At 65.2% G+C, this 461,373-nt stretch carries 387 protein-coding genes, 3 rRNA genes and 8 pseudogenes (2 of these 398 running past the window's edge); 237 read left to right on the top strand and 161 right to left on the bottom strand.

Annotated features, from left to right (window positions below):
- Nucleotides 1–379, top strand: the end of a protein-coding gene (aceA, locus tag F7R26_RS10690) for an isocitrate lyase (protein WP_150983572.1). It extends 914 nt beyond the left edge of the window; only the last 379 of its 1,293 coding nucleotides appear in the window; its start codon lies beyond the left edge, outside the window; the stop codon is at nt 377–379.
- A 343-nt stretch (nt 380–722) separates the two neighbouring features.
- Nucleotides 723–1,472 carry a metalloprotease LoiP gene (gene loiP / locus F7R26_RS10685; RefSeq protein ID WP_150983571.1) on the top strand — a complete coding sequence of 250 codons (750 nt, stop codon included), beginning with the start codon at nt 723–725 and terminating at the stop codon, nt 1,470–1,472.
- 125 nt (nt 1,473–1,597) lie between these two features.
- On the opposite strand, the gene F7R26_RS10680 is transcribed toward loiP, so the two are convergent.
- Nucleotides 1,598–2,032: a universal stress protein gene (locus F7R26_RS10680; protein WP_006161942.1), complete on the bottom strand. Its 435-nt coding sequence runs from the start codon at nt 2,030–2,032 to the stop codon at nt 1,598–1,600.
- A gap of 123 nt (nt 2,033–2,155) precedes the next feature.
- Nucleotides 2,156–3,109: a LysR family transcriptional regulator gene (locus F7R26_RS10675; RefSeq protein ID WP_150983570.1), complete on the bottom strand. Its 954-nt coding sequence runs from the start codon at nt 3,107–3,109 to the stop codon at nt 2,156–2,158.
- A gap of 262 nt (nt 3,110–3,371) precedes the next feature.
- On the opposite strand from F7R26_RS10675, the gene F7R26_RS10670 reads away from it, so the two are divergent.
- Nucleotides 3,372–4,073, top strand: a complete 702-nt coding sequence (locus F7R26_RS10670) for a haloacid dehalogenase type II (RefSeq protein WP_150983569.1) — start codon at nt 3,372–3,374, stop codon at nt 4,071–4,073.
- A gap of 43 nt (nt 4,074–4,116) precedes the next feature.
- A complete protein-coding gene (gene aceB, locus F7R26_RS10665; RefSeq protein WP_150983568.1) occupies nt 4,117–5,703 on the top strand; it encodes a malate synthase A in 1,587 nt (528 codons plus the stop codon).
- Nucleotides 5,704–5,865: 162 nt separating this feature from the next.
- Here aceB and F7R26_RS41715 read toward each other — a convergent pair.
- A pseudogene (locus F7R26_RS41715) lies at nt 5,866–5,985 on the bottom strand (transposase DNA-binding-containing protein); the annotation flags it as partial.
- Nucleotides 5,986–6,410: 425 nt separating this feature from the next.
- Here F7R26_RS41715 and F7R26_RS10655 point away from each other — a divergent pair.
- The 7 genes from F7R26_RS10655 (at nt 6,411) to F7R26_RS10625 (ending at nt 18,098) form a co-directional block, all read left to right on the top strand.
- Entirely contained in the window at nt 6,411–6,998 is a 588-nt protein-coding gene (locus F7R26_RS10655; protein ID WP_150983567.1) for a fimbrial protein, read from the top strand.
- A gap of 30 nt (nt 6,999–7,028) precedes the next feature.
- Entirely contained in the window at nt 7,029–7,793 is a 765-nt protein-coding gene (locus F7R26_RS10650) for a fimbrial biogenesis chaperone (protein ID WP_150983566.1), read from the top strand.
- A gap of 88 nt (nt 7,794–7,881) precedes the next feature.
- Nucleotides 7,882–10,746, top strand: coding sequence for a fimbria/pilus outer membrane usher protein (locus F7R26_RS10645; protein WP_277820341.1), 2,865 nt, complete (start codon nt 7,882–7,884; stop codon nt 10,744–10,746).
- Nucleotides 10,747–10,841: 95 nt separating this feature from the next.
- Complete coding sequence (locus tag F7R26_RS10640) at nt 10,842–11,627, top strand: fimbria/pilus periplasmic chaperone (RefSeq protein WP_241754295.1); 786 nt, start codon at nt 10,842–10,844, stop codon at nt 11,625–11,627.
- A gap of 120 nt (nt 11,628–11,747) precedes the next feature.
- A complete protein-coding gene (locus F7R26_RS10635; protein ID WP_241754294.1) occupies nt 11,748–13,553 on the top strand; it encodes a ShlB/FhaC/HecB family hemolysin secretion/activation protein in 1,806 nt (601 codons plus the stop codon).
- 81 nt (nt 13,554–13,634) lie between these two features.
- Complete coding sequence (locus F7R26_RS10630; RefSeq protein ID WP_150983565.1) at nt 13,635–16,661, top strand: two-partner secretion domain-containing protein; 3,027 nt, start codon at nt 13,635–13,637, stop codon at nt 16,659–16,661.
- Nucleotides 16,662–16,877: 216 nt separating this feature from the next.
- Nucleotides 16,878–18,098, top strand: coding sequence for a fimbrial protein (locus tag F7R26_RS10625; protein WP_241754293.1), 1,221 nt, complete (start codon nt 16,878–16,880; stop codon nt 18,096–18,098).
- Between the two features lie 397 nt (nt 18,099–18,495).
- On the opposite strand, the pseudogene F7R26_RS10620 reads toward F7R26_RS10625, so the two are convergent.
- Nucleotides 18,496–18,921, bottom strand: a pseudogene (locus F7R26_RS10620) (transposase); the annotation flags it as partial.
- 364 nt (nt 18,922–19,285) lie between these two features.
- Here F7R26_RS10620 and F7R26_RS10615 point away from each other — a divergent pair.
- The gene (locus tag F7R26_RS10615) at nt 19,286–19,561 is read left to right on the top strand and encodes a hypothetical protein (RefSeq protein WP_150983564.1); all 276 of its coding nucleotides are present in this window, start codon (nt 19,286–19,288) and stop codon (nt 19,559–19,561) included.
- Between the two features lie 26 nt (nt 19,562–19,587).
- Here F7R26_RS10615 and F7R26_RS10610 read toward each other — a convergent pair whose 3' ends face one another.
- The 4 genes from F7R26_RS10610 to F7R26_RS10595 all read right to left on the bottom strand — a co-directional run bounded on the left by F7R26_RS10610 (nt 19,588) and on the right by F7R26_RS10595 (nt 27,760).
- Nucleotides 19,588–21,912, bottom strand: coding sequence for an ATP-binding protein (locus tag F7R26_RS10610; RefSeq protein ID WP_170301730.1), 2,325 nt, complete (start codon nt 21,910–21,912; stop codon nt 19,588–19,590).
- Between the two features lie 187 nt (nt 21,913–22,099).
- Nucleotides 22,100–22,786, bottom strand: coding sequence for a LuxR C-terminal-related transcriptional regulator (locus tag F7R26_RS10605; protein ID WP_277820362.1), 687 nt, complete (start codon nt 22,784–22,786; stop codon nt 22,100–22,102).
- A 1,014-nt stretch (nt 22,787–23,800) separates the two neighbouring features.
- Nucleotides 23,801–24,451, bottom strand: coding sequence for a response regulator (locus F7R26_RS10600; RefSeq protein WP_150983561.1), 651 nt, complete (start codon nt 24,449–24,451; stop codon nt 23,801–23,803).
- Nucleotides 24,452–24,496: 45 nt separating this feature from the next.
- A complete protein-coding gene (locus F7R26_RS10595) occupies nt 24,497–27,760 on the bottom strand; it encodes a hybrid sensor histidine kinase/response regulator (protein WP_170301729.1) in 3,264 nt (1,087 codons plus the stop codon).
- Between the two features lie 498 nt (nt 27,761–28,258).
- On the opposite strand from F7R26_RS10595, the gene F7R26_RS10590 reads away from it, so the two are divergent.
- Complete coding sequence (locus F7R26_RS10590; protein ID WP_150983559.1) at nt 28,259–28,627, top strand: hypothetical protein; 369 nt, start codon at nt 28,259–28,261, stop codon at nt 28,625–28,627.
- Between the two features lie 123 nt (nt 28,628–28,750).
- On the opposite strand, the gene F7R26_RS10585 is transcribed toward F7R26_RS10590, so the two are convergent.
- The 7 genes from F7R26_RS10585 to F7R26_RS10555 all read right to left on the bottom strand — a co-directional run bounded on the left by F7R26_RS10585 (nt 28,751) and on the right by F7R26_RS10555 (nt 36,939).
- Entirely contained in the window at nt 28,751–30,223 is a 1,473-nt protein-coding gene (locus tag F7R26_RS10585; RefSeq protein ID WP_150983558.1) for a SidA/IucD/PvdA family monooxygenase, read from the bottom strand.
- Nucleotides 30,220–31,596 carry an LLM class flavin-dependent oxidoreductase gene (locus F7R26_RS10580; protein WP_150983557.1) on the bottom strand — a complete coding sequence of 459 codons (1,377 nt, stop codon included), beginning with the start codon at nt 31,594–31,596 and terminating at the stop codon, nt 30,220–30,222. Before F7R26_RS10580 ends, F7R26_RS10585 begins: the two co-directional genes overlap by 4 nt.
- Before the next feature lie 70 nt (nt 31,597–31,666).
- A complete protein-coding gene (locus F7R26_RS10575) occupies nt 31,667–33,019 on the bottom strand; it encodes an LLM class flavin-dependent oxidoreductase (protein ID WP_150983556.1) in 1,353 nt (450 codons plus the stop codon).
- A complete protein-coding gene (locus tag F7R26_RS10570) occupies nt 33,016–34,263 on the bottom strand; it encodes an acyl-CoA dehydrogenase family protein (RefSeq protein ID WP_150983555.1) in 1,248 nt (415 codons plus the stop codon). The genes F7R26_RS10575 and F7R26_RS10570 overlap by 4 nt, the downstream gene beginning before the upstream one ends.
- A gap of 59 nt (nt 34,264–34,322) precedes the next feature.
- Nucleotides 34,323–35,510, bottom strand: coding sequence for an acyl-CoA dehydrogenase family protein (locus F7R26_RS10565; protein WP_150983554.1), 1,188 nt, complete (start codon nt 35,508–35,510; stop codon nt 34,323–34,325).
- A 108-nt stretch (nt 35,511–35,618) separates the two neighbouring features.
- Complete coding sequence (locus F7R26_RS10560; protein WP_150983553.1) at nt 35,619–36,062, bottom strand: VOC family protein; 444 nt, start codon at nt 36,060–36,062, stop codon at nt 35,619–35,621.
- 160 nt (nt 36,063–36,222) lie between these two features.
- A complete protein-coding gene (locus F7R26_RS10555) occupies nt 36,223–36,939 on the bottom strand; it encodes an SGNH/GDSL hydrolase family protein (protein ID WP_150983552.1) in 717 nt (238 codons plus the stop codon).
- 81 nt (nt 36,940–37,020) lie between these two features.
- On the opposite strand from F7R26_RS10555, the gene F7R26_RS10550 reads away from it, so the two are divergent.
- Together F7R26_RS10550 and F7R26_RS10545 are read left to right on the top strand one after the other, a co-directional pair.
- Nucleotides 37,021–37,491, top strand: coding sequence for an SRPBCC family protein (locus F7R26_RS10550; protein WP_150983551.1), 471 nt, complete (start codon nt 37,021–37,023; stop codon nt 37,489–37,491).
- Entirely contained in the window at nt 37,488–38,963 is a 1,476-nt protein-coding gene (locus F7R26_RS10545; protein ID WP_150983550.1) for a DHA2 family efflux MFS transporter permease subunit, read from the top strand. Before F7R26_RS10550 ends, F7R26_RS10545 begins: the two co-directional genes overlap by 4 nt.
- Nucleotides 38,964–39,002: 39 nt before the next feature.
- On the opposite strand, the gene F7R26_RS10540 is transcribed toward F7R26_RS10545, so the two are convergent.
- Nucleotides 39,003–39,272 (bottom strand): acyl-CoA-binding protein, encoded by a 270-nt coding sequence (locus tag F7R26_RS10540; protein ID WP_150983548.1) that lies wholly within the window; start codon nt 39,270–39,272, stop codon nt 39,003–39,005.
- A gap of 199 nt (nt 39,273–39,471) precedes the next feature.
- Between F7R26_RS10540 and tsaB the strand changes: the two genes are divergently transcribed.
- The 4 genes from tsaB (at nt 39,472) to F7R26_RS10520 (ending at nt 42,911) form a co-directional block, all read left to right on the top strand.
- The gene (gene tsaB, locus F7R26_RS10535; protein WP_150983546.1) at nt 39,472–40,239 is read left to right on the top strand and encodes a tRNA (adenosine(37)-N6)-threonylcarbamoyltransferase complex dimerization subunit type 1 TsaB; all 768 of its coding nucleotides are present in this window, start codon (nt 39,472–39,474) and stop codon (nt 40,237–40,239) included.
- A 101-nt stretch (nt 40,240–40,340) separates the two neighbouring features.
- Nucleotides 40,341–40,826, top strand: coding sequence for a ribosomal protein S18-alanine N-acetyltransferase (gene rimI, locus F7R26_RS10530; RefSeq protein WP_150983686.1), 486 nt, complete (start codon nt 40,341–40,343; stop codon nt 40,824–40,826).
- Nucleotides 40,823–41,770 (top strand): uracil-DNA glycosylase, encoded by a 948-nt coding sequence (locus tag F7R26_RS10525; RefSeq protein ID WP_150983544.1) that lies wholly within the window; start codon nt 40,823–40,825, stop codon nt 41,768–41,770. The genes rimI and F7R26_RS10525 overlap by 4 nt, the downstream gene beginning before the upstream one ends.
- Complete coding sequence (locus F7R26_RS10520; RefSeq protein ID WP_150983542.1) at nt 41,745–42,911, top strand: DUF1853 family protein; 1,167 nt, start codon at nt 41,745–41,747, stop codon at nt 42,909–42,911. Before F7R26_RS10525 ends, F7R26_RS10520 begins: the two co-directional genes overlap by 26 nt.
- Nucleotides 42,912–42,935: 24 nt before the next feature.
- On the opposite strand, the gene lplT is transcribed toward F7R26_RS10520, so the two are convergent.
- Nucleotides 42,936–44,255 carry a lysophospholipid transporter LplT gene (gene lplT / locus F7R26_RS10515; protein WP_150983541.1) on the bottom strand — a complete coding sequence of 440 codons (1,320 nt, stop codon included), beginning with the start codon at nt 44,253–44,255 and terminating at the stop codon, nt 42,936–42,938.
- A 451-nt stretch (nt 44,256–44,706) separates the two neighbouring features.
- Here lplT and alr point away from each other — a divergent pair, with 451 nt between their 5' ends.
- From alr to F7R26_RS10490, 5 genes are all read left to right on the top strand, one after another.
- Nucleotides 44,707–45,822, top strand: coding sequence for an alanine racemase (alr, locus tag F7R26_RS10510; RefSeq protein WP_150983539.1), 1,116 nt, complete (start codon nt 44,707–44,709; stop codon nt 45,820–45,822).
- 106 nt (nt 45,823–45,928) lie between these two features.
- Nucleotides 45,929–47,290 carry a DNA repair protein RadA gene (gene radA, locus F7R26_RS10505; protein WP_150983537.1) on the top strand — a complete coding sequence of 454 codons (1,362 nt, stop codon included), beginning with the start codon at nt 45,929–45,931 and terminating at the stop codon, nt 47,288–47,290.
- 87 nt (nt 47,291–47,377) lie between these two features.
- A complete protein-coding gene (locus F7R26_RS10500; RefSeq protein WP_150983535.1) occupies nt 47,378–47,959 on the top strand; it encodes a hypothetical protein in 582 nt (193 codons plus the stop codon).
- A gap of 25 nt (nt 47,960–47,984) precedes the next feature.
- Nucleotides 47,985–48,638, top strand: coding sequence for a GNAT family N-acetyltransferase (locus F7R26_RS10495; protein WP_150983533.1), 654 nt, complete (start codon nt 47,985–47,987; stop codon nt 48,636–48,638).
- Between the two features lie 59 nt (nt 48,639–48,697).
- Nucleotides 48,698–49,183 carry a disulfide bond formation protein B gene (locus F7R26_RS10490; RefSeq protein ID WP_150983531.1) on the top strand — a complete coding sequence of 162 codons (486 nt, stop codon included), beginning with the start codon at nt 48,698–48,700 and terminating at the stop codon, nt 49,181–49,183.
- A 73-nt stretch (nt 49,184–49,256) separates the two neighbouring features.
- Here F7R26_RS10490 and F7R26_RS10485 read toward each other — a convergent pair whose 3' ends face one another.
- Entirely contained in the window at nt 49,257–51,203 is a 1,947-nt protein-coding gene (locus tag F7R26_RS10485; RefSeq protein WP_150983529.1) for an ATP-binding cassette domain-containing protein, read from the bottom strand.
- Nucleotides 51,204–51,513: 310 nt separating this feature from the next.
- Between F7R26_RS10485 and F7R26_RS10480 the strand changes: the two genes are divergently transcribed.
- The 10 genes from F7R26_RS10480 to F7R26_RS10435 all read left to right on the top strand — a co-directional run bounded on the left by F7R26_RS10480 (nt 51,514) and on the right by F7R26_RS10435 (nt 63,202).
- Nucleotides 51,514–52,566 carry a MurR/RpiR family transcriptional regulator gene (locus tag F7R26_RS10480; RefSeq protein ID WP_150983527.1) on the top strand — a complete coding sequence of 351 codons (1,053 nt, stop codon included), beginning with the start codon at nt 51,514–51,516 and terminating at the stop codon, nt 52,564–52,566.
- Nucleotides 52,567–52,571: 5 nt separating this feature from the next.
- Nucleotides 52,572–53,525 carry an isoaspartyl peptidase/L-asparaginase family protein gene (locus tag F7R26_RS10475; protein ID WP_150983525.1) on the top strand — a complete coding sequence of 318 codons (954 nt, stop codon included), beginning with the start codon at nt 52,572–52,574 and terminating at the stop codon, nt 53,523–53,525.
- An 81-nt stretch (nt 53,526–53,606) separates the two neighbouring features.
- On the top strand, nt 53,607–55,496 hold the full coding sequence (locus tag F7R26_RS10470) for a dipeptide ABC transporter ATP-binding protein (RefSeq protein WP_150983523.1): 1,890 nt from the start codon (nt 53,607–53,609) through the stop codon (nt 55,494–55,496).
- A gap of 26 nt (nt 55,497–55,522) precedes the next feature.
- Nucleotides 55,523–57,067, top strand: coding sequence for a glutathione ABC transporter substrate-binding protein GsiB (gene gsiB, locus F7R26_RS10465; protein ID WP_150983522.1), 1,545 nt, complete (start codon nt 55,523–55,525; stop codon nt 57,065–57,067).
- A 154-nt stretch (nt 57,068–57,221) separates the two neighbouring features.
- Nucleotides 57,222–58,142: a glutathione ABC transporter permease GsiC gene (gene gsiC, locus F7R26_RS10460; protein WP_150983520.1), complete on the top strand. Its 921-nt coding sequence runs from the start codon at nt 57,222–57,224 to the stop codon at nt 58,140–58,142.
- Between the two features lie 11 nt (nt 58,143–58,153).
- Complete coding sequence (gsiD, locus tag F7R26_RS10455) at nt 58,154–59,071, top strand: glutathione ABC transporter permease GsiD (RefSeq protein WP_150983519.1); 918 nt, start codon at nt 58,154–58,156, stop codon at nt 59,069–59,071.
- Nucleotides 59,072–59,084: 13 nt separating this feature from the next.
- Nucleotides 59,085–60,152 carry a DmpA family aminopeptidase gene (locus F7R26_RS10450; RefSeq protein ID WP_170301728.1) on the top strand — a complete coding sequence of 356 codons (1,068 nt, stop codon included), beginning with the start codon at nt 59,085–59,087 and terminating at the stop codon, nt 60,150–60,152.
- A gap of 13 nt (nt 60,153–60,165) precedes the next feature.
- Nucleotides 60,166–60,978 (top strand): M55 family metallopeptidase, encoded by an 813-nt coding sequence (locus tag F7R26_RS10445; RefSeq protein ID WP_150983517.1) that lies wholly within the window; start codon nt 60,166–60,168, stop codon nt 60,976–60,978.
- A gap of 191 nt (nt 60,979–61,169) precedes the next feature.
- Nucleotides 61,170–62,027, top strand: a complete 858-nt coding sequence (locus F7R26_RS10440; protein ID WP_150983516.1) for a hypothetical protein — start codon at nt 61,170–61,172, stop codon at nt 62,025–62,027.
- Between the two features lie 95 nt (nt 62,028–62,122).
- A complete protein-coding gene (locus F7R26_RS10435; RefSeq protein WP_150983514.1) occupies nt 62,123–63,202 on the top strand; it encodes a M14 family metallopeptidase in 1,080 nt (359 codons plus the stop codon).
- Between the two features lie 102 nt (nt 63,203–63,304).
- On the opposite strand, the gene prmB is transcribed toward F7R26_RS10435, so the two are convergent.
- From prmB to dapC, 6 genes are all read right to left on the bottom strand, one after another.
- The gene (gene prmB / locus F7R26_RS10430) at nt 63,305–64,198 is read right to left on the bottom strand and encodes a 50S ribosomal protein L3 N(5)-glutamine methyltransferase (RefSeq protein ID WP_150983512.1); all 894 of its coding nucleotides are present in this window, start codon (nt 64,196–64,198) and stop codon (nt 63,305–63,307) included.
- 25 nt (nt 64,199–64,223) lie between these two features.
- The gene (dapE, locus tag F7R26_RS10425; protein WP_150983510.1) at nt 64,224–65,375 is read right to left on the bottom strand and encodes a succinyl-diaminopimelate desuccinylase; all 1,152 of its coding nucleotides are present in this window, start codon (nt 65,373–65,375) and stop codon (nt 64,224–64,226) included.
- 99 nt (nt 65,376–65,474) lie between these two features.
- On the bottom strand, nt 65,475–65,822 hold the full coding sequence (locus tag F7R26_RS10420) for an ArsC family reductase (protein WP_150983508.1): 348 nt from the start codon (nt 65,820–65,822) through the stop codon (nt 65,475–65,477).
- 37 nt (nt 65,823–65,859) lie between these two features.
- Nucleotides 65,860–66,219, bottom strand: a complete 360-nt coding sequence (locus F7R26_RS10415) for a hypothetical protein (protein WP_193692056.1) — start codon at nt 66,217–66,219, stop codon at nt 65,860–65,862.
- Between the two features lie 183 nt (nt 66,220–66,402).
- Nucleotides 66,403–67,230, bottom strand: a complete 828-nt coding sequence (gene dapD, locus F7R26_RS10410; protein WP_150983504.1) for a 2,3,4,5-tetrahydropyridine-2,6-dicarboxylate N-succinyltransferase — start codon at nt 67,228–67,230, stop codon at nt 66,403–66,405.
- Between the two features lie 83 nt (nt 67,231–67,313).
- Nucleotides 67,314–68,531 carry a succinyldiaminopimelate transaminase gene (gene dapC / locus F7R26_RS10405; protein ID WP_150983684.1) on the bottom strand — a complete coding sequence of 406 codons (1,218 nt, stop codon included), beginning with the start codon at nt 68,529–68,531 and terminating at the stop codon, nt 67,314–67,316.
- Nucleotides 68,532–68,742: 211 nt separating this feature from the next.
- Here dapC and F7R26_RS10400 point away from each other — a divergent pair, with 211 nt between their 5' ends.
- Nucleotides 68,743–69,723: a DMT family transporter gene (locus F7R26_RS10400; RefSeq protein ID WP_150983503.1), complete on the top strand. Its 981-nt coding sequence runs from the start codon at nt 68,743–68,745 to the stop codon at nt 69,721–69,723.
- Between the two features lie 13 nt (nt 69,724–69,736).
- On the opposite strand, the gene F7R26_RS10395 is transcribed toward F7R26_RS10400, so the two are convergent.
- Nucleotides 69,737–70,612 (bottom strand): ferritin-like domain-containing protein, encoded by an 876-nt coding sequence (locus F7R26_RS10395; protein ID WP_338404681.1) that lies wholly within the window; start codon nt 70,610–70,612, stop codon nt 69,737–69,739.
- 450 nt (nt 70,613–71,062) lie between these two features.
- On the opposite strand from F7R26_RS10395, the gene smc reads away from it, so the two are divergent.
- Genes smc through def form a run of 4 tightly spaced genes read left to right on the top strand, consistent with a single transcriptional unit; the run spans nt 71,063 to nt 78,660 of the window.
- Nucleotides 71,063–74,578 (top strand): chromosome segregation protein SMC, encoded by a 3,516-nt coding sequence (gene smc / locus F7R26_RS10390; RefSeq protein ID WP_150983502.1) that lies wholly within the window; start codon nt 71,063–71,065, stop codon nt 74,576–74,578.
- On the top strand, nt 74,575–75,951 hold the full coding sequence (locus F7R26_RS10385; protein WP_150983501.1) for a cell division protein ZipA C-terminal FtsZ-binding domain-containing protein: 1,377 nt from the start codon (nt 74,575–74,577) through the stop codon (nt 75,949–75,951). Before smc ends, F7R26_RS10385 begins: the two co-directional genes overlap by 4 nt.
- A gap of 52 nt (nt 75,952–76,003) precedes the next feature.
- Nucleotides 76,004–78,130, top strand: a complete 2,127-nt coding sequence (gene ligA / locus F7R26_RS10380) for an NAD-dependent DNA ligase LigA (protein WP_150983500.1) — start codon at nt 76,004–76,006, stop codon at nt 78,128–78,130.
- Entirely contained in the window at nt 78,127–78,660 is a 534-nt protein-coding gene (def, locus tag F7R26_RS10375; RefSeq protein WP_150983499.1) for a peptide deformylase, read from the top strand. Before ligA ends, def begins: the two co-directional genes overlap by 4 nt.
- A 42-nt stretch (nt 78,661–78,702) precedes the next feature.
- Here the strand turns inward: def and F7R26_RS10370 are convergent, their stop codons facing one another.
- A complete protein-coding gene (locus F7R26_RS10370) occupies nt 78,703–79,647 on the bottom strand; it encodes a LysR family transcriptional regulator (protein ID WP_150983498.1) in 945 nt (314 codons plus the stop codon).
- Nucleotides 79,648–79,817: 170 nt separating this feature from the next.
- On the opposite strand from F7R26_RS10370, the gene F7R26_RS10365 reads away from it, so the two are divergent.
- Nucleotides 79,818–80,969 (top strand): hypothetical protein, encoded by a 1,152-nt coding sequence (locus F7R26_RS10365; protein ID WP_150983497.1) that lies wholly within the window; start codon nt 79,818–79,820, stop codon nt 80,967–80,969.
- A 235-nt stretch (nt 80,970–81,204) separates the two neighbouring features.
- Here the strand turns inward: F7R26_RS10365 and F7R26_RS10360 are convergent, their stop codons facing one another.
- From F7R26_RS10360 to map, 3 genes are all read right to left on the bottom strand, one after another.
- Nucleotides 81,205–83,091: a pseudouridine synthase gene (locus F7R26_RS10360; protein WP_150983496.1), complete on the bottom strand. Its 1,887-nt coding sequence runs from the start codon at nt 83,089–83,091 to the stop codon at nt 81,205–81,207.
- A 23-nt stretch (nt 83,092–83,114) separates the two neighbouring features.
- The gene (locus tag F7R26_RS10355; protein ID WP_150983682.1) at nt 83,115–85,700 is read right to left on the bottom strand and encodes a [protein-PII] uridylyltransferase; all 2,586 of its coding nucleotides are present in this window, start codon (nt 85,698–85,700) and stop codon (nt 83,115–83,117) included.
- A 67-nt stretch (nt 85,701–85,767) separates the two neighbouring features.
- Nucleotides 85,768–86,628, bottom strand: coding sequence for a type I methionyl aminopeptidase (gene map / locus F7R26_RS10350; RefSeq protein WP_277820340.1), 861 nt, complete (start codon nt 86,626–86,628; stop codon nt 85,768–85,770).
- Between the two features lie 355 nt (nt 86,629–86,983).
- Between map and rpsB the strand changes: the two genes are divergently transcribed.
- The 16 genes from rpsB to F7R26_RS10270 all read left to right on the top strand — a co-directional run bounded on the left by rpsB (nt 86,984) and on the right by F7R26_RS10270 (nt 103,195).
- Nucleotides 86,984–87,727, top strand: a complete 744-nt coding sequence (gene rpsB, locus F7R26_RS10345) for a 30S ribosomal protein S2 (RefSeq protein ID WP_043346950.1) — start codon at nt 86,984–86,986, stop codon at nt 87,725–87,727.
- A gap of 265 nt (nt 87,728–87,992) precedes the next feature.
- Nucleotides 87,993–88,871 carry a translation elongation factor Ts gene (tsf, locus tag F7R26_RS10340; RefSeq protein WP_150983494.1) on the top strand — a complete coding sequence of 293 codons (879 nt, stop codon included), beginning with the start codon at nt 87,993–87,995 and terminating at the stop codon, nt 88,869–88,871.
- Nucleotides 88,872–89,197: 326 nt separating this feature from the next.
- Complete coding sequence (gene pyrH / locus F7R26_RS10335) at nt 89,198–89,908, top strand: UMP kinase (protein ID WP_043346948.1); 711 nt, start codon at nt 89,198–89,200, stop codon at nt 89,906–89,908.
- Between the two features lie 120 nt (nt 89,909–90,028).
- Nucleotides 90,029–90,589: a ribosome recycling factor gene (gene frr, locus F7R26_RS10330; RefSeq protein WP_043346946.1), complete on the top strand. Its 561-nt coding sequence runs from the start codon at nt 90,029–90,031 to the stop codon at nt 90,587–90,589.
- 53 nt (nt 90,590–90,642) lie between these two features.
- Nucleotides 90,643–91,416, top strand: coding sequence for an isoprenyl transferase (locus F7R26_RS10325; protein ID WP_150983493.1), 774 nt, complete (start codon nt 90,643–90,645; stop codon nt 91,414–91,416).
- A gap of 38 nt (nt 91,417–91,454) precedes the next feature.
- The gene (locus tag F7R26_RS10320) at nt 91,455–92,276 is read left to right on the top strand and encodes a phosphatidate cytidylyltransferase (RefSeq protein WP_150983492.1); all 822 of its coding nucleotides are present in this window, start codon (nt 91,455–91,457) and stop codon (nt 92,274–92,276) included.
- A gap of 11 nt (nt 92,277–92,287) precedes the next feature.
- Nucleotides 92,288–93,466, top strand: coding sequence for a 1-deoxy-D-xylulose-5-phosphate reductoisomerase (gene ispC, locus F7R26_RS10315; protein WP_150983491.1), 1,179 nt, complete (start codon nt 92,288–92,290; stop codon nt 93,464–93,466).
- 138 nt (nt 93,467–93,604) lie between these two features.
- Nucleotides 93,605–94,996, top strand: coding sequence for an RIP metalloprotease RseP (rseP, locus tag F7R26_RS10310; RefSeq protein ID WP_150983490.1), 1,392 nt, complete (start codon nt 93,605–93,607; stop codon nt 94,994–94,996).
- A 98-nt stretch (nt 94,997–95,094) separates the two neighbouring features.
- Nucleotides 95,095–97,428, top strand: coding sequence for an outer membrane protein assembly factor BamA (gene bamA / locus F7R26_RS10305; protein WP_241754291.1), 2,334 nt, complete (start codon nt 95,095–95,097; stop codon nt 97,426–97,428).
- Nucleotides 97,429–97,464: 36 nt separating this feature from the next.
- A complete protein-coding gene (locus F7R26_RS10300) occupies nt 97,465–97,992 on the top strand; it encodes an OmpH/Skp family outer membrane protein (protein WP_150983488.1) in 528 nt (175 codons plus the stop codon).
- 34 nt (nt 97,993–98,026) lie between these two features.
- On the top strand, nt 98,027–99,133 hold the full coding sequence (gene lpxD / locus F7R26_RS10295) for a UDP-3-O-(3-hydroxymyristoyl)glucosamine N-acyltransferase (protein ID WP_150983487.1): 1,107 nt from the start codon (nt 98,027–98,029) through the stop codon (nt 99,131–99,133).
- The gene (gene fabZ / locus F7R26_RS10290) at nt 99,130–99,579 is read left to right on the top strand and encodes a 3-hydroxyacyl-ACP dehydratase FabZ (protein ID WP_150983486.1); all 450 of its coding nucleotides are present in this window, start codon (nt 99,130–99,132) and stop codon (nt 99,577–99,579) included. The genes lpxD and fabZ overlap by 4 nt, the downstream gene beginning before the upstream one ends.
- Before the next feature lie 103 nt (nt 99,580–99,682).
- Complete coding sequence (gene lpxA, locus F7R26_RS10285) at nt 99,683–100,486, top strand: acyl-ACP--UDP-N-acetylglucosamine O-acyltransferase (RefSeq protein WP_150983485.1); 804 nt, start codon at nt 99,683–99,685, stop codon at nt 100,484–100,486.
- Nucleotides 100,487–100,500: 14 nt separating this feature from the next.
- Nucleotides 100,501–101,706 carry a lipid-A-disaccharide synthase gene (gene lpxB, locus F7R26_RS10280; protein ID WP_150983484.1) on the top strand — a complete coding sequence of 402 codons (1,206 nt, stop codon included), beginning with the start codon at nt 100,501–100,503 and terminating at the stop codon, nt 101,704–101,706.
- On the top strand, nt 101,706–102,416 hold the full coding sequence (gene rnhB, locus F7R26_RS10275) for a ribonuclease HII (RefSeq protein ID WP_150983483.1): 711 nt from the start codon (nt 101,706–101,708) through the stop codon (nt 102,414–102,416). Before lpxB ends, rnhB begins: the two co-directional genes overlap by 1 nt.
- Nucleotides 102,413–103,195 carry a TrmH family RNA methyltransferase gene (locus F7R26_RS10270; RefSeq protein WP_150983482.1) on the top strand — a complete coding sequence of 261 codons (783 nt, stop codon included), beginning with the start codon at nt 102,413–102,415 and terminating at the stop codon, nt 103,193–103,195. The genes rnhB and F7R26_RS10270 overlap by 4 nt, the downstream gene beginning before the upstream one ends.
- Before the next feature lie 61 nt (nt 103,196–103,256).
- On the opposite strand, the gene ppsR is transcribed toward F7R26_RS10270, so the two are convergent.
- A complete protein-coding gene (gene ppsR / locus F7R26_RS10265) occupies nt 103,257–104,168 on the bottom strand; it encodes a posphoenolpyruvate synthetase regulatory kinase/phosphorylase PpsR (protein ID WP_241754478.1) in 912 nt (303 codons plus the stop codon).
- 268 nt (nt 104,169–104,436) lie between these two features.
- On the opposite strand from ppsR, the gene ppsA reads away from it, so the two are divergent.
- From ppsA to F7R26_RS10250, 3 genes are all read left to right on the top strand, one after another.
- Nucleotides 104,437–106,821, top strand: coding sequence for a phosphoenolpyruvate synthase (gene ppsA / locus F7R26_RS10260; RefSeq protein ID WP_150983481.1), 2,385 nt, complete (start codon nt 104,437–104,439; stop codon nt 106,819–106,821).
- A gap of 149 nt (nt 106,822–106,970) precedes the next feature.
- Nucleotides 106,971–107,396: an NfeD family protein gene (locus F7R26_RS10255; protein ID WP_150983480.1), complete on the top strand. Its 426-nt coding sequence runs from the start codon at nt 106,971–106,973 to the stop codon at nt 107,394–107,396.
- 83 nt (nt 107,397–107,479) lie between these two features.
- The gene (locus F7R26_RS10250; RefSeq protein ID WP_150983479.1) at nt 107,480–108,412 is read left to right on the top strand and encodes an SPFH domain-containing protein; all 933 of its coding nucleotides are present in this window, start codon (nt 107,480–107,482) and stop codon (nt 108,410–108,412) included.
- Nucleotides 108,413–108,486: 74 nt separating this feature from the next.
- Here the strand turns inward: F7R26_RS10250 and smpB are convergent, their stop codons facing one another.
- Entirely contained in the window at nt 108,487–108,939 is a 453-nt protein-coding gene (gene smpB, locus F7R26_RS10245; protein ID WP_006164727.1) for an SsrA-binding protein SmpB, read from the bottom strand.
- A 239-nt stretch (nt 108,940–109,178) separates the two neighbouring features.
- Here smpB and F7R26_RS10240 point away from each other — a divergent pair, with 239 nt between their 5' ends.
- Both F7R26_RS10240 and F7R26_RS10235 read left to right on the top strand, forming a co-directional pair.
- A complete protein-coding gene (locus F7R26_RS10240) occupies nt 109,179–109,616 on the top strand; it encodes a type II toxin-antitoxin system RatA family toxin (RefSeq protein ID WP_150983478.1) in 438 nt (145 codons plus the stop codon).
- Complete coding sequence (locus F7R26_RS10235) at nt 109,609–109,953, top strand: RnfH family protein (RefSeq protein ID WP_150983477.1); 345 nt, start codon at nt 109,609–109,611, stop codon at nt 109,951–109,953. The genes F7R26_RS10240 and F7R26_RS10235 overlap by 8 nt, the downstream gene beginning before the upstream one ends.
- A 29-nt stretch (nt 109,954–109,982) precedes the next feature.
- Here F7R26_RS10235 and F7R26_RS10230 read toward each other — a convergent pair whose 3' ends face one another.
- Complete coding sequence (locus F7R26_RS10230; RefSeq protein WP_170301727.1) at nt 109,983–110,555, bottom strand: DUF4124 domain-containing protein; 573 nt, start codon at nt 110,553–110,555, stop codon at nt 109,983–109,985.
- A 118-nt stretch (nt 110,556–110,673) separates the two neighbouring features.
- Nucleotides 110,674–111,642: a DMT family transporter gene (locus F7R26_RS10225; RefSeq protein ID WP_150983476.1), complete on the bottom strand. Its 969-nt coding sequence runs from the start codon at nt 111,640–111,642 to the stop codon at nt 110,674–110,676.
- A 123-nt stretch (nt 111,643–111,765) separates the two neighbouring features.
- Between F7R26_RS10225 and guaB the strand changes: the two genes are divergently transcribed.
- From guaB to guaA, 3 genes are all read left to right on the top strand, one after another.
- Nucleotides 111,766–113,229, top strand: coding sequence for an IMP dehydrogenase (gene guaB, locus F7R26_RS10220; RefSeq protein ID WP_006163509.1), 1,464 nt, complete (start codon nt 111,766–111,768; stop codon nt 113,227–113,229).
- A 139-nt stretch (nt 113,230–113,368) separates the two neighbouring features.
- Complete coding sequence (locus F7R26_RS10215) at nt 113,369–113,980, top strand: hypothetical protein (RefSeq protein WP_150983475.1); 612 nt, start codon at nt 113,369–113,371, stop codon at nt 113,978–113,980.
- A complete protein-coding gene (guaA, locus tag F7R26_RS10210; RefSeq protein WP_150983474.1) occupies nt 113,955–115,574 on the top strand; it encodes a glutamine-hydrolyzing GMP synthase in 1,620 nt (539 codons plus the stop codon). The genes F7R26_RS10215 and guaA overlap by 26 nt, the downstream gene beginning before the upstream one ends.
- A gap of 99 nt (nt 115,575–115,673) precedes the next feature.
- On the opposite strand, the gene F7R26_RS10205 is transcribed toward guaA, so the two are convergent.
- Nucleotides 115,674–116,318: an AAA domain-containing protein gene (locus F7R26_RS10205; protein WP_150983473.1), complete on the bottom strand. Its 645-nt coding sequence runs from the start codon at nt 116,316–116,318 to the stop codon at nt 115,674–115,676.
- Nucleotides 116,319–116,352: 34 nt separating this feature from the next.
- On the opposite strand from F7R26_RS10205, the pseudogene F7R26_RS10200 reads away from it, so the two are divergent.
- Nucleotides 116,353–116,724 (top strand): annotated as a pseudogene (locus tag F7R26_RS10200) (tyrosine-type recombinase/integrase); the annotation flags it as partial.
- A gap of 236 nt (nt 116,725–116,960) precedes the next feature.
- Here F7R26_RS10200 and F7R26_RS10195 read toward each other — a convergent pair.
- A complete protein-coding gene (locus F7R26_RS10195; RefSeq protein ID WP_150983472.1) occupies nt 116,961–117,617 on the bottom strand; it encodes a TetR/AcrR family transcriptional regulator in 657 nt (218 codons plus the stop codon).
- A 1,115-nt stretch (nt 117,618–118,732) separates the two neighbouring features.
- Here F7R26_RS10195 and F7R26_RS10190 point away from each other — a divergent pair.
- Genes F7R26_RS10190 through F7R26_RS10155 form a run of 8 tightly spaced genes read left to right on the top strand, consistent with a single transcriptional unit; the run spans nt 118,733 to nt 128,675 of the window.
- A complete protein-coding gene (locus F7R26_RS10190; RefSeq protein WP_150983471.1) occupies nt 118,733–120,370 on the top strand; it encodes a DUF1302 domain-containing protein in 1,638 nt (545 codons plus the stop codon).
- Nucleotides 120,371–120,405: 35 nt separating this feature from the next.
- Nucleotides 120,406–121,773: a DUF1329 domain-containing protein gene (locus F7R26_RS10185; protein ID WP_150983470.1), complete on the top strand. Its 1,368-nt coding sequence runs from the start codon at nt 120,406–120,408 to the stop codon at nt 121,771–121,773.
- 28 nt (nt 121,774–121,801) lie between these two features.
- The gene (locus tag F7R26_RS10180; RefSeq protein ID WP_150983469.1) at nt 121,802–122,959 is read left to right on the top strand and encodes a YCF48-related protein; all 1,158 of its coding nucleotides are present in this window, start codon (nt 121,802–121,804) and stop codon (nt 122,957–122,959) included.
- Nucleotides 122,960–122,993: 34 nt separating this feature from the next.
- Entirely contained in the window at nt 122,994–125,459 is a 2,466-nt protein-coding gene (locus F7R26_RS10175; protein WP_206702509.1) for an efflux RND transporter permease subunit, read from the top strand.
- A 28-nt stretch (nt 125,460–125,487) separates the two neighbouring features.
- Complete coding sequence (locus F7R26_RS10170; protein ID WP_150983468.1) at nt 125,488–126,453, top strand: VOC family protein; 966 nt, start codon at nt 125,488–125,490, stop codon at nt 126,451–126,453.
- A 5-nt stretch (nt 126,454–126,458) separates the two neighbouring features.
- Nucleotides 126,459–127,304, top strand: a complete 846-nt coding sequence (locus F7R26_RS10165) for an enoyl-CoA hydratase/isomerase family protein (RefSeq protein WP_241754477.1) — start codon at nt 126,459–126,461, stop codon at nt 127,302–127,304.
- Between the two features lie 26 nt (nt 127,305–127,330).
- Nucleotides 127,331–128,161, top strand: coding sequence for an SDR family NAD(P)-dependent oxidoreductase (locus F7R26_RS10160; RefSeq protein WP_150983467.1), 831 nt, complete (start codon nt 127,331–127,333; stop codon nt 128,159–128,161).
- Between the two features lie 7 nt (nt 128,162–128,168).
- Nucleotides 128,169–128,675 carry a DUF1993 domain-containing protein gene (locus tag F7R26_RS10155; RefSeq protein WP_150983466.1) on the top strand — a complete coding sequence of 169 codons (507 nt, stop codon included), beginning with the start codon at nt 128,169–128,171 and terminating at the stop codon, nt 128,673–128,675.
- 147 nt (nt 128,676–128,822) lie between these two features.
- Here the strand turns inward: F7R26_RS10155 and F7R26_RS10150 are convergent, their stop codons facing one another.
- From F7R26_RS10150 to F7R26_RS10135, 4 genes are all read right to left on the bottom strand, one after another.
- Complete coding sequence (locus F7R26_RS10150) at nt 128,823–130,061, bottom strand: NAD(P)/FAD-dependent oxidoreductase (protein WP_150983465.1); 1,239 nt, start codon at nt 130,059–130,061, stop codon at nt 128,823–128,825.
- Nucleotides 130,052–131,347: an MFS transporter gene (locus F7R26_RS10145; RefSeq protein ID WP_150983464.1), complete on the bottom strand. Its 1,296-nt coding sequence runs from the start codon at nt 131,345–131,347 to the stop codon at nt 130,052–130,054. The genes F7R26_RS10150 and F7R26_RS10145 overlap by 10 nt, the downstream gene beginning before the upstream one ends.
- 156 nt (nt 131,348–131,503) lie before the next feature.
- A complete protein-coding gene (locus F7R26_RS10140; protein WP_150983463.1) occupies nt 131,504–132,694 on the bottom strand; it encodes a thiolase family protein in 1,191 nt (396 codons plus the stop codon).
- Entirely contained in the window at nt 132,691–133,104 is a 414-nt protein-coding gene (locus F7R26_RS10135) for a Zn-ribbon domain-containing OB-fold protein (RefSeq protein ID WP_150983462.1), read from the bottom strand. The genes F7R26_RS10140 and F7R26_RS10135 overlap by 4 nt, the downstream gene beginning before the upstream one ends.
- A gap of 164 nt (nt 133,105–133,268) precedes the next feature.
- Here F7R26_RS10135 and F7R26_RS10130 point away from each other — a divergent pair, with 164 nt between their 5' ends.
- From F7R26_RS10130 to F7R26_RS10075, 12 genes are all read left to right on the top strand, one after another.
- Nucleotides 133,269–133,964 (top strand): SDR family NAD(P)-dependent oxidoreductase, encoded by a 696-nt coding sequence (locus F7R26_RS10130; RefSeq protein ID WP_150983461.1) that lies wholly within the window; start codon nt 133,269–133,271, stop codon nt 133,962–133,964.
- 5 nt (nt 133,965–133,969) lie between these two features.
- Nucleotides 133,970–134,461, top strand: a complete 492-nt coding sequence (locus F7R26_RS10125) for a bacteriohemerythrin (RefSeq protein ID WP_241754476.1) — start codon at nt 133,970–133,972, stop codon at nt 134,459–134,461.
- Nucleotides 134,461–135,465 (top strand): fumarylacetoacetate hydrolase family protein, encoded by a 1,005-nt coding sequence (locus tag F7R26_RS10120; RefSeq protein ID WP_150983460.1) that lies wholly within the window; start codon nt 134,461–134,463, stop codon nt 135,463–135,465. Before F7R26_RS10125 ends, F7R26_RS10120 begins: the two co-directional genes overlap by 1 nt.
- Before the next feature lie 3 nt (nt 135,466–135,468).
- Nucleotides 135,469–136,458 carry a Bug family tripartite tricarboxylate transporter substrate binding protein gene (locus F7R26_RS10115; RefSeq protein WP_150983459.1) on the top strand — a complete coding sequence of 330 codons (990 nt, stop codon included), beginning with the start codon at nt 135,469–135,471 and terminating at the stop codon, nt 136,456–136,458.
- Between the two features lie 61 nt (nt 136,459–136,519).
- Complete coding sequence (locus F7R26_RS10110; protein ID WP_150983458.1) at nt 136,520–137,257, top strand: SDR family NAD(P)-dependent oxidoreductase; 738 nt, start codon at nt 136,520–136,522, stop codon at nt 137,255–137,257.
- A gap of 24 nt (nt 137,258–137,281) precedes the next feature.
- A complete protein-coding gene (locus F7R26_RS10105; RefSeq protein ID WP_150983457.1) occupies nt 137,282–138,556 on the top strand; it encodes an acyl-CoA dehydrogenase family protein in 1,275 nt (424 codons plus the stop codon).
- A 12-nt stretch (nt 138,557–138,568) separates the two neighbouring features.
- Complete coding sequence (locus tag F7R26_RS10100) at nt 138,569–139,624, top strand: phosphotransferase family protein (protein WP_150983456.1); 1,056 nt, start codon at nt 138,569–138,571, stop codon at nt 139,622–139,624.
- A 50-nt stretch (nt 139,625–139,674) separates the two neighbouring features.
- On the top strand, nt 139,675–140,445 hold the full coding sequence (locus tag F7R26_RS10095; protein ID WP_150983455.1) for an SDR family NAD(P)-dependent oxidoreductase: 771 nt from the start codon (nt 139,675–139,677) through the stop codon (nt 140,443–140,445).
- 19 nt (nt 140,446–140,464) lie between these two features.
- Nucleotides 140,465–141,283: an SDR family oxidoreductase gene (locus F7R26_RS10090; RefSeq protein ID WP_150983454.1), complete on the top strand. Its 819-nt coding sequence runs from the start codon at nt 140,465–140,467 to the stop codon at nt 141,281–141,283.
- 122 nt (nt 141,284–141,405) lie between these two features.
- On the top strand, nt 141,406–142,431 hold the full coding sequence (locus tag F7R26_RS10085) for an amidohydrolase family protein (RefSeq protein ID WP_150983453.1): 1,026 nt from the start codon (nt 141,406–141,408) through the stop codon (nt 142,429–142,431).
- 28 nt (nt 142,432–142,459) lie between these two features.
- On the top strand, nt 142,460–143,401 hold the full coding sequence (locus F7R26_RS10080; protein ID WP_150983452.1) for a Rieske 2Fe-2S domain-containing protein: 942 nt from the start codon (nt 142,460–142,462) through the stop codon (nt 143,399–143,401).
- A 50-nt stretch (nt 143,402–143,451) separates the two neighbouring features.
- On the top strand, nt 143,452–144,498 hold the full coding sequence (locus tag F7R26_RS10075) for an oxygenase (RefSeq protein WP_150983451.1): 1,047 nt from the start codon (nt 143,452–143,454) through the stop codon (nt 144,496–144,498).
- A 15-nt stretch (nt 144,499–144,513) separates the two neighbouring features.
- On the opposite strand, the gene F7R26_RS10070 is transcribed toward F7R26_RS10075, so the two are convergent.
- The 6 genes from F7R26_RS10070 to F7R26_RS10045 form a co-directional block, all read right to left on the bottom strand.
- Entirely contained in the window at nt 144,514–145,320 is an 807-nt protein-coding gene (locus F7R26_RS10070; protein WP_150983450.1) for an SDR family NAD(P)-dependent oxidoreductase, read from the bottom strand.
- A 50-nt stretch (nt 145,321–145,370) separates the two neighbouring features.
- On the bottom strand, nt 145,371–146,231 hold the full coding sequence (locus F7R26_RS10065) for an alpha/beta hydrolase (protein ID WP_150983449.1): 861 nt from the start codon (nt 146,229–146,231) through the stop codon (nt 145,371–145,373).
- Nucleotides 146,228–147,037, bottom strand: coding sequence for a fumarylacetoacetate hydrolase family protein (locus tag F7R26_RS10060; protein WP_150983448.1), 810 nt, complete (start codon nt 147,035–147,037; stop codon nt 146,228–146,230). The genes F7R26_RS10065 and F7R26_RS10060 overlap by 4 nt, the downstream gene beginning before the upstream one ends.
- Nucleotides 147,038–147,047: 10 nt before the next feature.
- Nucleotides 147,048–147,698 carry an RraA family protein gene (locus F7R26_RS10055; protein WP_150983447.1) on the bottom strand — a complete coding sequence of 217 codons (651 nt, stop codon included), beginning with the start codon at nt 147,696–147,698 and terminating at the stop codon, nt 147,048–147,050.
- Nucleotides 147,699–147,757: 59 nt separating this feature from the next.
- On the bottom strand, nt 147,758–149,014 hold the full coding sequence (locus tag F7R26_RS10050; protein WP_170301726.1) for an MFS transporter: 1,257 nt from the start codon (nt 149,012–149,014) through the stop codon (nt 147,758–147,760).
- 238 nt (nt 149,015–149,252) lie between these two features.
- Nucleotides 149,253–150,185 carry a LysR family transcriptional regulator gene (locus F7R26_RS10045; RefSeq protein WP_150983445.1) on the bottom strand — a complete coding sequence of 311 codons (933 nt, stop codon included), beginning with the start codon at nt 150,183–150,185 and terminating at the stop codon, nt 149,253–149,255.
- Between the two features lie 198 nt (nt 150,186–150,383).
- Between F7R26_RS10045 and F7R26_RS10040 the strand changes: the two genes are divergently transcribed.
- The 5 genes from F7R26_RS10040 (at nt 150,384) to F7R26_RS10020 (ending at nt 156,646) form a co-directional block, all read left to right on the top strand.
- The gene (locus F7R26_RS10040) at nt 150,384–151,814 is read left to right on the top strand and encodes an aldehyde dehydrogenase family protein (protein ID WP_150983444.1); all 1,431 of its coding nucleotides are present in this window, start codon (nt 150,384–150,386) and stop codon (nt 151,812–151,814) included.
- Between the two features lie 61 nt (nt 151,815–151,875).
- Nucleotides 151,876–152,790: an NAD(P)-dependent oxidoreductase gene (locus tag F7R26_RS10035; protein WP_150983443.1), complete on the top strand. Its 915-nt coding sequence runs from the start codon at nt 151,876–151,878 to the stop codon at nt 152,788–152,790.
- A 187-nt stretch (nt 152,791–152,977) separates the two neighbouring features.
- Nucleotides 152,978–154,180, top strand: coding sequence for an ABC transporter substrate-binding protein (locus F7R26_RS10030; RefSeq protein ID WP_150983442.1), 1,203 nt, complete (start codon nt 152,978–152,980; stop codon nt 154,178–154,180).
- Between the two features lie 450 nt (nt 154,181–154,630).
- The gene (locus tag F7R26_RS10025; protein ID WP_150983441.1) at nt 154,631–156,031 is read left to right on the top strand and encodes an aromatic ring-hydroxylating dioxygenase subunit alpha; all 1,401 of its coding nucleotides are present in this window, start codon (nt 154,631–154,633) and stop codon (nt 156,029–156,031) included.
- 54 nt (nt 156,032–156,085) lie between these two features.
- Nucleotides 156,086–156,646, top strand: coding sequence for a 3-phenylpropionate/cinnamic acid dioxygenase subunit beta (locus F7R26_RS10020; RefSeq protein WP_150983440.1), 561 nt, complete (start codon nt 156,086–156,088; stop codon nt 156,644–156,646).
- A gap of 68 nt (nt 156,647–156,714) precedes the next feature.
- Here the strand turns inward: F7R26_RS10020 and F7R26_RS10015 are convergent, their stop codons facing one another.
- A complete protein-coding gene (locus F7R26_RS10015) occupies nt 156,715–157,464 on the bottom strand; it encodes a DUF2889 domain-containing protein (protein WP_150983439.1) in 750 nt (249 codons plus the stop codon).
- Nucleotides 157,465–157,592: 128 nt separating this feature from the next.
- Between F7R26_RS10015 and F7R26_RS10010 the strand changes: the two genes are divergently transcribed.
- On the top strand, nt 157,593–158,393 hold the full coding sequence (locus tag F7R26_RS10010) for an SDR family NAD(P)-dependent oxidoreductase (protein WP_150983438.1): 801 nt from the start codon (nt 157,593–157,595) through the stop codon (nt 158,391–158,393).
- Nucleotides 158,394–158,435: 42 nt separating this feature from the next.
- On the opposite strand, the gene F7R26_RS10005 is transcribed toward F7R26_RS10010, so the two are convergent.
- Entirely contained in the window at nt 158,436–160,058 is a 1,623-nt protein-coding gene (locus F7R26_RS10005; RefSeq protein ID WP_241754475.1) for an ATP-dependent acyl-CoA ligase, read from the bottom strand.
- A 150-nt stretch (nt 160,059–160,208) separates the two neighbouring features.
- On the opposite strand from F7R26_RS10005, the gene F7R26_RS10000 reads away from it, so the two are divergent.
- From F7R26_RS10000 to F7R26_RS09980, 5 genes are all read left to right on the top strand, one after another.
- Nucleotides 160,209–161,009 carry a TetR/AcrR family transcriptional regulator gene (locus F7R26_RS10000; protein ID WP_241754522.1) on the top strand — a complete coding sequence of 267 codons (801 nt, stop codon included), beginning with the start codon at nt 160,209–160,211 and terminating at the stop codon, nt 161,007–161,009.
- A 227-nt stretch (nt 161,010–161,236) separates the two neighbouring features.
- Nucleotides 161,237–162,316 carry an amidohydrolase family protein gene (locus F7R26_RS09995; RefSeq protein ID WP_150983435.1) on the top strand — a complete coding sequence of 360 codons (1,080 nt, stop codon included), beginning with the start codon at nt 161,237–161,239 and terminating at the stop codon, nt 162,314–162,316.
- Nucleotides 162,313–163,161, top strand: a complete 849-nt coding sequence (locus F7R26_RS09990) for a fumarylacetoacetate hydrolase family protein (protein WP_150983434.1) — start codon at nt 162,313–162,315, stop codon at nt 163,159–163,161. Before F7R26_RS09995 ends, F7R26_RS09990 begins: the two co-directional genes overlap by 4 nt.
- A gap of 43 nt (nt 163,162–163,204) precedes the next feature.
- Nucleotides 163,205–164,107 carry a 3-hydroxyacyl-CoA dehydrogenase gene (locus F7R26_RS09985; protein WP_150983433.1) on the top strand — a complete coding sequence of 301 codons (903 nt, stop codon included), beginning with the start codon at nt 163,205–163,207 and terminating at the stop codon, nt 164,105–164,107.
- Complete coding sequence (locus F7R26_RS09980) at nt 164,104–165,279, top strand: thiolase family protein (RefSeq protein WP_150983432.1); 1,176 nt, start codon at nt 164,104–164,106, stop codon at nt 165,277–165,279. The genes F7R26_RS09985 and F7R26_RS09980 overlap by 4 nt, the downstream gene beginning before the upstream one ends.
- A gap of 92 nt (nt 165,280–165,371) precedes the next feature.
- On the opposite strand, the gene F7R26_RS09975 is transcribed toward F7R26_RS09980, so the two are convergent.
- The 4 genes and pseudogenes from F7R26_RS09975 to F7R26_RS09960 all read right to left on the bottom strand — a co-directional run bounded on the left by F7R26_RS09975 (nt 165,372) and on the right by F7R26_RS09960 (nt 169,514).
- Complete coding sequence (locus tag F7R26_RS09975) at nt 165,372–165,719, bottom strand: nuclear transport factor 2 family protein (RefSeq protein WP_150983431.1); 348 nt, start codon at nt 165,717–165,719, stop codon at nt 165,372–165,374.
- A gap of 16 nt (nt 165,720–165,735) precedes the next feature.
- Entirely contained in the window at nt 165,736–166,767 is a 1,032-nt protein-coding gene (locus F7R26_RS09970; RefSeq protein WP_150983430.1) for a hypothetical protein, read from the bottom strand.
- A gap of 162 nt (nt 166,768–166,929) precedes the next feature.
- Nucleotides 166,930–167,979 (bottom strand): annotated as a pseudogene (locus F7R26_RS09965) (cytochrome P450); the annotation flags it as partial.
- 224 nt (nt 167,980–168,203) lie between these two features.
- Nucleotides 168,204–169,514, bottom strand: coding sequence for an MFS transporter (locus tag F7R26_RS09960; protein WP_150983428.1), 1,311 nt, complete (start codon nt 169,512–169,514; stop codon nt 168,204–168,206).
- Between the two features lie 139 nt (nt 169,515–169,653).
- On the opposite strand from F7R26_RS09960, the gene F7R26_RS09955 reads away from it, so the two are divergent.
- The 5 genes from F7R26_RS09955 (at nt 169,654) to F7R26_RS09935 (ending at nt 175,324) form a co-directional block, all read left to right on the top strand.
- Nucleotides 169,654–170,658 carry a helix-turn-helix domain-containing protein gene (locus F7R26_RS09955; protein ID WP_150983427.1) on the top strand — a complete coding sequence of 335 codons (1,005 nt, stop codon included), beginning with the start codon at nt 169,654–169,656 and terminating at the stop codon, nt 170,656–170,658.
- A 126-nt stretch (nt 170,659–170,784) separates the two neighbouring features.
- Nucleotides 170,785–172,203, top strand: coding sequence for a phenylacetate--CoA ligase family protein (locus tag F7R26_RS09950; protein WP_150983426.1), 1,419 nt, complete (start codon nt 170,785–170,787; stop codon nt 172,201–172,203).
- A gap of 7 nt (nt 172,204–172,210) precedes the next feature.
- On the top strand, nt 172,211–173,665 hold the full coding sequence (locus F7R26_RS09945) for an acyl-CoA reductase (RefSeq protein ID WP_150983425.1): 1,455 nt from the start codon (nt 172,211–172,213) through the stop codon (nt 173,663–173,665).
- 83 nt (nt 173,666–173,748) lie between these two features.
- Nucleotides 173,749–174,477 (top strand): SDR family oxidoreductase, encoded by a 729-nt coding sequence (locus tag F7R26_RS09940; protein ID WP_150983424.1) that lies wholly within the window; start codon nt 173,749–173,751, stop codon nt 174,475–174,477.
- Nucleotides 174,478–174,595: 118 nt separating this feature from the next.
- Entirely contained in the window at nt 174,596–175,324 is a 729-nt protein-coding gene (locus F7R26_RS09935; protein ID WP_150983423.1) for a TetR/AcrR family transcriptional regulator, read from the top strand.
- Here F7R26_RS09935 and F7R26_RS09930 read toward each other — a convergent pair.
- Entirely contained in the window at nt 175,304–176,947 is a 1,644-nt protein-coding gene (locus F7R26_RS09930) for a phytoene desaturase family protein (RefSeq protein ID WP_150983422.1), read from the bottom strand. The genes F7R26_RS09935 and F7R26_RS09930 overlap by 21 nt on opposite strands.
- A gap of 213 nt (nt 176,948–177,160) precedes the next feature.
- Here F7R26_RS09930 and F7R26_RS09925 point away from each other — a divergent pair, with 213 nt between their 5' ends.
- Nucleotides 177,161–178,435, top strand: a complete 1,275-nt coding sequence (locus F7R26_RS09925; protein ID WP_150983421.1) for a cytochrome P450 — start codon at nt 177,161–177,163, stop codon at nt 178,433–178,435.
- Nucleotides 178,436–178,489: 54 nt separating this feature from the next.
- Here the strand turns inward: F7R26_RS09925 and F7R26_RS09920 are convergent, their stop codons facing one another.
- The 6 genes from F7R26_RS09920 to F7R26_RS09895 all read right to left on the bottom strand — a co-directional run bounded on the left by F7R26_RS09920 (nt 178,490) and on the right by F7R26_RS09895 (nt 184,856).
- The gene (locus tag F7R26_RS09920; protein ID WP_241754474.1) at nt 178,490–178,816 is read right to left on the bottom strand and encodes a 2Fe-2S iron-sulfur cluster-binding protein; all 327 of its coding nucleotides are present in this window, start codon (nt 178,814–178,816) and stop codon (nt 178,490–178,492) included.
- A 38-nt stretch (nt 178,817–178,854) separates the two neighbouring features.
- Nucleotides 178,855–179,979 carry an acyl-CoA dehydrogenase family protein gene (locus F7R26_RS09915; protein WP_150983419.1) on the bottom strand — a complete coding sequence of 375 codons (1,125 nt, stop codon included), beginning with the start codon at nt 179,977–179,979 and terminating at the stop codon, nt 178,855–178,857.
- Nucleotides 179,980–180,023: 44 nt separating this feature from the next.
- Nucleotides 180,024–181,097: an acyl-CoA dehydrogenase gene (locus F7R26_RS09910; protein ID WP_150983418.1), complete on the bottom strand. Its 1,074-nt coding sequence runs from the start codon at nt 181,095–181,097 to the stop codon at nt 180,024–180,026.
- 5 nt (nt 181,098–181,102) lie between these two features.
- On the bottom strand, nt 181,103–182,251 hold the full coding sequence (locus F7R26_RS09905) for an acyl-CoA dehydrogenase family protein (RefSeq protein ID WP_150983417.1): 1,149 nt from the start codon (nt 182,249–182,251) through the stop codon (nt 181,103–181,105).
- 103 nt (nt 182,252–182,354) lie between these two features.
- The gene (locus F7R26_RS09900; protein ID WP_150983416.1) at nt 182,355–183,662 is read right to left on the bottom strand and encodes an amidohydrolase family protein; all 1,308 of its coding nucleotides are present in this window, start codon (nt 183,660–183,662) and stop codon (nt 182,355–182,357) included.
- 336 nt (nt 183,663–183,998) lie between these two features.
- Entirely contained in the window at nt 183,999–184,856 is an 858-nt protein-coding gene (locus F7R26_RS09895; protein WP_206702508.1) for an IclR family transcriptional regulator, read from the bottom strand.
- Between the two features lie 241 nt (nt 184,857–185,097).
- Between F7R26_RS09895 and F7R26_RS09890 the strand changes: the two genes are divergently transcribed.
- From F7R26_RS09890 to F7R26_RS09875, 4 genes are all read left to right on the top strand, one after another.
- Entirely contained in the window at nt 185,098–185,328 is a 231-nt protein-coding gene (locus F7R26_RS09890) for a ferredoxin (protein ID WP_150983415.1), read from the top strand.
- 45 nt (nt 185,329–185,373) lie between these two features.
- Entirely contained in the window at nt 185,374–186,132 is a 759-nt protein-coding gene (locus tag F7R26_RS09885) for an SDR family NAD(P)-dependent oxidoreductase (RefSeq protein WP_150983414.1), read from the top strand.
- A 62-nt stretch (nt 186,133–186,194) separates the two neighbouring features.
- Nucleotides 186,195–187,154: a VOC family protein gene (locus F7R26_RS09880; RefSeq protein WP_150983413.1), complete on the top strand. Its 960-nt coding sequence runs from the start codon at nt 186,195–186,197 to the stop codon at nt 187,152–187,154.
- A gap of 3 nt (nt 187,155–187,157) precedes the next feature.
- Entirely contained in the window at nt 187,158–188,042 is an 885-nt protein-coding gene (locus tag F7R26_RS09875) for a fumarylacetoacetate hydrolase family protein (RefSeq protein WP_150983412.1), read from the top strand.
- Between the two features lie 29 nt (nt 188,043–188,071).
- Here F7R26_RS09875 and F7R26_RS09870 read toward each other — a convergent pair whose 3' ends face one another.
- The 3 genes from F7R26_RS09870 to F7R26_RS09860 are packed head-to-tail and all read right to left on the bottom strand — an operon-like array spanning nt 188,072 to nt 191,088.
- Nucleotides 188,072–189,466 carry an MFS transporter gene (locus F7R26_RS09870; RefSeq protein ID WP_150983411.1) on the bottom strand — a complete coding sequence of 465 codons (1,395 nt, stop codon included), beginning with the start codon at nt 189,464–189,466 and terminating at the stop codon, nt 188,072–188,074.
- The gene (locus F7R26_RS09865) at nt 189,463–190,185 is read right to left on the bottom strand and encodes an SDR family oxidoreductase (RefSeq protein WP_150983410.1); all 723 of its coding nucleotides are present in this window, start codon (nt 190,183–190,185) and stop codon (nt 189,463–189,465) included. The genes F7R26_RS09870 and F7R26_RS09865 overlap by 4 nt, the downstream gene beginning before the upstream one ends.
- Nucleotides 190,186–190,227: 42 nt before the next feature.
- Nucleotides 190,228–191,088: an SDR family oxidoreductase gene (locus F7R26_RS09860; RefSeq protein ID WP_150983409.1), complete on the bottom strand. Its 861-nt coding sequence runs from the start codon at nt 191,086–191,088 to the stop codon at nt 190,228–190,230.
- A 215-nt stretch (nt 191,089–191,303) separates the two neighbouring features.
- Between F7R26_RS09860 and F7R26_RS09855 the strand changes: the two genes are divergently transcribed.
- The 7 genes from F7R26_RS09855 to F7R26_RS09825 all read left to right on the top strand — a co-directional run bounded on the left by F7R26_RS09855 (nt 191,304) and on the right by F7R26_RS09825 (nt 209,582).
- Nucleotides 191,304–191,915 carry a hypothetical protein gene (locus F7R26_RS09855; protein ID WP_150983408.1) on the top strand — a complete coding sequence of 204 codons (612 nt, stop codon included), beginning with the start codon at nt 191,304–191,306 and terminating at the stop codon, nt 191,913–191,915.
- A gap of 643 nt (nt 191,916–192,558) precedes the next feature.
- Nucleotides 192,559–193,371: a TonB C-terminal domain-containing protein gene (locus tag F7R26_RS09850; RefSeq protein WP_150983407.1), complete on the top strand. Its 813-nt coding sequence runs from the start codon at nt 192,559–192,561 to the stop codon at nt 193,369–193,371.
- Nucleotides 193,372–193,373: 2 nt separating this feature from the next.
- Nucleotides 193,374–193,883 carry an RNA polymerase sigma factor gene (locus tag F7R26_RS09845; protein WP_150983406.1) on the top strand — a complete coding sequence of 170 codons (510 nt, stop codon included), beginning with the start codon at nt 193,374–193,376 and terminating at the stop codon, nt 193,881–193,883.
- Between the two features lie 118 nt (nt 193,884–194,001).
- The gene (locus tag F7R26_RS09840) at nt 194,002–194,994 is read left to right on the top strand and encodes a FecR family protein (RefSeq protein ID WP_150983405.1); all 993 of its coding nucleotides are present in this window, start codon (nt 194,002–194,004) and stop codon (nt 194,992–194,994) included.
- Between the two features lie 345 nt (nt 194,995–195,339).
- The gene (locus F7R26_RS09835) at nt 195,340–207,558 is read left to right on the top strand and encodes a filamentous haemagglutinin family protein (RefSeq protein ID WP_170301725.1); all 12,219 of its coding nucleotides are present in this window, start codon (nt 195,340–195,342) and stop codon (nt 207,556–207,558) included.
- Nucleotides 207,559–207,709: 151 nt separating this feature from the next.
- On the top strand, nt 207,710–208,432 hold the full coding sequence (locus tag F7R26_RS09830; RefSeq protein ID WP_150983403.1) for an RNA polymerase sigma factor: 723 nt from the start codon (nt 207,710–207,712) through the stop codon (nt 208,430–208,432).
- Nucleotides 208,433–209,105: 673 nt separating this feature from the next.
- Nucleotides 209,106–209,582, top strand: a complete 477-nt coding sequence (locus tag F7R26_RS09825; RefSeq protein ID WP_150983402.1) for a Dps family protein — start codon at nt 209,106–209,108, stop codon at nt 209,580–209,582.
- Between the two features lie 46 nt (nt 209,583–209,628).
- Here F7R26_RS09825 and F7R26_RS09820 read toward each other — a convergent pair.
- Nucleotides 209,629–209,781 (bottom strand): annotated as a pseudogene (locus F7R26_RS09820) (cytochrome ubiquinol oxidase subunit I); the annotation flags it as partial.
- Nucleotides 209,782–209,833: 52 nt separating this feature from the next.
- The gene (locus tag F7R26_RS09815; RefSeq protein ID WP_241754473.1) at nt 209,834–210,826 is read right to left on the bottom strand and encodes a helix-turn-helix domain-containing protein; all 993 of its coding nucleotides are present in this window, start codon (nt 210,824–210,826) and stop codon (nt 209,834–209,836) included.
- Between the two features lie 415 nt (nt 210,827–211,241).
- Here F7R26_RS09815 and F7R26_RS09810 point away from each other — a divergent pair, with 415 nt between their 5' ends.
- Complete coding sequence (locus tag F7R26_RS09810; RefSeq protein ID WP_150983401.1) at nt 211,242–212,342, top strand: porin; 1,101 nt, start codon at nt 211,242–211,244, stop codon at nt 212,340–212,342.
- Between the two features lie 79 nt (nt 212,343–212,421).
- Here F7R26_RS09810 and F7R26_RS09805 read toward each other — a convergent pair whose 3' ends face one another.
- From F7R26_RS09805 to F7R26_RS09795, 3 genes are all read right to left on the bottom strand, one after another.
- A complete protein-coding gene (locus F7R26_RS09805) occupies nt 212,422–217,932 on the bottom strand; it encodes a trifunctional serine/threonine-protein kinase/ATP-binding protein/sensor histidine kinase (RefSeq protein WP_150983400.1) in 5,511 nt (1,836 codons plus the stop codon).
- A gap of 380 nt (nt 217,933–218,312) precedes the next feature.
- Nucleotides 218,313–219,071 carry a GntR family transcriptional regulator gene (locus F7R26_RS09800; RefSeq protein ID WP_150983399.1) on the bottom strand — a complete coding sequence of 253 codons (759 nt, stop codon included), beginning with the start codon at nt 219,069–219,071 and terminating at the stop codon, nt 218,313–218,315.
- A 17-nt stretch (nt 219,072–219,088) separates the two neighbouring features.
- On the bottom strand, nt 219,089–220,087 hold the full coding sequence (locus F7R26_RS09795; RefSeq protein ID WP_150983398.1) for a Bug family tripartite tricarboxylate transporter substrate binding protein: 999 nt from the start codon (nt 220,085–220,087) through the stop codon (nt 219,089–219,091).
- A 125-nt stretch (nt 220,088–220,212) separates the two neighbouring features.
- Between F7R26_RS09795 and F7R26_RS09790 the strand changes: the two genes are divergently transcribed.
- Genes F7R26_RS09790 through leuD form a run of 3 tightly spaced genes read left to right on the top strand, consistent with a single transcriptional unit; the run spans nt 220,213 to nt 223,175 of the window.
- A complete protein-coding gene (locus F7R26_RS09790; RefSeq protein ID WP_150983397.1) occupies nt 220,213–221,106 on the top strand; it encodes an isocitrate lyase/PEP mutase family protein in 894 nt (297 codons plus the stop codon).
- 10 nt (nt 221,107–221,116) lie between these two features.
- The gene (locus tag F7R26_RS09785) at nt 221,117–222,523 is read left to right on the top strand and encodes a 3-isopropylmalate dehydratase large subunit (protein ID WP_150983396.1); all 1,407 of its coding nucleotides are present in this window, start codon (nt 221,117–221,119) and stop codon (nt 222,521–222,523) included.
- A gap of 10 nt (nt 222,524–222,533) precedes the next feature.
- Nucleotides 222,534–223,175: a 3-isopropylmalate dehydratase small subunit gene (leuD, locus tag F7R26_RS09780; protein ID WP_150983395.1), complete on the top strand. Its 642-nt coding sequence runs from the start codon at nt 222,534–222,536 to the stop codon at nt 223,173–223,175.
- Nucleotides 223,176–223,377: 202 nt separating this feature from the next.
- Here leuD and F7R26_RS09775 read toward each other — a convergent pair whose 3' ends face one another.
- The gene (locus tag F7R26_RS09775) at nt 223,378–224,172 is read right to left on the bottom strand and encodes a GGDEF domain-containing protein (RefSeq protein ID WP_150983394.1); all 795 of its coding nucleotides are present in this window, start codon (nt 224,170–224,172) and stop codon (nt 223,378–223,380) included.
- Between the two features lie 941 nt (nt 224,173–225,113).
- On the opposite strand from F7R26_RS09775, the gene F7R26_RS09770 reads away from it, so the two are divergent.
- Nucleotides 225,114–227,318, top strand: coding sequence for an OsmC domain/YcaO domain-containing protein (locus F7R26_RS09770; RefSeq protein WP_150983674.1), 2,205 nt, complete (start codon nt 225,114–225,116; stop codon nt 227,316–227,318).
- 95 nt (nt 227,319–227,413) lie between these two features.
- On the opposite strand, the gene F7R26_RS09765 is transcribed toward F7R26_RS09770, so the two are convergent.
- Nucleotides 227,414–228,349 carry a LysR family transcriptional regulator gene (locus F7R26_RS09765; protein ID WP_150983393.1) on the bottom strand — a complete coding sequence of 312 codons (936 nt, stop codon included), beginning with the start codon at nt 228,347–228,349 and terminating at the stop codon, nt 227,414–227,416.
- Nucleotides 228,350–228,506: 157 nt separating this feature from the next.
- Here F7R26_RS09765 and F7R26_RS09760 point away from each other — a divergent pair, with 157 nt between their 5' ends.
- The 5 genes from F7R26_RS09760 (at nt 228,507) to F7R26_RS09740 (ending at nt 233,282) form a co-directional block, all read left to right on the top strand.
- On the top strand, nt 228,507–229,241 hold the full coding sequence (locus F7R26_RS09760) for an SDR family NAD(P)-dependent oxidoreductase (RefSeq protein ID WP_150983392.1): 735 nt from the start codon (nt 228,507–228,509) through the stop codon (nt 229,239–229,241).
- An 89-nt stretch (nt 229,242–229,330) separates the two neighbouring features.
- Nucleotides 229,331–229,567 (top strand): tautomerase family protein, encoded by a 237-nt coding sequence (locus F7R26_RS09755; RefSeq protein WP_150983391.1) that lies wholly within the window; start codon nt 229,331–229,333, stop codon nt 229,565–229,567.
- Nucleotides 229,568–229,593: 26 nt separating this feature from the next.
- Nucleotides 229,594–230,919, top strand: a complete 1,326-nt coding sequence (locus F7R26_RS09750) for an MFS transporter (protein WP_416351318.1) — start codon at nt 229,594–229,596, stop codon at nt 230,917–230,919.
- A gap of 285 nt (nt 230,920–231,204) precedes the next feature.
- On the top strand, nt 231,205–231,948 hold the full coding sequence (locus tag F7R26_RS09745; protein WP_150983390.1) for a response regulator: 744 nt from the start codon (nt 231,205–231,207) through the stop codon (nt 231,946–231,948).
- 32 nt (nt 231,949–231,980) lie between these two features.
- Entirely contained in the window at nt 231,981–233,282 is a 1,302-nt protein-coding gene (locus F7R26_RS09740) for a HAMP domain-containing sensor histidine kinase (protein ID WP_150983389.1), read from the top strand.
- A gap of 122 nt (nt 233,283–233,404) precedes the next feature.
- Here the strand turns inward: F7R26_RS09740 and F7R26_RS09735 are convergent, their stop codons facing one another.
- On the bottom strand, nt 233,405–234,454 hold the full coding sequence (locus F7R26_RS09735) for an alpha/beta hydrolase (RefSeq protein ID WP_150983388.1): 1,050 nt from the start codon (nt 234,452–234,454) through the stop codon (nt 233,405–233,407).
- A gap of 360 nt (nt 234,455–234,814) precedes the next feature.
- Between F7R26_RS09735 and F7R26_RS09730 the strand changes: the two genes are divergently transcribed.
- On the top strand, nt 234,815–235,231 hold the full coding sequence (locus tag F7R26_RS09730; RefSeq protein WP_150983387.1) for an organic hydroperoxide resistance protein: 417 nt from the start codon (nt 234,815–234,817) through the stop codon (nt 235,229–235,231).
- An 82-nt stretch (nt 235,232–235,313) separates the two neighbouring features.
- On the opposite strand, the gene F7R26_RS09725 is transcribed toward F7R26_RS09730, so the two are convergent.
- The gene (locus F7R26_RS09725) at nt 235,314–235,682 is read right to left on the bottom strand and encodes a VOC family protein (protein WP_150983386.1); all 369 of its coding nucleotides are present in this window, start codon (nt 235,680–235,682) and stop codon (nt 235,314–235,316) included.
- 48 nt (nt 235,683–235,730) lie between these two features.
- Here F7R26_RS09725 and F7R26_RS40935 point away from each other — a divergent pair.
- Nucleotides 235,731–235,901, top strand: a pseudogene (locus F7R26_RS40935) (cytochrome c-550 PedF); the annotation flags it as partial.
- Between the two features lie 215 nt (nt 235,902–236,116).
- On the opposite strand, the gene F7R26_RS09720 reads toward F7R26_RS40935, so the two are convergent.
- A complete protein-coding gene (locus F7R26_RS09720) occupies nt 236,117–236,323 on the bottom strand; it encodes a DUF6494 family protein (RefSeq protein WP_150983385.1) in 207 nt (68 codons plus the stop codon).
- Nucleotides 236,324–236,405: 82 nt separating this feature from the next.
- Nucleotides 236,406–237,338, bottom strand: a complete 933-nt coding sequence (locus F7R26_RS09715; RefSeq protein ID WP_150983384.1) for a LysR family transcriptional regulator — start codon at nt 237,336–237,338, stop codon at nt 236,406–236,408.
- Between the two features lie 238 nt (nt 237,339–237,576).
- Here F7R26_RS09715 and F7R26_RS09710 point away from each other — a divergent pair, with 238 nt between their 5' ends.
- From F7R26_RS09710 to F7R26_RS09700, 3 genes are all read left to right on the top strand, one after another.
- Nucleotides 237,577–238,350 carry a putative hydro-lyase gene (locus tag F7R26_RS09710; protein WP_150983672.1) on the top strand — a complete coding sequence of 258 codons (774 nt, stop codon included), beginning with the start codon at nt 237,577–237,579 and terminating at the stop codon, nt 238,348–238,350.
- A gap of 125 nt (nt 238,351–238,475) precedes the next feature.
- Nucleotides 238,476–239,813: an MFS transporter gene (locus F7R26_RS09705; protein WP_150983383.1), complete on the top strand. Its 1,338-nt coding sequence runs from the start codon at nt 238,476–238,478 to the stop codon at nt 239,811–239,813.
- Between the two features lie 236 nt (nt 239,814–240,049).
- Complete coding sequence (locus tag F7R26_RS09700) at nt 240,050–240,289, top strand: hypothetical protein (protein ID WP_150983382.1); 240 nt, start codon at nt 240,050–240,052, stop codon at nt 240,287–240,289.
- A gap of 203 nt (nt 240,290–240,492) precedes the next feature.
- Here F7R26_RS09700 and F7R26_RS09695 read toward each other — a convergent pair whose 3' ends face one another.
- The gene (locus F7R26_RS09695) at nt 240,493–240,894 is read right to left on the bottom strand and encodes a hypothetical protein (protein ID WP_150983381.1); all 402 of its coding nucleotides are present in this window, start codon (nt 240,892–240,894) and stop codon (nt 240,493–240,495) included.
- Nucleotides 240,895–241,074: 180 nt separating this feature from the next.
- Here F7R26_RS09695 and F7R26_RS09690 point away from each other — a divergent pair, with 180 nt between their 5' ends.
- Nucleotides 241,075–241,581, top strand: a complete 507-nt coding sequence (locus F7R26_RS09690; RefSeq protein WP_150983380.1) for a DUF1993 domain-containing protein — start codon at nt 241,075–241,077, stop codon at nt 241,579–241,581.
- 69 nt (nt 241,582–241,650) lie between these two features.
- Here F7R26_RS09690 and F7R26_RS09685 read toward each other — a convergent pair whose 3' ends face one another.
- Nucleotides 241,651–242,853: an MFS transporter gene (locus tag F7R26_RS09685; RefSeq protein WP_150983379.1), complete on the bottom strand. Its 1,203-nt coding sequence runs from the start codon at nt 242,851–242,853 to the stop codon at nt 241,651–241,653.
- 105 nt (nt 242,854–242,958) lie between these two features.
- On the opposite strand from F7R26_RS09685, the gene F7R26_RS09680 reads away from it, so the two are divergent.
- The 6 genes from F7R26_RS09680 (at nt 242,959) to F7R26_RS09655 (ending at nt 248,807) form a co-directional block, all read left to right on the top strand.
- A complete protein-coding gene (locus F7R26_RS09680) occupies nt 242,959–243,864 on the top strand; it encodes a LysR substrate-binding domain-containing protein (protein WP_150983378.1) in 906 nt (301 codons plus the stop codon).
- Nucleotides 243,865–244,115: 251 nt separating this feature from the next.
- Complete coding sequence (gene queE / locus F7R26_RS09675; protein ID WP_150983377.1) at nt 244,116–244,763, top strand: 7-carboxy-7-deazaguanine synthase; 648 nt, start codon at nt 244,116–244,118, stop codon at nt 244,761–244,763.
- Nucleotides 244,764–244,821: 58 nt separating this feature from the next.
- On the top strand, nt 244,822–245,298 hold the full coding sequence (queD, locus tag F7R26_RS09670) for a 6-carboxytetrahydropterin synthase QueD (protein ID WP_006159634.1): 477 nt from the start codon (nt 244,822–244,824) through the stop codon (nt 245,296–245,298).
- 22 nt (nt 245,299–245,320) lie between these two features.
- Nucleotides 245,321–245,995 carry a tRNA adenosine(34) deaminase TadA gene (gene tadA, locus F7R26_RS09665; protein ID WP_150983376.1) on the top strand — a complete coding sequence of 225 codons (675 nt, stop codon included), beginning with the start codon at nt 245,321–245,323 and terminating at the stop codon, nt 245,993–245,995.
- Entirely contained in the window at nt 245,992–246,966 is a 975-nt protein-coding gene (gene ldcA / locus F7R26_RS09660; RefSeq protein WP_150983375.1) for a muramoyltetrapeptide carboxypeptidase, read from the top strand. The genes tadA and ldcA overlap by 4 nt, the downstream gene beginning before the upstream one ends.
- Nucleotides 246,967–247,196: 230 nt before the next feature.
- Nucleotides 247,197–248,807, top strand: coding sequence for an ABC-F family ATPase (locus F7R26_RS09655; protein ID WP_150983374.1), 1,611 nt, complete (start codon nt 247,197–247,199; stop codon nt 248,805–248,807).
- Between the two features lie 105 nt (nt 248,808–248,912).
- Here the strand turns inward: F7R26_RS09655 and F7R26_RS09650 are convergent, their stop codons facing one another.
- The gene (locus tag F7R26_RS09650; protein ID WP_150983373.1) at nt 248,913–249,524 is read right to left on the bottom strand and encodes a hypothetical protein; all 612 of its coding nucleotides are present in this window, start codon (nt 249,522–249,524) and stop codon (nt 248,913–248,915) included.
- A 216-nt stretch (nt 249,525–249,740) separates the two neighbouring features.
- Here F7R26_RS09650 and F7R26_RS09645 point away from each other — a divergent pair, with 216 nt between their 5' ends.
- The 3 genes from F7R26_RS09645 (at nt 249,741) to F7R26_RS09635 (ending at nt 254,579) form a co-directional block, all read left to right on the top strand.
- Nucleotides 249,741–251,174 (top strand): aldehyde dehydrogenase family protein, encoded by a 1,434-nt coding sequence (locus F7R26_RS09645; RefSeq protein ID WP_150983372.1) that lies wholly within the window; start codon nt 249,741–249,743, stop codon nt 251,172–251,174.
- 226 nt (nt 251,175–251,400) lie between these two features.
- Nucleotides 251,401–253,863: a penicillin acylase family protein gene (locus F7R26_RS09640; protein ID WP_150983371.1), complete on the top strand. Its 2,463-nt coding sequence runs from the start codon at nt 251,401–251,403 to the stop codon at nt 253,861–253,863.
- Nucleotides 253,864–253,865: 2 nt separating this feature from the next.
- The gene (locus tag F7R26_RS09635; protein ID WP_416351317.1) at nt 253,866–254,579 is read left to right on the top strand and encodes an MOSC domain-containing protein; all 714 of its coding nucleotides are present in this window, start codon (nt 253,866–253,868) and stop codon (nt 254,577–254,579) included.
- A gap of 46 nt (nt 254,580–254,625) precedes the next feature.
- Here the strand turns inward: F7R26_RS09635 and F7R26_RS40930 are convergent, their stop codons facing one another.
- Nucleotides 254,626–254,811 (bottom strand): DUF1289 domain-containing protein, encoded by a 186-nt coding sequence (locus tag F7R26_RS40930; RefSeq protein ID WP_183031339.1) that lies wholly within the window; start codon nt 254,809–254,811, stop codon nt 254,626–254,628.
- 258 nt (nt 254,812–255,069) lie between these two features.
- Here F7R26_RS40930 and F7R26_RS09625 point away from each other — a divergent pair, with 258 nt between their 5' ends.
- Nucleotides 255,070–255,291 (top strand): hypothetical protein, encoded by a 222-nt coding sequence (locus tag F7R26_RS09625; protein ID WP_150983368.1) that lies wholly within the window; start codon nt 255,070–255,072, stop codon nt 255,289–255,291.
- A 95-nt stretch (nt 255,292–255,386) separates the two neighbouring features.
- Here F7R26_RS09625 and F7R26_RS09620 read toward each other — a convergent pair whose 3' ends face one another.
- A complete protein-coding gene (locus tag F7R26_RS09620) occupies nt 255,387–256,685 on the bottom strand; it encodes an MFS transporter (RefSeq protein WP_150983671.1) in 1,299 nt (432 codons plus the stop codon).
- Nucleotides 256,686–256,854: 169 nt separating this feature from the next.
- Nucleotides 256,855–257,673, bottom strand: coding sequence for an NAD-dependent epimerase/dehydratase family protein (locus F7R26_RS09615; RefSeq protein ID WP_150983367.1), 819 nt, complete (start codon nt 257,671–257,673; stop codon nt 256,855–256,857).
- A gap of 368 nt (nt 257,674–258,041) precedes the next feature.
- Between F7R26_RS09615 and F7R26_RS09610 the strand changes: the two genes are divergently transcribed.
- On the top strand, nt 258,042–258,749 hold the full coding sequence (locus F7R26_RS09610) for a FadR/GntR family transcriptional regulator (RefSeq protein WP_241754472.1): 708 nt from the start codon (nt 258,042–258,044) through the stop codon (nt 258,747–258,749).
- Between the two features lie 267 nt (nt 258,750–259,016).
- Here the strand turns inward: F7R26_RS09610 and F7R26_RS09605 are convergent, their stop codons facing one another.
- Complete coding sequence (locus F7R26_RS09605) at nt 259,017–259,619, bottom strand: TetR/AcrR family transcriptional regulator (RefSeq protein WP_150983366.1); 603 nt, start codon at nt 259,617–259,619, stop codon at nt 259,017–259,019.
- A 120-nt stretch (nt 259,620–259,739) separates the two neighbouring features.
- On the opposite strand from F7R26_RS09605, the gene F7R26_RS09600 reads away from it, so the two are divergent.
- Both F7R26_RS09600 and F7R26_RS09595 read left to right on the top strand, forming a co-directional pair.
- Nucleotides 259,740–260,177 (top strand): PaaI family thioesterase, encoded by a 438-nt coding sequence (locus tag F7R26_RS09600; protein WP_170301724.1) that lies wholly within the window; start codon nt 259,740–259,742, stop codon nt 260,175–260,177.
- Between the two features lie 37 nt (nt 260,178–260,214).
- Nucleotides 260,215–260,718 carry a PaaI family thioesterase gene (locus tag F7R26_RS09595; protein ID WP_150983365.1) on the top strand — a complete coding sequence of 168 codons (504 nt, stop codon included), beginning with the start codon at nt 260,215–260,217 and terminating at the stop codon, nt 260,716–260,718.
- Between the two features lie 380 nt (nt 260,719–261,098).
- Here F7R26_RS09595 and prpF read toward each other — a convergent pair whose 3' ends face one another.
- The 4 genes from prpF to prpB all read right to left on the bottom strand — a co-directional run bounded on the left by prpF (nt 261,099) and on the right by prpB (nt 267,200).
- Nucleotides 261,099–262,289: a 2-methylaconitate cis-trans isomerase PrpF gene (gene prpF, locus F7R26_RS09590; RefSeq protein ID WP_150983364.1), complete on the bottom strand. Its 1,191-nt coding sequence runs from the start codon at nt 262,287–262,289 to the stop codon at nt 261,099–261,101.
- 78 nt (nt 262,290–262,367) lie between these two features.
- Nucleotides 262,368–264,965 (bottom strand): Fe/S-dependent 2-methylisocitrate dehydratase AcnD, encoded by a 2,598-nt coding sequence (gene acnD, locus F7R26_RS09585; RefSeq protein WP_150983363.1) that lies wholly within the window; start codon nt 264,963–264,965, stop codon nt 262,368–262,370.
- A gap of 110 nt (nt 264,966–265,075) precedes the next feature.
- Nucleotides 265,076–266,233 (bottom strand): bifunctional 2-methylcitrate synthase/citrate synthase, encoded by a 1,158-nt coding sequence (gene prpC, locus F7R26_RS09580; protein WP_193692149.1) that lies wholly within the window; start codon nt 266,231–266,233, stop codon nt 265,076–265,078.
- A gap of 58 nt (nt 266,234–266,291) precedes the next feature.
- On the bottom strand, nt 266,292–267,200 hold the full coding sequence (gene prpB, locus F7R26_RS09575) for a methylisocitrate lyase (RefSeq protein ID WP_150990261.1): 909 nt from the start codon (nt 267,198–267,200) through the stop codon (nt 266,292–266,294).
- A 287-nt stretch (nt 267,201–267,487) separates the two neighbouring features.
- On the opposite strand from prpB, the gene prpR reads away from it, so the two are divergent.
- Entirely contained in the window at nt 267,488–269,530 is a 2,043-nt protein-coding gene (gene prpR, locus F7R26_RS09570; RefSeq protein WP_193692148.1) for a propionate catabolism operon regulatory protein PrpR, read from the top strand.
- A 5-nt stretch (nt 269,531–269,535) separates the two neighbouring features.
- Here prpR and F7R26_RS09565 read toward each other — a convergent pair whose 3' ends face one another.
- The 10 genes from F7R26_RS09565 to F7R26_RS09520 all read right to left on the bottom strand — a co-directional run bounded on the left by F7R26_RS09565 (nt 269,536) and on the right by F7R26_RS09520 (nt 281,036).
- On the bottom strand, nt 269,536–270,546 hold the full coding sequence (locus F7R26_RS09565; protein ID WP_150990263.1) for a cysteine synthase A: 1,011 nt from the start codon (nt 270,544–270,546) through the stop codon (nt 269,536–269,538).
- A gap of 170 nt (nt 270,547–270,716) precedes the next feature.
- Nucleotides 270,717–271,010 (bottom strand): putative quinol monooxygenase, encoded by a 294-nt coding sequence (locus F7R26_RS09560; RefSeq protein ID WP_150990265.1) that lies wholly within the window; start codon nt 271,008–271,010, stop codon nt 270,717–270,719.
- Nucleotides 271,011–271,181: 171 nt separating this feature from the next.
- Nucleotides 271,182–272,645 (bottom strand): N-acyl-D-amino-acid deacylase family protein, encoded by a 1,464-nt coding sequence (locus F7R26_RS09555; RefSeq protein ID WP_150990267.1) that lies wholly within the window; start codon nt 272,643–272,645, stop codon nt 271,182–271,184.
- Nucleotides 272,646–272,685: 40 nt separating this feature from the next.
- The gene (locus F7R26_RS09550) at nt 272,686–273,678 is read right to left on the bottom strand and encodes an ABC transporter ATP-binding protein (protein WP_150990269.1); all 993 of its coding nucleotides are present in this window, start codon (nt 273,676–273,678) and stop codon (nt 272,686–272,688) included.
- Nucleotides 273,675–274,718 carry an ABC transporter ATP-binding protein gene (locus F7R26_RS09545; protein WP_150990271.1) on the bottom strand — a complete coding sequence of 348 codons (1,044 nt, stop codon included), beginning with the start codon at nt 274,716–274,718 and terminating at the stop codon, nt 273,675–273,677. Before F7R26_RS09545 ends, F7R26_RS09550 begins: the two co-directional genes overlap by 4 nt.
- Before the next feature lie 14 nt (nt 274,719–274,732).
- Complete coding sequence (locus tag F7R26_RS09540) at nt 274,733–275,635, bottom strand: ABC transporter permease (protein ID WP_150990273.1); 903 nt, start codon at nt 275,633–275,635, stop codon at nt 274,733–274,735.
- Between the two features lie 41 nt (nt 275,636–275,676).
- A complete protein-coding gene (locus tag F7R26_RS09535; RefSeq protein WP_150990275.1) occupies nt 275,677–276,612 on the bottom strand; it encodes an ABC transporter permease in 936 nt (311 codons plus the stop codon).
- A 55-nt stretch (nt 276,613–276,667) separates the two neighbouring features.
- Nucleotides 276,668–278,251, bottom strand: a complete 1,584-nt coding sequence (locus tag F7R26_RS09530) for an ABC transporter substrate-binding protein (protein WP_150990277.1) — start codon at nt 278,249–278,251, stop codon at nt 276,668–276,670.
- Between the two features lie 64 nt (nt 278,252–278,315).
- A complete protein-coding gene (locus F7R26_RS09525) occupies nt 278,316–279,770 on the bottom strand; it encodes a M81 family metallopeptidase (protein WP_150990279.1) in 1,455 nt (484 codons plus the stop codon).
- Between the two features lie 99 nt (nt 279,771–279,869).
- A complete protein-coding gene (locus F7R26_RS09520) occupies nt 279,870–281,036 on the bottom strand; it encodes an NAD(P)/FAD-dependent oxidoreductase (RefSeq protein ID WP_150990389.1) in 1,167 nt (388 codons plus the stop codon).
- Nucleotides 281,037–281,219: 183 nt separating this feature from the next.
- Between F7R26_RS09520 and F7R26_RS09515 the strand changes: the two genes are divergently transcribed.
- Together F7R26_RS09515 and F7R26_RS09510 are read left to right on the top strand one after the other, a co-directional pair.
- The gene (locus F7R26_RS09515) at nt 281,220–281,921 is read left to right on the top strand and encodes a helix-turn-helix domain-containing protein (RefSeq protein WP_150990281.1); all 702 of its coding nucleotides are present in this window, start codon (nt 281,220–281,222) and stop codon (nt 281,919–281,921) included.
- 95 nt (nt 281,922–282,016) lie between these two features.
- Nucleotides 282,017–283,228: an HD-GYP domain-containing protein gene (locus F7R26_RS09510; protein WP_150990283.1), complete on the top strand. Its 1,212-nt coding sequence runs from the start codon at nt 282,017–282,019 to the stop codon at nt 283,226–283,228.
- Between the two features lie 117 nt (nt 283,229–283,345).
- On the opposite strand, the gene F7R26_RS09505 is transcribed toward F7R26_RS09510, so the two are convergent.
- The 5 genes from F7R26_RS09505 to F7R26_RS09485 form a co-directional block, all read right to left on the bottom strand.
- A complete protein-coding gene (locus tag F7R26_RS09505; RefSeq protein WP_150990285.1) occupies nt 283,346–284,140 on the bottom strand; it encodes a peptidylprolyl isomerase in 795 nt (264 codons plus the stop codon).
- Nucleotides 284,141–284,144: 4 nt separating this feature from the next.
- Nucleotides 284,145–284,459, bottom strand: coding sequence for a BolA family protein (locus tag F7R26_RS09500; protein WP_150990287.1), 315 nt, complete (start codon nt 284,457–284,459; stop codon nt 284,145–284,147).
- Nucleotides 284,460–284,543: 84 nt separating this feature from the next.
- The gene (locus F7R26_RS09495) at nt 284,544–285,083 is read right to left on the bottom strand and encodes a septation protein A (protein ID WP_150990289.1); all 540 of its coding nucleotides are present in this window, start codon (nt 285,081–285,083) and stop codon (nt 284,544–284,546) included.
- 70 nt (nt 285,084–285,153) lie between these two features.
- Nucleotides 285,154–285,600, bottom strand: a complete 447-nt coding sequence (msrB, locus tag F7R26_RS09490; protein WP_006160696.1) for a peptide-methionine (R)-S-oxide reductase MsrB — start codon at nt 285,598–285,600, stop codon at nt 285,154–285,156.
- A gap of 137 nt (nt 285,601–285,737) precedes the next feature.
- On the bottom strand, nt 285,738–287,378 hold the full coding sequence (locus F7R26_RS09485; protein ID WP_150990392.1) for a protein adenylyltransferase SelO: 1,641 nt from the start codon (nt 287,376–287,378) through the stop codon (nt 285,738–285,740).
- Nucleotides 287,379–287,694: 316 nt separating this feature from the next.
- Here F7R26_RS09485 and F7R26_RS09480 point away from each other — a divergent pair, with 316 nt between their 5' ends.
- The 6 genes from F7R26_RS09480 (at nt 287,695) to F7R26_RS09455 (ending at nt 294,643) form a co-directional block, all read left to right on the top strand.
- Nucleotides 287,695–289,320 carry a 3-(methylthio)propionyl-CoA ligase gene (locus F7R26_RS09480; protein ID WP_150990291.1) on the top strand — a complete coding sequence of 542 codons (1,626 nt, stop codon included), beginning with the start codon at nt 287,695–287,697 and terminating at the stop codon, nt 289,318–289,320.
- 148 nt (nt 289,321–289,468) lie between these two features.
- Entirely contained in the window at nt 289,469–290,707 is a 1,239-nt protein-coding gene (locus F7R26_RS09475; RefSeq protein WP_150990294.1) for a branched-chain amino acid ABC transporter substrate-binding protein, read from the top strand.
- 181 nt (nt 290,708–290,888) lie between these two features.
- Nucleotides 290,889–291,836 (top strand): branched-chain amino acid ABC transporter permease, encoded by a 948-nt coding sequence (locus F7R26_RS09470; RefSeq protein WP_150990296.1) that lies wholly within the window; start codon nt 290,889–290,891, stop codon nt 291,834–291,836.
- A 10-nt stretch (nt 291,837–291,846) separates the two neighbouring features.
- Nucleotides 291,847–293,160 (top strand): branched-chain amino acid ABC transporter permease, encoded by a 1,314-nt coding sequence (locus tag F7R26_RS09465; RefSeq protein ID WP_150990298.1) that lies wholly within the window; start codon nt 291,847–291,849, stop codon nt 293,158–293,160.
- Nucleotides 293,157–293,930: an ABC transporter ATP-binding protein gene (locus tag F7R26_RS09460; protein ID WP_150990300.1), complete on the top strand. Its 774-nt coding sequence runs from the start codon at nt 293,157–293,159 to the stop codon at nt 293,928–293,930. Before F7R26_RS09465 ends, F7R26_RS09460 begins: the two co-directional genes overlap by 4 nt.
- Nucleotides 293,930–294,643 carry an ABC transporter ATP-binding protein gene (locus F7R26_RS09455; protein WP_150990302.1) on the top strand — a complete coding sequence of 238 codons (714 nt, stop codon included), beginning with the start codon at nt 293,930–293,932 and terminating at the stop codon, nt 294,641–294,643. The genes F7R26_RS09460 and F7R26_RS09455 overlap by 1 nt, the downstream gene beginning before the upstream one ends.
- 74 nt (nt 294,644–294,717) lie before the next feature.
- Here F7R26_RS09455 and F7R26_RS09450 read toward each other — a convergent pair whose 3' ends face one another.
- The gene (locus F7R26_RS09450) at nt 294,718–296,091 is read right to left on the bottom strand and encodes an esterase-like activity of phytase family protein (RefSeq protein ID WP_150990394.1); all 1,374 of its coding nucleotides are present in this window, start codon (nt 296,089–296,091) and stop codon (nt 294,718–294,720) included.
- 176 nt (nt 296,092–296,267) lie between these two features.
- Nucleotides 296,268–296,402 (bottom strand): hypothetical protein, encoded by a 135-nt coding sequence (locus F7R26_RS41430; RefSeq protein ID WP_277820357.1) that lies wholly within the window; start codon nt 296,400–296,402, stop codon nt 296,268–296,270.
- 51 nt (nt 296,403–296,453) lie between these two features.
- Here F7R26_RS41430 and F7R26_RS09445 point away from each other — a divergent pair, with 51 nt between their 5' ends.
- The 8 genes from F7R26_RS09445 to F7R26_RS09410 all read left to right on the top strand — a co-directional run bounded on the left by F7R26_RS09445 (nt 296,454) and on the right by F7R26_RS09410 (nt 304,744).
- The gene (locus F7R26_RS09445) at nt 296,454–297,611 is read left to right on the top strand and encodes an RNA ligase RtcB family protein (protein WP_150990304.1); all 1,158 of its coding nucleotides are present in this window, start codon (nt 296,454–296,456) and stop codon (nt 297,609–297,611) included.
- Nucleotides 297,608–298,222, top strand: a complete 615-nt coding sequence (prfH, locus tag F7R26_RS09440) for a peptide chain release factor H (RefSeq protein ID WP_150990306.1) — start codon at nt 297,608–297,610, stop codon at nt 298,220–298,222. The genes F7R26_RS09445 and prfH overlap by 4 nt, the downstream gene beginning before the upstream one ends.
- A gap of 119 nt (nt 298,223–298,341) precedes the next feature.
- Entirely contained in the window at nt 298,342–298,983 is a 642-nt protein-coding gene (locus tag F7R26_RS09435) for a helix-turn-helix transcriptional regulator (protein WP_150990308.1), read from the top strand.
- On the top strand, nt 298,973–299,944 hold the full coding sequence (locus F7R26_RS09430; protein ID WP_150990311.1) for an ornithine cyclodeaminase family protein: 972 nt from the start codon (nt 298,973–298,975) through the stop codon (nt 299,942–299,944). Before F7R26_RS09435 ends, F7R26_RS09430 begins: the two co-directional genes overlap by 11 nt.
- 19 nt (nt 299,945–299,963) lie before the next feature.
- The gene (locus tag F7R26_RS09425; protein ID WP_150990313.1) at nt 299,964–300,935 is read left to right on the top strand and encodes a threo-3-hydroxy-L-aspartate ammonia-lyase; all 972 of its coding nucleotides are present in this window, start codon (nt 299,964–299,966) and stop codon (nt 300,933–300,935) included.
- A 414-nt stretch (nt 300,936–301,349) separates the two neighbouring features.
- Nucleotides 301,350–302,675 (top strand): dicarboxylate/amino acid:cation symporter, encoded by a 1,326-nt coding sequence (locus F7R26_RS09420; protein ID WP_150990315.1) that lies wholly within the window; start codon nt 301,350–301,352, stop codon nt 302,673–302,675.
- 114 nt (nt 302,676–302,789) lie between these two features.
- On the top strand, nt 302,790–303,695 hold the full coding sequence (locus tag F7R26_RS09415) for an amino acid ABC transporter substrate-binding protein (protein ID WP_150990317.1): 906 nt from the start codon (nt 302,790–302,792) through the stop codon (nt 303,693–303,695).
- Between the two features lie 8 nt (nt 303,696–303,703).
- Nucleotides 303,704–304,744, top strand: coding sequence for a threo-3-hydroxy-L-aspartate ammonia-lyase (locus F7R26_RS09410; protein ID WP_150990319.1), 1,041 nt, complete (start codon nt 303,704–303,706; stop codon nt 304,742–304,744).
- On the opposite strand, the gene F7R26_RS09405 is transcribed toward F7R26_RS09410, so the two are convergent.
- Nucleotides 304,645–306,105 carry an amino acid permease gene (locus F7R26_RS09405; protein WP_241754520.1) on the bottom strand — a complete coding sequence of 487 codons (1,461 nt, stop codon included), beginning with the start codon at nt 306,103–306,105 and terminating at the stop codon, nt 304,645–304,647. The genes F7R26_RS09410 and F7R26_RS09405 overlap by 100 nt on opposite strands.
- A gap of 600 nt (nt 306,106–306,705) precedes the next feature.
- Between F7R26_RS09405 and F7R26_RS09400 the strand changes: the two genes are divergently transcribed.
- The 15 genes from F7R26_RS09400 to F7R26_RS09330 all read left to right on the top strand — a co-directional run bounded on the left by F7R26_RS09400 (nt 306,706) and on the right by F7R26_RS09330 (nt 322,697).
- Nucleotides 306,706–308,787, top strand: a complete 2,082-nt coding sequence (locus tag F7R26_RS09400; RefSeq protein WP_150990323.1) for a 3-hydroxyacyl-CoA dehydrogenase NAD-binding domain-containing protein — start codon at nt 306,706–306,708, stop codon at nt 308,785–308,787.
- A gap of 91 nt (nt 308,788–308,878) precedes the next feature.
- Entirely contained in the window at nt 308,879–309,514 is a 636-nt protein-coding gene (gene pncA, locus F7R26_RS09395) for a bifunctional nicotinamidase/pyrazinamidase (RefSeq protein WP_150990325.1), read from the top strand.
- A gap of 128 nt (nt 309,515–309,642) precedes the next feature.
- The gene (locus F7R26_RS09390; RefSeq protein ID WP_043346629.1) at nt 309,643–310,821 is read left to right on the top strand and encodes an acetyl-CoA C-acyltransferase; all 1,179 of its coding nucleotides are present in this window, start codon (nt 309,643–309,645) and stop codon (nt 310,819–310,821) included.
- A gap of 14 nt (nt 310,822–310,835) precedes the next feature.
- Nucleotides 310,836–311,048, top strand: a complete 213-nt coding sequence (locus F7R26_RS41595; RefSeq protein WP_193692147.1) for a hypothetical protein — start codon at nt 310,836–310,838, stop codon at nt 311,046–311,048.
- Nucleotides 311,049–311,188: 140 nt separating this feature from the next.
- Complete coding sequence (locus F7R26_RS09380) at nt 311,189–313,039, top strand: acyl-CoA dehydrogenase (protein WP_150990327.1); 1,851 nt, start codon at nt 311,189–311,191, stop codon at nt 313,037–313,039.
- A gap of 71 nt (nt 313,040–313,110) precedes the next feature.
- Nucleotides 313,111–313,893 carry an SDR family oxidoreductase gene (locus F7R26_RS09375; protein ID WP_150990329.1) on the top strand — a complete coding sequence of 261 codons (783 nt, stop codon included), beginning with the start codon at nt 313,111–313,113 and terminating at the stop codon, nt 313,891–313,893.
- Nucleotides 313,894–313,984: 91 nt separating this feature from the next.
- Nucleotides 313,985–314,428, top strand: a complete 444-nt coding sequence (locus tag F7R26_RS09370; protein ID WP_150990331.1) for a PaaI family thioesterase — start codon at nt 313,985–313,987, stop codon at nt 314,426–314,428.
- A 117-nt stretch (nt 314,429–314,545) separates the two neighbouring features.
- Nucleotides 314,546–315,922, top strand: a complete 1,377-nt coding sequence (locus F7R26_RS09365; protein ID WP_150990333.1) for a serine hydrolase domain-containing protein — start codon at nt 314,546–314,548, stop codon at nt 315,920–315,922.
- Between the two features lie 96 nt (nt 315,923–316,018).
- Entirely contained in the window at nt 316,019–317,029 is a 1,011-nt protein-coding gene (locus F7R26_RS09360) for an NADP-dependent oxidoreductase (RefSeq protein WP_150990335.1), read from the top strand.
- Nucleotides 317,030–317,094: 65 nt separating this feature from the next.
- Nucleotides 317,095–317,949 carry a class II aldolase/adducin family protein gene (locus F7R26_RS09355; protein WP_150990337.1) on the top strand — a complete coding sequence of 285 codons (855 nt, stop codon included), beginning with the start codon at nt 317,095–317,097 and terminating at the stop codon, nt 317,947–317,949.
- A gap of 4 nt (nt 317,950–317,953) precedes the next feature.
- Nucleotides 317,954–318,775 (top strand): SDR family oxidoreductase, encoded by an 822-nt coding sequence (locus F7R26_RS09350; protein ID WP_150990339.1) that lies wholly within the window; start codon nt 317,954–317,956, stop codon nt 318,773–318,775.
- Between the two features lie 182 nt (nt 318,776–318,957).
- On the top strand, nt 318,958–319,893 hold the full coding sequence (locus F7R26_RS09345) for a glutathione S-transferase family protein (protein ID WP_150990341.1): 936 nt from the start codon (nt 318,958–318,960) through the stop codon (nt 319,891–319,893).
- A gap of 56 nt (nt 319,894–319,949) precedes the next feature.
- Nucleotides 319,950–320,852, top strand: coding sequence for an SDR family oxidoreductase (locus tag F7R26_RS09340; RefSeq protein ID WP_150990343.1), 903 nt, complete (start codon nt 319,950–319,952; stop codon nt 320,850–320,852).
- Between the two features lie 72 nt (nt 320,853–320,924).
- Nucleotides 320,925–321,845, top strand: coding sequence for an alpha/beta fold hydrolase (locus tag F7R26_RS09335; RefSeq protein ID WP_150990345.1), 921 nt, complete (start codon nt 320,925–320,927; stop codon nt 321,843–321,845).
- Between the two features lie 141 nt (nt 321,846–321,986).
- Nucleotides 321,987–322,697 carry an aspartate/glutamate racemase family protein gene (locus F7R26_RS09330; RefSeq protein ID WP_150990347.1) on the top strand — a complete coding sequence of 237 codons (711 nt, stop codon included), beginning with the start codon at nt 321,987–321,989 and terminating at the stop codon, nt 322,695–322,697.
- A 97-nt stretch (nt 322,698–322,794) separates the two neighbouring features.
- Here the strand turns inward: F7R26_RS09330 and F7R26_RS09325 are convergent, their stop codons facing one another.
- Nucleotides 322,795–323,316: an O-acetyl-ADP-ribose deacetylase gene (locus F7R26_RS09325; protein WP_150990350.1), complete on the bottom strand. Its 522-nt coding sequence runs from the start codon at nt 323,314–323,316 to the stop codon at nt 322,795–322,797.
- 80 nt (nt 323,317–323,396) lie between these two features.
- Nucleotides 323,397–324,545, bottom strand: coding sequence for an iron-containing alcohol dehydrogenase (locus tag F7R26_RS09320; RefSeq protein WP_150990352.1), 1,149 nt, complete (start codon nt 324,543–324,545; stop codon nt 323,397–323,399).
- Nucleotides 324,546–324,804: 259 nt separating this feature from the next.
- Here F7R26_RS09320 and F7R26_RS09315 point away from each other — a divergent pair, with 259 nt between their 5' ends.
- The 3 genes from F7R26_RS09315 to F7R26_RS09305 all read left to right on the top strand — a co-directional run bounded on the left by F7R26_RS09315 (nt 324,805) and on the right by F7R26_RS09305 (nt 327,593).
- A complete protein-coding gene (locus tag F7R26_RS09315; protein ID WP_416351316.1) occupies nt 324,805–325,833 on the top strand; it encodes an alpha/beta hydrolase in 1,029 nt (342 codons plus the stop codon).
- Nucleotides 325,834–325,949: 116 nt separating this feature from the next.
- Nucleotides 325,950–326,936: a tripartite tricarboxylate transporter substrate binding protein gene (locus tag F7R26_RS09310; protein WP_150990354.1), complete on the top strand. Its 987-nt coding sequence runs from the start codon at nt 325,950–325,952 to the stop codon at nt 326,934–326,936.
- Between the two features lie 219 nt (nt 326,937–327,155).
- Nucleotides 327,156–327,593, top strand: a complete 438-nt coding sequence (locus F7R26_RS09305) for a YbgC/FadM family acyl-CoA thioesterase (protein WP_150990356.1) — start codon at nt 327,156–327,158, stop codon at nt 327,591–327,593.
- Between the two features lie 97 nt (nt 327,594–327,690).
- Here the strand turns inward: F7R26_RS09305 and denD are convergent, their stop codons facing one another.
- The 7 genes from denD to F7R26_RS09270 form a co-directional block, all read right to left on the bottom strand.
- Nucleotides 327,691–328,680, bottom strand: a complete 990-nt coding sequence (gene denD / locus F7R26_RS09300) for a D-erythronate dehydrogenase (RefSeq protein ID WP_150990358.1) — start codon at nt 328,678–328,680, stop codon at nt 327,691–327,693.
- Nucleotides 328,681–328,729: 49 nt separating this feature from the next.
- Nucleotides 328,730–329,512 (bottom strand): 2-oxo-tetronate isomerase, encoded by a 783-nt coding sequence (gene otnI, locus F7R26_RS09295; protein ID WP_150990360.1) that lies wholly within the window; start codon nt 329,510–329,512, stop codon nt 328,730–328,732.
- A 57-nt stretch (nt 329,513–329,569) separates the two neighbouring features.
- Nucleotides 329,570–330,901: an MFS transporter gene (locus F7R26_RS09290; RefSeq protein ID WP_150990362.1), complete on the bottom strand. Its 1,332-nt coding sequence runs from the start codon at nt 330,899–330,901 to the stop codon at nt 329,570–329,572.
- A gap of 172 nt (nt 330,902–331,073) precedes the next feature.
- Nucleotides 331,074–331,712, bottom strand: a complete 639-nt coding sequence (gene otnC, locus F7R26_RS09285; RefSeq protein ID WP_150990365.1) for a 3-oxo-tetronate 4-phosphate decarboxylase — start codon at nt 331,710–331,712, stop codon at nt 331,074–331,076.
- Complete coding sequence (otnK, locus tag F7R26_RS09280) at nt 331,709–333,013, bottom strand: 3-oxo-tetronate kinase (protein ID WP_150990367.1); 1,305 nt, start codon at nt 333,011–333,013, stop codon at nt 331,709–331,711. Before otnK ends, otnC begins: the two co-directional genes overlap by 4 nt.
- An 11-nt stretch (nt 333,014–333,024) precedes the next feature.
- Nucleotides 333,025–333,921: an L-threonate dehydrogenase gene (ltnD, locus tag F7R26_RS09275; RefSeq protein WP_150990369.1), complete on the bottom strand. Its 897-nt coding sequence runs from the start codon at nt 333,919–333,921 to the stop codon at nt 333,025–333,027.
- Between the two features lie 49 nt (nt 333,922–333,970).
- Nucleotides 333,971–334,723: a FadR/GntR family transcriptional regulator gene (locus F7R26_RS09270; RefSeq protein ID WP_150990371.1), complete on the bottom strand. Its 753-nt coding sequence runs from the start codon at nt 334,721–334,723 to the stop codon at nt 333,971–333,973.
- Nucleotides 334,724–334,925: 202 nt separating this feature from the next.
- On the opposite strand from F7R26_RS09270, the gene F7R26_RS09265 reads away from it, so the two are divergent.
- Nucleotides 334,926–335,351, top strand: coding sequence for a GNAT family N-acetyltransferase (locus F7R26_RS09265; RefSeq protein ID WP_150990372.1), 426 nt, complete (start codon nt 334,926–334,928; stop codon nt 335,349–335,351).
- A 20-nt stretch (nt 335,352–335,371) separates the two neighbouring features.
- Here F7R26_RS09265 and F7R26_RS09260 read toward each other — a convergent pair whose 3' ends face one another.
- The gene (locus F7R26_RS09260) at nt 335,372–336,679 is read right to left on the bottom strand and encodes an MFS transporter (RefSeq protein WP_416351315.1); all 1,308 of its coding nucleotides are present in this window, start codon (nt 336,677–336,679) and stop codon (nt 335,372–335,374) included.
- A gap of 119 nt (nt 336,680–336,798) precedes the next feature.
- Here F7R26_RS09260 and F7R26_RS09255 point away from each other — a divergent pair, with 119 nt between their 5' ends.
- Both F7R26_RS09255 and F7R26_RS09250 read left to right on the top strand, forming a co-directional pair.
- Entirely contained in the window at nt 336,799–337,698 is a 900-nt protein-coding gene (locus F7R26_RS09255; RefSeq protein ID WP_150990376.1) for a LysR substrate-binding domain-containing protein, read from the top strand.
- 93 nt (nt 337,699–337,791) lie between these two features.
- Nucleotides 337,792–338,274 carry a hypothetical protein gene (locus tag F7R26_RS09250; RefSeq protein ID WP_150990379.1) on the top strand — a complete coding sequence of 161 codons (483 nt, stop codon included), beginning with the start codon at nt 337,792–337,794 and terminating at the stop codon, nt 338,272–338,274.
- A gap of 11 nt (nt 338,275–338,285) precedes the next feature.
- Here the strand turns inward: F7R26_RS09250 and F7R26_RS09245 are convergent, their stop codons facing one another.
- The 3 genes from F7R26_RS09245 to ygfZ form a co-directional block, all read right to left on the bottom strand.
- Entirely contained in the window at nt 338,286–339,113 is an 828-nt protein-coding gene (locus tag F7R26_RS09245; RefSeq protein ID WP_150990381.1) for an NRDE family protein, read from the bottom strand.
- A 116-nt stretch (nt 339,114–339,229) separates the two neighbouring features.
- A complete protein-coding gene (locus F7R26_RS09240) occupies nt 339,230–339,520 on the bottom strand; it encodes a DUF4936 family protein (RefSeq protein ID WP_150990383.1) in 291 nt (96 codons plus the stop codon).
- A 34-nt stretch (nt 339,521–339,554) separates the two neighbouring features.
- Nucleotides 339,555–340,550 carry a CAF17-like 4Fe-4S cluster assembly/insertion protein YgfZ gene (ygfZ, locus tag F7R26_RS09235; protein WP_193692146.1) on the bottom strand — a complete coding sequence of 332 codons (996 nt, stop codon included), beginning with the start codon at nt 340,548–340,550 and terminating at the stop codon, nt 339,555–339,557.
- Nucleotides 340,551–340,739: 189 nt separating this feature from the next.
- Between ygfZ and mltG the strand changes: the two genes are divergently transcribed.
- The 7 genes from mltG (at nt 340,740) to F7R26_RS09200 (ending at nt 346,190) form a co-directional block, all read left to right on the top strand.
- Nucleotides 340,740–341,735, top strand: a complete 996-nt coding sequence (gene mltG / locus F7R26_RS09230; protein WP_150993246.1) for an endolytic transglycosylase MltG — start codon at nt 340,740–340,742, stop codon at nt 341,733–341,735.
- Between the two features lie 8 nt (nt 341,736–341,743).
- Nucleotides 341,744–342,358 carry a dTMP kinase gene (gene tmk, locus F7R26_RS09225; protein ID WP_150993248.1) on the top strand — a complete coding sequence of 205 codons (615 nt, stop codon included), beginning with the start codon at nt 341,744–341,746 and terminating at the stop codon, nt 342,356–342,358.
- Between the two features lie 117 nt (nt 342,359–342,475).
- Nucleotides 342,476–343,483 carry a DNA polymerase III subunit delta' gene (locus F7R26_RS09220; RefSeq protein WP_150993250.1) on the top strand — a complete coding sequence of 336 codons (1,008 nt, stop codon included), beginning with the start codon at nt 342,476–342,478 and terminating at the stop codon, nt 343,481–343,483.
- A gap of 64 nt (nt 343,484–343,547) precedes the next feature.
- Nucleotides 343,548–343,985 carry a PilZ domain-containing protein gene (locus F7R26_RS09215; protein ID WP_370565957.1) on the top strand — a complete coding sequence of 146 codons (438 nt, stop codon included), beginning with the start codon at nt 343,548–343,550 and terminating at the stop codon, nt 343,983–343,985.
- A gap of 82 nt (nt 343,986–344,067) precedes the next feature.
- Nucleotides 344,068–344,589: a GNAT family N-acetyltransferase gene (locus F7R26_RS09210; RefSeq protein WP_150993252.1), complete on the top strand. Its 522-nt coding sequence runs from the start codon at nt 344,068–344,070 to the stop codon at nt 344,587–344,589.
- Nucleotides 344,590–344,704: 115 nt separating this feature from the next.
- Nucleotides 344,705–345,499, top strand: a complete 795-nt coding sequence (locus tag F7R26_RS09205) for a TatD family hydrolase (RefSeq protein ID WP_150993254.1) — start codon at nt 344,705–344,707, stop codon at nt 345,497–345,499.
- Nucleotides 345,492–346,190, top strand: coding sequence for an ankyrin repeat domain-containing protein (locus F7R26_RS09200; protein WP_416351314.1), 699 nt, complete (start codon nt 345,492–345,494; stop codon nt 346,188–346,190). The genes F7R26_RS09205 and F7R26_RS09200 overlap by 8 nt, the downstream gene beginning before the upstream one ends.
- A gap of 53 nt (nt 346,191–346,243) precedes the next feature.
- Here the strand turns inward: F7R26_RS09200 and egtB are convergent, their stop codons facing one another.
- A complete protein-coding gene (egtB, locus tag F7R26_RS09195; protein WP_150993258.1) occupies nt 346,244–347,533 on the bottom strand; it encodes an ergothioneine biosynthesis protein EgtB in 1,290 nt (429 codons plus the stop codon).
- 341 nt (nt 347,534–347,874) lie between these two features.
- Complete coding sequence (locus tag F7R26_RS09190) at nt 347,875–348,477, bottom strand: FMN-dependent NADH-azoreductase (RefSeq protein ID WP_150993260.1); 603 nt, start codon at nt 348,475–348,477, stop codon at nt 347,875–347,877.
- A gap of 149 nt (nt 348,478–348,626) precedes the next feature.
- Here F7R26_RS09190 and F7R26_RS09185 point away from each other — a divergent pair, with 149 nt between their 5' ends.
- Both F7R26_RS09185 and F7R26_RS09180 read left to right on the top strand, forming a co-directional pair.
- Entirely contained in the window at nt 348,627–349,583 is a 957-nt protein-coding gene (locus F7R26_RS09185; protein ID WP_150993262.1) for a LysR family transcriptional regulator, read from the top strand.
- A gap of 145 nt (nt 349,584–349,728) precedes the next feature.
- Nucleotides 349,729–350,142: a DoxX family protein gene (locus F7R26_RS09180; RefSeq protein ID WP_150993264.1), complete on the top strand. Its 414-nt coding sequence runs from the start codon at nt 349,729–349,731 to the stop codon at nt 350,140–350,142.
- Between the two features lie 46 nt (nt 350,143–350,188).
- Here the strand turns inward: F7R26_RS09180 and F7R26_RS09175 are convergent, their stop codons facing one another.
- On the bottom strand, nt 350,189–351,406 hold the full coding sequence (locus tag F7R26_RS09175; protein WP_150993266.1) for an EAL domain-containing response regulator: 1,218 nt from the start codon (nt 351,404–351,406) through the stop codon (nt 350,189–350,191).
- 276 nt (nt 351,407–351,682) lie between these two features.
- Between F7R26_RS09175 and F7R26_RS41425 the strand changes: the two genes are divergently transcribed.
- Both F7R26_RS41425 and F7R26_RS09165 read left to right on the top strand, forming a co-directional pair.
- Nucleotides 351,683–355,315, top strand: coding sequence for a DNA translocase FtsK (locus tag F7R26_RS41425; protein ID WP_193692145.1), 3,633 nt, complete (start codon nt 351,683–351,685; stop codon nt 355,313–355,315).
- Between the two features lie 37 nt (nt 355,316–355,352).
- Nucleotides 355,353–355,718, top strand: coding sequence for a cupin domain-containing protein (locus tag F7R26_RS09165; RefSeq protein WP_150990240.1), 366 nt, complete (start codon nt 355,353–355,355; stop codon nt 355,716–355,718).
- A gap of 19 nt (nt 355,719–355,737) precedes the next feature.
- On the opposite strand, the pseudogene F7R26_RS41710 reads toward F7R26_RS09165, so the two are convergent.
- The 9 genes and pseudogenes from F7R26_RS41710 to F7R26_RS09115 all read right to left on the bottom strand — a co-directional run bounded on the left by F7R26_RS41710 (nt 355,738) and on the right by F7R26_RS09115 (nt 366,389).
- A pseudogene (locus F7R26_RS41710) lies at nt 355,738–356,867 on the bottom strand (CMD domain protein).
- A 45-nt stretch (nt 356,868–356,912) separates the two neighbouring features.
- Entirely contained in the window at nt 356,913–358,211 is a 1,299-nt protein-coding gene (locus F7R26_RS09150; RefSeq protein WP_150990232.1) for an acyl-CoA thioesterase/BAAT N-terminal domain-containing protein, read from the bottom strand.
- Nucleotides 358,212–358,223: 12 nt separating this feature from the next.
- On the bottom strand, nt 358,224–359,798 hold the full coding sequence (locus F7R26_RS09145; RefSeq protein ID WP_150990230.1) for an ABC transporter substrate-binding protein: 1,575 nt from the start codon (nt 359,796–359,798) through the stop codon (nt 358,224–358,226).
- A 92-nt stretch (nt 359,799–359,890) separates the two neighbouring features.
- Entirely contained in the window at nt 359,891–360,928 is a 1,038-nt protein-coding gene (locus F7R26_RS09140; protein WP_150990228.1) for an ABC transporter ATP-binding protein, read from the bottom strand.
- A complete protein-coding gene (locus tag F7R26_RS09135; protein ID WP_150990226.1) occupies nt 360,925–361,935 on the bottom strand; it encodes an ABC transporter ATP-binding protein in 1,011 nt (336 codons plus the stop codon). Before F7R26_RS09135 ends, F7R26_RS09140 begins: the two co-directional genes overlap by 4 nt.
- The gene (locus tag F7R26_RS09130) at nt 361,932–362,873 is read right to left on the bottom strand and encodes an ABC transporter permease (protein ID WP_150990224.1); all 942 of its coding nucleotides are present in this window, start codon (nt 362,871–362,873) and stop codon (nt 361,932–361,934) included. The genes F7R26_RS09135 and F7R26_RS09130 overlap by 4 nt, the downstream gene beginning before the upstream one ends.
- Nucleotides 362,870–363,856 (bottom strand): ABC transporter permease, encoded by a 987-nt coding sequence (locus tag F7R26_RS09125; protein ID WP_150990222.1) that lies wholly within the window; start codon nt 363,854–363,856, stop codon nt 362,870–362,872. Before F7R26_RS09125 ends, F7R26_RS09130 begins: the two co-directional genes overlap by 4 nt.
- The gene (locus F7R26_RS09120) at nt 363,853–365,346 is read right to left on the bottom strand and encodes an NAD(P)-binding domain-containing protein (protein ID WP_150990220.1); all 1,494 of its coding nucleotides are present in this window, start codon (nt 365,344–365,346) and stop codon (nt 363,853–363,855) included. The genes F7R26_RS09125 and F7R26_RS09120 overlap by 4 nt, the downstream gene beginning before the upstream one ends.
- The gene (locus F7R26_RS09115) at nt 365,343–366,389 is read right to left on the bottom strand and encodes a LysR family transcriptional regulator (protein WP_150990218.1); all 1,047 of its coding nucleotides are present in this window, start codon (nt 366,387–366,389) and stop codon (nt 365,343–365,345) included. Before F7R26_RS09115 ends, F7R26_RS09120 begins: the two co-directional genes overlap by 4 nt.
- A gap of 258 nt (nt 366,390–366,647) precedes the next feature.
- On the opposite strand from F7R26_RS09115, the gene F7R26_RS09110 reads away from it, so the two are divergent.
- Nucleotides 366,648–368,153 (top strand): glycine betaine ABC transporter substrate-binding protein, encoded by a 1,506-nt coding sequence (locus tag F7R26_RS09110; protein ID WP_416351329.1) that lies wholly within the window; start codon nt 366,648–366,650, stop codon nt 368,151–368,153.
- A 6-nt stretch (nt 368,154–368,159) separates the two neighbouring features.
- On the opposite strand, the gene F7R26_RS09105 is transcribed toward F7R26_RS09110, so the two are convergent.
- A complete protein-coding gene (locus tag F7R26_RS09105) occupies nt 368,160–369,575 on the bottom strand; it encodes an aminotransferase-like domain-containing protein (protein WP_150990216.1) in 1,416 nt (471 codons plus the stop codon).
- A gap of 187 nt (nt 369,576–369,762) precedes the next feature.
- Between F7R26_RS09105 and F7R26_RS09100 the strand changes: the two genes are divergently transcribed.
- From F7R26_RS09100 to F7R26_RS09090, 3 genes are all read left to right on the top strand, one after another.
- The gene (locus F7R26_RS09100; protein ID WP_150990214.1) at nt 369,763–369,948 is read left to right on the top strand and encodes a DUF2970 domain-containing protein; all 186 of its coding nucleotides are present in this window, start codon (nt 369,763–369,765) and stop codon (nt 369,946–369,948) included.
- A gap of 136 nt (nt 369,949–370,084) precedes the next feature.
- On the top strand, nt 370,085–371,389 hold the full coding sequence (locus F7R26_RS09095; RefSeq protein ID WP_150990212.1) for a cytochrome c: 1,305 nt from the start codon (nt 370,085–370,087) through the stop codon (nt 371,387–371,389).
- A 37-nt stretch (nt 371,390–371,426) separates the two neighbouring features.
- The gene (locus tag F7R26_RS09090; RefSeq protein WP_150990210.1) at nt 371,427–373,280 is read left to right on the top strand and encodes a flavin monoamine oxidase family protein; all 1,854 of its coding nucleotides are present in this window, start codon (nt 371,427–371,429) and stop codon (nt 373,278–373,280) included.
- 24 nt (nt 373,281–373,304) lie between these two features.
- Here F7R26_RS09090 and speG read toward each other — a convergent pair whose 3' ends face one another.
- Nucleotides 373,305–373,847, bottom strand: a complete 543-nt coding sequence (gene speG / locus F7R26_RS09085; RefSeq protein ID WP_150990208.1) for a spermidine N1-acetyltransferase — start codon at nt 373,845–373,847, stop codon at nt 373,305–373,307.
- 182 nt (nt 373,848–374,029) lie between these two features.
- On the bottom strand, nt 374,030–374,815 hold the full coding sequence (locus tag F7R26_RS09080; protein ID WP_206702507.1) for a TatD family hydrolase: 786 nt from the start codon (nt 374,813–374,815) through the stop codon (nt 374,030–374,032).
- Nucleotides 374,816–375,036: 221 nt separating this feature from the next.
- On the opposite strand from F7R26_RS09080, the gene F7R26_RS09075 reads away from it, so the two are divergent.
- The 4 genes from F7R26_RS09075 (at nt 375,037) to F7R26_RS09060 (ending at nt 380,620) form a co-directional block, all read left to right on the top strand.
- A complete protein-coding gene (locus F7R26_RS09075) occupies nt 375,037–375,372 on the top strand; it encodes a helix-turn-helix domain-containing protein (protein WP_150990205.1) in 336 nt (111 codons plus the stop codon).
- A gap of 16 nt (nt 375,373–375,388) precedes the next feature.
- Nucleotides 375,389–376,687, top strand: a complete 1,299-nt coding sequence (locus F7R26_RS09070) for a type II toxin-antitoxin system HipA family toxin (protein WP_241754471.1) — start codon at nt 375,389–375,391, stop codon at nt 376,685–376,687.
- Nucleotides 376,688–377,054: 367 nt separating this feature from the next.
- Nucleotides 377,055–379,016 carry an RNA polymerase sigma factor RpoD gene (gene rpoD / locus F7R26_RS09065; RefSeq protein WP_150990202.1) on the top strand — a complete coding sequence of 654 codons (1,962 nt, stop codon included), beginning with the start codon at nt 377,055–377,057 and terminating at the stop codon, nt 379,014–379,016.
- Between the two features lie 479 nt (nt 379,017–379,495).
- Nucleotides 379,496–380,620, top strand: a complete 1,125-nt coding sequence (locus F7R26_RS09060) for a Fic family protein (RefSeq protein WP_150990200.1) — start codon at nt 379,496–379,498, stop codon at nt 380,618–380,620.
- A gap of 170 nt (nt 380,621–380,790) precedes the next feature.
- On the opposite strand, the gene F7R26_RS09055 is transcribed toward F7R26_RS09060, so the two are convergent.
- From F7R26_RS09055 to F7R26_RS09045, 3 genes are all read right to left on the bottom strand, one after another.
- A complete protein-coding gene (locus F7R26_RS09055) occupies nt 380,791–381,417 on the bottom strand; it encodes a trimeric intracellular cation channel family protein (RefSeq protein WP_193692144.1) in 627 nt (208 codons plus the stop codon).
- The gene (locus tag F7R26_RS09050; protein ID WP_150990193.1) at nt 381,414–382,679 is read right to left on the bottom strand and encodes a M20 family metallopeptidase; all 1,266 of its coding nucleotides are present in this window, start codon (nt 382,677–382,679) and stop codon (nt 381,414–381,416) included. The genes F7R26_RS09055 and F7R26_RS09050 overlap by 4 nt, the downstream gene beginning before the upstream one ends.
- A gap of 444 nt (nt 382,680–383,123) precedes the next feature.
- Entirely contained in the window at nt 383,124–384,323 is a 1,200-nt protein-coding gene (locus F7R26_RS09045; RefSeq protein ID WP_150990191.1) for a tyrosine-type recombinase/integrase, read from the bottom strand.
- Between the two features lie 141 nt (nt 384,324–384,464).
- Between F7R26_RS09045 and F7R26_RS09040 the strand changes: the two genes are divergently transcribed.
- On the top strand, nt 384,465–385,508 hold the full coding sequence (locus F7R26_RS09040; protein ID WP_150990188.1) for a DNA-binding protein: 1,044 nt from the start codon (nt 384,465–384,467) through the stop codon (nt 385,506–385,508).
- Nucleotides 385,509–385,605: 97 nt separating this feature from the next.
- Here the strand turns inward: F7R26_RS09040 and F7R26_RS09035 are convergent, their stop codons facing one another.
- Nucleotides 385,606–387,108 carry an aldehyde dehydrogenase family protein gene (locus F7R26_RS09035; protein ID WP_150990185.1) on the bottom strand — a complete coding sequence of 501 codons (1,503 nt, stop codon included), beginning with the start codon at nt 387,106–387,108 and terminating at the stop codon, nt 385,606–385,608.
- Nucleotides 387,105–388,049 (bottom strand): LysR family transcriptional regulator, encoded by a 945-nt coding sequence (locus tag F7R26_RS09030; protein WP_150990182.1) that lies wholly within the window; start codon nt 388,047–388,049, stop codon nt 387,105–387,107. The genes F7R26_RS09035 and F7R26_RS09030 overlap by 4 nt, the downstream gene beginning before the upstream one ends.
- Before the next feature lie 341 nt (nt 388,050–388,390).
- On the opposite strand from F7R26_RS09030, the gene F7R26_RS09025 reads away from it, so the two are divergent.
- From F7R26_RS09025 to F7R26_RS09000, 6 genes are all read left to right on the top strand, one after another.
- A complete protein-coding gene (locus tag F7R26_RS09025; RefSeq protein ID WP_150990179.1) occupies nt 388,391–389,884 on the top strand; it encodes a UbiD family decarboxylase in 1,494 nt (497 codons plus the stop codon).
- A gap of 4 nt (nt 389,885–389,888) precedes the next feature.
- The gene (locus tag F7R26_RS09020) at nt 389,889–390,482 is read left to right on the top strand and encodes a UbiX family flavin prenyltransferase (RefSeq protein ID WP_150990176.1); all 594 of its coding nucleotides are present in this window, start codon (nt 389,889–389,891) and stop codon (nt 390,480–390,482) included.
- Nucleotides 390,483–390,551: 69 nt separating this feature from the next.
- Entirely contained in the window at nt 390,552–391,514 is a 963-nt protein-coding gene (locus F7R26_RS09015) for a tripartite tricarboxylate transporter substrate binding protein (RefSeq protein ID WP_150990173.1), read from the top strand.
- Between the two features lie 35 nt (nt 391,515–391,549).
- Nucleotides 391,550–393,289, top strand: coding sequence for a GMC family oxidoreductase (locus F7R26_RS09010; protein WP_150990170.1), 1,740 nt, complete (start codon nt 391,550–391,552; stop codon nt 393,287–393,289).
- Between the two features lie 78 nt (nt 393,290–393,367).
- Complete coding sequence (locus F7R26_RS09005; protein ID WP_150990167.1) at nt 393,368–394,069, top strand: sterol desaturase family protein; 702 nt, start codon at nt 393,368–393,370, stop codon at nt 394,067–394,069.
- Nucleotides 394,070–394,237: 168 nt separating this feature from the next.
- Nucleotides 394,238–395,596: an MFS transporter gene (locus F7R26_RS09000; protein ID WP_150990164.1), complete on the top strand. Its 1,359-nt coding sequence runs from the start codon at nt 394,238–394,240 to the stop codon at nt 395,594–395,596.
- A gap of 285 nt (nt 395,597–395,881) precedes the next feature.
- Here the strand turns inward: F7R26_RS09000 and F7R26_RS40910 are convergent, their stop codons facing one another.
- Together F7R26_RS40910 and F7R26_RS08990 are read right to left on the bottom strand one after the other, a co-directional pair.
- Entirely contained in the window at nt 395,882–396,148 is a 267-nt protein-coding gene (locus tag F7R26_RS40910; protein ID WP_241754516.1) for a hypothetical protein, read from the bottom strand.
- A gap of 426 nt (nt 396,149–396,574) precedes the next feature.
- On the bottom strand, nt 396,575–396,739 hold the full coding sequence (locus F7R26_RS08990; protein WP_193692142.1) for a hypothetical protein: 165 nt from the start codon (nt 396,737–396,739) through the stop codon (nt 396,575–396,577).
- A gap of 625 nt (nt 396,740–397,364) precedes the next feature.
- Between F7R26_RS08990 and F7R26_RS08985 the strand changes: the two genes are divergently transcribed.
- From F7R26_RS08985 to F7R26_RS08970, 4 genes are read left to right on the top strand one after another with little or no spacing between them, the layout of a single operon-like run.
- A complete protein-coding gene (locus F7R26_RS08985) occupies nt 397,365–398,561 on the top strand; it encodes a hypothetical protein (RefSeq protein ID WP_150990161.1) in 1,197 nt (398 codons plus the stop codon).
- Nucleotides 398,562–398,578: 17 nt separating this feature from the next.
- Nucleotides 398,579–399,217: a TerD family protein gene (locus F7R26_RS08980; protein WP_150990158.1), complete on the top strand. Its 639-nt coding sequence runs from the start codon at nt 398,579–398,581 to the stop codon at nt 399,215–399,217.
- A gap of 24 nt (nt 399,218–399,241) precedes the next feature.
- On the top strand, nt 399,242–400,309 hold the full coding sequence (locus F7R26_RS08975; RefSeq protein WP_150990156.1) for a hypothetical protein: 1,068 nt from the start codon (nt 399,242–399,244) through the stop codon (nt 400,307–400,309).
- A complete protein-coding gene (locus F7R26_RS08970; protein ID WP_193692141.1) occupies nt 400,297–401,040 on the top strand; it encodes a VWA domain-containing protein in 744 nt (247 codons plus the stop codon). Before F7R26_RS08975 ends, F7R26_RS08970 begins: the two co-directional genes overlap by 13 nt.
- 323 nt (nt 401,041–401,363) lie before the next feature.
- Here the strand turns inward: F7R26_RS08970 and F7R26_RS08965 are convergent, their stop codons facing one another.
- Nucleotides 401,364–402,023 carry a carbonic anhydrase gene (locus F7R26_RS08965; RefSeq protein WP_150990153.1) on the bottom strand — a complete coding sequence of 220 codons (660 nt, stop codon included), beginning with the start codon at nt 402,021–402,023 and terminating at the stop codon, nt 401,364–401,366.
- Nucleotides 402,024–402,224: 201 nt separating this feature from the next.
- On the opposite strand from F7R26_RS08965, the gene F7R26_RS08960 reads away from it, so the two are divergent.
- From F7R26_RS08960 to F7R26_RS08945, 4 genes are all read left to right on the top strand, one after another.
- Nucleotides 402,225–403,088 carry a hypothetical protein gene (locus tag F7R26_RS08960; protein WP_241754515.1) on the top strand — a complete coding sequence of 288 codons (864 nt, stop codon included), beginning with the start codon at nt 402,225–402,227 and terminating at the stop codon, nt 403,086–403,088.
- 287 nt (nt 403,089–403,375) lie between these two features.
- On the top strand, nt 403,376–404,206 hold the full coding sequence (locus F7R26_RS08955; protein WP_150990150.1) for a universal stress protein: 831 nt from the start codon (nt 403,376–403,378) through the stop codon (nt 404,204–404,206).
- Between the two features lie 276 nt (nt 404,207–404,482).
- Nucleotides 404,483–404,863, top strand: a complete 381-nt coding sequence (locus F7R26_RS08950; RefSeq protein WP_150990147.1) for a TraR/DksA family transcriptional regulator — start codon at nt 404,483–404,485, stop codon at nt 404,861–404,863.
- Nucleotides 404,864–404,957: 94 nt separating this feature from the next.
- Nucleotides 404,958–405,623: a phosphoribosyltransferase gene (locus tag F7R26_RS08945; protein ID WP_150990144.1), complete on the top strand. Its 666-nt coding sequence runs from the start codon at nt 404,958–404,960 to the stop codon at nt 405,621–405,623.
- Between the two features lie 58 nt (nt 405,624–405,681).
- Here F7R26_RS08945 and F7R26_RS08940 read toward each other — a convergent pair whose 3' ends face one another.
- Nucleotides 405,682–408,411 carry a bifunctional acetate--CoA ligase family protein/GNAT family N-acetyltransferase gene (locus F7R26_RS08940; RefSeq protein WP_150990142.1) on the bottom strand — a complete coding sequence of 910 codons (2,730 nt, stop codon included), beginning with the start codon at nt 408,409–408,411 and terminating at the stop codon, nt 405,682–405,684.
- Between the two features lie 398 nt (nt 408,412–408,809).
- Here F7R26_RS08940 and F7R26_RS08935 point away from each other — a divergent pair, with 398 nt between their 5' ends.
- From F7R26_RS08935 to F7R26_RS08920, 4 genes are all read left to right on the top strand, one after another.
- Nucleotides 408,810–409,232: an Hsp20/alpha crystallin family protein gene (locus F7R26_RS08935; protein ID WP_150990140.1), complete on the top strand. Its 423-nt coding sequence runs from the start codon at nt 408,810–408,812 to the stop codon at nt 409,230–409,232.
- A 241-nt stretch (nt 409,233–409,473) separates the two neighbouring features.
- On the top strand, nt 409,474–410,013 hold the full coding sequence (locus F7R26_RS08930) for a hypothetical protein (protein ID WP_150990137.1): 540 nt from the start codon (nt 409,474–409,476) through the stop codon (nt 410,011–410,013).
- An 81-nt stretch (nt 410,014–410,094) separates the two neighbouring features.
- Entirely contained in the window at nt 410,095–410,484 is a 390-nt protein-coding gene (locus tag F7R26_RS08925; RefSeq protein ID WP_150990134.1) for a hypothetical protein, read from the top strand.
- Between the two features lie 59 nt (nt 410,485–410,543).
- Nucleotides 410,544–411,617, top strand: a complete 1,074-nt coding sequence (locus tag F7R26_RS08920) for an NAD(P)-dependent alcohol dehydrogenase (protein ID WP_150990131.1) — start codon at nt 410,544–410,546, stop codon at nt 411,615–411,617.
- 93 nt (nt 411,618–411,710) lie between these two features.
- On the opposite strand, the gene F7R26_RS08915 is transcribed toward F7R26_RS08920, so the two are convergent.
- The 3 genes from F7R26_RS08915 to F7R26_RS08905 all read right to left on the bottom strand — a co-directional run bounded on the left by F7R26_RS08915 (nt 411,711) and on the right by F7R26_RS08905 (nt 414,560).
- Nucleotides 411,711–413,486: a PHA/PHB synthase family protein gene (locus tag F7R26_RS08915; protein WP_241754470.1), complete on the bottom strand. Its 1,776-nt coding sequence runs from the start codon at nt 413,484–413,486 to the stop codon at nt 411,711–411,713.
- Nucleotides 413,487–413,494: 8 nt separating this feature from the next.
- Entirely contained in the window at nt 413,495–414,277 is a 783-nt protein-coding gene (phbB, locus tag F7R26_RS08910) for an acetoacetyl-CoA reductase (RefSeq protein WP_150990127.1), read from the bottom strand.
- Between the two features lie 79 nt (nt 414,278–414,356).
- A complete protein-coding gene (locus F7R26_RS08905) occupies nt 414,357–414,560 on the bottom strand; it encodes a YgaP family membrane protein (protein WP_150990124.1) in 204 nt (67 codons plus the stop codon).
- A 300-nt stretch (nt 414,561–414,860) separates the two neighbouring features.
- Between F7R26_RS08905 and F7R26_RS08900 the strand changes: the two genes are divergently transcribed.
- From F7R26_RS08900 to F7R26_RS08885, 4 genes are read left to right on the top strand one after another with little or no spacing between them, the layout of a single operon-like run.
- Nucleotides 414,861–415,997: an ABC transporter permease gene (locus tag F7R26_RS08900; protein WP_150990246.1), complete on the top strand. Its 1,137-nt coding sequence runs from the start codon at nt 414,861–414,863 to the stop codon at nt 415,995–415,997.
- A gap of 2 nt (nt 415,998–415,999) precedes the next feature.
- Nucleotides 416,000–416,698 (top strand): ABC transporter ATP-binding protein, encoded by a 699-nt coding sequence (locus tag F7R26_RS08895; RefSeq protein ID WP_150990122.1) that lies wholly within the window; start codon nt 416,000–416,002, stop codon nt 416,696–416,698.
- The gene (locus F7R26_RS08890) at nt 416,695–417,792 is read left to right on the top strand and encodes an HlyD family secretion protein (protein WP_150990118.1); all 1,098 of its coding nucleotides are present in this window, start codon (nt 416,695–416,697) and stop codon (nt 417,790–417,792) included. Before F7R26_RS08895 ends, F7R26_RS08890 begins: the two co-directional genes overlap by 4 nt.
- The gene (locus tag F7R26_RS08885; RefSeq protein ID WP_241754469.1) at nt 417,789–419,363 is read left to right on the top strand and encodes an efflux transporter outer membrane subunit; all 1,575 of its coding nucleotides are present in this window, start codon (nt 417,789–417,791) and stop codon (nt 419,361–419,363) included. The genes F7R26_RS08890 and F7R26_RS08885 overlap by 4 nt, the downstream gene beginning before the upstream one ends.
- Here the strand turns inward: F7R26_RS08885 and F7R26_RS08880 are convergent.
- From F7R26_RS08880 to atpD, 9 genes are read right to left on the bottom strand one after another with little or no spacing between them, the layout of a single operon-like run.
- Complete coding sequence (locus F7R26_RS08880; RefSeq protein ID WP_150990115.1) at nt 419,276–420,172, bottom strand: F0F1 ATP synthase subunit gamma; 897 nt, start codon at nt 420,170–420,172, stop codon at nt 419,276–419,278. The two genes, F7R26_RS08885 and F7R26_RS08880, sit on opposite strands and share 88 nt — an antisense overlap.
- Nucleotides 420,169–421,773, bottom strand: a complete 1,605-nt coding sequence (locus F7R26_RS08875) for an alternate F1F0 ATPase, F1 subunit alpha (protein ID WP_150990112.1) — start codon at nt 421,771–421,773, stop codon at nt 420,169–420,171. The genes F7R26_RS08880 and F7R26_RS08875 overlap by 4 nt, the downstream gene beginning before the upstream one ends.
- Nucleotides 421,770–422,615 carry a F0F1 ATP synthase subunit B family protein gene (locus tag F7R26_RS08870; RefSeq protein ID WP_150990109.1) on the bottom strand — a complete coding sequence of 282 codons (846 nt, stop codon included), beginning with the start codon at nt 422,613–422,615 and terminating at the stop codon, nt 421,770–421,772. Before F7R26_RS08870 ends, F7R26_RS08875 begins: the two co-directional genes overlap by 4 nt.
- Nucleotides 422,616–422,618: 3 nt before the next feature.
- Complete coding sequence (locus F7R26_RS08865) at nt 422,619–422,900, bottom strand: F0F1 ATP synthase subunit C (protein ID WP_150990106.1); 282 nt, start codon at nt 422,898–422,900, stop codon at nt 422,619–422,621.
- Nucleotides 422,901–422,921: 21 nt separating this feature from the next.
- Nucleotides 422,922–423,623 (bottom strand): F0F1 ATP synthase subunit A, encoded by a 702-nt coding sequence (locus F7R26_RS08860; protein WP_150990103.1) that lies wholly within the window; start codon nt 423,621–423,623, stop codon nt 422,922–422,924.
- Nucleotides 423,607–423,933 carry an ATP synthase subunit I gene (locus F7R26_RS08855; protein WP_150990100.1) on the bottom strand — a complete coding sequence of 109 codons (327 nt, stop codon included), beginning with the start codon at nt 423,931–423,933 and terminating at the stop codon, nt 423,607–423,609. Before F7R26_RS08855 ends, F7R26_RS08860 begins: the two co-directional genes overlap by 17 nt.
- A complete protein-coding gene (locus tag F7R26_RS08850) occupies nt 423,920–424,285 on the bottom strand; it encodes an AtpZ/AtpI family protein (protein ID WP_150990097.1) in 366 nt (121 codons plus the stop codon). The genes F7R26_RS08855 and F7R26_RS08850 overlap by 14 nt, the downstream gene beginning before the upstream one ends.
- Nucleotides 424,282–424,692, bottom strand: coding sequence for a F0F1 ATP synthase subunit epsilon (locus F7R26_RS08845; RefSeq protein WP_150990094.1), 411 nt, complete (start codon nt 424,690–424,692; stop codon nt 424,282–424,284). The genes F7R26_RS08850 and F7R26_RS08845 overlap by 4 nt, the downstream gene beginning before the upstream one ends.
- Nucleotides 424,667–426,100: a F0F1 ATP synthase subunit beta gene (gene atpD, locus F7R26_RS08840; protein WP_241754468.1), complete on the bottom strand. Its 1,434-nt coding sequence runs from the start codon at nt 426,098–426,100 to the stop codon at nt 424,667–424,669. The genes F7R26_RS08845 and atpD overlap by 26 nt, the downstream gene beginning before the upstream one ends.
- 830 nt (nt 426,101–426,930) lie before the next feature.
- Between atpD and F7R26_RS40905 the strand changes: the two genes are divergently transcribed.
- The gene (locus F7R26_RS40905; RefSeq protein ID WP_241754513.1) at nt 426,931–427,581 is read left to right on the top strand and encodes a response regulator transcription factor; all 651 of its coding nucleotides are present in this window, start codon (nt 426,931–426,933) and stop codon (nt 427,579–427,581) included.
- A gap of 417 nt (nt 427,582–427,998) precedes the next feature.
- The gene (locus F7R26_RS08830) at nt 427,999–429,528 is read left to right on the top strand and encodes an IS3 family transposase (protein ID WP_058698951.1); all 1,530 of its coding nucleotides are present in this window, start codon (nt 427,999–428,001) and stop codon (nt 429,526–429,528) included.
- A gap of 331 nt (nt 429,529–429,859) precedes the next feature.
- Here the strand turns inward: F7R26_RS08830 and F7R26_RS08825 are convergent, their stop codons facing one another.
- Complete coding sequence (locus tag F7R26_RS08825) at nt 429,860–430,273, bottom strand: NINE protein (RefSeq protein ID WP_150993173.1); 414 nt, start codon at nt 430,271–430,273, stop codon at nt 429,860–429,862.
- Between the two features lie 75 nt (nt 430,274–430,348).
- Entirely contained in the window at nt 430,349–432,121 is a 1,773-nt protein-coding gene (gene mprA / locus F7R26_RS08820) for an MprA protease, GlyGly-CTERM protein-sorting domain-containing form (protein ID WP_150993175.1), read from the bottom strand.
- A gap of 644 nt (nt 432,122–432,765) precedes the next feature.
- Here mprA and F7R26_RS08815 point away from each other — a divergent pair.
- Entirely contained in the window at nt 432,766–433,359 is a 594-nt protein-coding gene (locus tag F7R26_RS08815; protein WP_150993177.1) for a helix-turn-helix domain-containing protein, read from the top strand.
- Between the two features lie 153 nt (nt 433,360–433,512).
- Here F7R26_RS08815 and F7R26_RS08810 read toward each other — a convergent pair whose 3' ends face one another.
- Entirely contained in the window at nt 433,513–434,463 is a 951-nt protein-coding gene (locus F7R26_RS08810) for an NAD(P)H-dependent flavin oxidoreductase (RefSeq protein ID WP_150993179.1), read from the bottom strand.
- Between the two features lie 281 nt (nt 434,464–434,744).
- On the opposite strand from F7R26_RS08810, the gene F7R26_RS08805 reads away from it, so the two are divergent.
- Nucleotides 434,745–435,842, top strand: a complete 1,098-nt coding sequence (locus F7R26_RS08805; RefSeq protein ID WP_150993181.1) for an HAD family hydrolase — start codon at nt 434,745–434,747, stop codon at nt 435,840–435,842.
- Between the two features lie 256 nt (nt 435,843–436,098).
- Here F7R26_RS08805 and F7R26_RS08800 read toward each other — a convergent pair whose 3' ends face one another.
- Entirely contained in the window at nt 436,099–437,184 is a 1,086-nt protein-coding gene (locus F7R26_RS08800) for a ferritin-like domain-containing protein (RefSeq protein WP_150993183.1), read from the bottom strand.
- A 178-nt stretch (nt 437,185–437,362) separates the two neighbouring features.
- Here F7R26_RS08800 and F7R26_RS08795 point away from each other — a divergent pair, with 178 nt between their 5' ends.
- Together F7R26_RS08795 and F7R26_RS08790 are read left to right on the top strand one after the other, a co-directional pair.
- The gene (locus F7R26_RS08795) at nt 437,363–438,382 is read left to right on the top strand and encodes a ferredoxin--NADP reductase (RefSeq protein WP_150993185.1); all 1,020 of its coding nucleotides are present in this window, start codon (nt 437,363–437,365) and stop codon (nt 438,380–438,382) included.
- On the top strand, nt 438,379–439,161 hold the full coding sequence (locus tag F7R26_RS08790; protein WP_150993187.1) for a TetR/AcrR family transcriptional regulator: 783 nt from the start codon (nt 438,379–438,381) through the stop codon (nt 439,159–439,161). Before F7R26_RS08795 ends, F7R26_RS08790 begins: the two co-directional genes overlap by 4 nt.
- On the opposite strand, the gene F7R26_RS08785 is transcribed toward F7R26_RS08790, so the two are convergent.
- A complete protein-coding gene (locus F7R26_RS08785; RefSeq protein WP_150993189.1) occupies nt 439,067–439,687 on the bottom strand; it encodes a TetR/AcrR family transcriptional regulator in 621 nt (206 codons plus the stop codon). The two genes, F7R26_RS08790 and F7R26_RS08785, sit on opposite strands and share 95 nt — an antisense overlap.
- 161 nt (nt 439,688–439,848) lie before the next feature.
- Entirely contained in the window at nt 439,849–440,793 is a 945-nt protein-coding gene (locus F7R26_RS08780) for a LysR family transcriptional regulator (RefSeq protein WP_150993191.1), read from the bottom strand.
- A 123-nt stretch (nt 440,794–440,916) separates the two neighbouring features.
- Between F7R26_RS08780 and F7R26_RS08775 the strand changes: the two genes are divergently transcribed.
- Together F7R26_RS08775 and F7R26_RS08770 are read left to right on the top strand one after the other, a co-directional pair.
- The gene (locus F7R26_RS08775) at nt 440,917–441,825 is read left to right on the top strand and encodes a sterol desaturase family protein (RefSeq protein WP_150993193.1); all 909 of its coding nucleotides are present in this window, start codon (nt 440,917–440,919) and stop codon (nt 441,823–441,825) included.
- Nucleotides 441,822–443,291, top strand: a complete 1,470-nt coding sequence (locus tag F7R26_RS08770) for a coniferyl aldehyde dehydrogenase (protein ID WP_150993195.1) — start codon at nt 441,822–441,824, stop codon at nt 443,289–443,291. The genes F7R26_RS08775 and F7R26_RS08770 overlap by 4 nt, the downstream gene beginning before the upstream one ends.
- Before the next feature lie 71 nt (nt 443,292–443,362).
- Here the strand turns inward: F7R26_RS08770 and rrf are convergent.
- From rrf to F7R26_RS08755, 3 genes are all read right to left on the bottom strand, one after another.
- Nucleotides 443,363–443,475 (bottom strand): 5S ribosomal RNA (gene rrf / locus F7R26_RS08765).
- Nucleotides 443,476–443,612: 137 nt separating this feature from the next.
- A 23S ribosomal RNA gene (locus F7R26_RS08760) occupies nt 443,613–446,585 on the bottom strand.
- A 366-nt stretch (nt 446,586–446,951) separates the two neighbouring features.
- Nucleotides 446,952–448,483, bottom strand: a 16S ribosomal RNA gene (locus F7R26_RS08755).
- Together the 16S, 23S and 5S rRNA genes form the textbook arrangement of a ribosomal RNA operon.
- A 684-nt stretch (nt 448,484–449,167) precedes the next feature.
- On the opposite strand from F7R26_RS08755, the gene F7R26_RS08750 reads away from it, so the two are divergent.
- Nucleotides 449,168–449,557 (top strand): nuclear transport factor 2 family protein, encoded by a 390-nt coding sequence (locus F7R26_RS08750; RefSeq protein WP_150993467.1) that lies wholly within the window; start codon nt 449,168–449,170, stop codon nt 449,555–449,557.
- A gap of 119 nt (nt 449,558–449,676) precedes the next feature.
- Here the strand turns inward: F7R26_RS08750 and mgtA are convergent, their stop codons facing one another.
- Together mgtA and F7R26_RS08740 are read right to left on the bottom strand one after the other, a co-directional pair.
- Complete coding sequence (mgtA, locus tag F7R26_RS08745; RefSeq protein WP_170302037.1) at nt 449,677–452,388, bottom strand: magnesium-translocating P-type ATPase; 2,712 nt, start codon at nt 452,386–452,388, stop codon at nt 449,677–449,679.
- Between the two features lie 404 nt (nt 452,389–452,792).
- Nucleotides 452,793–453,059, bottom strand: a complete 267-nt coding sequence (locus F7R26_RS08740; RefSeq protein ID WP_193692140.1) for a hypothetical protein — start codon at nt 453,057–453,059, stop codon at nt 452,793–452,795.
- Nucleotides 453,060–453,471: 412 nt separating this feature from the next.
- Here F7R26_RS08740 and F7R26_RS08735 point away from each other — a divergent pair.
- The 6 genes and pseudogenes from F7R26_RS08735 to F7R26_RS08710 form a co-directional block, all read left to right on the top strand.
- Nucleotides 453,472–453,585 (top strand): annotated as a pseudogene (locus F7R26_RS08735) (SagB/ThcOx family dehydrogenase); the annotation flags it as partial.
- A gap of 180 nt (nt 453,586–453,765) precedes the next feature.
- Entirely contained in the window at nt 453,766–454,773 is a 1,008-nt protein-coding gene (locus F7R26_RS08730; protein WP_150993469.1) for a zinc-dependent alcohol dehydrogenase family protein, read from the top strand.
- Between the two features lie 226 nt (nt 454,774–454,999).
- Nucleotides 455,000–455,986 carry an HlyD family secretion protein gene (locus F7R26_RS08725; protein ID WP_150993471.1) on the top strand — a complete coding sequence of 329 codons (987 nt, stop codon included), beginning with the start codon at nt 455,000–455,002 and terminating at the stop codon, nt 455,984–455,986.
- A gap of 4 nt (nt 455,987–455,990) precedes the next feature.
- The gene (rbbA, locus tag F7R26_RS08720; protein WP_193692139.1) at nt 455,991–458,765 is read left to right on the top strand and encodes a ribosome-associated ATPase/putative transporter RbbA; all 2,775 of its coding nucleotides are present in this window, start codon (nt 455,991–455,993) and stop codon (nt 458,763–458,765) included.
- Nucleotides 458,766–458,780: 15 nt separating this feature from the next.
- Nucleotides 458,781–459,908 (top strand): ABC transporter permease, encoded by a 1,128-nt coding sequence (locus tag F7R26_RS08715; RefSeq protein WP_150985913.1) that lies wholly within the window; start codon nt 458,781–458,783, stop codon nt 459,906–459,908.
- Nucleotides 459,909–459,995: 87 nt separating this feature from the next.
- Nucleotides 459,996–461,373, top strand: the 5' portion of a protein-coding gene (locus F7R26_RS08710) for an efflux transporter outer membrane subunit (protein ID WP_241754467.1). Its footprint extends 74 nt past the window's final position; the window shows 1,378 of its 1,452 coding nt (coding positions 1–1,378); the start codon lies at nt 459,996–459,998; the stop codon falls past the right edge of the window.

Genomic DNA, 461,373 nt, shown 5'->3' with positions numbered 1-461,373 from the left:
GCTGGCCTACAACTGCTCGCCGTCGTTCAACTGGAAGAAGAACCTGGACGATGCCACCATCGCCAAGTTCCAGAAGGAACTGGGCGCCATGGGCTACAAGTTCCAGTTCATCACGCTGGCCGGCTTCCACTCGCTGAACTACTCGATGTTCAACCTGGCCTACGGCTATGCCCGCAACCATATGAGCGCATTCGTCGAACTGCAGGAAAACGAGTTCAAGGCCGCCGAGAAGGGCTTCACCGCGGTCAAGCACCAGCGCGAAGTCGGCACCGGTTACTTCGACGCCGTGACCCAGACCATCGAAGGCGGCCTGTCGTCCACGACCGCCCTCAAGGGTTCGACTGAAGACGAACAATTCTTCGACAAAAAAGTAGCCTGAGGCTTCAGATCGCGAGATCGAAAAGCGGAATGGCTGACCGGCCTGATAGCCGGTCATCTTGAAGGGCGTGCGACCATCACGCCCTTCAATTAGGCGCCGCGCCGTCTCCCTCTCAGGGACGGCGCGGTTTTTTGCTTTTTGGGGCCGGTCTGCGGGGGAATGTAAAAAATTGTGTCTGTAGCAAATATGTCATTTACTGGTCGATTTGTACGTTTTTGGCGATATGATGCTGCCCGTGTGTAAGCAGAGCCACACCGCAGGTCGCCGGCCAGCCGCCGGCACATCTCCATTGAAGTCACTGGCGAGCAACCCGGCCGGTGCCGATCCCAAGAAGGCAACAAACATGAAGCACAAACTTTCCCTGGCCGCTATCGTCGCGCTCTGCGCTGCCTTGGCCGGCTGCGCTGGCACCAATGTCGACGGCATGATGGGCGCCGGGACCTCGCTGTTCAAGGCGGCCTCGCTGAGCGATGGCGACGTCAAGGCCATGTCCGACCAGTCTTGCGCCGAGCTCGACAAGGCCAACAAGATCGCAGCCCCTGGCAGCACCTACAACAAGCGCCTGACCAAGATCATGGCGGGCCTGCAGTCGAGCGGCCTGCCCAGCGTCAACGCCAAGGTCTACCTGACCAAGGACGTCAACGCCTGGGCCATGGCCAACGGCTGCGTGCGCGTGTACAGCGGCCTGATGGACATGATGACCGACGACGAAGTGCGCGGCGTGGTGGGGCATGAGCTGGGCCACGTGGCGCTGGGCCACACCAAGAACAAGATGCAGGTGGCATACACCGCCATGGCGGCGCGCGGCGCGCTGGCCGCCGCCGGTGGCACCGTGGCCGCGCTGTCGGCCTCGCAGCTGGGCGAAATGGGCGAGCAGCTGATCAACGCGCAATTCTCGCAAACGCAGGAAAGCGCCGCCGACGACTACTCGTTCGACGTGCTGACCAAGAACAAGGCCAATACCCGCGGCCTGGTCACGGCGTTCCAGAAGCTGGCCAAGCTCGATGGCGGCAAGTCCAGCATGTTCTCGTCGCATCCTGGCTCGGACGACCGCGCCAAGCACATCGAAGACCGTATCAATAAGGGCAGCTGATCCGGGCCGGCCTTGCCGCATAGGCGGGCCGGGCAGGCAAAAAGGCTGGCTGCCCAGTTCGGGGCGGCCAGCCTTTTTGTTGTTTACCGTTCGTCGTTTGTCGCCAGTTTGTCGCCAGGGCGCGCTCAGCGATACACGATCACAGGGATGTCGGTGTGCGTCAGCACCTTCTGGGTTTCGCTGCCCAGCAGCAAGCCCGACAAGCCGCGCCTGCCGTGCGAGGCCATGAAGATCACGTCGCAGCCATGGCGCTCGGCCGCGTCGATGATGCCCAGGTAGGGCACCGCAAAGGTGGACATGTCGGCGTCAAAGCTGATGCCGTCGGCCCGGGCGGCGGTTTCCACTTCCTTCAGGTATAGCTTGGCCTGGCTTTCGATGCGGTCCCTGAAGGCCTGTGGCGCCTCCACCACGATCTCGCTGAACGGCGTGTAGGGATACTCCTCCAGGCAGACATAGGCGGTGACCCGCGCGTTAATTGTCTTGGCCAGCTCCAGCGCGCCGTCGATGGCCTTCTTGGACAGTTCCGAACCGTCGGTGGGTAGCAGGATGTGCTTGAACATGCTGGACTCCTTTGGGGCGAATGGACCGGATTTACCTATGGACGGAAGCAGGCCGCACGGCACCTGTCAGCTTTCATTGTAGGCAGGGGTGGCGCATGCGGCATTGCCCTAAATCAAATCGAACTAGGAATTGACCGCCAGTTGCGGCTTGCCGGCGGCGGATGCCTGTTCCGCGCGGCGCCAGTAGGCCGGGTTCCCATAGGTGTTCTTCAGGTGGTCGATGAACAGCCGTACCCGCAGCGGCAGGTGTTTGCGCTGCGGAAAGACAGCGTGGATGCCGATGGGTGGCGCCTGGAACTCGTCGAGCACCGTGACCAGCCGGCCGCTAGCGATTTCCTGCCCGACTTCCCACCAGGAGCGCCATGCCAGCCCGTGGCCATGCAGGCACCACGCGTGCAGCACCGCGCCATCGGTGCATTCCATGGTGCCGCCCACCTTGACCGTGACCGCGCGGCCTTCCTGCTGGAAGGCCCAGCCGCGCTGCACGTTGGCGCTGGCGCCGAAGGCCAGGCAGTTGTGACGGGTGAGATCCTCGGGCAGGGCGGGCACGCCATGGCGCGCCAGATAGTCGGGGGACGCCACCACCACGCGCCGGTTCTCCGCCAGGCGGATCGACACCAGGCTGGAGTCGGGCAGGTCGCCCAGGCGGATGGCGCAGTCGAAGCCCTCGTTGACGAGATCCACCACGCGGTCCGACAGGTCCAGCGTGATGGTCACATCCGGGTGCGATTCGATGAACAACGGCACCAGCGGCGCCACGTGCTTGCGCCCGTAGCCCGCCGGCGCGGTCACGCGCAGATGGCCGCTGGCCTTGACGCCGCCTGCCGAGACGCTGGCCTCGGCGTTGTGCAGGTCGTTGAGGATGCGCTGGCAGTCTTCCAGGAAGGCCGAGCCTTCGAAGGTCAGGCTGATCTTGCGCGTGGTGCGCAGCAGCAGCTTGACGCCCAGCCGTTCCTCCAGCGCATCGATGCGCCGGCCGATGATGGCCGGCGCCACGCCTTCAGCCGCCGCGGCCGCCGAAAGGCTGCCCCGCGCGGCTACCGAGACGAACGTCTCCAATTGTTTGAAATGATCCACGAAGCTCGCCAGTTTTGTGCCTCATGCCGCCCAAAGCAAGGGGCGGGTGAGGCAATGGGGTGGATTTGGTGCCTTATCTTTACACCGTTAGCGAAGATTAGTGGTGTAAAAGTAAAAGATCAAGTGACCCCGACCGACTTTGCCGCACTGCAACGTCTCCCTACAATGCTATGCATTCATTGGTGTACAGGCCCACGCAGTGGCGCCGGCCTGCCGGGTATGCCGGGATTGTCGGGTTTGTCCAAAGGAACCGCTCCAGCTCATGCAAAAGATCCGCGCCGTCGTCTTCGATGCCTATGGCACGCTGTTCGACGTGTATTCCGTCACCGCGCGCGCGGAGCAATTGTTTCCGGGCAAGGGCGAGGCGCTGGCGCTGCTGTGGCGCGAGCGTCAGATCGACTACACCCGCATCCGCTCGATGGCCGCGCCCGACGGCGCCTACTACAAGCCGTTCTGGGCGCTGACGGTGGATGCGCTGCGCTATGCGGCCGAGCGCCTGCAACTGGTGCTGGACCCGGCCCTGGAGGCGCAACTGCTCAAGGAGTACGCGTGCTTGTCGGCCTTCCCGGAAAACCTCGGCGCGCTCAAGCGCCTGCGCTCAGCCGGGCTGCCGCTGGGCATTCTTTCCAACGGCAATCCGCAGATGCTGGATATCTCGGTCAAGAGTGCTGGCATGCACGGGCTGTTCGACCACGTGCTGTCGGTCGACGCGGTGCGCATGTACAAGACCGCGCCCGAGGCCTACGCGCTGGGCCCCAAGGCGTTTGGCGTGCCGGCAGGGGAGATCCTCTTCGTCTCGTCCAATGGCTGGGACGCTTGCGGCGCCACCTGGTACGGCTACACCACGTTCTGGATCAATCGTGCCGGTCATCCGGCGGAGCGGCTCGATGTGAGCCCTTCCGGCACCGGGCACGACATGAATGACCTGCTCGAATTCGTCCGCACCCAAGGTGCGGCGGTTTGACGGCGGGCACTTTTAATCAACCATCGATCACAGGAGAACACTGATGGCCATCACGCTGCCTGCGGGCATGAAGATTACCGGCGAAATCCTGCCGGCCTACGAAGACATCCTCACGCCGGCGGCCCTGGCCCTGGTGGACAAACTGCACCGCGCCTTCGAGCCGCGCCGCCAGGAACTGCTGGCAGCCCGCGTCGAGCGCACCAAGCGCCTGGACGCCGGCGAACTGCCCGACTTCCTTGCGCAGACCAAGAGCGTGCGCGAAGGCGACTGGAAGGTCGCGCCGGTGCCGCCGGCACTGCATTGCCGCCGCGTGGAAATCACCGGCCCGGTCGAAGCCAAGATGGTCATCAACGCGTTCAACTCCGGCGCGGACAGCTACATGACCGACTTCGAGGACTCCAACACCCCCAACTGGCACAACCAGTTGCAGGGCCAGGTCAACCTCAAGGCCGCCGTGCGCCGCACCCTCACGCTGGATTCCAACGGCAAGCACTACAAGCTGAACGACAAGATCGCCACGCTGCAAGTGCGCCCGCGCGGCTGGCACCTGGACGAGAAGCACGTCACCATCGACGGCCAGCGCGTCTCCGGCGGCATCTTCGACTTCGCGCTGTTCCTGTTCCATAACGCCAAGGAACAGATCGCACGCGGCGCCGGCCCCTTCTTCTACCTGCCGAAGATGGAAAGCCACCTCGAAGCGCGCCTGTGGAACGACGTCTTCGTCATGGCCCAGAACGAAATCGGCCTGCCGCAAGGCACCGTCAAGGCAACCGTGCTGATCGAAACGATCCTGGCCGCCTTCGAGATGGACGAAATCCTGTATGAGCTGCGCGAGCACAGCGCCGGCCTGAACGCTGGCCGCTGGGACTACATTTTCTCGTGCATCAAGAAGTTCAAGGTCGACAAGAACTTCTGCCTGGCCGACCGCGCCAAGGTCACCATGACCGCGCCGTTCATGCGCTCGTACGCGCTGCTGCTGCTCAAGACCTGCCACAAGCGCGGCGCGCCCGCCATTGGCGGCATGAGCGCACTGATCCCGATCAAGAACGATCCGGAGAAGAACGCCATCGCCATGCAAGGCATCATCAATGACAAGAAGCGCGACGCCACCGACGGCTACGACGGCGGCTGGGTGGCGCACCCGGGCCTGGTCGAGCCGGCCATGAAGGAATTCGTGGCAGTGCTGGGCGACAAGCCCAACCAGTTCGACAAGCAGCGCGACGACGTCAACGTGGTGGCCAAGGACCTGCTGGACTTCCAGCCGGAAACCCCGATCACCGAAGCCGGCCTGCGCATGAACATCAACGTCGGCATCCACTACCTCGGCTCCTGGCTGGCCGGCAACGGCTGCGTGCCCATCCACAACCTGATGGAAGACGCCGCCACCGCCGAAATCTCGCGCTCGCAAGTGTGGCAGTGGATCCGCTCGCCCAAGGGCAAGCTGGAAGACGGCCGCAAGGTAACCGCCGAGATGGTGCGCGCGCTGATCCCGGAAGAGCTGGCCAAGGTCAAGGCTTTCGTCGGTGGCGACACCACGACGTATGACCGCGCCGGCGAGATCTTCGAGCAGATGTCCACGTCGGAGGACTTTGCCGAGTTCCTGACGTTGCCGCTGTACGAAGAGATCTGATCGGGCGGTAGCACTTGCCTGGCCGGAGCTTTTGCCCCGGTGCAAAAAAAGAAACCGCAGCCTGGTGCTGCGGTTTTTTTTATGGTGCGCCCGGCAGGGCGCACTCACTCGATCTCCTCGTCGGCGGGAAATCGATAGGTAGTGATGGGTGGTCTCCACGCATCCATCACACGCGCCCCGAATGCTTGCCGTCGGCCTGGCCGCAAGCCGTTTGCGCAGCGCCTTTGCACGTCGATCCCGCCTTGGATCGCTGAGATCCAGCCCCTCGGATTCTTCGTCCACCCGCGCGCCCTGGCTCGCTGTCCATTCGCACCAAAAATACGAGCGTGAAGGCGAGTCCGCGCATGCTCACAGCCCACTGCGCCCAGATTCCATTAGTGACCGGCCGCATGCTGTCGAGGCGGGGCTTCGACTTTCCTACGACGATAGGGCCTGAAGTGTCCAGGTATTGATTTAATTGTTTTTCATAAAAACAAGAATTTTCTTGGGTTTATTTTATTTCACGAGATCTATGATTTGGTCACCGTCGAGTGGCCTCAGTGCCATTGCGTATCTTTCCGTGACTGCCTCTGGCGTGGAATGCGTCAGGCAGGGTGCGGTTTGATTCGGAAGCCGGTGCATCGGTCCCATGTGGACCTGCATTTAATCCGGGGTGCATCAAATAGTTTGATTTATTGCCCCAATTACCAACGGAAGAAGGAAATCACATGAAGCGTACTATTCTCGGGAAACGTACCATTCTCGGTTCTCTCGCAGCCGGCTGTGTGGTCATGGCCGCCATGGCTCCCTCGTTGTCGCATGCGTTCGACGGCCATCTGGACTTCACCGGCTCCATCACGGACGTCACCTGCACCATCAACGGCAAGCCGGCCGGGCCCAACAACCGCACCACCGTGGATCTGGGTCGCGTGGATCCCATCATCTTCACGGGCGTTGGCGTTAAATCTCCCGCTGTACCGTTCAGCCTGGTACTGGGCGGCGGCACGGCCTGCAAGGATAAAACGAAGGCCTCTATCTCGTTTGATACGGGCTCCGCCAACATCGATCCTGCCACCGGCAACCTGATCCTGCAGGGCACCGCTGCGGCGAAGGGCGTGCAGATCGAGATCAGCGACAACGGCAACAAGGCCACCGGCAAGATCCCGCTGCACCTGGCTCAGACGAACCCGCAGGTGGCCACGATCACGGACAACACCGCAACGCTGACCTATAGCGCGGCCTATGTCCAGACCGCTGCCGCCGTCACGGCGGGTGCGGGTAACTCGTTCATCCGCTACACGATGGCCTACTACTAAATCGAGCCAGGTTTCATAGCCAGGAATGCCATGACGTCGGTCGCTCGCATCTCTTCACTTCTTGCCGCCGGTGTCGTGGCGCTCGCCGCCTGCGCCAACGTGGCGCAGGCTTCCATTGTCATACAGGGTACGCGGCTGGTGTTCCCGTCCGATGCACGGGAAGTTACCGTAAGGCTGAACAACATCGGCAGCGAGCCCGTTCTCGTGCAGAACTGGCTGGACGATGGCCAGGCGGACATGCCGCCCGAGAAAGTCCGCGTTCCCTTCATGCTCGCGCCGGCGGTCGGCCGGGTAGAGCCGAGCAAGGGCGCGGTGCTGCGCATCGTCTATACGCAGGAACCACTGCCGGCCGACCGCGAGACGGTGTTCTGGCTCAATGTGCTGGAGGTGCCCTCGAAGAAGGAGGACGCCGAGAATGCGCTCCTGTTCGCCTTCCGCAGCCGCATCAAGGTCTTCTTCCGGCCCGTGCAACTGACGGACGTCGATGCCGCTCCCGGCAAGCTTGCCTGGAAGCTGGTCACCGTGGATCGCCAGGTGCCGGGTGGAAAGACGGCGAAGCAGCTTGCCGTTGAGGTCAGCAACCCTACGCCCTACCACGTTTCCTTCGGCCGGGTCGACGCCAGGCTGGAGGGCAGGTTTGTCTCCGCGGGTGGTGGCATGGTGGCCCCGCTCAGCAAGGAGACCTTTGTGCTGCCCGAAGCAAAGCCCGGAAATCACCCCGGTGCCCTGGTCCGATACGAAGTCATCAATGACTACGGTGGCCGGTACACGGAAGAGAAGGCATTGGCAAATTAGCCGCTAAGCACGCCTGTCCCGATTCCTTTCACTGTGTCCGTTGTACAGCGGCCTCCAGCTTCCGCAGATAGGACAAATTCGTCGGTCTATGCAATCCTCAGTTCGCCTTGTTCAACCCGCTGGCCCGGCTCGCGCCGGCAGCGTGGCTGCGCTGCCGACCTCCAGGCCGGGGCGCCTTGCGCCTCGCCTGATCGGCGCCGTGGCGGCGATCGCGATGTCGCCTACCGCCTGGGCGGCGGCGACCGTTGTGGGTGGGCAGGGCGCGGGGACGCGTCAGCCCATGGATCTCGGGGCGCAGATTGGCGAAACGCTGGCGCAGAAAAGCAATGAGGCGCAGGACGGCGACACGGAGCGCACGCGAAGTGCCGGCAGCGATGAAAACGGGCCCGCGCCCGAGCCGCGGCTGTTGTCCGCCCTGGACGAAAAACGGGTGATATTCGACTCCTACATGCTGGCACAGGGCGCCGAGGGCATCACGATCGATACCAGCCGTTTCGAGCGGCTGGATATCGTCGCACCGGGCAAGTACCGCGTCGAACTGCATGTCAATGGCCAATGGCGCGGCACCGAGGATATCGAGTTCCGGCAGGTTGCGGGCCGGGAAAGCGCGCAGGCATGCTACGACCGCGATCTGCTCACCCGTGCAGGTGTCGATCTGAACAAGAGCGCGCGCGGCCAGGATCCCGTGCGGCCGCCCAACCCGATGCCGGAAGGCCCGGTCTGTGCCGACATCGGCAACTATGTTCCCGGCGCCGAACTCAAGTTCGACCAGGCGGAGCAGGCGATCTATCTTTCCGTGCCGCAATACTATCTGCGGCTGACCACATCGAAGAACTATGTCGATCCGCAGCGTTGGGACAGTGGCGTTCCGGCGCTGCTGCTCAACTACAACACCAATGTCTTCACCACGCAGAGCCAGGGACGCAACACCACCCAGGCCTACGCGGGGCTGAACCTGGGGGCAAACCTCGGGCCGCTGCGATTGCGCCACAACGGCTCGGTTACCTGGTCGGCGCCGACTGGCACGCGCTATCAGCGTGGCTATATCTATGGCCAGACCGATCTGCCCGAGCTGCGCTCGCAATTGCTGGTCGGCGAGAGCTCGACCAGCGGCGAGCTGTTCGATTCGGTGTCTTTCCGCGGCGCGCAGATCTTCAGCGACGACCGCATGCTGCCCGAGACGCAGCGCTACTACGCACCTGTGGTGCGCGGTACCGCCGGCTCGAACGCCCGGGTCTCGGTCCACCAGCGCGGTTTCCTGGTCTACGAGACCACCGTGGCGCCGGGGCCGTTCGAGATCAATGACCTGCAGGTTGCCAGCTACGGCGGCGACCTGCAGGTGACCGTGACAGAGGCCAACGGGCAGGCGCGTACCTTCCTGGTGCCCTTTGCCACCACCGTGCAGCTGTTGCGGCCCGGCGTCACGCGCTACAGCGTGACCGCGGGCAGGGCTAGCGATCCCGCTTTGCAAGGCAGCGGACAGTACGTCATGCAGGGCACACTGCAACACGGCTTCAACAATATGGTCACCGGCTACGGCGGCGTGGCCTTCGCCAGCAACTATGTGTCCGGGCTGCTGGGCGGGGCGCTCAACACGCGCGTCGGTGGCTTTGGCGCCGACGTCACGTGGGCCAGGGCCACCGTGCCAAACGGCGATAGCCTGCGTGGCTCCAGCTTCCGTGTTTCGTACAGCAAGAATTTGCCGAACAGCGGTACCAGTTTCTCGCTGCTGGCGTACCGCTATTCCACGCGTGGCTATCTTGGCCTGCGCGATGCGCTGATGCTGCACGATGCCGTCGAGCGCGGCGCGGCGGCCGATTCGTTCGCGCGCACGCGCAGCAGAGTGGATGCCAACATTAGCCAGACGCTCGGCGCGAGCGGCGGCAATGTCTACCTCAACGGCTCTTCGCTCCAGTACTGGAACCAGCGTGGCCAGGCGCTCAGTTTCACGCTGGGCTATAGCAACCAGTGGCGCGGCAACACCTATTCCGTGTCCGTGCAGCGCGTGCAGAACGCGGGGGGCGGTGGGGCCTTGTATGGGGGAGCGAGCAGCGGCAGCAGCACGCTGGTCAGCCTCAACCTGTCGATTCCACTGGGAAAGTCCGCCCGCGGCGCTCCCGTCCTGAACGCCTTCGTCACGCACGACGACAGTGCCGGCACGCAGGTGTCTTCCGGCGTTTCGGGGATCATCGACCAGCAGGGCAAGGGCTCGTACTCGCTCTCCGGCACCTATGACGACCGGCGCAATGCCGCCTCGGGCAACGCCAGCATCAACTGGCGCCTGTCCGACGTCACGCTGGGCGCCAGCATTGGCCAGGGTCAAGGCTATCGGCAGGCATCGGCCAGCGCGCAGGGCGGCCTGGTCGTTCATCCGGGCGGCATATCCATGGCACAGACCCTTGGCGAGACCATCGGCGTGGTCCATGCGGCGGATGCGCAGGGCGCCCGGGTCGGCTACGGCGGCGCCAGCGTGGACCGGCGCGGCTACGCGGTCGTACCCAGCCTGATCCCTTATCAGTTGAACAGCATCGATGTCGATCCCAAGGGCATCCCCGACGACGTCGAATTGAAGGTGACCTCGCGCAGTGTCGCGCCGCGCGCTGGCTCGGTGGTGATGCTCACCTACGAAACCCGCAGGGCGCGCGCCGTGCTCATCAACAGCCGCATGCCCAATGGCGAACTGCTGCCCTTCGCCGCCACCGCCATCGATGCCGAAGGCGGCATGGCGATCGGCGCCGTGGGCCAGGGCAGCCGGCTGGTGGTGCGCACCGAGAAGGACCGCGGCTCGATCCGCGTCGAATGGGGCAAGAAGCCCGAAGAGCGCTGCGTGATCGACTACACGCTGCCCGCACGCGTAGAGGGCAAACGCAGCGGCTACGAGATGCTGGACCTGCCATGCCTTCCATTGCCGGCCGGTGGCGTAGGCAGCAAAGAGCTGGCGGCGCGTCCGTGAGGCCGAATCAACCCGGAGCCGGGCAACCGTTGAGCACCAGGACGGCAGCGCCAGGCAATCCGGCCGGCATGCTGAACCAGGGAAGGCCGAGCAGCATGACCCATCCGATCATTGCGGGCAGCAGCGATCGCAGGCCGCGCTGCGAGCGGCGGTGGCGCGGCGCTGGGGCCATGCTGGCCTTGCTGCTTTGCCTGGCGCCGGCCGGGGCGCTGGCGGCGTTGTCGATCATCGGCACCCGCTTTGTCTACCCCGCCGAGCTGTCGGAGTTGAGCGTGAGGCTGCGCAATGCGGGCGACAGCCCGATCCTGGTCCAGGCCTGGCTGGACCAGGGTGAGGTCAATGCCGATCCGGCCAGGCTGAGCGTGCCCTTCATCTTGTCGCCGCCGTTGCTCAGGCTGGACCCGGAGCGCAAGACGGTGCTCCGCCTGCGCTACACCGGTGAGCCGCTGCCGGAGGATCGCGAGTCGGTGTTCTGGATCAACTTTCTGGAGGTGCCGCCGCTGGCCGGGGACACCGCCAGTCTGCTGCGCCTGTCTTACCGCACCCGCATGAAGCTGCTGTTCCGGCCGGCGGGATTGCCCGGCACCCCGGACGAGGCCATCGGGCAGGTGACATGGGCGTTCGGCAGCGCAGGCAAGGCGGGCGGCGCCGTCCTGGAAGCAAGCAACCCTACGCCTTACCACGTGTCGCTGGCGCGGATGGCGGTCGGGCGCGCGGGCGCAGCGGTGGAACTGGACGGCCAGACCATCGCGCCGCTTGGCGTCACGCGGTTCACGCTGCCTGGCTTGAAGGGCGCCGCCTCGGACGAGACCGTGGTGCATTACGAAGCCGTCAGGGACAGCGGCGAACTGATCGTCGGCAATGCAAACGTCAAACGGTAGTTTCGACGCGGGTCGATGGGTGGCTCGATGAGGAAGTCCAACGCCATCGGGCTGAGAGCGGCGCATGCACATCGATTGGGCCGCTCGTGAAATGAATGGATTGCCATGGGAAGAAATCAAGTGACTGCTGGCCGTGAAACTTTTGTCGATGTCGATGTCGATGTCGATGTCGATGCACAAGCCCGCCGGGCGGTCGGTGACCGGGCCGCGCGCCGCGCCTTCGGGCTGCGTGCCTGCGGTGTCGGCCTGATGTTGCTGCTGGCGGTCGCGGGGCATGCGCAGGTGCCCGGTGCGCCCCATGCGCCCAATGCGGCGAATGTACCCAGCATACCCAGGGCCGGGCAGACCATGCGCGATCTCGAGACCGTGCGTCCGGAACTCCCTGCGCCGTCCAGTCTGGAGCTGGACCTGCCCAAGGCGGACGATCGCAGCGTGCCCGCCGCGTCCGCCGACCCGGGGATACGCCTGAAGGTGCAGGGCTTTCGCATCGACGGGAACAAGGTATTCGACTCGGCGCAACTGCTGCCCTTGCTGAGCGACCTGAACGGCAGCGAGCAGGACCTCGCAGGCTTGCACGCGGCGGCGGACCGCATCACCGCGTATTACCACGCGCACGGCTACCTGCTGGCGCGCGCCTTCCTGCCGCCGCAGGATATCGAAGATGGCTTGATCCGGCTCGAAGTGATGGAGGGCAGGTACGGGCAGGTCGTGCTGCAGAATAAATCGCGCGCGTTCGACGGCGTGCTGCGCCAGCCGCTGTCGAGGCTCAGGCGCGGCGAGGCGGTGCATAGCGCGGAACTGGAAAGCAGCCTGCTGCTGCTCAACGATATCCCCGGCGCCGAGGCCAAGGGTACCTTGCAGTCCGGCACCGAGCCCGGTACCACCGACCTGCTGGTCGAGGCGGAGCCCGGGCCGCTGGCCGGGGGCAGTCTGGAGGCGGACAACTACGGCGGCTACTACACCGGCGAATACCGCCTGGGCGGCAGCTTCTACCTGAACAACCCGTTGCGGCTGGGGGACCAGTTGAGCCTGCGCGTGCTTGGCAGCGACAAGCGGCAGCGCTACTACCGCGCCGGCTACCAGTTGCCGGTCGGTCCCTGGTCCACACGCGTGGGCGTGTCGTACTCGGATATGGGCTATCACCTCGGCAAGGATTTCGCGGTGCTGGAAGCGCACGGCCGCGCCAGCATCCGCAGCGTCTTCGTCTCGCAGCCGCTGCTGCGCGGCCGCGCCTTCAACCTGAGCGCCCAGCTGCAGTACGACGACAAGCGGCTGCGCGACGAGATGGATCTCTTCGAGCGCAACGTCGGCAAGCGCGTGGGGCTGTGGACCGCTGGCGTGAACGGCAACGGCCAGGACAACGTATTCGGCGGCGGGCAGACCATGTTCTCGGCGAGCTACAGCACGGGACGGCTTCGCATCGACGATCCGTACACCGAGTTCATCGACCAGGTCAGCGCGAGAACCGGCGGCAGCTTCAGCAAGATGAACCTGAGCGCGGCGCGCCTGCAGCGGCTGAGCAATCGCTTCCAGCTCTATGCCCAGGCCAATGCGCAATGGGCGTCCGGCAACCTGGACGGCTCGGAGAAGTTCGGCATGGGCGGGCCCTATGGCGTGCGCGCCTACGCGCTCGGCGCCGGCAGCGGCGACCAGGGCTGGCAGGCCAGCCTGGAGTTGCGCTACGCGGTGGCCCCTGGCTGGCAGCTGAGCGCCTTCGTGGACAAGAGCGTGGTGGACGTCAACAAGCAGCCTTGGACCAGGGAGCGCAATACGCGACGGTTGACGGGGGCGGGCATCGGTGGCGCCTGGGCCGGGCAGGGACATCAGATCAGCCTGGCGCTGGCCTGGCCGCTGGGCCAGCGCGACGCAAGCGGGGGGCCGGTGCGCAGCCCCAGGTTTTGGGTTCAGGGCGCGCAGTACTTCTGAGCGCGCCGTGGACCGTGTCGGTGCAGTACCCGTGCTGCCGGGATGGTTGCAGCATTCTCAATAACAAGGAAAGAGGTCAATATGAACAAAAGCTATGCACTGGTCTGGAATCAGGCCCAGGGATGCTGGAACGTCGCCAGCGAAGGGGCTCGCCGCCGCGGCAAGTCTGGCGGTGCCAGGCGCGTGATTGCCGCCGCTGTTGCGCTGTTGGGGCTGGGGGCGCTTGCGCCGGCGCATGCCTTGCCGACCGGCAATGTGATCGTATCGGGCACCGGCAATGTCGCGACCTACAACAATGGCCAGGCCATGTCGATCAACCAGTCGAGCGACAAGCTGATCATCAACTGGAACGGGTTCAGCGTTGGCGCGAAGGAGAGAGTCACCTTCAACCAGCCCGACAGCAACTCGATCGCGCTCAACCGCGTGATCAGTGCGAATGCCAGCAATATCCAGGGCCAGATCGATGCCAATGGCCGCGTTTTCCTGGTCAACCCCAACGGGATGGTGTTCGGGCAGACCGCCCAGGTCAACGTGGGCGGCCTGGTGGCCTCGACGCAGGACATCACCAACGCGGATTTCAACAGCGGGACCTACCGCTTTGCCGGCGGCGCGGGTGCGTCGATCATCAATGCCGGCCGGATTACCGCCGCGCCGGGTGGCAGCGTGGCGCTGCTGGGCACGACGGTGAACAACACTGGCTTTATCCAGGCGCAGATGGGCCGGGTGGCGCTAGGCGCCGGCAATGACTTCACCGTGAGCTTCGACGCCAGCAACCTGCTCAACCTGAAGGTGAACGACGGCCTGGTGGGCTCGCTGGTGCAAAACGGCGGCCTGCTCAAGGCCGACGGCGGCCAGGTGCTGATGACGGCGCGTGCCGCGGGCAGCTTGCAGCAGGCGGTGGTGAACAATACGGGCATGATCGAGGCCAAGACCTTGCGCGGCAATGCCGGCAAGATCACGCTGGACGGCGGCAGCGCCGGCGTCGTGCGTGTGGCCGGCAACCTGAACGCCAGCGCGATGGCCGGCCCGGGCAATGGCGGCACCATCGAGACCCGCGGCGCCGATGTGCAGGTGCAGTTGGGCACCCAGGTCAACACCCAGGCCAATAACGGGCAGACAGGCACCTGGAAGCTCAGCGGGATGGATGTCAACGTCGGCCAGAGCGCCGGCAGTGGCGAAATTACCGCATATAGTGACACGCTCTCGCGCAACCTCGGCACCACCAATATCGAGCTGGCCAGCACCGTTGGCAATCTTTTGGTCAACGCGCCGATCGAGTGGAGCAGCGGCAACAAGCTGACGCTGACCTCGGCTGGCGATGTCAATGTGAACGGAGCGCTGAGCGCCACCGGCGTCAATGCCAGCCTGGCCATGACCGCCGGCGACGCCAAGGATATCAACCTGAACAACAAGGTCACGCTCAGCGGAGCCGGCAACGGCCTGGCGTTGAACTATGGCCGTTCGCTGAACCTGAACAACGGCGCGGTGGTCACCTTGTCCGGGACGGGGGCGTCGTTCAGGTCGAACGGCTTTTCCTATAACGTGATCCAGAATCTCGCGCAGCTGCAGGGCATCAACGACAATCTGGGCGGCTACTACGTGCTGGGCAACAAGATCAGCGGCGGCAGCATGAAGTCGATCGGCGGCGACTACGGCACGTTCTACGGCACCTTCGACGGCCTGGGCAATACCTTGAGCAATCTCAAGGTGACCAGCACCGGGCCTTTGTCCGGCCTGTTCTCGGCATCGTCCGGCAGCATCAGCAACCTCGGCCTGGCGACGTTGACGGTCAACGCGACGTCTGGCAATGCCGGCGCCGCTGCGCTGGGCGGGCTGGTGGGGCAGAATTCCGGCACCATCTCCAACGTCAACGCCACTGGCGTATGCCTGTCTAGCAACAGCGGGCGGGCCCATTCAATGGGTGGCCTGGTGGGGAAAAACCTCATCGACGGCTCCATCGACCGCGCTTCGGTGAGCGCCTCCAATCTGTCCGGCAGCAACCTGACCCAATCGATCGGTGGCCTGGTCGGCGAAAACGCGGGCAGCGTGACACGCAGCAGGTCGGATGCCAAGATCGGCGGATACATGCAGCGCACGGCCATGGGCGGCGTGGGCGGCCTGGTCGGGCTGAACGCCGGGCCTAACGCCTATATCGCCGATTCGTCCAGCCGGGGCACCGTCGGCACATCCAACGGCGGCCTGAACGTGGGCGGCCTGGTGGGCTACAACAACGGTGGCGTCATCGAGCGCGTCTTCTCCGCCGGCGACACAGGCTCTTCCAGCAACGCCGTGATCGGTGGCCTGGTTGGCCTCAACGACAGCGGCGGCCGGATTGCCGATGCCAGCACCAGTGGCCGCGTAGACGGCAGCGGTGCCGCGGCCATCGGCGGCCTGGTGGGGCAGAACCGGAACGGTAGCCTGATCAATGTCAAGACCAGCGGCCTGGTCAGGGATACTTCGGGCATCGATGTGGGCGGCCTGGCCGGCAGCAACGAGGGCGGCACCATCTTCGGCGCGGAAGCCACCGGCGCCGTGATCGGCGGCGCCAACAACCGCGTGGGCGGCCTGGTCGGCAGCAACTACAGCGGCACCATCCAGAGTTCGGTGGCGCGAGGCAAGACCTCGGGCGGCAGCAACAGCCACACCGGCGGCCTGGTCGGCTACAACGGCGGCAACCTGCTGGCGGTGGAAGCGAGCGGCGAAGTCTATGCCAATACCAACAGCTTTGTCGGCGGCCTGGTCGGCACCAACGTCGCCAGCAATGGCGCCGCGATCGTGTCGGGCGTAGCCAGCGGCAACGTCAAGGGTGAAAGCCGCAGCGTGGTGGGTGGCCTGGTTGGCCAGAACCACGGCGCGGTCAGTGCTTCGTCGGCTTCCGGCACGGTCAGCGGTGGCAACTACGTGACGATGGGCGGCCTGATTGGCCTGAATCAGGGCGAAGTCAATTACTCGACGGCCAGCGGCAAGGTCGACTTCGTGTCGAGCTACGGCCAGAGCTATGGTGGCCTGGTCGGTGTGAACTTCGGTCTCATGCAAGGCAACCGGGTTTCCGGCAATGCTGCCCTGTTGCCGCAGGCCGGCATCAACTACGGCACCATCATTCAGTAAGTTGCTGAAGCAGTCCACTGATCTGCCTGCCTAGCAGGCCCCTTGCGTGTCGTGTTTCGGCATGGCATGCAAGGGCATTTCAGTACCGCGCCAGGGAACACAAGGACGGATATGCGTTGCTGGTGGCGCAGGCGGCGGGTCCTGTCGGCCGCGCGCACCATGGATTTTGACGCCACCTCGAAAGGCTGGCGAGACAGGGGGGAGATGGAGAGCTGCATGAATACGAATCTACTGCCTATCACCGGGCTGCCGGGGATTGCACGGGCTGCGCGCCAACCGGTACGCCTGTTCATTGCCGCGCTAACGCTGATGCTGGGGTTGGTGAGCGGCAGCGCCCAGGCACAATTTGAAAACCGCATGGCCATCAACTGCACGAACCCCAATCCGCAGGAGATCCAGCCGTGGACGGTCACCAATCCCCTGACCAGCAGTACGGCCATCGGCACGATCCTGATGGAGCGGCGGTTCGCGTTGTCGACGTCCTTCACCTTTGGTGCGACGTCGGCAGTGGTCGCTCACGATCTGGTCACGGGCGCCCACTGGGCAATGGGGTTCGGGCCGCCCGTCGGTGCGGATGGCATTGTGCCAACGAATATTGACGGCATCGGCTTCAAGTGGGAAGCACTATCGTCGGACGGTGTCGCCAGAACCCTGCGCAAGGAGGCCGACCCGCTTGCCGTCGAGAAGATCAACGTCTTGTTTCAGCCCAATCTGGGGATAAAGACCGGGTCCACCATCGCCAGCTACAAACAGTACCTGGTGCTGACCAAGGATCCGAATGCGCTCCCCCCGGGCGAGATCAAGGTGACCCATGTTGCGGGTGGTCTCCAGGTGAAGATCTATGCGGCGGATTTTCTGAAGTCGGTGGGAGTGAGCCTGGGCAGCACGTTCAAGGTGCCCACCTTGGGCCCGGGATGCCATCAGTCCATTACCTACGACAGCACGGGCATGGTCGGCATTGGCGGCGGCCCGCCGCCCCCGATTCCGAACAAATGCGATGTGGTGGCCAATCAGATCATTCCGGTCGATCTGGGGAGTATCCCCATCGATCGGTTCAAGAAGCTCAACGACACATCACCGCCGAAGCACTTCGAGATCGCCCTGAGCAATTGCGCGGCCAACGCCAAGCCCACGATCAGCTTCAGGGACAAGGCCACGCCGCCCAATGCAGACAAGACGGTATTGCGGCTCAGCGCGCCGGGCGGGCAAAGCCTGGCCCAGGGGTTCGGCATCATCATGACGCGCGAGGATGGCAGCCGGGAGCGTATCACCTATGGCGATCCGGGCGCGGCCAAGAAGTACGAGATGACGCTCGACAAACCGGGCAGGACAGCAAAGATCCCGCTGTCGGCACAGTACATCCGCACCGGTGGCGACGCCGAGATCAAGGCCGGTTACGCGGGAGGCTCTGCCGAATTCACCTTCACCTTCCCCTGAGGGGGGTGTCTAAGACCAGCTTAGAGGCCGTTTCAAAATGAAGCGAAGCGGTTCTGGCTAGGCGCGCGGCCGCAGACAGTACAACTGGATCGGCCAAGGCCGCGCAACGACGCCAGAATCTTTTTGAAACGGTCTCTTGGCAACGCTGCGCTGACCACACGCGTGCCATCAAATGTGGCTTGGGCATCGGCGGGGTGGAAGTACTCGCGTCAGCCAACTGCTGGTAGGTTCGCTTGGACAATGCTCTCGCTGTTGGCAGGCACTGCCCTGTTCTATCTGGGGTACTACGCCTTGATTTGGTGACGTGGATAATGCATGGCCACCAACCATCGGCGGCATCTGGCAGGCCATGACAGTTTAGCGTGCAGTATTTTCCGTTTTCTGAAGCGCCCCCGATGAGCATGATGCCGATCTCGTCGAACAGCTTTCGCGTCAGTTCATGCTCGACAAGCAGGCGGCGGAACTTCAGCAGTGTGGTCGCGTCTGGCACCGCTTCGACTGCGAGGTCGATCCCGGCGATCGCCCGCATCCCCATGCTGTTGTACAGCGCCTCGTCCGACAGCCCGTACCACTGCTGAACGAAGTAAATTCGCAGCATTCGCTCCAGTCCGATCGGCGGCCGTCCACGTTTGCCCTTGGGGTAGTACGAGTACGACTCGACAGCCGCAATCTGGCGCGACCACGGCACCACGCTTTCCATCTCCGTCAGGAAGCGCTGGCGTCGCGTCCCCCGTTTCTTGCCGTGGCTTTTCGCTTCCGTAAAACTGATCTGTCGCTTGGAAAGCGTTGATTCGGTGTTTTCTTCCCACCGATGGCGTAGCACTGTGACTTTTTGTAGCGGATGGTTTGGAGCGTACTTTGTGCCTCTATACTGCGCAGGTCGTTGCAAACACGGCGACCGGGTTTGACAGCCTGCTAAGAACGCGGACATGTGCCTCTATATGGCTTTTGTTCGTCTTGCCTTCGCGCGCCCCTTCGGGCAAGCCTGGGCGGGGGAGCTTTCGAGCTCACCGGTTCCTTCTTTCCAGCTGTCAACCCCATTTGACAGCGGGGAGCGGGTTGAAGAATCGCTTAAGTAGGAGGCACACCCATGCCCCAGTCTTCGCTCGCCCATCCCGGGCAAATCGTATCTTCCAAGCTTGCCATCCTCTGCCAGGGCCTGCGCGCCTGCCAACGGAGGGCGCCCGATGCATAGGTATCCGCACTACAACATCACCGCCCAGCGCGCCGGGCGCGACACCTTCCTCACGGCCCACGCGCCTTCCGAAAGCCCGCTAAGCCTCGCCGCGGAAAAAACCGCGCAACTCAACGCGCTGCTTTCGGTGGCGGTCGAGAATGCCGCCGGCGGCTCCTTGTGCAACATCACCGAGGAAACGCAAAGCCATCTGCTTTCACTGGCGGCCGTGCTCGCGCATGAAACGCTGGTGTTGAGCGAGTTGGCCGCGCAGGACGATGCAGGCTAACGCGAGCCATGGGTGCCTGGGCGTGATCAGCGGCTTTCGCCCACATCGTTCTGCGCAAACTGGACTGCAAGGCCGATCGCTCGTACTTTATAACCGTTCACTCGCCAGCCGCCCGCGGTCTTCTGCGGCTGGTCGGGTCCAAACGGTATCGCCAGAACCCTGAGCCCCGCCCAGGGGATCTCACTGCGCGCCGATGGCCGTACGTCGATCAATATGTCGTCCCGATGCAAGCCACCCTGCGTTTCGGAATAAGGCTGTGCCATGGCACCCCAACGGCGTAGCCAGGCACACAGGTGCGTGGCGACCTCCCTCACGTCCGCGCGCACGTACACCACGCCGGGCCGTAGTTGGGGCGTCACGATATCCGGTGCATCGGCGGACAACGAGAAGGGCAGCGTAGCCGAGAAGAGGCTTCCCAGCCCAGGCTCGCTCACCACCTGGATAGCGCCGCCCATCAACTGGGCAAGCCGATGGCAGATCGAAAGTCCGAGTCCCGAACTGGCTGTCGCCTGCCGGCTACCGCTTGCCTGATAATACGACTCGAAGATGTGCTCCTGGCTTTGCGCGGTGATACCGATGCCGGTGTCCGCCACCTGCCACATCAGCTCGATGCCTTCCGGCCGGGTTGCCACCATCCGCGCGCGCAGCACCACCCGGCCCATCTGCGTGAACTTGATGGCGTTGCTCAAAAGGTTGTTCAGGATCTGGCGCACGCGAGCTGCATCGCCTAGTACGCTCCCGGGAATGTCCGCATCGATACAGGCGTAGATGAGCAAGCCCTTGCGCTGCGCGCGTGCAGCGTACGAGCCAAGCACGTCTTCCGTCAGGTCGAGCGGCGAGAAGGGCGCCGGTTCGAGCATCAGGCTCCCGGCTTCGATCCTCGAGATGTCCAGCGTGTTATCCACAACCTGCAATAGTGAAGCCGAGGCCCCTTCGAGGGCCTTGATGTACTCCCGCTGCTGCCCTGACGTGCCGCTCAAGGCCAGGAGCTCAAGTGTTCCCAGGATGCCAAAAAGCGGCGTACGAATCTCATGACTCATGGTGGTCAGGAACACGGTCTTGGCCTCATTGGCGGCTTCCGCCCGTTGAATGGCCAACTGCGTGGCTGCTTCCATTTCCTTGCGGGCCGTGATGTCGCTGAATGCGCAGATCACCACGTCTTCGCCCTGGTAGCGCGCTGATGCGAAAGACACATAGACGCTGCGGCCGTCATGCAGCACCAGTTCGCGGCCGGTGCCCGGATGGCGGTCCTTGGAAAGCGCGGCTTCGCGCCACGAGGCATCGGGATCAAACCAGCTTCGCGCCAAGCCGTTGGCAAGCGGCACGCTGCCATCGCGGCGGCGAAGCACGCACAATGCCACCGGTGCCGCCTCGATAATGGATCGGCTAAACGCTTCGCTTTCAATCAGGCTGTCAAATTGCTGCCGCGCCGGCAGCATCTGGTGCCGATGGATATACACGATGCCGATGCCCATGCCGATGATCAGCAAAAGGAAGCCCCCCAACGCCAGCCGGATAGCCGGCATGCACACCTTCAGCAGCGCGCTTGCACGAATGAAGTAAACAACACGCCAGCCGTCGTCGCCCACCGCCTTGCTGAGCGTGAGGTACTTGGGTATTGGGCCTATTCCGTATCGAATAAACGCATCCTCGCGCGTCATTCTTGCCAGATCGCGTCTTAATTCGACATCTCCCGTGCTTTCGAGAACAACGTTATCGTGACGGTCCAGCAGCATATAGCTCAGGCCTGGCTTGGACAGCATGAGACCCGGCTCGACATTGTCCAACGCCAGTCCAAGCCAGCCGGCTGTCTTGTTGCCAGGATCGACCCGGCCAAACATATAAAGACGGTGATGGATACGATCGCTGGCCCAGATAATCGACCCGGTGTCGTCCGATTGCGCGTGCCGCGCAACCAGCATGTTCGTCACCTCGGGCGAGAGAGCCTCCCGGATTCCACGGCGGGCGCTCTCCAGCCCTACCTGAGTGGACTTGGCAGCGGTCCAGTAGACCAGATGGGCGCCGGAGCGCGCGATGGCATCCCTGTCCCGTTCAGTCAAATACAAGGTCCAGCTCTTCCCAAGCTGTCGATCGATGGCGAGCGAAATCCCTTCGATGCGATGGGCCTCGCTTGTCGGCAACTGGACGGGCTCGCTGCTGCCTTCGGATATGGAGTCGATCAGGGATCTCAGCAGCGAGCTACGTCGCCCCAGGAAAATCTGTGCGTTATACGCCGCAGCATTCATCTGGCGCCGATAGGCGGAGATACTCCTCTCGAACTGAGACTCCAGGTACAAGAACGCGGCCATGCCTGCGCACAGCAGCAACGTCGCGGCCAGAAGATATAGCATCACAACGGCTACGCGCGGCGGGGATATCTTGACGCTATGGCGCCCAGCACGAAGTCGATGGGAATGCATTATCGAATAATGCCGTCGATCGGAATGCTTTCCTATCGGACAATTCTCAATCTTTGACTTCAGCTGCGATTTTCCATAGCGCCCCAATCCATTCCGGTGGCAAGCCCCCGGAGTGTCGCTATCCGCGCAGGGATTTGATCGGCTCGATTGCCGCGGTATCCTCGTTGGCCGAGGCAAAGCGAAATGCGAATGCGTACTCATACAACTCGCGGTCGTTTGCAAGCCCCAGCTTTTTCATGCCCGTGATGCGCTGCGTGCTCACGGTCTTGACGCTGCGGCCCAGCGCCGTGGCGATCTCACCGACGGTCATGCCTCGCGTATAGCGGCGCAGCACTTCGGTCTCCCGTGCCGAAATGCAGTCGTTGGCAAAGACGTCGATCGGCTCCTCCGTCATTCGCGAATGCGCTATCAGCCTGCGCACCGATGGCGCGATGTACATGCGCCCTCGCGCGACGGCCCGGATGGCACCCGCGATCTCCCTGGGCGGGTCGCTCCTCAGCAGCAGACCATGGGCACCCGAGACGATCATGGCGCGCAGGACCAAGGGGCTGGATACCTTCGTGATGATCACGACCTTCAAGCCAGGACAGGTGCCATGCAGAAGATCCAGCAATGCGATATTGTCGTCATGTCGCCGGCCCGGACGATGAAGGGCGCAGAGCAGGACATCGGCCCTGGCGCTGCCCAGCCACTGCATCAGTTCGGCGGAATCCGCGGGTTCTCCAACGATCTCGACTTCATCCATCAGCGCTAACACCTGGCGCATCTCTTTCTGCGATGTGGAATGGTCATCCGCAAGAAGCACTCTGATTGGCACAACTAAGCCCTCCGATCAACGAATCTGTGTAAAACCGATCCGGCGCCCGGCGGACCGTGCCCGGATGAACGGCTCCCGGATATTCGGTTTCGGAAATCTCCGGCCTGGCGGGCCGCTTCGATTGTTTCGGACGCTCGGTATGGCAAGGGTTTGTCAATCTCCAGCCGCGTAACAGCGGCACGGCAAATAGCGATGGCCGGAATGGCGTAGCCATATCTCGCCCCTGCTTCAAGGCGACTGGGCCTGAGAGCAAGCCAATCCTCCTGCGGGTGGCGGCAAGGCGTGACCCGGATCCATCGGGGGCGGGCAAGACCTTCCGATGGCTTGGTCACATGAACGTGCATATTGGCCGCCAAAGCCCTGGTATGGATCGCATGTGTCAGCAGATATTCGCCAGAATTCCCCGGTAGCGACACAGGACAGTTCTTGTTTTCATTAAAAATAAATGAAATGAGATTATCGCCATGCTTAAAAACGCGCGCGGGCTCGGGTGCCTCGCGGTGCAAGTCGGCCTCTCATCAAGGTTCTGTCAGTCGTAGAATTACAATTATTTTTCGACAAAAAAATTGTAATAAAGTATACAAAATACTGAAAATTATAATTAATTTTTTGTATTTTTGGCTTGGAAATTAAAGGAAATAGGCTTCTACGGTGCGGATGGAGCCAGGGCGGTTATCCGGCGCGCGCCTGCCGAGTGGTGGGGATTCTTGCGTCGTTCCAGTCGATGATGATCAACCATCCCCGCTAGCCAGCCGCCCAGCGGCTGTCAATGTTGAGCTGGCTGTGCGCCGGTACGTTGCTGCAGAACCAGATTAGTCTGGTAGAAGAGGCGTGATGACTTCAGTATTCTTGAGGTCGTCGGCATCAACATTCCCTGGTGATGCCGACTCCCGATTCCGGCGAGGATTCCCTCCCTCTGCCCGGACTTCTACCCACCCAAGCGACCCTCGCGGGCTGCTTGGGTTTTTTTTGCGCCCGACAGGGCGCGTCCTTGGCGCCCCGCTACTGAAAGAGCTCGGTAGTAATGCAGAAGGTGATGAGCTGCTGGTCGGTTGTTATACCGAGCTTCTGCATTGCTGCCACCTTGTGGCCACTGACGGTCTTGATGCTGCGGTTGAAGTGCCTGGCGATATCCTGAACCGACTCCCCGCCAACGAAATGGCGAAGCACTTCATATTCCCGCGGCGACAGCGTCTTGATCCGCTCGCCAACGGACTCCGCCCCCGAGCTCGCGCGTAGAGACGCCTGGAGGGAGGCTGGAATGTACCTGCGATTACTCCGGATCGCGAACAAGGCGGCGAGGATGTCGTTGAGGGAGTCGCCCTTGAATACCACCCCGTGCACGCCGGCATCGTACAGGGCCGATACGATGATCGGGTTGGTGAGCATTGTCAGCACCAGCAGCTTGACGTCGGGAAACGTCCTGGTCAGGTATGCGATGAGCTTCAGGCCATCCCCGAAGACCGAATCTCCGGGCATGGCAAAGTCCGTGACAATAATATCCGGACGGGCAACGGGAATCTTGGCAATCAGGTCCGAGGGGCCCGAGGCGGAATCCACCACCACGAAACGCAGGTCCTGTTCGATGACTTCGCGTACTCCGATGAGTACCAGGGGATGATCGTCCGCTAAGATGATTTTGGTCTTTTTCATGGAGTTCAAAAATCGGATAAAGGGAAGCCGTCGCCAGGTTGGTTGTCAAAACTCAGCAAGAATGGCCTCGATCTGCGAGGCAACCAGCGCTATGCCTGCCTTCTGCTTTTGCTGAAGGCCTTCGCTGCGAATCTCTTCCTCCAGGGCTTCACAGTATTCCACGAGTCTGAACAATTTTACGGTAGCCAGCGCTCCGCGGATACGATGCAACGTATCCAGGGCGCTGTCGGCGGACGAATTCGCCATGGCTAGATTGAGCACCGCGATATCGCTTCGCATGGTCTCGGAGAATATGTTGCGGAACCTGGGCGGCACGAACCCGGCTTCATCATGGCTGGCCGGGGACGCCGGGGGGGCTTTCGCCACGTGCCGTATGACAGCAGGCGAGCGAATGGACTGGAGATGAGTCCGTAGCGCCCCCAGGTCAAATGGCTTGACCAGCCAGGATGTCATGCCCGCATCCATGCAGCGCTGCTCCTCTTCGCGCATCGCGTTGGCGGTGATCCCGATAATCGGGCCCTCGTAGCCTTGTTGCCTTAACGCTTCGGCCAACTCGTAGCCATTTGCCCTCGGCATGTTGATGTCCGTGATCACGACATCGAACAGATCGCGGTGCCATCGGGCCAGCGCATCCACCCCATCGCAGACCAGGGCAACCAGGCAGCCGATCTGTTCGAGTTGCTCCTTCAGGATCATGCCATTGATCGCGTTATCTTCGGCCACGAGGACCCGAAGCTGTGCGACGGCAGCGAGCGGTTCCGCCTGCCTGTCAACTGACTCGGATATACCCGGCCCCGCCAGGGCGATGGCGTTGCCGAGCGCCTGCATGCTGTGCGCACTCAGGTAGCCACGCTCCACTGATAAAGCTGCGTCCGCCGCATCCGGCTGGCTGCCGGCAAACAGATAGTTCCCGGTCCAGCCCGCGGGAACAGGGTAGGAGACGAGAAGGTCCAGCAGGCTTGCGCGCGGCGCGGCATAGACAGGCAGATCGTCCGCCGTGTGGGTGGTGGCCCCCCAGCGCTTGAGCCATGCGCACACATTGTCGGTCAACTCCTTGCTCGGGGATCGCACGTAGACGGATTCCCCTGTCAGCACCGGCGCTTGCGACGGTACCTGCACCGCAGCATGCGACACGGGGAGCATCAGCGAAAAGCTGCTTCCCAGGCCCGGATCGCTGACCACCCGGATGTCCCCATGCATCAGCCTTGCCAGGCGCATGCAGATGGACAAGCCCAATCCGGCGCCGCTTACCGTATGCATATTGCTGTCGATCCGGTAGAACGGGGTGAAGAGTTCTGCTTGACGTTCCCGCGGTATCCCGACCCCTGTGTCCACCACCTGGAACTGCAGCATCACGCCGACGCGATCTGTCGAAACTTGCCGGACGCGGAGAATCACGTGACCGGATTCGGTAAATTTAATGGCGTTGCTCAGGAGGTGGTTCAGTATTTGCTGAATCCGCATGGTGTCGCCACGCAGGCGCTCAGGCAGATCGGGCGCAATGCAGGCGTAAAGGAGCAGGCCCTTTTGCCCGGCGCCGGCGGCAAAGCGGCTGACGGTAGCCGCCACCAGCGATAGCAGGCAGAAGTCGTCCGCCTCGACTGACAACTGCCGCGCTTCGATCTTGGCGATATCCAGGACGTCGCTGATGATCTGCATCAGTATTTCGGACGAGTTACGGATCGTCTGGATATATTGCCGCTGCGCGTTGCCGAGGCCGGTGAGATCCAGGAGTTCCAACGCGCCCATGACGCCATACAGCGGCGTTCGGATTTCGTGGCTCATCGAGGCCAGGAAGGTGGTCTTGGCCTCGCTCGCGTTGTCAGCGTCCTGCTTTCCCTTGGCCAGGGCGCGCTCGATTTCCTTGCGTGCACTGATATCGGCGAACGCGCACAGCAGCACGGCTTGACCACGGTAGTGGGTCGGCGCGAAAGCCAGGGAGAGCGGCCTGCTGCCGTCGCCCCGTATTTCCTCGATCGCGCCGGGCAGGGTAGCGGCAAGCACTTGCGTGGCCTGAGAGGCATTGTCGAGAGCGAACTGCAGGTCCTGGTGCGCATCCAGGCCCGGGGCCAGGCCCGGGTCCAGGTTGAGCCATTGCTTTGCCAGATGATTGCCGAACAGCGCCGTTCCGTCCGCCCGGTTGTAAATGCACAGCGCCACAGGCGCGGTCTCGATGAGTGCGTGGATGAATGACTCGGTTTCCGCCAGCCGCTCATGTACCCGGCGTGCCGGCACCATCACGCGCCGGTTGTGCCAGCGCACGAAGGACAAACCGCCGCCCAGCCCGAATAGCACCAGCATTGCGAGGATGGCTGGCAGGCCCTTGTGATGGCGGAAGAGGGTCGGATAGCTGATGCGGTATAGCGCGTGCCACGACCCGCTCGGGTCCGTTAGCCGAAAGTACAGTCCGTCGGCGGCAAAGGTAACGCCATCCGCCTTCGATGCGGGCATCGGCGTCTTGCCCGCAAAGGTGGTGCGGGCCTTGTCTTCCAGCCAGAAATCGTCGTAGCCGGGTGGTTTCAGGGAACCCCGAACACTGCCAATGCTATCCAGGCTTAGCAGCGCGGCAGCGTAGAGCGTATCGTTCCCGGATTGCGTCTCTCGCGGTATGGCCACTGCGGCATCGAGAGGCAGGACCGCGAGCATCTTGCCTGCTCCCCCGGCCGCCGGCTCTGCGCGGAGCCAGCTGACAGCCTCGGATGCAACGTCGCGCCCGCCTACGTGCGTGCCGGCATGCTGCGAGCCCATCGAGAACACCATGCCGTACTCCTCGGACCTGTTGTCCGAATTGGCGCGGAACGCCTGCATGCCGACACTGGTATCGGCGTGCGCCGCGACCAGGAAGACATCTGCCGGCGGATGTTGGGATGCTGCCCAGTACGTGCTGTAGTAATTGAAAAAAAATGTGCCGAACCGGAGCACGGATCTGTCTTGTGGAGGACAGTCCGCCGTGCCCCTGCAGGCAATGCTGAACATGACCGACGTGCGCGGAACCCGCGCCTCGAACAGCATCACGCCGCCATGGACGCTCGAATCGATGCGCCTCAGCTCGAGATCGCCAGCGTAATCATCGGGATGCAGGCTCTGGACTCGCGTGCGCAGGCGTATCAGGAAGGCCTCCTGCTCCCGGATATAACCAGTGAGTCTGGAAAAATGGATGGCGATCCGTTCTTCCTGATCCTCCACAACGTGGAACATGCCCCAGCCAAGCGTGCCGGCCAGCATCAGCGCCAACGGAATGACGACGAACAGGACGAGACTCAGTTGCCTCTGCATGCGGGCAAGGTGGCGGATCGGACTGCTTTCCATTAGCGCGGCAGGTGGTGAAAGGCATCGTGTCTGCGATGGATACCCGGGGGAAATTGGAAACCTCTCCGGCAGCACCACGCTGCAGCCCGGTGTGGCCGGCATCGCGCACACGCCAAAGGACGGAGAATGGCCTGCTCTGCCCCGAGCAATACATAAGTGTCACTGGACGTGTCACTGAAAGTGGGGCAACTCGATGTGTACACCAGATCCGACGATTGCTCAATAGCCCCGGATCACATCCCGGCATGCAGGAAGGGCCCGGACGATGCCGGTTGACGGCAGATCGTGATGGCGGCAGGGGGGCTCCGGCTGAGTCGCGTGGCGGATCGGCAAGGTCACTGTGGTGACTGCTGCGCTTGGCGAGGACCTATCCGGCGCTTGCAGTCTTCTTTCTCTGCTTATCTTGGAGCCTATCCACGGGACTCCCTGCAGAATTTACGCTAAGTTCTTGTCGTGCCAGATTGGCGCCTCGATGTCTTGCCATCACGGAGCCGACCCATGCGAACGCCAACAAGGCAGCAAACCTATGACGAGGCGAGGCGATTTATCGAGGCCATTGGCCTGCGGGATGCACAGGTGCTACAGCACAAGTTCGGTATTTCCAGCGCAGTGGCCGAAGAGATATTCGGTTGCATTGATGAATACTTCGATGAGGGGGCAATCCCGTCCATTGCGCCACTGGAGGCGGCCTTTGATTTGCGTACGCAGAAAAGGCCATGCATTGATGTCTATGAAACCAACGGAAAGGCACTAGGAATGGCGTGTGTGCTCTTTGACAATGGCAGGCCCGGCGAGGCCATTCTGCATATTGAAGTTTCGGAAAACAACGAAAAACTGGATCTGCACTACAAGTACATTGGATCTTGAAGAGATTTCTGGCTTGATCTCTTCAAGTTAAAAGGCCTTGTCGCAGGCGGCGGTACGCGGATCTGTTCCCGGCGGGTCGAGGATCCGGCCGCCTCAAGCTGCCTCAAGCTTCCTCAAGCCACCTCAAGCCGCCGCGAGCGCGGCGCCCGTGGGCTTCCAGACGGCGCCAGCATAGAACTGCGCCCCAAAATCCGCCGGCACGTCTGCACGAATCCGCTGCTCATGCAGCGCCAGGTCGGCCAGCAGCAGATCCCGGCTGATGCGGGCGACCGAGCCCGGAATATCGCGCCGCATGCTGGGCACATCGCCCAGCGGCACGCCGACGCTGGCAAAGCCTGCCGGGTTATGCACGTGGAGATCGCGCAGCCACGGCGCGGCACCCGGTGTTTTCTCAAGGTACTCAAGGCCGCTGCCCAGGTAGGGCGACGCGGCGAGCTCGTCGTCGCGCGCATCGGCCGGGGGCTGGTAGCGGTCGCGCCAGCGCAGGATATGTGGCGCAATGTCGGCCAGTTCTGCTCGCGCCGACGGATCCACCAGGTAGCCCGTGCCGGCAATCGCGAAGTCGAAACGCAGGGTCTGTCCTTGCACTTCTGTGACAATGCGGCCGGACTCCACCTCGGCGGCGGACAGCGAGGTGCTCAGGTGCAGATGGAACTGTGGGAATTTGAGCACCCGCTCCACCGAGTCGGCCGGTGGCGTGGATCCGGCGCGCCGATAGCGGATGGCTTGCTCCCAGCGCGTGGCATCGGGCAGGGCGTGGTAATTGTCGTAGAGGCCGGGGTAGGCGCGCACGCGCGATACCGGCGTGGCGGCGATATGGTCGCGGCGCGCGAACAGGTGCACGGCGGCCGCGCCGGATTCCAGCGCCACGGCGGCGGCGTCGAAGGCGGAGGCCGCCGCGCCCAGCACGGCTACCGTCTTGCCGCGCAGCGCGCCGAAGTCGATGGCGTCGGCCGTATGCGCGGCCAGCCCGGCGGCCACGGCCTGCGACAACACAGCGGGCACGAACGGCGCGCCATTGCCGGCCACGCCATTGGCCAGGACGACCTTGCGCGCGGTCTCGATGCGCGGCTGCCCATTCACGTCAAGATGCAGCCGGAAGTGCTGCAGCGCGCCGCCGGTTACTGGCTCGATGCGCACCACGCGCGTGGCGTAGCGCACCGGCACGCCGAGGAAGTTGCGGTACCAGTCCAGGTAATCAGCCCAGTCCAGGCGCGCAATGCGGTCGATCGCGGCATAAGCCTCGGCGCCGTGCCGTGCTTCATACCAGGCCTGGAAGCCCAGCGTCGGCAGGCCGAGCTCGGGCCCGACCAGGTTCTTGGGCGTGCGCAGCTTCTGCATGCGGGCGCGCGTGCGCCAGACGCCGGCCAGCGCACCATCTGGCGCGGCGTCGAGCACCGTCACGCGGCCGATGCCCGCGCGGCGCAGCGCGAAGGCATAGGCGCTGCCGCTCTGGCCGCCACCAACGATGGCCACGTTGTGGTCGATGCCGGCGTGGTCCGGCACCCAGTTGTCTGGCGCGGGGCCGAGCAGGCGCAGCGTTTCGCGTGCGAGGAAATCGGGGTCGGAGCCGGGGAAGGAAGAGGTTGTCGTCATGCTGCTGCGGCAAGGGTTGAGGCGGCGGGCCTGGAGGAAGCGGCCGGATGCGCGGGGCGCTTGAGCCCAAGGTGCTCGCGCAGCGTGCTGCCTTCGTACTCCGTGCGGAACAGGCCGCGGCGGCGCAGCTCAGGCAGCACCAGCGCGATGAAATCGGTGAGTCCGCCCGGCAGCACCGGCGACATGAGGTTGTAGCCGTCGGCGCCGTATTTGCGGAAGCGCTCTTCAAGCTGGTCGACAATCTGCCCGGGCGTGCCGATCACCTGCCAGTGGCCGCGCGCACCCGCAACGCGCTGGTAAAGCTGGCGGATGGTCAGGTTCTCGCGCCGCGCAAGGTCGATCACCAGGCGCTGGCGGCTCTTGCTGGCATTGGTCTCGGGCAACTCGGGAATCGGGCCGTCGAGCGGATAGCCTGACAGGTCGAAGCCGCCCGTCAGGCCAGACACCAGCGCCAGGCCGACCACCGGGTCGATCAGCGCTTGCAGTTGCTCGAATTTCTCTTTGGCTTCGCTTTCACTCTGGCCCACCACCGGGAATACGCCGGGCAGGATCTTCAGGTCATCCGGCTCGCGCCCGTAGCGGGCTAGCCGGCCTTTGACGTCGGCGTAGAACGCCACGGCATCCTCCACGGTCTGCTGCGCCGTGAACACGGCTTCGCCCGTGCGCGCGGCCAGTTCCTTGCCGGCTTCGGAGGAGCCGGCCTGCACCACGACCGGATGGCCCTGCGGCGTGCGCGATACGTTGAGCGGCCCCTGCACCGAGAAATGCTTCCCCTTATGGCCCAGTACATGGCGCCTGGCGGGCTCGTAGTAGCGGCCGCTGGCCTTGTCGCGCAGGAAAGCATCGTCCTCCCAGCTGTTCCACAGCCCGGTGACCACATCGGCGAACTCCGCCGCGCGCTCGTAGCGCTCGGCGTGGGCGAAATGGTGGTCGCGGTTGAAGTTGCGCGCTTCGTGCTCGTTGGATGAGGTGACCAGGTTCCAGCCGGCGCGCCCGCCCGAGATATGGTCCAGCGAGGCGAACTTGCGCGCCACGTGATACGGCTCGTTGAAGCTCGTCGAGGCGGTGCCGACCAGGCCGATGCGCTGCGTCACCGCGGCCAGCGCGGACAGCAGCGTGATGGGCTCGAACTGCGCCTGGTAGCTGTGCGCGGTACGGCTGAGAAACTCGACATCGTCGCCGCGCGTGCCTACGCCGTCGGCCAGGAAGACCAGGTCGAACTTCGCCGCCTCGGCGGCCTGGGCGAGCGCGACGTAGTGCTTGAAGTCGATGCCCGCGTCGGCCTTGGCATCGGGATGGCGCCAGGCCGCGATATGGTGGCCGCTGGGGTAAAGGAAGGCGCCCAGGCTGAGGAAACCGCTACGTTGAGCCATGATTGCTTATCGGTTGCTTATCGGTTGCTTATCGGTTGCTTATCGGTTGCTTATCGGTCGTTGAGGGATATCAGGCGGCGATGCGTGTGCTTTGCCGGCCTTGCGGCCGTGCCAGCCCCAGGTGCTCGCGCAGCGTGCTGCCTTCGTACTGCGTGCGGAACATGCCGCGCCGCTGCAGGATCGGCACCACGCCGTCGACAAAGTCCTGCAGCCCGTCGGGCAGCGCATCGGGCATCAGGTTGAAGCCATCGGCCGCGCCGTGGCGGAACCAGCGCTCGATGTCGTCGGCAATCTGCTCGGGTGTACCCACGATCACGCGGTGGCCGCCGCCGCCCGCCAGCTCGCGGATCAGTTCGCGCACGGTGTAGCCATGGCGCCGCGCCAGCGCCAGCGTGGCGTTGAAGAAGGTGTGGTTGCCATTGCCGTTGGCGGGCAGGGCGAGATTGTCCGGCAGCCGCTCGTCCAGCTTCAGGCGGTCCGGCGTGATGCCGAGCGTGCCGGCCAGCCGCGCCAGGCTGTAGTCCCAGGGGATCAGGTCGATCAGCTCGTCGCGCCGCCGGCGGGCCTGGGCTTCGGTGGCGCCGATGATGGTGGTCAGGCCGGCGAGCACCTGCACGGCATCGGGCCCGCGCCCCAGCGCCTGTGCGCGCGCCTTGAGCTCGCGCCCGTAGGCCAGCGATTCCTCGAACGATTGCGATGCCGAGAACACGGCCTCGGCATGGCGTGCGGCCAGCTCGCGCCCGTCGGCGGAGCCGCCGGCCTGCACGACCACCGGATGGCCTTGCGGCGAGCGCGGCAGGTTAAGTGGTCCCTGCACGCTGAAATGCTCGCCATGGTGCGCGATCGGCTGCACCTTGGTGGTGTCGACGAAGCGGCCCGATGCCTTGTCGCCGATAAAGGCGTCGTCCTCCCAGCTGTCCCACAGGGCCTTGACCACGGACGTGAATTCTGCCGCCCGCGCATAGCGCTGCGCATGGTCCGGCGCCGCATTGCGCCCGAAATTGCGCGCCGACGGCACATCGGCCGTGGTGACCACGTTCCAGCCGGCGCGCCCCGCGCTCACATGGTCTAGCGTGGCGAAGCGCCGCGCGATGTTGTAGGGCTCGTTGTAGCTGGTGGACGCCGTGCCGATGAGGCCGATATGCGTTGTCGCCGCGGCGATGCTGGCCAGCAGCACCGTAGGTTCCAGCGCCGGGATCGGGCGGAAATGAATCTGGTCGACGATAGCCGCGTTATCCGCCAGGAACACCGCGTCGAGCTTGCCGGCTTCGGCGATCTGCGCCACGCGGATGTAGTGCCGCACGTCGGTAAAGGCGGCAGGATCACTGTCGGGCAGCCGCCACGCGGAGGGCACGAAGCCCGAGTGCAGGATATTGATGTTGAGGTGGAGCTGGCGCTGGCGCGCCCCGTTCGATGCACTCATTGGTAGGTCCCCGGTTCAGGATGGCCTTCGCCCAGCACCCAGCGGCCGACATTGCGGGTCTTGTACTCGGACGGGTTGTGCAGGGTATGGATGCGCACATTGCGCCAGAAGCGGTCCAGGCCGGTCTTGCGTACTGCCGAGCGCGCGCCCGTGACCTCGAAGATCTCGCTGGAGACCTGCAGCGCGACCTCGCCGGCCAGCACGTTGGCCGCCGCAATGGCCACGGCTGCTTCACCGCGCTCCTCGGCGCTGAGCGCTTCGCCGCGTGCGATCACGCTGTCAAGCGCAAGCAGCGCGCGGTCGGCCAGCGCGGTGGCGGCCTGGGTCTTGACCCAGAGCTCGCCGTATTGCCGGCGCACCCACGGGTCGTCCACATGGCGCTCCACGCCTGAGTGAATCCACGGGCGTGACTGATGCACCGTATACTCACGCCCGGCGCGCAGCGCGCCTTGCGCCGTGCCGATGAACACATTGAGCAGCACGCTTTGCTGCTGCAGCGGCGTGACCGTGCGGTAGGGCTCGGCCGGCGCGCCGGTGGGATTCAAGGGCACCGGCTGCCCGAGCACTTCGCTCTCGTGCACGCGCACGCCCTGGTAGGTGACGCGGCCGCTGCCGGTCTGGCGCTGGCCGATGCCGTCCCAGTCGTCCTCGATCACGATGCCTGCGCGGTCCGCGGGAATCGCGGCAAAGCGGCGTTCGCCGCTGTCGGCGTCTTCCCAGGCAATCGCCAGGAAGTCGGCCACGTGCGAGCCGGAGGTGAAGGGGCGGTAGCCGTCCAGCACGAACCACTCGCCATCGCGTCGTCCAAACAGGCTCCTGGAAAAGCTGCTCGCCGTGTTGCCCCAGAACCAGTTGCCCTCGGCCGAGCGGCGCCACAGGCTGGCGGCCTTCTCCGGTGCGTTGCGCAAGCGCGGGCTCAGCAGGCTGCTGTAGTGATAGCCGAACAGATGGCCGAGCGAGCCGTCCACCTGCGCGAACAGGCGCGTGATGCGCAGCATGGTCGACCAGGTTTCGCCCTGGCCGCCGACTTCGCGCGGCAGCAGCAGCGTAAGCAGGCCGTGTTCCTTGAGCAAGCGGATCTGCTCCGCGGGTTTCCCGCCGGCCTGGTCGCGGGCGATGGCGTCTTCGGCAAAGCGCTCGCGCAGCAAGATGGCGCGGGCGATGAATGGGTTGCTGGTGTCCGGCTCGAACAGCGCAGGTGCCGGTTCGGCCTGCGCATGAAGATAGGCGACGTTGGCGGTCATGATGTTCAACGGGTTTAGCGGGTTTAGCGGGTTTAGCGGGTTTGGCGGGTTTAGCGGATTCAGCGATAGATGGCAGGCGAGGGGAACTCGCCCGTGAGCAACCACGTGCCCACCGTGCGCTTCTTGTACTCGGCCGGGTTGTGCAGCGTGTGGGTGCGCACGTTGCGCCAGAAACGGTCGAAGCCATTGGCGTTGGTGGCCGAACGCGCACCCATCACCTCGAAGATCTCGTTCGACACGGCCAGGCCGGTTTCCCCGGCGTACAGGTTGGCGGTAGCCAGCGCGATGGCTACCGGCCCGCGCTGCTCCAGCGTCAGCGCCTGTCCGTAGCCATAAATGGCATCCAGGCTGCGCGCCGCCTGGTCGGCCAGCTCGGTTGCCGCCAAGGTGCGGATGGCAAGCTCGCCGTATTTGCGCTGGACCCACGGATCATCGACATGGCGCGCCACGCCCGAATGGATCCATGGGCGCGATTGCGTGGCGGTATAGGCGCGGCCTTCGTCGAGCGCGCCCTGTGCCGTGCCCACAAACACGTTGAGCAGCACGCTTTGCTGCAGCAGCGTGGTCAGCGATGCGAAAGGGGTGAGCGGATCGTCGGGCTTGCCGAGCAGTTCATCGTCGCGCACCAGCACGCCGTTGAACGTCACGGTGCCGCTGCCGGTCTGGCGCTGGCCGATGCCATCCCAGTCATCCTCGATCACGATGCCCGCGCGATCGGCGGGCACCACGCCCATCAGGCGCTGGCCCAGCGCGTTCTCCCATGCCAGCTGGATCACGTCCGCCACATGGCTGCCGCTGGAGAAGGGCCGGAATCCGGTGACGATCCAGCCATCGTTGCCGGGGGCGCGCTGCGCACTGGACGTCTTCGACAGCGCATTGCCCGAGTTGCTCCACAGCCATTGCGCCTTGGCGGCGGCGCGCAGCCAGCGCTCTTGCTGAGCCGGCGTGCCGCGCGCCTGCACGGCGTGCACGGGCAGATGGTGGTAGCCGAAGAGGTGGGCCAGCGAGCCATCGGTCCGTGCGAATTCCCGCACCACGCGCAGCAGTGAAAGCCACGAAGCACCGCCCCCGCCGTAGGCCGTGGGAATGCCCGCCGAAAGCAGGCCGCTTTCCTTGAGCAAGCGGATTTGTTCGCCAGGCCGGCCGCCAGCCTTGTCGCGGGCGACGGCATCGGTATGGAAGGTCTCGCGCAGCACCACCGCGCGGGCGACGAAGGGGTCGTTCAGATCCGGGTCGAAGTTGGACATGCCGCGTTGTCTTCTCGAAGTTGCACCCGAGAGACGATAGAGCAAGGTTTGCGCGCCACCAACGAAGCAAACCGCGCTTGCATATCCACTTTTGTGGATGCTATGGCGCTATAAATCCTGCAACGCAGGCTCCCTGGTTTCCTTTCCCCTTTCGGTGGCGCTGTAAGCCCCACCCTTCCACTCGATAAAGCAGAGCCTATGGCCAAAAGGGTCGGACAGCATCGCCTGCCGCCCCCAGGCGAAATCCTGCGGCCAGTCCTCCAGCTCGGCGCCGGCTTCCAGCGCACGCTCCACGGCGCTTTCCAGGTCCGCCACCACGAAATCGAGATGCGCCGGTGTCCAGTGCCGGCGATCGTCATGCCGGCCGTCGGCGCGCGTGCTGGGCCTGGTGCCCGGCGCCTTGGCCAGCAGGTAGATCGGCGCGCCGCCGCCCAGCATTTCCGCCACGGCGCCGTTGAACAGCTTGCGCGCCAGGCGCAGGCCAAGGCCCTGCTGGTAGAAGCCGATGCCGTGCGCGAGGTCGTCGACGTCGATATTGATCAGCAATTGCATCGCGGTCTCCTGCTTGGAATTGGGGGCGCGGCCTGCATGGAAGCACGTCGCCCGAAGACCAGGATTGTGCGCCGGCACTCCTGACACGTACTGTCAGGAGTGTTCTACTCGGCGCCTGTGACGCGCAAGGCTGAGAGCGGCCCCGGGAGGGCGGAGGACTTCAGGCGCGCATCGGCGCCAGCAGGGCATCGACCACGGGTGCCAGCGCATCGCCCAGCGCGATGTGGTCGGCGGCGTCCAGGTGCACGCCGTCGACTTCGCTGCTATGGATGACCGTGCCGGTGTCGAAACAATCGCAGCCGCGCGCGCGGCAGACTTCCTGGAAGGCTTGCGCCAGCCCCACGCATTTGTGCTCGCCGCCGGCAAACTTCGGCGCCAGCGGCCCGCGCGGCGTGGTGATGGGTGGGGGCACCAGCACCAGCACCGGCGGCACGGGCATGCCGGGCTCGATGGGTGCGCCGCGGATGGTGTCGAGCAGGGCGCCGATGCCTTGCGCGGCGTGCCAGGCGTGATGCGGGTGCATGGACTGGAAATCGTTGCTGCCGAGCATCAGGATCACCAGCGCCAGTGGCGCGTGCATCTCCATGCGCTGCGCCAGGCCCTGGATGCCGTTGCGGCCCGGCTTGAAGGGATCGTCCCAGACCGTGCGGCGGCCGTTGAGGCAGTCTTCCAGTATCCGCACGGGGCGCTGGCCGCCGGCCTTGGCACCGTTCAGGGCAAGCTCCAGCCGGCCGGGCCAGCGCACCGGCCAGGGCAGGCGCTGCCGCGTGCCTGGCACGATGCCCCACGAGAGCGAGTCGGCGTAGACCAGTACCTGCAGCGGATCGATGGCGCCAAGGACATCGGTTCGTGTGTCGGGAGACGGCAGGGCGCTCATGGGTGGGCTCCGGGAAGTTTTGCTGCGGACCTTGGCACAGACCTTCATAATATCGGCTAACTATAGATCGGGAGAGTTAAGTTGCGTTTCGAGCACCTGGTGGAGATCAACGATCCACAAAATATCCAGTTGGACACGCTCACGCCGGAGCAGCTCTGGCAAGGGCTGGTGCTGCGCAGTGCCGAGCCCGAGCTGTTTGTCATGGGGCTGGACCGCGCGGAGATCGTGGAGCGCGGCGACAACTGGGTCGAGCGCAAGCTGCATTTCGGCAAGGCCACGATTCGCGACCGCGTCGTCTTCGAGCCGCGCCGCGTCGTGCGCTATGAAACCGCCCCCACCGACGAGCACGCTGGCGGCACCCTGACCATGGCGATCGAGACGCCGGGCCCGGGCGCCTTGCTGCTGCGCTTTGTCTACGAAACCACCATGCCCGCGGTGGACGACAGCGGCGACGATCGTTTCGCCGAAATCGTCAAGTCGGCCTATCACGAGGCCGACCTCGACACCGTGCGCAAGATCCGCGAACTGGCCGCCCTCGGACGGCTGGGGTGAGCGAGCAGCCCTCGTCGCCTGCCGCCGGCAGGCAGCCGGGCGGTCCGACCCGGGAATCGCTGCGGGCACGCTATGGCAGCCAGCTGCGCTGGCTGGTGCTGCTGACGCTGATGCTGGGCACGGTCTCGTCGATCGTGTCGTCAACCATCGTCAACGTAGCCATTCCCGACCTGAGCCGGCATTTCGTGCTGGGGCAGGACAGCGCGCAATGGGTGGCGGCCAGCTTCATGATTGCCATGACGCTGTCGATGCTGCTCACGCCGTGGCTGCTTAACCGCTACGGCTTGCGCCGCACGTTCATTGGCAGCTTGCTGCTGCTGGGCATGGGCGGGCTGGTCGGCGGATTCTCGCCCACCTATGGCGTGATGATCGCCATGCGGGTGGCCGAGGGCATTGCGGCGGGGATCCTGCAGCCGCTGCCCAACATCCTGATCCTGCGGGTGTTCGAGGAGCGCGAGCAGGGCAAGGCGATCAGCATGTTCGGCTTTGGCGTGGTGCTGGCGCCGGCGCTCGGCCCCAGCGTGGGCGGCTTCCTGGTGGAGGCCTTCGGCTGGCGCTCGATCTTCTTCGTGGTGGTGCCGCTGACGCTGATCGGGCTGTGGATGGCGCGCCGTTTCATGGCGGTGGACTCGGCCATGATGGGCGAGCGCAAGCCGCTCGACTGGCAGGGCCTGGGCCTGGCCGGCATTGCCACCGTGAGCCTGCTCAACGGGCTGGTGCAGATGCGCGAGAGCGTGCCCGCCGGTATGGCGCTGGCGGGCTTTGGCGTGCTGATGCTGGTGGTGTTTGTGCTGTGGCAGTTGCGCGCGGAGAACCCGCTGATGAACATGCGCCTGTACAGCTACCGGCAGTTTTCGGCCGGGGCGGTGGTGGCCTTCATCTACGGCGCGGGGCTGTTCGGATCGACCTACCTGCTGCCCGTCTACATGCAGATGGCGCTGGCCTATACGCCGTCGCGCGCCGGGCTGGTGCTGCTGCCGGCCGGCATCGCGCTGGCCCTGACCATTGCCGCGGCGGGGCGGCTGACCCATCGCGTCCCGCCACATCTGCAGGTGTCGTTCGGTCTTGCGCTGCTGTCGGCTTCGTTCCTGCTGATGGCGATGGGGTCCCAGGCCACGCCTTACTTGCTGCTGGTGGGGTTTGCGGTGCTGGGGCGGATCGGGCTGGGCTGCATCCTGCCGTCGCTGACGCTGGGCTCGATGCGGGGCGTGGATTATTCGCTGATTGCGCAGGGTTCCAGTTGCATCAACTTCATCCGGCAGCTGGGTGGTGCGATCGGGGTAAGCCTGGCCGGCGTCGGCCTGCAATGGCGGCTGGCGGCCCAAGGTGCGGTGCTCGGTACCGACGGCGACCCGGCCGCGCGCATTCGCGCCTTCGACGAGACCTTCCTGGCGGTTGGCCTCGTCATCGCCACCGCCATCCTGGCAGCCTGGCGGATACGGCCAAGGCCGCTGGCCGAGGCCGAAGCCTGAAAGGGTTAGCCGGCTGATAGCCGGCTAACCTCTATGGCTTCAGGCGGTGGCGCCGCTGCGCAGTTCTTCCACCAGCGCGATGTACTTTTCCTGCGCGTCTTCCTGGGCGGTGCCCTTGAGCGTTTCCCAGGCTTCAAACTTGTAGCGGCCGACGAAATCGGTCATGCCCGGCTTGTCGCCATGGGCGTCGCCCTCGCTGCCTTGCTTGAACAGCGCGTAGAGGCGCAGCAGGGTCATGTTGCTGGGGCGCTCGGTCAGTTGCTTGACGTCGATCTGGGCTTGGGCAAAGCGTGCCTGCAGGTCGCTCATGGGGTTCTCCTGGCTGGATGGGGGGATGCGTTCTGGGTTCGGTGTTCGGGAAAAACCCGGTAGCCGCGATGATAGCGCCCGCCACCGCGCGTTTGAGCCGAAAGAAACCGAAGAACGCTTCAGTTCGGCTCGCCCCGGGCGCGGCGTGCGCACCGCACGCTAGTTCAGCTTTCGAGGCTGCTGCGGATACAATCTCGCCATGTCCTGGATTCTTGCAGTTGAAACCTCCACCGAGTGGTGTTCGGTCGCGCTCGGGCGCATTGCCGATGGCGGCGCCCTGGAGTGCCTGGTTCGTCATGAACACACCGGCCCGCGCTCGTCTTCGCGCGTGCTGCCGGCCGCCGGCGAGTTGCTGGCCGAAGCCGGCATTGCCCTGTCGGACTGTGCCGCCATCGCCTTTGGCGCCGGGCCGGGTTCCTTCACGGGGCTGCGCACCGCCTGCGGCGTGGCGCAGGGCCTGGCCTTTGGCGCCGATCTGCCTGTGATTCCCGTCAATTCGCTGATGGCCTGCGCCGAACGCGTGCGCCTGGGCGGGGAAGGGATGCCCGCGCTGCCGCCGGACGTGTCCGTGCTGGTGGCGCTGGATGCCCGCATGGACGAAGCCTACGCAGGCGCGTTCCGCTGGGATGGCGCCGCGCAGGCGTGGCAGGCGGCGACCGACATGCAGGTGTGCCCGCCGGAGGCCGTCAGCCTGCCCACGGGGCCGTTCTGGCTGGCGGGGAGTGCCGCTGCCGTGTTTGGCGAGCGCCTCAAGGCCACGGCGCTGGCGCTGCACAGCGTGCCCGAGGCCTTGCCCGCCGCGCCGGCCCTGGTGTCGATTGCCTTGCGCGCGCTGGCCCGTAATGAGACCGTTGCGCCGTCCGATGCCATGCCAATCTATCTGCGCGACAAGGTGGCCCAGACCATCGCCGAGCGCCAGGCCGTGGCGGCGCAGCGCGCGGCGCTGGCGGCGGGAGACCAGCCGTGAGCGTGGAGCGCAACCCGCCACCGGACGCCGGGTCGGCCAATCCCGGCCAGGGCGCGCATGCAGCGTGCGGCACTGGCGATGCATGGCCCGAGGTGCCGGTGATGCCAAGCGCGCCGGCGGGCTGGAGCATTGGCCGCATGACGGCGCTGGATGTGGAAGCCGTGGCGCAGATCGAAGCCCGGGCCTACACGCACCCATGGACCCGTGCCAATTTCGAGAATTCCGTCAAGGCCGGGCACATCGGCCTGACCTTGCGGGATAACGGGGGCGTGCTGGTCGCCTATACGGTGCTGATGCCGGTTGTCGACGAGATGCACCTGCTCAATATCACCGTGGACCCGGCGCGCCAGCGCGGCGGCCTTGGCCGGCTGCTGCTGGCCGCTGCCATGGCTACCTCGCACACGCATCATCTGCACACCATGCTGCTCGAAGTGCGTCCCTCCAATGTGGGCGCCATCGAGTTGTACCGTCAGGCGGGCTTTGCCGAGATCGGCCGGCGCAAGGGCTATTACCCCGCAGCCGGCCAGACGCGCGAGGATGCGCTAGTGCTGCGCCGCGCATGGGCACCCACGGAGGCCATGCCATGAGCCGCCGCGCCAGGTTCCTTGAAGTGCTCGGCATTGCCGATGAATGGGTGCTGCGCCGCGCGCCAGCCCTGCCGGAGGCGGTCGAGCCATCCGCCATGGCGGGACTCGCCGACCTGAGCGCCGAAGACCCCGTCGTCAACGACGGCGAGGCCTTGCGCGAAGCGGCCCAGGCCGCCGTGACGCTCGCCGCTGTTGCCGACGCTGGCGTGAACGCAGCGCAGGCCGAAGCCCGGGCCGAAGCGGCGCCTTCCGCATGGTCGGCACAAGCCGAGATGGAAGCGGGGGTATCGGCCACGGCCGAAGCCGCCGTCGCGCGCATACCGCCAGAGCCTGCGCTGGCGCTGGCAGATACCAGCACGCGCGAAGCCGTGATTGCGCGCCTGGACTGGGCCGCGCTTGCGCAGCGGGTCTCTGGCTGCACCGATTGCCAGCTGTGCAATGGCCGCACCCAGACCGTGTTCGGCGTGGGCGACCGTCAGGCCGAATGGATGCTGGTCGGCGAAGCCCCCGGCGAAAACGAGGACCTGCAAGGCGAGCCCTTCGTGGGCCAGGCGGGCAAGCTGCTGGACAATATGCTGGCGGCAGTCGGCCTGGCGCGCGGGCGCAACGTGTTTATCGCCAACGTGCTGAAGTGCCGCCCGCCCGGCAACCGCAATCCCGAGCCGGAGGAGGTCGCCCAGTGCGAGCCTTACCTGCGCCGGCAGATCGCGCTGATCCAGCCCAAGCTGATCGTGGTGCTGGGGCGCTTTGCCGCCCAGTCCCTGCTGCGCACCACCACGCCGATCGGTAAGCTGCGTGGCGCCGTCCATAGCTACGAAGGCATTCCGGTGGTGGTGACCTACCACCCGGCCTACCTGTTGCGCACCTTGTCCGACAAGGCGCGTGCCTGGGAAGACCTGTGCCTGGCCCGCGAGGTACATGCCCGTGCGGGAGCCAAGGCCTGAGTTCGCGCTGAGCCCCGGCGGCGCCATCGAGATGGCGCCGCTCTGGCGCCATGCCGTCTCGCAGCGCCTGCGCGAGCTCGCCTGGTGCTCGCTGTCGCCTCCGCTGCTGGCATTCCTGCCGACGGACGACGCAGGCAACGCCATCATCAATGGCAACGCCCCCGGGCATTCGCCAGCGGCGCTCGCGCGCTGGCCAGAAGGGGCGCTGGCCGCCTGGCAGCGTTGGCTGCCTGCTGCCGACCCCGCCGCGCTGCCCCCCACCATTGCCGAACTTGCCGCGGGCCTGGAGCAGCAACGCGTGCGCGGCCCGTCGCCCGCGCCCAGCCTGCGGCTGGGCCGACATGCCGAGCGCCTGCTGCAATTCACGCTGGAACACGCCGAGGGGCTGGAGCTGCTGGCGGCGAACCTGCCGGTGCGCCGTGCCGGCGCACATGGCGTGCAAACGCTGGGCGAGCTCGATTTTGTCTGGCGCGACGTGGCCAGCGGTGCCATCGTGCACTGGGAGATGGCGGCCAAGTTCTACCTGCTGGTCGAGCCTGCGACGCACGGCGCGCCGCGCGGCGGCGGGCCCGGCGCTGCCATGCTGGACCGCCATTGCTTCGTCGGCCCCAACCTGGTGGACCGCCTGGGCGACAAGCTGGATCATATTGTGCGCAGGCAACTGCCGCTGTCACGTACCCCCGAGGCCCTGGCGCTGCTAGGCCGCCCTGTCGACCGCAGCGAGGTCTACCTGCTCGGCTGGCTGTTCTACCGGGATGGCGTGGTGCCGCAGTCCATCGGCAGCCTGGGCATCGCGCCGGATCACCTGCATGGATGGTGGTCCACCTTGCCGGACTGGCTGGCCTGGGCCGTCAAGCGCGAAGGCTCGCGCTGGTACCGGCTGCCGCGCTCGGCTTGGATGGCGCCGGCCAGGGTGCCGCAAGCGCACACGGAAACCGCCGAGGCGATTCATGAGGCCCTGGCGCTGCGTTTTGCGGAGACGCATCACGAGAAGAACTGGCGCCGGGAAGCGCCGGTGATGCTGTGCGAGGTAGAGCCGGCGGGGCAGCCCGGCGTGTGGCGCGAGCGTACCCGCGGCTTTGTGGTGCCGCCGGGATGGGAGGAGCGGGCGCGTGAGCGCATCGCCAGGCCGGTGGGCTGAACCGGCCCGCGGCGCAAGCGGTGTTTAGTGGTGCTTGTCCTCGCCGATCATGGCGAGCGAATTGAAGTTGCGCACGTTGTAGCGGTGCTGGCGCATCACCAGCAGCATGGTGGCGCACACGAAGATGCCGAAGGCCACGATGACAATGCCGATCGGCACATTGAGCTTGATCAGCAGCGCGTACAGGCACAGCATCAGCAGCACCGAGACGTTCTCGTTGAAGTTCTGCACGGCGATCGAATGGCCGGCCGACAGCAGGACGTGCCCGCGGTGTTGCAGCAGCGCGTTCATCGGCACCACGAAGTACCCGGACATGCCACCCACCAGCATCAGGAAGACGTAGGCGATTGCCATGTACAGCGGCATGTGCATGCCGAGCACGTCCAGCGAAATCTCCGGCAGGCTGTTCTTGGTGTAGAAGGCCATCAGCATCACCACCACGCCCATCGCCACGCCAAACGGCAGCACCGACAGCGACTTGCGCAAGGGGATGCGCATGGCCGCCATGATCGCGCCTACCGCCACGCCCACCGCCACCACCGCTTGCAGCAGGGCGCCTTGCGACAGGTTCAGGCCGAGCGATTTTTCCGCCCATTTCAGCACGATGAACTGCAGGGTGGCGCCGGCACCCCAGAACAGCGTGGTCACGGCCAGCGAGATCTGGCCGAGCTTGTCGCGCCACAGGGCGGTAAAGCAATCAGCGAACTCGGCGATCAGCTTGATCGGGTTCTTTTCCTGCTGCGGGTAGCGGGCGCCCGTCTCGGGGATGAACAGGTTGAATACGGCTGCGATCACATAGAACAGCATGATCACCACCATGGCCGCCTCGGCCGGGGTGTTGATGCCGGTGTTGACGTAGGGAACGTCGATGCCGAGCAGAAGTTGCGAGATGTGCACCGAGATCAGTGCCCCGCCGACCACGGTGCCCAGGATGATCGAGCACACCGTCAGGCCTTCGATCCAGCCATTGGCGGCGACCAGTTTCTCGGGCGGCAGCAGCTCGGTGAGGATGCCGTACTTGGCGGGCGAGTACGCCGCTGCGCCGAACCCGACGATGCCGTAGGCCAGCAGCGGGTGCAACCCGAACATCATGATGGCGCACCCGGCAATCTTGATGGTGTTGGTGATGAACATCACCTTGCCCTTGGGCATCGAGTCGGCGAAGGCGCCCACGAAGGCAGCCAGCACGACGTAGGACAGCACGAAGAACAACTTGAGCAGCGGAGTCATCCACTGTGGGGAGTGCAGCTCGGTCAGAAGGGCGATAGCGGCGATGAGGAGCGCATTGTCGGCCAGCGATGAGAAGAACTGCGCGGCCATGATGGTATAAAAACCCTTCTTCATACTTTGGACTCTATCTCCATCGCTATCACCGTACATGTCAGGCATCAGCGCGCCGCTGGGTGCTGTTGTTGCCTGTAGGGAACCTGGGCCCGCGTCGTTGTCAAAGTGATGCCCGGGCCAGCCTTGGGATCGTTGCGCAGCTTGCCTGACCGTGTTCGACATATTGCATCACTTTTAAAACATGGCCGGAACGTCCGGCTTTATAACACGAAAATAAGGCGATTCCGAGCTTCCACGGGCCGCCGGTTGGACAGCGCAAGCGCGCAGCGATTCCCTAAATGTTTGCCCTAATGTGTTCAAATAACGCCTGTGCGACGCGCTGCGCGTACCGGGTCTTCCCTGATATGGTGCATCCACGTGGCAGAAGTGATCTGGCAGACAGCCAGGATCCCCGCCAATCCGCCGCGTCGCAAGTCACTGGAAGGCAGTAAAAAGCACTAGAAGCGATCTCATGCCAAGACCCATTCACGCCGTCATTCATCAACCGGCCCTGGCCAACAACCTGGACGTAGTGCGCCGTTGCGCACCCCAGTCGCGCGTCTGGGCCGTGATCAAGGCCAACGCTTATGGCCACGGCATCCGCCGGGCATTCGCCGGCTTGCGCGCCGCCGACGGCTTCGGCCTGCTCGACCTGAACGAAGCCGTGCTGCTGCGCGAGCTGGGCTGGCAAGGCCCGATCCTGCTGCTGGAGGGTTTCTTCCAGCCGCAGGACGTGCCCTTGCTGGAGCAGTACCGTCTCACCACTGCGGTGCATTGCGAGGAGCAACTGCGCATGCTGGAAGTCGCGCGTCCCAAGGGACCGCTTGGCATCCAGCTCAAGCTCAACACCGGCATGAACCGGCTGGGCTTCCGCCCGGATCAGTACCGCACAGCCTGGGAGCGTGCACGGACCCTGCCATGCGTAGGCAGCATCGTGCACATGACCCATTTCTCGGACGCCGACAGCGCGCGCGGCATCGCGCACCAGCTGGAAGTCTTCGACGCCACTACAGCCAACCTGCCGGGTGAGGCCAGCTTGTCCAACTCGGCCGCCACGCTGTGGCATCCCCAGGCCCATCGCGCATGGGTCCGTCCCGGGGTGGTGCTGTACGGTGCCTCGCCCACGGGCGTCGCGGCCGATGTGGCCAGCTTTGGGCTGCAGCCGGCCATGTCGCTGCACAGCGAGCTGATTTCGGTGCAGGACCTGCAGCCGGGCGATACCGTCGGCTATGGCTCGCTGTTCACGGCAGAGCGGCCGATGCGCATTGGCGTGGTGGCCTGCGGCTATGCCGACGGCTATCCGCGCCACGCGGCGGGCTGGGGCGATAAGCCGGCGCCGGTGCTGGTCGACGGTGTGCGCACCCATCTGGTGGGCCGGGTCTCCATGGACATGATCTGCGTCGACCTGACGCCTTGCCCGAGGGCCAAGGTGGGCAGCGCCGTGACCCTGTGGGGCCAGGGCTTGCCGATCGACGACGTCGCCGTGGCCAGCGGCACCGTGGGCTACGAGCTGATGTGCGCACTGGCGCCCCGGGTGCCCGTCACTGTGGCGACCCTGACCGCGCCGCAGCAGCCTGCGTCGGCCTGAGCGGCCATGCAGGGCACGGGCCGGGGCATGCATCCCGGCCCAGGCGACCGATCCCGAGCCCCGCCATTCCCTTGCTCATCCCCTTCAGCATCCCTTAGGACCTCAGTTGGCCAAGCCCAAGAACGTCTATACCTGCACAGAGTGCGGCGGCACCTCGCCGCGCTGGCAAGGCCAGTGCCCGCAGTGCCAGCAATGGAACACGCTGGTGGAGAGCGTGGCGGAAACCCCTTCGACCAAGCGCTTCCAGCCGCTGGCGGCCTCGGCCGTGGTGCAGCGCCTGTCCGAGATCGACGCCGCCGACGTGCCGCGCTTTTCCAGCGGCATCGAGGAGTTCGACCGCGTGCTCGGCGGTGGCCTGGTGTCGGGTGGGGTGGTGCTGATCGGCGGCGATCCCGGCATCGGCAAGTCCACCTTGCTGCTGCAAGCCCTGGCCAACCTGTCCGCGCAGCGCCGCGTGCTGTACGTCAGCGGCGAGGAGTCCGGCGCGCAGATCGCACTGCGCGCGCAGCGCCTGGGCGTGGACAGCCCGCACCTGGCGCTGCTGGCCGAGATCCAGCTCGAGAAGATCCAGGCCACGCTGGAGGTGGAAAAGCCCGAGGTCGCGGTGATCGATTCGATCCAGACCTTGTTCTCGGATGCGCTGACCTCGGCCCCAGGCTCGGTCGCCCAGGTGCGCGAGTGCGCGGCCCAGCTGACCCGGATTGCCAAGAGCACCGGCACCACCATCATCCTGGTCGGCCACGTGACCAAGGACGGCAGCCTGGCCGGCCCGCGCGTGCTGGAGCACATCGTCGATACCGTGCTGTATTTCGAGGGCGACACGCATTCCTCGCACCGCCTGATCCGTGCTTTCAAGAACCGTTTTGGCGCGGTCAACGAGCTGGGCGTATTCGCCATGACCGAGCGCGGCCTGCGCGGGGTCAGCAACCCGTCAGCACTGTTCCTGTCGCAGCATGAGCAAGTGGTGCCCGGCTCCTGCGTGCTGGTGACGCAGGAGGGTACGCGGCCGCTGCTGGTGGAGGTGCAGGCGCTGGTCGACACGGCTAACGTGCCGAACCCGCGGCGCCTGGCGGTGGGTCTGGAGCAGAACCGGCTGGCCATGCTGCTGGCGGTGCTGCACCGCCATGCCGGCATTGCCTGCTTTGACCAGGATGTCTTCCTCAACGCCGTGGGCGGGGTCAAGATCACCGAGCCGGCGGCCGACCTGGCGGTGCTGCTGGCCATTCACTCCTCCATGCGCAACAAGCCGCTGCCGCGCGGCCTGGTGGTGTTTGGTGAAATCGGACTGGCCGGTGAGATCCGGCCCAGCCCGCGCGGGCAGGACCGCTTGCGCGAGGCGGCCAAGCTGGGCTTCTCGATCGCGGTGATCCCCAAGGCCAATGCGCCCAAGCAGAAGATCGAGGGCCTGGAAGTGATCGCGGTTGAGCGGCTGGAGCAGGCGATCGACCGGGTTCGGCATATGGAGTGAGGTTTTCGGCCCATTCCTGCCCATTCCTGCCCCTTTTTTCTGCAACCTTGGGTATATTCCGGAGCACTTTTTGATCGGAGTCCATCCATGCGCACTTTCAACGTCCGCCGCCACGCCGGCCTGCTAGCCGCGATCGGCTGCGGCGCCACGCTGCTCTCGGTGCCCGGCGCCGCCGCCGCGGCCGATGCCGGCAAGGCGTTCTTTGACGCAGCGCTGTGCAAGCCGCCCTACACCACGAAATCCGCCACCGCGCTTTACGAGGCTGCCGAGAAGCTCGCCAAGCCGGATCTGTCCAGGCTGGGCGCGGCCATCTACAAGCTGCCGCAGCCCATCGGGCAGGACGGTTTCCAAAGTGATGAAGTGGTATTCGCCGGTACGTCGGCGGGTGTGCTGGTGCAAGGCCTGCAGGCCGAAGCGCTGGCCGCGCGCTACCAGCTCAAGCAGGAGCCTTCGACGTTGCTCGGCACCGCCACCAAGGGGTTTGCCCGCGCTCTGCCGGCCGCTCAGCAGCCCCTGCCCGATCTCGGCACCGTTTCCGTCGTGGCGCGCGAAAGCGCCGCACTGCCTGGCAAGACGCTGCTGATCTGCGAGCTTGTCAGCCACGCGGATGCACGGGCGCTCAAAGCCTATGAGCGCAGCCGGGCGGAGCAGGGCGCCGCTGCGCGCTGACACTGGCCCGGGAGACGCTGCCACCATGCCCGATCAACGCCCTTCGCCGCCAGGCGCGGCTGGCCATGAGCCGGTCGTGCTGGAAACCGCGCGGCTGCGCCTGCGCCAGTGGCGTGAGGCGGATTTCGCACCCTTTGCCGCGCTCAATGCCGATCCTGTGGTGATGGCGTGTTTCCCCGCGCCGCTGGAGCGCGCGGCCAGCGACGCGATGGCGTTGCGCTGCCAGGCGCTGATCGCGCAGCGGGGCTGGGGCTTTTGGGCGGTCGAGCGCAAGGCCGATGGCGCGTTCATCGGCTTTGTCGGCCTGCACGAGCCTGCCGCTGCGTTGCCGTTTTCGCCCTGTGTGGAAATCGGCTGGCGCCTGGCGCAGGCGTACTGGGGGCAGGGCTATGCCTCGGAGGCGGCGCAGGCCGCGCTGCGCTTTGGCTTCGAGCAGTTGGCGCTGGCGGAAATCGTCTCATTCACCGCGCTGCCCAACGCCCGTTCGCGGGCCGTGATGGAGCGGCTGGGCATGGTAGCGGACGGCACCTTCGAGCACCCGGCGGTCGCGCCGGACAGCCCGTTGCGCAAGCATTGGCTCTACCGCTTGCCGTTGGCGCGCTGGCGTGCGTCAATCCGCCGCAAGCAGCGCCTTGCCCATCGCAACGGATTGGGCGGGCACGGTCCGCAAAATCGGTAATAATGTGCCTCGTATTGCGCGCCGGCGCATGTCGCCCGGCCCTTTTCTGCTAGTGAGCCATGCAAGCCAATTCCCGTAGTTTCTTTTTGCTGATCGCCGCGATTTCGTTCGGCCTGGTCGGCTATGCCCTCTACCTGCAGCATGTGGAGGGCTACCAGCCTTGCCCGCTTTGCGTGATGCAGCGCTTTGCCTTCGTCGGCATCGGCCTGTTCTCGCTGCTGGCCGCCATTGCGCAGAACACGCGCAGCCTGTGGCAGGGCCTGGGCATGTTGTCCGGCGTGGCCGGCATCGCGGTGGCGGGCTATCACGTGTCGCTGCTGCTCAACCCCAAGGCCAGCTGCGGCATCGACCCGCTGGAGAACTGGGTCAACCAGCTGCCCACGGCCAAGATCTTGCCGCAGGTGTTCTACTCGGATGGCATGTGCACCACGCCGCTGCCCCCGATCTTCGGCCTGTCGATCCCGGTGTGGTCGCTGATCTGGCTGTTCATCCTGTCCGCCACGCTGGCGGTCGGCATGATCCGGCGCGAGAAGAACTACCGCTGATCTGCCTGGCGCGCAGCGGCGGCTGCCGGCGCGCGCATCCCGGGGGCTGGTGCCCCCGGCACCCCTCGCAGGATCAAACGATCAGCTCGATCTGCTCCTGCAGCTCCAGCCAGCGTTCTTCCAGCGTGTCCAGCTCGCCGCCGACCTCGCCCTGGCGCTTGAGCATCTCCAGCAGCTTTGCCTTGTTGGCCTCCGCATAGCTGGCTTCGTCGGCCATGAACGCGTCGATCTCGCTCTTGGCCTGCTGCAGCACGGCCATGCGCTTTTCCACCTTTTCCAGCTCCTTGGCCAGCGGCTTGCGCAATTGCGTCAGGCGCTGGCGCTCGTCGGCCTCGGCGCGGCGCTGGTCGCGGCGGTTGGCGGTGGAGGCGGCTGGCGCTTCGCCGTCTTCCTGTGCGTGCGCTGCGGTGGCCGCGTTGCGCTTGGCCGCGGCTTGCTTGAGCAGCCAGTCGCGGTAGTCGTCCAGGTCGCCGTCGAAGGGCTGGATGGTGCCGTCGGCCACCAGCAGGAACTGATCGGTGGTGGCGCGCAGCAGGTGCCGGTCGTGGGAGACCACGATCAGCGTGCCTTCGAACTGCGCCAGCGCCATGGTGAGGGCCTCGCGGGTGTCGAGGTCCAGGTGGTTGGTCGGCTCATCCAGCAGCAACAGGTTGGGCTTTTGCCAGACGATCAGCGCCAGCGCCAGGCGCGCCTTCTCGCCGCCGGAAAACGGCTCGATCGACGCCGTGGCCATTTCGCCGCGGAAGTTGAAGCTGCCGAGGAAGTCGCGCAGTTCCTGCTCGCGGGTGTCCGGCGCGAGCCGGGCCAAGTGCTGCAGCGGCGACTCGTGATCGCGCAGCGTTTCCAGCTGGTGCTGGGCAAAGTAGCCAATCTGCAGGCCCTTGCCCTGGCGCAGCGTGCCGGCCAGCGCTTGCTGCGAGGCGGCCAGCGTCTTGACCAGCGTTGACTTGCCCTGGCCGTTGGCGCCCAGCAAGCCGATGCGCTGGCCGGTCTGGATCGACAGCGTGAGGTTGTGCAGGATGGTCACGGGCGGCGCGTCCGGCGTGGGAGCGGGATAGCCGCAGTCCACGCCTTCGAGCACCATCATCGGGTTAGGCGCCGAATCCGGCTCGCGGAACTCAAACGCAAATCCCGCGGCGATATGCACCGGCGCCAGCCGTTCCATCTTCTCCAGTGCCTTGACCCGGCTCTGTGCCTGGCGTGCCTTGCTGGCCTTGGCCTTGAAGCGGGTGATGAAGGATTCGAGGTGAGCGATTTCCTTTTGCTGGCGCGAGTAGGCGGACTGCTGCAAGGCCATCTGCTGCAGGCGCAGCGTCTCGAACTGGCTGTAGTTGCCGCCGTAGCGGCGCAACTGCTGGTTCTCGATGTGCACGGTGACATTGCAGATCGCATCGAGGAATTCGCGATCGTGGGAAATCATCACCAGGGTGCCCGGATAGCGCGCCAGCCAGTCTTCCAGCCAGACGATGGCGTCCAGGTCCAGGTGGTTGGTGGGTTCATCGAGCAGCAGCAGGTCGGACGGGCACATCAGTGCCTGCGCCAGGTTCAGCCGCATGCGCCAGCCGCCGGAGAACGAGGCCACCGGCTGCGACACCTGCGCCAGCGTAAAGCCCAGCCCCAGCAACAGGGCCTCCGCGCGTGCCGGCGCGGTGTAGCCGTCGGCATCGGCAAAGGCGGCGTGGGCTTCGCCCTCGGCGCTGCCATCGCCGCTGGCCTGGGCCGCGGCGATGCGCGCTTCGATGTCGCGCAGCCGTGTATCGCCGTCGATCGTGTATTCCACCGCACTGCGCATGACCGCGGGGGTTTCCTGCGCCACGTGGGCCGTACGCCACTGCGGCGGGATCGCCACGTCGCCGCCGTCCGCCTGCAATTCGCCGCGCAGCATGGCGAACAGGGTCGACTTGCCGCTGCCATTCGCACCGACAAGGCCGACGCGCTCGCCGGGGTTCAGCGTCACGCTGGTGTGGTCGAACAGCACCTTGGTGCCGCGCTGGAGGACTAGCTGGTCGATTCGGATCACGGGAGGGGAAAGGCTGAAGAAGGCTGCGGGTCTGGGGCGGTTGCCCTTGTAGCTCGAAATCTAACCTGCCCCGGCATGGCACGGGGCAACCCGCCATTGTAGCCGCTTCGTATGGCGGCGCCCCCGGAACGCGCGGCGCATGGCGTGTGGCCGTCTTCGTTTTCGATATGCCTAGGTGAAAACCCTTGGGCTGGTAAAACTCTATTTTCATGGCATGGGGTTTGCGTGTAAATTTATTTACATAGATCCGCGCCGGACGAAAACGCTGTTTCCCGCCGCGCGCATCTCCGACCAACCCAATGCACGCGCCATGACCAACGGTAACGGTAGCCACGGCTCTGCCGGAAAAAACGGCAGTAACGGCAGCGCTTCGATCGCGGAGCGCATCGCCCGCGCCTTGCCCACGCTCACGCCAGCGCACCAGCGCATGGCGGAGTACGTGCTGGGCAACCCGTTCCGCGCCGCCACCATGCGCATCGACGAATTTGCCGATGCCGTGGCGGTGTCGGTGGCCACCGCGAACCGCTTCGCGCATGCGCTGGGCTTCGAAGGCTTCCCGCAGTTCCGCGCCGAACTGGTGCGCGGTTTCGAGGCAACGCTTGCACCAGTTGAGAAATTGCGCACCGAACTGGCGCGTCCCGCCACGGTGGCCGAAGTGTTTGCTGCGTCGCTGGAGGAGGATGTGCGCAACCTCGAAGCCTCGCGGCGCGCGCTCGATGCCGAGACCTGCGAGCGCGCGGTGGAGGCCATCCTGGCGGCGGAGCGCATCTTCGTGGTGGGCTTCGGCGCCAGCGGTTTCCTCGCAGGGCTGCTGCAGCATGGGCTGGATATGTCCTGCCGCACCGTGATCTCGGTCTCGGGCGCGGGCGGTGCGTCCACCGCGGCGCGCCAGTTGTTCAAGCTGCAGCCGCGCGACCTGCTGATCGTGATCGGCTTCCCGCGCTATGTGTATGACACCGTGGCCATCGCCAAGCGTGCACGCTCGCATGGCGCGCACATCCTGGCGCTGACCGACGGGCCCACTTCGCCGCTGGCGCCGCTGGCCGATATCGCGCTGTACGCACAGACCGGGCGCCAGCTTTCCGCCAATTCGGATGCGGCCGTGCTGGCCTTTATCGAGGCGCTGTGCGGCGCGGTGGCGTATCGCGCCGCGCATGCGCTCAAGGCCGCCGCCGAGATGACCGACTTCCTGCTGCCGTGGCTGCATGGCGCGCCCCCCGGGCAAGGGCGGGATGGGCGCGAGCCGCGCGACCAACGTGACCAACGCGAACAGCGCCACGAACAACGCCACGACGAAGCGGCCGAAGGCCGCGCCAAGGCGGCCACGGCACGCCGCAAAAAAACTTCCCCGAACGCATCGTGAACCTCATGAACACCCCAGTCATTGCTATCCACGGCGGCGCCGGCACCATCACCCGTGCCGCCATGAGCCCCGCCAAGGAAGCCGAATACACCGCCGCGCTGAGCGCCGTGCTGGAAGCCGGCCAGCGCGTGCTGGCCGATGGCGGCAGCGCGCTCGACGCTGTCACCGAGGCCGTGCGCTTGCTGGAGGATTGCCCGTTGTTCAATGCCGGGCGCGGCTCGGTGCTGACCCACGCCGGCACCTATGAGCTGGACGCCGCGATCATGGACGGCGCCACGCTGGGCGCCGGCGCGGTGGCCTGCGTCAAGCACCTGCGCAACCCGGTGCTGGCCGCGCGCGCGGTGATGGAGAAGAGCCAGCACGTGCTGTTCGCCGGCGAGGGCGCCGAGGCCTTCGCGCAAGCGCAGGGCCTGGAACTGGTGACACCGGACTATTACTTCACGCAAGCGCGCACCGATCAGTGGGCGCGCGCCCGCGCCGACAGCGGCACGACCCTGCTGGACCACGACGCCGCCACGCTGGCCGCGGAACCCATAGACCCGGACACCAAGTTCGGCACGGTTGGCGCGGTGGCGTTCGATGCGAAGGGGCGCCTGGCCGCCGCGACTTCGACCGGCGGCGTGACCAACAAGCAGGTAGGCCGGGTGGGCGATACGCCCATCGTCGGCGCCGGCTGCTTTGCCGACGATGTGGCGGCGGTGTCCGCCACCGGCACCGGCGAGATGTTCATCCGCACCGTGGCCGCGTACGACGTGGCGGCGCAGATGCGCTACGCAGGCGTGCCGCTGCAAGAAGCCGCAGGCCGCGTGGTGATGGAAAAGCTGCCTGCCATCGAAGGGCGCGGCGGCCTCATCGCCGTGGACCGCGAAGGCAACGTCACGCTGCCGTTCAATACCGAAGGCATGTACCGCGGCTTCGCCCGGGTGGGCGAGCCGGTCAATGTGTGGATCTACGGCTGAGCGTGCGCGAGTACGGCAGCGGCATCCGCGCGGCAAGCAAAGCACCAACAAAGCATCAACCTAGGCACTAAAGGGGGCCCAGTGGCTGCATCCTCTTCCCAGTCGACCATCGTCCTGCCAGCGCAACGCGTGGTAGCCGTCAACGATCTCACCGTGCGTTTCTCCACCTCGGAGCGCACGGTGCAAGCCGTGCGCAACCTGTCTTTCCACGTCGATCGTGGCGAGACGCTGGCCGTGGTGGGCGAATCAGGCTCGGGCAAGTCGGTGACCTCGCTCGCGCTGATGCGCCTGGTGGAACACGGCGGCGGCAAGATCGCCACCGGCAGCATGGCGCTGCGCCGGCGCAATGGCCAGGTGCTCGATCTCGCCACCGCTGATGGCGCCGCCATGCGCCGCGTGCGCGGCAGCGACGTGGCGATGATTTTCCAGGAGCCGATGACCTCGCTCAACCCGGTATTTCCGGTGGGCGAGCAGATTGCCGAATCGATCCGCCTGCACCAGGGCAAGAGCCGCGCCGAGGCGCGCGCCGAAGCCCTGCGCATGCTGGAGATCGTGCGCATTCCCGAGGCGCGCCGCGTGCTGGACCGCTTCCCGCACCAGCTTTCCGGCGGCATGCGCCAGCGCGTGATGATCGCCATGGCGCTGTCGTGCAAGCCGGCGCTGCTGATCGCCGACGAGCCCACCACGGCGCTCGACGTCACCATCCAGGCCGAGATCCTGCAACTGATCCGCAACCTGCAGTCCGAGATGGACATGGCCGTGGTCTTCATCACCCACGACATGGGCGTGGTGGCCGAGGTGGCCGACCGCGTGCTGGTGATGTACCGCGGCGAGAAGGTGGAGGAGGGCACCTCCGAGCAAGTCTTCGGCAAGCCCGCGCATCCCTACACCCGTGCGCTGCTGTCCGCGGTGCCCAAGCTGGGCGCCATGCGCGGCACCGACTGGCCGGCCAAGTTCCCGCTGGTGCAGCTGGACCAGGGCGAGCCGGTGGCGCCGGTGCCGCAGGATACGGTGGCGGCGGACGCCTCGCCGATCCTGCGCGTGCGCGACCTGGTGACCCGATTCGACGTGCCGGGCGGCCTGCTGGGCCGCGTGGCGCGCCGCGTGCACGCGGTGGAGCGCGTGAGCTTTGACCTCTACCCGGGCGAGACCCTGGCGCTGGTGGGCGAGTCCGGCTGCGGCAAGTCCACCACCGGCCGCTCGCTGCTGCGCCTGGTCGACAGCCAGAGCGGCACCATCGAGTTCAACGGGCAGGACATCAGCCAGATGCGTGGCGGCGCCTTGCAGACCCTGCGCCGCAATATCCAGTTCATCTTCCAGGACCCGTTCGCCTCGCTCGACCCGCGCGTGCCGGTGGGCTACTCCATCATGGAGCCGCTGCTGGTGCACAAGGTGGCCAGCGGCAAGGAGGCCGAGCAGCGCGTGGCCTGGCTGCTGGAAAAGGTGGGCCTGTCGGCCGCGCACGCCTCGCGCTACCCGCACGAGTTCTCGGGCGGCCAGCGCCAGCGCATCTGCATTGCGCGTGCGCTCGCCTTGAACCCGAAGGTGGTGGTCGCCGATGAATCGGTCTCCGCGCTCGACGTTTCCATCCAGGCGCAGATCGTCAACCTGATGCTGGACCTGCAGCGCGAGATGGGCATTGCGTTCCTCTTCATTTCGCACGACATGGCCGTGGTGGAGCGCGTGAGCCACCGCGTGGCGGTGATGTACCTGGGCCAGATCGTCGAGATCGGCCCGCGCCGCGCCATCTTTGAAAACCCGCAGCACCCGTACACCAGGAAGCTGATGTCGGCGGTGCCGATCGCCGATCCGGCACGCCGCCACCTCAAGCGCGAGCCGCTCTCGGACGAAATGCCCAGCCCGATCCGTGCGCTCGGCGACGAGCCGGTGGTGCAGCCGCTCGTAGCAGTCGGCGGCAACGCCGCATCCCATCATTTTGTAGCCCGGCACGCCATCGGCGGCGCCTACTGAACTGACGAAACCAAGGAGAATCGAAGATGACCCGTTTGGCCCCTTCCAAGTTGATCGCCGGTGGCCTGGCCCTGGCCGCGTTCGGCGCAGGTCCCGCCTTTGCCGCCAAGGATGCCGTGATGGCGGTGTACTCCACCTTCACCACGCTTGACCCGTACGACGCCAACGACACGCTGTCGCAAGCCGCCGCCAAGTCCTTCTACCAGGGCCTGTTCGGCTTTGACAAGGACATGAAGCTGATCAACGTGCTGGCCGAGAGCTATGAAGCCAGCAAGGATGGCCTGACGTACACCATCAAGCTGAAGAAGAACGTGAAGTTCCACGACGGCACCGCCTTCGATGCCGCCGCCGTCAAGGCCAACTTCGACCGCGTCACCAATCCGGCCAACAAGCTCAAGCGCTACACGCTGTTCAACCGCGTGGCCAAGACCGAAGTGGTTGACGCCAGCACCGTCAAGGTCACGCTCAAGGAGCCGTTCTCGCCGTTCATCAACGTGCTGGCCCACCCGTCCGCCGTGATGATCTCGCCCGCCGCGCTGCAGAAGTACGGCAAGGACATTGCGTTCCATCCGGTCGGCACCGGCCCGTTCGAGTTCGTCGAGTGGAAGCAGCCCGATCACCTGAAGGGCAAGAAATTCGCCGGCTTCTGGAAGACCGGCTATCCCAAGATCGACACCATCACCTGGAAGCCGGTGGTGGACAACAACACGCGTGCTGCCATCATGCAGACCGGCGAAGCGGACTTTGCCTTCAGCATTCCGTTCGAACAGGCAGCGGTGCTCAAGGGCAGTGCCAAGGTGGACCTGATCGCCTCGCCCTCGATCATCCAGCGCTACCTGAGCATGAACACCATGGTCAAGCCGTTCAATGACCCCAAGGTGCGCCAGGCCATCAACTACGCCATCAACAAGGACGCGCTGGCCAAGGTAGCCTTCGCCGGTTACGCCACGCCGATGGACGGCGTGGTGCCCGCGGGCGTGGACTACGCCGAGAAGCTGGGCCCGTGGCCGTATGACCCGGCCAAGGCACGTGCGCTGCTCAAGGAAGCCGGTTACCCGAACGGCTTCGAGACCACGCTGTGGTCCGCGTACAACCACACCACCGCGCAGAAGGTGATCCAGTTCGTGCAGCAGCAGCTGCAGCAAGTCGGCATCAAGGCGACCGTGCAGGCGCTCGAAGCCGGCCAGCGCGTCGAGAAGGTGGAGAGCGTGCAGAAGCCGGAAGACGCCGGCGTGCGCATGTACTACGTGGGCTGGTCGTCGTCGACCGGCGAGTCCGACTGGGCGCTGCGTCCGCTGCTGGCCTCCGAATCGATGCCGCCCAAGCTGCTGAACACCGCGTACTACAAGAACGACCAGGTCGACGCCGACATCGCCGGCGCCCTGCGTACCACCGACCGTGGTGAGAAGGCCCGTCTGTACAAGGATGCGCAGGAACACATCTGGAAGGATGCGCCCTGGGCGTTCCTGGTGACTGAAAAGGTGCTGTATGCGCGCAGCAAGCGCCTGACGGGCGCCTACGTGACGCCGGACGGCTCGTTCAGCTTCGACGAGATCGACATCAAGCAGTAAGCGCATTGGCTTAACGCGTGGCGCATCCCATCAGCGCAATGCCACGCGCTCAGTCATCGCTTAGCGGTACAGCGCAGTAAGCCGTGCACGGCCGCCTGCCCACAGTCGCGGGGGCAGGGCGGGCGGCCCGCGGTCTTTAATCATCCGGTGCATCATGCTGAATTACTTTCTCAAACGATTCCTGGGCGTGATCCCCACATTGCTGATCGTGGCAGTGCTGGTGTTCCTGTTCGTCCACCTGTTGCCCGGCGATCCCGCCCGGCTCGCGGCCGGCCCCGAGGCCGACCAGGCCACGGTGGAACTGGTGCGCCGCGATCTCGGCCTGGACAAGCCGCTGCCCGAGCAGTTCGTGCAATTCTTCTCGAACGCCGTGCGCTGGGAGTTTGGCAATTCGCTGCGCACCAAGCGTCCGGTCAGCGAGGAAATCGGCGACCGCTTCATGCCGACCCTGTACCTGACGCTGGCCTCGATGGTGTGGGCGGTGATCTTCGGCATGGTGATCGGGATCAGCTCGGCCGTCTGGCGCAACCGCTGGCCCGACCGCTTAGGCATGACGCTCGCCGTGTCCGGCATTTCGTTTCCCGCCTTCGCGCTGGGCATGCTGCTGATGGAGGTGTTCTCGGTGCAGCTGGGTTGGCTGCCGTCGATCGGCGCCGATACCTGGAAGCACTACATCCTGCCGTCGATCACGCTGGGCGCCGCGGTGGCCGCCGTGATGGCGCGTTTTACCCGTGCCTCCTTTGTCGAGGTGCTGAATGAAGATTTCGTGCGGACAGCGCGCGCCAAGGGCGTGGGCGAGTTCCTGGTGGTGGCCAAGCACTGCCTGCGCAACGCCATGATTCCCGTGGTGACCATGATGGGCCTGCAGTTCGGCTTCCTGCTGGGGGGCTCGATCGTGGTGGAAAAGGTGTTCAACTGGCCTGGCCTCGGACGCCTGCTGGTGGACGCGGTCGAGATGCGCGACTACCCGGTCATCCAGGCCGAGGTGCTGCTGTTCTCGCTCGAGTTCATCCTGATCAACCTGGTGGTCGACGTGCTGTACACCGTCATCAACCCCGCCATTCGTTACAAGTAAGTGAGGCCGGCATGACCCAGCTATCCACGCCCGCCAACGGCGAGCCCGCCGTCCCGGCCGCAGCCGCCACGCAAGAAGCCGTGCGCACGCCCTGGACCGAGTTCTGGCGCAAATTCCGCAAGCAGCACCTGGCGCTCGGCGCCGGCGTGTTCGTGCTGCTGCTGGTGGCGGTGGCGGTCTTCGCCCCGCACCTGGTGCCTTACGACCCGGAGAATTACTTCGACTACGACGCGCTCAATGCCGGCCCCTCCGCCGCGCACTGGTTCGGCGTCGATTCGCTCGGGCGCGACATCTTCAGCCGCATCCTGGCCGGTGCTCGCATCTCGCTGGCGGCGGGCTTTTTCTCGGTGATCATCGGCGCCATCGTGGGCACCGTGCTCGGCCTGCTGGCCGGCTATTACGAAGGCTGGTGGGACCGCATCGTGATGCGCATCTCCGATGTGCTGTTCGCCTTCCCCGGCATCCTGCTGGCGATCGGCATCGTGGCCATCCTTGGCAACGGCATGACCAACGTGATCTTCGCGGTGGCGGTGTTCAGCATCCCGGCGTTCGCCCGCCTGGTGCGCGGCAATACGCTGATGCTCAAGCGCCTGACGTATGTGGAAGCCGCGCGCAGCATTGGCGCGTCCGACTTCACCATCCTGATGCGCCACATCCTGCCGGGCACCATCTCGTCCATCGTGGTGTATTTCTCGATGCGCATCGGCACCTCGATCATCACGGCCGCCAGCCTGTCCTTCCTGGGCCTGGGCGCGCAGCCGCCCACGCCGGAGTGGGGCGCGATGCTCAACGAAGCCCGCGCCGACATGGTGACCGCGCCGCATGTGGCGATTTTCCCCAGCCTGGCCATCTTCCTGACCGTGCTGGCATTCAACCTGCTGGGCGACGGCCTGCGCGACGCGCTGGATCCGAAGATCGACCGGCGCTAAGGAGCGCACGCGGATGTCCGGATCCATGCCGCATATCGGCGCGTTGCCAGCCGGCACGCGCAACAGCATCACCGACGTGCCGGGCGTGGCGGTTGGCCAGTGCACGCTGGCCGACGGCGCTTGCCAGACCGGCGTGACGGTGGTGCTGCCGCACGGCGGCAACCTGTTCACCGACAAGGTGCCGGCCGCCGCGACCGTGCTCAACGGCTTTGGCAAGAGCGTGGGCCTGGTGCAGGTGGAAGAGCTGGGCGTGCTGGAGACGCCCATCGCGCTGAGCAACACCTTTGCCGTGGGCGCGCTGTCGCAGGCGCAGATCCGGCAGGCCATCGCGGCCAACCCGGAAATTGGCCGCGCCTTGCCAACGGTCAACCCGCTGGTGTTCGAGTGCAACGATGGCTACCTGAACGACATACAGGCGATGGCCGTGCAGGAGACGCACTATGCGCAAGCCTGCGCTGCGGCCAGCGGGGATTTCGCGCAGGGCGCCGTCGGCGCAGGGCGCGGCATGTCGTCGTTCGGGCTGAAAGGCGGCATCGGCTCCGCCTCCCGCCAGGTGGGCGAATACCATGTGGGCGTGCTGGTGCAGGCGAACTTCGGCACCTTGCCCCACTTTACCGTGGCCGGCGCGCGCCTTGGCGGCTTGCTGGCCGAACGGCTCCAGGCGTATACGCAAGCGCCGGCGGAGTCAGGGCCGGAGAAAGGCTCGATCATCATGATCCTGGCCACCGACGCGCCGCTCGACGCCCGCCAGCTGCGCCGCCTGTCGCTACGCGCGGGGGCGGGCCTGGCGCGTGCCGGCTCGGTATTCGGCCACGGCTCGGGCGACATCGCGCTCGCTTTTTCCACCGCCTATACCGTGCCGCAGCAAGCCGGCGCGCCCATGCCGGCGCTGGCCATGCTGCACGAAACCCGGCTCGATGCGCTGTTCCATGCCGCCGCCGATAGCGTTGAGCAGGCCATCCTGCATGCGCTGTGGCAGGCCGAAACCGTGCGTGGCCGTGATGGGCACCAGCGTGTCGCGCTGCGCGAACTGATGCCCGAGCTGCCGCAATGGCTGCTGCGCGCGGCACCGACGAACTGAATTTCCACAAGCCATGAAGATCCTGATTTCCACCGACATCGAAGGCGTAGCCGGGGTTTTCCATCCCGAGCAGACCCGCGCCGGCAACGGCGAGTACGAACGCGCCCGCGCCTGGATGACGGCCGAAGCCAATGCCGCCGTGCAGGGCGCCTTCGCGGGCGGCGCGGCCGAAGTGCTGGTCAACGACTCCCACGGCGGCTTTCGCAACCTGCTGCCGGATCAGCTCGACCCGCGCGCGCGCCTGGTGCTGGGCAAGCCGCGCTACCTTGGCATGATGGCCGGGGTGCACGGCTGCGACGGCGTCTTCATGATCGGCTACCACGGCCGCGCGCAAAGCCGCGGGATCCTCGCCCACACCATCAACAGCAGCGCGTTCGCCCGCATCTGGCTCAACGGCCAGGAACTGGGCGAGGCCGGGATCTACGGCGCCCTGGCGGGCGAATTCGGCGTGCCGGTGCTGATGGCCAGCGGCGACGATGTCTTCGTGGACGAGACCCGGCCGCTGATGCCCTGGGTGCGCTATGTGCAGACCAAGCAAGCCGGCGGGCAAGGCAGCGGCACCACGCTGTCGCTTGCCGCATCGCGCGACGCCATTGCGGCGCAAGCCGAGCAAGCCGTACGCGAGCAGGCCGGCCAGCCCCTGAAGATCAGCGGCCCGATCCGCTGCCGCTTGCAAACCCAGGGCCCGGCCTTTGCCGATCTGTTCTGCCAGTGGCCCGCGCTGGAGCGCGTGGACGGCGTGACGCTGGTATTCGATGCCGCTTCGGTGCAGGCGGCCGTGCGCATGCTGAACTGCCTGTCGGCGATGTCGTTCATGCTGAAGTAGGGCGCGGCGTGGCCTGTTGAGGCGGTTGAGGCGGTTGAGGCGATTGAGGCGGTTTTGCCAGCTAGTCCTGCTAGTGCCAGCTAGTGCCGCTGCTGGCCGCATGGTGGACAATAGCGGGTGGCGGGCGCCGTGGCGCCCCGCAGGCAACAGGCCACGTCGCAGCACTCATCACGGCAGGTACAAGCAGATTCATGATCGCAGTCAACGACGGGAGCTGGACTCCCGTACGCAAGGATTTTGTCGAGCCCGGCACGCGCTGCCGGCAGCAGGTCGGCCGTGGGCGGCACCACGGCTTCGGTAACGGCCAGGCCTTTATCCTGCGCGACGGGCAAGGCCACGAGTACCCCTTTGGCGAGGCCTGCGCGCGGGCCGTGCTCGCTGAGCCGGACCTGTTGTACCTGGTGCCAGACTACACCGAGCGGGACGCCGGCCAGCCCGTGCCCGAAGCGACCGCGCCGGACAACGAGGAGTTCGAGGCCGCCGGCCCGGCCGCCCCGCGTGCCCGCGGCGCGGCGCGCGGCGGCCGTCAAGGCAAGGCTAGCGACGCCGCGCTGCGGCGTACGGCCGCCATTCGTTACCTCGTGCTGCGCATGGAAAAGGTGGCCAGCGTGCCGCGCGTGCAACCCACCGTGCGTTTTCCTGCGCTCGAAGCGGTGTATCAGTCCTACCTTGAAACCGGCGAACTGCCGGATGCCCAGGTCAAGCGCATTCTCGCCATCGAGCGCAGCGCAACCACGCCGCCCAAGCTCAAGACCATCAACCTGCTCGATGTCTACACCGCGCACGTCAAGCTGGAGCGCGTGATCCAGGAATCCAACCGCGTCGAGCAGCGCCGTTTCCTGCGCAGCATCCATGACTGGCTGGCGCGCCACCTGGTGCTGTCCGCCGCCCAGATCGCCGCGGCAGGCATCCAGATGCATCCGCATGCGTTCCGCTCCCTGTTGCTGCGTGAGGCGGTGCCGGCGGCGGATGCCGCCAAGGGCGAGAAGGGCGGCAAGGGCGATATGGAAGCCAAAGGCGAGAAGGGCGCCAAGGGCGGCAAAGGCTAGCTGCCCGGCTTCGGGCGGCTTCGGATGGCAATGCCGGCCAAGTTGGCGTTTAATAGCGGCACCCCCACTCCTCGCCAAGCGCGAAATCTGCTGTCATGTCCTTGCACACCAGCTTTTCCCGCAGTTATGCCGAAGCCCGGCAGAAATTCCGTGACGCGGCCCAGGCTGCTGGCGGCACCCTGACCGCTTTTCCCCATCCCACCAAGCGCGGCTGCGCCGACGAGGAACTCGCCATGGATGTCGCCTGGGTGGGCGACGCCGAGGCCAGGCGCGTGCTTATGGTGACTTCAGGCATGCACGGGGTGGAAGGCTTCTGCGGCTCCGGGGCGCAGGTCGCCATGCTGGGCGACGCGGATCTGCTGCAGGCATGCGCCGGCGCGGGCGCGGCGCTGCTGCTGGTGCACGCGGTCAATCCCTACGGCTTCTCGCATATGCGCCGGGTCAACGAAGACAACGTGGATCTCAACCGCAATTTCATGGATTTCACCCAGCCGCTGCCCGACAACGCGCCGTACGCCGAGGTGGCGCCCATGCTGCTGCCCGAGCACTGGCCGCCCTCCGAGGCCGACCAAGCTGCGCTGATGAAGGCGGTGGCCGAGAAAGGCCTGCCCTGGTACCAGGCGGCGGTGAGCGCCGGTCAGTATCAGGCGCCCGAAGGGCTGTTCTTCGGCGGCAACAAGGCGACGTGGAGCAATTACACGCTGCGCCGCATCCTGGCGCGCTTTGGCGCCGGGCGCGAGGCCCTGCGCTGGATCGACGTGCACACCGGCCTGGGCCCGTGGGGCTATGGCGAGCCGATTTACATGGGGCCGGACAACGCGGAACAGATCGGCAAGGTGCGTGCCATCTGGGGCAGCCATGTCACCTCGATCTACGACGGCTCGTCGGCATCGGCCAATCTCAACGGCATGGCCTGGGTCGCCGCGCCGCAGACCTTGCCGACGCTGGCGTATAGCGGCATCGCGCTGGAGTTCGGCACCTTGCCTGTCACTGAGGTGCTGGAGGCATTACGTGGCGATCATTGGCTGCACCTGCACCCGGAGGCGGATGAAGGCCAGCGGAATCTGATTCGGCAGGCGATGTGGCATGCCTTTTATGGGGATGCGGACGACTGGCGGGCGAGCGTGGTGGAGCAGGCCAGGGAGGCGGTGGTGAAGGGGTTGGCGGGATGGTGAGGGACTGAGCGAACTATCCGGGCGTCGCGGCTGGTATCCATTGCGAATCCATTGCGAAGAAAGACGGCCGCAGAAATCTGCGGCCGTGTCCTGTGCAGGCCTTCAACCGGGCAGCGCTTCGTAAGTCAGCAGGAACACCTGTTCCTCGCCGGCGCTGACCGGCAGCCAGACGATTTCCAGTCCGGGGAACGCGGCCTCCACATTGGCGTGCTCGTTGCCAATCTCCACCACCAGCGCGCCGCCCGGGTTCAGGTGCGCTTTGGCGCCGGCGATGATGCGCCGTACCACGTCCATGCCGTCGTCGCCGCCAGCCAGTGCGATGCGCGGCTCGGCCTGGTATTCGGCCGGCAGCGCTTGCATGGAGGTTTCGTTGACGTAGGGCGGGTTGGTGAGGATCACATCGTATTTGGCGCCCGCGCGCAGCGGTGCGTACAGGTCGCCCTCGTACAGGCTGATGCGGTCTTCCATCTTGTAGTCGGCCACATTGCGGCGAGCCACGGCCAGCGCATCCGGCGAGATGTCGACCGCATCGATGCGGGCCTTCGGCCAGACATGCGCGGCGATGATGGGCAGGCAGCCGGAGCCGGTGCACAGCTCCAGCACCGGGCCGATTTCGGCGCTGTCGCCTACCCACGGTTCCAGCCCTTCATGCAGCAGTTCGCCAACGAAGCTGCGCGGCACGATCACGCGCGAGTCCACGTAGAAGCGCAGGCCGTGCATGAAGGCCTCGTTGGTGATATAGGCCGCGGGCACGCGCTCGGTCACGCGGCGCTCGATGACCTGCAGCACGGCGTCGACTTCTTCGGGCAGCAGGCGCGCGTCGAGGAACGGGTCGAGCGTGTCCAGCGGCAGGTGCAGCGTATGCAGCGTCAGGTACGCGGCCTCGTCATAGGCATTGGCGCTGCCGTGGCCAAAGGACAGCTTGGCCTGGGTAAAGCGCGATACCGCGAAGCGCAGCAGGTCGCGCACGGTGAGCAGGGGGGAGGAGGTTGCCATAAGGTCTTTTTCTGGTCCGCGGCGATCAGGCGATCAGGCGTTCCAGCACGCCACGGTAAATGTTCTTGAGGGGTTCGATAAATCGCACTTCCACGTGCTCGTCGATCTTGTGGATGCTTGCATTGGGCGGCCCGAATTCGATCACCTGCGGGCAGATCTTGGCGATAAAGCGGCCATCCGAGGTGCCGCCGGTGGTGGACAGCTCGGTCTTGATGCCCGTTTCCGCCGCGATGGCGCCAGCCAGCGCGTCGGAAAGATCGCCGCGCGCGGTCAGGAAGGGCTCGCCGCCCAGGGTCCAGTCCAGGTCGTAGTCTAGCTGGTGGCGGTCCAGGATGGCATGCACGCGCGCCTTCAGGCCGTCGGGCGTGCTGGCGGTGGAGAAGCGGAAATTGAAATCGACAGTGACATGGCCGGGGATCACGTTGGTGGCGCCGGTGCCGCCGTGGATATTCGACATCTGCCAGCTGGTGGCGGGGAAGTACTCGTTGCCTTCGTCCCAGCGCTCGTTCACCAGATCGGTCAATGCGGGCGCGGCCAGGTGGATGGGGTTCCTGGCCAGATGCGGGTAGGCGATATGGCCTTGCACACCCTTGACGGTGAGCTTGCCCGAGAGCGAGCCGCGCCGGCCGTTCTTGACCATGTCGCCGAGCGTGTCGACGGAGGTAGGCTCGCCGATCACGCAGTAATCGAGCCGCTCGCCGCGCGCCTTCAGCGCTTCGACCACCTTGACGGTGCCGTCGTGCGCGGGGCCTTCCTCATCGCTGGTGATCAGGAAGGCGATCGAGCCGGTGTGGTCCGGGTGGGCCTGCACGAATTCTTCGACCGCTACCACGAAGCCAGCGATGGAGGTCTTCATGTCGGCGGCGCCGCGGCCGTACAGCTTGCCGTCGCGGTGGCTGGGCAGGAAGGGGTCGGAGCCCCATTGCTCCAGCGGGCCCGTGGGCACCACGTCGGTGTGGCCGGCAAAGGCCAGCAGCTTGCCGTCCTGGCCGCGCGTGCCGCGCTTGACGGCCCACAGATTGGTCACGCGGAAGTCGTCCGGGCCGCTGACGATGGCTTCGCAGGCGAAGCCCAGCGCTTTCAGGCGGGTTTCCAGCACGGCCTGGCAGCCTTCATCGGCGGGCGTGACGGAGCGGCGGCGGATCAGGTCTTCGGTGAGGGCGAGGGTGGGGTTCATGGTGGCAGCGAGGAGGCACGTGGCGCCGGCGTCCGGCGGGGGGGCATGGTTCGAGTCTTGCGTCCTGGCAGCGCGCATGTCCTGGCGCTGCCATCGGGCTTAAAAAAGGCTGGCGTAATTATCCGGCGAAAACCCTACGCTGACGCTGCCCTTGTGGGCCAGCACCGGCCGCTTGATCAGCGACGGGCTTTGCTGCATCAGCGCAATCGCGCCGGCTTCCTGTTCCGCAAGCGCCTTGTCCGCGTCGGACAGCGCGCGCCAGGTTGTGCCTTTGCGGTTGAGCAGGGTGGCGAGCGGCACATGCGCGAGCCAGCCGCGCAGCATGGCTTCGTCCACGCCTTGCTTCTTGAAGTCGTGGAAGGTGTAATCCACACCATTGGATTCCAGCCAGGTGCGGGCTTTCTTGACGGTATCGCAGTTGGGAATGCCGTAGAGCAGGACAGTCATGGCGATGAGCGGAGAAACGCGGGGCCGGCCGGTCTGGCTAGCGCAGCAAAAGGTTGAGGGCGACCACCAGGCCGGCAAGCCCGAGCGCAAAGCCGGCCATGGCCACGCCGGTCATCAGGCGCAGGCGGCGATCCAGCCGTGCGGCTTCGCGGCGCAGGGCTTCGATGGTGATGGCGTGTTGTTCGGCCAGCAGCTTGACGGCCTCGGCCTGCTGCATGGCGGCGTTTTCCAGGTCCGCAATGCGCGCGGCAGGGTCGCGCGTGTCCGGGCCAGGCACGTCGGCGCTGCCATCGCGGCGCTTGCCCTTCTTGATCTTCTCGATGGTCTTGTTGGCCTGTTCGAGGATCGTGGGCAGCAGCGAGAGAACGGTGGTGACAGTGGTCGGGTCCAGGGCCATGAGTCGCTTGCGAAGGGCGGGCCAGCGGCGGCCGGCGGCGGTATCCATTGAGCGGGAACCGTTGGAGAGCGGGCAAAGGGGTGAGGGGAGCGTTAGCGTTCCGATCCGGCATTCCGGTTCAGACCGGCCGTGCACGCGCACGCTTGCGGGCCAGGGGCGCTCCCCTCGATGCGGCGGGCGAGATCAGTCGCCGCGCAGCAGGTCGTTCAGGCTGGTCTTGGCGCGGGTCTGCGCGTCCACCTTCTTGACGATCACGGCGCAGTACAGGCTGTACTTGCCGTCCTTGGAGGGCAGGTTGCCCGCCACCACCACCGAGCCAGCCGGCACGCGGCCGTAGTGGATCTCGCCGGTTTCGCGATCATAGATCTTGGTCGACTGGCCGAGGTACACGCCCATCGAGATCACCGAGTTTTCTTCCACGATCACGCCTTCGACCACTTCCGAGCGCGCGCCGATGAAGCAGTTGTCTTCGATGATGACCGGGTTGGCCTGCAGCGGCTCGAGCACGCCGCCGATGCCGACGCCGCCGGACAGGTGGACGTTCTTGCCGATCTGGGCGCACGAGCCGACGGTGGCCCAGGTGTCGACCATGGTGCCTTCATCGACATAGGCGCCGATGTTGACGTACGAAGGCATCAGCACGGCGTTCTTGGCGATGAACGAGCCACGGCGGGCGACCGCCGGGGGCACCACGCGGAAGCCGCCCTTGGCGAAGTCGTCAGCGGTCCAGTTGGCGAACTTGGTCGGCACCTTGTCGTAGAACTGGGCGAAGCCGCCTGCGGACATCGGCGCGTTGTCTTCCAGGCGGAACGACAGCAGCACGGCCTTCTTGATCCACTGGTTGACAACCCATTCCTTGCCTTGCTTCTCGGCCACGCGCAGGGCGCCGGTGTCGAGCTGGCCGATCACATTGGCCACGGCTTCGCGGATGTCGTTGGGGGCGGACTTGGGCGAGAGGCTTGCGCGGTCTTCCCATGCCTGGTCGATCAGGGCTTGCAGTGCTTGCGTCATATGCGTGTTTTCAGTGGTTGATCGTTGTCTACAACAAAATACGGTGTGTGCGCTTCGGCGCACTTTGTCCGCGTCCGCGGGTTTCAGCCCAGCGACTTGCAGAAGGCGACGATGCGGCGCGCGCCTTCCAGGCATTCCTCGGGCGTGGCCACCAGCGCCATGCGCACGCGGTTGGCGCCCGGGTTGATGCCATCGGCCTCGCGTGCCAGGTAGCTGCCCGGCAGCACGGTGACGTTCTGCTCGGCCAGCAGCCGCGCGGCGAACTCGGTGTCGGACAGGCCGGTGCGCGAGACATCCGCCCACAGGTAGAAGCCGGCATCGGGCAAGGCCACGTCCAGCACCTCGGCCAGCATCGGCGTGACCTCGGCAAACTTGCGCACGTAGGCGGCGCGATTGTCGCGCACATGGGCCTCGTCGTTCCAGGCCGCCACGCTGGCGGTCTGCACCGCCGGGTTCATGGCGCCGCCGTGATAGGTACGGTATAGCAGGAATTTCTTCAGCAGGGCGGCATCGCCGGCCACGAAGCCCGAGCGCAGTCCCGGCACGTTGGAGCGCTTGGACAGGCTGGAGAACATCATCAGGCGCTCGAAGGGATGTGCGCCTTCGGCGCGGCCCAGCTTGTGCGCGGCTTCCAGCGCGCCCAGCGGCGGCTCGCCTTCCTTGAAGTAGATCTCGGAGTAGCACTCGTCCGAGGCGATCACGAAGCCATGGCGGTCGGACAGCGCGAACAGCTCGCGCCAGTCTTCCAGCGACAGCACGGCGCCGGTCGGGTTGCCCGGGGAGCACACAAAGACCAGTTGCACCTTGGCCCAGGTCTCGGCGCTGATGCGGTCGAAAGCGGGCGCGAAGTTGCGCGCCGGATCGCTGTTGGCGAACACCGGCGTGGCGCCGGCCAGCAGCGCCGCGCCTTCATAGATCTGATAGAACGGGTTGGGGCACAGCACCAGCGCGCCGGGCTGGCTGGCGTCGACCACGGTCTGGGCGAAGGCGAACAAGGCCTCGCGCGAGCCGGTGACCGGCAGCACCTGGGTGGCTGCATTGACCGCCGGCAGGTTGTAGCGGCGCTGGATCCATGCGGCCATGCACTGTCGTAGTGCATCCGATCCGGCCGTTGTGGGATAATTCGCCAGCCCTTGCAGCGCGTTCGACAGCGCTGTCTTGATGAATTCGGGCGTGGGGTGCTTGGGTTCGCCGATGCCGAAGCTGATCGCGGGCAGCGCGCCGTTTGGTTTGACGTCAGCCAGCAGCGCGCGCAGTTTCTCGAACGGATAGGGCTGGAGCAGGTCGAGGCGGGGATTCACGATCAGGTTCAGGCCGGTGGGGCCAAGCTCAAAGCCGGTCATTATAAAGGATTGCCGGGCATTCCCGCGTGCCGGCCGGGCTCTGGCGGCGCGGCGCGCCGGCTTGTCCCTGGCTATTCCCGGCTGTCCCGAGCGGCCCCGGTCGCCCCGTGGTGATTTCCGATACCGAATGCTGACTGGCTGCCCAAGTGGCAGCCTTAACCGTTTTCCCATGAGCAATCTGCCCGCAACTTCCACCGCTTCGGCCCCGGCCGACCCGCATGCCTTCAAATCCACCTTGTCCATCCTGCTGGGCGCCTCGGTCTGGGGCATCGCCTGGTTCCCCTATCGGGTGCTCGCCGGCTGGGGGCTGGGCGGCATGACGGCAGCCGCGCTGGTGAGTGCCATGGCCGCGCTGATCGCTCTGGTGGCCTTCGCCCGCCACCTGGGCGGCCTGCGCTGGTCTTGGCTGTTCGTGGCGATCGGGCTGGCGGCGGGCGTGACCAACGCCGGCTTTGTATGGGGCAGCGTCAACGGCCATGTGATGCGGGTGTTGCTGCTGTTCTACCTGACGCCGGTATGGACTGCCTTGTTTGCCCGCGTCTTCCTGGGCGAGAAACTGTCCGCATCCGGCTTGCTGCTGGTGGTGCTGGCGCTGTTTGGCGCGGGGCTGATGTTGTGGACGCCGGAAGTGGGCCTGCCGCTGCCCACGCACGCGGCGGAATGGTCCGGCCTGATCGGCGGCATGGGGTTTGCCGTCAACAATGTGCTGTCGCGCCGGGCCGGCCAGCTTTACCCGGAGATGGATGCGCGCCTGCGCACCGTGATGGTCTACGTGGGCTGCACCGCGGTCGGCCTGCCGTGCGCGCTGTTGCTGGAGCCGGGCGGCGTGGCGCTGGCGCCGGTGATTGGCTGGGGCGGCGTGGCGCTGATGCTGGGTCTTGCCGCCACGCTGGTGCTGAGCAATTCGGTGGTCCAGTACGGGCTGCAGCGCCTGCCGGCCAACCGGGTATCGCTGCTGATGCTGTTCGAGATCGTGATCGCGGCAGTGTCGTCGTGGTGGCTGGCGACCGAGACGCTGAGCTGGAAGGAGGCCGCCGGCGGCCTGTGCATCGTTGCGGCTGGCGCCTTGTCGGGGCTGGTGCACCGCACCAAGGCGCGCCGCGCCGGCACTGCCGCCGGTGCGGCGGACCAGGCACTGCAGCCGCAATAGCTGGCGCCGCGCCTCAATAGAGCATCGCCCGCGACACCACCGCTACCAGCGGCTTGCGGATGGCGCGCTCCACGCCGGCATGCAGGTGCAGCGGGCGCAGCAGCATCTTGACCGTCATCTCGATCGGCAGGTTGCGCCGGATCACGGCGCTTACCCGGGAGTTGAGCTTGCGCACGTCCCGTTGCGGGATATCCTCGGTGCCGCGCTCGATGCGCAGCACGTTGCGCAGCGCGATCTCCGCGTCTTCGTTCTTGATTTCCAGCAAGCGGCGCACCAAGGCACCCAGTACACGCAGGCGGCCGAGCCGTTCCACGCCGTTGAAGGTGTTGAAGTAGCGGTAGAAGTGCTTGTAGTGGCGTACCTCGTCATCGGCGATGCGCCGCGTCAGGTTGCGCAGCACCGGCTCGTCGCTGGCTTGCTCCAGGGAGCGGTAGAGGGCCGCGGTGCCAGTCTCGACCACGCAGCGCGCGGCCATCTCGAGGGCTTTCGTGGGCTCGAATTTGTCGATCGAGCAGGTATGGCGGTACTCCTCGAAGAACCGCGCATAGCCGCGCTGCCAGTCGAACTCGGGCCAGACATGTTCCACGTAGCGCCGCAGGGCCAGGCCGTGCTGCAGCTCCTCCGCCTCCCAGTGGTCGGACAGCCAGCCGGAAGCCTCGGGATTGGCGGCGTAGTAGCTGGCCAGGTTGCCGGCGTACGTGTCCGAGCCGCTTTCGACAAAGGAGGCCGACACCAGCAGGTAGAACAACTCCCGATCGGCCCGGACAAGGGCGGTGTCGATAGCCTGGAAATCGATGTCGCCCAAGGACCATGGCGGCGTTTTGACCACATTCCCGGCATTGTGGCCGGGCAAGCTGCTGTCTGATATCGCCGGTGAGAAGGCGGTCATGCTGGACACTCCCAGAAGGGTCGCGAAGCCGGGCTCCGCGTTGGCCGGTGGCAGCCATTGCGCCGGTGACGGGGCGGCGGGTGCAATGGGCCTCAAGGATCACGCTGACAATAAGAGACTAGCACTAACCCTTGGAAGTTTCCCGCCGGCGCCAAGAAGGGCGACGACGTCAAGCGCAGGGTGGTGGTCTTTCGCCGCATGGCAGCATCGCCGCAAGTGTGGGGCGTGAACCGCACGGGGTGTATCGGAAACGGCTCAAACCCCCTGTGGAAATGGCTCGCGCTTAGCCCGGAAAGCGCCCGGACGCCGAAGGCGCGATGGTATGATTAGCGCCATCTATCGGGCACAAGAGAGAAGGCATGGGGCGCAAGCGGCACGCGTCGGCCCCGCTTCTCGTTGGGGCCCGGCTCTCCTGAACGCTGCATTACGCTAGATACCCCACGACCAACCGTGCGACTGTCCTCGATCAAGCTGGCGGGCTTCAAGTCCTTCGTCGATCCCACCAATTTTCAAGTGCCCGGCCAACTGGTCGGCATCGTCGGTCCCAACGGCTGCGGCAAATCGAACATCATCGATGCGGTGCGCTGGGTGCTGGGCGAGTCGCGCGCCTCCGAACTGCGCGGCGAGTCCATGCAGGATGTGATCTTCAATGGCTCCACCGCGCGCAAACAAGCTGGCCGCGCCAGCGTCGAACTGGTGTTCGACAACCCTGAGGGGCGCGCCGGCGGGCAATGGAGCCAATACGCCGAGATCGCCGTCAAGCGGGTGCTGACCCGCGACGGCACGTCCTCCTACTACATCAACAACCAGGCCGTGCGCCGCCGCGATATCCAGGACATCTTCCTGGGCACCGGCCTGGGGCCGCGCGCCTACGCCATCATCGGGCAGGGCATGATCTCGCGCATCATCGAGGCCAAGCCCGATGACATGCGGATTTTCCTGGAAGAAGCCGCGGGGGTGTCCAAGTACAAGGAACGCCGCCGCGAAACCGAAAACCGCCTGTCCGACACGCGCGAGAACCTGACCCGCGTGGAAGACATCCTGCGCGAGCTCGGCACCAACCTGGACAAGCTCGAGGGGCAGGCCGAAGTGGCCCAGCGCTTCAAGACCTTGCAGGCCGATGGCGAGGAAAAGCAGCACCTGCTGTGGCTGCTGCGCAAGCGCGAGGCCCAGGCCGAGCAGGAGCGGCACACGCGGGCCATCGAGCAGGCACAGATCGACCTGGAAGCGCAAACCGCGCAACTGCGCCACGTCGAGGCCGAGCTCGAGACCATGCGCGCCGCGCATTACGCGGCGTCGGACAATATGCACACCGCGCAGGGCGGCTTGTACGAGGCCAATGCCGAAGTCAGCAAGCTCGAGGCCGAGATCCGCTATGTGGTGGAGTCGCGCAACCGGGTGCAGGCACAGATCGCCGCACTGACGGCGCAGCGCGAGCAGTGGCAGGGCAAGGCCGAGCAGGCTACCGATGCCCTGGCGCAGGCCGAGGAAGAGCTGGCGGTGGCCGAAGGCCGCACCATCGAAGCCCAGGAGGCCGTCGCGCACAAGACCGATGAGCTGCCCACGCTGGAAGCCCAGTGGCGCGATGCCCAGGTGCTGTCCAACGAGCAGCGCGCCAGCATCATGCAGGCTGAGCAGGCGCTCAAGCTGGAGGCCGCGCAGCAGCGCAGCGCCGACCAGATGCTGCAGCAGCTGGAGCAACGCCGCGAGCGCTTGTCCGGGGAAGAAAAGGGGCTGGACCGCCCCGATGAAACCCGCCTGGAAGAGCAACGCGCCGAGCTGGCCGAGCAGGAAGCCGTGCTGGAAGAGGCGCAGGCCATCCTGGCTGACTCCGCCGAGCGCGTGCCGCGCCTGGACGGCGAGCGCCGCAGCGCGCAGGAACGCGTGCAGCGCGAGGCTGCGGCGATCGGGGCGCTGGAAGCGCGCCTGGCCGCGCTAAAGCAGTTGCAGGAAAACGTGCAGACCGAAGGCAAGGTGCAGCCCTGGCTGGCCAAGCACGGCCTGGCCGAGTTGCCGCGCCTGTGGAAAAAGCTCCATATCGAGCCGGGCTGGGAAAGCGCGCTGGAATCCGTGCTGCGCGAAAAGCTCGGTGCGCTCGAAGTCTCCAACCTGGACTGGATCAAGTCCTTCCTGTCCGACGCGCCGCCCGCCAAGCTGGCTTTCTACTCGCCGCCGCCGGCCGCGCGCCCGCAGGAAACCCCCGCCGGCATGCGTCCGCTGATGGCGCTGGTGCAGATCACCGAGCCCGGCATCCGGGCCGTGATGCAGGACTGGCTGGCCGATATCTACACCGCGACCGACATGGCGTCGGCGCTGGCCCAGCGCGCCACGCTGCCGGAAGGCGCGTCGTTCGTCGTGGCCGAGGGCCACCTGGTGGGCCGTAGCTCGGTCCACCTCTATGCAGCCGATTCCGAACAGGCCGGCATGCTGGCCCGCGAGCAGGAAATCGAAAACCTGCAGAAGCAGGCGCGCGCCCAGTTGCTGCTGTCCGACGAAGCCAAGAGCCAGGCGGTCCGCGCCGAAGCAGCCTACACCCAGGCCAGCGCCGCGCTCACCGAGGCCCGCGGACGCAGCGAGCAGGCCACGCGGCGCGTGCACGCGCTGCAGATGGATGTGCTCAAGCTGTCGCAGGCCATGGAGCGCTACGCCGCGCGCAGTGGCCAGATCCGTGAGGAACTGGCCGAAATCGCCGCGCAGATCGAAGAGCAGCGCGCCATCCGCGCAGAGTCCGAAGCCAGCTTCGAGCAGCACGACGCCGCGCTGGCCGAGATGCAGTCCACGCACGAAGACCACCAGATGGCCTTCGAGGCGCTGGATAGCAAGCTGTCATCGGCGCGGCACCAGCTGCGCGACTTCGAGCGCGCGGCGCAGGAAGCGCTGTTCGCCGAGCGCAACCTGGCTAACCGCATCGACGAGCTGCGCCGCAATATCCAGACCGCGGGCGACCAGTCAGAGCGTCTTGCCCAGTCGCTGGAAGATGCCCGTGTCGAGCTGGAAACCATCAATGAGCAGACCGCCCACACCGGCCTGCAGGAAGCGCTGGAGCGCCGTGCCGAGAAGGAAGAAAAACTCCAGCTCGCCCGCACCGAGCTGGACGCGCTGTCGGCGCAGTTGCGCCAGTACGACGACCAGCGCCTGGCCGCCGAGCGCAGCCTGCAGCCGCTGCGCGACCGCATCACCGAGTACCAGCTGAAGGAACAGGCCGCGCGCCTGAACCAGGAGCAGTTCAGCGAGCAACTGACGACCGCCGAGGTGGACGAGGCCGCGCTGGCCGAGAAGCTCACGCCCGATCTCAAGCCCTCCTACCTGCAGGGTGAGGTCACCCGCCTGAACAACGCCATCAACGCGCTCGGGCCGGTGAACATGGCCGCGCTGGACGAACTGGCGGCGGCGCGCGAGCGCAAGACCTTCCTCGATGCGCAGTCGGCCGACCTGATCGACGCCATCACCACGCTGGAAGACGCGATCCACAAGATCGACCAGGAAACCCGCGCGATGCTGCAAGGGACCTTCGACCAGGTCAACCATCACTTCGGCGAGCTGTTCCCGTCGCTGTTCGGTGGCGGGCAAGCCAAGCTGATCATGACCGGCGACGAAATCCTCGACGCCGGCGTGCAGGTGATGGCGCAGCCGCCGGGCAAGAAGAACTCCACCATCCACCTGCTGTCGGGCGGTGAGAAGGCCCTGACGGCCATCGCGCTGGTGTTCGCCATGTTCCAGCTCAACCCGGCGCCGTTCTGCTTGCTCGACGAGGTGGACGCGCCGCTGGACGATGCCAATACGGAGCGCTACGCCAATATGGTGGCGCGCATGTCGGACAAGACCCAGTTCGTCTTCATTTCCCACAATAAAATCGCAATGGAAATGGCACACCAGTTGATTGGCGTGACGATGCAAGAGCAAGGTGTATCGCGTATCGTCGCCGTGGATATGGACGCAGCGCTCTCGATGGCGGAGGCAGCATGACGCTCCAGACCGCCCTGATCGTTGCAGGCATTGTCCTGCTGCTGCTGGTAGTCGCCTACAACCAGTGGCAGATCCGCAAGGCGCGCCGCCCGCGCGCGCTGCAGCCCGAAGATGACCTGCCGCCGATGCGCGAGCCGGTGGTAAGCCCGGTGGTCAAGCCGGAAGTCAGCGCCAGGCTGCACGAGCCATTGCCCGAGCATCACGTCGAGCGGCGCGAGCCCACGTTGTCGGCTTCGCCGCTGGATGCCGCCGCCGTGGCGGCAGGCATGGCCGCGAGCTCGGCCGATGCCGACGAAGCCCTGGCGGATGAAGTTGCCATCGCCGCAGCGCCGTCCTCGGCCCATGCGGCTGCCGGCAAGCCCGTGCATGGCGAGCAGGCAGGGTCTGCCGGGCTCGCCGAATCGTATGACGCCGCGGACCATGAAGAAGATGCGGAACATGCAGAACACGCAGAACGCACCGAACCGATAAAGCCCAGGCAAGAGGCCGCGCCTGCCCAGGCAGCGCAGCCAGAGCCCGTCGCGCTCGACGGCCAGCCAACGCCGGCCGTCATCGATCCGCTGATCGACTGCATCGTGCCGCTGCACCTGGAGCGCAAAAGCTCGGGCGATCGCATCCTGCCGCTCACTGGCCGCCTGCGCCGTGCGGGAACCAAGCAGGTGCATATCGAAGGCCTGCGCAGCGAAGCCAATGCCTGGGAGCCGGTCACCGCCGGCCATCAGTACGAAGACCTGCAGGTAGCGGTGCAGCTTGCCAACCGCGGCGGCGCGCTCAATGCGCTGGAGTTTTCGGAGTTCGTCAATGCGGTGGAAGCGCTGGCCGAAGCGCTCGACGCCTCGGCCGAACTGCCCGACATGACCGAGACGGTCGCAAACGGCCGCGAGCTGGATGCGTTTGCCGCCAGTTGCGATGTGCAGCTTGGCGTCAACGTGATTTCCGACGGTGCGCCGTGGTCGGCCGCCTATGTGCAGACGGTGGCGACGCAGGACGGGCTGGTCCTGTCGCGCGACGGCACTCGCTTCACGCGCTATCAGGCCAATGCCGAGGGCGTGCAGCGGGCGCTGTTTACGCTGCAGTTCGGCGATACCAACTTCCTGCGCGATGACCTCACGGCCAAGGCCGGCCGCCAGATCACGCTGCTGCTCGATGTGCCGTCCGCGGCGCAGGCGACCAAGCCGTTCAAGACCGTCTGCGAGTACGGCTACAGCCTGGCGCAGCGCATGGGCGCGCAACTGGTCGACGACAACATGCGGCCGTTGAGCGAATCGTCCTTCGTCGCCATCTTCGGCCAGTTGCAAACACTCTACGACAAGCTGGAAGCCCGCGGCATGCCCGCGGGCTCGCCGGTGGCGCTACGTTTGTTCAGTCTCTGATACGCCAGTTCGGCATCGACGATAACGACGACAACGGATTCAGTCTTTCAGCATGAGCACCAAACCAGAAGGTGCGGCGGCGCAAGCCCCCGCGCCTGTCAGCGATTCTCCCGCCGCGCGCGCCGACTGGCTGCGCGCCGAGCTGGAGCGCCACAATTACCAGTACTACGTCCTCGATGCGCCGTCGGTGCCCGATGCCGAGTACGACGCGCTGTTCCGCGAATTGCAGGACATCGAGGCCAGGCATCCCGAATTGCTGACCCCTGAGTCGCCCACGCAGCGCGTGGGCGGCCAGCCGCTATCGGCCTTCGATACGGTACGCCACGCCATCCCGATGCTGTCGCTCAACAACGGCTTCGAGGACGAGGATGTGCTGGCCTTCGACCGTCGTTGCGCGCAGGGGCTGGGGCGTGCCGCCCCCGCCGAGGGCACGGCCGACCTGTTTGCCGCCGCCGAGGCGGTGGAGTATGCCTGCGAGCTGAAGTTCGATGGCCTGGCCATGTCCTTGCGCTATGAGGCTGGCCGGCTGGTGCAGGCCGCCACCCGCGGCGACGGCGAGACCGGCGAGGACGTGACCGTCAACGTGCGCACCATCAAGGCGATTCCGCTGCGCTTGCGCGGTGAGGCTGAGGCCTTGCCGGCGGTGCTGGAAGTGCGCGGGGAAGTCTTCATGTATCGCCGCGAATTCGACAAGCTCAATGCGCGGCAGGCCGAGGCCGGGGAAAAGACCTTCGTCAATCCGCGCAATGCCGCCGCCGGCAGCCTGCGCCAGCTGGATCCGCGCATCACCGCCAAGCGTCCGTTGTCGTTCTTCGCCTACGGGCTGGGTGAGCTGCAAGGCGCGCCGCGTCCCGAGACGCACAGCGCCATGCTCGACTGGTTCGCCGGGCTTGGCATGCCGGTCTGCGCGGAGCGCGAAGTCGTGCGGGGTGCGGACGGCTTGCTGAGCTTCTATCGCTCAGTGGGCGAGCGGCGTGCGGCGTTGCCCTATGACATCGACGGCGTGGTGTACAAGGTCAACGCGCTGGCCGAGCAGGAGCGCCTTGGCTTCGTGTCGCGCGCGCCGCGCTTCGCGCTGGCACACAAGTTCCCGGCCCAGGAAATGACCACGGTGGTCGAGGACATCGAAGTGCAGGTCGGCCGCACCGGCGCCATCACGCCGGTAGCGCGGCTGGCACCGGTGTTCGTGGGCGGCGTGACGGTGACCAATGCCACGCTGCACAACGAGGACGAAATCCGCCGCAAGGACGTGCATATCGGCGATACCGTGATCGTGCGGCGCGCCGGCGACGTGATTCCCGAAGTGGTAGCGGTGGTGCCGGAGCGCCGGCCAGCCGACGCACGCGCCTTCGTCATGCCCACCGCATGCCCGGTGTGCGGATCGCACATCGAGAAGCTGGAAGGCGAGGTGATCGCGCGCTGCACTGGCGGGCTGATCTGCGCGGCACAGCGCAAGCAGGCGCTGCTGCATTTCGCGCAGCGCCGCGCCATGGATATCGAAGGCCTGGGCGACAAGGTGGTCGAGCAACTGGTCGACATGGCGATCGTGCACACGCCGGCCGATCTCTACAAGCTCGGCGTCGCCAAGCTGGCCGCGCTGGACCGGATGGCCGACAAGTCGGCCACCAACCTGGTGGCAGCCATCGAGGCGTCGCGCGAGACCACGCTCAACCGCTTTATCTTCTCGCTAGGCATCCGCCATGTGGGAGAAGCGACGGCCAAGGACCTGGCCAGGCATTTCGGCAAGCTCGATGGGCTGCTGGCCGCCGACGAGGCTGCCCTGCTCGAGGTCAACGACGTGGGGCCGGTGGTGGCGCAATCCATCGCCAACTTCCTGGCCGAGCCGCACAATGTGGAAGTCATCGAGCAACTGCGTGCCGCCGGCGTGCACTGGCCGGAAAGCGAGCCGGCGGAGCGCGCCGCGCCCGCGCCGCTGGCCGGCAAGACGTTCGTGCTGACTGGCACGCTGCCCACGCTGTCGCGCGAAGATGCCAAGGAAAAGCTGGAAGCGGCCGGCGCCAAGGTGGCCGGCTCGGTGTCGAAGAAGACCGACTATGTGGTGGCTGGCGCGGAAGCCGGCAGCAAACTGGAAAAGGCCGAGGCGCTCGGCGTGCCCGTGCTGGACGAGGCCGCCTTGCTGGCCTTGCTGGCCGAGCTCAATACCGGAGATCAAGCATGATCCGTGACATTCTCAAGATGGGCGACCCGCGCCTGCTGCAGGTAGCGCGCCCTGTCACGCGCTTCAACACGCCCGAATTGCGCATCCTGATCGACGATATGTTCGACACCATGGATCACGCCAACGGTGCTGGCCTGGCCGCGCCGCAGATCGGCGTGGACCTGCAGGTGGTGATCTTCGGCTTCGACCGCAATCCGCGCTATCCCGACGCCCCCACCGTGCCCAAGACGGTACTGATCAATCCCGAGCTGACGCCGCTTGGCGAGGAGCAGGATGAAGCCTGGGAGGGCTGCCTGTCGGTGCCGGGGCTGCGCGGGGTGGTGCCGCGTTTCACGCGCCTGAAGTACACCGGCTTTGACGTGATGGGCGGGCGCATCGAGCGCGTTGCCGAGGATTTCCACGCACGCGTGGTGCAGCATGAATGCGACCACCTGCAGGGCATCCTCTATCCCATGCGGGTGAAGGACTTCACGCGCTTCGGCTTTACCGATGTGCTGTTCCCCGAGCTGCCTCCCAATAGCGACGACTGACCCGCGACGACTGACCCGCGACGACCGACCGGCGACGGCTGATCAGCGATCGCCCTGGCGGCGATGGCGTGCCGCGATGCGGTGGGTCAGGGCGACCAGCGCCGCGCAGGCAGGATTGTCGTCTCGCTCCCGGTAAGCCAGCGTCAGCGGCGCGCGCAGCTGGTCGGCTTCTTCCATGCGGCGGTAAGCCACGCCGTGCGGGTTGAGCCCGGCCATCGAGGCCGGTACCACGGTCACGCCGGCGCCGGCGGCCACCAGGTTCAGGTTGCTCAGCATGCGCTCGACTTCCGCGCCCACGCGCGGCGTGAAGCCCAGCCGCTCGCACACCTTTAGCAGATCGCCATACATGCCCGGCGCGCCCGGGCGCCGCACCAGGATGAACGCATCGCCTGCCAGCGCGCGCAGCGAGATGGTTTCCTGGGCTGCTGCGTGGGCTGGCGCGCCGCGCTTGCGCAGCAGCGGATGGTCCAGCGGCAGCGCAATCACCATTTCCTCTTCCAGCAGCAACTCGAAGCGCAGGCCTTCGGGGCGTCCCACCGGCGCGCGCAGCAGTGCGACATCGAGCGTGCCCGCGGTGAGTTGCTCGATGACCTCGGCGGCGTTGTTCTCGCTGAGCTTGAGCGCGATGCCGGGAAAGCGGCGGCGGCAGGCGCGCAGGACCTCGGGCGTCAGCTTATGCGCGGCTGCCGAGCTGGTGAATCCGACCGATAGCATGCCTTCCTCGCCGCGCGCCATGCGCTGCATGCGCTGGCGCGTCTGGTCCAGGCGCGCGAAGATGTCTAGCGCGTCGGTACGCAGCGCGCGCCCTGCGGCGGTCAGCGCCACACCGCGCGGCTGGCGCTCGAACAGGATCACGCCCAGCTCCGTCTCTAGCGCCTTCAACTGTTGCGACAGCGGAGGTTGCTGGATGCCGAGCTGCTCGGCGGCGCGCGTGATGTGGCCGGTTTCGGCTACCGCGAGAAAGTAGCGAAGGTGTCTCAGTTCCATGGTGTCCTTGCGGGCCGGAAGCTGCAGAAAGCATATGTTTTCGATATGCATTTCCTATGTGGCATATATTTTACATCCGGGTCGCGGCAGCCTAGGATGATACGGCTTTACGAACGAAAACACGGGCGCGCGCCCCAGGCGGCGGCGCATCGAGCACCGGGAGACAGGATATGAAGACACTTCGCCTTGCGCGTTGCGCATCGATCGCACTGATTGCGCTAGCCGCGGCGGCCCAGTTTGGCTGCGCCGCCCCAGGCGCGGACAGTGCCGCGAGCGCGAAGCAGGCCGCACCGGCACCCGGTACGGTGCCGCAAGCTGCCGCGCTCCAATGGCAGCGGGTCAGGCTCGGCACCGGCGCTGGCGCCTATGATTTTCCGGTCTACGCCAACCATCCGCTGGACGCGGACCTGCGCGGCATTCGCGAGGTGATCTTCGTCCAGCACGGGCTGCAGCGTAACGGCGACGACTACTTCGCGGCCGGCGCGGCGTTGCTCAAGCAAACCGGGCGCAATCCCGACGAGGTGCTGCTCATCGCGCCGAACTTTCCCGGCACGCCGGATGCGGCCAAGGGCAAGCATTTCGACGGCATGCCGATATGGAGCGTGCAGGGCTGGATGAGCGGGGAGGATGCGGTCAACCCGCCGTTCTCGGTCAGCTCGCTGCAGGTGCTGGACGATCTCGTCGGCATGGTGACCAACAAGGCCCGTTTTCCCGCGGTGACCCGCGTGACGGTGGCCGGCCACTCGGGTGGCGCGCAGCTGGTGCATCGCTATGCGGTGCTGAACAATGTCGATGAGCGTATCCGCGCGGGCGGCATCGATCTGCGCTACGTCGTGGCGAATCCTTCGTCATATCTGTATTTCACGCCGGAGCGCCCACGCGGCAAGGGCTTTGCGCCCTATGACACGGCTATTTGCGCGGACTATGACAAATACCGCTACGGCATGCGCGACATGGTGCCCTATGCGCGCGGCGCGACCGGCGATGCGCTGTTCCGCCGCTATCTCCAGCGCCAGGTGACCTACCTTGTGGGCTCAGAAGATAACGACCCCAACCACCGCGTGCTCGACAAGGCCTGCGGTGCCGAGGCCGAAGGGCCGACCCGGCTGGAGCGCGCACGCGGCTACCTGCGCTATGCGCAGTACCTTGCCGCGCCGATGGGCAGCCAGCGTCCACCGGTGCGTCACCAGGCGTTCGAGGTGGTTGGCGTCGGGCACAACCAGCACCAGATGTTTGGCTCGCAATGCGGCGCCAAGGCAGTGTTCGGGCTGGCGGAGACGGCCAATGCGGACGGCGCGGCTTGCCGTGCGCCGCAGCTGTGAAGCGATTGGCGCAGGGCAGGGCGCCCGCTTGCGGCATGGCTTGAGGCATTGGCTATGCGAGGCCGCTGGGTTTGTCCCGGCGGCCATACCGGGCAGGTGGTGCCAGGGTGTCGAGTGCTATGCGCCTGGCAATGGCGCGGCGCGTGGCATCACGCGATTGAGCCGGTGGGTATGCGGCTCGGCAGGTGCGCGCTGGTGGCCATGGCGGCCACCAGCTTGCTTCTTGGCCCGGCGCTCAGAACTTCTCGAAGGCGCCGAGGAAGCGCCACTGGCCCACCGGCAGGTCGCCCAGCACGATGCGGCCCATGCGCACGCGCTTCAGGCCCACGACCCGCAGGCCAACCTGTTCGCACATGCGGCGGATCTGGCGCTTCTTGCCTTCGCGCAGGACGAAGCGCAATTGCTCCTCGTTCTGCCAGCTCACCTTGGCCGGCTTGAGCGCCTCGCCATCCAGCGACAGGCCGTGGCGCAGCTTCTCGATCAGTTCCACCGGGAACACGTGCGAGATGTCGCGCTCGACCAGGCCTTCCGGCGAATCCCAGCTCACCCGCACCAGGTATTCCTTCTCGACGGTCGAATCCTCACCGATCAGGTGGCGCGCAACGCGGCCGTCCTGGGTCAGCACCAGCAGGCCGGTGGAGTCGATGTCGAGCCGGCCGGCAGGTGCCAGGCTCTTGCGCTGCCACGGGGCAAAGCGCTTGCGGGTGGGGTCCAGCTCCCACTGGTTTTCCGGCGCGAACAGCACGGCGGCGGGCTCGTAGCCATCTTCGGCCTGGCCCGACACGTAACCGACCGGCTTGTGCAGCAGCACGGTCACGCGTTCGCCTTGCTCGGAGCGTGCAGCCTGGTGGATCTCGATATTGGCGTCCGGGCTGATGCGCGAGCCCAGTTCGGTGACGGGCTGGCCGTCGACCAGCACCCAGCCGCGCGGAATCCATTCATCGGCTTCGCGGCGCGAGCACAGGCCGAGTTCCGACATCCGCTTGGACAGGCGCACCAGGCCATCGGAACTGGGCTGGGGCGCGTTCTGTACGGGTGCGGCACGTTCCGTACGCTCCGCACGGGCGCCGCCCTGGTAGTCGCGCTGGCTGGCATCGCCGGCGCGGCGCGGACGGTCATTGTCACCACCGTGAGCGGGGCGGCGAGGGCGGTCGTCGCCCTGGCCGGCAAAGCGGTGCGGCCGGTCCTGGCCTTCGCCGGGGCTGAAGCGGCGCGGACGATCGTTGCCTTCGCCCGGGCCGAAATTGCGTGGACGATCATTGCCTTCACCGGCAAAGCGGCGGGGACGGTCCTGGCCCTCGCCTGGGGCAAAACGCCGCGGACGGTCATTGCCTTCGCCAGCAAAGCGGCGGAGTCGATCCTGGCCTTCGCCCGGGGTGAAACGGCGCGGCCGGTCCTGGCCCTCGCCGGAGCCGAAATTGCGCGGGCGGTCGTTGCCTTCGCTGCCAAAGCGGCGGGGTCGATCCTGGCTTTCGCCCGGGGTGAAACGGCGCGGACGGTCCTGGCCCTCGCCGGAGCCGAAATTGCGCGGACGGTCGTTGCCTTCGCCGCCAAAGCGGCGGGGCCGATCCTGGCCTTCGCCCGGGGTGAAACGGCGCGGGCGGTCCTGGCCTTCGCCGGAGCCGAAATTGCGCGGGCGGTCGTTGTTGTCGCCGCCAAAGCGGCGGGGCCGATCCTGGCCTTCGCCGGGGCTGAAGCGGCGCGGACGATCGTTGCCCTCGCCTGGGGCGAAACGACGCGGACGGTCATTGCCTTCGCCAGCAAAGCGGCGGGGCCGGTCCTGGCCCTCACCCGGGGTGAAACGGCGCGGACGGTCCTGGCCTTCGCCGGGACCGAAATTGCGCGGGCGGTCGTTGCCTTCGCCGCCGAAGCGGCGGGGTCGATCCTGGCCTTCGCCCGTGCGCGGGCCGCGCGGCGGGCGCTGGCCAGCGTCTTGCTCTTTTTTGCGGCCGCCGGCGCGTTCCTGTGCCTGCTTGATGCCGTCGACCACGGCGCGCACGCGTCCGCGGTTCAGGTCGGACACCCGCACCGGCCGGGTGGCGGCGGGTTTGCGGGCATTGCCCTCGGGCGCGGCGGTCTTGATGCCCAGCGTCTTGCGCTTGGGCGAATTGCTATCGGTCATATCTTCTATGTGGGGCGTCCGGCCTAGATGGCCAGCGCCGCCAGCAGGTCCTGTTCAAGCTGTAACTGCAGTTTGTTATCCGAGGCGAGGCGGCTGCCATCGACCAGGAAAACGTCTTCCACCCGCTCGCCGAGCGTATTGATGCGGGCGGTATGCACCGAGGTGCGATGTTTGGCCAGTACGCGGGAGATCGCGTACAGCAGGCCGGTGCGGTCGTTGGCCGACAAGGAAAGCAGGTAGTACTGGCCGCGTTCGTCGGGGCGCAGGTCCACGCGCGGCTTGATCGGGAAGCTGCGCGACTGGCGCGACAACCGCCCCTGGGCGGGTTCCGGCAGCGCGCCTTGCTGCTGCAGGCGCTCGGCCAGTTCATGCTCCACCAGCGCGATGATGTCGCGGTAATTGCCGCTGGCGTCGCTGCTGATGCCCGGGTCGGTCACCTGGAAGGTATCCAGCGCGTAGCCGTGGCGCGTGGTGTGGATCTTGGCTTCCTGGATGGAGAAGCTCTTGCGCTCGAAATAGCCGCAGATGCGCGCGAACACGTCGGGCTGGTCCTTGACGTAGACCGCCACCTGCAGGCCTTCGCCCGCGGGCGACAAGCGCGCCTTGACCACCGGCACCGGGCTGTCCACCTTGTTGTACAGGTGCCGCGTGAGCCAGGCGATGTCGCGCGCGTCGTGGCGCAGGAAGAAGGCCACGTCGAGCTGGGCCCACAATGGCTTGCCCAGTTCCGGGTCGAAGGCCTTGAGGCGCAGCTGCGCGATGGTGTCGTCCTTGCGCTGCGCCCACAGCGAGTGCGGGTCCACGCGCGCGCCGCCCAGCACGCGCAGCGTGATGCGGTAGAGGTCTTCCAGCAGCTTGCCCTTCCACGCGTTCCACACCTTGGGGCTGGTGCCGCGGATATCGGCCACCGTCAGCAGGTAGAGCGCGGTCAGGTAGCGCTCGGTGCCGACCACGCGAGCAAAGGCATGGATCACGTCCGCATCGGTGAGGTCTTGCTTTTGCGCGACATGGCTCATGGTCAGGTGATGCTCGACCAGCCAGGCGATCAGGTCGGCATCTTCGCGCTCGATGCCGTGCTGCTTGCAAAAGCGCCGCGCATCCGCCGTGCCAAGCTTGGAGTGATCGCCGCCGCGGCCCTTGGCGATGTCGTGGAACAGCGCCGCCACCCACAGCACCCAGGGGCGGTCGAAGGTGGCCATCAGCTGGCTGCAGAAGGGGAACTCGTGCGTGTGCTCGACGATGGCGAAGCGGCGCATGTTGCGCACCACCATCAGGATGTGCTGGTCCACCGTGTAGACGTGGAACAGGTCGTGCTGCATCTGCCCGACGATACGGCGGAAGTTGATCAGGTAGCGCCCCAGCACGCTGGTCTGGTTCATCAGGCGCAGCGCGTGGGTGATGCCCTGCGGCTCCTGCACGATGGCGAGGAACAGGCGGCGGTTCACCGGATCGTTGCGCCAGCTCGCGTCCATCACCGTGCGGGCGTTGTAGAGGCCGCGCAGCGTGCGTGGCGACAAGCCCTTGACGCCCGGCGTGCGCTCGTACACCAGGAAGGTTTCCAGGATGGCGTGGGGCTCGCGCTCGTAGAGATCGTCGCTGGTGATCTCGAGCATGCCCTGGCGTTCCACGAAGCGCTCGTTGATGACGCGCGTCACCTTGGATTCGCTCGGGAACAACATGGCCTCGATATTGAGCAGCAGCACGATATTGAGCTGTGTGACCGCCTTGGCTGCCCAGTAGTAACGGCGCATCAGCTGTTCGCTGGCGCGCTTGTTATTGTTCTGGCGGTAGCCGAAGGCCTCGGCCAGCGCGGTCTGCAGGTCGAACACCAGCACGTCCTGACGGCGCCCGGCCACCAGGTGCAGGCGCGCGCGGATGGTCTTGAGCAGACGCTCGTTGCGGGCGAGTTCCTGCGCTTCGCGCTCGCTCAGCAGCCCGCGCTCGAACAGTTCCTTCCAGCTGTCGCCCAGCCCGGCGGCCTTGGTCATCCACAGGATCACCTGCAGGTCACGCAGGCCGCCGGGGCTTTCCTTGCTGTTGGGCTCGAGCGAGTAGGGCGTGTCCTGGTACTTGGCGTGGCGCTGGCGCATTTCCAGCAGCTTGGCCTGGAAGAAGGCGCGCGGGTCCAGGTCGGCCTGGTAGCGCGTCTGCAGCTCGGCAAACAGCTTGCGGTTGCCCGTCAGCAGGCGCGCTTCCAGCAAGGAGGTCTGGATCGTCACGTCCTGGCGCGATTCGCGGATGCAGTCGTCCACGGTGCGCACCGATGAGCCGATTTCAAGGCCCAGGTCCCAGCACAGGCCAATGAATTTCTCCAGCCTGGAGGTGGTGTCCTCGTCGGGTTCCGAGGGCAGCAACAGCAGCACATCCACATCGGAAAACGGGAACAGCTCGCCGCGCCCGTAGCCGCCCACCGCCACCAGCGCGCTGTCGTCCGGCAGGCCCAGGCCGCGCCAGGCTTCGACCAGCGCGGCATCGACCGCGCGCCGCAGGCGCGTCAGCAGGTGGCCGACATGGCCGTGCGCGTTGAAGTCCGCGAACACGGCTTGCTTGTCGGCTTTCAACTGATCGCGAACACGGGTGGCGAGGATGATTTCCGGGGTGGCGTCCATGGCTAGGGCTGGGGGCATCGAAGGGACGGCTGAAACAAGAAGGGCGCCAACTTTGGCGCCCGTAGCGTCAGGCTGCAACAGAATCAGTGACGAACGACGGCGGCGCCTGCGTGCCCGCGGAGACGGTGAGGACGTCGTAGCCGGTCTCGGTCACCAGGATGGTGTGCTCCCACTGCGCGGACAGGCTGCGGTCACGCGTCTTGACGGTCCAGTGGTCGGGCATGGTGCGGATATCGCGCTTGCCGGCGTTGACCATCGGCTCGATCGTGAAGATCATGCCGGCCTGGATTTCCATGCCGGTGCCGGGGCGGCCGTAGTGCAGGATCTGCGGGTCCTCGTGGAAGTTCTTGCCGATGCCATGGCCGCAGTACTCGCGCACCACGGTATAGCCGGCCGCTTCCGCATGGACCTGGATCACATGGCCGATATCGCCGAGGCGAGCGCCGGGGCGCACCTGGGCGATGCCCTTCCACATGCATTCGAAGGTGATCTGCGCCAGGCGCTTGGCCAGGATCGAGCCCTCACCGACAATGAACATGCGGCTGGTGTCGCCGTAGTAGCCTTCCTTGGTGATCACGGTGATGTCGAGGTTCACCGCGTCGCCGGACTTCAGCACGCGCTCGCCCGGGATGCCATGGCAAATCACGTCGTTGACCGACGTGCAGATGGCGCCGGGGAAGGGGGGGTAGCCGGGCGGCGCATAGTTCAGCGGCGCGGGTACCGTGCCCTGCACATCGCGCATATACGCGTGGCACAGCCGGTCGAGTTCGCCGGTGGTGACCCCCGGCTTGACGAAGGGCGTGATGTAGTCGAGGACCTCGGAGGCCAGCCGGCAGGCTACCCGCATTTGGGCGATATCGTCGGCGTTCTTGATATGGATGCTCATGCTGCTCGCAAAGTGGCGGCGAAGCCACGGGCTGCGCCTCAAATTGAATCTGAAAGTGGGATTATCGCACCATCGGGCACCAACCGCAGCCGAAAACGGCCTGCGCCGGCTACAGGTGCCTGCTTTTCATGGCAAGTGGCCTCTTGAGCGAAGTCCTATTTTGTTGCTACAATCGCTGGCTAGCCTTATTGCGGCTGCCTGGCAGGTCGATGTGACTTGCGGGTAGCAACTGGCGGGCTGGGCAGCCACTTCTGTGCTGCGGTAGTGCTACGGTATTTGGCAGGCGCCTTGCGCTTATTAAATACAAAGTTATTGAAATTGCGAGTCCGTCCATCCGGGGTGTTCCTTTTCAGGAATGTCGGGGCGGACTTCAGACCTAACCCTTTTGGAGATTTTCATGTCCGTTACCATGCGCGAAATGCTGGAAGCCGGTTGCCACTTCGGCCACCAAACCCGCTTCTGGAACCCCAAGATGGCTCCGTACATCTTCGGCCATCGCAACAAGATCCATATTATCAACCTCGAAAAGACGTTGCCGATGTTCCAGGACGCGCTGAAGTACGTGCGTCAACTGGCAGCAAACCGCGGCACCGTGCTGTTCGTGGGCACCAAGCGTCAATCGCGCGAAATCCTGGCTGAAGAAGCAGGCCGCGCCGGCATGCCTTACGTCGATGCCCGCTGGCTCGGCGGCATGATGACCAACTTCAAGACCGTCAAGATCTCGATCAAGCGCCTGAAGGACATGGAAGCCGCCAAGGAAGCTGGCGCGCTGGAAACCATGAGCAAGAAGGAAGCGCTGATGTTCGAGCGCGAAATGGACAAGCTGCAAAAGTCCATCGGCGGCATCAAGGACATGGGCGGCGTGCCTGACGCCATCTTCGTGGTCGACGTCGGCTACCACAAGATTGCCGTGACCGAAGCCAAGAAGCTGGGCGTTCCCGTCATCGGCGTGGTCGATACCAACCACTCGCCGGAAGGCATCGACTACGTGATCCCGGGCAACGACGACTCGAGCAAGGCAGTTGCCCTGTACGTGCGCGGCGTGGCAGACGCGATCCTGGAAGGCCGTGCAAACGCCGTGCAGGACGTGGTTGAAGCTGCTCGCGGCGGCGACGATTTCGTCGAAGTCGAAGAAGCCTAAAGGCTTGCTGCCGAGAGGACCCCGTACCGCGCGCATCGCAAGCTGACACATCATCGCTAGCCAACCGGCCCCTGGGCCGGGGCGCTGCGCGCAGCCGGGGGCTTTCCGGCAACCGAGGGGGCGAATCTTACGCCCCCTTTTTTCGAATTGTTGTCATCCGCCCCTGGCATGATCTGGCGCGGGTGAAGTTGAACTTACCTCCGGTCCCGGATCGCGCCATATCGATGGCGGGGTAGGGCGGGGCGAACCATTCAAGGAGTGACAAATGGCGGCAATTACCGCAAGCATGGTGGCAGAACTGCGCGCGAAGACCGACGCGCCGATGATGGAATGCAAGAAGGCCCTGACCGAGGCCGAAGGCAACCTGGAAAAGGCTGAAGAGCTGCTGCGCGTCAAGCTGGGCAACAAGGCCAGCAAGGCCGCTTCGCGCGTGACCGCCGAAGGCGTGGTCGTGTCCTTCATCGAAGGTACCACCGGCGCGCTGGTGGAACTGAACTGCGAAACCGACTTCGTGTCGAAGAACGACGACTTCATGGCGTTCGCGAACAAGGTCGCCGAACTGGTCGCCAAGCAGAACCCGGCCGACGTGGCTGCGCTGTCGGCGCTGGAAATCGACGGCGTGACCGTGGAAGCCACCCGTACCGCCCTGATCGGCAAGATCGGCGAAAACCTGGCGATCCGCCGCTTTGCCCGCTACGCCAATGGCGGCAAGCTGGCTGCTTACCTGCACGGCACCCGCATCGGCGTGATGGTCGAGTTCGACGGCGATGAAACCGCCGCCAAGGACGTGGCCATGCACGTTGCCGCGATGAAGCCGGTGTCGCTGTCGTCCGCCGACGTGCCCGCCGACCTGATCGCCAAGGAGCGCAGCATCGCCGAGCAAAAGGCTGCCGAATCGGGCAAGCCGGCCGAAATCGTCGCCAAGATGGTCGACGGCTCGGTGCAGAAGTACCTGAAGGAAGTGTCGCTGTTCAACCAGACCTTCGTGAAGAACGACAAGCAGACCGTTGAGCAGATGCTCAAGGCTGCCAACACCACGGTCAAGGGTTTCACCCTGTACGTGGTTGGTGAAGGCATCGAGAAGAAGCAGGACGACTTCGCCGCTGAAGTGGCCGCCCAAGTGGCAGCTGCCCAAAAGGCCTGAAGTCCTGGCGGCCAGGGTGCCCGGTAGGGTGCCTCACCGGTCGCCGTATAATGCCGAGGGGCACCGCAAGGTGCCCCTCGGCACAAATGACCGCGCCGCGCTTACCCGTGCGGCGCGGGCTTGGTAGCCCGTTTCCGCAGTCGTCTGACCTGCCGTGCCCCAGGGGCGCTTTGAACGCGAGTTTTTCGCGTGTTATCGCGCTGTTGCCGTGCCGGAGCCAGGCCACCCCGAAAACCGGCTTTTATAGCGGTGGCACGCCGATCCGTGCCGCCTGCCTTCAAATATCCGGCTCAACAGAACGAGCCGAACCAGCTCCGGGGATCAATATGCCAGCCTATAAGCGCGTCCTACTGAAATTGTCCGGCGAGGCCCTGATGGGCGATGATGCCTTCGGCATCAACCGCTCCACCATCGAAAGCATGGTCAATGACATCGCCGAGATCGTGAGGCTGGGCGTCCAGGTCGCGGTGGTGATCGGCGGCGGCAATATCTTCCGCGGCGTGGCCGGCGGGGCAGCGGGCATGGACCGCGCGACTGCAGACTACATGGGCATGCTGGCCACCATGATGAATGCGCTGGCCCTGCAGGACGCCATGCGCCACGCCGATATCGTGGGCCGCGTGCAGTCGGCCCTGCGCATGGACCAGGTGGTCGAACCTTACATCCGCCCGCGCGCCATTCGCCAGCTGGAGGAGGGCAAGGTGGTGATCTTCGCCGCCGGCACCGGCAACCCGTTCTTCACCACCGATACCGCGGCTGCCCTGCGCGGCGCGGAAATTGGCGCGGAGATCGTGCTCAAGGCGACCAAGGTCGACGGCGTCTACACCGCCGACCCCAAGAAGGACCCCAGCGCCACGCGTTACACCACCATCTCCTTTGATGAGGCGATCTCACGCAACCTGCAGGTGATGGATGCTACGGCATTCGCCCTGTGCCGCGACCAGAAGCTGCCGATCAAGGTGTTCTCCATCGTCAAGCCGGGCGCGCTCAAACGCGTGATCCTGGGCGAAGACGAAGGTACGCTGGTGCACGTATAAGTGCAGCACCAGGCGCTGGTGCGCTGCCGCCGAAGGTGGCGCGCGTGCCGGCAAAGAGTAGAATGATTCATTTTCGATCCCACCGTCCGGGATCATGATTACCCGTTTTCGGAGGTAAAGATGAGCGTCGCCGACACCAAGAAGAGCGTCGAGCAGAAAATGCAAAAGACCATTGAAGCGTTCAAGGCCGACCTGGCCAAGATTCGCACTGGTCGTGCACACACAGGTCTGCTCGACCACGTGCAAGTGGATTACTACGGCTCCCCGGTGCCGATCAGCCAGGTGGCCAACGTCGGCCTGGCCGATTCGCGCACCATCAGCGTGCAGCCTTGGGAAAAGAAGATGGTCAGCGCCATCGAGAAGGCCATCCGCGACGCGGACCTGGGCCTGAACCCGTCGACCATGGGCGAGACCATCCGCGTGCCCATGCCCATGCTGACCGAAGAGCGCCGCAAGGAACTCGCCAAGGTCGTCAAGGGCGAGGCCGAGGGCGCCAAGATCGCCGTGCGCAACCTGCGCCGGGATGCCAACGAGCAGTTCAAGAAGCTGGTCAAGGACAAAGCCATTTCCGAGGACGATGAGCGCCGCGGCCAGGACGATGTCCAGAAGCTGACCGACAAGTTCGTTGCCGAGATCGACAGGATGGTCGCCGAGAAGGATAAGGAGATCATGACGGTGTGACGCTTGATGCGGCGGCTTGCCAGCCGCCGCTGTGTCCGGTACCGTTTCCCATCATGCATCACATCAGTTCCACGCTCAGCGTCCCCGACTCTACCTATGTGCCCCGCCACGTCGCCATCATCATGGATGGCAACGGCCGCTGGGCGACCAAGCGGCACCTGCCACGCGTAGCCGGCCACAGCCGTGGCCTGGATGCCGTCCGGGCCGTGGTGGAGGCCTGCGCCGCGCGTGGCGTGCAGTACCTGACCCTGTTCGCGTTCAGTTCCGAGAACTGGCGCCGCCCGGCGGACGAAGTCTCGTTCCTGATGCGGCTGTTCATGACCGCGCTGCGCCGTGAGGTGATCAAGATGCACGCCAACAATATCCGAGTGCGGGTGGTTGGCGACCTGAGCCGCTTCAGCCCGCGTATCCAGCAGTTGATCGCCGACGCCGAGGCCCGCACGGATAACAATACCGGCCTGACGGTGACCATCGCCGCCAATTACGGCGGCCGCTGGGACCTGCTCCAGGCCATGCGCAAGATGCTGGCGCGCTCGCCCATGCTCGATCCCGAGTCCGTTGACGAATCCATGCTCGCGCCGCACCTGGCCATGGCCTACGCGCCCGAGCCGGACCTGTTCATCCGCACCGGCGGCGAGCAGCGCATCAGCAATTTCCTGCTGTGGCAGCTGGCCTACTCCGAGCTCTATTTCACCGACGTGTTCTGGCCGGATTTCAGCGCTGCGGAGCTCGACAAGGCGTTTGCCTCGTACCGGCAGCGCGAGCGCCGCTTCGGCCGTACCAGCGCGCAAGTGGTCGCGCCACCCGGCCTTTCCGGCACCGCCTGAAGCCCGTTTGCCATTTTTTCACCGGAATCCCGCAGCGCATGCTTCTTACCCGTGTCATCACCGCCGTATGCCTGTTGCTGCTGATCCTGCCGATCCTGTTCCTGGCACCTCCGTCGGCCCTGGCTGGCCTAGTGGCGGTGATCGTCGTCCTGGCGGGCTGGGAATTTGGCCGCCTGATCGGGCTGCGCGGCGTCTGGCCCTATGTCTATGCGGTGGCCTGCCTGGTCGCCCTGATCGGCTGGCATGACGCCGCCGACCGCCAGGCGCTGACGCGCCTGCTGCAGATCGGCGTGGCCTGCTGGGGCGTCGCCGTGGTGCTGCTGGCGCGCGGCGTGCGCCAGGCGAGCCCGTCCTTTACCTTGCTGGGCGCCATTCTCGGCTTGTTCATGCTGCCGGCGTTCGGTCATGCCACCCTGATCCTGCGCGAGCTGGGCATCGGGGTGCTGCTGTCCGTAGCGGTCCTGGTCTGGGCTGCCGATATCGGCGCCTATTTCGTTGGCAAAGCTATCGGGCGGCGCAAGCTTGCCCTAACCATCAGCCCGGGCAAGTCCTGGGAGGGCGCCATCGGCGGCTGGCTGGTGGTGCTGCTGATCGCACTTGCGCTGGCCGCTACCCAAGCTTATTCCCCGACCTGGTTCTCTCGCATGGCCGACCATAACGGCCTGGCTGTGGTGGCGTTGCTGTCGACCCTGCTGGTGGTTGCCAGCGTGGTCGGCGATCTCTTCGAGTCGTTGCTCAAGCGCCAGGTCGGCATGAAGGACAGCAGCCGGCTGTTGCCCGGCCATGGCGGCGTGCTCGACCGGATCGACGCGCTGTTGCCCGTGTTTCCGCTGGCCGCCTTGCTAGCCATTTATCTTTGAGTTGATCTGATATGCGTCGTATTACCGTCCTGGGTGCCACCGGCTCGATCGGGGAAAGTACGCTTGATGTGGTCAAGCGCCACCCCGAGCGCTATGCCGTCCATGCGCTGACGGCGCACCGGCAGGTCGACAAGCTGGCGGCGCAGTGCCGCGAGTTCCGCCCGGCGCACGCCGTGGTAGGCACCGCCCAGGCCGCGAGCGAGCTGCAGGCGCTGTTGCGCGCCGACGGCATCAAAACCGAGGTGGGCTATGGCGAAGCGGCCCTGGAAGCCGTGGCGGTCGATGCCGCAGCCGATTCGGTGATGGCCGCCATCGTCGGCGCCGCCGGGTTGCGTCCCACGCTGGCCGCGGCGCGGGCGGGCAAGCGCGTGCTGCTTGCCAACAAGGAAGCGCTGGTGATGTCGGGCCGGCTCTTCATGGATGCCGTGCGCGAGCACGGCGCCACGCTGCTGCCGATCGACAGCGAGCACAATGCCATTTTCCAGTGCCTGCCGGCGGACGATCCGCGCCTGAGCGCGGGCGTCTCCAAGATCCTGCTGACGGCTTCCGGCGGCCCGTTCCGGACCCGGGACCCGGCCACCTTGCACGATATTTCACCGGACGAGGCCTGCGCCCACCCGAACTGGGTGATGGGCCGCAAGATTTCGGTCGACTCCGCCACCATGATGAACAAGGGGTTGGAGGTGATCGAGGCGCACTGGCTGTTCGCCGCGCCGGCGGACCGCATCGAGGTGCTGATCCACCCGCAGAGCATCGTGCACTCGATGGTGTCCTATGCAGACGGCTCGGTGCTGGCCCAGCTCGGCAACCCCGACATGCGTACGCCGATCGCTTACGGGCTCGCCTATCCCGAGCGCATGCACGCGGGCGTTTCCCCGCTGGACCTTACCCGTGCCGGCGCGCTGACCTTCGAGACCCCAGACCTGGCGCGTTTTCCCTGCCTGGGCCTGGCGTTCGACGCCTTGCGGGCGGGCGGGGTGGCCCCGGCCGTCCTGAATGCCGCCAACGAGGTTGCCGTCGAGGCGTTCCTGCAAGGCCGGATCCGTTTTACGGACATCGCACGCATCGTGGCGCAGGTGTTGGCGCAGGCCTCGCTGGGCAGTGTTGACACGCTGGAAGGCGTGATGGACGTCGACCAGGATGCGCGCCGCCGCGCCGGCGCCTTGCTGGAAAGCGCGCGTTCGTGCTGACGCCGGTGGCGGCGCGGCCGGGATCGGCGACAATAGCGGCGCACCGGCCCATGCCGGCGCACCGGTTGCCGGGCCTCGTGCCCGGCGTCTACTTTGTGCCATCGGGGCGTTCCGGCCCCTGACGACAAGCTGCCTGCCATGCAAACCGTAATTGCTTTCGTCGCTGCCCTGTGCATCCTGATCTATTTTCATGAAATGGGTCACTACCTGGCCGCGCGCCTGTGCGGGGTCAAGGTGCTGCGCTTCTCGATCGGCTTCGGGCGGCCACTGGTGCGCTGGGTGTCCAAGGGGCGGGACCGTACCGAGTGGACCATTGCCGCGATTCCGCTCGGCGGCTACGTCAAGATGCTCGATGAGCGGGAGAGCGATCCGGGCCATGATGCACCGGTCGATCCCGCGGATCTGCCCCGCGCCTTCAACCGGCAACCGGTGGCCAAGCGCTTCGCGATCGTGGCAGCCGGGCCGCTGGCCAACTTCGCCCTGGCCATCGTGCTGTATTTCGTGCTGTTCGCCGGCGGCATGCGCGAGGCCGCGCCCATCGTTGCGGCGCCGCCTGCCGGCACCCCAGCCGCTGCGGCGGGCTTGCGCGAGGGCGACCGCGTGCTGGCGCTGCAGGCCAACGGCGAGAACGAGCAGGTGCGATCCTGGAACGACCTGCGCATGGCCGTGTTCGCCCAGGGCTTTGGCGACGCCAGCGCGGTGTTGCACGTGCGCGCCGCCGATGGCGCCGAGCGCGATGTGAAGCTGCCGCGGCTGCCGAATACCGGCGGCAATCCCGAACAAGACCCGCTTGCCACGCTGGGCCTTGCCCTCAAGGGCGGGCCGGTGACGATCACCGAAGTCCTGCCGGACTCCGCCGCGCAACGCGCTGGCCTGCGCCAGGGCGATCGCGTGGTGGCTTGGCAAGGACGCCCGCTGACCCAGGCTGGCGAACTGATCCGCGGGGTCAGGGCGCAGCCCGGCGCCGAGGTCACGCTTGGCATCGAGCGGGAGGGCCGGCGCCTGGATGTGCCCGTGAAGCTCGATGTGGTCCCCGCGGCGGAGGGCGCCAGTGCGGCAGCCGCCGCCACCGGCAAGCTGGGCGCCGCGCTGAGCCAGGCGGTCGAGATGGAAACCGTGCGCTACCAGCCGGTCGAGGCGCTGAGCCGCGCGGTCGGCCAGGTCTGGAGCACCAGCGCGCTCTCGCTCAAGCTGCTCGGAAAGATGCTGGTGGGGCAGGCTTCGCTGCAGAACCTGAGCGGCCCGCTGACCGTGGCGGACTACGCGGGGCGCGCCGCCCACCTCGGATGGCAGCCCTTTGTCGGCTTCCTGGCGTTGGTCAGTGTTAGCCTCGGTGTATTGAATTTGTTACCTATTCCGGTATTGGATGGGGGGCATTTGCTGTATTATTGCGTTGAATTTTTGACTGGCAGGCCCGTACCAGACCACTGGCAGGCTGTGCTGCAGAAGGTCGGCATCGCCTGCGTCTTGCTCCTGACTTCGCTCGCCTTGTTCAACGATGTCAGCCGGCTGTTTTTAGCGCGCGGCTAGACATGGGTTGCCGGCTGCGGCGTGCGGGTGTCACTGACACCCCGCGCCGGATGCCGAGCCAAGGCGCAGCCCCGTGAAGCATCGGAGCCCAATCCTGCATGGAATCAAAGAGGGGATCAAGATTGATCAGACATAAGCGCATCTCGCTGGGCGTGCTGGCGAGTGCCATCATCGCGGCCTGGACCCCAGTGAGTTGGGCCGCGGAGCCATTCGTCGTCAAGGACATTCGTGTCGAGGGCCTGCAGCGGGTCGAGCCGGGTACGGTGTTCGGCTACCTGCCGGTCAAGGTCGGCGAAACCTTCAGCGACGACAAGGGCGCGGACGCCATTCGTGCCCTGTATAACACCGGGTTCTTCAAGGATGTCCAGATTCGTTCCGAGGACGGCGTGCTGGTGGTCCAGGTGGAAGAACGTCCTGCCATCTCCCAGCTCGAGTTCGTCGGCATCAAGGAATTCGACAAGGACACCCTGCGCCGCTCGCTGCGCGCAGTGGGCGTGGCCGAGGCCCGGTACTACGACAAGGCCCTGATCGACAAGGCAGAGCAGGAGCTCAAGCGCCAGTACGTGGCGCGCGGCTACTATGCCGCCGACATCCAGACCACGATCACCCCGGTCGACCGCAATCGCGTGTCGGTGGTGTTCAATGTCGACGAAGGTCCTGTGGCCAAGATCCGCCAGATCAATATCGTCGGCAACAAGGCCTTCAAGGAAAGCACGCTGCGCGATGAAATGCAGCTGTCGACCCCGAACTGGCTGTCCTGGTACACCAAGAACGACCTGTATTCCAAGCAAAAGCTCACTGCCGACCTGGAAGCGCTGCGTTCGTACTACCTGAACCGCGGCTACCTCGAGTTCGCCATTGAATCGACGCAGGTGTCGATCACGCCGGACAAGAAGGACATCTTCCTGACGCTGAACATCAAGGAAGGGGACCAGTACAAGGTATCGGACATCCGCCTGGCGGGCGAGCTGCTCGGCAAGCAGGCCGAGATGGAAAAACTGCTCAAGCTGCAGAAGGGCGAGGTCTTCTCGTCCGAGAAGCTGACCCAGAGCACCAAGGCCATTACCGACCTGCTGGGCACCTACGGCTACGCGTTCACCACCATCAACCCGCAGCCGCAGATCGACAAGGAAAAGCGTGAAGTCGCGCTGACCCTGATGGTCGATCCGGGCCGTCGCGTCTATGTGCGCCGCGTCAACGTGGTGGGCAACAGCAAGACGCGCGACGAAGTGGTGCGCCGCGAAATGCGCCAGATGGAAAGCTCGTGGTTCGACAGCGAAAAGCTGACGCAATCGCAGGCCCGTATCAACCGTACCGGCTACTTCACCGACACCAACATCACCACCGAGGACGTGCCCGGCGCGCCCGACCAGGTCGATGTGAACGTCAACGTGACCGAGAAGCCGACCGGGCAGATCAGCCTGGGCCTTGGCTTCTCCTCGACGGACAAGCTGGTGCTGCAGGCCGGCCTGCGCCAGGACAACGTGTTCGGCTCGGGTACCAGCCTTGGCCTGGACGTGAACACCGCGAAGTCCTTCCGCACGATCTCGCTGACGCAATACGATCCGTATTTCACGGTGGACGGCATCAGCCGCTCGACCGATATCTACTACCGTACGTCGCGGCCGCTGTATTACACCGGCGACCAGGACTACAAGATCGTTTCGGAGGGCGGCAACGTCAAGTTCGGCGTGCCGTTCACGGAAACGGATACCGTGTTCTTCGGCATCGGCTACGAGCGCACCCAGGTGACCATCTCGCCGAACACGCCGATCCAGTACGGCCAGTGGCTGACCAAGATCGGCAAGTCCAGTGGCGACCCGATCAACAACTTCCCGTTCACGATCGGCTGGGCCCGCGACCGCCGCGACAGCGCGCTGGTCCCGACCAAGGGGCCCTACACGCAGGCAAACCTCGAAGTGGGTGTGCCCGGTGGCGATACGCAGTACTATCGCGCCAGTGTGCAACAGCAGTATTTCTATCCGCTGTCGAAGGCCTTTACCCTGGCCTTCAACGGTGAGGTGGCTTACGGTCACGGCTACGGCAATACGCCGTTCCCGGTGTTCAAGAACTTCTACGCCGGCGGTATCGGCTCGGTTCGCGGCTACCAGACCAGCACGCTGGGCAAGAAGGACCAGAACGGCAACCCGATTGGCGGCGCTTCCAAGATGATCGGCAACGTCGAATTCATCTTCCCGCTGCCGGGTTCGGGTGTGGACCGGACGCTGCGCCTGTTCACCTTCTTCGACTTCGGTAACGTGTACGAAGAAGGCGCGCCGCTGCTGTTCAGCCAGCTCAAGTATTCGACGGGCCTGGGCATGTCCTGGCTGTCGCCGATCGGTCCGCTCAAGATCAGCGTGGGCTTCCCGCTGAAGAAGGACGAGACCGACAAGGTACAGCGCTTCCAGTTCCAGATCGGTACTGCGTTCTGATCGGGCATAGAAGATAGAAGATTGAGGAACGGATTCATGAAAACAACATTCCCACTGATCAAAAGCCTGACGGCGGCCGCGCTGACGGTTGGCGCGCTGCTGGCAGCCGCGCCCGCCATGGCGCAGGAAGCGCGCATCGCCGCGGTCAATTCCGAGCGTATACTGCGTGATTCGGTGCCTGCCAAGCAGGCCCAGGTCAAGCTGGAGCAGGAGTTCTCCAAGCGCGACCGTGAGTTGCAGGACATGGCCCAGAAGATCAAGGGCATGGCCGACAAGCTCGACAAGGACACCGCCGTGCTGGCCGATGCCGACCGCCAGCGCCGTCAGCGCGAAGTGGCCGATCTCGATCGCGAATTCCAGCGCAAGCAGCGTGAATTCCGCGAGGACCTGAACCAGCGCCGCAACGAGGAACTGGCCCAGGTGCTCGAGCGCGCCAACCGCGTGATCCGTCAGCTTGCGGAGCAGCGCAAGTATGATCTGATCGTGCAAGAGGCCGTGTACGTCAATCCTCGCATCGACATTACCGACGATGTGATGAAAGCGTTGAACGCCGGCAGCAAGTAAGCTGCCAGTTTTCGCCGTCCAAGGAAGTACTGCCATGCAAACACCCACACTGGGTCAGCTCGCCACCGATACCGGCGCGCAGGTTGTGGGTGATCCCGACCTCGCCGTGCGCGGCCTCGCGCCGCTCGACCAAGCCGGCCCCGACCAGCTCTCGTTTCTCTCGAATCCCCTGTACCTGCCACAGGCGCTGGCCTCCGGCGCCGGCGCCGTGATCGTGTCCGCGGCTGACCTGGAGCGCATTCGCGCCGAAGGGCAGGCCGACGGCCGCAACTGGCTGGTGGCACGCAATCCCTACGTGTGCTTCGCACGTATTGCGCAGGGGTTCGATCGCCGCGCCAATACCGATCGCCGCACCGGCATCGACCCGCGCGCCAGCGTGGCGCCCGATGCCGTGGTGCCAGCGTCGTGCTTTATCGGCCCCAACGTGGTGATCGAGAGCGGGGCCCGGCTCGGCGAGCGGGTGCGTATCCTGGCCAACGGTTTTGTCGGCGCCGGGGCCCAGATTGGCGATGACACGCTGATCTACGCCAATGTCTCGGTGTATCACCAGTGCGTGGTGGGTATGAGGTGCATACTGCACAGCGGTGTGGTGCTGGGTGCGGATGGCTTCGGCTTTGCCCCGGACATCGGCCCGGCTGGCGTCGAATACGTCAAGATTCCCCAGACCGGCCGCGCCGTGCTTGGCAATGATGTCGAGGTCGGCGCCAATACCGCCATCGACCGCGGCGCCATGGCCGACACGGTCATCGAGGACGGCTGCAAGATCGACAACCAGGTACAGATCGCGCATAACGTGCGGGTGGGCGCGCATACTGTGATCGCGGGATGCGCGGCGATTGCCGGCAGTACCAAGGTCGGGCGCTTCTGCGTGATCGGGGGTTCGGCCAACTTTGCCGGCCACCTGAACATTGCCGATCGCACCACAGTGTCCGGTGGTACTTCGATCACTAAATCCATTTCCAAGCCCGGCGGGCATTTCACCAGCGTGTTCCCGGTCCAGCCGCATGGCGAGTGGGAACGCACCGCAGCCACCTTGCGAGGCCTGAGCAAATTGCGCGATCGCGTGATCCAGCTCGAGAGGCGCTTGCAAGGGCAGGACGCCGGCAAATCCATCCAGCATACCGAAGAGAAAAAATCATGAACGCAGTCGATATCGACATCCGCAAGATCCTCAAGCTGCTGCCGCATCGTTACCCGTTCCTGATGGTAGACCGCGTGCTTGAACTGGAGCCGCAAAAGCGTATCAAAACGCTGAAGAATGTCACCATGAACGAACCGTACTTCCAGGGCCATTTCCCGGGGCATCCGGTGATGCCGGGCGTGATGATCCTCGAAGCGCTGGCGCAGTCGGCCGGCTTGCTGACCTTCGGAGAAGACGTAGAGCGCAAGGAAGACTCGCTGTATTACTTGGTCGGTATCGACGGCGCGCGCTTCAAGCAGGTCGTGACGCCGGGCGACCAGCTGCACATGACGGTATCTGTCGAGCGCTATATCCGCGGCATCTGGAAGTTCAAGGCATTTGCCACCGTCGACGACAAGGTGGCTTGTGAGGCTGAGTTGATGTGCACCGTCAAACAAGCTGACTAAGAAGCCTGCCTTCGGGGCTACGTCCTGAAGGCAGCTCTTGGACGTATTCGGCTCACTGTGTTGACCGTTCAATCTTTTCATCTCAGACCATAGGACAGGACGCATGACGCAAATCCATCCCAGCGCACTGGTTGACCCGAAGGCCGAGCTTGCAGCCGACGTGACCGTCGGGCCGTTTTCCATTGTGGGTCCCAACGTGCGCCTTGGCAGCGGCACCCAGGTGGGTGCGCATACCACCATCGAAGGGCATACCACCGTTGGCGCGGATAACCGCATCGGGCCTTATGCTTCGGTGGGCGGCACGCCGCAGGACATGAAGTACCGCAACGAGCCGACCCGGCTTGTGATCGGTGATCGCAATACCATTCGCGAATTCACCACCATCCACACCGGCACGGTGCAGGACCGGGGCGTGACCAGCATCGGCGACGACAACTGGATCATGGCCTACGTGCACATCGCGCATGATTGCCAGGTGGGCAACCACACGGTGTTCTCCAGCAACGCGCAGATCGCCGGCCACGTGCAGGTGGGCGACTGGGCCATTCTTGGCGGGATGAGCGGGGTGCACCAGTTCGTGCGCATCGGCGCGCACGCCATGCTGGGCGGCGCCTCGGCCCTGGTGCAGGACCTGCCGCCGTTCGTGATCGCCGCTGGCGACAAGGGCGGCAACAAGGCCACGCCGCACGGCATCAACGTGGAAGGCATGCGCCGCCGTGGCTTTGATGCCGCGCAGATCGCGGCCCTGCGCCAGGCTTACAAGGTACTGTACAAGTCAGACCTGAGCTTTGAAGCCGCCCGCAACGAGATCGCGCAACTGATTGCGCAGGCCGAAGGCACTGCCACGGCTGCGTTGCAGGATTTCCTCGACTTCATTGCCGCCACGCAGCGCGGCATTGTGCGCTGAAGCCGGATACAGCCATGGTCGACGGTGTCCTACCGGCCATGGAGGCCACGCCGGTCGCGGCGGGCGCGGGCAATCGCGGCACCATTGCCATGGTGGCTGGTGAGAACTCCGGCGACCTGCTTGCCTCCCTGCTGATGGGCGGGCTCAAGGCCCGCCTTGGTGAAGTGAGCTACGCCGGCATTGGCGGCCCCCGCATGATGGCGCAGGGGTTCGAGTCGCAATGGCCGATGGACACGCTCTCGGTCAACGGCTACGTGGAGGTGCTGGGCTCGCTGCGCGAGATTCTCGCCACGCGCCGCGCCATCAAGGAAAAGCTGCTGGCGCAGCCGCCGCTGTGCTTTATCGGCGTGGACGCGCCGGATTTCAACTTCGGGCTTGAGGTGCCGCTGCGCCGTGCCGGCATTCCGGTGGTGCACTTCGTCAGCCCGTCGATCTGGGCCTGGCGCGGCGGGCGCATCCGCACCATTGCGCGCGCGGTCGACCACATCCTGTGCCTGTTTCCGTTCGAGCCGGAGATCTACGCCCGCGCCGGGATTCCCGCCACCTATGTGGGCCATCCGCTGGCCGACGTGATCCCGATGGTGCCGGACACGCAGGGCGCCCGCGAGAAGCTCGGCCTGCCGGCCGGGCCGCGCGTGGTGGCGGTGCTGCCCGGTAGCCGGCAGTCCGAGGTGCGCAACCTCGGCGCGACGTTCTTCGCGGCCATGGCGCGCATGCACAGCATGGACAGCAATCTCGCCTTTGTGCTGCCCGTTGCCAGCGCGCCGTTGCGAGAGATCGTCGCGGGCCTGCACCAGCAGTATCCGCAGATCCCGCTGACCGTCATCGACGGGCAGTCTCACCTGGCCATGGAAGCCGCCGACGTGATCCTGCTGGCTAGCGGTACCGCCACGCTGGAAGCCGCGCTGTACAAGAAGCCCATGGTGATTTCGTACAAGGTGCCCTGGCTGACCGCGCAGATCATGAAGCGGCAGGGTTACCTGCCGTATGTGGGCCTGCCCAACATCCTGTCGGGGCGTTTTGTCGTGCCCGAATTGTTGCAGGATGATGCCACGCCCGAGGCATTGGCGCGCGAGACGCTGCTGCAGTTGAACGACGAAGGCAATACTGCGTTCCTGCGGGACCATTTCACCCAGATGCACCAGACCCTTAAACGCAATACCGCCGAGATCGCTTCGGCCGTGGTCGCCGACCTGATCCGGCAGCGGAGGGGCGTGTAATGGCGCGCCGACCCACAGTCGCCGCCAAGGGCGATGCGGCCCAGCTTGGTTTTGACCTGGCCGGCACCGCCGCGCAGGTACGCCACTTGTGCGGCGTGGATGAAGCGGGCAGGGGCCCGCTGGCGGGCCCGGTCTACGCCGCCGCTGTGGTGCTGGATCCGGCCCGCCCGATCCAGGGCCTTGCTGACTCCAAGGTGCTGACCGCGCGCCGGCGCGAGGCGCTGTTCGACGAGATTCGCGAGCGCGCCCTGGGCTGGCATATCGCCCAGGCTTCGGTGGAAGAAATCGACACGATCAACATCCTGCATGCCACCATGCTGGCCATGCAGCGTGCCGTGCATGGCCTGGCCGATTCCGGCCTGGAGCCGGACCTGGTGCAGGTCGACGGCAATCGCTGCCCGCAGGTGCGCTTTGCGGTCGAGGCCATCGTCAAAGGCGATGCCAAGGTGCAGGCCATCTCGGCGGCTTCCATTCTTGCCAAGGTGGCGCGAGACCGCGAGCTGCTGGTGCTGCATGCCGCATACCCGCAGTACGGCTTCGATGCCCACGCAGGTTACGGCACGCCGCAGCATCTGGCAGCGCTGGCCGAGTTCGGCGCCACGCCGCATCACCGGCGCTCGTTTGCGCCCGTGCGCGAGGCCATCGCGATGGGGCGGATCGCGCCCGTGGCCGCCATCCCGGCGCCAGCATTCCCGGAGCCGCTGCTGTGAAACATGTCACGTCGCGCGAAAACGCGCTGTTCAAGCACCTCAAGGCACTGACTGGTTCCACGCATGCGCGCCGCAAGGCGGGGCAGTCGGTGCTGGATGGCGTGCACCTGGCGCAAGCCTACCTGGATGCGCTGGGCCAGCCGGTGCAGTGCGTGGTGTCGGAGCGGCACTACGTTCATGCCGAGGTGGCGCAGCTGCTCAGGCAGATCGAGCCCGAGCGCGTGGTCCTGCTGGCGGATGCCTTGTTCGATCTGATCGCCGGCGTGGTCAACGGCATCGACCTGATGCTGGTCATCGATACGCCCTCCGGCCACTTGCCGTCGCATATCGACACCGATTGCATCATCCTGGACGGCGTCCAGGATGCCGGCAATGTCGGCTCTATCCTGCGCAGCGCCGCGGCTGCGGGCATCCAGCATGCCTTCCTTGTCACGGGCAGCGCCTTCGCCTGGTCCACCAAGACCCTGCGCGCAGCCATGGGCGCCAATTTCCACCTGAACATTGTCGAGCACTGCACGCTCGACATGCTGGCGCCGCGCCTGGTGGTGCCGCTGCTGGCCACATCCTCGCACGCGCAGGCAGCTGTATTCGACACAGACCTGCGCGCGCCGGTAGGCTGGGTGGTCGGCAATGAAGGCGCGGGTGTGAGCCCGGAGTGGATGGCCAAGGTCAGCCGCACGGTGGGCATTCCCCAGCCGGGCGGGCTGGAGTCGCTGAATGTGGCGGCCGCGACGGCGATCTGCCTGTTCGAGGCGGTGCGGCAGCGCCGTCCGGGTTAAGCCTGCCACCGCTTCGCCGCACTGACGGGCCTGCGCGCCCGCCGTGCGGCGTCAGCCTGACTCAATAGTTGCTGTCGCGGTCCACCTTGATCTCCTGCAGGATCGTGGTGGCGATCTCTTCGATCGACTTGTGGGTGGACGACAGCCACTTGATGCCCTCGCGGCGCATCATGGCCTCGGCCTCGTTGACCTCGTAGCGGCAGTTTTCCGGCGCGGCGTACTTGCTGCCCGGACGCCGTTCGTTGCGGATCTCGGCCAGGCGCTGCGGGTTGATCGACAACCCGAAGATCTTGCTCTTGAACGCGTAGAGCGCGCTTGGCAGCTTGCCACGCTCGAAGTCGTCGGGAATCAGCGGGTAGTTGGCCGCCTTCAGCCCGTACTGCATGGCAAGGTAAAGGCTGGTCGGGGTCTTGCCGCTGCGCGACACGCCCACCAGGATGATGTCGGCCTCGGCCAGGTTCTTGTGCGACTGGCCATCGTCATGCGCGAGCGAGAAGTTGATCGCCTCGATGCGGTTCTGATAGGCCTCGGTGTCCGCATTCTGGTGAAAACGGCCGATTGCATGGGTGGATTTCAGGCCGAGTTCCTTCTCCAGCGGCTCGATGAAGGTCTGGAACATGTCCAGGATCATGGCCTTGGCGCGGCGGATCGCCTTGTTCGACTCCTGGTTGACCAGGGTGGTGAAGACGATGGGCTGCACGCCCTCCGCGTAGAAGGCCTCGTTGATCTTACCCACCGCGATGTGCGCTTTTTCGGGCGTGTCGACGAACGGCATGCGCACCTTGCGGAAACGCATCTCGAACTGGGCCAGGATCGAGTGGCTGAAGGTCTCGGCGGTAATGCCGGTGCCATCGGAGACGATGAAGACCGTGCGGATGGCGGGGCGCTCCTCCTCCTTACGCGGTTCCTGGGGGTGCTGCGGCGCAAGTGGCGCGGCGGGAGCGTCGGGCTGGGGAGCGTCGGGGAGGGACATGTATGGACAATTATTTTTGAATCCGTGTTCCGCGAAAGTGCGGTGCGGCACGGTAGAATAGCGGCGATCTTTTCGCTAAGCAATTCCGCCAGCGCTGTTGGCACAACGATTCGGCCACGAATTGTCAACAATGTGCGCTGCAGCAATCACGATCGCACACCGATTGTGAGCCGCTGGGGCTGTTTAGCCAAGCGATCCGTCCGGTAGCAGAACTCCAACAATATTCCGGGCGTCAGCAACAGGTTTATTACTTTGTTTTGAGGCTTTTATGAACAACCCGGCAATTGACGGCGCATACCTGCTGCCGTTCGAGCAGTTGCGCAAGGAAGATGTGGAAACCGTGGGCGGCAAGAATTCGTCGCTCGGCGAGATGATCTCGCAGCTGGCCGAGGCTGGCGTGCGTGTGCCCGGCGGCTTTGCCACCACTTCGCTGGCTTTCCGCGACTTCCTCGCCTACAGCAACCTGACCCAACGCATTTCCGATCGCCTGAAGGCCCTCAACGTCGACGACGTCAAGGCCCTGGCCGAAGCTGGTGCCGAGATCCGCAACTGGGTCATCGAAGCGCCGTTCCAGCCCCGCCTGGAAAAGGAAATCCGCGAGTTCTACGCACGTGCCGAAGAGCGCGAAGGCGCCGAGGCTTCGTTCGCAGTGCGTTCGTCGGCGACCGCCGAAGACCTGCCGGATGCATCGTTCGCCGGCCAGCAGGAGTCGTACCTCAACGTCAGCGGCATTGACGATGTGCTGGACAAGATCCGCCACGTCTTTGCCTCGCTGTACAACGACCGCGCCATTTCCTATCGCGTGCACAAGGGCTTCGCGCACGACATCGTCGCGCTGTCCGCCGGCGTGCAGCGCATGGTGCGCTCGGATGTGGGCGCCGCAGGCGTGATGTTCACCATCGACACCGAATCCGGCTTCTCCGATGTCGTCTTCATCACCTCCAGCTACGGCCTGGGCGAAACGGTGGTGCAGGGCGCGGTCAACCCGGACGAGTTCTACGTCTTCAAGCCCACGCTGCAAGCGGGCAAGTACCCCATCATCCGCCGCTCGATCGGCTCCAAGCTGATCAAGATGGAATTCACCGCGCCGGGCGAAGCCGGCCGCGTCAAGACCGTCGACGTGCCCATCGAACTGCGCAACCGCTACTCGATCACCGACGCCGATGTGGCGGAGCTGGCCAAGTACGCGATGATCATCGAGAAGCACTACGGCCGCCCGATGGACATCGAGTGGGGCAAGGACGGCCGCGACGGCAAGATCTACATCCTGCAGGCCCGCCCGGAAACGGTGAAGAGCCAGTCCGCCGGCAAGGCAGAGCAGCGCTTCAAGCTCAAGGGCACCGCGCCCGTGCTCACCAGCGGCCGCGCCATTGGCCAGAAGATCGGCACCGGCCGCGTCCGTGTGATCAATGACCCGTCCGAAATGGAACGCGTGCAGCCCGGCGACGTGCTGGTTGCCGATATGACCGATCCCAACTGGGAACCGGTGATGAAGCGCGCCGCCGCCATCGTGACCAACCGCGGCGGCCGTACGTGCCACGCGGCCATCATTGCGCGCGAGCTGGGCGTGCCCGCCGTGGTTGGCTGCGGCGACGCCACCGACCTGCTCAAGGACGGCACGCTGGTGACGGTGTCGTGCGCCGAGGGCGATGAAGGCCGCGTCTACGATGGCCTGCTGGAAACCGAGGTTACCGAAGTGCAGCGCGGCGAAATGCCGGACATCGACGTCAAGATCATGATGAACGTCGGCAACCCGCAGCTGGCCTTCGACTTCTGCCAGATCCCGAACCAGGGTGTTGGCCTGGCCCGCCTCGAGTTCATCATCAACAACAACATCGGTGTCCACCCGAAGGCCATCCTCGACTACCCGCAGGTCGATGCTGACCTGAAGAAGGCCGTGGAAAGCGTGGCCCGCGGCCATGCCAGCCCGCGCGCGTTCTATGTGGACAAGCTGGCCGAAGGCATCGCCACCATCGGCGCGGCCTTCTACCCCAAGCCCGTCATCGTGCGCCTGTCGGACTTCAAGTCTAACGAGTACAAGAAGCTGATCGGCGGTTCGCGCTACGAGCCGGACGAAGAAAACCCCATGCTGGGTTTCCGTGGCGCCTCGCGCTACATCTCCGAAGACTTTGCCGAAGCCTTCGAGATGGAATGCAAGGCCATGAAGCGCGTGCGCGACGACATGGGCCTGACCAACGTCGAGATCATGGTGCCGTTCGTGCGGACCCTGGGCCAGGCCGAGAAGGTCATCGGCCTGCTGGCCAAGCACGGACTGAAGCGCGGCGAAAACGGCCTGCGCGTCATCATGATGTGCGAAGTGCCGTCCAACGCCATCCTGGCTGAAGAGTTCCTGCAGTACTTCGATGGCTTCTCGATCGGTTCGAACGACCTGACCCAGCTCACGCTGGGCCTGGATCGCGACTCCGGCATGGAGCTGCTGGCCAAGGACTTCGACGAACGCGACCCGGCCGTCAAGTTCATGCTGTCGCGCGCTATCTCTACTGCGCTGCGCCTGGACAAGTACGTTGGCATTTGCGGCCAGGGCCCCTCGGACCACCCGGACTTTGCGCTGTGGCTGGCCAAGGAAGGCATCAAGTCGATCTCGCTGAATCCGGATTCGGTGGTCGATACCTGGAAGCAACTGGCTTCCTGAGGCATTTGACGTCACAATAGAGGTACACCGGCCCTGCGCCAGGTGTTCCGAACCCCCGCAGGCGCCCTGGCGCTGCGGGGGTTTTTTGTTTTGGCCGTGCCCAGGACAAACGTAAGTAAGCAGGAACGCAGGTACGCAAGGAGGCAAAGATGGCGCCGTACTACATCTGGTTTGCGCTGGCCGCGGTACTGGTGATCGCGGAACTGGGGCTCGGTACTTTTTATCTGCTGATGGTGGCGCTGGGCGCCGCGGCTGGTGGCCTGGGTGCGCTGGCCGGGCTTGGCGCAGCCGCCCAGACCCTGCTGGCGGCGCTGGTGGCGCTAGCCGGCTTTGTCGCGCTGCGGCGCTCCCGCTATGGGCGCGTGAGGCGCGATGCGGCGGAGCGCGATCCCAACGTCAACCCGGACATTGGCCAGGAGCTAGAAGTGCCGGCCTGGGGCGACGCCGGGCGGGCACGCGTGCGTTATCGCGGCACCGACTGGGACGTGGAACTCCAGGCGGCTGGCCCGGCAGCGCCCGGGCGTTTTCGCATCGTCGAGGTACGCGGCAACACGCTCTTCGTCAGCCCGCGATAGAGCAAGGTAGGGCGAGGCAGGGCGCGGCCTCGGTTTCCCCGTTTTTTGCAGTTCGATTTTCTCAACCCCGTCACGGAGGTCCCATGTTCGAATTCTTCGGCAGCCTGCTGCCCCTGCTGATCCTGGTCGCCGTCATCGTGCTGGTGGCGCAAAGCTTCAAGATCGTGCCGCAGCAACATGCCTGGGTGCTGGAGCGCCTCGGCAAGTACCGCGCCACGCTGACGCCGGGGCTGACTGTCGTGCTGCCCTTCATCGATCGCGTGGCCTACAAGCATGTCCTGAAGGAAATTCCGCTCGATGTGCCGAGCCAGATCTGCATCACCAAGGACAACACGCAATTGCAGGTGGACGGCGTGCTGTATTTCCAGGTAACCGACCCGATGAAGGCATCCTACGGGTCCAGCAATTTCGTGGTGGCTATCACCCAGTTGTCGCAGACCACGCTGCGCTCGGTGATCGGCAAGCTGGAGCTGGACAAGACCTTCGAGGAGCGCGAGTACATCAACCATAGCGTGGTCAACGCGCTGGACGAAGCTGCAGCGAGCTGGGGCGTGAAGGTGCTGCGCTACGAGATCAAGGATCTCACGCCGCCCAAGGAAATCCTGCATGCGATGCAGGCGCAGATTACCGCCGAGCGTGAAAAGCGCGCGCTGATCGCCGCGTCCGAAGGCAAGCGCCAGGAGCAGATCAACCTGGCCACGGGCGCGCGCGAGGCCGCCATCCAGAAGTCCGAAGGCGAGCGGCAGGCGGCCATCAACCGGGCACAGGGCGAGGCCTCGGCGATCCTGGCGGTGGCGGAGGCCAACGCGCAGGCCATCGCGAAGATCGGGCATGCCATCCGCACGGACGGCGGCATGGAGGCGGTGAACCTGAAGGTGGCAGAGGAGTACGTAAGCGCCTTCGGCAATCTGGCCAAGCAAGGCAACACGCTGATCGTGCCGGGCAACCTTGGCGACATGAGCACCATGATTGCGTCTGCGCTGCAGATCGTCAAAGGCCAGCAGAAGGGGGCTTGAAGCGAGGGGGGTGAAGGAGAAGGCTTGCACGGAGGAGGCAGTCTTGCGGCGTGCCGCCGGGCTGCCTCGGTCTTTCACTCCTTGCCCGCGCCCTTCATGATGCGAGCCTTCTCCCGCTGCCAGTCGCGGTCCTTCTCGGTTTCGCGCTTGTCGAACATCTTCTTGCCCTTGGCCAGGCCGATCTCGCATTTGACGCGTCCGCGCGTGTAGTGCAGGTTGAGCGGCACGATCGTGAAGCCGCGCTGCTCCACCTTGCCAATCAGGCGCTTGATTTCTTCTGCCTTGAGCAGCAGCTTGCGGGTGCGCACCGCGTCGGGCGAGATGTGGGTGGAGGCGCTGTTCAGCGCGCTGATATGGGCGCCGATCAGGAACAGCTCGGCGTCGCGAATGACCACGTAGCCTTCCTTGATCTGCACGCGTCCCGCGCGGATCGCCTTGACTTCCCAGCCCTCGAGCACGATCCCCGCCTCATATCGCTCTTCGATGAAGTAGTCGAAAAAGGCTTTCTTGTTGTCTGCGATGGTCATGCGGTCCGGATAGTGGAAATGGAGATAAGTAAAACAAACACCAAAAAACGTAGGGGAAAGACGCTGCAGGGCCGTGCAAGGCCGTCAGGCCGCGGTTTGGGCGCTATCGTGCGCGCCCGGGGTGCCGTCGGCGCGCGCGTGGGCTAAAATCGGGATTCTAGCAAACCGGCCCGCTCCGGTGGATTCCGCAGCGCGTCATGGCGCTGGCGGCGCCCGCGCGGGCCATGATTCCCCACTACATGGCAGACGTCCATAAATCCGTGCTGCTTGGCCATTCCGCCGAGCAGATGTACAACCTGGTCACGCAAGTCGAGGACTATCCCAAGTTCCTCCCCTGGTGCGGTGGCGTGGAGGTGTTCGAGCAGACCGAGACGATGCTCGACGCCAAGATCTACATCCACTTCAACGGCATCAAGCAGTATTTCCATACCCGCAATACGCAGGAGCGGCCCACCAAGATCGATATGGTGTTCGAGGACGGCCCCTTCAAGACCTTCAGCGGTTCCTGGCGCTTCACGCCGCTGCGCGAGGATGCCTGCAAGATCGAATTCCACCTGCATTACGAGTTTTCCAGCTTCCTGCTGGAGAAAATCATCGGTCCGGTGTTCAGCATGATCGCCAATACGTTTGTCGATGCGTTCGTCAAGCGTGCCGAAATGGTGTACGGCAATGGCTGAGCACGCCGGCACCGCGGCCCCGGTGCGCATCTCGGTTTGCTATGCCCGTCCTGGCGACGCCTTCCTGAAGGAGATCGAGGTGCCCTCCGGCACCAGCATTGTCGCCGCGATCGCAGCCTCGGGCCTGCTGCAGGCTTGTCCGGAGGTGGATCCCGCCACCATGCGGGTCGGCATCTTCAGCAAGCTCAAGACGCCGGATACCCTGGTACGGGCCGGCGACCGCGTCGAAGTCTATCGCCCGCTGGTGGCCGATCCCCAGTCGGCGCGCAACCGGCGCGTGCAAAAGACCCGCAAGGGCGGCACGCGCGAAGGGCAGAAATGGCTGCGTGGCGGCTGACAGGCCCCGGCGCGGCGTTGCGCAGGCGCTCAGGTGCAGTTTTGCTCGAGCGTGGCGTTGACGCGCATCAATTCGGCCTGCCGTTCGTCATCGTTCAGTTGCTGCAGCGAGCCGTCTGGCGCTGACACGGCTATGCGGCGGTTCTGCTGCAGGGACGTCGCATAGTTGCGCGATTGCGCACAGCGCACCTGGCGCTCCTGCGCGGCCAGGTCCTTGGCGGCCTGGTCCGCTTCGGCCTTCGCCTGCGCGGCGCGGCGTTTCTCGAAGGCTTCCTCGGCACTTGCCACGGGCTCTTTTTTCACGTTGCCATTGCCCTTTGCGCCCGGCGCCGGCGCAGACTGGGTGGCGGCGGCAACGCCTGCAGGGGTGGCTGCGGCGGCTGGCGGCTCGACCGGGCGCAAGCTGCCGGCAAAGCGTCCAGGCGCCTTGATCACGCTGGCGGCAGGCACAGAGGGCGGCGGCGGCACGTCGCTGTAGACCATGCGGCCGCCGGCGTCGCGCCACTGCCATGGCGAATCCGCCTGGGCGGTGGCTGCCTGGCACAGGCAGGCGAGGGCGGCCACCAGCGTGGCGAGCTTGATGTGCGCGGTCGATCGTTTCATGGCTTAGCGTGTTGGGGCAGCCTGCGGTGAGAGTGCGTGCGGCAGCGGGGCGTGCAGGGCTGGAACCCCGCTGTGCGAGTGACGCGCCCGCCCTTGGCTGCCGGGATTGGCCGCTAGTTTAGGCAGACTTGTCGACAGCGTGCAAGCGAACCGACCAGGCCACGCCAATCATCAGCAGCGCGATGGCCGCGATCTCCAGCGGGCGCGGCAGGCGATGGTCGAAGACAAAGCCGTACGCCAGCGCGAACAACGTCTCGAATACGATCATTTGCCCCGAGAGCGTAAGCGGCAGGCGGCGGCTGGAGATATTCCAGAGGTTGTTGCCGATCAGTGACGCGCCAAGCGCCACAGCCGCGTTGACCATCCAGAACCATTGCCAGTCGCGGCCGCCGCTGGCCGCATCCAGGCTGTCGCCGGCCACCAGCCAGCCCAGCAGTGCCAGCAGCGCAAGCACCACCGACACCACGCCGGTGGAGATGCCATACAGCGCGGACCATTCATTGCCGCTGTATTGCGGGTTGCGCTGCAGGTAGCGTGCGTTGTCGACCGCGTAGAGTGTCCAGCACACCAGTGCGCCTGCCGCGCACATCACGCCGGCCAGCCGTTGCCAGACGGTGCGCACCGCCTCGCCCGCGGCGGCGCCGTGCGCGTGTCCACCGCCGGCGAACAGGTCGATATTGATGCAGGCGATGCCGGCGGCCACCACCAGCAACGGCCAGATCAGGCGCGACAGCGGTACGGCGCCATGGTCGCGCCGGCCCATGATGGTGACGGAGATGGGCAGGATGCCGATGATCAGGGAGGTGGGGCCCACGCCGGCCAGCTGCACGCCGAACGCCAGCAGCACGTAGTACAGCAGGTTGCCGGTGAAGGCCTGGCGCAGCAGCGCAAGGCAGTCCGCGCGCGTGAGCTTGCGCGCAATGCGCTTCATCAGCGGCAGCGCCGCGATGAAGGCGACCAGCCCATAGGCCAGGTAGCGGCCGATCGCGAGTTCCCAGGGGGAGAATACGGGCAGCAGCTTGGGGGCGATAAACACCATGCCCCAGAAGGCGCCGGCCAGCAGGCCGCACAGTACGCCAATACCCATTGTGGCTTGCCTATCCCTGAAAAAAAGACAAAGAGCATAGCAGACTTGAACAAGGGCACTCGCAGGCGCGTCAAGAAACGTGCCATTCCTGTATAATTCGGTTTTGCGCCTAGAGGAATTGCTATGCGTCTTGTCCAGAAAGCACTCACATTCGATGACGTGCTCCTCGTGCCGGCCTATTCGTCGGTACTGCCCCGGGATGTTTCGCTCCGTACCCGCCTGACCCGTTCGATCGAACTGAACATTCCGCTGGTATCCGCCGCCATGGATACCGTCACGGAAGCCCGCCTGGCAATTGCCATGGCGCAGGCCGGTGGTATCGGCATCGTCCACAAGAACCTGAAGCCGGCCGACCAGGCCCGGGAAGTGGCGCGCGTGAAGCGCTACGAATCCGGTGTGCTGCGTGACCCGATCACCATTCCCCCCGACATGAAGATCCGCGATGTGATTGCACTATCACATCAATACGGCATCTCCGGTTTCCCGGTGGTGGAAGGCAAGACCGTGGTCGGCATCATCACCAACCGCGACCTGCGTTTCGAGGAAGAACTGGACGCGCCCGCGCGCGCCAAGATGACGCCGCGCGAAAAGCTCGTCACGGTGGGCGAAGACGCATCGCTGGAAGACGCCAAGCGCCTGATGAACCGCCACCGCCTCGAGCGTGTGCTGGTGGTCAACAAGGACTTCGAGCTCAACGGCCTGATCACCGTCAAGGACATCCAGAAGGCAGTGGAACATCCGCTGGCCAGCAAGGATGACCGCGGCCAGTTGCGGGTCGGCGCCGCAGTCGGCGTGGGCCCCGACAACGACGAACGCGTGGACCTGCTGGTCAAGGCCGGCGTGGACGTGATCGTGGTCGATACCGCCCACGGCCACAGCCAGGGCGTGCTGGACCGCGTGCGCTGGGTCAAGCAGAACTACCCGCAGGTGCAGGTGATCGGCGGCAACATCGCCACCGGTGCTGCCGCGCGCGCGCTGGTCGATCATGGCGCCGACGGCGTCAAGGTCGGTATCGGCCCGGGCTCGATCTGCACCACCCGTATCGTTGCTGGCGTGGGCGTGCCGCAGATCACGGCGGTCTCCAACGTGGCCGAAGCCCTCAAGGGCACCGGCGTGCCGCTGGTGGCCGACGGCGGCATCCGCTACTCGGGCGACATCGCCAAGGCACTGGCTGCCGGCGCGCATGTGGTCATGATGGGCGGCATGTTCTCCGGTACCGAAGAGGCACCGGGTGAAGTGTTCCTGTACCAGGGTCGTTCCTTCAAGAGCTACCGCGGCATGGGTTCGGTCGGCGCGATGAAGGACGGCGCGGCAGATCGCTACTTCCAGGAAGACAACACCGCCAACGTCGACAAGCTGGTCCCTGAAGGCATTGAAGGCCGCGTGGCCTACAAGGGCTCGGTTACCGCCATCATCCACCAGATGTGCGGCGGCGTGCGTGCCTCCATGGGCTACTGCGGCAGCAGCTCGATCGCAGACTGGCACGAGACCTCCGAGTTCGTGCAGATCACCGCCGCGGGCATGCGCGAGTCGCATGTGCACGACGTGCAGATCACCAAGGAAGCGCCGAACTACTACATCGACTAAGTCGAGTCAGTGAGTCGGCCAGGCAGGTCTTTATGAACTGGCGGCTGTGCGGGACCTGGATGTCCCGCCAGCCGCGCGCCGGCTGCGCCGACCGGCGCCGCCCGCAAGCCAGGCACTGCGCCTGGCCGGAGGAGTTCTCATGAAAGTATTGCTGCGTGCCGTGCTGTTCCTGGACGCGTTGCTGAATCTGCTGCTCGGCATCGTCATGCTGCTGTCGCCTTTCACGACCCTTTATAGCGCGCTGCAACTGCCGCAGCCGCAGCCCGCGATGTACGGGCAGTTGCTCGGCGTGGCCCTGGTCGGCCTGGCCTTGCTGCTATGGCAGGCAACCGTCAACGGGCAGCTCACGGTGGCGGTGGCGCGAACAGTCGGGCAGGTCAACCTCGCCAGCGCGGTGCTGATCGTGGCGTGGATGCTTATGTTCGACCTGCCGGTGCAAGGCGCCGGCAAGATCTGGCTGCCGGTGCTGGCCGCTGTCCTGGCCTTCTTCGCCGCGGTGCAGATCCCGGCCGCCAAGCGCGTACGCGTGCGCGAACGCGAGCAGCGTGAACAACGCGAGCTGCAAAAAGAGACGCAAAACAAGGATGCCGGCACCGCCCCCGTGGCACGCCGGCCGCAATCACCCGAATACCGGCGCGAGCCGGGTGTCACGCCGCCGCCCGGCTATGGTCCGGGCACCGAAGTGATGACCGAGCCCGCACCGGACGAAACGCCATCCGCCCATCATGCACGACAAAGTCCTCATCCTTGATTTCGGCTCGCAAGTTACGCAGCTGATCGCCCGCCGCGTGCGCGAAGCGCACGTCTACTGCGAAATCCACCCGAACGACGTCACGGACGAATTCGTGCGCGAGTTCGCGCCCAAGGCAATCATCCTGTCCGGCAGCCACGCCAGCACCTACGAAGACCACCAGCTGCGCGCGCCGCAGGCCGTGTGGGACCTCGGCGTGCCGGTGCTGGGCATCTGCTACGGCATGCAGACCATGGCCGTGCAACTGGGCGGCAAGGTGGAGTGGAGCGACCATCGCGAGTTCGGCTATGCTGAGATGCGCGCGCATGGCCACACCGCGCTGCTCAAGGACCTGGAGGATTTCTCCACGCCCGAGGGCCACGGCATGCTCAAGGTCTGGATGAGCCACGGCGACAAGGTCGCCGAGCTGCCGCCGGGCTTCAAGCTGATGGCCTCCACGCCCAGCTGCCCGATCGCCGCCATGGCCGACGAAGCGCGCGGCTACTACGCCGTGCAGTTCCACCCGGAAGTCACGCATACCGCCAAGGGCCGCGACATCCTGGAGCGCTTCGTGCTGAAGATCGCGGGCGCCAAGCCTGACTGGGTCATGCATGACCACATCACCGAAGCCGTCGCCAAGATCCGCGAACAGGTCGGCGACGAAGAAGTGATCCTCGGCCTGTCCGGCGGCGTCGATTCCTCGGTAGCCGCAGCCCTGATCCACCGCGCCATCGGCGACCAGCTCACCTGCGTGTTCGTCGACCACGGCCTGCTGCGCCTGAACGAAGGCAAGATGGTGATGGACATGTTCGCCGGCCGCCTGCATGCCAAGGTCATCGCCATCGATGCGTCCGAGCAGTTCCTCGGCCACCTGGCCGGCGTGACCGATCCTGAGCAAAAGCGCAAGATCATCGGCCGCGAGTTCGTCGAAGTGTTCCAGGCCGAGGCCAAGAAGCTGACCAACGCGAAGTGGCTGGCCCAAGGCACGATCTACCCCGACGTGGTGGAGTCCGGTGGCACCAAGACCAAGAAGGCCACCACCATCAAGAGCCACCACAATGTGGGCGGCCTGCCGGAAACACTGGGCCTGAAGCTGCTCGAACCGCTGCGCGACCTGTTCAAGGACGAAGTCCGCGAACTCGGCGTCGCGCTCGGCCTGCCGCCGGAGATGGTCTACCGCCACCCGTTCCCCGGCCCGGGCCTGGGCGTACGTATCCTGGGTGAAGTCAAGCGTGACTACGCCGAGCTGCTGCGCCGCGCCGACGCGATCTTCATCGAAGAGCTGCGTGGCACGGTTGCGACCGAGCAGGATGCCGCTGCCGGCATGTGCGAGCCTTCGCAAGTGGGCAAGAGCTGGTACGACCTGACCAGCCAGGCCTTTGCGGTGTTCCTGCCGGTCAAGTCGGTTGGCGTGATGGGCGACGGCCGCACCTATGACTACGTGGTCGCGCTGCGCGCGGTGCAGACCACCGACTTCATGACGGCGCACTGGGCGCATTTGCCGTACGCGCTGCTGGGTCGCTGCTCGAACCGCATCATCAATGAGGTTCGGGGGTTGAATCGCGTGGTGTATGACGTGTCAGGCAAGCCGCCGGCGACGATCGAGTGGGAGTGAGCCCGCGTCTGGCAGTGGCTGGCATCGGCAGGCACTAAAACACAGCTAAGCCCGCGATTTTGCGGGCTTTTCTGTTTTTTGATGCGGCACTGACCGCCTTCAGTCGTCGTGACTGGGCAGTGTCATCTGCCTGACGAATTGCTCCGGAGTGATCCGAGGCATACGGCCAGCGTGTGCTGCGGTGAAGTGCCGCAAGCCACTCCACAGGTCCTGATCGCCGATAAAGAAGCAGCGGTGCTTAGCGCGCGTGACGGCGACGTTGAGCAGGTTGGGTTTGTCCGACGCCCAACGGGCCGCCCCCGCCGTACGTTGGTCACAACCCAGAACCAGCCACACAATGCTTTCTTCCTTGCCCTGAAAGGTGTGCACAGTACCGATCCGCTCTTTACACCAGTCGCGTAATTCTGTGATCTTGGGAGCTTGCGGGCCATGGCCTGCGGCCGAGGTCCAGGCTTCACGCCGGCCCAGCTGCTCGGCCAATGCCGTCTTGACGCGCTTGAACGGCGAGATGATGTAGACGGGCGGCAGCGTGCCGGTGCGCCTGTACAGCGCCAACAGCGCCTGATGGACGAGTTCGACCTGGTTGGGTACCACCTGCTTGTCACTCGTGGAACCAGGTGCCTGTATCCACGCACTGGAGCCAGTGTCAAGGCTATCCGATGGCGGCAGCCATCTCGCTGGATCTTTCGGGGCAAAGAAGATCATCTTCCCCTCGTAGGCGATCTCGTTGGCGATTGAGAACATGGGGTCGACGCAGCGGCGATGCACGCGCAGCGGACTGCCGTCACGCTACGACGCCGATCGCTGCATGTCGAAGGCCACCTTGAACCGGGTCACGCAGATCGTGGCAGAGCGCGCTAAGGCTGCGGGCCTGCCGCTGGAGCCGTTCACCGTCCATGACCTGCGCCGTACCGGCTCGACGCTGCTGAATGAGGTCGGCTTTAACCGCGACTGGATCGAGAAGTGCCTGGCGCACGAGGAGGGACGTTCCTCGCGCTCGGTCTACAACAAGGCCGAGTACGCAGACCAGCGACGCCACATGCTGCAGGAGTGGGCCGACATGGTCGATGCCTGGATCGATGGCCGGACGCACGTGCCGACGCTGATGCCCGAGAACGTGTCGGTGCCGGTGCTGAGCGCGGCGCTGTGAGGGTGGTTCCTATGGTTCTGATATCCGGGCATGCCGCTGATCACCTGCCGATGGTTCACGATCGTGGCAAAAAGAATACTCTGAGTGATCTATTTTTGAGATTTTTAAACCAAATGAGGTTGGCGGAGGTTTATGCAGGGAGGTGCTCGACGAACCGTGGAAGTGCGGCAGGGGAACGAAACTGGTCCGGGCTTCGGGGGCGTGGGTCAGGCCTCCCGCACACTCGCCGCCGCCCATTATGACGCCTTGCTCAGCGCCTTCCAGACCACCTTGGTGGCCACGCGCAAGTCCTCCGGGTCAGGTGCGTTATGCCCAGCCCGGCGCGCATAGATAACAAGGCCCAGCAGGTGCGAAAGAATCAGCGCACCACGAAGGGAGCATTCGGCCGTTGACAGCGACGGATTCACCCTTGCCACCACGGTGGCGAAGATGTCCTGCAGTTCCGCGTTGATTTCCGCCACAGCCTCCCTTGCAAATTCCTCTTTCTCCGCCAGGCTCCAGCATTGCAGGGCAAACGCCCCCACGCTGGCGTCCGAGCCGTCCAGCGCCGTAAAGACGTTGTCGACGATGGCATCGAGCAGGGTGTCTGGCGACCGGCTCCTGTCCTTGAGCAGCGTGCGGTAGAGCTCGAACGACCGCCTGGAGCGCGCTTCAATCGTGCTGCGCAACAGTTCTTCGCGTGTGCCGAAGTAGTGCTGAAGCGTGCTCAGCCGGATACCGGCTTCGTTGGCAATGCGGCGCTGCGTGAAGCCCGCACTGCCTTGCTCCGCGAAGACCCTGGTCGCGACCTCCAGGATTTCGGGGACTCGGGTGTTCCTGTTGCCTCGGCGCCTGGGCGCGTTGTCTTCCTTGTTGCCGAGGATATCGGCCGACGTGATCGTGAGTTCCTTCATCGATTGAAATCCCAGTGTCCTCTCATCCCGGGCGGCCTATCAGGCCGTCGCGGCAAGCCTGAGTTGGTGTGCGTGATCGCGTGGCGCGTTCTCTTTTTCTTCGCAGGTTTCATCAAGCCATCGAGATCGTGCTTCGTGGTGCAAGCTCGTGAAGCCTAGCATAGGTCACGAAACCAAATAAATGTAGTACGGTAAGTACTAGGTAGCCTAGACATTGTCTGTTTTATTAAACACTTTTCTGTAAAATGTGTTGATAGAAGCCAAAGTATAGGGATTTCCCGGGCCGCTGCAGGCTTGATCTGGGTCAAAAACTCTCTATTATTGGGTCACCAGACCAATTATGCGAGCGCGCCGGCCACACAACAGCGCAGGGGCAGCCGCTAGGAGGAGTCCAAGTGCCGAGCAGTACCCACCGCTCACATGGCCACGCGCAGCCAGGGTTCAAGGCCTTGCTGGGGCTGTGCTCGCCACGATCCGCCATCGGTCGTATCACATCGGATACGGTCATTGGTCTGGTGCAAGACAGCCCTCGCTGCCGCGCTGTCCCTGGCCTTTGCGTAGGCCGCAAGCCGCCCTGAGCGGCAGGCCCCACCAATTTCCCGTATTGCTGCCTTGACTGTTGCGTGCCAAGCCGCTGGCACGCCGATGGCTCTCGTCGTTTGCGCGTGCGAAAGGCACTTGCGCGCCATCGTGAATGACCAGCGGTCGATGCCATAAACGAGGTTCGCGTAGGCGATTTGGCTGCGCACGAACGGATGCTGGAGGCGTGCTGATATCGGTGTCGCGACATCTTGCGATTGGGTCAAAAGCCCCTTGCAAGACCTAGGTAGAAACTCGGGGTATCCCGTAAAAAATTCTAAAGTCAAAATTCGTATCGCACATTAGAATTTGTGTGGAGGGGCATCGAGAGCGGCGCGGAGGTCTTCCGGCGCGTCACTGACAGGATCCGGGCCACCTCGATACGAGCTTCGCACTAGCCACGGAAGTAGCAGGGGGAGTGGGGCTGGAGGCGAAAAAAAGAGGACTCGGCACGATCCGGCCGCGCGCGACAGACACCTTGGTGCAGGCCGGGTGCGAAGCGACCTCACAAAAAGAAAATGGGATGGAGACGGCAGATGATTAGGAGCAACAATGTTCGGTGCGGGGCCCTGACGCCGCGCGCCATGGTGGTGGCCCTGGCTTTGGCATATAGCGGGAGTTCTGCGGCCTTCGAAGTCGACACTGGCAACACGGATTTCAAGCTGCGTTGGGACAACACCGTGCGCTACAACCTGGGCATGCGGATGGAAGGGCAGGATTCCAGGCTGATATCCAGCCCGACCTATGACGAGTCCGACAGCAAGTTTGGCAAGCATTCCATCGTCACCAATCGCGTCGATCTGTTGAGCGAAGCCGACGCCAACTACAAAGGCCAGGTAGGTGCGCGTATCAGCGCCTCCGGCTGGTATGACGACGCCTACAGCGACCGCTCGGTCAAATCTCCCGCAGGCTTCCCCACCAGCTATTTCGGCAACAACTACAACGCGCAGGTTGGGCGCTACATGAACGGGCCGTCGGGCGAGTTGCTAGATGCTTTTGCCTGGTCCAACTTCAACCTTGGCGATGTGCCGGTCAACGTCAAGGTGGGTCGGCACGCGCTCTCATGGGGCGAGGGCTTGCTGATTGGCGCGCACGCCATTTCGTATTCGCAGGCGCCGATCGACGGCGTGAAGGCGGTCAACAGCCCCGGCATCGAAACCAAGGAACTCTTCCTGCCTCTGGGCCAGGTTTCGTTCAAGGCCCAGGTCACCGACAAGATCTCGTTGTTTGGCCAGTACTTCTATGAGTGGAAGCCGACGCGCGTTCCCTACGGTGGCACCTACCTGATGGGCGCGGATACGGCACCCTATGTCGACCGCCTTGGCGCGAGCCCCACCGCGTCCCTGAACAACGCGGGCGGCGGCAAGCCCGGCAACACCGGCAACTGGGGCGTGGGCGCCAAGTTCGACGTGGACCCGATCGATTCGAAGATCGGTGTCTACTATCGCCGCTTCAATGACTACACGCCGGAGACCGGCGTGCAGATCCTGCCGAACGGACAGTTCCGTTTCGACTATGCGCAGGATGTGGAGTTGTACGGCCTGAGCTTCTCGCGCCAGTTTGGCTCCGTGATCGTCGGCTCCGACCTGTCGATGCGCAAGAACACGCACCTGAACTCGGCGACCACGATGACGACCGATACCGGCGCGCGCGGCGATACCCTGCACTGGGTGGTCAACGGCATGTACGGCCTGCCCAAGACGCCGCTGTGGGACACCGGCGTGCTGGTGGCGGAGTTCGCCTATAGCCATCTGCTCAAGATCACCAAGAACGAGAACCTCTACCGGGGCGAGGGCTACAAGGGCTGCGAAACCACAGCGACGCCCAATGCCTGCTCGACCAACAACTTCTACCAGCTAGCCCTGAATTTCACGCCGCAGTACTTCGCCGTGTTTGCCGGCTGGGACCTGAGCGTCCCGCTCACAGTCAACTGGGGCATCAAGGGCAAGGCGCCCACCGGCGGTGGTGGCTTCGAGAAGGTGGTGTCCTATTCCGTTGGCGTAACTGCAACCTACCACTCCAAGTACGAGTTTGGCCTGCGTTACTCCGACATGTTCGTGCCGACTCGCTACAACTCGGCAGGCACTACCGCGGTGGGCGGCGGCGCGCTCAACAGCGCCGTGGGGGCCACCGACCGCGGCTGGCTGGTCCTAACTTTCAAGACGGCTTTCTAAGGCCGCTCTCTCGCAACAATAGACAGGAGACCCTGATGAAACTGCACTATGCAATATGCGCTGCCCTGATCGGTGTCAGCGGCGGTGCCATGGCGGCCGTGTCGGCTGACGAAGCCAAGCAACTTGGCACGACACTGACCGAGTTCGGCGCCGTCAAGGCCGGCAATGCCGAAGGCACGATCCCGGCCTATACCGGCGGCCTGACCAAGGCGCCCGCCGACTACAAGCCGGACAGCGGCTTCTGGCCCGACCCATACAAAGACGAGAAGCCCTTGTTCCGCATCGACGCGAAGAACGTCGACAAGTACGCTGCCAAGCTTAGCGAAGGGCAGAAGTACCTAATCAAGAAGAATCCTGGCACGTACTACATCGACATCTATCCGACGCACCGCAGCGCAGCGTATCCGGAGAAGATCTTGAAGGCGACTGTGCGCAACGCCACCGGGTGCCGGACCGTCAAGGACGGACTCGGCATCGAACGGGCCTGCCGCGGCGGCATGCCATTCCCGATCCCCAAGACGGGCAATGAAGTGATGTGGGACCACATCCTGCGCTACATGGGTGAGACCGCGATGGTGTCGAACCATGGGTCGACATGGGTGGTCGATTCCTCGGGCAAGCCGACTCAGGCTTCGGAGCAGTACACATTCCAGGATTATGTCTACTATCAGGTTGACCAGGCCGATCGCGACCCGGACATGATCTGGCGGACCTACTCCAATAACAAGGTGCCTGCACGCCGCGCCGGCGAGATGACCGGCCTGATCGACTACCTCGATCCGGTCGATAAGCCGCGCAAGGCCTGGAACTATCAGCCGGGTCAGCGCCGCGTGAAGCAATCTCCGGAGTTTGCCTATGACACGCCGGTGGGCAGCATGGGAGGCGTGACGCTGTTCGACGAGTTGTTCGTTTTCACGGGCAAGCAGGATCGCTTCGACTTCAAGCTGGTCGGCAAGAAAGAGATGTACATCCCCTACAACAGCTACAAGATGTACAACAGCTGCACGGCAGAGGATGCGCTGCAGCCCAAGCACGTCAATCCGGCGTGCGAGCGATGGGAGTTGCACCGCGTGTGGGTAGTCGAAGCGACGCTGAAGCCGGGTCAGCGCCACGTGTATTCCAAGCGCATCTATTACTTCGACGAGGACTGGTCAGGTGCATCGCTTTATGATGCATTCGACCAGTCGGGCGAACTGTACCGTGCGCTGTTCCAGGGAACCATCCAGCTCTTTGGCAAGACTGTCCAGCCGTATGGCGTGAAGAACACAATCTACGACTTCAACAAGGGAATTTACGCCTATATCAACGATGCGTCGAAATCCGGCTACTTCGTCCAGCCCTCGCGATTGAGCGAGCGCGAGCTCAATCCCGAGGCCGTGGTAGCGCGCGAGACCGCGCGTTGATCGCGCCGCGTTGACAAGGAGCCGTGCCGTGCACCAACTGTTTTCTTCCCCTTCCACGCCAGAAGGGTCACCACCGCCCGGCCCTGTGGCCCAGCGCCGCCGCTGGCGGCTGGCAGCGGCGCTCAGTGTCTGTGCCGCCCTGGGTGTCTACGCGGGCGAGAGCCTGCAATATGCGCCGATGAAGGACGTGCTGGACCTTCCGGTCCAGCCGGCCGAGCTGAACAAGCGCGCTACCGCCAGCGGCGTGGCCCGGGAGGGCAAGCGGCTGGTAGCTGTTGGTCCGCGCGGCTTCATCGCGCTGTCTATCGACGGCGGCGCACATTGGCGCCAGGTTGGCAGTCCGGTGCAGTCCGACCTGGTTTCGGTGAAGTTCAGCGGCGCAGGTACCGTCTGGGCGGTGGGGCACGACGCCGTCGCGCTGCGCAGCATGGACGGCGGCGCGAGCTGGCAGCGCGTGCTGGATGGGCGCGCGCTGCTCAAGCTGCTGCGCCAGCACTATGCTGAGGGCGCCGGCGCGCCCGATGTCGGCAAGATCCGCCAGGAGGTGGAGCGCTGGGCGGCGCAGTCGGCCACGCCGGACGTGCTGCCCACGCCGTTCTTCGATGTGTCGTTCACCGATGCCAACGAGGGCTTCCTGGTTGGCGCGTTCGGGCTGATCTTGCGCACCGGTGACGGTGGCAAGACCTGGACGCCCTGGATGGAGCACACCGACAACGACAGCCGGCTGCATCTTTACGCTGTGGCCGGTCACGATGCGCAGCGCTACATCGCCGGCGAGCAGGGGCTGCTGCTGAAGCTCGACCGCGCGAGCGAGCGCTTCGTCAAGGTCAGCACGCCTTACGGAGGTAGCTTCTTCGGCCTGAATGCCAGCCCGGGCCGGCTGCTGGCCTACGGCCTGCGCGGCAATGCCTACATGAGTACGGACGAAGGACTGGCCTGGCACAAGGTCGAAACCGGCATCGACGCCAGCCTGGTGGCCGCCGTGCCCACGGATCCCAAGGGGTTGCTTTTGGTATCGCAGGCCGGACAGGCGCTTTCGGTTTCCGCCGATGGTCGCAAGGCGGTGCCGCTGCAGATGCCTTACACCAGTGAGGTGATGGGCGCCACGGCGTCGGAGTCGGGCGCCCTTGTGCTGGCGCTCGTCGACGGTTTGCGTGTAGTCGACATCTTGCCCTCGGCCCCATGAGCGCCGCATCTCGAATTAACCAAGGATCTCAACGATGAGCGCACCCATCGGCAACCCCGCCATGCCGGTCATCCGTGACCTTCGCGACTTCGATCCGAAGTCGGGCAACCTGGCGGAACGCTTCATCTTCAACCACCGCGCGGTGGCGCTGCTGTTTTGTCTGGTGGCGACGCTGGTGCTTGGATTCTTCGCCTGGAAGATCCAGGTCAACGCCAGCTTCGAACGGATGATCCCGTCCTCCAGCCCGTATATTCGCAACTACCTGGACAACAAGGCCGAACTGCCCGGGCTGGGCAACAGCATCCGCATTGTCGTGGAGAACAAGAGTGGCGACATCTACGATCCAGCCTACCTGGAAACGCTGCGCAAGATCAACGACACGTTGTACCTGATCCCGGGCGTCGACCGCTCGTGGATGAAGTCGATCTGGATGCCGAGCGTGCGCTGGCGGCAAGTCACCGAGGAAGGCATCACCGGCGGTGCCGTGATGCCATCCGACTACGACGGCAGCAAGCGCGCCGTCGATCAGCTGAGATCCAATATCGCCCGCGCAGGCGTAGTCGGCAGCCTGGTGGCCAACGACCTGAAGTCGAGCATGATCGTCACTCCGTTGCTGGAGCATCATCCGAAGACGGGCGAGCCGCTGAACTATGGCGATTTTTCGCAATCGCTCGAGACCAAGATCCGCAGCTTCGAGAGCGACCGGGTGGGCGTGCACATTGTTGGCTTTGGCAAGATTGTCGGTGACCTGATTGCCGGGCTGAAGCAGGTGATGCTGTTCTTCGGTATCTCGGTGTTGGTAGCGGCGGTCTTCGTCTTCGTGTACACGCGCTGTGTGCGCAGCACCGTGCTGCTGGTGACGGTTGCCGTCGCGGGTGTGGTGTGGCTGCTTGGGCTGATGCAGATCCTGGGCTATGAGCTGGATCCGTATTCGATCCTGGTGCCGTTCCTGATCTTCGCCATCGGCCTTTCGCACGGCGCGCAGAAAATGAACGGGATATTGCAGGATGTGGGCCGCGGTACGCACAAGTACGTGGCGGCGCGCTACACCTTCCGCCGCCTGTTCATGGCTGGGCTGACGGCGTTGCTGACCAATATCGTTGGCTTCGCGGTACTGATCATCATCGATATCCCGGTGATCCGCGATCTTGCCATCACCACCAGCATCGGCGTCACGGTGCTGATCTTTACCAAGCTGGTGCTGATTCCGGTGGCGCTGTCGTATATCGGCGTGAGCCCGGCCGCCGCGAGGCGCGCGCTGGTGGATGAAGGCGAAGCGGCACAAGGCAAGGGCCTGCTGGCCAGGGTGTGGAAGGGGCTCGACCGGCTGACCGAGCGCCGGGCGGCGCTTGCGGTTATCAGCGTGACGGCGGTGCTGACAGTAGTCAGTGCTTTCGTGATGCGCGACCTGCGCATCGGCGACCTGGATCCCGGCGCGCCGGAGTTGCGCACCGAGTCGCGCTACAACCGCGACAACGCCTATATCACCCAGCACTACGGGTTATCGAGCGACCAGTTTGTCGTGATCATGAAGACAGCCGAGGATGGCTGCCGCTACTACGAATCCCTGCAATTGATGGACCGCCTGGCGCAGCGGCTGCGCCAGACCCCGGGCGTGCAAGGGACCAGTTCGCTTGCGGAGACCACGCGCTTCATCACCGCTGGCCTGGCCGAAGGCAATGGCAAGTGGATGACGCTCAGCCGCGATCAGCAGATCACCAATGCGGCGGTCTCCGCGGCAATGATCGCCACGCCCGACATCACCAACCGGGATTGCTCGGTCACGCCGCTGATTGCCTATCTGGGCGACCACAAGGCCGACACCCTGGCCCGCGTGCTGCGCACGGCCAATGACTTCGCGCTGCAGAACAATACCCCGGAGGATGCCAAGAAGCCCACGCGCTTCCTGCTTGCCGCCGGCAGCGCGGGCATCGAGGCGGCCACCAATATCGAAGTCGAGCACGGCATCGTCACCATGTACCTCGCGGTGTATGGCGCCACCGCATTGCTTTGCCTGCTGACCTTTCGCAGCATCCGCGCCACGTTGGTGGCCATGATCCCGCTGATCATCACCACCATCCTGTGCAAGGCGCTGATGGTGTGGCTGGGCATCGGCCTGAAAGTGGCCACGCTGCCGGTGATCGCGGTCGGGGTGGGTGTGGGCGTGGACTATGCGCTGTACCTCCTCAGCGTCCAGATCGCCATGCAGCGGCGCGGGGCCACCCTGGCGCAGGCCTACCGGCGCTCGCTCGATTTCACCGGCCGCGTGGTCGCGCTGATTGGGCTGACGATGGCAGCCGGGGTGATCACCTGGGTCTGGTCGCCCATCAAGTTCCAGGCTGACATGGGCATCCTGCTGACGTTCATGTTCCTGTGGAACATGCTTGGCGCGCTGATCCTGATTCCTGCGTTATCGCATTTCCTGCTCAATCCGAAGCAGCCCGTGCCGGCTCCCGCGCCGCAACTGCGGCCGCAGCCGCCGCGTCACGTGGCCAACTGACTATTCCTGAAAACGACTGGAGAGAACAATGTTCGATTTGCTGATGAGCGCCGACATGATGATGCCGGACCCCGATGGCATGACAGAGTTGCTGGTGTCCAAGCTTGGTATCCACAGCCACCCACGCTGGCGCCAGGCGTTCGATGACCATCCCTACATCGCGCACTTCCTGCGCGTGCACAAGTCGCTGGCCATCTCGCCCACCCGAATCGAGCCGCAATGGCATCTCGACAGGCCGAACCAGGGCGACCCGATGTTCCACGAGTTCCTGGATAGCCTGAAGGCGTACCAGGGCGAGCACCGCCCGATGCTGACGCACTCCATCGTGCTGACCCTGCCCAGCGAGCGCTTGGCCGTGCTGGCGGACAAGCTGATGCGCCGCAGGCTGCGCTTCCGGCTGGCGCAGCGCACGCCGGACATGCCGTTCGACCGGCTCTGGCTTGGGGTGACGCCGGAGGACCCGCACTATGAGCCGTCCGTGGACGGCGGCCTGTGCATCGAGGTGATGGCAAACGAGCCGCTGCAACTGCCGCCCGAGACGTTCTCGGTACCCGCGCCGCAAGTGGTCAACCCGGAACCGGGCCAGATGATTCGCGTGTCCGCGCGCGGCTACCTGGTGCGGGACCTGGACGAAACCCTGCGCCGTGTCTCCGCCAATCTCGACTGGGAACCCAGCGGCCCGCTGCAGGAACTGACCAAGGAGGGCTACCGCAAGGCGACCATGAAATGCGCGCTGGCCAACAGCGCCACGCTGGATGTGATCGAGGCCACGCGCTGGAACAGCGATGCCGGCCTTTACCTGAATTCCTGGGGCCCCGGCCCGTACTACATCCGCATTGCGGTGAACGGCCTGGCAGCCAAGGCGGAAGACCTGCGCGCGCGCGGCACCCGCTTCACCTGGATCGAGGAGTGTGAAGCCGTGGGCGGCAAGCCGCTGATCCGGGTCGACCCGGTGGACGTGCGTGGCCAGTTGTTTGAGTTCCACGAGCTGTGAGCATCATGAAAGCCATCAGCGAAAGCGAGGCCAAGGCGGCATCGGGTGCCGCACTGCCAGGGGCCGCCATGGAGCCCGCGGTGCGGCTGGAACATGAAGGCAGGATCGGCTGGATCGTGCTGAACCGGCCGGGGCAGATCAATGCCATCAACGACGAGATCCGGCGTGGCGTGCCGCAGGCCCTGGCCAAGCTGGATGCCGACCCCGCCATTGGCGTGATCGTGATCCGCGGCGAGGGCGATCGGGGCTTCTGCGCGGGCGCCGATATCAAGGAGCGGCGCGGCGACGAGACCTCGCTCCAGGTGCGGCGGCGGATGGAACGGGCGCGCTGGATCGAAGCGCTGGACAGCACCGAGAAGCCGGTGATCGCCGCCATTCATGGCTATTGCATGGGCGGCGGCATGGAGCTGGCGCTGGCGTGCGATATCCGTTTTGCCTCACCGGATGCCACCTTCGCGCTGCCGGAGACCGGGCTTGGCCTGATTCCCGGCGGTGGAGGCACGCAACGCCTGCCGCGCCTGGTCGGGCACGGCACGGCGATGGACCTGCTGCTGACGGGCGAGCGCATGAGCGCCGCGCAGGCACGGGACATCGGCCTGCTGACGCGCATCGCCAGCGCAAACGATCAACTCTTGGCGGAAGTACGCGCCCTGGCAACGCGCATCGCCGCCCGGCCGCCCATGGCCACCGCATTCGCCAAGCAAGCCGCGCGCGCGGCGAGCCGCGTGGACCTGAAGAGCGGCCTGGACCTGGAACTGGAACTGTTCTCGCTGCTCGCGCCGATGCAGGATGTCAGGGAAGCGGCACAAGCCTTCAGCGAGAAGCGAGCGCCGAAGTTCTCGGGCCATTAAAAGAACGGGATAGAAAGGAGCAGGGAATGGCACAAGAAAAACTGGCCGGCAAGGTGGCGATCGTAACCGGCGCCGGCAACGGCCTCGGTGCCGATTGCGCCAAGGTCCTGGCCGGGCACGGCGCCAGCGTGGCGGTGGTGGATATCAACTTGAGTGCGGCTCAGGAAGTGGCGGTCGAAATCGAGGCGCAGGGTGGGCAGGCGATGGCCGTCAAGGCCGATGTCAGTGTGGAAGACGAGATCAAGGCGATGGTCGCCGCGGTCGACGGACGCTGGGGCCGTATCGATGTGCTCCACAACAACGCCGCGGCGCTGGACCTGAAGACACGCTACGCTGACCGCGACGTCTGCAACGTGGAGGTGGAGGCCTGGGACCGCTCGATGAACGTCAATGCGCGCGGCGCCATGCTGTGCTGCAAGCACGTGATCCCGGTGATGCTGCGCGGCGGCGGCGGGTCGATTATCCACAGCTCCTCGGGCTTCGGGGTGATGGGCGACGCCACGCTGACGTCCTATGCGTGTTCCAAGGCGGCATTGCTTGCGCTCAGCCGCATGGTGGCGGCGCAGTACGGCAAGCAGGGCATCCGCTCGAACGCCATCGTCATCGGCTTCGTGCTTAACGAGCATGCACAGAAGGAAGTGGCCGACGAGATCAAGCAGATCCTGCTGGACCAGCATTTGACGCCGGCGCTGGGCAGCCCGCGCCAGATCGCCGATGTGGTGGCTTTCCTCGCCAGCGAGGAATCCTCCTTCGTCACCGGCCACGCCATGATGGTGGACGGCGGCTTTACCAGCCACGCACCGTCGCTGGTGCCTATCCGGCAATTCTTCGAGCGCAAGGGCGATAACAAATGGTGAACACGCAATGACTCTTTCCATTCATTCCGCCATTGTGGGCGACTACATCAAGATGCTGCGCAGTATGCAGGTGTGGCTGGACAAGGCGCAGGCACATGCCGATGCCAGGAAGTTCGACAGCGCTGGCTACATGTCGATGAAGCTCGCGCCGGACATGCTGCCGCTCTCCAGGCAGGTGTTGATCGCGGGAGAGATTGCCAAGGTGGGCGTGGAGCGCTTTGCCGGACTAATAGCGCCCAAGGCCCAGCACGAGGATGCGAGCGTGCAGGATCTGCACCAGCGCGTCCAGGGCATCATTGACCATCTCGCGGCCTGTACGCCGGCGCAGATCGACGGTAGCGCGGTGACGGAGCTGGTGGTGCCACAGCGTGGCAAGGCCCCGCTCGTGTTCGACCGGCAGGGCTTTGTGCATTGGTCGCAGGCGAACTTCTTCTTTCACGTGACGATGACCTATGCGTTGCTGCGGCACGCGGGCGTGGAGTTGGGGAAGGCGGATTTCCTCGGCCTGGGGTGAAAGCGGTAGCCGTGCGCTAGGTACAAAGGGCGGCCCGAAGGGGGCGCCCTTTGTTGTTGGACCGTTTTTCAAAGTGAAACACCCCGACGGCGTGGAGCGCGGGGTGGTGGAAATGCGATCTCACAGCGTGCAGAACTGGCGCGACACTCAGGCGACTTCCCGCGTGGAGGCCTCGTAGGCCTTCAGGTCAAAGCCTGGCTCGGCCGCCTGTTGCGATGTGAGGGGCGCCGCGCGTGCTAGTACCTTCCGCGCTGCCATGTGATCGGCGGGACGATTACAAGACTCGACGGCAACGAGGCTTCCCTGCCGGAAGCAAAGCACGTTCAGTTGCCGGGTCTCGGCATTGCCAACCAGCACGGTTTCGTCATGCCCATCCGACAAGCCGGCAATCTGCAACTTGAGATCCACCTGGTCCGTCCAGAACCAGGGCAGCGCGATGTAGGGCAGGGGTTTTCCCATCAGCCGCGCGGCGACGTTGCGGGCCTGGTCGACCGCGTTCTGCACGGACTCCAGCCGGATCGGCGCGCCGCAGTGCGGGCTGGGGAAGCTCACCGCATCGCCGATGGCCGAGATCGCGGGGTCGGCGGTCAGCAGCTGCGCATTGACACGGATGCCGTTGTCCACCACAAGCCCTGCGTCGGCCGCCAGCTCCGCGTTCGGTATCACGCCAATGCCGTAGACCACGAGATCGGCAGGCAGCCGGCGGCCGTCGCCGGTTTCCACCCCGGTAACCTTGCCGTCGGCGCCGACGATATTCGCCACCGTCTGCCCAAAATCCAGCGTGACCCCCCAGCTCGCGTGCGCGGCGCTGAACAGTTCGGACATGGGCGCGGACAGCGCCCGCGCCATGGGGCGCGTGCCGAGTTCCACGACATGCACCGCCCCCCCTTTGGCTGCCGCCACGGCCGCGAACTCGAGGCCGATGAAGCCGGCGCCGATCACCACCACGTGGCGGGCCGCGGCGACACGTGGCGCTAGCGCGTCGGCATCGGCCAGCGTGCGGATGCCGAAAACCCCGTCGAGATCGGCTCCAGGGATGACGGGCACACGGTTGCGCGCGCCCGTGGCCAGCACCAGGTGGTCGTAGCGGATACGCTCACCGCTGGCCAGTTCCACGCAGCGCGCGCCACGGTCGATCATGGTCACGCTGCCTTGCACGCGCTCCACGCTTTGCTGGTCGAACCACTCCGGCGGGCGGAAGCGCAGGGCCGCGGAGCCGACCTTGCCAAGCAGGTAAGCCTTGGACAGCGGCGGGCGTTGGTAGGGCACGCCGGCCTCATCGCCGATCAGGACGATATGGCCAGCAAAGCCTTCCTGGCGCAGCGATGCCGCCACCTGATAGCCGGCCTGGCCGGCGCCGACGATAACCACGTTGTTCAGTGACATGACAATGACGAAAGTTCGTTCGCAAGGTTGCGGGTGGTAAAGCTCGGATAGCGGCCAAGCGGCAGCAGCAGCATGGGCCCGATCAGGAACGCCGTACCGCAGATGGCGAGCATGGTCGTGTAGGAACCGGTGGCGGTATAGATCAGCCCGAACAGCCACGGCGCCAGCGCCGCGGCAATGGTGATCAGCGCGACATGTACGCCGAACAAGCGGCCATAGTCGCGCATGCCGAAATAACGGGCCATCAGGTAGGCGGCAATATCGAACTCCGCGCCCGCGCCAATGCCGATGAGCAGCGTTGCCAGCGCCAGGATACCGGGCTGGTTCGCGCCGGTGGTGGAGAGCAGCAGGCAGCCTAGCGCCGGCATGACGAGAGCGACCGCCGCCACGCCGGGTGCCCACAAGCGGTCGATCAGGTAGCCGACCAGCACACGTCCGCCGATGAGCGACAGCCCGAAGCTGCCGAACACCTGGCTGGCCTCGGCCGCGCTCAGCCCCTTGTCGCGCAGCAGCGGCACCGTGTTGCTCACCATCGTGACCATGGCTGCCACTACCATCGCCAGCGCGATATTGATGGTCCAGAAGCGCGCCGAGCGCATGGCGTCACGATAGGCCATGCCAGATACCGGCTCCTGCGCAACAACGGCTTCCTTGGATGCCGCTTGCCGGTCTTGCGGCGTTTCCAGCCAGCGCAGCGCCAGCGGTACCACCAGCACCAGCGGCAGAAGCGCCAGCAGCAGGAAAGCCGCCTGCCAGCCCCAGCGCGCCACGCTCCAGGTTACGGCGGAAGGGATCAGCGATGCGGACAGGCCGGTGCCCGACAGCATCAGCGCGAGTGCCAGGCCGCGATTGCGATCGAACCAGAGGTTCACCAGGTGCGTCCAGGTGATATGCATGGTGCCCATGCCCGCAATCGGCAGCAGCGCGCAAATCAGGTAGAGCCACCAGATCGAGCGGCCCATCAGCAGCATCAGGGCGAAGGTGACGGAGAGGGCGATCAGCGACAGCACCGTCACGCGCCGCATGCCCCAGCGCTGGTTGAACCAGCCTACCATCTGGGCGCCGACGACGGCGCCGCCGAACAGGAAGCTGATGGCCGGCTGCAACTCTCCACGACTCCAGCCAAAGGCGTTCTGCAATGGAATCACCAGCGCACCGAAGGCATAGAGCAGCGAGGCGTTAGCGGCCACAGCCAGGCCAAGCATGGCGAGCAGCACCACGCGCCAGCCGCGGCGGAATTCAGTCAGGTCGATCGCAACGGATCGGGTATTGCCAGCGTTGGACATCAACGGTCTCCTAGGTGAATGCGTAGTGCCAGTGCCGCACCTTTCTTTGCCTTGGGTGATACAGCCGGGTAATTTCTTGAATTCTGTATATAGATTAATATTCTACATATGGATTCTCCACCAGAGCTAGGTAGATGCCCTGAGGCACCCGCCTTGCTACTCCTTGACCAGCAACACGCTGCCGCCCAGCGGTCCGCCGCCTGCCGCCGCTATGGCTACCTGGTGCGGGGCAATCTGGCGTTCGCCGCCGCGTCCCCACAGCTGGGCGCAGGCCTCGTGGACGTAGCCCAGGCCGTGCGTGCGGCCGCCAGACAGTTGTCCGCCGTTAGTGTTGACCGGCAGTTGCCCGTCGCGCGCAATGCGTTCGCCGCCTTCGATGAAAGCGCCGCTCTCGCCGCGCGGACAAAGCCCCAGGCCCTCCAGCCAGAGCATGGTCAGGATCGAAAAACCGTCGTACAACTGCGCACTGCCCACGTCCTTCGGCTTCAGGTCGGTGCGCGACCACAGCATGCGGCCCACGTCGAAGCAGGCCATCTCGGTCAGCGATATCTGGTCCCAGGACCAGGGCTGGTGCAGCGCCGAGCCGATCGCTTCCAGCCGGATCGGCGCGTTGGGGCCATCGCGTGCAGCGTCGGCACGCGACAAGATGATCGCGGTCGATGCATCGCAGTGCACATCGCAATCGAACATGCGCAGCGGGGTCGAGATCATGCGCGACGCAAGATAGTCGTCCATCGTCATGGGCGTGCGGAATACGGCCTTGGGGTTGCGCATCGCGTTGGCGCGGCAGGTCAGTGCGATCTGCGCCATCTGCTCGCTGGTGGTGCCGTACTCAAAGAAATGACGCTGCGCGTAGAGCGCCATCAGGTTGATCCCCGACATCACATTGAACGGCGTATACCACTGCCAGAAATAGCTGTTATCGCGGCCGACCGTCTTGTTGGTCAGCGCGCTGGCCGTTTTGTCCTTCTGCCGCGCGCTGGCTTCGGTGATGGTGCGGAACACCAGCACATGCCTGCACAGGCCGGTGGCGATGGCCATGGCACCGTTGATCAGCCCCGTCAGCGGACCGGGCCCTTCATAGCCGGCGCCATACCAGCTCACCTTGAGGCCCAGCGCGCTCATCAGTGCGTTGGGACCCACCGGGGAAAAGGGGTTGCCGTTGTCGTTGTCGCCGGGCCAGCAGGCGATGCCGTCGATGTCGCTGCGTTGCAGCCCGGCGTCGGCAATGGCCTCCAGCGCCGCGTCGATGGACAGGCGCATGGCTGAGCGGTTCGAAGGGCGTCCTACCTCGGACTGGCCGATGCCTGTGATGGCGACATGCTTCTCGAACAAATCGGTCTTCATGCCTGGGCCTCCGCTTCATCGAGCACGAACAGCGGCAGCCAGACGTCCTCCACCTGCTCAAAGTGCACGCGCACCGGCATGCCGATGCGGATGTCCGCCGGCGCGGTGCCTACGATGTTGCTCAAGAAGCGCAGCCCCGGCTGCTCCGCAAGTTCGATGATCGCGACCACATACGGCACGGCCGTCTCGGGCGTCCAAGCCTGGTAGTTGACCGTGTAGCTGACCACCTCGCCACGGCCCGATACAGGCCGCGGGCCGACGTCGGGCGACAGGCACTGCGGACAGACCGGTGCGGGTGGGTGGAAGAGGTGCCGGCATTCGGCGCAGCAGCAGATGTTCAGCATCCCATTGGCGCCGCCTTGCCAGAACGGCGCGGTGACAGGGGTGAGGAGGGGGAGTTTTCTCGGCATGGTCTGTCGGTGGTCGTCGTTTGTCTCTTGAATTTCTTCTCGTTGGGTGGTTGACCGCATCCCGTCATCGATCATAATATATGAACAGAAACTAAAAAAATGTATTAATTTGGAGGCGGTTCTGCGCGGGCCGGCAGCAGCTTCCAGGAGACAAGCGAGACCCCATGCCCTCACACCAGCTGCTTCACCGTAGAGTCATCGTTACCGGCGGCCTTGGCGCGCTTGGGCGCAGCGTTGGCGCCGTCCTGGCCTCGCGTGGGGCGCAGGTCGCGCTGGTCGACCGCCTCGCACGGACCGAGGTGGCCAGCGTGGCCATGGTGGCTGGCGGCGTTGACCTGGGCGACTTGAGCGGCACCGCGAGCGCGTTTGCCGACGTGGCGCGGCATTTCGGCGGCATCGATGCCATCGTCAATATCGCGGGCGGCTTTCGATGGGAAACCCTGGAAGCCGGCAGCCCTGACACGTGGGACACGCTCTACGCCATGAACCTGCGCAGTGCGGTGGTCGCCTGCCGGGCGGCGCTGCCGCACCTGCTGCGCCAGCCGGGCGGCCGCATCGTGAATGTCGGCGCGCTGGCGGCGGGCAAGGCCGCCCTTGGCATGGGCGCCTATGCGGCGTCCAAGGCTGGCGTGGCGCGCCTGACCGAATCGCTGGCCGAGGAGATGAAGGACCGGGGCATCAATGTCAATGCGGTGCTGCCTAGCATCATCGACACGCCGGCCAATCGCGCCGACATGCCGGATGCGGACGCATCGCGCTGGGTGTCCACGGAGGCGCTCGGCGCGGTCATCGCCTTTCTGTTGTCGGACGATGCGAACGCCATCACCGGCGCCTGCCTGCCCGTTGCCGGGAGAGTGTGATGGTGATGAGCCACGATCCTGCCGTCGCCGAAGCGCCGATGCGCTGGCGCGACGACTACCTGCTCGGCTATGCCGCGATGGATGCCACGCACCAGGAGTTCGTCCAATGCGTGGCCGCGCTGCAAACCGCAGCCGACGCCGAACTGCCGGCAAGACTGGCCGAATTCGCACAGCATGCCGAAGCGCATTTCGGGCAGGAGGAGCAGTGGATGCGCACCACGGGCTTTCCCGCGGCGCAATGCCATGCCGACGAACACGCGGCGGTGCTGGGATCGGTGCGCGAGGTGCAGGCGCTGCTGCAGCTAGGCGCCGCGCAGCAGGTCGTGCGCGACCTCACGCAGGCACTGGCCGACTGGTTCCCGGGGCACGCCGACTACATGGATGCGGCGCTGTCCCACTGGATGAGCAAGCGTGCCCATGGAGGCGCGCCGGTGGTGCTGAAGCGCCGCGTGGCCAAATCGTCTTCCGAACCTTCCAACGAAACGAGATCAAGCTGATGAGACTCATCACGTATCAGGCCACCGATGGCTTCCAGCGCGCCGGCGCACTGTTCGACGGCGACCAGGCGGTACTGGACCTGCGCCATGCCAGCCAGATCGTGCGCGGTGGAGATGGCGCCGGCATGGCCAGCGTGCAGACGCTGATCGAAGGCGGCGACGCCGCACTGGCCGAGGCGCGCGCACTGCTGGCCCGCGCGCCGGGTGAAGCGGTACGAGAACGCGCCACGGTCAAGCTGCTGGCGCCGGTGCAACCGCCCACCCAGATGCGTGACTGTTCCTGTTTCGAGTTGCACCTGAAGCAGTGTTTCGCCGCGGCGCGCCGCGCGCGTGCCTTGCGCACGCCGGATCCCGAGGCCACGCTGAGGGCCATGAACACACGTGCCGACGACCGCGTGATCGACACCTTCAACCGCCAGCCCATCTACTACAAGTGCAACCGCTTCGCGGTGATCGGCCCGGACGACGACGTGATCTGGCCGGACTACAGCGAGCTGCTGGATTTCGAGCTGGAGTTCGGTTGCTATATCGGCGGCCGCGCGAAGAACGTGCCGCGCGAGAAGGCCCGCGAGCATATCTTCGGCTACACGATCTTCAATGACATCAGCGCGCGCGATGCCCAGGGCTTGGAGATGGGCGGCATGCTCGGCCCGGCCAAGGGCAAGGACTTCGACACGGCCAACGTGATGGGGCCGTGCCTGGTCACGGCGGACGAACTGGAGGATCCGTACAACCTGACGATGATCGCGCGCGTTAATGGGGAGGAGTGGGGGCGGGGCAATACGCGCGACATGCGCTGGCACTTCGAGGATGTCATCGCGCATATCTCGCGCTCGGAGACGCTGCACCCTGGCGAGTTCCTGGGCTCGGGCACCGTGGGCAACGGCTGCGGGATGGAACAACTGCGCTACCTGAAGCCGGACGATGTGGTGGAACTCGAGGTCGAGGGCATCGGCATCCTGCGCAGCCGCATTGTGCGTCCGGCCAGCGGCGCGGAGGAATAGACCGTGCTTAAGGCCGTGCTCAACGTTGCGCCGCGCCGGGCAATTTCCGCCGTCATCGCCGCGCTCGGCGCGGCCCTCGGCGCTGGCGCAACGGCCGCCGCGTATCCGGCCAGGCTGATTACGTTCGTGGTGCCTTTCACCGCGGGCGCCGGTCCGGATGTGTTCGTACGCGCCATCGCACAGGAGGTGGCAAAGGCCGCAGGCGTGCCGGCCATCGTGGAAAACCGGCCGGGCGCCGGCTCGGCGTTGGCCGCCCAGACGGTGGCCAAGGCCAGGCCGGACGGCTACACCGTGCTGGTCACGGGGAACGTGGCGTTCACGGGCAACCCCTATACGCTCAAGAAACTGGCGTATGACCCGGTGGCGGATTTCACGCCGGTGACGACGTTGGCCAAAGGGCCGATGTATCTCTACACGAACCCGCAGAAGCTGCCGGTGGCGAATATCGCAGAGCTGCTGCAACTGATCCGCAAGAACCCGGGCAAGTACTCGTTCGGCTACACCAGCATCACGAGCCGCTTGCCGGCGGAGGTGCTGCAGCAGTCGATGGGGCTCAAGATCCTCGGCGTGCCGTACCGCAGCGGCGCGGCCGCCGTGCCGGATCTGGTCGGCGGCCAGATCGACATGATGTTCACGGACTTCGCTCCCTGGCCGCACGTGGCGTCGGGCAAGCTGCGGGCGATGGCCGTCACCGACCCGAAGCGTAGCCCTTACGCACCGAAGCTGCCCACCTTCGACGAGTCCGGCGTCAAGGGCATGAACATTGGCTTCTGGCTCGCCGCCTACCTGCCCGCGGGAGCGTCCGCGCAGGTGGCGGAGCAGCTCCAGGGGCTGCTGGCCAAGGCGGTCAGGACCTCCGGGGTCAAGAGCGTCTACCAGGCCACTGGCACGTTCGAGTTTGTCGTCCCGGGCGCGGAAATGGCGAAGTTCCAGGCGAATGAAAGCGCGGCCTGGGGGCGGATCATCCGCGCCGCCGGCATCCAGCCGGAGTAGGGCTGCCCGTGCGCAGGCGCGAACGCACGAATCGAAAGCGACAGGAACGGAGACACAGGCAATGAACGAACTGGATTTCTCGAACAAGACGGTGCTGGTGGTGGGTGGTTCCAGTGGCATCGGCAATGGCATTGCCCATGCCTTTCGCGAACGCGGCGCCACCGTACACGTGTGGGGCACCCGCGCATCGGCTCTCGATTACACGGACTCTGCGGACTCCCGCCTGGACGGATTGGGTTACACCCAGGTCGATGTGTCGGATGCGGCCAATATCGAGCGATGCGCGCTGCCATTCGACCGGCTCGACGTGCTGGTGCAAGCGCAGGGTACCGTGCTCTACGACCGCCAGGAGTTCAAGACGCCGGGCTTCAGGAAGGTGCTCGACATCAACCTGACCAGCCTGATGGCCTGCGCCGACAAATGCTACGGACCATTGAGGGAGGCGCGTGGCGCCATGATCGTGGTCAGCTCCGCTGCGGCGTTTCACTCCACCCGTGGCAATCCGGCCTACAACGCCTCCAAGACCGGCGCCTTTGGCCTGACCCGCACGCTCGGCGAGGCCTGGGCGCGCGAAGGCATCCGCGTCAACGGCATCGCGCCGGGCTTGGTCGATACCAAGCTGACCCGCGTCACCACCGGCAATCCGAAACGGTTGGAGGGCGCGCTGCGCAACATCCCGCTGGGGCGCCTGGGTACGCCGCAAGACATGGCGGGCGCGGCGCTGTTCCTGGCGTCGCCGCTCTCGGCCTATGTGCTTGGCCAGACCCTGTTGGTGGACGGCGGCATGTTGCTGGCCTGATGCGCACTCGATAAAGGAAGCAGCATGTCTTGGGAGTTTGAAACCGATGCCGGGTTCCAGGCCGAACTCGACTGGATCGAGGCCTTTGTCCGCGATGAGGTCGAACCACTGGAGCATGTGCTGGGCAGCCCGTGGGATATCCACGACCCGAAGTTCCAGGCGCTGGTGCGGCCGCTGCAGCAGCAGGTCAAGGCGCGCAAGCTGTGGGCCTGCCACCTCGGCCCTGAACTGGGCGGCGCCGGCTATGGCCAGGTCAAGCTGGCGCTGATGAACGAGATCCTGGGCCGCGCGCTGTTCGCGCCCATCGTCTTTGGCTGCCAGGCGCCTGACTCCGGCAATGCGGAAATCCTCGCGCACTACGGCACCGCCGCGCAAAAGCAACGTTTCCTGGCGCCGCTGCTCGCTGGCGAGATCGTGTCGTGCTTCGCCATGACGGAGCCGCAGGGCGGCGCCGATCCCAAGGTGTTCACCACCAGCGCCGTGCGTGAAGGCGATGACTGGGTGATCAGCGGGCAGAAGTGGTTTGCCTCCAACGCGCGCTACGCGGACTTTTTCATCGTGATGGCGATCACCGACCCGGAAGTTTCAGCCTACAAGGGCATGTCGATGTTCATCGTGCCGGCGGGCACGCCTGGGCTGAACATCATCCGCAACGTGGGTATGGCCGATGAGCCGGCGGCGACGCATGCTTATCTGGAGTTTGACCGCGTGCGTGTGCCGGCCAACCACATGCTGGGCGCGCCAGGCGAGGCCTTCGTGGTGGCGCAGGTACGCCTGGGCGGCGGCCGCGTGCATCACGCGATGCGCACCATCGGCCTGGCGCAGAAGGCGCTCGATGCGCTGTGCCAGCGCGCGCTGTCGCGCCAGACGCAAGGCGGGCTGCTGGCGGACAAGCAGATGGTTCAGGAGAAGATTGCCGATTCCTGGCTGGAGCTCGAGCAGTTCCGCCTGCTGGTGATGCGCACCGCGTGGCGCATCGACAAGTACCGGGACTACCAGAAGGTGCGCAAGGACATCGCCGCGGTAAAGGCCGCGATGCCCAAGCTGCTGCACGATATTGCCGCGCGGGCGCTGCATGTGCACGGCTCCATCGGCGCCTCGACGGAGATGCCCTTCGCCGGCATGATCTCGCGCGCGTTCCAGATGGGCCTGGCCGACGGCCCCACGGAAGTGCACAAGGTCACGGTGGCCAGGCAGTTGCTGCGCGAGTACCAGCCCTGCGAGGACCTGTTCCCTGCCTATCACCGCCCCACGGCGGCAGTGGCGGCGCAGAAGAAGTTTCGCGCACAGCTCAGCTGAATGGAGCCATCGATGACGAATACGGCATGGCAGGCCGCGGTGGACCTGGACAGGCTCACGCAATGGATGGATGCGCACGGACTGGAGGACGGGCCCATCACCGGCGCGGTGCCGCTTGCCGGCGGCACGCAGAACGTGCTGTTGCGCTTCTCGCGCGGCGCGCGCGAATTCGTGCTGCGTCGTCCACCCTTGCATGCACGGCCTGAGGTGTGCGCCACCATTGCCCGGGAAGCGCGCGTGCTGGCGGCACTGGCGGGCAGCAAAGTGCCGCATCCGGCGCTGTTTGCTTCATGCGTCGACGAGCAGGTGCTAGGCGCGCCGTTCTACCTGATGGCGCCGGTCGATGGGTTCAACGCCTCGGCCAGGCCGCTGCCGGCGCCGCATGCCGTCGATTCGGCCATGCAGCGCCGGATGGGCTTTGCCATGGTTGACGCGCTGTTGCGCCTGGGCGAGCTGGATCCGCAGGCTGTCGGTTTAGGGGACTTCGGCAAGCCGCAAGGTTTCCTGGCGCGGCAGGTGACGCGCTGGTGCAGCCAGTTGGAGCAATACCGCACGCATGCTGGTTGGCCGGGGCCGGCCTCCTTGCCGGGCGTGATTGAGGTGGCGCGCTGGCTTGAGGCCAACCGGCCCGAGCCTTCTCCCACCGGCATCCTGCATGGGGACTTCCACCTGGCCAATGTGATGTTCCGCCCGGACCGCGCTGAACTGGCGGCGGTGATCGATTGGGAGCTGGCGACGGTCGGCGATCCGCTGCTCGACCTGGGCTGGCTGGTGGCCACCTGGCCCGATGCCAGCGGGCAGGGCGCGGGCACCATCCGTGTGGCGCCGTGGCAGGGCTTTCCCACCGCCGCAGAGCTGGTGGTGTACTACCGGGACCGTAGCCAGCGGGACCTGTCGTCGATCGACTGGTACGTGGTGCTGGCGCGCTTCAAGCTTGGCATCCTGCTTGAGGGCAGCTATGCGCGTTCCTGTGCCGGCAAGGCGAGTGCGGAGCTGGGACAGAGGCACCATGCTTCGGCGCTGCGGCTGCTGGGGCAGGCCAGAGACCTGATCGCGGAACTCGCATGAGTGCGGCGGTCCTGACAAGGACGACAAGAACGAACGACAAGGAGGCAAGCATGGATATCCACGGCAAACGCGTGATCGTGACCGGATCGGCCAGTGGCATTGGCGCCAGTGCGCTGAGCGCGCTGGTGGCTGCTGGCGCCCGGGTGGCCGGCCTGGACCTGGCCGATGAGAGCGGCGCTGCCATTGCCGCAGCGGCCTCGCGCGGCGGCCCCGGCGAGGCACACTACTTCCGCTGCGACGTGAGCCAGCGGCACCAGGTCGAAGAGGTATTCGGCGCGGTGGCGCAGCGGCTGGGCGGGCTGGACGCGCTGGTCAATATCGCCGGGGTCGAGCGCAAGTCGCCTGCGGAGTCCATCTCGCAGGCGGAGTGGGACCTGATGTTCGACGTCAATGCCCGCGGCACCCTCAACACCAACCAGGCCGCCTTTACGCATTTGCGTGCCAACGGTGGCCGCATCATCAACTTTGCCTCCGCCGCAGGAGTGATGGGCGTGCCGGGCCTCGCGCACTACTCGGCATCCAAGGCGGCCGTGCTGGGCTGGACGCGCACGGCTGCCAAGGAGTGGGGCAAGCACGGCATTACGGTGAATGCCGTCGCGCCCGCCATGTGGACGCCGATGTACGAGACCTTTCGCTCCCGGCTGGATGCCGCCCAGCTCAAGGCGCACGACGCGATGATGGCCGGGCTGATTCCCCTTGGCGGGCGGCTTGGCGATCCGGACCGAGCCATGGCGCCGGTGCTGCTGTTCCTGGTCAGCGACGGCGCGCAGTTCATCACCGGACAGACACTCGCCGTCGACGGCGGCCTGATGATCCCCTGAACCCGCAAGGAGCCGCACGGTGGAACGATTAACAGAGCGCGTGGTGCTGGTCACCGGTGCGGCCAGCGGGATCGGCGCGGCAACCGCCCGCGCCATGGCGGCCCAAGGCGCCCGCGTGGTGCTTGCGGATATCGACGAGAAGGGCGGGCAGGCGCTGGCGCGCGAGCTGGCCGGCGCCAGTTTCGTGTGTACCGATGTCAGCGTGGAAGCCCAGGTAGCCGGGGCCGTGGAGCACGCGGTGCAGATGCACGGCCGGCTCGATTGCATGGTCAACAACGCCGGGCTGGTCGGTGCCTTCGGATCGATCCTGGAAACCAGCGGTGAAGCCTGGCACGCCACGCTGGCGGTACTGCTCGACAGTGTGTTCTACGGCATCAAGCATGCCGGCCGGGTCATGGCCAGGCAGCGCAGCGGCTGCATTCTTTCGGTAGCGAGCACGGCCGGCGTGATCGGCGGCCTGGGCCCACATGCATACACCACGGCCAAGCACGGTGTGATCGGGCTGACGCGGTCCGCCGCCTCGGAACTGGCACCGCTCGGTGTGCGCGTGAACGCGGTGGCGCCAGGGACCACCGTCACCAACATGATTGTGGCCGGGCGCGGCAGCCTTGATGCGGCGCTGGACGCCGCCGCGAAGGCTTCGCCGCTGGGCACGCCGCTGATGCCGGAAGAAATCGCGGCCGCGATGGTCTATCTGGCCAGCGACGATGCGCGACATGTGACTGCGCACACGCTGGTGGTGGACTCCGGCGTGACCGTGGCCGGCGCATCCGGCAGCGGGCAATTCCACTGCAGGCCAGCTGGCTTCATGGGGACGATGCCCGTGGTTACGGCCTGAACCGTGACATTCAAGTTGTACGTTTGCTTCACAGCTGTTCGCTACAAGACGGCCCGCACCAATCCATCCGGCGCAAGCAGGGCAGGCCGCCGTCGCCCTATCCACTCAGGAGGAGATTTCCCATGCTGATCGACATCCACGCCCATCTTTTCACCCCCCGCATGCTCAAGCGCCATGAATTCTGGGGGCCGTTCATGAAGACCAAGGGCCTGACCGTAGGCCATTTCTCGCTGGGCACGACCCAGCCGTCCAAGGCAAAAGACGACGACGAAGCCGAGGCCAACCTGTTGGCGCGCATGACGCACGCCGCACGCCGCAAGCTGATGGCAGAGCGCGGCGTGGATAAGCTGGTGCTGTCCACGCCCTCGCACGCTTTCATGTACTGGGCCGGCGAGTTTGGTACCGAGTACGCGCGGATCTGCAACGATGAGCTGTCTGCGTTCTGCGCGGAGGACCCCGATCATTTCGATTTCTGGGCGCATGCCAACCTGGCTCGCCCGGCCGACGCCGTGAAGGAGATCGAGCGCGCCGTTACCCAGCTCGGCGCCAAGGGCCTGTGCGTGGGAGGCGCTAACTTCGACGGGCTGGAGGCGCATAGCGAGGAACTGTTCCCGGTATGGGAGAAGCTGCAGCAGCTCGACGTACCGATCATGGTGCATGGTTTCAACCAGTCCATCTACTGGGGCGAGAAGCACATCGACGACAAGTTCGAGACCACCTCGATCGTCGGCGATTGCTTCGACGAAACGCTCTTCTTCTGGAACCTGATCAACGGCGGCGCGCTGGACGCGTTCCCGCACCTGAAGACCTACATCACCCACGCGGGCGGCATGGCGATATTCCAACTGGGCCGGCTGCACGATCTGAACCGGGTCATGGCGCCGGACTCCCGCAACCAGCGCCCGCTGATGGACTACCTGCCGAATTTCTACTTCGACCTCGACATCCATGCGCCCGGATTGCGCCGCGGCGTCGTTGAAGTGGTGGGCGTGGACAACCTCGTCTATGGCACCAACTTCGGCGGTGCCTATGACCATGGCGACCCCACTGAAGGGCTTGGCCTGTCCGACGCCGACCGCGAGAAGATCCGCAGCGGCAACGCCATCAAGCTGCTCAAGCTCGATGTGAAAGAGCCGGCTGCGGCCTGACGCGCAAGATGCCTCTCGGAGCCAAGCCATGACAAACGGTAGCTGGTGGGCCGTCACGCTGTCCGAATCGGTCAACGGGACCAGGCCCCTCGCGGTAGTCTGTAACGGGCAAGAGCTGGTGGTCTACCGCGACGCGGCGGGCAAGCTGTTCGCGCTGGAGGACCGGTGCCCGCACCGGCGGGTGCCGCTGTCGCTGGGTACCGTCAAGCCCGGCGGACTACAGTGCGGCTATCACGGCTGGACCTTCGATGGCGCCACCGGAGCCTGCCTGGAGATCCCCAACTTGCATGCGGACGAGCGAGTGCCGGTACGCTACGGCGCACGGGCCTTCCGCGTGGCCGAGCGCGACGGTTTCGTCCATGTCTGGCTGGGAGAGGGCAGTCCAGATGGCGAGTTGCCTGCGGTGGCGTCCCAGCCGGGCGGGCGCGAGTTTACCGGCTCGGCGATCGTCAGCATCTCGTTCGACGGTTACCTGGGCGTGATGCTGGATGGCCCCGAATGCCTGCTTGGTTTCGACGGCGTGCGCATCACGGACTTCTTCCTTGGCGATCCCCGCGTAGAGGGCACGCATCTGGTGCTCGACCGCGGTGCAGTCTGGAAGACGGCGATGCTGCCGCCTGCTTTCGTCACCGATCACCCTCTCATCGTACGTACTGCCGTGCCGCTGGCCGGCGGCATGATTCGGGTCGATTTGCTGGACGCCGACGAAACGCAGGTCGTTTCGATATGGATTGCCGCCAGCGCCAACCGGCGCGGCACCACGGGAATCTGCTGGCGCGGTTTCAGGTACGGCAATGCACTGCGCGCCGCGCCGCTGCGCTGGCGCGTGGCGCGCGCGGCCGGCCGTGCGCCGTTCGCGCTGTTCGACAAGATCGACGGCGCGGCAATTGCCGCGCTGCTGGTCGCGCCATCGCGCAATCTTGCGGCTGCCCGCGCCGAGCACGCTGCCCCCATGGATGCGGCGGCTTGAGCCAACGCGCCGACCGGACTGAGACCGCATCGAATGCCAGGAGGATCGCAATGAACGCCACGACACACGCAGCTACCGCGCCCGAGCCCCTGAAGAGCCGGCCACCAAGACGAGACTGGCTCCCCGCCAACTACGACCTGCGCGACACCTGGTTCCCGGTCTCACATAGCCGCGACGTCACGGAACAGCGGCCGATTCGCCGCATCATCCATTCGCAGCCTTACTTCCTCTGGCGCGACAACGGCCGGCCGATGGCGGGCGAGTTTCATCCCAACCAGCTATCGAGCCAGCGCCACCAGGCAACCGCGTTTACGGGTGGGACGGGTCTCTACCCCGTGGTCGAGCGCTACGGCTATCTGTGGGTCTGGTACGGCAATCCGGACCACGCCGATGCGCTGCTGCTGCCCCATATTCCCTTTCTGCCGCTGGATGGCAGCCTGCCTGGCTACACGCAGCGGACCGTCCGCTTCGACGCCGCGTCGGCGCTGTCCGTGGAAAACCTGATCGATCTCACGCACGCGGATTTCCTGCATGCGGGGACCATTGGCGATGGCATTTCGGAGTCCGACGTGGTCGAGGTCGAATGGACCTCGGAGACAGTCACGCGCACCCGCATCGTGACGAAGAAATCGGTCGCGCCGATCATGCGCTGGGTGGGCGGCGTGCGCGCCCGCTACCAGGATTTCCGCGCAGTGCTCCATGTCCATCTGCGCAGCAATGTCTGTATTTCCTATCCACGGTTCCGGCCTGGCTACGATGTGCCCAACCTGCAGCCCTTCCTGCCGGTGGGGCAGCACCGCTCGCGCTGCGACGTTACCTTCAATACCACCGCCGCGCCCGTGCCCCTGCGCTACGTGATGCCGCGCATCGCCTTTGTGATCCAGCCACAGGACAATTCGGTGGTGCGCCCGCAAAACCAGCGCTACTTCGACCCGGACCAACCGCTGGACCTGCATTCGCGCTTCGACACACCCGGGACGCGTTATCGCTTCCAGATGGAGCAACTGGCGGCCCGGCAGCGCCGCGGCGATTTCTCTTACGGCGCGGATGCCGACCCTGGCCGCGATATCAGCGGCCTGCTGGGCATGTTGGACTGAGCGTCACCGCGCGGTTCATGCACGCAGCGCGGCGAACTGCGGCGTGGTCGGGGAATGGGCGAAGAAGCCGCCGTCCACCGACCAGGTCTGTCCGGTGATCCAGGCGGCACGGTCGGATGCCAGGAAGCTCACCATCTCGGCGATATCCTCCGGCTCGCCAAGCCGCCCGGGGAGCTTGTGCGCGGTGATGATGTCTCGCATGGGTTCAGGCAATGCCCGTTGCATCGGTGGCGTGAGCACCGAGCCGACCAGCAGCGCGTTGCAGCGCACCCCTTGCTTGCCGCACTGTGTGGCCACGTAGCGGGTCAATGTGTTGATGGCGCCCTTGGACACCGCATAGGCGGTTTGGAACACGTCGCCAGCCAGCGACGTGCCAGAGCTGATATTGATGATCGACCCACCGCCGCCCTCAATCATGGCTGGCAGGGCGTATTTGCACATCAGCATCGTGCCGCGCGCGTTCACGGCCATGACTTGGTCCCAGACTTCCGCCGGCATCGACATCACGTCTGTGTCCTCGCACAGGCCCTTCATGGCGGCATTGTTGTCGAGCACATCGAGGTGGCCAAAAGTGCGCACCGTGTATCTGATCAGTTCGCGGATGCTGGCCTCGTCGGCCAGGTCCAGCACATGGGCGCTGACCGCAAGGTCGTGCTGGCGCATGGATTCGGCGACCTGCTCGGCATTCGATCCGGGCAGGTCCGCAATCACCACCTTGGCGCCGCAGGCCGCCAGCTTGCGCGCGGTGGCAGCGCCGATGGCGCCGGCGCCGCCGCTGATCAGGGCGACTTTACCGCTCAGGTCTTCGGATGTGACAGGCATTCTGTATCTCGGTTAGCAGGCGAAGTCCATCGAGGCAGGAAGCCGGCGGACTATCGCGCGTCGATAAAGGTCAGCGCATCCCGGAAGAAGGGATGCGCAGGATCGGCCAGAGCCTGCAGTACGTCGAAGTGGTCGCAGGTATCGACCCGATAGCGGAGCATGGCCCGCTTCGCGGTGGCGAAGGCCTGGGCGTACTCGTCCGCTTGCCGATGGAACTCGCGTGACTCAGCCCCACCGACTGCCAGCAGCTGCGGCGCATCGTCGACGGGAGGGTGTCGCAGCGGGCTGGCGGCGCGCGCCTGGGCGAGGCTCATTCGCAAGCCATCGTTGTGCGTGGTTGCGCAGAGCGGTTCGAGGTCGAACAGCGCGGAAACCAGCACGGCGCCGCGCAGCATCCGTGCCGGCAGGTCCAGTCCGAGTTCGGACCATCGCGTGGCCATCAGGCGCGCGGCTATCTGGCCGCCAGCGGAGTGCCCGCCGACGAACCAGCGTTCGCGCGAGCAGGCCAGCTCGCCGGCATGGCGCCACAGCCAGGCCAGCGAGCGCTGCGCCTGTGCGACGATGCCGTCGACACTGTTGGCAGGACACAGCGTGTAATTCACCAGCGCCACGGACACGCCTTGGGCAATGAATGGCTCAGCGACGAAGCTGTAGATGGATTTGTCGCCACGCTGCCAGAAGCCGCCGTGGAAGAAGATCAGGAGCGGCGCGTCTGGCGAGCCACCGGGGAAGTAGTCGATGCGCTCGCGCTCGCCCGGGCCGTAGGCCAGGTTCAGGCGCGACACGGCCGCGGCGCGCAAGGCGGCAGAGCGCGCCAGCCATTGCTGGAGCATGCCGCTCTCGAAGTCGGGCCGCAGCGCGCGCAAGTTGTACTGCGCCTCCAGCTCAGGGTTGATGGTGTGCATGGTCATGAGGCTCGCGGAGCGGGCATGGCGCGCAGGTGTCTGGCCGCTTCGTCGACCACCGGGTTGCGCAAGGTGCCAATGCCGTCGATCGAGATGTCGCAGACATCCCCCGCCAGCAATGGCCCGACGCCGGAAGGGGTGCCGGTCAGGATCACATCGCCCGGCAACAGCGTCACGGCCTGGCTCAGGTAGGCGATGATGAAGGGCACGCTGAACAGCAGGTCGGAGGTGTTGCCTTGTTGCCTCAGCACGCCATTGACATGAGCACGCACGCCAAGGTTCGCCGGATCGAGGCCGGTGGCAATCACTGGCCCGAGCGGGCAGAAACTATCGAAGGCCTTGCCGATCATCAGGCAGCCGTAGGGCATCTCCCGGCCCTGGATCACGCGTTCGCTGACATCGTTGGCGCAGGTGTAGCCAAGCACGTGGTCGAGCGCATCTTCCTCGCGGATGCGGCGTCCCTTGCCGCCGATCACAATCGCCAGCTCCGCCTCATGATGCACCATCTGCGCTTCCAGCGGCCGCACGATAGGCTCGTCCGGACCGATGGCCGCGGTCGTGGGCATCATGAAGATCTGCGGAATCTCGGGCGTCTTGGCCCCGGCCTCGGCGATATGGCCGATGTAGTTCATGCCGATAGCGAACAGCCTCGGCGCGGGCAGCGGGCACAGCAAGCGTGCATCGGCCAGCGCATCGGTCTGGCCAGTGGACGTCAGGCCGTCGAAGGGCGAACCGGGCAAGCGCAGCAGGTGGTCGCCTTCGAGTACGCCGTAATGGATGGCATCCTGAAACTGATATCGGGCGATTTTCATGGCCGGGCGCTCACAGTTTCCCAAACTCGAGGAAGGCGTCATACGGGTCGCGGCCGCCGCGGATCTCGGTGCGCATGCGTGAATCGGTCTGCATGGTCCTGACCGTTTCCGTGATGACGAACTCCGCGTGCTCCTTGTCAATCAGCAAGGTCCCGTCGCGGTCGCCCAGCAGGTAGTCACCGGGGTTGACGGTGACCCCGCCGATCACCACCGGCACATCGGTGGCTTCCAGCCGCCAGCTGCCGACGATATCGACCGGGCTGGTATAGCGCGCGAAGACGGGGAACCCGATCTCGGTGATCTCATCGGCATCGCGCGAACCACCATCGATGTAGTAGCCGCGTATGCCGCGCTGCTTGAGCGCTTCGGCGGCCAGGTCACCCATCGCCGAGCGGGCGTGGTCGTTCGGCTGGCAGACCACTACGTGGCCGCGCGGCGCGCCTGACAGCACGCGGGAGATAAACAGGTCCAGCGATTCATGGACGCTGATGGCCGGGTCGGGCCGTCCGGTGATCGTAAAGACCGGCCCGGCGAGTTTCATGCGGGGGGAGAGCGCGCGGACCTCGCGCGGCAGTTCACGCACGGGCAAGCCGTGAATGCGCAGTACGTCGAAGAGGCCCGGGGTGTTGCAGGTTGCCAGTTGTTCGGCCAGGGATGTCATGGTGGTCGCTCAGGTGTCAGGGTTGGCGAAGAGGGGTAAAGGCTGCAGGGCAGGGCTCGCTAATGCAGCTCGACCGATGCTACCGGTGCCGCCTCGGGTTCGGGATGCGGCACGATCTGCACGCAGACGCGGCGGCTCAGCCACAGCATGGCGAGGCTCAGTGCGGCAGATGACAAGAGCGCGGAACTCACCGAGGTGCGGCTAGCCACTTGGCCCCACAATGCCGCGCCCGCCGCGCTGCCGCCCATGATGGCCATCTGGTAGATCGCCATGCCGCGGGCGCGCATCGCGTTCGGCAGCACGACCTGGGCGGCCATGGTGAGGGTGTTGACCACGCACAGCCAGACCCCGCCAGAAAGCGCCAGCGCCGGCGCGACCAGCCAGACCGAGGGCGCCAGCGCGGCGGTGAGGGTCGCGCCGGCATAGAGCAGCACGCCCGTTGCCACCACACGATCCGGGGAAGCGGTGGCCGCAAGGCGCGGCAAGGCCAGCGCCGACAGGATGGCGCCCACGCCCATCGATGCAAGCAGCAGCGTGTAGGTGGTGGCGTTGGCCTGCAGCCCTTTCGCCACCAGCGGCAGCAAGGCGATCAGGCCGATGGAGTGCAGGAAGAACAGGAAGGTGCGCACCAGGATATTGCGCATGGAGGGCGATTGCCTCACATAGGCAACGCCGCCGCGCATGGTCTCCAACAAGCCCCGGGAGACGCGCGTGCTGTCATGCGGCGGCGTCTTGCACCGGAGGATCAGCACGCACGACAGCAGCGACAGCGCGGCATTGAGCGCGAACACGGCGCCCATGCCGAGCGATGCCATGACCACGCCCGCCAGCAGCGGGCCCGCAATGCGCGACACATTGATGGCCAGCGCGTTGAGCGTGAGGGCTGCGGGCAACTGGGCGCGCGGCACCAGGGTCGGCACGATCGCGGAGAACACCGGAAAGCGCATGGCAAGGCCGATCCCGTTGGCAAAGCACAGCAGCAGCAAGCTGTTCGCGGTCATCCATCCGGCCGCGGCGAGCACCGCCAGCGCGATGGACACCAGCGCAATCCAGAACTGCGCGAAGGCATAGAGCCGCTTGCGGTCGAGCAGGTCGGCCAGGGCGCCGCTGGGCAGTCCCAGGAGGAACAGCGGGAGGCTAGCGCAGGCTTGCACCAGCGCCACCATCATCGGCCCGGTGGTGAGCTGGGCCATCAGCCAGGCGGCGCTAACGTCGTTCATCCACATCGTCATATTGCCGGCCAGCCAGGCCAGCCAGAGCATGCGGAAAACGGGCTGGCCCAGGGGCTGCAGCACGGAGGGGTGAGCGGAGGGCATGGGATCCTGCGGCCGGGGACATTCCATGGAAGTGGACGGCCCGTGCGCAGCCGGCCGCGCCGCTTGCACGGCTGCCTCCGGCACCTATGAATGGCTCTGGACCGCTGTTGGCGCGCAAGGCTGCAGCGCTGGCCTAGTGTAGCACTAAAATAAACACATTTGCATAATGTGTTTATAAACGGATTGGAGTGGGCAAGGAGCAGGCAAGCTTTACGGCAAGGGCCGCCCCAAGTGCAGCTCAGTCGCCCAGCCAGCGCGCGCCCAGCCAATGGCCGCTGCGCGCAATGTCCTTTACCACTACCTGCAAGGCGGTCGTGGCGCAGCGCACCGCGGTAGGAACACGCCGCGTGGTAGGCAGCGCCAGCACGATCCGGCGCAGGAAGTCGGGGCCGTCGATGCGTGCCGCGCTCAGGATGCCGCGCTCGATCTCGTGGTGCACTGCGACGCGCGGGATCACGCTGAGCCCATAGCCTTGCGTAACTAGCGCCTTTTGTACGCTCAGCGCATTGGTCTCGGCCACCACGGTGATCGGCACATCCGCCACGGCGCAAGCGTGTTCAACCAGGTTGCGCAGGCGATGCGGTGAGCTTGGCAGCACCAGCGGTGCGCTCCCCAGCGCTTGCACCGGCACGGGTTCCTCATCGCGCAGGCCGAGCGCGGCCAGCCCCACGAGGCTCAGGGACTCCTCGACCAGTGGCTCCACCTCCAGCGCCGGAGAGGCGGTGGGGTCGTAGAGCAGTGCCGCATCGATCTCGCCGCTCTCCAGCCAGCGCAGCATGTGATCGGTATAGCCGACCGAGACCGACAACCGCACATGCGGGTACTGCGCCTGCAGGGCACCCACCAGCGGGCCGGTCAGCAACTCGCAACTGCTGGGCAGCAGCCCGAGGTTCACGATGCCGGAAATCAGGCCGGGCGTAGGGCGGATCTCGAGGCGCGCCGCGTCCAGCTCGCGCAGCGCACGGCGGGCGCGCTCCATCAGGATGTGGCCGGCCTCGGTCAACTGCATGCCGCGGCGGTCCCGCTCGAACAATGGTGCACCGACATCGTCCTCCAGCAGCTTGAGCTGGCGCGAAACCGCAGGCTGCACGACGTGGAGCAATTCTGCGGCGCGGGTCACGCTGCCCGTGTCGGCGATGGCAAGAAAGGCGCGGATCTGGCGGATATCCATGGGGGTCCGGGGGCGACGGAAGCTAGGGCTGTTGCGGCGCGCCCGCATGCATGCCCGGGCGTGATGTTGCGATCAGTTTTTGTCATTCGACAACGATTTGCATGGAATTCTATGATGACCACTCACTTAAGCACCATAGCGAAAGCCCCCTAGCCAGGCACATCGTGCCTTCCAGGGCGCTCATCGGAGACAGACCATATGACAATCAAGCCCAACCTCATCGGTGGCGAATGGCTCGCCGGGTCAGGCGCGATCGAGAGCATCAACCCCTCGGACACCCGCGACAGCGTTGGCGACTTCGCCATGGCCGATGCCGCGCAGATGCGCCAGGCGGTGGCGGCCGCACGCCAGGCCCTGCCAGGCTGGGCGGCAACCACCACGCAGGTACGCAGCGACCTGCTGCTCAAGACCTCGCTGGAGCTGGCCGCGCGCAAGGAGGAACTGGGCGAGCTGGTCTCGCGCGAGGCGGGAAAAACCCGCGCGGAAGGCATCGGCGAGGTGCTGCGCGCCAGCCAGATCTTCCAGTTCTTCGCCGGCGAGGTGGTGCGCTACGGTGGCGAGAACCTGCCGTCGGTGCGGCCCAATATCGGCGTGCAGGTCAGCCGTGAGCCCATCGGCGTGATCGGGCTGATCACGCCGTGGAATTTCCCGATCGCCATCGCTGCCTGGAAGCTCGCGCCGGCGCTGGCCTTCGGCAACACAGCGGTACTCAAGCCCTCGCAGGATACGCCGGGCGTGGCCTGGGAGCTGTTCAAGGTGCTGGAACGCAACGGCCTGCCGGCCGGCGTGGCCAACCTGATCAACGGCCGCGGCTCGGTGGCAGGCGAAGCACTGGTTGCGGGCGTTGATGCCATCAGTTTCACCGGCAGCGTGGGCACGGGGCGCACGCTGGCGCAAGCGGCGGTCGCCAATATGGTTCGCATCCAGCTTGAGATGGGCGGCAAGAACCCGCTGGTAGTGCTCGATGATGCCGACCTGGCCGTGGCGGTCGAGTGCGCTGTCAACGGTTCCTATTTCTCCGCCGGCCAGCGCTGCACGGCTTCCAGCCGGCTGATCGTCACCGACGGCATTCATGATCGCTTCGTCGAGGCGCTGCGCAAGCGCATGGTCGGCCTGAAGATCGGGCACGCGCTGGCTGCGGGCGTGGATATCGGGCCGGTGATCAACCAGGGCCAGCTCGACATGGTGCAGGACTACATCCGCATCGGGCGCGAGGAGGGTGCGGAGCTGGTCGAGGGCGGCGAGTTGCTGCAGGGCGACACGCCGGGCTTCTTCATGCGCCCCGCGCTGATGACCGGCACCGCCAACAGCATGCGCATCAACCGCGAGGAAGTGTTTGGCCCGTTTGCCGCCGTCATTCGCGCCAAGGATTACGACGAGGCGCTGGCCCTGGCCAACGACACGGAGTACGGCCTGTCGGCCGGCATCTGCACCACGTCCCACCGCCATGCCAATCACTTCCGCCTGAACGTCAAGAGCGGGCTGGCGATGATCAACCTGCCCACCGCCGGGCTGGATTACCACGTGCCGTTCGGGGGCACCAAGGCTTCCAGCTACGGCCCGCGCGAGCAGGGCAGCTACGCGGTGGATTTCTACACCCAGACCAAGACTGCGTACGTTGGCTACTGAGTCGGCGACTGGGCCAGGGCCGGCGCATTCGCCGCGTTTCGCAAATCAACAAGGACAGGAAATGGAGAAGATCGGATTTATCGGGCTGGGCCGCATGGGCAAGCCCATGGCGGCAAACCTGCGCAAGAAAGGTTTCACTCTGGTGGTGATGGACCTGAACGGGGAGGCCGTGGCCGAGCTGGTGGCGCTTGGCGCCAGCGCGGGCGAGAGCGTTGCCCAGGTCGCGCGCGACTGCGCCATCGTGGTCACCATGCTGCCCAGTTCGGTGGAAGTCGAGCAGGTGGCGCTGGGCGCGGATGGCCTCTTTGCCAACGCGGCCGCCGGCAGCCTGCTGCTGGACATGAGCACCATCGATCCGCTGGCGACGGACCGCCTGCAGGCCGCGGCGCTGGAGAAGGGCCTGTCGGTAGTCGACGCGCCGGTCGGCAGGCTGGCCGAGCACGCGGACCGGGGCGAGTCGCTGTTCATGGTCGGCGCCAGCGATGCGGATTTCGGGCGGGTCAAGCCGCTGCTCGATGCGATGGGCACTACCGTGTATCACTGCGGCGGCGTCGGCACGGGCGGGCGCACCAAGCTGGTCAACAACTACGTCGCGGTAACGTTGTGCCAGGTCAATGCAGAAGCCCTGGCGCTGTCGCAGCGTTTCGGCCTGGACATTACCAAGACCCTGCAGGTGCTCTATGGCACTTCGGCCAACAACGGCCAGCTGCACATGAACTTCCCCAACAAGGTACTGGCTGGCGACACCACCCCCGGATTCACCATCGACCTGGCGCACAAGGATATGTCGCTGGTGCTCGGCGCGGCGCATGCATCCAAGGTGCCGATGCCAGTGGCCGCCGCGGTCTATGAATCGTTCAGCCTGGCGCGGGCGAGCGAGTATGGCCGCGTTGACTTCTCGGGCATTGCCGATGCCATCTGCGACCTGGCGAAGATCGAGCGCGCCCGGGTGCCGAAGGGCTGGGTGGCGGGCTGACGGGCGCGGCTCCATGCAGGGCTTCCCGCAGACGGAACAGGGCGCGGTGGCGGCCGGCTCGGATGGGGCCGGCCGCGCCGCGCCTGTTGTCGTTGCCATGGCGGGGGCGAGTTACGGCATGGCGGTCAAGCGCCGAGCCGGCCATAAGGGCTGCTCTGGCCCAAACCATAAGCAAGGAGACAACACCATGGCATCAAGCATCGCAAGGCTCGCGGCATCGCTCGTCGCCGCGGCGGGATTGAGCGCGCCCGCCTGGGGCGCGGATGATGTACTGCGCATTGGCTTCATCACCGACATGTCCGGCGTGTACGCGGATTTTGACGGGCAGGGCGGCGCCGAGGCGATCAAGCTGGCGATTGCCGATGCCGGGGGCAGCGTGCTGGGCCGCAAGATCGAGCTGCTGACGGCGGATCACCAGAACAAGGCCGATGTGGCGGCTGCCAAGGCGCGCGAATGGTTCGACCAGCAGGGGGTGGACCTGCTGATTGGCGGCTCCAATTCCGCGGCCAGCCTCGCCATGGCGAAGGTGGCCGCAGAGAAGAAGAGAGTCTTTATCTCCGCAGGCTCCGGCACCACGCGCCTGACCAACGAGGAGTGCAATCCGTACACCGTGCAGTATGCCTATGACACTGCTGCCATGGCGCGCGGCACCGGCGCCGCGGTGACCAGGCAAGGCGGCAAGTCATGGTATTTCCTGACGGTCGACTACGCCTTCGGCACGTCGCTGGAAAAAGACACGGCCGACGTGGTCAAGGCCAATGGCGGCAAGGTGCTCGGAGCCGTCAGGCATCCGCTCTCCGCCGCGGACTTCTCCTCCTTCCTCATGCAGGCACAGGCCTCCAAGGCGCAGGTGCTGGGCCTGGCCAACGGCGGCGGCGACCTGATCAACTCGATCAAGACGGCCAGGGAGTTCGGCATCGGCAAGACCATGACCCTGGCCGCGATGATGGTCTTCATCAACGATATCCATGCCCTGGGCCTGAATGTCACGCAGGGGATGTACCTGACCGACGGCTGGTACTGGGACCAGAGCCCCGCATCGCGCGCGTGGGCCAAGCGCTATTACGAAAAGATGAAGAAGATGCCGTCCATGTTCCAGGCGGCCGATGCTTCCTCGGCGCTGACCTATCTGAAGGCGGTCAAGGCCGTGGGCACGACCGACGCGGACAAGGTCATGGCGCAGATGCGTGCTGCCCCGGTCGACGACTTCTTTGCCAAGGGCGGCACGATCCGGCCAGACGGGCGGATGGTGCACGATATGTACCTGATGCAGGTCAAGACGCCGGCCGAGTCCAAGGGGCCATGGGATTACTACAAGCTGGTCAACACCATTCCCGGAGCGCAGGCGTACATGACCAAGGCGGAGTCCAAATGCGCGCTTTGGAAGTGATCGGACCTCGCCAGCGCTGAGCGCCGCATAAGCTGGCCGGTGCTTGCGCCGGCCAGTCCCCACCCGGCCGGATTGATCCCGGCGTCCTGGCCGCTCAGGCTTTCCCCCCCACCCCCGCGCGATTTCCCTGCTTTCAAGAGCAGACGTGACGGCAATCCTTGTTTACACAAAGGGTGCTTTCTGCCGCCTTGGCCCCCTGGTTGTGTGGGGATCCGTTTGCGCGCAAGCGTGAGGCAAGCCTAGGGTTAATCCGGAAGAAAGGGAGGAGGGCCGCCGGAGCGCGGCGCTGCGCGCGGCTTTGCGGGCGCCCGGGCCCATTGAATTGGAGTGGCCGCGGTCCGCCAGGGGCTTGCGCGCTACGGCAAGAATCCTGTAATTTATGTACACAGTTTTGAAAAGTGTTTATATTTACTATTCAAGCCCGCCCTAGGGAAAGTTAAGGAGACAAGCATGCTGACTCAGACCAGTCCCACACTGGCTGACGGGACCAAGGTCGCGGACCTGGTCAACGTCGAGACCCGAGAAGTGCAGATGCGCACGCTTTCGGACCCCGAGCTCTATGAGATGGAGATGGAGCGCATCTTCGGCAAGACCTGGCTGCTGCTCGGCCACGACTCGGAGATACCCAATTCCGGTGATTTTGTCGTCCGGGACATGGGCTCGGACTCGGTGCTGGTCACGCGCGACAAGTCCGGCGAGGTCAACGTGCTGTTGAACGTCTGTTCGCACCGCGGCATGCGTGTCTCGACGCTGGATGCGGGCAATACCCAGATCCACACCTGCATCTACCACGGCTGGGCATTTCGCCCGAACGGCGCCTTCCTGGGCGCGCCGGTCGAGAAGGAGTGCATGCACGGGAAGATCAAAAGCAAGGAGGAACTGGGCCTGAAACGGGCCCGCGTGGCGCTCTACGGCGGGCTGATCTTCGCTACCTGGAATATCAACGGTCCGTCCTTCGACGAATTCCTGGGCGATGCCAAGTGGTATTACGACATGCTGTTCAAGCGCAGCGACCGCGGCATCGAAGTCCTGGGGCCGCCCCAGCGCTTCGTGGTGCGCGCCAACTGGAAGGCTGCCGGCGAGCAGTCGTCGGGCGACGGCTATCACACGCTGACCCTGCACCGCTGGCTGGGCGAGGTCGGCGCCTACTCGAAGAAGGGCGAAGGCGAGGGCGGCGGTGGTGATCTCAGCCCGGAGATGTATGGCGTGGAGATCAGCTCGCCGCACGGCCATGCGCTGCGTTGCATCGACCTGGGCCGCAAGATCCGCCGCCTGACCGGACTGGATCCCGACAAGCTGAGCATCGATGAAAAGCTGAATGCGCTGCCGCCGGCCGGCATGACGCTGGACATGGTCAGCCAACTGAGGAAGAACCTGAGCGAGGAACAGCTTGCGGTGCAGACCAGCATGCCGCCGCAGGTGGGTGGCATGTTCCCCAATGTGCTGTTTGGTTTCCTCTACATCCCGCAGCCAGACGGCACGGTGGTCGGCTCCATCACGATGCACGCCTACGTGCCCCGGGGTCCGGACAAGCTCGAGTTCGTCAACTGGATTTTCGCCGAGAAAGACGCCCCGCCCGAATTGCGCGAGCGCATGCTGAAGCAGACGATTCAGATGTTCGGCACCTCGGGCATGGTGGAGCAGGACGACTCCGACACCTGGCCGCATATGACGCTGGCCGCCAAGGGCGCGATGGGCAAGCACATGACGATGAAGTACCAGGCGATCTACGAGACCGGCAAGCCCGAGGGCTGGCCAGGCCCCGGCATCGTCAACGAGGGCTTCACCAAGGACGATACGCAGTGGCACTGGTGGCTGCATTGGCGCGAGCTGATGATGGCGGAGCAATAGGCCGCCAGCTTCCGCCAGATGCTGTCATCGGATGCCAATTTAGGAGACAACGCCATGAGTGAAGTAAAAGACGAAGTTGCGCCGGCGACGCTGTCGGCGCGGGTGCCGATCGGATCCCCGGTCTATAACGCAGTGTTGGAGTTCCTCTACGAAGAAGCCGCCATGCTGGACGAGATCCGGCTGGAGGACTGGGTCGCCACGCTGGCCGAGGACCTGGTCTATGCCGCGCCCTTGCGCCAGACGCGGCCGCTGGCACAGCAGGCAGCGACGGTGATTCGCACCATGCAGCACTACCATGACGACTACCGCTCGATCATGGGCCGCATCATGCGGCTGACCGCGACCAAGAGCGCCTGGGCGGAAGATCCGCCCTCGCGTACTCGCCGCCTGGTGACCAACGTGACGGTGCGCACCGGTGACAATCCCGGCGAATTTGCCGTGCGCAGCAATCTGCTGATTACTCGCAGCCGCTTCAATTTCGACGAGTTCGATTTGATCAGCGGCGAGCGGCGCGATGTGCTGCGGCGCAGCGGCGATACGTTCAAGCTGGCGCGGCGGGAGATCCTGCTGGATCAGGCAGTGTTGGGGACGCCGAACCTGGCGATCTTCTTGTAGACGGCATCGACCACGTGCCAACGCCCCCGTTTCGGGGGCATTTTTCTGCTCAGGCGGCGGCGCTGGACTTAGCAGCCATCGCCATACTCCTTGAAGCTCAGCCACCCGAGATCATCCGCACACAAGCGCTCCGGCGTGCAGGCGAAATCCAGCGTGGATCCGATCACGCGCAAGGCTTCACTGGCGCGCCGGGGCTGCTGAGAGTAGCAATTGCCGCTCGGCTTGGCGTGGACCTGCGCATCGAGCGGCATGCCGCGTCCCAGCGAAATCACGGTAGCGCGGCGTAGCACCAGCGCCGCCTCGGCTTCATCCGTGGACAGCGCGGTCAGGGCCCAGCGGGCCATGCCCTGATACAGGTCGACGCCGGCGTAGGGCATTGGCCCTTGGATAGCGCTGCCCAGTACCTCCCACGCTAGCAACGCGGCACCATCCCGCGATAGCCGGGGCCGAGTGCGGCCCTTCTGCCGCACCGGAACCTCGACATCGTACAGGCGCAGCGCAGTGCCGCGTGCGGCAGCCGCGATCGCCAGCCCCGCCAGCTCGAACAGATGTGTGCATTGCTCCGTGGGATCGGTCACGCGGGTGACCTCGTGCGCGGTGGGCGAGATCGGCATGCCTAGCAGCGAGTCCAGCCGCGCAACGGCATCGCCGCACAGCGTATAAGGCTGGCGGGGTGCCGCGCCATCGACGCGCGTCACGCGGCCTTCGGCACTGGCTATCTCGACCCGGAAATGATGGAAGTCGTCCTCCAGAGCGGCGCGCACGCGGGTTTGCGTTCCCGCGTGCTGGCTGCAAATGATGATGCGGCGTCTAAACATGGAAAAAGCCCCCGAAAATGCGGCAAGACAAGGGCACCATAGCCGTCTCAGGCACCCGGATGCTGACACTTTACCGCTTAAAGTGTACGATATATCAAATTGTGTTCAAAAAATAAGGAGACTTCGACATGGCATTGCTCAAGGACAGGGTTGCGATCATCACGGGGGCGGGTGGCGGCATTGGCAAGGGCGTGGCGCGCGCCTTTGCCCGCGAGGGCGCCGCGGTGGTGATTGCGGAAATCGACGAGGCGAGCGGCAGGCAGGTGGAGCAAGAGTTGAAGGATCTGGGCGCCCGGGCGCGCTTTGTCCGGACCGATGTGACGAACAAGGCGTCAATCGAAGCCGCGGTGGCGGAAACAGTCGAGCACTTCGGCAGCCTGGACATCCTGGTGAACAACGCCTTTATTCCCACGCCCAATGTGCTGCTGGAAGACAAGACCGACGAGATGCTGGAACTGACGCTGACCTCGGCGCTGTGGGCAACGTGGTGGGCAATGCGCGCGGCCATGCCGCATATGCGGGATCGCTGCTGGGGGCGGATCGTGAACTTCTACTCGATCGATACCGAGACCGGCGCGTGGCTGCATGCCGACTACAATACCGCCAAATCCGGGATCGTCGGGCTGACGCGCAGCGCCGCCGCCGAGTGGGGACGCTTCAACGTCACGGTCAATGCGATTGCGCCGACCGCGATGGGTGCGACCTTCTTCAAGCTGGCCGCGGAGAACCCGGGGTTTGCAGAGCGCTCGGCGGCGGCGCGGCCGCTGGGCCGTTGCGGTGAGCCGGAGGAGGATATCGGGCCCGCGGTGGTGTTCCTGGCGTCCGAGATGTCGCGCTTTATCACCGGAGAGACCTTGCATGTGGATGGAGGGTTGCACCTTCCCGGATACAACTCGCGGCCGGCGCATGTGCCAGTGCGTGAGTACTGAGCCGCAATAGTGGAAGGGCCCAGAGGGGCCCTTCCTGTGGTCTTACCGCTTGGCGACCTTGATGTCCGTGGCTTCCAGATCCCAAGTATTCGCAGTCTTGCCCTCGTCGCGCAGCTGGTACTTGAGGATGCGGCCTTGCGGATTCTTGGGCAGGGTGTCGCGGAACTCGATGTAGCGCGGCAGCGCGTAGTAGGGAACCGCGTCCGTGGCCCAGTGGAACAGGGCTTCGGCGGTAAGGGTGGAGCCCGGGTTGAGGATGGCGGTGATCTTCACATCGTCCTCGCCCTTGTCGGAGGGCACGGCGTGGACCGCGACCTCCGCGATGTCCGGATGGGCGGCGAAGGCGGTTTCCATCTCGAAGCTAGAGATGTTCTCGCCGCGCCGGCGCAGGTAGTCCTTCTTCCGGTCCACGAAATAGAAGTAGCCATCGTCATCGAACTTGCCAATATCGCCGGTATGGAACCACATGTTTCGCATCAGCTTCAGGGTCTCTTCCGGACGACGCCAGTAGCCCATGAACATGATGTCCGGGCGCAGCGGACGGCAGACGATCTCGCCCGGCGTGTTGGCCGGCAGCTCGCGGTCCAGGTCGTCGACGATGCGCACGTCGAAGTCAGGCACGCGCTTGCCGGAAGATCCGGGAGCGGCATATTCGCCCGCCGGCAGCGAGGTGATCACGCAAGCCTCGGTCAGCCCGTAGCCATTGCCGCCCACCAGCTTGGCGCCGAAGCGTTCGCGCCAGATGGTCTTGCTTTCCTCGGTGAACGGGTTGCCGCGCACGGTGTGGATCTGGCCAAAGCAGCGCTTGGCCGCGTCACTGTCCGGTGCGTTGGCCAGCAGGCCGCCCATGCCGCCCAAGATCGAGGCGATGGTCGCGCCGCTGCGCTCCACCTCAGGCCAGAAGTTGGACACCGAGAAGCGCGGGACGAACGCGACGCGCGCGCCGACCAGGATGTTCGAGATGATACCCACCACCAGCGCGTTCTGGTGATAGAGCGGCAGCGGCGTGATCGTGATGTCGTCGGCAGTGGCGGGCCCGGAACGCAGTTGCAGCCGCGCCAGGTTGCACTGGAAGTTGTAGCTGATCATGCAGCCCTTGGACGGCCCCGTAGTGCCCGATGTGTACATCAGACAGGCCAGGTCCCACGGGTTGGGCTTGCGCGCAAGCGGCGTGTCGTCGGTGCCACGGTGCAGGTCCAGCGGCGCCAGTTGCAGGCCGCCGCAAGACGATGCGCCGGCACCGCCGCGCTGCAGCACCAGTTTGACGTCGGGCAGTTGCGCCGCCAGCGCGCCGATGCGTTCCAGATAGTCCGCCTCGCAGATCACCAGTGGGGCGCTGGCATCGGCGATCTGGTGGCGCAAGAACTCTCCGCGCAGCGCCGTGTTGATCGGCACGCTAACCGCGCACAGCTTGTTGATTGCGAGCCAGGAGACGACGGCGTCGATATTGTTGTCCAGCATGGTGACCACGGTCTGGCCGGGCTGGATGCCCAGGGCAGCCAGGGAGTTCGCCAGCCGGGTCGAAAGTTGATCGACTTCGCGATAGGTGTACAGTTCACCCGAGAAATCGAGCAGCACACGGTCTGGATGCGCGGCCACGGCACGGTCGAGCGCGGCGATCACGGTGTCCTGTTCGCCAAGCGACCAGGTATCTGTATTTCCCATCCCTGCCATATCATCATCTCCGAAATAAGAACCGGGTGCTGTCCCAGTAAATTCTAATACAAGAATCGAATTCTATTCCTTGTATTTCTTTATCGATCTGCGGGAAAACCCGCAAACCTTAATCCAAACGATTCCTTCATGGCGAAACAGATGAACAGCGTGAGCAAAAAAACCAAGCCTGTCGAGACTGAAATCGAAACGGCGCCAAAGCGGCGGGGCGCGGCGGAGAAGCCCGCGAAAGCAAAAGCTGCCCTGAAGGCAGTGGCCGGCGCGCCGGCGGAGAAGAAGAAAAGCGCCCCGGCGAAGAAAGCGGCGGTTGCAGTCGCGCCCACAGCGCCCGCGGCTGCAACGCCGCGCCGGCGCCGCAGCAACAAGCGCTCCCAGCAGACCATCGACAACATCTTCGAGGCCACCGAGAAGGTGATCCTGGAGTCGGGCGCCGAGCGCATTTCGATCCTTGAGGTCTGCAATACCGCCAGCATCTCGCGCGGCACGTTCTACCGCTACTTTGCCTCGCAGGAGGAGTTGCTGGATGCGTTCTCACGCTACAAGCGCGAAACTTTCCACAAGTCGCTGGCCGAGTTGCTCGAGCCCATCAACGACCCGGACGAACGCTTCGCGACGCTGGTGAAGTACCTGGAGGACTACATGGCCATCGGTAGTTCGCGCCGGCTGCTGCTGGTGGCGCCGGAATTCGCCATGAGCTTCTTCAAGCGGATCTTTCACGACTCCGTAGTGCGCTTTCAGGATTTCCTCGCGCCGGTGTTCGATGCCTGGGATGAGCGACTGGGCATCGCGCTGGACCGCGAGTTGATCTGCGACCTGCTGATCCGCATGGTGATGAGCGAGAACCTGGTGTGGGGTGAGTCGGATCATGGCGCGATGTCGCGACGGATCGGGCGGATGGTGGAAGCGTTGCGCTTCGGCGGCGTGACGCGGGCACGGCGCTGAGGGCCGGGCCATGGGCTGGATGCAGCCCATGGCCTTCCTTCTCTTCAAAATTTAATTTGAACACATTTGCATAAAATGACTAACATTGGCATGATGTTGGTGGTCTGAGCCCGCGTTTGCGCGACCAGTGTCCAGTGGTGTCCTTTGGTCCGGGCGTGAAGCGAGCGGCAGACCGCTTTCCCCACCGCTGCGCGTTCCAGCGCCGCGTATGACAAAAGGAGACCTTCATGCTGATCGACCTTCACGCCCATGCGCCGCATCCCGGGTACTACAACCAACACCCGCACTGGGGTCCCTTCTTCGAGCAGCATGCCGATGGCGACGTCAAGCTACGGGTTGGCGACTGGATCCTGACCCTGGGGTCCCCCGAGCGCAAGGCCGCGGTCCGCTCGGGCAAAGGCCTGAAGCTCGATGAGTACTTCGCACGCTGGGCGGATCCCAAGGTGCGCCTGGCCGGTATGGACGCCGCGGGCCAGAACGCGCAGGTGGTCTCGGTGCCGTCGCACTGCTACATGTACTGGGCGGAAGCCGATTTCTCCGTGCCATATGCCCGCAAGGTCAACGACACCCTGGCGGAGTACTGCTCGGCCGCACCTGACCGGTTGATGTACTGGGCCCATGCTCCGCTGAACGTGCCGGAAGAGGCTGCCAAGGAACTGCGCCGCGCCTGCGGCGAACTGGGCGCCAAGGGCCTGGTTGCCGGCGGCGCCAACTTTGGCGGGCTGGAGTTCGACTCGCCGGAGATGGATCCTGTCTGGCGCGCCCTGTGCGACCTGGACCTGCCGATGTTCGTCCATGGCTATAACCAGTCGGTTACCTGGGGCGACAAGGCCAACACCGACCGCTATGAAACCACCGCCATCGTCGGCATGCAGTACGACGAAACACGCTGTTTCTGGAACCTGGTCTGCGGCGGTGTGTTCGACCGTTTTCCCGACCTGAAGGTGTACATCACGCACGGCGGCGGCTACGTGCCGTACCAGCTCGGCCGGCTGGCCCAGTGCAACACCAACCTGGATTTCGTACACAACAAGAAGCCGGTGCTCGAGTACCTGAAGAACTTCTATTTCGACGTCGAGCTGCACGAGATCCCGATGCGCCAGGCGCTGGTCGACATCATCGGCGCTGACCGCATCGTCTATGGCAGCAACTTTGGCGGCAGCGACGCCGTGCGCCACGACCTGACCGATGGCCTGCGGCTATCCGACGACGACCTGCAAAAGATCCGCTGGCAGAACGCTTGCAAGCTGCTACATCTTGATGCTGCGAAAATCGGCGCCCCGGTGCGTCAGGCGGCGGCAGCATGAAGATCGCGCGCTGTACCGATGGCGGCGCGCCGTTCTGGGCCGTGGTGGACACCGGGCGCGGCGAGGTCACGCCGATTGCTGGCGCGTTTGCTGAGTGGGCGCCCGCGTTGACGCGCGGCGAAGGCGTGGGCGTCTTGAAGCTGGCCGGCGCAGCACGGCCGCTGGCGAGCGTGCGGCTGCTGCCTCCGGTGGAGAAAACCAACCGCGTGGTGGTGGCGGGTGCCAACTACGCCAAGCACCTGCGCGCCGATTTTGGCATGGGCGGACACACGCAGCCGGTGGCGTTCCTCAAGGCCTACGGTGCGCTGATTGGCGCCAACGACCCGATCCGCTACCCGCCGCTCACGCGTGAGTTGGACCACGAGGTCGAACTGGTCGCGGTGATCGGCGCGGAACGCGTCGACCGCAACGATCCCTTGTCCAGCGTGCTGGGCTACACGGTAGGCAACGACGTCAGCGCGCGCGACCTGCAGCGCAGCGGCCCGCCGGGCGTGGGCATGGACCTGTTCTCCGCCAAGAGCCAGGACGACACCACGGGGCTTGGGCCGTGGATCGTCACCCGCGACGAGTTTCCCGCCGGCAGCCCGAAGCTGCGCATGACCCTGAAGGTGAATGGCGATACCCGCCAGGATGCTTCGTCAGGGGAGATGACCTGGGACGTGGCCGAACTGGTGCGATTCGTCGACGAGCGCTCGCGCTTCGAGTGCGGCGATGTGCTCTACACGGGATCGCCGGAAGGCACGGGCCAGGGTAGCGGACGATTCCTGAATCCGGGCGATGTGGTCGAAGCGAGCGTGGAAGGCGTTGGCACGCTGCGTAACGTCGTTTCGGAAATTGCCTCATGAGGGGTATGCGCATCATGATTTCTTGGAAACTGGAGACTGCCGAATGAGCCTGATGAACAACAAGGTGGTCGTGGTCGGTGCCGGCCTGATGGGCACCGGTATTGCGCATGCGTTTGCCAGCTCGGGCCTTGCCACGGCGCTGGTCGATACCGACGCCCAGGCGCTGGAACGCGCGCGACTGGCGATCGGCAAGATTCTCGACGACGGTGTCAGGCTGGGCAAGCTCGACGCCGGGGTGGCGCAGGCCGCCAAGGCCCGCTTGACCGTGGAGACCGATCTGACCGCCGCGGCGACAGGCGCGCAACTGCTGGTTGAAACCGTATCGGAAAACCTGGCGGTAAAGAAGGCCGTGGTCGCGCAGGCGGCTGCTGTGATGGCCGACGACGCGATCTATGCCACCAATACGTCCGCCCTCAGCGTAACGGAGATCGCCGTCGCGGTGTCCAGCCCGGAGAAGGTGGTCGGGATGCATTTCTTTAATCCGGTGCACAAGATGAAGCTGGTCGAGCTGGTGCGCGGGCTCGCTACCAGCGACGAAACCGTGGCGCTGACGCGCGACTACGCAGGCCTGATTGGCAAGACGTCGATCGTGGTCAATGAGTCGCCCGGCCTGACCACCAGCCGCATGTCGGCGCTGCTCGGCAATGAGGCGATGTGGATGCTGCAGGAGGGCACAGCCAGCGCGGAAGACATTGATACCGCACTGCGCCTCGGCTTCAATCACCCGATGGGCCCGCTGGAACTTGGCGACCTGACCGGTTGGGATACCCGCTTGTCGGTGCTGAAGTACCTGCACCAGTCCCTGGGCGACAAATTCCGGCCGTGCCCCCTGATTATCAAGATGGTGGCTGCCGGGCGGCTTGGCCGCAAGAGCGGTCACGGCGTCTACCGTTACGAGGACGGCCAGCGCGTGCCCGGTTCCCGCCTGAAGGGGAGCGCGCTATGAACACGGATGTGGTGATCGTTGGTGCGGTGCGTACACCGGTCGGCAAGTTTCGGGGCAGCCTTGCCGGCGTGCGCGCCGACCATCTCGGCGCTCTGGTGATCGGGGAGCTGGTAAGCCGGGCGGGGCTGCGCCCGGATCTCGTCGACGATGTGATTTTTGGCTGTGTCACGCAGATTGGTGAGCAGTCCGCCAATATCGCCCGGACGTCGCTGCTGGGTGCTGGCTGGCCGGTCACGATCCCGGGCCTGACCATCGACCGGAAATGCGGCTCGGGCGAAGCGGCGGTGCATGTCGGCGCCGGTCTGATCGCCTGCGGCGCGGCAGACGTGGTGGTGGCTGGTGGGGCGGAGAACATGAGCCGTGTGCCGATGGGCAGCAACCGTGACCTCCACGGCGAGGCATTCGGCTGGATGGCCGCGGAGCGCTTTGAGCTCACCAGCCAGGGTGAAGCCGCCGAGCGGCTGTGCGATCAGTGGCGTCTTAGCCGCGAGCAGCTCGACGCGTATGCGGTGGAGAGCCATCGCCGCGCGGCAGCAGCAGCGGCTGCCGGCTGGTTCAAGCAGGAGACCGTGCCGGTACCCGTCGTAGCCTTGCGGGAAAAACCGGTCGAAAGCGCCGCGCCAGCTCTGCTGGCGGACGAGACCATTCGCGCCGGCACCAGCGCGGAGCGGCTGGCTACGCTGAAGACCAGCTTTCGCACCGATGGCCGGATCACGGCGGGCAATGCCTCGCAGATTTCCGACGGCGCTGCCGCGCTGCTGCTGATGTCGGCCCGCAAGGCGGATGCGCTGGGGGTGATGCCGCGCGCGCGGGTCCGCGCGGTGGTGACGGTCGGCTCCGATCCCACGCTGATGCTGACCGGGCCGATTGCCGCTACCCGCCAGGTGCTGGCCAAGGCTGGCCTGGGCCTGGACGATATCGACATGTTCGAGGTCAACGAGGCCTTTGCGCCGGTGCCGCTGGTGTGGATGAAGGAATTGGGCGTCTCACACGAGCGCCTCAATGTCAACGGCGGGGCCATTGCGCTCGGGCATCCGCTTGGTGCCAGCGGCGCGCGGATCATGACGTCGATGCTGCATGAGATGGAGCGCCGCGGCGCTCGATATGGGTTGCAGGCAATATGCTGTGCCGGTGGTATGGGCACCGCGACTGTCATCGAACGCATGGCGTGACGGGCTTGTTGGTCTGCGTGCCTTTCCCATTTTGGGGCAGCAGCATGTAGACGAACGGCCGATGAAAGGCCTCGGGGCTCCGAGGCCCCCTCTTACTGCTTGATGAAGTACCGCACGAACAGCCTGCCTTCTTCAAACCGGTACAGTTCAATTGTGACAATGGCCCGATCAGTGCCTTTGATGACGTTGCGGATATGGCAGGCAGCCTCGTTTCCATTGATGATCTTCGTCAATGGCTCCACAAGGATCTTCGCCTGCTGCTGCTCCCACATCTGTTCCAGTACCGGCCAGCCGTCCTGCGGCGAGCGGCCGACGTATTCGATGCTGAGGCCCGCTGAAGCGACATGCTGGTAGTCCTCTAGGAATGCCTGCTTGTCGCCTGCGTTCCAGTGCGCGGTCTGGTTGCGAAGGAAGGTTTCGATGCGTTCGGTTTGGGTCATGCTGTTGGTCTCGCTTTCAGAGGTCGGCGCCGCGCACATTGCGCGCGGTGCCGTTGCGCCGGTCCGATTCGCCCCAGCCCAGCCAGCGGTCCGGCTCGCGGGTGTCGCCGACACGCCGCCAGCGGCCTTCTTGTTGCGCCGTGACCGGGAAGCCACCGACGAAGTCGATCATTTCCCCTTTGGGGCACGGCAAGTATTCCCATTCCTCCTTGCCGTCGAGCACGATGCGCGCGCTCTCCACGAAGTAGCTGTCTTCCTTGTGCCTGACGCTACCTTCGATGTCGGTTGTGGTGCGGATCTCGCCCTTGTCGTTCTGGAATATGGCGTAGCCGAGGTTGTCGTGTCCCACCATGAAGGAGCCCACGTCCCAGCTGCCGTCCTTGTAGACGGTGGCGAACGACCACCAGATCACATGCATCTTGTTGTTGACGACCAGGTCCTTCTTGAAATGGATGGCGCCGCCTTCTGCCATGTAGGCCTGGTCGAAGGCCATCAGGCCCTTCACGCGCCGGCCTTCACAGGTGCCGGCGACGTCGTAGATCTGGGAGACATAGAACGTTCCCCATTCCGGGCCGGGCAGATACCACTGCATGCCCTGGCCCAGCAGCGGGCCGCCGAGTTCGAACAGGCCGTCTTCTTTCCAGCTCAGGCGCTCCCCGGATACCGTGAGCAGCCAGGGGGCGCCGGTTTCACCTTGCAGGCTGGACCAGCAGGCCGTGTCGCCTTCGAGCCAGCGCTTGGGAAACAGGGTCATGGCGCGCGGCTCGATGCGTGACTTGTCGATGCGCAGGTGCGCGCCGTCCACACGGGTGGACAGGTAGATGAACTTGGTGGGGTTGGGCGTGCTGCCAGGTTCGTTGATGGCGCGTACGAAGGCGTAGATCTCGCCCTCTTCGTCGCGCACGCAACCGAAAGGCATGCCCTTGGTGGGCTTGAGCCCAAAGAACCCGCGCAGGTCGTGCAGGGCGCGGCCGCTGACCTTTTGCGGGCCCACCAGGGTCTGGTAAGCGAAGTCCCCGCGTTCGGGGAGTGTCGTAGGATGCTTCATGGCGAGTGGGGTATCCGTGGGTCTTTCCGAGGCAAGCGGGATGGGCGCATGCCCTGTTCAGTCCCAGATCACCGGCACCGACTTGGCGCCGCGCAACTGCGCACCGGTAATGCGCGGTGCGGGCCTGGACGGGTCCAGGCGAATGTTCGGGAACAGGTCGAGGATGGCGTTGATCGCGCATTGCATCTCGACCTTGGCGACGAACTGGCCTATGCACATGTGGGTGCCGAAGCCAAAGCCGAAGGAGGGCTTGGGCTTGCGGTCGATATCGAAGGTATCGGGCTGGTCGAACGCCTCTTCGTCCCGATTGGCGGAAACCACCATGCACTGGACCAGCGCGCCCTTGGCCACCTTGACGCCGGCAATCTCCACGTCGCGCGCGGCCTGGCGCACTTTGAAGGTGGCAACGGGCTCGAAGCGCACAGCCTCGTCGATGACCTTGGAGATCAGGCTGCGGTCCTTGCGCACGCGTTCCACCAGTTCCGGGCGCTCGAGCAGCAACGTCATGACCGAGCTGAACGTGCGGGTGGTGGTTTCGCCCGCAGCCGGCAGCAGGGAACGAACGAAGGTGGTGACCTCGTGGTCGTCGAGCTTGTGGCCCTCGTACTCGGCACGCATGAGGCGGCTGATGAGGTCGTCCCCGTCGGCGCCTTCGGTGCGGCGCCGTACGACGACTTCCTTGACCGCATCGTAGAGACTCTTTACCGCAGCCGCCGAGATCGGGCCAAAGATCTTGATCTTCTCGGGATCGACCTGGTTACCCGCCACCATGGACAGCGCCCAGGTGGCGTACTGGTTGAACCTGGCGGGGTCATCGGTCGGAAAGCCCATCAGGGCGTACATCGCGCGTATCGGGAAGTACAGGCCGAAATCCATCAGGTCCGCTTTCCTCTGCGGCACCAGCGGTTCAAGGAAGTCCTTCCGGATCAGGCGATCAATCTCGGGACGCCAGCGGTTCACGGTCTCGGGCATAAACACCGGCTGAAGCAGGCCGCGGGCGCGGCGATGCGCGTCCCCGTCCATCGCCAGAATGATGAGGCCATCGAAGAATGCCCCGAAGCCTTCGGCGATAAAGCCATTGGTGAAGGTGGCCGCATCCCGCATCACCGCCATCACGTCCCGATATTTGAACAAGGTCAGCGTGCACTTGGCAGCTTTTGCGCCGGCGTTGGTCGGGACGCCCAGATGCGTCGCGACGAAGTCGCCCTCCATCACCGGGTTGCTATGACGCATCTCGCGACACAGAGCCTGGAGATCCAGGTCGGGGCCGCGGAAAGTGTCCGAGACGGCGTGGTAAGCGGCCTCGAGATCAAGCACGGGAGCCTCAGCTGGTGCATTCATACGGTGTCTCCTTCATGAGCCCTGGCGGGCATCCTGAGTTGATTGTGTCAAGCTGATTTGCATCGTAGCGAGATGTCGCACCGAAGTCCGCAGGCTTAGTTTGACGCGCCGTCAAACGCTGGCGCAAACGTCGGATAGCGGCCGAGCGTCAGCAGCAGCAATGGGCCGACTGTGAAGCAGATCACGGCATAGGCCAGCAGCCCGTCATAGGAGCCGCTGAGCTTGTAGAGGGCACCCACCAGCAACGGTGTCAGCGATGCGCCAATGGTGATGAGGCCGGTATGCGCGCCGAACAGCCGGCTGTACTCCCGCATGCCGAAGTACTTGGCAATCAGGAAGGACGCTACGTCGTACTCCGCCCCCGCGCCCACGCCGATCATGGCCACGGCCAGCAGCAAGATCGCGCGATCGTGGCTGCCGTAGGCCAGGATCAGGCAGCCCGCGCCTGGCAGGAGCAATGCCAGCGCCGCGATGCCCGGCGCCCATACCCGGTCCGCGAGGTAGCCCACCACGATACGCCCGACAATCAGCGAGACGCCGAAGCCGCCAAAGATCTGGCTGGCCTCGCCCGCCGTGAGGCCCTTGTCGCGCATCACCGGGATCGTGTTGGTGACCATGGCCACCACGCCGGAAACCGCGAGCACGAGCGCGACATTGCAGCGCCAGAACTTTCCCGAATGCAGCCCCTGGCGAAAAGTCACGCCGGGCTCGGTGCTTGTGCCGCTAGCGGCCGGGCCATTGCGGGCGAAGCTGGTTCCCGCCGGCGCCTGCATCCACATCAGCACCAGGGGCAGCGTCAGCAGTAACAGGATCGCTGCCATGGCAAGAAAGCCGGCGCGCCAGTCCCAGCGCGTGACACTCCACGTCACCAGGGCCGGAAGCACGGCCGCGGCAATACCGGAGCCGCACAGCGTGATGGCCAGCGCGAGGCCGCGATTGCGGTCAAACCAGCTATTCACCAGTTGCGTCCAGGTCAGGTGCAAGGTGCCCAGCCCCAGGATGCCCAGGCAAGCGAAGCCGAGATACAGCGCCCAGATCGAGTCGCGCAGGCAGGTCATGCCCATGAACCCCGCCGCCAGCGCCAGCACCGACAGCGTGGCCACGATGCGGGCGCCGTGGCGAAGAATCAGCCAGCCGGCCAGTTGCGCGGCGATGACGGTACCGCCGAACATGAAGCTCATCGCCGCCTGCAGCGCCGAGCGCTCCCAGCCAAAGGCTTCCTGCAGGGGCACGACCATCGCGCCATAGCCATACAGCAGCAACGCGGCAACGCCGGTGCCATTGCCGACCAGCGCGACGCACAAGGCGCGCCAGCCGAGTTTGAACTCTTGCAGGTCGAAGGCGGAAGGCAAGGGCGCCGATGTCGCAGGGGATGCCGGCGTAGAGGGCGGCTGCGCTGTGGTCATGCTGGTCTCCATCTGAGTGTGCACCGCGCTTGTGACAGATCGCGGATGATTTCGTCTGATATTAGACAGTAATTGATATTGTGTGTATTATCTTGACGGTATTAAGGGTATCTCGCAGGTGCCTTCATCGGCCTTACCCATGGACCAACATGTCTCGAACGCTTCGCGCAGCGTGAATGCCACGGGGTTCGCCGGCGTCCCTGCCTCGGACCTCTATACGGTGGCGGGTGGCGAGTTCATCCGGCGCCAGCGCATGCCTGCGCCGCGCCTGTCGGTGGATGCGCATATCTGCACGCCCGGCCTGGAGGTCAACGTCCGCACGCTCACACTGGCTGAACCGCTGGATGCGGTGTTCCGGCCTTCGATGAGCTATCTGGATCTGTGCCTGAGCGGACGTTCCGGCGCGGATTGCGGCGCGTTCCGTGGCGGCGAAGCGCAAGCGGCCTTTGCCACGCTGGGCGACAGCGTATTGGTGCCGGCCGGCCAGACGTTCCATGTCCGCTGCGGCCCGATGGACCGGCGCGTGGTTTGCTGCATGTTCGACGCCGCATGGCTCGACGGCCTGCGTGACTGGCAATGGAGCGAAGGCGAGCTGGCGCTGTGCCGCGACCTGCGCATCCCTCCGGTACGCGAAGCGATGCTGCAACTGGCACGCGAGGCGCTTGCGCCGGGGTTCGGCAGCGACGTGCTGGCCGAATCGCTGGTGCTCTCGATGCTGGTGCACGTTGCACGCCATTTCAGGGGCTTCGAGGATTCGCTCAAGTTCGGCGGCAGCCGGCTGGCACCATGGCAGTTGCGCCTGATCCGCGAGCGGGTGGAGGCGGCTAGCGGCCCCTCGCCGAGCATTGCAGAGCTTGCTCTTGCGTGCCGCATCAGCCCGCGCCATCTCGCACGCACCTTCAAGAACACTACTGGCAGCACCCTTGGCGCCTTTATGGCCGACGCCCGCATCCGCCAGGCCAAGGCGCTCCTGTCGCGGCGCGAGGTGATGATCAAGGTCGTGGCCTTCGAGTGTGGGTTCCAAAGCGCGGCCGCGTTTGGCGCGGCGTTTCGCAAGGTCACGGGGCGCAGCCCGCGCGAGTACCGGCTGGACGCACTTGGCCTGCAGGCCGCTCCAGCGCACGAGATGTCCGTCCAGCGATAGTTTGACTGGACAGAGAAACCGGTTCTGCTTCTGTTCAAGTCATGGCTTTCATAGGATTAGGCACGCACCGAAGAACAGAGTGCGCTTTGCTACGGCGACCCGCCATTCCACCTATGGAGACAAATCATGACCGACCTGTATGCCAGGTTGCTGGACGAGCCTACGGCGCTCATCGGGGCCTGCTATGACGAGGCTTTCCGCCTTACGCCGGAGCAGATCCGGGACATCCAGCTCAACGGCGTGCGCAAGCGTTTTGCCGAGATGCGCGGCAAGATCCCCGTGCTGGACAAGCTGGCCACGGAGCAGGGCATCGACGAGATCCGCGGCATCGACGATGTGGCGCCGCTGCTGTTTGCGCACACGGTGTACAAGTCCTACCCGATGTCCTATCTGGAACGCGGCCAGTTCGATAAGCTCACGCGCTGGCTCAACGGCCTGACCACCCAGGACCTGAGCCAGGTCGATGCCACGGGCGTCAAGCTGATCGACGACTGGGTGGATCTGCTGGATGCCAAGACCAGCCTGCGCGTGTTCCATACCTCGGGCACCACCGGCAAGCTGTCTTTCCTGCCGCGCACCGACAAGGAATGGCGCCAGAACATCGAGCTTTCTGCCAATCGCATCCGCGACTGGCGCGGTCCTGGCACCGGCCCGGATCTCATCAAGAACAAGCGGCCGCTGATTGCACCGACCTACCGCAAGGGCGCCAGCGCGGCGGCGCGGGGCAGCGGCTACCAGGTGGAGATGTACGCCGGCGGTGAAGACAACGCGCTTTTCATGTACCCGGACTCACGCTTCTCGGCCGACGTTGCCTCCCTCTCCGGCCGATTGGCCGCAGCCGAGGCGCAGGGTGAACTGGGCACGCTGCAGATCTCCGACGCGCTGCTGGCCAAGCGCGATGAGCTGGTGCGCGTGGAGCGCGACCGCCCGCAGCAGTTGAAGACGTTTTTCTCCGACGCGATCCGGCGCTTTGGCGGTAAGGACGTGTATATCGGCGCGGTCTGGACCATCCTCTACGACACCGCGGCCGAGGGCCTGGCGCAGGGCGCGAGCAGCGTATTCGGCCCGGGCAGCGTGCTGCACACCGGTGGTGGCAAGAAGGGCAAGAATATGCCCGACAACTGGCGCGAACAATTGGTGGAGTTTCTTGGCTTCCACAACTTCTACGAGTTCTACGGTTGCAGCGAGCAGATCGGCTTCAGCATGCGCTGCGAACACGGGCACTATCACGTCCCCCCGACCACCATCCCGTTCCTGCTCGACCCGGCCACCGGCAAGCCGCTGCCGCGCAAGGACGGACTGACCGGGCGCTTTGCCTCGCTGGACCTGCTGACCAGCACCTACTGGGCCGGCCTGGTGACGGGCGATGAGATCACCATGCACGGCTTCGACAAGCCTTGCGCGTGTGGGCGTACCGGGGCCTACCTGCTGCCGGATATCCGCCGCTACAGCGAGAAGGAGGGCGGCGACGACAAGGTGATCTGCGCCGGCGCCCCCGCCGCGCATGACCAGGCCCTGAGCTTCCTGAACGAACTGTCGGAGTGAGACTGCAATGACTACCTACCGAGTCCCGCTGATCATCCGCGGCAAGGTGATTGAGGGTGACGAACTGACCTTTGGCGGCCGCCGTGGCGGCGTGTCGTTCACCGCGCCGGATGTCGGCAAGTACGCCGACGAGCTGACGCTGCGCGCGCCGTCGATGATGGCCGACCTGTACACGCTGAGCCTAGGCCAGATCGTCGACTATCTGGTCGAACTGGGGCGGCACCTCAACTTCTCGGACAACCGGCACCTGCAGGAGGCGTTTGCGCTGTCGTGCGCCACCTCGGGCCTGTCGGAGAGCATCCTGCGCTTCCACTACACGCGCATGCCACGGCTGTTCCACCGGGAGGAGCTTTACAACGTCGTGGCGCGCTCGGTCGGCGCGGATTACCTGGAGGGCTGGGTGGAGCAGCCGGGCGTGCTGATTCCGGGCATTACGGCCAGGACCCGCGCCTTCGGCGCGCGCTGTGTGCACGTGATCGCCGGCAATGCGCCGGTGGTGGCCGTGCTGACCGTGATCCGCAATGCGCTCACGCGCTCCGATGCCATCATCAAGGCGCCCTCCAACGATCCGCTGACGTCGATGGCGATCGCGCGCACGATGATCGACATGGCGCCGGACCATCCGCTGACGCGCCACCTGAGCGTGGCTTACTGGAAGGGCGGCAATGAGCAGGTGGAGCAGCGCATCTACGACCCGCGCAAGGTCGAGAAGCTGATCGCCTGGGGTGGCTTCGATTCGGTCAAGCACATCACCCGCTACCTGCAGCCCGGCCTGGACCTGATCACGCTGGATCCCAAGCTTAGCGGCACCATCATCGGCAAGGAGGCGTTCGAGGATGACGCCACGCTGGCCAGCGTGGCCCGGCGCCTGGCGCTGGATGTCGGCGCGCAGAACCAGGAAGCCTGCGTCAGCGCGCGGGTGGTCTACGTGCAATCCGGCACGGACGCGGCGGGCCTGGCACGCTGCGAAGCGCTGGCACGCCTGGCCTTCGAGGCGCTGCAGACGCTGCCCGATACGCTGTCGACCCCGCACAAGGCGTTCGATCCCGCGCTCAAGGAGGAGATCGACGGCATCCGCATGATCGACGAGGACTACACGGTCTTCGGCGGCAAGCGCAACGAGGGCGCGATGATCGTGTCCAGGGACGGCGCGCCGGTGAGCTTCTCGCGCATCCTGGGCTGCCGCGTCGGCAACCTGGTACCGATCGACGAGATCGATACCGCGGTGCGCTCAGTCAACGCCTATACGCAGACCATCGGCGTTTTTCCGGAATCCCTGAAAGTGGCGATGCGGGACAAGCTGGCCTACCAGGGGGCGCAGCGGCTTGTGTCGCTGGGGGCCGCCGCCACGCTGCAGCACAACCTGGACCGACAGGACGCGATCGAACCGATCCGCCGCATGGTCAAGTGGGTGACGGAGGAGGCGGGCGATCCCGCGTTGATTGAATCGCTCGCGGGCTGAACGCGCGGCCGGTGTCGATGCCGGCCGCAGTTCAGCATCACTCAAAGACAAAATCGTTTCAATATGGAAAGGAAGAGGAGACCATGGACGCAATCGAAGGCAAGGTCGTGATGATCACCGGCGCCAGCAGCGGCATCGGCGAGGCGTGCGCGCGCCAGCTCGCCAGGCACGGCGCCAGGCTGGTGCTGGGTGCAAGGCGGGAGCAAAGGCTGGCGGCACTGGCCGCCGAACTTGGCGACAACGTGCTGTGGGCCGTCACGGACGTCACCCAGCCGGCGGCACTGCAGTCGCTGGCCGACGCGGGGCGCAAGCGCTTCGGACGCATCGATGTGCTGGTCAACAACGCGGGCATCATGCCGGTGTCGCTGATCGCTCAGGGTTGCGTCGACGACTGGAGCCGCATGATCGATGTCAATATCAAGGGCGTGCTGCATGGCATCCACGCGGTGCTCGGCGGCATGCTGGCGCAGGGGGCGGGCCATGTCATCAATATCTCGTCCGTGGCGGGCCTGACGGTCGGCCCCGGCGGCGCTGTGTACTCGGGTACCAAGTTTGCCGTGCGCGCGATCAGCGAGGGGCTGCGCCAGGAATGCGTGGGCAAGGTGCGGGTGACCTCGATCTGCCCGGGGCTGGTGGCGAGCGAGCTGACCGAGAGCATCACCATGCCAGCGTTCAAGGCGCGGGCGCAGCAACTCTACGAGGGCGCGATGTCAGCCGATGCGATCGCGGATGCGGTGGTCTATGCAATCTCACAGCCTGGGCATGTGGCGGTGAACGAGATCGTGGTGAGGCCGTTGTCGCAGTCGTTCTGAGCGCAGGGGGCGGGAATACGAGAGGGCGCGTTTGCGCGGCTTCGGCCTTAGAATGCGGGAGCGGCGCCGCCGGCCATCGGCTGGCCGGTTGCCCGCCCCCAATCTCATCGCTCAAGCCATGCGTCCTCCCGATCCTGCGCCAGATGTTGATACGCCCGCCGCGCCGTCGCGCAAGCGCGCCACCATCGGCCGCTTGCTCAAGGAGGCGCGCCAGGCATTCTCGGAAAAAGGGCTGGCCGGCGCGCGCGTGGACGACATCGCGCGCGCGGCGGGCGTGACCAAGCAGCTCGTCTATCACTACTTCAACAGCAAGGAGCAATTGTTTGCCAGTGTGCTGGATGAGTCGGCGCAGGATGTGCTGGCAGACCTGCTGGCGCTGGAGCTGGATCACCTTCCACCCACGCAGGCGCTGCGGGTGCTGCTGGAGCATGCTTTTGACCAGTACCGCCACGACCCGACCCTAGGCTCGTTGGCGCAGGAAGGGCTGCGCTTTCACGAGCACAACGCCCAGCACGCCAACCGCTTCCAGGCCCGCGCACCCGCACTGGTGGCGCAGATGGAGCGCATCCTGCTGCGCGGTGCGCAGTGCGGAGAATTCCGGCCCGATATCGACGCGCGCCTGTTCTATGCCGCCTCGGCGCTGCTGACCACCGGCGGCTTTACCAACCGCTATACGGTGTCGGCGGTGGCCGGCTTCGATACCACCGCGCCGCAGGGGGTAGCGGCGTGGCGCCAGTTCTCGGTTGACTTCGTGCTGGCCGCGGTGCTGGCCGGCGGGCGCCCCTCGCTGCAACGCCCGGTGGCCGATGCCGTGGCTTGCACACCTTCAGCCCATGCCCCACGCTGAAAGCACAGCGCCGGCAATCGCCAGCGCGCTCACGCTGCGGTCGCTCTTGCCCAGGTAGCGCTGCACGCGCTGGGCCGCGATACGCCCCGGCATGCCGTTGACGCCGCCACCCGGATGTATACCCGCGCCACCGAAATACAGGCCGGCCACCGGCAGCGTGTTGCCCCCCAGGCCGTAGGCCGGGCGCAGCGTATTGGAGCGCATCGTGCTGGTGTCGATATGCACCACGCAACCGTTGACGGTATTCAGGCGCCGCGTGAAATCCGGCGCGGCTTCCATCCGGCGGGCGATCTCCTGTGTCTTCAGGCCGTCAATGTACTCGCTCGCCTGGTCGATCACCTGCTGCGTCACGCGCTCGCGGATGGCATCCCAACCCTCGCGTGGTTCGGTCGGCATGGCGGGCGGGTACAGGTAGACCGTATCCTGCCCGTTTGGCGCCAGCGACGGGTCCACCGCGCTCGGCGCGGTAATGGTGAGGTAGGGCAGGGCAGGCACTTCTCCACGCGCGGAAGCGCGGAAGTTCTCCAGCACGGCTTCGGTCGTGCCGATCAGCAGGCAGGTCTTGCGCAGGTCCAGGCCGTCGCCGCGCTGATCCTCAAAGCGCTTGAGCGAGATCTGGCCGTTGAGGGCCATGTCGACCTTCAGGGGCGATGCACCGTGCGCATTGGCTGGCGCGTGCGATATGCGTGTCAGCAGCCGTGGCTCGACCTGGCCCGCGGTGACGAGGTCCAGCGCTACCTTGGGGTGGCAGCTGGCAATCACTGCGCGCGCGTGGAACTCGCGGCCATCGGCAAGGCGCACGCCGCGCACGCGGCCCTGGTCGGCCACAATCTCCTGGACCGACGCGGACGTCAGGATCTCGCCGCCAAGCTCGCGCAAGCGGGCAGCCATCGCATTGGACAGCGTTTGCATGCCGCCCACCACGCGGCCAACGCCGAAGCGGTGCAGGAAGCCGAGCAGCGCGTAGTAGATGCCGCTGCCGTCGCTGGTGATGGGGCCGGCCAGGCCGGTCAGGCAGCACATGGCCGAGATGGTGACCGGGTGCTCGAAACGCTCCAGCGCCGCCTGGTAGGCGGAGCCGGTGAGCAGCGTCATCAGCTCGGGCTTGAGCTTGCGGTTGCGCAGGGCCGCGCGGAACGCTTCGAACTTGGCGCCCACGTTCAGTTCGGCCGGGTCCACCCGCATCATGGGCACGGCCATGTCGATGAAGGCCAGCACCACATCCATGAAGGTCAGGAAAGCATCCGCATCCTTGGGGCTGAAGCGCCGGATTTCGTCGGCGGTCTTTTGGGGATCGCGCCAGAACACCAGCGAGGTGCCGTCCGGATGCAGGTAGACATAGCCCGGGGTCAGTTCGATCTGGCGGAAGCCATGGCGCTCAAGCTCCAGCTCCGCCGGCACCCGCGGATGCACGCGCATCGACATCATGTCCAGCGCGCAAGGGTGGACCAGGTGGCCAGGCGCCTCAGGCAGCAGGTAGCCCGACGAGGCCATGCCGCCCACCTTGTCCAGCGCTTCGAGCACTAGCACCTTCTTGCCGGCGGCCGCCAGGTAGCAGCCAGCCGAAAGGCCATTGTGGCCGCCGCCGACGATGATGGCATCGTGGGTTTGCTTGCTTGTCATGTTGTCTCCGTCCTGTTTGTCGTTCTGGGTGCAGCCTTGGCACCCGGATGGCTCCGGTCAGTGCGTTTGGTCTTGCCCGCGTCGATTAAGTGGATCACAATTGCAGAAAGTGTTCAATTAAATATGCTGACCCGGGGTCAAACGGCAATGCGGCCATATGGACGCTTCCCCCGTACGTATCCCCGGGCAATGACATCCAGGAAGGAGACCGAGATGAGCAACAGCGCAGCACCCGCCCTCGAGACGGCATTTGCCGGCGTGGCGGAGAACTACCGCGGCAGCGATGTCGACCTGCATGCGATTTACCGCAACATGCGCAGGAATTCGCCGGTGATTGCGGAGGATTTCATGGCACGCCTGGGTGTGCCCACCATCGCCGGGCTGGACCCCGACCGGCCCACTTTCACCCTATTCAAATACAAGGACGTGATGGCGGTGCTGCGCGACGCCACCAATTTCACCAGTGGCTTCATCGCCGAAGGCCTGGGCGCGTTCTTCGACGGGCTGATCCTGACCGGCATGGACGGGGACGCGCACCGCCGCGCGCGCGCCTTACTGCAGCCTGTCTTCATGCCCGATGTGGTCAACCGCTGGCGCGATGCCAAGATGGATCCGATCGTGCGCAACGAATACATCGTGCCGATGGCGGCCGCAAAACGGGCTGACCTGATGGACTTCGGCCTGCATTTCCCGATCCGGCTGATCTACTCGCTGATCGGCTTCCCCGATGACACGCCTGAACGGGTGGAGCAATACGCTGCATGGGCGCTGGCCATCCTGGCCGGCCCGCAGGTCGATGCCGAACGGGCGGCCGCGGCGCGCAAGGCGGCCATGGCGGCTGCACAGGCGCTCTACGACGCAGTCAAGGTGGAGGTGGTCCAGGTACGCAAGGATGGCGCCGATGGCGACGACTTGATCAGCCGGCTGATTCGTGCCGAGTACGAGGGGCGCCGGCTAGACGATCATGAGGTCGCCACCTTCGTGCGCTCCTTGCTGCCCGCCGCGGGCGAGACCACCACTCGCACCTTCGGCTCGCTGATGACGCTGCTGCTGGAGCGGCCTGCACTGCTGGAGCGGGTGCGCCAGGACCGCGGCTTGGTGCCCAAGGCGATCGACGAAGCCGTGCGGTTCGAGCCGGTCGCCACCTTCAAGGTGCGACAGGCGGCGAAGGACGTGGAGATCGGCGGTGTTCTGGTGCCTAAGGGCGCGATGGTTCAGTGCATCGTCTCATCTGCAAATCGCGACGAGGAAGCCTTCGAGAACAGCGAGACCTTCGATATTGACCGTAGGCCGAAGCCTTCTTTCGGCTTTGGCTTCGGCGCGCATATGTGTATCGGCCAGTACATCGCCAAGATCGAGCTTCAGGCGGCGGTCAACGCCATCCTGGACCTGCTACCCAATATCCGGCTGGACCCGGACAAGCCGGCGCCCAGGATTGCGGGGGCGCAGTTGCGCGGGCCGCATTCGGTCCCGGTCATCTGGGATTAATTGCAGGGATTCACCGGCGGGAGGGGGTGCTGCAAGCGCCCCCGGTTGCTTCGCTCAGAGCTGGGAAGCAGGCAGGTGCACGACCAGACCGTCCAGTTCCGGTGCCATCGTCAGCATGCAGGACAAGCGGCTGTTGGCGCGCCGCGGCTCGGCGGTGCTGTCCAGCATGGCGTCCTCCATCTCGTCCACGGGCGGCAGCTTGTTGAGCCAGGCTTCCTCCACGAAGACGTGGCAGGTACAGCATTGGCAAGCGCCGCCGCAATCGCCGCTGATGCCATCGACGCCGCGCTCCAGGGCGCTTTGCATGACCGTGGCGCCGGTTGACACCTCGACATCGGTACGGGTGCCATCGTGGCGGATATACGAAAGCTTGGGCATCATTGTCTCCTCTGGGTTTTCTTGCGTTGCAGCCGGGCGCGTTATAGCGACCGGCTGATGATTTCCTTCATGATCTCGGACGTGCCGCCATAGATGCGCGCAACCCGTGCATCCACCCACGAGCGGCCGATCTTGTACTCGCTCATGAAGCCGTAGCCGCCGTGCAACTGGAGCAACTCGTCGAGCAGCTTGCCTTGCAGCTCGGAGCCGAGCAGCTTGCACATCGCGCCCACCTCGGCGGTGAGCTCAAAGCGCATCGCCTTGCCCAGGCAGTCGTCGACGAAGACGCGCAGCATGGTGGCCTGCGCCTTCACCTCCGCGAGCTTGAAGCGCGTGTTCTGGAAGTCGAACACCGGCTTGCCGAATACCAGGCGATCGCGGGTGTACTGGATGGTCTCCGCCAACAATGCTTCAATCGACGCGGCCGCGCGGATGCCGATGATGGTGCGTTCCCACGCGAGCTGGTGGGTCAGGTAGCGGAACCCTTGGTTCTCTTCGCCAAGGCGATTCTCCGCCGGTACGCGGACGTTGTCGAAAAAGAGCTCCGAGGTGTCCTGTCCCTTCAGGCCGATCTTTTCCAGCAGCTTGCCTTTGGAGAAGCCGGGCCGGTCTTCCTCGACGCAGATCAGTGTCAGGTCCTTGGATTTCGGGTCGAGCTTGGTGGCCGTGATCATCAGGCCGGCATTACCGCCATTGGTGATGAAGGTCTTCTGCCCGTTGACGATGTAGTCGCCGCCGTCGCGCGTGGCGCTGGTGCGCATCGAGCGCAAGTCGCTGCCGATGCCGGGCTCGCTCATGGCGATCACGCCGATCAGTTCGCCGCTGGCCATGCGGGGCAGCCAGCGCTGTTTCTGCTCCTCGCTGCCGTAGGCGACGATGTACGGTGCGACGATCTCGGAATGCGTGGTGAAGCCGATGGCGGTGGCGTTGACGCGGGCCAGCTCCTCGATCATGACGGCGGAGTGGCCGAAGTCGCCGCCGGCGCCGCCATATTCCTCCGGTACTGTTGCGCACAGCAGGCCGATCTCGCCGGCCTTGCGCCAGATCTCCGTGGGCACGATGCCGGCCCGCTCCCAGTCGGGCAGGTGGGGCACGATCTCGCTCTCGATGAAGCGACGCGCCTGCTGGCGGAATAGTTCGTGGTCTTCTCGGAATACGGTCCGCATGGTCAAGTCTCTGAGGATAGGCGTCGTTGAGGGTGATGCGTGGTTCAGGCCTGAACGCGCGCGTGATGAGCGGGAAAGTCCAGGCGGCAGGCCGTCAGCGCTGGCCACAGCGCCGCCGCTCCGGCACCGCACACGGCCTGGCCAAGGCGCTGCGACCAGGTGGTGGCATTGCCGAATTCGCTGCGCCAGGACCAGAGCCGCCGCGTGGACAGGTGCAGCGCATGTTCATCGGTAAAGCCGATGGCGCCATGCACTGTGTGCGCGACCGACGCCGCCATGCCCGCGGCTTCGGCGCTACAGACCTTGGCCGCGGCGATGGGCAGGGTAGCAAAGCCGCCGGCTGCATCAAGTGACTGGGCGAAGGCACATTCCGCCGCGACCGCGGCGGCGCCAGCGTGTTCGGCGAGGACTGCCATCTGCTGCTGCAGCGCCTGGAAGGCGCCAATCGGCTTGCCGAATTGGACCCGCTCGGTGGCGTAGCGTGTGGCCAGGTCCAGCACGGTCTGCGTGGCGCCGGCGATCTGCGCGCATCGCATCAGCGCGCCGCCGAGCTGGAGCACATCGGCGGGCGTTTCGGCGGGCAGCGGCGCACTGGATAACGGGAACACATCGTCGAAGTGCAGGTCGTCGCGCGGCTCCCCGGCCGTGTTCTGCCGGGTTTGGCACCGCGCACCGGTGGTGTCCAGCAATACCACCGTCGGCTCGGGTCCATCAGTCACCGCCACCAAGCGCTGCACATGCCGGCCCCAGGGGATATCGCGCAGGGTGCCGCCAACGCGGCCACGCCGCAGGCTCAGCATACCGCCAGCGGCGATGCCCAGAGGCTCGTTCAGTGCTTCCAGGCCGCTTTGCCCGAGCAAGGCGTTGGCAAGCAGCGTCTCGGGCAAGGGCAACGGCAGGTTGTGCCGGCCGGCGGCGCGGACGACGACGAACAGGTCCGCCCAACTGGCACCGGCACCGCCCCGGGCCTCGGGGGCGGCGGCGACGGCAAAGCCGGAGTCCTCCACGCTGGCCCAGAGTGACGCGGGCCAGGCGCCGGTTTCGCAGGTGCGCAGCAGCTCTGCCGTGACGGTGTCGCCAAGCAAGCGCTCAATGGTGCTCTCAAAGATCTCTTGCATGGGATTCACCGTAGCCCGAGTCCGCGGGCAATAATGCCGCGCAGGATTTCGCGCGTGCCACCGCGCAGGGAAAAGGAGGGCGCCATTTGCATCAGGTAGGCCAGCACCTGGGCGTGGTCGTTACCTCCACCCACGCTCGGCGGCAGGTCCAGCAGCAGTTGCGCGACCTCCGGGATGTCTTGCTCGAACTGCGTGCCGAGGTCCTTCACGCAGGAAGCCGCCCAGGCCGGGTTGCGGCCTGCCGCCAGTTCCGCAGTGACGGACAGCGACATTTGCCGCAGCGTGAAGAGGCGGGCGGCCAGCCGGCCGATCTCCCGCGCCTGCAGTGCATCGGGATGCTTGCCGATGGCGTCGATCAGCGTATGCAGCAGGGCAATGCTGCTGAGAAAGCGCTCCGGCCCGCTGCGCTCGAAGGCCAGTTCCGCCGTCACCTGTTCCCAGCCCTGGCCCTCGGTGCCGATCAAGGCGTCGGCGCCGAGTTGGACATCGTCAAAATAGACTTCGTTGAAATGCTCGCCGCCGGCCAGGTCCCGGATCGGACGGATCGTGATGCCTGGCGATTGAAGGTCAATGATGAACTGCGACATCCCCTCGTGGCGCGACGCGGGTTTTTCGCCGGTGCGCACCAGGGCAATCATGTACCGCGAGTAGTGGGCGTTGGTGGTCCAGAGCTTATGCCCGTTGAGTACCCAGCCATCACCCCGGCGCTGGGCGCGCGTGCGGATCGAGGCCAGATCCGACCCGGAATTGGGCTCGCTCATGCCGATGCAGAAGTAGTTCTCGCCGCGGCAGATGCCCGGCAGGTATTTGTCGCGCTGGGCTTCGGTGCCGTAGCGCAGGATCAGTGGGCCGCTTTGGCGGTCGGCGATCCAGTGCGCGGAGACTGGCGCGCCGGCGGCCAGCAACTCCTCGATCACGACATAGCGTGCGAATGGGCCCGCTTCTGCGCCGCCATAGCGCCGGGGCAGGGCCATCCCCAGCCAGCCCCGACGGCCGAGTTCGCGGCTGAATTCGGGATCGGCTCCCATCCAAGAGTCGGCGCGCTGCAGTGGCGACCGATCCTTCAAGGCTTCGGCAAGAAAGCCGCGGACTTGCTCACGCAAGGGCTCGGCGTCGGGTGGAATGCGGTAATAGCGGAATGCGTGCGTGGACATGATTCGAGGTGGGCGTGAGGCGGCTGGTGCGGTGACGACCACGAGGCGACGGTGCAGAACACACCGCGGCGGCCTAGGCCGCCGCGGCCGGGTGACCGCTGGCTTACAGCGCGGCTTGCGCGTCGGCCGCGGCGAACATGCGATTGATGTCGCCCGACGTGACCGGCTTGTTGGGGTCGCGTACCGGCGCTGCGCCGCCCATGCCCAGCGCGGGCTCCACGCTCACGTGCTTGGCCAGCGCGCGCAGCGCGCCCACGGTGCAGTTCTCGCGACCGAGGATCGAGAACGGGTCATACGAGAACTCGCGCATCGCATTCAGGTGGGTGATCTTGTTGATCACCTCGTCTGATAGGTGGCCGGCCTGTTGGTGGAACACGTCCGCCGAGCCCGGCCAGGTGCAGTCGGAGTGCGGGTAATCGCATTCCCAGGTGACCTTGTCGACGTTGATCGCGTCGAGGTTCTTCAGGCCGAACTGATCTTCGATGAAGCAGGTGATGATGTGCTCGTTGAAGATGTCGCTGGGCATCCTGCCGCCGAAGTTGGACATGGTCCACGCATGGTGATGGCGATGGGTGAAGTCGGCCCGCTCCAGCAGGTAGGGGATCCAGCCGATGCCGCCTTCCGACAACGCCATGCGCAGCTTGGGGAATTTCTTCCACATCGGCGCCCAGATCCAGTCGGCGGCCGAGTTGGCGATTGAGATCGGCATGGAGGTGATCCACGCATCGATGGGCGAATCGTCGGACGCATGCGCGGCCTTGGCGCCGGTGCCGATATGGCAGCAGACCACCACGTTGTTGTCGGCGCAGGCCTTCCACACCGGGTCCCAGTAGTCGCTGTGGATCGAGGGGTAGCCGTGCAAGGTGGGGTTATCGGACAGCGTGAGCGCGTGCACGCCTTGCTTGGCCATGCGCCCGATCTCGGCGGCCGCCGCTTGCATGTCCCACCAGGGTGCCAGCATCAGCGGCATGAAGCGGCCGGGCGCGGCGTTGCACCAGTCATGCAGGTGCCAGTCGTTGTAGGCCTGGATGGCGGCCAGCGACACGCCGCGGTCGGCGTAGCCCTGGAAGCGTTGCCCGGCGAAACCCGGGAACGTCGGGAAGCACAGGGAGCCCAGAACGCCGTTGGCATTCATGTCATCGACGCGCGCCTTGATATTCCAGGTGCCGCGGCGCATGTGCTCGTAGCCGAGCGGCTCCATGCCGTATTCCTCCTTCGGGCGGCCTACGACCGAGTTCAGGCCCATGTAGCCGGTAGCTTGTTCCTCGAACACCCACACGTCGCGGCCGCCGCGTTCGATAACTTTGGGTTCGCGGCCCTTGTATTTGGCCGGCATGTGGCGGGTGAAGGCGTTAGGCGGCTCGATCGCGTGGTCGTCTACGCTGACGAGAATGAGATCTTCCAGTTTCATCGGTGTCCCCGTGTGTATGGGCTGCCACTGTCTGGCAAGCCGTGTTGTAGCGGATTGGCATTCGGATAGTAGTTAAAAAGTTATACACAATCAATGCATGTGTGCATATTAAAGGTGGGCAGCCGCGGAGTTTGCGGGTTAACGATGAGGCGAGTGCGCGCGAGGGGGGCGCTGCCACTGCTTGAGGCGGGTTGTTGGAGATATAGGGGGAGGTGTGCCGCGCAGGGCGGCGGCATGACGCGGCCGACGGGGTGTCGGCCGCTGGGGAATGGACGCGCGGGCTGGCGCGCGCAGCGCGCTCAGGGCCGGCGCGGCCTTGGTGGGAGGATCAGCAGATCAGAACAGCACGGCTTCCAGTTTGTGGCCCAGGTCGCGCACGGCTTCGCCCAGCGCCTCTACCTTGTCTTCGCTGCGGTCGCCGCGAATCATCACCGTGGACACGGTAAAGGCGATGTTGCCGCTCGGGTCGCATACGGGCGCGGCGATGGCGAGCACGCCGGTGGCGAAGTAGCCGTCGTCGCTTGCCCAGCCGCGGCGCCGCGCGCGGTTGACTTCGCGCAGGTAGTTGTCGAACGAGATCGTGCGGACCCAGCGGAGTTGCTCGAACTCCTCGCGCAGCTGCTCCTCGGTGAGCCCGAGCCTGCCGGCGAAGAGCCGGCCGCTGGCGCCCATCAGGATCGGCAGCCGCTGCCCAGCTGGCATGTCGATGCGCAGGTTGGTCGGGCTGGATTGGGAACTGACCAGGACGATGCGGTCGGCCCCCAGGCGCCGCCACAACGTCACCGTGACGCCGAACTCCGCGGCGAGGTCCTGCATGGGCGGAGCCGCCAGCTGCAGCCGCTGGCCTTGCGTGACCAGTTGCTCGACCAGGCGTGCCAACCCAAGCCCTGCGGAATAGGTCTTGGACAAGGCATTGAAGTCCACCACATCCTCGGCCACCAGGGTGCGCAGTATGTTGAAACAGGTGCTGGAATTGATGGAGAGGTGGCGCGCGATGTCGGCGGCGCGCTCAGGCGCGCCGGTCTGGGTGAGGTAGCGCAGGATGCGGATGGCATTGGACACCGGCTTCACGGTCACGGCATTGGCCATGGCGTTGGTGGCTGCCCTGACCTTGGGCTTTGGTTTTGCCGCCGGCGCGGCTGCGCTGGCGGGGGCTGTTCGTTTGCGTGCGGGTGCGGCGTTCTGTTGGCTCATGGGTTTGCTGTCTTCCTGGTTCGCGCTATGGCTCGGCACCGTTCTCGTTCTGTATGCGGTAATTATATTCTGAATCGAGAATTCTACAGGGGAAACCGCCGCCCTCGGATTTACCCGTACCTGGCCTGCGCGGCGGCGTGCGACCCGGGTCAACCCCGAGTTAAAAGGTGACACTTTTGAAAAAACTGTGCATATAATTAGCTCTAGTGCGACACATCGCCAGAAGACAAAAGGAGGAGACATGACTTCGGAAAACAAAGCGGCCGTGGTGCTGCAGGTGCGCGCCGATCGCAGCCGTTGCTGCGGCTACGGCTTGTGCGCGCAACTCTGCCCGCAGATCTACAAGCTCGACGAGAACGGCCTGGTCTACGTAGAGGTGGACACGGTGCCCCCGGAGCTGGAGGAGGAGGCGCGTGAAGGCGCGGCCGCGTGCCCGGCCGAGGCGTTGGTGATCGAGGCGGTTTTCGCCTGACGCAATCCATGCACATAGCGCACAGGCAAGCGGGAGACAAATCGGATGGGACGTCTTGATGGCAAGGTCGCATTGATCACCGGTACCGGAGGCGGCCAGGGCAGGGCGGCCGCGCTGCGCTTCGCGCGCGAAGGCGCAAGCGTGTTCGGCTGCGATGTCAATGCGCAGGCGCAGCGCGAAACGCTCGAGCTCATGCGCGCGCAAGGCCTCCGGATGGAGGGCATCGGCGGCGTTGATCTTGGCGACCCGGACCAGGCGCAGCGCTGGGTGGAAGCCGCCGTCGGCGAGTACGGCCGGGTCGACGTCCTCTACAACAATGCCTCGGCGGCGCGCTTCGGACCGGTCGCGGACATGTCCGTGGACGACTGGCGCTTCACCATGCGCAACGAACTGGACCTGGTGTTCTTCGCCACCAAGTTCGCATGGCCGCATCTGGCGGTACGCGGCGGGGTGATCATCAATATCGCGTCGGTCTCCGCATGGGGGGCTTCCACGACCGCCGGCATTGGCGCGCATTCGGCCACCAAAGCAGGCGTGGTGGCGCTCACACGCCAGCTGGCGGTGGAAGGCGCTAAGCACCGCATCCGCGCGGTCAGCATCAGCCCGGGCCTGGTGGTGACTCCGGGCACAGTTCCGTTTCTGAACAACCCAGCCACGCGCGCCGCGCTGGTCGACGGCATCCCGCTGGCGCGCCCCGGCGAGGCGGATGAGGTGGTGGCTACCGCCCTGTTCGTCGCATCCGACGACGCTTCCTACGTCACCGGCACCGATATCGCGGTCGACGGCGGCATGCTTGCCGTCTGAGCCACGCCCACGCGGCGCCCGGTCATGCCAGGCAAGAGAGACAAGACACTTCAGGAGACAACATGGACATCATCGGCATTGGCTATCTCGGCTTCGAGTCGACCAGGCTGGACGAATGGCGAAGCTATGGCCCCGAGGTACTGGGCTTCCAGATCGGCGCCTCGCCGGAGGCGGACCCCGATTCACTGTATTTCCGCATCGACGACCGCCGGCATCGCTTTGCCTTCCATCCCGGCCAGGCCGACCGGCTGGCCTATATCGGCTGGGAAGCGCGCGGCAAGCTGGAGTTCCAGGCCGCGGTGAAGCGCCTGCGGGACGCCGGTGTGGAGGTCACCGTGGGCGACGCGGCGCTGCGCGAACTGCGCGGGGTCAAGGAGGTGATCCGCTTCCGAGATCCGGTCGGCTACCAGCACGAGTTGTTCTACGCGCAGAAATGGATGCCGCGCTCCTTTATCCCCGGCCGGCCGCACGGCGGCTTTGTTGCGGGCGCGCGGGGGCTGGGCCACCTGGTTGTGATCACGCCGGAGTTTCCCCCGGAGTTGGAGCACTTTCTCACCGAGCTGCTGGGCTTCCACTACTACGGCGCCGGCGCCGGCAAGGGCAAGACCGCGTTCTACCGTTCCCGCCTTAACGAAAGCACCAGCCACGATATCGCCTATGGCCATGGGCCGGGCAAGATGGGCATCCAGCATATTGGCCTGTTCGTCAAGAGCCTGCGCGACGTTGGCGAGACCTACGATATCGTCAAGCAGCGCAAGCTCCCGATGATGATGACGCTGGGCCAGCATACGCAGGACCCACATGTGTCCTTCTACCATTTCTCACCCGGTGGCTTTGCCATCGAGATCATCACGGAGCTGGAGCCGTGGCACCAGGATGGCTTCGAGCTGAATCCCGAGAAGCTCAGCACCTGGGGGCATGAACTGGTGGGTCCCATCCTTGGGCCCAGCGTGCGCGCGCCTGAAGAGGTGCTGGACGCCGATGGCCTGGCCGTACTGGCCGGCCTGCAGCGGGCGGCTTGAGCCATGAAGCTGGCACGCGTGCGCGACACGCAGGGCGAGGTGTTCTGGGGGCGGGTGGCCGACGACCTGCAAAGCGTGCAACGCGTAGGCGTGCCCTTTGCGCTATGGGCGCCAGCCGTGGCGCGGCATGGGCAGGCAGCGTTGGAGCTGCGCGGCGGCAGCCTGGCACTCGCGTCACTGCAGTTGTGCGCGCCGGTCCAGCCCGGCGCGCGCGTGTTCGGCGTGGGCATGAACTACCTCACGCACCTGACGCGGCTAGGCCGCACGCAGCCGCCGCCGCACACCATCGCCTATATCAAGCCGGCCTCGGCCATCGTGCCGCCCGGCGGCGAGATCCAGTATCCCGCCGTGACGCAGCAGCTCGACTACGAAGTCGAGCTGGTCGCCGTGGTGGCGCGCGCGCTGGGCGACGAGCCGCAGGCCAGCGCGTGCCTGCTTGGCTATACGGTGGGCAACGATATCAGCGCCCGCGATGCGGGCAAGCAACTTGGCTCGCTCGACTTATTCACGCAAAAGGCGCTGGATCGCACCGCGCCGATCGGCCCGTGGATCACTACGCTGGATGAGTTCGGTGGCGCCGGCCAGCCAGCCGTGACGTTGAGCCTGCGCATCAACGGCGAGCAGCGCCAGCACGACAACACCGACCAGATGATCTTCCCGCTCGACGAACTGCTGAACTATGTCGACGCGCGCATCGCATTGCGCCCGGGCGATCTGGTGTTCACCGGATCCACCTGCGGCGTGGGGCTGGAAGACGGCCGATTCCTGCAGCCCGGGGACGTCGTGGAGGCACAGATCGAGGGCATCGGCGTGCTGCGCAACACCATTGGCCCAAGACGCGTGCTGTCCGAGCACCGGGCGACGGGCCGCCTCGGCAGTCCCGGTTAAGGGAGGGGCGGCCAGCCGCTGCGGCCTGCTCAGCCGGCGGACTGCAGCGCTACGCAGGTGCGGGCGTACGGCCGCAGGCCCGACCCAATCAGCCACAGGCCGAACAATGCTGAAGGCGCAGCGGTCAACGCCAGCGAATAACGCAAGGCCGCATCGTCGTGGAAGACGTGGTCGGTAACCAGGGCCACGGCTGTCGGCCCTAGCCCGATCCCCAACAGGCCCGCGAGCAGCAGGTAGACCGCGATGGCCTGGCCCCGCATGCGATTGGGCACCACGGCCTGGATGGACGGCGGCGCAGCGGATTGCGCAAGGCCAAGCCCCAGCACGGTCAGGAACAACAGCGCGAAGGCCGGTACCGGGGCCGGCATCAACGGCCACAGCACCGATGGCACGGCAAACAGCGCCGCACCCGCCAGCGCCACGCGCAAACGCGCGGCCGGCATGCCGCGGCGCGTCCACCAGTCGCTCAGGAATCCACTGGCTAGTGTGCCCGCAGCACCCGCCGCTGCGACGATGATGCCCAGTACGGGGCCTGAGCGTGCGGGCGGCATGCCAAAGCTGCGCTCGAACAACGCAGGCGCCCACGCGAGCGCGCCGTAACCGATGACGGAGAGCAGGGCGGGATAGGTCAGCACGCGCGAGAAGGTGCTGGCGTGCTGGCGCAAGTGGTACACGAAATCAGCCACCGTGGACACCTCGGCGGCGACGTGCAGCGCATGGTCCTCGCGGCGCGCGGGCTCGCGCACCGACAGCAGTAGCAAGATCGCCAGCGGCACGGCAGGAGCGGCGGCGGCCAGGAAGGCCACGCGCCACGCCGGCATGGCGCCAAGCGGGCCAAGCGCCATCCCCTGCACCGGAATGGCGGCCAGCAGCCACCCGCCAAGCAGCAGCGAGGCGCCCGAGCCGATGGCAATGGACACGTAGTACACCGCCAGGGCACGCCCGCGCCGCGCCGGTGCCACGCAGTCGGCAATCAGGGAGTACGCGGCGGGCGCCAGCACGGCTTCGCCAATGCCCACGCCGACGCGCGCCAGCAGCAACTGGTGATAGGTCTGGCCAAAGGCAAACAGCGCGGTAGCGCCGCCCCAGAACAGCAGCCCGATGAAGATCAGGTTGCGGCGGTTGCCCCGGTCGACCAGCCGCCCCAACGGCAGCCCGGCGAGCGTGTAGAAGACCGCGAAGGCATAGCCCTGCAGCAGGCTGAAGGCGGTGTCGGAAACGCCGAACTCCCGGCGCAGCGGGCGTACCACCAGCGCGGGAAGCTGGCGGTCGAGTTGCGATAGCAGCGTGATGGCGAATAGCACGCCAATCACGTACCAGGCATAACGGGCGGACGGGTAGGGATGGCTCGACCGGGCCCGGGCAGGCGCTTGGGCGGCGGTCCGTTCCGGTTGGACGGCCGGCTGCTGTACGCCGGCATTCATACCGATTCCGCCGAGGAAACCAGCAGCAGCCGCGCCACGTTGGCGCGCTCCGGCTGGGTCAGCATGAAACGCACGGCGGCGGCCACGTCGGCGGGATCGAGCGGCGGCGTCTGATCGGCGCGCACGGCGTGGCCGCTGGCGCGCAGGCGATCGAAGATCTCGGTCTCCGTGGTGCCTGGCGCAATCGTCCCGATCCGTACGCCGGAGCCTTTCAACTCCACGCGCAAAGCCGAGGTGAACACTTCCAGCGCGTGCTTCAGGCCGCTGTAGGCGCCCACCGAAGAGGAGCTGAGGTAGGCGCCGATGCTGGACACATTGATGATGGCGCCCGAGCCCTGGCGTTTGAAAGCGCGCGCGAACAGGTAAGAAGCGCGCACCACGGCGTCGAAGTTCACCCGCGTCATCCGCGCCACGTCGTCCAGGTCGATGGTGTCCAGCGATCCTGCCACGAACATCCCGGCGTTATTGACCAACACGTCGGCGCGGCCGAACTCCGCCACGGCCAGGTCCAGCAGCGCCTGCGGCGTGCCCGGATCCTCGATGGCGGCGCACAGCCGGACGCTGGGGCCGTGCAGGCTGGCCGATAGCGCGGCCAGGCGATCCGCGCGCCGGGCCGTGATGACCAGGCTGGCACCCGCGGCGCTAAGCTCGCGCGCGATGGCCTGGCCGATGCCGGACGACGCGCCGGTGACGATGGCTACCTGCTTGCGCAGATCCATGGTGATCTCCTGTCAGCCAGGGAAGGGGCGGGTTTGCCGTGGTCAGGCCTCTTGCTCGGCGGCGGCCTCTTCACGCAGGCGCACGGCTTCGTGGAAATCGCGCTTGAGCGTGGGGTAGTAGGCGATCTGCCCGCCCATGCCGCCGGCGATCTCGATGGACGCCGCGCTGATGAAGCTGGCGTACTCGCTCGACAGGAACAGCGCCATCCCGGCCACGTCTTCCGGCTTGCCAAAGCGGCCGATCGGCACCACCTTCAATACCATCGCATCGAATTCCTCGCGGGTGCAGCCCGCTGGCATTTCCTTGAAGTGGCGATCCCATTGGCCCGTATCGATCCAGCCCATGTTCAGGGTGTTGACCAGGATGTTGTCCTTGGCCAGCGACATGCCCAGGGATTTCGACATGGCGATGCACGCCGCGCGATTGACCACCGAGGGGATGCCGTCGGGCGTTGGCACCACGCCAGCCAGCGCGTTGATCTCGATGATGCGGCCCCAGCGCTGCTTGCGCATATGCGGCACCACCGCCTGCACGAAGCGGAAATGCCCCATCTGCAAGACGTTGGCGTGCTCGAGGATTTGCTCGGGCGTCAAGGTATCCAGGTTGCCGCCGCGGCCCTGGCCGGCGTTGTTCACCAGTACATCGACCCCGCCCCACTGCGCGGCAATGTGCTCGACGAAGCGTTTCACGCCCACTGTGTCGGTGACGTCGACCACATGGGCAATGACGTCCTTCGCGCCGCGGGAGCTCAGATCGGCTCCCGCAGCCTTTACGTCGGTTTCGCTGCGCGCGCAAATGGCCACGCGCGCACCTTCTGCGGCGAAGGCGCGCGCGATGGCGCGGCCGATGCCGCGCGACGCGCCGGTGACAATGACTCGCTTGTTGCTCAGATCGATCTGCATACGCCCATGTCTCCTCACCCGGTTCATGCCGGTCTGCTTGGTTTGGAATACTGGTAAAGTACACAAAAATCGATAAACTGTACATATATTAAAACCCGCGCTTGGGACGCGCCGGATCGGGCCTTGAGCTCGTCGGCGCCGAAGCAGGGACGCGGGAATGACGCAGTCCGCTGCGCAAAAGTGATGCGTCAACTCTCTTTTAAGCCGGGATTGGTATGTTGTCCAAGTTGAATGCGCTACGAAAAGAAGTCCGCGCCCTGAGCCGCAAGGCCGTTCTGACGGTATCCAAAGGCGCGCTTCCCGGTGGCCCGGCATACTACGAACACCTGGCCAGGTTCTTCGATGACCTGATCCTGAGGGCCGCCGGGGAGCTGCAGATTGTCGGGCTTGCCGCGGCGGTGGAACTAGGCGTCGCGGCCCGGCATCACCTCGATCTTTGTGGATCCGCCGCGCTGCGCAGCGATCGGGCAGAACTGCGCGTCCTGTACTGGGCACTGTCCCGGCGCATGACGACGTTCGCGCCCGATTCGATGTGCGACGCAGAGCCGCAACGCAGCCCTGGCCGGCAATCCGGTCCAGCGAGCGATTGCCCGGCACCTTGCCAGGCCTGTCATGAACTGCTTGGGGAACCGCGCAGGGCGCATGGGCATGAAGGCATGCAGCCGCTGGACCTGCCCGTGCGGCGCCGGCTCGGGTGCGAAACGGTATCCGAACTGCAGCCGTTTCGCTGCACCAGTTGCGGAGCGGCATGGCAGAGGAGCCAGTCGGCATGTGAGCCTTTTGCAAACTGGTTTATACGCAGTGCTTTGGGGCGGGCGGGGCGTTGACCGGGCTTGCCGGGAATCTGCTCTATCGCATTCCCACGCCAGTCTTTCATTCACAGGCCGGCAGGCTGGAGCCGCTCTTCGCAAGCCATCCGAATGCGTCGGACGTTGCCGGCGATCCCTTCTTGCGCATTGACGGGCAGCGTGCCAAACGTCAAGACGATCATTTTTCCGTCGTGGGCGACGGACTGCAGTTGTAAGGGGACAGGCGGAAAGCGCCTGAGTGCAAGTCATTGTGGCCGATGGACCATCGGGAAAAGCGGGATACGTCCAACCTGTGCTTCGCGACTTGGGAAATGCAGGTGACGCGCAAGCGCTACGGTGCCTCGTCTTTCGAGGTCGATATCCATCTGAACACCGAGGATATCCGCCGAAGGGATCGACCGGCTCGGGCGGGGCTTGGCGGTGCATCCAGAGTCTCAAATCAGTTCGCTGGTTCAGCACGCAAATGAATCAGACAATCGCGCTCGCCAATCTGATCCGGACTCCTCACATCAATCGCCAGGACGATCGGCCGTAACCGGACAGATGGAAGCCGCACGGAAAAAGAGGCGTTCGTCATGAAATATTCACAAAATTCGACGACATTGCTGGCGAAGCATCCACCCCGCTATTTCCAAAAACTCCGGCGACTCATGCGTTTGAAATGACAGGCAACTCGGCATCGGTCAGCGTGCTTGCGCTGACAGGATTCTTGAGTGGCTTGGGGCTGCTGATTGCGACTGGGACGGTGCGTGCGCAGTCGACGGGTACGTCGGGCGGGCCATCGCGGTCGGACATGCCTCTGCATGGACAGGCCACCGCTGCCATGTTGCCGTTGGCGGATGCGCCGGCCATCAGCCTCGCGGCGGGGAGAGATGCAAGGTTTTTCGATTTCGACATACCCGCGCTACCCTTGGATTCCGCACTTGACCGCTATGCGGCGCAGTCCAGACGGCCGGTGCTTTTTCGAAGCGAACTCGTGACCGGGCGCATGTCGTCAGCTGTGCAGGGGCGTTTCTTGCCCGAAGTCGCGCTGAACCAGCTACTCAAGGGGACCGGCCTCGTCGCGGAACGAGACGAGGCCGGCGGCGGCGGCGGCAGTGCCTTTGTCTTGATGCAAGCCGATGAGCACGCCGCACCGGCACCCTATGCCGGGATCGACAATCTGGTCAGTGATCGACGGTATCCTGGCCAGGTTCAATCCCGCATCTGGCAGGCGCTCTGTAGCACCCCACGGACCGCCCCCGGGACTTACCGCGCGCTGATGCGTTTTCAATTAAGCGCCGATGGCCGCATCCAAGGGGTGCGCTTGCTGGGTTCGACAGGGGAGCCCCAACGTGACGTGGCGCTGATGGAGACCTTGAGAGCGATTCAGGTCCCTCCGCCGCCGCTGGATATGGTGCAACAACCGTTAACTATGTTGATAGCCCCCGGGGATCACAATGGCACGCTTCGCTGCGGCAGGGGGGCATCCTAGCTATGTCCGACGACGTGCAGCCGGCCTTGTTGGACCATTTGGCCAATCGCTACGCCAAACTTAAGCGCAGTCTCGTGCGGGTGCTGGGCAGCGATGATCTGGCCGGCGATGCTCTGCACGATACCTATCTGAGGTTGCAGCGCCAGGAGAACCGCGGGCCGATCCTGAGCCCGAGCGCCTATCTGCTGCGCATGGCGGTCAATATCGCCGTCGATATCCAGCGCAGGCAGAGCCGCAACTTGTCGACAGACGACGTTGACGCTCTCATGGCGCTGTCCGATCCCGCACCCGGTCCGGCGCAGGTGGTTGAAGACCGTGCCGAGCTTGAGGCCTTGAGCAGAATCATGGCGCGCTTGCCAGAGCGCCGGCGGCAAATCTTGCTGCTGGTCCGCTGGGAAGGATTGCCGCAAAAGGAAGTGGCCGAGCGACTGGGGGTTTCGATACGCACGGTCGAGAACGAATTGAAGCGCGCGCACGATTTCTGTGCCCAAATGTCGAGCAGACAAAAATAGTTGAGGGATTTGAGCATTGTCATTCGTCTTTACTCGTGAAACGCAATCCGCGCCGAAGCTGCGCGCCGCTCGCCGACTCTATCCAGCGCGTGTCGTCATGGTGGCTTGATTCGATATCGTGAAGAAACCCATCGACCAACATGCCGTCTCCAATGACGTGCTCCAGGAGGAAGCGCGGGCCTGGGTGCGCTTGCTCACCTCGCGCGAAGTCAATGCATGGGATGCGCAAGGATTTCAACGCTGGCTGCAGAGCAGCCCGGCCAATAAGGAAGCGTTCAACGAAGCCAGGCGGCTCTGGACTGCGATGAAGCCGGCGGCAGGGGAATTGCTGCGTGCCAATCCGGGGATCGCCGCCGCACACAGCCATGCACGACGCCCCATGCAGTCGGGCCGTCGTGCATTCATGGGCGCGGCGGTGAGTGCTGCGGCCGTAGCGGCCGTTGCCGCGGTGTACCCACCCCTCGGGGCCTGGCCAGCAATCACGGAGTGGAGGGCGGACTACCGTACCGCCGCCGGCGAGCGGCAGGAAATCGGGCGTGCCGGCAGTGTTCTGGTTACGCTCAACACGCGGACCAGCGTTCGACGACAGATGGACCATGGCGAAATGGTCGGCCTGGAACTCATCAATGGACAGGCCGCCGTCGACCTGTCCCGGGACGGCCAGCGCTTCGTCGTGACGGCGGGAGCCGGCCGAAGCGTAGCCGAATCGGGACGCCTCGACGTAAAGTCTCTCAACGGCAAGGTCTGTGTCACCTGTCTTGAGGGCGCCGCACGCGTGGAGCATCCCTCGGGGATTCGCGCACTCCTGGCTCGGCAGCAAGCCATCTACGACGATCGTATCGTCAGCCCCGTCGCCGGCGCTGATCCGCAGGAAGTGGCGGCTTGGCGCACCGGAGAAATGGTATTCCGCAATACGCCGCTTGCCGAGGTGGTCGAAGAGATCAACCGCTATCGCCCCGGCCGTGTCGTGCTGGTGAACGCCGCTGTTCGCGCCCATCTGGTGAGCGGTCGATTCCTGGTTACGTCTCTCGACGCGGTGTTATGGCAAATCGAGCGTACCTACAAGCTTGAAGCCACGTCCTTGCCAGGAGGACTGCTGGTCCTGAGTTGAGCTGTCCGGCACGAGGGCTGGCCTTTGCGCCGCGCAAAGTGCATCGGGTGTGGAAGGCCCACCGCCTCACGAGGTTCGCCGCTGTCGCCCGGCGAGAAAGTGCAAAGTCAAAAAATAGTTGAGGGATCTGGCGGTAGCCATTCGTCTTGTCTCAGCGAGTTCCTGTTGCCGCTTACTGCGAAGCGGAATCAAACAAAACTCGAAGGACGCGGCAGCCCGGCACCGGGCGGGCTGCCGTAGCGGAATCGACTCAACTATTGGGCAGGACTTCAGATGAGCACACGCGGGCGCAAGTGCGCAATAGCGAAATCACGACACCTGGCACCGGCGGCATGGCCATTGCGCATGGCGCCGCTGACCCGGGCCGTTGCCATGGTGCTTGCCACTGGCGGGGTCTGGGGCACGGCGCAGGCGCAGCAAGCATTCAGCAGTGCATGGTTTGCGGCCAAGGGCGCGACGCAGAGCGCGGCGCAGCAGACCGGGCGCCTGCCCAACGGCATGCCGGTGTCGGCGCTGGCCAGCCCCTCGGCGCAGCAGCAACAGGCCAACGCCGAGCTGCAGCGCTCGCTGGCCAACCTGGGCACGGCCGCACAGGGCATTGCGGCGATGCAGGCGGCGCAGGCCAGCGCGCGCGCGGCCGCCGCGGCGGCGAACGCCACGGTGCCGGACGGGCTGGCCGAGGGCGGCCTGAAGATCGACACCCACAGCCTTACGCAGGGTTGGGTCAACGCCAACGCACCGGCGCAGACGGTGTCCGACGGCAAGACGACGGTGGCGATCCAGCAGACCGCGGACCGCGCGGTGCTGAACTGGGAGACCTTCAACGTCGGGCGCAACACCACGGTGGATTTCAAGCAGCAGGCGGACTGGGCGGTGCTGAACCGCGTCAACGACCCGCAGGCACGGCCGAGCCAGATCCAGGGGCAGATCCGGGGTGATGGCACGGTGATGATCGTCAACCGCAATGGCGTCATCTTCAGCGGCACCAGCCAGGTCGACACGCGCAACCTGGTGGCGGCCGCCGCGCGCATCACCGACAGCCAGTTCACGAGCAACGGCATCTACGGGCTCAATGGCACGACGCCAAGCTTCACCGATGCCCTGGGCAAGGTGGAGGTGCAGGCCGGCGCGCGGATTGCTACGCGCACGCCGGCCACGGTGACGCAGGGCGGGGGCTATGTGCTGCTGCTGGGCGCGGAGGTCGGCAATGCGGGCACGATCGCCACGCCGCGCGGGCAGGCGGCGCTGGCCGCGGGCGACAGCTTTGTGATCCGGCGCGGGGTGGGCACCGACGGCAACACCACGTCGACCACGCGCGGCAATGAGATCTCGCCGCAGTTCGTGGCCGGCGGCAGCGCGGGCAAGGTGGCCAACAGCGGGCTGATCCTGGCCACGGAGGGCGACGTGACGCTGGCCGGGCGCGACGTGCAGCAGCTCGGGGTGGCGGTGGCGACCACCACGGTCAACACGCGCGGCACGGTGCACCTGCTGAACTCGGCGGCGGACACGCAGGGGCGGGTGACGCTGGGGCCGGGCGCGGTGACGGCGGTGCTGATCGACGACGACGGCAAGTCCACGGCGCTGGACAGCCAGCGTGACGCGCTGATCCAGGACTCGGCGGCGCAGGACCTGCTGCGCGGGGGGGCGGCATCGGGGCTGTTCGACAACCTGTCGAGACTGTCGGACCGGCGCGACCAGTCGCGGGTGGAGATCGTCAGCGGGGGCGATGTGCTGTTCCAGGGCGATTCACTGACGCTGGCCACGGGCGGGCAGATCGCGGTGAGCGCGACGGGGCGTAGCTTCGTGGCCAACCGGGCGCAGCTGGATGTGTCGGGGGCGGTGGGCGTGGCGCTGGCGATGGACACGAACAACGTGAAGGTCAATGTGCAGGGCAACGAGCAGCGCGACGCGCCGGGCAACCGCGACAGCGGGAACCTGCTCAATGCGAACGTGTGGATCGACCGGCGGCGGCTGGTGTACGTGCCGGCGGGCGTGGGCGGCTACGCGACCGAGCGCTGGTACACGGGGGGCGGGCTGCTGGAGGTGGGCGGCTACCTGGGCAACCAGGGACACCGGATCGGCGAGTGGGCGGCGCAGGGCGGCACGGTAACGCTGGGCGGCAAGGAGGTGGTGACGCAGGCGGGCTCGTCGATCAACCTGTCGGGCGGCAGCCTGGACGTGCAGACGAGATACCTGAGGCAGACGTGGTTCAAGGGGGCGGACGGGACGCTGAGCAACGCCAATAACGCGCAGGCGGGGGTGTTGTACACGGGGGTCTACACCGGCTTCGACGACGAGCACCCGCGCTGGGGCAAGACGGCGACGCAGTCGTATGCGAGCCCGCTGATCGCGCCGCAGCAGGTGCTGCAGAACGGCTACACGGTGGGCCGCGACGCGGGTCGCCTGCAGGTGAGCGCACCGACGGCGGTACTCGAAGGCGAGGTGGTAGCCCGGGTCTTCAACGGGGCGCAGCAGACGCAGGCGCACGCGGCCGGCCTCGCCGACGGCTACAAGCAGGGGCAGTACGCCGTGGCGCAGGCGGGCGGGCTGGCACTGGGGCAGTACACGGGGCCGGGGCGCACGGGGGTGTTCAACAGCGAGGTGAAGATCGGCACGGAGGTGGGCGTGACACCGGGCATGGGGGCGGCGGACACGCTCGACCCGCAGCGGCAGAACACGGTGTGGCTGGACGCGGGCATGTTGAACGGTTTCCAGCTCGGCGCGCTGGACCTGGCCAGCGGCGGGCGCATCGTGGTGAGCCAGCCGCTGGTGCTCGCCGATGGCGGCCAGCTGAGCCTGGTGGCGCCCAATGTCGACGTCAATGCCAATATCACGGCGCACGGCGGCACGGTGAACGTGTCGAACCTGTTCACGCGCGCAGGTGACCGCTATCCCGGCGCGCTGGTGGCGGCCGACGGCACATCGCAACTGACGCTCGAGGCCGGCAGGACGATCGACGTGCGCGGCATGTGGACCAATGCGCGCATCGATCCGGCCAGGCTTGCCGGGCTTGCCTATGTCAATGGCGGCAACGTCACGATCGACGGCTCGCAAGACGTGACGATCGCCGGCGGCAGCGTGATCGACGTCTCATCCGGCGCGGCTATCCTGGCCAACGGCAAGACCGTGGGCGGCAAGGGCGGCAATGTCACGCTCATCGCCGGCGACGTGTCCGGCGGCGTCAGCGCTGTCACCGGCAATATGGTGCTGGACGGTGCGATCCGCGCGGCCGGCATCAACGGCGGCGGCGCGCTGACCTTGTCCTCGCCGAACAATGTGCTGGTCGGCGAGAACGCCTCGCTGGCCGGCGGCGTGCTAGCCACCGGCACGCCGGCGCCGCTGCGGATGCAGCTCACGCGGCCGCTGACCATTGCCGCCGGGCAGCCCTTGCCCTTCACGCTGACCGAGACCCACAACACGCTGCCGCTGGACGTACCTGTTCCCATCGATATCGCGGTGTCGGGTGGGCCCGGCATCCCGACCGCGGCCGACTGGGTGGTCCCGAACGGGATGAGTCCGGTGAATTCCAGGGACAGCAATGGCAGCCTGGTCTATTACTTTCCCGGCCAGCTGGTGCCGGCGGGGACGCTCATCACCGGGGTGGCCGGCTCGGGCACGATCACGGCCGGTACGGTGATCCCCTCGCGCGTCTTCCCGAAGGGCCTGCCGATCAACCCTTACAACGTCGTCTATGCCGCCGGCTCGGTGCAGGCGCAGGATATGACCTACCAGGCCGGCACGGTGATCCCACCGGGCACGGCCCTGCCGCAGACGGTGTCGGTGGCGCCGGCCCCGGCGCTTAGCCCTGCGTTTTTCCGCGCGGGCTTCTCCAACTACGACATCAATGCCGGGCTGGGCATGCTGGTGGCGGGCTCCGACATCGCGCCGGCGATGCCGGTGTACCGGCTCACCGCCGACAGTCTCGTGGCGCCCTCGGGCAGCGATCCCTCTGCGGCGATGTCTTTGTGGCTGCCGCCGCTGTATGCCGAACACCCGCAGGGCGCGACGCTCTCGCAGCGCGGGGGCGCCAGCCTCACGCTGCGCTCGCAGACCCGCAGCCAGAACGGCCTCCTGACGGGCGGCGGGTCGATCATCATGGAAAAAGGCGCCTCCATCGCCGTCGATTCGGGGCAGAGCATCAAGATCGACGCCACCGGGCAGATCGATATCGATGGCACGCTGACGGCGCACGGCGGCAGCATCAGCCTGGTCAACGAAGCCGACGGCTCCGTCGACACCCTGCGCAATTTCGATGCGGCCGGTGTCGGCCGCGGCGTGTCGGTGTGGGTCGGCCCGAGCGCCAGGCTCGATGTCTCGGGCCAGGCCTATGCGGCGGTGGATGCCCAGGGGCGCGGCTATGGCACGGCTATGGATGGCGGCACCGTCAAGCTCAGCGGCGGCACCGCGTTCGTGGTGGTGCGCCCGGGCGCCGAGCTGGACGCCGACGGCACTCGCGTCGTGGTCGATGCGGGTACGGTGAATGCGCGGGCCGCGTCGGGCGGCGCTCTCACGCTGGCGAGCAATGGTGGCGCCATCTCGCTCGATTCGCTGAGCGGGCTCTACCTGGATGGCAACCTGCATGCCGCCACTGGCGGTGCCGGAGCGAGCGGCGGCAGCCTGTCGATTGCGCTGAATACCCCGCAATTCGATACCAGGAGCTTTGCCACCGGGCTGGCGCCCAGCGGGGTCCTCGTGCCCAGTACGATGACGGTGACGCAGGCGCGTGCGTTGCCGCTCGCGTTGCCGACGGGCGCACCGGCGGGTTCAGCCCGTGCGGCTGTCGCAACGTTGCCCTTCGGGCAGGCCGCGGTGAGCGCCGACATGGTCAAGGCGGGCGGCTTTGATGTGCTCGCGCTGAAGTCCGGCGACTACATGCAATTCTCGGGCGACGTCTCGCTCGCGCTCGGCAGGAGCCTGTCGCTCACCGCTGGAGCCTTTACGTCCGGGCCAGTGCTGGCAGGGCCGCCCGATGCTTCCACGCCGGCGGCCACCGGCAACGTGCGCCTGGCGGCGCCCTATATCCTGCTCGGCGGTACGCCCGTCATCTACCGGGATGGATTCACCAGTGGCTCCATCAGTAATCCGGGTGCCGCGAACACGCCGACCGTCGCAACTTTCGAGGCCAATGCCAACCAGATCGACGTGCAGGGGCTGATCGTGTTCTCGGCGGACACCGCCCATTACGACAGCTCGACCTACACCTATGTCCACACGCCGTCGCCTGGCTTCCGGGCGACCCGGCTGGTCGGCCAGGGCGATATCCGCTTCCTGCCCACCACCGTAGACCAGGGGACGACGCTTGCCAGCGCCTGGGACGTCGACCTCCAGGCGGCCCAGGTGTACCCGGCCACCAATGCGAGGGCCACTGTCATCGCGGGGCAGAACAATCCGGGCTACGGGGCGAAGCTGACGATCGGGCGCACCACGCCAGACGTGCCGCACGCTCCCCTGTCCGTGTTCGGCAGCCTCAGCTTCCAGGCGGCCATCATCGAGCAGGGCGGCATCGTGCGCGCCCCCTTCGGCGCCATCACGCTGGGCACCAACTACCCGGCGACGCAGCGGGTGGACCTGCTGCCTGGCAGCCTGACCTCCGTCTCGATGGCAGGCCTGGCCATTCCCTATGGCGGCACCATCGACGGCGTGACCTACACCTACGGCGGCGCCAGCGTGCTGCCCCTGGCCCTTACCGGCTTCACCGGCAATAGCACCTTGCGCTCCGGGCCCGGCATCACGCTGGACGCGCAGGCCGTCAACGTCCAGGGCGGGGCGACGCTGGACCTTTCTGGCGGCGGCACGCTGACCGGCGCGGGATTCGTCTCGGGCCGCGGCGGCTCGGTCAACATCCTCACCACGCCGCTGGTCAACGCCAACCCGGCCGCGCCGCTGAGCAAGGCGAGCGACAAGGTCTACGCCATCCTGCCTGGATATGCCTCCGGCTACGCGCCGGTGGCACCGGAGAACGGCGCTGGCGACCCGGCCATCGGCCAGCAGATCACCGTGGGCGGGGGCGTGCCCGGCCTGGCGGCGGGCACCTACACGCTGCTGCCCTCCAACTACGCGCTGCTGCCCGGCGCCTACCGGGTGGAGCTTGGCGCGGGCGGCGGCAAGCCGCTCGGCGGCGTCGCCGCGGTCGGCAACGGCACCTATGCCATCGCGGTCCAGACTGGCACCGCCAACACCGGTTTCCGCGGCGCCTTGCCGCTGACGGCGCTGATCACGCCGGGGACGGCCGTGCGCCGCTACGCGCAGTACAACGAACAAGGCTACGCCGACTTCTTCACCGCCGGGGCGGCGCAGTTCGGCGGCCTGCGCCCGCTGCTGCCGGGCGACGGCAAGATCCTGCAGATCAAGTTCGAGCAGCCCGACACGCTGCCTGGCATTTCGGCGCTGAGTTTCGCGGGAACCGCGCGGCTGCGGGGCGTCGCGGGCGGGATTGACGGATCCGTGGCGCTGTCGAACGTGGGCGAGATTGTCGCGGATGCCGCCACGCCGGGGTTCGGCGGCGCCTCGGTCCGCGCCGCGGACCTGAATGCCATCGTGGCCCCGCGACTGCTGATCAACGGCACGGTGGGGGTGATCAACGGCACGCTGATGTTCCAGGGTGGGCAGGACCTCGCCATCCGCGACGGCGTCACGCTCCAGGCCGGCGAACTGGTGCTGGTCGGCGGGAATATCGGCGTCGGCAACAACGTGAACCTGAGCACCATCGGCCAGGGCGGGACGCCGTTCGATTCGGCCTCCACCGGCATGGGCTACACCACCGGCTACGGTACCTCGGTGCTGGCGCTGTCCAACGGCAAGCTGGACTTCCTCGGCTCGCAGGGCACCGGCGCCATCACCATCGGCGCAGGGGCGCAGCTGTACTCCGAGGGCACGCTGGCGTTTGCCACCAACGGCGGGGTCAACATGGACTCAGGCGCCCGCTTCGGTTCGCGCAATATTGCACTGGCCATGAACACCATCAACGTCGGCAGCAGCGGCGACATCGCCGCGGCGGGTGCCCCGGCCGGGCTGTTGTTCGACCAGGCGCTGTTCAACCGGCTGGTCAGCGGCGATCTGCCGCGGGGCGTGCCCGCATTGCAGACAATCACGCTGGGCGCGTCCAGCGCGATCAACCTGTTCGGCAGCGCCGGCCTGGACGCCGCCGGCGCCGGCATCAACCTGGTGCTGAACACGCCCGCAATCTATGGCTGGGGCAGGGCGGGCGATCATGCCACCATCGCGGCGGGCAAGATCACGTGGAACGCCCTCGCCAGTGCGACGCCGCCGGCGATCGCGGGCGATGGCCCGGGAACGGGCCTGGGCACGCTGGACCTGGTGGCCAGGGAGATCGACCTCGGCCAGTTCGTGTCGCTGGACAATGGCAAGGCCAGCCGCACGGTCCATGGCTTTGGCAACGTCAACTTGAGGGCCAGCGAGAAGATCGTGTCGGCCGGCAACGGCTCGCTCTTCGTCTATCAGGCGCCCAGCGCGGATCCGTCGGACGTGTTCGGCCAGAGCGGCACGGGCGGCAACCTGACGCTGGCAACGCCGATGCTGACCGGCATGCAGAAGTCGATCATGGCCTATACGGCGGGCGGGGCACTGAACGTGCTGGCGCCGCAAGGCCAGGCGCCGAGCCAGGCGAACTCGACCATCGCGGGCGCGCAGATCGACCTGGGCGGCGACAGCGTCGCTATCGGCAGCACCATCCTGCTGCCGAGCGGCAAGCTGGTGGTGAACGCCACACACGACATCGCGCTGGACGCGGGTAGCCGCATCGATCTTAGCGGCCAGCCGGCGACCATCCAGCGGGCCACGGTCTATGGCTTCGGCGGCACGGCCAGCTTTAACAGCGCGCAGGGCGGCGTGGTGCAGGCTGGCGGCGCGGTGATCGACGTCTCGGCGATCCATGCGAACGCCGGCGAAATCACGATCGATGCCGGCAAGGGGCGGGTCGCGCTGAACGGTACGCTCAATGGCGGCGCGACCGATGGCCAGGCCAGCGGCGGCTTCAGTGCCAGGGCGGCTACCTTCGCAGACTTCGCGGGGTTGAACGCCGCGCTGACCCGGGGCGGCTTCTTCGACGCACGCAGCTTCACCGCCAGGCAGGGCGACCTGGTCGTCGGCGACGGTGTGAAGGCGCACAAGGTGTCGATCGCAACGGATGGCGGGCAACTGACCGTGACCGGCACCATCGATGCATCGGGCGCGGCCCCCGGCACGATCCGCCTGTCGGCCGCCAACGGGCTGACGCTGGCATCGGGTGCCGTGCTTGATGCGCACGGCACCGTGCTGCAGGCCGATAGCTACGGGCTGCCGGTCGAGGCCAGGAACCGCGGCCACGTGGAGCTGAGTGCGGCCCATGGGGTGCTGACGCTGTTGCCTGGCGCGACCATCGACCTGTCGACGCCGGGCAGCGTGGCCTATGGCGATGTCGTATTGAATGCGCAGCGTGTCGGTGCGACCGCTTCGAGCGCGACCGGTGCGGGGGCTCCGGCCAATGCGACCGGCAACGATGTCGCTATCTCGGCCGCCGGACCGCTCACCATCCGCGGAACGCGCGGCATCCAGCTCAACGGTTTTGCCACCTATGCGAACGCACCGGCCGATCAGGGCGATCCCGTCGGCCAGGTCATCACGCAAGGCTGGCTCGATCTCGTCGATCGGGACAGCCAAGTCTTCACGGCCGGTGCGCTCGCCAATGCAGGCCTGCAGGGCCGCATGGCGGGGCTGTCCGCCTATGGCAGCGCCCTGCACCTGCGCCCCGGCGTGGAGGTGGTGAGTGCCACCCCGCAGGGCAACCTGACGGTATCCGGCGATGTCGACCTGGCCGGGTATCGCTATGGTCCCGGCGCCAACCGCGATACCACGTCCGCCAGCTACGGCGCGGGCGAGCCGCTGGCCCTGGTGATCCGGGCCGGCGGCAACCTCGCGGTCAAGGGAAGCATCTCCGACGGCTTCCGGGCGGTCGCGGGCAAGCCGGCGGTCTATGACGGCGTCCTGGATATCACCAACAGTCCCGAGTTCTCTCTCCAGGATGGCTATTGGGGCACGCCGGGTGCCAGCTATGTCGCGTCGAAGGATGTCTACCTGATGACGAGCTGGACGGTGCCGAATGACGACTTCTACAACTACCTCGGCGGCCTTATCGGGTCGGATGGCACCATCTACTACGTCGGCGACGCGATTCCCGCGGGCACGAAGCTGTCCGCCTCGGGCGGCCTGCTGTTCGAGGCCGGGATCCGTCTGCCGGGTGTGGCGATGGCGCTGGTCAGCAAGGGGACCCCTGGCGCGGCCGCCGCGTCAGCCGCGGCGACGATGCTGGCGGCTGGTGCGCCATCCGCGTCGCTGCGCCTGGTTGCCGGTGCCGACCTGGCCGGCTCGGACCGGCGCGCCTTGCAGACCGTGCGCGCGCTCAATGGAAGCGGCAATCTGACGCTCAACGATCCGAGCTACAACGCCTCCTTGAACGGCAGCTACTTCAGCGTGCTGCGCACTGGCACCGGCAATCTCGAACTGCTGGCCGGCGGCAGCTTTAGCGAGGCGACCCCGTATGGCGTCTACACCGCCGGCACGCAATCGGCGCCGATCCTGGCGGCGGACGGCAGCAATCCCTACGACATCATCGCCACGCGGGGCGGTGGCCTGCATGCCTGGTACCCGGAGCATGGCGGCGACCTGCTTCTCATGGCCCAGCAGGACGTGACGGGCAGCGTGCAGATCGCCAACAACAATTCCCGCTATGTCGATTCGGACCTGACCGGCAACTGGCTCTGGCGCCAGGGCGGGGGCGTGTCCACCGATCCCACGGCGTGGTGGATCAATTTCGGCGCCTTGACGCGGACCTCCGGCTGGAAGGTGGATAGCACCATGACCGGCTTCCAGGGGATCGGCACCCTGGGCGGCGGCAACCTGACCGTGATTGCCGGCCGCAATGCCGGCGTGACCGGCAGCGGCCCGACCGGGCTCGACCTCGCGGTGGCCTCGACCGGGCGCGTGCTGGCCGACGGCACGGTGGTCGCGACCGGCGGCGGCGATCTCACGCTGAAGATCGGCGGCGGGCTCAATCCGGTGCTTCCAACCTCCATTCAGGTGCCTGACTACTATGGCGCGATCACGAACCTGCGCGGCGACATCAACGTGGACGCCGGTTCCATCGGTGCGCTGGCGGTCGCGCAAGGCGGCGCCCTGTTCACGTCGTTCGATCCGCGCGCGGTCGAAGCCAACGTCTTCAAGCGCTCGGCAAAGACGCCCGGTCCCACGGTGACGCCAGGCGACGGTGTCGTCAACATCACCACGCGCGGCGACCTTGTGATCGCGGGTGCCGCCGATGCCGGCATGGGCCCCCCGGTCGATCAGGCCGGCATTCCCTATCTGCTGCGCAACGCGGACGGGAGCACGACATTGGTCCCGAATGGCGGTACCTCCGCATTCACCCTTTGGACGCCGGGTTCGGCGATCAAGCTGTATTCCGCCGGTGGCGATGTGGCGCCGTTGCCGGGCGGGACCGCCGGCAACAACGTTCAGAACAGCAACGGTTTCTATCCGGGCACGCTGATCGTCGCGGCTGCCAACGGCGATATCCGTTTCGCCGAGCCGTTGCCGGGCCTCTCGTATCCGGTGCTCGAGCTGGTGCCGTCGCCACGCGGCCAGCTCGAACTGCTGGCGGCGGGCTCCATCTATGGGTCGAGCCAGGTGGTGGCCATGTCCGGCGCCGACATGAGCACGCTGGCAACGCCATTGCGCCCGGTCTTCGAAACGTCGGTCGGTGGCGGCGGCACGAACAATGCCAGTCCGACATCGGCCTATCTGGGCTTTACGCGCAGCAGTCCGATCGCGTTCGGGCCGGACACGCCGCTGGGCAATCTGCATGCGGCCGACGATCAGCCGGCCCTCGTCTATGCCGGCAAGGATATCGTCGACCTGGCGCTCGGGCAGGTACAGAATCCGTCGCCAGGGTTCGGCCCGGGCTCCTTCCAGCCGTTCCCGACGACCTGGTACGCCGCCGCCAAGCCGTTCCAGGTCATCGCCGGGCGCGATATCGTCGGTACGGGCACGACGCCGAGTGCCTCCCTGAACCTGGATGCGGGCGACATCACGCTGATACAGGCCGGCCGCGACATCTTCCGCCAGTCCGTGACGATCGCCGGGCCGGGCCTGCTCCAGCTGCAGGCCGGGCGCAACCTGTACCAGGGCTATGACGGGTCGCTGACGAGCGCGGGCGACATCATCAACCCGTCGAACAAATCGGGCGGGGCCGGCATCACGGTGCTGGCTGGTGCCGGCGCGACCGGCCCCGACTACGCGGGCTTCGCCAGGCTCTACTTCGACGCGGCGAACCAGCTGAACGCAGGCACGCCGCTGGCGGGCAGCGGCAAGGTGGCGCATGCCTACGACGCAGAGCTGCTGGCGTGGCTGCGGCAGCGTTTCGGCTACAAGGGCGCGGCGGCCGATGCGCTGGCGTACTTCCTTGCGCTGCCCGGCGAGCAGCAGGGCGTCTTCGCGCGGCAGGTTTACTTCCAGGAGCTGCTGCTCGGCGGGCGCGAGTACAACGATCCGGCGAGTTCGCGCTATGGCAGCTACCTGCGCGGGCGCGAGGCGATCGCGACGCTGTTCCCGGCCACGGATGCGCGTGGCAATGCGATCGCCTACCAGGGCGACATCACCATGTTCAGCAGTATCACGGGTTCCACCACGGTCAACGGGCAGACGGTGCCGATCATCACCGACGCCGGCGTGCATACCAACTTCGGCGGCGGCATCCAGATGCTCAACCCGGGCGGCAAGACGCTGGTCGGCGTGGAGGGCGTGCCGGCGGGAGCCGGTGCCGGCCTGCTGACGCAGGGTGCGGGGGACATCGCCCTCTACGCGAAGGGCAGCATCCTGCTGGGCCTGTCGCGCATCATGACGACCTTTGGCGGCAGCATCCAGGGCTGGTCGTCGGAAGGCGACATCAACGCCGGCCGGGGCTCCAAGACCACGGTGGTGTACACCCCGCCCAAGCGGGTCTACGACGCGCTGGGCAATGTCACGGTGTCGCCGAACGTGCCGTCCTCGGGCGCGGGCATCGCCACGCTGAGCCCGATTCCGGAGGTGCCGCCCGGCGACGTGGACCTGGTGGCGCCGCTGGGCACCATCGATGCCGGTGAGGCGGGCATCCGGGTCTCGGGCAATGTCAACTTCGCGGCGCTGCAGGTGGTAAACGCGGCCAACGTGCAGGTTCAGGGGAAATCGACAGGGCTGCCGGTGGTCGCCACCGTGAATGTGGGGGCGATGACCAATGCCAGCTCAACGGCATCGCAAGCTGCCGCCGCTGCGCAGGATGCGATGTCGCGGGATCGCGCGGCGCAGCGGCAAAACCTGCCTTCGATCTTCACGGTGCGCATGCTCGACGCTGGCCCGGAGTCGTCGTCGCCCGCTGATGGCGAGAGCAAGAAGGTGCCTGCTGGCGCCCTCCAATCCAGCGAGCCATACGATCCGGCGAGTCCAGTGCAGTTCGTCGGCCTGGGCGGGCGGTTCAATCCTGCCCAGCTGGAGCGACTGACCGATGACGAGCGCCGCAATCTGAAACAGATCCGGTAGCAGCAAATCGTGCGGCATCCGCGTCTATCGTGGCATCGCCTTGCCCAACGCCTCTCGGCGTTCGGCATGACGCCGTCGAGGCGGGAGCGTTCGCGCTGGAATCCCCTGTGCGGTTGAGGACTTCGTAGTGGAACACGGAGATAGACGTCTCATGGATACGAGCATTGCGCATTGCGTCAAGGCGCTCGGGACAACTGGCGGCGCGGCCGGTGCGGCCTCCCATGCTGGTGAGTCCGGGGTCGTCCTGCGCGACTTCCTGGTATCGAACTATGACCAGCTCCGTCGACGTCTGACGCGCCATGTTGGTTGCCCCGATACGGCGCGCGACAGCCTGCAGGAGGCGTGGCTGCGCCTGGGGAGCGCGACACTTCCTGACGCGGTACGTAGCGCCGAGGCTTACGTGTATCGCGTCGCTTGCAACCTCGCGACGGATCAGTTGCGTGACCGTCGCATTTGGCCATCGCCGCCCGATGCAGACACCGTGTTCGAGCATCTTGCCGACCAAGGACCGGGGCCGGAAGCCGTCGTGGAAGCGCGCTCGGATCTGGCGGCGCTCGATCGTGCGCTGGAGAACGTTCCGGGCCGCCACCGGCGCGTGCTGGTGGGCCTGCGCCTGGAGGAACTGACCCGCGAGGAAGTGGCTGCACGCCATGGCATGTCGCTGCGCAGCGTGGATACGGTGCTGCGTCAGACCCTGGACTACTGTGCGACGCAGACCGGGCGGCGCGCCGTCGGGGGTGTCAACACGCCGCGGCGCGCGTTACTGCACGCGAGAAAGAGAGACTGCGGTGCCTATGCATCGGAGCAGGAGGCGCCAACCGGGGCGTACTCCGCGCTTGTGGGTACCGCCCATTCCTTATGCACGGTCGAATAAAGGGTAACGAGGCGCGCGTCGCGCCGCGGTACGAGGTTGACTTCCCGGCCTCGCCGCGACCGAAGGCGAATGCGAACGGTACTCCTGGGTCTCGGCAAGGGTCTCGGCAGCTTGGCTCCAGGCGTACTTCTCGAGATCTTCAGCAAGTTTTCGCGCAGCCCCGGCCATGTCATAGGCGAGAACGCCAACGTAGCTCTTGCGCGCAGCGCATTGGCTCAACGGCGCCGCATGGGCGATCTTCCATAACCAGGGGCAGGCGTGCATTGCAGGCTCTCGGCTGGTGCTTTACTAACGCGTCAGCTCGGTGGCCCCACAACCGCTGGCGTGCCCAGGGAAATCTTTGACGGTATGCGTGGCTCCAGGCCAATTCCATGCATTCGGCGTTGCGGTGCGCCTGCAGTTGAGTGAACGCGCATCCGAGCCGCCCACGGCAATCGGCCTTGGATACAAGACGGGCGCCCAGCATCTGGTGGCGATTCTCGAAGAGATGCGCGCGGGGGGAATCCATCACGTGAATGCAGTCGGGGGCGCTATCAGATCAAAATATGAGTACCGGCCCGATGCGCAGTGCATTTGCGAAAGCCATCGGTTTGCGGAAAAGACGCGCGTGGATCTCCGGGGCTATGCTCCAGCCGGGCCTCCGTTTGCCCTTCATTCTTCTGCAGGAGTCACCATGCAACGCGCTTCGACTGATATCGACCCCGGACTTGCTGTCACCGAGCTTTCCGACCATCTGAACGGACTGCTGGCGGACGTTTTCGCGCTTTATCTGAAGACCAAGAACTTTCACTGGCATATGTCCGGCCCGCATTTCCGCGACTACCATCTGCTGCTGGACGATCAGGCGGCGGAGATCTTCGCCGCTACCGACGACATCGCCGAGCGTGTGCGAAAGATCGGCGGCACCACGCTGCGTTCGATTGGCGACATTGCGCGCCTGCAGCGGCTACGCGACAACGACGAGGAGTCGGTGTCGCCGCATGCGATGCTGCGCGAGCTGCATGCCGATAACCTGACGTTGGTGGCGGCCATGCTTGAGGCACACCATGCTTGCGACGATCACGCCGATGTGGCTACCGCCGGTTTGCTTGAAACCTGGATCGACCAGGCGCAGCGTCGCGCCTGGTTCCTCGCGGAAGCGGCGAAATAGGCAGGTGTTTCACGATACGGGCTGGCCTTGCGGCCGGTCCGTCGCGAGCAGGGAGGCCGAACGCCATCGCGCCTTCGAACCCGAGGGTATGGCCGAAGAACTGACCGGTGAAATCGGAGAACGCGCTCCAGTTGGTGCCGCACTCGAACTCCATCGGAATGCCGCTGACGACGCCCACGGCAAAATTCAGCAGCAACAGCAGGCGCTAGACGCGCGCATGGGAGAGTTCGGCACAGGCGGAGTGCGCAGAGTCAAGCATGTGAACTGCCTGAAGTGGATGCTACCTTGACACGCCAGCAGTGGGGCGTGTCTCCGACAAAGCGTTTGAAGACGGTCGTGAAGTGCGCCTGCGAGCGAAATCCGCAGCGCAGTGCCACGTCAAGCACGCCATGCCCGGCATGGCGCAGCAGGTCCTGCGCGTGTTCGATGCGACGGCGCAGCAGATACTCGTGCGGACGCATGCCAGTGGCGCGCCGAAACTGCGCAGCAAAATGCATGCGCGTCAGGCCCGTGCTAGCGGCGATATCCGCCAGCCCGATTGGCGCGGCAAGATTGGCCTCGATGTACTCCAGTGCCCGGCGCAGCCGCCACGGGGGCAACCTGGAGGGTTCGCGTCGATGGGCGGCAACACGGTGGAAATGACTGGCTACCACGCGGGAAACGATGGCTATCGCTACGCTTTCGGCGAACATGCGGCCCAGCCCCGGATCCTGCAGGTGCGCCACGACCAGCGCCTGGCCGAGCCGTTCAAGCACCGGGTCGACATACGGGAATGGGTCATCGAGAACGATGTCGCCGCTTGGCGCATGCCCGAACAGGTCGGCGTGACACTCAGCCATGGCGTTCTGCGGCGCGTGCAGATGCAGCATATCGCTGGCGGAATCGAACACCGCCGAGGCAGGCGTGGAGGGCGCCGTCACTTGCACGGCGCCGGCTGGCAGGCGGCCGTCGATGATGGGCTTGCCGCCACACAGCAGGCGGATCGAACTCGACCGGAGCGCCAGCGCAATGCAATGCCGCTGGGCGTCACCCGGGTGCGTGACCTCAAGTGGTGCGGGGCCATCGCAAAGCCAGCGCGACACCAGAAGCCCGTGATGACGGGATGCCGATGCGGCCTCGGAGTGTGGAGGCCGCCGCCATTGCTGCTCCGTGGGTGCGACCTCGACCGCGCGGGCTGCCAGCGCCAGCCCGCTGCCGTCAGGGTTATCCGGTGCATCGAGCACCGGCATGGCTGGATCAATCATGGCAATGGCTCCGGCCCGCCCTAGGTGCGCATATTGGACCACGGCTCCCATATGCTAGTCACCCATACCTTTGTATGAATGCCAGCTACGGGGCAATGCGCGATGATCCGCAGGCAGCGTGCCCGGCGTCGACCCATGGACAGTGTCTACGGCGATCGCTAATAAAGGCAAGGCACTTTTTGCATTCATCCAGCCATCGATACTGTTCCCATGGTCCGCTTTTGCTTCTTGCGCAGCCGCACAATATGCCTGGTCCTCACTGTGCTCGTGGATGGGCTTGTGCCGGTTCCCGCTTGCTGATCGATTTCACACCAAATGAGCCATTCCATGAGCGCAGAAAAACATACGCAGGAAGCCGGTCACTCGTGGTCACGGTGCCCGACGCTGGTAACGGATAGCAACTCGAATCAAGAAGATGCAGCGCGCTAATCAACAAGCTTGCATTTGTGCGGCGCTCTTCCTGATCAGCGCCTCGGCATTTGGCGATAGCTCCGTCACCGTCTATGGCCGCTTGAACACGGCAATCGAGTACTCGAGCGCCAGTAAGGCAACCGACGGTACATCGTTGGGGAGCGTCGTCAGGCAGACCAACTATCGGTCGGTGTGGGGCCTGCGCGGAGAAGAAGGATTGGGCGGCTCCCTGAAGGCAGTCTGGCAGATCGAAAGCAACCTGTCCGTGGACACGGGGCAAGGCCAGATCGCGAGCCGCAACTCGCGTATCGGACTGCAAAGCGAATACGGTCTGCTGTTCATGGGGCATTGGCATACGCCGTATACCGAGGCAACCATGGCCTACGACCCGTATTACCCGACCACGGCCGGCTACATGGCACTGATTGGCAACGGCTCGACCTCGAGTTCGGACAATGTCCAAGACACCAGCTCGTTCGATCGTCGTCAGAAGAACATCGTGCAGTACCGTTCGCCACAGCTCGCCGGCGCCAGCCTTTGGCTGGGCGTGGGCATGCCGGAGGAAAAACTCAGCGTACCGCGCAATCCCGCGCTGTACTCGGCCGCGCTTGTGTTCGACCGTGGTCCCTTCAATGCCACCATGGCTTATGAAGTTCATCACAACTATCAGGCGGCCGGCCGTAACGACGATGCCCTGAAATTTGGCCTGTCCTATCAGGTACTGGCCGGCACGCGCATCGCAATGGTGTACGAACACTTGCATTACCGAACCGACTCCGGCAGCCTGCAGCGCAATGCCTACTATGCATCATTGGTACAGCAACTTGGGCCGGGCAGCGTGCGCGCTGGGTTCGCCTATGCGACTGACGGCACCGGTACATCGACGCAAACCATTGGATATTTCCGCAGTGGGTCGGATACAGGCGCCATTCAGTTCACGGTTGGATACGAGTATCCGCTGTCAAAGCGCACGGCATTGTTCACGTACTACAGCCGAATCGAGAACAAGAAGCATGCGATTTACGATTTTGCGATCAATCAGCTAGGCACTCGCGCCGGCGCCGATCCTCAGACTTTTGCGCTGGGCATGCGGCACAACTTCTAGGCTGGCAGCGGCAATGTCCAAATAGAGGAAGGCCCCAGATTCCATTCGGCGTGTCCAGCGCGGCTACGCTGGTCCAGTTCTAGTCGTGCGCGGGTGGCAGGGTGAACTGAAAGACGGCGCCGAAAGGTGTGTTCGCGCTTGCCCACAGCCGGCCTGCCTGCGCTTCGACGATCATTCGGCAGATCGTGAGACCCATGCCCAGGCCTTCCGTCTTCGTTGTATAAAAGCCATCGAAGATTCGTTCCTCTGCCTGTGGTTCCAGCCCGATGCCGGTATCGTGAACCGCGACCAGGGCGGCTCCGGCCGCGTCGCACCGGGACTGAATCCGCAGTACCCTGGGGCGGTCCGTCACGTCCTTCATCGCCTCGATGCCATTCATCAAGAGGTTTAGCAGTACTTGCTGCAACTGCACACGGTCTCCCACGACCTGCGGGAGGTCGGCGGCCAGATCGGTCTGGACGAGGATTTGATGACGGATCACCTCGCAGTGGACGAGGGCGCTGGTGTCTTCGATGAGTCGGTTCAAGTCCAGCGCCATACTGGCGGCGGTCGTCTTCCTGAACAGTGCACGCATCCCCCCGATCACCGAACCGGCGCGATGCCCGGCCTGGACAATGCTCTCGACCGCATCGCGGACTTCCCCAAGATCGGGAGGCTGACGGGCGAGCCAGCGCAGAGCCGAATTGGCGTTGGTGACGATTGCGGCCAATGGCTGGTTGACCTCGTGTGCGATCGATGCCGTCAGTGCGTTCAACGTTGTTACCCGCGTGACGTGAGCAAGCTGGGCCTGCGCAGATTGCAGAGCTTCTTCGGCGCGCTTGCGCTCGGTCAGGTTGAGCACGAAGGAGACACCTTGTTCCTCGCTCTCTTCGAAGCTTGCGGACCCAATCAGCACGGGAACGCGGCTGCCATCCTTGCGGTAGAACTCCTTCTCGAACGGCGGCGGCACGCTCCCGGTCAGCCTGAACTCCTGCGCCAGCGTGGCGTCGCGCGCATGCCATTCCGGAGGCGTCAGGTCTGGCCAACCGAGGCTGGCCGATGCGAGATCGTCGCGTTGGTAGCCAAGCATGTGAAGGAACGCGTCGTTGGCCTCAAGGATGCGGCCGTCGAGGTGCCAGATGAAGATGCCTATGAAGTTGCCCTCCAACAGGCGCTGGATCTTCGCTTCGCGTTGTGCGAGATCGCGGTACAGATGGGCGTTTTCGATCGCGGTTGCGGCTTGCGAGGCGAGCAGTTTCAGTACCGCGGTCCGGGCCGGCGCAAAGACGCGCGGGGCAAGGTTGTTCTCGAGATAGAGCGCGCCAATCAGCTTGGCCTGAGTCAGCAATGGCAAGCACAGGATCGAACGGGCGTGTTGGCGCTGCACGTATGGATCGTCAGCAAACGCGCTCTGGGTCATAGCGTTGTCGACGATGATGTTCTCGCGGGCGCGCAGGACATAGTGAAGCATCGATACAGGCAGCTTCGTCGCGCACACGCTCTCGTCGAGCAGTTGAACGGCGACTGCGTCGCCGCGGGTTGTGGCTTCAGCAACGATGTGCAGCCCGGTTCCCCGGGAAAGGACCAGTACTCCGCGCTCAGCGCCTGCCTGTTCGAGCGCCGTGCGCATGAGCGTGTCGAGCAGTTTGTCCAGTACCACCTCGCCCGATATCGCCTGGGAGACGGCAATTACCGTTGCAAGGTCCAGGCGTTCCAGCGGCAGCCCGATCGTTGCAGTCGGCGCAGGCGCGCTCTCTGCACCGCAAAGGTGTGGAAAGAGCCCGTCGAGTTGCTGAACCTTGCCATCGGCGCCCCAACGCAGGTAGCCGTGGCGGGCATCCTGAAGGTAGACCCTGGCGATCTTCTCAAATCCCCGCGCCGCGTAGAAGCGCGCTGCCAGTTCGTTGGCGAGCGCCTCGTTATGGACGAAATCACTGTCTCGCGCGCTGCGGATCGCCTGTTCGTAGAGGTTCATCGCATCGGTTTCGCGATCTTCGATGCGGGCTAGCTCGGCACCCACCAAGGCGGCGCGGGTCTGGAAATTCTCGGGACAATGTTCCGCCCAGAGCCGCAGTTGGCGATGATGGTCGCCGATAACCCTGATGCGCCTGGCCCGTTCTGGCTCCACGCGCGGGATGTCGTGAGCGGCGTGCGCCAGTGCGGCGTAGAAGTGGTACTCCGCTTGCTCGAAGAACGATGGACACGTCCACAGCAGCCGGTCAGCCCGATCTGCCGCCGCCAATGCGGTTGCATAGTCGCCAGCAAGATAGCGGGCCTGCAGCTTGCGGACCCAATACCAGCAGGTGGCGAGCGTGGGGCCCGGGGGCTCATCAAGATATCGCTCGTATGACTCCTCATGGAAGCCGGCATCACTCAATGAACCGAAAACCGGCGTTCGTCCTCGCAGCGAGCGGACCAGCTGGAGCTGGGGCGTGACCCTGTCCACGGCCAGGCTGAACCTCGCTTTGTACGCGAAGTCGATCATGGCCTCGGCTTCGCGCTGCACCTCGGCGAGCGGCTCGCCAATGGCGAGCATCTGGGTAATGTGGTTGTTGCGCGCGAAGGACGCATAGGTGAGATCGCCGAGCTTGCTCGCCACGTCGAAAGCGCGTTGCACCAGGCTGCGCGCGGTCCGAATCGGGCGAGTCCACTGCATGACGTGGCCCCCGAATGCCTGGTAGACCCGGGCCTTGAAGCGATCGAGTCCGTGCTGCTCTACCAGGTCCACGCCCAGCTGACCAAAGCGGAAGGCGGCGTCGTAGTCACCGGATTGCGGACCCAGGATCAGGCCGAGCCAGGCATAGTTCAGGCACGATGCGTCGCAGTTGCCATGCTCAAGGCTGAGGTTGCTCATCCGGCCGATAATGAGCGAGCCCAGGTCAACGTTCGTGTACCAGGCTGGCAACATGAGCGCGGTCAGGACGTCCATCGTGCCCCTGGAGACCTCATCCGTCATCAGTGGCAGGTCGCGCAGTGCTTCAATGGGGCGGTTGCCGATCAGTTGCCACATCCGGCCGTATTCCTGCTGCACGTCTTGCTTGTCCGGTTTTGCCGGACATTGGATACCGGCCCGACGCAGGTAGTCGAGGCCCACCTCGACGGCGCGCGCGCGTTGGCCGCAGGCCAGGAACAGCTCCAGTTGAAGCTGGGTGACGTGAGCTAGGTCAGGAAGGCTGCCGGCGCGATCCGCGAGGTCGGCAAGGCGCGATTCCGCCTCGGGCAAGGCGCCGGTCAGGAACTCACATTCGGCGCGGTGGAGATCGAGCGCAAAAGCCAACTCGGGGCGGCGCTTCCTGGCGTCTCCCCGCAGGAGGGTAGCTCCGGCGGCAAGGCAACCCAGTGCCGATGCGTAGGCTGTTGCCGCTTTGGCGCGTTCGCCAGCGAGCAGGTTCAGCTCGGCCACTTGCTCTCGCTCCCCGGTAGTGTGAATCAGGGCGGTGCCGCGATTGAGCTGACCGACGATCTCGAAGATGCGGTCCGGGATGGCCTCTCGCGGCGTGCCGGAGGCCAGTCGTCGACCGATTTCAAGGTGTGCCGCCGGCCGCGCCCCCTCGGGGATCAGCCGGTAGGCGGCCTCCTGGATGCGGTCATGCTGGAAGCGGCAGGTACCCTCCTGGTACACCACGAGCCCAGCATGCATCGCCGGCCACAGCGCTTCCTCAAGGAGCGTCTGGTTGCCTCCATGAACTGTCGTCAGCAGCGTGATCGCGGCGTCGTTTCCAAGACAAGCCAACAGTTGCAGCGCGTCCCGTGTCCCCTCGGGAAGTCGCTCCAGTTTGTTGAGCATGAGGTCCGCTACATTTTCGGTGAACCCCTTGGCCAGAATCTGCTCAAGGTCCCAGGACCAGCCCACACCTCGTTGATCGAAGGCGAGTAACTCCTCGTCAGCGAGGGTCGTGAGGAACTGCACGGCGAAGAACGGATTGCCAGCGGTCTTGGCCTGTACGAGACCAGCCAGGGCGGCAACGCGCGCCGGCGGGCAGCGCAGGGCATCGGCGATCAGCCGGCCAATGTCGGTCACGCCAAGCGGGGCAAGCTTGACGTCACGCACCTGCCCACCGGCCTGGCGTATGGCCGACAATCGTTGCAGCAACGGATGACTGGGCTTTACCTCATTGCTGCGATAGGCACCAACGAGCAGCAGATGGCGCATCTCTGGCTGAGTCGCGAGGTAGGCGAGCAGATCGAGCGTTGCGGTATCCAGCCATTGCAAATCGTCGAGAAAGAGCACCAACGGGTGCTCGGCCCGCGCAAAGACGCCTAGCAGGCACTGGAATACCTGATGGAGGCGGTGCTGCGTGTCCCTTGGCGGCAAGACCGCTACACGCGGCTGCGGCCCAAGGATCAGCTCAAGCTCTGGAATGAGGGGCGCCAGTAGTGCGCCATTCGGTCCCAGTGCCGTGTCCAGTGCCTGGCGCCAGGGTTTGAGCTCCGCCTCGCTCTTGCCCAATAGTGGGCGGATCAGGCTCTGCAGCGCCTGTGTCAGCGTCGCATACTGAATGTCTCGCTTGAATTGATCAAACTTGCCCGATGAAAAGAGTCCACCTCGGGATACCACGGCCTGGCGCAATTCGTGTACGACCGAAGTCTTGCCGATCCCGGAATACCCCGAGACCAGCACAAGCTCTGGCATACCGTCCGCCACGACCCGATCGTAGGCAGCGAGCAGCGCTTGTATCTCGCGCTCGCGTCCATGGAGCCGTGATGGCGTCATCGGTCGTTCGGGCACGTCATGCGCGCCAAGAGGGAACGCATCAATGCGGCCCCGCTTCTCCCATTCGGCCAGACAGCGCCGCAGGTCAGCTTCCAGCCCTGCCGCCGTCTGATAGCGTTCCTCTGCTGGTTTGGCAAGCAGCCTCAGCACCAGGTCGGAGAGCAACGCCGGGATACCTGGTATCCGCTGGACTGGTGGCGTGGGTTGCCGGGCCAGGTGGCAGTGGACCAGTCCCATCGGGTCGTCGGTAGCGAATGGCAATACGCCAGTCAGCATTTGATAAAGGGTGACACCGAACGCGTAGAGGTCGCTGCGGGCATCGATCGGCCGGTTCATCCGCCCGGTTTGCTCGGGGGCCATATAGGCCAGTGTGCCAGTAATCTCCTCGGCCGGACCTGGCGCGTGGCGCTCGCGTGCCAGGCGCGAGGCAAGGCCGAAGCCGGTGAGCCGGGCCGACCCAAGGTTATCGTTCACCAGAATGTGGGCCGGCTTGAGGTCCTTGTGAATCAGGCGTCGTCGATGGAGCTGGCTCAGGGCCGCGGCGATGCCGATGGCCAGGCGCAGGAACCGGTTCAACTCCATGGGAGAACCCAGCATCCCGGCTAGCGGCTCGCCACCGGGGTCCTCAAGCAACAGTGCCGTGCGACCGCTTTCGCGCACAAGCGCCAGTGGCCGGGCTGCCCATGTCCCATCCAGCTCTTCCTTCAGCCCATATTCGTGCGTGAGGCGGGAGAGATTGGAGGAAGTCGGGCGCTCGGTGGCGGGCCAGACCGCGAGAACGGGCGTCTGCCGGCCGTCGAGTTCGATGATCCAGCGGCCGAGAACGCGGTCGCCATCCTTCCACAGGATCCGGGCGCGGGCATCCCCCTCGACGCAGAAGCGGAGCGATCGCTTCATCTGCCGTACCCCACCTTGGGCTTGGCAGCAGATGCGGGCATACCACGACGGTGCGCCGGATAGCGTGCGGCAAAACGCGCGGCAAAGGGCTCGAGATGGTTGAGGACGGAATGGGGGGCGCACTCTCGTGCGACTCGTGCCCCCGTGCTTCCGTTAATGGCGAAGACGCGGGCGAATGTCGCTAGCGTCGCAGTCATGCTTGGCCCTCCCCGTGGCATGCGTGACGCGCGCCAGCCGAATCTGCTCGGTGCCGGAGAAACGCTGCGTCAACAGCAATGTACGCGGGGTGCCTGTCCGCTGGCTTGAACTTCTGTGCTTTTTCTTGTTCGCTTGTGCGCAAGACAGTGGCAATGGCACGAGCCGGAGGAAAGGCCGCAGCTCTAGTAGGAAAGCAGTTGGCCGCCGCTGCCGGGCACCTGCGCCGCTGCGCCCAGCCTGTTCGTCCCCAGGGCGCGGATCAGCACGTCACGATTGGTCAGGATGTGCTCGCGCATCAGTGCCTCGGCGCGGCCGACCTCGCGCAGCGCCAGCGCGTCCACGATGCGGTAGTGCTCCGCGAGCGCCTGCCGGCTGTGGTCGCGCTGGTACAGCAGCATCAGGGCGTCATGGTCGTGGGGATGTGATTTGCTGTCGAAGATGATGGGCAACTGCCGCGCGCGGCGCACGGCGTCGGTCAGCCAGCTGTTGTCCGCCAACTCCAGCAGCGCGTAGTGAAAGTCGAGATTCATGTTTTGCCACAGCAGGGCCTGCTGGTCGTTCCACTCTTCCTCGTGCAGCACCCGCCGCTGAGCCGCCAGGAGGCCGCTCAGGCGCTCCTGCTCGGCGTGCATCAGGCCGCGCTCGCCGATCAGCCGGCAGCCCAAGCCCTCGAGCGTGGCCCGCACGGTGAAGGCGTCCTTGATGTCCTTGGGCTGGAAGCGGCGGACCAGGAAGCCGCGATTGGGCTGGTAGACCAGCAGGCCCTCGTCGGCGAGCCGGGCCAGCGCATCGCGCACCGGCGTGCGGGAGACGCCCAACTCCTGGGCCAGTGTGACCTCCATCAAGTGGGACCCGGGCGGAATCTCGCCGTCGAAGATGCGGTTGCGCAGGGTATCCGCCACGGATAGCGCGCGGGTCCGGGAAGTTTCGGGAGAAGACATCTTTATGGATTAAGGATTCAGTCGGTGTGGATGTGTCGGCTGCGGATGAGATTACCCCACATTGTCCGCTCGCCGGCAAGGAACCGGCTGGTCTGCTCGGGCGTCGAGGGGAATTTCTCTGCTCCGCTGGCCTCGATCGCCTGGGCGAGCTGCCCGTCATCGAGAGCCTGCGCGAGGGCGCCGTGCAGCTTGCCGATGATCTCCTTGGGCGTTCCGGCCCGCGTGAACAGGCAGGTCCAGCTATAGATCTCCACCGGGATACCCGATTCCTTCAGCGTGGGCACGTCCGGCAGCGACGCGATCCGCGCGCGCGACGTTACCGCGAGCGGCCGCAGCGTGCCGCTGCGGATATGGGGCAGCACGGTGGCCGGATTGGAAAACATCATCTGTACCTGGCCGCCGATGGTGTCCGCGATGGCCGGGGCATTGCCGCGATAGGGGATGTGCGTGAGCACGACGCCGGCCGCCTGCGCGAACAGTTCGCCAGACAGGTGGGAAGTGTTGCCATTGCCCGCGCTGCCGAAATTGATCTGCCCGGGCTGCGCCCGTGCCATGCGCAGCAGGTCCGCCAAGGTCTTCGCCTTCGATGCCGCATTGACGACGAGCACGTTCGGGCCGCGGCTGACGCAGCCGACCGGCGTGAAGTCGTGCGCCGGATCGTAGGGCGGGCGCGCCATCAGCAAGGGCGCGTTGATCTGCTCGGCGGGCGTCCCCAGCAGCAGGGAATAGCCGTCCGCCGGCGCGCGCAAGACCTGGGCGGCACCCAGCGTGCCGCTGGCGCCGCTCTTGTTCTCCACCACCACGGATTGGCCTAACTGCCGGGACAGGTTCTTCGACAGCAGGCGGGCAATCGTGTCGGTGGTCCCGCCAGCAGGGAATGGCACGACCAGCGAGAGCGGTCGCGCGGGCCATGCAACGCTCGTTTCGGCGTGCACCCGGGTGGCGGGGCAGATGGTGCCGACGAGCGCTAGCAGCAGGACGGGGCGAATCCGGCGGAGGGATTTCAGGCTTGGCATGTGCAGGTCTCCTTTCTTCTGTATGTATGCATGTTAGCGTAATTAATGCTTCATGATTACTTTATTTCTTGAAAATATAGAATCATGCATACATACTGTTCGAACCACGACCACCAAGACTCATCATGCGAAAGACCGCATTACTCCAGAAACTGATCCACGCGCCGGAACTCCTTGTCATGCCCGGTGCCTTTGACCCTTTGTCCGCCCGCGTCGCGCAGGAGGCGGGTTTTCCCGCGGTGCAATGCTCCGGCTTCGGCATTTCCGTGAGCCGGCTGGGGCTGCCGGACTACAGCTTCCTCTCGCTGTCCGATATGGTCGCGGCCACGCAGCAGATAGTCGACGCCATCGACCTGCCGGTCATGGCCGACGGCGATACCGGCTTCGGCAATGCCGTCAATGCTTGGTATGCGGTCAAGGCCTTTGAGCGCATTGGCTGCGCGGGCGTCAATATCGAGGACCAGGTCATGCCCAAGCGCTGTGGCCACCTGGAGGGCAAATCCATCGTGCCGCTGGACGAAGCAGTGCAGAAGATCCGCGCTTGCGCCGAAGCGCGCACGGACCTGGATTTCGTGATCAACGCGCGTACCGACGCGCTCGCCGTAGGCGGCATCGAGGAAGTGATCCGTCGCGGCAATGCCTACCTGGAGGCGGGGGCGACCATGATCTTCGTGGACGGTATGACGTCCAAGGCGCTGGCGCGGCAGGCCGTGCAGGGAATTCGCGGGCCAGTGGCGATCAATGTGGTCGAAGGCGGCAAGTCGCCCGAAGCCTTCACGTTCGAGGAGATGCAGCGCATCGGCATCGCGCGCGTGAGCCTGCCCGCCACGCTGATGCTGGCTGCCATCCAGGGCATGCGTGACGCGCTGGCGGCGCTGCGCGCCAACGGCTACGCCGGTGGCCCCGGCGCGCGGTTGGCGGACTTTCGCGAGCAGCTCGAGCTGGTCGGCTTCAAGGAGGTGTTCGCGCTGGAGCAGCGCTATTTGGCCGGGCTGCAGCATCCCGGCACCGCACGTTGAGGTGAGCACTATGTATGCATCACCGCGCAACATCATCGAGAAGATCTGGGACCAGCACGTCGTGGCCCAGATGGAGGGCGAGCAGGCGCTGCTACATGTCGACCGGGTCTTCCTGCACGACCGCGCCGGGCCGCGCGTGCTGGCCGGCCTGGAGGAGGGGGGGCATCGCGTGGCGCATCCGAGCCTTGTGTTCGGCACCATGGACCACATCGTCGACACTCAGCCGGGCCGGGGCGACGACACGCTGGTTCGGGGCGGGCGCAGCTTCATTGAGGCCTTTCGCGCCGCCACGCAGCGCTCGGGCATCCGCCTGTTCGACCTGGGTACTCCACGTCAGGGCATCGCGCACGTGATCTCTCCGGAACTGGGCATCGCCTTGCCGGGCACCACCCTGGTCTGCTGCGACAGCCATACCTGCACTGTTGGGGGCATTGGCGCGCTGGCATGGGGCATCGGCACGACCGAAGGCGAGCACGCTGTCGCCACGCAGTGCCTGGTGCGAAGCAAGCCACGGACGATGCGGGTATCGTTCCACGGCAGCCTCGGGCCGGCGGTGTCGGCCAAGGACATGGTGCTGGCCTTGATCGGCAGGTTCGGCGTCAGCGGTGGCGACGGGCATGCCATCGAATTCTCGGGCGAGGCGGTGCGGACGCTGGATGTGGAGGGGCGGCTGACCCTATGCAATATGGCCGTCGAGTTTGGCGCCTGGACTGGCCTGGTGGCGCCAGACGCGCGTACCGTCGAATGGCTGGCGGGGCGGCCTTTTGCCCCTTCAGGTGCCGCCTGGGATGCAGCGGTTTCGGATTGGCTCGCGCTGCGCTCGGACGACGGCGCGCACTGGGACAAGGAACTGGAGCTGGACTGCTCGAAACTCGTTCCCCAGGTGAGCTGGGGAACCCATCCCGGCCAGGTCGTGGGCATCACCGGCGCAGTGCCGCCTCCCGCCGACGCGGATGCCGAGCGCGCGCTGCGCTATATGGAGCTGCACCCCGGGCAGCCGATGCTGGGGACGCCCATCGACGCGGCCTTCATCGGCTCCTGCACCAATAGCCGCCTGCCCGACCTGCGCGCCGCCGCGCAGGTGGTGCAAGGACGACGCGTGCGCCCTGGCGTAAAGGCCATCGTGGTGCCCGGATCGACCAGTGTGAAGCATGCCGCAGAAAGCGAGGGCCTGGATCGCGTGTTCACGCAGGCCGGCTTCGAGTGGCGCGAAAGCGGCTGCTCGTTGTGCTTTTTTGCCGGCGGCGACAACTTCGACCAGCCTGGCAAGCCCGGGCGCCGCGTGATCACCAGCACCAACCGCAACTTCGAGGGCAGGCAGGGCCCGGGCGTGCGCTCTCACCTTGCCAGCCCGGCAACGGTGGCCGCTTCAGCCATCGCAGGCTGCATCGCCGATCCACGCCCGCTGCTGCGCTAGGGAGCATCACATGGAACAGTTCATCCAACTGAAGGGAATCGCCGCTGCGCTGATGCGAGCCAACATCGATACCGACCTTCTCATTCCCTCGCGCGAGATCAACTCACCCGGGCGAGATGGCTACGGTGAGAAACTGCTCGCGCCTTGGCGCTATGAAGCCAGCGGGAGCGGGAACGGACAGCGTGTCGAGCGCCCCGGCTTTGTGCTCAATCGCGAACCCTACCGCCGGGCGACGATCCTGCTGGCCGGCGAGAACTTCGGCAGCGGGTCCTCGCGCGAGGCCGCCGTCTGGGCGGTGCGGCAGTTTGGCTTTCGCTGCGTCATCGCGGCGTCGTTCGGCGCGATCTTCCAGAGCAACTGCTACCGAAATGGCGTGCTGCCGGTGGTGCTGCCCGCGAATGAGATTGCCGTGCTGGCCGCCGAAGCCGAGCGGGAGGTGCTGGAGCTGACCGTCGATCTTGAGTCCTGCACGGTGCGGCATCCGCGGGGCCGCTGCTTGCCGTTCATCGTACCCCCGAGCGAACGCGCCCTGCTGCTCGAAGGGCTCGATGCCATTGGCCTGACTTTGAAGCGCCGGGCCGAGATCGGGGCGTATCAGGCGGCGCTGCGTGAGGCGCGTCCCTGGGTTTTGGCCGTAGAAGAGCCGCGTTGACATCTCAGGTGGCCAGAGACCATGCTGGCCACCTCACCGCAACAGTTCGATCCAGACCATGACAAACACTGCACTCATCGGACTCGACCACATTGTCGATATCACGCACCCGGACGGCAAGATCGCGCATTGCATCTCGCGATGAGTGGCGTCGTTAAGACGTCTCGATGCCGCTCCCGACCTCAGCTTGGGGTGGCTGGATCTACACGGCGCTCGTCTTCACAAGGTTGCGCCCGCCGCCCTTAGCCGCATAACAAGCACTGTCTGCTGTCTTTATCCAGGCATCCCACGCCCCGCCATTCCGGTCGCTCCAGGCCACACCGATGCTCGCGGTAACGCTAACGCGCCCGCCGTCGATCACAATGGACATTGCTTCGATTCGCTTGCGAAGCCGTTCAGCGACCGCTCTGGCATCTTGCTCGTCGACGTTCGGAAGAAAGAGCGCGAACTCCTCGCCCCCGTATCGCGCAAGGACGTCTCCCTCCCGCAATCCATCTCGGATAGCTGTAGCAACCAACGCCAGTACGAGGTCCCCCACAGGATGTCCGAATCTGTCGTTGATCTGCTTGAAGTGGTCCACATCCAGGATCGCGAGAGCGCTGTTTGCGAGCGGCGCTGGGGGAAGGCGCCCCAGGAACCATCGGCGGTTACCGACGCCGGTCAGCGCATCGGTGTCCGCTGCAAGCTGAAGACCCGCCTCGCGCCGCTCCCTGACGAGCGTCACAACCAGCAACGCAATCCAGAAATTGAAGAATATCTGAAGAAAAAAGGCAGTCGAAAAGTCAAATTCCGATGGAATATCGAGAACGATGCAAACGAGGCGAACAGCATAGATCAGCGCACTTACCAGGAGGCATGCAGCCAACGGACGACGCGCAGGCAGTGGCTCGCTATGTCGGTCCAGCCATATCTCGACTGCCGAAGCCGCCAGGGACATTACCGCGGTCAGGTGAAAGACACTTGCCCGCTGAGAATTCACAACAGGCAGATGGGTCATCTTGCTGAGGGCTTGGCCTCGTACGCGGCAGGCTAAACATACCCACGGGTTGAGTGCAAATGGACAGGGATATGACGACCCGTCAATCCGACGCCCACATTTACCACTCAAAGAGAGGCCATGGACGCGAAGTCCGGACCCATACGGATCCAGCCTGTTTGTGATGGAAGCGCATCTGCGAGACTACTTGGCGACGAATCCACAGACTCTCCCGGGGCAGGCCGACTTGGCCTGTGGCTTCGGCACGCACCGCGACTTCGTCTTCAAAACTCGGGCGGCCTTCTCCGAAAATCTGTGACGCCACTCTTGGCGTGCCGTCGATACCACGATCGTGATCAGACCGTATCTGTGTCCCCCGATTGGCGTAGCCCAGTGGGTCGGCGGAGGGCGGGCAGGGCCCAGCACCTTTTGTATCCTCTGGGTTGATTTATAATGGCGCGGTCAGAGTCGTCGCCCCGCAAATCGCTCCATCTCCCGCACCAGCAAACGTTCAGCGCGGCCGACGGTAAAAGCGACGGTAAAGTCCCATTTTGATCACGACCAGTCTCTTTGGCCATGCGGGTTTGGGCGGCCTGTTGATGATGGAGTGGGGGTAGAATTCCCGTTGGGAAACATGATTCGCTAGTTGATTGATTATTAAAGCCCTGTTTTCACAGGGCTTTATATTTCGGATTGTCGCCTGGTAGTTCTCGCATTCTGGAGAGTGTTGGAGGAACGCGTGGCGACTCAGTTTGGTACAACGGCACTTGGCGCTGCCGTGGAGGTTGGCGTGGCACATGGAAGCTCGCCGGTCCCAGCCATTTCCTGCGCCATGGCGTTCGCCTGAAAAATTATCCGTATGCGGCAGCGTTTGCGAAAGCTTCGATGCATCGCACTGCACCAGCGTGGCGGCGGATAGTAATGGCTACGTCATTTTGTGCACCATTTTTCAGAATTCCCCCATGGAAATTAAAGTCAACTTTCTCGATAAGCTACGTCTTGAAGCCAAGTTCGATGACTTCACTGTAGTGGCCGACCAGCCTATCCGTTATAAGGGCGATGGCTCGGCGCCCGGTCCTTTCGATTATTTTCTGGCCTCGTCGGCCTTGTGCGCCGCTTACTTCGTGAAGTTGTACTGCGTAACCCGCAATATTCCTACCGAGAATATCCGCCTGTCGCAGAATAATGTTGTTGATCCGGAAAATCGTTACCAGCAGATTTTCAAGATTCAGGTTGAGTTGCCGGCGGATATCTCGGAGGCGGACCGTCGAGGTATTTTGCGCTCTATCGAGCGTTGTACGGTGAAAAAAGTCGTGCAAGCCGGCCCCGAGTTTGTCATCGAAGAAGTAGAGAACCTGGATGCCGATGCTCAGTCGTTGCTGATGTTGACGCCGGCATCTGACGCCAGCACCTATATTGCGGGCAAGGATCTGCCGTTGGAGCAAACCATCGCCAATATGTCGGGCATTTTGGCGGATCTGGGCATGAAGATTGAAATCGCTTCATGGCGCAATATCGTTCCCAATGTGTGGTCGCTGCATATCCGCGATGCGCACTCGCCGATGTGTTTTACCAATGGCAAGGGAGCAACCAAAGAAAGCGCACTGGCGTCGGCGTTGGGGGAGTTTATCGAGCGCCTGAATTGCAACCATTTCTATGGCGGTACGTTTTGGGGCGAAGAGATCGCCAATGCAGCATTTGTTCATTACCCGAACGAGCGCTGGTTCAAGCCTGGCCCTAAGGATGCGCTGCCGGCTGAAATTCTGGATGCGTACTGCCTGGAAATTTATAATCCCGATGGCGAGTTGAGTGGCTCGCATCTGTACGACACTAACTCCGGCAATGTGCAGCGCGGTATCTGTTCGCTGCCGTATGTGCGGCAGTCGGACGGCGAAGTGGTGTATTTTCCGTCCAACCTGGTCGAAAACCTGTTCGTCAGCAATGGCATGAGTGCTGGTAATACGCTGGCCGAAGCGCAGGTGCAATGCCTGTCCGAGATTTTCGAACGGGCGGTAAAGCGCGAAATCCTGGAAGGTGAAATCGCATTGCCTGATGTGCCGCACGAAGTGCTGGCGAAATACCCTGGCATTCTGGCGGGGATTCAGGGGTTGGAAGAGCAGGGCTTTCCGGTGCTGGTAAAGGACGCGTCGCTGGGTGGGACCTATCCGGTGATGTGCGTCACCTTGATGAACCCGCGGACAGGCGGTGTCTTTGCCTCGTTCGGCGCGCACCCAAGCTTCGAGGTGGCGCTGGAACGGAGTCTGACGGAATTGCTGCAGGGGCGCAGTTTTGAGGGCCTGAACGATTTGCCTCAGCCCACCTTTGTCAGTAACGCCGTGACTGAGTCGAATAATTTTGTCGAGCACTTCATTGATTCCAGCGGTGTAGTGTCGTGGCGCTTTTTCAGCGCCAAGGCGAATTTCGACTTTGTTGAGTGGGATTTTTCTGGCCAGAGTGAAAACTCCAATGCCGAGGAAGCCGCAACGTTGTTCGGCATTCTCGAAGACATGGGCAAAGAGGTATACATGGCGGTGTATGACCAGTTGGGCGCCGTGGCCTGCCGGATTTTAGTGCCAGGTTATTCTGAAGTTTACCCGGTAGAGGATTTGATCTGGGATAACACAAACAAGGCACTGCTGTTCCGCGCCGATATTCTGAACGTGCATCGCCTGGACGATGCCGGCCTGGCAGATCTGCTTGAGCGGCTGGAGAATAGTGAGCTGGATGAGTACTCCGATATTGCCACTTTGATCGGCATCGAATTTGACGAGAATACGGACTGGGGGAAGCTGACAGTTCTCGAGTTGAAGCTGCTGATTCATCTCGCCTTGCGGCAATTCGAGGAGGCGCAAGAACTGGTGGGTGCCTTCCTGCAATACAACGACAATTCGGTCGAGCGTGGATTGTTCTACCAGGCCTTGAATGTGGTGCTGGAGGTGCTGCTCGACGACGATCTGGAACTAGACGACTACGCGGTCAACTTCCGTCGGATGTTTGGCGACGCTCGGATGGACGCGGTAATGGGGTCGGTGGACGGCAGCGTGCGCTTCTTCGGGTTGACGCCAACGAGTATGAAACTGGAGGGCCTCGATAGGCACCACCGCCTGATCGACAGTTACAAGAAACTGCATAAGGCGCGGGCCAATGCGGCGGCTTCAGCCAGTTAGGGTTATGCGTCATGGCTGGATAAAGGCTAGGTCAATCATCTTTACTCGCTTTAACCAAGCGGGCTGAGGCGCTCTCTGATCGGCTGTGAACGTCGTCAAGCGCCGTGTTGAACGGCAGCTGGCCCACGCGCCTGTTCCATCATGAACTCGACGAATGCACGCACGCGCGATGGCAGCAAACGGCCGTGCGGATACATCAGGCTGACGGGGCGCATGCGCCCGGCAAAAGCTTGCAGTACCTCGACCAGCTCGCCTCGCGCCAGATCCCGCTCGACGACGAATTGGTAGGTCTGGAACAGCCCCGCGCCCGCTTTGGCCAGCGTCACGCCGGCCAGCACGTCTTCCGCGCACATGTAGTTGCCCGTCGACAAGATCTCCTTCTCGTGCCCACCTTCCTTGAACAGCCACGAGATCTGCCGCCCGCTGCTCGGTAGATCGAACTGGATGCACTCGTGCAGGTCCAGGTCCGACAGCGTTCTGGGTACCCCTGCGCGCTTCAGGTAGGCGGGGCTCGCTACCACCACCAGTGCCGCATCTTCAAGGTGCCGGGAGACCATCATCGAGTCCGGCTGCGCACGGAAGCGGATCGCCACGTCGAAGTTTTCCTCATGGAAGTCGACGTTGCGGTTGCTGATGTGGGCTTCGACCTTGATCAGCGGGTACCTGGCGCGAAACGCAGGCAGGAGCGGCAACAGCCGATGGTGCCCGTAGGTGGTCGGCGCGCTGATGCGGATCGTGCCCGAGGGCTGCACCTGCTCGCCGGTGACCTTGCGCTCGGCTTCGACCAGCTGATTCAGCGCGGCGCGGCATTGCTCGAAGTATTCCTTGCCACCTTCAGTCAGCCGGATGCTGCGCGTGGAGCGCACGAACAGGCGCACGCCCAGGCGCTTTTCCAGGCGCGAGATCGAGCGGCTGACGGCGGCGGGCGTGACGCCTGCGGTATTGGCGGCCGCCGTGAAGCTGCCGGCCTCGGCGGCCAGGCAAAACAGCTCGATGCTGCCGAGCAGGATATCGTCGAATTGCCGGTGCATATTCTTTACGCCATGTAATAGGACAAGTGTAGCAAACCCCGTTTATTGCGCTCCACGGCGGCAATATAGTTCCTCCACACCGGTGACGGCTTTGGAGTCCGGCACCGGACCCTGAACCTGAATCTGGATCTGATTCTGGATCCATCGGAGGACCATCATGAGCAACACCGACAACACCGTCATCGTCACGGGCGCCACCAGCGGCATCGGCCTGGGCTTGGCCGAAGCCTTCCTCAAGGCGGGTTACAACGTCGTCGGCACCGGCCGTTCCACTGAGCGCCTGCGAGCCACCGCTGAACGGCTGAATGCCGGCGAGCGCTTCCTGGGTGTCGCGGGCGACGTCGGCAAGCCCGAATCGGCGCGCCAGGTCTTCGCGCAGGCCATTGCCAAGTACGGCAAGGTCGACGTGCTGGTCAACAACGCAGGCATTTTCGCGGCCAAGCCCTTCGTGCAGTTCACGCCGGATGAAGTGGAAGAGCAGATCTCCACCAACCTGAAGGGCATGCTGTATCCGTCGCAGGAAGCGGCCAGGCACATGAGCGAGCGCAAGCGCGGCAAGATCATCAACATCACGGCGTCTCTGGCGCTGCAGCCGCACGGTGGTGTGCCAGCGCTGCTGGCCGTGGCCCTCAAGGGTGGCATCAACCAGGCCACGCGCGCGCTTGCGCTGGAACTGGCGCCCCACGGCGTGACGGTCAACGCGGTCGCCCCGGGCGTCGTGGACACCCCGATGCATGCCGCCGAAACCCATGCGGCACTTGGCAGCCTGCATCCGCTGGGCCGCATCGCCAACATCGCCGAGATCAGCGACGCCGTGCTCTACCTGGCCAAGGCCGACTTTGTCTCCGGCACCGTGCTGCCGGTGGACGGCGGCTTCAGCGCAGGCCGCTGAAGCCGGCAGCCGCGGCCGGACGTCTGTCCTGCCGCGGCCCGGAATCCATCGCGCTCATCTCGAAACGTCAATCCATGCAGGAGGCCGCCATGCCCTTCGTCAGCATTCGCATTACCCGCGAGGGAACCACCGCCGAGCAGAAAGCCCAGGTCATCAGGGAAGTGACTGAGACCCTGGAGCGCGTGCTGCACAAACCGCCCGAATGGACGCACATCGCAATCGATGAGGTGGATACCGACAACTGGGGCTTCGGGGGCCGGACGACCACCGAGATTCGCAAGCAGTCGAATCCCGCTTCAGCCTTCGGTGCGCGGGACAACCGATAAGCCGCCTTGGGCGGAAAGATCGGGGCTTGAGAAGCTATCAGGTGCTCAATTGTATTCGGGAGGCGGCCATGCAATCCGCAAAAATGAACCAGGCTGCCCGCCAAGCGGCCCAAGCGACGTCCGCCGCGATTGGCCGGGCGAGCAACATCGGTTACGCCGAGCGCAACGAACATTACTGGCGGCGCAATCTAGCCGTCTGCGTGTTCGGTTCGTTCACAACGCTGGTCAGCCTGAGCATGCTGCTGCCGTTCCTGCCCGTGTACGTCAGGCAGCTTGGCGTCGCATCGCAGTCGGGGGTGATTCAGTGGTCGGGCGTTGCGTTCGCCGCGACGTTTTTCGGCACGGCGCTGACCGCGCCGCTCTGGGGGCGGCTGGCCGATCGCTTCGGCCGCAAGCCGATGCTCATTCGGGCGGCGGTCGGGATGGCCGTGGTGATGTCGCTGATCGGCGTCGCCCACAACGTCTACGAGCTTGTCGCGCTGCGGCTGATCGCCGGCCTTGTGGGCGGTTATGCGTCGGCGTCCACGGTGATGGTCGGCACTCAGGCGCCGCGCGAGCGCGCGGGCTGGGCGCTGGGTATCCTGTCGACCGGCGCGCTTGCCGGTAGCCTCGTCGGGCCGCTGGTCGGCGGGCTGCTGCCGGAATGGATCGGCATTCGGGGCACGTTCTTCGCGGGCGGGGCGATGATCGCGGTCACCGCGCTGCTGACGATCCTGGTCGTCAAGGAGGACTTTCGTCCGGCCAGCGACGCAAGGGGCCGCACGGCAAATCCGGCTGCGGGCGCCGTGCGCCGCACGAACTACGCTGTCGTGAGCGCGCTGCTGGTGACGGCAATGATGGTGCTGCTCGCCAACATGTCGATCGAGCCGATCATCACGGTCTATATCGGCAGCCTGGGCGTGGGCGCGGATCATCTGACCCGCATCGCGGGCGTGGTGATGGCGTGTTCAGCGCTCGGCAGCGTGCTGACGGCGGCGCGGCTCGGCGCATTGGCCGACCGCATCGGTAGCTGGAACGTGATCATCGGCTGCCTGGTGCTGACGGGGCTTGCGATGGTGCCGCAAGCGTTTGTCACGCACTGGTGGCAACTGGCCACGTTGCGCATGCTGATGGGCATGACGCTCGCTGGCCTGCTGCCTGCGATCGGCAAGCTCACGAGACAATCGGTTGACGAACACGCGACGGGGCAAATGCTGGGGTATCTGCAATCGGCGCAGTTCAGCGGCCAGGTGATCGGGCCGGTGATCGGAGGCCAGATTGGTGTGAGTCTCGGCCTGCATTCGGTGTTCTTTGTCACGGGTGGGTTGCTGGTCGCCTGCGCCGGACTGGCTCAGTGGGCGCGTCGCCGTTGAGCAAGAACGCCAGGACGGGCGGCACGCACTGACCCAGGCTGGCCAGCGCACCGCCAGGCCAGCGACTGGCTGTGGGGGGGATGGTCGGGTTTGTTGGCGCGGCTGGGCTGCTCTCCATCAGGCACCGCGGACACCGCCTGGATGTGTCGAAAACAAGCGAGCATGTACCGCTGTGTGGCAGTGCGGCGGCCAGATACATTGCGATACACGCGGTGCCGAAGGCCGCCATACAATGGCGGCGAAGCTGACTGGCCGAACACTCCCGATCCTGCCGAGGTGAACCTGATGGAAGCGCACGTCGACCATATCCTGATCGTCGATGACGACCGGGAAATCCGTGAACTCGTTTCGACCTATCTCACCAAGAACGGCTTGCGCGTGACGGTGGCGCCGGATGGCCGCCACATGCGGTCGTTCCTGGAGGCCGATACCGTTGACCTGATCGTGCTCGATCTGATGCTGCCTGGCGACGACGGCCTGGTGTTGTGCCGCGAATTGCGATCCGGAAAGCACAAGGCCACGCCCGTGCTGATGCTGACCGCGCGCGACGATGAAACGGATCGCATCATCGGCCTCGAAATGGGTGCGGATGATTACCTCGCCAAGCCCTTTGCCGCGCGCGAGCTACTGGCGCGCATCAAGGCCGTGCTCCGCCGTACCAGGATGCTGCCGCCCAATCTGCAGATCACCGAGGCAGGGCAGATGCTAGCGTTTGGTCACTGGCAACTGGATACCACCGCGCGCCACCTGATCGACAGCGACGGCACCATCGTCACGCTGAGCGGCGCGGAGTACCGGCTGCTGCGCGTGTTCGTCGACCATCCGCAGCGCGTGCTCAACCGCGACCAGCTCCTCAACCTCACGCAGGGCCGCGAGGCAGACATGTTCGAGCGCTCCATCGACCTGCTGGTCAGCCGCCTGCGCCAGCGCCTGGGAGACGACGCGCGCGAACCCAGCTACATCAAGACCGTGCGCAGCGAGGGCTACGTGCTTGCGACACCGGTGCAGATCAAGGAGGCCCGCCAATGAGCACAGCGAGCATAGCGAGCACAACGAGCAGAATGCGCACGCGCCTCTGGCCCTGGTCGCGCTCGCTGGGTTCGCGCCTGTTCCTGATTTTGCTTGCAGGGCTGGTGATCGCGCATGGTTTGTCGTTTGGCGTGCTGTTCTCCGAGCGCTACATGACAGCGCGCGAAGTCATGCTCGGCACGCTGGAAACCGACGTGGCCACCTCGATTGCCATCCTCGACCGCGTTCCCGCCGCCGAGCGTGCGCAATGGCTGCCGCGCGTGAATCGCGGCAACTATCAATACATATTGGGGCCGGGCTCGCCGGGCGTGCCTGAGATGACGCCACGCGGCAAGGATATTGCCGAGCGGATCACCCAAGCCAGCGAAGGCCGCTTTCCCGTCACGGTGGAGTCGATCCCGGGCGACGGCAAGCAGTTGCAGGCGCACCTGACGCTGAGCGACGGCAGCCCGCTGACCATCGACGTGCATCCGCGCATGGTCCCGATCGCGCAGTGGCTGCCTTATGTGCTGGTGATCCAGCTCTTGCTGCTGGTCCTGTGCTGCTGGTTCGCCGTACGCGTGTCGATCCGGCCGCTGGTGGCACTGGCCGATGCCGCGGATACGCTCAATCCCAACATGCAGTCACCGCCGCTGGCCGAAACAGGCCCCACCGAGCTGACGCGCGCCGCGCGGGCGTTCAATGCCATGCGCGAGCGCATCGCCCAGTTCATCGAGGAGCGCGTGCAGATCCTGGCGGCCATCTCACACGATCTGCAAACGCCGATCACGCGCATGAAACTGCGCGCCGAGCTGGCGGAGGACTCCGAGGAGAAACGCAAGATGGTGCAGGACCTGGCCGAGATAGAGCGGCTCGTGCAGGAAGGGCTGGCGTACGCACGCGCCACGCACGGCGATGGCGAGAAGCCATCGCGAATCGACCTCGGATCGTTCATCGAGAGCCTGGCCTACGATTATCAGGACATCGGTAAGGCAGTGACCATCCAGCAGAACATCGGCGGCACCATCGTGACGCGCCCCCATGCGCTGCGCCGGATCCTGACCAACTTGATCGACAACGCGATCAAGTTCGGCGGCGCGGCGGAACTGCGCGTGGAGCGCGAGCACGATACCGTGATCATCAAGGTGCTCGATCGCGGCTCGGGTATCCCGGAGGACAAGCTCGAAGCCGTGCTGCAGCCGTTCGTCCGGCTTGAATGCTCGCGCAGCCGCGAGACCGGTGGCTCCGGCCTGGGCCTCGCGATTGCTCATCAGCTTGCGGTGGCCATCGGCGGCACGCTCAAGCTATGCAACCGTGAAGGGGGCGGCCTGGCAGCGATCGTCAGGCTAGGCTGATCAAAGGGGAGGGGGCAGGCCTGCCCGGTGGCTCGGTGGGGCTACGGTTTCAACGCGTCGCTGTCCACCTCCAGGCGGCCTGGCCACGCTCGCGGCAACGAGCCTGACCAGGCAACCTGCCATCAGAGCCGGTCTGCGTCGATCACGGCGCTGACAAAGTCCTGCGGCGCTTCCTGCGGCAAGTTGTGGCCAATGCCGCCTGTGATAAGCCGATGCTGATACTTGCCGGAAAACTTGCTGGCGTAGGCACTCGGTTCCGGGTGCGGCGCGCCATTGGCGTCGCCTTCCATCGTGATGGTTGGCACACCGATGCTCGGAAACGCTGCAAGCCGCCGTTCCAGATCGGCGTATCGGGATTCGCCCTCGGCAAGGCCGAGCCGCCAGCGGTAGTTGTGAATCACGATGCTGACGTGATCCGGGTTGTCGAAAGCCACGGCGCTACGATCGAACGTGCGGTCGTCGAATTTCCATGTTGGCGAGGCGAGTTGCCAGATCAGCTTCGTGAACGCGTGCCGGTGCTGCTCATAGCCGATCCGCCCGCGCTCGGTGGCGAAATAGAACTGATACCACCACTGGAGCTCGGCCTGCGGCGCAAGCGGCTTTCGGTTGCCCTCGACACTGCCGATCAGGTAGCCGCTGACGGAAACCAGCGCCTTGCAGCGCTCCGGCCAGAGCGCTGCGATGATGCATGCCGTCCGCGCGCCCCAATCGTAGCCGGCGAGGATCGCCTTGCCGATGCCAAGCGCGTCCATCAGGGCGAGGGTGTCGAACGCGAGCGCCACCTGCTCGCCGTTGCGAACCGTCGCGTCGGAGATGAAACGTGTGCTGCCATAGCCGCGTGCGTACGGCACGATCACGCGGTACCCGGCCGCAGCCAGCGCCGGCGCGACGTCGACAAAGCTGTGAATGTCATACGGCCAGCCATGCAGGAGGATCACGGCAGGCCCATCGGCAGGACCTTCCTCGGCGTAGCCGATATCGAGTTCGCCGGCAGTCACCTGCTTGATGGTCGTGAATCGGGCATGCGTACCCGGCCGCGCGGTTGGCAGGCGAGCTGCCGTCTTGCTGGATTGCGCGTGCGCCAGGTCAGATAAGCCAAATGGCGCGGCGGCCAGCGTGAGCGCGGCCGAGCCAAACAGGCGGCGCCGTTTTTGATTGATCGGTTCGGACATGGTTCTCTCCATTGGGAATGATGCCAATGGGAAGCATCGGCGACCGGCGTATCGCGCCTGTTTCCCGAACCTTCTGATTTGAAACGTTGCGTATGCGGCAGGCCGCCGGATACAGAGCGATACAAAGCCACATCACGCATCGCGGTCCTGTGTCGCGTTTGCGCTACCTGGCGCAGGGTTTTTGTATGCGTCTGTATCACGCGGCAATCGAGATACATATCCAGGCAGAACAGGCCGCGACGTGCTACGTGCCTGATACATCGACCGCCTTTAATACGTTCCGTGGCCCGATGCCGAGCACATGCGAAGCGATCTCCGGCCGCGCAATGCCCAGCGCAAACCCATCTCAAGGAAAACACCATGACCCGCATCGAGAACGTCCTGTACACCGGCAAAGTCCACGTCACCGGCGGCCGCGATGGCCAAGCCCATAGCGACGATGGCCGGCTGAATCTGAAGCTGTCCTCACCGGGCAGCAGCGGTGCCGGCACGAACCCTGAGCAACTGTTTGCCGCGGGATGGTCGGCTTGCTTTATCGGGGCAATGGGCCGCGCCGCCAGCCAGATGAAGATCAAGCTGCCAGCGGACCTTGCACTGGATACCGAGGTGGACCTCGGCACCAGCGACGGCGCTTTTTTCTTGCAGGCTCGCCTGAACGTCAGCCTGCCGGGTCTCGACCGGGAGGTGGCGCAGGCGGTGGTTGAAGCGGCGCATCAGATCTGTCCGTATTCGAAAGCCACGCGCGGCAACGTCCACGTTGAACTGCATCTGGTCTGACCCGTGTCGTGGTCCGCTCGATGGTGGCGGGCGGGGTGCGCTCGCCGGCTTCGGTATGCTCGCCGCACGATGCGCACAGGTCTTAACCTTTCGTGAAGATCTCCAGAAGATGCTTGCTCGGATCTTCGCAATAGATCCGGCGGCAGCCATCGTCCGTGCTGACCTCGCCGGGGTGGTGGCGGTACGGGTCCGACCAGTACATCAGATTGCGCGCGCGGATTCGGGCGAGGCTTTGCTCGAATTCGACGTCGCTGATCAGAAAGGCATAGTGCTGCAGGGCAACATCGCCTTTCGCGTCCATGAAGTCCAGGGTGACATCGTTGTCCAGCCGCACGGCAAGAAACGGCCCGAACGGCACGGCCGCGGGACGTCCGAGGATCTCGCAGAGGAAGTCGGCGGACACCTTCTTGTCATGAGAGAAAACGATGGTGTGATTGAGCTGGATGGCCATGTCGCAACCTCCGGGAAGGGGCATGTGCGTCACGCAGAGGTGGCACTGATGAAAACACCACGCCGCGCACTTGCCCCGATTGCCATTTGCACGCTCTTGGCCGGTGCGCTACCCAAAGCCGCATCGGCTCATGGCGACGTCACGCCGCAAGCTGTGGACACCAAGGCACTACCGCAACTCGGCGAAGAATGGCGTCCGGATAATCCATACAGGACCGGCAATCCGCTGCAGCGGCGAGCTGCAGCAGATTTTCGCGCAGTACCGGGTGTCGCTGCAAACGCCGTAAGGTTCTCCAGCCGTCGTGTCGGCATGGAGCGCGATGCGCATGGTGGATCCGAGTTCGTTGTGCTTCGCCCGTCGAGCGGGATCATCCAACTGATTGGGGGGTGCCAGGGCGCCCTCGCAATAAGGCGCCAGTGCATCGGCAAGCGACGTCACTCGAGCTGAATCTCGCCATCGAACCGGACCTTGACCTGCAAGGCGGCCAGATCCAGCGTGACCACGACCGGGAAGCGTTCGGTTCCGGTGATGGCGCCGGCGGCGATCGCCTTGGACACCGCCAGCTCGATTTCCCGCTGCGAGCTCACGCCGACGACTTTGAGGAACTTGCGGATGCTGAGGTTGAAGGTCTCTTCGTTCATTGCGCTCTCCTGGCTGCGGCCACAAGGAAAGACTAGGCGCTGGGCTGCATTCTTGCTGCCTTCGGGCCCAGCCAGCGCGCCGTCACAGCGGCTCAACCAGCCGCCTGTTGCTGTTGCGGCAGTATTCCGCGCAGGCGGCCCGCGCCGAGTTGGCTGCGCCGTGCACGAATAGCGGCGCGTCGGCACGCCGCGACATCGACACCACGATGGACGGCGGCGCGGGCTGCAGCGACAACTCCACAACTTCGCCACTCTCGATCAGCTTGTCGACGAACAGGCGCGGAATCGCGGCCACGCCGAACCCATCGCGCACGAGCTGCACGATCACGGCAATCGACGGCGACCCGGTAATGCGGGTTTCCGAAAGCGGCACGCCGTGGACGCCCGCGAGTTTGGCCACGATGTCCTCTAGCGCGCGATGCGGCGCGGTCCCCCGGCCGAATGTCAGGATGGGATGCTGGAGCACCTGCTTGGCGAGCGAGCCGCGCGTGTGCGACAGCAGGCCTGCGCGCGCCACCCAGTGCACGGGGTAGTTGGCGAGTGCATTGCACACCACGTTGCTTTCGTCACTGCCTTCGACGCGAATGATGAGGTCTAGCTCGTCGGCAATCAGCCTGCGCTGGAGCACCACGCTCACGTCGGCGGTCAGTTCGACTTCAAGCTGCGGGTAGTCCGCTGCGAGCCGCCGCATGTAGTTCGGCAACCAGCTGTGCACCACGGTCTCGATCACGCCCAGGCGCAGGCGCCCACGGATCTTGCTGTCGCCCGAGGCCGCGGCCTGCAGCCGCCGTGCGGCCTCTACCACGCCCTTTGCGTACCCGAGCAAGTACTCGCCATTGGGTGTCAATCGAAACTCGCGACTCTCCCGATCGACCAGCGCGGTTTGCAGCTCATCTTCCAGTGCCTTTATCCGCTGGGAAATGGCAGCTGGCGTCGCATGCAGCGCGGCCGCCGTCGCACGAAAGCTGTGCAATTTGGCCAGCGTGACGAAGGTTTCGAGGAATCGCGTATTCATCAGGCTGCGGGGTGGATCGGTGAAGAAGGCGCCAAATTGATTGGGATATACCGGTAGTTGGCGTTAATTCCCGTTTGGCACCAGTGCGGTGCGGGTAAGGGGAAACCCGTAAAGTTGTTAAGAAAATCTATACAGAGGTGCCAACAAAAAGTCATTGGCGATAAAAAATTTTACTCTCTATCGTTCAAGGCAACCACGACGACGTCATAACGACATGAGAATGCAGATGCCCGAAGACCTGATGCCTTTCGACTTTCGCCGGGCCGTGCGCAGCGGACAGTTCCGTGGCCCCACCGCAGGCTATTGCGGCGACTACGCCCAGGCCAACCTGGCCATCCTGCCGTCGGCGCACGCTGGCGATTTCCTGCGTTTCTGCCAGGCCAATCCGAAGCCGTGTCCGTTGCTGGGCGTCGGTGAGCCGGGGCAATGGCATGTGCCGGTACTCGGGCGCGAGGTGGATATCCGCAACGATGTGCCGGCTTACAACATCTATCGTGACGGGCGGCTGGCCGAAGAGCGCGAATCGCTGGCCGATCTGTGGCAGCACGACTTCGTGGTGTTCGCCATTGGCTGCTCGTTCTCGTTCGAGCACATGCTGGCGCAGGAAGGCATCCCTTTGCGGCATGTCGAGGAAGGCCGCAACGTGCCGATGTACCGCACCAGGATTGCGAACCGGCGCGCGGGCGTTTTCGGTGGCGAGCTGGTGGTGTCGATGCGGCCCATGCGCGGTGCCGAGGCGATTCGCGCCGTGCAGATCACCAGCCGTTTCCCTGCCGTCCATGGTGCGCCAATCCACATCGGCGACCCGGCCGAATTGGGGATCGAAGACCTGGCCAAGCCTGAGTTTGGCGATCCCGTCACGATCAAGCCGGGAGAGCTGCCGGTCTACTGGGCCTGCGGGGTCACACCCCAGACCGCGATCATGGCCGCGAGGTTGCCGCTGGCGATCGCGCACAAGCCCGGCCACATGCTGGTGACCGATATCAGGAACGCCTCGCTTGCCGTGTTCTAGTCCACCGGCGGCCAATGAAAGATCCGCGCGAGTCCCGTGGGCTGCGCTCATCCATCGATGGGCCATGGGCCGGCCCCGGTAAGCCGCGCGAAAGACCGTTCAACCCACGCGCCCAGGAGCGTTTCATGGACAACAAGACCCCCGTGGCGGCGGCTGCCGCCAATCCCGCAATGGTTTCCTCCCTTGCACCGACGGCGTCCGTCGATGCCGGCGGCAACCTGTTCTCCTGGTACGGCGATGCATCGCCCCGCCAGAAGCGCGCATTCTGGAGCTGCAAGGTCGGCTACATGCTCGACGGCATGGATACGCAGATGCTCTCCTTTGTCATTCCGACGCTGATCGCCACCTGGGGTATCAGCCTGGCCGACGCCGGCTTCATCGGTACGCTCACCTTGCTGGCTTCGGCACTGGGCGGCTGGGCCGCCGGTGTCCTGTCGGACCGCATCGGCCGGGTGCGGACGCTGCAATTGACGGTGGTGTGGTTCGCGGTCTTTACCGGCCTGTGCGGGCTGGCGCAGAACTACGAGCAACTGCTGGCCGCGCGCGCGCTGATGGGTTTTGGCTTCGGCGGCGAATGGACCGCCGGCGCCGTGCTGATCGGGGAGGTGATCCGCGCCAGGGATCGCGGCAAGGCCGTCGGCCTGGTGCAATCGGGCTGGGCGATTGGCTGGGGGCTGACGGCCATCCTGTATGCCGTGCTGTTCTCGGTCATGCCCGCCGAACTGGCGTGGCGTGCGCTGTTCCTCATCGGCCTGCTTCCGGCGCTGCTGGTGGTGGTCATCCGCCGCTATGTGAAGGAGCCCGACGTCTACGAAAAAGAGAAGGCGGCGCAAGGCAAGGCGAGCGATCGTCCCCGCTTCACCGAGATCTTCAGCCCGAAGCTGCTGTCGACGACGGTGCGCGCTGCGCTGCTGGCGACCGGCGCACAAGGCGGGTACTACGCGATCACGACCTGGCTGCCGACGTACCTGAAGACCGAGCGTCACCTGACGGTGATGGGGACGGGGGGATACCTGGCCATGATCATCTTCGGCTCGTGGGTCGGCTACCTCGTCAGTTCCTATCTGACCGACAGGCTTGGCCGCAAGCCGAACTTCATTCTCTTCGCGGTGGGTTCGATGACGGTTGCCTTTGGCTACACCATGCTGCCTTTGAGCAACGGCGCCATGTTCTGGCTCGGTTTCCCGCTCGGCTTCTTCGCTTCGGGCATTTTCAGCGGCATGGGCGCGTTCCTGACCGAACTGTTCCCGACGCGGGTGCGTGGCTCCGGGCAAGGCTTTTGCTACAACTTCGGCCGCGCTGTCGGCGCACTCTTTCCCTTCCTGATCGGCGCACTGTCCAAGCAATATGGACTCGGCGCCAGCATCGGCATCTTCGCCGCGGCGGCCTATGGCGTGCTCATCATTGCCGCGCTGACGCTGCCGGAAACCCGTGGCCGCGAGCTCGAAGCCGCCGGTATGTGAGTCCCTGGCTACTGGCGCGCCGGCGCCCGGCGCGCGCCTCAATCGCCTTCGGTGCCGCTTTCCAGAACCGGGCCAGCGCCGCCCGGCCGCTGAGCACATCGACGGTGCGCTCGCTCACTGCGGCAAAGCGCATATGCCGCGCAAGCTAGGTCGCGGCGGCGCAGGGGCGGGCCAGCGCAATGTGGAAGAATGGAAAAATCCAATAAACCAACATTCTCAACCACGAACGGGTCCAAATGAAGCTCACGATCACCCTTGCGTTCACCCCAGCCGCTCAAGCCGCAGCAAGAGACATCGACCTGGATCTGACACCCCGCACCGGCGCGATAACACCCGTGGTCGGCGACCTGATTCAGTTCCCAGGACAGCCAATCATCTTTGTGGTCATCGGTCGCGTTTGGCAGCCGCGCGATCCGGACAACGTCGAACTTCGTATCATGCTCGATCTGTCGCCTTCGCCGCTGTCTGTCGTCTGAGGGCATTCTGTGTCGCGCAAGGCGGCAAGGCGGCAAGGCTCTTACGCGCTAGTCGTTCCGCTCGCCCCCTCGCCGCGCCGGGACTGGTCAATCCTGCGCACAGGTGACCGGCTTCGGCGCGCGCATGGGGCAGGACTTGCGCAGTGCAAGCACATCGCCAGCGACAGGAAGATCGTGGCGGAATGACAGGTGGGGAAGAGGCCTCAGGCGCCGCCCAGCAAGTCGTGCGCGTCCAGGATCGCGTACGCGATATCCGGCTTTGCCTCAAGGCAACGGCGTATCGCCGCGGGAATCGCCTGCTTGGTCTTGCGGCACAAGCCGGTTTGCTCTTCCACCTGGATGTTGATGCCGCGCACCGTGCGCACTTCGTGGATGCTGGGTGTGATCGTCACCACGATGCCCAGCTGCGCATGCATGCGCTTTTCCATGTCCTTGAGCTCGGCAAGGCTCGACAGGCTCTCCAGGCGGGCGATCAGCCGCTTTTCCTCTTCCCGGGTCAGCCTCAGGATCCGCATGTCGGATTGCGGGTCGTCCAGCAGCGCTTCGCGACCGCATGTGCAGGCGCCTGGCGGACACTCCTTGCGAATCGGAAAGGGGGCATTCATGTCGTCGAGGCGATGTGCGCTTCATCCGGAGGGGCAGGGAGTATCTTAAATCAAGCGGCCGGCTGGGCGCTGGCCCTTGCCGGGATTGAACCGGCCGGTCGGCGAGAAATTGCCGGAAGGTTTATCCTCGCCGTGTCGCGCAACCCGCGCGTCTGGCCATCACCATCCAAGGACACCCCCATGTCGCTCTCGATGTATGAAGTATCGATCCCGGCCTTTATCCGGGCTTTTGGCAACTTGTCGGCCATCCTGGACAAGGGCGCCGCATTCGCGCAGGCGCAGGGCATGGACCCGGCCGACCTGATCCAGACCCGCCTGGTGGCGGACATGGACCCGCTGCCGGCACAGGTACAGCGTGCCAGCGACAGCGCAAAGGGTTGCGCGGCGCGGCTGGCTGGCATCGAGATGCCGTCCTTTGCCGACACCGAAACCACCTTTCCGGAACTGCAGGAGCGCATCGCCAGGACGGTAGCCTTCCTGAACACCATCCAGCCCGCCCAGCTCGAGGGCAGCGAAACGCGCACCATCGAGCTCAAGCTGCGCCCCGAGCCCGTCACGCTCGATGGCAAGTCCTACTTGCTGGGCTTTGCGCTGCCGAACTTCTATTTTCACGTGACCACGGCTTACGACATCCTGCGCCACAAGGGCGTGCCGGTGGGCAAGCGCGACTACCTCGGCCTGTCCTGATCGAGAGGGCGGCCTTTGCCGGCCGCCTCTGCCGCGCCTCCATGCTGGTACAGGCGTGATGCGCCGGGGTCAGGCCCGGGTGGCGGCCAGCTTGCGCTCGCTCAAGGGGTGTTGCGCCAGCCGGTCCAGCCGCCCGCTCAACACGGTCAGGCCAAGCGCCGCCAGTACCACCAGCGCGCCAATCCACGGCGTATGCATCAGGCCCATATGGGTCACGATCAGCCCGCCCGCCCAGGCCGCGCCGGCAATGCCCAGGTTGAACGCGGCGATATTGAGGCCCGATGCCACATCGACTGCACCCGGCGCATAGCGCTCCGCCTGCTTGACCACATAGACCTGCAGCGCCGGCACATTGCCGAAGGCGACGGCGCCCCAGGCCAGCACGGTCACGACCACCAGCCAGCGATGCGGCGCGGTGAAGGTCAGCAAAAACAGCACGATGGACAGCAGCAGGAACACGATCTTGAGTGCGGCGATGGGGCCGTGGCGGTCGGCCAGGCGGCCACCCCAGATGTTGCCCGCAGCGACCGACACGCCATACACCAGCATCACCAGCCCGACCGCGCCGGCGCTGAAGCCCGATACATCCTGCAGGATGGGGGCGAGGAAGGTGAAGGGGATGAACGAGCCGCCATATCCGATCGCGGTCTTGGCGTAGACCAGCAACAGGCGCGGTTCGGCCAGCACCCTGGCCTGTTGCAGCAACGAGGCGGGGGCGCCGTGGCGGATATTGGCCGGGACAAACATCAGGTTGCCGACAAAGGCGACCAGGCCGAGCGCCGACACCGCGAGGAAGGTCTCGCGCCAGCCAAAATGCTGGCCGATAAAGGTGCCCAGCGGCACGCCGGTGACGAGCGCCACGGTCAGGCCGGTGAACATGATGGCGATGGCGCTCGCGGCCTTTTCCTTCGGCACCAGGCTGGTGGCGATGGTGGAGCCGATCGAGAAGAACACGCCGTGGGCCAGGCCGGTCAGGATACGCGCCAGGATCAGCGATTCGTAGCCGGGCGCCTTCCACGCCAGCAGGTTGCCCAGCGTGAACAGGGCCATCAGCGACAGCAGCAGCGCCTTGCGCGGCAGGCGGCCGGTGAGGGCGGTCAGCACCGGGGCGCCGATGGCCACCCCGAGCGCATAAAGGCTGACCAGCAGGCCGGCCGATGGCAGGGTGATGTGCAGATCGGCAGCGATGGTGGGGATCAGGCCGACGATGACGAATTCGGTGGTCCCGATGGCAAACGCGCTGATGGTCAGCGCGAACAGGGCAATGGGCATGGTGGGCTCCAGGAGCGTCCGGAATTAGGATGGATGCAGTTTGCCGCTGTCTTTTTTGCAGATTAAGTGGGTGATCTGGATAAGATATTTGATTAGTATTCAACAATGAAGATCACACTCGAAGAACTGCAGGCCTTTGCCACCGTCGTGGACAGCGGCTCCATCACGGCTGCGGCCGAGCAACTGGGGCAAACCGTCTCCGGCATCAGCCGTGCGCTGAGCCGCCTGGAAGACAAGGTGGGCACCACCCTGCTGCACCGGACCACGCGCCGGCTGGCGCTGAGCGAGGAGGGGGAGGCACTGCTGGCCCACGCGCGCGCGATCCTGGCTTCGGTGGAGCTGGCGGAGGAGCAGATGGCCGTGCGCCGCCAGCGGCCGGCGGGCCGGCTGCGGGTCAACGCGGCATCCCCGTTCATGCTGCACGTGATCGTGCCGCTGATCGGGGAATTCCGGCGGGCGTATCCGGAAATCGAGCTGGAGCTCAATACCAACGACCAGATCATCGACCTGCTGGAACATCGTACCGACGTGGCGATCCGTATCGGCACGCTGCGCGACTCCACCCTGCATGCGCGTGCGCTGGCCAGCAGCCGTGTGCGCGTGCTGGCCAGCCCAGCCTATCTCAAGGCGCGGGGCCGCCCGGAAAGCGTGGCGGACCTTGCCGGCCACAGCCTGATCGGCTTTAACCAGCCCGAGTCGCTCAATCGCTGGCCCTTGCGCGGTGCCGTGGGCGAGGAGGTGCAGATCACGCCGCATCTGTCGGCATCGAGCGGCGAAACCCTGCGTCAGCTGGCACTGGCGGGCGAGGGCCTGGTCTGCCTGTCGGACTTCATGACCGACGCGGACCGGCGCCGCGGCGACCTGGTGCAGGTGCTGATGGCGCACACCATCGACGAACGTCAGTCTATCAACGCGGTTTACTACCTCAACACCCAGCTTTCGGCGCGCATCGCCAGCTTCCTGGATTTTGTCGGCGGCAAGCTGCGTGAGGCGGCTTGGGCGCAACTTTAGGCCGGCGCGGGCCATGGACAGCGTCTGAGCATGGCCTTGGCAATAGGGGAAATCAAGGAGGCGGCTGGAGCGGATTGCGCTCCTGTGCGAAAATAGCGAGTTCGCCGCAGTTTCCTGGCCAATCGTCTGGCCAAGAGTCGCCACGCGTCGCCAGTTGCCCGCCCGGCATTCGCCGGGCGCCGTGCACCGACTGCCTCACTGCACCACCCACAGCACCACCTATAAAAGCTACCAGAGCTTTACCAGCCAGCATGACTTACGCCGTCAAGGAAATCTTCTACACACTGCAGGGCGAAGGCGCCAACGCGGGCCGCGCAGCCGTGTTCTGCCGCTTCTCCGGATGCAATCTCTGGAGCGGGCGCGAGGAAGACCGTGCCAGCGCGGTCTGCCAGTTCTGCGACACCGACTTCGTTGGCACCGATGGCACCGAGGGCGGCAAGTACCGCACTGCCGAGGCGCTCGCCGACAAGGTGGCGGCCCAGTGGCCGCAGGCCGTGGACAGCAGCGCCGCCGGGCGTGCGCTGGTGGTCTGCACGGGCGGCGAGCCGCTGCTGCAGCTGGATGCGCCGCTGATCGACGCGCTGCATGCGCGCGGCTTCGAGATCGCCATCGAGACCAATGGCACATTGCCGGTGCCCGAGGGCATCGACTGGGTTTGCGTGAGCCCCAAGATGGGTTCCGAACTGGTGGTGAAGCGCGGCGACGAGCTCAAGGTGGTGATCCCGCAGGATGGCCAGGATTTCGCCGCATACGAGCACCTTGATTTCCGCTATTTCCTGGTGCAGGCCATGGATGGCCCGCTGGCGCGGCAAAATACCGCGCTGGCGGTGGAGTTCTGCCAGCGCCGCCCGCTCTGGCGCCTTTCGCTGCAAACCCACAAGCTGCTCGGCATCCGGTAGGCAAATCGCGCAAATCGCGCCGGTACGCACCGGCACACCTCGGCACCCATTGGCCCACATGAACAAGCAAGTTTCCATTACCCGCCGGCTGGAGTTTGACTCCGGCCACCGCATTCCCAACCATGGCGGCCAGTGCCGCAACATCCATGGCCACCGCTATCGCCTGGACCTGACGCTGTCGGGCGAGGTGCTGCATCGCGCCGGCGCCTCGGACGAGGGCATGATCCTGGACTTCAGCGATATCAAGGCGCTGGCCACGGAACACCTGGTGTCCAAGTGGGACCACGCCTTCCTGATCCATCGCGGCGATACCGCGCTGCTGAACTTCCTGCAGACCATGGACGGGCACAAGACGGTGGTGCTTGACGCCATCCCGACCGTGGAGAACCTGGCCCAGATCGCCTTCGACATGCTTGCCCCGGTGTTCAAGGATTGCTTCGGGCACCAGTTGCAGCTCACCCGCCTGGTGCTGTTCGAGACCCCGAACTGCTGGGCCGAGGTCAGCGCCGCCTTCAGCCTGCCGGCGCAGGACTGACTCGCCGCATGACGCAGCCGCGATGACCGAGCCGACCCTCCCGCCCGAGGCCAGCCTGGCAAGCCCGGATCTTTCCATGGATCCTGCGCTTGCGCGCGACTGCCGCTATATGCAGGCCGCGCTCGACGAAGCGCGCCTGGCCGAAGCCGCCGGCGAAGTCCCGGTGGGCGCGGTCGTGGTGTGGAACGACACCATCATCGCGCGCGGCCACAACCTGCCGATCCGCTCGGTCGATCCTTCCGCACACGCTGAAATGCAGGCGCTGCGCGCCGCTGCCCGCGTGATCGGCAACTACCGCATGCCGGAGTGCGAGCTCTACGTGACGCTGGAACCCTGCGTGATGTGCAGCGGCGCGATCCTGCATGCGCGGATTCGCCACGTGGTGTTTGGCGCCACCGATCCCAAGACCGGCGCCGCGGGCAGCGTGCTGAACCTGTTCGAGCAGGCGCAGCTCAATCACCAGACCACCATTGCCGGCGGCGTGATGGCCGACGCGTGCTCGCGCATGCTGAAGGATTTCTTTGGCGGCAGGCGCCGGGCCCAGAAGGCCGCGCAGAAGGCGGCGCAAGAAGCCGTACAGGAAGCCGCGCAGGCTGCGGGGGCAAGCGATGCGCCTGCCTGCGCGCATTGCGCCGCTGCCGCGCCTGTTGCCTCCACCAGCACCGACACCGACCCAAGCCAGAACCCCGACGCATGAGCCAGCCCACGCCTACGCCCACGCCAGCCACCGAAGTCCGCCTGATCGCGTCTTCCGGCTATCCGCACGACGTCGCCATCGCCGCGCGCGGCTGTGCCTGGCTCAAGGGGCAGGGCTTTCATGTCGGCAACCCGGATGTGCTGGCGCGCCGCTACCTGCGCTTTGGCGGCAGCGATGCCGAACGGCTGGCCGACCTGCACGCGATCGGCACCGGCGCGGCGCACGAGCTGACGCTGGCTGTGCGCGGCGGCTACGGGATTGCACGGCTGCTGGAGCGGGTCGACTTTGCCCGCATCGCCGAGCAGGCGCGCGCCAGCCAGACGCCCATCGTCGGCCACAGCGATTTCACGGCCTTCCAGCTGGCGTACCTGGCGGCCACCGGCGGCGTCACCTTTGCCGGCCCGATGCTGCTGGCGGATTTTGGCGCGGACGTGGTCGACCCGTTCATGTGGCAGCATTTCAACGGCGTGCTGCGCGATCCGGCGTACACCATCGACGTGGATGCGCCTCAGGCTGGCGGCCAGCCTTTCACGGGTGCGTTGTCGGGCACGCTGTGGGGCGGCAACATGGCGATGCTGTGCAGCTTGCTGGGCACGCCGTTCATGCCGGCGGTGCAGGGCGGCATCCTGTTCCTGGAAGACGTCAACGAGCCGCCTTACCGGGTCGAGCGCATGCTGCTGCAACTGGACCAGGCTGGCGTGCTTGGTGCGCAGCGCGCGATCCTGCTAGGCGACTTTTCCAACTACCGCGTGACGGATTACGACAACGGCTATGACCTGCCCACCGTGGTGGCGTACATGCAGGAGCGCCTGTCGGTGCCGGTCCTCACCGGCCTGCCGTTTGGCCACTGCCCGCGCAAGTTGACCCTGCCGGTGGGCGGGCAGGCGCAGTTGAGCGCACGTGCGGATGGATTTTCGCTGTCGCTGTCGGGTTACCCGGTGTTGAAAGCGGCGCCTTGCGCCCACATCTGAGGCTTATCGCTTCGTTCCTTTGCCCGCCAGTGGTAAAATCGCGGGTTGTTTCCCGAATTCCCTGCCCGGGCCCCGCGCCAACGCGCCACCAGGTTGCCATGCCTGGCTTTGCGCCGTCCACGCAGCCAAGCAAATCAAGCGATTAGCCATTTGCACAGCCATCAGCAGGGCGGCAGCCCGAGGCAAGCGCGGCAAGTCCCGCGCCTCATCATCCATACAAGGTCCCAGACGTGCTTTCTACCGCAAACATCACCATGCAGTTCGGCCCCAAGCCGTTGTTCGAGAATATCTCGGTCAAGTTCGGCGAGGGCAACCGCTACGGCTTGATCGGCGCGAACGGTTGCGGCAAGTCCACCTTCATGAAGATCCTCGGCGGGGACCTCGAGCAGTCCGCCGGCACCGTCATGCTGGAGCCGGGCGTGCGCCTGGGCAAGCTGCGCCAGGACCAGTTCGCCTATGAAGACATGCGCGTGCTGGACGTGGTCATGATGGGCCACACCGAGATGTGGGCCGCCGCCGCCGAGCGCGACGCCATCTACGCGAACCCCGAAGCCACCGACGAAGACTACATGAAGGCCGCCGAGCTGGAGGCCAAGTACGCCGAGTACGACGGCTACACGGCCGAGGCGCGTGCCGGCGAGCTGCTGCTGGGCGTGGGCATCCCCACCGACCAGCACCAGGGCACCATGAGCAACGTGGCGCCGGGCTGGAAGCTGCGCGTGCTGCTGGCGCAGGCCCTGTTCTCGAACCCGGACGTGCTGCTGCTCGACGAGCCGACCAATAACCTCGACATCAATACGATCCGCTGGCTGGAAGAAGTGCTCAACGAGCGCAACTCCACCATGATCATCATCTCCCACGATCGCCACTTCCTGAATTCCGTGTGCACGCACATGGCCGACATGGACTACGGCACGCTCAAGGTCTACCCGGGCAACTACGACGACTACATGGAAGCCTCCATGCAGGCGCGCGAGCGCCAGCTGGCGGCCAATACGCGCGCCAAGGAACGCATCGGCGAGCTGCAGGACTTCGTGCGCCGCTTCTCGGCCAACAAGTCCAAGGCCCGCCAGGCCACGTCGCGCCTGAAGCAGATCGACAAGATCAAGGTCGAGGACATCAAGCCGTCGTCGCGCCAGAACCCGTTCATCCGCTTCGAGTTCGACAAGAAGCTGCACAACCTGGCCGTGGAAGCCGAGGGCGTGACCAAGACCTACGATCGCAAGGTCATCAACAACCTGTCGATCGCGATCCAGGCCGGCGAGCGCGTGGCCATCATTGGCGAAAACGGCGCCGGCAAGACCACCTTGCTGCGCAGCCTGCTGGGCAGCGCCGTCAAGGGCGGCGTGGAAGTCGATCGCGGCACCATCAAGTGGGCCGAGAACGCCAATGTCGGCTATATGCCGCAGGACACCTTCGAGGAATTCCCGGTCGACCGCGACCTGATCGACTGGATGAGCCAGTGGACCCAGGCCGGCGACGACGACCAGTCGCTACGCGGCACGATGGGCCGCCTGCTGTTCTCGGCCGACGACATCAAGAAGTCGGTCAAGGTGCTGTCCGGCGGCGAGAAGGGCCGCATGATCTGGGGCAAGCTGATGCTGGGCCGCCACAATGTGCTGGCGCTCGACGAGCCGACCAACCACATGGACATGGAATCCATCGAATCGCTGCAGATCGCGCTGGACAAGTTCACCGGCACGCTGATCTTTGTCTCGCACGACCGCGTGTTCGTCAGCGGCCTGGCCACGCGCGTGATCGAAGTGCGCAACGACGGCACGCTGACCGACTACCTGGGTACGTATGACGAGTACCTGGAGTCGCAGGGTATCGACGGCTAAGCGGCAAGCGCCAGCCGAGCCAACAAGAAGGGCCGCCATGTGCGGCCCTTCTTGTTTTTGCGGCCGCGATCCATTGCGGCCACCTTGGTTGCTTGCTTAGGCCGCTCAGGCCGATGCATGCCCGTCGTCGCGCACCATCTTGTCAAGCTGGTCGATGATGGCGCCGGCCGTAATCTCCCCTTTGGCCTTGTGCAGGGCGCTGTATAGCGGGTCGCGCAGCGCCGCCAGTTCCGCCGGGCTGCCGGCCTTTTCCACCTTGACTTGCAGCAGGTAGCCGCGCAGGCCCAGATGATGGCCGATGACATCCGTATAGAAGTGATAAAGCTGCTGGTAGGTGCCGCCCGCGGGTTGCGGGGAGGCTGGCGCAGGCAAGGTGTCGTCCCATGACGGCACATTGGCACCACGCATGCTGTGCATGGGAAACAGGCTGTCGGCCTTGGCATCGCCATGGCGATCCACGCTGGCGGTCGGGTTTGCGGGGCTGGTAGCCGCCGCAGGCTGTGGCGCATTCTCCGCGCGGATCAGGCCGGCAGCCAGCAGGGCGTCGATGCTCTCCGGTCCGATGCCCATGCCGCCGGTCTGGGCCAGCAGCTCGCTGCGCCGGCGCTCGCCATTGACGATCAGCAGCAAGGCGCGCAGCTTATGGTCCAGTTTGCGCGCGCGCGTGCGGATTTCGTCCTGGCCTTGCTCGGTCTTATGAAAAACCGGGTCGGTCATGTCTCGCTCCGTTGTTATAGGTCGAGCAGCGCTGTGTGGTATACCGCACTTTGCGTCATGCATGCATCATGCGGCTTGCCGGCCGATTATCGCCACGTTGTTTGGGGCGCTGGCGCGCTGCAAAAAAAACGAGTCGCTAAAGCGCACTACAATGTGATGCACCATAAAAGTAACAAAATTTGCACCAGCCTATTCACCCAACTGAAAACTGTGGCCATGCAACAACGAGACAAACTCTTTATCAACGGTAAGTGGGTTGCCCCGCACGGTACCGGCCTGATCAACGTCATCCACTCCACGACCGAAGCCGTCATGGGCCGCATCCCCGAGGGCCACGCACGTGACGCCGAGGATGCCATCCAGGCAGCGAGAGCCGCTTTCGACAGCTGGTCGGCCACGCCGCCCAGCGTGCGCGCGGACTATATCCGCAAGATTGCCGAGGGCCTGAAGGCGCGCAGCGAGGAACTGGCGCAACTGATCGCCGGCGAAGTCGGCATGCCGATCAAGATGGCGCGCGCGATTCAGGTCGGCGGCCCGGTCTACAACTGGACGCAGGCCGCCAAGCTGCTCGAGACCTTCGTGTTCGAGGAAGAAGTCGGCAATTCCCTGGTGGTTCGGGAGCCGGTGGGCGTGGTCGCGGCCATTACGCCGTGGAACTACCCGCTCAACCAGATCACGCTGAAAGTGGCGCCGGCGCTGGCCGCGGGCTGCACGGTGGTGCTCAAGCCGTCCGAAGTGGCGCCACTCAATGCCTTCGTGCTGGCAGAGGTGATCGAAGCCGCCGGGCTGCCGCCAGGCGTATTCAACCTGGTCACCGGCTACGGTCCGGTGGTGGGCGAGGTACTGGCCAGCCACCCGGAAGTCGATATGGTGTCGTTCACGGGTTCCACGCGCGCTGGCAAGCGGGTGTCGGAGCTGGGCGCGCAGAGCGTCAAGCGCGTGGCGCTGGAGCTGGGCGGCAAGTCCGCTTCGGTGATCCTGGACGACGCGGACCTGGCCGCCGCGGTCAAGGGTACCGTGGGCGCCTGTTTCCTCAACTCCGGGCAGACCTGCTCGGCGCATACCCGCATGCTGGTGCCGCGCGCGCGCTACGACGAGGTCAAGGCCATTGCCAGGAAGGTGGTCGAGGGCTATACCGTGGGCGACCCGTTGCTGGAGACCAGCCGCCTCGGCCCGCTGATCTCAGCCGCGCAGAAAGACCGCGTGACCGGCTATATCCAGCGCGGCATCAACGAGGGCGCTGAGCTGGTTGCAGGCGGCCCCGAGGCGCCCGAAGGGCTGGACAAGGGCTTTTTCGTCAAGCCGACGGTGCTGGGCAATGTCGATCCCAAGGCCACGGTGGCGCAGGAAGAGATCTTCGGCCCGGTGCTGTCGATCATCTGCTATGACACCGAGGAAGATGCCGTGCGCATCGCCAACGACAGCATCTACGGATTGGGCGGCGGCGTGTGGTCGGGCGACGAGGCGCGCGCCATCCGCGTGGCGCGCCGGATCCGCACCGGCCAGGTCGACATCAACGGTGGCCCGTTCAACATGCAGGCGCCGTTTGGCGGCTACAAGCAGTCCGGCAACGGGCGCGAAGCCGGCAAGTACGGGCTCGAGGAATTCCTCGAGTACAAGTCGCTGCAGATGAGGAAGCCGGCAGCCTGAGGCCGGCGGCTCGCGAGGAAAAATGCCCGGCTGGTCCGGGCATTTTTCATGGGTCGGTTCGCTGGCTCGATTCACGTTGGCTGCACGCATGATTCGGCGATAATGCCGGAGTGCCATTGACCGGCAAGCGGGACTGAACGAGGAACCTGCGCACGGGGCAAGAGGCATGGGACCAAGAACATAAATATAAGCGCGGGCGCGACACGCCACGCGGGGAGAGGGATCGATGCGTTGGTTGAAACGGCTGGCCTGGCTGGTATTGACGCTGGCGGTGCTGCTGCTGGTCTGCGCGTTTGGCGCTTATGTCTGGTATCGCCAGGCATCGCAGCCGCAGACCGCGGGCACGCTGAAGCTGCCCGGCTTGCGCGAGAGCGTCTCGATCGTCCGGGACCGCCATGCCGTGCCGCATATCAAGGCGGCCAATGCACAGGATGCCTACTTTGCGCTCGGCTTCGTCCATGCGCAGGATCGGCTGTGGCAGTTGCAGATGAGCAAGCGCATCGTGTCCGGCCGGCTGGCGGAAATCCTGGGGCCGAGCGCGCTGGATACCGACCGTTTCCTGCGTACCCTGGGCGTGCGGCGCAATGCCGAAGCCATCCTGGCCCAATCCTCCGCCGAGACCCGGGCCATGTTGCAGGCCTATGCCGATGGCGTGAATGCCTATATCGATGGCCGCAAGGGGCCGTTGCCGCCGGAGTTCCTGATCTTGCATACCCAGCCCGAGCGCTGGGAGCCGGCCGATACGCTGGCCTGGCAGACCATGATGGCGTGGGACCTGGGCGGCAACTGGACCCAGGAGACGTTGCGCATGCGGCTGGCGCAGGTGCTGCCCGTGTCGCGCATCAACGAGCTGCTGGCGCCTTATCCTGGCGAACGGCCGCTGCGCACCATGGACTACGGCAATCTCTACCGGCACCTGGCGCCGCTGGCCACGGCCATGGCGCGTGTCGAGCAGCAGGCGCCGGCAGGCTATGTGGAGGGCATGGGCTCGAATAACTGGGTGGTATCGGGCGCCCATACGCGTTCGGGCAAGCCGCTGCTGGCCAATGATCCGCACCTCGGGCTGCAGGCGCCGGCGCTGTGGTACTTCGCCCAGATGCAGGCTCCCGGGCTGGATGTCACGGGCGCCACGCTGCCCGGCATGCCGGCGGTGGTGCTCGGGCATAACCAGCGCATCGCCTGGGGCTTCACCAATACCGCGCCGGACGTGCAGGATCTCTATATCGAGCGCTTGCAGCCTGGCAGCACGCAGCGCTACCAGACGCCGGACGGCTGGGCTGAGTTCGTCACGCGCACCGAGACCATCCACGTCAAAGGCGCGCCCGACGTGACGCTGAACGTGCGCGAGACGCGCCACGGCCCGGTGATCTCGGATGTGGCCGAGCCGGTGGCGACCGCCGCGGCCCCGCTCGGGGCGCAGTACGTGGTGGCCTTCCAGTGGACCGCGCTGCGTGCCGACGACCGGACCGTGCAGGCCGGGTTGGCGCTGAACCGCGCCACCGACTGGGCCAGCTTCCTGGCGGCGATGCGCGATTTCCATTCGCCGCAGCAGAACATCGTCTACGCCGATGTCGATGGCAACATCGGCTTTATCGCGCCGGGCCGCGTGCCGCTGCGCCGCGCCGACAATGACCTGAAGGGGTTGGCACCGGCCCCCGGCTGGGACGCGCGCTACGACTGGAGCGGCTTCATCCCCTTCGAGCAATTGCCGCGCAGCTTCAATCCGCCCGAGGGCGTGATCGCCACCGCCAACCAGAAGATCGTCGAGGACGACTACCCGTATTTCCTGACCAGCGAATGGACCGTGCCGTATCGCTACCAGCGCATCCGCACGCTGATCGACGCCACCGAGCGGCACACCATGGACAGCTTTGGCGCGATCCAGAAAGACACGCTCTCGCTCGCCGTGCGCGATGCCTTGCCGCTGCTGCTGGCATCTCCCATCGCCAGCGACCCGGCACTGCCGGAGCGCGAGCGCGCGCTGATCGCATCGCTGCGCAAATGGGATGGCGACATGCAGCCCAGGCTGTCCGAGCCGCTGGTCGCAACCGCATGGCTGCGCGAGCTGTCGCGCGTGCTGTTCGAGGACAAGGTCGGAGATCCGCTGTTCAACCGCCTGTGGGAGCAGCGTAACGTGCAGCAGCCCATGCTCAACGTATTGCGCAATCCGCGGGGGCAAGGCGCGTTCTGGTGCGACGACAGCACGACCCCGGCAACGGAGAGCTGCGACGATGCCATCGCCAAAGCCTGGCGCCTCGCCATTGCCGACCTGGACCGGCGCTATGGCGACAAGCCTGAGCGCTGGCGCTGGGGCCAGGCGCATGCGGCCCGCTCCGAGCACAAGCCGTTCGGCAAGCAGCCTTACCTGGCGGGTTTGTTCAACGTCAAGGTGCCCAGCGGCGGCGACACCTATACGGTCAACGTGGGGCGCCACAACCTGCGCGACGAGGCGGCGCCGTTCGAGAGCGTGCACGCGGCCAGCCTGCGTGCCATCTACGACCTGTCAGACCTGGCCGAGTCGCGCTTCATGGATTCGACCGGGCAATCGGGCAACGTGACGTCGACCCATTACCGCGACTGGACCGACAAGTGGGCCGCGGTGCAGTACATCACCATGGCGCCGGGCCGCCGCGCGCCGGGCAACGAGGCCTTCGACACACTGGTGTTGCAACCGGCCGGCAAGCGATGACGATGACGATGACCGAGGTATCCATTCCCATTGGCTGCGTGTTGCTGGGCACCGTGCGCCCGTTCGGCCCCAAGGGGGTGCCTAGCGGCATCGACAAGCAGGCGGTGGACGGGGCGGTGCGCGTCACCGTGCTGGGTCTGGCCGGAGACGGGCAGGGAGACCCCAGGCACCATGGCGGCCCCGAAAAGGCCATCCACCACTACGCCTTCGATCACTATCCGGCCTGGCGTGAAGAACTCTCGCCGCTATCCACGCAGGCGGCCGAGGTACTGGCACGGCCCGGCGCGTTCGGCGAGAACGTGAGCACTGCCGGCCTGACCGAGGCCGATGTCTGCATTGGCGATCGTTTTCGCCTGGGCGGGGCCTTGGTCGAGGTGTCGCAGGCACGCCAGCCATGCTGGAAGCTGAACCATCGCTTCGGGCACGCCGGCATGGCGCGCGCGGTCCAGCAAAGCCTGCGCACGGGCTGGTACTACCGGGTGCTGGAAGAGGGCGGCCTGGCGCGGGGCGACAGCCTGGTGCTGGTCGAGCGGCCGTATCCGGACTGGAGCTTGCGGCGGCTGCTGCACGTGCTCTATGTGGATCGGCTGGATGCGGACGCCTTGTTCGCCATGGCGGCGCTGCCGGCACTGGCCGAGAACTGGCGCAAGCTGGCACGCCAGCGGCTGGAGCGGCGCGAGGTGGAGGATATGGAGCGGCGCCTGGCAGGCGGTTGAGCCTAAGCCTAAGCCGGCCACCGTGGGCGGAAGAGTCGGCCCTGGCTTAGCCCTGGCGGAAGCGCTTGCCTTTGCCCTCGCGCGTGATGCGTTCCCACACGGCCAGTTTTTCCGCGTCGTCCATGAAGACCCAGTTGCTGACTTCCATGGCGCTGCGCCCGCAACCCTGGCAGATCTCGTCGAACAAGGTCGAGCAGATGCCGATGCACGGGCTGTCCGGGCGGTCGAACAGGCTTTCGTCGCCGCGTGGTGCATTCGGATGCGATTCCGGCTGTGACTCCGGCTGCCCGTCGGTTAGCTGGGCGGATTGGCTGGGGTCTTGCGGGTTTGACGGCATGCGGCTGGGTGGCGGGGCGGATGGGCGCTCATTATAAACGGCTGGCTGCCCCGGCCTTGGCTGCCGGTTGATGACGTGGGAGGTCATTGAGCGGCGCCGCCGTCGCGTCTACGCTGGAGCCAGCCTGATCGTACCGATCCTCCCAAGGAGACCATGGTGCTGTCCCTGATTCCCGCCTTGTCCAGCGCTGCGAGCGCCGCAGCCACGCCGGCATCGGTCAGGATGCCGGCGGCCCGCACCGGATCAGAACTTGTGGCGAATGCCGAGCGTCGCGCCAAACTGGTTCGCACCAGCCTGAACCTATGCACTTTTGGTCAGGCTAATGTTGTTGAAGCCGTTCACGCTCAGGTTCGGGTCGCCTTGTTTTTGCCGTAAGACAGGGAAGCGTAGAGGTCGGTGGGCTTCGCCCGGGCCATGAACGCGTGCGTTTGGGCCCGGCAGGCTTGACGCGGCCTGTGTTTCGTCAGGTGTCAGGAGTGGAGTGCGGGGGAGCCGAGGTTGGCAGCCGCCGCGCCGGGCGCAGCGCGTTCACGCGCCATCAGGAAGACGATGGCGGCGGCGATCAGGTCGAACACTGCCAGCAGCACGAACAGCGGGCTGTAGCCGATATGCGTGACGGCAATGCCGAACAGCAGCGTGAACAGGGTCGCGCCCAGGTAGCCGCTCATGCCTGCCAGGCCGGTGGCTGTCGCCACTTCGTTCTTGCCAAACGCGTCGGACGTGATCGAGTAGAGCGCGCCCGACAAGGTCTGGTGGGCGAAGCCGCCGACGCACAACAGCGCGATGGCGCTGTACGGGCTGTCCACCAGGCCAACACAGGCCGGACCGATCATCGCCAGGCAGCCGACCAGCATGACCAGCTTGCGCGAGGTAAACAGCGACACCTTGAGGTGCTTGTGGAACCACGGGCTGAGATAGCCCCCCAGCACGCAGCCGATGTCGGCGGCAAGGAAGGGCAGCCATGCGAACATCGCGATCTCCTTGATGTTCATATGGCGCTCGGTTGCCATGTAAAGCGGAATCCAGGCGTTGAAGGTTTGCCAGGCCGGCTCCGACAGGAAACGGGGAATCGCGATCGACCAGAAATTCCGGCTGCGCACGATTTCGAGCCAGCTTGCCTTGGCCACGTTGGCATCCTTGTGCTGCGCCTCCTGGCCGGCAAGGATATATTCGCGTTCCTGGTCCGACAGGCGCTGCTGATTCTTCGGGTGCTTGTAGCAGAGCATCCACAGTACGGTCCATGCCACGCCCAGCGCGCCGACGATGATGAAGGCCCGTTGCCAGCCGCCGTTCAGGATTGTCCACACGACCAGCGGCGGGGCGCACAGCGCGCCGATCGACGAGCCGATGTTGAACCAGCCGATGGCGATCGAGCGTTCCTTGGCGGGGAACCATTCCGTCGTTGCCTTGACGCCACCGGGGATGCCGGCGGCTTCGGCCAGGCCAAGCAAGCCGCGAAAGAACGCCAGGCCTTGCCAGCCTGAGGCCAACGCGGCGGCGGCGCATGCCAGCGACCACGCCAGCGCAAAGATGCCAAAGCCGATCTTGGTGCCGATGGCGTCCAGCACCAGGCCGGCGACCGGCTGCATCATGGCGTAGCAGACCTGCCAGGCCACGACCACATAAGAGTACTGCTGGGTCGTCATGTGCAACTCCGACATCATTGTCGGTGCGGCAACGGATAGCGTATTGCGTGCCAGGTAGTTGACGATCAGCCCCATCGTGACCAGGCTGACCATCCACCAGCGCATGCCCTTTATGTGTTTCATCATGTCTCCTTGTATTTATGGATTCGCGGCAAAGCCGTGTACCGCTCTACGTCGTTCTCGATCCTGGCTGGCCCCAGGGCCAATCCACGCAGATCAGGCGGCTAAAGCAAGCGGCCATTGATCGTCGGCGTGGGGCATCGGTTGGAAATCAAGCCTCTTGGCTTACGCGCTACTTGCGCGCGCCGCCATGCCGCTGTGCCTCTGGCGTGAAATCGATGCTCGCGAAACTGCCGCCCTGGTACTGGCGGCCGATGGCATCGAGCGGGTTCGGGCCGGCGAGAATCTCTTCGGCGAAGTCCTCGGCATTCTGTTTGGGCTGGTAGTGCAGGCGCGCCGCGCCATCGTTGTTCCAGCAGCTGCGCGCATTGGCGGAGACGCCCCACACGACGAGGAAGCCAAGGTCAGGCACCGTGATGCTCTGCTCGATGAGATGCACGAGATCTTCGTGTCCGAGCCAGGTACTTAGATGCCGAAACTCTTGCGGTCTTTCCACGCAGCTGCCGATGCGCACGCAAACGCTCTCGATGCCGTGCTTGTCCCAGTAAAGACGGGCGAGCCCTTCGCCCCACATCTTGCTCAAGCCGTAAAAGCCATCCGGGCGAAACTCGCAGTCGGTCGAGAGTTGTTGGTCCACCGGATACATGCCGATCGCGTGATTGGAGCTCGCGAACACGATGCGTCCGACCTTCTGGCGCCGCGCGCCCTCATAGACTTCGACGAGCGCCCGCAGGTTGTTGTCGATGATCTCCGGCAGGGGGCGCTCGACACTCGTTCCAGCCATGTGAATCAGCACGTCGACACCGTCCAGCAGGCGGTCGACCACGGCCGGGTCGCGCAAGTCGCCACGCATTACCTCTTCGCCCTCGGCGACCGGTGCGAGCGACTGCGAGTTGCCCGACGAACGCAGGTCATAGCCTCGCGCCAGCAGGGCGGCCCGCAGCACGGTGCCCAACTGGCCGCCGGCGCCGCTTAATGCAATCTTGGTCACGATATGAAATCTCCGTCTTGTTTGGTCTGGCCTGGCCTGGCGTATGGAGCGCTGCGCTCTGATCCCATGGCGAGTACCAGTTGAACCGGCCTCGCAATCATTCATGGGATGTCATACAACGTGGCTTAAATTTATTTGTCCGACAAGTGCATTTAAAGTAGGACAACTTTCTTAGGATTTCAAAGGATTGTCAACGACAACGATCGGGAAACCGGGTTTACCCCGGGCTGAAGATGGCTTAATGGCCATATTTCAAAAAGTGAATTGGCGTGCCGAACTGTTGATGGACTACGCATGCGGTATGTTAGTCTGACAGCTTGTGCAACAACCCATACGCCGGCCAACCGGCGGAGCAGCAGGAGCAAGGCGTGGACGAATTGGTATTGACGGCAACCGACAGCACCAGTCTTTCGGAGCAGGTTTGCAAGCTGATCATCGGAGCGATCCTGCGGGGAGAGTTTTCCGCGGACCAGAAGCTACCGACGGAAGCCGATCTGGCCAGCCGTTATGCGGTATCCCGGACAACCGTACGGGAGGCGCTGTCGCGCTTGCGATCCGAAGGCATCGTGGTCTCGCGGCGGGGATCCGGAAGCTATATCCAGCGCATGCCGGTACGCGGGCAGCCGGTCACTCCCCAGATCTCGAGCATCGCCGACATCGAGCACTACTATGCATTCCGCCTTTGTGTGGAAGTCGGCGTGGCTGAGATTTCAGCGCAGATGCGCACCGATGCGGACATCGAGGCCATTCGCGCCGCCTATGCCGCGCTGGACCGCGCGCAGGAAAGCGAGATGTCGGGCGTGGAGGAAGATCTGCAGTTGCATCTGGCCATTGCGCGGGCATCTCACAATCCTTTCTTCGTGCCCACGGTCGAGCATGCGCTCGGCCCGATTCGCCAGTGCATGGAACTGGCCCGTAACCTGGGGCAGACGCGCAATCCCACGCGCTTCGAGCAGGTCCAGGCCGAGCATCTGGCGATCATCGAGGCTATCGTGCAGCGGTCACCGACTCAAGCCTCGATCGCGATGCGCCGGCATATCGAGAATGCCAGGCGTCGAATTTTCGAGGGTGCCTGATTCATCGTCGTGAGCCGGCGCGGGTCCTGTCCAGGTGCGGTAGGGGCGTGCTGACCCATGTCGGGCGCTCGCTTGCTCGATGTTGTATGGTAACTTTGGCTAAGTACGGCAGCCCGGTTGTCTTTCGTCGGTGCCGTCACGAATCATGGTGCTTCGGCACCAATCTCAGGTGGCAGGCTGGTGCAAATGAGGTTCGCGATGCGCTCTATGTTATAGGACATCAGATATCTTAGGCTGGAGGGTGACGTGCCTGTCGCGCAGGCTGCATCAGCCGGGCTGGCCCTGGGCGACGTTCCGCGGCTCGGCGTCGAGTTGTCGCGCCAGCTCATCCACCGCGCGCCGGATTGGCTGACCGCTCCTCGCTACTTTGGCAAGCGTCAGTGCCCCTTGCCAGCCGCAGATCACCAGGCCGGCGAGCTCGGTGGCGCGTACCCGTGGGATCCCGCGTGCCGCGAAGGCATCGGCCAGCACGGCTTCCCATGCGGCAAAGGCGGCGTTGCCCGCTGCCGCCACGCCCTCGGCCTCCGGGGCGATTTCCAGCAGGATGGTGGAGATCGGGCAGCCGTCACGATAGTCGGACTGGGCCATCCAGCCGGCCATCAAGACGCCATAGGCCCGCACGATCGCCCCCGGCGAGTCATGTTCCGCGCATAGCTGCGTGAGCGTCGCACGCACAAGTTCGCCGGCGTACACGATGACTTCCTCGGCGATCTGCTCCTTACCTTTCGGGAAGTAGTGGTAGAGCGAGCCCTTTGGCGCACCGCTCAGTGCAACGATGTCATTGGTGCCGCTGGCGGCGTAGCCATACCGGCGAAAGAGCACGGCGGCGGCGCGGACGATCTTGTCCCGATGTTTGGCTTGAGCGGCCATGTGATGAAGTCCTCGATGGTTGGAGGGGTTGCTATCCCCCGGGAATTATATAGACTGGTCTACATTAAAAATAGTGGTTGAGCCATCACGGCCTCAACGATACGACCAGGAGACACCACAATGACCAGCGTCACGGCCGAACACACCGACCTTCCTGCCGACCTTCCGGCTGGCTTCGTGCCACATTTCCGCCATAGTCCGCTGACCGATCCCTGGGAGCCGCTGTACTCGAGGCGCTCGGACCAGGCCATCGTGCTGGCGGTGAAGCTAGCCCAGGCCCACACCAACGCACGCGGATTTGCCCATGGCGGGCTGATCACGGCCCTGGCGGACAACGCCATGGGGCTGTCGTGCGGCATGCAATTCACCGAGCCGCGTAGCCTGGTCACCGTGAACCTGTCGATCGACTTCCTCAATGTCGCAAGGATCGGGCAGTGGCTGATGTTTGAAACGTCATTCACCAAGGTCGGCGGCACGCTGTGCTTTGCCCAGGCTTTCGTCACCGCCGACGGCGTGGCTTGCGCCAGGGCCAACGCAACGTTCCGGGCCATGCAGTGAGTTTTTTCCGTGGATCTCAATCAGGCAGGGTAATGCAATGACAGCAGATACGAGCAGCACCAACGCGGCCACCAATGCGACCGCCAGCGCAACCACCAACGGCGCCTATTCGCTGGACACGGTCAAGCGCGTCAACCAGACCGCCGCCTTCAACCGGTGGCTGGGCTTCGAGGTGATCAGCGCGCAGGGCGGGGCAGCGGAGCTGCGCATGGCCTGGCACGAGCAAGCCACGCAATACGCGGGATTTCTCCATGCGGGCGTGATCGGCGCCCTGGTCGATACCGCCTGTGGATTCGCGGCCACCACGGTAGGGGGGCCGGTGATGGCTTCCCACTATTCGGTGAACTGCATGGCGCCGGCCGTAGGGCAGGCGTTCGTGGCGCGGGCCAGCGTGACCAAGGCAGGCAAGCGGCAGGTGTTTGCCAGGGCGGAAGTGTTCGCGGAACAGGCCGGTGGCGAGCTTCGGCTGGTGGCCTCGGGCGAGGTCATCTTCGTGCCTGTCGAGCCGCAGACCGCCAAGCCATCCGTGCCACAGGATTGAGATTCTTTGCCTGGTGCTCATTAGCGCAATTAACGGCCAGATATTTGCGCCCTACGACCCAACCAGTGCCATCCCATGGGGTGCCGCAATTCGGGCCACGCGAGGCTTCGGCAAGCCAGGCAAGCCTGCAGGGCGAGAGGTAAGGCTTGAATGGAAAATGGCAGTCCGATCGCGTAGCGAGCGGACTGCCATTCGAGCGTCGCGGACAGGGCGGGAGATGCGGGTCCACTCTGGCGATCGTTGCAGATCGCGGCAGCTTCGGGATAGTCCCGGTGGCGGGCGCCGTGGCTGGCCATGCGGACTACACGGCCAAGGGCATGGCACCCCTGGTCAGGCGCAATCAATCCAGCGTGAAACCCGCGCCGCCACGTCAGCGTGCCTCAGAAGGCGTCGCCGGGCACGCGCACCCATCCTTCCATCAGCACCCGGGCGCTGCGGCTCATGATGGCCTTGGTCACGGTCCATTCGCCATCGACCTGACTGGCTTGCGCGCCCACCCGCAAGGTGCCCGAGGGATGGCCAAAGCGCACTGCGTTGCGCTCGCCGCCGCCGGCAGCCAGGTTCACCAGCGTGCCGGTGATGGCCGCCGCGGTGCCGATGGCGACCGCGGCCGTGCCCATCATGGCGTGATGCAGCTTGCCCATGGACAAGGCGCGCACGAGCAGGTCGACGTCGCCGGCGGCAACCCGTTTGCCGCTGGAGGCCACGTAGTCGGCCGGCTTGGCGACAAAGGCCACCTTCGGCGTGTGCTGACGGGTGGCGGCCTCATCGATATGTTTGATCAGGCCCATGCGCACCGCGCCGTGGGCGCGAATGGTCTCGAACATTGCCAGCGCCTTGGCATCGCCATTGATGGCGTCCTGCAGCTCGGTGCCTTTGTAGCCGATGGATTCCGCGTCCAGGAAGATGGTCGGAATGCCCGCATTGATCATGGTGGCCTTCAGCGTGCCGACGCCGGGAACCTCGAGATCGTCGACCAGGTTGCCGGTGGGGAACATGGCGCCGCCGGCGCCGTCTTCCTCGGCCGCCGGATCCATGAACTCGAGCTGGACTTCGGCGGCGGGGAAGGTCACGCCGTCCAGCTCGAAGTCACCGGTTTCCTGCACGGCGCCATTGGTGATGGGTACGTGCCCGATGATGGTCTTGCCGATATTGGCCTGCCAGATGCGCACGATGGCCACGCCGTTGTGCGGGATGCGGCTGGGGTCGACCAGGCCGGCACTGATGGCGAAGGGGCCGACGGCAGCGGAGAGGTTGCCGCAATTGCCGCTCCAGTCGACAAACGGCTGGTCGATCGAGACCTGGCCGAACAGGTAGTCGACGTCGTGATCGGGCTTGCTGCTTTTTGAGAGGATGACAGTCTTGCTGGTGCTGGAGGTAGCGGCACCCATGCCGTCGATCTGCTTGCCATAGGGATCGGGGCTGCCGATGACGCGCATCAGCAGCGCGTCGCGGGCGGCGCCCGGCACCTGCGCGGCTTCGGGCAGATCCTGCAGGCGGAAGAACACGCCTTTGCTGGTCCCGCCACGGATGTAGGTGGCGGGGATCTTGATCTGGGGTACGTGGGCCATGGAAAATTCGTCCTGATGAAAGCGGGCGGTACGTCGCCATACCGCCCGAACACGTTGCGGGTCGATACGCCTGCGCGCTTACGCAGCGGCCTTCGACGATTCGAGGAAGTCCTGCGCGAAGCGCTGCAGCACGCCGCCGGCTTCGTAGATCGACACTTCTTCCGCGGTATCGAGGCGGCAGGTCACCGGCACTTCCACGCGCTCGCCGTTCTTGCGATGTATCACCAGGGTGAGGTCGCAGCGCGGCGTGCGTTCGCCGATCACGTCGTAGGTCTCGGTGCCGTCGATGCCCAGCGTGGTGCGGTTGACACCAGGCTTGAACTCCAGCGGCAGCACGCCCATGCCGACCAGGTTGGTGCGGTGGATGCGCTCGAAGCCTTCGGCCACGATCGCTTCCACGCCGGCCAGGCGCACGCCCTTGGCGGCCCAGTCGCGCGAGGAGCCCTGGCCATAGTCGGCGCCGGCCACAACGATCAGCGGCTGCTTGCGGGCCATATAGGTCTCGATGGCTTCCCACATGCGGGTAACCTTGCCCTCTGGCTCGATGCGGGCAAGCGAGCCCGGCTTGACCTTGCCGTCCACCACCACCATTTCGTTCTTCAGGGTGGGGTTGGCAAAGGTGGCGCGCTGCGCCGTCAGGTGGTCGCCGCGGTGGGTCGCGTAGGAGTTGAAGTCTTCCTCCGGCAGGCCCATCTTGGCCAGGTACTCGCCGGCCGCGCTATCGAGCATGATGGCGTTGGATGGCGACAGGTGGTCGGTGGTGATGTTGTCGCCCAGCACGGCCAGGGGCCGCATGCCGGTGAGCCCGCGTTCGCCAGCCAATGCGCCTTCCCAGTAGGGCGGGCGGCGGATGTAGGTGCTCATCTCGCGCCAGTCGTAGAGCGGGTTGGCCTTTTCGCCAGTGTCGGCGGTCACGGCGAACATTGGTTCGTAGACCTTGCGGAACTGCGCTGGCTTCACGCTGGCGGCAACCACCGCGTCGATCTCTTCGTCGGATGGCCAGATGTCCTTCAGCGTCACCGGCTTGCCGTCGGCGTCGGTGCCCAGCACATCCTTTTCGATATCGAAGCGGATGGTGCCAGCGATGGCGTAGGCCACCACCAGCGGCGGCGAGGCCAGGAAAGCCTGCTTGGCATACGGATGGATGCGGCCGTCGAAGTTGCGGTTGCCGGACAGCACGGCGGTGGCGTACAGGTCGCGGTCCACGACTTCCTTCTGGATCACCGGATCCAATGCACCGGACATGCCGTTGCAGGAGGTGCAGGCATAAGCCACCACGCCAAAGCCCAACTGCTCCAGTTCCGGCAGCAGGTTGGCTTCTTCCAGGTAGAGCGTCACCGCCTTGGACCCCGGCGCCAGCGAGCTCTTCACCCACGGCTTGCGGGTGAGGCCGAGCTTGTTGGCGTTGCGCGCCAGCAGCCCGGCGGCCACCATGTTGCGCGGGTTGTTGGTGTTGGTGCAGCTGGTGATGGCGGCGATGATCACGGCGCCGTCCGGCATCAGGCCGGGCTCGTTCTCGACCTTGCCGCTGATGCCGCGCGCGGCTAGCTCGGAGGTGGGCACGCGCTTGTGCGGGTTGGACGGGCCGGCGATGTTGCGCACCACGGTGGACAGGTCGAACCTGAGCACGCGCGGGTACTCGGCATGTTTCAGGCTGTCCGCCCAGAGGCCGGTTTCCTTGGCATACGTTTCCACCAGCTTGACCAGCGCATCGTCGCGGCCGGTGAGCTTGAGGTATTTGATGGTCTGCTCGTCGATGTAGAACATCGCGGCAGTGGAGCCAAACTCCGGCGCCATGTTGGAGATGGTGGCGCGGTCGCCCAGCGTCAGGTGGGTGGTGCCTTCGCCGAAGAATTCGAGGTAGGACGACACGACCTTTTCCTTGCGCAGGAATTCGGTCAGGGCCAGCACGGTGTCCGTCGCGGTGATGCCCGGCTGCGGCTTGCCGGTCAGCTCCACGCCGATGATGTCCGGAAGGCGCATCCAGGAGGCGCGGCCCAGCATCACGCTTTCGGCTTCCAGGCCGCCCACGCCGATGGCGATCACGCCCAGCGCGTCCACCATGGGGGTGTGGGAGTCGGTGCCGACCAGCGTATCGGGGAAGGCCACGCCGTCTTTCACCTGCACCACCGGGCTCATGCGCTCGAGGTTGATCTGGTGCAGGATGCCGTTGCCCGGCGGAATCACGTCGACGTTCTTGAAGGCCTTCTTGGTCCAGTTGATGAAGTCGAAGCGGTCTTCGTTGCGGCGGTCTTCGATGGCGCGGTTCTTCGCGAACGCATCGGGATCGAAACCGCCGCACTCGACGGCCAGCGAGTGGTCCACCACCAGCTGTGTCGGCACGACCGGGTTGACCATGACCGGGTCGCCGCCCTGGGCAGCAATCGCATCGCGCAGCCCGGCGAGATCGACCAGCGCGGTCTGGCCCAGGATGTCATGGCAGACCACGCGCGCCGGGAACCATGGGAAATCCAGTTCCTGCTTGCGTTCGATGATCTGCTTGAGGGAATCGGTCAGCGTAGCCGGGTCGCAGCGGCGCACGAGGTTCTCGGCCAGCACGCGCGACGTGTACGGCAGCTTGTCATACGCGCCCGGCTGGATGGCGTCGACCGCGGCACGCGTGTCGAAGAAGTCCAGCTGGGTGCCGGGCAGCGGTTTGCGGTTTGCAGTGTTCATTTTTTAGGGACGAAAGAGAGTAATGATCAGGGGGTAGTGGCCCAGCTTTGCGGCCAACTACCCCCTTCTCCCACGGGCGGTACAGGGGAGCAAACCGGCAGCCGGCTAGATTACTTGCGATCCTTGATCGGCACGAACTTCAGGTTTTCCGGCCCGGTGTAGTTGGCGCTGGGGCGGATGATCTTGTTGTCGATGCGTTGCTCGATGATATGCGCAGCCCAGCCCGAGGTGCGGGCGATCACGAACAGCGGGGTGAACATGGCGGTGGGCACGCCCATCATGTGATAGCTCACCGCGCTGAACCAGTCCAGGTTGGGGAACATCTTCTTGGCGTCCCACATGGTGGTTTCCAGGCGCTCGGCGATGTCGAACATCTTCATCGAGCCGGCATCCTTGGACAGGCGCCGCGCCACTTCCTTGATCACCTGGTTGCGCGGGTCGCCGGTGGTGTACACCGGGTGGCCGAAGCCGATCACCACTTCCTTGTTCTCCACGCGGCGCGAGATGTCGATATGCGCCTCGTCCGGGCTGTCGTAGCGCTTCTGGATCTCGAACGCCACTTCATTGGCGCCGCCGTGCTTGGGGCCGCGCAGCGCGCCGATGGCGCCGCAGATCGACGAGTACATGTCCGAGCCCGTGCCGGCGATCACTCGGCCGGCGAAGGTGGAGGCGTTGAACTCGTGCTCGGCGTACAGGTTGAGCGAGGTCTGCATGGCGCGCTCCCACAGCGCGGACGGCTTCTGGCCGTGCAGCAGGTGCAGGAAGTGCGCGCCGATGGTGTCGTCGTCGGTTTCGACTTCGATGCGCCGGCCGTTATGGCTGTAGTGGTACCAGTACAGCAGCATGGAGCCCAGGCTGGCCATCAGGCGGTCGGCGATGTCGCGCGCGCCGGGGGTGTTGTGGTCGTCCTTTTCCGGCAGCACGGTGCCAAGCACGGACACGCCGGTGCGCATCACGTCCATCGGGTGGGCGCTGGCGGGCACCCATTCGAGGGCGGCCTTGACGTTGGCGGGCAGGCCGCGCAGGGCCTTGAGCTTGGCCTTGTAGGCAGCCAGTTCGGCGCGGGTGGGGAGCTTGCCGTGCACCAGCAGGTGGGCGACTTCCTCGAATTCGCAGGTCTCGGCGATGTCGAGGATGTCGTAGCCGCGGTAGTGCAGGTCGTTGCCGGTACGGCCGACCGTGCACAGCGCGGTATTGCCGGCGGTCACGCCCGACAGGGCGACGGATTTCTTCGGCTTCGGGGCGGCTAGCGGTTGCGCTTCGGACATGGGGGAAGTCTCCTTGGGGTTGCTGTGCTCGTGTGCTGTTCGGATGCTGCTGATGTGCTTACTTGGCCTTGCCCTGGGCAAACAGGGCGTCCAGTTTCTGCTCATAGGCGTGATAGCCGATGCTTTCGTACAGCTCGGCGCGCGTCTGCATGGTATCGACCACGTTTTGCTGCGTGCCGTCGCGGCGGATTGCAGCGTACACGTTTTCGGCGGCCTTGTTCATGGCGCGGAAGGCCGACAGCGGGTAGAGGACCATCGACACGCCGGCACCACCCAGTTCCTCGGTGGTGAACAGCGGCGTAGCGCCAAATTCGGTGATGTTCGCCAGCACCGGCACCTTCACGGCGTCAACGAACTTGCGGTACATGGCCAGGTCGGTCATGGCTTCCGGGAAGATGGCGTCGGCGCCGGCTTCCACGCAGGCCACTGCCCGCTCGATGGCCTTGTCCAGGCCTTCCACGGCCAGTGCGTCGGTGCGGGCCATGATGACGAAGTTCTCATCGGTACGGGCATCGACGGCCGCCTTGATGCGGTCGACCATTTCGCCCTGCGAGACGATTTCCTTGCCGGGGCGGTGGCCGCAGCGCTTGGCGCCGACCTGGTCTTCGATATGCATCGCGCCGGCGCCGAACTTGATCAGCGACTTGGTGGTGCGTGCCACGTTGAAGGCGGAAGCGCCAAAGCCGGTGTCCACGTCGACCAGCAGCGGCAGGTCGCACACGTCGGTGATGCGGCGCACATCGGTCAGCACGTCGTCCAGGTTGGAGATGCCCAGGTCCGGCAGGCCGAGTGAGCCCGCGGCCACGCCGCCGCCAGACAGGTAGATGGCGCGGTAGCCCGCGCGCTTGGCCAGCAAGGCATGGTTGGCATTGATCGTGCCGACGACCTGCAGGGGATGCTCATCGGCCAGGGCCTGGCGGAAACGGGCGCCGGCGGAGCGGGCGAGGTCGGAAGTGGAGAAGGTCATGATCATCGCTTTAGGAGTGGACCGCTGACAAGCGCAAGGGGTGTGCCAGCTTGCATTTGGCCGCGCATCGGGCCTCACCCAGGAGCGCGGGCGTAGGGCAGTGCCCTTGTCAGGCCTGGGCTGGCGGAGATTCCCGAAGCTTCGCGGCCCGCCCCTGCGTTGCATCCCTGAGGTGTGATGAATTTCAAAATTGAAAGAATCGCGTTTCAATATTGAAATGCAATCCGTGGGGGCGCACAATCTCAAGATTAGCGCCATCCGGCATCTCTGCAGCGTTTTCCGTCTCCATGCAATCCGGCATCCTCCCGTCCATTCCCCCCTCCGGCGCCGCCACGCCGGCCCGCCCGCGGATCTGGGCAATCGGCATCAGCCGCCTGTCACGGGCCTTTGCCGACCTGATCCCGGCCTACGCCGCGCAAGCCGAGTTCCGCATCGTGGGCAAAGGCTACGCGGCGGCGGCCAGCGCCATTGCCCGCGAAGCGCGCGAGGGCAGGCTCGATGCCGTGGTGGCGGGCGGCTCCAATGGCGCCTACCTGCGCCAGCATGTCGATGTACCGGTGGTGCTGGTCAAGGTGACCGGCTTCGACGTCATGAGCGCGCTGGCGACGGCGCGGCGCATCTCGCCGAAGGTGGCGCTGGTGACACACGCTGCCACCTATCCGGAGGTGGACGAATTCGTGCGGTCTTTTTCGCTGTCCATCCCGGCCTACACGTACCTGACCGAGGACGATGCCGCCGCCCGCGTGAAGGCCCTCAAGCAAGAGGGCGTGAAAGTGGTGGTGGGACCGGGCATGGTGACCGACCTGGCGGACAAGATCGGCCTGATCGGCGTGTTCCTGTACTCAGGCAATTCGGTGCGGGGTGCGCTGGAGGATGTGATCGAAGCGGCTCGCCTGCGCCGCATCGAGTCCGGCCGGCGCGACTACGTCAACACCATCCTGGCTCACCTGAACGAAGGCGTGGCCGCGGTCGACGCGGACGGGCGAATCCAGACTTACAACCCGGCCATGGAGCGTTTTCTCGGCACGGCGCCAGCCGCCGCGCTGGGCCGCAAGCTGCAAGCGCTGGCCCCCGCGCTCTCGCTCGACGGCGTGATGCAGAGCGGCAGCAAGGAGCTCGAAGCCATCCACAAGCTTGGCGACAAGATGGTGGTGGTCAACCGCATCCCCATCGTCACCGAGAGCGGCGCCACCGGCGCGGTGCTGACGCTGCAGGATGCCAATGCCATCCACCGGGTCGACCGCAACCTGCGCTCGCGCAGCCGCGCGCGCCCGGCTGGCGTGCGCTACAGCCTGGACGACCTCGCCGGCGCATCTCCGGCCATGCATCACCTGCGCGAACTGGCGCGGCGCTATGCGGCGGTGGATTCCACCGTGCTGGTGGGCGGCGAAAGCGGCACCGGCAAGGAGGTGCTGGCCCAGGGCATGCACGACGCCAGCCCGCGCCGCGTATTCCCGTTCGTGGCGGTCAATTGCGCGGCGTTCCCCGAGACGCTGCTGGAAAGCGAGCTGTTCGGCTACGAAGAGGGCGCCTTTACCGGCGCACGCCGCGGTGGCAAGGCGGGCTTGTTCGAGTCCGCCCACAATGGCACGCTGTTCCTGGACGAGGTGGGCGATATGCCGCCCGCGCTGCAGACCCGCTTGCTGCGCGTGCTGCAGGAAAAACAGGTGCTGCCGATCGGCGGCCTGGATGCCGTGCCGGTCAATGTGCGGGTGATCGCCGCCACGCACCGCAACCTGGGCGAACTGGTCCGCCAGGGCAGCTTCCGCCAGGATCTCTACTACCGCCTCAATATCCTGCGCATCGAGATGCCGCCGCTGCGCGAGCGCACCGGCGACCTGCCCGAGCTGGCGGAACTGCTGTACCGCCGTGCCCAGGAGCGCCTGGGGCAGCAGGCGCCGCAGCCGCTGCCGCAAGCGGTGCGGGCGAGGCTGGCGGGCTATGCCTGGCCGGGCAATATCCGCGAGCTGGAAAACGTGACCGAACGCATCGCCGTGCTGGTAGCGGGGCGCAAGCTGGCACCCCGGGATTTGCTGGATGAATTGCAGGCGGCGGCGCCGGAGCTGTTTGGCACGGAGCCGCAAGGCGAGCCTGCGCCGCCGGCTGGCGGCTTGCGCAGCGCGGCGGATAAGACAGACGCGGGAGGTACGGGAGGTAGAGGGGGGCACGATTCGACTGAGGCCGGCTCGCTCGCAGGCGTGGCACGCGTCAGTCAGGCCGAGCATATCCGGCGCGTGCTGGCGCAATGCGGGGGCAACCGTGCCGCCGCCTGTCATCAGTTGGGCATCAGCGCCACGACCCTGTGGCGGCGCCTGAAAGAGGCGCCGTAGCCATGTCACGGCTGCGCTGAGTGCCGTGCCACGACGGGCTGAGGCGTCAGCCCCTTGGCCGCCAGCCAGTCGGCATTGAACAGGCGCCCTGCGTACAGGTCGCCGCGGTCGCACAGCAGGGTGACGATGGTGTGGCCCGGCCCCATCTCGCGGGCCAGCCAGGCCGCCGCCGCCACATTGATGCCGGACGAGCCGCCCACCCATAAGCCTTCCTCGCGCAGCAGCCGGTAAGCCATGTCGACGCAGGTCTGGTCGTCGATCCGGACCGCATCGTCGATCGGGGTGTCCGCCAGGTTGGCGGTGACGCGGCTGGAGCCGATCCCCTCGGTGATGGAGTTGCCCTTGGCCTTGACCTCGCGGTGCTTGACGAAGTGATATAACCCGCTGCCGTGCGGATCGGCCAGCACGATGCGCACGGGCGGGTTGCGCTCCTTCTCCTTCAGGAAACGCGCGACGCCGGCCAGCGTCCCACCAGTGCCGGTGGCACACACAAAGGCATCGACCTTGCCGGCGGTGTCGTGCCAGATTTCCGGGCCGGTGGTTTCGTAGTGCGCCTGGCGGTTGGCCAGGTTGTCGAACTGGTTTGCCCAGATGGCGTTTTCCGTCTCCTGGGCCAGGCGCCCGGCCACCTTCTGGTAGTTGTTGGGGTCCGCGTAGGGCGCCGCGGGCACCGGGCGCACCTCGGCGCCGAGCAGGCGCAGGCGGTCCATCTTTTCCGGGGACTGGGTGTCGGGGATCACCACGATGCAGCGGTAGCCGCGCGCGGCGCAGAGATGCGCCAGGCCGATGCCGGTATTGCCGGCGGTGCCTTCCACCACGGTCCCGCCGGGCTTGAGCGCGCCGCGCCGCTCGGCGTCGCGGAGGATGTAGAGCGCCGCCCGGTCCTTGACCGAGCCGCCCGGATTCAGGAACTCAGCCTTGCCGAGGATTTCGCAGCCGGTCTCCTCGCTCAGGCCTGCCAGCCGGATCAGCGGTGTATGGCCGATGGTGCCGACGAACCCATCCTTGACGTCCATGATGCACTCCGGGTGTTGCGCTCCGGATGTGTTGGAGCGTCACTCAACGTGATAGATCTGCGTCGGGGGAATGACAAGGCGTGCCGGAAAACCGGCATGGCGGACGGGTTCGGCTTCGGCTGGAAAAGCGGATTTTGCGCGACTTTGGGATAGCGGCGCCAGGGTGGCCGTCAGGCGGCGTTCAGCCACCGGAAATTGATGTCGCCCTCAAGAAACTCCTGTCGGGTGGCGTGAAAGTCACGCACGTATTCGCTGTTGAGGTGCGATTCCAGCGCATGCCTGGAATTCCACTCCATATAGAGCACAAACACCTCGGCATCCTCGGCATCTTCTCCCACGTGGTAGCGCAGGCAGCCGGGTTCCATGGCGCCGCGCAGGCGCAGCGCGGTCAGCTTGGCAACCAGGACTTCACGGCGGTGAGCCTTGGCTCGCGCAATTCCGACAAGCGTGTACGTTGTGGACATGGTGTGAACGGCAAGCGTGTGGCGCGCCATTGTAGCCGTGCGGCGGGGCCCTGGGCTGAATGTCCGAGGGCGTTGGCCGGATAATTTAGACGGGTTGACAAGTCTCCGCCTGGGCGATAGTGGTGCGGCCAGCGGCCCCGGCAGGGGCCGGCTGGCATGCCATCGCGCCGGCTAGTCCAGCCGTGCCTGCCGTGTGATGACCTGCCCGTTGCGTGCCCCGCTATGCGTGCCGTGCTGCCAGGTAATGGCGCCGTTGACGATCACGGTGTCGATCCCTTCGGCCGGGCGGGTAGGGGTTTCGTAGCTGGCGGCATCGCGCACGTTCTCGGCATCGAAGACGACGATATCGGCATGGTGGCCCACCGCCAGCGTGCCGCGCTGATGCAGGCCGAAGTTGCGCGCCGTCAGCCCGGTCATCTTCCAGACCGCCGTTTCGAGCGGGAACAGCCCGATCTCGCGGCAATAGTGGCCGAGTACGCGCGGAAAGGTGCCCCACAGGCGCGGATGCGGGCTTTCGCCAACGGGAATGCCGTCGGAGCCGATCATGGTGTCGTCGAAGGCGAGGATGCGCTGGACGTCGTTCTCGTCCATCAGGAAGTAGACCGCGCTGCCGGGCTGCAGGCGGCGCGCCGCCTCGTCCTTGGCCACGCCCCATTCCCTGGCGATGTCGTCGAGATCGCGGCCCGCGCATTCGGGGTGCGGCTGGCTGGCGGAGATCAGCACCCGGCCTTCGAGCATGCCGCGGTCGGTGCGGATCATGGTCGAGCCGGCCGTGTACGGGTAGCAGTCGAGCGAGACGCACTGGTGCTTCATGGTTTCACGGATGAAGGGCAGCGTGACCTGGCTCCTGCCGAAGTTCGCCGTGTTCTGCACCTTGTGGTGCGACACCACCACCGGCACGTCGAGCTCGCGGCCGATGCGGAAGGTTTCTTCCAGCGACTGCATGACATGGTCAGACTCGTCGCGCATATGCGTCACGTACAGCGCCTTGCGCGCGCTGAGCGGCCGGCAGACCTCGATGATCTCCTCGGTCGTCGCCTTGGCGGCGGGCGGGTAGAAGGTGCCGGTCGACAGGCCGATGGCGCCGGCCTGCATGGCTTCCTCGACCAGTGCCCGCATGGCGGCAATCTCTTCGGCGTTGGCGGGCCGGTCGAGCGCGGGCATGGTGACCGCGCGCAAGGTCGAATGCCCGACCATCGCCGCCACGTTGACCGAGCTTGGCGTGGCGCGCAGCGCATCAAGGTAAGCCGCGAAGGTGGTGAAGCGGCCCTCGGCCGGCGAGTCGATCAGGCTTAGCGGCATGGGCAGGTCCATGTCGGGGCGCAACGGGGCGGCGCTGATGCCGCAGTTGCCGGCGATCACGGTGGTGACGCCCTGCGAGATCTTGAAGGGCATGGTGGCCTGTGACAGCACGGCCTGGTCGTCATGTGTGTGCGCATCGATGAAGCCGGGGGCGACGATCTGGCCCGCCGCGTCCAGCGTCCGGTCGGCGGTGTGCCCGGTCAGGTTGCCGATCGCCGCGATGCGGCCGCCGCGCACGCCGATATCGGCGGCAAAACGGGGTGCCTTGCTGCCGTCGATCACGGTGCCGCCAGCGATCAGCAGGTCGTAGTGCGTGGAATCAGGGTCGGACATCGGGTTCCTTTTGTTGGTTTGCAGCGGGTCGGTCAGCGGGTCAGCGCAAGTGGCAGGCCACCTGATGCTCACCGCCGGCGGAGGGCCGTTCGGTGAGCGCGGGCGCCTGTTCCTTGCATACGGCTTGCGCCAGCGGGCAGCGCGTGTGAAAGCGGCAGCCCGACGGCGGGTTGGCCGGGCTCGGCGGGTCGCCTTGCAGCAGCAGGCGCCGGGCCGGCGTGCGCGGATTGGGCACTGGCACTGCGGACAGCAGGATCTCCGTGTACGGGTGGCGCGGCGCGCTGAACAAGGTGTCGCGGTCGGCCAGCTCCACGATCTGGCCGAGGTACATCACAGCGACCCGGTGGCTGATATGGCGCACCACGGCAAGATCGTGCGCGACGAACAGGTAGGCGATGCCGAGTTCGGCCTGCAGGTCCATCAGCAGGTTGACCACCTGGGCCTGCACCGAGACGTCGAGCGCCGACACCGGTTCGTCGCAGACGATCAGCTTGGGGTTGAGCGCGAGCGCGCGCGCGATGCCCAGCCGCTGCCGCTGGCCGCCCGAGAATTCGTGCGGGAATTTCCTGGCCGCCTCCGGGCGCAGCCCGACCTTGCTGAACAGCCACTGCACGCGTTCGCTGCGCTCGGCACGCGAATGCATGCCGAAATTGCGCAGCGGCTCGCTGACGATCTCGCCGGCCCTCAGGCGCGGGCTTAGCGAAGCGTAGGGGTCCTGGAAGATGATCTGCAGATCCCGCCGGCGCAGGCGCATGGCGTTTGCCGACAGGCCCAGCAGCTCCTCACCATCGAGCTGCACCGAGCCGGAGGTGGGCTCGACCAGGCGCAGCACCGACTTGGCGGTGGTGGTCTTGCCGCAGCCGGATTCGCCAACCAGCGAGAGCGTCTCGCCGCGCTCGACGGTGAAGGACACGCCGTCCACCGCCTGGATGGGCGGCTTGCGCGGTGCCAGCCAGCGCTGCGGCGCGATGTAGTGCTTCTTGAGCCGGTCGACCTTGAGCAGGGGTAAAGGCTGGGCAGTGGGGGTGCTCATGCAATGGCTTCCTGGGCTGGCTGGTTGCATTCGATGCGGCCTTCCTCGATCGCGAAGCAGGCCACCGCATGGTCTGTGCCGTGGCGCGTGAGTTGGGGGATCTCGCGCGCGCAACGCGTGTCGGCATGCGGGCAGCGCGCCGCGAACGCGCAGCCGCGGCGCGCTTCCTGCGGCGATGGCACCAGCCCGGGGATTTCGGCCAGGCGCTGGCTGCTGGTGTTCATCGAGGGCATCGAGGCCATCAGCGCGCGGGTGTAGGGGTGCAGCGGGCGGTCGAACAGGTCGATGACGCTGGCTTCCTCGACCTTGCGCCCGGCGTACATCACGATCACGCGGTCGCAGCTCTCCGCCACCACGCCGAGGTCGTGCGTGATCATCACGACCCCCATGCCTAGTTCTTTCTGCAAGCGGCGGATCAGGTCCAGGATCTGGGCCTGGATGGTGACGTCGAGCGCGGTGGTGGGCTCGTCGGCAATCAGCACCTCCGGGTTGCAGGCCAGCGCCAGCGCGATCATCACGCGCTGGCGCATGCCGCCGGAGAGCTGGTGCGGGTATTCGTTGACGCGGCGCTCGGGCTCGGGGATCTGCACCAGCCGCAGCATTTCCACCGCGCGCTTCAGCGCATCGGCACGGCTTGCGCCTTGGTGCAGCTGCACCGTCTCGGCAATCTGCCGGCCGATCGTGAGCACCGGGTTCAGCGAGGTCATCGGTTCCTGGAAGATCATCGAGACACGGTTGCCGCGGATGCGGCGCATCTCGCGTTCGCTGAGTTGCAGCAGGTCGGTGCCGCGCAGCCGCACGGCGCCGCGGATGCGTGCCGGCGGCGTGGGCAGCAGCCGCATGATCGATAGCGCGGTCACGCTCTTGCCGCAGCCGGACTCGCCGACCACGCCAAGCGTCTGGCCGGCGCGCACGGTGTACGACACGCCGTTGACCGAGCGGGCCGGGCCGGTGAGCGTGTCGAAATGGGTGTGCAGGTCGTCCACCTCGAGTAGCGGCTCCCCGGTGGCCAGGGCGACGCGGGACATTGTTGTCGGCATTGGTGAACCCCTCATCAGAGTTGCCGCGCCAGGCGCGGATCGAGCGCGTCTCGCAAGCCGTCACCCAGCAGGTTGATCGCCAGCACGGTCGCGGCCAGCAGGATGCCGGGGTAAAGGATGATATGGAACGCCACCGCCACGAAGTTGCGGCCCTCGGCCATCATGTTGCCCCAGCTCGGTGTCTGCCCGGGCACGCCGACGCCGAGAAAGGACAGGGCCGCTTCCGTCAGCACGGCGGCGGCGGCCACGAAGGTCGCCTGCACGATCAGCGGCGCCACCATATTGGGCACCACATGGCGCGCCAGGATCACCGGCAGGCGGGTGCCCACCGCATGCGCGGCCTCGACGTAGAGCTGCTCGCGCAGCGTGAGCGCCAGCGAGCGCACCAGCCTCACCACGCGCGGGACCTCGGGGATGGTGATGGCAACGATCACGGCCGTGAGGCTGGCCTGCGTGACGGCCATCAGCGCGATCGCCAGCAAGATGCCGGGGATGGCCATCAAGCCGTCCATCACGCGCATCACGAAGGAATCGGTCCAGCGCACGAAGCCCGCGGCGAGGCCGAGCAGCACGCCGAAACCGGTTGCCAGCAGGCCGACCGAAAGCCCGACGACCATCGAGACGCGACCGCCCCAGACCGCGCGGCTGAACACATCGCGGCCCAGCGCATCGGTGCCGAACCAGTGCTCGGCCGAGGGCGGCTGCATGCGCGCCAGCGGATCGATATCCTGGGGATCGAAGGTGGCGATCCAGGGCGCGCCGATGGAAAGCGCGGCAATCGCGGCCAGCAACAGCGCGCCGACGATCAGCGTGGGGTGCTTGCGCGCCCAGTGCCAGCGCGGCAGCACGAAGGGGGCTTCCTGCGGCGCCGCCGCGCTGGGGGCGGCGCCATCGGTCACGGGCATGGAGGTGGACATGGTGGCAGCTCTCGCGGCAAGGATGGGGTTGGTACCGGATGTCAGTACTTGATGCGCGGATCGAACAGCCGGTAGCTCAGGTCGATCATCAGGTTGATCAGCACGTAGACGCCGGCCGAGATCAACAGCACGCTCTGGATCACCGGGTAATCGTGGCGCTGCACCGAGTCGACCACCAGGCGGCCGACGCCGGGAATCGCGAACACGGTCTCGGTGACGACCACGCCGCCGATCAGCAGCGCGATGCCCATGCCGATGGTGGTGGCGATCGGGATTGCCGCGTTGCGCAGCGCATGGCCCAGCACCGGCAGCACGCCCAGGCCTTTGGCGCGCGCAGTGCGGATGTAGTCCTCGTGCAGCACCTCAAGCACGGTGGCGCGCGTCATGCGCGTCACCAGCGCGATATAGACCAGCGCCAGGTTGACGCAGGGCAGGACCAGGCTGCGCAGCCATTCGCCCATGCCGTCGGCCAGGCGCGCATAACCCTGCACCGGAAACCATGGCAGCTGGATGGCGAAGGCATAGACCAGCAGGTAGCCCACCAGGAACACCGGCAGCGAAAACGCCAGCACCGCGAACAGCATCACCAGCCGGTCGATCCAGCTGCCGGCGCGGTAGGCCGCAAGCGTGCCCAGCGGCACCGCGACCAGCAAGGTCAGCAACATGGTCAGCGCGGCAATGGAGGCCGTGGGTTCCAGCCGCTGCGCCAGCAACCGGGCCACCGGCACCTGGGTGAAGATGGAGGTGCCGAGGTCGCCGGTGGCGAGCCGCCCGAGCCACAGCACGAACTGCCGCCACAGCGGCAGGTCCAGGCCCAGCGCGCCACGCAGTCTGGCGATGTCGTCGACCGTGGCAAGGTCGCCCGCGATCAGTGCAGCCGGGTCGCCCGGCGACAAGTGGATCAGCAGGAACACCACGATGGCGACCACCGCCATCACGGGTAGCGTCGCGGCCAGGCGTCGGAGCAGGTAGCCCATCGTCGTGTCTCCTCGGTGGGTCGTTCTTCGTTTTTCGTTCGTCGTTCGTTGCTTTTTACTTGTCGAGCATCCAGACCGTGGGCATGCCAGCCCACAGCTTGTCGACGCCCTTGAGGCTGGCGCGCGCCGCGAAGGCCGCGGAGTACTGGCCGGCATTCACATAGGGCACTGCCTCATAGGCGCGCTTCTGGAAGGCATCGAGCAATTCCTTGCGCTTGGCCGGTACGGTCTCGCGGATCCAGGCGGTGCGTAGCGCATCGAGCGGCTTGTCGCAGGGCCAGCCCGGCAGGCTGTTGCCGCAGGCGGCGCTGAGGTAGGCGTTGGTGATCGGCGAATTCGAATCGAACTCGCCCGCCACCGTCACGTACATGCTCCAGCCGCCGGCCTCGGGCGCATCGCGCTTGGCGCGGCGCGCGCCAATGGATGCCCAGTCCATGTTCTGCATGTCCACGTTCATGCCCATGCTGCGCATGGTCTGCGCTGCCATCAAGGCCTCGGCGTTGAGCTGGGGCACGTCGGTCGGCACCAGCAGCACCACCTTCTCGCCCTTGTAGCCGGCCGCGCCGAGCAACTGCTTGGCGCGCGCCAGGTCGGCCTTGCGGTATGGCTCGGCGCCGGCCGTCGTATCGTTGGGGCCGCCGCAGATGAAATAGGTGGCGCAGTAGTTCATGCGCATATCCAGTGGATAGCCCATGGCCGCGGTGAAGCGTTCCTGGCTTACCGCCTGCAAGAAAGCCTGGCGGACCTTCGGGTTATTGAAGGGCGGATGGAGCTGGTTCATCACCAGCACGCCCTGGTAAGCGCCGCCCGAGCCGATCTTGATGCTGGCGTCGGCGCGCAGCGGGGCGATGTAGTCCGGCGGCACCTGCTCGACCAGGTCGACCTCGCCGCGCTTGAGCGCCGCGATGGCGCTGTTGGCGTCCGGCAGGTAGAGCCATTCCACGCGGTCGAACTGGCTCTTCTTGCTGCCGGCGAGACCGCTCGCCGGTTCGCTGCGCGCCACGTAGTTCGGGTTGCGCACGAAGACCGCCTTGTTGCCGGGTACCCATTCGTCGCGCTTGAAGATGAAGGGGCCGGAGCCCATCACCTCGGGCAGCGGCATGGTGGCGGGCATCCTGGCCAGGCGCTCGGGCAGGATCACCGGCGGAAAGCCCGATGGCTTGGCCAGTGCATCGAGCACCATGCCAAAGGGCTCCTTGAGTGTGAGCGTGAAACTGCGGGCGTCGAGCGCCTTCCATTCGGCGCCAGCGTCGCCCATGGCGCGGCCCAGGCTGTCGCGCGCGCCCCAGCGCTGCAGCGATGCGACGGCGTCGGCCGCGGTGACCGCGCTGCCATCCGAGAACTTGAGGCCGGGGCGCAGGGTGAAGCTCCACTGCTTGCCGTCCTTGGCACTGCTGTACTTTTCCACCATCTGCGGTTGCGGCTTGCCGCTCGCGTCCTGCGCGAACAGCGTGTCGTAGACCATGTAGCCGAAGTTGCGCGTGATGTAGGCGGTGGTGAAGGTCGGGTCGAGGATCTTCAGGTCGGCATGGGCCACGACCTTGAGCGTCTTGGTCTGCGCCAGCGCGGGAAGGCTGGCGCTGGCCAGGGCAAGGGCGCTCGCCGCGAGGGCGGCGCGCAGGGCGGGATTCAGTTTCATGGGCGGGTCTCCTTTCTTGTTGTCGTTGTTTTGGTTGTGGCCGTTGCGAACCGGCGCGCGGCGCTCAGGCCGCCGCTGCGTCGAGCGGCCACTTGGGCCGCCGCACCTTGCGGTAGGGCAGGGTCGTGAGGTCGAGCGTCACTGCGCCGGGGGCGCCCGCGTAGATCACGTGGCTGGCCACCTTCGAGAACGAGGCGTAGAAATGCTGCGAGGACTTCACCACGATGATCTTCTTGCGCGCGAGGTCGCAGCCCAGTTGCGTGAACAGATCCGTGCCCATCGCCTGGTTGCGCAAGGTAATCAGCACGATGTCGATGCCGTTGGCTTCCACCAGCGCGCAATCGCCCATCTGCATCGGCGTGTCCGACAGGCCGGTCATCACCATATCGGGCAGCAAGGCCTTGATTGTGCAGTCCAGGTCCAGCGGATCACCCGAGAGCGGGCTGATCTTGCCGCCGATGCGCATCGCCAGGCGCGCGCCCACACCGGCGTCAAAGGCGATGCGCACCGCGATCGGGTCCCACAACGGGCCGACGGCGGCGTTGGCGATGCCGCGCTCGATCATGCGGCGCAGGATAAAGGTGGAGTCGCTCGCCGCGCCGCCCCCGGGATTGTCGGCGCCGTCTGCCAGCACCACCGGGCCGCCGTCGAAGGCCAGGGCCTCGTCGAGCGAGGTGTCGATGTCCGGATAGCGCACCGTGAGCGCCTCGCGCATGCCGATCAGCTCGTCGGCCAGATGGCGGGCCAGCGCATCGGCCTGGGCCTGGTTGCCATCGGTGTAGACCAGCACCTTGGTGCCCATGCCGGGCACGTCTCCCCACGAGAAGCCGTGCGCGATGGAGATCGACAGTACGCCGTCGCGGCCTTCCAGTGACTGGATGCGGTCCACGAATCCGCGCGCCGGCTCGCGCGAGGTATGAATGGTCACGATCATCTCGCAGTCGACCACGGCAGCCACGGGGCGGACCTTGCCTTGCACCTTGGCTGCACACAGGTCGACCAGTTCCAGGGCGCGCTCCAGCACGTCGGTGTGCGGGTATTCCTTGAAGGCGATCAGCACGTCGGCGTGCGCCACCATCTCCGGCGTCAGGTGGCTGTGCGGATCGAGTTCCGCGCCGATCACCACCTCCGGCCCGACGATGGCGCGCACGCGCTGCAGCAAGTCGCCTTCGCAGTCGTCGTAGCCATCGGCCACCATCGCGCCGTGCAGGCCTAGCAGCACCATGTCAACGGGCAGCGCCGCGCGCAGGTCGGCCAGCAGCTCCTCGCGCAAGGTTTCGTAGGCATGGCGCGTGGTGGTGCCGCTGGGCTGCGCGCCGGCCACCATGCCTTCGGACAACTGCCAGCCGCGCTCCTTGCCGCGTAGGCGGGCGGCCCACAGCGGGCCGGAGAAGAACGTCATCTGCTCTGGGTGCTGGCCGGCCGGGAAGTAGCCGCGGTCCCTGAAGGACGCGAGGCCAGTCGGCATCGGCCCGAAGGTGTTGGTTTCGGTGGCGAGGGAGGCACTGAAGACACGCACGATGATCAACTCCTGGTCAATTTGGCGATTGGCGATTGGCGATTGGCGATTGGCGATTGGCGATTGGCGATTGGCGATCTGGGGAGGGGTAAACGCGATTCAGGTCGGGCCAGCCAGGCGGCGCAGCCGCGCGGGCCCCAGCATCTCGGCCGTCAGGCCGAACGATGCGGGATGCGCGGGCACGGGCAAGCCGCGCGCAAGCGCGGCGCAGGTTTCGCCCATGGCGGCCGAAGTCTGGATGCCATAGCCGCCCTGGCCGGCGACCCAGAAGAAGCCGGGTGCCGCGTCGTCAAAGCCGCCGACCAGGTCGCCGTCGGCGACGAAGGAGCGCAGCCCGGCCCAGGTGCGGGTGGGGCGGCGGATCGACAGCGAGGTGGCTTCCTCGATCCGGTGGATGGCGAGCGCGATATCCATTTCCTCGGGCTGGATGTCCTGCGGCTCGACCGGATCGGCATTGGCCGGCGAGCCCAGCAACATGCCGGCATCGGGCTTGAAGTACCAGTCCTCGTCGGCGCCGAAGACCATGGGCCAGTGGTCCGTGTCCATGTCCGCGGGCGGCGCGAAGATGAACGCGGAACGGCGGCGGGGCTCGATTCCCAGCGGCTGCACGCCGGCCAGCCGCGCAATGGCGTCGACCCAGGCGCCGGCGGCGTTGAGCAGCACGGGCGCTTCATATACCGCCCCGCCCGCCTCCACGCGCCAGTGGCCCTGCACGCGCGCAATGGCGCTGGCTTCGGCATCGCACACCAGCTTGCCGCCGGCCTGGCGCATGCCGCGCAGATAGCCTTGGTGGATGGCATGCACATCCATGTCCGCGGCGTTGGGCTCGTACACGGCGCCCAGCACCTGTTCAGGCCGCAGCGCCGGCACGCGCTCGCGTGCTTGCTCGGCGCTCAGGCGGCGCGCATCGGGGTCCATGGCGCGCAGCATTTCCCAGTGCGCGTCGAGCAGCGGCAGTTGTCCGGGGCCGGCGATCATGAGCGCGCCGCGCGGGGTGAGCAGCGGATGCGCGGCAAAGCCCGGCGGCGGGTCCTGCAGGAAAGCGCGGCTTGCCATGGTCAGCGCGCGTACCTGCTGGGTGCCATAGCTCTCCATGAAGAGTGCCGCCGAGCGGCCGGTCGAGTGATAGCCAGGCTGGGCCTCGCGCTCGAGCACGATGACGCGGCCATGCGGCGCGAGCCAGTGCGCGACGGACGCGCCGGCAATGCCACCCCCGATGACAAGGTAGTCGGCTGAGATCGTCGAAGCAGCGTGAGTTGTGCGCATGATGGTGGTGGGACTGAGCGCGCGCGAGGGGCGCTGGTGCTTTGGAATGCGAGTGAGTGTATTCAAGAATTTGCGAATATGCAAATTGCGGATACGCAAATTTCGCACTAAAGTGAGCGGCATGGGATGTACCCGGCTGCGCCGTCTGATAGCATCCGCTCCAACGGAAAAAAGGACGCAGGCTTGAAAACACACATCGCCCCGGGGCGCGGCAGCGACGATAGCGACGAGTCGCGCACGCTCGACCGCGAGACCTTTGGCAAGCGTCTGCGCAGTGCGCGCAAGGCTTTTGGCTGGACGCTGGCACATCTGGCCGAGCTGTCAGGCGTGTCGATCACCACCATCTCGCGCGCCGAGCGCGGGCAGCTGGCATTGGGCTATGAGAATTTTGCCGCGCTGGGCAAGGCGCTGCAGATGGACATGGGCTCGATGTTCGCGGGCGCCGGCGCGAAGACTGCGCCATTCCAGGGGCCCGTCGTGACGCGGGCCGGAGAGGGCGTGACCTATCGGGGTGTGTCGTTTTCCTATGAATTCCTCGGCACCGAGGCGGTGGGAAAGCAGATGATTCCGGTGGTCAGCACCGTGCACGCGCGCCGTATCGCGGGGCCCGAGGATTTCGCGCGCCATCCCGGGGAGGAGTTCGTGTACGTACTCTCCGGCGAGATCGAGGTGCATTTCGACAGCGGCGAACGGGTGCGTCTGGCGCGCGGCGATTCGCTCTACTTCGATGCCCGCATGGGCCACGCCTACATCAGCCTCAGCCGCCAGCTCGCGCGGATCGTCGGCGTGATGACCAGCGAAAGCCGCTTCATGAAGTCCGCCCAGGCCGGGGAGACGGACGCCGCGCCGAAACCTGCCGCCAAGCGGCCGCGGGGTAAGGGCTGAAGGGTTGAAGGATTGAAGGGTTGAAGCCCTAAAGTATTTCGTCTCCTTGCCGTTAAGCGGCCACGCCTTATTCAATCTGTACGCGAGGAGCTGGCATGCTGAAACGGATCAAGACCCAACAGCTTCAAGTCGGAATGTTCGTGGCCAGGGTGGGGGGGCCATGGCTGGAGCATCCCTTCTGGCGCTCCCGGTTCCTGGTGAGCAGCCGGGAACAGATCGACCAGATGATCGCCTCCAAGGTCGAGGAGGTCTGGATCGATCTGCTCAAAGGCAAGGGGGTACCGCCGCCCGTGCAACTGGCGGCGTCGGGGTCCTTGAGCGTGAAGCCCGTGGCCGACGAGCCGGCCGGCGCCGTGCCGCAGTCGGGAGTGCCGCTGGAGGTGGAGTTCGGCCTGGCCCGGGAGGTGATGAAAAACGGCAAGGCGGTGGTAGGGTCGATGTTCACGAATGCCCGCATGGGCCGGGCGCTGGAGGTGGAGGGTGCCCTGATGCTGGTCGATTCCGTATCGAATTCGCTGACCCGCCATTCGCAGGCCCTGATCGCGCTGGCGCGGCTCAAGGTGCGCGACGATTACACCTATCTGCATTCTTTCGCGGTCTGCGCGCTGATGATCGCGCTCGGCCGCACCCTTGGCCTGGACAGTGCCGCAGTGCAGCAGCTCGGGCTGGCGGGCCTGGTGCACGATATCGGCAAGATTTCCGTGCCCACGCACGTGCTGCACAAGCAGGGCGAGATGACCGCCGCCGAAGTCGCGATGGTGCAGCGCCATCCTTCGGTGGGCTACCGCGTCCTCAACGAGGCCAAGCTCTACAGCAATATTCCCCTCGATGTCTGCATGCACCACCACGAGCGCATTGACGGGCGCGGCTACCCGTTTGGCCTGCATGGCAACGAGATCAGCGTGCACGCCAAGATCGCCGCGGTGTGCAACGCCTATGACTCCCTGACCTCCAACCGGCCCGGGCACCAGGCGTGGACGCCAGCGCGGGCGCTGGAGTATATGGCGGTGCGTGTGGATACGCTGTTCGATCGTACCGTGTTCCAGGCCTTCACCCGGTCCATTGGCATCTATCCGCTGGGCACGGTGCTGCGCTTGCGTTCCGGACGGCTGGCGGTGGTCTTCGCGCAGAACGACAACGAGCCGCTGCGCCCGCAGGTCAAGGTGTTCTACTCGGTGAGCGAGGCCGCCCACCTCGGCCCGCAGACGCTCGATCTGCGCGAGACGGAGGACACCGTGGTCGGGTTCGAGGATCCGGCGCAATGGGGCTTTCGCGACGAGCAGTTGCTGGAGCTCTGCGCGGCTTGATCCCGGCCTCGGTGCGGCAATGCCATGCTGGCGTTTGTTACAGCGGTATGCCGCTCGCGCAAATGAAAACCGGCGCCATCGGCGCCGGTTTTCCCGTCACGGCAAGCCCAAGTCCACTTACTGGATCTTGGCCTTGTCCTTGAGCGACTTCATCATGGCCTGGAACTGCTCGCGCTGCCAGTTCTGGTCGCCCATCAGCATCTGCACCAGCTGCGGCTTGACTTCCTCGAACGTCGGGATCTTGGCGTCGCGGGTGTCGTCGAGCTGGATGATGTGCCAGCCGAACTGGGTCTTGACCGGGGTTTCAGTCATCTGGCCCTTCTTCAGCGCGGTCATGGCGGCCGAGAATTCCGGCACGTAGCTGCTGCTGTTGGCCCAGTCGAGGTCGCCGCCGTTGGCTGCGGAGCCCGGGTCCTTGGACGAGGCCTTGGCCATGTCTTCGAACTTGGCGCCGGCCTTGATCTTGGCGATGATGGCGCGCGCGTCGGCCTCCTTCTCGACCAGGATGTGGCGGGCGTGGTATTCCTTGCCGCTGCCGAACTGGGACTTGATCTTGTCGTACTGCTTGCGCAGTTCGTCGTCGCTGGCGCCGTGGGTCTTGACGTAGTCCTCGAACACGGCACCGGCCAGCACGTTCAGCTTGGCTTGTTCCAGTTGTTCCTGCAGGTCGTCGCGCTGGGTCAGGCCGCGCTTGTTGGCTTCCTGCAGCAGCAGCTCACGGTCGATCAGCATGGTGCGGGCACGGTCGCGCAGTTCTGCGCTGGGAGGCTGTCCGGTGCCGGCTACGAGCTTGTCCAGCTTGGCCGAGGGGATCGCCTTGCCATTCACGACGGCGGCGTTCTGGGCGAGGGCGGGCAAGCTGCCAGCGGCAAGCACAGCCGCCAGGCTGAACGAGAGGACTGTGGTCTTCATGGAATCAGATCTGAGAGTTGCTCGAGGAATCGCGGGAGGTTTCGCGGGATTCAAGTTCTTGGTCAGTCAGCGCGGTCACCGCCAGCGCGTGGATTTGCGCGGGGAATAGATCGCGCAGCGCATCATACACCATGCGATGGCGCGCCACCCGGGTGCTGCCGGCAAATTGCGCGCTGACGATGGTGACGTGGTAATGCCCGCCACCGGAGGCGGCGCCGGCGTGGCCGGCGTGCAGCGCGCTGTCGTCGCGTACTTCGATGCTGGAGGGCGAAAGGGCTGCGCGCAGCAGGGCTTCGATTTGTGCGGGTTCTGCGGCCATCGGTGAATGCGTATCCTGGTGGGGCCCGGCCGGAGCCGGGAGATCAATCGAGGCAGGCGCGGCGGGCAGGGCCCGCCGGGGCGCTTACTCGGGGGTGTTTTCCTGCATGTGGCGGGACAGCCAGACGCTTTGTGCCAGGATGAACACCAGCATCAGGCCCATGCTGCCGAACAGCTTGAAGTTGACCCAGGCGTCGGTGGAGAACTGGTAGGCCACATAGAGGTTGACCACGCCCATCACGGCGAAGAAAGCGGCCCAGGCGGCGTTGAGCTTGCTCCAGGCGGCTTCCGGCATGGTGACCTGCTTGCCCAGCATGGCGCGGATCAGGTTCTTGCGCCAGATCAGCGCCGAGAGGGTCAGCGTGGCGGCAAACAGCCAGTACAGCACGGTGGGCTTCCACTTGATGAAGGTCTCGTTGTGCAGCAGCAGCGTGGCGCCGCCGAACACCGAGATGATCGCCAGGCTGACCCACTGCATCGGCTCGACCTTGCGGTGGCGCAGCCAGACCCAGCCGATCTGCACCACGGTGGCGGCAATAGCCACGCCGGTGGCGGCATAGATGCCAGCGAACTTGAAGGCGACGAAGAACAGGATGACCGGAAACAGGTCGAACAGGAATTTCATGCGAACAGGATTGAGCGACGCAAGGTCGAAGGCTTGGTTGGCGGCGAACCGCCGCGCGGGCGGTTCGGGCTTAGCGCGGCGTGTCGGGCGATGTCGGCGCGGCGTCACCCGCGTTGAGCTCGGCGGGGTCGCGCTGGTCGAATTTTAGCGCAGCCGAGTTGATGCAGTAGCGCAAACCGGTGGGCGCGGGGCCATCTTCGAAAACGTGGCCAAGGTGGCTGCCGCATTCCTTGCAGCGAACCTCCACCCGGACCATGCCGTGCGTGTGGTCGGTGTGCTCGTCGATCACCTCGCCGTTGATCGGGCGGAAGTAGCTCGGCCAGCCGCAACCGGCGTCGAACTTGGTGCTGGCTTCGAACAGCGGCGTGCCGCAGCCGACACAACGATAGGTGCCGCGCTCCCAGTGATCCCAGTAGCGGCCGGTGAAGGGCCGCTCGGTGGCGGCTTCGCGGGCAACACGGTACTCGATGTCGGAGAGTTGCTCGCGCCACTCGGCTTCGGTCTTGTGCGTGGTCATAATCGGCTTTCCTTTTTCGTTGGCCGGGAGACTTGGCCGGCGCACAACTTGTTGCGCAGCCCGCGCTTCGTCACCCAAGGCCGGTTGGTCGTTTCTTGCCTGTCAAACCTTACAGTGCTTGCAGTGGCGCCGCGCCTTCACGACGAGCAGCTCACTTCCAGCCCGGCCGCCCAGTCTGGCGGCAGCGCGGCATAGCCCTCTGCCTCCGGCTGCTCGTCGAACGGGCGCGACAACACGGCCAGCAAGCGGTCCACCTCGCTGAAGTCGTTCTCGCGCGCGCGCTGGATGGCGGTTTCGGCCAGGTGGTTGCGCAGCACGTACTTCGGGTTGACCGCCAGCATGGCCACGGCGCGCACGGCGTCAACGGAGTTCTCGGCACGCAGGCGGGCGCGGTAAGCCTCGGCCCAGGCATCCCACGCCGCGCGGTCCAGGAACAGGTCACGCACCGGGGCATCCTGGCTGCCATCGGCGCAGGAGATGCGGGCGAGGTTGCGCCAAAACAAGGTGTAGTCCACACGCTGGGCATGCAGCAGCTGGAACAGGTCGGTCAGCAGCGGCTCGTCGTCGGCATCGGGGCCGCCCGTCGGGCGCAGGCCAAGCTTGTCGCGGTATTGCAGGAAGAAGGCTGCGGCATAGCGTTCGCGGAACGGATCCAGCGCCGCGCGCGCGGCTTCCACTGCGGCGTCGGTGGCCGCTTTGCTGATTTCGGCGTCGGCCTTGCCATCGCCCTCTCGCCACAGCGGCATCAGGGCCTGGGCCAGGCAGTGCAGGTTCCAGAACGCAACCTGCGGCTGCTGGCTGTAGGCATAGCGGCCTTGCGAATCGGAATGGTTGCAGATGTGGTTGGCGTCGAACGCATCGAGGAAGCCAAACGGGCCGTAGTCGATGGTCAGCCCGAGGATCGACATATTGTCGGTGTTCATCACGCCATGGCAGAAGCCCACGGCCTGCCACCTGGCCATCAGGTCGGCGGTGCGCAGGGAGACTTCACGCAGCAGGGCCTGGTAGGGCTGCTTGTCGTCGCGGCACTCGGGCATGAAGCGGTCGATCACGAAATCCGCCAGCTGGCGCAGCGAACCGAGGTCCTCGCGGGCCGCGAAATGCTCGAAATGGCCAAAGCGGATAAAGGACGGCGCCAGGCGCGTCACCACGGAGGCGGTCTCGATCGTCTCGCGGCGCACCGGGGCATCCGATCCGATGATGCACATGGCGCGCGTGGTGGGCACGCCCAGCGCCTGCATCGCCTCGGAGCACAGGTATTCCCGGATCGAGGAGCGCAGCACGGCGCGGCCATCGGCCATGCGCGAGTAGGGCGTCATGCCGGCGCCCTTGAGCTGGATTTCCCAGGGGCCGGAGGCGGTGCGCGCCTCGGCCAGGCGTATCGCCCGGCCGTCGCCCAACTGGCCCGCCCAGACCCCGAACTGATGGCCGGAGTACACGCTGGCGAGGGGGTCGGCCCACTCGGGCACGTGATTTCCTGCAAAAGTTTCGATGAAGCTACGCTGCGTTGCGGCATCCGCATCCCAGCCCAGCAACCCGGCTGCGGAGGCTGATACGCTGACCAGCCTGGGGGAGGGTAGCGGCGTCGGCGCGAGCCGTGTAAAGAAGCGCGGGCCGAGCTCGGCAAAGCCAGGCACGGCAGTGAACGGCGCCCGCGGCTCGGCAGCATTCAATGGGGCGGGGCCGGCGGCGTCTGGCAAGGCTTGGGGGGCGTCGGTTGGCTCGGAAGAGTTCACTGGGGCATCACTATGGGTGGCTGGGCGGTGCAGCGCCGGCATGTCGGATTTCGCGCAAGTGCGCTTGCAGGCTAGGGAAAACGACATGTTGAGGTGCAACATGGCTGGCGTTATTGTACTTCCACGCCGTCATTCGCATCTCTGACCGCCGTTGTCGCCACGATGTTTCCGGATATCCCTTGAATCCTGCCCCTGGTGCACCGCCATGGGGCAGGGGTGCAGCCCGCCGGCCTCCCGGATATGGCGCTGCACAACGGATTCCCGTTGACGTTTCATCAATGGATGGCAACAATCGGCCCAAAAATAGAACGGTTGTTCGTTTTTTTGACGGATTTCGAAAATTACAGGAGACTATTCCATGGCATTGATGGGTCAAATGATGAGCGAGCCCCTGCTCATTTCCTCCATCATCAAGCACGCCGCACGCCACTATGGCGGCACGGAAATCGTCTCGCGACGGACCGAAGGCGATCTGCACCGTTATACCTACCGCGATTGCGAGCTGCGCGCGCGCAAGCTGGCCCAGGCCATCGCCGCGCTGGGCGTGCAGTCGGGCGACCGTGTCGGCACGCTGGCCTGGAATGGCTATCGTCACCTGGAGATCTACTACGGCGTATCGGGCTCGGGAGCGGTATGCCATACCGTCAACCCGCGCCTGTTCCCAGAGCAGGTCGCCTACATCATCAACCATGCCGAAGACCAGTACGTGTTCTTCGACGCCACCTTCCTGCCGCTGGTCGAAGGCGTCGCGGCGCACTGCCCGGGCGTGAAGGGCTGGGTGATGATGAGCGACCGCTCGCACATGCCGGCACAGGCCAAGGTGCCGCTGCTGTGCTACGAGGACCTGATCGACGCGCAGGACGGCAACTACACGTGGCCGCAGTTCGATGAGAACACGGCCTCCAGCCTTTGCTACACCTCCGGCACCACCGGCAACCCCAAGGGCGCGCTGTATTCGCATCGCTCCACCGTGCTGCACTCCTACGCATCGGCGCTGCCGGACGCGCTGGGCTGTTCGGCGCGTGACGTGATCCTGCCCGTGGTGCCGATGTTCCACGTCAACGCCTGGGGCCTGCCGTATTCGGTGCCGCTGGTGGGCGCCAAGCTGGTGCTGCCGGGCGCCAAGCTCGACGGCGCCTCGCTTTACGAGTTGTTCGAGCAGGAGAAGGTGACCTTCTCGGCCGGCGTGCCCACGGTATGGCTGGGCCTGCTGCAGTATGTGCAGGCCAACAATCTCAAGTTCTCCACCTTCCATCGCACCGTGATCGGCGGCTCGGCGGCGCCGCCGGCCATGATCCGGGCGCTCAAGGCGCTCGGCGTGGAGACCATTCATGCCTGGGGCATGACGGAGATGTCCCCGCTGGGGACTTCCTGCAAGCTGCTGGCGCGCCACAACGACCTGCCGGAAGACGAACAGCAGAAGATCCAGGAAAAGCAGGGCCGCGTGATCTACGGCGTGGACATGAAGATCGTCGACGGCGACGGCAACGAGCTGCCCTGGGATGGCAAGGCGTTCGGCGACCTGCACGTGCGCGGCCCCTGGGTGATCGAGCACTACTACCGCAACGACGCGTCGCCACTGGTGGATGGCTGGTTCCCCACGGGCGACGTGGCCACCATCGACCCCGACGGCTACATGCAGATCACCGACCGCAGCAAGGACGTGATCAAGTCCGGCGGCGAGTGGATCTCCTCGATTGATATCGAGAACGTGGCGGCCGCCCACCCGGCGGTGCATATGGCGGCCTGCATTTCCTGCTATCACCCCAAGTGGGACGAGCGCCCGCTGCTGGTGGTGATGAAAAAGCCCGGCGCCGAGGTGACGCGCGAGGAATTGCTGACGTACTTCGAGGGCAAGGTCGCCAAATGGTGGATTCCCGACGACGTTGCCTTTGTCACCGAGATTCCGCTCACCGCTACCGGCAAGATGCAGAAACTCAAGCTGCGCGAGCAGTTCAAGGACTACCGCCTGCCGGCAGCCTGACCCCAAGGCGGCCATAGAGCCGCCAATGCTTGCCGGCCGTTGATGCCGGCGACTGCAGGACAGGTTTGCGGCGCGCGCGGTCTTGGGAGAGAGCGCCGCCGCGAATCGGGATCAACCACAGCCAACAATAAGACAGAAGGAGACAAGCATGATCAGATTGCGTCCGCTCGTGGCCGCCACGGCCATTTTCGCGGCAATGGGTTCCGGGGTTGCGGCTGCCGATACGGTGAAGATCGCCTTTATCGACCCGCTGTCCGGCCTGATGGCGCCGGTGGGGCAGAACCAGCTGAAGAGCTGGCAGTTCGTCGCGGACATCGCCAACCAGAAGAACTGGGGGGGCGGGAACAAGTTTGAAGTGGTTGGCTTTGACAACAAGCTCTCGCCACAGGAAAGCCTGACCATCCTCAAGCAGGCGGTGGACCAGGGTATCCGCTATATCGTGCAGGGCAACGGTTCCTCCGTGGGCCTGGCGCTGGAAGACGCGGTGGCCAAGCATAATGAGCGCAATCCGGGCAAGGAGATCATCTACCTGAACTACGCCGCGGTGGACCCGGACATGACCAATAGCAAGTGCAACTACTGGCATTTCCGGCTCGACGCCAACTCCGACATGAAGATGGAGGCGCTGACCACCTTCCTGGCCAAGGATCCCAACGTCAAGAAGGTCTACCTGATCAACCAGAACTACTCCTTCGGCCACCAGGTGGCGCGCGCCGCCAAGGACTACCTGAAGCGCAAGCGTCCGGACATCCAGATCGTCGGCGACGACCTGCACCCGCTGGCCCAGGTCAAGGACTTTGCCCCGTACGCGGCCAAGATCAAGGCCTCCGGCGCAGACACCGTGATCACCGGCAACTGGGGCAGCGACCTGGCCCTGCTGATCAAGGCCGGCAAGGACGCGGGCCTGACCACCAACTACTACACCTACTACGGCGCCACCACCGGCGTGCCGACCGCCATGGGACCGACGGAAGCCGGACGTGTCAAGTACGTCGGCTACTACAACCCCAACAACAAGGGCTTCAAGGGCGGCGATGTCATCGAAGGCTTCAAGAAGAAGTACAACGACGACTTCTACGTGATGGCCGCCTACACCGGCATCGCCATGCTGGGCAAGGCGTTCACGGACACCAAGTCGACCGATCCGGTCAAGGTGGCCAAGGCGCTCGAAGGCATGAAGGCCGAGAGCCTGAACGGTACGGTGGAGATGCGCGGCTCGGACCACCAGGCCCAGCAATCGCTCGTGGTGGCTACCTGGACCAAGGTTGACGGCAAGGAGATCAAGTTCGACCAGGAAAACACCGGCTTTGGCTGGAAGACCGATGCGCTGTTGGACCAGTATGTGGCAGCGCAGCCGACTTCCTGCCAGATGAAGCGCCCGGGCTAAGCCCGCGCGCGGCGGATGGCGCGGCCAGTTCCAGCGCGCCACCTGATCCTGCATACTTCGGTCGGCCCGGCGCGGTGCATGCCGCGTCCGGGTGGGCCGCGCTCACCCGCGCGCGCCCGTTCTCCGACCGGCCGATCGGTGGCCGCCAATTGGCCACGTGCGTCAGAATGAAGGATAAGTTGTGGAATTCTTCGTCATTTCCCTATTGAACGGCGTCAGCTACGGGCTGTTGCTGTTCATGCTCTCTTCCGGGCTTACGCTGATCTTCAGCATGATGGGTGTGCTGAACTTCGCGCACGCCAGCTTCTACATGCTGGGCGCGTACTTTGCCTACACCATTGCCAGCAAGATCGGCTTCTGGCCCGCGCTGATCTTCGCGCCCCTGCTGGTGGCCGGCGCTGGCGCGCTGGTGGAGCGCTTCGGGCTGCGCACCGTGCACAAGTACGGGCACGTGGCAGAATTGCTGTTTACCTTCGGCCTGGCTTACCTGATCGAGGAAGGCGTGAAGCTGGTATGGGGCCTTGCCGCCGTACCCTACCGCATCCCTGCAGAGCTGGACGGGCCGTTGTTTACCGTATTCACGTCCTCGTTCCCCAAGTACCGCGCCTTCATGATGGTGGTGTCGCTGGCCATGCTGGTGGCGATCTACCTGGTGCTCACCCGCACCCGCATCGGGCTGGTGATCCAGGCCGCGCTGACGCATCCGGAAATGGTCGAGGCGCTTGGCCACAATGTGCCGCGCGTGTTCATGATGGTGTTCGGCGGTGGTGCCGCGCTGGCGGGGCTGGCCGGCGTGATCGGCGGCAATGCCTTTATCACCGAGCCGTCGATGGCGGCGGCGGTGGGATCGATCATCTTCGTGGTGGCGGTGGTGGGCGGCATGGGGTCTTTAGTGGGGGCGTTCATTGCCTCGCTGCTGATCGGCGTGCTGCAGACCTTTGCCGTCACGCTTGACGCCTCGCTGGCTGGCCTGCTGGGCTCGATCGGCCTGCAGGTTACCGACAGCACGCCGCTGTCTTCGCTATGGAAGCTCACGGTGGCGCAGGTTGCCCCGGTACTGCCGTATCTGTTGCTGGTGGTGATGCTGATCTTCCGCCCGCGTGGTTTGATGGGCACCAGGGAGGGTTGATAGCATGAGCATGGAGACGACAATGCAACAACGCCGCGAGACGGTTGTGACCGGCAGCACCATGCGCTACCGCCCGATGAACCTGGCGCGCTGGGCGATCTGGGGCCTGACCGCGGCCCTGATGCTGGTGATGCCGCTGTTCTTTACCGGCGGGTTCGCCATCACGCTGATGTCCCAGATGGGCATCATGATTATTTTCGCGCTGTCCTACAACATGCTGCTCGGGCAGACCGGCATGCTGTCGTTCGGCCATGCGGTGTACGCGGGTCTGGGCGCCTTCATCGCCATCCACGTGCTCAATATGGTGGGGGCGGGCAAGGTATGGCTGCCGGTCTCGCTGCTGCCGGTGGTTGGCGGCCTGGCCGGCGCCTTCTTCGGCGTGCTGTTCGGCTATGTCACCACCAAAAAGTCCGGCACCACCTTTGCGATGATCACCATGGGCATCGGGGAAATGGTATTTGCCAGCTCGCTGATGTTCCCGGATTTCTTTGGCGGCGAGGGCGGTATCTCCACCAACCGCATGGTGGGAGACCCCGTGTTCGGCATCACCTACGGACCCGGGCGCCAGGTGTATTACCTGATCGCCGTGTGGTGCCTGCTGTCGATGGTGGCCATGTACGCCTGGACCCAGACGCCGCTCGGCCGCATTGCCAACGCGGTGCGCGACAACCCGGAACGGGTGGAATTCATCGGCTACAACACGCAGCGCGTGCGTTACCTGGTGCTGATCCTGTCGGCGTTCTTCGCCGGCATCTCGGGGGCGCTGTCGGCCATCAACTTCGAGATCGTGTCGGCCGAGAACGTCAGTGCGGTGCGCTCCGGCGGGGTGCTGCTGGCAGCCTTCATCGGCGGTGCGGGCGTGTTCTTCGGGCCGGTGATCGGCGCGGTGGTGTTCATCCTGTTCGCGGTTGCGCTGTCGGACCTGACCAAGGCCTGGCTGCTGTACCTTGGCTTGTTCTTCGTGCTGATGGTCATGTTCGTGCCGGGCGGCATCGCCAGCTTGCTGATGATGCAGGTGCCGCTGCTCGCGCGCGGCAAGCTGCGCGCCATGTTGCCCGACTACGGCCGCGCCGCGGCAGCCGGACTGGTGCTGCTTGCCGCGGTGATCCTCACCGTGGAACTGGTCTACAAGGTGCAGGTGGATAGCGCCAACGGGACCGAGATGTCGCTGTTGCGCATCGGCTTTGACGCCGCGACGGTGAAGCCGTGGCTGGTGGCCGCGGTGTTATGGGTGGCCGGCCTGCTGGCTTGCCGCGCCGCGCGCGCGCGGGTGCGCGCCACGTGGGACAAGGTACAGGCCGAAATGGCGGGAGGCACGGCATGAGCGCCGCACTGGAACTGAAAGACGTACGCAAGAAATTCGGCCAGACCGAGATCATCCGGGGCGTCAACCTGAGCATTCCCAAGGGGGAGCGGCATGCGCTGATCGGCCCCAATGGCGCCGGTAAATCGACCACCTTCAACCTGATCTCGGGGCGCTTCGCGCCGAGCTCGGGCACGGTCAGGCTGAATGGCCAGGAGATCGGCGGGCTGCAGCCATTCGTGATCAACCGCATGGGGCTGTCGCGCAGCTTCCAGATCACCAATATCTTTCACCGCTTGTCGGTGTTCGAAAACCTGCGCTGCGCGGTGCTCTGGTCATTGGGCTACAAGTATTCGTTCTGGCATCGCCTGTCCGAGCTGCGCGACGCGCGCGAGCGGGCGGACGAAGTGCTGGAGCTGATCGGCCTGCAGCACCGCCATAGCACCCAGGCCAGCCTGCTGACCTATGCGGAACAGCGCGCGCTGGAGATCGGCATCACCATCGCCGGCGGCGCCGAGGTTATCCTGCTGGACGAGCCCACGGCCGGCATGAGCCGCTCGGAGTCCGACCATGCGGTGGAACTGATCCGCCGCGTCACCGTGGGCAAGACCCTGGTGATGGTGGAGCACGACATGAGCGTGGTGTTCGGGCTGGCCGACCGGATCTCGGTGCTGGTCTACGGCGAGGTCATCGCCACCGACACGCCCGAGGCCATCCGCGCCAACCGCAAGGTCAAGGAAGCTTACCTGGGCACGACCCTGGACGAACCTGCTATTGAGGGAGCGCACTGATGGGCAAGCGCATGCTGGACGTGCAGGGCCTGCACGCCTACTACGGCAAAAGCCATATCCTCCACGGCGTCGACGCGCATATCGACGAAGGCGAGATCGTCGCGCTGCTGGGCCGCAACGGGGTGGGGCGCTCGACCATGGCCAAGGCCATCCTCGGCATGGTCAAGGCGGAGGGATCGGTGCGCTTTCGCGACGAAGAGATCCTCGGGCGGCGCACCTTCGAGATCGCCCATCTGGGCGTGGGCTACGTGCCGGAGAACCGCGATATCTTTCCCACGCTCACGGTGCGCCAGAACCTGCAGCTCGGGGAGAAGCGCAATCCGCGCCAGTCAAAGCCCCGCTGGACGGTGCAGGACATGTACAACATGTTCCCGCGCCTGAAGGAGCGCGAGAATACGTCGGCCGGCGTGCTTTCCGGTGGCGAGCAGCAGATGCTCACGCTGTGCCGCACCCTGATGGGCGACCCCGACCTGGTCTTGATCGACGAACCTACCGAAGGGCTGGCCCCGATGATCGTCGCGCTGGTGGGCGATTACCTGAAGGTCCTGAAGGAGCGTGGCGTGTCGGTGCTGCTGATCGAGCAGAAGCTGGCTATCGCGCTGGATATTTCGCAGCGGGTCTATGTGATGGGGCACGGGCATATCGTGTTCGAGGGCACCCCGGGGGACCTGAAGGCCAATGCCGCTGTGCGCAAGGAATGGCTGGAGGTGTAGGCCGGATGGGTGTCCGCGTGAGCCCGGGACACGCATCCATGCCGGCTCGTGCGCCGGCACTGCCCTGAAGCCAGTTACTTCGCCCTCAGGAACTCACCAACCTCAAGCAGCACCAGTTCATTGTCGTCAGCCTTGTTAGGCTCGCGGCTGCTGGAGAAGGGCAGGTTGTTGTCGTTGCCGACCACGATATGGGTCGGGTCGACCACATCCACGTTCTCGATGGTGAAGAACGGGAACTTGAGCACGCCTTCGTTGAGCGGCTTGCGGGCCAGCTTGTCGGGGTCGGCGATATTGAGCAGGTCGATGTAGCCGATCTTGCGCACCGGGCCGCCCGCGTTGGCGTCGCTCAGCTCGATCTTGTAGATGCGCTTGAACTTGGCGATATCCGAGAAGCAGTCGTTGCGCTTCTGGCCTTCGGGGCAGGCTTTGTCGGCCGTGCCTTCGCCGTTGTCGCGCTCGATGATGAGGCCGGTGCTGGCGTCGATCATGTTGAAGTCGCCGATGGCGTTGCCATTGGCTTCCAGCGGGTACTTCCATGAGCGGCCCGTCCACTTGCCGGCCTGGGTGTCGAACTCCAGCACCCGCAGGGCTTCCTTGCCGCCGATGCGTTCAAAATCCTTGGCTTCGGCGTTCCACACGGGGCCTTCCAGCAGCGCGTAGAGCTTGCTGCCGTCCGGGGACGAGGCCATGCCTTCGAAGCCCTTGGAGCGCTTGACCTGGAAGTCCACCGCGCCGCCCGGCACGCCCGGCGTGGTCACGGCGGGATGGTCCGGCGAGCGGACGACCTTGCCGTCGACCAGCGTGTCGTACACGGCCAGCACCTTGCCTTGCAGGTCAGCCTTGATCAGGAAGGGCCCGAACTCGTCGCCGATCCACAGCGCGCCGCCGGCGAACTGGAAGCTTTCCGTGTCGAAGTCCGAACCGGTCAGGTAGCGTTGCCTGGTGCCTTCGTGGACGACGCGGAAGGGCACCTTCTTGTCCGGATCGTGCAGGAACACAGTGCCCAGGCGATGGAGCTTGCCGCTCTTGAAGTCCACCTTGTAGTGATTCAGGTAGAGCATGAAGTCCGGCGAGTTGGCCTTGCTGCCGGCGCCATTGTCGGTCAGCACCCAGAAGCTGCCGTCCGCCATGTGCTTGATGCCGGAATGGCCTTGCAGCGGCTGGCCCTTGAAGGGCAGTGACACGCCCGTCGGCCGGTTGTTCGACTGGCCTTCCACCGCACCGATCTTTTCCACGCGCGCGCCGGTGGTGAACTTGCCGCTTTCCTGCAGGTCCTGCGGCGCGTCCTTGGGCGCCGCGATATAGCTCTGCGCGGGCAGGATGGCGTGGCCGGCGAGGGTGGCGGGGTAAGCGGCGGGGGCTGTGGCCTGGGCCGCGGCGGGCAAAGCCCAGGCCGCAGCGGTGACGGCGATAACGGCAATGACGGTCGCGGACGGGATGATGCGCATGTAGAAGAAGAATGGTGTCGAAGGACCGCTACGATGCATGGTCTACGTGACGGTGGCGTGATGAAGGCGTGACGCGCGCGTGACAGATAAGTGTCTCGGTCTGACAACAGCCGCACGCGCGGATCTGATCGTCAACATTGCCAGATCACGCCATTGCGCATTACGATCGTTCCCCTTCATTCATCAACCGCACTGCAAAGGAGAGCACGCCATGAAAACGTCGACGCATCTTTGCAGGCCGCGCCAGGTTTAATCGTTCCGTCCCGCAAGCGCATTGCCAACTTGGCATCGCGTTGCGCGGTGAGTTGCATTGCCCGGCTCCGGCCTGCCACATCAGATTCTTTCTCTTATCTGGATGGTATATGGGCAATTTCAATTGCATCAAGCATCTGTCCGAGCGCGTATCGCTGATCGAGTCGGACCAGACCTGGATCGAAGGCAACGCGATCCAACAACTTCATCACACCGCTAGTCTCGCCGGCATGGAGCGCGTCGCCGGCATGCCGGACTTGCATCCTGGCCGGGGATATCCGGTGGGCGCGGCCTTTTTCTCCAGCGGCCGGCTTTATCCTGCGCTGGTCGGCAATGACATCGGCTGCGGCATGGCGCTGTGGCGCACGGAGCTGGACGCGACCAGGATCGGCGCGGACCAGCTGGAGAAGCGGCTCGGCAATATCGATGGGCCGCTCGACGCTTCCTGGGACGAGGCCGTGGCGCAGGTCATGGCCAGCCAGTCGCTCCAGGGCGTGGGCCACGAGCACGCGCTGGGCACGATCGGCGGGGGCAATCACTTTGCCGAAGTGCAGCAGATCGACGAGATTCTCGACCATGCCGCGGTGGCGGCGCTCGGGCTGGAACGCCGTCGACTGGTGCTGCTAGTGCACAGCGGCTCGCGCGGGCTCGGCCAGGCAATCCTGCAAGACCATATCGAGCGCTTCGGCCACAATGGCTTGATTGGCGCCAGCCAGGATGGCGCCGACTATCTGGCCCGGCACGCGCAGGCGCTGCGCTTCGCCCAGGGCAACCGCGAGCTGGTCGCACGCCGCATGCTGGACCGGCTGCACGGCGGCGGCGAGCGGGTGCTCGACGTTGACCACAATTTCCTGGCGGCGGCCACGATCGACGGCATTGCCGGCTGGCTGCACCGCAAGGGCGCCACGCCGGCCGATGCCGGCCCGGTGGTGATCCCGGGCTCGCGGGGAGATTACAGCTACCTGGTCGAGCCGGTCGCCGATGCGCGCAGCTTGTTGTCGCTGGCGCACGGCGCGGGCCGCAAGTGGATGCGCGGCGAGTGCAAGAGCCGCTTGTCGGGGCGCTTTACCGTCGAGCAACTAATCCGGACGCGCTTTGACAGCCGCGTGATTTGCCGTGACCGGCAGTTGATCTACGAGGAGGCGCCGCAAGCCTACAAGCCGATCGACAGCGTGGTGGCGGCGCTTTGCGACGCGGGCCTGGCAAGGCCGCTGGCGCGCCTGCGCCCCGTGCTCACGTACAAGACCAGCGGGGAGTGCTGCCGATGATCCTGCTACAACTTTCCGCGGCGCAAGGGCCATCCGAATGTTGCCTGGCGGTCAGCCGGGCGCTCCGGCGCCTGCTGCACGAGGCGGCGCTTTGCGGCGTGCAGATCGAGATCATCGGCGAGGAGGGCGGCGAGCGAGCCGGCACCCTGCGCTCGGTGCTGGTGAGCCTGGAAGGCGAGCCGGCGCCGAACCTGGCGCGCCAGTGGGAGGGCACGGTGCAATGGACTTGCCAGAGCCCTTACCGGCCCCGGCATGCGCGCAAGAACTGGTTTATCGGCGTGGCGCGTTGTGCTGCGCCGTCACCAGCCCTGGCGGGCGAGATCCGCTTTGAGACCTGCCGGGCCTCCGGGCCGGGCGGGCAGCATGTGAACCGAACCGAGTCGGCCGTGCGCGCCATCCACGTGGATACCGGCATCAGCGTCCGGGTGCAGTCCGAGCGTAGCCAGCATGCCAACAAGCGCATTGCCACGTTGCTGATCGCGCACAAGCTGGCGCAGCAAGCGGACCAGAGCATGCTCGCCCAACGCGCCCAGCGGCGCTTGCTGCACCATCAGGTGGAGCGCGGCGCACCCGTGCGGGTCTTCAAGGGGGAGCGCTTCGAGCCGGCCTGAGGCAAGCTCATGACGCAAGGCCATGATGCGGGCGCCTGCCCGCGAGGGGCGGGGGCGCCGCACGCCCCGCCCCATGCCGCAATATTGACAAAATATCTACATCTGGATAACCTGTCCATATGAAAAAACGCACACCAGAACGCACGCCCGAGCAGCAAGCGCTGCTAGAGCAACTCAAGCAGGTGGCCCAAGGTTTGAGCGAGACCTTCGCGCCCTTTTGCGAGGTGGTTGTTCACGATCTGCTGGACCCCAAGCACGCCATTCTCGCCATCCATAACAACCTGTCGGGCCGCCAGGTGGGAGAACCCGCAACCGAGCTGGGCCTTGCCCGGATCGCCGACCCCGAGTATCCGCAGGTGATCGCCAATTATGCGAATCAGTTCGCCGACGGGCGGCAGGCCAAGAGCACGTCGATCGGCATCAAGGATTCGGCAGGGGGCTATGTGGCAGCCCTGTGCATGAACGTCGACCTGACGCTGTTCCGCAGCTTGCAGAACGTGCTCGGCCAGTTTGGCAGCGTGGACGCCGGCGCGGCGATGAAGGAGTCGCTCGACCCGGCCGGCGCAGATGCCATCCGGGCCCGCATCGACCAGTTCGCCGCGCGGCTGGCCACCACGCCGCGATCCCTCAAGGCCGAAGACAGGCGCGCATTGCTGCGCGAGCTCAAGGAGGCGGGGTTCATGGAGGTGCGCCGGGCCATGGAAATCGTGGCGCTGCATCTCGGCGTGTCGCGGGCTACGGTGTATAGCTATGCCAAGTGAAGCGCGCTTGCTCCTGCTCGACAAGAACCAGGTCGAGTCACTGCTGCAGCCGGCAGATGCCATGGAGGCGGTGAGCGAAGCCTTTGCCCTGCATAGCCAGGCAGAGGGCCGTGTCTTTCCGCTGGTTCGGGAGCCGCTGGCGACCGGCGGCGTGTTCGGCATCAAGTCCGGCGATGTCCAGTCGCAAGGCCTGCTGGGTTTCAAGGCGGCCGGATTCTGGCCGGCCAACCGCGAGGTGGGCGGCGAGCCGCATCAGGCCACGATCATGCTGATCGATCCGGCAACCGGGCGGCCAGTATGCATGATCGATGGCAACGCCGTCACCACGATGCGCACCGGGGCTGCCGGCGGCCTTGGGCTTCAGTGGCTGGCGCGCCAGGACAGCGAGCGCCTGTGCCTGTTCGGCACCGGCGTGCAGGCGCGGATTCAGTTGACGTTTGCCCTTGCGCTGCTGCCCTCGCTCAAGCAGGTTCAATACGTTACGGTGACGGGCCAGCCCGACGCCGCGTTCGAGCGCGCCTTTGCCGAGCGCTGTGAGATCTCCCATGCCCCCGAGCGCAATGCGGCAGTGGCTGGCAGCGACGTAGTGATCACGGCTACGCCTGGCGGCGGTGCGCTGTTCGACCTGCAAGCCGTGCAGCCAGGCACGCACCTGAATTGCGTGGGCGCGGACACGCGCGGCAAGCGCGAGTTGCCCGACGGCCTGCTGGCGCGCGCGCGATTGTTCGTCGACGATCGGGCCCAGGCCCGCCAGATCGGCGAGACGCAGTGGGCGCCGGACACGCCTTGCACGGAAATCGGCGACGTGCTGAGCGGCAAGGTGCAAGTTGAGCGCCACGATAGCGACATCACCGTCTTTGATATGACGGGCCTGGCGTTGCAGGACCTGACCGTGGCTCGGCTGCTCCAGCGGCGAGCCGCCACCGCGCAAGCTGGCACCAGCATCCACTGGCCCTGGTAGCCTTTTTACTCAAACGAGAATGACGACCATGCTGAATCTACCGACCTTCGATGATGTGTCAGCCGCCGCTGCGCGGATTGAGGGCTACGCGCACCGCACCCCTGTCATGCGCTCTCGCACCGCGGACAAGGAAGTGGGCGCGGAGCTGTTCTTCAAGTGCGAGAACCTGCAGCGCATGGGCGCCTTCAAATTCCGCGGCGCCTTCAACGCGTTGTCGAAGTTCGACGAAGGCCAGAGGCGGGCGGGGGTGGTGGCCTTTTCCTCGGGTAACCACGCGCAGGCCATCGCGCTGTCGGCCTCCCTGCTCGGCATGCCGGCGACGATCATCATGCCGCATGACGCGCCGGCCGCGAAGGTTGCCGCGACCAAGGGCTACGGCGGCAAGGTGGTGATCTATGACCGCTACACCGAGGACCGCGAGGCCATCGGCCGCAAGCTGGCCGAGGAACAGGGCCTGACCCTGATCCCGCCGTATGACCACCCGGATGTCATCGCCGGCCAGGGCACCGCCGCCAAGGAATTGTTCGAGGAAACCGGGGAGCTGGATGCCCTGTTCGTCTGCCTTGGCGGCGGCGGGCTGCTTTCCGGGTCCGCGTTGTCCGCGCGCGCGCTGTCTCCCCAATGCAAGATCTACGGCGTGGAGCCTGCCGCTGGCAACGACGGCCAGCAGTCGTTCCGCACTGGCTCGATCGTGCATATCGAGACCCCCAAGACCATCGCCGACGGCGCGCAGACGCAGCACCTTGGCAACTACACGTTCGAGATCATTCGCCGCGATGTCGATGACATCTTTACCGCGACCGACGATGAGCTGGTGGACTGCATGCGCTTTTTCGCGTCGCGCATGAAGCTGGTGGTAGAACCTACCGGCTGCCTTGGCTTTGCCGCCGCGCGTGCCATGAAGGCCGAGCTGCAAGGCAAGCGCGTGGGTGTCCTCATCAGCGGCGGGAACATCGACATCGACCGGTTCGCGGCGTTGCTTGCTGGCTGATTGGCCATGCCGCGTGGCGCAGGTGAAGTTGGCGCCGGCGGCATCACAGCCAGGAACAGATTCGACCATTCCTACCGATCGTCATTCGCGTGAACCTGTTCATCAGGCCGCGCGCGATGGCCTTTGCCTTCACCGGGGATCCCCCCGGTATCGCTATTGCATGCCTGGCCTCGCTCTGGCCATCCCTTCCGTTGTTTCCGCTTTGCTGCCGTTGCCTGAAGGCGTGCGCTGGCGCGCCTTGCTTTGGCGCATGGTTGGCGAGCGCGCCTGCCACTGGCGTTGTGCGCTCAGCTTGCCGACATACTCCGGGTTTTCATCGTGTTGACGTTTTGTCTAGTGTTGGATAATCTGTCTTATCGACATCGGCAGGATGCACTGCGCGTCGATATTGGAAACCGGCCAGGAGGCGAAGCTTTGAAAACCACTAACAAACTTACCCGCTGGATCATGCTCAGCATGGTCCTGGGTGTCATCGTCGGGTATGCCTGTCACCACATGGCGGCCGACGCGGCAGCGACCAAGACGATTGCCGGAAACTTCTCGATCATCACCGAGATCTTCTTGCGCATGATCAAGATGATCATCGGCCCGCTCGTATTTGCGACCCTGGTCTCGGGCATCGCGAGCATGGACGACACCAAGGCGATTGGCCGCATCGGCGCCAAGGCCTTGACATGGTTCATCCTCGCATCACTCGTGTCGCTGAGCATCGGACTGCTGTTCGTGAACCTGACGCAACCCGGTGTCAGCCTGAACATGGTTCTGCCGGACGCCGGCGCAAGCACGAATCTCAAGACCAGCGCACTCAACTTGAGAGAGTTCGTCACGCATATTTTCCCGAAGAGCATCTTCGAGGCCATGGCGACCAACGAGATCATGCAGATCCTGATCTTTTCGCTTTTCTTCGGCATTGCGCTGGGCAAGACGACCGGTGGCTCGGGCCAATTCCTGAAGCGGTCCGTCGACGAACTGATGCACGTGATGCTGCGCATCACGAATACGGTGATGTTGTTCGCGCCGGTCGGCATCTTTGCGGCGCTTGCGGCGGCCATCACCGTGCAGGGCCTTGACGTACTGGTGACCTATGGCAAGCTCATTGCCGCGTTCTATCTTGCTTTGCTGGCCCTGTGGGCCGTGCTCTTCATCGCGGGATATGCGGTTCTCAAGGGGCGCATGTTCGATCTGGCAAAGGGTATCCGCGAACCCATGATGATTGCCTTTTCCACGGCCAGCAGCGAGGCGGCTTACCCGAAGATGATCGAGCGGCTGCAGCGCTTCGGGGTGAAGAAGCGCCTGGTCGGTTTTGTCCTGCCGCTGGGCTACTCCTTCAACCTCGACGGTTCCATGGTGTATCAGGCGTTTGCGGCGGTCTTTATCGCGCAGGCCTTCGATATCCATATGTCGCTTGGTCACCAGATCACCATGCTGCTGATCCTGATGGTCAGCAGCAAGGGCATAGCCGCGGTCCCGCGCGGCTCGCTGGTGGTGGTAGCCGCCATCTTGCCGATGTTCGGCTTGCCGGAGGCCGGGCTGTTGCTGGTGATGGGAATTGATCAGTTCCTGGATATGGGGCGCACGGCAACCAATGTCCTGGGTAATAGCATTGCCACTGCCGTCGTTGCCAAATGGGAGGGGGAGCTTGGGACCGAGGAAGAGTTCGACCCGCTCTGCGTCGATTTGGCCGCCGGTCAGGGCGAAGCGGTCGCACCAGCGATGCCTTCCCCGGCGCGCATGGCTTGATCGCACGGAAAAGCAATTTGCTTATGAGAATGCCGGGCATGCTCTTATAAGAAAGATATTGTTTCGCTCGGGCGGAGTGCGCAATACGCTACGCACTTTGCCCAAGTACCGGCCATGTCCTTTCCTGCCTCTTTCACAGCGCGCGCATTCGCCACGCTGACCGCCCTCGCTGCCTTGGCCAGCCTCCAGTCCGCGCGCGCCCAGAGCCCGATCCTGGAGCAGATCCGGGAATCCGGCACGATCACGATGGGCTATCGCGAGGGCGCGCTGCCGTTCTCTTTCTCCGACATCAAGGGCCAGCCTTCGGGCTACGCCGTGGACTTGTGCCTGCGCGTGGCCGAGGCCGCGCGCCAGAAACTCGGCCTGAAGGACCTGAAGGTGCGCTGGCTGCCGCTGACGGCGCAGAGCCGCGTGCCGGCGGTGATGAACGGCCTGGTGACTGTGGACTGCGCGCCCAACACCAATACGGTCGAGCGCCAGAAGCAGGTCGCATTCAGCGTATCGCACTATGTGTCGGTGGTCCGCATGCTGGTTCGCGAGGATTCCGGCATTCAATCCCTCAACGACCTGCGCGGCAAGGTCGTGGTCACCAGCGCGGGCTCCACCGGCGATCGCCACGTGCGCCGGCTCAAGACGCAGTACGCCTACAACGACGTTTACGCGAAGGACCACAACGAGTCCTTCCTGTTGCTGGAGACTGGCCGCGCCCAGGCCTTCGTGCTGGATGATGTGGTGCTGTATGGCCTGCGCGCCAATGCAAAGACCCCGTCGCAATACACGGTCGTGGGGCCGGCGCTTTCCACCGAACGCAATGCGCTGATGCTGCCGAAATCCGATCCGGAGTGGAAGCAGCTGGTCGACCAGACGTTGACCTCGGTCTTCGCCGGCCCGGAGGTGGTGGCATTGCAGAAGCGCTGGTTTCAGCAGCCGATTGGCGCGCGCGGCATCAACCTCGCGCTGACGCCTTCGCCTGAGGTGCTGGCCGCGTGGAAGCGTCCCACCGACGAGGCCGCGGAGTGAGCCGGTCGATGTGCGCGGTCCCGCCGACCTATGACGATGTGGTAGCCGCCGCCAGCCGCCTGGCCGGGCACGCGTGGCGCACACCGGTGCTGCGTTCGCCAGCGATGGACGCCTGGGTGGGCGCCGAGCTGTTCTTCAAGTGCGAGAACCTGCAGCGTACCGGCGCCTTCAAGTTTCGCGGCGCCTTCAATGCGCTGGCGCGCTTCGACGCGGGGCAGCGCAGCCGCGGCGCGGTTGCGTTCTCCGGCGGCAACCATGCGCAAGGCATTGCGCTAGCCGGGCAGGTGCTTGGCATTCCGGTTGTGGTGGTGATGCCTCGTGACGCGGCGCAGTCCAAGGTGGAGGCGACTCGTGCCTGCGGCGCGCAGGTGGTCTTGTACGACCGCCAGGTGGACGACCGCGAAGCGATCACGCGGCGCCTGGCGGAAGAACGCGGGATGACCCTGATCCCGCCCTACGACCATGCGGATGTCATTGCCGGGCAAGGCACGGTCACGCGCGAATTGCTGGAGGAAACCGGCCCGCTCGATGCCCTGTTCGTTTGCCAGGGGGGCGGGGGGCTGCTCGGGGGCGCCGTGCTGGTGAAACAACAGCTTTCGCCCGGCTGCCTGCTGTACGGCGTCGAGCCGCAGGCCGGCAATCATGGGCAGCAGTCGCTTCGCCGTGGCGCCATCGTGCATATCGAGCCACCCGACACGATCGCCGACGGCGCGCGCGCCCAGCATCTTGGGGCGCTGACGTTCGGGCTGATTCACCGCGGCGTGACCGACATTGTCGCCGTGCCGGACCACACGCTGCGCGAATGCATGCGCATGTTCGCGCAGGCCATGAAGCTGGTGGTCGAGCCGACCGGCTGCCTTGGCCTTGCGGGCGCGCGCTATGCGGGGCTACCGCTGCAGGGCAAGCGGGTTGGCATCATCATCAGCGGCGGCAATGTGGATCTGGCGCGTTATGCGGCATTGCTGTCGGTGGACGAGTGCCTTGGCAGTGAAGCGGCAGCCGGCCCCGCCTCGGCGGCCCGCTTGCAGTTGAACGGCATATCTTCGTAGTCGATCAGCCGCGTCTTCTTGACCAGCCGATAGCCAAGCCAGAGAACCAGGAACAGCGGCACGCCGATATAGGTGCCGACAATCTCCAGCCAGCGCCCGCGCACGTCGGAGAAGGCCTGGTAGTTCTGGCCGAGCACGATCACCACGCACAGCACGATGGCAAAGATGGGGCCAAACGGGTAGAGCGGCGAGCGGTAAGCCAGGTCGGACGGCTTGTAGCCCTGGTGCACCAGCCCGCGGCGAAAGCGGTAGTGGCTGATGGCGATACCAAGCCAGGCGATAAAGCCAGTCATGCCGGACGTGTTCAGCAGCCACAGGTAGACCGCCTTGTCGCCAAACAGCGAGCTGAGAAAGCACAGGGCGCCGACGGCGGTGGTGGCGAACAGCGCCACGTAGGGCACGCCGCTGGCGGAGAGCCGCGCCAGCGCGCGCGGCGCCCGCCCGCTGACCGCCAGCCCGTAAAGGATCCGGGTGGAGGCGTACATGCTGGAGGTGCCGGCGGAGAGCAGGGCGGTCAGCACCACGGCATTCATCAGGCCGGCGGCGAAGGCCAGGCCGGCGTGGCGGAACACCAGCGCGAAGGGGCTGACACCGATGTCGGTGACGTCGTTGCGCAGCAGGCTGGGGTCGGTGTAGGGGATCAGCACGCCGATGATCAGGATCGCCAGCACGTAGAACAGCAGGATGCGCCAGAAGGTCTGGCGGATGGCGCGCGGGATGGTTCGCGCCGGGTCGGCGGCTTCGCCGGCGGCCACACCGACCGTTTCCGTGCCCTGGAAGGAGAACCCGGCGATCATGGCCACCCCGAACATGGCGGGGATGCCGCCAACGAAGGGCGCATCGCCCAGCGTGAAGTTGTGCCAGCCGGACTGCGGGCCGCCCTGCATGATGCCGAAGATCATCATCAGGCCAGCCGCCAGGAAGATCAGGATCGTGGCCACCTTGATCAGCGCGAACCAGTACTCGGCCTCACCGAAGCCGCGTACCGAAAAGGCATTGAGGCCAAACATCAACAGCAGGAATCCTGCGCTCCACACCACGCCCGAGACGTGCGGAAACCAGTACTGCATCACCAGCTGCGCCGCCGCCAGCTCCACGGCAATCGTGACCGCTAGGCTGAACCAGTAACTCCAGCCTAGCGCGAAGCCAAAGCCTTCTTCTACGTACAGCGCGCTGTAGGTGACGAAAGAGCCGGCCACCGGCATATGCACGGCGAGCTCGCCCAGGCTGGTCATCAGGCAGTACACCATCAGGCCGATCAGGCAGTACATCAGCAGTGCGCCACCGGGCCCCGCCTGGGAGATCGACGCGCCGGAGGCAACGAACAGCCCGGTGCCGACCGCGCCACCGATGGCGATCATGGTCAGGTGGCGGGCTTTGAGTTTGCGCTGCAGGTCGTCGTGCTCGACGACGGGGTGCTGGTGAGGATGGGGGTGTGGATGTGGATGGGAAGACATCAGGGTCACTGGAACTTCGGCGGGCGGGGCCGCGGCTTCGGCACGGGCGACGCCTTGTGGGGCGCCCGTGCGGGCAAAGGGCGCGAGTTTACCGGGTTATCCGGGTAAATCCGAGGATTGCGGCGGTTTATGTCAGGAAAGTCGCCTACTGTGACTAGAGGTAATCCTCAGGACTGGGGAAATGTGCTGCATGGGCCATGAGACCCCGGACTTACCCTAGTCTTTTGGTGGCCTTTGGCAACCTTTTGGCAGCCTGAATGCACGCGGGCGAGATCCACCATGAACGAGGCGCATGGGCGTGCCAGCGAAGCCCCAAAATGAAATTGAACGACCGTGCTATTTTGTGTATGCTTGATCCGCTCGCGATAGGGCGAGCATCGGCCGAGGGGGGCAAACACAGTCCTTCCCGGTGGCCGGGCGGTGGTTTGCGGCCCCGCGGAAAAACATAATTCGAGAATTCGAATCCCGAGACAACTTCTAGTTCTAGTTACCAAAGGAACCAGCATGACAGCGCAGTATCAGGTTCAGGACGGCGTCGCCGTCATCACGCTCGACAATCCCCCCGTCAATGGCCTGGGTCTCAGCACCCGGCTTGGCATCGTCGAAGGCATGACCCGTGCGCTGGACGATGCGGCCGTCAAGGCCATCGTCATTACCGGCGCCGGCAAAGCCTTCTCGGGCGGCGCCGACATCCGTGAATTCAATACGCCCAAGGCCACCCAGGAGCCGACGCTGCACTCGGTGATCAAGGTCGTGGAAGGTTCGAGCAAGCCCGTCGTGGCGGCGATCCATTCCGTCGCCATGGGCGGTGGCCTGGAACTGGCGCTGGGTTGTAACTACCGTGTGGCTTCGAAGGGCGCGCAGATCGCCCTGCCGGAAGTGAAGCTGGGCCTGCTGCCCGGCGCCGGCGGCACGCAGCGCCTGCCGCGCGTGATCGGCCTGGAAGCCGCCCTGAACATGATCGTGTCGGGCAACGCCATCCCCAGCGAAAAATTCGCCGGCACCAAGCTGTTCGACGAGATCGTCGACGGTGACGTGCTGCCCGCAGCCGTGGCGTTTGCCAGGACGGCGGCGGCCAACCCCGGCCCGTATCCCAAGGTGCGCGACCTGAAGGTCAAGCACGAGAACGCGGAAGGCTTTATCGCTTTCTCGCGCAATACCGTGGCAGCCGTTGCCAAGAACTTCCCGGCGCCGCTGAAGTGCGTGGATGCCGTGGCCGCCTCGCTCAAGCCGTTCGAAGCTGGCCTGAAGGCCGAGCGCGAAGGCTTCATGTACCTGATCACCACGCCGGAATCGCGCGCGTTGCGCCACGCCTTCTTTGGCGAACGCGCCGCCAGCAAGATTCCTGACGTGCCGGAAGGTACCGCAACCCGCAAGATCGAGAAGGTCGCCGTGATCGGCGCCGGCACCATGGGCGGCGGCATCACCATGAACTTCCTGAACGCCGGCGTGCCGGTGATCATGCTGGAAACCAAGCAGGAAGCACTGGACCGCGGCGTGGCCACGATCCGCAAGAACTACGAAAACAGCGCCAAGAAGGGCAAGCTCACGCAAGAGAAGGTCGAGCAGCGCATGGGCCTGCTGACCACCACGCTGTCCTATGACGAGATCAAGGACGCGGACATGGTCATCGAGGCTGTGTTCGAGGAAATGGGCGTCAAGGAAATCGTCTTCAAGAAGCTGGATGAAGTGATGAAGCAGGGCGCGATCCTGGCTTCGAACACCTCCACGCTGGACGTCAACAAGATCGCCTCCTTCACCAAGCGTCCGCAAGACGTGGTCGGCATGCACTTCTTCAGCCCGGCCAACGTGATGAAGCTGCTGGAAGTGGTGCGCGGCGAAAAGACCGGCAAGGATGTGCTGGCAACCGTCATGCAGGTCGCCAAGAAGATCAAGAAGACCGCCGTGGTATCGGGCGTGTGCGACGGCTTTATCGGCAACCGCATGATCGAGCAGTACAGCCGCCAGGCTGGCTACCTGCTGGACGAAGGCGCGCTGCCGGAGCAGGTGGACAAGGCCATCGAGAAGTTCGGCTTTGCCATGGGCCCGTTCCGCATGGGCGACCTGGCCGGCAACGACATCGGCTGGGCGATCCGCAAGCGCCGCGCGATCGACAAGCCGGAAATCCAGTACTCGAAGACCGCCGACCTGCTGTGCGAACTGGGCCGCTATGGCCAGAAGACCGGCGCGGGCTGGTACGACTACAAGGCGGGCGACCGCAAGCCGTACCCGAACCAGCAGGTCAACGACATGATCGTGCAGCATTCCAAGGACCTGGGCATCACCCGCCGCAAGATCTCCGATGAGGAAATCGTCGAGCGCCTGGTGTTCGCGCTGGTCAACGAAGGCGCCAAGATCCTGGAAGAAGGCATTGCCTCCAAGGCCTCGGATATCGACATGGTCTACCTGACCGGCTACGGTTTCCCGCTGTTCCGCGGTGGCCCGATGCTGTACGCGGACCAGGTTGGCCTGTTCAATGTGGCGCAGTCGATGGCGCGTTATGCCAAGGGCTACCACGGCGAAGCCTGGCAGGCGGCCCCGCTGCTGCTCAAGCTGGCTGGTGAAGGCAAGGGCTTCAACGGCTAAGCACAGCCAAGGCGATTTCGCGCGGCGCAGTCAGGCCGCGCGGGGTTCTCATCACTGATCGCAAACCGGTCACCAAGCGAGGAGTAGCGGCATGGCCAAGCAATACGGCCCCGAAGATTGCCTGCTGGTCATCGACGTGCAGAACGACTTCATGCCGGGCGGCGCGCTTGCCGTGGCGCATGGCGATGAAGTCGTCCCCGTGATCAACCGCCTCGCGCAGGCGTTTGCGCGAGTGGTGCTGACCCAGGACTGGCATCCCGCCGATCACGTTTCGTTTGCCGCCAACCATGCCGGCACGCAGCCGTTCCAGACCGTGGCGTTGCCCTATGGCCAGCAAGTCCTGTGGCCCACGCATTGCGTGCAGGGCACCCACGGCGCGGCGTTGCATGCCGGGCTGGAAGTGCAGCATGCGCAGATGGTGATCCGCAAGGGCCATCACCGCGAGGTGGATAGCTACTCGGCCTTCATGGAGGCCGACCGCGCCACCCCGACGGGGCTCGCGGGCTATCTGCGCGAGCGTGGCGTGCGCCGGGTGTTTTGCGTGGGACTGGCAACGGATTACTGCGTTGCCTGGAGCGCGCTGGATGCCCGCGCGGCGGGGTTCGAGGCCGTCGTGGTAGAGGATGCCTGCCGTGCCATCGACCTCGACGGGTCGCTGGCGCGTGCGTGGCAAGACCTGGAAGCCGCGGGCGTGCGACGCGTGCAATCGGCCGCGCTGCTGTCCTGAAACCGAAGAATCGCCAAGCCAACCCGAGCTGACACGGCTGAACCCAGCCAACGACATATTGCATGACACTGCCGGACGTGAACGCACGCCGCAGGTCACCAGATACCAGAGATACCGAGGAGCAAGACATGAAAGAGGCAGTCATCGTTTCCACCGCACGTACCGGCCTGGCCAAAAGCTGGAAGGGTGCTTTCAACATGACCCACGGCGCGACCCTGGGCGGCCATGCGGTCCAGCACGCCATTGCGCGCGCCAAGATCGACGCCGGCGAAGTGGAAGACGTGCTCATGGGCTGTGCCAACCCGGAAGGCGCCACCGGCGCCAATATCGCGCGCCAGATCGCGCTGCGCGCGGGCTGCCCGGTTACCGTGCCCGGCGCCACCGTGAACCGTTTCTGCTCGTCCGGCCTGCAGACCATCGCCATGGCCGCGCAACGCGTGATCGCCGATGAAGGTGACATCTTCGTGGCCGGTGGCGTGGAGAGCATCTCCTGCGTGCAGCAGGAAATGAACCGCCACATGATCCAGGAAAACTGGCTGACCAAGAACAAGCCGGAAATCTACTGGAACATGCTGCAAACCGCCGAGAACGTGGCCAAGCGCTACAACATCTCGCGCGAGCGCCAGGACGAATACGGCGTGCGCAGCCAGCAGCGCGCCTTCGCCGCCCTGGAAGCCGGCAAGTTCAACGATGAAATCGTGCCGATCACGGTGCTCGCCGGCGTGGCCGACAAGGCAACCGGCCAGCTGATGACCAAGGAAGTCACGGTCTCGGCCGACGAAGGCATCCGCGGCGATACCACGCTGGAAGCCGTGTCGAAGATCCGCACCGCCATGCCCGGCGGCGTGGTCTCGGCAGGCAATGCATCGCAGTTCTCCGATGGTGCCTCGGCGGTCGTGGTCATGGATTCGAAGGTGGCCGAGGCCCGCGGCCTGCAGCCGCTGGGCGCGTTCCGCGGCTTTGCCGTGGCCGGCTGCGAGCCTGACGAAATGGGCATCGGCCCGGTGTTCGCGGTGCCCAAGCTGCTGAAGAAGGCCGGCCTGACGGTTGCCGACATCGGCCTGTGGGAGCTGAACGAAGCCTTCGCCGTGCAGGTGCTGTACTGCGCCGACACCCTGGGCATCCCCATGGACCGCCTGAACGTCAATGGCGGCGCCATCGCGGTGGGCCATCCCTATGGCGTGTCGGGCGCTCGCCTGGTCGGCCACGCGCTGATCGAAGGCAAGCGCCGTGGCGCGAAGTACGTGGTGGTGACCATGTGCATCGGCGGCGGCCAGGGTGCTGCCGGCCTGTTCGAAGTCTTCTGAGGCAGCACGGTACCGTGCGCGATCCGGCCGACCCGATGCTGGCCCGTGGCCGGAAGGTGCTGGCCGGCGCCGCGCTGGCGGCGCCGGTGGCGACCTCCGAGTGCATGATCAACTGCCTGCGTCCAGCGATCGGCGACACGCTGATCGCCCGCCTGGGCGAAGGCAGTCAGGTACGGCAGGCAAGAGACGGGCGCGAGAGCGCCTTTTTCTTTCCCCGCGCCATTTAGAGATACAGAATTCGCGGTGCGCCATGAGAGCGCGCCGTCGTGGAGACAGCGACGATCCCCGCCGCGAGGCTTGCAGTTGATGCAGCCGACGGGTCGCGCATCTTTGATTTTCCCTTTCAGTCTGGGAGCCGTTTCCTGCCATGTCGCTGATCCTTTCCCGCCGTGACCTGAACTTCGTGCTGTACGAATGGCTCAAGGTCGAGGGGCTGACCCGCATTCCGCGCTACGCCGACCATTCCCGCGAGACCTTCGACGCCGCGCTCGATACCTGCGAGAAGATCGCTGCCGACCTGTTCGCGCCGCATAACAAGAAGAACGACCAGCAAGAGCCGCATTTCGACGGTGAGACCGTCAGCATCATCCCCGAGGTCAAGACCGCGCTGAAGGCCTTCTGCGAGGCCGGGCTGATGGCCGCCGGGCAGGACTACGACATCGGCGGCATGCAGCTGCCCGTGGTGGTGGAGAAGGCCGGCTTTGCCTACTTCAAGGGCGCCAACGTCGGCACCAGTTCCTATCCCTTCCTGACCATCGGCAACGCCAACCTGCTGCTCACGCATGGCACGCCGGCGCAGGTGGAGACCTTCGTCAAGCCGGAGATGGAAGGCCGCTTTTTCGGCACCATGTGCCTGTCCGAGCCGCAGGCCGGCTCGTCGCTGTCCGACATCACCACGCGCGCCGACTACGAGGGCGAATCGCCGCTCGGCCAGCAATACCGCCTGCGCGGCAACAAGATGTGGATTTCGGCCGGCGAGCATGAGCTCTCCGACAATATCGTCCACCTCGTGCTGGCCAAGATCCCCGGCCCGGACGGCAAGCTGATCCCGGGCGTGAAGGGCATCTCGCTGTTTATCGTGCCGAAATACCTGGTCAACGCCGACGGCAGCCTGGGCGAGCACAACGACGTGGTGCTGGCCGGCCTGAACCACAAGATGGGCTATCGCGGCACCACCAACTGCCTGCTGAACTTCGGCGAAGGCATGAAGTACAAGCCGGGCGGCAAGGCGGGGGCCATTGGTTACCTGGTGGGCGAGGCCCACAAGGGCCTGGCCTGCATGTTCCATATGATGAACGAGGCCCGCATCGGCGTGGGCCTGGGCGCGGTCATGCTGGGCTATACCGGCTACCTGCATTCGGTCGATTACGCGCGCAACCGCCCGCAAGGCCGCCCGATCGGCCCCGGCGGCAAGGATCCGGCCAGCCCGCAGGTGCGGCTGGTGGAGCATGCGGATATCCGGCGCATGCTGCTGGCGCAGAAGAGCTATGTGGAAGGCGGGCTGGCGCTCAACCTGTATTGCGCGCAGCTGGTGGACCAGGAGCGTGCGGCGCAGGGGGCCGAGCATGAACGCCTGGCACTGCTGCTCGATATCCTCACGCCGATCGCCAAGAGCTGGCCGTCGCAGTGGTGCCTGGAAGCCAACAACCTGGCCATCCAGGTGCATGGCGGCTACGGCTACACCCGCGAGTACAACGTCGAGCAGTTCTACCGCGACAACCGCCTCAACCCGATCCATGAAGGCACGCACGGCATCCAGGGCCTGGACTTGCTGGGCCGCAAGGTGGTGATGAAGGACGGCGCGGCCTTCAAGGTGCTGGGCGAAGAGATCCAGGCCACCATCGGCCGCGCCCTGGCCAGCGGCGATGCCGCGCTGGGCAGCCACGCCAAGGCGCTGGGCGCCGCCGTCACGCGCGTGGCGCAAGTCACGCAGTCGCTGTGGGCGGCGGGCGACGCCACGGTGACGCTGGCCAACGCCTCGGTCTACCTGGAAGCCTTCGGCCATGTCGTGCTGTCGTGGACGTGGCTGGAGCAGGAACTGGTGGCGCAGGCCGCACTGGCGGGAGCCAAGAGCCAGGAAGACCAGGACTTCTATCGCGGCAAGCTGGCTGCGGCGGCGTACTTCTTCCGCTGGGAGTTGCCCAAGGTGGGCCCGCAGCTCGACCTGCTGGCCTCGCTCGACCGCACCACGCTGGACATGCAGGACGCCTGGTTCTGAGCGGCATCCAAGCAAGATGAACGAGCGCGCGCACCGATCTGCGCGCGCCCCACACCAAATCGGGAGACACCATGAACACCATCCAGCAATTGTTCGACCTGAAGGGCAGGACGGCGCTGATCACCGGCGGCTCGCGCGGGCTTGGCCTGCAGATTGCCGAAGCGCTTGGCGAGCAGGGCGCGCGCATCGTGCTGTCGGCGCGCAAGGCCGATGAGCTGCAAGCGGCGCAAGCTCACCTCAAGGCGCTTGGCATCGATGCCGAGTGGATCGCCGCCGACGGCGCGCGCGATGCGGATATCGTGCGCCTGGCCGACGAGGCACTGGCCAAGCTGGGCCATATCGACATCCTGGTCAACAATGCCGGCGCCACCTGGGGCGCGCCTGCCGAAGATCACCCGGTGGCAGCGTGGGACAAGGTGATGAACCTGAATATCCGCGGCGTGTTCCTGCTGTCGCAGCGCATCGGCAAGCTGTCGATGATTCCGCGCCGCTATGGCCGCATCATCAACGTGGCCTCCATCGCCGGCCTGGCGGGCAACCCGCCGGGATCGATGGAAACCATTGCCTACAACACCTCCAAGGGTGCGGTGGTGAATTTCACCCGCACGCTGGCGGCCGAGTGGGGCGAGCACAATATCACGGTGAACGCGCTGGCGCCGGGCTTCTTCCCCTCGAAGATGACGCAGGGCTCGCTGGACCGCCTTGGGGTGGATGCCATGTGCGCGTCGGTGCCGCTGCACCGGCTGGGTGACGACGAAGACCTGAAGGGCGCGGCGCTGCTGTTCGCCAGCGCCGCCGGTAAGCACATCACCGGCCAGGTGCTGGCGGTGGATGGCGGCGTGAGCGCGGTATAAAGTCCATGCTCCAACACGGTTGGCTCATGCAGGGCGAGGCGTTTCGCCTTGCCGGCCTGCCAGCCGTACCGTCTTCGCCACACTAGCAACTATGACCCAAACCAACGGATTTCCCCTCAAGATTCCCTTCCTTGCCGATCTCGGCGTGCAATGCACCCGCATGGACAAGGCGGGCAGCGAGATCGAACTGGCGCTGGAAACGCGTCACCAGAACAGCTGGGACATGGCCCATGGCGGCGTGCTGATGACGCTGCTCGACGTGGCCATGGCCATCGCCGGCCGCGCCGCCGATCCCGATGGCCGCGGAGTGGTGACCATCGAGATGAAGACCAGTTTCATGGCGCCTGGTCGCGGCAAGCTTATTGCGCGCGGCCAGTGCGTGCACCGTACCAGCACCATGGCCTTTTGCGAGGCGGAGATCGTCGACGCCGATGGCAAGACCGTGTCGCGCGGGTCGGGCACGTTCAAGTTCGTCAAGCGCGTGCCGCCGCAGCGGTCGGCAGGCGGTGCTTCGGACACCGGCGCGGACGGCTGAGGCCGCGGGACAGGGAAGGGATCGGGAAGGGATAGGGACGGAATATTAGCCACAAGACCGGCAGGGTCACCGGAGCCGGCGGCGCGCAGCAGCTGTAAAACAAAAAATGGAGACAAGATGCTGTTTGAACGGATTGCCGCCACGCGGCGATTGAAACTGACCGTGCTCGCCGCCTTCGGCGCAGGAGCCCTTGCCATGTATCAGCCGGGCCAAGCCCAGAATGCACCTGTTCCTTCGGCCGGCGCGCCGGTTGCGGCACCTGCCGCACCGGTGTTCCCGGACGCGGCCGCCACCGATCCCGTTGCGGCGGGCTGGATGCAGGGTTTTCCTCCCGCAGCCGCCAAGATCATCAGCTTCACCCCTGCCAGCAACGGCTTCCCGCGCACGCGCTGGAGCTTTTCGCATATCCGCGAACTGGTCCCGACAGCCTCGGTCTGGCACGGGCGCGGCCCGGTTTCGCCGCTGCCGCGTGCCGAGCGCGATATCGGTGGCGTGCCGTTTACCGATGCCGACGGCACCCGCCGCACGTTCAGCGACATGCTCGGCCTGACCTATACCGACGGCATCCTGGTGATGCACAAGGGCCGGGTCGTCTATGAGAAGTACTTCGGCGCGCTGGACGACCATACGCCGCACATCGCCATGTCGGTCACCAAGTCCTTCGTCGGCACGCTGGCCGCCATGCTGGTGGCGGACGGCAAGCTGGACCCCGCCGCGCCCGTTACGCGCTACCTGCCGGAGATGGCGGGCACCGCCTACGGCGATGCGACCGTGCGCGAAGTCATGGACATGACGGTGGGCGTCAAGTACTCCGAGAACTACGCCGACCCCAAGGCCGAGATCTGGGACTACAGCCGCGCCGGCGGCATGATGCCGCTCGAACCAGGCTATGCTGGACCCAAGACGTTCTACGAATTCCTGGCCACCTTGAAGAAGGAAGGCGAGCATGACCAGGCCTTCGCCTACAAGACCGTCAATGCCGAAGTGCTGGCCTGGATCGTCAAGCGCGTGTCCGGGCAGTCTCTGGCCAAGCTGCTTTCCGAGCGCATCTGGCAAAAAATGGGCGCGGAGAACGATGCCTACTTCATGGTGGACAGCATCGGCAGCGAGTCCGGCGGCGGCGGCCTGAACACCACGCTGCGCGACCTGGCCCGCTTTGGCGAGACCATGCGCAACGGCGGCCGCTTCAATGGCCAGCAGATCATCCCGGCCGAAGTGGTGGCGGACATCCGCCGCGGCGGCGATCCTGCCAAGTTTGCCAAGGCTGGCTATGCGACCTTGCCCGGCTGGAGCTACCGCTCGATGTGGTGGGTCTCGAATGACGACCACGGCGTGTTCGAGGCGCGCGGCATCCACGGCCAGCGTATTTACGTCGATCCCAAGGCGGAACTCACCATCGTGCGCTACGCCTCGCATCCTATCGCCGCCAACGGTGCCAACGACCCCGTCACGCATCGCGCGTATCGGGCACTGGCGCTGTCATTGATGAAATAACCAAACAAGCCGGCAAGCTGACCAGCTAGCCGGCAACTACCGCAACGAACGACAAAGGGCGAGTGTCCTTGTCCATTTCACTGTAAGGAAGCCATCATGTCGAACACCTACAAGCGCATCGTCCTGGCATCGCGTCCCACCGGCGCCGTGACCCCTGACAACTTCCGCCTGGAAGAAGTGCCTGTGCCCGAGATCGGCGAAGGCGAGGTGCTGGTCCGCAATCATTTCCTGTCGCTCGATCCGTATATGCGCGGCCGCATGAACGAAGGTAAGTCGTACGCGACCCCGCAGCCGCTGGGCGACGTGATGATCGGCGGCACGGTTGGCGAGATCGTGGCGACGAAGAACCCCAAGTACGCAGTCGGCGACAAGGTGGTCGGCATGTTCGGCTGGCAGGAAATGGGCGTCACCAATGGCCTCGGTATCCAGAAGGTCGATACCACCCATATTCCGCTGTCGGCCTACCTCGGCTCGGTCGGCATGCCTGGCGTCACGGCCTGGTATGGCCTGAACAAGATCATCCAGCCGAAGGCCGGCAAGACCATCGTGGTGAGCGCGGCCTCCGGCGCGGTCGGCAGCGTGGTGGGCCAGCTGGCCAAGCTCCAGGGCTGCCGCGTGGTCGGCTTTGCTGGCGGCAAGGACAAGTGCGACTACGTGGTCAATGAACTCGGCTTCGATGCCTGTGTTGACTACAAGGCGGCCAAGGACAGCAAGGCGCTGTACACGATGTTCAAGGAAGCCACCCCGGATGGCGTGGATGGCTACTTCGAGAACGTCGGCGGCGAGATCCTCGACACCGTGCTGGCCCGCATGAACGCCTTTGGCCGCATCGCCATCTGCGGCATGATCGCCGGCTACGATGGCCAGCCGATGCCGCTGAAGAACCCGCAGCTGATTCTGGTGTCGCGCCTGACCGTGGAAGGCTTCATCGTGTCCGAGCACATGGACGTGTGGCCGCAAGCGTTGCAAGAGCTGGGCACCGCGGTGGCGCAAGGCAAGCTCAAGTTCCGCGAGAGCATCGCGCAAGGCCTGGCGAGCGCGCCGGAAGCGTTCATGGGCCTGCTCAAGGGCAAGAATTTCGGCAAGCAACTGGTCAAGCTGGTTTAAGTCCATAGCTGCCGCGCGCCGTTTCGATGCCTGCGCGCGGCAGCGGTAAAACAAGGAGACTCCCCATGAACGCCCCTGCAGCAAGCACCAGGCCCCAGGCCGACCAGGACGAAATGGCCGCCGGCCTGTCCGAAGAGGTCAAGGCCAAGTACCGCGTACTGCCGCGTCCGCCGAAGTTCGATACGCCGGCGGAGGAGCGCCTGCACCGCAAACAGCGGCTCGCCGCGGCTTTCCGTCTGTTTTCCAAGTTCGGCTTCGACGAAGGCGTGGCCGGCCACATCACCGCGCGCGATCCCGAGTTCCCGGATACGTTCTGGGTCAACCCGTTCGGCGTGCATTTCAGTCAGGTCAAGGTGTCCAACCTGATCCGCTGCGATCACCATGGCGACGTGGTGGAAGGCGATTACCCGGTCAACGCCGCGGCCTTCGCCATCCATTCGCGCGTGCACCAGACCCGAGAAGACGCGGTCGCCGCCGCGCACTCGCACAGCACCTATGGCCGCGCCTGGTCCACGCTGGGCCGCACGCTCGACCCGCTGACGCAGGACGTGTGCGCCTTCTACAACGACCATGCCCTCTATGACGATTTCGGCGGCGTGGTGGTGGAACTGGACGAAGGCCAGCGCATCGCCAACGCGCTGGGCAGCAACAAGGCCGCGATCCTGCAGAACCATGGCCTGCTGACGGTGGGCAAGACGGTGGACGAAGCTGCCTGGTGGTTCATCACCATGGAGCGCTCGTGCCAGGTGCAGTTGCTGGCCGAGGCCGCCGCCGCGCGCACCAATGCGCCGCTGAAGGTGATCTCCGACGCTGCGGCACGCCAGGCGTACTCGATCGTCGGCACCGCGCAGGCGGGCTGGTTCCAGTTCCAGCCGCTGTACGCCCGCATCGTCAAGGAACAGCCCGACCTGCTGGATTGAAGTCATGGCCGCCTTTGCTCCATTCACTGGCAAGGTCGTGCTGATCACCGGCGCGTCCGACGGCATTGGCGCCGAACTGGCCCTGCTGCTGGCGCAGCAGGGTGCGCGGCTTGCGCTGGCGGCGCGCCGTGTCGACATGCTGCAGGCGCTGGCGGAGCGCATCCGCCGCCAGCACCCGGCCGCCGACGTCGGCGTGTGGCGCGTCGATGTGTCCGACGAGTTCGACTGCAGGCGGCTGGTGGCCACGGTGGTGGCGCAGTATGGCGGGCTCGACGTGCTGGTCAATAATGCCGGCGTGTCCGCCCACGGCTACTTCGAACAGGTATCGGACTACAGCTACTACGAACAGGTCATGCGCGTGAACTACTTCGGCGCCATGTGGTGCACGCGCGAGGCGCTGCCGCACCTGCGCGAGCGCGGTGGCCTGATGGTGGCTGTGTCCAGCCTGGCCGGCAAGATCGGCGTGCCGGGACGCACCGCCTACTCAGCCAGCAAGTTCGCGCTGGCGGGATTCTGCGAGGCGCTGCGGGCGGAGTTGCGCGGGTCTGGCGTGGATGTGTGCGTGGTGTTCCCCGGCGTGGTGGCGACCGATACGCGCATCAACGGCTTCGGCCCGGACGGCCGCCCGCTGGGCGAGAGCCGGCTGCGCGAGGAGGGGGCCATGAGCGCGCAGGAATGCGCGCGCCAGATGCTGGCGGCCATGGCCGCGCGCAAGCGCGAACTGGTGATGACCGGCAAGGGCCGGCTTGGGCTGTGGCTTAAGCTGCTGGCACCGCGCCTGGTCGAGAACATGGCGCTCAAGGCCCTGAAGCAAACGGGGCGGTAGTGCGGTTGACAGAGCGACAGAGGAAATCGAGCAATAGCAGGCACGCGCCTTGCTGATACCCGTGGCGGCATCCGCCCGACGCACCGGCAGCAGGCATAAGAGAAATTTCAGGCTGAGTTTAATCTGGCTATAGCTTGGCGATAGATTGGCTTCAGGCTGGCAATACAAGCGATTCCGACACCATGGCAGACCTTATCCTTCACCAGTATGCAACGTCGCCGTTTTCCGAGAAGATCCGCCTGCTGATGGGCGCGAAAGGCCTGGCGTGGCAAGCGGTGGAAATCCCGCCCATCATGCCAAAGCCGGACGTGGTGGCGCTGACCGGCGGCTACCGCCGCACCCCGATCCTGCAGATAGGGGCCGACATCTATTGCGACACCGCGTTGATCTGCGAGGTGATCGACAGCGCGGCGCCCGCGTGCCCGCTCTATCCCGCCTCGCAAGCCGCCACCGCGCGCCTGGTCGCTGGCTGGATCGATACCGCGCTGTTTACCGCCGCCGTCACCTACCTGTTCCAGCCGGCCGGCGCGCAAAGCATGCTGGGCCACCTCACGCCGGCGCAAATGCAGGCTTTCTCGGCGGACCGCAAGGCCATGCGTGGCGAGACCAATGCGCTGCGCATGCCCTTGCCCGAAGCCATCGCCATGCTGCAGGAAACCTTCGGGCGGCTCGAGCAGCAATTCAAGGCGGGCGTGGCGCATGTGGCCGGGGCCGAGCTGTCGGTGGCGGATTTTTCGCTGTACCACAATGTCTGGTTCATCCAGCGGGCCAGCGAGCTGGCCAAGCTGCTGGATGCGTATCCGGCGGTGCAAGCCTGGTATGCGCGCATGAAGGCCTTTGGCCATGGCACGGTGCGGGTGGTCAGCGCGGAGTCGGCGCTGGAGGTGGCACGGCACGCCGATCCGGCTGCGTTGCCTGGCGGGGTGGCTGCCGGCAGCGGCTTCGAAGCGGGCGACGCGGTTACCGTGACGCCAACGGACTACGCGCGCGATCCCGTGGCCGGCGTGCTGGTGGCGCTGGACGCCCACCGTGCCACATTGCGCCGCCAGGACCCGCGTGCGGGCGCGGTCAACGTGCATTTCCCGCGCCAAGGCTATCAAGTGCAGCGCGCGGGCTAAGACCCGCGCGCGCCAAGGCAATCCCATAACAACGACAGCAACGAGAGGCAGACAACATGAAGCAATTCCAGGGCAAGGTGGCAGTGATCACCGGCGGTGCATCGGGCTTCGGCAAGGAATTCGCCAAGCTGGGTGCGGGACTCGGCATGAAGCTGGTGCTGGCCGACGTGCAGGAGGACGCACTGGATGCCGCCGTGGCGGAGTTCAAGGCGCAAGGCGTGCCGGTGATCGGCGTGCGCGTGGATGTGTCCAAGGCCGAGCAGGTACAGGCGCTGGCCGATGCCGCCATCGCCACCTTTGGCCAGGTCAACCTGCTGTTCAACAACGCCGGCGTGGGCGCGGGCGGCCTGATGTGGGAAAACACCGAGCGCGACTGGGAGTGGGTGCTGGGCGTCAACCTCTTTGGCGTGATCCACGGCGTGCGCATCTTTACCCCGCTGATGCTCGCGGCCGCGGCCGAGGACCCGTCGTTCGAAGGCCATATCGTCAATACGGCCTCCATGGCCGGCTTGCTCAGCCCGCCCGCGATGGGCGTCTACAACGTCTCCAAGCACGCCGTGGTGTCCTTGTCCGAATCGCTGTACCAGGATCTCAGCCTGGTCAGCGAGCAGGTGCGCTGCTCGGTGCTGTGCCCGTATTTCGTGCCGACCGGCATCACGCAATCGGGCCGCAACCGGCCGGCCGGGCTGGCCAATGACGCGCCGCCCACGCGCTCGCAACTGGTGTCGCAAGCCATGTCGGACAAAGCGGTCAGTTCTGGCAAGGTCACGGCCGCCGAAGTGGCGCAGCTCACCTTCGACGCCATCCGCGACAACGGCTTCTATATTTATTCGCATCCGCAGCAGCTGGATCCCGTGCGGCAGCGCTTCGAAGATATCATTAGCCAACGCAACCCAAGCGACCCGTTCGCCGACAAGCCGGAGGTGCGCGCCGGGCTCATCGCCGCCTTGCGCGGATAACCGGGAAGGAGCCGCCAGGTGCGGCCAGCAGCAAGTCCACCAGAGACAGCCATTGCGGCAAGGGAGGAATTCATGACCAAACCTGCAGTCATTCGCCATCTGCAGTACGCCACCTTGCCCAATGGCACGCGCCTGCACTACGCCAGCGCCGGCGAGCGCGGCAAGCCGCTGGTGCTGTTCGTGCATGGTTTTCCCGAGTTCTGGTACGAGTGGGAAGCCCAACTGGCCGAGTTCGGCAAGACCCACTTTGCCGTGGCGCCGGACCTGCGCGGCTTCAACCTCTCAAGCAAGCCCGCGGAAGTCGAGGCCTACCGTCCCCGCCACATCGTCGAGGACCTGGTCCAGTTCATCAATGCGCTGGGCTACTCGCATTGCGTGGTGGTGGCGCACGACTGGGGCGGGGCAATCTGCTGGAACCTGGCCATCCAGTTTCCGCAGATGGTGGAGCGGCTGGTCATCATCAACTCGCCGCATCCGTATTTGTTTGCCAAGGCGCTCAGCGGCGATCCCCAGCAGCAAGCCGCCTCGGCCTATATGAACTGGCTGCGCGAGCCGGGATCGGAACAAGCGCTGGCGGCGGACGGCTTCGCCAAGCTGGAGGGTTTCCTGAACGGGCAGGGCAAGCAGCCCGCGCCCTGGTTTACCGGCGAGACCCGCGAGAAATACCACGCGGCCTGGTCGCAGCCCGGCGCCGGCGGTTCTCACTCGCTGACCGGCGGTGTGAACTATTACCGCGCATCGCCCATGCATCCGCCGGGCCCTGGCGAGACGCCGCCCGATATCTCCAGGCTCGATCCCGCCGCCTTCACCGTGCGCGTGCCAACGCTGGTGGTCTGGGGCGAGCGCGACACCGCCCTGCCCAAGAGCCTGCTGGATGGCCTGGACAAGTTCATCCCGGACATGCGGCTGGAACGCATCCCGGATGGCACCCATTGGGTCATCCACGAGCAGCCGGAGCGCATCAACCTGTTGATCCGCAGCGCCTTGCCCTGATTTGCTGCGCGTGCCAGGCCGCGTCAGGCATGCTCGCCTGCGCCGGCCCGGTCGGAAACCGCCGCACTGTGCATGGGGCGGGGAGGCGCCTGCTGCTACATTGACCTGATTCGACAGCGCCGGTGCGCAAGGAAGGTCAAGATGAAAACGATCGGACTGATCGGCGGCATGAGCTGGGAATCCTCGGCCGAGTACTATCGCCTGATCAACCAGGACATGAAACAACGTCTCGGCGGCCACCATAACGCGCGCAGCGTCATGGTCACGGTCAGCTTCGAGCAGATCAAGGCACTGCAGCACGCGCAGCGCTGGGACGAACTCGGCGAAGCCATGCGGCAAGCCGCCCTGCAAGTGCAGGCCGCCGGCGCGGATTTCGTGCTGCTCTGCACCAACACCATGCACCGCGTGGCCCCTGTCCTGGAAGCCGCGCTCGACATTCCTTTTCTCCACATCGTCGATCCCACCGCGCAAGCATTGCGCGGTGCCGGCATCCGGCGCGTGGGCTTGCTTGGCACGGCCTTCACCATGGAGCAGGACTTCTATCGCGGCCGCATGCAGGACAAGCACGGCATCGAAGTCGTGGTCCCGGACGCCGCCGACCGCGCGCTCGTCCACGGGATCATCTACGACGAGCTATGCCACGGCATCGTGCGCGACGCCTCGCGCGATGTGTACCGGCGCATCATCGGCGGCTTGCAGGCGCAGGGCGTGGGCGGGGTGATTCTGGGCTGCACCGAAATTGCGCTGCTGATCGGGCAGGATGACGTGGCGCTGCCGGTGTTCGATACCACGGCTTTGCATGCGCAGGCTGCGGTGGGGTTGGCGCTGGAGGGGGTGGTGGTGGCGAATTAGGTCGGGAGCAAGAAAAACACCCGGAACGTGGGCAGGGATAGCGAGGAAGACAGCAAAACGGGAAATCGCAGGAGAATGCCGATTTCCCGTCAGCCAATCAACTCAACCTGTGCCGATACAACCGGTAGTTCTCGTCATCGAAGCAGACAAAACTGACCTGCTCGATGGTGGGTGCGGCCACCAGGGCCTTGCGTACCGCCTCGATGGCAATGTCCACGGCGCGCTCGCGCGGGAAACCGTAGATGCCGGTGCTGATATTGGGAAAGGCGATGGTGCGCAGCTTGTGCTGCGCGGCCAGCGCGATGCTGGACTGGTAGGCGCTGGCAAGGAGGGCGTCTTCGCCGTGGTCGCCTCCTTGCCAGACCGGGCCGACCGCGTGGATGACGTAAGGCGCGGGCAGCAGGCCACCGGTGGTGATCACCGCCTGGCCGGTGGGGCAGCCGCCCTTGGTTTCGCGAATGCCGCGACAGGCGGCCATGATGGCGGGACCGCCAGCGCCATGGATGGCGCCGTCGACACCGCCGCCACCGAGCAAGCCGCTATTGGCGGCATTGACGATGGCGTCGACTTCCATGCGGGTGATGTCTCCGTGCAAGACCTGCAGGTGTTCCCCTGTCATGACCTCTTCTCCGTGCTGGGTGGTAAAGCTGGATCGCCCCGGCTGTTCCGCGCACCTGTGCTGCCGGCCCGCCGCGGCACTTACATGGATTCCGCCAGCATACGCCGATAATCCGCGGCGCTGGCCTCTTTCGGGTTGGTCTTGTGGCAATGGTCGACCAGTGCGCCGGCGATCACCTTGTCGAACATGTCTTCGGTGACCCCCATCTGGCGCAGGCCGGTAGGCAGTCCGAGGCGCGCGGTCATGTCGTGCACGGCCTGGGCCAGGTCGGCGTCCTGGGGCAGGCCCATGGCGTGGCGCAGGCGGGCGTAGCGGTTGTCGCGCACCACGCTGGGCGCGTCGGCGTTAAAGCGCAGCACCGCCGGCATCACCACGGCATTCAGGGTGCCGTGGTGCAGGCCGGTCTTGCCGTCCACCTTGAGGCCGCCGAGCGGGTGCGATAGCGAGTGCACGCAGCCCAGTCCCTTCTGGAAGGCCATGGCGCCCTGCATGGAGGCGCTCATCATGTTCAGGCGCGCGTCACGGTCCTGGCCGTCCCGGGTGGCGCGTTCGATATGCTTCCAGCCGCGCTCCAGGCCGTCCAGGGCGATGCCGTCGGCGGGCGGGTTGAAGGCTGGCGCCAGGAAGGTCTCCACGCAATGCGCGATGGCATCCATGCCGGTGGCGGCGGTCAGGCCGGCCGGCAGGCCGAGCGTGAGGCCCGGGTCGCAGATGGCGGATTTGGGCAGCAGGTGCCAGGAGTGGAAGCCGAGCTTGCGGCCGTCTTCCAGGATGATGATGGCGCCGCGCGCCACCTCGCTGCCAGTGCCCGAGGTGGTCGGCACGGCGATCAGCGGCGCGGCGCGCTCGGTGATCCTGGCGCTGCCGCCTTCGATGGTGGCGTAGGTGGTCAGCTCTCCGGGATGGGTGGCGAGAATGGCGATGCCCTTGGCCAGGTCGATGGAGGAGCCGCCGCCAACCGCGATCAGCCCGTCGCAGCCGCTATCCCGATACTGCGCCGCGGCCTTCTTGACCATGGCTTCGGTCGGGTTGGAGGGGGTTTCGTCGAAGATCTCGTGCGGCAGGCCGCCCAGGGCCACGACGGCCTGCTGGGCCACACCGGCGGCAACCACGCCTTTGTCGGTGACGACCAGCGGGCGCCGGATGCCGATGCGCTCGCACTCTGCCTTGAGCTGGCTGATGGTGCCGAAATCCAGGTGGATGTGGGTCAGGTAATAAATGAAGGCCATCTATGCTGTCTCCGTCGATGAGGGTTTTCTATTTCTATTTCTTCTAGCTTCTGACTTCTGGCTTTTCTGACGATGGTCGATGATCGCGCAAAACCTGCCGTCCTGACCAGCCCCAGGGAAATTTCATATGCTTTGCTGCAGAAACATCTGGAATCATACTAAAATCGAACGATCGTTCACAATTCGAACGCCAGCGGCGCTGACGCCACTGGAGATTCGGCTGCTGCCGAAGGTTCGTTGCTACTGATTCTGAGTGTCCATGTCCGCTGTCCCGCCTGATTCCACCGCTGTGTCCGCCCAGCCTGCGCCTGCCTTGCCCGGCATGCCGCCGGTGCCGCTGGACCCGCAGGTGGCGGCGTTGCTGGCGCTGATCGGGCGCGTGAAGCGTCCGTCCATCCACGAACTGGACCCGGCCGACGCCAAGACCGCGTACGAAAAGAGCGCGCCCATCATGGATATCGCGCCGCTGGCCGTGCACAGCGTGGAAAACCTGACGGTAGCCGCGCGCGATGGCTACGACATCCCGGTGCGGCTGTATGCGCCGCGCGAAGCCAGCTGGGCCGAGCCGTTGCCCTTGCTGGTGTACTTCCATGGCGGCGGCTTCACGGTGGGCAGTGTCAACTCGCACGATCCCCTGAGCCGGCTGCTGTGCATGCAGGCGGATTGCATGGTGCTATCGGTGGACTACCGGCTTGGCCCGCAGTGGAAGTTTCCTCATGCGGCGAACGATGCGTTCGATGTCATGGCATGGGTGTTCGCCGAGGCCGCGCGCCTGGGCGCCGACGCCAGCCGTATCGCCCTGGGCGGCGACAGCGCGGGCGGCACCCTGGCCAGCGCCTGCGCCGTGCATGCGCGGGATCTGGGCCTGGAGCCTGTCCTGCAGATGCTGATCTATCCCGGCACCTGCGCCCGCCAGGACACGCCTTCGCATCGCGCGCTGGCCGAGGGCTATCTGCTGACCGCGCCGATGATCCAGTGGTTTTTCTCGCAATACCTGGACAGCGAAACCAGCCGCGACGACTGGCGTTTTGCCCCGCTGGACGGTGGTGGCACGGGTGCCGACGTGCGCGGCTGCTGCCCGGCCTGGATCGCCGTGGCGGGCTACGACCCGCTGCACGATGAAGGCGTGGCCTACGCGGCCAAGCTGCGCGCCGCGGGCGTGCCGGCGCAATTGGCCGACTACCAGGGCATGATCCACGATTTTTTCAAGCTGGGACGTTTCGTCCCGGCGGTGGCCGGCGCCCATGGCGACGCGGTCGCCGCCTTGCGTGCTGCCTTCGACGGTTGAGCAAGGCTTGCCGGCACGGGCCGGCAGCCAGATCGAAGCGGTCGCAGAACCCCCGGTTTCATTGGCTTTACGTGTAGTGCATTACTTGTAGCAGTAGCAAAAGGAGACACAGACTCATGCAACGCCGCCATTTCCTCGCCCATGCGGGCGCGCTCGCCGCCACCGCGGCTACCCTGGGGCTGGCCAGCGCGCCGGCCCTGGCGCAGGCGGACAATTTCCCGCAACGGCCGATTCGCCTGATCATCGGCTATACCGCGGGCGGTTCCACCGACCTGCCGTTCCGCGTGCTGGCGGAAAACGCTTCCAAGATCCTCGGCCAGCCGGTCATCATCGAGAACAAACCTGGCGCTGGCGGGGTATTGCCCGCACAGCTGATGCAATCGACCCAGCCGGACGGCTACACGCTGGCGCAGGTAGCCATGCCGGTCTACCGCCTGCCGTACACCACCAAGATCAACTGGGATCCGGTCAAGGACTTGTCGTACGTGATCAACCTGGCCGGCTACTCGTTTGGCCTGGTTGTGCCGGTGGATTCGCCGATCAAGACCATGCAGGACTACATCGCCTACGCCAAGGCCAACCCGGGCCGCCTGACCTACGGCTCGCCGGGCTCGATGACCACGCTGCACCTGACCATGGAAGAGCTGGCCATGAAGCAGAACGTGCAGTTCTCGCATATTCCGTACAAGGGCAACTCGGAATCGATGCAGGCCCTGCTGGGCGGGCACGTGATGTCGGTGGCGGACACCCCGGCCTGGGCACCGTACGTGGAGTCCGGAAAGCTGCGCCTGCTGTCGACCTGGGGCGAGAAGCGCTCGGCGCGCTTCCCCAATGTGCCGACGTTGAAGGAGCTGGGCCTGGGCATCGTGCAGACCTCGCCGTTCGGCGTGGTGGCACCCAAGGGCACCGATCCGAAGATCGTCAAGAAGCTGCACGACGGTTTCAAGAAGGCCATGGAAATGCAGAACTACCGCGATGCGCTGGCAAAGTTCGACATGGAGCCGTTCTACATGAGCAGCGAGCAATACGCGCACTTCGCCGCCGATACGGTCAAGAAAGAGAAGGCCATTATCGACAAGCTGGGGCTGAACAAGCCGCAATAAGCCTGACTTAGAGGCCATTTCAAAAAGATTCTGGCGTCGTTGCGCGGCCTTGCCGTACCAGTTGTACTGTCTGCGGCCGCGCGCCTAGCCAGAACCGCTTCGCTTCATTTTGAAACAGCCTCCTAGCCGCTTTATGCCGGCGCCGCCCTGTCCGGGGCCGGCGCCGTTTTCATATATATCGGGCCGATATCCGGCCGGCAACCAAGGGGGAACGCCGACATGGCGAAGGAAGATTTCCGTCACAGCATGCCGCTGCGCGTGCGTTGGGCCGAAGTGGATCCGCAGTCGATCGTGTTCAATGCGCACTACCTGACCTACTGCGATATCTGCGTGACGGAGTACTGGCGGGCGGTGGGGATCCGGTATCCGGAGGATGTGCTGCACGCGCACGGCGTGGATATCTTCGTGGTGAAGTCCACGCTCGAGTATCACGCGTCCGCGCGCTTTGACGACATGCTGGAGATCCGGGGGCGGATTGCGCGCCTGGGCCGCTCCAGCATGTTGTTCCGCGTGGAGATGTACCGCGGCGACGAGCACCTGGTCACGGGCGAGATCGTCTATGTCTGCGCGGATCCCGCTACGCAGAAGTCGGCGCCGATTCCGGGGCCGGTGCGGGAGACGATCACGGCGTATGAAGTGGTGAAGCCGGACGCATGATCCGTCCGGTTTCCGTCGTTTCCGTCGTTTCCGTCGTTTCAGGTGCGGCGGTGCCGGCCTGCTTGCAAGCCAGTGCCGCCAAAACGCGTCTGCGGGTTCACCGCGCCGCTATGCCCGTGTCCTCGATATAGGCCCGGACCACCGCATCGAAATCTTTGTCGCCCTGGAACCCCAGCGCCAGCGCGCGCTCCGTATTCCACGCGGCAGGCCAGGTGCCGACGATATTCTCGATGCGCGCCTCGCGCTCCCAGCTCACGCGATCCGCCACGGCGTCGCCGGCCACGCGCCGCAACGCCGCCACCATTTCCTTGGGCGTGACCGACAAGCCGGGCAGGTTCACCGTCCGGCGTTCGCCAAGCCTGGCACCATCGATCTCCATGCCCCGCACCAGCGCGGCAATCGCCCCGCGCGGGGACAGCAGCCACAGCGGCGTTTCCGGCGAGACCGGGCAGTTGGCGGCGACGCCTGCCAGTGGCTCGCGGATGATGCCGCTGGCGAACGACGACGCCGCGGCATTGGGCTTGCCTGGGCGCACGCTGATGGTCGGCAGGCGCAGCACGCGGCCGTCGACAAAGCCGCGGCGGCTGTAGTCCGACAGCAGCAGCTCGCCAATGGCCTTCTGCGCGCCGTAGGAGGATTGCGGATTGAGCGCGGTATCGTCCTGCACCACAGCGGGCAGGGTGCCGCCATACACCGCCACCGAACTGGTGAACACCACGCGTGGCCGGCTGCCATGTTTCACGTGAAGCGCCCGGCAGGTTTCCAGCAACGCGCGCGCGGCATCCAGGTTCACGCGCATGCCCAGGTCAAAATCCGCCTCGGCCTGGCCGCTGACCACCGCCGCCAGGTGGAACACCGCGCCGGTGTGTTCATCGATAGCCTGCGCCAGCACGGCGGGATCCGACAGGTCGCCGGTGACCACGCGCACGCGCGCGTCGTTCAGCGCAGGCGGCGCTACCACGTCGAGCAGCGTCAGGCCCGCGATGGCGACGGGCTTGCCGTCGATGTCCAGGGTGCCGTGTTTCAACAGCTGGCGGGCCAGTTGCAGGCCGAGAAAGCCGACTCCGCCGGTGATCAGTACTTGCATGTTCGTTTTCCGGTTGTGCCGCCATGGGCGGCAAGGAGACAGCGGCCGCTCAGGCCTTCAAGTAAGGCTTGAGCCAGCCCAAACCCGCCGAGGTACCGGCGCGCGGACGATATTCGCAGCCGATCCAGCCGTCATAGCCAAGGCCATCGATCACGTCGAACAGGTAGGGGTAGTTCAGCTCGCCCAGGTCCGGCTCGTGGCGCTCGGGCACGCCGGCAATCTGGATGTGGCCGATGCCGGCAAAGTCGCGCTTGAGCTTGACAGCAAGGTCGCCCTCCACGATCTGGCAGTGGTAGCAGTCGAACTGCACCTTCAGGTTGGCTGCGCCCACTTCCTTGCAGATGGCCTGGCCGTCGTCCTGGCGGTTGAGGAAGTAGCCGGGCATGTCGCGTGCGTTGATCGGCTCGATCAGGACCGTGATGCCCTGTGCCGCTGCGGCCTGCGCGGCATGCGCCAGGTTTTCCAGGTAGCAGGCGCGATGACGCCCGTGGTCCGCGCCGGCCGGCACCAGGCCGGCCATCACGTGGATCTTGTCATTGCCGATCACGGCGGCGTATTCCAGCGCGCGGCCCAAGGCGTCGCGGAATTCGGCCTGGCGCCCGGGCAGGGCGGCCATGCCGCGCTCGCCGGCGGCCCAGTCGCCCGGCGGCGCGTTGAACAGCGCTTGCGCCAGGCCGTTGGCGTCGAGCCGCGCGCGGATTTCCGCGGCAGCGTGCTCGTACGGGAAGAGATACTCCACGGCCTTGAAACCGTCTGCCGCTGCGGCGGCGAAGCGATCCAGGAAGGCGTGCTCGGTGTACATCATCGACAGGTTGGCGGCAAAACGCGGCATGCGGTGCTCCAGGAGAAGTGCGTGGTTCTTGGGTTCTTGCGTTCTTGTGTTCTTGGCCTAGCGGTTGACCAGCTTGGCCGGCGTGAGCCAGACCAGCCCGGCACCGAGCACCAGCATGGCCGACAGCACATACATGCTCGACTGCGTGCTGTGGGTGAGGTCGGTCAGGTAGCCCACCATGTACGGTGCCACAAAGCCCGCCAGGTTGCCCACCGAATTCACCACCGCAATGCCCGAGGCAGCGGCCAGCCCGGACAGGAAGGCGGTGGGCAGCGACCAGAACAGCGGGGCGCAGGTCAGCACGCCGGCGGCGGCGAGCGACAGCGCGGCAATGGCCACCACGGTATTGTGGGTATACGAAGCGGCAATGGCAAAGCCCACCGCGCCCATCAGCGCCGGCACGATCAGGTGCCAGCGGCGCTCGCGCCGGGCGTCGGCGCTGTGGCCGAGGAAGTTCATCACCACGATGGCGCAGATAAACGGAATCGCGCTGAGCAGGCCGATATTGAGGTTGCCGGTAACGCCGCTGGTCTTGACCAGTGTGGGCATCCAGAACGTCAGCGCATATTGCCCGGTGACAAAGCAGAAGTAGATCATGCACATCCACCAGACGCGGCTGTCCTTGAACACGGCGCCAAGCGAGTGGCCGGTGCCCGAGGCGCCAGCCTGGCGCGCGTCTTCCTCGATATTGCGCTTGAGCACGCGCTTCTCGTTGGCGTCCAGCCACGGCGCCTGGTCGATGCCGTTCTTGAGCACGAACACGGTGACGATGCCGATCAGCAGCGCGGGCAGGGCCTCGATCAGGAACATCCACTGCCAGCCGCGCATGCCGCCGTAGTCATGGAAGGCATCCATGATCCAGCCCGACAGCGGGTTGCCGAACATGCCGGCCACCGGGATGCCCGACATGAACAGCGCGATCATCTTGGCGCGCCGGTTGGCCGGATACCAGTAGGTCAGGTAAAGGATCACGCCGGGATAGAAACCCGCCTCGGCCAGGCCGAGCAGGAAGCGCATGATGTAGAAAGTGGCGGGTGTCTTCACGAAGACGAACAGCGCCGAGATGATGCCCCACGTGATCATGATCCGCGCGATCCAGACGCGCGCGCCGAGCTTGTGCATCAGCAGGTTGCTGGGGACTTCGAACAGGAAGTAGCCGATGAAGAACAGCCCGGCGCCAAGGCCGAACACGGTTTCGGAAAACGCCAGGTCCTGCGCCATCTGCAGCTTGGCGAAGCCCACGTTGACGCGGTCCAGGTAAGCAATGACGTAGCACAGCATCAGGAACGGCATGATGCGCCAGAACACCTTGCTGTAAGCGCGTTTTTCGATGTCGCGGTCGATGTCTTGGCCGGCGCCGGTTAGCGCGGCCTGGGTGGATGCATGCATGGTTGTCTCCGTGTATCGGTTTGGCTCCGGCTTGATGTCCGCTGTTGGCGGCAAACCGGGGGCGAACGCTGCCCTTGCCGCGGCCCGGGCGTTAGCGAGGGCGGGCGGCGGTCAGTTCTGCCTTGCTTGTGTTTTTGTTGTCAGGGCTTTGTCGTACCTGCGCGCGTGGTCCCTACCAGCGCGCCTTGAACGTATCGCGCAGTTCGGCCAGCGCTTGCTCGTCGAGCGGGTCAGGCTTGTCCTTGAACATCAGCCAGAGCTTGGCGGTTTCTTCAAGTTCCTCGAGCGCGAAGGCCGCGCGCGAGACGGTGGCCTCCCACACCACCGGGCCAAGGCGCGCGAGCAGCACGCCGCGCACTTCGGCGGCAAGCTGCGCGACGCGCGCCGCCACCGCCGGGTCGCCCGGGCGATGGTAGGGAATCAGCGGGATATGCCCGACTTTCATCACGTAGTAAGGCGTGATCGGCGGCAGCACATCGTCCGGCTGCCATGCGCCCGCCAGGCTCAGCGCCACCAGGTGGGTGGAGTGCGTATGCACCACGCCATGGGCCTGGGGGTTGTTGTCGTAGATGGCGCGGTGCAGGGTCAGCGTCTTGGACGGCTGGTCGCCGGCCACCCAGTTGCCGCCGCTGTCCACCTTGGCAATGGCCGCCGGGTCCAGCATGCCCAGGCAGGCATCGGTCGGCGTGATCAGCCAGCCGTCCGCCATGCGCGCGCTGATGTTGCCGGCGCTGCCGACGGTGTAGCCACGCTGGTAGAGGCTGGCGCCGATGCGGCAGATTTCTTCGCGCAGGCTGGCTTCTGTGCTCATGCTTGCCCTCCAAGCTGGCGCAGTGCTTCGTCAAAGAAATCCATGCCGCCGAAATTGCCGGACTTGAGTGCCAGCGCCAGCGGCTGCGCATCCAGCGTGACGGTGGCGGGCACGCCCGGCGCGATCTGCGTGCCGATGCGCAGGGCTTGCACGCCCAGCGCCTGCACCACCGCGCCCGAGGTCTCGCCGCCGGCCACCACGAAGCGGCGCGTACCACGTGCTTTCAGGGCGGCGGCGATATCCGCCAGCGCCTGCTCGACCAGATGGCCGGCGCGCTCCACGCCGAGGGCGGCCTGCACCGCTTTGACCTCCTCCGGCGTGGTGGTGGCGTAAAACAGCACAGGCTCGTCATGGGAGCCAGCCAGCGCCAGCGCCTCCTCAACCACGGGCGCGCCTTGCGCCAGCGCGAGCGGGTCGATACGCAGGGCGGGGCGCTTGGCCATGAGCCACTGCGCCACCTGCGCATTGGTCGCCTTGGACGCGCTGCCGGCCAGCACCACGGCTGGCCCGGTCACGGGCGCCACGCTGTCGGCATCCGCGCGCTGCGGCAGCAAGCCGGCGCGGCGGAAGTTGGCGGGCAGGCCGAGCGCCAGGCCCGAGCCGCCGGTGAGCAACGGCAGGTCGACGCACGCCTCGCCTAGCGTATGCAGGTCGGCATCGCTCACCGCGTCGGCAATCGCCAGTTTCACGCCATCGCTGCGCAAGGTGGCCATGGCATGGCGGGCCGCGTCGCTGCCGCGCGCCACGGCGTCGTAGCGCAGCAGGCCCACCTTGGCCTGGCTCTGGCGCTGCAGCACGCGGACCAGGTTGGCGTCATGCATCGGCGTGAGCGGGTGGTTCTCCATGCCCGACGCATTGAGCAGGACATCGCCCACGAACAGGTGGCCGCGGAAGATGGTGCGGCCGTTCTCCGGAAATGCCGGGCAGGCGATGGTGAAGTCGCTGCCAAGCGCCGCCAGCAGGGCCTCGGTCACCGGCCCGATATTGCCGGCGTCGGTGGAGTCGAAGGTGGAGCAGTACTTGAAAAAGAACTGGCGGCAGCCCTGGGCCTGCAACCAGCGCAGCGCGGCCAGCGATTGCGCGATGGCATCGGCCGCCGGGATGGTGCGCGACTTGAGCGCGACCACCAGCGCATCGGCCTGCTCCACGCCGGGCAGCGCCGCGCCGCCCGCCGGCACGCCGATGGTCTGCACGGTGCGCATGCCGTTGCGCACCAGCGTGTTGGCCAGGTCGGTGGCACCGGTGAAGTCGTCGGCGATGCAGCCAAGCAGGGCGCGCGAGGAAGGGGTCTGTGCAGTCATGCTGGCTTGCCTCACTCGGCCTTCTTCGCCGGCAACTCGATGCCGGGAAAGATCTTGATCACGGCGGCATCGTCCTCGCCGCCGTGTCCCGCGCTGGATGCCATCATGAACATCTGGTGCGCCGCGGCCGACAGCGGCAGCGGAAACTTGCTGGTGCGCGCGGTATCGAGCACCAGGCCGAGGTCCTTGACGAAGATATCGACCGCGGACAGCGGCGTGTAGTCGCCCGACAGGATATGCGGCACGCGGTTCTCGAACATCCACGAATTGCCCGCGCTGTGGGTGATGACCTCATACAGGGCATCGGCATCCACGCCTTCGCGCAGGCCCAGCGCCATGGCTTCTGCCGCCGCGGCGATATGCACGCCAGCCAGCAGCTGGTTGATGATCTTTACCTTGGACCCGGCGCCATGCGCGTCGCCCAGCCGGTAGACCTTGCCGGCCATCGCAGCCAGCACGTCCTCGGCCAATGCATAGGCCTCGGCCGGGCCCGAGGTCATCATGGTCATTTCGCCGCTGGCGGCGCGGGCGGCGCCACCGGAGACCGGTGCGTCCAGCAGCAGGATGCCGCGCTCCCCCAGCCGCTTGCCCAGTGCCTCGGCGAAGCCCGGCGGCACGGTCGCGCTGGCGATCACCAGCGTGCCGGGGCGCAGGCTGCTTGCCGCGCCTTGTTCGCCAAACAGCACGGCCTCGGTCTGCGCGGCGTTGACCACCAGCGTGACCACCACATCGCATTTGCCGCCGAGCTCGGCCGGGCTGGCGCAGGGGATGCCCCCCGCATCGGCAAAGCGCTGCAGCACGTCGGGCCGCAGGTCGCAGGCATGTACCTTGAAGCCGGCGCGCAGCAGGCTGTGCGCTACGCCGTTGCCCATCGCGCCGAGGCCGATGACGCCAATTGATTTGCTCATGAAGACTCCTGCCAGGGGGCGGTGATCAGTCGATCAATCGATCAGTCGATCAGTGGGAGAGGCCGCGCGCGGGCGCGTCGGCAAGGTCGGTGGCGGTCTCGGGCTGCCCGCCATGGGATAGGCGCCGCGCCGCGTTGTACATATGGGTCTCGGCCGCGTTGCGCGCGGCCAGCGCGTCGCCGGCGCGGATGGCGGCCACGATGGCCTGGTGTTCCTCGCGCACCTGGCGCGAGAAATCCGCCCGGCGTGCCTCGTTGGTACGGGTCACGCGGGTGGCGGTTTCCAGGTACTGGCTCAGGAACGCCAGCGTCTTGAGAAAAAACGGGTTGCCGGTGGCTTCGGCGATGGTCCGGTGAAAGGCCACGTCGGCCGCCACGCCATCGCCGCCGGCGGCCTCCTCGGCGTCGATGCGCGCCAGTGCGGCGTCGATGGCCATCATGCTGGCATCGGTGCGGTCGCGCGCCGCCTGTGCGGCCACCTCGGCCTCGATGGCCCGGCGCAGTTCCACGATATGCAATACCGATTCGAGCGTGGCCACATCGGTGTAGTCGATCCGCAGCGGCCGGATGCCGGCCTGCTCGGTAACGAACACGCCGCTGCCCTGGCGCGATTCCACCACGCCTTCGTGGCGCAGCCGGGCGATGGCTTCGCGGATCACGGTGCGGCTGACGCCGAATTCCTCGGACAGTACCGCCTCCGTGGGCAGCTTGTCGCCACGGCCGAAGGCGCCGCTGTCGATCTTCTCCAGCAGTTGTTCGGCAACGGTGTCTGTCAGGGCTCGGGCCGGGACTTTCTGGAACACGGGAGGTCTCAGGTGATTGGGTAATATGGTCATCATACAAATTATCCGGAAAGAATGCGGATCGGGAATTACCCCTATCCCTTTCCCCATGCGGCGCTGCAGCAATGACCGGCATCGCTTACCCTCGCCGTGGCCGGAGTATCATGACTGCCGCCCCTCTGGCCGTCTTTTCACCGCTTTGCGTCTTGCGCACCGAACCACCATGACAATCACCATCCGCCTCGCCCCCTGGTCCGAAGCCCGCGATACCGCGCGCGCCATCCGCTATGCCGTCTTCGTCGAAGAACAGGGCGTCCCGGTTGAACTGGAGTGGGACGAATGGGATGCGCCAAGCTGGCACGCCCTGGCGCTGGCCGAGGACGGCAGTGCGCTGGCCACAGGCCGCCTGCTGCCGGATGGCCACATTGGCCGCATGGCGGTGCTCAAGCCCGCGCGCGGCAGCGGCGTCGGCGCCATGGTGCTGGATGCGCTGATGGCCAAGGCCGCGGAGCTTGGCTACCCTGAGCTGGTGCTCAATGCGCAGCGCTATGCCGCACCGTTCTATGCGCGTGTGGGCTTCGAGCAGGTCGGCGAGGAATTTGAAGAGGCCGGCATTCCTCACGTGGAAATGCGCAAATTGCTGCGCTGAACGCAACGGGCGGCTTGCCGTCAGGCGCGGGCCTGACGCGCAAACAAGGGCCGCGCCAATAGCGCGCTCGCGCTGGCCGCCAGCCACACGGCCGCCCAGCCATGGTCGGCAGCCATCGCCGGGATCGCCAGCGGCACCAGAAAAAAGCCCGAAAACGCAAAGGTGTTGCCTAGCCCGAGCGCGGTGCCGGCGCGGCTGGCGCCCGCGATCGTCGCCAGCTCGGTGAAGGCCACACCATGCCAGGCCGATGTGCAGATGCCGCCCAGCACCAGGCATGCCATCAGCACCGGCGTCAGTAAGGCGTGCCAGCCCGGCGCGGCGGCACACAGCCAGGTCAGCGCCGCCAGCGTGGCGAACACAAGCAAGGTCAGCAAGCTGCAGGCGCGCATATAGACGCGGCGGTTGCCATGGCGGTCGGTCCAGCGGCCGCTCCACACCCGCATGACGGCGGCGCCTGCCTGCACCGCCGCCACGGCCATGCCCGCCGCGGCAATGCCGATGTGGCTGAAATCGTGCAGGTAGATCGTTCCGAATGTCAGCACAGCCACTTGCGGCACGCACATCAGGCCCATGCCGCACACCAGCCGCCAGACCTGCGCGCTTCTCAGCGGGCCGGGCCCTGCCTTGCCGGCCACGCCGCCTGCGGGCAACGTAGCGCGCGCCGGCTCGGCCGGCGGCTCGTGCATCCAGTGCCAGGCAAAGGCCGCGGTGACGCCGCAGAACGCCGCCAGCGCGCCGTAGACTGCGGCAAAGCCAAAGGACTGCGCCAGCAGCGGCAGCATCAGCGCGCCAATCCCGCCCCCGGCGGGCACCGCGGTCTGGCGGATGCTCATGGCCAGGCCCCGTTCGCCTTCGCGGAACCATGCCATCACGGCGCGGCCGCTGGAGCCGTTGACGCTGCCGCCCAGCAGGCCCAGCCCCAACAGGCCTAGCGCCAGCGCGGCGTTGCCCGGGATATGGACGGGCAGCGGCGCCACGAACACCGCCATCAACGCCAGCCACAGCGCGGTGGCCATCAAGCCGGTCAGCAGCACGCGGCGGTCGCCCCAGCGGTCGGTCAGCAAGCCCCACGGCACTTCGCTCGCCGCAATGCCAAGGCCCATCATGCCCAGGCAAAAACCCAGCTCGCCATCGCTGATCCGGTAGCCGGCGCGCATCAGCACCGCCGTGGTGGGAATGCCCGAGAACGCCGCGGCAAAGCTGGCATTGGCCGCGACGCCGAGGGCCAGCACTTTCCAGCGATGGCCCGGGCCATGGCGTGGGGCGAGGGCTGCGCCGGCGGGGGCAGACGCAGCGGCAAACGGGAGCGGGGCGGGAGCGCGGGGCACGGGATCATCCTTGGGAAACGGCATCTGCAAGCCTTGACGCCCTGATTCTGCCGCCGCAGAATGATCCTGAATATCAGATAATTATTGATCAAGCATCCCACATAACAGGATGGTTTGACATGGCAGCGGTGAACTTCGACCTTGATGTACTGCGCAGCTTCGTCGTCGGCATGGAGCTCGGCAGCTATGCCCGGGCCGCAGACCGGCTTGGCCGCTCCACCTCGGCGGTCAGCGCGCAGCTCAAGAAGCTGGAGGAGCAGGCGGGCACGGCGATCTTTCGCAAGGCCGGGCGGGGACTGGCGCTGACGGAGGCGGGCGAGACCATGCTGGCCTATGCCCGCAGGCTGCTGGAACTCAACGATGAGGCCGCGGCCGCCGTGCACGGCGTGGCGCTGGAAGGCTGGGTGCGGTTCGGCCTGCAGCAGGACTTTGGCGAGGTGCTGCTGCCCGAGGTGCTTGGCCGGTTCGCCCGCGCGCACCCCAAGGTGAAGATCGAGGCACGCGTGGCGCGCAACATCGAGCTGCTGGACAACGTGGCCGCCGGCCGCCTGGACCTGGCGCTGGCGTGGGACGATGGCGTGCGCATGCCGCATGTGGAGCAGGTGGCGATGTTGCCGATGCGCTGGATCGGGCCCGCCGCCGCGCGTGCGCCGTGGCAAGGCGACGGCCCGCTGCCCTTGGTGGCATTCGAGCCGCCATGCCGTTTCCGCTCCGCGGGCACGGCCGCCCTGGACCGCGCCGGCATTGCCTGGCGGGTGGCTTTTAGCAGCGCGAGCCTGGGCGGCCTGTGGGCAGGGGCGGCGGCCGGGCTGGGGCTGACCATCCGCACCGGCATGGGCTTGCCACCTTCCGTGCGGGCCTGGGAACCGGGCGAGGGCGGCCTGCCTGCGTTGCCCTCGCTGGCGCTGGCGCTTTACCGCAAGGATGCCGAGCTGGAGGCACCCGCCACCCGGCTGGCAGGCATCGTGAGCGAGGCGGTTCGGGCTGCATTGCCGGCCAGGCTGGCGGCCGTGGCTTGAGTGGCGCGAAAGCTTGCGGGGCTTGCAGCCTGCCGCCTACGCTGTACCATCGCGGTCTTTGTTTTTGCCGCCGCTTTCGCGTTGATCTTGTCTATGTCTGAAATCCGTTCCCGCCTGCTCCAGGCCCTGGCCGATGCCACGCCCGCCCTAGACCTCGACCGTGCACCGCCGGGCGAACCACCCGCCGGCGAAGACCTGCTCTCGGCATGGTTGCAGCCCTGGCTGGCGGAGCATTGCTTGGTCAAGGTGGACTGGCACGATTTCAGCACGTTGGGCGTGCAGGCGGTGGCGCGCCTCGCCACGCTGCGCGCGGCGGGGGTCTCGGCCATCGACGTCGACGATCTCTATGACGAAGACGGCATTCCGCTAGGTGGCGACGACTTTGATTTCGATATGGAGCCCGCCGCGCTCTACCTGGCGCACGTCAACCGCGAACTGGCGCCGCACGGCATGCAATTGCTGGAGATCGGGCATTTCGAGGATGCATGGCTGCTGGCGGTGCGCAATGACCCCGCCGCGATCCGCGCGCTGAACGTGGCATTGCGCCCGACCGGCTTGGCAGCCCAGCAGTACTGAGCGCGGCCGCCTTAGCGCGGCGCTTGCACCGAGCCGGCGTCGCGGGCAACGCGCAGGTGCCCACGGTAGGACACCTCGCCGGTGCGGCCGTTGGCGTCGAAGCTGCGTTCGCTGAGTTCGAAGCGGCCGTCATGGCGCACGCGCAGCACGGTGCTGGCACGGGTGCCATAGCTGGGTGAGCGGATAAAGGCCGAGGACAGCAGCTTTTCCCACTCCGGGGTCACCCCCGTGCGTGGAAGCTCGGAATCCAGGGCCTGCCGATCGTTGGCCAGCAGGTCGAGATAGGGCTCGATGCTGGCGCCGGCCAGGCCGGTGTCGGCCGCAAGTGTCTCGGCGAGCGCGCCGACGCGGCTGCGCACCTTGGGCCACGGCGTATCCAGCAAGGCGTTGGACAGGCCATAGATGCCGGGCTTGAGGCGTTGCGGATAGGGCGAGGCGCCGCGGTTGCTGTACCACCAGAGCTCGCGCAGGTCGCACGCCAGCAAGTTGAAGCCGTTGTAGGCGCCGGTGCGGGGCACCAGCCCGGACAGATAGGATTGCGGATCGCTGTCGCCACGCAGGAATCCGGCCACCAGCTCACCGCGCGAGCGCGCATCGGTGCGTTTCTCGGACGGGGCGCGGTAATTGGTCAGGGCGGCAAAGCGGCCGTCGCCGGCCAGGCCCATCCAGGTGCCTGGCTCGCCGATCACTTCCGCCATGTCGCGGCCGGCCAGCACCTGGGGGGCGTCTTCCCACCAATGCACGGGCGCCGCCGGGCGGGCATAGAACTCGTCGCGGTTGCCGGCCACCACCAGGGCATAGTCCGGGTGCGATTGCCAGGCCACCAGAATCAAGCACATAGCGCTTCCTTTGCTGCATTCACTGCGGTTGCCGCATTCACGGCATCGACTGCGATTCGATCGTTGGCTTCGTTACCCAGGGACCAAGGCGGCGGGGCCGTTCCACGGCCACCCCCTCAGAGCTGGTCGATATCGACAAAGCGCTCCACCTGGCGCTCGCCGCTGATCCACTGCTGCAGCCCGCTCTGCCGCCACAGCCCGTCGAGCAACTGGTCGAAGGCTGGCGGCACATCGGCGTAGGCTTCCATCCAGGTCTGCATGCCGTCGCGCGCCTCGGGCCTGCGTAAGAGCGTACCACCAATTCCGCTCGCTTCGGCAACGGTCTCCATCCAGCGGTGCCAGTGCGCGATGGCCTCATCGGCACGGGCTTCCGGCACCCGGAAATAGACGTACAGGTGATCGCTCATGGCTATTCCCAGTGTTCCCAGTGTTGCCAGGGGTTCAGGCGGCGTCGCCGAAGGGGACCGCATAGGGCAGCTCGCCCACGCGCACCGGGCTGCCGGCAGCGCTGCCCAGGTGCAGGGCGCCACCCGCCGCATCGATCTTCAGTTCGGCCAGGCCGTCCCAGCCGCCTTGTGGCGAGGCGGCGGCATTGACCACCATGCCGCAGGGTTGCTCAGGATCCTCGGGGCGGAAGATCTCCGTGGCCGCGCCCGGCACTTCGCCTTCTCCATGGATCAGCCACATGCGTCGTTTGAGCGTGCCGCGGTACTGGCTGCGCGCGACGATTTCCTGGCCCGGATAGCAGCCCTTGCGAAAGCTCACGCCGCCGACCAGTTCCAGGTTGATCATCTGAGGCACGAATTGCTCCTGCGTGGCCGCGGCGATGCGCGGCACGCCGGCCTGCACTTCCAGCCAGTCCCACACCACGGCATCCACCGGCACCAGCTGCGCCGACAGCGCAGCCTGGACTTCGTCGGCCTGTTCGGCCGGCAGCACCACCTGCCAGCGCGGCAGCCCGGCGCCGTCGGGCAGCCGGATCACGGTAGCGCTGGCGGCCGCGGCGCTGGCCCAGGGCTCGGCCGGGGCGGGTAGGCCGGCCGCCTGCAGGGCGGCGGCGCCACTGGCACCTGCCACGCCCAGCACGGCGCGGGCCGGCGTGAGGTCGGACAGCTTGGCCTTGGCGCGCAAAACGAACATCGACAGGCGCTTCTGGATAGCGGGCTGCAGGTCGGCGGACAACTGGAGGACGATGCCTTCCTCGTCACGCCACATCAGGAAGCTGGCCAGCAGCCGTCCCTTGGGCGAGCAGTAGCCGGCCAGGCGGGCCGTACCGGCGTCCAGGTCATCCACGGCATTGGTCAGCTGGGTATGCAGGAAACTGCCGGCGTCTTCGCCGGCAACCCTGATCAGGCCCAGGTGCGCGGGTCGGCAGACGACTCCGCTTTGGCGCACGGCTTCGAACTGGGTGGCACGGTCTGGGGCAGGGGCATTCATGGCAGGTATCGCAAGCAAGGGGCGCACAGGCGCGCCGGATGGAAGGTGCAAGGAGCTACAAGCGGCTAAAGGTGCAAGGCTCCCGGTATTATATGAGGCTGTCGCCATTTCAGCCGGGATGCCCATGGTCGACACTGGGTGAACCCGGCTTTGCCGCGGTGCATTGTGCGCCGCTACTTTCTCTTTTACATGAAACGTCTTTTCCTGCGGCTGCTGCTGGTCACCGTGATCTTTTCGATCGCCGCCGCCGGCGCCTTCGCCTGGTGGGCCAATCGCCCGCTCGCGCTGACGGCCTCGCCCATCGAGGTGGTGATCAAGCCCAATTCCAGCGTGGCCAGCGTTGGCCGCCAGATCCAGCGTGGCGGGGTGCAGATGGACCCTCGCCTGTTCGCGCTGCTGGTGCGGCTGACCGGCCATGGCGCCGACCTCAAGGCCGGGGGCTATGAGTTCGACAGCAGCGCCACGCCGCTGTCGGTGATCGGCAAGATCGCCCGGGGCGAGGTCAACCACTATGTGCTGACCGTCATCGAAGGCTGGGAATTCCGCAAGATGCGCGCCGCCGTGGATGCGCATCCGGCGCTCAAGCACGATAGCCGCGGCTTGTCGGACGCGGAACTGATGAAGGCCATCGGTGCGCCGGAGCCGGCACCGGAGGGCCTGTTTTTCCCCGACACCTACCTGTTTGCCCGCGGCAGCAGCGATCTCGAACTGTACAAGCATGCCTACCGCGCCATGCAGCGGCGCCTGACCGACGCCTGGAACGCCAGGTCCCCCGACCTGCCGTACAAGTCGCCCTATGAGGCGCTGATCATGGCCTCGATCGTGGAGAAGGAAACCGGCCAGCAGGCCGAGCGCGCGCTGATTGCGGCCGTGTTCGTCAACCGGCTCAAGAAGGGCATGATGCTGCAGACCGATCCCACGGTGATCTACGGCATGGGCGAGGCGTTCGAGGGCAATATCCGCAAGCGCGACCTGCAGTCCGACACCCCTTACAATACCTACACGCGCAACGGCCTGCCGCCCACCCCGATCGCATTGCCCGGGCTGGCCTCGCTGGCCGCCGCCACCGCGCCGGCCCCGTCCGACGCACTTTATTTCGTGGCGCGCGGCGACGGCAGCAGCCATTTCTCCAACTCGCTTCCAGAACACAACCGCGCGGTAGATAAATACCAGCGCGGCAAATAAGTCTCCCCATGCGCGGAAAATTCATCACATTCGAAGGCATCGACGGTGCCGGCAAGAGCACCCACGTGGAGTGGGTGGCGCAGCGCCTGCGCGCCCGCCTGGCAGGTCACGCTTCGGTCGTCACCACCCGCGAACCCGGCGGCACTCCGCTTGGCGAAGATCTGCGGCAGTTGCTGCTGCACCGCAAGATGCATCTCGAAACCGAGGCCTTGCTGATGTTCGCCGCCCGCCGCGAACATATTGCCGAAGTCATCGAACCCGCGCTGACGCGCGGCGACTGGGTGGTTTCCGATCGCTTCACCGATGCCACCTTTGCCTACCAGGGCGGTGGCCGGGGCCTGCCGCGTGCACGGCTCGAAGTGCTGGAGACCTGGGTGCAGGATGGCCTGCAGCCCGATCTGACGCTGTTGTTCGATGTGCCGCTGGAAACCGCCAGCGCACGCCTGGCCGGCGCACGCGAGCCCGACAAGTTCGAGGCCGAGTCGCGTGCCTTCTTCGAGCGCACGCGGCAGGAATACCTGCGCCGCGCGGCGGAGTCCGCGCAGCGTTTCCGCGTCATCGACGCGACCCGGAGCATTCCCGAGATTCAGGTAGAGCTTGAGAAAGTCCTCGCAACACTTTGAATTGGCTGCAGGATTCGAGAATATGGATAGGGATGGGGCTAGCCGAGCCTGCCGTCCTCTATCTCTTGCGCCACGTGCGCAGATACACGAAGTTTCACCCCTAACTCACTGATCCGCATGCTTTATCCCTGGCAGAAAGAAGACTGGCAACGGCTGAACGCGCTGCGCGAGCGGCTCCCGCATGCCTTGCTCATTCACGGCCAGCAAGGCATCGGCAAACGCGACCTGGCGCTGCATTTTGCCCAGGGACTGCTGTGCGAGACGCCGCGCCCCGACGGGCAGCCTTGCGGCACATGCCCGGCCTGCCACTGGTTCAGCCAGGGCAACCACCCGGACTTCAGCGTGGTGCGCCCGGAGGCCATGGAGGCGACGGACGACGCGCAGACGGATGAAAGCGGCAAGAAGAAGGCGCCCAGCAAGGTCATCCGAATGGAGCAGGTGCGGGCCCTGATCGAAACGGTCGGCATCGGCACGCACCGCGCCGGCTTGCGCCTGGTGGTGGTGTATCCGCTCGACGCCTTGCAGCATGAAGGCGCCAACGCCTTGCTCAAGACGCTGGAGGAGCCGCCGCCATCCACCGTGTTCCTGCTGGTGACCGACCGGCTGGATCGTGTGCTGCCCACCATCCTGTCGCGCTGCCGCCAGTTTTCCGTGCAACGGCCCACGGCCGATGCAGCCATGAGCTGGCTGAGCAGCCAGGGCGTGGGAGACGCCGAGGCGCAGCTGGCGCTGGCCGGCGGCTCCCCGCTGACCGCGCTGCATGCCGCCGAGGCCGAGGAGCAGCCGATGCAGCGCTGGCTGGTAAGCCAGCTTGGCGCGGGCGCCGGCTTCGATGCGCTGGCTGCGGCCGAGCAGGTGCAGAAGCTGCCGGTGCCGTCGGTGCTTGGCATCCTGCAGCGCTGGACGTACGATCTGCTGTCGGCCCGCTTGGCCGCAACGCCTGGGCCGCGTTATTTTCCGCGTGAGCGGGCAGCCCTGGTACGTTGCGCACAGGCAACCGATGCGCACCGGTTGCAGGCGTTCTCCACGCGGCTGGTGGGCCATCGCCGCAGCGAGAACCATCCGCTGGCGGCTCGGCTGGTGATGGAGGCCGTGTTTCTGGAATACCGGCAGTTGTTTCAGTAAGCCCAAGACGTTGAACAAATCCAATATGGCCTGAAGGCCAACAGTCAGTAACAAGGGGTCAGTCATGAATACAGAGGTGACAGGGGCACGGGGCGCCAGCGTTCCCGGAGCCGCAGGCATGGCCGCCGCCGGCGGTATCGGGGCGCCGACGGTCCCGGGTGCAGCTTCCCGGCCCAACGTGCTTTCGCTGTCGATCAAGGACCAGGCGGGCCTCTATGCGGCCTACATGCCGTTCCTGCACCGCGGCGGCATCTTTGTCCCGAGCAACCGGCCCTTCCGGCTGGGCGAGCAGGTCTTCCTCGTGCTTTCGCTGGTGGACCGGCCGCAGAAGTACCAGATTGCCGGCCACGTGGCATGGATTACCCCGGTCGGCACGCCCAACAAGACGCCCGGCATCGGGATTCACCTGCCGGATGACGACAACGGCCGCAACCTGCGCCGCGCGGTGGAAGAGATCCTGGGCAAGACCATTGAGTCCGGTCGGCCCAGCCAGACGTTATAACTGACGTCAGCTTTGTGGCTTAAGTGTTTGATATGGTTGATTTTTACCAAGTTTTGTAGCCCGTCCGAGAAGAAATTCAACAATGAGTGATTCCGCCTTTACCGTGCGGCCCGCGCTGCAGCGTGACCTGGCCAACATCGTCGCCATCTACAACAGCACCGTCGCTTCACGCATGGTCACTGCGGACACCGAGCCCGTGGCGGTGGAATCGCGCCAGGCCTGGTTCGATGAGCATCAGCCGGAGCGGCGTCCGCTGTGGGTGGCCGAGGACGGTGAAGGGCGCATGGCCGGGTGGCTCAGTTATTCCGATTTCTACGGACGGCCGGCCTACGGCGCCACCGCCGAAGTCTCGATCTACCTGGACGCCACCCGCCGCGGGCAGGGCCTGGGGCGCTACCTGCTGCAGCGGGCCATCGCGCATGCGCCGCAGATCGGGGTCAATACGCTGTTGGGCTTTATCTTTGGCCATAACGCGCCCAGCCTGGCCCTGTTCGCCTCGCTGGGCTTCGAGCGCTGGGGCAACCTGCCGCGCGTGGCTGTGCTCGATGGGGTCGAGCGTGACCTGGTCATCCTCGGGCGGCACCTGACCAAGCCAGCCGAGTAAGAGCGGCCGGGAGCCAGGCGCCGCCACGCAGTGGGCACGCGGGCTCGCTGGCACGAACGGCTACAATGGCGGGTGGCGCCGCCCGCGGCGGCGTCTCTATCCGGAAACCGCCCCAATGTTTGTCGATTCCCACTGCCATCTAGATTTCCCCGACCTGGCCGCGCGCCTGCCCGAATTGCTGGAGAACATGCGCGCCAACCAGGTGTCGCATGCCCTGTGCATCTCGGTCACGCTGGAAGATTTTCCGCGCGTGCTGGCACTCGCCGAGCAGCATCCGCACCTGTACGCCACCGTCGGGGTACATCCCGACTATGAGGAGGGCGAGGAACCCACGCTGGAGCGCCTGCTAACGCTGTCGGCGCATCCGCGGGTGGTCGGTACCGGCGAGACCGGGCTCGACTACTACCGGCTCGAAGGCCGCAGCATCGCGGACATGGAATGGCAGCGGGAGCGTTTCCGCACCCATATCCGCGCGGCGCGGCAGACCGGCAAGCCCCTGATCATCCATACCCGTTCGTCCGCAGAAGACACCTTGCGCGTGATGCGCGAGGAAAGCGCGGGCGAAGCCGGCGGGGTGATGCATTGCTTCACCGAGAACTGGGAGGTCGCCCGGCAATCGCTGGAAGAGGGCTTCCACATCTCGTTCTCCGGCATCGTCACCTTCAAGAATGCGGTGGAGTTGCAGGAAACGGCGCGCAAGATCCCGCTGGACCGCATGCTGATCGAGACCGATTCGCCGTACCTGGCACCCGTGCCGTACCGCGGCAAGACCAACCAGCCAGCATGGGTACGCCACGTGGGTGAGTTCATCGCCAACCTGCGCGGCATGCCGGTTGAGGCGCTCGCGGAACATACGTCGGATAATTTCTTCCGTCTTTTCAAGCATATAGATAGGAAATCTCATGTTTAACATGAATGCTATCCGACGCCTCGTCGCCGTTGCGGCCATGCTGGTGGGCGCCGCGGCCTGGGCCGGGCCTGTGGACGATATGCGCCATGCGGTGGAGTTCGATGACGTCAAGGCCGCCCAGAAGTTGCTGGCGCGCGGGGTCGATCCCAACCTGGTGGATGCCAAGGGCAATCCCATGCTGGTGGTGGCATTGCGCGAGAAGTCGCTGAAGGTGGCGGAGGCGCTGATCCGCGCCAAGGACATCGATTTCGACAAGACCAATGCGGCCGGTGAGACGCCGCTGATGATGGCCAGCCTGCAGAACGAACTGGACCTGGTCAAGCTGATGGTCGACCAGATGGAGGTCGAGATCAACAAGACCGGCTGGACGCCGCTGCATTACGCCGCGACCAATGGCAACAACGATATCGTCAAGTTCCTGGTCGACCACGCCGCCTATATCGACGCGGAAAGCCCCAATGGCACCACGCCGCTGATGATGGCGGCGCGCGGCGGGCATATCGAGACGGTCAAGTTGCTGCTGGACGAAGGCGCCGACATGCGCCTGAAGAACCAGCAGGGCATGACCGTGATCGATTTTGCCGAGCGCTATCACCAGAAGGAGATTGCGGAGGGGCTGAAGTCGCGCTGGCAGAAGTTGTATCCGCAGACGCCGATAAGCGCTCAGCCTCCGCAAAAGGGCTGGAACTGACTGAATGAAAACGCGCCGGGCCAAAACCCGGCGCGTTTTTGCCTGGTTTCTGCTCAGGCGTCGTCGGCCAGGCGCACGCCGGTGAACTGCCAGCGCTGGTGCGGGTAGAAGAAGTTGCGGTAGCTGGCGCGGATATGCGGCTCCGGCGTGACGCAGGAGCCGCCGCGCAGCACCATCTGGCTGCACATGAACTTGCCGTTGTATTCCCCAACCGCCCCGGCGCTGGGCCGGAAGCCCGGGTAGGGCTGGAAGGGGCTGGCAGTCCATTCCCACACGTCGCCGAACATCTGCCGCAGCACGCCGGAGGTATTCTGGCGATCGGGCAGCGGCCGCAGCACGCGTCCCTCGACAAAATTCCCGGTAGCGGGCAGGTTGCGCGCGGCGTGCTCCCATTCCGCCTCGGTTGGCAGGCGGCGCTCGGCCCAGCGGGCAAAGGCATCGGCCTCATAGAAGCTGATATGTGTGACCGGGCTATCCGGATCCACCGGCTGCATGCCGCGCAGGCTCATTTGCCACCAGGTGCCTTCGCGCTCCTCCCAGTACAGCGGTGCCTCGATGCCGTGCTCGCACACCCAGCGCCATCCATCCGACAGCCACAGTCCGGCAGTCCGGTAGGCGCCATCCTCGATAAATTCAAACCACTGGTGATTGGTGACCGGGTGCGAGGACAACTGGTAGGGCTGCAGGAGCACGTTGTGCCGCGGGCCCTCGCAATCGAAGGCAAAGCCGTCGCGGTCATGGCCGATGGCGACCACGCCACCGGCAAAGCGGATCCACTCCGCCGCCGGGCGCGGATCGGCGATCACGGGCGCCAGCAGCTCCGGCGCGAAGGCCGGCTTCAGCGGGTTTTGCGCGAACAGATGCAGGATATCGGTCAGCAGCAGTTCCTGGTGCTGTTGCTCGTGGTTCAGGCCAAGCTCGATCAGCGCCGCCTCGGCATCGGTCTGCGCGCTGGTCAGCAGTCCGAGCATGGTTTCGTCGACCGCCTCGCGGTAAGCCAGGATCTCGTCGAGCGACGGCCGCGACAGCAGGCCGCGGCGCGGCCGCGGGTGGCGGGCGCCGACGGCTTCGTAATAGGAGTTGAACAGGTAGCGATACTGCGGATCAACCGGCTCGTAGTCCGGGATACGCGCCGTCAGCACGAATTCCTCGAAGAACCAGGTGGTATGCGCCAGGTGCCATTTGGCGGGGCTGGCGTCGTCCATGGATTGCACCGTGGCATCGGCGTCGGTGAGGTCGGCGACCATAGCTTCGGTAGCCGCGCGCACGTGGCGGTACTGGGACAGCAGGGCTGGCTCGTGCGGAGGATGCACGGCGCTGGCAGGCAGCAGGGCAGAGGACATGCGGGCTCCCGGATCGGACTATGCATCTGCCACGGATGCCGCTTTGGGCGGCAGCTGGCCGTGGCGTGTGGATTGCGGACAGGTTCCGACCCAGGCCTGCACAACAAGGCCGCGCGGGCTTCCCCCTGGATGGACATGCACCGAAACCGCTCAGGCGTTCGGAACCATCATAGACCCGATCGCGCGGTGGGCATAGCCGGCTCGCGCCTGCAAGAATCCGTGGCAGGGCGCAGCGCTGCAAGGTGCGCGGGCTGAAACGCAGAAATGCAAAACGCCCGCCGGCATGGCTGCGGGCGGGCGCTTTGCGCTGGGCTGGGCGGCGCGAGGCCGCCGTGCCGGGATCAGGCTGCCAGGGCTGCCACGGCGCCGTTGGCGGCAACCAGGCTGGCTTCGCGGGCTTCGGGGCCCATTGCCAGGCCGTGGGCGCGCACGTAGGTGATGTCGGTGATGCCCAGGAAGCGGAACACCACGTCCACGGTCTGCTCATGCAGGTCCAGGGCGTTGGCGTCCTGGCGCACGCCGCCACGCGACGACACCACGATCACGCGCTTGCCGCCGGCCAGGCCGACCGGGCCGGTCTCGGTGTACTTGAAGGTGCGGCCAGCCTGGGCGATGCGGTCGATCCAGGACTTGAGCTGGCTGGGGATGCCGAAGTTGTATTGCGGCACACCGACGACCAGCACGTCGGCTTCGAGGAATTCCTTGAGGAAGGCTTCGGTGCGTTGCAGCTCGCTTTCCTGCACGGCGTTGAGGCCATCCTTCGGGCCGCCCAGCACGGGCAGCAGCGCGCCGGACAGGTGCGCCGGGGCGTCCTGGTCCAGGTCGCGCACGGTCAGGGTGGCTTCAGGGTGCTTGGCGCGCAGGTCGGCAACCACCTTGGCGGTCAGGCTGCGGGAAGCGGAATGGTCGCCAAGTACGCTCGAGTCGATTTGCAAGATCTTCATGTTCATCTCCACTGGGGTTCGGGTTGGATGGATGAAAGATAGCGGTCTGATATTGATGCCGGTAGTGGGGCAAAATAGAACTTATTGTTCCAGGCGCAGAACGCAGGCGGGCTGCTACCCTGGCACGCTCCTACCGCCAAGGATGACCCATGCAAGACCTGAACGATCTTTCGCTGTTTGCCCAGGTGGTCCAGCACGGCAGTTTTTCGGCTGCGAGCCGCGCCAGCGGCGTGCCGAAGTCCCGGCTCAGCCGTCGCATTGCCCAGCTGGAGCGCGACCTCGGGGTGCAATTGTTGCGCCGGACCACCCGGCAGGTGCGCGTGACGCCCATCGGCGAGGCCTACTACGAGCGCTGCCGCGCCATGCTGGCCGAGGCTGAAGCGGCGCGTGAAGTGATCGAGCAGGCTCGCGACCAACCCGGCGGCACCTTGCGCGTGAGCTGCCCCGTGGCGATCGCCCAAAGCCTGCTGGCACCCGCCATCGGGCATTTCATGCAGGCCAATCCCGGTGTGCGCATCGAACTGGAAGCCACCAACCGCCGCGTGGACGTGATTGCCGAAGGCTTCGACCTGGCGCTGCGGGTGCGCGAGGTGATGGACGACTCGTCGCTGGTGGTGCGCACCTACGGCGAGAGCCCACTCATGCTGGTAGCCAGCCCGGCGCTGCTGGACAGCATCGGCCGCCCACGCACGCCCGAGGCGCTGGACGGCATGCCGGGCGTCAACCAGAAGCCGCACGACGGCAAGCACGTCTGGACGCTGACCTGCAATACCGGGCAGTCGATCCACGTGCCGTACGATCCGCGTCTTGTCACCGACGAATTCGCCTTGCTGCGCGCGGCCGCCATCGCGGGCGTGGGCGTGGCGATGCTGCCGCGCATGTTCTGCCGCGACGCCATCGAGAGCGGGGAACTGGAGGTGCTGCTGCCGCAGTGGATCATGCCGGTCGGGACGTTGCACGCGGTCTTTCCCTCGCGCAAGGGCATGCCGCCGGCGCTGCGGCGCTTCCTGGACTTCCTTGCCGACATCCTGCCCGAGACGGCCTGCAAGGCGGGCATGCAGCCGCCGCGCCAGCCGGGCATGCACCGGCCCGTCGGCCAGATCTGAGACGCGTCCGCGCAACTTGTGCCTTTACCTTCACCGCGCGGCGCACTAAGGTAAATATGCGTGCCGCGCGTGGAGCCAAAGGCGCTTCGGCTGCGGACGGCGCATTCTTGCTTTCGTTTGCTGATCCGGACAAGGAGTGACGACCATGAGTGGTTCTCAGCCATCGCAGGACCTGGGCAAGGCGGTACTGCGCATTGTGCTCGGCGTGCTGATCTTGCTGCACGGGATCTCCAAGCTTATCGCCGGGCCGGGGTTCGTGACGCAGGTGGTGACGCAGGCCGGCCTGCCCGTGGTGCTGGCCTATGGTGTCTACATCGGGGAAGTGGTGGCGCCGGTGCTGCTGATCCTTGGCTTATGGACCCGGGTCGCCGCGCTGATCGTCGCAGTCAACATGCTGGTGGCGGTGGGCCTCGTCCATATGAAGCAGCTAGGCATGATGGCCGACACCGGCGGATGGGCGCTGGAATTGCAAGCGATGTTCCTGGCCGGCGCCCTCGCGGTAGCGCTGCTGGGCGCGGGGCGCCTGAGCGTGGGCGGCATCAACGGCAAGTGGAACTAGCGTAGCTGCCGCTCGGATGCGTCCTGAGGGTGTCCTCAGGGCGTCCTCAGGGCGTCCAGCGGCCCAGCGTTTCGGCCACGAACATGTCGGGCGGCAGCGCGGGGGACCACAGGTAGCCCTGGCCAAGGTCGCAGCCAAGGGCTTGCAGCGCGTCGCGCTGCGCGGGGGTCTCGATGCCCTCGGCCACACATTCCAGCTTGAGGTCTCGCGCGAGGTTGATGACGTTGCGGCAGATCGCCGCGCGCTGGCTGTCGCCGGGCACCGCCACCACGAACGAGCGGTCGAGCTTGATCTGGGTGAAGGGCAGGTCCGCCAGCAGCTTGAGGGTGGCAATGCCGATCCCGAAATCGTCGATGGCCACGCCGTAGCCTAGCAGGCGCAGGCGGTTCAGCGCGATCGACAGGGCACGGGTGTCGCAGACCGGGTAGCCCTCGGTCAATTCGATATTCAGCAACTGGCGCGGCATGCCGCTGGCTTCCACCATGGCGTCGAAGGCGTCGAGCACGCCGGGCCGGCACAGCGTCTGCGCGGATGCATTGATGCTCAGCGGGATACGCACGCCGCGCGCCAGCAACTGGCGCTGCACCGACAGGCATTGCTGGCCCGCCAGATGGAAGATGGCATCGGCTTCGCCCAGCGCCTCGAGCCTTGGGATGAAGAGGTCGGGCCGGATCAGGCCCATGGTCGGATGGCGCCAGCGGCAAAGCGCTTCCGCTCCGGCCAGCGCGCCGGTGCTGATCCTGAACTGCGGTTGCAGCAGGATGAAGATGGCGCCGGGCGTGCGCACCGCGGCCAGCAGCTCGCGGTCATCCGGCTGGCTTGGCGCTGTCGCCGGGGCTGCGCTGGTGAGGTCACGCTCCAGCGCATCCTGCAGGATTTCTTCCAGCACCACCGCCGAGATCGGTTTGCGCACCGCGCGCACGTGGGCGAGCCCAACCGAATCGGCCAGGCTCACATGGGAATCGATGATGTCGTCCTGCAGCGCGGACACCCATACCCACAGGGGTTGGGCGCCGGCGAAGGCGTGGTCCTTGCGCCGGGTCAGCTCGTCCATCATGCCGGGCCCGTTGAGCCCTGGCATCTCGATGTCGCAGAGCACGAGGTCGACCTTGCGCGCGGCAAGCAGGTCCAGCGCAATGCGGCCGTCCGCGGCGCAATGTACATCGCTGACGCCCAGCTGTGTCAGCAACTGTTCCGCCGCCAGCAACTGGAACGGGTGGTCATCGACCACCAGGGCGGACAGTCCGGCGTAGCGCGTCTGCATGGTTGGCTCGGGATTGGGTCGATGGAAATCGGCCGGTGAGAACGGGCAGCGTGGATTCGAGGCAGGCTTCGTCCATAGTAGCGCACATGCCGCGCGGTGGGCACGCCTTTGCGCAGGCAGATACCGACGCCGGCGCACAGGGTTCGCGCGGCGGGGGAGGGTGCCAGACGCCGCAAAGCGGGCGATATTCCGTTGCGCGTGCCATGTTGGGCGGAAACGCCGCGCCCAGACCCGCTACAATCGTCGCCCGAGGTATTTGATGATGGCGTTTCGATAATGGGTTTTGGCTGGTTCGGATTTTCGACCTTGTGGCTTGTGCCGCTGGTGTGGCGCCAGGTGGCGCGCCTGCTCGCCGGCGAGCGCCGGTTCTTCAGTGGACGCGGCACGCTGCGGGTATGGTTTGGCACGTTGATCGTACTGTGCGCAAGCGCGTCGCTCGAAGCGCTGACCGGCGCGGCGGGCGAGGGCGGCATGGCAGGCAGCACGTCAGGTGGCAGCGCCGGGCGCGCGCTGGGCACCCTGGTTTCCGGCATGCTCGGCTGGAGCGCCAGCCTGCTGGTGATGCTGGGCGTGCTGGCCCTGGCCGCGCCGATGGTGTTCGGCGAAACCTGGCGTAGCCTGTTCCTGCGCAAGCCCAGCTTGCCGGAGCCGGACGAGGCCGAGCTGGCGCCCCAGCGCCCGCCCGCCCGCGCCGCGCGCGAACCGGACAGCTGGGAGACCACCCACCTCGGCGCCACGCACACCGCCGTGCCGGGCTCGACCGACTATGTGCCGCGCCACAAGGGCATCGAAGCCGTATCGGCGCGGCGCCAGCCGGTCTGGCAGCCGCCGGCGCGCACCCGCAATTCGCCGCCGCAGCCGGGCGAGATCTGGCTGCAGCAGGCCGGGCCGCCGGGCGCCGCCAAGCCGGAGGCCCCTGCGCCCGCATCGCCACCGCCTGCAGCCAAGGCGCCCGCCAGGCCGGCGCCGCTGCGCACCCCAAGCCAGCCGCAAGCGACTAGCCCGGCAGCCGCGCGCTCTGCGTCCGTCGCTGCTGCTGGTGCCGCGGCGGCGGTGCAGGCCCGAACAGCCAGTCCTGCCCCGGCTGCGGCTGCACGCGCGACCGTGGCCAGCAGCCCGGTGCGCCAGCCGCAGATGAGCGCACGCTCGGCCATCACGACACTGCCGCAAGCCAATGTGCGACCCAATGCGCAACACAGTGCGCAACCCGCCCAGCCCGCTGCAAAGAGCGGGACGACAGCTGCCGCGGTGCGGCCGGTTGTCACGCCGGTTGTCATGCCGGTCGCGCAGGACGACGATGCGCGCAAGCACCGGAGCGAACAGGTTGCCACCGTGCCGGCGGCGCCGGCAGAACCTGGAGAGCTGTCCGGCCAGACGCGGGAAACGCAAGTGCTGGAGGCCGAGGCAGCCCCCGCCGTGGCGCCCGCCGAGCCCCAGCCTGTGGCGGTGCTGTCCACCGAGGACATTGCTATTCCCGCCGCTGCAACCGCTGGCGCCCCGCAGAATGCGCAGCCGCGCGCGGAATCCGCCGGCGAAGGCGCGACGCCCTCCGTGACGCTGGATGCGCTCCGCCTGGAAGCCGAGGCGCTGATGGCGGAGCTGAGCGCACTGGCCAGCGCCTGGAAGTCGACACGGCCTGCTGCTCCGGCGGCCGACGCGCAGCCGGAGCCGCAAGCCGCTCCTGCAATCGCCGCTGTTGTCGCCGAGGCAGACACCGATGTTGTCACCGGTGCCGCAAGCGAGGTAGCAGCGCCGGTCGTGGCTGAAGCCTCGATCGAAAGCCCGGCCGAAGCAATCACCGAAACAACAGCCGAAGCAACAGCCGAAGCCGGCGACGAAGGCGTTGCCGAACTCTCCGCCGTGGATACCGAAGCAGCTGGCCCGGCCGAGCCCGAGGCGGTTGCCTTGCCAGAGGTTGTCCTGGCGCCCGAGGTGGACGAACCGGCAATGCTCCAGGAGCCGGAAGGCGCCGCTGAGCCGGCCGCGCGGGCCGGAGTAGAGCCGGGAGCAGACCCGGAAGTAGAAGCACAGGCCGCAAATATCCTGTTCGTTCAGGATGCCGAAGCTGACCTGAGGCCCGCAGGCGACCCCGAACCTGAAGCCGAACCTGAAGCCGACTCTCAAGAAGCCACGGAAGAGATCGCCGAAGGCGTTCTCGATGCCAACCTGCTGGTCGAGCACGGCAGCGAGGTTGGCGCTGCCAGCCCCGCGCCTGCGATCGAAGACGCGCCGGCTCCGCTGCCCGAAGCACGGCCAGCTACGCCGCCCGCGCCCAAGCCGCGTATCGTGCTTCCGGCCGTGGTCGGCAAGGTGGTAGCGCTGAATGCGCCGGTAGCCGCCGCACCCACCGTATCCGCGGCACCCGCTGCCAGCGCCGTGCCAGCATCGCAAGTCATTGCCGTCACGCTGCCGCCGTCCCGTATTTCGGACTACCGTTTGCCAGACCTGGCCCTGCTGGAAACCGCCACGGCGGACATCCAGCAGGTGACCGACGAGCAGTTGCAGGAAACCGGCAACCTGATCGCGCAGCGCCTGGCGGAGTTCAAGGTGCCGGTGTCGGTGGTTGGCGCCTCTGCCGGCCCGGTCATCACGCGCTTCGAGGTCGATCCCGCCATGGGCGTGCGCGGTGCGCAGGTGGTCGGGCTGATGAAGGACCTGGCGCGGGCGCTGGGTGTGACCTCGATCCGCGTGGTCGAGACCATTCCCGGCAAGACCTGCATGGGGCTGGAGCTGCCGAACGCGCGGCGCCAGATGATCCGCCTGTCCGAGATCGTGGCCGCCTCATCGTTTCTCGCGCACAACTCGCACCTGGTGCTGGCGATGGGCAAGGACATCACCGGCAAGCCGGTGGTGACCGATCTCGCGCGCGCGCCGCACCTGCTGGTGGCCGGCACCACCGGCTCGGGCAAGTCCGTGGCGGTCAACGCCATGATCCTGTCCTTGCTGTACAAGGCCACGCCGGACGATGTGCGCCTGATCATGATCGACCCCAAGATGCTGGAGCTGTCGGTCTACGAAGGCATCCCGCACCTGCTGTCGCCGGTGGTGACCGACATGAAGCAGGCCGCGCACGCGCTGAACTGGTGCGTGGGCGAAATGGAAAAGCGCTACCGCCTGATGTCGGCGCTGGGCGTGCGCAACCTGGCTGGCTTCAACCAGAAGATCCGCGCCGCCGAGGCCGCGGGCGAGCACGTGCCCAATCCGTTCTCGCTCACGCCCGATGCGCCCGAGCCGCTACGCGCGCTGCCGTTCATCGTGGTGGTGATCGATGAGCTGGCCGACCTGATGATGGTGGCTGGCAAGAAGATCGAAGAACTGATCGCACGGCTGGCGCAAAAGGCCCGCGCCGCAGGCATCCACCTGATCCTGGCCACGCAGCGCCCGTCGGTGGATGTGATCACCGGCCTGATCAAGGCCAACATCCCGACCCGGGTGGCTTTCCAGGTCTCGTCCAAGATCGACTCGCGCACCATCCTTGACCAGATGGGCGCCGAGAGCCTGCTGGGACAGGGCGACATGCTGTTCCTGCCACCGGGCACCGGCTATCCGCAACGTGTGCACGGCGCCTTTGTGGCCGATGACGAAGTGCACCGCGTGGTGGAACACTGGAAGCAGTTCGGCGAGCCCGACTACGACGAGGCCATCCTCGCGGGCGATCCCGCCGAGGCCGCAGCGTCGGACCTGTTCGGCGAAGGTGGTGGCGATGTGGAGGCCGACCCGCTATACGACGAAGCGGCCTCCTTTGTGCTGACCAGCCGGCGGGCCTCGATTTCCGCCGTGCAACGCCAGTTGCGCATTGGCTACAACCGTGCGGCGCGCCTGATCGAGCAGATGGAAGTGGCGGGACTGGTCTCGCCGATGGGCCGCAACGGCGCGCGCGATGTGCTTGCGCCGGGCTCGGGCGATTGACGTGGGCGGCAGGCGTGCCGCCTAACCGGAGACGACGATGGATGCCAAGGGCAAGCCGCCGCCTGTGCCACAGGGCAACCTGCTGGCACAGGTGCCGGTCGACCGGACTGCCGAGCGCTTCGAAGCCTTGCTGGAGCGGCCCGGCCTGAAGATCGAGCGCATCGTCTCGAATGGCCAGGCCAGCCCAGAGGGCTTCTGGTACGACAGCGCGCAGGACGAATGGGTGCTGCTGGTCAGCGGCAGCGCAGGCCTGCACCTGGATGGCGAGGCCGAGCCGCGCACGCTCGCGCCAGGCGACTACCTGCATCTGCCGGCGCATTGCCGGCATCGCGTGGCGTGGACGGATGCCGCCCAGTCTACGGTCTGGCTCGCGGTGCATTGCGAGCCGGCCGCGCAGGGCTGACCAGCGTCAGCGCCCTGCGTTAACTCTCCACAGCCGGAAACACCGGCTCCCCCAGATTCAGCATCAACCGGTTCGCCCACGCAAAGATGGCGATCGAGTGGATCAGGTCGAGAATTTCGGCATCGCTCACGCCCACCTCGCGCAGCGCGCGCAAGGTATCGGCATTTACCGCATCCGGCCGCTCGGTCAGCGCGATCGAGAACTTCGAGATCGCCTGCTCGCGCGCGGTGGTGCCCGCGGTATGCGGGTCCTCGAACACCTGCGTGATCACATCGTTGCGCTTGGCCAGTTGCTCGAAGCGCTGGGCATGCACCGACGCGCAGTACACGCAGCCGTTGATGCGCGACACCACCGTGCTGGCCAGCTCACGCTCGGCGCGCGCCATGCCGCCGGGAGCGTACATGATGGCGTTGAAGGCAGTGGAGCGCTGGCGCAGGATTTCGGGCTGATGCACCAGGAACAGGTAGTAGTCCGATACCTTGGCCTTGGGATGGCTTTCTTCCAGCACCGCGATCTGCTCGGGCGTGGCCTGGTCCACCTGGACCACGTCCAGCCAGGCTTTCCAGTCGAGCACTTCGTTGGTGAAGCCGTTTGCCTTGATGGGTGCGCTCATGCTGCGGCCTCCTGGGATTGCAGGGTGTTCAGGGCCTTCAGGGCCTTAAGGCCGGCCACCAGGCGCACCTGGTAGGACAGGAAGGCGATCAGCTGCGCCAGCGTCACCACCTCGGGCGTGGCCAGGCCGGCGGCGGGCAGGGCCTTGAGGGCGGCTTCGTCGCCCGCTACCGGGTTCTCGATCAGCGTGCGGGTGAAGGCGAGCATGGCACGCAGGCGCGGATCGGCCAGAGAATCCGGATTGCCTTGCCCGGCCACGGTGACCAGGGCGGCATCGGCGCCGGCTTGCGCCAGGCGCGCGCTGTAGTGCGCAACCAGTTCCGGTGCGGGCGTAAGGCGCGCGGCGTACAGCGCCACCAGCAGGCGCTCGGTCAGCGGCAGGCCGGGCAGGGCGGGATCGAACAGCGCGTCATAGCTGCCTTGCGTGGCGGCGGCGACCTTCTCGCGCTGATGGCGCAGGGCGTGGGTGGCCGAGCCGGCGGCGAGGCCGGCTACGTTGTCCACCACGTCGGCGGTGGCTGGATTGGCTTGGGTCATGATGGGGTCCTCGGTCTTGACTCAGTAATTTTGTTGTTCGGCAACTCAGGCTTGGCCAGCGTGGCGCGCTACGGCGCGCGCCAGGAAATCGCGCACGCCGATCCACGATTGCTCGTCCGCCACGGCATTGGCCGCCGCGGTGCCGCCCGTGGTGCTGATGCGTCTGGATACCGGATGCGCATAGACCATCTGCGTGGTCGGCACATACGGGAAGAGGATGGCGTGGCCGGCTTGCTCGAAATCAAGGTGCCTGACGTCGTGCGCATGCCCCGCTTCGGCCAGCTTGTCCACCACCATGCGCGCATACAGGCTGGAAGGCCAGGAGCCGTCGTCGGTTCCCGACAACAGCATCACCGGCCCGCGGATCGCCTCCACGCAGATGCGGGCGCGCGCCACCGCGTCGGGGTCTTGCAGCGCGGTCAGGATGGCGCGTTCATGCCGGTGGGGTGCCGGGCCCTCGTCAAAGGGCGCCCAGCTTGCCGTGCGGTTGTTTTCCCACACATGCGGCAGCGGCTTGCCGTGGTGCAGCCAGGCGGGGCCTTCGCGGCCGATGGCGGGATCGGCGGCGTTCTGGGCGCTGTGCACCACCGCGCCGGGTACGTAGCCGATCACAGCCGAGACCAGCTCGGGGAAGGTTGCGCCCAGCAGCAGCACAAGCTCGCCGCTGCGCGACTGGCCCGACAGCGCGATGAAGCCGCGCGCAGGCCGGACGTGCTCGCGGATCCAGTGCAGGCCGCGCTCGAAGTATTCCAGCGGCGTGTTGGAGATGTAGTCCGATAGCCCCGGCGCCTTGAAGTATGCCAATGCCAGCGCGGCATACCCGCGCGAGGCGTAGAGCGCGGCGCGCGGTTCGTTGATGCCGCCGCCCGAGCCGTTGAGCACCATCACCGCCGGATGCGGGCCGGGGCCCGCGGGCAGGTAAAGCGTGCCGACCAGCCCGTCCTCGCGCACTTCCCGGCGGGTCACGCCGGCAGCCGCCAGGCGCTGCACCAGTTCGCCGCGTGCTTGCGCGCCATCGGTCCGCACCGTGATCTCGGTCACGAGCGCCCGGGTGGCATCCGCATGGAACTGCTCGCGGCTGTCGCTATCGACCGGGCGCTGGGACCACAGCAGGCCCATCGGGCTCACGCCCGTGTAGCTGCCCGACAGCGGCGCGTCGCGCTCCAGGTCCACGGTGCCGGCGGCGTCCGCCGCGAACGTGGCTTCGCTGGCCCAGGCGAGCTCCCGGCCCCGCAGCGTGCGCGTGGCGATGGCAATGGTTTCGCCGGGACGCAGTCCCGACACGGAAATCCGCCGCGCGACGTCGATCAGGTCGTCGGCCGGGGTGATATGAAGCTGTGCCATGTTTGCCCCGCCTTACTTGCCGTCGCGCGTGACCATCATCGCCGCGGTGCGGTCGCTGGTCATCGGCGCCACCTTCAGGCCCTTCCTGGCGGCCCAGATGTTCTGGTAGTGGTAGAGCGGCAGCACGCCCACGTCGTCCGACACCAGCTTGACCGAGCGGCGCAGGATGGCCTCGCGCTTGGGCACATCGAACTCGGCGGTGGATTCGTCCAGGGCCTTGTCCACGGCCGGGTTGCTGTAGTGGCCCCAGTTGGAGGCGCCCAGGCCTTTCTTGGCATCCACGGTGGCCAGCACGTTGACCAGCGCATAGCTGGCCTCGCCGGTGCCGTTGCCCCAGGCCAGCATGCTGACCGCGTATTCGTTCTTGTTGGCGCGGCCAGAGTAGACCGACCAGGGCACCACTTCCACCTGGGTCTTGACGCCGATGCGGGTCCAGAACTGGGCAACCGCCTGCGCGGTCTCCGGGCCTTGCGGATAGCGGTCGTTGGGTGCATGGATGGTCAGCTTGAAGCCATCCTTGAACCCGGCCTCGGCCAGCAGCTTCCTGGCTTGCTCCGGATCAAAGGGGATGTCCTTGACCTCCGGGTTGTAGCCGAAGGTGTTTTTCGGCATCCACTGGTTGGCTACGCTGGCGGTGTTCTGCAGGATGCGGCCCACCACCGCCTGCCGGTTGATGGAGAGCGACAGGGCGCGGCGCACACGTACGTCCAGCAGCGGGTTCTTGTCCAGCGGCTTGCCGGCGTTGTCAGTGATGTACGGATTGGGGCCGGGCTTGAAGCTCGGCTGCAGCAGCATCACGCGCAGGCCGGCATAGGGAAACACGCTGATATTGGGCGATTGCTTGAGCTTGGCCAGGTCCGACACCGAGACTTTGTCGATCACATCGACGTCGCCGGACAACAGCGCGGCGGTGCGCGCCGGGCCGTTGTTGATGTAGCGGTAGCTGACTTGCTGCCAGGCCGGCTTGCCGCCCCAGTAGCCATCATTGCGCGCCATCATCACACGATCGCCCGGCGTGTAGGAGATGAACTTGTACGGACCGGTGCCGACCATGGCGCGGCCGCTGTTGTAGTCCTCGGTGCTGGACTTCTCGCCGACGTGCTTGCTGACGATATGGATCGAGGCCAGGTTCAGGGGCAGGTCCGGGTTCGGGATATTGGTCTTGATGACCAGGGTGTACGGATCCTTGGCATTCATCGACTCGATGGTGCGCAGGTAGCCCGCGTACGACGCCACGCTGCCCGGCACATTGCGCGCGCGCTGGTAGGAGAAGATCACGTCCTCCGCGCCGAAAGGCTTGCCGTCCTGCCACTTCACGTCGCGGCGCAGCTTGAACTCCCAGGTCTTGTCATCCAGCGCTTTCCACGACAGGGCCAGCCCCGGCTGCAGCTTGTTGTCCTTGTTCTCGATCAGCAGGTCCCAGAAATGCAGGTCGACGGAGCGGTCGCCCGCATGGTTGTTGAGCTGCGGGTCCAGCGAAGAAAGCGGATCGGCAAAAGCAATCGACAGGGACTGCGCGCAGGCCGCGCCGGCGCAGAGCATGGCGGCAACGGCGGCGCTGATCGAGAGGGACAGCAGGCGTTTCATGGGCAGGTTTCCTCGGGGCGTGAGAAGGGTTGAGAGATGTGGCGCACATTGGCCAACAGTTAGCCAATAGTTAGCCAACGGATGGCCAACCGTTAGCCACCCTCGTTCAGGTGGCAGGCGCTGAGATGGTTCACGGCGATGCCGCGCAGGCGCGGCACCTCGGTCCGGCAGCGCGCCATGGCATGCGGGCAGCGCGGATGGAAGTGGCAGCCCGGTGGCGGCGCCAGCGGGCTGGGGATCTCGCCTTTGATGGCGGTGAAGGTCTTGTGGCGCGCGTCCAGGCGCGGGATTTCCGCCAGCAGCGCCTGTGTGTACGGGTGGTTGGGCTGCCGGAAGATGTCTTGCGTCGGCGCGCTCTCCACCACGCGGCCCAGGTACATGATGACCACGCGGTCCGATACATGCTCGACCACGCCAAGGTCGTGGCTGATAAAGAGATAGGTCAGGCCAAGCTGCTCGCGCAGGTCCATGAACAGGTTGAGCACCTGCGCCTGGATCGACACGTCCAGTGCGGCCACCGCTTCGTCGCACACCAGCAGTTCTGGCTGCACGGCCAGCGCGCGTGCTATGCCGATGCGCTGGCGCTGCCCGCCGCTGAACTGATGCGGGTAGCGCTGGCGCAGGGCCGGGTCCAGCCCGGCGCGCTCCAGTTGGGCGCTCACGTAGTCGTCGAAGCCGGCAGCGTCCACCAGGCCGTGCAGGCGCGCGCCTTCTCCGACGATGCGGTCCACGCGCAGGCGCGGGTTGAGGCTGGCGTACGGATCCTGGAACACCATCTGGATTTTTAGCCGCAGTGCGCGGCGGGCGCTGGCGTCCAGGCCCTCGATGCTCTGGCCGTCCACGCGTATTTCGCCCGACGAAGGTTGCAGCAGGCCGGCCACCATGCGGCCAAGCGTGGACTTGCCGCAGCCGGATTCGCCGACCAGGCCGACCACTTCGCCACGGCGGATCTGCAGGTCCACGCCGTCCACGGCGTGCGTGACCGGCGCGGGTACCGACCAGCCCATGCGCTGCAGCGCGCGGCCAATGCGGCCGGGATGCTGCTCGCCGAAGCGCTTGGCGAGATGGCGGGCATCGATCAGGGCGGGTAATTGCGGCTGCTCGCCGGCAGCGTGTTCAGTCGGCTTCATGCGAACTCCGCGGCAATGGCCGGTTGGCCCGGATGGAAGCAGCGCACCTGGCGCAGGGCCTGCGGCGAGGTGATGGCGGGCGCCTGCGCGCACGCCTCGGAGACGCGCGGGCAGCGCGCCGCGAAGGCGCAGCCGGGCGGCATCGCCAGCAGGTTGGGCGTCATGCCGGGGATCTGGCGCAGCCGCTGGCCGCGCTGGTTCAGGCTGGGCAAGCTGCCGATCAGGCCGGCGGTGTAGGGGTGCAGCGGATGGTCCAGCACGGCATCGACCGGACCTTGCTCGACGATGCGCCCGGCGTACATCACGGCGACCTCATCGGCCAGCCCGGCCACCACGGACAGGTCGTGCGTGATCCAGATCAGCGCGGTGCCATGCTGGCGCGCCAGCTTCTGCACCTCGGACAGGATCTGCGCCTGGATGGTGACGTCCAGCGCGGTGGTGGGCTCGTCGGCAATGATCAGGTCGGGCCGGTGCAGCATGGCGATGGCAATCGCCACGCGCTGGCGCATGCCGCCGGAGAGCTGGTGCGGATAGGCGCGCAGGCGCTCCTCCGGGCTGGGGATGCCCATCATGCCTAGCGTGTCGCGCGCCAGTTCGCGCGCCTGCTTGTGGCTCGCCGGGCTGTGCGCGCGCACCGCCTCGACCATCTGGGCGTCCACCCGCATCACCGGGTTGAGCGTCATCATCGGATCCTGGAAGATCATCGCGATGCGGTTGCCCTGCAACTGGCGCAGCTGCGCAGGTCGCATGCTGGTCAGCTCGCGACCCTGGAACAGGATCTCGCCGCCGACAACGCGTCCCGGCGGATCCACCAGGCCCATGATGGAAAACCCCGTGACCGATTTGCCGGAGCCGGATTCGCCCACCAGCCCGAGAATGCGGCCGCGCGGCACGGTGAAAGAGACGTCGTCGACTGCCGGCAGCACGCCGGCGCGGGTTTCGAAGTGCGTGCGCAGGTGGCGGACCTCCAGCGTCGGCACGGCGTGATTGATGTCCGGCGCCGTCATTTCTGCAACCTCGGGTTGAGCACGTCGCGCAGGCGGTCGCCCACCAGGTTGATGGCCACCACCGTGACCAGCAGCGCGATGCCGGGGAAGAAGCTGATCCAGTATTCGTCGGACAGCATGAACTGGTAGCCGTTGGCAATCAGCAGGCCCAGCGAGGGCTCGGTCACCGGCACGCCCAGGCCAAGGAACGACAGCGTGGCTTCCAGCGTGATGGCACGCGCCACCTGCAGCGAGGCAATCACGATCAGGGGTGGCAGGCAGTTCGGCAGGATATGGCCCACCACGATGCGCCAGTTGGAAATACCCTGGCCGCGAGCGGCTTCCACGTACTCGCGCCGGCTTTCCACCAGCGCCTGGCCGCGCGCGGCGCGGGCGTAGTAGGCCCACTCCAGGATCACGAGCGTGAGCACCACATTGGTCACGCCCTTGCCGAGGAAGGCCAGGATCATCATTGCGACCAGGATCGACGGGAACGACAGCAGCAGGTCCACGGTGCGCATGATCATGCTGTCCACGCGGCCGCCGGCATAGGCGGCCAGCAGGCCGAGCAGGGTGCCGATGACGCCGGCGATCAGCGCCGAGCCCACGCCCACGCTCAGGCTGATGCGCAGGCCGTAGAGGATGCCCGAGAAGATGTCGCGCCCCTGGCCGTCGGTGCCGAGCCAGTAGCTGTAGGTGCCGGTGCCGCTCGGCGTGCCGGGCGCGAGGCGCGCGTCCATGACGTCGAGCTGGAGCAGGTCATACGGATTCTGCGGGGTGACCAGCGGGGCAAAGACCGCGGCCAGCACCAGGGTCCCCAGCAGCACCAGGCCAAACACAGCGGTACGCGAGGCGAAGAAATCCGCCGCCATGCGGCGCCACGGCGATTCGCGGCGCAGCGCCTGGGGCGCCGCCGGGGCGGCTGTGGCGGCTTTGGCGGGGTTGTCGATGGCGCTCATGTGGCGGCCTCCAGCCGCACGCGCGGGTCGAGCAGCTTGTAGAGAATGTCCACGATCAGGTTCAGCGTGACAAACAGGCACACCACCACGATCAGGTAGGAAACGATCACCGGGCGGTCGAGCGCGTTGATGCTGTCGAGGATCAGCTTGCCGGCGCCCGGCCAGGCGAAGATGCTCTCGGTCACCACCGCGAACGCGATGGTCGAGCCGAACTCCAGCCCCAGCACCGTGACCAGCGGAATCATCGTGTTGCGCAGCACATGGCCCAGCACCACGCGGATCGGCGACAAGCCCTTGGCGCGCGCGAACTTGACCCAATCCTGCGGCAGCACCTCGCGCACGCCGGCGCGGGTCAGCCGCAGCACCAGCGACACCTTGAACAGCGACAGGTTGATGGCCGGCAGGATCAGGTGGCGCAGGCCGTCGGTGGTCAGCCACGACCACGGCACGCCCAGCCACTCGGCGGTGGCGCCGCGCCCACCCGAGGGCAGCCAGCCCAGCCGCACGCTGAAGGCCATGATCAGCATCAGCCCGACCCAGAAGGTCGGCAGCGAGAAGCCGACGATGCTGCCTGTCATCAGCAAGCGCGACACCGGATGCTCGGGATACAGCCCGGCAAACAGGCCGCAGGGCACGCCCACCAGCACCGCCAGCAGCAGCGCCGCCACGGCGAGCTCCAGCGTGGCGGGCAGCCGCTGCAGGATCAGCGCGATGGCGGGCACGTTATAGACAAAGCTGTTGCCCAGGTTGCCGTGCAGGGCGCCTTGCAGGAAGGCGAGGTACTGGCGCCAGAGTGGCTGGTCCAGTCCCAGCCTGGCGATGATGCGCGCGCGCTCGACCTGGTCCACGTCCTGGCCGATCAGGATATCGACCGGGTTGCCGATCGCGTGCAGGCCGGCGAACACGATCACCGTCATTGCCAGCACTACCAGCAGCGATTGCGCCAGTCGCCTGGCCAGCCATCGGATCGGCCAGCGGCTCATGATGCGTTCGCCGCGTCGCTGGGCAGCGCCGGGGGTGGCCCGGCGGGGACCCACTCATCGCCGAACACCTCGGGCTCGTCGAAGGCTTCCATATTGGCGTAGTGCAGCGCCACGTCCTCCTGGTAGAGCAGCGCAGCGATGCCTTGGCCGAGGCGCCTGGCGCCGTCGCTGATGGCGGGGATGTCGCCCGATACGGTGCCGTGCGTCAGCGCGGCCGGATAGCAGAAGCAGTGGATGCGCGACAGGCCGGGGCATGCGTGCGTCGTCTTTTCCAGGAATTCGAAGGCCGGGCCAAGGTCCGGCGAGTCCGACAGTTCCTGGTCTTCCTGCCCCGCGGCCGGCGTGTAGCGGTCGCGCCAGTAGCGGATATGGCGGGCGAAGGCGCTGAACTCCTCGCGCGTTTCCAGCGCGATGCGAAAGCCCGTGGAAAAGATCAGGAAGTCCAGCTCGAACGCGCCCTTGGGCGTATGCACCAGCAGCGCGTCGCCGGCCTGTTCGATGCGCTCGATGGGGCAGGCCAGGTTGAAGCGCGCGTTCTCGTGCCGGGAGACGCGCAGCGTGCTGCCGCGCGGCGGTGGCACCTGTTGCGCGTTGATGTAGTGGCGGATGCGCCATTTCCAGTCGTCCGGCAGGCTCGGGTGGCCATGGGTGAGGCCGGGGTTGCCCGCGCCCTTGCCCTTGTTGACGCGCGGGATGTCGGCGCGCCGGATCAGCAGGTCCACGCTGGCCGCGCCCGCTTCCAGCGCGGTGGCGGCGCTGTCCATGGCCGACGCGCCGGCGCCGATCACGCCCACGCGCTTGCCACGCAAGGTGTTGTAGTCGAACACATCGCTCGAGTGCGCCCAGCGCGAGCGCGGCAGGTCCTGCGCGAAGGGCGGCACATGCGCGCCGCCCAGGCCGTCACGGCCGGTGGCCAGCACCACGCGGCGCGCCAGCACGCTCAGCGCGCCGGCGGGCGAGCGGATTTCCAGTGCCACCATGCCATCGGGGCGGGGCACCACACGCTCGACCACATGTTCGTTGCGCACGTCCAGGTCCAGCACCCGGCGGTACCAGCGCAGGTAATCCATCCATTGCAGGCGTGGGATCTTGTCCAGCGCTTCCCAGGCGTTGGGGCCGAACTGCGCCTCGAACCAGGCGCGAAAGGTCAGGGCGGGCAGGCCGAGCGCGGGGCCGGTGAGTTGCTTGGGCGAGCGCAGCGTTTCCATGCGCGCGGTGGTGGCCCATGGGCCTTCGAAGCCTTCCGGCGAACGATCGAAGATGCGCGCGTTGATGCCCAGGTGCTTGAGCGTAGCCGCCGCGGCCATGCCGGCCATGCCGCCGCCGATCACGGCAACGTCCAGCACCGGCTCGCCGTCGTGCGTGCGCGCCACGGTCCAGCTTTTGGCCGGGAGTTCCAGCCAGGACAGGTCCTGGCGCAGGCGCGCTTCCAGGGCGGCAAGGCCGGCGGCGTTGGCGGCGGCCGGGAAGGTGTCAGCGGGCGAGTTCATAGGTCGGTGTGTTCCGTGTCGTAGGGCGTGCCGGCGGCCGGCTCGGTGGCGGTGGCGTCGCCATACAGCGCTTGCAGCAGCGCGCCGTGCTGTTCCGGGCCGCGCTGGGCGAAATCCGGCAGCAGCGCGCGGGCCGCGTCGGCCAGCGTGTCGATCAGCGCCAGCACCGCCGCGCTGGCCGGCCTGGCCTGCGGGGTGATCACGCCAAAGTAAAAGGGAATGTCGGCATCGATCGGACGCACCACGATATCGGCCAGCGGCACGCCGCGCGCGGTCACTGGCTCCAGCACGGCGATGCCCAACCCGGCGCGCACGGCGGTGAGCGCATTGAGCGAGGAGTTGGTGTCGATCAGCGCGGCCGGCTCCACCCCGGCGCGTGCAAAGGCCTCGTCCAGGCGGCGGCGCAGCCGGTAGGGATTCTGCATGGTGACGATGCGCCGGCCGCTGCAGGCGGACAGCGGAATCGTGGCCAGCGCCGCCAGGGGATCGTCGGCACGTACCGCGGCCACGCAGGCAGCCTGTCCGATCCAGTGCACGGTGACGCCGCGATGCTCCAGCGGCAGGCTGGTCAGGCCGATCTCGGCCGCGCCGGTCAGCACCGAATGCACGACTTTCTCGGGGGAAGCGCTATTGATATGGATGTGGCTGGCGTGGGCTGCCCCGCTTGCCGAGCCGGCCGACCCGGCCCTCGCATGGTCCGGCTGGTGGCCGGCCAGGGCCAGGGGCAATAACCCGGCCGCCAGGGCTGGCGTAGCCGCGATCTGCAGCGAGCGGTTTTCCTCGCGGGCGATTTCGGCAGCGCGGGCGCGGATCTGCTGCAGGCCAACCAGCGCGTGCTCCACGTCCTCGTACAGCAGGAAGCCGCGCTCGGTCGGGCTGACGCGCGGCCCGCTGCGGGCGAACAGGGCAAAGCCGATCTCGCTTTCCAGCTCCTGGATCAGGCGCGTGATGGCCGGCTGGGAGCGCCCCAGCAGGCGCCCGGCGGCGGTCACGCTGCCGCTGGTCATGACTGCCGCGAAGGCTTCCAGTTGCCGGATTTCCATGGGGGCCCGAGTTGCTGATGCTATGTATGTGTTTTGTGGATTCTCACCCCGCTAGCATTCGGATTGCAAATACTATTTTCGTATGTGCTCATGCGGCACAAAGTGGGTGCGCGCCGGCGTCGCCGTCGCGGCCGTGCACGTATCATGTGATGAACCGGCCCAGCAGTTCGCGTGCCATGCACCATGCTCAGGAGAGCGCTTCATTTGACCTTGCAACCCGGAATCCCTCGCCGTACCGAGCCTCGGCTGGCCTTGCTCCTGTGCTGGGCATTGGCCTGTCTGTCGCTGCTGGCCATAGCTGGCACGGCCCGCGCCGATACCCTGCGGGTCGGCTCCAAGCGCTTTACCGAGTCCTACATACTCGGCGAGGTGCTCACCCAGACCGCCGCGGCCCAAGCCAGTGCGCAGCACACGCCCGGCCTTGGCAATACGGCGATCGTGTTCGAGGCGCTCAAGGCCGGCAGCATCGACCTCTATCCCGATTACACCGGCACCGTTTCCAGTGAAATCCTCAAGCTGCCCGCCGGCGCCAGCCTGGCGCAGATCAACCAGGCGCTGGCGCCGCTGGGCCTGGCGGCGGGGATTCCGCTTGGCTTCGAGAACACCTATGCGCTTGCCATGGAGGAGCAAAAGGCCCGGCAGCTCGGGCTGGCGGCGCTGGGCGACCTGGCCACGCAGCCGCAATTGCGCCTCGGGCTGTCGCATGAATTCCTGGGCCGGGCGGACGGCTGGCCCGGGCTGGCGCGGCGCTACGGCTTGCCCCAACGGCCCCTGGGGCTGGACCACGGCGTGGCCTACGAAGCCCTGGCCAACGGGCAGGTCGACGCCATCGATATCTATTCCACCGATGCGAAGATCCGCAAATACGGCCTGCGCGTGCTGACGGACGACCGCCATTACTTCCCCCGCTATGACGCCGTGGTGCTGTACCGACTGGACCTGCCGCGGCGCTTCCCGGCCGCCTGGCAGGCATTGACGGGGCTGGCCGGCAAGGTGAGCGCGGCGGACATGATCGCCATGAATGCCGCGGCGGAACTGGATGGGCAATCCTTTGCCACCGTGGCGCGGGCCTTCCTGGCGCATGGCAACGCCGGCGTGGCGGATGCAACGGCGGGCGCGCGGGCGGGCCTCGCCGGCACCTTGTTCGGGCGCGATACCTTGCGGCTGACCTGCCGTCACCTGGCCCTGGTGCTGGGCGCGGTTGGCGCGGCCACCTTGCTGGGCGTGCCGCTGGGCATCGTCGCCGCACGCCGGCAGCGGCTGGGGCAGGTGCTGATGGCCACGGTGAGCGTGCTGCAGACCGTGCCGTCGCTGGCCTTGCTGGCGATGCTGATCCCGCTGCTGGGGCGCATCGGCGTGTGGCCGGCGATGGTGGCGTTGTTCCTCTATGCGCTGCTGCCCATCGTGCGCAACACGCTGACCGGCTTGCAGCAGGTGCCAGCCGGCATGCGCGAGGCAGCGCGCGCCCTGGGCTTCACGCCCAGGCAGGCGCTGCGCTATGTGGAACTGCCACTGTCCATGCCCGTGCTGCTGGCTGGCATCAAGACCGCCGCCATCATCAGCGTGGGCACCGCCACCATTGCCGCCTTCGTCGGTGCCGGCGGCTATGGCGAGCGCATCGCCACCGGGCTGGCGCTGAACGACCACGTGCTGCTGATGGCGGGCGCCATCCCGGCCGCGGTGCTCGCGCTGCTGGTGCAGGCCGGCTTCGAGCTGGGGGAATGGTATCTGGGCAGGCATGCCCGAGGCGGGGCGGTAGCCTGACGCGCCCTATTGCAATTGCGCCTTCGCCAGTTCGCCCAGCTTGGCCACAGCGGCTTCCACGGCATCGCTCCACAGGTGGCCGTAGTTCAGCCGGATGCAGTTGCGATAGCCTTGGCGCGCTGAAAAGATCGGGCCGGGCGCAATGCCGATGCCATGTTCCAGCGCCGCGCGATGCAGCGCCAGCGCATCGAATCCGGCCGCAAACTCCACCCACAGGAAGTACCCGCCGGCGGGCTGCGAGACCCGCACGTTCTCCGGGAAGTGCCGGCCGATGGCCGCGATCAGTTGGCCCTGCTGCATCTCCAGCAGATGGCGCAGGCGCCGCAGGTGCTTGTCGTAGCCGCCGTTCTGCAGGTACTCGGCCAGCGCCACCTGCGTGGGCACGCCCGCCGACAGCGTGGTCATCAGCCGCAGCCGCTTGATCGCCTCGCCATACCGCCCGGGGGCCACCCAGCCCACCCGGAAGCCTGGCGCCAGTGTCTTGGAAAACGAGCTGCAGTGCATGACCAGCCCTTCCTGGTCGAAGGCCTTGGCAGGCAGGGGGCAGCGATTGCCGAAATACAGCTCGCCATAGACGTCATCCTCGATCAGCGGTACACGGTGGCGCGCCAGCAAGGCTACCAGCGCCTGCTTCCTGGCCTCGGACATGCTCGCGCCCAATGGATTCTGGAACTGCGTCATGAACCAGCAGGCCTTGATCGGATGGCGCTGGAGCGCGGCGTCCAGTGCGTCCAGGTCGATGCCTTCGCGCGGATCCACCGGGATCTCCACTGCCCGCAGGCGCAGCCGCTCCAGCGCCTGCAGCGCGGCATAGAAGCCGGGGGACTCGATCGCCACCACGTCGCCGGGCTGGGTCACCGCCATCAGGCACAGATTCAGCGCTTCCAGCGCACCGTTGGTGACGATGATCTCGTCGGTGGGCTGCGGCGCGCCCGCGCCGAGATAGCGCAGGCCGATCTGCTGGCGCAGGGCAAGGTGCCCGGCGGGCATGTCGTTGACGGAATACCAGGGATCGAGCTCGCGCCCGGCCCGGGCCAGCGATTTGCCCAGCCGCGCCCAGGGGTACAGCTCGGGCGAAGGGAAGGCGGAGCCAAGCTGGACGAGCTGGGGATCGCGCGCGGCATCCAGCACGGAAAAGACCAGCTTGGAAATATCAACGTCGGTCGAGACCTGGTGCGAGGGGCGCGCGGCCGGTTGCGGCAGCGGCCGGCCGACCTGGCCGGTCACGTAGTAGCCGGAGCGCTCGCGTGCCCGCACCAGGCCGCGCTCCTCCAGCCGGTAGTAAGCCTGGAACGCGGTGGCGGGGCTCACGCCGAATTGGGTCACGGTCTTGCGGATCGACGGCATCTTGGTGCCGGGCGGCAGGTTGCCGTTGCGGATGTCCTTGGCCAGCGTTTCCGCCAGTTCTTCGTAGCGCTTCATGGGGGCAGGGGGCGTTGCCGTGGCGTAGCGATGAGCGCAGTCTCAGGCGCTCAAACTGATACGCAAAATTATCGCAGATCTGATTCTGTTATTCCTTGCCAGCCGACGCCATAATCCTCGGTAACTACCAAAAGCCAAAGCGCCGCAAGGTCACGCGGCGCTTGGCAAGCATGTAAGGAAGAGCGAAATGAACCCCTTGAGATTGGTGCTGACGGTGTTGTGGGGATTCTTTGGCCTGCGCAAGGGCCAGGAACATATGCGCGACCTGCAGGCCGTGCGGCCGGTGCCGTTGATCCTGACGGGGGTGGCGCTGGCGGCGGGGCTGGTGCTGCTGCTCGTGTCGCTGGCGCACTGGGCGGTGACCCACGCCTGAGCCGCGAGCCCGCCAATTTCTACCGTGCCCAAGGGGCCATCCAGGCCCGCCACCACGAAGTACAGCCCGCCGCGTGCGGGCTGTGCACGTTCGCCGTACTGAAGCCATTGCGGCGCTTAAAACGATAAACAGCCCCATGAGCCTTGCCACAAGGCGGTTTTCCGCTACCGTTGCCTTTGCTGTCCTATTGCTGGTGCCATGCTTCGCGGCGGCGGCTGACGCCTCCGCTGCCGCGCAGATCGAGCGCGGCCGCTACCTGGCCAAGGTTGCCAATTGCGCGGCCTGCCACACCAGCGCCGGCGGCGCGCCGTTTGCCGGCGGCTTGCCGTTGAAGACCGGCGTCGGCACCGTCTACTCGACCAACATCACGCCGGACGTGGACAGCGGCATTGGCGCTTACTCGTTCGAGGAATTCGACCGCGCGCTGCGCGAGGGCGTGGCCAGGCATGGCAAGCGGCTGTATCCAGCCATGCCTTACCCGTCCTACGCCAAGCTCGCCGAGCCGGATGTGCAGGCGCTATACGCTTATCTGCGCACCGAAGTGAAAGCCGTGCGCCAACAAACCGCCGAGCCCGAGATGCGCTGGCCGTTTGGCATGCGCTGGCTGCTGCGCGTCTGGAACTGGCTGTTCCTGGAGTCCGGCCCGGTTCCTGCCAATGCGGGCGAGAGCGTCGAGTGGAATCGCGGGGCTTACCTGGTCCAGGCGGTGGCGCACTGTGGCGCATGCCATACGCCGCGCGGCATGCTGATGGCCGAAAAGGGACTGGACGAGCGCAGCCGGCACTTCCTGGCCGGCGCCAGCGTGGAAGGCTGGGCCTCCACCAACCTGCGCGGCGATCCGCGCACCGGGCTGGGCAGCTGGTCGCGCGAGGACATTGCCGAATACCTGCATACCGGGCGCAATGCGCATGCGACTTCCTTCGGGCCGATGTCCGAGGTGATTGCGTCGTCCACGCAGTTCATGACACGCCCGGACCTCGATGCCGTTGCGGTGTACCTCAAGTCCGTGCCCGGCGCGCGCAGCGACGAAACGCCGTATGCCTATGACGCCAATACCGCCGACACGCTTGCGCAGGGCCGTTTCGATGCCACCGGCGCGCGTCAGTACGCCGAGTTCTGCATGCCTTGCCATGGCGCCAACGGCAAGGGCTTTGCCCGCGTTTTCCCGCCGCTGGCGGGCAATCCCACCGTGGTGGATCCCGATCCGGCCTCGCTGGCCAACCTGCTGCTTGATGGCGCCGTGACAGCACACGTGGGCACCGCGGCCACCGATTACCACATGCCCGGCTATGGCTGGACGCTGGACAACCAGGAACTGGCGAATGTGCTGACCTTTATCCGCACCGGCTGGGGCAACCAGGCCAGCCCGGTCAAGGAAGCAACTGTCGCCGCCCGCCGTGCCGCGCTCGGGCGCCAGCGCGACGCCGCCGAATCCCGTTGAGCCCGTGCGCCACCCACATCAAGCGAATCCTATTGCCATGACCATCACGCGCAGAGATTTCCTCAACGGCGCCGCACTCACCATTGCCGCGGGGCTGGCGCCGTCCCAGCTATTGCAAGCCGCCGAACGCAGTGCCGGCTACCCGCCCGCGCTGACCGGGCTGCGCGGCAACCATGCGGGCACCTATACGCTCGCGCACAGCCTGGCGCGTGAGGGCGCCAGGTACCCCGCCGTCATGGCGCGCGAAGTCTATGACCTGGTGGTGGTGGGTGGCGGGCTCAGCGGGCTGGCGGCCGCGTGGTTCTACCAACGCCGCTTTGGCGCCGGCAAGCGCATCCTGATCCTGGACAACCACGACGATTTCGGCGGGCACGCCAAGCGCAACGAGTTCACCGTGCGCGGGCAGAAGCTGGTGACGTACGGCGGCAGCGCCGAGATGCCATCGACCGCGCTGGACAGCCGCGCGGTGGCCACGCTGCTGGCCGGCCTCGGTGTAGACGCGAAGCGCCATCAAGCCGCCGAACGCGACCCTTACCGCGAACTGGGCATGGGCCGCTCGGTGTTCTTTGACCGGGAGCATTTCGGCCGGGACCAGTTGCTTGCCGGCGATCCGTTTGCCGGGCTGATCGATGGCCGTAATGGAATAGCTGCGCAGGGAATAGCTGCGCAGACTGTGGATGCCGCCGCCTTCAACGCCTTCCTCGACAAGGCGCCGTTGCCCCAGCAAGACCGCGCCGCGCTGGCGCGGCTGGCCGACGGCAGCACGGATTACCTGGCCGGCATGAGCGAAAGCGAGCGGCTGGCCTACCTGAAGCGCACCAGCTACGCAGCGTTCCTGCGCGAGAAGGCCGGCCTGGGGCTGGATGGCCAGCGCTTTTTCCGCAGTCGCAGCAACGATGCCTATGCGCTCGACGCCGACGGCGTATCCGTGTTCGACGCGCTGGCCATCGGCCTGCCGGCGGGCAAGAACATGCCACCGCCGAGCCTGAATCCGCGCCTTGGCAAATCGCCCGCGTCAAAGCTCTGGTTTGCCGACGGCAACGCCACGCTGGCGCGGCTGCTGGTGCAGAACCTGATCCCGGGCGTGGCAAGCATCGCCAGCCCCGATGCCGTCGGCGCGGCTAGCTTCGACTACAGCCGGCTCGACGCCGAGGATGCAAAGGTGCGGGTGCGGCTGAACAGCACCGCCATCGCCATCGAGCCCGACCAGCGCATCACACGCGTGACCTACGGCTGGAACGGGAACCTGCACCGGGTCGAAGCCGCGCATGTGGTGCTGGCGGGCTACAACATGATGATTCCGTTCATCATGCCCGGCCTGCCGGACGCACAAAAGCAAGCTTTGCGCTCCGACGTGAAGGCGCCCGTGGTCTACACCAAGGTGGCACTGGACAACTGGCGTGCCTTCGAGGCGCTCAAGACCAGCCGCATCCATGCGCCGGCCATGGCCTACACCGACCTGTGGCTGGAGAAGCCAGCCGGCGCGCGTCCGGCCGATCCGGTGGTGCTGCACATGCTTTATGTGCCCACCGTGCCGGACAGCGGCATGCAGGCGCGCGAGCGCTTTCGCGCGGGGCGCGCCTTCTTGCTGGGTACGCCGTTCAGCGAGCTGGAGAAGGGCGTGCGCAGCCAGCTCGATCGCATGCTGGCGCCAGGTGGCTTTGCCGGCAAGGACGTCATCCGGGGCATCACCGTCAACCGCTGGGCGCACGGTTACAGCTATATGCCCAACAGCTTGTTCGAGGAAGAGGCGGCGGCGCAGGCCGTGCTGGATCGCTCGCGCGCCCGCGCTGGCAACGTGGTGATCGCCAATAGCGATAGCGCGGGCAGCCCGTCGTTGACGTCCGCCATTGATCAGGCGTGGAGGGCGGTGGGCGAGCTGGCTGGCTGATGCGGGAAGCGCGGCTGCGGTGGTTCAGCGCTGCCGTGGACGCGACGCGAGGTAGTCGCGCTGGAAGGCGCACATGCGCAATGCGTTGTGATACGCGCCATAGCTGAAGAATTCTTCCCGCAGCTCGCCCTCGCGCTGGAAGCCGCATTTCTCGTAGATGTGGATCGCCTTTTCGTTCTGCACGTCCACGATCAGGAACAGCTTGTGCAGGTTCAGCACCATGAAAGCGTAGTCCATGGCAAGCCGTGTGGCCGTGCTGGCATAGCCGCGGCCCTGGCTGGCGGGTGCCACGATGATCTGGAACTCGCCGCGCCGGTGGATATGGTTCAACTCCATCAGCTCGACCAGGCCGACGGCCTCACCTTCCAGGTTCTCGCAGATAAAGCGGCGCTCGCGCTGGTCGTGCACGTGGCGGTCGTATAGCTGCGACAGCTCGGTGAAGGTCTCGTACGGCTCCTCGAACCAGTAACGCATGATCTTGGCGTCGTTGTTGAGGCTGTGGACGAAATGCAGATGGCTGCGCTCCAGCGGGCGCAGGAGCAGGTTTTGGCCGGTTTCGGTCACCATCGGTGGGCCTTTCTTGATTGTTCTTCGATTGATGGGTCGGCCCAAGCCACCGTAAATCGGTTGGAGAAACAAGACTGGCCGGGCGAAGGCCTTTTGGACTCGCCCGGCTATGGGCGGGTTCCAGTGCAATGCGGGCACGTTCAGGCGCAAAGCTTGACGTGACTGGCGTGGGGCGCAGCGGATCAGGCCGGAATGCCAAACAGGCGGCGGCTGTTGCGGGTGCACTGTTCCGCCACTTCGCGCATGCTCAGTCCCTTCAACTCGGCAACCGCTTGCGCGATCCAGGGAAGATTGGCGGGCTCGTTGTATGGCCGCCGGTTCTTGTGGTTTTTCGGGCCGAGATAGGGCGCGTCCGTCTCCAGGTGCAGGTGCTCGAGCGGGATGGCTTGCACGGCCTCCCGCAGCGCCTGGCCGCGCTTGATATCAGTGACCCAGCCGGTGATGCCGATGTCCAGGCCTAGCGCGACGAAAGCGGCTGCTTCATCGGCTGCGCCGGTGAAGCAGTGCACCACGCCATGGGCGCCCGCGCGCACGGCGGGTGCGACCATGGCGTAGAAGTCGTCGAAGGCGTCCCGGCAATGGAGGAACAGTGGCTTCTTCCAGCGCACCGCCGCCTCGAGCTGTGCCTCGAAGGCCTGGCGCTGGTCGGCTGGCGTAGAGAAGTTGCGGTTGTAGTCCAGCCCGCATTCCCCGATCGCCACCACGTCAGGGCTCTCCCAAAGCGCCTGGAGGGACTGCAGGGCCGTTGGTGACCAGTCCTTGGCGCTGTGCGGGTGAATGCCGGCCGTGGCAAAGAGGAAATGGGGATGCCGGCTGGCCAGGTCGCGTGCCTTTCGGCTTGATTCCAGCGAGGTGCCGGTGGCAAGGATGCCGACCACGCCCGCTGCCGTGGCCCGCTCCAGGATCACGGCGATGTGCGGGGCAATCTGAGAGGAGTGGAAGTTCACGCCAATGTCGATCAGGTGCATGTCTCTGGCTAAGGGATGGGGTGGCTGGTGGTTCGGCAGGTATGCAGTCTAACCTCTTGGATATCGTGCCCGTGCAGGCATTCTTAATGTTCCATATATAGAACTTTATAAGGTAAATGGAAATTATTGTTCTATCTACGGCACATTATCTTGATCCATTCTTCTATTTCATATACAGTACATTAAATGCATTTCAGGCCTTAATGTTTTATAGGTGGCACATGAATCTCGCCGAACTGGGGGAGGCCTTCAAGCACGCCAGGCTTCTTGCCAACAAAACCCAGCAGGAAGTCGCGGACTCCAGCGGGGTGCCGCGTGCGCGGATCAGCCGGTTCGAGACCGGCGGCTTGCCGGAGCTGGGCGCCGTGAAAATGCTGAGCCTGTTTGAAGCCGTCGGGCTAGAGCTGCTCGCACGGCCTGCCGGCCACCGAAGGACCCTTGACGACGTGCTGGCAGAGTCCGAAGCAGGCAATGCCGCTGCGGGAGACCTCCGCCGGCGGGTCAGGCACGCGCATCACAAGCCCCAGGCAGCCACGGGGAGGGCGGATGAGCGCTAAGGTACTGGACGTCTACGTGAATGCCACGCCAGTGGGCACGCTGGTCGAAGAGGCGCGCGCGAGCGTTTTCACCTACCTGCCAGACGTGCAGGCGCACAACCTCGTCTCACTCTTGCTCCCAGCGCGGGCAGAATCATATAAATGGGCTGCCGGATTGCTGCCTTTTTTTCAGATGAACCTGCCCGAGGGGTACAAAAAAGACCTGGTGCGCCGAAAACTTGGCGCCCATGCCGATGTGAGCGACCAGGGCCTGCTGGCTCTGACCGGCGCGAACGGGATCGGCAGGGTCAGGGTGGTGCCCCGTGGCGTATCGGTGGACGCCCCCGCCTCCAACCTGGACATGGTGAGCCTGCTTGCCGCAACAGGCTCACGGGACAACCTGTTGCGGCAGCTGGAAGCCGGCATTACCGAAGGTGTCTCTGGCGTCATGCCGAAGATGCTTGCCAGGCCAGAGGACAAAGCCACGGTCTGGACCGACGAGTTCATCCTGAAAACCGGCCCGGCCGACTTGCCCGGCCTGTCTGTCAATGAATTCCTGTGCCTGGAGGTCGCGCGGCATGCCGGGCTGGAGGTCCCCGAGACACAGCTCTCGGAGGATGGGCAGGTGCTGGCCATCCGGCGTTTCGATCGGCTGGCCAACGGGGGCCGCCTGGCGGTCGAAGATTTCTGCGCACTCAAGGGGCTGGATCCCGTCAATAAGTACAAGGGCAGCCTCGAGGACCTGGCCAAACTGTCGTCGATTTACGTCAGTGCCCCGCATCGCAAGGACAGCGCAAGGCGGCTGTTTGCGCTGTTGCTCGTGAACTATGCGCTGCGCAATGCAGACGCGCACTTGAAAAACTTCGCGGTGGTCTATACCTCCGTAGAGGACGTGCGGCTGGCGCCGGTTTACGACATTGTCACGGTGACGGCCTACCCCGAGTACCAGGCAGATATTCCGGGGCTGCCATTGGCCGGCAAGCGGACCTGGGCATCCGGGCAGTGGTTGACGCAATACGGTGGTGCCCGCTTGTCGCTGTCCCGGACCGACATGGCGGCGTGCGTGGCGCAGGTGACCGAGGCGGTTCGAAAAGTGCTGCCGATGGTGGCCGACTGCGCTGGCCGCTACCCGGAATTCCGGGAAATCGCCAAGCGGATGCTGGCGGCATGGGCGCAAGGGCTGGAGGACATCAAGCCGGATGCACGGCCGGGGAAGTCGGCGCCCGCCCCATTAAGAGAGGAAGCCGGCCTTTCCGGGCCCGGTAGCCTGGCTGGCAAGAAAAAAACAAATCTGTATGTAAATCCTGACGGTGCTTTCGGTCACAAGGCCCGATGAGCTCATATGAAATCTTTGCGTCACATATTGTGGGCAATTCGCCCGTTTTGTGCGTGAAAAGGGGGCTATTGCCTAGCATGGAGTGACACGGCAATGCAAATTTAAGAGGGGTCGAAGGGCCTCGGCGAGGCGGTAAAAAATTTTTAGCACGTGCTGCGTCGCACCAACGAATGTAGAATATCGCCCTTTGGCCTAAACGAGCGCGGACCACCATACTGGAAGAACCCGGTAGTGGTGGCGTCAGCCATGCATCGCTCGACAGGTATCCATCCTGTGACGGCTTTGACAGCCAAAGGTGCGTTGGGTGTACCCTCGTATGGGGCAACAGCAACAGTTAAGCAGTAATTCAGCAAGGGAGCAGCAGTTAATGGCGAGTGGCGCACAACGGACGGTGGCAGAAACGAAGACAGCATTGACCGGCAAGAAGCCTGTCGGCAGGGGTGCGGCGTCCACGACTCAAGCTGATCCCGCAACCGAAGCAACGGAACGCAGCCAGCAACTGCGCGCGCTGATCCAGCTGGGCAGGGAGCGAGGCTACCTGACGCACGCGGACATCAGCGACCATTTGCAGGGCAATTTCACGGACACCGCGGCGATGGAAAGCATCGTCAGCACGTTCGCCGAAATGGGCGTGACGATCTATGAGCAGACGCCGGATGCCGAAGCGCTGCTGCTGCGCGACAGCGCGGTCGCCGCATCTGACGACCAGGCCGATGAAGAGGCGGAAGTCGCGCTCTCGACGGTCGACTCGGAATTCGGCCGCACCACCGATCCGGTGCGGATGTACATGCGGGAAATGAGCTCGGCAACGCTGCTGACCCGCAAGCAGGAAGTCGAGATCGCCAAGCGCATCGAGGACGGCCTGAACCGCATGGTGCACGCCATCGCTGCCTGCCCGTCCACCATTGCGACGATTCTTGAACTGTCGGAGCGGGTCGCCCGCGACGAAACGCGTATCGATGAGCTCGTCGACGGCCTGATCGAAGGGGAAGGCGAAGTCGCCGAAGCCGAGGATGACACCAGCCGCGACGAAGTCGTCGCCGAGGATGAGAGTGCCTCGGACGAGCCCGTCGACGAAGGTGCGGCCGCGCAAGCCAACGAAACCGCCAGCCTGGCCAAGCTGCGTGACGATTGCCTGACCCGATTCGCTCGCGTCGCCAATCATTTCGAAGCCATGCGCAAGGCCTACACCGCGCACGGCGTGGAGTCCGAAGGCTTCCTCGTGGCACAGCTCGCGGTTCGGGAGGAACTCAAGTCGATCCGCTTTACCGCAAAGACCATCGAGCGCCTGTGCGCCGATGTGCAGACGGTGGTGGAAGAAGTGCGCGTGGTCGAGCGCCAGATCCTGCAACTGATGGTCGAGCGTTGCGGCATGCCCCGTGAGGAGTTCATCGAACGCTTCCCGGGCAACGAAACCAATCTCGCCTGGGGCCGCGCGATCGCCGGCGAGTCGCGTTCGTACAGCGACTCCGTTTCCCGCAGCTTGCCGGACCTCGAAGCGCATCAGCAAAAGCTGATCGACATCCACGCCCGCGTGGTGCTGCCGCTGTCTGAACTGAAGCTGGTGAATCGCCAGATGCTGGCAGCCGAGCGCCAGATGCGCCAGGCCAAGCACGAGATGACGCAGGCCAACCTGCGCCTGGTCATCTCGATCGCCAAGAAGTACGTGAACCGCGGTATGCAGTTCCTGGACCTGATTCAGGAAGGCAACATTGGCTTGATGAAGGCGGTCGACAAGTTCGAGTACCGTCGCGGCTGGAAATTCTCCACCTATGCAACCTGGTGGGTTCGCCAGGCCGTGACGCGCGCGATCGCCGACCAGGCCCGGACCATCCGGGTGCCGGTGCACATGATCGAGACCATCAACAAGCTCAACCGGATCTCGCGCGAAATCATGCAGCGCACTGGCAAGGCTGCGGATCCCGCCGCCCTGGCCGAGCGCATGGAGATGCCCGAAGAGAAGGTCCGCTCGATCATGAAGATCGCGAAGGAACCGGTTTCGATGGAAACGCCGGTTGGCGAAGACGGCGACACGAGCCTGGGCGACATGATTGCCGACTCCGACACCGCGTCCCCCGCCGAAGCTGCGTTGCATGCTAGCCTGCGCGCCACCGTGCGCGAAATGCTCGACGACCTGACACCGCGCGAGGCCAAGGTGCTGCGCATGCGTTTTGGCATCGACATGTCGACCGACTACACGCTGGAAGAAGTCGGCAAGCAGTTCGATGTGACCCGCGAACGGATTCGCCAGATTGAAAGCAAGGCAATGAAGAAGATGCGCCATCCCAGCCGCGCGGACCATCTGAAGGCGTTCCTGAAGGAAGGCTAAGCAGGGTTGCGGCCCTGGCGCGCAGGCGCGCCAGGCGAAGGCAAGGCGAAGGGGGTTACGGCAAAGTTAAAAGCCGTAACCCCCTTTGTAGTTTCAGCCAGGCAAATACGTCTTCCACATGATGAGGGCGCCAAGGTTCAAGGCAACGGTGCGCTGGAAAACCAGCTGGAACGCCTGCTTCCGATTCTTGTGGTGCAGCAGGTGCTGCGCGGCAAGCCGCCGCACAGTGCAAGGAAGTGCAGCCTGGTCTCTTGTCCTTGCCCTGTTCAAACGTCACGCGGTCGCCGGCCTTGGCTCTGCCCGTTACCTCCATCCATCAGTGCTCCAGCGACCATGTGCGTGCAGGGCATGCGCCCGTATCGTGCCAGCGCTAGTCTCCCCGCCAGCTTTGCCTCCCTGCGGTCAATATCAGGGTCTATCACCGCACCAGGAGCGGTGAATAATTTGCGCCTGCGGAGAAAGCAGATCATAATCTCCGCATGGAAAGCGGTGATTACACATACATCTGGCAGGCTGGTGACTGGCCAAGCTGGCACTACGATCTGGCTGCCCTGGCAGGGCAGATGGCCGAGGTTAGCCGCGCCCAAGGACTGCTGATGGGGCGCCTGGCCGATGTCGGCATGGCTCTGCGCGATCAGGCGAGTCTAGCGGCGCTCACCGAAGACGTGGTCAAGACCAGCGAGATCGAGGGCGAACAGCTCAGCGTCGCATCCGTGCGCTCGTCCATCGCCCGCCGCCTCGGCGTGGATATCGGCGCACTGGCCCCGGTCGATCGTCACGTCGAAGGCGTGGTTGAAATGGTGCTCGACGCGACCGCCAATTGTCAGGCACCGGTCACCCGCGAGCGATTGTTCGGCTGGCATGCCGCGTTGTTTCCCACCGGCTACTCCGGCCTTGCCCGGATCAAGGTCGGAGGCTGGCGTGACGACACCGGCGGGCCGATGCAGGTGGTGTCCGGCCCCATCGGCCGACAACGTGTGCATTTCGAAGCGCCGCCAGCCAATCGCCTGGAAGCCGAAACAAGCCGGTTTCTCGACTGGGCCAACGGTGCATCGAACGATCCACCTCTGCTCAAGGCAGGCCTCGGCCATTTGTGGCTCGTCACCTTGCATCCGTTTGACGACGGCAACGGCCGTATCGCCCGTGCGATCGGCGACCTGCTGCTGGCGCGCGCCGATGGCAGCCCGCAGCGTTTCTACAGCCTGTCGGCGCAGATCCAGCGGGAGCGCAAGGCCTACTACGATATCCTGGAGCGGACCCAGAAGCGGTCGATGGATGTCACCGAGTGGCTGACCTGGTTCCTTGATACGCTGCATCGCGCCCTTGAGCAGGCGCACCACACCCTTGATGCTGTGCTGATCAAGACGCGGTTCTGGCAGCGCTGGGCGCCTACGGCATTGAACGAGCGGCAGGTGAAACTGCTCAACCGACTGCTCGATGGCTTCGACGGCAAGCTCACCAGCTCGAAGTGGGCGGCGATCGCCAAATGCTCGCCAGACACCGCGCTGCGCGACATCACTGATCTGCTCGCACGTGGCGTACTGCGGAAATCGGATGCAGGCGGGCGCAGCACCAGCTATGAGTTGAACGATCTATCCGAGTAGGCCCGCGTGCGGGAAATGACATGGCTCGTGGGTGGAGCGGCACCTTCATGGACTCTTGCCAACACGATCGGGAGGAGACAAAGAGGGGCTTCGTTCACCGCAAGGGCGTGGCCAAAGAACGGGGAGGGCAAATGCCATGGTCTATATCACAGGCATGCCCCAGGCAGCTGCTACGCCGCATCCGTCTTTTGGGCAACAGGTAGGCTCCAGGAATAGCGCAGGGCAAGCAGGCGGATTGCGAAGCAGATCGACGCCGCAAACCAAGGCGTGACTGCTACCCTCCATTCCAGGAATTGTCCAAGCACTTGTATGGCTGCGCCAACCAGTGCGGCGAGCGCATAGATTTCCTTCTGCAGGATGATCGGTACGCGATTGAGCACCACATCCCTCGCCACGCCTCCGCCGACAGCAGTCACCATGCCGAGCACGATGGCAACCTCGATGTTGTGGCCAAGCAGCAGTGCCTTGTGTGCGCCAACGACCGCAAAGAAGCCCAGTCCAAGCGAGTCGAAAAAAACGACAGGATGCTTGAGGTGGTCAACGAGTGGTCGCGCCCAGAGAGCCATTGCCGAGGCAAACGCCGAGGTCGCGAGATACCGCCAATCTGAAATGCCCACCGGCGGCAGCGAGCCCAGGCAGAGATCCCGAACGATTCCTCCGCCACAGGCCGTCATATAGCTAATCGCGACGACACCGAACAGATCGAGGCGCTTCTGTTCAGCGGCAAGAGCACCGCTGACAGCAAAAGCGAAGGTACCGAACAGGTCGACCAAGACAAAGAGACTGTGCTCCATCATGCCGCTTGCTGATTGCAAAGCCAGGCAGACGCTGCCGTCAGCATTGCCTGCAGCCCCGTTTCGAGCGTCGGGTGGATGACTGGTGCGAACTTGGGCGAATGATTGCTCGGTATCTTATTGATCTGCTTTTCCCTCTTGGCCTGTGCATACACACTGGGGTCGGTACCGCCGACGAACCAGAAAACATATGGCACATTCCACGTACGCCCGAAGATGCTGAAGTCTTCGCTGGCCGACGCCGGAGCCGTCTCATAGGCCTGGTCGCCAAACTGCGCATCGAAGGCTGCCGCGATCTTCTGGGTCGAGGCATCGTCGTTTACGGTTAGCGGGTAACTGCTGAGCGTGGTGAACTCGGGCGCCCGCTCGGCATTGGAGGCATCGCACTCGGCGCAGCAAATGCGTTTGACGGACGACAGCATGTACTCGCGCACATCTTCGTCGAAGGTGCGCATATTGAGCTTGATCGTGGCGTCGTCGGGAATGATGTTTTCCTTGGTGCCGGCCTGCAGCGAGCCAATGGTCAACACTGCATTGTCCAGCGGCGAAATTTCACGCGAAACGATGGTTTGCAGGCGCAATGTGGTGGCAGCAGCCATGATCACCGGATCGATGGCGGTCTGCGGTTGTGAGCCATGTGACCCGCGACCGAATAGCTTGATCTTCAAGCTGTCACCGGCTGACAGGATGACACCTGGGCGGTAGCAGACTGTTCCACTCAGTCCTACCATCACGTGCTGCCCCAAGATAATGTCTGGCTTTGGGAAGCGCCCCTCCCCCCAATCCTGAACCATGCTCGCTGCACCCCGGCCCACTTCCTCGCCCGGCTGGAACACGAGCATGACAGTGCCTTTCCAGGCGTCGCGATGCTCTGCAAAAATGCGCGACGCCCCCATCAACCAGGTCACGTGCAGGTCGTGCCCGCAGGAGTGGGCCACGCCTACCTCCACACCCTCTTCATCTTTTGCCTTGACGGTACTGGCATAGGGCAAGCCGGTATTCTCCGCCATGGGTAGTGCATCCATGTCGGCACGCAACATCACGGTAGGGCCTTCGCCATTGCGCAACACGCCAACGACGCCTGTGACGCCCACCGCGCGCGTCACCTCGTAGCCCAACGTTTCGATGTAATCGGCCGCGAGCTTGGCGGTGCGAACCTCCTGCATCGACAGTTCTGGGTGCTGGTGGATATCCTTGTAGATCGTTTCGAGTTCCGCCAGCAGCTCTGCGCCGCAGGTAGTCAGGGCTTGGACGAGCGGATTCATGGCAACCTCCGGATTGTGAATATGTAGGATGCCTTACGCGATCGCGCAATCGTCATCCCGTTTCGCAGCTGGAGACAGATGAGGTTGCAGTATAGGACTCAATGCGCCTATCCGTGATTTGGGATGATGCGTCGTCGCTATCAGATAGGCGTGTGGCATCCGGGCTCGCACTACCTGCGCGTGTGCGCGTGTGCTATCGCCGCCCTCGCAAATGTCACTTCAGGAAGTCACGAATTGCGCAAAAAGGTTAGCCCGAACAGAAAGCGGCGACCTGGCAGCAACTTGAGGCCATGCTAGCGGTGCCTATGTACTGAGTTCGCGCCAGGCTTCCAGAAGTTGCTTTGCTTGCGCAGACTCTCCAATCACCCAGGGATCGAGAGCGCTGTGCCGGCCGTGCTAGCCCCGGCGCGATCGGCTCGCTGGCAGGGAAAGGGGTTGCTAGTCCTAACGCTTCCACCCAATACGGTGCCGATCCTGCGTGGCCGCATGCCGCGCATCGTCTTCCGTATGCAGGTATGCGCTGGTCGTGGCGATGGACGCATGTCCGAAGTTGTCCCGCACGAAGCGCAGGTCCACCTGCTGGTCCGTCATATGCGACCCTGCCGTATGCCGCAGCCAGTGTGCCGAGGCGCTGGCCAGCACCTCGGCACGGCTTGCCCATTCGGGTCCGCGCGCGCGCAACTGCTCTGCCGCCAGCGCGAAGATCTCCTTGAGCACCAGATGCAGCGCGCCACGCGACAGGGCGCGCTCGCGCCCGATCACGGGCAGCACGATGGGGCGATCCTCGCCGGGGCTTGGCGCAGGCGGCAGGCCGTTGGCGTTGCGGTAACGCGCCAGCTCCACCATCAACTCATCGGTGGCCGGCACTAGCCGCGTCTTGTTGCCCTTGCCCGTCACCTCCATCCACCACCGCTCCATGCCCTGGCTGTCGCGCCGGCAAAAAAACGCCCCCATGCGCGTGCTGGCCACTTCCGCGGCACGCAAGCCACCGAGATACAGCACGGTCAGCAGCCAACGGCAACGCGCCGCGTGCAAGCGGTCACGCTCGGTCTCGACCGGCATGGCATCGGTGGCGTCCTTGACCGCTTGCCACATGTCGTGGCTCAGGTAGCGGGTAATGCGCGGCTTGGGCAGGCTGCGCCGGCTGCGCGCCAGCGACAGTGGGTTGCCGGCCAGGTAGCCCGCGTCGACCAGCCAGGCGAACAAGCCATTGAGGATCACCATGGTGTGCCGCACGCTGACCGGGGAGAGCGGCCCGGCAAACGGCCGCCACTCGGGCGCACCACGCGCCAGCTTCTTGCGCGACGCCATCACCCAGCGCCAGGCTGGCTGCGGGTCGGCCAGGAAACGCTCGTACACCAGTAAATCCTCGTGAGTCAGCGACGACAGCGGCTTGCCATGCTGCATCACGGCCCATAGCAGTAGCCGCTCTACCTCGCGCCGATAGGTCTGCAGGGTGGTGGGCGTGTCGGCATAGCGCGCCAGCCAGGCCGTCACCGCGGCCAAATCCTCCGCGGCCGAGATCTGCGGGGTGCCGCCGCGCGCCCGGTTGGTGCCTGCGGCCCCGGATAGCTCGGCGGGCAGGCGCAAGCGCTCGATCGGGGTGGCTGGCAGGGTAGCGAGGGGCAGCTGGCAGGATTCCATGGGTGAGGCGTGAGTCGCGTTCGCAAAGTGTGCACAATTATAGACAGAACAACAATTATGTCTAAAGATTGTGTGTTGATTCATGAAAAATTACGTATTACGTAGTAATATTCAAAAAATGTCGGATCTTCTCCAAAACCCATGACCGCTAGCCCGGAAACCACGGCAAACGAGCAAAGCCTGCAGGCTGACATCGTCCAGCTGCGCGAACGCTTCCCGGAAACACGTGCTCTCTATCGAGAGGTGTGCGGACTGCTGTTCTTCCGCTATGGCATCACGCCCACCGCCAATAAGCTCTACGGGCTGGTGCGCAAGGGCAGCATGGGCACGCCGACCGAGGTGCTGGCGCAGTTCTGGCAAGACCTGCGCAATAAGATGCACGTGACCATCGCGCACCCCGAGCTGCCGGACGCGCTCAAGGTGATCGCGGCCGATGCCGTGCAGTCGATCTGGCAGGCTGCCAATGAGGCCGCTAGCGGCGAATTGGCCGCCTTGCGGGCGGAGGCGCGACTACAGGCGAGCGAGGCGCAAGCGCAGCGCGACCAGGCGCGGGCCGCGGTGGTGGTGGCCGAGCGGGAGGCAGCGGTCTTGCAAGCCGGGCTCGACGCTGCCCAGCAAGCGCGCGCGGCGGTGCAGGGGGAGCTGGAGGCCGAGCGCCAGTCCCACGCCGCAGCGCAGGCGCGTCACGACGAGAGCAAGCGCCAGGTCGAGGCGCTGGAGCGGCAACTGGGCGAGATGCACACGCAGTTCTCGGCAGACTTGGAGCGCACCCGCGAGCAGGTGGTGGTGGCACAGGAGCGCGCCAGCGCCACCGAGCGCCGCGCGCTGCGCGAAATCGACCAGGAGCGCACGCTGCGGCAAAAGGCCGAGCAGGCGGCCGCGGAGCTGCGCACCGAGCTGGCGGCCATGCAGGCGAGGGCGCAAGACGCCGCCGTGGCTGCCGCGGAGGTGCGGGTGCGACTGCAGGCAGAGCGCGATACGCTTAGCCGGCAACTGGCGGCGGCCGAGCAGGCGCTCGGACTTGGGCTGGCGGCACAAGAAGGGCTGCGGGCCGAACTGGAAGCGGCGCTGCGGCAGGCCGAGCGCGCACAAGCCGAAGCCACCGCGTCGCGCCGCCTGGCAACGACCCGGCGCCAGGTGCCAGCGACCAAGACCAAACTGAAGTTCAAGGCGGGCCCGGCCTGAAGGGCGTGGGCGGCAGCAGGATTTGTCCGCCGCGCCACGGGATAAACCTACGTCGTTGCCTGGCGGGTCCGGCCGTTTGGTGGCGTCGGGGTCGGTGCTAGACGGAAACTCCCATCCGCTCGCGCGCTGCTACCCCACTGAGCTTGCAGCCCGCCTGCGCCATCCCTTCCGGCAGGCCCGCCTGGATGCAGATGTGCTTCAACTCGGTGAAGTCCGCGAGGGCGTCATAACCGTGGAGCCGTCCAAGGCCGCTTTGCCGATAGCCGCCCGTCTCCGCTTCGGCGAACAGGCGGTTGTGGTCGTTGACCCAGACCGTGCCGTTGCGCAGCGCCCGCGCGAGGCGTATGGCGCGTTCGCCGTGGTGCGTCCAGACGCTGGCGGACAGGCCGAAGACGGTGTTGTTGGCCTTGGCTAGCGCCTCGTCTTCGGTCGCGAAGGTCTCGAATGTGACGAACGGCCCGAAGATCTCCTCCTGGCAGAAGAAGGCACCGGGGTCGCTGTGTTCCACTAGTGTGGGGCTGAGGAAGGCGCCGCGCGCTAGCGCGCCGCCCGGCATCGTGCCGCGCAGCAGGACCGTGTCCGCCTCGTCGCAGGCGCGCTCGACTTGCGCGCTCACCATCGCGCGCGTCGGGTGGTCGATGAGCGGGCCGATTTGGGTGTCGGGCTCGATGCCGGGCCCGAGGCGCAGCGCGGCGAGGGCCTCGGTCAGGTGCCGGCGCATCTGTGGCGCGATGGCTTCGTGCACCAGCACTCGCCGCGCGGCCGTGCATTGCTGGCCCGAGATGACGGTGGCGGCAAGCGCAAGCCGCTTCGCGACCGCTTGCGCGTCGACGTCGTCGAACACCAGGCAGCATGATTTCCCGCCGAGTTCCAGCGAGAGTTTTTTCACGCTGTCCGCAGCGGCGATCATGATCTTCTTGCCGGTTGCGGTCGATCCTGTGAAGCTCACGACGTCCACGTCGCGCGAACGCACCAGGTGGTCCGCTGCCGCATAGCCCGTTTCGCAGACCAGATTGACGGCGCCGGCCGGCAGGGCCGTGCGCTCGAACAAGCGCAGCATGGCGGCTGTAAACAGCGTGGTTTGCGCTGCCGATTTGACCACTGCCGTGCAGCCCGCGGCAAGCGCTGGCGCGAGGGAGCGCACGAGCAGCACCGCCGGTGCGTTCCAGGGGACGATGATGGCAGCGACGCCGGCTGGCTCGCGCAGGATGGTCGATATCGTGCCTGGCTCGGGCTCCAGCACGTGACCCGGGATGTGCCGCGCCAGCCCGGCGTAATAGCGGACCTCTGAAATTGCGGCGCCGACCTCGCCTCGGGCTTGTGCGACCGGCTTGCCGTTTTCCGCGGTGAGCAGGCTGGCCAGGCGCTCTCGCTCTGCCTCGAGCGCACCAGCCCAGGCTAGAAGCACGTCCTGGCGCAGGCGGGCATCCTGGCCCCAGGTGGTGCGCTCGAAGACATGGCGCGCGGCGGCGATGGCGGCTTCGGCTTGCCAGGTGCCGCCGTCCGCGAACTGCCCGATCAGGGTCCCGTCGGCCGGGTTGAGGCTATCGGCGGAAGGCTCGCCGGTCCAGGCGCCGGCAATCCAGTGTTGCGCGTTCATTCCATCCTCTCCTTGTTTAGGTCTTGGCCGCCGGCGGGTGTTGCCGCGTCCGACGTACGCTGGATCTCGCTGGCAATGATGCTGACCAGCGCCTCGGCCGCTGTGCTCAAGGGGCGGCGGGGGTGGCTGATGCGCACGATGTGCCGGATTAGCCGTGGTGCCAGGATGGCGTGCACGCGCAATGTGCCCCGGTCCACCGCGCGCTGCACAGCGATGCGCGGCAGGATCGTGGCCATGTTGGTTGATGCAACAAGCTTGACGATGGTGCCGAGCGCGTCGATCTCGTACTTGGGCGTGAGCATCATGTCCAACTGGTGCGCCGCGCTGTCGAGCACGCCGCGCAGGCCGTGGCGTTTGGTGGGCAGCACCAGTTCCACCGCGGGGAGGCTGGCTAGCTGGACCGAGCCGGGCAGGTCCAGGCCGTGGGCCGCGCTCGTTGCCAGCACCATTTCTTCATCGAGCAGCGGCCGGGAGTCGAGTGACAACTGAGCGCGCGGCTTGTTGATAATGGCCACGTCCAGCTGGCCGCCCGCTACCCAGTCGATCAGCGTGGTGCTGTAGCCGTCGGCCACGGTCACCTCGACCTGGGGATAGCGCATTCGAAAGCTGGTCAGTGCTTCGGCGAGAGCGCCCTCGGCAATGGAGGCGATCAGTCCGATCGTGATGTTTCCGGAGACGACCTCGTCCCGTTGCACCAGTTGTTCGCGCGCATACGTGATGTCGCGCATGATGGGCAGGAACAGCCGATACATCTGGCGGCCCGCGGCGGTCGGCGACATGCCATGCGCGCCGCGCTCGAACAGTTTTTGATTCAGCTCTTCTTCCAGCCTGGCGATCTGCATGCTCAGCGCGGGCTGCACGATATGCAGCCGCTTGGCGGCCCGAGTGACTGATCCGTCCTCGAAGAGCGCGATGAAGTACTGGATCTGCTTTAAATCCATATGCCCGAGTTGCCCCATTTTTTATCATTAAAAATGATACTTAGAAATCAGCAAATATAAATCGGTGATCTCAAAGGCGTCGGTTGCCAGCGCCGGCAATCGGACTGAGGTGCAAAATCCACCGGGCGCAGCCTGTAAAGCGAGATCGCTCCCAAGGTCTCTATTAGCGTTCAGCGCCTGTCGCCTGTCATCGGGTCAAACACGTATATCAACAACTATGATATTTCGGATCAATAAACAGTATTAGACCTGATGTATCTTCCTGACTAGGCTTGCCTCACATTGCGTGCGGCGGGGCCAGTCTGGCCTGGGCCGCACACTGACGACCCAGGAGTCACGCCATGTCCAGGCAACCCGCCGAAAAGACGAACAGCGCGTCGCAAGCCGCGCCATTGCCCGAAGGGCCGCTGACCCTGCGCAGCTGGCTGCGCCACCTCGGCAACACGGACCGGCTGGCTGCAATCGACGAGCCGGTGGCACTAGAGCACACCCTCGCAGCCGTCGCCAAGCGGCTCGATGGCGAGCGCGCGGCGTTCTTCCGCCGGCCTGGCGGCCACGCCGTTCCGGTCGTGAGCGGGTTCATGTCGCGCCGCGCGTGGATCGCCGAGGCGATGGGCGTGCCCGAGGCCGGCTTGCTCGAGCGCGTGCGCAGCGCCGCCGCGCAGCCCTTGCCGGTGAGCGAGGTGGCCCAGGGCGAGGCCGCATGCCAGCAGGTCATCCACCTGGACAAGGTGGACCTGCGCAAGCTGTTGCCCATCCCGACCCACAGCGAGCATGACAACGGCCCCTATATCACTGCAGGCCTGGCCATCGCGCGCAACCCGCGCACCGGCGTGCAGAACGTATCGATCCACCGCATCCAGGTGCATGCCGCGGATCGCATGGCCATCCTGATGCTGCCGCGGCATCTCGATGCGTTCTACCGTGCGGCGGAGGAATGTGGCGAGGCGCTGCCGATTGCCATTGTCATCGGTGTCGATCCGCTCACCATGCTGGCTTCGCAGGCCATCACGCCTATCGACCATGACGAGTTGGAGATCGCCGGGGCATTGCACGGTGCGCCGCTGGAAGTGATCAAGTGCCGCACCAGCGATGTGCGTGTGCCGGCCAATGCCGAGATCGTGATCGAGGGCCGGCTTCTGCCCGGCGAGCGCGAGATGGAAGGGCCCTTTGGCGAATTTCCCAAGTACTACAGCAGCGCCGAGCCGCGCGAGGTCATCCAGGTCGACGCCGTCACGCACCGTCATCGCCCGATCTATCACACCATCGTGCCGGCGGAGATGGAGCACCTGCTGCTCGGGGCGATTCCGCGCGAGGCGACCTTGCTGGCGCATCTGCAGCGCAGCCATCCCGGGGTGCAGGATGTGCATCTGTCGGTGGGCGGCGTATGCCGGTACCACTTGTACGTAAAGCTCGACAAGAAGCGCGAGGGCGAAGCGAAGAACGTCATTCTCGCGGCGTTTGGCGCGCACTACGACATCAAGCAGGTGGTCGTGGTGGATACCGATGTCGACGTCCACGACCCGGCCGAGGTGGAATGGGCCGTCGCGACCCGCTTCCAGGCAGACCAGGACCTGGTGGTGATCGCCGGGGCGCAGGGCTCGGTGCTCGACCCCTCCACGACCGTCGCCGCCAACCTCGCCGGCATCGACAATCCCGAGCCGCACCTGCAAGGCATCTGCGCCAAGATGGGGCTGGACGCGACCCGCCCGGTCAAGTACGCGGCGCATGTGTTCACCCGCGTGCGGATTCCCGGCGAGTCAACCATCGATTTGCAGGCGCTGGTGTCGGTCGACCCATCGCACTGGGAATCGTATCTCGGCGAAGGAGCTTGATGCCATGGTCAGCCAGAGACGCATCATTGTCGGTATATCCGGCGCCAGCGGCGCGGCCATCGGCGTCAATCTCCTCAAGGCGATGCGCAACCTGGACGGCGTCGAGTCGCACCTCATCGTGTCGGCGTCCGGCATGCTCACCGCGACCCAGGAACTCGGCATCAAGCGCAGCGAACTCGAGGCACTTGCCGACGTAGTGCATAACGTGCGCGATATTGGCGCAGCGGTGGCCAGCGGCTCTTTCGTGACCGAGGGCATGGTGGTCGCGCCGTGCTCGATGAAGACACTAGCGTCGGTGGCCAACGGGTTTTCCGACAACCTGCTGACCCGCGCCGCGGACGTGGTGCTCAAGGAGCGGCGGCGCCTGGTGCTGGTGGCGCGCGAAACCCCGCTGAACCTCGCGCACCTGCGCAACATGCTGCACGCCACCGAGATGGGCGCGATCGTGATGCCGCCCGTGCCCGCCTTCTACTCGCATCCGACCAGCATCGAGGATGTGGTCAATCACACCGTGGGCCGCATCCTGGACCTGTTCCAGATCGAGCACGACACGCTGGTCAGCCGCTGGTCGGGCCTCGCTCACGACTTTGCCGGCTGACGGCCGGCGCTGCGGACCGGGGCGCTGATCCCGGCCGGACTTTGAATGCTGAACAGGCAGGAGACAGACATGAAAACTTGGCTCGCCCATGCCGGGCTCGCTTTGCTGTTGCTCACGGGGCTTGCCCATGCGCAAGGCTATCCCACCAAGCCGATCCGCATCGTGGTGCCGTACCCGCCCGGCGGCTTCAACGACACGCTGGCCCGCATCGTCGGCAGCAGGCTCACCGCAGCCTGGGGCCAGCCCGTGGTGGTGGACAACAAGCCCGGCGCGGGCACCATCATCGGCACCTCGTTCGTGGCCAAGGCCGCGCCCGATGGCTACACGCTGCTGGTGGTGCAGTTCCCCTTCGGTGCCAATCCCTGGCTCTATAAGTCGCTGCCGTACGACACCCTCAAGGACTTCACGCCGGTCATCCTGGCAGGCGAGTCGCCGATGACCCTTGTGGTGACCAACGGATCGCCGATACGCTCCGTGGACGATCTTGTCAAATCCGCCAAGGGCACGCCCGGCAAGATCAACTACGGCTCGTCGGGCAGCGGCTCGTCCAACCACCTTGCCATGGCGTTGTTCGAGCGCAGTGCCGGCATCACGCTCGCCCAGGTTCCCTACAAGGGCAGCACGCCCATGCTGACCGATCTGGCCGGCGGGCAGGTCGAAGTGGCCTTCGACGCGTTGCCCCATGTGTTGCCTTTCGTGAGGTCCGGCAAGGTACGCGCACTTGCCGTCGCCGACCGGAGCCGCTTTGCGTCGCTTGCCACGGTGCCCACCATGGCCGAGAGCGGCCTGCCCGGCTACGACGCGTCATCCTGGCACGGCATTGTCGCGCCGGCCGGCACGCCCCCGGAGATTGTGCAAAAGCTGAACGCGCAGATCAACGACGCGCTGCGCACGGCGGATGTGCGCAAGCTCTTCCACGAGCAGGGCGTGCGTCCCGACGGCGGCAGCCCTGCCGACTTCTCTGCGTTTATCGGCAAGGAAATGGCGAAGTGGAAGCAGGTGGTACATGACGCGGCCATCCCCTTGCAATGACGAAGCAACGACGCCTATTGACAAGGGGAGGCCGCATGGATACGCCGAGGGAGCGTTTCGACTACGTGATTGTTGGCGGCGGGTCCGCCGGTTGCGTACTGGCCAATCGCCTGTCGCAGGACCCGGCCATCCGCGTCGCGCTGATCGAGGGGGGCATCGATACGCCGCCGGACGCTGTGCCGGCGGAGATCCTCGACAGCTATCCGATGCCCTTGTTCTACGGTGACCGGTATATCTGGCCATCGCTGCAAGCCCGCGCCGTGGCAGGGGGCAGGTCCAAGGTCTACGAGCAGGGGCGCGTCATGGGCGGCGGCTCCAGCATCAACGTGCAGGCCGCAAACCGCGGGCTGCCGCGCGACTACGATGAGTGGGCCGCGTTGGGCGCGTCCGGCTGGTCGTGGCAGGATGTGCTGCCGTACTTCCGCCGCCTTGAGCGCGATGTGGATTACGGCAACAGCCCGCTGCACGGCAGCCACGGACCGGTGCCGATCCGCCGCATCCTGCCGCAGGCTTGGCCGCCGTTCTGCACGGAGTTTGCGCAAGCGATGGGCCGCAGCGGCCTGTCCGAGCTGGCCGACCAGAACGCGGAGTTCGGCGATGGCTGGTTTCCGGCCGCCTTCTCGAACCTGGATGACAAACGGGTTTCGACCGCCATCGCCTATCTCGACGCGGATACGCGCCGGCGGGTCAATCTGCGGATCTATGCCGAGACAACGGTGCGCAAGCTCGTCGTATCCGGCCGGGAAGCGCGTGGGGTGATCGCCATCCGGGCCGATGGGTCGCGGCTGGCGCTGGACGCCGGGGAGGTCATCGTGTCCGCGGGCGCCTTGCAGTCGCCCGCCATCCTGATGCGCGCGGGGATCGGCGACGCTGGCGCGCTGCAGGCCCTCGGCATCGAGGTCGTAGCCGACCGGCCCGGCGTTGGCCGCAATCTCCAGGATCATCCGGCGCTGACGTTCTGCCAGTTCCTCGCGCCCCAGTACCGCATGCCGCTCTCGCGCCGGCGCGCCAGCATGACGGCGGCGCGCTTCTCATCGGAGGTGCCAGGCGGCGAGGCGTCGGACATGTACCTGTCCAGTTCCACGCGGGCGGGCTGGCATGCACTCGGTAATCGGCTCGGCCTCTTCTTCCTGTGGTGCAATCGGCCATTCTCGCGCGGGCAGGTTCGCCTTGCGGGAGCCCAGCCGGATATGCCGCCCGTGGTGGAGCTCAACCTGCTCGACGACGAGCGGGATCTGCGGCGCATGGTGGCCGGCGTACGCAAGTTGGTGCAGATCGTGGGTGCGTCGGCCTTGCATCAGCATCCGGGTGATTTCTTCCCCGCTACGTTTTCGCCGCGCGTCAAGGCGCTGAGCCGCGTGAGCCGCGGCAATGCGTTGCTCACAGAGTTGCTGGGGGCAGTGCTTGATGTCTCGGGGCCGCTGCGCAGAAGCCTGATCGCGCGCTTTGTCACGGGCGGGGCAAACCTGGCCAGCCTGCTGGCGGATGAGTCCGCGCTGGAGGGCTTCGTGCGTCAGAGCGTCTTCGGGGTCTGGCATGCCAGCGGCACTTGCCGGATGGGCGCGCATGCGGACCGGAGCGCGGTGACGGATGCGGCGGGCCGCGTTCACGATGTTGGCAGGCTGCGCGTCGTAGACGCCTCTCTGATGCCGCGGCTGCCGACGGCCAATACCAACATCCCCACCATCATGCTCGCGGAAAAGATTGCCGACACCATGCAGGCCGAGCGCCGCGCAGTCCGGCCGGCATCGAGCGAAGTTGCCCATCCGGGTTGAAGACCGCAGCGCAAATCCACGCTGAAGAACGAAGCTGCACGATGGCGCGCCACCGGCGGCTGGAACGAGGAGATAACGATGAAATACGATGACGAAATCCGCGCGCGCTCTTACCGCTTCCGCGACGAATATGTCGCCGCCACCCCTGCGTGGTATCGCGGCGAATTGCATCTGGCCTTCACGCTGCTGTTCACCGGCGGGGTGATTGCCTGGTGCGCGATGAAACTGCAAGCACCGACGCTGGCGCAGTGGCTCGCGATCGTGCCAATCTTCTTGCTCGGGAACTGGGCCGAGTGGGCCGCGCACCGCTATATATTGCATCGACCGACGCGCTTGTTCAGCGCGATCTATAAACGGCATTGCGCGGTGCATCATCGCTTCTTTACACATCTGACGCTTGAGTACAAAGGCCAGAAGCACTGGCGCGCCTTGTTGTTTCCGCCCTTTGCGCCGGTAGCCTTTGTGCTGGCGGCCGTACCGTTCGCGCTGGTGATCGGCTTGGGGTTCTCGAAGAACGCGGGCTATATCGCGCTGATGACGATGGCGGCGTACTACCTGATGTACGAGGGCCTGCATACGCTGTCGCACATCACGGAAAGCCCACTGCTGGACCGGATGCCGTTCGTGGGGACCGTGCGGCGCCTGCACGTCACGCATCACGATCCTGAGCTGATGGCCACGCAGAACTTCAACCTGACCTTCCCGATCTGCGACACGCTGTTCGGCACGCGCAGCGATGTGCCACACGAGGTGCGAAGCCCGATGCAAGGGCAGGGGTAGCCAGGGCCGCCGCACCCGGATCAGCCGGCGGCGCCTGACACCCTGCGGATCTCCTCGGCCACGATCGCGACCAGCGCAACGGCTGCCGGGGCGGCAAGGCACCGCCCGCGCGACAACCCTGCCGTCATGATCCAAGCAGAGATTCAAATCAAATCAAAGGAGACAACAATGGAAGCCGTAGCAAAAAAGCGTACAGAGACGATCGGCGAGGCGCTGCCAGCGGCGAGCAATCGCCAGGTGTTTGGTGCCGTGACGGCGTCGTGCATGGGATGGGCGCTGGACCTGTTCGACCTGTTCATCCTGCTGTTCGTGGCGCCCGTGATCGGCAGGCTGTTTTTCCCGTCGGAGCACGCGATGCTGTCGCTGGCGGCGGTGTACGCGTCGTTTGCCGTGACGCTGCTGATGCGGCCACTCGGCTCGGCGATCTTCGGCTCTTATGCCGACCGCCACGGCCGCAAGGGGGCGATGGTGGTTGCCGTCACTGGCGTTGGCTTGTCCACGGCGGCGTTCGGCCTGCTGCCGACGGTGAGTCAGGTGGGGCTGCTTGCGCCAGCCTTGTTTATCCTGCTGCGGCTGGTGCAGGGCATCTTCGTGGGTGGCGTGGTGGCATCCACCCACACCATCGGTACCGAATCGGTGCCCCCGTCCTGGCGCGGGGCCGTTTCCGGGCTGGTCGGTGGCGGTGGCGCGGGTATCGGGGCACTGCTGGCTTCCATTACCTACATGGCGATGACCGCGCTGTTTCCGGGGGAAGCGTTCGACGCCTGGGGTTGGCGCTGCATGTTCTTCTCCGGCATCATCAGCTCGGTGCTCGGCCTGTTCATCTTCAACTCGCTGGAGGAGTCTCCGCTGTGGAAGCAGTTGCAGGCGGCCAAGGGGCACGCCGCGCCGGTTGAGAACCCGCTGCGCGTGATCTTCTCCCGCCAGTACCGTGGCGTCCTCTTCGTCAACATCCTGCTCACCGTGGGCGGTGGCAGCGCCTACTACCTGACCTCCGGCTATCTGCCGACCTTCCTCAAGATCGTGGTAAAGGCACCGGCGGGGGCCTCCGCGGCCATCCTGATGGCCAGCAGCGTTGGCGTTATCGTGGCTTCGATACTTGCCGGTCACCTCAGCACGCTGATTGGTCGCAAGCGAGCCTTCCTGCTGATCGGCGCCTTGAACGTGGTGCTGCTGCCGTTGATCTACCAACGGATGTCCGCGGTACCGGATGTCACCACACTTGGCCTGTATGCCGTGGCGCTGGCGATGCTGGGCAGCACCGGCTTCGCCCCGATCCTCATTTTCCTGAACGAACGGTTTCCCACCAGCATCCGTGCCACGGGGACCGGCCTGTCATGGAATATCGGCTTTGCCATCGGCGGCATGATGCCGACCTTTGCGTCGCTGTGCGCCAGCACCCCCGCCGACCTGCCAAAAGTGCTGGGGATCTTCGTCGCGGTGGTCACTGCCATTTACCTGGCCGGTGCGGCGATCGTTCCTGAGACCGCCGGCCGCCTTGGGGAGGTCAGCCAGCCCGAGCGGTAGACGGGCCTGCCTAACCTTCTCCAATGAGCGCGAACGGCAAAGCGGGCCCCGAATTTGTCGCAGCAACAACGGCTCGTCTCATAGGGTACGACCGCGCCGCGCTGCTGATGACCGCGGCGGGAAAGCGATGGCTGTGATTGTCCCCCAGCGGCGATCTCTCCCCGATTGCGACAGAAGCTAAAAAAAACCCGCCGAGCGGCGGGCTACGACGACTGGGTCGTCGGCTTGCTTCTTGATTTCTGCCTGGCAAACAGTGATACCAGAATGCGAATGCTTAGCGATCAATCAACGGCCAATCTGCCTGCTCACTGCGTTTTCCTGCTGGTTAAGGGCGCGCTGGTCGGCACGGGTAATGTGGCTTCCGTCATGGCTTGCCATGGTGCGTTCTTCGGCGCGGATCTGGTGATCTTCTCTGTGCTGCGTGGCTGCCTGGCCGCGGGACATTTCACCTTCTTTGACCTCTTGGTGGATACGAGCATTCTGGTTGGCAAGACGCCCGTTGACCTGCTCGCGACGCGGGTGATTCTTCTGCCACTGGGTATCGTTTGCCATTGCGCCACCAGCCACGCCTGCCGCCAGAACGGCGATTGCCACACTTCCGATCAGTTTTCTAGTAAACACCGTGAGCTCCCTTCCTTGTTGATGCCCGGCAGGATTGGCCGCGCATGATTCAGTAACGCCGCGGAACCAGGCTGCGATGACGAAGGGGCAGGGAGTGCTTTGTAACGTTTTGTTGATGTTGACGCTGGTTTTGATGCGTTGATATCGAAGCGTCGATATCGAGGCATCTAAGTGACTTCGTACGAGGCACACCAAAAAAAGTCCGCAGATCTGCGGACGTGATCTGATATTAGGCTGCCCTTGGAACCGCCCCGCCAAAATGTCTCATACATTAAGGCGGTGGTATGCCCCTAGAGTGAGGGGTCCATTAACGTGTGGAAATCTCGCCGCGCATATTCCGTATTGCGAGGGGGCAGGCTACTCGGCAGCCTTCGCTCTCGGCGCACGCAGCGCCGGCTCGGCATCCATGAACTCGGGCGGGTAGGGCCGCATGAAGCTGCGCACCAGCTCGGGATCCCGGCCCGTTAGCCAGTCATCCCATTCCGCCCGCGGCACGATGGCGAAATCGGGCTCCTCCTTCAATCAAATCCGCCAGCGCACGGACTTCGCTTGCCTCTGCGCACTCCTCGATGGGCAGACTGGCGGGCATGGCCATCGGAGGCGCCGCCGGCGTGGGCGTGGAGGCGCTGGCGGGTGGCGTGGCAAGGGCGATCGGCGCCTAACTGGGCGTCTCGTAACGCCAGGCCAAAATAGAAGAGGGCGCTGCGCAGAGCGCGTCCAAAACAGGAAGTTGGGGGTCCGCCTACCAGAAGGTGGCTGCCGGCACTGATCCCAACTTTTCACTTGCATTTATCGAAGCATTCCACCCTCAAGTGAATGGACCGCCTTTCCGACGAGGAACTAGCCGCCATGGCGGAATACCATTTGAACACCAGCCCGGCAACGCGGCAGCGCACGATCTCCCATAGATTGAGCGAGCCTGCCATGAGCATGGACTTGCCAAGATCGATTGCGCCGCTGGACACATGGGTCTTGTTTGTAGTAAGAATTACGCCGGCTTGAACCAGGACTTAAGGCCTACCGCCCAAGGCAACAGTTTGTCCATTTGGTAAATGGGCCAAAAACGCCGTACTAATGCGGTGCACGTTGGCAACCAGCAGTTTAGCGGACGAGTACAAGGCCGCCGCGACTGCGTAAGGAACAATCAATGCAACCGACTGCCATCACTGCGATGCACGACACCGCGCTGAGCCCCAACATGGAGCCGGCGCCCGGCGTGGCGCTGCCCATGAATTTCCCGGTCATGCTCGAGCCCGCTCAGTTGGCCGACATCGAGAACCGCGTGGCGGCATTCCACTTCGCCGCCATGCCACAAGCTCAAGTCGCCGCGCTCGGGGCCGAGCCCACGCTGAACCTTAATCGGGTGCTCGACGGCTTCCTCGCCCGCATCAACAAGGCGGATAACCCGCAACTGTTCAAGCTGGTGGACGCGCTCAACGACGCGGTGGCGAAGGAGAAGCTTGGTGAGTTAGCCGACGCCATCCTGAACGCCAAACCGGGCATCAAGGACCGAATTATCGGCCTGTTCAGCAAGAAGGCGATGCAGCGCGCGATGGACAAGGTCTACGAGGACCTTGCACGCATCGCCAAGCTCAAGTCGAAGACCCTGAGCGACGAGGTCAACGGTATGGAGAACAAGCTCCGTATCGAAATGAACAGGCTTAACGACGACCTGCAAGTGATGGATGCGCAGAAGGCGGAATACCGCAAGAGTTTCGTCGCATTCGCGCAAGAAACGGCCTTCTTGCACAACGCCTTGAAGAAGGCGCAAGCCGAAGCACCGGCGCTTCTGGCGGCTGCAGGGCAGGACATATCCCTGCAGCAGGAGATACAAGACAAGCTGCAGGCGCTCGAATCGGTTGCCCTGGCCCGTGAAGCCATGATGACCAAGTTGCCGGCTGAACAGCTGGTGATTCGCCAACTGCAGAACGCAGGCGTATCGACGCTGCAAGAACTCATCGTCACGATGGGGGACCGCTTCGCAAGCATCCGCATGACGCTACTGACGATTCACGGCGCGCAAATGGTGCAGAACGTCCAGCGTCTCGGCCAGTCCGGCGCAAACCTGGACAAGAACCTTCAGGAGGTGCGCTCCAGGCTGATGCAGAACGTAGTGGCTACGGCCGCTACGGCCCCAGGTAACAATCGCCTGGATCAGGCCAATAACCTGAAACGCGTCGTCGCCGATACGCAGGCGCTGCAGTCCATCGTTCAGGCCGCTCGCGCCACGAATCAGGCGAAGTTCGAGGAAGCCCGCAGCACAATGTCGCAAGTACGGCAGGACCTGCTCAACCTCGGTAGGCAACTCAATCCCGCGGCGACGGTCGCACCGCAAACCTTCTAACGCAAAGAAAAGATAGCATGAGCAATCTGGTACTGAACCTGTCGAAGCCGGGCGAAGCCGCACCGAAGCTTTCCCTGAACCTGAACAAGGGCGAGGAGTTCAAGGTTCGCCTGTCGTGGGACGGCAATACCGACCTCGACCTGCACGCGCTGGTAACCGTCAACACCGGCAGCGGCGCGAAAGCGTCGAGCCTCGGCGACATCCTGTCCACCTACAACGTCGAGCGCGTGCTCGAAGGTGGCGTGAAGGCCGGCACGCTTGCGCTGGCCGCGGACAAGACGTTCTCGGTGCATGGCGGCGCGCTGGTCCATAGTCCGGATGCGCGAGACGGCAGCCTGGCAGGCGACGACGAGTACGTCACCGTCAAGCCGCGCCTGCTCACGATGCCGGCGGCCGGCCATCTCGAGATCCCCCTGCTCGCGATGATTCACCCGCAGGCGTCTGGCAAGACTTTCAAGCACGTCGAGAATGCGCGCGTCATCATCGAAAACAGTGCGGGCCAGCCCCTGCTCGATGTGGGCCTGTCCAGCCAGTTCGGCGCCTTCGTCGGCGTGCAGATGGGCTCCATCGTGGTGGACGGCAACGGTGCCTCGTTCATCGGCGTTGGCGTGGGCTTCAATACTGACTTTAACGGCGTGCTGGGCCACTTCTCATAAGCAGTCGACCGGAGGCTCTCCATCATGACGTACAAAGTCACGGTGATTGGCGGTGACGCAGTTGGCGCACCGGCGACGCCTGCCGTGGATGGCGGCCTCCAGACGCGTCCTCAAGTGACCGTTATCCAGCCCGCCGCGCTGCCCGGCGTCGGGGTGCCTGCGAAGGTCCCCTCGCCGACCGTCGTGCGGCCGGCCGCACTGCCTTCGAATGGCCAAAGCGGGCCGGCCACGGCCGCATCTTCGCTGGCGCCTACGGCCGTGTCAGCCGTCACTGTCGAACGGATTCCGGAGTCTGCTGCACCGGTTCATCCTTCGGCGATGGCCGGTAGTCTCCGTCGCTTGGTCTCGGTAACGCCAGCGGACCTGATGCGCCGCTTTCCTGGCGCGGAGCCCGGGTGTATCGCTCAGGCGCGCGCGGTACTAGCAGGCGTTGCGGCCGACAGCATGGGGTCGGCGGACTGGCTGGCATTCGGAGTGGCCGCGCAGGAGAGCGTCAACGCAGTCATCAAGGACCGGCTTCAGCTGCTTGAGGCGACGGCTCCGAGACAGGTTGCTGCGCTGATGAACCGCTTGCACAGGCTGCTGGCTGAGATAGTGGATGCAATGGCAGGCGGCTTCCTGAAAAAGTCAGCGAGCGCAGTCTGGATGCGAAACGAGGCGGAGATTCGCCAGCTCGAGTCTCGGCTCTCGACCGACGGGAAGGCGGTGATGGCGTTGCTGTCGTCGTTCGCGGAACTGGCCGCGCGCAACGTGGCCGCCCAGCACGAGTTGGAAGGGGTCTTTCTCGCCGGCGAGTACCTGCTGGAGGGGCTACGCACGGATGAGGCACTGCTGCTGCAGTCACGGCTGATGGCCCTCGCCACGTCGCAAGCCATGGCGCAGGAAAATATTCTCTCGTTGCGCCAGGATGAGACGAGGTTCAAGGAACTGGTGCTCCTGGTGCAGGATGGCGTGCTGGTCAAGTTGCCCGCGATGTATGGGCAACTCGCCGCGCTGACCGACAAGCCGAACGAAACACAACGGTACCTGGTGCTGGAAAAGCTCAGTGACCTGACTCAATTTCTTGAAAGGAAGAAAGCATGGCTCTCGTAGTGAACCTCGAAAAGGCGACCCAGGCTCTGGTGCTCAACCTCCAGAAGGCTGGCGTGGTGAAGCCGCCAGAGCTTGAGGTTGGCTTCGCAATCGATGTGTCGGGCTCATTCGAGGACGAACATCGTGACGGCGTGACCAACGACCTGCTCACGCGCCTGATTCCCTGGGGCCTCGCCTTCGACCCGGACAAGAAGGTCGACTGTTTTACCTTCTCTAACGGCGCGTCACACGTCGAGAATGTGTGCCCCATCAACGCCGACAACTACCAGGGCTTCGTGAAGAAGCACATTATCGGCAAGGTCAACGGCTGGAACGGCGGTACGGACTACTCCTACGTGCTCGAGCGCATGCTGGCGCATTTCGGCTGGACGCAAATCGTTGAGAGGGCGAGCGTCATCGGCCGCTTCTTCGGAAAGAAGGACAAGGTAGTGCAGTCCGGTCAGAAGCGCCGCAGCCTGGTGATTGTCATCACCGACGGCGAAAACTCGGATAGGGCGCGCACGCTGGACGTGCTGCGTGCATCCCAGGAACGCAGGGATGAGGTCTATTTCCTCTTCATCGGCGTGTCAAACCAGGGTGGCAGCTTCCCCTTCCTCGAACAGCTTGGCGACGAGTTCGATAACACGGGATTTGTTGGTATCGACAATTTGCGTGCTTTCGTGGCCCTGTCGGACGACGAGTTGAACATACGCTTCATCAGCGAAGAGCTGATTACCTGGCTGAAGTCCTAAGTCGCGGCCGATGCCGTGCAGTCGACCTGGCAGGCCGCCAACGAGGCCGCTAGCGGCGAATTGACCGCCTTGCGGGCAGTGGCGCAACTGCAGGCCGAGGGGGCCGATTTGTCCCCCGCGCCACGGGAGAAGCCTGTGGATAAGGAATATCAACGCGCCCGTGAGCGTGTTTGTGGAGCCCGCTTCCTCGACCAGGGGACGCCTCCCTGGTGCCCCGGCTGGAGCCAGAAGAGCGGCACCGCAGTGGTCGCCCGGCCTGCCGCTGCAGGCGCAGGCACCTGGTCAAGCGGGTCCCTGTTACATCGAGTCGCTGCCAGCTTCTCTCACATCTGTCCGCGATTGCGCGAAGCCACAGCCACAGTGGTCGGCGAGTCGGCAAGCTGTACGAATCGTCGTGTCGGGCCGTCGAGAGCATCAATGCTACCCTTCTCGATGTCGTAAACCCATCCGTGCAGATTCATGCGTCCCTGTTCGAGCGCAAGTGCCACAGACGGATGGGTGCGTAGATTGGCCAATTGCGCGATCACGTTTTCTCTGACGAGACCGTCGAGCTTAGCGCGAGGGGTATCGAACTGATGCGCCGCGTTGATTGCTTTTGCAGCATCCGCGTGACGCAACCAGCTCGCGACTGCCGGCAGGTGATCAAGACAAGTGCAACGCGAGATCGCGCCCATCGCACCACAGTCGGAGTGCCCGCAAATCACGATGTCCTGCACGCCCAAGACCGCGACCGCATACTCGACGGTGGCCGAAACGCCGCCAGGTTCCGGACCGTAGGACGGCACGATGTTTCCGGCATTGCGAATGACGAACAGCTCTCCCGGCTCACGTTGGGTGAGGAGCTCGGGCACGACGCGACTGTCCGAGCAGGTGACGAACAGCGCCTTGGGATTTTGTGTCGTTGCGAGTTGCTTGAAAAGCTCGATTCGTTGAGGATAGACGTCGCGCTGAAAGCGCAGAAAGCCGTCGATGATGTCACGCATGGCGTCCTCCAGATTGGTTACGTGATACAGGCACGACCGTTCGATATTTTGTCATGCCGATGCCGGTGCGCTGCGATTATCGCCGATGTGACGGGCCACCAACAATATGGGGCGTGAGAACTCATGAACGAAAGCGCTTGCCAGGCGCGCGGCCGACACACGCTAGTGCAAGTCAAGGCCTACCATATTGCAATCTTGACGATGTGCCTTCTATGCCATGTGTCCGTCGCGCGGGCGGCGGACAATGCTGCAAGCTTGCATGACCGATACGAGAGTTCAGTACAACAACTCAACCACAGTCCGTTCCGACGTAGGCTGTACCTGGAATCGATCGAGTCGGCCTCTATGCTTAAAGGCGATATCTACAGCGTGTTGGATCACCCGTTCGCGGTAGTCGATGGGGCGCTGCATAATGGCCCGGAGGCGCCCGCTAACTGGTGTGATGTGCTGATATTGCACCTTAACATCAAGTACTGCCATGCTGCGATCGGCGGCAACGGAACCATACTTGAGGTGAACCTAGGCAAGAAGGTCGAGCAAGAGCTTGTGGACACCTACCGCTTGCAATTCCATTACCGAGCGATACCCAGCCCCACTACCGAGTACTTCGGGGTAGAGCTTAGGGCTGACAACGGGCCGCTAAGTACCAAGGACTACCTGATAGTGCTCGAGGCGATACCCGTTGAAGGAAATCGGACTTTCTTGCATCTCACCTATTCCTATAGCTACGGGCTAGCCGGGCGGATCGCAATGCGCACCTATCTGGCTACCATCGGTAGCGGCAAGGTAGGCTTCACAGCTATCGGCAAGGTGGCTTCCACTGGAGACAGCAAATATGTGGGAGGTATCCGCGGCTTGATAGAGCGCAATACCATGCGCTACTACCTGGCCATCGACGCGTACCTGAGTGCGCTGTCAAGTCCGCCGGGAAAGCAGCTCGAGCGACGCCTGACCAACTGGTTCAATGCCACGGAGCAATATCCCCGGCAACTGCATGAAATTGAGCGCCCAGCGTATATGCAGATGAAATTCAAGGAGTATCAACGTCAGCTGGCCGCAGGATGACAGACGCATCCCATTCATCAAGAGTCAGCCACTACAAGCGCGATAAGCATTAGTGCCGCCTATTCATGAGGACTTAACATCATGGTCTGGTGCATGGTGACATCCTCGGTGGGCCCAGCATTTATCCTAGGTCACGCCGACTGTTGCAGCTTGATCCATATCGATGGCTTGCGCGTGGCGCCAGCCCCTGTGCACAAGCTACCGGGCTTGACCTGAGTCAATAGCCACGTCCAAACGCTTCCTAGACTGGAGTCAGGACTCCCAATCCCGAACCGCACAGGAATGCTATGGAATACGCCAGCATCATGGTCCACCTGGACACCAGCCCACGCGCGCTGGACCGGCTTGAAATCGCTGCCCGGCTCGCCGTGGCCCGCCATGCCCGGCTGATCGGGCTGTTTGCCGGCTTTATGCCGGACGTCGCCTGGTTTTACCTGATGGAGGGCGCCGCGACCTATATCCACGAGGACCGCCAGCGGCGCAGTGAGGCGCGCGAGGAGGTGCACCGGCGCTTCCTGGCGGTAACGCAGGGCCTGGGGATCAAAACCGAGTGGCGTGCAGTGGATGGCGATCCGTTGATGATGGCGCTGCGCGAAGTGCGCGAGGCCGACCTTGTCGTTGCCGGGCAATACGATCCGGCCGACCCGGACAGCTTTGTGGCGACCCAGTTCCTGGAAACCCTCATCCTCGACGGTGGCAGGCCCGTCCTTGTCATTCCGTTCGCCGGGCAGTTCGCCGCACCCGGCTCGCGTGTCATGGTGGCTTGGAACGGCGGACGCGAGGCAACGCGCGCCTTGCACGACGCCATGCCCCTGATCAGCGGCGGGCAGGCCAAGGTGCTTTGCGCGCAAAGTACTGGCGCGCGGCCCGATGCGAGCCTGCCGGGCCATGCCATGGCTGCTCTGGCATGCCATGGCGTTCAAGCTGAGTTCGAACACTGCCAGGAAGGATCGGACATTGCCATCGGCGAAACCTTGCTCTCGCGTGCGGCCGATTTTGGCGCCGATGTGGTGGTGATGGGCGCTTACGGGCGCGGCCGCCTGCGCGAGTTGGTACTGGGTGGCGTCACCAGGGCTTTGCTGGACACCATGACGGTGCCGGTCCTGATGTCACACTAGTCACATTAACTGCCAGCATGGCGCCGGCGCGATATCCGCGCCCACGCGCACCATCGCTGCCGCTGGCTCTGCGCATCGCCGGAAGTGAGATTGACGCGCATCCAGCTAACCGCTAGCCACCCACCTATATTGAAGCTTGAAGCGGAACGAGGGTCCAATGCGCCACGCCGCAGGCATTTCGTGCCAATAGCCGATCACTTGATCTGGCGCAAGCGGCCTGCCCGATGTCATCGCATCATGGACGTGGATCCACCTTGCCGCGCCCGGGAGTCAACGATGTCCGATTTAACGAAAGAGCAGCTCTCCAGCCTCGTCAACTTGCTGGACAGCAGAGAGCAGAGAATCCGTGGCCAGATGGACGCCGCGGCCGTTCCCCGTACCGTGTCCACCGGGCGCGAACCAAGCGACGACGCGGAGCTCGCCGAGCATGGCACCGAGGAGCGCATGGACGATGCCGTGGCGGAACACTACCGCATGGAACTGGCCGACATAGCGGTGGCGCGTAAGCGGATTACCAGGCTCAGCTACGGCGTGTGCCTGGACTGCGGCGAGCCCATTCCCTATCCGCGGCTGCAAGCGTACCCCACGGCCAAACGCTGCACCCCATGCCAGCGCAAGCACGAGCACATGTTCGGGGCGTCGAGCGGCATGCGATGAGCATGGGCGGGCGATCCCGTGGGCGGGCTCGCCACAGGTGCGTCCGCATATTGGCACCGCGCTTGAGGGCCGCAAGCCGGCAAGGGGGGATGCCATGACTTTCCAGGACAGGAACGAGGCCGCCGAGCGGCTGGCCGAAGCGCTCGCCGGCTACGGCGACGCCCATCCCCTTGTGCTTGCCATACCACGGGGCGGCGTGCCAATGGGCAAGATACTCGCCGAGCGGCTCGGAGGCGAACTGGACGTGGTCCTGGTCAGGAAGCTCGGGGCGCCATTCGACCGCGAGATGGCGGTCGGCGCGGTCGATGAAAGCGGCTGGGTCTACGTGACGCCCTACGCGGCACGAGTTGGCGCCGACTCCAGCTATCTCAACCAGGAGCGCAACGAACAGCTTGCATTGCTGCGCCGCCGCCGCAAGCAATACACGCCGGGGCGCTCCGCGCGTGCGCTGGAAGGGCGCACGGTGATCGTGGTGGACGATGGGCTTGCCACGGGTGCCACCATGATTGCCGCACTGCATGCCTTGCGCCAGCAGCATCCCGCCCGGCTGGTGTGCGCTGTGCCCGTGGCCGCGCCGGCTTCGCTCGCCGAGGTGCGGCGTTACGCGGATGAGGTGGTCTGCCTGCAGTCGCCGGCCAATTTTTCCGCCGTCGGTGAGCATTACCGGGAGTTTCCGCAGGTTGAGGATGAGGAAGTGGTGGCTTGCCTGCAGGGGGATTCGGGGCAGCACGGGGAGGGGCGTTTGGCGGGACGGGAGTAGGGGTGGGCGTTCTTGGAGTCGGTGTTTTTGATCTTTGATCCTTTCGGCCAATGCGATGTCATGGCCCATCGGCTGAGTCCGGCCCCGTCAGCAAGAGGCGGAGTTCCACGCCGTCGCTCGCAGGCTGGCCGGTGCGCAGAACGTGGATGCCGCTGCTTTCGGCGAGCCTGAGCATCGCCCTGTTGGTTGCCAGCGTGGTCCCGATCAGCTCCTGCGTGCCGCGTGCGCGGCAGTAGGCCACCATTTTGCCCAGCAGCAGACTGCCAATGCCCTGGCGCTTGCAATCGGAGCGCACCGCCACGGCGAACTCGGCGCGCAGGTTGTCGGGGTCGGCCACGGCCCGCACTTCGCCCAGGATGGCCGGCTGCCCGCCGGTCGCCGCTCCGACGGCGACGAAAGCCATCTCGCGGGCGTAATCGATCTGGGTCATGCGTGCGAGCTGGCTGTGCGGCGGTTGGCGGATCATGCAGAAGAAGCGCATGCGGATGTCCTCCGGGGTCATTGCGGCAAAGAAGGCCTGGTAGGCGGGTTCATCTTCGGGATGTACCGGGCGCAATCGCAACGGTGTGCCGTGCCACGCCACGGTCTCCTCCAGTTCCTTGGGATAGGGGCGGATGGCAAGGCGGGCTGCGCCTGGCTGCGTAGCCGTCGCCACGCCAATGCGCGTGTCCAGGGCCAGCACGCCTGCGCCATCGGCCAGCAGCGGATTGATATCGAGTTCGGTGATTTCCGGCAGGTCACATAGCAGTTGCGACAGCTGGATCAGGACCTGGTACAGGGCGTCATGGCAGATCGGCGGCTGGTCCCGATAGCCTGCAAGCAGCTTCGCAACGCGCGTGCGGGCGACAAGATCCCTTGCCAGGTTGACATTCAGCGGCGGCAGGGCGATGGCACGGTCGGCAATGCGCTCGGCGGCGGTACCGCCGTGTCCAAACAGCACCACGGGGCCGAACACAGGATCGGTGGTGGCGCCCAGGATCAATTCGAAAGCACCTGGCCGGCGGATCATGCGCTGTACCGTGAAGCCATCCAGGCGCGCCCCGGGCCGTTCGCTGCGAATGCGGGCTTCCATGCGCTCCAGGGCCTGCCGCACCTGGCCGGCAGACTGCAGGTCCAGCGCCACGCCACCAACATCGGACTTGTGCGTAATGTCCCGCGACAGGATCTTGGCGACAACCGGATAGCCGATGCCTTCGGCGGCGGCGACGGCGGCACCGATATCGGCAGCGGTCCGGGTTTCCACCACGGGGATGCCATAGGCGGTCAGGACCGTGCGGGCTTCGGGCTCAGTCAGCATCGAACGGCCGGTGGCGAGCGCGTCGCGGATGCACTGTCGCGCCCGTTCGCTGTCGGGCTCGGCGCCGGCCGGAACCGATGGCGGCGTCTCCATCAGCAGTTCCTGGTTGTGGCGGTAGGCCACGGCCTGCAGGAAGCCGCGCACGGCCCGTTCCGGCGTGTCGTAGGTGGGAAGACCCGCGTGCCGGCAGATCTGGCGGGCGCGGGTCACCGAGTCTCCGCCGAGCCAGCTTGTGAAGACGGGGCGCGATACCCTCGACGGTGTGGCCGGCGCAGTTGGCGTGATGGCGCTGGTGAGGGCAATGGCGATGTCGCTGCTTGGCACGATCGCCGTGGGTGCGTGGATCATCAGGATCGCATCGCTGCCGGGGTCCGCCGCAAGTCGCTTCAAGGTGTCGACGTAACGTTCGACGGGAGCGTCCCCAACGATGTCGACGGGGTTCGCGTGCGACCAGGTTGATGGCAAGGCCGCATCCAGCAGCTTCAGCGTGGCGTCTCCCAGGGTGGCCAGCCGGCCGCCGCCAAGAATCAAGGCATCGGTGGCCATCACGCCAGCGCCGCCGCCGTTGGTCATGATCGCCAGTCGATCGCCGGCGAGCGGGCGGGCGCGCGCGAGCGTTTCCACTGCGTCGAACATGTCCTCGGTGGTGTCCACGCGCAACATGCCGGCCCGGCGGATCGCCGCGTCGTAGATATCGTCGGCGCCTGCCAGCGCACCGGTATGCGAGGTTGCCGCTTTCGCGCCTTCTGCCACCCGGCCGGCCTTGATGATCAGCACTGGCTTGTTGCGGGCAGCCGCGCGCGCCGCGGACATGAACTTGCGCCCGGACCTGACCGCTTCCACATAAAGCAGGATCGCCTGGGTGCCCGGGTCGCTGCCGAGATAGTCGAGCACATCCGCCACGTCGACGTCGGCGCTGTCGCCTAGCGAGACGAAGTGAGAAAAGCCGATCTGGCGCGATCTTGCCCAGTCCAGCACCGCCGTGGTCAGGGCGCCCGACTGCGAGACGAAGGCCAGCTTGCCGGGCAGGGGTGGCGCGTGCGCAAAGCTGGCGTTCAACCCCAGGCCTGGCACGAGCAGCCCCACGCAGTTGGGGCCAAGGATGCGCAGCAGATGCGGCCTGGCGGCGCCGAGCATTGCATCCTGCTGGGATTGCCTGCCCGTGCCGTGCGCTTGCGCCATGCCTGCGGTAAGGACCACCGCGGCCAGGGTGCCGCGTTCGCCCAGTTCGGCGATCAGGCCCGGCACCGTATCGGGTGGCGTGCAGATCACCGCCAGTTCGGGCGCATCGGGCAGCGCGGCGACGCTGCGATAGCAAGGCTGGCCTTCCAGCGCACGGTACTTTGGGTTCACCGCATACACCGGTCCGGCGAAGCCGCCGGCACAGAGGTTGGCAAACACGGTGGCCCCTACGCTATGCGGTCGTACGGACGCGCCGATCACCGCGACCGAGCGCGGATGAAACAGATGTTCCAGGTTACGGATACTCATCGTGCTCGGGGTCGTCGGGGTGGGAGGGGGCGCCAGATCCGTATCCCGCAGCGGGACGGGCTTTGCGTCAGGCCGGATGCGCCATCGCGCGAACGCCAATATGCCGATATGCCGATATGCCGATATGCCAGCATTGTCCAGCTTGGTTGCATCGGTGTTGATACAGGACAAGGATGCTTCCGATCGGGCAGCGGAGGTGTCAATGGACCGGGATTCCCAAGGCCTCTGCTTCTACTACCTGGCGTGGCGCCTGCTGGCCGAGGCGCAGGGCCTGGAGACGCTCTCTAGCTGCCGGGCAACGCCGCTCTTGATCTGGGACAAGGTGCGACAGGTGCGTTGTGCCACCATGAAGTGGAGGTCCGCTCGCCATGCGGGCCTTTCACTCCAAGGAGGCGGCAATGAGCAATCTCAGGATTTACGATCCACTGTCGATCGAACCGGTCGGGGACATGCTGCAAGGCATGTTGCGCGCGTTTCGCGGCAACTATGAAGGAGGATTCGCGTTCAAGGTCGATGTGACCGAGTCTGACAAGGCCTACAACGTGGTCGCTGAGATTCCCGGCGCCAGGAAGGAGGATATCGAGGTGTCCGTCGATCGTGGCACGGTGATGATCTCGGCTAAGGTGGAAAAGTCTTCCGAGCAGAAGGAAGGTGAGCGTGTGATCCGGCGTGAGCGCTACAGTGGCTCGATGCAACGCGCCTTTACCCTGGACAGTTCCGTGGACGAAAGCAAGGTGGATGCCAGCTACGAGAACGGTGTCCTTCGGGTGGTACTGCCCAAGAAAGAAGCCTCGCCGCAGCAGCGTGTGACGATCCGCTGACACGCTGTTTTCCAGGGGCGCCAATGCAGCCACTGCACCGAGCACATCATGGACTACCGGACTGTGCCGGTCGCGCTCGGCGTGGATCCCGACTGCGCATCCATGGCACTTCGTGGTGCACGGCGAGCCGGCTGCGAGCACCCCCCGCCGCAACGGATCGAGCAGAAACTGCACCGGGCGGTCTCGATGCCGGCGTGTCTTTGTTCATATTCGCCGGACTAGCTGGCGGGAGCGGGGAACGATGAATACTGGCTCGCAAGACTGTCTCACACCACAACACCTGCAATTGTTCGGGACGATCGTGCAGTGGTTCGCACGCTACGAACTGCTGATGCAGGAACTCATGGCAAAGCTGGCGGGATCGGAGACTGCATCCGTGATACTGCTGACACGGCGGCTCGATTTTGGCGGGAAGCGGCAGGCCTTGTTGGATCTGCTTCGCCATCGCGCCCATCCTCTGGACCAGTATGACAAGATCTGTGCCTATCTTCTGGTCCCGCTGACCTACTCGCCGTTGTTGTACGACATTACGCATTCGGTGTGGCAACCTGGTGCCCGTGCGCATTCGATCCAGCCGGACTGGATTTTCCGGTTCCCGCCTGGCGTTACGCCATTGCGTGATGACACTAGCCTGCCGGGCGAAGCATTCATGGACCGAGACAACAATGAGTCCATCTATTCGCTTGACGATTTCCATGATATCTCGGGGATTCTCGAGGAGCACTATCATGGCCTGTGTACCTATCTTGATCACATTGGCATGAAGCATCCCGAGCCGTAGGCGACGCAAATCACGCCATGCAAGGCACAACCGCCACACCTTAGCTTGCGTTGGGCCGCTGAACCCGGGGCGGAGGGCACGATGACCGATACTGAACGCCAGCGGCTTTCCGGCAAGCGTCTGCCTTGTCATGTTCTCGTTTATCTGGCGGGCGCCTTCATCCTTATCGCCGGCCTGGCGGGCAGCGCACTGATCTACGTGACTGCGGTGACGGCGCCCGCCGACAAAGCGGCGGACCTGGCGAGCGTCGCGGCGCACACCAAGCAATACGAGCTGCAGCTGGAGAGCATCGGCGGGCGGGCGGCATTTCTTGCGGCGGAGCTCACCAGGTGGCTGGAGGGGCTTTGGCACGGGCGGTCGCTGGCCTACATGGTGGCCATCCTGTGCACGACCATCGCGATAGCCTGCTTCCTCGTGGCCCACGGCCTGGCGGCGGACTTGCTGCGGGATCCCGCCGCGCGCCAGGATTAGCGAAGGATCACCAAGCCGAATGGCACCTGGAGAAAACCCGCTTTTAACAGGAGCGCCCTATGCTCAACATGAAGGCAGCCGTATTTATCGAGCCAGGACGAATTGTCCTCCAAGACAAGCCCGTACCGGATATCGGCGCGACCGACGCGCTGGTCCGCATCACCACCACGACCAACTGCGGTACGGACGTGCATATCTTGAAGGGTGAGTACCCAGTCAAGCCCGGCCTCACCATCGGGCACGAACCCGTGGGCGTGATCGAAAAACTCGGCAGGGAAGTCCGGGGATACCGGGAAGGCCAGCGCGTGATCGCCGGGGCGATCTGCCCGAGCTTTTATTCCTACGCTTGCCAGGATGGGCTACCTTCCCAGGACGGCCAGTCGCACGGACATGGCTACAAGCCGGCCGGTGGCTGGCGCTTCGGCAATACCATCGATGGTACCCAGGCGGAGTACGTGCTTGTGCCCGATGCGCAGGCAAACCTCGCTCCTGTCCCCGACGGCCTGAGCGACGAGCAGGTACTGATGTGTCCGGACATCATGTCGACCGGCTTCGCCGGCGCCGAGAACGCGGGCATCAAGATCGGCGACATGGTGGCGGTGTTCGCGCAGGGACCGATCGGTTTGTGCGCGACAGCGGGCGCGCGGTTGCGCGGCGCAGCCCTGATCATCGCGGTGGATGGCATCGATGCGCGCCTGCGCATGGCCAAGGACATGGGCGCGGATATCACGATCAATTTCCATCAGGTCGATGTGGTCGACGAGATCCTGAAGCTGACGGGTGGCCGGGGCGTCGACGCGGCCATTGAGGCGCTGGGCACGCAAGGGACCTTTGAGGCCGCATTGCGCGTGCTCAAGCCAGGCGGCACGTTGTCAAGCCTGGGCGTTTACTCGAACGACCTGCGCATTCCGAAGGATGCTTTCCATAGCGGCCTTGGCGACAACCGCATCCTGACGGCGCTGTGCCCCGGTGGCAAGGAACGAATGCGCCGCCTGATGCAGGTCATTCAGAGCGACAGGTTGAATCTCGGACCGCTCGTCACGCATCGGTTCAAGCTCGATCAGATCGAGTCGGCGTACGAGCTGTTCGCCAATCAGCGCGATGGTGTGCTGAAGGTCGCCATCACGCCTTGAACAGGTTGCGCCGCCGCAATCCTACGCCACCAATGCGCTGACTGCCGCACGCGGTAGGTGCGGTGCGCGCGGGTTCGAGTCGCAACGGCATTCCTAGCTCTCCAGCAAGTAGCTTCCGGGTGCTTCCGCGAGCGCGCCTTGCGCAGCGTCGCGCGCGGGGACCCGGCCGGTGGAGTGCGACGCCAGCCAGCCCTGCCAGCAGGGCCACCAGGATCCCTCATGCCGTTGCGCAGTCGAGAGGTAGCGTTCGGGGCTGCCATAGGTGGCCTGCGCCGCGCGCGTTTCCACCCGGTATCGGCGGCCGGGATGCGAAGGGTCGGCCACGATGCCGGCATTGTGGCCGCCCGAAGTCAGCAGGAACGTCAACGGCGCCGAAGTCAGCAGATGCAGCTTGTAGACCGAGCGCCAGGGCGAGACATGGTCATGCTCCGTGCCTACCGCGAAGATCGGCATGCCGATGTCCGACAGGGCGACGGGACGCCCGTCCACGCAATAGCGTCCTTCCGCCAGGTCGTTGTTGAGGAACAGCTTGTGCAGGCACTCTGAATGCATGCGAAAGGGCAGGCGGGTGACGTCCCGGTTCCATGACACCAGGTCGTTCGGGCGCAGCCGCTTGCCGAGCAGGTACTCGCTCATCATGCGGGACCAGATCAGGTCGCGCGAATGCAGCATCTGGAAGGCGGCTGCCATCTGGGGACCGTCCAGGTAACCTTGCTGGCGCATCATCGCGTCCAGCGTGGACAAGGCGCTGCTGTCGATGAACAGGCCGAGCTCTCCTGGCTCGGTGAAGTCTGTCTCGCTGGCGAACAAAGTCAGGCTTTGCAGTGGCAAGCCACTGTCGTCGCGGCTAAGCGCGGCCGCACAGATCGACAGCAGCGTGCCGCCCAGGCAATAGCCGGCGGCGTGGATACGCGTATCGGGGCAGCGCTCCTGCACCGCGTGCAAGGCGGCCCGTACGCCTAGGCGCAGGTAATCGTCAAGCCCGAGGTCGCGCGCATCGGCACCCGGGTTCTTCCACGAGATCATGAAGACCGTATGGCCTTGCTCGACCAGGTAGCGCACCATCGAGTCACGCGGCTGCAAGTCCAGGATGTAGTACTTCATGATCCAGGAGGGCACGATCAGCACTGGCTCCCGCCATACCTCGGCGCTGGCTGGCGCGTACTGGATCAGCTCGATCAGGGCATTGCGCAACACCACCTTGCCGGGTGTCACGGCGACATCCCGTCCTACCTTGAAGGTGGGCGGGCGGCGCAGCTTTGGGTCGTGCGACAGGTCCGCCACCACGTCCTGCATATCGTGCAGCCAGTGCTGGGCCCCGTTGACGAAATTGCCGCCGGCGCTCGCAGCCGTGGCCTGCAGCACCACGGGATTCAGCCACCAGGCATTGCCGGGCGAACAGGTATCGAGCATTTGCCGCGCGCAGAACGACACGATCCGCTCATGGTGCGGGGATACACCACGCAGCCCGCGCGTCAGCGACGCCCATAGCGCCTCGTTGTTGTGAAAGGCATCGCGCCAGAAGCGGAAAGGCCACTGCGACCAGGCGGGGTCGGCGAAGCGCAGATCGGACGGCGGCGCCGTTGCGCCGGGCGCTGGTTGCGCCGTGGCCGGACCTGGCAACATGCCGCCGGTCGCGGCAATCATTGCACTCATCCACTCCCCCAGGGACGCGTCGACCTTGCCAGGGGACACCGCCAGGTGCAACGCCCAGTCCAGTCCGGCCAGCCAGAACGAGGCAAGCGACATGCCTTGCGTCGCGCAGGCCAGCGCTGAGCGCACTTGCTCGTCGAGCTGGTCCGGTGCGGCCTCGATGGGAGCGCAGCCACATTCCGCCTCGGGCGCAGCGGCAGGTTCACGGATTGGCATAGGTGCGTTCATTGCATGTGCTGCCCGCCATTGATGGCGATGTTGGCGCCGGTGACAAATGCTGCGTCATCGGAGCACAGGAAGGTAATCAACGCGGCGACCTCTTCCGGGCGCCCAAGCCTGCCGACAGGGATCTGCGGCAGGATCCTGGCCTGGAATATGTCGGCGGGGATATCCGTGACCATGTGCGTGGCCAGGTACCCGGGCGACACGGTATTCACGGTGATGCCTTTGGTGGCCAACTCCAGCGCCAGCGCCTTGCTGAAACCATGGATGCCGGCCTTGGCCGCTGAGTAGTTAGCCTGGCCAAACGCGCCCTTGGAGCCGTTGACCGACGAGATATTGACAATGCGCCCCCAATTGCGGCTGACCATACCCTCGCACAGCGGCTTGGTCATGTTGAAGATGGAGTCCAGGTCCGTCCTGAGCACCATATCCCAATCGGCTTTGGTCATCCGCCTGAACGTCACGTCGTGCGTGATGCCGGCGTTGTTGACCAGGATATCGACCCGGCCCATCGCCGCGAGCACCTGTGCGGCACACCGTTGGCAGGCGTCGAAATCGGCCACGTCCACCGAGAACGCCTGGAACTCCCGCCCGTCTGCCCGCTGGCGGTCGAGCCAGGCCTGCACATGGTCGTTGCCGATCGAGTGGGTGACGGCCACCCGATGGCCGGCGTCATGCAGGCGGATCGCAACGGCCTCGCCCAGGCCCCCCATGCCGCCAGTCACCAGCGCGATCCGCCTTGAAGTGACGTTGTCCGGCGCTTCGCCTGCGTGTTCAACTGGCATGGACGGCTCCCTTTCCGACGATGGCTCTCTGGTTGTGGATAGCTAGACGCATCCACGCTTGCATTGCGTGGCGGCCGGGTCAGTCGGGGTTTCCGCCCGAGGCCGGGCAGGTCCTGACACCGAGCAGGCTGTAGAGTGGACAGATGCGGACGAGCCCTGTCAGGACCGGGATCACGCCGATCCATCCCCACACGCCAATCGTGCCGGTGACGGCAAGGCCGATCAGGGCCAAGCCGACAACGATCCTGAGCGTGCGGTCAACCGTACCGATATTGGTTTGCACAGCGTTCTCCTTTCGCTAGCCCTTTAAACGCAGGTGCAGTGTTGCCGGTTTCGTTTCGCGATCCGGCGGCTGCACGAGCCCAATATAGCCAGATGGCTGCCGGTGGCCTTGATCTATGGCAACTTTGACGCGTACTGGCACTAGCACTGGAGTGCACGCAGCGCCCGCATCACCGGCCTCGCCGCAGGCGAGATTGATCTGCGTCAAAGGCCACCAAGCGCCCGATACTAGACTGAGTACACGGCACCAGCATGCCTTGATGCCCCCTGCGCAGCACACGATCAAGAAAGCAAGAACATGGTGCCCGGTATCCTCAAACTCGCGTACAAGCTGCTGGTCAACGACCGGGCCAAGTTCACGGGCTTGCTGGTCGGGATCACATTCGCGGTGTTCCTGATGATCGAGATGACCTCGCTGTTCGCTGGCGTGCTCAATCGATCGTCGTCGACCGTGTACAACATCGGGGCGAGCATCTGGGTCATGGACCCGGCGGTCAATACCGTGGCCAATACCATCGGCATGCCGGACTACATGCTCGATGCCGTGCGCAGCATCGAGGGCGTCAAGTTTGCAGTGCCGCTTTATTCGGGCGGCGCGCTGGTGCGTCTCAGAAGCGGCACCTACCAGCCAGTGACCGTGGTTGGCATCGATGACGCCAGCCTGTTCGGGCGCCCTGACGTGCTCAATGGCAGGATCGAGGACATCTACGCCGAGAACGCCTTCCTGGTCGTCAAGGATGCCGAATTCGACAAGCTGGAGAACCCGGCGGTCGGCACCGAATTCGAGATCAACGATAACCGCGGCGTCATTGTCGGGATTGCACAGGTCTCTACCACGGGCCTGTTTGGTGTGCCCACGCTCTACACGACCTACCAGCGTGCCGTCCAGTACCTGCCGACCACGCGCTACACGATCTCCTACATTCTCGTGGAGCCCAAGTCCATGGCGGACGTCACGCGGATCCAGCAGGAAGTGCAACGGCTGGGCTACCGCGCGCTTACCAAGGCTCAGTTCATCCAGCGCATCTCGGATTTCTACAAATACCAGACCGGGCTCGGCACCAATATCCTGCTGATGACCGTGATCAGCTTTATCGTCGGCCTGTCGATCTCCGGGCAGACGTTTTACACCTTTATCCTCGAGAACCTGGAGAAGTTCGGCGCACTCAAGGCCATCGGCGCCAAGGGGCACGAACTGGTGGCGATGATCGTGTTCCAGGCGGCTTTCACCGCGCTGACCGGCTACGGCCTGGGCATCGGGCTGTGCGCCATCCTGATCAGCCTGGCGCGGCTGCGTATCCCGGACTACGCCGCCATGATCACGTTCTACAACCTGGGCCTCGCACTGGTGATGGTGATCGTGATCGCTGCCGTGTCCGGTTATATCGGCGTGCGCAAGGTGCTGCGCATCGAACCCTTCGACATCTTCCGGGGGTAAGCATGCCGCGTGTTGCCATTGCCGCAAAGGCGCTGGACAAATGGTTTGGCGAAGGGGAGGCCCGGACCAATGCGCTCAGGCAGGTCACCTTCGAGGCGTACTTCGGCGAGATCCTGTTTATCGTAGGCCCATCCGGCAGCGGCAAGACCACGCTGCTGAGCGTGATCTCCGGCATCCTGCGCCCGGACGGTGGCGAGGTGGTGATCGACGGCACCAGTATCTGGCAGATGGACAACGATGCGCTGGCGGCGTTCCGCCTCGCCAGGATCGGCTTCGTGTTCCAGGACTTCCACCTGTTTGGGCGCCTGACCACGCTGGAAAACGTGGCGATCCCGCTGATTCTCAAGGGCCGCGACTGGAACGATGCGCTGAACGAAGCCAAGCGCTACCTGGAGATCGTCGGGCTGGCCAACCGCGCCCAGTTGCCGCCAATCAAGCTCAGCGGCGGCGAGCAGCAGCGCGTGGCGATCGCTCGTGCCATTGTCAGCCAGCCCGACATCCTGATTCTCGACGAGCCCACGGCCTCGCTGGATGGCGACACCGGCCACGCCATCATGGAGTTCGTCAAGGTGCATATCCTCAACGACAAGCGCTGCATCGTGATCGTCACGCACGATGCCCGCATCTTCGACATGGCCACCCGCATCCTCGATATGGAAGATGGCAAGCTCAAGGGCATCGAGCGGGGAGAGGCGCGATGAAGAACAAGCTGTTGTTCATCCTCTCAGCGCTGGGCGCCCTGATCGGCGTGGTGGCGGCCATTCTCTATGCTCAGCAGCGGCCGCCGCTGCCGCCGGTGTTCCAGCCAGCGGCCAATCCGTACAAGAACGGTATCTACGCCAATGGCATCATCGAGAGCTACCAGGACAACGGCGCCAATATCAACCTGTATCCCGAAGTCGCGGGAACGGTGGTCCGTATTCCGGTGCACGAGGGGCAGGAGGTGGGGCAGGGCGCGGACTTGCTGGTGATCGAGGATTCCGTGCAGCGCGCGCTGGCCGCGCAGCAACAAGCGCAGGCGGAGGCTGCCGAGGCCCAGCTCGCGCAGCTCAAGGCGCAGCCGCGCAAGGAAACGCTGGAGGTGGCGCGCGCGCAGGCCGAGGCGAGTTCCGCCAGCCTGAAGACGGTGCAAGACCAGCTCGACAAGCTGCAGCGGTCCTATGCACTCAACGCCCGCTCCGTCAGCCAGGACGCCATGGACAACGCCGCCAATGCGGTGCGCGTGGCGCGCGGCAACCTCGACGTGGCGCGGCGCCAGCTGGAGCTGACGCGCGCTGGCGCCTGGATCTACGACATCCGCAATCAGGAACGGCAGGTCGATGCGTTGCGCAAGGCCGCTGCCGCCTCCACGGCATTGCTCGGCAAGTATGTGATCCGCGCGCCGGTGGACGGCGTGGTGATGTCGGTCAATACGGCGGTGGGCGCCTATGTGTCCTCGCAAGGCACCTACGGCACCTATACGCAGGCCAATACCCCTGTGATCGTGATGGGCAGCGCGCCAGGCACGCTGGCGGTGCGCGTGTATGTCGACGAGATCCTGCTGCAACGCCTGCCGAACGCAAAATCCGGGCAGGCGCTCCAAGGAAGGATGTTTGTGCGCGGCACCAACACCAGCATCCCGCTGGAGTTCGTGCGCGCGCAGCCTTACGTCACGCCAAAGATCCAGTTGTCCGACCAACGTACCGAGCGCGTGGACGTGCGCGTGCTGCCTCTGCTGTTCAGGTTCAGCCCGCCGCAGAACCTCACTGTCTATCCGGGCCAACTGGTCGATGTCTACCTGGGTGGCGCATCGTGAAGCGCCATGTGCTGCCCGGCTTCGCGCTAATCCTTGCCTTACTGGGCGGCTGCGCCGTGGGCCCGGATTTCGTCCGCCCCGAGCCGGCGGTGCCGGCCAGCTACACGCGCGATGGAGACACGGCGCGCACGGCGCCCGGTGACGGGGTCTCGCAAAGTTTCCTGGAGGGGGCCACCTTGCCGGCGGACTGGTGGCGCATGTTCGGCAGCGCCGCGCTGGACGGTGCCATGACCCGGGCTCTGGCGGGCAACCCCACGCTGCAGGCGGCGCAGGCCAACCTGCGGCAGAGCGAGGCCGCCATGCGCGCCGGCGCCGGCGTGTTCTATCCGCAGCTGGACGCCGCGGCCGGGGCCACGCGGCAGGCGGCATCGCCAGTCCGCTTTGGCCAGGCCGGCCCGGGCACCGTCTTCAACTTGTTCTCGCTGAGCGCGACGGTCAGCTATACGCTCGACCTGTTTGGCCTGAACCGGCGCACGGTCGAGGCGCTGTCTGCCCAGGTCGACCTGCAGCGGCAGACGCTCGGCGCCGCCTACCTGGCGCTGACGGGCAATCTGGTCAACACCGTGGTCGCGCAGGCCGGCTACGCGGCGCAGATCCAGTCCACCACCGAGCTGGCGGCCCTGGTGCGCGAACAGGTGGAAATCACGCGCGCGCAGGTGCAGGCAGGCACGACAGCACACGCCAGTGAACTGAGCCTGGCGGTGCAGCTTGCCGCGCTGGAGGCGACGTTGCCTGCGCTGCGGCAAAAGCTGGAGCAGGCCGATCATCTGGAGGCGACCCTGTCTGGTCAATACCCTGCCGAGGGCGAACCGGTTGCCGTGACGCTGGAGACCCTGCGCTTGCCGGCGGACATTCCCCGGCTGCTGCCGGCGGAACTGGTCCGGCGCCGTCCCGATGTGCTGCTGGCCGAAGCGCAGCTGCACATCGCCAGCGCCGAGGTGGGCGTGGCCACCGCCGCCATGTTTCCCGCCATCACCCTGAGTGCTGGCTATGGCCGCGAGAGCTTGGAGATCGGGACGCTGCTTGGCGGCGGCAGCGCAGTCTGGAGCCTGGGGGCGGGCCTGACGGCGCCGCTGTTCCATGGCGGCGAGCTGTACTACCGGCGGCAAGCTGCCCTGGCGCAGATGGAAGCGGCGCAGGCTGGCTACCGTCAGGTGGTGCTGGCCGCATTCGGACAGGTGGCAGACGCGTTGCGCGCCCTGGAGCACGATGGTGAGCTGGTCGAGGCCACGCGCCATGGGCGGGATCTCGCGCATGAGGCCTTGCAGGAGATCTTGGCCAACTTCCAGGGCGGCACCGCCGGCTACTTGCAGGTGCTGGTGGCGGACGCCCAATTTCACCAGGCCGATATCGGCTACCTGCAAGCCAGGACCCAGCGGCTGCAGGATACCGTGGCCTTGTTCCTGGCGCTGGGCGGGGGCTGGGACGCTAGCGCCGAATATCCCAACAGCCGCTCAGGCCTGCCGCATCGTGATGGTGCCATTCAGCCAATGTCATCCTCGGACAGCGCCTCGTACCCAGCCATCACATCGAACAGCTCCTCGTCGATCGCGCTTTGCCGCTCGCTGTGAAACCGGCCGCGAAGGCTGGCGAGCAGTTCGTCGATGTTCTTGTCGGCCCGCTCCATGGCAGCCAGGCGGCTGGCGTTCTCGCTCGCCAGCGATTCGGCGCAGGCGCTGAACAGCGAGATAAAAAGGTGCTCGCGGATCAGCGCGCGCATTGTGGCGGTGCCGCCCCCGATCACTTCCGGCGGATTTGGCGTCGGCCAGCGCTGCGCCAGCAACCCGGCCAGCCATTGCGCGTCAAGCGGCAACAGGCGCTGCTCTACGGGCTGGAAGAGGGCGCCAGGCCTTGGCTGATTGTAGAAGACGTAGATACGGGGTTGCGCGGCCTGGCTCGGGTGTGTTTCCGTATCGAGCTGCAGCCGGTCGACCAGCGGGGCAATGGCCTCGACCGAGGCGGGCACCGCATAGGTGCCGGCCACGCTCACGCCGGCGCTGGCCAGGCGAGCCCGCACCCGCTCGCCGACGGCCCAGACCTCTCGCTTTGCGGGCATGGCCAGGAGCGTTTTGAGTGCATGGTCGACGATCACCTCGTTGAACTGGCCCACCAGCCCCTGGTCGGAGCCGAACACGATGGCGCCGACCGCTCCCGCTGAGGCAGGCTTGCTCTGCTCCGGCGTTAAACTGGCGGGCGCCAGCGTGCGCAGGCATGCCCAAAGACCAAGGCTCACCGCGCGGCGGTAGTCGGCTAGCGCCAGCACGGACTGCTCGTACTGGCTGATGCTGGAGGCGGCCAGCGCGCGCATGGTGCGAACAACGGCTTGCAGATCCGTGGCGCTGCCGATCTGGTGCCGCAGCGTGGCGACCGAGTCGCTCATTGCCTCCACCCCTGTGCCGGAGAATGTGCCTGCGCTTCGAGCCCGGCCCCGGCATCGGTACCGGTATCGGCCCCGGCCTGGAACGGCGCAAGGGCGGCACGGACAATCGCGGTCACTGCCTGGCCATCCGCCTCGTCCGGCTTGCCCGCAGCCTCGAAGCGGGCGGATACCGCCGATGGGATGCTCGCCGCCGCGGCGCGCACTGCAAGCTGCGCGTCCTGCATCCGGTCCAGCGGCACGGCATCGAACAGCCGCGCGGTCAGCGCGCTCAGGATGGCGATCTGCGCAGGCACCGGGACCGGGTCCGATTCGGGCTGCATCAGGCAGGCGCGAATGCGCTGGCCGTGCGCGATGGACTGGCGGCTGTCATCATCGAGCCTGGCGCCGAAACGGGAAAACGTCTCGAGTTCCTCGAACTGCGCGTAGGCGAGCTTGAGATCGCCGGCCACCGCGCGAAAGCTGCCCCGCTGCGCCTTGCCGCCCACGCGCGACACCGACTTGCCGACGTCCACCGCGGGCAGCACGCCAAGCGCGAACAGCGTAGGCGACAGATAGACCTGGCCGTCGGTGATCGAGATCAGGTTGGTCGGGATGTAAGCCGACATGTCCTGCGCCTCGGTCTCGATGATCGGCAGCGCGGTAATCGAGCCGCCACCGCGCTCGGCGGCGAGGTGCGTGGCCCGCTCCAGCAGCCGCGAATGGATATAAAAGATATCCCCCGGGAAAGCCTCGCGGCCGGGCGGGCGGCGCAGCAGCAGCGAAAGCTCGCGGTAGGCGCGGGCGTGCTGGGTGAGGTCGTCGTAGACGATCAGCACGTCCCGCCCGGCCTCCATGAAGTGCTCGGCGATGCTGGTGGCGGCATACGGCGCGATATAGGCCAGGCCTGGTGGCTGGTTGCCTTCGGTGACGACCACGACGGTATAGTCCATCGCCCCCTTGGCGCGCAGGGTCGCCACCGCCTTGGCAACAGCCGAGGCGCGCTGGCCGATGGCGCAATACACGCACACGACGTCCTGTCCGCGCTGGTTCAGGATGGTATCGATGGCAATGGTGGTCTTGCCGGTCTGGCGGTCTCCCAGGATCAGCTCGCGCTGGCCTCGCCCGATGGGAATCAGCGCATCGATGACTTTCACGCCGGTCTGCAGCGGCACCGTGACCGCCGCGCGCTCCATGATGGGCGCGGCCGGGCGCTCGATCGGCAACCGCGCGCTGGCCGCGAGCGGCCCAAGGCCATCGAGCGGGCGGCCGAGCGGATCGATCACGCGCCCGAGCAGCGTCTTGCCCACGGCCACGTCCATCACGCGGCCCGTGCGCTCGACCTGGTCGCCGGCGCGCAGCCGCCAGTAGTCGTCGAGCAGCACGACGCCGACCTCGTCTTCATCGACATTGAACGCGATGCCGTACACGTCGCCGGGAAACCGCACCAGTTCGTCATAGCCGATGCCGGGCAGGCCGCGGACTTGCGCGACGCCCGTGGCCACACTGACGATCATACCCACCTCCTGCGCCGCCAGTGTCGGCACGAACTGGCTGCGCGCCTCGCCCATGGCGGCGAACGCCCGTTCGATGGCGGTTTGCGGCGGGGTAAGCGCAAAGTTCATGGCTGGCTGGCCTCGGGCTTCGGCACAGGCTTTGCCGCGGGCGGTGGCGCGGATTCCGGCTCGGGCCCGGCATGCATCGCCGCGCTCTCCGGGCTCAGCAGTGCGCTCACAGCATGTTCCAGCGAGCCGAGATAGCCATCGATGCTCCACGCCAGCTTCTGGCCGCCGACGATGAGTTCGATGCCGCTTACCAGCCCCTGAGCCGTGTCGAACTGCAAGGGGATGGCAGTGCCCAGGACGTCATCCACCGCCGCCTGGATGGCGGCGCACTGTGCGGCAGGCAGCGCGAACGCGCTGCGCACCACCGCGTGTGCCGCCGGCTGCCTGAACGCGGCCGCAAGACTGGCTCTGGCCGGCTCGTCGAGCGCACGCAGACGGCGGATGAAGACGTCGGCCACGCGTTCTTCGAGGCTTGCCGAGGCCAGGTCCGCAAGCGCCCGGCGCGCGACGGCAAACACCTCTCGCCGCGCCAGATCGCCAAGCGCCTGCGTCAGTTGCCCGGCTTCGCTGCGCAGCGCGTCCTGCCGTTTTGCGGCAAGCGCATCCGCTGCCTGGCGCGCGGCTTCCAGCCACTGCTGGCGCTGTGTCTCGGCATCGCCAGCTGCCTGTGCCAGCAGCGCAGCGCGCTCGCGCTCGAATGCATCGGTCTTCTGCTGGAACGCCTCGCCTTGCTTGCGCGCCTCGGCCTCCTTGGCACTGGCATCTGCGATCTGCCTGGCGATCCTGCCCTCGCGCGCGTCGATGGCGTCAAGCACGGGCTGGTAAAGAAAGCGCTTCAGCAGCCAGACGAGGATGACGAAGTTGAGTGCCTGCGCACCCACGGTGAACCAGTCGATCAGCATGGCTTACCTGGCCACCGCGCGGGCGATGGCGGCGTTCCAGAAGGGGTTGGCAAAGATCAGGATCATCGAGACGACGAAGCAGTAGATCGCCGTCGACTCGATCATCGCCAGGCCGACGAAGAGCGTGCGCGTGATCGTGGCCGATGCATCGGGCTGCTGCGCCAGCGACGTCAGCGCCGTCGCTACCGCCCGGCCTTCCGCGAGCGCGGGCCCCATGCAGCCGAAGCCGGTGCAAAGGCCGGCCATGGCGATCGATGCCACCGCGATGATTGTCAGGCTGTCCATGGGATGGTTCCTTGGTCGGGTTCAGGGTGTTTTTTCGAGTGGCAGGCCGGGCTCCACCTTGCCGCCATGCGTGGCCGCCGCGAGATAGACCGCGGCCAGGATGCTGAAGATATAAGCCTGCACCATGCCGGTAAGCAGGCCGAGCGCGGTCATCACGATGGGAAACAGGAACGGCGTGATCGTCACCAGGATGGCAATGATCATGGCTCCGCTCATCATATTGCCGAACAGGCGAACAGCCAGCGCCAGCGTGCGCGACAGCTCGCTGATGATATTGAACGGCAGCATCATCAAGGTCGGCTCGAGGTAGGACTTCAGGTAGCCGCGCAGCCCCTGGTCGCGGATGCCGTACAGCGGCACCGCCACGAACACGCACAACGCCAGCGCGAGCGTGGTCGACAGCGATCCGGTGGGCGGCTCGTAGCCGGGAACGATGGTAAACAGGCTGGCCGCGGCGACGAACAGGAACAGGGTGCCCAGGAAACCGAGATACTTGCGCGGCTGGCGCAGGCCGACTTCCGCGATTTGCTGCGCGATCCCGGTCACGATGATTTCAAGCAGGTTCTGCCAGCGCGAGCGGCGGTGGCCCAACGAGAGCCGGCGCGTGACCAGCCAGGAGCCCAGGGTCAGCACCGCCATCAGCATCCAGGTGAAGACGATCGTGCCGTTGAGCTTGACGAAGCCGTGCTGCCAGAAGATCCACTGGTCAGGGCTGAGGCGCATGGCCCGTCTCCCGAGGCGCCGGGGTGTGGCGGTCTGCCCATCGCCCCGTCATCCATGTCACCACCATGCGCGCCACCGCGAAGCCGGCCAGGCAGGCAGCCATCCGCTCCCATTGCCCCGCGCCGATGGCGTAGAAGCCGAGGAGCGTGACGCCCGTGCGCAGCATCAGGCTGCCCAGCAGCCATAGGGCCGACTGACCGGATGAGAGCGTCCGGCGGACCGTCCACCAAAGGCCGCCAAAGAAGAAGCCGCCGAGTGCGCCACCCGCGAGGGCCGCAAGCAGCAACGCCGCCACGTCATGTATCCGCATCGTCTTTCTCCTTCTGGTCCCGGTCCTGTTCCTGGTCCCGCCGCATGGCGCGGTCCTCCTTGGCGACCCAGTGCCACGCATTGAAGCAGCCGAGCACGAGGCCGGCCACCAGCAGCGCCAGCGTCCACGCGTGCCGGCCCGGATAGTGCTTGTCCAGCCAGATGCCCAGCGCCGCGCCGAGCAGCGTCGGCACCACCACCGACCAGCCGACCAGCCCCATCATGCCCAGCCCGAACCAGACCCCCGGCACGCCCTGGCGCCGCGCCCGGAGCTTGCGCTGCGCCTTGGCGCCCACTTTGCCTGCCAGCGTGGGCGCGGGCTTGGGCGGTCCGCCGGGCGGTGGCTCGGTCATGGCAACGGCTTGTGAAGCCTGGCGAAGCGTGCAAGAAAGCCCGTCTCCAGCTTGGCCATGACCGTGCGCAGGCTGCGCGCCTGCTCGTCCTGGGCCAGGAACTCGCGCTCCACGGTGTCGCGCAGCGTGGCCAGGTCGGCGCCTGCCATGGCGCGGCGCACCGACACGCGCACATCGAGGCCGGTCTTGACCAGCACGCCGTCATCGACTGCGATAAACACTTCGCCATCGGCCGGCGTTTCGAAGGTGAGGATGCCGGGCGCGAGCGCCGCGACGCAATCGAGGCGATGCGGCAGCATGCCGAACGCCCCCCCGGCGGTCTCCGCCACGATGCGCGACACATCGCGCTTGCGCAGGAAGACCCGGAAGGGCAGCAGTACTTCAAGCAGCATGCGATCCGGCGGCATGGCTCTCCTTTGCTGGTTCTGGCGCCACGGGCGCGGGCTTGCCCCTTGCTTCGACGATCGGCCCGATCATGTAGAGCGCGCTTTCGGGGTAGTCCTTGAACTCGTCGCGCAGGATGCGCTCGCACCCATCGAGCGAATCCGCCAGGCTGACAGTCCTGCCCTTGATGCCGGTGAACTGCTCCGTGGTGAAGAACGGCTGGGTCAGGAAGCGCTCCAGGCGGCGGGCGCGGGCGACGACGCCGCGGTCGGCGGGGGAGAGCTGTTCCAGCCCCAGCATGGCGATGATGTCCTTGAGTTCCGCGTACTGCGCCAGCGTGCGCCGGATATCCTGCGCCAGGCGATAGTGGCGCGCGCCGACGATGCCGGGCGTGGCCATCCTGGAATTCGATTGCAGTGGGTCGACGGCAGGGTAGAGGCCCTCGCTCGCGCGCTTGCGCGACAGCACGATGGACGCCGACAGGTGCGAGAAGGTATGCACCGCCGCCGGGTCGGTGAAATCGTCCGCGGGCACGTAGACCGCCTGGATCGAGGTGATGGCGCCGGTGTCGGTGTTGGCGATGCGCTCCTCCAGCCCGGACAGTTCGGTGCCCATGGTCGGCTGGTAGCCCAGCCGCGACGGCATCTGGCCCATCAGGCCCGATACCTCCGATCCGGCCTGGATAAAGCGGAAGATATTGTCGATCAGCAGCAAGACGTCGCGGTGCTCATCGTCGCGGAAGTACTCGGCCATCGTCAGCGCCGCATGGCCAACCCGGAAGCGCGCGCCCGGGGGCTCGTTCATCTGGCCGAAGACCATGACCATGTCCTGCAGGACGCCGGCCTCGCGCATGTCGTGGTAAAGCTCCTCGCCCTCGCGGCAGCGCTCGCCGATGCCGCAGAAGATGCTCACGCCCCGGTGATGGCCGACCATGTTGTGGATCAGCTCGGTGAGCAGCACCGTCTTGCCCACCCCCGCGCCGCCAAACAAGCCTGCCTTGCCCCCGGTTTCGAGCGGCAGCAGCACGTCGATTGCCTTGATGCCGGTCTCGAACACCATCGACTGCGTGGAGCGCTGGGAAAGGGGCGGCGGCGCCCGGTGCACCGAGCGCCACCGGACATCTTGCGGCGCCGGCAACCGGTCGATGGGCTGGCCGAACACGTCGAACATGCGCGACAGGATGCTGGCGCCCACCGGTGCCTGCAATGGCCCACCGGTGTCCAGCACCGCCATGCCTCGCGCCAGCCCTTGGGTGGAGGTCAGCGCGATGCAGCGCACATGCCGCGCATCGCGCTGCGCCAGGACTTCGATAGCGATCCGGCCATCCACGCCGGTACGCAGCAAGGTGCGAATCGGCGGTAGCCCCGCCTCGAAGCGCACGTCGACGACGCTACCGCGCACCGCGGCAACCACGCCCTGGCTCGCGCTCACCGGCAGCCTCCATGTGCGGGAGAAACCACGCCATGCGGGAACGTGGCCCCCAGCCGTGCCGGCACAGCCGTCCGGCGATGCGCCACTGCCATTGCCGCTGCGCTTGCTCCGGTCATGCGTTCATCCTCAAGCCGCCCGTGACTTGCTGCCGTTTTCACCGTGATGCCCGCACCAGGCGCCGCGCGTGCGGCAATGCACAATGATGCGCTTGTCCAGCCGGGAAAAGTTGATACAGGTCAACTTAGTGCATGCGTGGCACCGAAGCAAGACGTTGCGCAGCCGGAGCGATCGGATCGCTGATTTGCGGCGCGGGCAGCGGCAGCCACTGCAACTGCAACGCTTCAAGGGCCCTGGCGACCGCTCCGCTCTCAGTGGATGTCAGGATTTGTCAGCTTTGCCGGTGGGCGGCTCGCTAACATCGGCACCTATCAAGAATTCACTGCTTGTCGCCGTCCTTGTATCGCCGGCTTCCTTCCGTACAGAGAGAAGAAATGAAAAAGCTCGCCACCGTTCCCTTGCTCCAGACACCCATTGCGTCGCTATGCTTGCTCCTCGCCGCCTGCGGCGGGGATGGCGCCGGTGGCGCCGTGAGCGCTGCCCACGCGATCCCAAGCCGCGCCGAGGGGTACCCCTGCGGCTTTGCCACCGCATGATGAAGCGCGGGCCTTTCCCGGCCCGCTCGGTGAATCACGTTTCCCGGGGCGCTTTTCCCGTATCCCAGTGGACGGGCGGGGGCAAGGTTTGCTGCCTGGGCATCCATGGGCTCCCGGTCAACCGCGCGGGAATCGAAGGGTCCCCAGTTGAGCGTGGGCAATGCCTGCTTGAACGACGTGCAGTCCGGCGCGATTTCAATCCTCGCCCTGGACAAGTCGGCTCCTTGGTCCGGGTGGGCAGTTCATGACTCCAGCGGGCAAGCCGTGCCTGCCGCTAGCGCTCTAGCAACTGGAACGCTGCACGACTGGCGATGGCTCGCCATTACCCGTCCTGTCTTCGCGCCTTGCAGGCGTTGCACGCACCAATGGTCAGCCGGTCGTGCGGGCTATGTCAGCGTCGGTCGCACCGGCCCGGGACTGGCCGATGCTCATATATTTGATAGGGATATGCGGAGAATCCTTCTACTCGAGGACGAGATTGAACTGCGCGAAGAGATGGCCGCTTTCCTGCAGAAGCGGCAGTGGCAAGTGCTCCAGGTGGGCAATGTGGCCGAGTTTTCGTCTTTGGGCGACCAGGCCGACATCGCCGTCATCGACATCATGCTTCCCGATGGCTGCGGCTTCGACGTGATAGATGCGTTGCGCCGGCAGTGGCCCTATTGCGGCATCGTCATGCTAACGGCACTGGGCAGCGACCACGGCAAGCGGCAGGCCTTCGATAGCGGGGCCGATCGCTACCTGGTCAAGCCGATCAAGCTGCTTGAGTTGGATGCGATCCTGAACGACTTGAGCCAGCGCCTGACCGCGGGCAGTACCTTAAGTGCCTGATAGCTGCAGACGGCGCGATGGCCGCATTGGTCTCCCGACGACCGAGGATCGAACCAGATGCGCATGCGCGAGCTGCAGGCCGAGAACGCGCGGCGCAAGCTAGGATGCGACGATTGTCGCGCTGGGCCTGCACGCGCTGCGCGATCTCCAGCACATGCCCCAGCCGCTTGTTTGCCACCGCCGCGCCCTGATTGACCTCGGACAGCCGGTCTAGGTCGTGTAGGGCAGGGCGGCGCCTGCGCGGCTGGTGGACCTTGAAGCGGTCAACTTCACGCAGACTCATGGTGATCAACCCTCGATCCTTCACGGCGCGCTCCCGTCCAACCCAGGCGCTACCAGTATAGGTCTATCCAGAGGACATTCTGATGTGGCTGAAAGGGGGTGCGGATGAATTCTTGGACTACTTGGAGGTAGTTCATGTATTCGTACGAGGATCGCATCAGGGCGGTCAAGCTGTATTTAAAGTATGGAGGAAAGACGGCAACGGTCGTTCGTGAGCTGGGCTATCCGTCGGGTAAGAACCTGAAGCGGTGGGTCAACCTTTACCAGGCACTGGGGGACCTGCCCGAGCACCGCCGTCCAAGGCATCGATACACGCTGGAGCAAAAAAGCGTGGCGGTGGATCACTACTTCGGTCATGGCTGCTCTCTAGTTGGTACCCGCAGAGCCCTCGGGTATCCCAGCACCGAAATGCTGGCCCGCTGGATTGAGGAGCTGCGCCCTGGCTCGCGTCGCATGGTCACGAGCACAAACACCAGTGCGCCGTTTGCGTCCGAGCAGAGACGTCAGGCAGTCACTGACCTTTGCGCCCGCCGGGGCTCAGCGGAGGAAGTAGCGAAAAAGGTTGGAGTAAGCCGACCGATGCTGTACAAGTGGAAAGATCAACTGCTCGGAGACGAGGCATATCGATCTATGCGCAAACGTAAATTGGCCTCGCCTGAAGACGAGCATGCAGCGTTGCTGGAAAGAATCGCGCAGCTCGAACAGCAGGTACGCCAGCTGCAACTTGAGCGCGACATCCTGGCGCAGGCGGGCGATCTAATAAAAAAAGACCAAGGCATCAACTCCCTGACCCTGACAAACAGGGAGAAGACACAGGTGGTTGATGCCTTGAAAGCTACGTATCCGTTGCCTGAGCTTCTTCGCGTCGTCGGGCTTGCGCGCAGTAGCTACTTCTATCACAAGACAGGCTTGAGGCTGCGCGATAAGTACGGCGATGTACGTAAGGCCATGGTCGAGATCTTTGACAGCAACCATCGCTGCTATGGGTACCGTCGTATCCACGCGATGCTGCGTCAGCGAGATATTCGGATCTCCGAAAAGGTCGTGCGCAAATTGATGGCGGAGGAGCAGCTTACTGTCCGTCGGCCTCGTCGTCGGTACAGTTCCTACAGCGGGGAGATTGGCGCTGCCCCCGAGAACCTGATTGCTAGGGATTTCCATTCGCAGGCGCCAAATCAAAAATGGCTGACAGACATCACCGAATTCCAGCTTCCAGCTGGCAAGGTGTATCTATCGCCCATGATCGATTGCTTTGACGGCAAGGTTGTAAGTTGGTCTATCGGCACGAGGCCTGACGCACAATTGGTCAATAGCATGCTCGACGGCGCCATCACCACGCTCACCGATGGCGACAGCCCCGTAGTACACAGTGATAGGGGCTCGCACTATCGTTGGCCGGGATGGCTGCAGCGCATCAAGGCGGCTGGTCTCATCCGTTCCATGTCGCGAAAGGGCTGCTCACCTGACAACGCAGCCTGCGAAGGCTTCTTCGGTCGCCTGAAAAATGAGATGTACTACTGTCGCAACTGGGCTGGCACGACGGTAGAAGGATTCATGCACGAGCTAAACTCTTACATCCAGTGGTACAACGAGCGGCGCATCAAATTGTCGCTGCGCGGCATGAGTCCGGTCGAATACCGGCGCCACCTTGGAATCGCAACTTAACTCAGTCCAAGAATTCATCCGCACCCCCAAAGCGGACATTCTGATTTGGCCTTTACACAGCCGTGACACGCATAATGTAGATTATGTTAAATCTAAAAAATATTGTTAATCCACGCCGGAGATACTGACTGCCTGAACGTCCATCCTCCCCATTCTTGCCCCCCAGCAACGCCGCCCAGCGTCAGCCCGGCGTTGACCAGGAAGCCGTGTCCGCGCCCTGCAACCTGCCTACCAGCACCAACGTCCGCCAGCAGCCGAATCCATCCCCAAACCGACCGCGCATCGATCGACCCTATTCTGAAGCGCCCCCTGCACGCGAACGCCACGCCCGTTAGGGATATATTCCGTTCCTCTCCGACACTTGTTCATTCAGCGTCCAGAAGTCATACAGCACGCCGATCAGGAATACGCCGCCGGTCAACAAGTAGATCAGGCCACTGATCCATTTGCCGATATACATCCGATGCACGCCGAAGATACCGAGGAAGGTCAGCAGGATCCACGCCACGTTGTAGTCGTACTTGCCGGATGCAAATCGATAGTCCGCTTCGCGGTCCATGCCGGGGATCAGGAACAGGTCAATAAGCCAGCCGATCCCGAGCAGGCCCAACGTGAAGAACCAGATCGTCCCGGTTACCGGCTTGCCGTAGTAAAAGCGATGGGACCCGGTAAAGCCGAAGATCCACAACAGATAACCGATGACTTTACTGTGCGTATCACTCCGGGGATTGCTCGATGGATACATCGTTCGTCTCGTGCTGTGGTTTGACGCGATGATGCCATAGCCTGTAGCACTGAAGCTACTTGATGATCCATCGAATCAGCGGATACGGCGGCGACCTGCGAAGGCGAGCAAGCCGCCGGCAAGGAGTAGCACCGCCTCGAAGAGGCTAAGCGCACCGCCACCACCCCCATCCCCACTTGCGCTGCTACTACCGCTACTTGTGGTAGCAGGCACCGCTGCCGAAAGCAGCACACTAGTGCCGGCCGACAGTCCTGAGGCGTTGTCAGTCACGGTCAGGCCGAACTGGTAATCGCCAGCCACCGTGGGGGTGAACGAGGCGATTGCCGCATTGGCATTCAGCAACGTAACCTTCGGGCCGCTAAGCTGGGTCCAGGCGTACGAGACATTGGCGCTGCTGGACTGGCTGCCATCAAGTGCCACCGTCGTGCCAGTACTCACCGATTTCGGCGCAATCGCCGACGCGTTGGGAACAACGGCCTGCGCTGCCAGGGTAACGGCCCCGAATGCGTCGAGCATGCCGGCGCCGCAAATCCACGTGTTGCAGCTTGAGTCTACGAAGGACCGGGCACTCTTGCGCAGCAGTTGGCGTACCGCGGCTGGCGTCAGCGCCGGCCGCTGAGCAAGCATCAATGCCGCTACGCCAGCAACCTGTGGAACGGCGTTGCTCGTGCCGATCCCAACCGAATTGTAAATGGGCAAGTTTCTGCCATCGCTATCATAGGACGTGGCGCCGATGTCCTCCAATGACCAGCCATAGACTGGATCAGGCTGCGTCACCACGCCGCCACCGCCCGGGGCAGCAACCGCAATTGCCGGGCCAAAATTGCTATACGAGCCGAGAGCGCCGGCGTAAGTCAATCCGGCAACGGCAATCGCGCCATGACATGTGGCGGGCGTTGTTACCGGGCCGCTTTCGTTACCCGCTGCCACCACCACCACGGCGCCCTTGGCGCTTGCATCTGCAATGGCCGCTTGCGTTACCGCATCGCACTTCGAGACTCCGGCGGCGCCAAGACTCATGCTGATGACCCGAGCCGGGTTCGGGTTGCCAGGAACGCCAGGTACGCTGGAGCCTGCGGCCCATCGAATAGCATCCGCGACGTCGAAGCTGCTCGCCTGGCATTCATCCATGACCTTTACCGGCAGAATAGACGCATTCGGGGCGACCCCCGCGATGCCCAGTCCATTGTTGGTTGCTGCCGCGGCAATGCCTGCCATGTTGGTGCCGTGGTAGACCATCGTCGGCGCGCTGCCGTTCTGCTGGGCAGCGTTGGCGCATTTCGCGCCAAAGGCCGGCGGCTGCGTGTTGGTGCCACGGCCGGTACGCGTGATGAAGCTGTAGCCTGAGAGCATCTTGCCCCGTAAATCAGGATGGGTTGCGTTCACGCCGTTGTCGATAATGGCGATCACGATGCCATCGCCCTTGCTGCTCGACCAGGCATTCACCGCGTTGATTGCGCCCTTGGCATTGCCCGGGATCGCCGGGTCATGCAGGTTCCATTGGTTAGGGGCCAGGTTGGGATCGTTCGGAATCCAGCCGCCGTTCAGCGTGTTCGTCCGATGGTGGGTTTCTGCTTCGACCCAATCCACGCCGCGGATCGTCCGCAGGGCATCCAGGATGCGAGCGCGCTCCTGGTCACTGATGTTGTCCGGCAGCGAAATCACCCAGGCGTTTCCGGACATCAGGCGAACCATTTTGAGGTCCGCCCCGGTGGCGCTGCGAAAGGTCTGGATGACAGCCTCCGCATTAGAAGCGCCGTCGAACTTGACGGCCACCTGCTCGCCGGCCTGGGCCGCCCCGGACAGCAACAGCGCTGCGCAAACACCAACCAACCATTTCTTCTTCACATTCTTCCTCCAACTTGCGCAACTTCCGAACACAGAGCGCCAGGTAGGGAGCGGTGTCCGCGTGAGTTGCTACGGCGATTTGAAAACGACGAACCAGGTGGGATCTTTGGCCGACTTTTTTACAGCGCGTGAATTCTCGCGGCGAACGTAGCCGCCTGCCTATTCGTAAAATTACAAGTGTTGTCTGAGCATAAAAATCCGAGTTTTCTCACGAAAAATCGGACGAGTCCGATTCCATCATCTCCGTCACTATGCTAGGTTCGCCATGGATGGCAATCTGCGCAGGCCATTTGGCAACTTGATGGAAAGACAAACTACACAGGTATGGAGGGCCTGTATGTTTAGCCATCGCTTGCACACATATATGCCCCGGCCATTACGGCAAGTCGTGATAACTGCGTCGAGGATTCCAAGAAGGAGAATAATGAAATTTTTCTTATAAAGAAATTTCCGATTCATTGAATCGGTTTTCGCGAATCGAAACCAGAAATATCAGGTTGTATGAAAATAAAAAATAGAATGCCGACTAACTTTCATTTTTTCATTATTATTTTTGACGAAAGTCGCGGGAAGAGTTCGCCGGATGGATCGCACGTTGTACTGACTACGCCAGCTTCAGGCTTCCACCTTGCAGAGGCAAAGCCGTGACAGCATTTGAGCCCGGGCTATTGCAGTTCCTCTATGCGGCCTGCGCAAGTCTCTCTGCATCAGCGGGCCGCGTCTCCTACGCGCCTGGGATTGCAGTGCCGCTGATCGTGCAAGAATTTGGAGAGGTCGGGATGGATTTTCCTCCCGTAGCATCTCCATTTCGATGGAGCGGCCCTGCCCTGCCGCGACTGCTTTCCGCTGATCTCATTGAGAGCGCCTTCTATGGGCCGGACGGCTCGGCGTCGCGGCTTCTCATCCAGAGCGCCCCCCGTCCCGACGTTGGCGCCATTCTCGCTGCTCACGCGAAACTTCACGCCGCCTATGACAATGCGTATTCAAGGAACACTGAAACATCGAGCAGTCCTGCTCGATTAAACGAGAGGGAGAAAAATGTACTGGCGTACGCGGCGCTCGGCCTGTCGAGCAAGGAGATCGCCCACGAGCTAGGGATTTCAGCGCGTACCGTGGACTACTATGTGGATCTCGCGCGCGATAAGCTAGGCGCTCACAATCGCACTGAAGCGATCGTTCGAGGCATCCTCACGCGCCAGATTTGCGCGCTCAAACTGCCAGGTGAGCGGGAGACGTAACGCATCGTGGCGGAACGTTGCACGTGAGCACAAGGTCGGCGGGAGAAAGGCGGCTTGCAAAGATGGAGGTGGGTCGGACAGGCTGCGAGCCTTGGCAGAGGTGGTCACACGTCCCACCCTGCCCCAGCCCGCTGATGCCCCCCATGCGTTTGATCAGGCTTTCACGGAGCCGTAACGCGCAGCCAGTCCGTCCACAGCCTGGCTGAAATCCCGAATCGTTTCTTCAATGATCTGGCGTACCGTTTTTACGGAATCAATACGCCCGCAAACCTGACCGGTCAGCGGAACGGCCGCCTCCATGTCGCCGCCAAAGTAGAGTTGCTGCACGCCGGCGAATTCGCTTTTGATGCTCTCCGGCACCTGCTCTTCGATCCGGGATGTGCGTGCCGTGCGCAGGGCTCGCAGCGCTGGACCATTGCCGCCGCGATTGAGGAAAACGGTGTCCGTCTCGCGGGCATCGACAACGGCGTTCTTCCAGTTGTCGTGAACGGGTGACTCTACCGACGACAACATGCGCGTGCCCATCTGGATCCCTTCGGCACCCATGGCGAAGGCCGCCGCCATGGTGGCACCGTCACAGAAGCCGCCGGCGGCGATAACCGGGACATCGACCTTCGAGCAGACCAGCGGCAGCAACACCATTGAGGCGACGTCACGCTGATTCTTGAACCCGCCGCCCTCGCTGCCTTCCACGATCAGGCCATCCACGCCGGCAGCAACCGCCTTAAGCGCGCCGGCCAGCATAGGCACCACATGGAAAACCGTCAGGCCGGCGGCCTTCAGTTCGGCGCAATAGCGTGCCGGGTCGCCGGCGGATGTGGTCACGAAGCGGATTCCCTCATCGACAACGAATTGCACGATGGCCGGGTCGCGCACATAAGTCAGGGCAATGTTGACGCCGAACGGCTTGTCGGTCAGTTCGCGCATCTTGCGGATCTCGCCACGGATGGTGTCCAGTTCTCCGGATGAGGTCTCGATGATGCCCATGCCACCTGCATTGGAGACTGCCGCGGCAAGCTGGGCCCGGGCGATCCATCCCATGGGGGCCTGGACGATAGGATGCTGGACGCCAAGCATCCTTGTCACGCGATTGTTGATGGTCATGCCTCTTTGTCTCCGTTCGGTATCCCGTGATCGTTGTTTTGGCATTCTATTTCGCAACGCCGACTCAATGCAACTGGTTGCATATTCATGGGGCCCCGCCGGTCGGTCGATCGATCGATCGGTCGATCGGCAAGTACAAGCTCTTTTAGATCGCGTGCTGAAATTGTTCAGATCAAAGGCGAATGATCCATGGCACTCTGCGCTGATAACGCTCGCCGTCACAAAACGGCCCGTTGCGCACCCAGCACAAATTCCCGATTGCTCAGCTTGAGGAGTGTCCAATGGAAGAAATCGACCGCCGGCGCCTGACGCAACGCATCCTGACCCGGATCGGCGCAATGCTGATCGCGCTGACCGTAGCCGCCTGTGCTGGCACCGGGACGCCCACCGCCGGCCCGACAGTTGCACCACAGGCGGGCGCAACAAGCGCAACTAGCGCAACTAGCGCGGCGGCCGCCGCGGATCCGTTGCCCTCCTGGCAGGACGGCCCCGCCAAGCAGTCGATCCTGAAGTTCGTGGCCAGCGTGACCCGCGAAGGCGCTCCCACCTATGTGCCGCTATCGGAGCGCATTGCCACGTTCGACAACGACGGCACGCTCTGGAGCGAACAGCCGCTCTACTTCCAGTTCCTGTTCCTGCTCGACCAGGTGAAGCAGGCAGCCCCAAAACACCCTGAATGGAAGAACAGCCCAGCCCTCAAGGCGCTGGTGGCGAATGACCATGCCGCGCTGGCCAAGTACCAGAAGGAACTACTGGGGCTGATCGCCACGGCAAATAGCGGGATGACGGTGGAAGCCTACGACGAGACCATTCGCACGTGGCTGGCATCGGCGAAGCATCCCAAGTTCCAGCGCCCTTTCACCGAGCTGGTCTATCAGCCGCAGCTTGAGTTGCTGGCCTATCTGCGTGCCAATGGCTTCAAGACCTACATCGTTTCCGGGGGCACCATCGAGTTCATGCGGCCGTGGGTAGAAAAGGTGTATGGCATCCCGCCGGAACAAGTGATCGGCTCCAGCCAGGTCGTGAAGTATCAATTGCTGAATGGCCAGCCTGCCCTCGTGCGCCAGCCAAAACTGGATTTCATCGACGATGGCCCGGGCAAGCCGGTCGGCATCTACCGTGGCATCGGCCGCCGGCCCATCCTGGCTTTTGGTAATTCCGACGGCGATTTGCAAATGCTGCAGTACGTCGCGGCAGGGCCCGGTGCCCGTCTGGCGCTGCTGGTGCATCACGACGATGCCGATCGCGAGTTCGCCTATGACCGCCAGTCCAAGGTCGGCAAGCTGGACAAGGCCTGGGACGAGGCAGTCGCCAAGGGATGGACGGTCGTGAGCATGAAGCAGGACTGGAGGCAGGTGTATCCGCCCGCGCAACGGTGATTTAAAGACGCGAATCACAGCTTCGCTGTCTTGCATTCGCTGCGAGGCGCAACGTCACCCTAGACGGGCGCGGCAATGTTCGTCGCGTCTGGCGCGATGCATGCGGACGTTGGACCAGTGGTCTGTCTTGCGAAGTGCCCGATCTGCGCGACCGCGGCATCTGACTCCCGCAGCACGCCAGAGGCCATCGAATTGCTGGGCCAGCGTCACGCGCACGGGCCCGGCCTGACAGGCCGGGCCCGCAACCAAGACCGCTTCAGTGCCCGGCTCCGGCCTGCGCGGCCTCAATCGACTCCATCACCACGCGGCGCGCGTCAAACTCCTCCGCGATCTTCTGGTCCTGCGCGAACTGCGCCTCGACATCGACATTGGCGAACTCGATCGCGCCCATGTCGGCAAACGCGGCCTGCACGCGCGGGCTCCACAGGCCGATATCCTTGACAGTCGGCACGATCCGGCTGAACAGCCGCTGGCGGAATTGCCGCATGGTCTCGGACTCCCGCACGGCCTTGGCGCACTCTTCTTCCGGCAGGCCAAGGCGGCTCCAGACTTCCTTCTGGTCGAAGCGATCGCGCATCAGGTAGCAGGCCTCGATCACGAAGTCTTCGCGCTCTTTGCGCTCGGCCTCCGTCAGCTGCGGATAATAGCCGCGCAGCGCAGTACGGCCGAAGGCAACGTGGCGCGCTTCGTCCTGCATCACGTAGGCATTGATCGACGCCGCCAGCGGATTCTTGGAGAAGTCGCGAATGCGCTGGAAAGCGGCCAGTGCCAGGCCTTCCACCAGCACCTGCATGCCGAGGTAGCAGAAGTCCCAGCGCGAGTCGGTCAGGATGGTTTCAAGCAGCGATTTCAACCCGGACGTGATCGGGTAGATGATCCCGACCTTTTCGTGCAGCAGGCGCGAATAGGCTTCCACGTGCCGTGCTTCGTCCATGGTCTGCGTGGCGGCATAGAACTTGGCGTCCATCTCCGGCACCATCTGCACGATGCGCGCAGACACCATCAGCGCGCCCTGTTCGCCATGCAGGAACTGCGACAACGAATGCGCCTGCTGGTGGCGGCGCACGTCGATGCGGTCGTGCTTGCCCATCTTCTCCCATAGCGGCGTGCCGTAGATAGGGATCATCCTGTCATCGAGTTCCTGTGGGTTCTCAGGGTCGAGCTCCTGCGACCAGTCGATCCGGTCCGTGGCGTTCCATTGCTGTTTCTTGCTGGTCTCGTAGAGCTGCAGCAGCTTGGAATTCTCGTTGTCGTACTCCCAGTTGAACTCGGTGGAAACCTGGCTGCCGATCGACCAGCCTGTCTGGACCACCGGCAACGTGTAACGATGAAGGGATGACATGCAATCTCCTTTGGCGCTCATGGGTTTTGACCGTTCTCCCCGCCTGTTTTGCTTACCCTAGCCGGTGGTGGGATCGGTCTTGAATTTGCTTTTGCTTCCGGCTATAAACAGAATCATAATTCTCTTTCTTGTTATTTCAAGGGTCCGGCACAGGGCCCGCAGAAGCCAGGAGACATTGATGCAGTTCCACAATCTGACTGTCGCGCAGATCACTCGGGAGACCGAAGACGCCCGTTCCTTCGCGCTCTTGATTCCCGATGCGCTGCAGCAATCCTTCGTGTATCGCGCCGGCCAGCACCTCACCTTCCGGGTAAACGTGGACGGGAAAACTCTGCTACGCAGCTATTCGCTCTCCAGCTCGCCCGAGGCAGGGGGCCTCCCGGTCGTCACCGTCAAGCGCATCCCCGGGGGCCGCGCGTCGGGCTGGTTCCATGCGCATGTCGACGTGGGCACGCAACTGGAGGTAAGCGCGCCGACCGGCCGGTTCGTTTGCGAGGACATCGGCGCCCCGCTCTTCTTCTGCGCGGCGGGCAGCGGCATTACGCCGGTGCTGTCGATGATCCGTTCGGCGCTGGCATCCACCAGCGCCGCAATGACGCTCTACTACGCCAATCGGGATGCCGACAGCACGATCTTCGCGGCGGAGATCGCCAGGCTGGCCCGCGACAACCCCGATCGGCTGGCCTTGCATCTGCACCACGACGACACCGATGGTTTCCCCGAACGCGGCAAGATTGCCGCCTTGCTCTCGGCGGTGCCGCACTGCCAGCTCTACCTGTGCGGCCCTGGGCCATTCATGCAGACCGTGCTGGAGGCCGCGGACATGGCCGGCATGGCGCCGGGGCGCGTGCATCTGGAGCGGTTTGACGCGGCCGCGCAGGAGGCCGAGGCGGCAAGCACGGCGCCAATGCCTGCGCACGCTTGCGACGCCACCGTAACCCTCGGCGGCGCCCTGCATGTGGTGCGGGTTGCCAGCGGCCAGTCCCTGCTGCAGGCCGCGCTGGCCTGCGGCGTGGATGCGCCCTATGCCTGCGAGGAAGGCTATTGCGGCTCGTGCGCGGCCAAGTGCGTGGATGGCGCGGTCGTCCATGCACGCAACGATGTTTTCAGTGCCGACGAACTTGCCGCCGGCTGGATCCTGACCTGCCAGGCACGCCCGCGCCAGGCGCGGCCGGTCGCCATCACTTTCGACGTATGACACCCGAAACCACGGCCCCCACTGACGTCGCGGCGCCAACACTGCGCGCGGGACTGAAACAGCCCCGCCAGGAAAGAAGCGAGGCCACGCTGAAGGCGCTGCTTGCCGCAGGCAGAGCGCTGATCAACGAGGCCGGCAGCCTGACCGGCTTCTCGCTCGCCGATCTCGTGCGGGCCGCGTCCACTTCCGTTGGTGCGTTCTATGCGCGCTTTCCGGACAAGGAGACCTTCTGCGCGTTGGTGCTGGAAGACACGCTGGCGGAACTGCGCGCCGAGCTGGACTATTCGCTGGCCACGGACCCCGCCTGGAACGCAGGGCCGGCCCACGCAATCTGCGCGCGCATCGTCGGCTTCTATATCGGCCTGTTCCGTAAGCACCGTGGCCTGTTCGCCGCGTATATGCGGCATAGCCCCGCGCAGAACGCCCTGTGGCAACCCATTCGTGAGGCCAACCGGCAGATCCTGGATGCCATGGTGCCGCGCCTGGCCAGTCGCGTCCCCGCCGGGCGCTTCGGCCGGCCGGATGAGGAGATACGCATCGCGGTCCAGCTTGTCATTAGTGCATTGACCACCATCGTGCTGCATACGCCCAGCGCCCTGGATCTGTACGATCCGCGGCAAGAGCAACGGCTCACCGAGATGCTGCACCGCTACCTTGCATTGCCAGCGGCGGGCGATGTCTCGCCTACGCCTCTGGCAGCATCAGATAGCGGCTCATCATGCGGATCAGGTGGGTTTCCAGCTTGCGTTGCTCCAGGTGCAGCGGGCCCGGATCGTTGAGCAACAGATTGGCCAGCGTGCCCACCAGGAACTGAATGGCGACGCGCACCTCGAAGTCCGCGGTACCGGCGCGTGGGGAATCGAGTTGCCTGGCCAGCAATGGCACAAGCAAATCCTGGACGCGGCGGTTGGCCTGCCGCATGGGATTGTCGCCGGCCCCGGTCGCGGAGTAATGCCGCAGGAAGCCTTTGAACAGGCCACGATTCTGGCGAAACTGGCCTACGTAGACGCGCACGATGCGCTCCACGATGGCCTTGGCCGAACCGCCTTGCCAGACCGGATCCCTGGCGATCGATTTCTTCGTGAGCGCTTCGGCCTCGTCCAGCGCTGCCTCAAGCATGATCTGGAGGAACGCCTCCTTGTCCTTGAAGCGGGCATAGAAGGCGCCGATCGACGTCTCGGCGGCCTTCACGACGTCATTCAGGGAAATGTCATCGAGGTCGCCGCGTTGCTCTGCCAGCGCACGCCCCGCCTTGATCATGTTGATCAGGTTCTGCTCGCTGCGCGGCTGGCGTGGGGGGCGCATGGCTGGCGGGGTGACGGTGACTGCGACAGGTCCCTTTGCGGCTCGCCGCGCGGGCGCGTCCTGGCGAGCGGACGCGCTGGCTGGCGTCGAGGATTTTCGGCGAATGGGCATGGAGTACAGATAGTCGATAAGCGCAAGCAATGCCGCATTATGCGGCCTTCTTACCCTTGCCCTGCCGTCTGAATTGCGATCGCACCCTGCCTGGCGTTCACCTCGCCAGCGACCCGCGCGATGCACGCGATGGCATTTTGCGCCATCGGTGACGGCGTCCGGTTGCGCAGGCTGACAACGCCCATCTCGGAGAACAGCGACGGCAGCCCCTCGATGCGCAGCGGCAGCAGCGCGCCGGCATCGAGATCGGCTTGCACCGATGTCTGCGTGGCGGCGAGAACCGTGTCGGTGGACAGCGCCACGGCCCGCAGGATGGCAATGTCATCGCACTCGAGCGCAAGCACGGTTTGCTCGCCTGCCGGCAAGCCAAGCACCCTGGCCAGCTCGGTACTCAGGACGCTTGGCAACTTGGTCGCCGCGACGCCGTACTGCCAGGCGTCGGCCACCGTGCATTGACGCCCGGCAAGCGGGTGCGCGGTGCGTACGTAGAAGAAACCGGGTTGCGTCCCCAGTGGACGGATTTCCAGTGCAGGGTCTTGCGGCAGGTCGCGCACGTCCGCGACGAAAAATTCGATGTCTTCGGCGCGCAGGCGTTCCAGCAACTGCTGCCAGTTGCTCTCTTCCACGCGCAAGGCCACTTTGGGGTAGAGGCGCCGCAATTCGGACAACGCCCGCGGCATCAGGGTCGCTGCCGGGAATGGCCCGGCGCCAAAGGCGGTGTCGCCCAGTTGGCTGTCTCGGAAAAGATCGACATCGCGCTGCAGGCACCGCGCATCGAAAAGCAGCCTGCGGGCCCGTCCGATCACGAACTCGCCGGCCGGGGTCGGCCGCACGTCGCCGACGTCACGATCAAACAGGCGGATACCAAGGTCCGCCTCGATGGCCTGGATGCTGCGGCTGAATGCAGGCTGGCTGAGGTGCACCCGCTCGGCCGCCCGCGCGAAATGCAGAACATCGGCAAGCGCCAGAACGTGGCTCAGGCGGCGAAGGTCCATCATGATGCGTTGCTCCGTACGCATTGGAACGTTGCATAGTATGCATTGGACGCATTGGCAGGGCAAGCCTACAGTCAGCCAGAGCCTTTGAGGCCAAAAAGCGAGATCGGAGACAACCCCCAAATGAGTCCGCACCTTCAGAACACCTTGATCGTGATCGCCATGCTTGGTTTTGCCTGCATGGAGTGGATCACGCGGCGCTACAAGAACAGCGTCAACGCCACCCTGGACGATACCAAGCTGGAACTAGCGATGTTCGTGAGCCTGCTCGCGATCACCCAGCCCCTGGCCTTGCTGGGGGCCGGCAAGCTCTGCGCCTGGCTGATGCCAGAGCAGCAAGGCGCGTGGGCGCACCTGCCATGGTGGGCAATGGCCGCGATCCTGCTGATTTGCGACGACATGACGCAATACTGGTGGCATCGCGTGTCGCATTCGCCATTATTATGGCCTTTGCATCGCGCGCACCACACCGCGCAGTACATGAGCATCCGCATCACGTACCGGAACAATTTTTTCTATTACCTGATGATGCCGGGCTTGTGGATTGCGGGCGTGCTGCTGTATCTGGGCTTCGCTAAAGTCTACGGCGCGTACCTGGTCGTCAAGCTGACCGTGATCCTTGGCGCGCACAGCGCATGGCGGTGGGACGAGCCCTTGTACCGGATCCGTGCACTGCGTCCGCTGATGTGGGTACTGGAACGCACGATCTCCACGCCCGCCACCCACTGGGCGCACCACGCAATGACCAACGAAGACGGCATCGGCCACTACAAGGGCAATTTCGGCAATCTGCTGTTCTTCTGGGACATCCTGTTTGGCTCGGCGCACATCACGCGCAAGTATCCCGCCAAGATTGGCTTGCAGGACGACGTGCTGTTCGGGCAGGAGCGCTGGTTCACCCAGATGTACTACCCGCTGTTCCAGTCGCGCCGGGCACACTCCGCGCTGCGCTTTGGCGGGCGGGCCTATGCGGAAACCGACACCCATTCCGATGCAGCACCGCAGATCGATAAACCGCAGAGGTCCACATGAATGTCCGCGCTCTGACAGAAGAACTGGCCGAGCCAGACATCCTGAGCGCCCGCGTGCAGACCATGTTCGCCGCGCAACAGCAAGCCTTCCTGCGTCACACCTTGCCCGATGCCGGGCAGCGGCGTGGACATTTGCGCGCTCTCAAGCATCAACTGCTGCGTTACCAGGACGTGCTTGCCGAAGCGATTTCCCAGGATTTCGGCGGGCGCTCCCTGGCCGAGACCAAGATGCTGGAAGTGCTGCCGACCACGCTGGAAATCCGCCATGCCATCGCGCATGTGCGCCGCTGGATGCGGGCGAGCCGTCGCCGGCCCGAACTGCTGTTCGCCAGCAACAGCCTGCGCGTCACCTACCAGCCCAAGGGCGTCGTCGGTGTCATCGCGACCTGGAATTTCCCGGTCTATCTCTCGCTGGGCCCGCTAGTGGCCGCACTGGCCGCTGGCAACCGCGTCATGATCAAGATGCCGGAGACAACGCCAGCCACCAACGCCACGCTCAAGGCCATGCTTGGTGAGATCTTCGCCGAAGATCACGTTGCATTGATCGGCGGCGAGCTGCAAAACCCTGGCGTCTTTAGCGACCTGCCCTTCAACCATCTCGTTTTCACCGGCTCGCCGGCGGTAGGCCGTGTCGTCATGGGCCAGGCGGCGCGCAATCTCACGCCGGTCACGCTCGAGCTTGGCGGCAAGTCGCCTGCCATCGTGTTGCGCGACTATCCCGTTGGCGAGGCCGCCCGGCGCATCGCGCACGGCAAGGGCATCAACTGTGGACAGGTTTGCGTGGCGCCCGATTACGCGCTGGTGCCGCGCGAACGCGTGGACGAATTCGTCAAGGCGGTGATCGCGGGTTTCGGCGAGCTGTTCGGCGAGCGGACCGGGCACAACCCCGATTACACGGCGCTGGCCACCGATCGCCACGCGGCGCGCATCCAGGCCATGCTGGACGACGCGCGCGCCAAGGGCGCGACAGTGGTGGCCTGCGGCAAAGTCGGTCCCGGCCGTCGCTTGCCATTGCACGTCGTGACAAACTGCACACCCGACATGCTGCTGATGCGCGAGGAGATCTTTGGCCCCATCCTGCCAGTGCTGCCGTACGACTCGCACGAGCAGGCCATTGCCATGGTGCAGCAACGCTCGCGTCCGCTCGCCCTGTACTGCTTCAGCCACGATGCGGCCGAGCGCAAGAAGCTGCTTGCACGCACGCATTCTGGCGGCGTCACCATCAATGACTGGGCCTGGCACGTGGTCAACCATGACGCACCCTTTGGCGGCGTGGGTAACTCAGGCATGGGCAACTATCACGGCGAAGAGGGGTTTCGCGAACTTTCGCATGCACGCACCGTGTTCAAGCGGCACCGGTTCTTTCCCATCGGGCTGTTCTATCCGCCCTACGGCAATCTGGCGCAGCGCCTGACGATGAAGCTGTTTGTCGGCCAGGGCGATGTGGCGGTAAAGAAGCCGTTCTGAAGCCCTTCTAAATCCGCCGCCGTAAAAGCAAAACCCCCCAGTACTTTCGTACTGGGGGGTTTCAAGGGAGAGCCTGGCGATTACCTACTTTCACACGGGTATCCGCACTATCATCGGCGTGGAGTCGTTTCACGGTCCTGTTCGGGATGGGAAGGGGTGGTTCCAACTCGCTATGGTCACCAGGCATAAACGGTGGCCGCGTTGAGATGTGCTCAACGCAGCGAATAGGGATGTAGTAGGGGTTGTGCGTATCGGCCAAGCTGCTCGTTTGCTGCGGCAGCGGCACGCGACACTCACACCAGGTAGAAACACACTGGTTATAGGATCAAGCCTTACGGGCAATTAGTACTGGTTAGCTTAACGCATTACTGCGCTTCCACACCCAGCCTATCAACGTCCTGGTCTCGAACGACCCTTCAAGGAGCTCAAGGCTCCAGGGAATCCTCATCTTCAGGCGAGTTTCCCGCTTAGATGCTTTCAGCGGTTATCTCTTCCGTACATAGCTACCCTGCGATGCCTCTGGCGAGACAACAGGTACACCAGCGGTACGTCCACTCCGGTCCTCTCGTACTAGGAGCAGCCCCCGTCAAGATTCCAACGCCCACGGCAGATAGGGACCAAACTGTCTCACGACGTTTTAAACCCAGCTCACGTACCTCTTTAAATGGCGAACAGCCATACCCTTGGGACCGGCTACAGCCCCAGGATGAGATGAGCCGACATCGAGGTGCCAAACACCGCCGTCGATATGAACTCTTGGGCGGTATCAGCCTGTTATCCCCAGAGTACCTTTTATCCGTTGAGCGATGGCCCTTCCATTCAGAACCACCGGATCACTATGTCCTGCTTTCGCACCTGCTCGACTTGTCGGTCTCGCAGTTAAGCACGCTTTTGCCATTGCACTTTAGGTACGATGTCCGACCGTACCAAGCGTACCTTCGAACTCCTCCGTTACACTTTGGGAGGAGACCGCCCCAGTCAAACTGCCTACCATGCACTGTCCCCGACCCGGATTCACGGGCCAAGGTTAGAACCTCAAACAAACCAGGGTGGTATTTCAAGGACGGCTCCACGCAGACTAGCGTCCACGCTTCAAAGCCTCCCACCTATCCTACACAGATCGGTTCAAAGTCCAATGCAAAGCTACAGTAAAGGTTCATGGGGTCTTTCCGTCTAGCCGCGGGAGATTGCATCATCACAAACACTTCAACTTCGCTGAGTCTCGGGAGGAGACAGTGTGGCCATCGTTACGCCATTCGTGCAGGTCGGAACTTACCCGACAAGGAATTTCGCTACCTTAGGACCGTTATAGTTACGGCCGCCGTTTACCGGGACTTCAATCAAGAGCTTGCACCCCATCATTTAATCTTCCGGCACCGGGCAGGCGTCACACCCTATACGTCCACTTTCGTGTTTGCAGAGTGCTGTGTTTTTATTAAACAGTCGCAGCCACCATTTTATTGCAACCCCTTCACCCTCCTGGCGCAGGCCAGTCAAGCTACAAGGGCGTACCTTATCCCGAAGTTACGGTACCAATTTGCCGAGTTCCTTCTCCCGAGTTCTCTCAAGCGCCTTAGAATACTCATCTCGCCCACCTGTGTCGGTTTGCGGTACGGTCTCGTATGACTGAAGCTTAGAGGCTTTTCTTGGAACCACTTCCAATTGCTTCGCAGCACTAGGCCGCTCGCCCCACATCCTTTGAATTCCGCGCCCGGATTTGCCTAAGCGCCTTCTCCAATGCAGGGACCGGGACTTCCAACACCCGGACAACCTTCCGCGATCCGTCCCCCCATCGCATCATACGACGGTGCAGGAATATTAACCTGCTTCCCATCAGCTACGCATCTCTGCCTCGCCTTAGGGGCCGACTCACCCTACGCCGATGAACGTTGCGTAGGAAACCTTGGGCTTACGGCGAGGGGGCTTTTCACCCCCTTTATCGCTACTCATGTCAGCATTCGCACTTCTGATACCTCCAGCATCCTTTACAAGACACCTTCACAGGCTTACAGAACGCTCTCCTACCATGCGTGCACTCCTTTAAATCCACTTCACTTGCCTCCCAACGATCTCTGTTGGGCGCTTTGTCGATGCTGCGCATCGACAAGCAAGGTGCACTTAAAGGAATGCACGCATCCGCAGCTTCGGTGACTGGCTTAGCCCCGTTACATCTTCCGCGCAGGACGACTCGATCAGTGAGCTATTACGCTTTCTTTAAAGGATGGCTGCTTCTAAGCCAACCTCCTGACTGTTTTAGCCTTCCCACTTCGTTTCCCACTTAGCCAATCTTAGGGACCTTAGCTGGCGGTCTGGGTTGTTTCCCTCTTGACACCGGACGTTAGCACCCGATGTCTGTCTCCCGTGATTGCACTCTTCGGTATTCGGAGTTTGCTATGGCGGGGTAATCAGCAATAGACCCCCCAACCATGACAGTGCTCTACCCCCGAAGGTGAGACACGAGGCACTACCTAAATAGTTTTCGGAGAGAACCAGCTATTTCCAGACTTGTTTAGCCTTTCACCCCTATCCACAGCTCATCCCCTAACTTTTCAACGTTAGTGGGTTCGGTCCTCCAGTACGTGTTACCGCACCTTCAACCTGGCCATGGATAGATCGTCTGGTTTCGGGTCTACACCCAGCGACTGAACGCCCTATTCGGACTCGCTTTCGCTACGCCTTCCCTAATCGGTTAAGCTTGCCACTGAATGTAAGTCGCTGACCCATTATACAAAAGGTACGCCGTCACCCGTTTCCAGGCTCCGACTGTTTGTATGCATGCGGTTTCAGGATCTATTTCACTCCCCTCCCGGGGTTCTTTTCGCCTTTCCCTCACGGTACTGGTTCACTATCGGTCGATCACGAGTATTTAGCCTTGGAGGATGGTCCCCCCATCTTCAGACAGGATTTCACGTGTCCCGCCCTACTTGTCGTACACCTAGTTCCACAACGCTGTTTTCGCATACAGGGCTATCACCTGCTATGGCCGGGCTTTCCATCCCGTTCTGCTAACAATGCTGCTAAAGAGTACAAGGCTCTTCCCATTTCGTTCGCCACTACTCTGGGAATCTCGGTTGATTTCTGTTCCTGCAGCTACTTAGATGTTTCAGTTCGCCGCGTTCGCTTCCCTGACCTATGTATTCAGTCAGGGATGACCCATTCGGGCCGGGTTTCCCCATTCGGACATCTCCGGATCAAAGCTTGTTTGCCAGCTCCCCGAAGCTTTTCGCAGGCTACCGCGTCCTTCATCGCCTGTGATCGCCAAGGCATCCACCACATGCACTTGTTCGCTTGACCCTATAACGAGTGTGTCTCAAACTTGCGTTCAAGCCGTGCTCGCTACAGGATGAGTTCTCGCATTTGTGCCGTATTCCAAGTCATCTTTCGATCACTTAAATACATTTTGGTTGATACAATCACAACCCGGTATCGTGTTTTACTGCAGCGTCTCATCAACGCTCACGACACCTTTACTACATCCCATATTTTTAAAGAACAGCCGACTGAGACTGGGTCTCCGGTCGTCTTGGCAAAGCCAAATGCAAGCGCTCAATGCTAAGCGCTTGCATTTGACCATGCTACGCAAGACACGCACTGCGCATCCTGGCTCTAACAACTAACAAACCGATAAGTGTGAACGCTCGACTTGAGATGCACGCTCTGAAAGGAGGTGATCCAGCCGCACCTTCCGATACGGCTACCTTGTTACGACTTCACCCCAGTCATGAACCCTGCCGTGGTAATCGCCCTCCTTGCGGTTAGGCTAACTACTTCTGGCAAAACCCACTCCCATGGTGTGACGGGCGGTGTGTACAAGACCCGGGAACGTATTCACCGCGGCATGCTGATCCGCGATTACTAGCGATTCCAGCTTCACGTAGTCGAGTTGCAGACTACGATCCGGACTACGATGCGTTTTCTGGGATTAGCTCCCCCTCGCGGGTTGGCAACCCTCTGTACGCACCATTGTATGACGTGTGAAGCCCTACCCATAAGGGCCATGAGGACTTGACGTCATCCCCACCTTCCTCCGGTTTGTCACCGGCAGTCTCTCTAGAGTGCTCTTGCGTAGCAACTAAAGACAAGGGTTGCGCTCGTTGCGGGACTTAACCCAACATCTCACGACACGAGCTGACGACAGCCATGCAGCACCTGTGTCCACTTTCCCTTTCGGGCACCTGATGCATCTCTGCTTCGTTAGTGGCATGTCAAGGGTAGGTAAGGTTTTTCGCGTTGCATCGAATTAATCCACATCATCCACCGCTTGTGCGGGTCCCCGTCAATTCCTTTGAGTTTTAATCTTGCGACCGTACTCCCCAGGCGGTCAACTTCACGCGTTAGCTACGTTACTGAAGAAATGAATCCCCAACAACTAGTTGACATCGTTTAGGGCGTGGACTACCAGGGTATCTAATCCTGTTTGCTCCCCACGCTTTCGTGCATGAGCGTCAGTGACGTCCCAGGGGGCTGCCTTCGCCATCGGTATTCCTCCACATCTCTACGCATTTCACTGCTACACGTGGAATTCTACCCCCCTCTGACATACTCTAGCCTTGCAGTCACAAGCGCCATTCCCAAGTTGAGCTCGGGGATTTCACGCCTGTCTTACAAAACCGCCTGCGCACGCTTTACGCCCAGTAATTCCGATTAACGCTCGCACCCTACGTATTACCGCGGCTGCTGGCACGTAGTTAGCCGGTGCTTATTCTTCCGGTACCGTCATCCCCCCGCTGTATTAGAGCAAGGGATTTCTTTCCGGACAAAAGTGCTTTACAACCCGAAGGCCTTCTTCACACACGCGGCATTGCTGGATCAGGGTTGCCCCCATTGTCCAAAATTCCCCACTGCTGCCTCCCGTAGGAGTCTGGGCCGTGTCTCAGTCCCAGTGTGGCTGATCGTCCTCTCAGACCAGCTACTGATCGTCGCCTTGGTGGGCCTTTACCCCACCAACTAGCTAATCAGACATCGGCCGCTCCTATCGCGCGAGGCCTTACGGTCCCCCGCTTTCACCCTCAGGTCGTATGCGGTATTAGCTAATCTTTCGACTAGTTATCCCCCACGACAGGGCACGTTCCGATGTATTACTCACCCGTTCGCCACTCGCCACCAGGATTGCTCCCGTGCTGCCGTTCGACTTGCATGTGTAAGGCATGCCGCCAGCGTTCAATCTGAGCCAGGATCAAACTCTTCAGTTTAATACCTGTGTGGTTCCGCGCAGTTACCTGCTGAAACCTCGCTCTTTCGAGCGGTCGCTCACTCTCAGAAAACTGACTGGCTACATCCGCGATTTGCACCCCGGACATAACCAACATGTTTTACTGTGCGAGCACTTTATAACTTGTAAGCTAAAAGACCGAAGTCTTCCGCATCCGCTATCAAGCGCCCACACTTATCGGTTGTTTGTTTGTTAAAGAACTGGTCGCGGTTCGCTTTGCTTACCGCGTCGCTGCGTTTGCTGCAGCAGAGAAACGAGACTATAAAGAATTATCTGCGTTTCATCAATACTTTTTTAATCTTTTCTTGCTCAGGCTGGATTCGCTACGCGTATTACTCACCTTTCCCACTGGCGCCGCTCCGCGAACTCCACCGCCCTGCCCGGAAGCCGAGCCTCGTGTCGCAGGGGGAGCGAATACTAGGTCGTTCGCGCAACGCTGGCAAGTTTTTTCTAAGATTTTTTGCCGCGGACTTTATCGCCGCGAGATGAAGGTCATCGCAGAGCACTTGCGGGGCACCCGCCGCCTGCCCGGCGGGCTCCGGCCAGAGCTGAACGGCGCCGATCTCCGGGCTGAACATATTGTATGCAATAATAGAATGCAATAACATGGTTTGACGCCCGCCACCAGGCCACGGCCAGGCGGATTCATTGATCTGGAGACAACATGACTTTCAGCACCCCCGGCATGACATCACAACACGTCGCCGCTCTTGAACCGATCGAGAACTACCTGCAAGCTCACATCACCGGCGATGCTGAATACATGCGCAAGGCGTTCCACCCGGATGCCAGGATCATCTCGTTTCGCGAGGGAAAGTTGCATGCCTTGACCCTCGATGAGTTTTCCGCGCGCTTCCAGGGCCAGCCCGCGGCAGACGAAGCCCAACGCAAGCGCTACATCACGCATTTCGACGTCACCGGCAACGCTGGCACTGCCAAGGTCGTGCTCGAGTATCCGGAAGTGACCTTCACGGACTATATGACGCTTCTGGAAATCGACGGCGTCTGGAAGATCGCTAACAAGACGTTCAGCGCAGCGCCGCCGAAAAGATAATCGGCCATCTGCCATCCGCCATCAGCCTTCACGCGGCGCTCCGCTGGCTTTACCCGCCGTTGGCAAAGCCAGTCCTTGTGCCATGTCAGATGTTGGGGCGCGGATCCCACAATAGCGCCTCAATCGATCGAAAACCGCCGGATCAGCCATCCGCGTAGCGTATAGGTCAGGCAGCAATAGCCAAGGATGATCGGCGGCAGGAAAAGCCAGAGCATGCCCGGCGCAGGCAGCAGGCCCAGCGGCGTTGCGAGCGGCGAGTAAGGCAGCCAGATGCCGATCAGGCAGATCGCCAATGTGGTGGCAATCAGCGCGGTGCTGCCTCGGCTTTGCACAAAGGGGATGTATCGTGTGCGAATCACATGAACGATCAGGGTCTGCGACAGCAGCGACTCCAGGAACCAGCCGGTCTGGAACAGGTGCTGCTGCGCGGGCGTGCTAGCGCCCAGTATCCAGTAGAGCGTCGCAAAGGTGATGTAGTCGAACACCGAGCTGATCGGGCCGATGCACAGGATATAGCGGCCGAGCTTGCCAATCTCCCATCGGCGCGGGCGGCTGACGGCATCGTCGTCCACGTTGTCGGTGGGCAGCGCGGTCTGCGAAAAGTCGTAGAGCAGGTTATTGGTCAGCACCTGGATCGGCGCCATCGGCAGGAACGGCAGCCAGGCACTCGCGCCGAGTACGCTGAACATATTGCCGAAGTTGGAACTCGCGCCCATGCGCAGGTACTTGAGCAGGTTGGCAAAAACCTTGCGGCCTTCGATCACGCCGTCGTGCAGGACCAGCAGACTCTTTTCCAGCAGGATGATGCTGGCGGACTCCTTGGCGATATCCGCACCGCTGTCCACCGAGATACTCACGTCAGCCGCCTTCAGCGCGGGCCCGTCGTTGATGCCATCGCCGAGCACCCCCACCACCCGTCCGCGCGCCCGCAGGGCCTTGACAATGGCAGCCTTGTGCGCCGGTGCCAGCTTGGCGAAAAGCTGCGTGCGCTCGGCAAGCTCCCCCAGCGCTTGCGGCGTGAGCCCGTCGAGTTCCGCGCCGAGTACGGCCCGGCCCACGTCAAGGCCAACTTCCCGGCATATCTTGCGCGCGATCACCGGGCTGTCGCCGGTCAATACCTTGACTTCGATGCCGCTGTCGCGCAGCGCGGCCAGCGCCGGTGCCGCGCTATCCTTGGGCGGGTCGATGAACGCGATATAGCCAAGCAGGATCAGGGCGGACTCGTCCGCCACCGAGTACGGCTGTGTATCCGGCGCCGGCGGCAAGGGCTTATAGGCGATCGCGATCACCCTGAAGCCATCTTCGTTGAGTGCAGTGCACACTGACATCAGCGAATGGCGGTGCGAGTCGTCGAGCGCCATCGCCCGCCCGCCAAGTTCGGCGCTGGCACATGCGGCATAGACTTCCTCCACCGCTCCCTTGCAGACCAGGAGCCTGCCATGTGGACCGTCCACCACAACCGACATGCGACGCCGCTCGAAATCGAACGGCACTTCGTCGATTTTGCGGTAGCCGCCCTCCAGCCGCAGCGCTTCGCCCACCTCGTCATGCTGAAGCACCGCCTTGTCCAGCAGGTTGTGCAAGCCGGACTGGTGGTAGCTGTTCAGGTAGGCGAATTCCAGCACGCGCGCGGTCTCCTGGCCCGCCAGGTCCACATGCTTCTTCAGGATGATGCGGTCCTGCGTCAAGGTGCCTGTCTTGTCGGTGCACAGTACATCCATGGCGCCCAGGTTCTGGATGGCGCTGAGGTGTTTCACGATCACCTTGCGGCGCGACATGGCAAGCGCGCCTTTTGCCAGGTTCACCGTCACCAGCATCGGCAGCATCTCGGGCGTCAGCCCTACGGCGACCGCCACCGCGAACAGCAGCGCCTCCAGCCAATCGCCCTTGGTGAGCCCGTTGATCAGGAACACCAGTGGCGCAAGGATCGCGATCAGGCCGAGCATCAGGCGCGCGAAACGCTGCAGGCCTTGCTCGAACACGGTGCCGGAGGTTTCCTCGGACAACGAGCGGGCGATGCTGCCAAACACGGCACGCGGCCCGGTCAGCACCACCACCACGGTCGCGCTTCCACTGACCACCGCCGTGCCCATCAGCACGATGTTCTCCAGCGTGCCGGGCTCGTCGCCGCTGGCGCTCTCCAGCGCGAACTTCTCCACGGGCAACGATTCGCCGGTCAGCGCCGACTGGTTAACGAACAGATCCTTCGAAGCCAGCAGCCGGGCATCCGCGGGAACGAGGTCACCCGCCGCCAGATGAACGATGTCGCCCGGCACCAGTGCGCCGATTGGCAGTTCGCTGGTGATGGGTAATGCCCCCGGCTGCGGCCGGCGCTGCGTGGCAGCGGTGGTATGCACCATAGCGCGCAACGCCGCGGCAGCACGTCCGGAGCGGCGCTCCTGCACGGTGGCCAGGCCAACGCTGAGCATCACCATCAGGGCGATCACCGCGGCCGCGTCGTAGTCTTGGATGGCTGAGGATACCGCCGCCAGGGTCAGCAGCATCACATTGAGCGGATTGAGCAAACGGCGCAGCAGGTCGAGCACGGCCGGGCGCGGACGCTCATGCTCCACCAGGTTGGGGCCGAGGTTTTGCAGGCGCAGGGCGGCCTCGGCGCCTGTCAGCCCCTCCGGGCCGGTATCAAGTTGCTGGAGCAGGCTCGCTCGCGGCATGCCGGCGGCCCGTAGCAACGCGTCCGGTATGCCGCCAGACGAAGCTGGCTTCTGCCTGCCAGTCGGCACAGTACCTGCCGCGCCTTGCCCCGATGCGACCGGCCGGTGCCATAGCCGGCCCACCATCCCGCCCAGGTACTGGATCGCCCTGCCAATCATGAAAGCAGCCTTGCCTGTGCTTGCGCAGCCCTGGCAAGCAGGCCGGTGAACATGGCCCGGTCATTGACCAGCAGCTTGCAGGCGAGTTTGAGGATACCGGGACCCACGTTCTTGCTCTCTTTTCCGTATGCGGCACTGGACCACACCGTCCGGTCCCAGCGGGGTCTGGCAGAGACATCGGGCATTGGGCAATAGCGAAGCCCCGCCCGCCATTCACGCGTGCAGCGGTGTCCGCACGCTGCCAGTACGTTCGTTCGCGTTCCCGCTCGTTGTGCAGCACCAGCGTGCCTGCGGCGATGCTCTGGGGGGAACCAAGGCACTATAGGCGGCGCTGCCGCGCGGCCGTTGATCGGTATCAAGTCCGGGGTGGATGCTGCTGCGCAGCGGCCGCAGCCTAGGTTGCGTCATCGAGAAATGCCTCCCGAGTCAAAGTCCGGAAATTCATCGTCGAGAATATCGAACACCGCAGCGGCCTTGCCGCCGAGATTGTGTGCGAGATTTCGCATCAGATGCTCGTCGGATCGCAACCATGCGTAGGCCGTCCGCACGTCATCGAGCGTGGGGCCGACGTCCAGAATCCGCACAATCACTTCCTGATCGAAGGGACCAATCACCTCGCGGATCTCGGCAGCAGTGGCGAGCATTTCCCCGGGTTTTCGCGTGGTCGTCATAACATTCACTCCTTTCATGTGTGTTGCATGCCCTGCAAAGTACCGGGGGCAGGCTCGACGGAGCGTTGGCGGCATCGATGGCCTTCTCCCGTATGCCAGGGGCCAGGTGTTTCATCGAAGCCGGATAGTCGTCCGCGCGCCAGGGCATGTTTCCCTCCATCCACCTCAGCGATCAGCGCCCGGCGGGTGCCACCGTTCAGTATGGCGCACCAATTGGCGCGCGACCACGTGTCGTGGTTGTCATCTGCGCGGCGGCGGGCTTGTTGCTGCCCAAGACCTCCTCGCGCGCCATCACCTCTCCCGCCGGCACCGCCGACACCATGGAAGTACTGACCCGGGTCACGCTGAGCGCCCCGCAAGCTGCGGGGCTGGCAAGCACTTTGACTTTCCCAAACCCGATATGTCCCGGCGGCTGCCCCAAGGCCTGTATGGCTACGACACCGCCCATCACCGCCTTATCCGCAAACGTGCGAGTGACATGCGCAACCTGACCGGATATCAGGACTTTGTCGGCCTCGCGCCGCTGGGCCGGCCGGCTTCGCTTTGCAGCTTGAGCGCCGGCATCCGGTCTAAGAACGCCTGGAAGCGGCTATTGTTATCAGGTGCCCGCCTGGCGCAAGCCATTGACGCGAATCAAGCGACGGCGCCCGCCATCACCTAGCATGAATGCTGGACGTCGTTGGGGACGTTCGCCGAGGATGTCACCATGCACGAGACGATGCGCGCCATGATTTTCGACGGCACCGGGCCGGCCCTGCGCCTGGCGCGCGTCCCCGTGCCAATCCCGGGCCCGGGCGAAGTGCGTATCGCGGTGAGCACCTGCGGCGTCTGCCGCACCGACCTGCACATTGTCGACGGCGAACTCGCGCACCCGAAGGCGGCGCTCATTCCCGGACACGAGGTCGTCGGCAGGGTCGAGTCCTGTGGCGCTGGCGTGACAGACCTTGCGCCGGGCGACCGGGTCGGCGTGCCGTGGCTCGGGCAGACCTGCGGGCACTGTGGCTATTGCGCGGCGCAGCGCGAAAACCTGTGCGATACGCCGCAGTTCACCGGCTATACGCGCGACGGCGGCTACGCCGAGTACGTGGTGGCCGACAGCCGCTTTTGCTTCCCCATCCCGGAGCAATACGACGACGAGCATGCGGCGCCCTTGCTGTGCGCGGGCCTGATTGGATACCGCACGCTGCGCATGGCGGGGGACGCCCACATGGTCCGCTCCATCGGCATCTACGGATTTGGCGCCGCGGCCCACCTGGTGACGCAGATCGCCGTCGCCCAGCAGCGCGAGATCTTTGCCTTCACACGCCCCGGCGACACCGCCGCCTGCCAGCTCGCCCGTGACACCGGGGCGTGCTGGACCGGTCCAAGCGACCAGCCCGCCCCGCAGCCGCTCGATGCCGCGCTGATCTTCGCGCCGGTAGGTGCGCTGGTGCCGATGGCGCTGCAAGCCGTCGCCAAGGGCGGCACCGTGGTTTGCGGAGGCATCCACATGAGTGATATTCCGGCCTTCCCCTATCGCCTGCTCTGGGAGGAGCGGTCGATCGTGTCGGTGGCCAACCTCACACGCAACGACGGGCTGGAACTGTTGCGGATTGCCCGGGCCACGCCGCTGCGCACCACCACCACGGCCTATCCGCTGGAGCAGGCCAATGCCGCGCTGGCCGACCTGCGCGCGGGCCGCCTGGCCGGCGCGGCGGTACTGCGCATCGCCTAATCGCCTGATTAGAACTCCCCCTCCAAAAAGTGCCCCCTTCGGCACCAACTTGCGCTAGATCAAGTCCACGGCCCACCCCGCCGGATAGCATTGGACCCTAAGCCGTCGCCCCGCGGATCAAGGTCTGTCTTTGTCGCCTCCCCTCCCCCCTTTGCCCGACACCCTGAACCCTCTGGAGCGCCCGGCGGCATTCCATCATTCAGCGCGCAAGGCGCACAGGTAGCCGATGAAACTCAAACCAGGCTGGGGTATAGCGGTATTGTTCGTTGCTGGCGCCATTGGAGCCGCCGTGTGGTTGCTTGGCAGCCAGCGCGACCCGTGGCCGGCTTATGTGGTCCACAGCAACGGGCGCATGGAGATCGGCCGCCTCGACGTGGCGGTGAAGTATCCGGGCCGCGTCATCGATCTGCCGGTTCGCGAGGGCGATGCCCTGGCTGCGGGCGCCGTGGTGGCCCGCCAGGATGACGCCGAATTACTGGCTCAGCTCAGCCTTGCCACCGCAGCCCGCGAGCGTGCCGTGCAGGCGGCGTCGCGCGCGCAGGCGGAGATCGGGGGCCGCGCGAGCCGCCAGCGGCTGGCGCGGCTGGAGTTGACCGAGGCGGTCAAGCTCTACCAGGACCGCCAGATTTCTTCGGTGGAGCGCGATCGCCGGCAGCTTGGCCTGGATGGCGAGAGCGCGGGCGTGAGCGGCGCGCGCGCCGCGCTTGGCGAGGCTAACGCGGCGATCGCGGAGGCCGATGCCCAGATTGCCCGGCTGAAGATCCTGCTGGATGAGGCAACCATCCGTGCCCCGGTGGCCGGGCGTGTGGAATATCGCGTGATCGAGGTCGGCACGGTGCTGCCGGCGGGCGGCCGCGTGGTGTCGCTGCTGAACCTGGCCGATATGTATTTCACGGTGTTCCTGCCCGCGGGTGCTGCCGGCAAGCTGGCCATCGGCGACGAGGCGCGCATCGTGCTGGACGCGATGAAGGATGAACCGATCCCGGCCCGCGTCAGCTTTGTGGCCAGCGAGGCACAGTTCACCCCCAAGTATGTCGAGACCGACGCCGAGCGGGCCAAGCTGATGTATCGCGTCAAGCTGCAGCTGGCGCCCGAGGTTGCCCAGCGTTACGCGGCCAAGCTGAAAGCCGGCATGACGGGCGATGGCTTTGTGCGCCTGGATGCCAGGCAGCCCTGGCCTGCCGCGCTGACGCTGCCCCGGCAGCCGGCCTGACGCCATGCCGAGTCCGCACCCCGACGGTGCCGCGGCCATCCGGATCGATGGCTTGTCGCATCGCTACGGCGCCAGCGTGGCGCTGGACAATGTGTCGCTCACGCTGCCCGGCAATGCCACCATCGGCCTGATCGGCCCCGATGGCGTCGGTAAATCGACGCTGCTCGGCGTGATTGCCGGCGTCAAGCGTATCCAGCAGGGCCATGCCGCCGTACTGGGTGCGGACTTGCGCGACCGGCAAGCGCGCGAGGCGCTGTTGCCGCGCGTGGCGTTCATGCCGCAGGGGCTGGGACGCAACCTGTACCCGACCCTGTCGGTCTATGAGAACGTGGACTTCTTTGCCCGGCTGTTCGGCCTGGGCGGCGAGGAGCGGCGCCAGCGCATCGAGCGCCTGCTCGCGGCCACCGGCCTGGCGCCTTTCCCGGACCGTCCGGCAGGCAAGCTCTCGGGCGGCATGAAGCAAAAGCTTGGCCTGTGCTGCGCGCTGGTCCACAACCCGGACCTGCTGATTCTCGACGAGCCCACCACGGGGGTGGACCCGCTGTCGCGGCGCCAGTTCTGGACCCTGGTGGAGGATCTGCGCGCCGAGCACCGCAATATGACGGTGATCGTTGCCACCGCGTATATCGAGGAGGCGCAGCGCTTCGAGCATCTGGTGGCCATGGACGCGGGCAAGGTGCTGGTGTGCGACCGTACCGCCGATGTGCTGGCGCGCGCGGGCACCGGCGACCTGGAGCAGGCCTATATCTCGCTGCTGCCACCGGCCCGGCGCGGCGATGCCACGGGACTGGTGATCCCGCCCCGCCCGCCGGATGGCGACGAGCCCGCCATCGAGGCCGAGGGGCTGACGCGGCGCTTCGGTGCCTTTACCGCCGTGGACAATGTGAGCTTTCGCATCGAGCGCAGCGAGATCTTCGGCTTTCTCGGCTCCAATGGCTGCGGCAAGACCACCACCATGAAGATGCTGACCGGCCTGCTGGATGCCACCAGCGGCACCGCGCGCCTGCTCGGCCAGACCATCGACGCCGGCGATATGCGTACCCGCATGCGGGTGGGCTATATGTCGCAGGCGTTCTCGCTGTACGAGGAACTGACAGTACGGCAGAACCTGGACCTGCATGCCAGGCTCTACCGGATGGAGGGCGAACGCGCGCAAAAGGCGGTCGGGCAGGCCCTGCTTGATTTCGAGCTGGACCAGCATGCCGATGCGCGGCCCGCCGCCCTGTCGCTCGGCATCCGCCAGCGCCTGCAGCTGGCTGCGGCCTGCCTGCACCATCCGGAAGTGCTGATCCTCGACGAGCCCACCTCCGGCGTGGACCCCGGCGCGCGCGACATGTTCTGGCGCCATCTGGTCCAGCTGTCGCGCCAGCAGCGCGTGACGATCTTCGTTTCCACGCACTTCATGAACGAGGCGGCGCGCTGCGACCGCATCTCCTTCATGCACCGCGGCCGCGTGCTGGCGGTGGGCAGCCCGGACGCGCTGCGGGGAAGCTGCGGCGCGCGGACGCTGGAGGATGCGTTCGTCAGCTACCTGGAGCAGGCGGAAAAACCGGAAAACGGCGCAACCGCCGCGGTCGCCGCCGCTGCGGCTGCGGCGAAGGCAGCGCCCGCGCAGCCTCCCGCGCCGGTCGGCCGGCCAGCCGCGCATGCCGGCGGCTCGCGGCTGGCGCGGACCTGGGCGTTCGCCAGGCGCGAGGCCATGGAGCTGGCACGCGACCGGCTGCGGCTGGCATTCGCCATCCTCGGCCCGATCGTGCTGCTGTGCGCCGCGGCGTGGAGCGTGTCCTTCGATGTGGAGAACGTGCGCTTCGCCGTGCTGGACCGCGACCAGAGCCGTGCCAGCCGCGAGCTGGTGGAGCAGTTCTCCGGCTCGCGCTACTTTGTGCAGACCGATGGCGTGCACAGCGAGGCGGACGCGGACCGGCGCCTGCGCGCCGCGGCCGATATGCTGATCGTCGAGCTGCCGCCCGGCTTTGAGCGCGACCTGCTGGCCGGGCGCCAGCCGGAGCTCGCATTCCGCGTCGACGGGTCCAGCCCGTTCCCGGGCGCCACCACGCGCGCCTATGTGACCGGCGTGCTGCTGGCCTACGCCAATGCGCAGATGCGCGCGCAGCCGGAGCGCCCGGCCGCGCTGCCGGTGTCGATCGAGACGCGCTTTATCTACAACCAGGAGTTCCGCAGCATCTACGCGATCACGCCCGGCATCATCATGCTGGCGCTGATCCTGATCCCGACCATGCTGACCGCGCTCGGCGTGGTGCGGGAAAAGGAGATGGGGTCGATCACCAATCTCTATGCCTCCCCGGCCAGCGTGGGCGAGTACCTGATCGGCAAGCAACTGCCCTACGTGGGGCTGGCGATGATCAGCTACCTGACCCTGGTGGCGCTGGCCATCGTGCTGCTGCAGGTGCCGCTCAAGGGATCCTTCCTCGCCTTGTCGATCGGCGCCGCGCTGTTCGTGCTGGCGGCCACCGCGCTCGGGCTGCTGATGTCAACCTTCGTGCGCTCGCAGGTGGCGGCCATCTTCGGCACCGCGATCCTGTGCCTGATTCCGTCGGTCAACTTCTCCGGCCTGCTGTATCCGGTGTCGACGCTGACGGGCAGCAGCTACTGGATCGGCCTGGGTTTTCCGTCGTCGTGGTTCCAGCTGGTCAGCCTTGGCAGTTTTACCAAGGGGCTTGGCGTGGGCAGCTTCGGCACCATGTACCTGGCCTTGCTGGGTTTCGCGCTGCTGTACCTGGCGGGCGCGCGTCTGCTTCTGCGCAAGCAGGAAGCGTAGCCGGGAGATGCCGCGATGAATCCATGGTGCAAGAACGTGGCCAGGCTGTGCGGCAAGGAGCTGCGCAGCCTGTTCAGCGATGCGACGCTGATGGCGCTGATCGTCTTTGCCTTCACGCTGGCCGTGCATTCGGTCGCCAAGGGCATCAAGGCCGAGGTGTCGAACGCATCGGTGGCCATCGTGGATGCCGACCACTCCGAGCTCTCGCGCCGCTTGCGCGATGCGATCCGGCCGCCGTATTTCAAGACGCCGGTGGATGTGGACCGGCACGCCGTCGATGCGCAGCTGGACCGGGGACGCTATATCTTTGCCATCGAGATCCCGCCGCGCTTCGAAGCCGACGTGCTGGCGGGAAGAACGCCGGCGGTGCAGGTGCTGGTCGATGCCACCGCGATGACCCAGGCTGGCCTGGGGGCCAGCTACCTGCAGCAGATCTTCACGCGTGAGGCGCTTGAATTCCTGCACGCGCGGGGCATCGAGGCGCAACTGCCCGTGCGTGCGCAGAGCACGGTGCTGTTCAATCCCAATACGGAGTCGCACTGGTTCACGTCGACCATGCAGATCGTGGTGAATATCACGGTGCTGGCCATCATTTTGGTGGGCGCGGCGGTGATCCGCGAGCGCGAGCACGGCACCATCGAGCACTTGCTGGTGATGCCGGTGCGCGCCAGCGAGATCGCGGTGGCGAAGATCCTGGCCAATGGCGCAGTGATCTTCCTGGCGTCCCTGCTGTCGCTGTGGCTGGTGGTGCATCTGTGGCTGGATGTGCCACTGACAGGTTCGATGGGGCTCTTTGCGCTGAGCACCGCGCTCTACCTGTTCTCTGTGACGGCGCTCGGCATGTGGCTGGCGACCATCGCGCCGGCGATGCCGCAGTTCGGCCTGCTGGCGGTGCCGACCTATGCCGTTGCCTACCTGCTGTCCGGCGCCGCCACGCCGGTGCAGAGCATGCCGCAGGCCATGCAGCACGCGGTGCAGTTCCTGCCGACCACCCAGTTCGTCACGCTCACGCAGGCCATCCTGTTCCGCGGCGCGGGCGTGGATGTGGTGTGGCCGCAGTTGCTCGGCGTCACCGCCGCGGGCGGGATCTTCCTGGCCCTGGCGCTGACACGGTTCCGCTCCATGCTGGCACAGCAAGGATAGACCGCCATGCCTGGACACACATACCACGCTTACCACCCTTACCACGCCCGCCTTTCCCCCAGCCCGCCCACACAACGGATTTCCGCCTTGAGTACTTATCCACGACGCGGCATCCTCGCCGGCCTCATTGCAGGCATCGCAAGCATCGCCGCAGCCGGCCTGGCCGGCTGCGCCACGGTCGATGTCACCGTGCCAGACAGCATCGCGGCGCCGGCCGCGTTCAGCGAAGCCCCCGCCGAGGGCACGCCGGCCGGGGCGCAGGACCTGGCGCAGTGGTGGCAGAACTGGAACGACCCGGAACTGACGCAGCGCGTGACCAAGGCGCTGGCGGCCAATCTCGATCTGCGCGTGGCCCAGGCGCGTGTGGCGGAGGCACGCGCGATCGGGCAGGTTGCGGAATCGGCGCTCTACCCGACGCTGTCGGCGCAGGCGCGCGCGGCGCGCGGCGTGGCCGACTTGCGCAGCCCCCCGGGCCTGCCGGATACCTCGCCCGGCCTGGACGGACATCTTGCCGGACTGACCGTGGCCTGGGAGGTCGACGTCTTCGGCGCCCGCCGCAGCGACGCCCAAGCCGCGGCCGCCGTTGCGCTGAGCGCCGAGGAGCGCCTGCGCGGCACGCGCCTGGTGATCGCTGCCGACGTGGCCGAGAACTACCTGGCGGCGCGCGGCCTGCAGCGCCGCATGCAGCAACTGGATCGGAGCACGGAAATCGTCGGCCAGTTGCTGAGCTATACCCGCGCGCGCTACGCGGCCGGACAGGCGCAGTCCTACGATGTCGAGCGCGTGAGCGAACAGCTTGGCGCATTGCAGGCGCAGCGCCCGGTGCTGACGAGCCAGATCTCGATGCGGGAACGCCGCCTTGCAGTGCTTGCCGGCCAGGTGCCGCAGGCCGCGGCGGCGCTTTCGCCGCCGCCCGCGTTCTTCGTGCCGTCCCCGCCCGCCGGGCAGGTGCCGTCGGACGTGATCGAGCGGCGCCCGGATGTGCGCGCCATGGCCGCGCTGGTACGCGCGCAGGCTGCCAGGCTCGGCAGCGCCAAGGCAGAACAGTTTCCCCGGTTTTACCTGACGTTCCTCGGCCAGGACGGGCGCCTGCACGTGGACGGGCTGCCGGCGCTGAGCGGCACCGGCGGGCTGGTGGGCGTCGGCGTGCAGTTGCCGATCTTCACCGCAGGCCGCATCCAGGCCGGCATCGATGCCGGCGACGCCCGCCTGCAGGCCGCGCAGGCGGAATACAACCAGACGGTACTGCGCACGCTGGAGGAAGTGGACAACGCCTACAGCCAGCGCAGCAGCCTGGACCAGCGCGGCGCCCGGCTGGCCGACGTGGTCGCCACCGCGCAGCGCAACAGCCAGAACGCCACGCGCCTCTACGAAGGCGGACAGCGCACGCTGCAGGATGTGCTGTCCGCGCGCGTCGGCGCGCTGCAGCGGGAGGACGAACTGATCCAGACGCAAACGGCGCAGG

This window comes from Cupriavidus basilensis (assembly GCF_008801925.2).
GTDB lineage: Bacteria > Pseudomonadota > Gammaproteobacteria > Burkholderiales > Burkholderiaceae > Cupriavidus > Cupriavidus basilensis.
The sequence above is the reverse complement of the archived record's forward strand: the minus strand, read 5'-3'. Positions and strand labels throughout refer to the sequence as shown.

Bases quoted from the DNA above. Each gene is read 5' to 3' on its own strand.
- F7R26_RS09030 (WP_150990182.1), bottom strand. From the start codon at position 388,049: ATGGATTTAAAGCAGATCCAGTACTTCATCGCGCTCTTCGAGGACGGA.
- F7R26_RS08830 (WP_058698951.1), top strand. From the start codon at position 427,999: ATGTATTCGTACGAGGATCGCATCAGGGCGGTCAAGCTGTATTTAAAG.
- F7R26_RS09305 (WP_150990356.1), top strand. From the start codon at position 327,156: ATGGCGAAGGAAGATTTCCGTCACAGCATGCCGCTGCGCGTGCGTTGG.
- F7R26_RS09905 (WP_150983417.1), bottom strand. From the start codon at position 182,251: ATGTCCACGCACGCATTCCGCTATTACCGCATTCCACCCGACGCCGAG.
- F7R26_RS09495 (WP_150990289.1), bottom strand. From the start codon at position 285,083: ATGAAATTCCTGTTCGACCTGTTTCCGGTCATCCTGTTCTTCGTCGCC.
- F7R26_RS09265 (WP_150990372.1), top strand. From the start codon at position 334,926: ATGACAATCACCATCCGCCTCGCCCCCTGGTCCGAAGCCCGCGATACC.
- speG (WP_150990208.1), bottom strand. From the start codon at position 373,847: ATGGTGACCGAAACCGGCCAAAACCTGCTCCTGCGCCCGCTGGAGCGC.
- rpsB (WP_043346950.1), top strand. From the start codon at position 86,984: ATGTCCGTTACCATGCGCGAAATGCTGGAAGCCGGTTGCCACTTCGGC.
- F7R26_RS10145 (WP_150983464.1), bottom strand. From the start codon at position 131,347: ATGTCCAACGCTGGCAATACCCGATCCGTTGCGATCGACCTGACTGAA.
- F7R26_RS10140 (WP_150983463.1), bottom strand. From the start codon at position 132,694: ATGAAGACCGATTTGTTCGAGAAGCATGTCGCCATCACAGGCATCGGC.
- F7R26_RS10500 (WP_150983535.1), top strand. From the start codon at position 47,378: ATGCGCACTTTCAACGTCCGCCGCCACGCCGGCCTGCTAGCCGCGATC.
- F7R26_RS10085 (WP_150983453.1), top strand. From the start codon at position 141,406: ATGCTGATCGACATCCACGCCCATCTTTTCACCCCCCGCATGCTCAAG.
- F7R26_RS09860 (WP_150983409.1), bottom strand. From the start codon at position 191,088: ATGCAGATCGATCTGAGCAACAAGCGAGTCATTGTCACCGGCGCGTCG.
- F7R26_RS09035 (WP_150990185.1), bottom strand. From the start codon at position 387,108: ATGAACGCGCAACACTGGATTGCCGGCGCCTGGACCGGCGAGCCTTCC.
- F7R26_RS09375 (WP_150990329.1), top strand. From the start codon at position 313,111: ATGAACACCATCCAGCAATTGTTCGACCTGAAGGGCAGGACGGCGCTG.
- F7R26_RS08875 (WP_150990112.1), bottom strand. From the start codon at position 421,773: ATGAACTTTGCGCTTACCCCGCCGCAAACCGCCATCGAACGGGCGTTC.
- smpB (WP_006164727.1), bottom strand. From the start codon at position 108,939: ATGACCATCGCAGACAACAAGAAAGCCTTTTTCGACTACTTCATCGAA.
- F7R26_RS10655 (WP_150983567.1), top strand. From the start codon at position 6,411: ATGAAGCGTACTATTCTCGGGAAACGTACCATTCTCGGTTCTCTCGCA.
- F7R26_RS09690 (WP_150983380.1), top strand. From the start codon at position 241,075: ATGTCGCTCTCGATGTATGAAGTATCGATCCCGGCCTTTATCCGGGCT.
- F7R26_RS08865 (WP_150990106.1), bottom strand. From the start codon at position 422,900: ATGGACAGCCTGACAATCATCGCGGTGGCATCGATCGCCATGGCCGGC.
- egtB (WP_150993258.1), bottom strand. From the start codon at position 347,533: ATGTCCTCTGCCCTGCTGCCTGCCAGCGCCGTGCATCCTCCGCACGAG.
- fabZ (WP_150983486.1), top strand. From the start codon at position 99,130: ATGAACGCAGTCGATATCGACATCCGCAAGATCCTCAAGCTGCTGCCG.
- F7R26_RS10005 (WP_241754475.1), bottom strand. From the start codon at position 160,058: ATGGGAAATACAGATACCTGGTCGCTTGGCGAACAGGACACCGTGATC.
- F7R26_RS09560 (WP_150990265.1), bottom strand. From the start codon at position 271,010: ATGTCCACAACGTACACGCTTGTCGGAATTGCGCGAGCCAAGGCTCAC.
- F7R26_RS08855 (WP_150990100.1), bottom strand. From the start codon at position 423,933: ATGCGGATACATGACGTGGCGGCGTTGCTGCTTGCGGCCCTCGCGGGT.
- F7R26_RS10610 (WP_170301730.1), bottom strand. From the start codon at position 21,912: ATGCTATATCTTCTGGCCGCGACGTTGCTGCTGTGCGCAGGCATGGCC.
- F7R26_RS09810 (WP_150983401.1), top strand. From the start codon at position 211,242: ATGCAGCGCGCTAATCAACAAGCTTGCATTTGTGCGGCGCTCTTCCTG.
- F7R26_RS10205 (WP_150983473.1), bottom strand. From the start codon at position 116,318: ATGTTCTCAATCGCCAACGAGATCGCCTACGAGGGGAAGATGATCTTC.
- F7R26_RS09940 (WP_150983424.1), top strand. From the start codon at position 173,749: ATGGACGCAATCGAAGGCAAGGTCGTGATGATCACCGGCGCCAGCAGC.
- F7R26_RS10225 (WP_150983476.1), bottom strand. From the start codon at position 111,642: ATGGGTATTGGCGTACTGTGCGGCCTGCTGGCCGGCGCCTTCTGGGGC.
- F7R26_RS09130 (WP_150990224.1), bottom strand. From the start codon at position 362,873: ATGAGCGCCATCGACAACCCCGCCAAAGCCGCCACAGCCGCCCCGGCG.
- F7R26_RS09970 (WP_150983430.1), bottom strand. From the start codon at position 166,767: ATGAAGCATCCTACGACACTCCCCGAACGCGGGGACTTCGCTTACCAG.
- rnhB (WP_150983483.1), top strand. From the start codon at position 101,706: ATGGCGCGCCGACCCACAGTCGCCGCCAAGGGCGATGCGGCCCAGCTT.
- F7R26_RS10570 (WP_150983555.1), bottom strand. From the start codon at position 34,263: ATGACCGCCAACGTCGCCTATCTTCATGCGCAGGCCGAACCGGCACCT.
- F7R26_RS10475 (WP_150983525.1), top strand. From the start codon at position 52,572: ATGAACACCCCAGTCATTGCTATCCACGGCGGCGCCGGCACCATCACC.
- F7R26_RS09995 (WP_150983435.1), top strand. From the start codon at position 161,237: ATGCTGATCGACCTTCACGCCCATGCGCCGCATCCCGGGTACTACAAC.
- F7R26_RS08945 (WP_150990144.1), top strand. From the start codon at position 404,958: ATGACTTTCCAGGACAGGAACGAGGCCGCCGAGCGGCTGGCCGAAGCG.
- F7R26_RS10135 (WP_150983462.1), bottom strand. From the start codon at position 133,104: ATGCCGAGAAAACTCCCCCTCCTCACCCCTGTCACCGCGCCGTTCTGG.
- mltG (WP_150993246.1), top strand. From the start codon at position 340,740: ATGAAACGTCTTTTCCTGCGGCTGCTGCTGGTCACCGTGATCTTTTCG.
- F7R26_RS10625 (WP_241754293.1), top strand. From the start codon at position 16,878: ATGAATACGAATCTACTGCCTATCACCGGGCTGCCGGGGATTGCACGG.
- F7R26_RS09595 (WP_150983365.1), top strand. From the start codon at position 260,215: ATGACAGCAGATACGAGCAGCACCAACGCGGCCACCAATGCGACCGCC.
- msrB (WP_006160696.1), bottom strand. From the start codon at position 285,600: ATGACCACGCACAAGACCGAAGCCGAGTGGCGCGAGCAACTCTCCGAC.
- F7R26_RS09885 (WP_150983414.1), top strand. From the start codon at position 185,374: ATGGGACGTCTTGATGGCAAGGTCGCATTGATCACCGGTACCGGAGGC.
- F7R26_RS09115 (WP_150990218.1), bottom strand. From the start codon at position 366,389: ATGGAAATCCGGCAACTGGAAGCCTTCGCGGCAGTCATGACCAGCGGC.
- F7R26_RS10025 (WP_150983441.1), top strand. From the start codon at position 154,631: ATGCTGACTCAGACCAGTCCCACACTGGCTGACGGGACCAAGGTCGCG.
- F7R26_RS09855 (WP_150983408.1), top strand. From the start codon at position 191,304: ATGTTGTCCAAGTTGAATGCGCTACGAAAAGAAGTCCGCGCCCTGAGC.
- F7R26_RS10520 (WP_150983542.1), top strand. From the start codon at position 41,745: ATGCCCGTGCGGGAGCCAAGGCCTGAGTTCGCGCTGAGCCCCGGCGGC.
- F7R26_RS09335 (WP_150990345.1), top strand. From the start codon at position 320,925: ATGACCAAACCTGCAGTCATTCGCCATCTGCAGTACGCCACCTTGCCC.
- F7R26_RS08825 (WP_150993173.1), bottom strand. From the start codon at position 430,273: ATGTATCCATCGAGCAATCCCCGGAGTGATACGCACAGTAAAGTCATC.
- F7R26_RS09730 (WP_150983387.1), top strand. From the start codon at position 234,815: ATGACCCGCATCGAGAACGTCCTGTACACCGGCAAAGTCCACGTCACC.
- F7R26_RS09445 (WP_150990304.1), top strand. From the start codon at position 296,454: ATGGGCAATTTCAATTGCATCAAGCATCTGTCCGAGCGCGTATCGCTG.
- F7R26_RS10065 (WP_150983449.1), bottom strand. From the start codon at position 146,231: ATGACCATGCACACCATCAACCCTGAGCTGGAGGCGCAGTACAACTTG.
- F7R26_RS09350 (WP_150990339.1), top strand. From the start codon at position 317,954: ATGGCCGCCTTTGCTCCATTCACTGGCAAGGTCGTGCTGATCACCGGC.
- F7R26_RS09755 (WP_150983391.1), top strand. From the start codon at position 229,331: ATGCCCTTCGTCAGCATTCGCATTACCCGCGAGGGAACCACCGCCGAG.
- F7R26_RS09880 (WP_150983413.1), top strand. From the start codon at position 186,195: ATGGACATCATCGGCATTGGCTATCTCGGCTTCGAGTCGACCAGGCTG.
- F7R26_RS09825 (WP_150983402.1), top strand. From the start codon at position 209,106: ATGCAACGCGCTTCGACTGATATCGACCCCGGACTTGCTGTCACCGAG.
- F7R26_RS08730 (WP_150993469.1), top strand. From the start codon at position 453,766: ATGCACGAGACGATGCGCGCCATGATTTTCGACGGCACCGGGCCGGCC.
- F7R26_RS09920 (WP_241754474.1), bottom strand. From the start codon at position 178,816: ATGATGCCCAAGCTTTCGTATATCCGCCACGATGGCACCCGTACCGAT.
- F7R26_RS09190 (WP_150993260.1), bottom strand. From the start codon at position 348,477: ATGAAGATCTTGCAAATCGACTCGAGCGTACTTGGCGACCATTCCGCT.
- F7R26_RS09695 (WP_150983381.1), bottom strand. From the start codon at position 240,894: ATGAATGCCCCCTTTCCGATTCGCAAGGAGTGTCCGCCAGGCGCCTGC.
- F7R26_RS09875 (WP_150983412.1), top strand. From the start codon at position 187,158: ATGAAGCTGGCACGCGTGCGCGACACGCAGGGCGAGGTGTTCTGGGGG.
- F7R26_RS10360 (WP_150983496.1), bottom strand. From the start codon at position 83,091: ATGACCGATAGCAATTCGCCCAAGCGCAAGACGCTGGGCATCAAGACC.
- F7R26_RS10615 (WP_150983564.1), top strand. From the start codon at position 19,286: ATGCATAGGTATCCGCACTACAACATCACCGCCCAGCGCGCCGGGCGC.
- F7R26_RS09785 (WP_150983396.1), top strand. From the start codon at position 221,117: ATGTATGCATCACCGCGCAACATCATCGAGAAGATCTGGGACCAGCAC.
- F7R26_RS09485 (WP_150990392.1), bottom strand. From the start codon at position 287,378: ATGCCGGCGCTGCACCGCCCAGCCACCCATAGTGATGCCCCAGTGAAC.
- F7R26_RS08740 (WP_193692140.1), bottom strand. From the start codon at position 453,059: ATGACGACCACGCGAAAACCCGGGGAAATGCTCGCCACTGCTGCCGAG.
- F7R26_RS09845 (WP_150983406.1), top strand. From the start codon at position 193,374: ATGTCCGACGACGTGCAGCCGGCCTTGTTGGACCATTTGGCCAATCGC.
- mgtA (WP_170302037.1), bottom strand. From the start codon at position 452,388: ATGATTGGCAGGGCGATCCAGTACCTGGGCGGGATGGTGGGCCGGCTA.
- F7R26_RS09790 (WP_150983397.1), top strand. From the start codon at position 220,213: ATGCGAAAGACCGCATTACTCCAGAAACTGATCCACGCGCCGGAACTC.
- F7R26_RS09505 (WP_150990285.1), bottom strand. From the start codon at position 284,140: ATGAAGACCACAGTCCTCTCGTTCAGCCTGGCGGCTGTGCTTGCCGCT.
- acnD (WP_150983363.1), bottom strand. From the start codon at position 264,965: ATGAACACTGCAAACCGCAAACCGCTGCCCGGCACCCAGCTGGACTTC.
- F7R26_RS10540 (WP_150983548.1), bottom strand. From the start codon at position 39,272: ATGAGCGACCTGCAGGCACGCTTTGCCCAAGCCCAGATCGACGTCAAG.
- F7R26_RS10640 (WP_241754295.1), top strand. From the start codon at position 10,842: ATGACCCATCCGATCATTGCGGGCAGCAGCGATCGCAGGCCGCGCTGC.
- F7R26_RS09095 (WP_150990212.1), top strand. From the start codon at position 370,085: ATGAGCCTTGCCACAAGGCGGTTTTCCGCTACCGTTGCCTTTGCTGTC.
- F7R26_RS08920 (WP_150990131.1), top strand. From the start codon at position 410,544: ATGCTCAACATGAAGGCAGCCGTATTTATCGAGCCAGGACGAATTGTC.
- guaA (WP_150983474.1), top strand. From the start codon at position 113,955: ATGCACGACAAAGTCCTCATCCTTGATTTCGGCTCGCAAGTTACGCAG.
- F7R26_RS10255 (WP_150983480.1), top strand. From the start codon at position 106,971: ATGGCGCCGTACTACATCTGGTTTGCGCTGGCCGCGGTACTGGTGATC.
- F7R26_RS10525 (WP_150983544.1), top strand. From the start codon at position 40,823: ATGAGCCGCCGCGCCAGGTTCCTTGAAGTGCTCGGCATTGCCGATGAA.
- F7R26_RS09315 (WP_416351316.1), top strand. From the start codon at position 324,805: ATGTCCGCTGTCCCGCCTGATTCCACCGCTGTGTCCGCCCAGCCTGCG.
- tsf (WP_150983494.1), top strand. From the start codon at position 87,993: ATGGCGGCAATTACCGCAAGCATGGTGGCAGAACTGCGCGCGAAGACC.
- F7R26_RS10150 (WP_150983465.1), bottom strand. From the start codon at position 130,061: ATGTCACTGAACAACGTGGTTATCGTCGGCGCCGGCCAGGCCGGCTAT.
- F7R26_RS10630 (WP_150983565.1), top strand. From the start codon at position 13,635: ATGAACAAAAGCTATGCACTGGTCTGGAATCAGGCCCAGGGATGCTGG.
- F7R26_RS08960 (WP_241754515.1), top strand. From the start codon at position 402,225: ATGTGCCTTCTATGCCATGTGTCCGTCGCGCGGGCGGCGGACAATGCT.
- F7R26_RS10175 (WP_206702509.1), top strand. From the start codon at position 122,994: ATGAGCGCACCCATCGGCAACCCCGCCATGCCGGTCATCCGTGACCTT.
- F7R26_RS10040 (WP_150983444.1), top strand. From the start codon at position 150,384: ATGACAATCAAGCCCAACCTCATCGGTGGCGAATGGCTCGCCGGGTCA.
- F7R26_RS09430 (WP_150990311.1), top strand. From the start codon at position 298,973: ATGCCAAGTGAAGCGCGCTTGCTCCTGCTCGACAAGAACCAGGTCGAG.
- F7R26_RS09455 (WP_150990302.1), top strand. From the start codon at position 293,930: ATGGGCAAGCGCATGCTGGACGTGCAGGGCCTGCACGCCTACTACGGC.
- F7R26_RS09180 (WP_150993264.1), top strand. From the start codon at position 349,729: ATGAGTGGTTCTCAGCCATCGCAGGACCTGGGCAAGGCGGTACTGCGC.
- F7R26_RS10580 (WP_150983557.1), bottom strand. From the start codon at position 31,596: ATGGCTCAACGTAGCGGTTTCCTCAGCCTGGGCGCCTTCCTTTACCCC.
- F7R26_RS08715 (WP_150985913.1), top strand. From the start codon at position 458,781: ATGAATCCATGGTGCAAGAACGTGGCCAGGCTGTGCGGCAAGGAGCTG.
- F7R26_RS10080 (WP_150983452.1), top strand. From the start codon at position 142,460: ATGACAAACGGTAGCTGGTGGGCCGTCACGCTGTCCGAATCGGTCAAC.
- F7R26_RS08805 (WP_150993181.1), top strand. From the start codon at position 434,745: ATGGAAGAAATCGACCGCCGGCGCCTGACGCAACGCATCCTGACCCGG.
- F7R26_RS09830 (WP_150983403.1), top strand. From the start codon at position 207,710: ATGGATACGAGCATTGCGCATTGCGTCAAGGCGCTCGGGACAACTGGC.
- F7R26_RS09720 (WP_150983385.1), bottom strand. From the start codon at position 236,323: ATGAACGAAGAGACCTTCAACCTCAGCATCCGCAAGTTCCTCAAAGTC.
- F7R26_RS10105 (WP_150983457.1), top strand. From the start codon at position 137,282: ATGTCTTGGGAGTTTGAAACCGATGCCGGGTTCCAGGCCGAACTCGAC.
- F7R26_RS09680 (WP_150983378.1), top strand. From the start codon at position 242,959: ATGAAGATCACACTCGAAGAACTGCAGGCCTTTGCCACCGTCGTGGAC.
- F7R26_RS08890 (WP_150990118.1), top strand. From the start codon at position 416,695: ATGAAGAACAAGCTGTTGTTCATCCTCTCAGCGCTGGGCGCCCTGATC.
- F7R26_RS09935 (WP_150983423.1), top strand. From the start codon at position 174,596: ATGCGTCCTCCCGATCCTGCGCCAGATGTTGATACGCCCGCCGCGCCG.
- gsiD (WP_150983519.1), top strand. From the start codon at position 58,154: ATGACCCAGCTATCCACGCCCGCCAACGGCGAGCCCGCCGTCCCGGCC.
- F7R26_RS10385 (WP_150983501.1), top strand. From the start codon at position 74,575: ATGACGCTCCAGACCGCCCTGATCGTTGCAGGCATTGTCCTGCTGCTG.
- leuD (WP_150983395.1), top strand. From the start codon at position 222,534: ATGGAACAGTTCATCCAACTGAAGGGAATCGCCGCTGCGCTGATGCGA.
- F7R26_RS08895 (WP_150990122.1), top strand. From the start codon at position 416,000: ATGCCGCGTGTTGCCATTGCCGCAAAGGCGCTGGACAAATGGTTTGGC.
- F7R26_RS09520 (WP_150990389.1), bottom strand. From the start codon at position 281,036: ATGCGCACAACTCACGCTGCTTCGACGATCTCAGCCGACTACCTTGTC.
- F7R26_RS09220 (WP_150993250.1), top strand. From the start codon at position 342,476: ATGCTTTATCCCTGGCAGAAAGAAGACTGGCAACGGCTGAACGCGCTG.
- F7R26_RS09365 (WP_150990333.1), top strand. From the start codon at position 314,546: ATGCTGTTTGAACGGATTGCCGCCACGCGGCGATTGAAACTGACCGTG.
- F7R26_RS09100 (WP_150990214.1), top strand. From the start codon at position 369,763: ATGAACCCCTTGAGATTGGTGCTGACGGTGTTGTGGGGATTCTTTGGC.
- F7R26_RS09510 (WP_150990283.1), top strand. From the start codon at position 282,017: ATGCTGAAACGGATCAAGACCCAACAGCTTCAAGTCGGAATGTTCGTG.
- F7R26_RS09025 (WP_150990179.1), top strand. From the start codon at position 388,391: ATGTCCAGGCAACCCGCCGAAAAGACGAACAGCGCGTCGCAAGCCGCG.
- queD (WP_006159634.1), top strand. From the start codon at position 244,822: ATGAACAAGCAAGTTTCCATTACCCGCCGGCTGGAGTTTGACTCCGGC.
- F7R26_RS09125 (WP_150990222.1), bottom strand. From the start codon at position 363,856: ATGAGCCGCTGGCCGATCCGATGGCTGGCCAGGCGACTGGCGCAATCG.
- F7R26_RS08985 (WP_150990161.1), top strand. From the start codon at position 397,365: ATGCAACCGACTGCCATCACTGCGATGCACGACACCGCGCTGAGCCCC.
- F7R26_RS10445 (WP_150983517.1), top strand. From the start codon at position 60,166: ATGAAGATCCTGATTTCCACCGACATCGAAGGCGTAGCCGGGGTTTTC.
- otnI (WP_150990360.1), bottom strand. From the start codon at position 329,512: ATGCCGCGTTTTGCCGCCAACCTGTCGATGATGTACACCGAGCACGCC.
- ltnD (WP_150990369.1), bottom strand. From the start codon at position 333,921: ATGAGCAAATCAATTGGCGTCATCGGCCTCGGCGCGATGGGCAACGGC.
- dapE (WP_150983510.1), bottom strand. From the start codon at position 65,375: ATGAACCCCACCCTCGCCCTCACCGAAGACCTGATCCGCCGCCGCTCC.
- F7R26_RS10555 (WP_150983552.1), bottom strand. From the start codon at position 36,939: ATGAGCGCCCTGCCGTCTCCCGACACACGAACCGATGTCCTTGGCGCC.
- F7R26_RS09795 (WP_150983398.1), bottom strand. From the start codon at position 220,087: ATGCCAAGCCTGAAATCCCTCCGCCGGATTCGCCCCGTCCTGCTGCTA.
- F7R26_RS09460 (WP_150990300.1), top strand. From the start codon at position 293,157: ATGAGCGCCGCACTGGAACTGAAAGACGTACGCAAGAAATTCGGCCAG.
- F7R26_RS10015 (WP_150983439.1), bottom strand. From the start codon at position 157,464: ATGTTTAGACGCCGCATCATCATTTGCAGCCAGCACGCGGGAACGCAA.
- F7R26_RS10030 (WP_150983442.1), top strand. From the start codon at position 152,978: ATGGCATCAAGCATCGCAAGGCTCGCGGCATCGCTCGTCGCCGCGGCG.
- F7R26_RS09985 (WP_150983433.1), top strand. From the start codon at position 163,205: ATGAGCCTGATGAACAACAAGGTGGTCGTGGTCGGTGCCGGCCTGATG.
- F7R26_RS08785 (WP_150993189.1), bottom strand. From the start codon at position 439,687: ATGCGCCCCCCACGCCAGCCGCGCAGCGAGCAGAACCTGATCAACATG.
- rpoD (WP_150990202.1), top strand. From the start codon at position 377,055: ATGGCGAGTGGCGCACAACGGACGGTGGCAGAAACGAAGACAGCATTG.
- otnK (WP_150990367.1), bottom strand. From the start codon at position 333,013: ATGACTGCACAGACCCCTTCCTCGCGCGCCCTGCTTGGCTGCATCGCC.
- F7R26_RS09000 (WP_150990164.1), top strand. From the start codon at position 394,238: ATGGAAGCCGTAGCAAAAAAGCGTACAGAGACGATCGGCGAGGCGCTG.
- F7R26_RS10420 (WP_150983508.1), bottom strand. From the start codon at position 65,822: ATGACTGTCCTGCTCTACGGCATTCCCAACTGCGATACCGTCAAGAAA.
- F7R26_RS08940 (WP_150990142.1), bottom strand. From the start codon at position 408,411: ATGAGTATCCGTAACCTGGAACATCTGTTTCATCCGCGCTCGGTCGCG.
- F7R26_RS10480 (WP_150983527.1), top strand. From the start codon at position 51,514: ATGACCAACGGTAACGGTAGCCACGGCTCTGCCGGAAAAAACGGCAGT.
- F7R26_RS10110 (WP_150983458.1), top strand. From the start codon at position 136,520: ATGAACGAACTGGATTTCTCGAACAAGACGGTGCTGGTGGTGGGTGGT.
- ligA (WP_150983500.1), top strand. From the start codon at position 76,004: ATGAGCACCAAACCAGAAGGTGCGGCGGCGCAAGCCCCCGCGCCTGTC.
- F7R26_RS10670 (WP_150983569.1), top strand. From the start codon at position 3,372: ATGCAAAAGATCCGCGCCGTCGTCTTCGATGCCTATGGCACGCTGTTC.
- rseP (WP_150983490.1), top strand. From the start codon at position 93,605: ATGCAAACCGTAATTGCTTTCGTCGCTGCCCTGTGCATCCTGATCTAT.
- F7R26_RS10600 (WP_150983561.1), bottom strand. From the start codon at position 24,451: ATGAAAAAGACCAAAATCATCTTAGCGGACGATCATCCCCTGGTACTC.
- F7R26_RS10240 (WP_150983478.1), top strand. From the start codon at position 109,179: ATGGCAGACGTCCATAAATCCGTGCTGCTTGGCCATTCCGCCGAGCAG.
- gsiB (WP_150983522.1), top strand. From the start codon at position 55,523: ATGACCCGTTTGGCCCCTTCCAAGTTGATCGCCGGTGGCCTGGCCCTG.
- F7R26_RS09215 (WP_370565957.1), top strand. From the start codon at position 343,548: ATGAATACAGAGGTGACAGGGGCACGGGGCGCCAGCGTTCCCGGAGCC.
- F7R26_RS09745 (WP_150983390.1), top strand. From the start codon at position 231,205: ATGGAAGCGCACGTCGACCATATCCTGATCGTCGATGACGACCGGGAA.
- F7R26_RS09390 (WP_043346629.1), top strand. From the start codon at position 309,643: ATGAAAGAGGCAGTCATCGTTTCCACCGCACGTACCGGCCTGGCCAAA.
- F7R26_RS08980 (WP_150990158.1), top strand. From the start codon at position 398,579: ATGAGCAATCTGGTACTGAACCTGTCGAAGCCGGGCGAAGCCGCACCG.
- F7R26_RS09330 (WP_150990347.1), top strand. From the start codon at position 321,987: ATGAAAACGATCGGACTGATCGGCGGCATGAGCTGGGAATCCTCGGCC.
- pyrH (WP_043346948.1), top strand. From the start codon at position 89,198: ATGCCAGCCTATAAGCGCGTCCTACTGAAATTGTCCGGCGAGGCCCTG.
- F7R26_RS10185 (WP_150983470.1), top strand. From the start codon at position 120,406: ATGAAACTGCACTATGCAATATGCGCTGCCCTGATCGGTGTCAGCGGC.
- F7R26_RS09400 (WP_150990323.1), top strand. From the start codon at position 306,706: ATGACAGCGCAGTATCAGGTTCAGGACGGCGTCGCCGTCATCACGCTC.
- F7R26_RS10010 (WP_150983438.1), top strand. From the start codon at position 157,593: ATGGCATTGCTCAAGGACAGGGTTGCGATCATCACGGGGGCGGGTGGC.
- F7R26_RS10560 (WP_150983553.1), bottom strand. From the start codon at position 36,062: ATGCAATTGCTGATCAATATCGACGTCGACGACCTCGCGCACGGCATC.
- F7R26_RS10650 (WP_150983566.1), top strand. From the start codon at position 7,029: ATGACGTCGGTCGCTCGCATCTCTTCACTTCTTGCCGCCGGTGTCGTG.
- F7R26_RS10120 (WP_150983460.1), top strand. From the start codon at position 134,461: ATGAGACTCATCACGTATCAGGCCACCGATGGCTTCCAGCGCGCCGGC.
- F7R26_RS10590 (WP_150983559.1), top strand. From the start codon at position 28,259: ATGCGAACGCCAACAAGGCAGCAAACCTATGACGAGGCGAGGCGATTT.
- F7R26_RS10035 (WP_150983443.1), top strand. From the start codon at position 151,876: ATGGAGAAGATCGGATTTATCGGGCTGGGCCGCATGGGCAAGCCCATG.
- F7R26_RS09165 (WP_150990240.1), top strand. From the start codon at position 355,353: ATGGATGCCAAGGGCAAGCCGCCGCCTGTGCCACAGGGCAACCTGCTG.
- F7R26_RS09805 (WP_150983400.1), bottom strand. From the start codon at position 217,932: ATGAAGCGATCGCTCCGCTTCTGCGTCGAGGGGGATGCCCGCGCCCGG.
- prfH (WP_150990306.1), top strand. From the start codon at position 297,608: ATGATCCTGCTACAACTTTCCGCGGCGCAAGGGCCATCCGAATGTTGC.
- F7R26_RS09250 (WP_150990379.1), top strand. From the start codon at position 337,792: ATGTCTGAAATCCGTTCCCGCCTGCTCCAGGCCCTGGCCGATGCCACG.
- F7R26_RS09635 (WP_416351317.1), top strand. From the start codon at position 253,866: ATGACGATGACCGAGGTATCCATTCCCATTGGCTGCGTGTTGCTGGGC.
- F7R26_RS10160 (WP_150983467.1), top strand. From the start codon at position 127,331: ATGGCACAAGAAAAACTGGCCGGCAAGGTGGCGATCGTAACCGGCGCC.
- F7R26_RS10130 (WP_150983461.1), top strand. From the start codon at position 133,269: ATGCCCTCACACCAGCTGCTTCACCGTAGAGTCATCGTTACCGGCGGC.
- F7R26_RS10435 (WP_150983514.1), top strand. From the start codon at position 62,123: ATGTCCTTGCACACCAGCTTTTCCCGCAGTTATGCCGAAGCCCGGCAG.
- F7R26_RS09135 (WP_150990226.1), bottom strand. From the start codon at position 361,935: ATGACGGCGCCGGACATCAATCACGCCGTGCCGACGCTGGAGGTCCGC.
- F7R26_RS08860 (WP_150990103.1), bottom strand. From the start codon at position 423,623: ATGCGCCTCAGCCCTGACCAGTGGATCTTCTGGCAGCACGGCTTCGTC.
- F7R26_RS09075 (WP_150990205.1), top strand. From the start codon at position 375,037: ATGAATCTCGCCGAACTGGGGGAGGCCTTCAAGCACGCCAGGCTTCTT.
- F7R26_RS10575 (WP_150983556.1), bottom strand. From the start codon at position 33,019: ATGAGTGCATCGAACGGGGCGCGCCAGCGCCAGCTCCACCTCAACATC.
- guaB (WP_006163509.1), top strand. From the start codon at position 111,766: ATGCGTCTTGTCCAGAAAGCACTCACATTCGATGACGTGCTCCTCGTG.
- F7R26_RS09360 (WP_150990335.1), top strand. From the start codon at position 316,019: ATGTCGAACACCTACAAGCGCATCGTCCTGGCATCGCGTCCCACCGGC.
- F7R26_RS10155 (WP_150983466.1), top strand. From the start codon at position 128,169: ATGACTCTTTCCATTCATTCCGCCATTGTGGGCGACTACATCAAGATG.
- F7R26_RS10215 (WP_150983475.1), top strand. From the start codon at position 113,369: ATGAAAGTATTGCTGCGTGCCGTGCTGTTCCTGGACGCGTTGCTGAAT.
- F7R26_RS09640 (WP_150983371.1), top strand. From the start codon at position 251,401: ATGCGTTGGTTGAAACGGCTGGCCTGGCTGGTATTGACGCTGGCGGTG.
- F7R26_RS08800 (WP_150993183.1), bottom strand. From the start codon at position 437,184: ATGTCATCCCTTCATCGTTACACGTTGCCGGTGGTCCAGACAGGCTGG.
- F7R26_RS09545 (WP_150990271.1), bottom strand. From the start codon at position 274,718: ATGCCGACAACAATGTCCCGCGTCGCCCTGGCCACCGGGGAGCCGCTA.
- F7R26_RS10165 (WP_241754477.1), top strand. From the start codon at position 126,459: ATGAAAGCCATCAGCGAAAGCGAGGCCAAGGCGGCATCGGGTGCCGCA.
- frr (WP_043346946.1), top strand. From the start codon at position 90,029: ATGAGCGTCGCCGACACCAAGAAGAGCGTCGAGCAGAAAATGCAAAAG.
- aceB (WP_150983568.1), top strand. From the start codon at position 4,117: ATGGCCATCACGCTGCCTGCGGGCATGAAGATTACCGGCGAAATCCTG.
- F7R26_RS09550 (WP_150990269.1), bottom strand. From the start codon at position 273,678: ATGAGCACCCCCACTGCCCAGCCTTTACCCCTGCTCAAGGTCGACCGG.
- F7R26_RS10400 (WP_150983503.1), top strand. From the start codon at position 68,743: ATGAGCAATCTGCCCGCAACTTCCACCGCTTCGGCCCCGGCCGACCCG.
- F7R26_RS40910 (WP_241754516.1), bottom strand. From the start codon at position 396,148: ATGGCAAACGATACCCAGTGGCAGAAGAATCACCCGCGTCGCGAGCAG.
- F7R26_RS09245 (WP_150990381.1), bottom strand. From the start codon at position 339,113: ATGTGCTTGATTCTGGTGGCCTGGCAATCGCACCCGGACTATGCCCTG.
- F7R26_RS10595 (WP_170301729.1), bottom strand. From the start codon at position 27,760: ATGGAAAGCAGTCCGATCCGCCACCTTGCCCGCATGCAGAGGCAACTG.
- F7R26_RS09010 (WP_150990170.1), top strand. From the start codon at position 391,550: ATGGATACGCCGAGGGAGCGTTTCGACTACGTGATTGTTGGCGGCGGG.
- F7R26_RS09740 (WP_150983389.1), top strand. From the start codon at position 231,981: ATGCGCACGCGCCTCTGGCCCTGGTCGCGCTCGCTGGGTTCGCGCCTG.
- lplT (WP_150983541.1), bottom strand. From the start codon at position 44,255: ATGAAGAAGGGTTTTTATACCATCATGGCCGCGCAGTTCTTCTCATCG.
- F7R26_RS08725 (WP_150993471.1), top strand. From the start codon at position 455,000: ATGAAACTCAAACCAGGCTGGGGTATAGCGGTATTGTTCGTTGCTGGC.
- F7R26_RS08955 (WP_150990150.1), top strand. From the start codon at position 403,376: ATGGAATACGCCAGCATCATGGTCCACCTGGACACCAGCCCACGCGCG.
- F7R26_RS09605 (WP_150983366.1), bottom strand. From the start codon at position 259,619: ATGGCCGCTCAAGCCAAACATCGGGACAAGATCGTCCGCGCCGCCGCC.
- F7R26_RS10495 (WP_150983533.1), top strand. From the start codon at position 47,985: ATGCCCGATCAACGCCCTTCGCCGCCAGGCGCGGCTGGCCATGAGCCG.
- F7R26_RS41430 (WP_277820357.1), bottom strand. From the start codon at position 296,402: ATGCAACTCACCGCGCAACGCGATGCCAAGTTGGCAATGCGCTTGCGG.
- prpF (WP_150983364.1), bottom strand. From the start codon at position 262,289: ATGGCCCACGTACCCCAGATCAAGATCCCCGCCACCTACATCCGTGGC.
- dapD (WP_150983504.1), bottom strand. From the start codon at position 67,230: ATGACGCAAGCACTGCAAGCCCTGATCGACCAGGCATGGGAAGACCGC.
- F7R26_RS09990 (WP_150983434.1), top strand. From the start codon at position 162,313: ATGAAGATCGCGCGCTGTACCGATGGCGGCGCGCCGTTCTGGGCCGTG.
- F7R26_RS09915 (WP_150983419.1), bottom strand. From the start codon at position 179,979: ATGCGGACCGTATTCCGAGAAGACCACGAACTATTCCGCCAGCAGGCG.
- F7R26_RS09925 (WP_150983421.1), top strand. From the start codon at position 177,161: ATGAGCAACAGCGCAGCACCCGCCCTCGAGACGGCATTTGCCGGCGTG.
- F7R26_RS09175 (WP_150993266.1), bottom strand. From the start codon at position 351,406: ATGCAGACGCGCTACGCCGGACTGTCCGCCCTGGTGGTCGATGACCAC.
- F7R26_RS09600 (WP_170301724.1), top strand. From the start codon at position 259,740: ATGACCAGCGTCACGGCCGAACACACCGACCTTCCTGCCGACCTTCCG.
- F7R26_RS09325 (WP_150990350.1), bottom strand. From the start codon at position 323,316: ATGACAGGGGAACACCTGCAGGTCTTGCACGGAGACATCACCCGCATG.
- F7R26_RS09625 (WP_150983368.1), top strand. From the start codon at position 255,070: ATGGTGCTGTCCCTGATTCCCGCCTTGTCCAGCGCTGCGAGCGCCGCA.
- tsaB (WP_150983546.1), top strand. From the start codon at position 39,472: ATGTCCTGGATTCTTGCAGTTGAAACCTCCACCGAGTGGTGTTCGGTC.
- F7R26_RS09945 (WP_150983425.1), top strand. From the start codon at position 172,211: ATGACTACCTACCGAGTCCCGCTGATCATCCGCGGCAAGGTGATTGAG.
- F7R26_RS09975 (WP_150983431.1), bottom strand. From the start codon at position 165,719: ATGACCCAAACCGAACGCATCGAAACCTTCCTTCGCAACCAGACCGCG.
- F7R26_RS08810 (WP_150993179.1), bottom strand. From the start codon at position 434,463: ATGACCATCAACAATCGCGTGACAAGGATGCTTGGCGTCCAGCATCCT.
- F7R26_RS09760 (WP_150983392.1), top strand. From the start codon at position 228,507: ATGAGCAACACCGACAACACCGTCATCGTCACGGGCGCCACCAGCGGC.
- F7R26_RS09650 (WP_150983373.1), bottom strand. From the start codon at position 249,524: ATGACCGACCCGGTTTTTCATAAGACCGAGCAAGGCCAGGACGAAATC.
- F7R26_RS09870 (WP_150983411.1), bottom strand. From the start codon at position 189,466: ATGAATGCCGGCGTACAGCAGCCGGCCGTCCAACCGGAACGGACCGCC.
- F7R26_RS09475 (WP_150990294.1), top strand. From the start codon at position 289,469: ATGATCAGATTGCGTCCGCTCGTGGCCGCCACGGCCATTTTCGCGGCA.
- F7R26_RS09405 (WP_241754520.1), bottom strand. From the start codon at position 306,105: ATGATCGCCATCGGTGGCGCGGTCGGCACCGGGCTGTTCGTTGCCTCC.
- F7R26_RS10415 (WP_193692056.1), bottom strand. From the start codon at position 66,219: ATGGCCCTGGACCCGACCACTGTCACCACCGTTCTCTCGCTGCTGCCC.
- F7R26_RS09020 (WP_150990176.1), top strand. From the start codon at position 389,889: ATGGTCAGCCAGAGACGCATCATTGTCGGTATATCCGGCGCCAGCGGC.
- ispC (WP_150983491.1), top strand. From the start codon at position 92,288: ATGCGTCGTATTACCGTCCTGGGTGCCACCGGCTCGATCGGGGAAAGT.
- ppsA (WP_150983481.1), top strand. From the start codon at position 104,437: ATGAACAACCCGGCAATTGACGGCGCATACCTGCTGCCGTTCGAGCAG.
- F7R26_RS09765 (WP_150983393.1), bottom strand. From the start codon at position 228,349: ATGCACCGGCAATTCGACGATATCCTGCTCGGCAGCATCGAGCTGTTT.
- F7R26_RS09725 (WP_150983386.1), bottom strand. From the start codon at position 235,682: ATGGCCATCCAGCTCAATCACACCATCGTTTTCTCTCATGACAAGAAG.
- F7R26_RS08975 (WP_150990156.1), top strand. From the start codon at position 399,242: ATGACGTACAAAGTCACGGTGATTGGCGGTGACGCAGTTGGCGCACCG.
- F7R26_RS09645 (WP_150983372.1), top strand. From the start codon at position 249,741: ATGCAACAACGAGACAAACTCTTTATCAACGGTAAGTGGGTTGCCCCG.
- rimI (WP_150983686.1), top strand. From the start codon at position 40,341: ATGCCAAGCGCGCCGGCGGGCTGGAGCATTGGCCGCATGACGGCGCTG.
- F7R26_RS09415 (WP_150990317.1), top strand. From the start codon at position 302,790: ATGTCCTTTCCTGCCTCTTTCACAGCGCGCGCATTCGCCACGCTGACC.
- F7R26_RS09895 (WP_206702508.1), bottom strand. From the start codon at position 184,856: ATGAGCCAACAGAACGCCGCACCCGCACGCAAACGAACAGCCCCCGCC.
- F7R26_RS09980 (WP_150983432.1), top strand. From the start codon at position 164,104: ATGAACACGGATGTGGTGATCGTTGGTGCGGTGCGTACACCGGTCGGC.
- def (WP_150983499.1), top strand. From the start codon at position 78,127: ATGATCCGTGACATTCTCAAGATGGGCGACCCGCGCCTGCTGCAGGTA.
- F7R26_RS08880 (WP_150990115.1), bottom strand. From the start codon at position 420,172: ATGAGCGACTCGGTCGCCACGCTGCGGCACCAGATCGGCAGCGCCACG.
- F7R26_RS10490 (WP_150983531.1), top strand. From the start codon at position 48,698: ATGCAAGCCAATTCCCGTAGTTTCTTTTTGCTGATCGCCGCGATTTCG.
- F7R26_RS10450 (WP_170301728.1), top strand. From the start codon at position 59,085: ATGTCCGGATCCATGCCGCATATCGGCGCGTTGCCAGCCGGCACGCGC.
- F7R26_RS09900 (WP_150983416.1), bottom strand. From the start codon at position 183,662: ATGAAACTGGAAGATCTCATTCTCGTCAGCGTAGACGACCACGCGATC.
- F7R26_RS10395 (WP_338404681.1), bottom strand. From the start codon at position 70,612: ATGACCGCCTTCTCACCGGCGATATCAGACAGCAGCTTGCCCGGCCAC.
- F7R26_RS09090 (WP_150990210.1), top strand. From the start codon at position 371,427: ATGACCATCACGCGCAGAGATTTCCTCAACGGCGCCGCACTCACCATT.
- prpB (WP_150990261.1), bottom strand. From the start codon at position 267,200: ATGACCTTCTCCACTTCCGACCTCGCCCGCTCCGCCGGCGCCCGTTTC.
- F7R26_RS09565 (WP_150990263.1), bottom strand. From the start codon at position 270,546: ATGGACGTCAAGGATGGGTTCGTCGGCACCATCGGCCATACACCGCTG.
- F7R26_RS10565 (WP_150983554.1), bottom strand. From the start codon at position 35,510: ATGTCCAACTTCGACCCGGATCTGAACGACCCCTTCGTCGCCCGCGCG.
- F7R26_RS09950 (WP_150983426.1), top strand. From the start codon at position 170,785: ATGACCGACCTGTATGCCAGGTTGCTGGACGAGCCTACGGCGCTCATC.
- rbbA (WP_193692139.1), top strand. From the start codon at position 455,991: ATGCCGAGTCCGCACCCCGACGGTGCCGCGGCCATCCGGATCGATGGC.
- F7R26_RS08950 (WP_150990147.1), top strand. From the start codon at position 404,483: ATGTCCGATTTAACGAAAGAGCAGCTCTCCAGCCTCGTCAACTTGCTG.
- F7R26_RS10190 (WP_150983471.1), top strand. From the start codon at position 118,733: ATGATTAGGAGCAACAATGTTCGGTGCGGGGCCCTGACGCCGCGCGCC.
- F7R26_RS09800 (WP_150983399.1), bottom strand. From the start codon at position 219,071: ATGTCTTCTCCCGAAACTTCCCGGACCCGCGCGCTATCCGTGGCGGAT.
- F7R26_RS09340 (WP_150990343.1), top strand. From the start codon at position 319,950: ATGAAGCAATTCCAGGGCAAGGTGGCAGTGATCACCGGCGGTGCATCG.
- F7R26_RS09055 (WP_193692144.1), bottom strand. From the start codon at position 381,417: ATGATGGAGCACAGTCTCTTTGTCTTGGTCGACCTGTTCGGTACCTTC.
- F7R26_RS10060 (WP_150983448.1), bottom strand. From the start codon at position 147,037: ATGAAAATCGCCCGATATCAGTTTCAGGATGCCATCCATTACGGCGTA.
- F7R26_RS09555 (WP_150990267.1), bottom strand. From the start codon at position 272,645: ATGTCCGACCCTGATTCCACGCACTACGACCTGCTGATCGCTGGCGGC.
- F7R26_RS10645 (WP_277820341.1), top strand. From the start codon at position 7,882: ATGCAATCCTCAGTTCGCCTTGTTCAACCCGCTGGCCCGGCTCGCGCC.
- F7R26_RS10100 (WP_150983456.1), top strand. From the start codon at position 138,569: ATGACGAATACGGCATGGCAGGCCGCGGTGGACCTGGACAGGCTCACG.
- F7R26_RS10585 (WP_150983558.1), bottom strand. From the start codon at position 30,223: ATGACGACAACCTCTTCCTTCCCCGGCTCCGACCCCGATTTCCTCGCA.
- F7R26_RS10095 (WP_150983455.1), top strand. From the start codon at position 139,675: ATGGATATCCACGGCAAACGCGTGATCGTGACCGGATCGGCCAGTGGC.
- F7R26_RS09850 (WP_150983407.1), top strand. From the start codon at position 192,559: ATGACAGGCAACTCGGCATCGGTCAGCGTGCTTGCGCTGACAGGATTC.
- F7R26_RS08750 (WP_150993467.1), top strand. From the start codon at position 449,168: ATGACTTTCAGCACCCCCGGCATGACATCACAACACGTCGCCGCTCTT.
- F7R26_RS09815 (WP_241754473.1), bottom strand. From the start codon at position 210,826: ATGATTGATCCAGCCATGCCGGTGCTCGATGCACCGGATAACCCTGAC.
- F7R26_RS10170 (WP_150983468.1), top strand. From the start codon at position 125,488: ATGTTCGATTTGCTGATGAGCGCCGACATGATGATGCCGGACCCCGAT.
- F7R26_RS10050 (WP_170301726.1), bottom strand. From the start codon at position 149,014: ATGCCCTCCGCTCACCCCTCCGTGCTGCAGCCCCTGGGCCAGCCCGTT.
- F7R26_RS10325 (WP_150983493.1), top strand. From the start codon at position 90,643: ATGCATCACATCAGTTCCACGCTCAGCGTCCCCGACTCTACCTATGTG.
- F7R26_RS10055 (WP_150983447.1), bottom strand. From the start codon at position 147,698: ATGACATCCCTGGCCGAACAACTGGCAACCTGCAACACCCCGGGCCTC.
- F7R26_RS09735 (WP_150983388.1), bottom strand. From the start codon at position 234,454: ATGTCCGAACCGATCAATCAAAAACGGCGCCGCCTGTTTGGCTCGGCC.
- F7R26_RS09200 (WP_416351314.1), top strand. From the start codon at position 345,492: ATGTTTAACATGAATGCTATCCGACGCCTCGTCGCCGTTGCGGCCATG.
- F7R26_RS09145 (WP_150990230.1), bottom strand. From the start codon at position 359,798: ATGAAACGCCTGCTGTCCCTCTCGATCAGCGCCGCCGTTGCCGCCATG.
- F7R26_RS08970 (WP_193692141.1), top strand. From the start codon at position 400,297: ATGGCTCTCGTAGTGAACCTCGAAAAGGCGACCCAGGCTCTGGTGCTC.
- F7R26_RS10045 (WP_150983445.1), bottom strand. From the start codon at position 150,185: ATGGATATCCGCCAGATCCGCGCCTTTCTTGCCATCGCCGACACGGGC.
- F7R26_RS09465 (WP_150990298.1), top strand. From the start codon at position 291,847: ATGGAGACGACAATGCAACAACGCCGCGAGACGGTTGTGACCGGCAGC.
- F7R26_RS09770 (WP_150983674.1), top strand. From the start codon at position 225,114: ATGGAAATTAAAGTCAACTTTCTCGATAAGCTACGTCTTGAAGCCAAG.
- F7R26_RS09050 (WP_150990193.1), bottom strand. From the start codon at position 382,679: ATGAATCCGCTCGTCCAAGCCCTGACTACCTGCGGCGCAGAGCTGCTG.
- F7R26_RS09080 (WP_206702507.1), bottom strand. From the start codon at position 374,815: ATGCACCTGATCGACATTGGCGTGAACTTCCACTCCTCTCAGATTGCC.
- F7R26_RS10250 (WP_150983479.1), top strand. From the start codon at position 107,480: ATGTTCGAATTCTTCGGCAGCCTGCTGCCCCTGCTGATCCTGGTCGCC.
- F7R26_RS08790 (WP_150993187.1), top strand. From the start codon at position 438,379: ATGACACCCGAAACCACGGCCCCCACTGACGTCGCGGCGCCAACACTG.
- F7R26_RS10020 (WP_150983440.1), top strand. From the start codon at position 156,086: ATGAGTGAAGTAAAAGACGAAGTTGCGCCGGCGACGCTGTCGGCGCGG.
- prpC (WP_193692149.1), bottom strand. From the start codon at position 266,233: ATGTCCGAAGCGCAACCGCTAGCCGCCCCGAAGCCGAAGAAATCCGTC.
- F7R26_RS10195 (WP_150983472.1), bottom strand. From the start codon at position 117,617: ATGAAGGAACTCACGATCACGTCGGCCGATATCCTCGGCAACAAGGAA.
- bamA (WP_241754291.1), top strand. From the start codon at position 95,095: ATGGAATCAAAGAGGGGATCAAGATTGATCAGACATAAGCGCATCTCG.
- F7R26_RS09355 (WP_150990337.1), top strand. From the start codon at position 317,095: ATGAACGCCCCTGCAGCAAGCACCAGGCCCCAGGCCGACCAGGACGAA.
- F7R26_RS09835 (WP_170301725.1), top strand. From the start codon at position 195,340: ATGGCGCCGCTGACCCGGGCCGTTGCCATGGTGCTTGCCACTGGCGGG.
- lpxA (WP_150983485.1), top strand. From the start codon at position 99,683: ATGACGCAAATCCATCCCAGCGCACTGGTTGACCCGAAGGCCGAGCTT.
- prmB (WP_150983512.1), bottom strand. From the start codon at position 64,198: ATGGCAACCTCCTCCCCCCTGCTCACCGTGCGCGACCTGCTGCGCTTC.
- F7R26_RS09955 (WP_150983427.1), top strand. From the start codon at position 169,654: ATGGACCAACATGTCTCGAACGCTTCGCGCAGCGTGAATGCCACGGGG.
- F7R26_RS09930 (WP_150983422.1), bottom strand. From the start codon at position 176,947: ATGACAAGCAAGCAAACCCACGATGCCATCATCGTCGGCGGCGGCCAC.
- F7R26_RS09775 (WP_150983394.1), bottom strand. From the start codon at position 224,172: ATGACCCATCTGCCTGTTGTGAATTCTCAGCGGGCAAGTGTCTTTCAC.
- F7R26_RS08870 (WP_150990109.1), bottom strand. From the start codon at position 422,615: ATGCTGATCGACTGGTTCACCGTGGGTGCGCAGGCACTCAACTTCGTC.
- F7R26_RS09005 (WP_150990167.1), top strand. From the start codon at position 393,368: ATGAAATACGATGACGAAATCCGCGCGCGCTCTTACCGCTTCCGCGAC.
- F7R26_RS09045 (WP_150990191.1), bottom strand. From the start codon at position 384,323: ATGGAATCCTGCCAGCTGCCCCTCGCTACCCTGCCAGCCACCCCGATC.
- F7R26_RS10070 (WP_150983450.1), bottom strand. From the start codon at position 145,320: ATGCCTGTCACATCCGAAGACCTGAGCGGTAAAGTCGCCCTGATCAGC.
- F7R26_RS10000 (WP_241754522.1), top strand. From the start codon at position 160,209: ATGAACAGCGTGAGCAAAAAAACCAAGCCTGTCGAGACTGAAATCGAA.
- loiP (WP_150983571.1), top strand. From the start codon at position 723: ATGAAGCACAAACTTTCCCTGGCCGCTATCGTCGCGCTCTGCGCTGCC.
- F7R26_RS10680 (WP_006161942.1), bottom strand. From the start codon at position 2,032: ATGTTCAAGCACATCCTGCTACCCACCGACGGTTCGGAACTGTCCAAG.
- F7R26_RS08930 (WP_150990137.1), top strand. From the start codon at position 409,474: ATGAATACTGGCTCGCAAGACTGTCTCACACCACAACACCTGCAATTG.
- F7R26_RS10320 (WP_150983492.1), top strand. From the start codon at position 91,455: ATGCTTCTTACCCGTGTCATCACCGCCGTATGCCTGTTGCTGCTGATC.
- pncA (WP_150990325.1), top strand. From the start codon at position 308,879: ATGGCCAAGCAATACGGCCCCGAAGATTGCCTGCTGGTCATCGACGTG.
- F7R26_RS09255 (WP_150990376.1), top strand. From the start codon at position 336,799: ATGGCAGCGGTGAACTTCGACCTTGATGTACTGCGCAGCTTCGTCGTC.
- F7R26_RS09535 (WP_150990275.1), bottom strand. From the start codon at position 276,612: ATGGGCTACCTGCTCCGACGCCTGGCCGCGACGCTACCCGTGATGGCG.
- F7R26_RS09150 (WP_150990232.1), bottom strand. From the start codon at position 358,211: ATGGCACAGCTTCATATCACCCCGGCCGACGACCTGATCGACGTCGCG.
- F7R26_RS09120 (WP_150990220.1), bottom strand. From the start codon at position 365,346: ATGAACTCGCCCGCTGACACCTTCCCGGCCGCCGCCAACGCCGCCGGC.
- alr (WP_150983539.1), top strand. From the start codon at position 44,707: ATGCCAAGACCCATTCACGCCGTCATTCATCAACCGGCCCTGGCCAAC.
- F7R26_RS08775 (WP_150993193.1), top strand. From the start codon at position 440,917: ATGAGTCCGCACCTTCAGAACACCTTGATCGTGATCGCCATGCTTGGT.
- F7R26_RS09380 (WP_150990327.1), top strand. From the start codon at position 311,189: ATGTCGCTGATCCTTTCCCGCCGTGACCTGAACTTCGTGCTGTACGAA.
- tadA (WP_150983376.1), top strand. From the start codon at position 245,321: ATGACCGAGCCGACCCTCCCGCCCGAGGCCAGCCTGGCAAGCCCGGAT.
- F7R26_RS09910 (WP_150983418.1), bottom strand. From the start codon at position 181,097: ATGCAAGAGATCTTTGAGAGCACCATTGAGCGCTTGCTTGGCGACACC.
- F7R26_RS08780 (WP_150993191.1), bottom strand. From the start codon at position 440,793: ATGGACCTTCGCCGCCTGAGCCACGTTCTGGCGCTTGCCGATGTTCTG.
- queE (WP_150983377.1), top strand. From the start codon at position 244,116: ATGACTTACGCCGTCAAGGAAATCTTCTACACACTGCAGGGCGAAGGC.
- F7R26_RS08795 (WP_150993185.1), top strand. From the start codon at position 437,363: ATGCAGTTCCACAATCTGACTGTCGCGCAGATCACTCGGGAGACCGAA.
- F7R26_RS10125 (WP_241754476.1), top strand. From the start codon at position 133,970: ATGAGCCACGATCCTGCCGTCGCCGAAGCGCCGATGCGCTGGCGCGAC.
- F7R26_RS08770 (WP_150993195.1), top strand. From the start codon at position 441,822: ATGAATGTCCGCGCTCTGACAGAAGAACTGGCCGAGCCAGACATCCTG.
- F7R26_RS09700 (WP_150983382.1), top strand. From the start codon at position 240,050: ATGAAGCTCACGATCACCCTTGCGTTCACCCCAGCCGCTCAAGCCGCA.
- F7R26_RS09205 (WP_150993254.1), top strand. From the start codon at position 344,705: ATGTTTGTCGATTCCCACTGCCATCTAGATTTCCCCGACCTGGCCGCG.
- F7R26_RS08965 (WP_150990153.1), bottom strand. From the start codon at position 402,023: ATGCGTGACATCATCGACGGCTTTCTGCGCTTTCAGCGCGACGTCTAT.
- F7R26_RS09435 (WP_150990308.1), top strand. From the start codon at position 298,342: ATGAAAAAACGCACACCAGAACGCACGCCCGAGCAGCAAGCGCTGCTA.
- F7R26_RS09425 (WP_150990313.1), top strand. From the start codon at position 299,964: ATGACGACCATGCTGAATCTACCGACCTTCGATGATGTGTCAGCCGCC.
- ygfZ (WP_193692146.1), bottom strand. From the start codon at position 340,550: ATGAATGCCCCTGCCCCAGACCGTGCCACCCAGTTCGAAGCCGTGCGC.
- F7R26_RS09450 (WP_150990394.1), bottom strand. From the start codon at position 296,091: ATGCGCATCATCCCGTCCGCGACCGTCATTGCCGTTATCGCCGTCACC.
- denD (WP_150990358.1), bottom strand. From the start codon at position 328,680: ATGCAAGTACTGATCACCGGCGGAGTCGGCTTTCTCGGCCTGCAACTG.
- F7R26_RS41425 (WP_193692145.1), top strand. From the start codon at position 351,683: ATGGGTTTTGGCTGGTTCGGATTTTCGACCTTGTGGCTTGTGCCGCTG.
- F7R26_RS09185 (WP_150993262.1), top strand. From the start codon at position 348,627: ATGCAAGACCTGAACGATCTTTCGCTGTTTGCCCAGGTGGTCCAGCAC.
- F7R26_RS10440 (WP_150983516.1), top strand. From the start codon at position 61,170: ATGATCGCAGTCAACGACGGGAGCTGGACTCCCGTACGCAAGGATTTT.
- F7R26_RS09310 (WP_150990354.1), top strand. From the start codon at position 325,950: ATGCAACGCCGCCATTTCCTCGCCCATGCGGGCGCGCTCGCCGCCACC.
- F7R26_RS09345 (WP_150990341.1), top strand. From the start codon at position 318,958: ATGGCAGACCTTATCCTTCACCAGTATGCAACGTCGCCGTTTTCCGAG.
- F7R26_RS10075 (WP_150983451.1), top strand. From the start codon at position 143,452: ATGAACGCCACGACACACGCAGCTACCGCGCCCGAGCCCCTGAAGAGC.
- F7R26_RS08850 (WP_150990097.1), bottom strand. From the start codon at position 424,285: ATGACCGAGCCACCGCCCGGCGGACCGCCCAAGCCCGCGCCCACGCTG.
- F7R26_RS09370 (WP_150990331.1), top strand. From the start codon at position 313,985: ATGACCCAAACCAACGGATTTCCCCTCAAGATTCCCTTCCTTGCCGAT.
- F7R26_RS10230 (WP_170301727.1), bottom strand. From the start codon at position 110,555: ATGAAACGATCGACCGCGCACATCAAGCTCGCCACGCTGGTGGCCGCC.
- F7R26_RS09865 (WP_150983410.1), bottom strand. From the start codon at position 190,185: ATGGATCTGCGCAAGCAGGTAGCCATCGTCACCGGCGCGTCGTCCGGC.
- F7R26_RS10355 (WP_150983682.1), bottom strand. From the start codon at position 85,700: ATGGACGCCACCCCGGAAATCATCCTCGCCACCCGTGTTCGCGATCAG.
- F7R26_RS08935 (WP_150990140.1), top strand. From the start codon at position 408,810: ATGAGCAATCTCAGGATTTACGATCCACTGTCGATCGAACCGGTCGGG.
- F7R26_RS09105 (WP_150990216.1), bottom strand. From the start codon at position 369,575: ATGAAGCGCTACGAAGAACTGGCGGAAACGCTGGCCAAGGACATCCGC.
- F7R26_RS08915 (WP_241754470.1), bottom strand. From the start codon at position 413,486: ATGCCAATCCGTGAACCTGCCGCTGCGCCCGAGGCGGAATGTGGCTGC.
- ldcA (WP_150983375.1), top strand. From the start codon at position 245,992: ATGAGCCAGCCCACGCCTACGCCCACGCCAGCCACCGAAGTCCGCCTG.
- prpR (WP_193692148.1), top strand. From the start codon at position 267,488: ATGCAATCCGGCATCCTCCCGTCCATTCCCCCCTCCGGCGCCGCCACG.
- F7R26_RS09685 (WP_150983379.1), bottom strand. From the start codon at position 242,853: ATGCCCATTGCCCTGTTCGCGCTGACCATCAGCGCGTTTGCCATCGGG.
- F7R26_RS09240 (WP_150990383.1), bottom strand. From the start codon at position 339,520: ATGAGCGATCACCTGTACGTCTATTTCCGGGTGCCGGAAGCCCGTGCC.
- F7R26_RS09410 (WP_150990319.1), top strand. From the start codon at position 303,704: ATGTGCGCGGTCCCGCCGACCTATGACGATGTGGTAGCCGCCGCCAGC.
- F7R26_RS09890 (WP_150983415.1), top strand. From the start codon at position 185,098: ATGACTTCGGAAAACAAAGCGGCCGTGGTGCTGCAGGTGCGCGCCGAT.
- F7R26_RS10300 (WP_150983488.1), top strand. From the start codon at position 97,465: ATGAAAACAACATTCCCACTGATCAAAAGCCTGACGGCGGCCGCGCTG.
- F7R26_RS09500 (WP_150990287.1), bottom strand. From the start codon at position 284,459: ATGGCCGCAGAACCCGCACAAATCGAAGCCCTGCTGCGCGCAGCCCTT.
- F7R26_RS08845 (WP_150990094.1), bottom strand. From the start codon at position 424,692: ATGCCGCCGGATCGCATGCTGCTTGAAGTACTGCTGCCCTTCCGGGTC.
- F7R26_RS09480 (WP_150990291.1), top strand. From the start codon at position 287,695: ATGGCATTGATGGGTCAAATGATGAGCGAGCCCCTGCTCATTTCCTCC.
- F7R26_RS09320 (WP_150990352.1), bottom strand. From the start codon at position 324,545: ATGGCCTTCATTTATTACCTGACCCACATCCACCTGGATTTCGGCACC.
- otnC (WP_150990365.1), bottom strand. From the start codon at position 331,712: ATGAGCACAGAAGCCAGCCTGCGCGAAGAAATCTGCCGCATCGGCGCC.
- F7R26_RS09060 (WP_150990200.1), top strand. From the start codon at position 379,496: ATGGAAAGCGGTGATTACACATACATCTGGCAGGCTGGTGACTGGCCA.
- F7R26_RS09530 (WP_150990277.1), bottom strand. From the start codon at position 278,251: ATGAAACTGAATCCCGCCCTGCGCGCCGCCCTCGCGGCGAGCGCCCTT.
- ppsR (WP_241754478.1), bottom strand. From the start codon at position 104,168: ATGTCCCTCCCCGACGCTCCCCAGCCCGACGCTCCCGCCGCGCCACTT.
- lpxB (WP_150983484.1), top strand. From the start codon at position 100,501: ATGGTCGACGGTGTCCTACCGGCCATGGAGGCCACGCCGGTCGCGGCG.
- F7R26_RS09715 (WP_150983384.1), bottom strand. From the start codon at position 237,338: ATGAATACGCGATTCCTCGAAACCTTCGTCACGCTGGCCAAATTGCAC.
- phbB (WP_150990127.1), bottom strand. From the start codon at position 414,277: ATGCCAGTTGAACACGCAGGCGAAGCGCCGGACAACGTCACTTCAAGG.
- F7R26_RS09960 (WP_150983428.1), bottom strand. From the start codon at position 169,514: ATGACCACAGCGCAGCCGCCCTCTACGCCGGCATCCCCTGCGACATCG.
- F7R26_RS09140 (WP_150990228.1), bottom strand. From the start codon at position 360,928: ATGAAGCCGACTGAACACGCTGCCGGCGAGCAGCCGCAATTACCCGCC.
- F7R26_RS08925 (WP_150990134.1), top strand. From the start codon at position 410,095: ATGACCGATACTGAACGCCAGCGGCTTTCCGGCAAGCGTCTGCCTTGT.
- F7R26_RS09705 (WP_150983383.1), top strand. From the start codon at position 238,476: ATGGACAACAAGACCCCCGTGGCGGCGGCTGCCGCCAATCCCGCAATG.
- gsiC (WP_150983520.1), top strand. From the start codon at position 57,222: ATGCTGAATTACTTTCTCAAACGATTCCTGGGCGTGATCCCCACATTG.
- F7R26_RS09290 (WP_150990362.1), bottom strand. From the start codon at position 330,901: ATGCATGCATCCACCCAGGCCGCGCTAACCGGCGCCGGCCAAGACATC.
- F7R26_RS09040 (WP_150990188.1), top strand. From the start codon at position 384,465: ATGACCGCTAGCCCGGAAACCACGGCAAACGAGCAAAGCCTGCAGGCT.
- F7R26_RS09540 (WP_150990273.1), bottom strand. From the start codon at position 275,635: ATGTCCACCTCCATGCCCGTGACCGATGGCGCCGCCCCCAGCGCGGCG.
- lpxD (WP_150983487.1), top strand. From the start codon at position 98,027: ATGCAAACACCCACACTGGGTCAGCTCGCCACCGATACCGGCGCGCAG.
- F7R26_RS10235 (WP_150983477.1), top strand. From the start codon at position 109,609: ATGGCTGAGCACGCCGGCACCGCGGCCCCGGTGCGCATCTCGGTTTGC.
- F7R26_RS09015 (WP_150990173.1), top strand. From the start codon at position 390,552: ATGAAAACTTGGCTCGCCCATGCCGGGCTCGCTTTGCTGTTGCTCACG.
- F7R26_RS09210 (WP_150993252.1), top strand. From the start codon at position 344,068: ATGAGTGATTCCGCCTTTACCGTGCGGCCCGCGCTGCAGCGTGACCTG.
- F7R26_RS09620 (WP_150983671.1), bottom strand. From the start codon at position 256,685: ATGAAACACATAAAGGGCATGCGCTGGTGGATGGTCAGCCTGGTCACG.
- tmk (WP_150993248.1), top strand. From the start codon at position 341,744: ATGCGCGGAAAATTCATCACATTCGAAGGCATCGACGGTGCCGGCAAG.
- F7R26_RS10370 (WP_150983498.1), bottom strand. From the start codon at position 79,647: ATGGAACTGAGACACCTTCGCTACTTTCTCGCGGTAGCCGAAACCGGC.
- F7R26_RS10365 (WP_150983497.1), top strand. From the start codon at position 79,818: ATGAAGACACTTCGCCTTGCGCGTTGCGCATCGATCGCACTGATTGCG.